Source organism: Erwinia rhapontici, assembly GCF_020683125.1.
In the GTDB taxonomy this organism is placed as follows: domain Bacteria; phylum Pseudomonadota; class Gammaproteobacteria; order Enterobacterales; family Enterobacteriaceae; genus Erwinia; species Erwinia rhapontici.
Genome location: NZ_CP085627.1, coordinates 749,730 through 1,206,697 on the forward strand (window position 1 = coordinate 749,730; position 456,968 = coordinate 1,206,697).

Consider the following 456,968-nt stretch of genomic DNA (forward strand, 5'->3'; position numbering starts at 1 on the left):
ATTGTCTGGGGTGGCGGGTGTTCAATTGTTCTGATCCCGCGCCCGGATAACCGCCTTGAAGTCAGCAGCGATTCGCATGGACGCTGCGATATGCTGTTACCCGGCAAGACGTCAATTGACGGGGTGTACGTTAAAGCGGATAACGATCCGCGTCTGCCGGCCACGCTGTTAACCCTCGGTATTTTACCGAATAAAGCCCTGGACGATCGCTTTCGTCAGCTGACAGGCAGTGACTATGCGCAATATGTTGCGACGGCAACCAGTTTTGTCTACAGCCAGGACCTTGACCAGTTTGGTGCGACGGTACTCACCCTGTGGGTAAAAGGCATGGCGAACCGACAGTCAGCCATCATCATGTACACGCCGGAAGGGAAAATCTGGGCGCTACGGGTCAGCCCTGACACCGATAACGGCGTGGAAGTGGATTATGTGACCACCGAGAAGGATAAAGAGACCATGCCCAAAACGCTTCAGGCATGGCGCACCCTGTTTACCGACCGCTAAGGAAACCGGCCCATTGGTACTATCGGTAACGTACCATTTGGCCAGAAGGGGTGATCATCAGGCGTTCTTTACCCAGCCGCAAGGTGTCAAAATGCACGCTGTTGTTTTCCGCATAGCCAAAAATATTTTTAATCATCCGCGTCTGACCATCATCTGCATAATAAATTTTATGGAAAGTAAACATCACACCTTTGGCATTTTGAGTTTTTTCTTCCAGGCTGATTTTGGCCATAAAACGATTATCGTTTGGGCTGGTCAGGGTCATCATCACGGTGTTCCCTTTGCCGTCGAAGCGGGTATCATAAATTTCACGCTGGCGCGCCAGCAGGTCGTAATACCCCAGCTGTAAATTTACTTTAACGAAATCCTCCGTGAACAGGCCCTTATCCCCTGGCAAATGTTTGATCACTGCCACCCCAAGGGGGACCAGCAAAGTCACGATCAGTAAGCTAATTGACGCAGTTGGCCATTTCATTAATTTTTCGTTCGCCTTCACGGTAGATTAGAGCGCTCAGTTGAGCACCATCCGTACGCCAGTTGATAATGTTCATCGCCAGCTGTTTACGATCGCACTGATTCGATAACGTCATGGTGTAGTTCAGCGTCGTGCCGGAGGTGTAATAGAAAATTTCCATATTCACTTTCTGATTTTTCAAATTTTGATTCAGCGTAAATAGCACCGGTCCCAAAAGCTTATTTAAATCATAGGACGCGGACGTGTTGTCCCATCCCCGGCGCAATTCCATTAGCTGAATATGGCTGTACGGGACGGAGTTTTTTTTCACCAACTCGCTACTGTTTACCGGAAAAAGCGCTCGCCCGGCCCACGCCAGCACGCACAGTAACAGTAACGCCTGAAAGAAAATAAGCCAAAGCCAGAATACGCGACGTAAGCGTGGTTTCGGCTCCGCGTTAATCGTTGTTTCCGTTTCGGCCAGCCCGGGTAATATCGCAGGTTCTACCTGGTGCATATCCTGCGGGGGTATCCTCTCCTCTTGTACCGATGTCTGCTGCGAGGCATCGGTCAGGCTATCCGCTTCTTCTTTGTCATAGCAAATACGTTGGCAAAATTCTGCCTCAAGGATATAGCCCTTTTTAGGGATCGTTTTAATAATACGCTGCTGCTTGCCGTCATCCTCCAGCGCCACGCGCAGCGCATGAATCGCATTCGGTAAACTGTTAATACCAATAACCCGCCGTTCCCAAACCAGCGTAGTGAGCTCATCACGACTTAATGTTTTTCCAGCATTTTCAGCCAGTACTAGCAACAGTTTGAATTGATATTCGCCCAGGCGCCGTTCTTCACCACTGAGTTGATGGAGTAACGTACCGGACGAAAAATCGACGTACCAGTGGTGAATAATATAATCCGCTGTCATAGCTTGCCATTGTTCAGAAAAATCAGTGAATATGCTGGTGAATACTTCTGGCGATAATCGGTAATTATAATCTAATTTCCATAACAATTGCTGTAGTCGTAACGCATTAAAAAATTCAATGAAAAGGCGTCCTGTTATTTAAAGTGAGGCCACCCGGTAATGGGAAATAAATGTTACATACAGTAATAGTAACAATGTGTTATCGAGTGATCGTAAAGTCAAATCTCAGGGTGAAGGGGATGAGAGGTGGGTAACAACCAATGAATTTGGCTTAAGTTCAGTTAAATTAATAAGTTATGTGATCTGCGGCGTGGGGAAAAGATTGCAAGCTGGCAGAATAGTGCCACAATTAATTTAACAATCACTCAACAAGGCAATTTGACCAGGAGCCTGATATGGTGACCCATTCTCGCAGTGTAATGTTAATGATGTCGTTTGCTGCCGGGACCTTTGCTGCAGGTGCCTCCTCAAACCCGCGCCATCTGATGCTGGCGCAGCCCTCACAGGGCATCCCCAACAACCCGCTGCCGCTGATCATCTATCCACAGGTGGTGCCGGACGAGCCGGAAGAAGGGGCAGAAGAGATATCGCCAGACGATTTGGCGCTGTGGTTCCGCGCTGAGTTTGCCCGCCACGGTTGGCCGGTCAGCTGGCACGCGCCGATTTATCCCTACACCCATTATCACCCGAATACCCATGAATTGCTGGGGATCACCTGCGGCTGGGCCGAGATCCTGTTTGGTGGCGAAAGTGGGCGCATGGTCACCGTTTATGCGGGTGACGTAATACTGATACCGGCGGGTGTCGGACATCAGCAAATTGCCGCCAGTGATGATTTCATGGCCGTTGGTGCCTACCCTCCGGGCGTGACGCCCAAAACCCTGCGCGACGAGCAGGCATTGATGGAACAGTCTATGCTTGAAATAAAACGCGTCGCGATGCCCGAAACCGACCCCGTTACCGGTGGGGAAGGCGCACTGACTGAGGTCTGGCACCCGCTGACTCGTTAAGAATCTCTCTCATCGTTTGACCGGAATGCACCATATTGGTGCATTCTCATTCTACGCTTCGCTTTCCCTGACCCGATTTGTCACCAGGCTGTTGTTCGTTCCTCGTTCTGTGCGGGGTAGGCCGCTCATTCCGACTCTGGCACACTTTGTGCAACTCTTATTCAGGTTCACAGACAGCGGTAGGGAAATCATGAATCAAAGCTATGAAATAGCGTCACACTTTTATGATGAGATGTTGCTGAACGATGGACGCTATCGCGGGCACTATCGGGAATACTGGCAGTGGCTACAGCAGGCTGACCAGCAGGCGATTGCGCGCAAACGTGAAGAGGCGGAACTGTTGTTTCACCGCCTGGGGATTACTTTTAATGTGTATGGTGATGACGGCGGTGCCGAGCGTCTGATCCCGTTCGACAGCGTACCGCGGATTATTCCTGCCAGCGAGTGGGCAATGCTGGATAAAGGCATCCGCCAGCGCGTTCAGGCGCTGAATGCTTTTCTGCATGACATCTACCATGACCAGCGCATCCTTAAAGCCGGGATCATTCCCGCTGAACAGGTACTGGTTAACGATCAATATCAACCCTGCATGCAGGGCCTGAATCTGCACCGTAACCTCTACGCGCACATTATTGGCGTGGATATGGTGCGCAACAGCGATGGCGAATACTACGTGCTGGAGGACAATCTGCGTACCCCGTCCGGCGTCTCCTACATGCTGGAAAACCGCAGAATGATGATGCGCCTTTACCCGGAGCTGTTTGCCGATCAGCGCATTGCCCCTGTCGAACGTTATCCGTCTCTGCTGCTACAAACCCTGCGCGAAAGCTCGCCGATCAACGATCCGGTGGTAGTGGTACTGACACCGGGCCGCTTTAACAGTGCCTACTTTGAACACAGCTTCCTTGCCCAGCAAATGGGCGTGGAGCTGGTGGAAAGTGCTGACCTGTTTGTCAAAGATGGCGCGGTGCTGATGCGCACCACGGCCGGGCCGTGCAAGATCGATGTGATCTACCGCCGGGTGGACGATGCCTTCCTTGATCCTCTGGCGTTCCGGCCGGATTCGATGCTCGGTGTGCCGGGCCTGCTGTCGGTGTATCGTGCGGGCAACGTGGTGCTGGCTAACGCCATCGGCACCGGCGTGGCCGATGATAAGTCGATCTACCCGTATGTACCGGAAATGATTCGCTTCTATCTGGGGGAAGAGCCGCTCCTCAACAACGTACCGACCTGGCAGTGTCGCCGCCCTGATGAGCTCTCCTGGGTACTGGCTAACCTCGAAAAGCTGGTCGTGAAGGAGGTTCACGGTGCGGGGGGATACGGCATGTTGATTGGCCCGGTGGCCAGTAAACAGCAGTTGGCCGATTTCCGCGCGCTGTTACTCGCCAAACCACAGAACTACATTGCACAGAACACGCTGGCACTCTCCACCTGTCCGACTTTTGTCGATCAGGGGCTGGCCCCGCGTCATATCGACCTGCGTCCCTTTGCCCTGAGTGGGGCGGATATCCGGCTGGTGCCCGGTGGCCTGACGCGCGTAGCGCTGACCGAAGGTTCGCTGGTGGTGAACTCATCGCAGGGCGGTGGGACGAAAGATACCTGGGTTCTGGAGGATGACGCATGCTGAGTCGCACGGCCAGTGGCCTGTACTGGATGGCGCGCTATTTAGAGCGCGCAGAAAATATTGCACGCGTGCTCGACGTCACAAACCGTCTCTCTCTGATGCCGGTGCGCGGCAGCCACAATAATGAGCTGCGCGTGCCGCTCAATCTGACCAACACGGATGAACTTTACTGGTCGGTCAGCGATCGGCTGAGTATGTCACAGCTGTTCAGCTTTTTTGCCTTTGATGAGCGTAACCCCGGCAGCATTTTCAATTGCTGGCAGGCGGCCTGGAACAACGCCCATGCGGTTCGCGGCAGCCTCTCTTCTGAAGTCTGGGAGAGTATTAACTCCAGCTGGATTGAACTGAGAAAAATGCGGCGTCACGGCGTCAGCAGCGACGGTGCGGATGCCTTCTTCGACTGGGTTAAAGAGCGCTCACATCTGTTTCGTGGTGCGATGTTCGGCACCCTGATGCGTGGCGATGCCATGAGCTTTATTCGTCTGGGAACGTTGCTGGAACGTGCCGACTGCACGGCACGCCTGCTCGATGTTTATCAGTATCTGACCGATGACGATGATGACACCGTGCGCGAATACTACCGGCTGGATACGCTGCTACGTTCAGTGTCCGCGCGCGAAGCCTATCACACCATCTACAAGCAGCAACTGGCGGCGGACGGCGTCAACGAGATGTTGATCCTGCGTGAAGAGAGCCCGCGATCGTTACGATCCTGTCTTGATGAAATCGCAAGGCAACTCAATCAAATCGGCAGCAGCGGTGAAGACAGGCCGCGTTACTTATTGACGATACTGCATGCGCAGCTGCGTTTCAGCAGTTGGGAATCCCTGATGGATGACGGGCTGCATGCCTGGTTGCAACGTTTTCTGGGTGAACTGGCATTGATTGCTGACAGCATCCATCACACTTATCTGGAGGCGAAATAATGAAGCTGACCATCGCGCATAAAACCTGTTTCAGCTATCAAAGCCTGGTGCGTCAAAGCACGCAGTACCTGCGTCTGACGCCACAGGACTCGGTGCATCAGCATATTATTTCGTGGGATCTGCTGCTGCCGGAAGAGGCGATCTGCACCACCGACACCTGGGGTAATGTGCTGCATGTGCTGACGCTCGACCGTCCGCATCAGGAAATCGAGATTGAAGCTCGTGGCGTGGTGGAGATCCTCGACGACGAAGATAGCGCCCCGGACCCGGACTGCATGCTCTCGCCGCTGGTGTTTTTACGCATCACTCCGCTGACGCAGCCTGACGCGGCGATCAACGATTTTGCCCGCCGCTATTACCGTGAAGAGGCTCCGCTGGACAGTCTGGAGCGCCTGATGGGCGAGTTGCTGTTGAAAATGCCTTACCAGCCCGGCAGTACGCTGGTGACGGATACCGCCGCGAAAGTGTTTGCCGCCGGCAGTGGGGTTTGTCAGGATCACAGCCACGTCTTTCTCGCCTGTTGTCGCAGCCTGCATATTCCCGCCCGTTATGTGAGCGGCTATCTGTATACTGACAACGTGGAACATGTAGCCACGCATGCCTGGGTGGAAGCCTGGGTGGGCGGCAGTTGGCACAGTTTCGATATTACCAATAATACCCGCAGCACCCGCCAGCATCTGAAACTGGCGGTGGGGGTGGATTATCTGGATGCCTGCCCGGTGCGTGGAATGCGCCTTGGCGGTGGCAGTGAAGATATGCAGGCAGTGGCTGCGGTACAACTGGTGTTTTCGCAGCAGTAATCTTTTATCGGACTCACTATGACCTATTGTGTAGCTATGCGTTTATCGTCAGGGATGATTTTCGTTTCCGATTCCCGAACCAATGCGGGCGTGGATCATATTTCCTCGTTCCGTAAGCTTCATGTTTTTCAGCAAGATGGCGAACGGACCCTGGTGCTGCAAAGCGCCGGTAATCTGGCCACCACCCAGAGTGCGCTGAGCCTGCTGCGGCGTGGCTGCGAAGATGGCAAAAATCCTAGCCTGATGAACGCCACGAACATGTACGATGTGGCGCTGCTGGTAGGGGAAACGTTACGTTCGGTGATCAAGCGCGACGGCGAGGAGTTTGGCGGCACGTTGATGCTGGGCGGGCAGATCAAAGGCGAAGAGCCACGGCTGTTCCAGATCTACCCACAGGGCAACTTTATCGAAGCCAGTACCGACACGCCCTATTTCCAGATTGGAGAAAGTAAATACGGTAAGCCGATTATTGACCGCGTGCTGCGTTTTGATACGCCACTGGATCAGGCGATGCAGTGTGCACTGATTTCGATGGACTCCACGTTGGCGAGTAATATTTCGGTGGGATTACCGCTGGATGTGATGGTCTATCCAACGGACAGTTACAGCAGTATGCAGCAGTATCATATTACTGAAAAACACCCCTACTTTTCGCAGATCCGCCAGTTATGGAGCAGTGGCTTACTGAGCGTGTTCTCGCAGTTACCGCCGTTACAGCTCGACGAATAACCCCGGGCGAGGCATGCCCACCCCCCTACGTAGCGCCACCCGCGCAGGCCGGTCATCGTAGGGGGTGGGCATGCCCGCCCCGCATTACCGGCATCCACCCGGCGCATCCTGGCTTTCTGCCATGCGCAGCAGCATGCGGTGGCCGATGGTGTTGTCCCAGTTAAAGCTGTTTTGCAGCACCACGATCGCCGTTTTATGCTTCAGGTCCATCCCGATATAGCTGGCATAGCCGCCAATAAAACCGGACTGATAGAGAATGCTCTGCCCATTAAGATTGTTGCTCAGCCACGCCAGCGCGGATGAGTCGTTTTGCGCCTCTTTAAAGCGGATGGTGGTGGCATCATTAAAGGCTTGATCCAGGGTCGGATCGCCGCTGCCGTAAAGATGGGCACTCAGGTAGGTCAGCAGATCGTTGCCGCTTGACCACAACGATGCAGCACCCACCATATAACCCTTAAAATTCCAGTCCGGCACCACGTCACCACGCTTCACAAACTTCGGCTGATCCCCGGCATGTCCGCGTGCACGCAGCAAATAGCCCGGCAATCGCTGCGGCTGATAACCGGTATGATGCAGGCCAAGTGGCGCAATAATCCGCTGCCCGGCGATCTGCTGTGGCGTCTGGCCCGCTCGCTGTGTGATGGCGTAATCAAGAATGGCGTACCCCAGATTGGAATACATCACCTGCTGATGACGCGGGCGGCTGAAATCCTGCAAATAGCTCAGGAACTCGCCGTCATCCAGATCGTCGTAGAAAGGCTCACCGTAAAACAGATACGCCGTCAGTTTGCGCAGCATATGCAGGCTTGGCATCTGGCGCGGCAGCCCGGCGGTATGTGTCGCTAGCTGTTGCAGCGGGATAGCGCGCGCATCTTCACTCAGGGGAGCGTCTTTGCCTATGAGCTGACCCAGCGTGTCATCCCAGCGTAGTGTCCCCTCAGCGACCAACAGCGCCGCACTCTCTGCGGTGAATCCTTTGGTGACGGACCCGACGGCAAACAGCGTATCGCCGTTGATGGGAATGCGTTTATCGGTATCGGTATAGCCGTAGCTGAATATATGGCGCTGGCGGTCTGCATCCAGCACGGCCACTACCATGCCCGGAGTGCGCTGCTGGTCAATCTGCGGCTGCGCCAGGTGATCAATCTGCGCGTTGAGCGGCAGATGACAGCTGGCCTGCAAGCTGGCTGTCGCGGACGTATCAATACTGTTACTGGACAGCGAACCACAGCCCGCTAACAGCAGGCAGAGCAGAGGAGGCAGCGTTTTCAGGTTCATCATGAGGAGTCAGTCATGCTGATAATTTTTACTGCCACACGCGGATTATGCTGCCAGGAGGGAAAGGGACGCCATAAGGTGCGAATAATTTCCGAAAGCACGCGCTGTAACGATGCGGTAAATAAAAAAATATCAATAAATTTAATAAGTTATAGTTGTTCGCATTTTAACCTGAACGCCTTGCGCACAGCAAGGAAAGCCGCTAATTCCTGCAATATTCAGTGCAATCTGAATCTTCCTTCTCCTCAGGGCGGCGACACAAATTCATCGGGTATTTCACCTGTCATTTACCTGACATGAAAATGTCATCCGGGCTGGTTAGTGTGCCGATAAAACACCTGGAGGCTAACCCGTGTTTACAGTTGAAAGCGTATTAGACGATCTCAGTCCCGGACATGACACCCCCTCCTGGCAGAAAAGCGTGCTGCGCCGCCTGCTCCATGAAAAAGAGTTCCAGCAGTTCAATCAGCGCAACCGCCACCTGAAAGGGCTGGATATGGTGGAGCAGGTGCTGGAGTACCTGGATGTCAGCTGTGAACTCAGCGAACGCGACCTGGAGCAGATCCCAAGCACAGGGCCGGTGGTGATTGTTGCCAATCATCCGCTGGGAACGCTGGATGGTCTGGCGCTGCTGCATGCCGTCTCTCAGGTGCGGCGCGATGTGAAAATTGTCACCAATCGTCTGCTGAACTGCCTGTCCTCGCTGAGCAGTCTGATGGTGCTGGTGGACAACATGGGCAATCGCACCAGTCGCCAGCAGGTGGGGCAGATGCAGGAGCAGCTGGAAAACCAGGGCGTGCTGATCTTCTTCCCGGCGGGGGAAGTCTCCCGCTTTGGCAGCAAGGGCGTGAAAGATGGCAAATGGAGCCACGGCTTCCTGCGCCTCGCCGCCCGTTTTCGTGCGCCGGTGGTGCCGATCCACGTCAGCGGCCGCAACAGTGCGCTGTTCTATCTCACCTCAAAAATCTATCAGCCGTTGTCGATGCTGTTGCTGGTGCGTGAAATGTTCGGCAATCGTGGCGTGCGGCTGAAATTGAAAATCGGCAAGCGTATCCCGTATGCCAGCTGGCATGATGGACACACCCCGGCGAAAGAGCTGGCGGCGCGTTTTCGCCGTCATCTCTACCGCATCGGCCTGGGTAAATCCGAGCTGTTCCAGACGGAAGCCGCCATTGCGCGCGCAGAAGATCGCGCGGTGCTGAAGCGGGCGCTGGCCGGATGCGAAGTGCTGGGGCAACTGCCCGACGGTAAGATGATTTACCTCTATCGCCGTCAGGGCGAAGACTATGTCCCGATCCTGCGTGAGCTGGGAAGGCTGCGTGAAATCGCCTTCCGTGCGGTGGGTGAGGGCAGCGGGACACGACGCGACCTTGATGATTACGACGACGACTATTATCACCTGATTTTATGGGATGAAGAGGCGCTGGATATCGTTGGCGCCTACCGCTTTATTCCCACTGCCGAACAGTTCGAACGTAAAGGCTTTGAAGGGATCTACAGCCACAGCCTGTTCCATTACGATCACCAGATGAGCCCGGTGCTGATGCAGGGCATTGAACTGGGGCGCAGTTTTATTCAGCCTGCCTATTGGGGCAAACGCGGCCTCGACTATCTGTGGATGGGCATTGGCGCGTATCTGGCGAAATATCCGCAGTACCGCTATCTGTTTGGCCCGGTTTCCATCTCGGGAGGCCTGCCGCTGGCGGCCCGCGATCTGCTGGTGGCATTTTATCGTCTGTACTTTGCGCCGGACCTGCCGCTGGCCACCTCACGCCGTCCGTATCCGGCCTCGCTGCCTGATGTGCTGGCCCAATTCAGCGGTGATAACTACAGTGACGATCTCAAACGTCTGAAGCGGCTATTAAGCAACCTGGGGACGGGGATCCCACCGCTGTATAAGCAGTATTCCGAGCTGTGCGAAACCGGCGGGGTACAGTTTATCGACTTCGGCAGTGACCCGGACTTCAACCACTGTATAGACGGGCTGGTGCTGGTGGATCTCACCCGGCTGAAAGAGAGTCGCTTCCAGCGTTATATTGCGGTGCATCATGCGCCACCGATGGCGGAGCCTCTGGTCGACTGATCGCTGCGGGCCTCGGCACGCGCCATCCCTGGCGCGTGCCGTCCGGCTTACCTCAAACTGGCCCCGTCCCCGTAATAGAGTGCTCGCTGTGCGTGTTAAAACTGCCACGATGATGTATTTCTTTAATTCCCCCGTAATCTTTTATAAATCGTTTTTTTACTATTTATTATTCACCACCATTGGCTCTACCTTTCCCTGTCCTTAACAGAGTAAATCTATTAATCAATCCACTAACAGATTCCGTTTAAATAAACAGCCATCCGTTTTATGATTTTATTCATCAACAAGGAAGAGATATGGCTCAGGATATTTTCATCAGATTTACCGGTATTGAGGGCGAATCCCAGGATTTTGCACATAAAGGCGAAATTGACGTTCTGCGCTGGACGTGGGCTGCCCGCCAGCCATCCAATATGCACTCAGGAAGCGGCGGTGGTGCGGGGAAATCTACCGTCGGCGATCTGTACTTCGATCACTTTATTGATAAATCCAGCCCCAATCTTCTCCAGTATTCCCTTAGCGGTAAACCGATCCCCGAAGCGGTGCTGACCGTGCGCAAAGCGGGCGGATCGCCGCTGGAATATCAGATCATCACCCTGCAAGAGGTCATCATTACCCGGGTGGCGTTGATCTGCTATGACAACATGCCCGCACCACTCGAAAAGGTCGCTATCGCGTTCTCGCGGGTGAAGATGGATTACGTGCTGCAAAATGCCGAGGGGAAAACGGCAGGAACGGTTTCAATGGGCTATGACATCAAAGCCAATACGGTGATCTAAATCGCCTCAAGGGAGGGAAACCAATGCTATACGTTAATGAAAATGGTCATATTTATGCCGACCGTATTAAGATCAAAATATTCAATAATATCGAGCATGAAAAAATGGATGCGGTGAATGGCATTGTCGTGCATCAGAGCAATGCCTCTACAGCCAGCAGCACCTTTCATAGCTATCAAAACAAAGGCGCCGCTGGCGCTCACTTTCTGATTGACAGAGATGGCACCATCTATCAAACCGCCTCATTGTTTAAAGTCCCCTGGCATGTGGGAAGGCTACAATCCCGCTGCTATCTGACGAAAAAATGCGAGCCGGCAGATTTGCAAAAAGTGGCCGATCTGGAAAAGTCATGGAGAAATTACGATAAGGTGCATCAGATTGAAAAAGTGAAAAATTATCCTGATCGATTCCCCAGCAATATCGACAGTATTGGGATAGAAATTGTGGGTGAAGCTACTGGCGATAAAGTTAAAATAGGAAATGAAATTATTCCTGTTTTTGAATCGGTTAATGATCAACAAAATGATGCATTAAAATGGTTGATTAAGGAGATTTCTGACACGCTTAAAGTTCCAATGAATGAGATACATCGACATCCCGAAATTGGAAGGAAAAACATTACAGAGGCTAGTACGGCAAAATGGTGATATTTAATAAAAAACTCATTGTTATTTTTTCATCTCTGTTTTTTTGCTCGATGCAAGTTCAGGGGAGGACGGTCATCGATATCGATATCAAAGATGTTGGTCAACAGTCTCAAGGTCGTGAAGATAAAAATGAAGAAGAAGCCTGTAAAGTATTTATACCGAATAAAAAACAAATGATTCGTTTTTTTAATCTGGCAAAAGAATATAAAAAAGTGGGAGTCTACTTCATGAATATTATTCTCCCTGTGTTTCATCTGGTTCAGTGAAATTCAAAGATGGTTCATCCGGAGACTGGACGGTACAATCCAGTGGCCTGGCATTTGCTATTCTGGATAATGGAGAGTCACTCGTCTTCTTCCATAAAGACAACCAATGGACCGATCCTTATGCCTGCACCTACGGTTTACAAAACGATCCTATATGCTAATTAACCCCCTTTTCTAACACGGGCACCGTTTGTGCGGGGATGGGGCTGGGGTGAGGTAAGCCGGACGTCACGCGCCAGGACGCTGCGTGCCGAGGCCCTCATGGGTGCGTCTTTTGCCGATCCGGCGTGCCCACTCCGGCTCCAGCCCTGTCACTGCACTACGAGCACACAGGCTTCTGCCATTATCTGCCCGCCTTTGTGCATTTAGCGCGATAGCATTGTGACCACTATCCCGATTTAAAATCATTACACATCTGATTTAATTAATATTTAAAAAACCGTTACGCCTGGCGTAATGGTTATAGCACTGGGTGTAATTGTTTGACTGCGCCACGGCGTGCAGACTCGGTAATCAGACTGAAGCATCCCTGACAGGATGCGCTTACAGGAGGTTACATCATGCTTACCCAATCATCCCCCCGAATCTGGGATACGCGTCGCCGCGAAAAACAGCGCCGTATTGCCAGCCTCGGGCTCACCCACAAAGTTCTCCCTACCGATGATTTGATCGCCATGCTGGAAAAACTGATTGTCCCTGGCGACCGCGTCGTTATGGAGGGTAACAACCAGAAACAGGCCGATTTTCTGTCCCGATCGCTGGCGCAGGTCAACCCGAAAAAACTGCACGATCTGCATATGATCATGCCGAGCGTCGGCCGTAGCGAGCATCTTGATATCTTCGAAAAAGGGATTGCCCGCAAGCTCGATTTCTCATTTTCCGGCACCCAGAGCCTGCGTATTTCGCAGCTGCTGGAGGACGGCCAGTTGGAAATTGGCGCCATTCACACCTACATCGAACTCTATTCGCGGCTGTATGTGGACCTGATCCCTAACGTGGCGCTGGTCGCGGGTTTCAAAGCCGATCGTAAAGGCAATCTCTACACCGGTCCCAGTACGGAAGACACCCCGGCACTGGTCGAAGCGGCGGCATTCCATGATGGCATCGTCATTGCCCAGGTGAATGAACTGGTGGATGACGAGAGCGATCTGCCGCGCGTCGATATCCCCGGTTCGTGGATCGACTTTGTGGTGGTGGCGGATAAACCCTTCTTTATCGAACCGTTGTTCACCCGTGACCCACGCCTGATCAAACAGGAGCATGTGCTGATGGCGATGCTGGCGATCAAAGGCATCTACGCCGAGCACAAAGTGCAGTCGCTCAACCACGGTATTGGGTTTAACACTGCTGCCATCGAACTGCTGCTACCCACTTACGGCGAACAGCTGGGCCTGAAAGGCAAAATCTGCCGTCACTGGACCCTGAATCCGCACCCGACGTTAATCCCGGCGATTGAAAGCGGCTGGGTGGAAAGCGTGCACTGCTTCGGCGGTGAGCTGGGAATGGAAAAATACGTTGCAGCGCGCCCGGACGTGTTCTTCACCGGGGCCGATGGTTCTATGCGATCCAACCGCGCCTTCTGCCAGATGGCGGGCCAGTATGCCGCCGATATGTTTATCGGCTCCACCTTACAGGTGGACGGCGATGCGAACTCCTCCACCGTGACGCGTGGCCGCCTGTCGGGCTTTGGCGGTGCGCCCAATATGGGGCACGACCCGCATGGTCGCCGCCATGCCACGCCAGCCTGGCTGGCCATGATCAACGAACCTGACCCGATGGCACGGGGTCGCAAGCTGGTGGTGCAGATGGTGGAAACCTTCCAGGCTGGCGCAAAACCGACCTTTGTTGAAAAACTGGAAGCGGTCGAGGTGGCAAAAGCGTCCGGCATGCCGCTGGCCCCGGTCATGATCTACGGCGATGACGTTACCCACGTACTGACCGAAGAGGGGATTGCTTACCTCTATCGTGCGCAGTCGCTGGAAGAACGGCGGGCGATGGTGGCGGCGGTCGCCGGGATTACCGATATCGGTCTGGGCGTGGATGCGAAGCGGGTGCAGCAGCTGCGGCGCGAAGGGAAGGTGGCCTTCCCGGAAGATCTTGGCATTCGCCGTACCGATGCCACCCGTTCCCTGCTGACGGCAGGCAGCGTGGCTGACCTGGTCGAATGGTCCGGCGGGTTGTATGAGCCTCCGGCCAAATTCAGGAGCTGGTAGTGAACCTGCAACGGCAGTGGGCTGCAAGTTCGGCGGAACGCCATGCACAGCGCCTGGCCGCGCTGGCAACACGTTGCCTGGTCATAGAAGCCAACCTCACGCCGAAACCAGGATTGGTGGATCGCCGGGGTAGCGGGGCGCATCACGACCTGACGTTGGCGCTGATGGAGCGTTCTGCTCACAGTCTGACGCCAATGTTCCGCGAGATGGCGCGACAGAGCTGGCAGCGTCCGGCGGATATCGCTCTGCGCCAGTTGGCGGGCCGACTGGGACGTGAAGGCGAAGCGGTGATGATGCAGGTGACGGGCGGAGTGAATACCCATCGCGGTGCTATCTGGGCTCTGGGGTTGCTGGTCTCTGCGGCTGCCATGTGCGGAGGGCGCGGTAGCCCGACGCAGATAACCCGTATGGCCGCGCGCCTGGCACAGCTGCCGGATGACGCTGCGCCGACGCTGTTCAGCAACGGCCTGCGCGCCTGTTCACGTTATCGTCTGCCCGGAGCACGGGAAGAGGCTCAGCAGGGGTTCCCCCATGTGATGAATCTGGCTCTGCCGCAGCTCTGGCAAAGTCGCCAGCAGGGGGCGAACAGCAACGCAGCACGGCTGGATGCGCTGATGGCGATCATGACCTCGCTCAGCGATACCTGTGTACTGTCGCGTGCCGGAATGCCAGGGCTGGAAGCGATGCAGCAGGGGGCGCGTGCGGTACTGGTGGCCGGCGGTGTGCAGCAACCTGCCGGGCAGCAGGCGCTTCAGCGGCTGGATGCAGCAATGCTGGCGCTGAATGCTTCACCAGGCGGTGCAGCCGACCTGCTGTCTGCCACGATTTTCCTGGACCATGTCCATTGCTCGGGCCGGGCATGCCCGACCCCTACAAAAGGATGGGCGTAGGGGCATGCCCCGCCCGCAACAAACGGTCGTCCTGGCGATGTGTGGCAACCCGATGTTCGTAGGGGCGGGGCATGCCCCGCCCGCAACAAACGGTCGTCCTGGTGATGTGTGGCAACCCGATGTTCGTAGGGGCGGGGCATGCCCCGCCCGCAACAATTGCTCATCCCCGCAGACGAGCAATCAATTTTAAGAGGATCTTATGCAACAGATAACCTTGTCTTTTCCGGCTTCACGCCACCTCAGCGGTAAGGCGCTGGCGGGTGTTGTCGGGTCCGGCGATATGGAAGTGCTGTTCACAGCGAACAGCAGCCATGTCCTGAGCGTGGCCATCACCACCTCAGTCGATAACAGCAGCCCGCGCTGGCAGGCGCTGTTTGAGCGTATCAGCAGTTTTGGCTCACTACCTGCCGGGCAGATGACCATTCATGATTTTGGTGCCACCCCCGGCGTGGCCCGCATTCGCATTGAACAGGTGTTTGAGGAGGTAGCCGATGCGTAACGACAGCAGCTTTATCGAACTGAAAGCGCGTGAGCGTGCACGTCTGCTGCTGGATGACGGTAGCTTCCGCGAACTGCTCGACCCGTTCGACGGCATCATGTCGCCATGGCTGGGTGCACAAGGCGTTGTGCCGCAGTCTGATGACGGCATGGTGGTGGCAAAAGGCACCATCGATGGTCAACCCGCCGTGGTGATTGCCATTGAAGGGGCATTCCAGGGCGGCAGCATGGGCGAAGTCTCCGGGGCGAAAATGGCGGCTGCACTGGAACTGGCCGCTGAGGATAACCGCAAGGGCATCGCCACTCGCGCAGTGCTCTGCCTGGAAACGGGTGGCGTACGGCTACAGGAAGCCAACCTTGGTCTGGCAGCGATTGCAGATATCCACGCCGCCATTGTCGACCTGCGGCGCTACACCCCGGTGGTTGGCATTATCGCGGGCACGGTGGGCTGCTTTGGCGGGATGTCGATCGCCGCCGGGCTGTGCAGCTATCTGATTGTCACCCGTGAGGCCCGGCTGGGGCTGAATGGTCCGCAGGTGATTGAACAGGAAGCGGGTATTGATGAGTACGACTCTCGCGACAGGCCATTTATCTGGAGCATGACCGGAGGAGAAGTGCGCGCCCGCAGCGGCCTGGTGGATGCGATTGTCGCTGACGGTCAGCATGTCGTTCAACAGGCCATGCGTACGGCGCTGGCGAAGGGCGTTCCGGCGTTACATCGCTCACAGCATTATCAGCACTATCTGCCGCGTCTGGCACAGTTTGATACCCGCCAGCAGGCCGATGCACAACAGATTACACAGCTATTCAGTGGGGAGGATCACAAATGAAACAGCCAACAGGACGCGGTGAAATCTGGCTACAGCAACTCAGTGCCGGAGCGGCCCGTTTACCGGGGTTATGCCCGTCTGTGCAGGTCGCTGACGGTCACGTAAACGGGGAAGCCGTGCGTTTTATTGCCGTGGTACCGGATGCCGATAACCACTATCCCCGCGCCAGACAGGGCGAAGTCGGACTGTTAGAGGGCTGGACGCTGGCGAAAGTGGTCAGTGAAACCGTGGCGCAGGATGCCAAAAAAGCCGACAAGCGGCCGATTATCGCGGTGATTGATGTTGCCAGCCAGGCCTACGGTCGGCGTGAAGAGGCTTTTGGTATTCATCAGGCGCTGGCCGCTGCCGCCGGGGCTTACGCTGAAGCGCGGCTGGCGGGTCATGTGGTGATTGGGCTGATTGTTGGCAAAGCGATGTCGGGGGCTTTCCTGGCACACGGCTACCAGGCTAACCGGCTGATCGCCTTTAACGACAGCGGCGTGCTGATTCATGCGATGGGCAAAGCGGCGGCGGCGCGTATTACGCTGCGCAGCGTCGAGGCACTGGAAAAACTGGCGCAGACCATCCCGCCGATGGCTTACGACATCAAAAATTACCACAGTCTGGGATTGCTGGAAGCGCTGCTGGATATTCGTCAGCCTGATGCACCCGATGCTGCTGATATGGCACAGGTGCAACAGGCGCTGACGGCGGCTATTACTGCGGCACGCCATGATCCTGGGTTGCAGTGCCGGCTAAAAGCAGAGAACCGTCGCAGTTCACACACCGTCAGAGAACGGATGCGTCAACTCTGGTAAGGCCCGTTGTGAAATCGATAAGACAACCTGCGAGACTGGCGGATATCTGACAGACATCCGCCAGTCTGAACTAATAATCATCGCGCCTGTGCTTACTTCAATTAACAGGTGATGTTATGACTTACGTGATTGTTCATGCTCTTGCCCCCATCTTTATCATTATGCTCCTGGGCTTTTACGCCGGCAAAGCCGGGATGGTGGATAATAAGAATGTCTCTTTACTGAATATTTTTGTGATGGATTTTGCCCTGCCAGCGGCCTTGTTCAGTGCCACTGTGCAGACGCCGTGGGCCGGGATTATCCAGCAGTCGCCACTGATTCTGGTGCTGGTGCTGGCGATGTGGATTGTCTATGCCGCGATCTACTTTATTAGTACGCGGATGTTTAAAAAGTCACCACAGGATGCGGCGGTACTGACGCTGACCGTGGCATTGCCGAACTATGCTGCCCTGGGCTTGCCGATCCTCGGTAGCGTGCTGGGAGAAGGTGCATCCACCTCGCTGTCGGTCGCGGTATCGATTGCCTGCGGCTCAGTGCTGATGACGCCGTTTTGTCTGCTAACGCTGGAGCGCGAAAAAGCGCGTGCAGCGGGTGATGCGGGCAGTGCGGGGATCGGCATGTTGCCGGTGCTGATGTGGCGTTCGGTGATCAAGCCGATTGTCTGGGGACCGCTGCTCGGTGTGGTGTTATCGGGGCTGGGTGTGAAGATGCCGGAGCTGGTGCTGGCGGCAATCAAACCGCTCGGACTGTCGGCCACGGCGGGCGCACTGTTCCTGACGGGGGTGATTCTGTCGGCGCGTCAGCTGAAAATCAACGGCGTGGTGGTGATATCGAGTATCACAACGATGCTTATTCAGCCGTTTATTGCCTGGGGGCTGGTGCTGGCCTTGGGTATCAGCGGACAGGTGGCGATCACGGCGATCCTGATGGTGGCGTTGTCAGCCGGTTTCTTCGGCGTCGTCTTTGGCAACCGTTTTGGCGTGCAGTCGCCGGATGCGGAAGCGACACTGTTGATCAGTTCGCTATTGTGTATCATCACGTTACCGCTGTTTATCACCCTGACATCCGGAATGTAAGATGACTATAACGCCACATGATTTGATCTGGATCCGCACTGCTGACGCGATGGAGGGCGACCTGCCCGACTGGGTTGCCAGCCAGTGGCGGCGAACTTTGCCGCTGGTCGTGCGTCGCGACCATGATCAGGATGGGCGTATTCCGGTTGGGGTGCGTGGCTTGCTCCGCGATCAGCGTGCCGCAGGTTGGGTAGCAGCAAAGCATGTGGTCCGCACGCTGTCGCCGGAGGCACTCAGTGTGGCAGAGCATCTGCTGGCTTCTCCTTTTGTTTCCCAGCCGCCAGTACAGGCGGCTATTCAACTGGCGCAGCAACGCTGGTGGTGGACATGGGGCATTACCGGCAGCGTAGGCTATGCGCTGGCAACGGAAATCCCGGTACTGCATAACGATAGCGATCTCGACCTGCTGATCCGCTGCCCGGAACCCGTGGCGCAGCAGGAGCTGGAACGCTGGCAGCAGTTTGTCAGCCAACTGCCTTGTCGTGTGGATACACAGGTGGAAGTGCCACAAGGCGCCTTTGCCTTAAGTGAATGGCTGCGTGACGGGCGCGTGCTGTTGAAAACCAACGCAGGCCCGCGCATCACCACCCAGCCGTGGAGTGTCATACCATGAAAATACTGTTCTCTTTTCCAGGTCAGGGGCCACAGCGCCCCGGAATGCTGCAACAGCTCCCCAACGGACAGGCGTTACTTGATCAGGCCAGTGAGGTGCTGGCGGAGGATGCTCGCGAGTTAGATCAGGCCAGCGCGCTGCAACATACCCGGGCGGTACAGCTCTGTCTGCTGATTACCGGCGTGGCGCATGCGCGTGAACTCCAGCGGCAGGGCATTGTGCCGGATATCACCTGCGGCCTGTCGATTGGTGCTTTTCCGGCGGCGGTGGTGGCCGGGGCGCTGGCGTTTGATGATGCCTTACGGCTGGTTGCGCTGCGCGGTACGCTAATGGAGGAAGCTTATCCGCAAGGCTACGGCTTGACGGCGATTATCGGGCTGGAGGTATCACAGCTGACACCGCTGCTGGGCAACGACTGCTGGCTGGCTAACATCAATGCGCCTCAGCAACTGGTGATTGCCGGCAGTGACGCCGCGATGAGCGCCGTCGCCACCCGCGCACGTCACGCTGGGGCGCAGAAAGTTCATCGGCTGGCAGTGAGTGTGCCTTCTCACTGCGCGCTGCTGGCCGAACCGGCTATGAAACTGGCGATGGCATTTCAGGCGGTGTCACTGACGCACCCACACTGTGCGTATCTCAGTGGCAGCACGGCACGTGTGCTGTGGCAGCCGGAGCAGATTGCTGACGATCTGGCGAAAAATATGTCGCGTACGGTGCGCTGGCATGAGGCGATGGTGGCGGCCCGCGAACGGGATGTGGGGCTGGCGATTGAGATGCCGCCGGGATCGGTACTGACCGGCCTTGCGCGCAACGCATTTTGCGGCAGCGCAGGGGAAGCGATCGCACTGGAACAGAGCGGTGAGCTGCTGGCTAAGCGCCTGGCGGAACGTCTAACACGGTAGTCATTATGTTGTGCTGCGTTGGCGGCTGTACATGCGCCCTTCGGCCACCAGCGCCAGCAGATTCGGGTCATGCTCGCGGTTACGCTCAAAGACAATCCCGATCTTCTGGCGCATCTGATACGGCTCGGCCAGCCTGAGCAACTGCACGGAGTTCTCATACACCCGCTTCATTCTGCCCGGCAGTAGTGTAAACCCCACCCCCGCCTGCACCAGACTCAGCATCGAGAAAATATCATTCACCCGGGTGACAATATTCGGTGCATATCCGGCAACATGAAACGCTTCCTGGAAGCCCTGCCAGGTGGCGAAACCCTCCGCCAGGGAGACAAATTTTTGCTGACGAAAATCGCGCAGATCCGCCGGGAAGCGAGTGTCCAGCCCAGAAGTGGAAGGTGCGGCAAGAAAGATATCATCATCAAATAACGGCAGACATTCGAAGCGATTGTAGTCCAGATCACCGGGGGCGATGGCGATCAGAATGGCATCCAGCGAGCCTTCTGAAAGGCGCGTGGTGAGCGTCTGGTTTGAACCCATAGTCAGTTCAAGCTCCAGATCGGGGCGGCGTAGTTTCATCCCCATAATCAACTGTGGAATCGTTTCCAGCGTCAGCGAATAGAGCGTTCCCAGACGCATATGTCCCTGTCCTATGCCCGCCGTTTTCCTCGTTTCTTCCACGCCGCGCGACATCATATCCAGCGCTTCTTGACTGTACTCCCACAGCGTATGCGCGGCAGGCAGCGGGACCAGGCTGCGGCCTTTATGAATGAACAGCGGGCAGCGTACGCTCTCTTCCAGACTGTGCAGCGCCCGATGAACACTGACGCTGCTGATACCGAGGGCATCAGCGGTACGCGACAGATTACCCCGGTTCATAAAGGCGATGAAAATTCCCAGTTTGCGAAAAGTGATGTCTGAATCAATGTTCATAGCAGCCTGTACTCAGGTGGCAGGAAAGTGTGGAAACAGGCTTTATTCTAGGCTCTAACAGAGCGCGTTGTTTAACGCAATCATGCGTTATCGCCTGTAACCAGGTGTTTCTTCGCACGGAAAACAGTCGATAAATAACATTAATGGCTGACCGCTGTTTTGTGCTTTTGGTGGATGAGGACAAAACAGAAAAGCAACAAGCGACAAAAAATTCGCTAATCATCCGTGTTATCGGTTTTATTCACTGTTATGCGATGAAATTTACTGATGGATCCTTGCTTACATTTCACTGAGTTTAGCGCCAATTATCTGACTGGCAGGGGAAAAAATATCGAATAGTCTTATCCACTATCGGTGCCTGTGCGCCGTAAAAAATGTTTATTTTGACTGACATAAGGAAATCAAAGGATGAATCCTCTTTCACGTCGCAGTTTTATGGCTTTTGCCGCCGGTGGTACCGTGGCGCTGGCCGCCGGTACGGTTCATGCTCACGAACAGCCCGCAGCCCAGCCCTGGAATGGGAAAATGGGCGGCACCGATCCCGGCCCGCGAGACCCGATCCGTGAGGGGGAAAACCCTGACATTGTAAATCCCCCGGCGACCGATAGCGGCACCTTACCGAATTTGCGTTTTTCCTTCAGCGACGCGCATGTGCGCAAAGGCAGCGGCGGATGGACTCGCCAGGTGACTCAGCGTGAGCTGGGGATCTCGACCACTATTGCGGGTGTGGATATGCGTCTGAACAGCGGTGGTATCCGTGAGCTGCACTGGCATAAAGAGGGCGAGTGGGCCTATATGCTGTATGGCAATGCGCGCATTACCGCGCTGGATACCGAGGGTGGCTGGTTTGTGGATGATGTCGGCGTGGGCGATTTGTGGTATTTCCCGTCAGGTATGCCGCACTCGATTCAGGGACTGGGGCCGGATGGCTGCGAGTTTTTGCTGGCTTTCGACGACGGCAACTTCGATGAAGACAGCACGTTTTTACTCAGTGACTGGTTCAAACATATTCCCCCGGACGTGTTGGCGAAAAACTTCGGCGTGCCTGCCAGCACGTTCAGCTCGCTGCCGTCACCGTCTGACGAGTATATTTTTGCCGGGCAGGTGCCGGGAGCGCTCAGTGCCGATGCCATCGCCGGAGCAAAACCTTCTACGCTGAAGTTTAGCCATCGTATGATGGCGCAAACGCCGATTAAGCTGAAAGGCGGGACGGTGCGCATTACCGACTCCTCCAACTTTAAAATCTCGAAAACCGTCGCCGCCGCGCTGGTGGAGTTACTGCCGGGGGCGATGCGTGAGCTGCACTGGCATCCGAATAACGATGAGTGGCAGTACTATCTGGAAGGGGAAGGGCGCATGGGGGTGTTTGCTTCCTCGGGTGAGGCGCGAACCTTTGATTTTCGCGCCGGTGATGTCGGCTATGTGCCGTTTGCCATGGGCCACTACATCGAGAACACCGGTGATAAACCGCTGCGTTTTTTAGAGCTGTTTAAAAGCGATTATTATGCGGATCTGTCGCTTAATCAGTGGCTGGCACTGACCCCTCCGGCGCTGGTGAAACAGCACCTGCACCTTGATGATGCCTTTATGAAGGCCCTGAACAAAACCAAAACTCCGATCGTGGAATAACCCTGCATCGCTTCGGGCGGGGCATGCCCCGCCCCTACGGCGGGGTCAGGCACGCCAGGCCCATTCCAACAACCCGCAGCATTCCGCAGGGGTCAGGCACGTCCGGCCCATTCCAATAACCCGCAGCATTCCGCAGGGGTCAGGCACGTCCGGCCCATTCCAACAACCCGCAGCATTCCGTAGGGGTCAGGCACGCCTGACCCGTCCTGACAACCCGCAGCATTCCGCAGGGGTCAGGCACGCCTGGCCCATTCCAACAACCCGCAGCATTCCGCAGGGGTCAGGCACGTCCGGCCCATTCCAACAACCCGCAGCATTCCGTAGGGGTCAGGCACGTCCGGCCCATTCCAACAACCCGCAGCATTCCGTAGGGGTCAGGCACGCCCGGCCCATTCCAATAACCCGCAGCATTCCGTAGGGGTCAGGCACGCCTGACCCGCCCTGGTCAGCAACGTCACTGCCGTTCGCTATCGCACTGTCACCTGCCTGTCATCTACGCTCAGTATGTTTTAACGCGTTACTGTGACTGACGGAGCTGAACTGCATTTATGTCTGCGATCCTGATCAACAACCTGTGTAAATCCTTTGGTTCGCAGCCGGTGCTGCGCGATGTGTCACTCCATATTGAACACGGTGAATTTATTGCGGTACTCGGCCCTTCCGGCTGCGGTAAGACCACTCTGTTGCGTACGCTGGCCGGTTTTGAAACCCCGGATGCGGGAACGATCAGCATAGGTGAACGCTGTTACAGCGCGCCGGGGCAGCATCTGCCGCCGGAACAGCGCGATCTGAGCATTGTCTTTCAGAACTACGCGCTGTGGCCGCATATGTCAGTGGCGGAAAACGTGGAATACGGTCTGAAAGTGAAAGGGATGGCACGTGAGCTGCGTCAGCAGCGGGTGGTTGCGGCTCTGTTACAGGTCGGGTTGGAAGGAATGGCCGAACGTAAGCCGGCCGATCTCTCAGGCGGCCAGCGGCAGCGTGTGGCACTGGCCCGCTGTCTGGTAACGCGTCCTCAGGTGGTGCTGCTCGACGAGCCTCTGGCCAACCTCGATGTGCATCTGCGCGCCACCATGGAAGAGGAATTCACCCGCTTTCACCAGCACTCTGGTGCCACGCTGTTGTATATCACTCACGATCAGCATGAAGCGATGGCGCTGGCCGACCGCATTGTGGTGATGCACGCCGGGCAGGTGATGCAGTTCGCCAGCCCGCAAACTCTCTACCGCCAGCCCGCCTGTGAAATGGTGGCGCGCTTTATTGACGATGGCCGCGTGGTCACGGTCAGCGATATCGAACCGGACGGACACGGCAGCGCCTGGGTCACGCTATACGGACAGCGCCTCTGCCTGCGCGCCAGCCCACAGCAGGCCGTACTGCCTGTCGGGAAAATCTGTCTGCATGCAGCCGATTTACGCCTGGCAACGGAAGAACAGCCGGGCTTCTGGGGCACCATCCAACGGGTGATTTACCGTGGCGGTTACCGCCAGCTGGAGATTGCGCCGGAGGCTGATCCGGAAAACCGCCTGACGCTGATGCTTACCGATGAGCCACTGTGGCAGACGGGTGAGCCCCTGAAGCTGTCGATCATTGATGGCTGGGTCATTCCTGCTTAATTTTTCTCTCATTTACCATCACTTAAAGGACTTCAGGGATATGCGTAACACGATAAAAATTCTGGCGCTGCTGGTGGGTTTCTCTTCACTGTCCACCCTGGCGGCCGATGGCAAACTGGTGGTGTATACCTCGCAGGCACCGGAAATTGCCCAGCAAACCATGGATGCCTTTAAAGCGGCGAACCCCGGCATCGAGGTGTCCTGGACGCGTAACGGCACCACGCAATTGATGAACGTGCTGCGGACCGAAATGATGAGCGGTGAGGTGAAAGCCGATGTGCTACTGGTGGCAGATGCCATTAACCTTGGCGCGCTGAAAAAAGAGGGCAAACTGATGGCCTGGCCGGATGCGCCGGTCAGCAACATCAGCCCTGATTTCTATGACAAAGATAAGACCTGGTTTGGCACCAAAATCATCGCCACGGTGATTGGCTATAACACCCAAAAGGCCAAACCGGTAAACAGCTGGATGGCGCTGACGGCGGCAGATAATCGGGGGCAGGTGGCGGTGCCAAGCCCGCTTTACTCCGGTGCGGCGCTCTATCATCTGCACACGGCCATTAATACGCCGACGATTGGCTGGGATTTTTATCAGAAACTGGCCGCGAACGGCGTGACACCGGAAGGCGGTAACGGCCCTGCGCTGAAAGCCGTGGCCAGCGGCATGGCGAAATATGGCGTGATCACTGATGCCGATATCATCCGCGCGAAGAAACAGGGCTCTCCGGTTGACCTGGTCTATCCGCAGGAAGGGGTGTCCTATGTGACAGAGCCGGTGGCGATCCTCAAAGGGGCGCATAACGTGGCCGCTGCCAAAGCTTTCGTCAGCTTTATGCTGTCGGAGAAAGGTCAGCAGTTAGTCGCGACCCAGGGGAACCGTCCTGTCGACAAACGTGTGGCTGCGCCGGAAGGCTTTGCGCCGATGGAGAGCATCAAACTGCTGACGCTGGATACCGATAAAGCGGTGGCCGACGATAAGCAGGTGCGGGATAAGTTCACTGAAATCTTTGGTGGCTAAAGGATGAGTGTGCTGCCTTCTCTGACGCGCAGCCTGCCGGGGCAGCGCAGATTTCGTCTGCCCGGCAGCGAGCACGGGGTGCTGTGGCTGCTGGCGCTGATGATCGGCCTGCTGTCGGTGGCCCCGCTGGCGCGGCTGGTCTGGGCCGCCGTGGCGCCGCAGGGTGTGCCGGACAGTCAGCGTCTGTTTGAGCTGCTGGCCACCCCGCGGGTGCTGCGTGCAACGGGCAACACGCTGCTGATTGCGCTGGCCTCGACGGCACTGGCGCTGCTGCTGGGTACGCTGGCTGCCTGGCTGGTGGCGCTGAGTAATATGCGTGCGAAAGCGGCATGGGTCTTTGCGTTTATCCTGCCACTGATGATCCCCCCACAGGTCACGGCGCTTGCGTGGGTACAGGCGCTGTCGCCGTCCAGTCTGGTGATGCAGGCGCTGGTGGCCCTTGGGTTGCCGTTTGACAGCGGCGGGCCACCGCCACTCTATTCACTGGGTGGTATTATTCTGCTGCTCGGCCTGCACAATGCGCCGCTGGTGTTTCTGGCGGTGCGCGCCGGGTTGCAACGTCTGCCTGCTGAACTGGTGGAGGCGGCTCGCATTACCGGCGCATCGCCGCTGCACGTTCTGTTGACGGTGGTCCTGCCGCTGGCGCGTCCGGCGATCTTTGCCGGTGCGGCGCTGTCGTTTGTGGCGGCGGCAGGCAACTTTGGTATTCAGGCTATGCTCGGTATTCCTGGCCGGGTGCCCACGTTGATCACGCTGGTTTATCAGCAGCTTAATACCACCGGACCGGGCGCATTGCCTGATATGGCGGTGCTCTCGCTGCTGCTGGCGGCAATCACCCTGGGGGGGATGCTGGTCAGTAACTTGCTGGGGGGGCGCCGCGATGTGCGCGTGAATGGCAGCACGCAGCCGTTCACCCAGTCCCTTGGGCGCTGGCGTCTACCAGTGGAGTGTGCGGTCTGGTTGCTGATGGTGCTGATCCTGCTGCTGCCGCTCTCGGCGCTGCTGACCACCTCGTTGACGCAGGGTTTTGGTCAGTCACTGAACCTGCAATCACTGACGCTGCTTAACTACCGCAATGCGTTGTTTGACTACCCGGCGGTGCGTCATGCTTTTCTCACCAGTCTGGGCCTGACGCTGCTGGCGGTGGCAATCCTCACGGTGATGGCGCTGTTTATGGCCTGTTTCCTCAGCTGGCGCCGCAGTCGCCTGGTACGGGTGCTGCATCTCTCCAGCGAACTGGCTTACGCTTTGCCTGGTGTGGTGACCGGGATTGCCGCGCTGCTGTTCTTCCTGAAACCGCTGCCGCTGGTGAATGTCAGTCTTTACGGCACGGTGTGGATTATTCTCGCGGCCTATCTTTCCAACTTTCTGGCGCTGGTGCTGCGGCCAACGCTGGCTGGTTTTGCCCGCATCGAGCGTTCGCTGGATGAAGCCGCACAGCTGGCGGGAGCGGGGTTTCTGCGGCGCATGCGTGACATTGTGCTGCCGCTGGTGGCGCCTTCGGCGATTGCCGGGGCGATTCTGGTATTCCTGACCGCGCTGAACGAAATTCAGGTATCGATTCTGTTGGTGACCTCTGCAACCCAGACCCTTGGGCCGACGATTGTCTTCCTCGATGAGGGCGGTTCCTCAACGCTGGCCGCCGCCGTTGGCTGTCTGATGATCCTGCTGGTGGTGCTGCTGATGCTGCTGGCGTCATGGCTGGCACGACGTCATCGTGGCGTGCTGCCATGGCAGGTTTAAACCGTTATCTAATGGCGTTTACGGTCAACGGCAGGTCAAGATTAACGGCCAGGTCAAGGGGCGGCGGCGACTGGCCGCCCCTTGTCGCGCAGCGGGAAAGCGAAACGCCCTTGACCTTGATCTTGATCTGAAGACCTTGACCTTAAGACCCTGGCCTTTCGGATCACCTCCTACGGCAATACCGGATATACCCCCGGCCCAATCGGCAGCCCCAGCGCATACCACGCCAGCAGCAGCGCAATCCACACCGCAAAAAACACCAGCGGATACGGCATAATCAGCGTGTAATAGGTCCCGAGCTGCGCGTCTTTACGGTAGCGTTGCAGGAAGCCAAGGAACAGCGGCAGGAACGGTGACATTGGCGACAGCGGCAACACGGCAGAGTCAGCGATGCGGAAAATCATCTGTGCGAAGGCCGGGTGGAAGCCCAGCAGCATAAACATCGGCACGAAAATCGGCGCCAGGATCGACCAGATAGCTGACCCACTGGCGATAAACATGCAGAGAAACGCCGACAGAAACATCAGCCCGATAAACGCTGGCGCGCCGGTCATGGACATCTGCTCCAGCACATCCGTCAGCCCCACCGCCATAAACGTGCCCATGTTGCTCCAGTTAAACATCGCGACAAACTGGGCGAGCGGGAACACCATCACGATAAATCCGGCCATGCTTTTCATCGGTTCAATCAGCAGGGCAGGCACATCATCCGGGCGGGCGATCTGCTTTGTTGCCACGCCGTAAGTGATCGCCACCACAAAGAAGAACAGAATAATCAGCGGCACAATGCCCTGAATAAAGGGCGAAGGGATGATCGCGCCGCTGGCCGGATTGCGCAGCATCGCCCCTTCAGGTACCACCATCAGCGCCACCAGACCGATAAACACCACTGCCGCCAGCGCACTCATCAGCAGGCCACGGTTCTGTAACGGTGTCAGGCTGGCGAGCTTCTCTTCGCTGTTGCCCTGCCAGGCAGGCAGGCGGGGTTCAACAAACTTATCCGTCAGCAGCCCGCCCGCGAAGGTCAGCACGATCACCGAGCTGGCCATAAAGAACCAGTTATCGATGACGCTAACGTGTACGGTATCGCTCACCGCTTTGGCCGCCTCACTACTGATGCCCGAGAGCAGCACATCGGTGGTCACAATCAGCAGGTTGGCGGTAAAGCCGGAAGCCACCCCGGCAATTGCGGCAAGCAGCCCGGCGACCGGATGACGACCGACGGCAATAAACATCAGGGCACCCAGTGGCGGCATCACCACCAGTGCAGCATCCGACGAAATATGGCTGAAGAAGGCGATAAACAGCACCATATAACTGGCGTAGCGGGCGCTGACAAACGAGGCCATCTTATTCATCAGTGCCTGCAACAGCCCGGTTTTTTCGGCCAGTCCGGCACCAATCATCAGCGCGAGGATCGAACCCAGCGGGGCAAAGCCGCTGAAGTTTTTGATGATATTCGGCAGGACCCACTGGATGCCCGCCACGCTCAGCAGGTTTTTGACCTCGACCATCTTACCGCTGGCCGGATTTTTCACCGCCACGCCGAACCAGGAGAGCAGCGCGGTCGATATCATCAGTACAGCAATCAGATAAACAAATAACAGAAACGGATTAGGTATCTTGTTGCCGATGCGTTCAATCCAGTAAAAAATCTTTCCCGGGCTTTTGTTGGCCGCTGTTGTTTCGCTCATTGATTAACCCTATTGCCTTGTCGTCGTTATGATGGTGTTTGCGTGTTATTTTTTTAACGGGGCCGGGATCGAGCCAGGCCTCCGGGAACGTCGAATATCGTTACGCCAGCGGCGTGGGTTTAACGCCTGCCGGAATGGGGCAGTGGTAAGGCTGTCTGGCCCGCTGCTGACGGAACTCCTGCTGCGCATTATCCAGGACATCCGCATCGCTGAATAATGCCAGCGCGGTTGCCGCCAGGGTTTTACCTGCAAGACACATGCCTTTATGGGCAATCGGGGTGCGGCCCTGGGCCACTAACTGCCAGCTGTGCAGTGCCGTGCCGAAGGCAAAACAGGGGGTAAAACACTGTGCGGTCGGTGCCACCCAACTGACGTCACCCACATCGGTTGAGCCGTACAGCACCTCTTCGCTGGCGCAGTACGGAGCAACGCTCTCCATCAGCACGCGATCGCCCAGCGCCTCTACCCAGGCGTGGCCCGCACTCCCCCCGGTACGCGCAGCGTTCAGCCGGGCGTTACGCAGATCGTCGGCGTTCAGCGTCTGGCGAATATCGGCGGCAAACTGGCGTTCTTCGTCGGTATAATCGGGCAATCCAAAATGCGTGAGCTGGCGATACATCAGCTGTTCCAGCACCCGGTTGGGCTGATAGTTGGAACAGGCTTTTTCAAAGCGCACGCTCATCTGCGTCCCGGTCATCAGTGCGGCGCCGCGAGCGATATCGGTGACCCGTTGATAAATATCCTCCAGCTGGTCAAGCTGCGGTGCGCGCACCAGATACAGTACTTCTGCTTCCGCCTGCACCACATTGGGGGAACTGCCGCCGCTGTTGGTCACCGCATAGTGCAGCCGCGCTTCAGGAATAATGTGTTCGCGCAGGAAGTTAGCGCCGGTATTCATCAATGTGACAGCATCCAGCGCGCTGCGTCCGAGGTGCGGTGCATTGGCCGCATGAGAGGCGACGCCACTGAAGTGAAACGCCGCCTGGATATTGGCGAGGGTGGCGGTATTAAACATGCCGCTGAAACCCTCCGGGTGCCAGGTCAGGGCGGCATCGACATCGTCGAACAGCCCTTCACGCACCATAAAGGTTTTACCGGAGCCACCCTCTTCGCCGGGGCAGCCGTAAAAGCGGATCGTGCCCGTTGCGCTGTTCTGTTGCAGCCAGGCCTTGACCGCACAGGCCGCCGCCAGCGCGGCGGTGCCCAACAGATTGTGGCCGCAGCCGTGGCCGTTGCCGTCCGTGACCAGCGGCGTGCGCGTGCTGCATCCCGCCTGCTGGCTCAGCCCGGCCAGCGCGTCATACTCACCCAGCAGGGCAATCACCGGCTGACCCTTCCCGTAGCTGGCGATAAACGCAGTTTCAATGCCACCCGCCGCCTGTTCAATGCTAAAACCTTCCTGTTCCAGCGCCCCGGAGAGCAGTCCGGCGGCAAAGGTTTCGGTAAAGCGCGTTTCCGGCTGGTCCCAGATGGCATCGCTTAATGCGCTGAATCGCGCCTGGTGCTGGTCGATGTAGTGCGCCACAAAGTCATTCATTGCCTGGTTCATCACGCCTCCGCTTCGAATTCAGCAATATTGAGTGCAATCGCCGCGAGGGTTTTCACCGCCACCGCCATCACCTGCTCATTGAAGTCGAATTTTTCGTTGTGGTGCCCGGCGCTCAGTTCGGTGCCGAAAATGATGTAGGAAGCCTGCCCGCCGTGCTGCTTGACCCGCTCCATCATGTAGGTGGCATCTTCCGATCCGGCCGCGACACCGCGCGTGTCGACCCGTGAGGTCAGCTCGGGAATATGCCTCGCCTGGTGGCGAATATAACGCACCCATGGGGCGGTGGGCTGGCTGCTGCGCGCCGCGCCCATCAGCGTGACCTGATGCTCCACGCCGTACATCTCTGCCGCCCCTTTCAGGGTTTGCAGCGCACGCTGGTAGATAAAATCGTTGATTTCATTGGTTGCGCCACGGGTTTCCACTTTCATCATTGCACGGTCAGCGACGACGTTACGCCCGGTGCCTGCCTGCAAGACGCCAACGTTGACACGGGCGCTGCCGCCGCTGTGCTGAGTCAGGGTGTGCAATCCCAGCGTGGCCTGCGCGGCGGCCAGCAGCGCGTTGCTGCCCTCTTCGGGGCGGGCACCCGCATGAGCAGCATTGCCACGGAAGCTGACGTCGAGCTTGGTGGTGGCCATAAAGTTATCGCTGCCGCACACCAGTTCACCCGCTGGAACGCCGGTGCCGATATGGATGGCGGTAAAGAAGTCGACGTCATCGACTACACCCGCTTCGACCATCGATTTTGCGCCGCGAGTGCCTTCCTCTGCTGGCTGGAAAATCAGCTTGATGGTGCCGCTCAGTTCGGCTTCGAACTGCTTCAGGACCTGCGCGAGGCCAAGGCCGATGGTGGTGTGGCCGTCGTGGCCGCAGGCGTGCATCATGCCTGCATTGACGGAGCCAAAGCCCTCGGCGTGCGGGCGATGCTCCTCCGTCTGGTTTTCAATCACATCCAGCGCATCCATATCTACGCGGAACGCCATCACCGGGCCGGGGCGACCAGTCGCCAGCGTAGCGACAATCGCGCAGAAACCACCGGAGAAGTGCGGCAGCCACTCCGGCAGCGCCCCCTGTTCCCGTGCGCGCTGTTCGTGTTGCGCCAGTACCTCCGGCGAAGGCAGGCCCATGCGCGCTTCGGCCTTCACCACCTCTTTACCCAGCTGGAGCTGGTAGCCAAGTCGATGGAGTTCGGCAGCCACGAGGGTGGCGGTGCGGAACTCCAGCCAGCCGGATTCGGCAAATTTATGCAGGTCACGCCGCCGCGCCTCTAGACGGGGGGCAATCTCTTTCACAAAGTCAGCAATAGCCTGGTGCATGGGTCATCCTTCTGATTGGGCATCATGATTTCAGTGTTATCACTTTCTGTTCTACACAATGGAATCCACGGACAGAAGATGCCAATATCTTGTGACTGATAATCAACGGTTATCACATAAGGAAAACCTATGCCTGCCTCTATCAAGTTACACCAGCTACGCGCTTTTGTTGACGTTGCCCGTCACGGCAGCATTCGTGCTGCCAGCCGGGCCGCCGGGTTGTCACAGCCCGCGCTGACTAAATCGATTCAGGAGCTGGAGGAGGTGCTGGGTGCAAGGTTGTTTATTCGGCGCAGCCAGGGCGTGGCGCTCACCGAGATTGGTGATAACTTTTTTCAACATGCGAGCCTGGTCCTTGAAGAGTTGCGCGTGGCCCAGGAGGACATACAGCAGCGGCTGGGGCTGGCGGGGGGCACGGTGAACATCGGCGTGGGCGGCAGCATTGCGCGAACGCTGATGCCACAGGTGATCACCCAGTTTCGTCGCCAGTTTCCCAATGTGAAGATCCGCATTGTGGAAGGGCAACTGGTCTCAATGATCCCTGAGCTGCGACAGGGCGAGCTGGATTTCACCATCAATACGTCCTATCCCGGTCATCTGGACAGCGAGCTGAGCTATGAAAGGTTGATGGAGCGCGAATATCGCGTCGTGGTGCGCAAAGGGCATCCGTGTGAGCACGTGACATCGCTGGCGGAATTGCAGCACTGCGACTGGACGATGCCAACGCCACGCGGTAGCTATTATCGCCTGCTGCATGATCTGCTGCACGATATGGGCATGGCCCCGGCGATCAGCGTCACCTGCGAAACCTTTATGGCCTGCACCAGCCTGATCGCACAGAGTGATTTTGTCAGTATTCTCTCCAGTGATGTGATCGGCGATCCGATCCTCGGCAACCAACTGGTGGCGCTGAATATTAAAGAGGTGCTGCCCAATGCCACGTTTTATCTCATCCAGCGGAAGGACAGTACGCTGACGCCGATGGGGGCAGAGCTGGCGCGCTTATTCCGTCTTCATTGCTGCCATTCACAAAAAGAGAACTAAGCACCGCACATCCCACTAAAACACACGCGGAAAAAACGCTATTTATTGATGATGTCGCCTGGCAGAACTCCCGGCAGTGGGCTGGTTGGAGCAATAAGGTGATATTCAGGATGCAAAAAACAGGGAAGGCGCTGGCGATCGTGATGCTGCTCCTTGCGTCATCTTCGGCCAGTGCGACGATCACCGTGCTGAAAAAAAACACCTTCACCGATCCGCGGTTATCCCCACTGAGTCTTGGCATCAGCGGCAGTATTCGCCCGGAGTTTATCTGGCATAAGGGAGAAGATAACCACGGTGGGCATGATGGCGGTACGCGTTTTCGCTTCAGCGTCGATTACCTGCTCAGGCCCGGCACATCGGTTATCGGCTTCTATTCACTGGGTGTGGATACGGCACATGTACTCGGGCTGAAGCACCACTACGATCATGACAATAACTGGGGGATTCAGCGTAAGCTGTTTGGTGGCATTAAAGATGACCGCTACGGTACGCTCACTTTTGGACACCAGTACAGCGTCTATTACGACACGATTGGGATAAAAAGTGACGTTTGGGACAATGACGGGCATGCCAGTGCTAACTGGATTGGCGTCGGTGGGGACTATGACGGGGGAGAACGCCCACGCAATAGTCTGAAGTACACCAACATCTTCGGTGACCTGACGCTCTATGTTGACTATTTGCTGCCGCAGGATGAACTGGTGTTGGGTGACAGCCAGTATTACCGACGCAAACGCGGTGGTGGCATTGGTGTTGACTATCAGATGGCAAAAGATCTGACGATGAGCGCCAGCTGGAATCAGACCAACGCCACGGTCAGAGGTTCGGGCAGCAAACAACGCGGTTATCGCCAGCAGTTTAGCGGCGCTGCCATGACCTGGCAGCCGGGCAACTGGTATCTGGTCGAAACTGCCACCCTGTATCGACATTATGTTCCTGCCACGATACGGCAGAGCACCGACAACTATTTTGCGCGACGCGGTTATGGGCTGGAGGCCTTTGCCGGTTATACCTTTCCGATCGACAAGCGTTATCTTCACTCCGTTCAGCCCTATTTTGCGGTGGATACGCTGCGCTTGCAGGGAAATGAAAATTATCATGCGAATCATGGATATCTGGGGGTTTACACGCAGCTGGCTTATGGCTTCTCCATTTATCTGGAACACACCTTCACCGCAGCGTCTGACAATGACCCAGACCAGACCTGGCTATCGGTTTACTATGATTTTTAAGCGCCCAACAATGAGTCGCGAACAGAATAGCCGGAGAGCATTTAATCTCCCTGTGGGGATTTTTCATTCGCCAAGGTATTAGTAAAAGCGATAGATTAATCTGCATCGCCGAATGATCTTAACCCCAGCGGAGCCACGCATGATGCCCACCGAGCTTATCACTATCCAGCGCTACCGATCGGAATACCAGCCTGGCGTCGTACAGCTTATCCTGCCGATCCAGAATGAGGAGTTTGGCATTGCCATCACGGCAGCACAGCAGCCGGATCTCAGCGATATCGGCCATTTTTATCAGCAGGGAAACGGTGATTTCTGGCTGGCGCAGATTGGTGAACGCGTGGTGGGCTGTATTGGTCTGAAAGATATAGGTCAACAGCAAACGGCGCTGCGTAAGATGTTTGTTGCCGCGCCGTATCGCGGGCGGGAGTGGGGGGTGGCGTCTGCGTTGCTTAACACCCTGATGATGCATGCACGACACCGGAGGGTGGACGATATCTTCCTTGGAACCACCGCGAAGTTTCTCGCGGCACACCGTTTTTACGAGAAAAACGGTTTTAGCGAGATCCCGGTGACGGAGCTACCCGTCAGCTTCCCGGTGATGACGGTGGACACGAAGTTCTACCGTTTTACCTTCTCATCCTCATGCGAAATTTCCTGACACATATTGTAATAACCCCGGCCTCGTCGTAGCATTCCTCAGCAAAATTGAGATTGAGAATAATTATTATTTCCTCTGTGGAGAGTGCTATGACGTTCTGGGGTAAAGCAGTGATCTTTGCTGGCGGTTTGTTCGCGTCGGCCAGCCTGCTGGCGGCACCGTTTGTGGTGGAAGATGTCAGCGGCCGTAAGGTCGAAATCAAATCCGAAGTGAAACGCGTGATCCTCGGTGAAGGGCGGCAGATCTACCTGCTGGCGGCCTTTGATACCGATGCACCGTTCCAGCGTGTGGTGGGCTGGCGCGACGATCTGCCAAAAGCGGATTTTGACAGCTATCAGATCTACGCCAAAAAATATCCGTCCATTACTTCACTACCGACCTTCGGCGGCGCGAAAGATGGCACCTTTAACGTTGAGCAGGCGCTGACGCTGAAGCCCGATCTGGTGTTGATGAACCTGGAATCGAAAGCGGCCACCGATGAATCTAAACTGACGGAAAAACTCGACAAGCTGGGCATCCCGGTGGTGTTTATCGATTTCCGCGAAAAGCCGTTTGAGAACGCGGTGAAAAGCATCCGCATTATGGGGCAGCTGGTTGGTAAACCTGAACGTGCGGAAGAGATCATCGCCTTCCGTCAGCAGCAGATCGATATCGTCACCGAACGCCTGAAAAACTATCAGGGCCCGCGTCCTAAAGTGATGCTGGATCGTGCCGGTGGCTATACCGAAGAGTGCTGCATGTCCTTCGGCGACGAAAACTTCGGCCGTATGGTCGAAGTGGCAGGGGGAACGAATATTGCCAAAGGGCTGATCCCAGGCACCTTCGGTACGCTGAATCCTGAGCAGATTATCGCTTCGCGTCCGGATGTGGTGGTGGTGACCGGTGCGAACTGGAAAAACTACAATACGGCCGGTGGCTGGGTGGGTGTCGGGCCAGGTGCGGATGTGACGCTGGCGACACAGCGTTTAACCGCCCTGATGGCGCGTCCGGCATTCCGTACGTTGCCGGTGGCCACCAACGGTAACGCACACGCTATCTGGCATCAGTTCTACGACAGCCCTTATCAGTTTGTCGCGATTCAGATGCTGGCAAAATGGCTGCATCCGGAGTTGTTTAAAGATATCGACCCGGACGCTACGTTCCGTGAGTTCCATCAGCGGTTCTTGCCGATTGATTATCAGCCAGGTTACTGGGTTACCCTGAAACCGACGCCATAAATCTCTGAACAAAGGGTGCGATTCGCACCCTTTGTTCATTATGGAGGTTATCAATGAGCTGAAGCGATTATCCTGGAATAATCTTTATCCAAACTCATATCTGCTAACACGTTTCCCGCCCCCGTCGTCTTCCTTTGTCGCCTATTCTATCCCCCGCAGAAAATAAGGTTTTATGCTGCAGCACTGGCCCCTGTGCGGGCTGAATACCGACTATTCACAGGAAGAAGACAATGGTAGATCATGATGATGTTGCCCGTGGCAGGCGACGTTTCCTGCAACAATCGCTGGCGTTTATCCCGCTGGCTACGGTGGTGGGACGCGGAGTCGCTCCCCTCAGTGCGCAGGCTGCCCCGGCGCAGGGCGTCTCTCCTGGCCCGGTTCCTTTGTGGTTTAACCCCCGTGAATGGCGCTTTATTATTGCCGCCTGCGGCCGACTGATCCCGGAGGATGCGCTAGGCCCCGGCGCCGTTAGCGAAGGGGTGCCGGTTTTTATCGACAGACAGATGGAACAACCCTACGGCCACGGTCAGCTGTGGTATATGCAGCCACCGTTTGCGGAGGCGATCCCGGAGTTGGGATATCAGTCACCGCTGGTACCGCGCGAGATCTACCGCCGGGGAATCGCCGCGATAGACCAGCACTGCCAGCAGCATGAGCAGGCAGACTTTGCCGACCTGAAACCCCGGCAGCAGGATGCTCTGTTAACGCAGCTGGAAGCCGGTGAACTTAACTTTAGCGGATTGCCTGGCGCGCTGTTCTTTACCCAACTGCTGGATAACACCAAAGAGGGCTATTTGGCTGACCCGCAGCACGGCGGAAATCAGACGCTGGCCAGCTGGACGCTGATCGGTTTCCCCGGTGCACGTGCCGATTATCAGGATCAGATGGATAACCCGAATAAACCCTATCCGCTGCCTCCGGTCAGTATTTCTGGCTATCGGGGGCGCAGCGCATGAGTACAATCAAACACCCCCCGGTTGACGTTGTGATTGTTGGGTTTGGCTGGACGGGGGCGCTGATGGCCCGCGAGTTGGCGGAAACCGGGCTGAATATCCTGGCACTGGAGCGCGGTGAACAGCGCGATACCTGGCCGGACTTTGCTTACCCGCGCATAACGGATGAACTGACCTACGGTATCCGGCTGAAGCTGTTCCAGAACCCGGCGCGTGAGACGGTGACGGTGCGCCACACCTCAGCCGACCATGCCATGCCTTACCGCCGCTTTGGTTCTTTCCTGCCCGGTAACGGCGTAGGCGGGGCGGGGGTTCACTGGAACGGGATGCTGTGGCGGCCTCGGGAAACCGACCTGAAGATGCGCAGTACCGTCACCGAACGTTACGGGGCCAGCGTGATCCCGGCGGATATGACGTTGCAGGACTATCCGGTGAGTTATCAGGAGCTGGAACCCTTCTTTGAGAAATTCGAAAAAATCTGCGGCACAGCAGGGCAGGTGGGTAACCTCCGTGGGGAGACCGTCGCCGGGGGCAATCCGTTTGAAGCGCCACGGCGTGCACCTTACCCGACAAAGCCCCTGAAGCAACAGTATGCCGGGCAGCTTTTTGCCCGGGCGGCAGAAAGCCTGGGGTACAGCCCGTTCCCTATTCCGGCAGCCAACTGCACCGAAGCCTGGAAGAACCCTTATGGTGTGCAGCTGGGCGTCTGCAACTACTGCGGGTTCTGTGAACGTTTCGGCTGTTTCAACGGTTCCAAAGCCTCGCCGCAGTCAACTATCCTGCCTTCACTTCGCCAGTTTTCGAACTTTTCGCTGCGCACTCAGGCACAGGTGTTGCGTATTAATACTGATGCCAGTGGGAAAAAAGCCACTGGCGTGACCTGGGTGGATGAGCTGGGGGTACAGCATGAACAGCCTGCGGATCTGGTGATCCTCAGCGCCTTCCAGCTGCATAACGTTCGCCTGCTGCTGCTGTCGGGGATAGGTAAACCCTACAATGCGCAGAGCGGAGAGGGCGTGGTTGGCCGTAACTATGCTTACCAGATGAATGGCAGCCTCAATCTGTTCTTTGGCGAGAAGCATAACTTTAATCCGTTTGCCGCCTCTGGCGTGACCGGGACGTTTATTGATGATTTCAATGCCGGGAATTTTGACCAGAGCGGGCTGGGTTTTATTGGCGGCGCCACCATCGGGGCGGCCACCAGCGGCGGGCGGCCGATCCAGCAGATGCCGTTGCCTGCGGCATCCCCGCAGTGGGGCAGCGGCTGGAAAAAAAGCATCAAACAGCACTATCTGCACACTATGACCATCGGTTCATCGGGATCGGTCATGCCATATAAACAGTGTTATCTCGACCTCGACCCGACCTACAAGGATGTCCACGGCCAGCCGCTGCTGCGCATGACGTTTGACTGGCAGCCGAATGAACTGAAAATGACGCAGTTCATGCAAGGCAAAGCGGAGCAGATAGCCCGTGTAATGGGGGCACAGCAGGTTGAATCGGGTTTTATGAAGCCCGGTGACCACTATGATGTGCGGCCTTACCAGTCCACGCATACCACGGGGGGGACAGTGATGGGTGATAACCCGAAAAACAGTGTGGTAAACAAATATTTGCAAAGCTGGGATGTGCACAATTTGTTTGTGCTGGGGGCATCTGTCTTCCCTCAAAATCTTGCCTACAACCCCACCGGTATTGTTTGCGCCACTGCACTGTGGGCAGCGCACGCCATCCGTACTCAATATTTCGCCCAGCCCGGACCGCTGGTGCAGGCCTGACAGGGAGTGAGCCATGAATATCAGACAATACGGTCTGTGTGTGCTGCTGGCAGTGGCCAGTAACAGCATTGCCGCTGTGCCTGAGCGCAGCATCAGTCCGGGGCACTATCTGGCCCTGGCGGCAGATTGTGCAGCCTGCCACACCGCAGAAAAAGGCACGCCTTTTGCCGGGGGACTGAAGATGGATACCCCCATCGGGGCTATTTACTCCACCAATATTACCCCGGATGCACAAACCGGCATCGGTCACTACAGCTATCAGGATTTTGCGCGGGCGCTTCGTGAGGGGAAGGCCCGGAATGGTCATTATCTGTATCCGGCGATGCCTTATACCGCGTTCAGCAAGTTTGACGACCAGCAGCTGCACGATTTGTATGCGTACTTCACACAGGAGGTTCCTGCCGTCCGGCAGGCAAACCGAAAAAGCGATATCCCCTGGCCGTTAAATATACGCTGGCCGTTGTGGGTGTGGAATATGATGTTTCATGACGATGAACGCTATCTTAACGACCCGCTGAAAAGCGCCGAGTGGAACCGGGGTGCCTGGCTGGTGATGGCTCCGGGGCACTGCGGTAGCTGCCATACGCCACGCGGTATAGCGATGCAGGAAAAAGGGCTGGACCACAATGACAGCGCCTATCTGTCCGGAGGAACCATTAACGGCTGGCATGCACCGGACCTGCGGGGTAACAACGTTCGCGGGCTGGGGAGCTGGACGCAGCAGGATATTATCAATTTCCTCAAAACAGGGCAGAACGACCGCACAATGGCATTTGGTTCCATGGCCGATGTGGTGCAGCAGAGTACGCAGCATCTTACGCCGGCGGATCTTAGTGCTATTGCGGTGTTTCTGAAGAGCCTGCCTCCCGGTAAATTCTCTTCTTCGCCAGCCAGTGAAGATTATGCCGAAGCTCAATATCCGGGGGCGGCGCTGTATCAGGATAACTGTGCCGCCTGCCACCGTAGCGATGGTCGGGGATACACTCACACCTTCCCGGCACTGGCAAGTAACCCGGCGCTGTTGGGGGATGATCCTTCGTCACTGGTTTCAATGATTTTGCACGGAGGCCGGGCTGCGGTGACAGAAAGAGCATTGACAGGTATGCGAATGCCGGGATTTGGCTGGCGGCTGACGGATCAACAGGTGGCCGAACTGAGTAACTATGTGCGCAACAGTTGGGGAAATCAGGCCAGCGATGTGACGGCGGAGCAGGTGAAAAAATTGCGGAAAGGGGAGTAAAAGAGCAAGAAAAGGAAAAAAACGTCGTCCCTGAAAAAGGGGCGACGTTTGTCAGCGATTACGCCTGGTGTGCACCAGGTTCGCTCAGTTTCTGCAAATCTTTATCCACGAAGAACAGGGCCTGACCGCTGTTACCCACCAGTGCCAGTTTATCCAGTACAGATTTGAACAGCTTCTCTTCTTCGTGCTGCTCAGACACATACCACTGCAGGAAGTTAAAGGTGGAGTAGTCCTGGGTGGTCATGGCTGCGTGCGCCAGTTCGTTGATTTTAGCGGTGATCAGCTGCTCGTGCTGATAAGCCTGCTCCAGCACTTCGTGCAGGGAGTTGAAGGTGACCGGTGGGGCTTCAATGGTGCCCAGTACCGGCATCGCGCCCGTATCGCTCAGGTAGTTGAACAGACGCTGCATGTGCTGCATCTCTTCCGTAGAGTGCTCACGCATAAACGCAGCCGCACCCTCGAAGCCTTTGTCGTTGCACCATGCGCTCATCTGCAGGTACAGGTTGGCAGAATAGAATTCCAGATTCAGTTGATCGTTCAACTGAGCGGTCATTTCATTAGTCAGCATGGTGACTCCTTTAACATTATATTTTGCGATTTATTACTCTCAATAATTCATGTTACAGGGACAGAGTGAATGTTTCTGTAACGTGAAGTATAACGAGTAAAACAGGTGATTTCTGCGCATTATGCACGCAGATTGATAAAATAAAAACCGTTTTATATAGCATAGGCTAATTTTATTGTTGTCGCCTAAGAGTATGATTGGTAAGTGATAATCATTCCATGATGAATATAAACAGTTCTGCTTTTTAAATGATTATGATAACTATTCCTATTAAAATATAAATTGGATCAATATTACGGAATGAGAATTAATCCGTAATAGGTTATTTCTTATAAGGTGTTATTTTTACAGAGAATGAACTGCCTTTATCCGCCAGGGATAAAGGCAGTTATGGTTTACTGCGGCTCGGTGACCAGACGGTCGAGGATGGCCTGAGCTGTTTTAATATCGGTCACCAGTGCGTTGATCATGCCGGAACGTACGGCACCAATAATCCCGGCGGCTTTCTCTGCCGTGGCCGCCACCCCGATGCATAACGGGGTCTGACGAAGCTGGTCTGGTGATGCTGCAATCATCCGCTGTTCGCCCTCCCAGTGCAGCACTTCCCCCTGTTCGGTCACGTAGTGGCGCAGAACATCGCCCGCTGCATGGCTGAGCGCCTGCTCATCAGGGGTGGCCGTGCTGGTTTCGCTGGGGTGGGGCGCATGATGCGTCAGGCCGACGCCCACGATGGCCACGTCCAGCTTATCCCATAGCGAGGTAATTTGTTGCACGCCCGGATCGCAGAGAAATGCATCACGCAGCACCGGCGACGAGATATAGGGCGCGTGCAGGAAATGCGGCGTTCCCTCCATCTGTTCTGCGGCCTGGCGCACAAATTCGTTAATCTGAAAATGCGCTGCCGCCTGCTGCATACCGCCGTTGAGCGCCACCGTCATCACCCCCGGCAGGCGCGGCAGGCCGGATAGCGTCACTTCACGTACCGCCCGTCCCCAGCCAATGCCCACGACCGAACCACTGACCAGGTCGGCCTGCTGAAGCAGCGAGGCCAGCGGCGCATTCAGGGCACTGAGGATATTGGCAGGTGGGGACTCCACCACGGCAGCGGTTTTTAACCCCAGCCGTGCAATCAGATCCGCCGTGATCTCCTCAGGGGACGTCAGCTCAATCACCTCTATTCGCACAATCCCCGCCGCGCGCGCTTTGGTCAGCAGACGCGAGATCGTGGCGGTGGACACGCCCAGTTTTTTAGCGATATCGACCTGCGACATATCGGACTGATAGTGCAGCTTCGCCACCATATGCATCATTGCCCGCGTGGTGGCGGGATCTTGTAAAAGTGGCTCTTTCAGGGTTGTAATTCCTTTCTGCAATGTATTACACTCAGTTCATCGGTTGGAGAATTATTGCTCAACACCAGCAAAATTGCAACGTGCACAGGTGGCTGAAACCCCTGACAGGACTGGAGATTCACCGGCAACAGCCCGGCGTCGTGCACACAGGCTAAAGGTAACTTTCGGGTCGTCTACGACGGCTTTTTTACCCTGTAATCTGTATAGGAGTTCACCCTAATGTCACACATGTCCACTTCTGAACTGCGCGGTTATCAGCAAATTTGCGGCAGCAACGGCGCGATGCTGGTGATTGCCTGCGACCAGCGCGGTGCGATGCGAACGCTGTTAAGTGCCGATCCCGACCAGCAAAAAGCCATTTCCGAGCAGCAGCTCGGCGGTATCAAGGCGGATATCACCCGCTATCTCGCCAGTCAGGCTTCCTGCGTGCTGGTGGATGCCGTCTGTGCTGTACCGGATCTGGTGGATCACGGGATCATCAATCGCGATACCGCTCTGCTGATTGGCCTGGATGCGTCGGGTTTTGATACCACCCCGGAAGGCTACCGCAATTCACGCCTTGTGGAGGGCATCAGCGCCCGCCGCGTGCGCGAGCTGGGCGCTAACGGCGGTAAAATTATGGTCTATTTACGCGCCGACCGCCCGGATGCGAATCAACATAACCTCGATATTCTGCGCCACTGCATCGAAGACTTTGCCCGCGAAGATCTGCTGCTGGTGGTGGAGTTTCTTACCTATCCCCTGCCGGAAGAGACGGACGACGCGTATAAAAGCCGTGTGCCGTCACTGATCTATGAAGGCACCAAACTGTCACTGGAGCTGGGTGCCAAAGTGCTGAAGATCCCATATCCTGGATCGGCTAAAGCTTGTGCCGATATCACCGAGCTTGCCGGGGATGTGCCCTGGGCCGTACTCTCGGCGGGAGTGGATCATACAACTTTCCTGACCCAGGTGGCGGATGCGATGAGCAACGGCGCTTCCGGTGTGATTGCCGGGCGTGCATTGTGGAAAGACTGCATCTCGCTGGACCGCCGTATCACCCGCGAAAAACTGGAAACGCTGGCCATCCCACGCCTGCGTGAAATCCAGGCGGTGATCGGCAAGTATTTCCATGCCCGTAGCACAGAGGAAAAAACCAGCCATGCCTGAGCAGCCCGTTTTGCAGCACTCTGCCCCCCGGAACCACGGTAAACGCCTGGTGATGGTGAACGGCGTACCCGCATCGGGAAAAAGCCATATCGCCACCCGTCTGTCGACGGCGACCGGTTGGCCACTGCTGACGCTGGATCAGATTAAAGAGCCGTTTATGCGTCAGATTGACGGTATTGACCGCCCGATGAACCGTAAGCTGGGCATTGCCGCTTATCAGGTGATCTGGTCGATTATTGCCGCTGCCCCGGCAGGTAACACCTTTATTGTTGATGCGTGGTTTGGCTTCCAGCCAAAAGCGGATCTGTCAGGGTTTATCAACGCGGCGGGCATTGATCGCATCGCTGAGATCTGGTGCCAGATCCCTGGTGAGATGGCAGCGCAGCGTTACAGCAGCAGGCTGGGTGCAAGATTGCCGGGACATCCGGGAGCGGAATACGTGGCAGAACTGCAACAACTGGCTGACCGCGCCGAACCGATGCAACTCGGGCCGGTATGGGTTGCCGATCAACGCAACGAGATCGACTTCAATGGGTTAATTCACTGGACGCAGGAGATCGTGAATCAGGCTTAGTTAATTTATTCGCCTCTGCCAAAAATAAACAGGATTAATCCTGAATATTAACGGTGTATTAAATAAAGAGTGTGACCACTGGTGTAATTAACCAGGGCGAAGCTATGGTTATTAATCTAATTAACTGATGTTTAATAATTTATTATTAAATAAGTCATGTTGATCACGTTTTTATCATTCTGCGGAAAGTATAGTGAATTAACTTACTGAATAATGAACAGGGCGACGATGTATGTTAACCGACTGGATTAATGACAGTAACCTGAAACTGTTAACGCATACGGATAACTGGCGTAAAGCCGTTGAGATTGCATTGCAACCGATGATCGATAATGGTGCAGTACAACCCCGATACCTTAATGCTATTTATGATATGCATGAACAGATTGGTCCCTATTATGTTCTGGGTGAAGGTATTGCGATGCCCCATGCCCGGCCAGAAGAAGGGGTGAATCATACGGCACTCTCCTTATTAATTATTTCTGAGGGTGTGAACTTTGGCAGTGAAGATAATGATCCGGTGTATGTGATATTTGCACTGGCCGCTATCGATAGCCACTCGCATATTGAAATGATCGCCAGCCTGTCGCAGCTTTTTTGCCAGGACGGCGTGGTAGAACAGTTAAGGCAGGCACGGGATAAATCAGCGGTACTGAACATTCTGCAGCAGTTCTGAACCGCCGTCAGGGCTGGGATGCCCGTCATCATACCCGCAGTCAGAGGTCGCGGACTTACAGACACTTAATTAAGGTATGCCTGATGAAAAAGTTATCTATTCTGGCCGTATGCGGTGCCGGGCTGGGCAGTAGTTTTGCCTGTGAAATGAGTATTGAAGCGGCACTGAAAGATCTGGGTGTGGATGCCGACTTATCTCACTGTGATATTTCCAGCGCGACCTCATCGCGTGCAGATATTATCATGACCGGTGAAAATTTTCGTTCGCAGTTCCAGCATTACACCATCAATTCCACCATTATTTATCTTAAACGTCTGGTGGATAAAAACGAAATAAAACTAAAACTAGAGCCGATCCTTAAAGAGAAAGGCTACCTTATTTAATTTGTGTTTTTTAAAATCCGATTAAATCCAAAATGGTTTACGTCGCCTTCGGCATCTTAAATCATAAATAATATCTACCCAAAATAATTCGAGCCAACACATCTGTAGCTTGAAGTATGAAGGGTATATGTGAAAGTAAACAGGGGAGTTCTATGTCTTTCCTTACCTTTATTGTCCATGATGTTCTGGGGCAGGCGTCTATCCTGATCTCATTAATTGCCATGATTGGCCTGATTGCTTTGAGAAAAAGCCCGGGCCAGGTGATCACCGGAACATTAAAAACGTTACTGGGTTTCTTAGTGCTGCTTTCCGGCGCCAGTATTATTGTTGCCACGTTAACCTTCCTCGGCGATATCTTCCAGAAAGGGTTTAATATGCGCGGTGTGGTGACCGATGTGGGTTCCATCGCCGGTATCGCCCAGCAAACCCTCGGGCGTGAAACAGCCCTGATTATGGTGGTCGCCTTTGTGGTGAATATCCTGATCGCCCGACTGACGCGCTACAAATATATCTTCCTCACCGGGCAGGCATCGCTGTGGATGGCGACCGTCTGCTCGGTGATTGGTTATATGGGCGGACTGCGTGGTGTGGAGCTGATCCTGCTTGGCGGCGGCATTGCCGGGGTGATGGCGGTATTGATGCCCGCGATTGCCCAGCCGATTGTGCGTAAGATCACCGGCGGTGATGATATTGCCCTCGGCCACTTCTGTACTATCGGCTATATGGTGCAGGCGGGTGTGGCAAAAGTGACCGGCGATGTCAGCAAAAGCACTGAAGATGTGGAGCTGCCGCAGGCGCTGTCGTTCCTGCAAGATACCTATTTGTCGATGATGGTGGTGATGATCCCGATCTACCTGATCCCGGCGATTGCCGCAGGTCCGGAAGTGGTGGCCGCCTCCTCTAATGGTGTGAACTACCTGGTTTATGCCTTCCTGCAATCTATCCAGTTTGTTGTCGGTGTGTATGTGCTGCTGGCGGGTGTGCGCCTGCTGCTGGCGGAAATTGTCCCGGCGTTTCGCGGTATTGCGCTGCGCATCGTGCCGGATGCGGTTCCGGCACTCGACTGCCCGGTGCTGTTCCCCTATGCGCCTAACGCGGTGATCATCGGTTTTATCTCGACCACCATTGGTGCGGTGATCGGGATGTTCCTGTTCCCGTGGGTTGGGCTGGCGATGATCCTGCCGGGAATGCTGACCAACTTCTTTGCCGGGGGCACCGCCGGGATCTTTGCTAACGCCGTGGGTGGACGGCGCGGTGCGGTGATTGGTGGCGTGTTCCACGGGCTGTTTATCACGCTGCTGCCCGCGCTGTTACTGCCGCTGCTCGGCCAGTATGGCTTCCAGAATGTGACCTTTAGCGACTCGGATGTGATCGGCGTCGGACTGGTATTCGGCCATATCCTTAACTTCTTCCATTAATGAATCAGGAGGTTTTATGGACGCAATTGAGAAGATCTTACAGCAGGAACTGCCGGCGAAAGCCTGTGCTGACGCGCTGAATGAGCTGGGTAAGCAGTTTATGGCGCAGCAGGACAGCGACAGTGCCATCCAGTGCTGGGAGCAGAGCATGGCCCGCTACGGGAAACCGGGTTTTGCCCAGGCCCAACTGATGAAGGCCTGGAATGCGAAGCGTCGCGCCTGTTCACTGGCGGGTGACGGCAAGGGCGTGGAGCTTTACTCAGAGAAAATCGACGGGTTGATGCAGCAGAGTAAGGATGCGATCCGCTACGGTTTTTGAACACGGACCATAAAAGGACCGGGCATGCCCGGTCGCTACGGTTGTGGTGCGGTTTTGCCGCGCGGGGCATTGTGGTCCCGATTTTCGTAGGGGTCAGGCATGCCTGACCCGTATTTCAACTGACCCAAATTTGACTATCAGAAATCCATCTTCACGGTGAACTGCACTTCACGCGGATCGCCAATCTGGTTGGACAGATTGTTGGTGGCGATCGACGAGGTATAGTACGTCTTATCGAACAGATTCTTCACGTTTACCTGCAAGGTCACCGGGTTCTGCGTTTTGATCTTATAAGATGCGAATGCATCCGCTACCGCGTAGCCCTGTAACGAGTAATCCTCGCCATTGTCACCGGAACGACGGCTCACCGCATGACCGCCGCCGCCAACGGTCAGCGTATTGCCGCCAATCACGTTGTGGAAGTCATAGGTCAGGAACAGTGAACCGGTGTGACGCGGCACGTTAGGCAACATCTTGCCCTGATAATCCGGGTCTTCCATCACCTTGGCATCGGTATAACCGTAGCTGGCAATGACGTTGACGTTCTGCGTCAGCGCACCCGCCACATCCACTTCTACCCCACGCGAACGTACTTTCCCGGCGGTTTTCGCCACGCTCTCACCGTTAACCGTATCGGTATACAGCACGTGGCTCTTATCGATATTGAACATTGTCACGTTAGCGGTCACACCGCTGAACAGGTCAAACTTGGCACCCACTTCATAGGCGGTCGCGGTTTCCGGCGGCAGCTCACCGATGTAGCTGGCAATCGAATACTGCGGCATAAACGAACGCGAAACGTTACCGAAGAACGAGATATTCGGTGTGGCTTTATACACCAGACCAAATTTCGGCACCCACGCGCTGTCGCGGCTATCAGTATTGACGTTGAACGGGCGGCCTTTACCGGCATATTCGGTAAAGGTGGTGTAGCGCATGGCGCTGACCGCAATCCACTTATCGGTCAGGTAGAGCGAGTCCTGCACGTAGCCGGAGTAACTGACCTGCTGGATGCGCTGGTCGCTGTCGGCGGCCGATACCGTGGTGCATTTCCCGGTAGTGCCGTAGGACGGGGTGTAAATATTGAAATCTTTCACGTTCTTACAGCGGATCATATCGGTGCGCAGCAGATCGTAGTTCTCATACGACAGCCCGGTCAGGATCTCATTATAGAAACCGCCGATGACCACGTCGCCCTGGAGATCGAAACGTGCGGAGTGCTGGCGCTGGGTCGATCCCTGGGTGGCATCGACACGACGCGTCAGGTTGCCGGTGGCGGAATCATAGGCCATCACGCGCGCCTGATTATCGCTGTATTTGTCCTGGCTGAAGCTGTAATCGAACTTAGCCGTCCACTGATTATTGATGCGGTACTCGGTATTCAACTGGGCCAGATCCGACTCACCGTCGGTAATGTTATAGGCTTCATCGAAACGGGTTTCGCGATTCACATCCACCGCATGGCCGGTATCCAAATCGAAAATGGTGCCGCGGTCGAACGGGGTGCTGTAGTTACGGTGTGAGTAAGCAACGGTCACTGTGGCATCATCGCCAAACCAGGTCAGAGACGGGGCAATAAAGCTGCTGCGTTCTTTGCCGAAATTACGCCAGTAATCTTCATGCTGATAAGAACCGATCAGGCGGTAAGCAAGATTGGTGCCTTCAATCGGGCCGGTAACGTCCACGCTGCCGGTGCCGCCGCCAAAGCTGGTGGAGGTGGCCTGAATCGAGCCACCGAAGGTTTTTTCCGGGCGTTTAGTTATCACATTGATCAGGCCGCCGGGATCGAGAATACCGTACAGCGTTGATGCCGGGCCTTTCAGCACTTCAACGCGATCGGTCGCAGCGTTAAAGCTGCGCGGCAGCACGGTTTTCAGGCCGTTGGTCATCACCGAACCATCACGGTTGCTACCAAAACCACGGCGTACAAACGCGTCCTGAGTGCCGCCGAGGGTGTTGGTCTGAACCACGTTACTGACGTTGTTCAGCACTTCATCCAGCGTGGTAGCGTGCTGATCCTCAATCACCCGGTCGCTGACGGTGTTCACCACCTGCGGAATATCCAGCAGCGGGGTATTGGTCAGCGTGGCGGTGGAAGAGTTCAGCGGCTGATAGCCGGAGGTCATTGGCTGGTCGGCATCGGATACTTTCGCTTCGACCGTCAGCGTGCCGCTATCATTGCTGCTGTCGGCATCGCTTTTGTTCACGTTGCTGGCTGGCGTGACTGCTGCCATCGCTACCGGCGTTGTCAGCACCCCGATAAAGAGCATTGAAAACAGTACGCGCCCTTTTTTCCCCAGAAAAGAAGGTGATAATTCAGTCATTTATTGTATTTTCCGCAAGCTTTCTCATTCCCTGTTGAATGAGAAAAGGTGTGTTGTCTTCATTGCCCGATGGGTTGCGTTACGCGCAGTCCTATCCGTTAAACCCGGTGTTCATGGCTCGGATATGTAATTGAGAATCATTCAAACACGCCGTTATGTAGTAGTAAATGTAAAAAACATCAAAAAAACAGACAGGCTGATTACCGCTGAATTATCACATTCGCATTGCGGGTGTTATTTTTTAATCTTTTGATAAATAGGTTAAATAATTTCATATCCAGCATCTTTTTATGGCTTTTATAACCGGGTATCGCTCTGTCAGTAAGCTGTCTATTATTTCTTGACTACTACAGGCATTCTACGCATGATCGAGAAAACGAATGAGATTTATTTTTATTTAAGGCGTACGCGCGCGCTGGCCGGTTGCCACGCCGTTGCGGTGCAGGAGCGGTAGATGCCACAGCGGGTGGAAAAGACAGCAGGCGCACTCCCGGCGTCCGCAGAACAGGGTATTGTCCTCGACAAACTCTCTGCCGGTTATGGCAAAAAAATCATTGTTGACGGTGTCAGCCTGACCATCGAACACGGCAAAATGACCGTACTGGTCGGCGCGAACGGTTCCGGTAAATCCACATTGCTGACCACCATTGCCCGTATGCTGGCGCCTCTCGACGGCTGCGTGCGGCTCGACGGTAAAATCATCCACGATCAGCCCACCAAAGCGGTGGCACGCCAGCTGGGCATGTTGCCGCAATCGCCGCTGTTGCCGGATGGATTAACCGTATTTGAACTGGTGTCACGCGGGCGCTATCCCTGGCAAAACTTTATGCGTCAGTGGTCAACGGAAGATGAAGAAGCGGTGCACGATGCTCTGCGGATGACCGGCACGCTGGAGTTTGCCCATCTGCCTGTCGACAGTCTGTCCGGCGGCCAGCGCCAGCGCTGCTGGATTGCGATGGCGCTGGCACAGCAAACCGCCACTATCCTGCTGGACGAACCCACCACGTTCCTCGATTTGCGTTATCAGGTCGATATTCTCGAACTGCTGCATGATTTGACGCGACTGCATGGCCGTACCGTTGTCGTCGTGCTGCACGACCTGAACTTTGCCGTGAACTATGCCGATACCGTGGTATTTCTGCGACAGGGGCGCCTGGAAGGTGTGATCCGCCAAGGAGAGCACTGTACACCCGCGTTGATCAAAGCGGTGTTTGATGTCGACGTTCAGATGTCGGTAAACCCGCTGACCGGAAAACCCTTCTTTATGCCGTTCCGGGCGCCCGGTGACCGCACCGGATGAGTGATTTTGCTGCGGTGGTACGCCGTCGTCGCGCCCGTTCGGGCGTGGCACTGATCATCCTGCTGGTGGCCCTGCTGGGCTGCGCGCTGATCCACCTCAGTCTGGGGGCGCGTTATATCGGCCCCGGTACGGTATTACAGGCGCTGCTGGAATTTAACCCACGTAACTTTGACCATAAGGTGATCGTGGATCTGCGGTTGCTGCGACTGGTTGCTGCACTGATGACTGGTGCGGTGCTGGGCGTGGCCGGAATGCTGCTCCAGGCGGTGATCCGCAACCCGCTGGGCGAACCCCATATCCTCGGGCTGAATGCCGGGGCGGCACTGGCAGTCGTCATTGCGTCCGCGCTGGGCAGTCAGTGGGGCGGGCTGCTGTTGGGTCGCCCGCTGATTGCGGCTGGGGGCGCTGCCGCGTTGTTTGCGCTGGTGATGCTGCTGGCATCCGCCGGGCGTACCGGTCTGACGCCGCTGAAGGTGACCCTCTGTGGCGTGGCGGTCTCCTCTTTTGCCTCGTCAGTCACGGCGGCTATCCTGATCCTCGATGAACAAACGCTGATGGAAATACGCACCTGGCTGGCGGGCGATCTTGCCGGGCTAAGCTGGGCGGTGACGCGCGCTGCTGCGCTGCCGGGTGCGGTAGGGATGGTTCTGGCACTGTGGATTGCCCCGCGTCTGAATGTGCTGGCACTGGGCGATGTGATTGCCAGCGGGCTGGGGGTGAATATTGCCCGTACCCGGCTGCTGGGGCTGATCGCCACCGCCCTGCTGTGCGGTGCGGCGGTGTCGGTGGCAGGACCCATTGGCTTTATTGGTCTGGTGGTGCCGCATATCGTGCGGCGACTGATCACCGATGATATTCGCCTGGCAATCCCGCTGTCGGCCTTGTGCGGCGCACTGTTGTTGCTGCTGGCGGATATTGCCGCCCGCACGCTGATTGCCCCTCAGGAACTGGCGACGGGCGTGATGACGGCGCTGGTCGGTGCGCCGGTATTTATCTTTATCGCGTCGAGATTTTTTAAATGAAAATGTCGCTTCAACGGGTGGGCTATCGGCGCTGGCAGTGGGGTGCCTTTAGCCTGCTGCTGCGCCCGCGTGCACTGGCCTGCGCTGCGCTGTTGGCGTTGCTGGCGCTGGCGCTGGTGATTTTTGGCGTTACCCAGGGGTCGCTGCCCGTCCCGGCATCGGCCATTGGCCGGGCACTGTTCTACCCGCAACCGTTGCCGTCACAGCAGGACTACATTGTCTGGGATATTCGTCTGCCGCGCCTGCTGATGGCCGCCCTGAGTGGAGCGATGCTGGGGATGGCGGGCGCTGCGATGCAATCAATTACCCGTAACGGGCTGGCCGATCCGGGGTTGATCGGGGTGAAAGAAGGCACCAGCGCGGTGGTGTTGACGCTGATCCTGTTGTTCCCATCGCTCGGTCTGCTGTGGCGGCCGCTGGCGGGGATGGCGGGCGGGCTGCTGGTGGCATTGCTGGTGGTGGCACTGGCGCGGGATTTCTCGCGTCCCCGCTTTATTCTGATCGGCATCGGCGTTTCCTGGGCATTCTCGGCTGGGATAGGGGTATTTATGACCACCGCCGACGTGCGCGATGTGCAGACGGCGCTGGTGTGGATGGCGGGCAGCCTGCATGCCGCGACCTGGTCACTGCTGGCCGTTGCCGCCTGCTGGGCGCTGCCGGGCGCGCTGATCCTGTTTCTTACTGCCCGTGCCTCTGATGTGGCGCTGCTCGGTAATCAGGCGGCCAGCGGTCTGGGCGTGCGGCTACAGCATCTGGCGTTGATCCGCTTTGCCGCGCCAGTCCTGCTGACGGCGGCCAGCGTCTCGTGCGTGGGCAGCCTGGGGTTTGTCGGGCTGATCGCCCCGCATATGGCGCGTTTTCTGCTGCGCGGCGGGCAGGTTGCGCTGCTCAGCGGCAGCGCGCTGATTGGGGCGTTGCTGGTGCTGGTCACGGACACCATCGGGCGGCTGGCCTTTGCCCCGTTGCAAATTCCGGCGGGCATTGTGATTGCCCTGGTGGGCGGGCCGTTTTTCCTGCTGTTGCTCTGGCGCCGTCGTGATGCGCTGTAATCCGGACGAGGCGTGCCTCGCCCCTACTAAAGGAACTGCTATGCGTTTTCTCTTTTCTCTGCTGCTGCTAATCGGGGCTACCGCTGCTGCTGCGGTGCCCACGCAGTCGTTTACCGACGATCTGGGTCGCACGGTGGTCGTGCCGCTGCATCCGAAACGTATCGTCTCGCTACATGATCTGGATATCACCATTCCCCTGATTGAACTGGGTGTACCGCCTGTGGCCAGCCACGGACGCACGCGCCCGGACGGCAGCCATTTTTTGCGTTCAAGCGGTCTGCTCACCGGGGTGGATTTCGATAACTCGTCCATTCAGTTTATTGGCACTGCCGATATGGATATTGAAGCGATTGCTGCGGCCAAACCGGATCTGATCATCACCGAGCCTGCCCGCAATGTGGCGGTTGAACAGCTGGAGAAAATTGCCCCGACGGTCAGTATTGACCACCTTAAAGGGGGCGCTCCGCGTATCTACAGCAAGCTGGCGCAACTGACGGGCAGCCAGGCACAGCTCGCGATTCTGGAACGCCGCTACCAGGAGCAGATCAAACAGCTTAAACACGTGGTGGATACGCAGCACATTACCGTATCGGTATTACAGGCCAACAATGGCAAGCTAACCGTGCATCACAGCTACCATTCGCTTGGGCGGGTGCTTCGCGATGCCGGTTTTCGTTTTCCTCCGTTGGTGGACGCGATCCCTGAGGGAGGAAGAGTCGATGTCAGCGCAGAAAGACTTCCTGAATTGGATGCAGATTATATTTTTGATACCTGGCGGGCTGATACCGGAGGTAAACCTGCTGATGAGATCGCCGATATGAATCGGGTCATGCCGGGATTCTGTGATTTCTTACGCGCCTGTCGCGAAGGGCATTACATTTTATTGTCACGCGACGAAGTGATCTCGAACTCTTATGCCTCACTGGGGCTGCTGGTGGCACAGGTGCAATCGCATCTTTCCGGGCGCACGCTGCCGGAAAAAGCGGGGCAGCCATGAGTTTGTCTACCGGGCGCAGGCGTGTGGATCTGTACGGCGAGCGTTTTCGCGCACGTGCGCATCAACTCTCCCCACGGTTATATGCGGTGGCCAGCTATATCAACGAGCACCGTCATGTGGTGCTGGAGAATACGGCGATGGAGATCGCCGCTGCGACGCAGAGTTCAGATGCGACGGTAATCCGGGCCATGCAGGCGCTGGGTTTCGCCGGGTTACGTGATTTAAAGCTGACTATCGAGCGTTTCCTGGGGCCAGGGATCAACTCAGCGGAGAAGATGAATACCACGGTCAGCGCGCTGTCCTGCGATATTAATGCCAGCATTGATTTTGTGGTGGAAGGGCATCAGCGTGCTTGTGAAGCGCTAAGTGAACCGCAGAATCGTCGGGCGATGGCACAAGCCGTCGCTCTGCTGGCCGAGGCGCGACAGGTGGCGATTTTTGGGATTGGGGCTTCCGGAATTCTGGCTGACTACACGGCGCGATTATTAACGCGTATCGGTACGCCTGCGTATGCGCTGAATCGCACCGGAATTTTGCTGGCGGAACAGTTGTTAGATCTCCAACGCGGCGATGTACTGATCATGATGGGGCAGAAATCGGCGCATCGCGAAGGGCTCACCACGCTGGCCGAAGCGCGACGGCTGGGGATCCCTGCCATCTTACTGACCAATGCGCCCGACTCCCGTTTTAGCCGGGAAGCGCATACGGTGATCACCGTGCCGCGCGGTGGGGAAAACGGCAAAGTCCCTCTGCACGGTTCCGTCCTGCTATGCCTGGAAATGCTGGTCATGTCGCTGGCGTCTACTGCCCCGCAGAAAACCATGAAGTCGATGAAGCGCATTCAGGATCTGCATCGGTCGATTGGTAAATCGGGGGGGAAGAAGGGCTGATTTATCGCTGATAAACCGTCATTCGGCCTATCAGGGCTATCCGAAACGCGGACACGCCGTAAACCCATCCCTGGGGGCTCGTGTTCGCGCATCCCTGCGCTCAACGGTCCGCTAACCCGGATAGCCCCGATTGCCATTTAGCACGGTGTTGCTGTGACTTTTTTCAACAGCGACGATGTTGTCAGACAGGGACCACAAAGGGACAGGTTAGCCGGGCCTCCGCCGCATGGATGCGGCGGCTGGAGCCTCCAGGGATGGATTTACGGCGTCCCGGCGTTCTGCCCTTTGTGGTCCTGTTACACCACATCACCGCAACACGTTACAGATCCGCACCGTTGCTGGCGATCACCTGCTTATACCAGTCGAAGCTTTTCTTCTTCGAACGCGCCATAGTGCCGGTACCGTCATCGTTTTTATCCACATGGATAAAGCCATAACGTTTGTTGTACTGGCCGGTGGTGAATGACACGCAGTCGAGGCAGCCCCACGGGGTGTAACCCATCAGATCAACGCCATCTTCCAGTACCGCAATTTTCATTTGCTCAATATGTGCCTGCAAATAAGCAATACGGTAGTCATCGTTGATCTGACCATCGGCTTCAACGGTATCGTAGGCACCAAAGCCGTTCTCAACGATAAACATCGGCTTCTGATAGCGTTCCCAGAAGGCGTTCAGCGTGTAGCGCAGGCCGACCGGGTCAATCTGCCAGCCCCAATCGGAGGCTTTTACATGCGGGTTCGGACGGCTGCCCGGGAAACCTTCAATATGACGACCGTCGTCGCTGTCTTTCGCAGAGAACTGCACCGCATTACTCATGTAGTAACTGAAGCCCAGATAGTCAGCACAGCCATCACGCAGCGCCTGCTCATCGCCCGGCTGCATCTCAATCTGGTAACCCTTACGCTCCCACTCTTTCAGAATGTACGATGGGTAGTAACCGCGCAGGTGCACATCACCGAACAGATAGCGCTCACGCATCGATTCCTGCGCGAACATCACATCATCCGGGTGGCATGACCACGGGTAGAGCGGCACAATCGCCAGCATGCAGCCGATCTGCAAGTTCGGGTTGATCTCGTGACCCAGTTTTACCACCTGCGCACTGGCAACAAACTGGTGATGCAGAACCTGATACATCGCCTGCTCGGGTTTTTCGTGGTCGTTAAAAATCACCCCGGAGTTACAGTAACCGAACAGCGGATAACGCCAGTTACGCTGGTTATTGATCTCATTAAAGGTCATCCAGTATTTCACTTTGTGCTGATAGCGCTTCAGTACCACTTCGCTGTAACGCACAAAGAAATCCACCACTTTACGGTTCAGCCAGCCGCCGTACTCTTTCACCAGATGCTCAGGCATCTCGAAGTGGGAGAGGGTGATCACCGGTTCAATATTGTATTTCAGCAGTTCATCAAACAGGTCGTCGTAGAACTGTAAGCCCGCTTCGTTTGGCTCCAGCTCGTCGCCTTTCGGGAAAATGCGCGTCCAGGCAATCGAGGTACGGAAACACTTAAAGCCCATCTCGGCAAACAGCGCGATATCTTCTTTGTAGCGATGGTAGAAATCCACCGCCAGGTGATTCGGGTAGTGATGCGCCGGGTCAATGCCATCGGTGATCACGCGGTCCACGCCGTGCGCGCCGCCGGATAAGACATCGACAATACTTGGACCTTTACCGCCCTGGTCCCAACCGCCTTCAACCTGGTGTGCCGCAACCGCGCCGCCCCATAAAAAATCTTTTGGTAATTGCTGCTCTGACATAATCCATCCTTTCTGGTGAGATTAACAACGTCTTAATGATGCGGGCGAGGCGTGCCTCGCCCCTACAAATCCCCAACGATTGATGCCGGGATTTAATACTCGATATCTTTATTTAAATTCGCCCCGTTGGTCTGGATCACGCGCTGATACCAGCTAAAGCTTTTCTTACGGTAGCGTGCCAGATCCTTCAGGTCGTGCTCATCACGGTTAACGTAGATAAAGCCGTAACGCTTGCTGATCCCCTGATGCGTACTGACCAGATCGATCGCTGACCACGGGCAGTAACCGAAGAGGTCGACGCCATCGCTGATCGCTAACTGGAGTTGCTCAAGATGGTCACTGAGATAAGCAATACGGTAGTCGTCATACACTTTATTCCCGGCGGCCAGCTCGTCAAAGGCACCGAGACCATTCTCAGTGACAATCAGCGGCAGGTGGTAACGATCGTAGATCTCGCGGGCAGTGATGCGGAAGCCAACCGGGTCAACATACCAGTTAAACTGATTTTTCTTCAGATGCGGGTTATTGGTGCCAACGTAAACGCTTTTATCGATACCGGCCATCTGCTGGTCAACTTTCTGGTTGCCTTCCCCTTCATCGCTCAACTCGGCGGCAACGGTCGCGGAGGCATAATAGTTGAAGGCGATAAAGTCAGGTTTCGCCTGCTTCAGCAACGCCATCTCGGCATCGGTAATCGTTGGCAGCCAGCCTTTCTCCTGCATAAAGCGCCAGGCAATGGTGTTGTAACGGCCATAACAGGCGAGGTCGAGGTACAGCCAGTTGCGAATAGAGGTGAAGTTATTCGCCGCCAGCACGTCTTCGGGCTTGGAACTGGCCGGGTAGACGCAGGAGATATTCGGTGCCGGGCCGATTTTTGCCGCAGGCAACATCTCGTGGCAGGCGATCATCGCCCGCGCCTGCGCCAGCATCATATGGTGGTTCTGTTGATACAGGGTTTTGTGCGGGTCCGGTGTGCCGGCGGGCAGCGTACCAATGACATCCCCTTTGAGGATCATCATGTTCTGCTCGTTTATGGTCAGCCAGTATTTCACCCGATCGCCGTACAACTCAAAGCAGGTGCGGGCAAAGTGCTCAAACGCCGCGATGGTGGCGGAATCGGACCAGCCACCTTTCTCCTGTAACGCCCAGGGCAGATCGAAATGGTACAGCGTGACCAGCGGCTCAATCCCTTTGTCGGTGAGTGCGGTGATCAGCTTCTGATAGAACTCAACGCCTTTGGCATTGATCTCACCGGTTCCCTGCGGGAACAGGCGGCTCCAGGAAATAGAAAGACGGTAGGTTTTCAGGCCCAGTTCAGCGAACAGTGCCACATCTTCGGCAAAGCGGTGGTAGTGATCGCTGGTCACAGTGAAGTCTGTCAGGCGCGGATCGAAACGGGCTTTATCAATGACCGAGGGTCCTTTACCGTCCTGGTTCGACGCCCCCTCTACCTGATAGGCCGAGGTGGAAGCTCCCCATAAAAAACCGTCAGGGAAGGGCGATAGCTTGCGGTATTGCATCCTGTTCTCCTTGCGTTTTTGACGGGTCAGGCATGCCTGACCCCTACGAAATACGTGCAGGGCGAGGCATGCATGACCCCTGCGAAATACGTGCAGGGTGAGGCATGCATGACCCCTGCGAAATACGTGCAGGGCGAGGCATGCCTGACCCCTACGAAATACGTGCAGGGCGAGGCATGCCTGACTCCTGCGAAATACGTGCAGGGCGAGGCATGCCTGACCCCTACGAAATACGTGCAGGGCGAGGCATGCCTGACCCCTGCGAAATACGTGTAGGGGCGAGGCATGCCTCGCCCAAGATTATTTGGCCTGTTTCAACGCCTGCACTTCACGATGAAGGATGATGATCTCTTCCGCTAGCTCACGGCACAGCATGGCGTTCATCAGGTGATCCTGCGCATGGACCAGAATCAGGTTCACCGGCACCTTGCCGACCCCTTCATCAGCGCCAATCAGCGCCGTCTGGATCTTATGCGCGGCTCTGGCAGCGGCTGTCGCGGCCGTCAGCTGTGCGTCCGCTTCCTGCCAGTCATAAGTCCGTGCTGCACGCAGCGCCTGCATTGAGCAGGAGCGTGCTTCGCCGGCGTGAATGATGAGTTCCATTACGGTGGTTTCCATATCCATGATCAGTTCTCCACGGCTTTCAGTTCAGTATCCGACGGGGTTGGCTTCTCCTGCTTCAACAGCTCGCGCTCATACATTTTGAAGAAGGGATAGTAAATCAGGGTTGATACCACAATCAGCACGCCCACCAGAATCACGGCGCGGAAGTCCCAGCCCGTTGACCAGGCGGCACCAATCGGGCCGGGTGTGGTCCAGGGGGCCAGCGAAACCACGTGGTTCACCAGGTCAGTACGCGTGGCCACCCAGGCAATAATGGCATTGACCAGCGGTGCGGTAATAAACGGGATAAACAGCAGCGGGTTCATCACCACCGGGGAACCGAAGATAATCGGCTCATTGATATTGAACATACTCGGCACCAGACCCAGCTTGCCGATGGAGCGCAGGTGTGCCGAACGGCTCCGCAGATAGAGGAACACCAGGCCCATGGTGGAACCGGAACCGCCCACCACGATAAAGAACTGCCAGAATGGCTCAATAAAGATTTGCGTGATCGGCTGGCCTGCGTTTAATTCCTGCTGGTTAATGCCGAGGTTGGTCAGCCAGAAGGCCTGCAAAATCCCACCGACGATCACCGCACCGTGGATACCGGCAAACCACAACAGATGGCACAGCAGCACGGCAATCAGTACCGCTGGCAGTGAGTCAGACGCGGAGATAATGGGTTTGAAGATCGCCATAATCGCCTGCGGCAGCAGCATACCGAACTGATCCTGTACCAGCAGACTGAGGGGGAACAGTGTCAGGAAGATGGCAAGGATCGGGATAAGCAGATCGAACGACTGGCGAATTTTCGGCGGAACCTGCTCTGGCAGCTTAAAGCCGATATGGTGTTTTTGCAGGAAGTGCATCAGCTCAGTGGAGTAGAGGCTGACGATAATCGCCGTAAAGATCCCTTCTCCCCCCAGCGAACCCACAGGAAGTGCGCCATTGCCCTGCGGCGCGGCGACCAGCAGAAACGACATTAGCGACAGACAGGCGGCCATAAAACCGTTCATCTTATAGCTGATGGCGAGGTTATAGGCGATGGCGGCGGCGATATAGACCGCCATAATGCCCATCGTCATATTGTAGGGCATCATGATTTGCGCTGAATGACGCTCCACCATGCCCAGCCACCACTGAGCAAAAGCCCACTGGCTGTCGGCACCGAACGGTGGATGAGCGAACAACAGCATGAACGAACCCACAATCAGGAACGGCATCGACGAGATAAAGCCATCTTTGATCGCCACCACGTGGCGCTGGCTGGAGAGCCTGGCCGCGATCGGGCTGATGCGATTCTCGATCACGCCGAACAGGGACTCGCTGAAGCGACTCATTTGGCGGCCCCGCCGTTCTGGATCATCAAGAGGGCGTCTGCGAGGATTTTTTCGCCGTTCATCATGCCGTAATCCATGGTGTTGATCACGGCGATCGGCTTGTTGAGTTCATCGGCCAGCGGCTTGAAATCCACCAGCTTGTATTTGATTTGCGGGCCGAGCAGGCAGCAGTCGTAATCGGCGATCTGCTCAACAAACTCGTCCAGCCCAACCGCATTAATCTCCACGGCAATATTTTTTTCTTTAGCGGCTTTTTCCATACGCTGCACCACCATGCTGGTGGACATACCTGCGGCACAACAGAGTAAGATTTTATTCATGGTTGTTCTCCGGTCTAGGTTTCTTTAATAGATAGCTGAAACTGACCTGTTTCTGCAACCGGTTTCATATTCAATAATTTGTTCTGTGAGCGGGATCGCATCGGTCAGAGACAAAGCAGGTGAAACAGCAAAGTTGTGCGGGTAATGGATATATCGCTAATAACGTTGCAGGCAGGTTTAAACGGTTTTTTTCCGTAGAAAGAGGCAACTGACAGGTGAGATGAAAACGTCACTAACGGACACTAAAGTTAATAATTTCATTGTGTTATCATATGAGGTATGGGCGCACGATAAAACAGGTTATTATAACAAGCAGAACTTAGCTTTCAGGAAACCATGATGATTACCATGCTGGATGTCGCAAAAAAAGCCGGTGTTTCAAAAGCCACGGTTTCACGGGTGCTGGCAGGAAATAGTTACGTCAGTAAAACCACGCAGGATCGGGTATTTAAAGCGATTGAAGAAACTGGCTATCGGCCTAATTTGCTGGCACGTAATCTGGCGACCAATAAATCACAAAATATCGGGCTGGTGGTCACCAATACCTTATATAACGGTCCTTATTTTAGTGAGCTGTTATTCCAGGCGGCAACGTTAACCGAGCAGCATGGCCGCCAGCTGTTACTGGCCGACGGTAAGCATGATGCCCGTCAGGAGCGCCAGGCCATTGAGTTCCTGCTGGATCTGCGCTGCGATGCGATCATCATCTATCCCCGTTTCCTCAATACCGCCGAACTGGATGAGATTATTGAGCAAACCCGCAAGCCGATTATTGTGGTGAACCGCCAGCTGGAAAAACATCCTCAGCACTGCGTCTTTGCCGCCCATGAACAGAACACCCTGGACGCCGTTAATTATCTGGTTTCTCAGGGGCACCGTGATATTGCCTTTATTTCCGGCTCCGACGGTTCACCGACGGGTATCAGCCGCTTGAAAGGTTACCGTGAAGCGCTTCAGGCGCACCATATCGCCTTTAACCCGCAGCGGGTGGCACAGGGCAGCTGGTCGCTCCAGAGCGGCTATGAAGCCGGTCTGGAGCTGCTGGCGCGCGGCGCTGAGTTTACCGCGCTGGTTGCGAGTAACGATGATATGGCCATCGGTGCTGCCCGGGCGCTGTCTGCCGCGGGAAAACGCATTCCGCAGGATGTGTCTCTGCTGAGCTTCGATGATATTCCGATGGCATCGTTTTTTGTTCCACCGCTCACCACGGTTCATGTCCCCGTTGGAGAGATGATCCGGCATACGCTGGAAAAGTTGGTACTGATGCTCGATGGGCAGCCCGGTGAGCCGTTACCGGCATTTAACGGCCAGCTTATCGTGCGTGAATCAGTGGTGGCGGGGCCTTATCTGGGGCGAACCTGACGTTTCAGTTGTTGCAGAATGATTGGCCCGAAAAAAATCAGTAATTTTACTGATTTTTTTTGGCGCCCATTTGCGCTATTATTCAGAGCGATTTTATCTAAGCCAATATTGTTAAGAAAACATTGTTAAGTAACGATGATTTAATTATCGTTTTTATAAGTATTATCTTATCGCTAAATACTGCACTGGACTGTGTTGAGAATATTCCTACCTTACTGGCGCTACAGGAGTTATGCCATGAATCCCCCCAGAATAATAGACCCTGTGCGTTCTGCGCACGTCGGCGGATTGTCTCAACCGGATCATTCCGATGATGAAATAAATTTAATTGAACTACTGAGTATTCTGGTGAGAAGTAAATTCACCATTATGTTCTTTTGCGTTATTGCCATGTCAGGTGGCGTGGCGGTGAGCTACCTGTTGCCGCAGCGCTGGACCAGTTCAGCGGAGCTGATCATACCGCAAGCGACGCAGCTGCAAGGCATGGATAAGATGCTCGCCGCGCTGGAGGTGCTGGATATTCAGTCGGATATCTCGCCGGGTTCTTTGTTATCCGAATTTATGCGTAATTTTGACGCCTATAATCTGCGTGAAAAATATCTGGTCAGTACCGATTATTTTAAACAACTCTCTAAAAATAAAGCGAATACGCCGGAAATGCGTCATCGCTTAATCAATGCTATTCTGCAGGGGAATATTTCATCGCGCAGCTCTTTGCAGGATAAAGCCGCGAATCAGAAAGAATATCTTTACTACGATGTGACCTTTAGTGCTGAAAATCCGGTTGTCGCGCGTGACCTGCTGCAGGGCTATATTAACTATGTGACAACCGTGGTTGAAGATGATGTATATCATCGTCTTCGCTATCAGGTTGAAATGCGTAAAAGCCAGGCCATTGGGAAATATAATTTCGACAGCGCGCGCGCGGAAACGGCCTATCGTATCAATCTCGAACGCCTGCAATATGCCCTTGAAATCGCCAAGGCTGCCGGGTTGCAGAAACCGTCATGGAGCCATGGTTCATCCAATCAGGATGACCCGGATTTTCCGGTGACGCTGGGGGCAGATGGCCTCGATCGTAAGCTGAAAATCGTCGAGTCTCTTAAGACCCCGACCGTGCTGAATGCTGATTTGCAGAATCGTCATCTGTATATTGAAAAAATCAATGAGCTGAACATCGACAAGCTGATTTTCCAGCCATTTAAATATATGCGCGCTCCCATGGTGCCGCTTCAACGTGATGCACCAAAACGCTCGCTGATTGTCCTGTTATCTGCTCTGGCGGGCTTGATTGCGGGCTGTGGCTATGTGCTGTTAAATACAGCGATTAAGCAGCATCGTCTGACAACGGACAGGTTATCATAGCGCTTGAATGGTGTGTCCAACCGGGCAGAGGCGAAGCGTGCTCTGCCCGATTTTTTAAGGGTTTCTTAACGCGACGGAACCACCGCCCGGTCACGCAACGCCAGCGATAACACGTAATAAATCACGCACGACACCAGCAGCGAGTTAATCGTTGGCACACCCCACTCGGTCATCAGGCCAATCACACTGCCGACAAGCGTCGCGATAATCGCTATCCAGCCAATGGTTGGTGTTTCGCTGTCCCCAGGCAGTTTTCCTTCTGCACGGCTTTTATCCAGCGCGGCACGGTGTGTGCGCAGCAGCAGATAGTCAACCAGCATAATGCCGAGGATCGGAGGGAACACCACGCCCAGCACGGTGAGGAAGTCAACGAAGCGGTCAAGGATACCCAGCACCGAGAGCAGGGTGCCCAGCACGCCAATCACCAGCGTGGTATTCCGGTATTGTAACTTTTTACCGGAGATACCTTCGACGGCGTTAATCACCCCGAGAGAAGAGGAGTAGAGGTTTAAATCGTTCACGCGCAGTGTGGAAAGAATCACCACCAGTAACCCGACGCCGCCGGCTACCTGCGACATAATCGTCACGACATCGGCCGTTTGCAGCGTGCGGGCAATCATAATGGCCAACCCGTTCACGATAAACTCTCCGGCAATAATCGTCAGCAGAGTCACGCCGGCCACATGCCTGGATGAGCGTGAATAACGGGTCAGATCCGGCGTCATCAGGCTGGCAACAATCGCCCCGCCAACCACCATGGTGATGGCCGCGCTGATGGTCAGCGGGCTACCGGTGGGCGGCAGGTCAATAATTTGCTGAAGAGTGTGGCCGGACAACGTCTGGAAGGAGATAAACGCCACCAGACAAATAAACAGCGGCACGGCGATACGGGCGGTTACGCGCAGCGCTTTAAACCCGAAGGTTACCAGCACGGTCAGCAGCAGGCCGGAAAGACTGGCGGCCAGCGGGAACCCCAGGGCGCCACCGAGGGCAAAATTCAACGACTTGGCGAAGATGGCATTTTGAATGCCAAACCAGCCGAGAAGGCTGACGGCGACGACCAGACCAATCAACACCGAACCGATGCGACCAAAACCGCACCAGCGCGCCAGTAAGCTCCCGGATATGCCTTCTTTCATCCCGGCATAGCCCAGCCCGAAGGTCACGATGCCAAAGATCACGCTGCCGGCCAGAATGGCCAGGAAAGCGGAGGCCAGACTCATCGAATCCCCCAGTACCGCCCCCAGCATAAATTGGTCGAGTGCGGTAAGCATACCCATATGGACCACGGCAACGCTTAAAAATGAGACGCGCTTATTTTCAGGTACGCGACTTAACGGGTAGTCTTCAATACGAATCACGGAGTTTCCTTAGCAAAAATTAAATAAACTGGATGCCCTTTTCAATCAGACGGTCCGGTATAAAATTGTCCAACCCTGCGTGGCGGCAATACTCTTCGAACTGGCTCAGGGTATGCACCCCCGCTTTTTGATAGATGTTATAAATCCGGTTCTCTACGGTGCGATGGCTGAGATTATAAATCCGCGCTATTTCTTTCGTAGATAAGCGTTGCAGCATCAAAAAAAGCGTATCCAGTTCGGAACGGGTAAACACATCGTTATCGACTTCGGTTGTCAGCACCCCGGGTTTTTGCTGAGTGATATATTTCAGCGGTGACATGGTGTTGAGCAGTTTAGCGTTCCATGCAATACCGATAAAATCCCCATTTTCTCCATACAGTGGGATTTTTTCACAGACATAGGGCGTTAAGGTTTTCTGCCCATACCAGTAGTGAGTTTCGATCACGGCAACCCGTCCGTTACACGCCTGAGTGCGACGATCGTGCTCAATAAGCTCGTCTTCACATTCGGCCCATGCGGCAGGAAAATCACTGTCGAATCGGCCTTCAATCGCAAAGTTTTTCGGCGTATTGGTATATAAGTACGCCGCTTTATTCATATACAGGTGTTCTGAATCGGGGGCCTTGATACCCCAGGGTTCGGATAAGTGTTCCATCATGGCAATCAGAGCATTGAGGCTTGATCGTGGTTTATCTTCCGGTGATTCCATTTTTCCCCCTGAGGTGTATTTCAGATCTTCTTAGCCAGATAGTGGCGCGTATGCAAATGTGCATAATCGCCGAGTTCGCCATAAGCGGAGTAGCCTAACTTCTCGTAAAATCCGACGGCCTGGAAATTGAACGTATCAACATAGGCCATATGACAGCCGCGTTGTTTTGCTTCTTGTTCTGCTGCCAGCATCAGGTCACGCCCCATACCTTTACCCCGGCAGGCATCGCTGACCCACAAATACTGCACTTCCAACCCCCCCCACCAGGTTCTTGCGACCAGGCCTGCAAAGATTTGCTGGTTTTCGTCGCGTAACGTAAGAAAAAGGGGGTGGATATCAACGGGGGTTATTTTTGCATTGTGCTGCCACAGGCTGTTGATAACAAACGCTTCATCAGCATTTTCGGGCGTATCAGTTACAGTGATTTTCATTAGCCTCATGCTCTCATTATTCGAATAACAATTAATAAGATAACTTGTATATTAACCACGCGTAATTATCATTTATTCCCAGGTATTTCAAGAGTGTTTTTCCCCCTATCCCGGAATGATAAAAATGCCTAAAGTATGAGTCATGGGCGGTGATGTGAATCAGACGATACTAATATCCTGCTGTCCTTCCAGTTTGGCAAGGCAAAATTTCGGCCTCACCAGGGAAATTTCTACATGCAGTCCTTTTTCAGCGACCCTGTCTGCGGCGGATGAGAAAGTGAATAAATAAAAAAGTCTGAAGATGACGCCGGATGTCACTTTAGTAAATCTTTTTAAAATGATGTCGTTTCAGTAAAAGGCTGCTGCTAAAGCGGCCTTTTTTACTTGTTTCCTCACAGATTGATAACGCCCCCGTAACCCCACCCGCAAGATAACGCTATATAGTTGTAAAGATCCTCGCCAATTCTGCCGTTAATGATCTTTCAGGATGCCCACTTTACTTGCCCGGGAAACAATTATGGTCGATACATCGTTACCGCCGGCTATTGGCGGGAGCAGTTAGATGGTTTCATTGGTAAAAATCTGGCAACAGGCTGATTTTTTGATGCTTTTCCTGTCGTGGGGCATGTGGGCCATTGCCTGTCTCATTGGCTGGATGATGGACTCCTTCATGCTGGCGCTCGGCGTTGGCGGGGCGCTGGCGATTGTCGCCACGCTGGTACGTTATGTCTGGCCTGGCCGCCTGATCACCCGGCTGTGGTTTGCTTTTACGTTGATCGCGTTTTCCGCGCTGTTGATTCAACTCGGTCAGGGAGAGGTTGAATACCACTTCTCCATCTTTGTCCTGCTTTCCGCATTACTCGCTTACCGCGACTTTCGTCCGCTGCTGATGGGCGCTGCCACCGCTGCCGTGCACCATGCTCTGTTCAACTATTTTCAGGAAAACGACCTCTACGGCATCGTCTGTTTTACGCATCCCGGTTTCCATATGGTGGTGTTCCACGCCATTTTCGTTGTGGCACAAACCGCTATCCTGATCTTTATCGCCCACCGTATGGCGGCGGATGCCCGCGCGGCGTGCGAAGTGGCTGAGCTGGCGGCGTGGATTAACCGCGAACCCGGGTGCCTGACGCTGGGGCAGGGAAGCAATGAAAGCAAAACGCCGTTTGCCCGCACGTTCAGCAGTACGCTGGGTACCATGCGGGGCACGCTCAATCAGGTGAGCGAAGGGGTCAGCACATTGCTGGAGGAGTCAGACAGTATTCTGCAACGTAATGCTGCGCTTTCGCAGCGCACCGATGAGCAGGCGAATGCACTGGCCGTTGCTGCAACGGCGATGGAGCAGATGAGTGAAGCCGCCACGTTGACCAGTGAAAAAGCGCATGCCGCACAGCAGCTTGCGCAGGGCGCGAACAGGGTGGCAAAACGCGGCGGAGAGAATATCGCCTCAGCGGTGAACTCGATGACGCAGATCGAGCAGGAGTCGCAACGCATTAATGTCATTCTGGAACTGATCGACGGCATCGCCTTCCAGACCAATATCCTGTCACTGAATGCGTCCGTTGAGGCGGCTAACGCGGGTCAGCACGGTCAGGGTTTTGCCGTGGTGGCGGCGGAAGTACGCATTCTTGCCGGGCGTTGCGAAAATGCGGCGAAAGATATTCGCCAACTGATCTCGACCTCTGTAGAACGCACCCACAGCGGTACTGAGCAGGTCGCCGAGGCGGGAAAAACCATGCAGGAAATTATTCAAACCATCAACGGATTGAATGACCTGGTGAAGGAGCTGGCCGATATGAACGACCAGCAGCTCACCAGTATCACGCAGATGAAAGACAGCGTGGAGAGCATTGACAGCAGCGTGCAGCACAACCTGAAGCATGTGGCAGAAACGCTGGAAGTGGCTCAACTGCAACAGCGTCAGGCTGAGGCTGTTCAGCAGGCGATTGCGGTCTTCCGCTTTGCCTGAGGAGCGTCAGTGTCCGGCGGCGTTCATCACATCAATGCAGCTGGCTACATCCTTTGCGGCAGCCTTTTTTTGCTCCACGCTGAGCGCCTGGTACTTCTCAATCGACGATCGGCCCAGCCGATCGTCGTAGCTGACCTGTTTGACCGAGTAAGAGCTGTTTTCGTTAATAATAACTGTACGAATTTTATCGGCGAAGTCCTGCTCGCTGGTCGGCGTGCCCAGCACATCGACGGCGGCACAGGCAGCGGCGTCATAATGCGGATCGTGGGCCGGGCTTCTGAACATAAACCACCACAACGACAGTACGGCGGCAGCGAGCACTAATAGCGAGAACAGCTTTTTCATCACATCAACTCAATTCACCCGGAGCGGGCTATCATCAGGGGGCGCATTATACGGAGATATGCGCCCGGGGCGACCAAAATAAGCCTGACGGCGCTCAGCCATGCCTCTCGCGCAGCAGCGCATGCAGTTGTTCCGCCGGCTGTGGCTTACTGAGAAGGAATCCCTGTAAACGATCGCAACCTGCCGAGGCCAGCATCAATCGCTGCTCTTCGGTTTCCACCCCTTCGGCGGTAACGGTAATACCCAGACTGTGCCCCAGCTTGATCACCGATTCAACGATGGTGGCTGAGTTTTCGCGTACCCCTAGCGACTGAGTGAAGGCGCGGTCGATTTTAATGGTATCAACCGGGAACTGGACCAGATAGCTCAGGCTGGAATAACCGGTGCCGAAATCGTCGAGTGCAATACAGAATCCGGCGGCGCGTAGGGTCTTAATGGTTTTCAGCGCATGCTGTTCATTTTCCAGCAGCACGCCTTCGGTAATTTCCAGTTCGATTTGCTGCGGATTGATCCCATGCCGCGCCATAATCGCCATCAGATTGTCAATAAACCCAGGGGCAAGGAATTGCAGGGGTGAAACATTGACGGCAACGATCAGTTTTGGGCAGGTGATCGCCAGTTTACAGGCCTGCTCCAGCACCCACTCGCCCAGAGCAATAATCAGACCGGTCTCTTCGGCAATCGGCACAAACTCCGCCGGCGAGATGTTGCCAAGCTGCGAATGCTGCCAGCGCAATAGCGCTTCGACGGCAATGATTTTTTGGCCACTGACATCCATAATCGGCTGATACCACTGCATTAATCCCGTCTCATTTTCCAGCGCCAGATGGAGTTGCTGCGCCAGCCGCTGACGTTTTTGCAGGGCTTCATCCATGGCTGGAACAAACAGGCAGTAGCGCCCGCGTCCTTCCGCTTTGGCAGCGTAGAGGGAAATATCGGCTTTGCGCATCAGTTCCAGCCGCTCCAGCCCATGCCGTGGTGACAGTGCCACCCCAATACTGACGCCTACCCATAGCGTATGACCGCGCAGCGTCATCGGTTCGGCCAGCCGGGTAATAATTTTTTGGCACAGTTCGGCAACCTGCTGATCGTCTTCTACATCACCGATCATCACCACGAACTCATCACCACCCAGACGTCCGACAGCATCCTGTACTGGTAACAGCGACGACAGCCGTTGACCGATCTCGACGATCAGATCATCACCCGTATGGTGGCCATAGGTGTCGTTGATCATTTTAAAGCGATCGAGGTCGAGCAGCAGCAGCGCCAGCTTCCCGCGCTTCAGAGGTAACTGATGCAATCGCTCATTGAGCTGTTCTTCTATCCAGGCGCGGTTGGGCAAGCCGGTGAGCACATCATGGCGGGCCAGATGCTGGGCGTGCGCTTCGCTGGCGGCGAGGCGGCGCATTGAGCTGGAGAGCTTGAGGGATGAATGCCACAGGCGGCGCGTCATAATGATGCACATCAGTGTGATACTCAAAATGGCCACCGCAATCAGCGGGCCTGTCACCATCAGCATCTGGCTGCCGGGGCGCATGGGTATCCAGGAGACACTGCTGACGGGAATACCGCTTGCTGAGGTCAGAAGAAAACCAGCGCTATTGGGCTGGTCTGGCACGCTGGGGGTAAAGCGAAAATGGCTGACCACACCGCGATGCTCAAGGAAATCGATAAAGCTGTAATGCAGATAGCGGATAAACACCAGTCGTCGCCCGGAATTATCCGGCAGAGTGCCGATCACCACCTCCGCAACCCGGCCACGCAGGCGGATAAAATCATGGATAAGAGCCGGCGATGCCGTGGGAAGCAGCCAGTGCGATAGTGACGGGCTGAGCGCATCGTAGCTGGAAACGGGGGTCAGCTTGCCCTCCAGCCAGCTGACCACTGGACGCTGCTCTGCATCCAGAAGATACATTTCATTATCGCCAACAAGATGAAACAGCCAGCTGCCAAATTCTGTGGGCTTCGCCAGCTGTGAAATTAGATCCGGTCCATTTAATAGGTTTTTGTGCTGAAGAGTAAAGTCGACCAGGTGCTGGGCGAAAATGTTTTCAATAACCTGTTGTTGTTTTTCTTGTGCTTTGGCATTGCTTTGCACGGTGACCCAATATGCAGTAAACCCACACCCTATCAGGGCAAAAAGCACCACAGCTACAACGGGTGCAACAACGCTACGCATAAACTCGCGGCGCAGTTCAGCTACCGTGCTGTATTCGATTTTCATTGATATTCCAGGATAGTCGAGTCGTTGCCTCAGGAAATACTGGCCCTGTTAAGCGCAAACATTACCTCATTACGTATTATTGGCAAAGTCAAAGACGTTATAAAATATCCGTTTATCTGAAATTCATCTCAGGAGAGGGGGGTTATCTCGGGCGCAATACACATCAATAATGAAAGGGTCGTCTGTCGGGGAGAGAGGCGCCCGGGAGGGTCATCAGCATGAACACCCCGGGAGCGTATTCATCAGAACGCGAGTTTCTCAGGTGTAAATTCTCTGAATGCATTATCTGAAGGGTGATAGCCCAGCACTTCCCGGGTACGGGTCAGATCAAAACGCTTGAAACGATTATCCGAAATGCCGTAACCGATGAAGAACGTTATATTCTCTGCTTCAACCGCCCCCGTCAGCAGCCTGACAGCATCTTCCGGACTGAGCCATGCACTGTAATCACGTGCGTTATGAAGGTTGTCGGCGTGCCTTTGTTCAAACGCACCGATTCTGAGTGCGACGCAGCTCAGGCCGCGCTGCGTGGCATAAAATGAGCACAGCGCTTCACCGTAACATTTCGTGACGCCGTATAAATTGGCAGGAGACACCTCCATTCCGGGATGGATCTGTACATCGACAGGATATCCTTCAATGGTCTGTGCACTGCTGGCAAAAATGAAGCGCTGGCAGGGGGTTTCTGCCACGGCTTCCATCAGATAGGTCGTGGTCAAAATATTCGCGGGCAGCAGATCGGTGAAAGACGCATCGGCGTCAGGTATTCCCGCCAGATGAATGACCACATCAACCGGCTCTTCGGCCAGCAGTTCCGCTGCCGCACCCGCCTTTGACAGGTCCAGCGATATAAAACGGTGTGGTGAGGAGACGTCATAATCTGCTGCCACCCGGTCAGTCAGGACAAATCTGTAATGATCTTTCATCGCGCTGAAGAAGGTTCGCCCTATACGTCCACTGGCACCTGTCATCAATATTTTTTTTAACGCCATTCAGTCAAACTCCAGAGGTTGATCAGGCAGCCATTGTGCAGGGTCCAGGCCGTGCTGCAAACAGGATCCTATGCTCATTAATAAGTACAGAGACCCGCCCGTCATTCTGTGGCGTTTTACAGCCGCCCGGTGCTGCCACAAATGCGGATTTTCTCTGCCACCACCTGCTTCATCGCGGCCTTGCCCGGTGCCATATATTCTCGTGGGTCACTGGCGGCGGGATGTTCACCAAACCAGGACTTCACCGCGCTGGAGAAAGCGATTTTCAGCTCGGTGGCAACGTTCACCTTGCATATCCCCAGCGCTATGGCTTCGCGCAGCATCGCCTCCGGAATACCGGAAGCGCCGTGCAGCACCAGCGGAATATCTACCTGTTCACGGATTGCCGCCAGCCGGGCAAAATCCAGCTGAGGTTCGCCCTGATACATCCCATGTGCCGAGCCAATGGCTACCGCCAGAGAATCAATACCAGTGCGCGTCACATACTCTTTCGCTTTTGCCGGATCGGTAAAGAAACTGTCCTCTTCATTGACGACCATGTCATCTTCCTGACCGCCAAGGCGGCCCAGCTCGGCTTCCACACTGGCATCGTAACGCTGACACAACGCCACGACCTGTTGTACCCGCTCAATATTCTGTGCGAAGGCAAAATGTGAGGCGTCAATCATTACCGAGCGGATACCCCCCTGCACTTTATGGCGGATATCATCGAAGGTTTCGTGATGGTCAAGGTGCAGCGCTATCGGCAGGTCGTACTGGCGTGCAGCGTCCTGACAGATGGAAACCAGATAGTTCAGCCCGGCGTACTGATAGGTGCCCGGCGTCCCGGCCATAATTACCGGGGAACGCAGTTCGGCGGCAGTTTCCGCAATGACCTGGACGGTTTCCAGGTTGTGGATATTAAACGCCGGAACGGCATAGCCCTCGCGCTGGGCTTTCTTCAACATTTCACGGTTAGACACTAAGTACATAACGCCTCCTGTTGCTTAATTATTCTGAAAATTCAGCATGATCTTGCCGTTCATCGGCTGACCATGAAGGGCACTGATGGCGCTGGCGTAAGTGTCGGCATCGCCCAGTTCGGCCATCAGCGGGGTGAGCTGAATGCACCCGGCGTTGAACAGCGCCACGGCCTGCTGCCACTCCACGCCTGGCCAGCGCCCGGAGTAGTTCATCCAGCTACCGAGAATGTGCAGCTCTTTGCGCAGGATCAGCCCAAAGGTGCTGCTGCTGAGGTTGAGATCGCGATGTAGCGTGCCGATCAACGCCAGCTGTGCCTGGGGGCCGGCCAGGGTAATGGCCAGTTCTACTGTTTGCGGGGTGCCTGCGGTTTCGAGGATCAACTGATCAAAGCGCTGATCATGCAGCAGGGACTGCATATCAGCAGCGGTCAGCTCAGCGCTGTTAAACACCCGATCGGCTCCCAGCTGCTGCGCCAGTGCCAGACGTTGCGGATTGATATCAATCGCGCTAACGCTGCGAGCGCCCAGCGCTTTTGCCGCCTGCAACGCCAGCTGACCAATGGTGCCGGCACCGATAACCAACACCTCTTTATCCTCACAGCCCCCCGCCAGCTGCATGGCGTGCAGGCTGACGGTCAGCGGTTCAAAAAAGGCCCCCGCCAGCGCGGTAGTTCCCGGAGGAAGAAGGAACAGATTACGGCGCGGCAGGACGATAAACTCCCGGTTGCCGCCATCGCTGCGTGAGCCGATAAACTGATAGTGCCGACACTGCGACCACAGTTGACGCTGGCACTCTTCACAGGCAAAACAGGGCTGCAATGGCACGCAGGCGACCCGATCGCCAGGATGTAAATCGGTAATATCGCTGCCGCAGGCGGCAACCCGGCCGCTGAACTCATGGCCGAGGATAATTGGGTAAAAGTGCGCCCCCTCGTGGAAGATGCGCGGAATATCGGAGCCGCACAGCCCGGCACATTCAACCTGTACCAGCACCTGATCGGGCTGTTCGAGATGAGGCAACGGTCTTTCTTCAACCGTAACGCTGCCTCCGGCGTGTATAACGACAGATTTCATGTTGATTACTCCGGTAACGCGGGGTTGACCCCCGCGAGTTATTTCGACGGTTCGGTGAGATCAGACGCCTCAGGTGCGGGTATCGCCTGACGTGCACGCCGCCAGGTCAGGAACACGCCGATGGCATAGACCGAGCCAATCGCCATCAGGGCCGTGACGTTTTGCCAGGTCAGTAGCTGGATGAACAGATAAGTGATCGGTGAGCCGCCCTGGTCCATGGACGCTACCATGCCGCCGGGGGTTTTCAGCGCACCGGCATTGGCCGCCAACTGGGTATGCAGGCCGATGGTTTGCGTGGCAATCCAGAGCGTGATGCTCATGATGATCACGCCGGAGATCAGTGTGCGGAACAGATTGCCCTGGTGTACCGCAACCGCCATCGCAACAAAGAAACCAATGGTTGCGAGGTCACCAAACGGCAGCACTTTGTTACCCGGCAGCAGAACCGCGACCAGAATTGTCAGTGGGATAAAGATCAGGCTGGCAGATACTACGGCGGTATGACCGAGCAGCAGGGCAGGATCGAGACCAATCAGGAACTCCTGGCCGCCAAATTTAGCCTGGAGCCGCTTGCGTGCATGTCGGGCGATCGGTGTCAGGCCGTCCATGATCGGTTTGATCACGCGCGGCATCAGCAGCATTACCGCTGCGGTTTTCACCGCCAGTTGCAGGATATCTTTCACATCATAGGAGGCCAGCACGCCAATAATCAGCCCCATGATAAAGCCCACCGTGACCGGTTCGCCAAAGGCGCCAAAGCGCTTCTGAACATCGTCGGCACTGAAGTGGATCTTGCGCAGGCCGGGGATCTTTTCGATCACGGCATCCACCAGCACGGCGAAAGGCCCCATATAAGCAGAGGTGCCGTGTGGAATGGCAATCCCATCCAGACCAAAGAAGTCACGCGTATCGCGGGCAAACCAGTCGCCCAGTTTGTAGACGAACGCGGCATGCACCACCACACCCAGAATGCCGAGCCAGTAGGATCCCGTCGCCAGATGCACGAGTGCACCGGTGAAGGTCATATGCCAGATATTCCAGATATCCACGTTCACCACGCGCGTCATGCGGGTGATCAGCATCAGGATATTCACCCCGATGGCGATTGGGATCGCCACTAACGCAATCTGTGATGCCCAGGTCATGGGGGACGATCCCGGCCAGCCCACGTCCACCACCTCCAGGCCGATCTGGAAATGCTCGGCCATGGCTTTTGCGGCCGGGCCAATGGAGTCCAGCATCAGGCCAATCACCAGCCCGATACCGACAAAGCCAATGCCGATATGCAGCCCGGATTTAAACGCATCCCCCAGCTTCATACCCAGCGCGACCGAGAAGAGAATGATCACCAGCGGCAGCATCACCGTCGGGCCGAGATCGAGGATGTAACGCATAATTTCAGTAAACATAGAATTACCCCTGCAACAGCGTCAGGATTTTTTGCCGGAGCGCATCAATTCCTACGCCGGAAACGAAAGGCATCCCATGGACCACCGGGATATCACCGAACGTGCGATCCACGCGAGCGGTCGTGCAGATCAGGTCGGCATCGTCCATATAGGTTTCGATCTCGGTGACGCGGCACTGCACCAGGTCTAGGGTGATGCCGTGCTCTTCACACAGCTCTTTGATCTCTTCTGCTGCCAGAGTGGAGGTCGCGACGGCACCGCCGCAGGCAACGATAATTTTTCTTTTCATAGGTCACTCCTGTTGTAGGGTCAGGTAAGACAAGGGTCAGGCCGCCGTCGCCAGCAGTTGCCGGTTAAAACAGGTGGCAATCTCTGCTTCCGGGACGTTAAGTAGCGTTTCAATAAATTCTGGCTGTTGCAGCTGGCTAAACAGTGCCCGCAGTAACGTCATTTGCTGTTGTGGATGGGTAACCACCAGCGCGATAATCAGCGTGGCGGCCACTTTTCCGTCGTCATCGGCCTGGTCAAATTCGATCGGGATAGTTGGGCGGATCAGATAAATGGCCGGTTCAATCGCATGGATAGCTTCACAGTGCGGGATGGCAACGGCGTGATTTTCCAGCGCAATACCCGTCGGGTAACGGTGTTCCCGCGCCAGCAGTGCCGCCGGGTAACCCGGCAGCACTACACCTTCGGCCAGCATCCGTTCTCCTATATGCGTCAGCACCTGCTGTGCGTTGTCGAAATGCACGCCTGACGTGATGAACAACCGATAATCATGCATGGCTGACCCCTTTCAGTGTCTGTGGTTGACGTTCGCAGCCAAAGGCATAGTCGCGCAGGACGTCCTGAATTTTATCGATGATTAAACGGGTCGGTGTCGGGGTGAGTTCGCCGCACAGCACGCGGGAAAACTGCTGTGGCAGATACTGGCTGAGCAAACCTAACGGGATCGCTGTCGTTGCCAGGTTATCCATCAACTGGCTGAAGGCGCGATGAATGCGCGGATGTGGCCAGTAATAACGGATGCGGTCAGACAGACTGAAATGAATATCCACCAGCGAGTCGCTGAATACCGGGCGGTAGTACTTCTTCCAGTAGCCGGGTTCGTTAAGCATGACCTGGTCAATCACGGCAAGGATCTGGCTCTGCTGTTCCGGGGCGATCAACACCTGCTCAATCGCGGCCAGAGCGAATACGGCCTCGCGCAGGGCAAAGGTCAGTGCCGGGCCGACTTTCAAAATGGCGAAGTGATCCTGCACCAGTGCACGATAGGCGCTGCGGGTCTGGTAGTCCGTTGAGTGGGCTTCATACACCAGCGGCGTGGTGGCAATGAAGTCGCGCAACCCTTTTGCCAGTGCGGGCTGATAGTGCACCACGCTGCTGTGATCGAACTCAACCCCAGGTTGCACCACGATGGCGATGATCCGCCCGATGGCGTCTTCCAGCCCTGCAGTGCGGAACGCCTGATGATGCAGCTCAATCGTCGCCGCTGCATCCGCTACGTGGGTGATATGCACTGTATTAATGGCGCTGGCTTCGCCACCCGGCACCGGAACTTCCGTGCCGATCACGTAGGTCAGTGCGGCTTTCTGCTGAGGTGTTGCGGTAATCTCGGCAATACAACACAGCTCAGCGGCACGCTGCGCCACCGTTTCCGGTGGTAACGGGTTGGGATCGTCTGCGCAGGGCATGGACGCATCAAGATGGATCTTGCTGAAACCCGCCTGCACATAGGCAGCGATCAGATCCCGGGATTTGGCCATCGCCTGCTCTGCGGGCTCATGCTGCCAGCAGTTCGGCCCAAGATGATCGCCGCCGAGGATCAGACGTTGTGACGGAAACCCCACCTGGTCGGCAATTGTCAGCACGTAATCACGAAAGCTCTCCGGCGTCATGCCAGTGTAGCCACCAAACTGATTGACCTGATTGGATGTGGCCTCGATTAATACCGCACGATCGCTGTGCAGATCCAGCCTCAGCGCCGCTTCGATCACTAACGGGTGTGCAGAACAGACGGAGCAGATGCCGATCTGTGGATCTTGCTGGTGTTGTTCAATGATCTTTTTCATATACCCTCCGGTTGACTACGCAAACAATCGTTTGTTTTCGAATTGGGCGCAATTTGCTTCCTGTTCTTTTGTGATCGGAGTCATAATCTTTTCGTATTCTTTCGTTATCTTTCTTTGCCTTTATTGTCTTTTACTTTCTAATGCTTCCGTTTAAGCTTTCGCCTGTCATCATTTCAGGAGCCGTTATGAATACGTTTGAACGCCGGAGGAAGATTGTTGAGCTGGTCAATGCTCAGGGAAGCCTGTTGGTTAACGATATTTCGGGGAAGTTAGGCGTGACCGAAGTGACCATCCGTGCAGATTTACGGCTGCTGGAAGAGCGGGGGTTACTGACGCGTTTTCACGGCGGTGCCGCCAGAGTCAGCAACACGCTTCAGGAGCCTGAAGCCGTGCAGTATCATGCGGAAGTGAGCCTGACGGATCGCTATCAGCTGGCCTCCTGGCCAAAAAAACGCATTGCCATTGCGGCCGCAGGGTTGGTGCAGGAAGGCGATACGCTGATCCTCGACAGTGGCAGCACCACCAAACTGATCGCCGAGGAGCTGGTGGCTTTCAGCAATATCACGGTGATCACCAACAATCTGCCCGCGGCTTTTATCCTGGCGGAAAACAAAGATATTACGCTGGTGGTGTGCGGCGGCACGCTGCGGCATAAAACCATCTCGCTGCACGGTTCCATTGCGGAATATGCCCTGCGCGATGTCTCAGCCAACCTGATGTTTGTCGGGGCCGACGGTCTGGACCCGGATAACGGCATCACCACCTTTAACGAAGGGTTTGCCATCAGCAGCGTGATGGCGGCGGCGGCACATAAAGTGGTGGTGGTGACCGATGCCAGTAAATTTGGCCGCAAAGGCTTTAACCAGGTTCTGCCGCTGGAAAAAATCGACACGATCATTACCGACGATGCCGCCCCGTCAGAGGTGCTGGATCAGCTGATCGGCAAAGGGAAGACAGTGATGGTCGTGTAGGCGAGAATGGTGGCGGTTATGGCCATTGACGGGCAGTGTGCAGGATACGCAGTATCTGCAGGCTACAACTATCGACCTGATAAATCATGACGTAATGGGGATGTACCACCGCCTCATGAGTGCCGGGCACTCGCCCCATTTTGTACATGTCCGGGTGACGACATGCTGATTCTGCGATAATTTCAAAGCGATTATCCAGTTCAACTGCGGCCAGCGGGTTGTCTTTGGCAATATAATCCATGATGGTTTCCCTGTCCTTCATGGCAAGTGGCTTCCATACCAGTTCCATGATTATTCCTTAAGCAGAGCGCGCTTCCTCGCGGCAAAAATTTCCCGGGCTTGCTGATGATCAAGGGAAGGGCTGTCATCATTCTGTGAAATCAAAACCTGTTCACTAAACCACTGCTCATACGCTGCGGCTTCATGGGCGCGTTTAAGCGCCGCAGAACGATCGGGCCGTGTGCCCGTTGGTCCTATTTGTGGGTCAAAGCCTGAAGAGTCAATATCAAAGCGTTCGATGCCCAGGTCTTTCAAATAGATAACCAATGACTCCAGTCGTTTAAACAGACGCGTCTGGCGGCTGCGTTGCGTAGCCAGTTGGCTCTCTATACGTCCATGGCGGATCAACAATATCCAGCCTCCGGGCTGAGCCACCACCTGGACGGAGTTGATTGCACCGGCTTCTGCCAACTTATTGAACGTGGCGTGATCGATTGTTTCGTTCATCGTTATGCACCTTAATTCTTGCGCGCAAATAATAATCGAATTATACGCAATTAACTGTTAATCGCAATTCTGCCGGGGTATTTACCCGGCTTTAATCGGATAACTCACCAGCGGCTTGATCTCTTTCAGCACAAACATACTCTGCATCTCTTTGATGCCTGGCAGGCGGCGGATCACCTTCATAGCAAAGTCGGCGTAGGCATCGAGATCCTGCGCCACCACCTGTAACAGAAAGTCCGCATCGCCGCCGATGCTGTAACAGGCCACCACATCGTCCAGTGCAGTCACTTCCTGCTCAAATTTGCGTGCTTCAGCCTCGCTGTGGCTGTCGATCGATACGCGGACAAAGACCATCACCCCCAGGCCAATTTTCTTGCGATTCAGCACGGCACGATAGCCTTGAATCACCTCATCCTCTTCCAGCTTGCGCACTTTACGCCAGCATGGCGATGCTGACATACCGATCTGGTCGGCCAATGTCTGATTGGTCACGCGCGCATCGTTTTGCAGCAGCGCCAGAATTTTCATGTCGATAGTACTTAAGGTCATCTGGTCCGATTCTTCTTAAATTGAGATTTCAGTAGGTTAATCTTGCCCTTTTTAAGCTTTTTTACAACAGATTGAGACAACCTTTTCCGGCCATGCTGCGCAATAATATTTGCCAGACTAATGTGACTGACACCAGGGAATACCGATGAAATTTGACGCCACACAGCACCGTTGTACGATTATTATCGACAATCAACTCAGCCCCGGGCTGGCCATGAATGCCGCCAGCGTCATTGGCATCAGCTTTGGCCGCACGGTCGACAATCTGGTGGGGCCGGATCTGCAAAGTGGCGATGCGGTGAACTATCCGGGGGTGATCTATGCCCCGTTGCCGGTGCTGCTGGCAGAGGGCAGTTATGTGCAACAGTTACTGTCTATCGCCAGTCAGGATGAGGATATCTACGCCATGCCGTTCAGCGCGCTGGCACAGTCGTGCCGGACGTATGAAGAGTATGGGGAACGTATTTCCACAGTCAGCAGCCCACAGATTGAGCTGGTCGCGATTGGCTTAATCGGGCCAAAGAAGAAGATCACGCAACTGACGGGGAATCTGGCGCTGTATAAGTAGAGGGTGCAATGAAGATTATCGACAGTGACATTCGTAATGTGGTCAGCGGGCAAAATGTTCGGGTGATGACCCCGGCAAACATCTATGAATGCGTGTTACAGGATGATGTGTTTGTCGGCCCGTTTGTCGAGATCCAGAAAGGATGCGTGATTGGGCGCGGCAGCCGTATTCAGTCGCACACGTTTATCTGCGAGAACGTTACGCTGGGCGATCACTGCTTTATCGGGCATAACGTCACCTTTGCCAACGATCTGTTTCACAGCGGTAAACCGGATGCGGATGCGCAAAACTGGCTGCGCATCACGCTGGGCGACCATGTTACCGTGGGCAGCGGCGCGACCATTCTGACGGAAACGATATGCAGCGGTGCGGTGATTGGCGCGGGCAGTGTGGTGGTGAAACCGGTGACCATCAAGGGTATTTATGCCGGCAATCCTGCCCGGCTAATCAGAACGCTGTGAACCTCTTCGCCTGTCAAGGCAACCCTTTTTCCAGACTGGTCCATCCCCGCAAGAGCGTGCCCGTTGTGGATTTTAAAACCTCCACGGCATATCGATCTGATGAAGGGGGGCGATCGTCTTTCCGATCGCCCCGTGCTGGTGGCGGAGAGTCCGGTGTCAGGTCCGGGGCCAGTTTGAGCACGCCGGATCGGCAAAAGACGCATCCCTGCGGGCCTCGGCACGCGCCGTCCTGGCGCGTGACGTCCGGCTTACCTCAAACTGGCCCCCTCCCCGCAAGAGAGTGCTTGCTGTGGATTTTAAAACCTCCACGGCATCTCAATCTGATGTAGGGGGCGATCATCTTTTTCGATCGCCCCGTGTCACAGATGGTCAGTGATCAGGCGATAAATCGTCAAATAACGAGGAACTGGTTATCGATAAGCGTATTACTCTTAGGGTGGATTTGGGTTAAATTTAGTCTTTCATATTTTATGTTCGCCATTAATTCCTACAAGACAGTATATAGCTTGTCAGAGAATGCACTTAACCAGAAATATGGAATCATATAAGATCAGGTAGTTGGTTTTTGTAGACATGTTAAAAGGAAAGGAGATTTAAGGATGAGTAAACGGAGTGATATAGTTGATGGTCGCCAAAGTAATCTAAAGTACGGACTTATTTATACTGAAGTCCTCGGATGGATTGATCTCGGTCATGCTCAGGGGACGGATATAAGAGAGCTATTGCGAAGTATTGCTTCAGGAGAGTCCTCCGGCAAGGAGCGCTACGATGTGACCTATTCACAGTCTATGGTTGATTCGACCAGGACCATAAAAATGGGTAAATTTATTACATGGCGTATTAAACGTGGCCGTTCGTATTTCGATCAAAGAAGCATTGCGTTGGCAATGATGATGTCGCTGGCCCGAAATTTTGAAGGGCTACAAGCATCATTTCCCATCAATTGCATTACAGATAGTGGTTTTAGCGGTGAAGATCTGGTATCTGATTTACTAGGTTTTTACCGTGTTGTTACCAAGCAGAATCCTTTTGAATTGCTACGTCCTGTCAACAAGGATGAGGCGTTAAAAAGATGGGATTATTACGGAAATATAGGTTCCTGGAAAAATGATTCTTTTTTTCCATTGTTATTCCCTGACCCTGAAAAATTTCCCAATGCAAGGCCTCGAAAAGGTGTTTTACCTAAATTTATGACAACAGTCAGCCCGTGGAGTGATTTCCATTCCGGGATCGTTGGTATCGCCAGCGCTGACGGTTCCTATATAGATAAAGCTAAAGGTGGAACATTACCCTATGCGTAAGTCATTTAAGGTATTTAGCGGAATCATTATCGTGGTTGCCATTGCGCTCACCTGGGCCTGGCCCTGGATTAAAATGGACTTCGCCGGGAGCGCTCACTATACCGAGCTGGATAAACGGGAATACGATTTTTATACGCCTGACATACTCAAAAACATGCCGCGCATCTCTCCCCGTTATTCGTTTGATTACGCCAACATCACCGGGCCTGCAACGCATGTGTATGCCATGAAATTTTACGATACAGATACCACTCGTGAGGTTGAAAACTATCTGGCGTCTTTGGGATACAGGCAAGTTAAGTGTGATGTTGACGCAGTGTGTTGGCGTAGCACCGACTCTGAGGAAGCCATTTATGTCGACACATTGAAGGGTGAGAGAACCGTTATTGTGCAGGTGGTTTATCACTTCACATAACCGTTTTCGGTGGGTGAACAGCACAAGATGGGGCGGAGAGTCCGGTGTCAGGTCCGGGGCCAGTTTGAGCACGCCGGATCGGCAAAAGACGCATCCCTGCGGGCCTCGGCACGCGCCGTCCTGGCGCGTGACGTCCGGCTTACCTCAAACTGGCTCCATCCCCGCAAGAGAGTGCTTGCTGTGGATTTTAAAACCTCCACGGCATCTCGATCTGATGAAGGGGGCGATCATCTTTTCCGATCGCCCCCTGCCAACGCTGGACAGCGGCCTGATCAACGTGACCCGGAATGGAAAAGGATTATCTTCAGAACGATGCTGCCATCGGTGTTTTACTGACGGCATAATCGACTAAAGTGATTGCCGGAGTGCCTAACTGATACGTGCTTTTTAACAGGGAGTGATCTGTGTCTGATACCGTTACCCACCCATTGACCTGGCAGACCGACCCGGCACTCGGCCTGCTGCCAGTGCAACTCTGCGAGAGTATTGAAAACCTGTTGCTGCCTGCCGGGCTGGTGGTGACCCATGCGCCGCAGCGCGAGGCTGAAAGTGCCGATTACGGAGCCTGCCGACTGTCGATCAATCATCAGACTGTGGTTTTCCGTGTTGCGCGTACCACCCCAACGAAAGTCGGTCAGTTTGTCACGCTATGGCAGCGGCTCGGCGAGGGCGATGAGATCGCCCCGCTGGACAGCGAGCAGGACATTGCCGCCGTGATGGTGGCCGTCTTTGATGAGGAGAACCGCGGTATTTTCCTGTTTGATAGCGACATTCTGGTGAAACAGGGCGTGTTCTCCCGCCAGGGCGTGGGCGGCAAGCGTGCGTTGCGTGTTTACGCGCCCTGGGTCACACCTCTGTCGCGCCAGGCGCTCAAAACACAGCAGTGGCAGAGCCGCTATTTTTATCCGCTGCATTCTGAATACCCTGCGGGTGGCGATGTGTGGCAGGGGCTGAATCGGGAGAACCGGGGAAGCTAGCCCCCACGACATGATGATGTTGGCGTAGGGGCCAGCTCTTTTTTCCGGTCGGCCGTGTTGATGGTGTGTACCTTCTTTTCAGCTCGACGTTACTCCGCAAAAACCTCAATCCCTTTACGATCAAGGGTGTTTAACAGGCGAAGTGCGGCACCATTTGGCTTTTTCTCTCCACGTTCCCATTTTGAGATGCTGGCTACTGTCATATTCATCGTATAGGCAAGTCCGGCCTGGCTGATCCCCAAACGGTCACGCATCGCCCGGATATCTTTGCCTTCCATTACCATGATTTTTGGCAACTTTTCGCGAATTTCCTGAGCTTTGATGCGGGCATCCAGACGTTTGACTGTCTCATCTGAAACGGCGCCGATTTCATTAAAACTGTGCGCCATTTCCTGTAGTTGTTTAAGACGGCTCATAACAATGTACCTCTCTTAATCTGCCTGTCTCTTATTGCCTTATTAATAGTCTGAGCTGACATGCTGAGAAAATCGTGAGCAAATAATGCCCTCTCATTGATGATCAAGTGGTCTGATGGGCTTGCCGATGATGATTTTTAAACATCTTTTTTATCATAATACTGTGTTCAAAATGCCAACCTCTGTTACCTGCCTGTCATAGTAATAAATAATTAAATCAATATCTTATGCACCATATCTGCACATTGCTGTGTGCCAGGATAGTGCATATATCGCTCTGATAAACACACCGACAGTGCCCACGCGGCGTACTGCCTGCCCCCGCAATCCTGGCCTGTTAATTGCTTAGTTAATCCTGCTAACCCTTTAGCCTGACAATGGCGTCAGTCAACGTTAACCATCCCAACATCCCCTTTCTCTTTCATGGCGATCATGAAGGGCTTTCCGTGGGGAAAATAAATTAAAAAACAGCATCAGGAGTGTTTATGGCTATCAGTCGGCGTTCATTTATCAGTGGCAGTGTGGCATCCGCAGTCGGCATGGCAACGCTGGGGCTACCGAAGTTCAGCTTTGCCGCGGGCGACAACCCGATCAAAGTGGCGACCATTCTCGACCTGTCAGGCGGCCTGGATATTTACGGTAAACCGATGGCCGATGCCATCAACCTCGCGGCGTCCGAAATTAACGCCAGCGGCGGCCTGCTGGGACGGCCGTTGCAGATGATTACCTATGACGCGCAGTCGAATATGCAGCTCTATGCGCAGTACGCACAGCAGGCCGCGCTGAAAGATAAAGTGGCCGTGGTACACGCCGGGATCACCTCTGCTTCACGTGAAGTGATCCGCCCGGTACTCGACCGCTTCCGCACCCTCTATTTCTACCCGGCGCAGTATGAAGGCGGTGTCTGCGACCGTAACTACTTCTCATCCGGCTCTACCCCGGCGCAAACCGTTGAGAAGATGGTGCCTTATGCGATGAAGAAGTGGGGCAAAAAGGTTTACATCCTGGCGGCCGACTACAACTACGGCCAGATCATCTCCTCCTGGGTGAAGAAGTATGTTGCCGATAACGGTGGAGAAACCGTGGCCGTCGAATTCTTCCCGCTGGACGTCACCGACTTTGGTGCCGCCATCTCGAAAATCCAGACGGCGAAACCGGACTTTATCTGGTCGGCGCTGGTGGGCGGGGCGCACCTGTCGTTCTACCGCCAGTGGCACGCGGCAGGCATGACCGGAAAAATCCCGATGACCTCCACCAGCTTCGGCAGCGGTAATGAACACATCATTCTCTCGCCGGAAGAGAGTAACGGCATGCTGATCTGCGCCAACTATATGCAGGAGATCAACCAGCCGACCAATATCGACTTCGTTAAGCGTTTCAAAGAGAAGTATGGCCCGAATGCCCCTTATGTCAGCGACCTGGCGATGGGCGCCTATCAGGGCTTCCTGCTATGGGCGGAAGGGGTGAGAAAAGCGGGGGATACCGACCGGATGAAGGTGATTGAAGCACTGGAAAGCGGATTGTCGATTGATTCACCCAGCGGTAAAGCGACCGTCGATGCGGGCACCCATCATCTGACGCTGGATGTGCATATCGCGGAGGTCAAAGACCACCAGATGCAGATCCTCGAAACCTATGCGCAGCAGCCACCGCTGGATACTGCAATGGTGTGCGATCTGAAAAAGAATCCGCGTGACACCAAGCAGTATCAGATACAGCTGTAAGGAGGGAATATGGACTGGATCATTATCTACAGCGTTGAAGTGCTGAACGCGATTGCCACGCTGATTGTCATGAGCCTTGGGCTGGCGGTGGTGTTCGGCATGATGAAGATCGTCAATATGGCACACGGTGAATTTATGATGCTGGGGGGCTATGTGGCGATCCTCGCGACCAATCAGTGGGGCGTGCCGATCTGGATCTCCATGCTGGTGCTGGCACCGCTGGTGGTGGGGATCTTTGGCATCGTGGTGGAGCGGGTGATCATCCGTAACCTCTACGGGCGCATCATCGACACCATGCTGGCGACCTGGGGGTTGAGCCTGGCGATTATCGGCTCGGCAACCATGGTGTTTGGCAATACGACGCTCGGCATCAGCTCCCCGCTTGGGGGCGTGACCATCGGCAGCCTGAATACCAGCGGTTATGCGCTGTTTATGATCGGCTTCTCACTGTGTCTGATGCTGGCGCTGTGGCTACTGCTGAAGTTCACCACCATCGGGCTGTGCGCCCGCGCTACCATGCAAAATGCACGGATGGCAGCGGCGCTGGGCACCAACCCCGGAAAAATCTACAGCCTGACCTTTGGTCTGGGGGCGGCGCTCTCCGGCCTCGGCGGGGCACTGCTGGCGCCGATCACCGGGGTGATCCCGACGATCGGCATCAGCTATATCGCCAAAGCTTTTATCACCGTGATCGGCGGCGGTAGCGCGATCATTGCCGGAACGCTCACCTCCTCAACGTTGTTTGGTTCTATTTCGCAGGTGGTCACCTTTATGTCTACGCCGGTGTTTGGTGCGGTGGCGCTGCTGCTGTCGGCCATTGTTCTGCTGCGCCTGTTGCCGCAGGGCATTACTGGTCGCTTCTTTCGGAGATCCCTGTGATGAGAACATGGCCTGAATGGGTAAAAACGCTGCTGGTGGTGATCCCGGCGGCGGGGGTGACGCTGTGGTTATCCGGTGCGCTGGAGCTGTACACGCTGCTGTCGCTGACGGTATTTCTGGTGATGGCGATCCTGTCGCTCAGCCTGGCGTTTATCTGGGGCTACGGCGGTATTCTCTGCTTCGGTCAGGCGGCATTTTTCGGTATTGGCGCTTACACCTACGCTATCTGTGCGATTAACGTTGGTGACTCCACCTGGGCTGTGGTGGCAGCGATTGTCGTGCCAACGCTGTTCTCGTTACTGCTGGGGTACGTGATTTTTTACGGCGGCGTCAGCGACGTCTATCTGGGGGCGATCACCCTGGCGGTCAGCCTGGTGCTGTTTAACTGGATGAACTCCACCTCCGGCAGCGAATACCGCCTGGGTGAAGCGCTGCTCGGCGGTTTTAACGGCATGCCATCCGTGCCAACGCTGAACGGCCTGTTCAGCCCCGACGATATTCTGTCGCCGGAAGCGATTTTCACCGTCACCGGTTTCTGCCTGATCCTCTGTTACGCGCTGCTGAAGCTGACGCTGGCCAGCCGCTTTGGCAAAACCGTGGTGGCGATCCGTGAAAACGAACAGCGCGCCGGGCTGCTGGGCTATAACGTCCCGGCCCATAAGCTCGGCACCTTTGCCATTGGTGGCGCAATTGCCGGGGCGGCGGGCTGCCTGTACGTCAACTGGGGGGCATTCGTCAGCCCCGGCGTCTTCAGCATCAGCCAGTCGGCGCAGATCATTATCTGGGTGATTGTCGGCGGGCGCGGCACCTTAATCGGCCCGGTGATCAGCTGTGTGGCGTTGCAGTGGCTGGTGACCCGTCTTGGGGCGCAGCAGAGCGTCGACACCAATCTGGTACTGGGGGTGATCCTCACCGCCTTTGTGCTGCTGATCCCCGGTGGACTGCTGCCTACCTTACAGCGGCTGATACGGCGTAAAGCCAGACCACAAGCGGATGCTGAGATGTCGGAGGTGAAACTGTGAACAGCCGGATTATTCTACAGACAACGAAAATGGGCGTCAGTTTTGGCGGTGTCCATGCGGTAAAAGAGGTGGATTTCACCCTGCGTGAGGGTGAGCTACGCTGCCTGATCGGGCCGAACGGCGCGGGGAAAAGCACCTTCTTCAAGATGCTGAGTGGCCAGGTGCTGCCTACGCGCGGCGAGTGCCGTTACCGCGACCAGGTGATCTCCGGCCTGAAACCCTGGGCCATCGCCCGGCTCGGCATCGGAATTAAAACCCAGGTACCCAGCGTATTCGAGGGCTTAAGCGTCTATGAAAATCTGTGGCAGGCGGCAGCGGTAAAACTGCCGAAAGCGCAGATCCCGCAGCATATTGCCCAGGTGCTGGAGCAGATCGATCTGGTGGCCAGCGCCGACACGGTGCTGTCTGAGATGTCGCACGGTCAGCGGCAATGGGTGGAACTGGGGATGATCCTGATTTCAAAACCCGATCTGGTGCTGCTGGACGAGCCTGCCGCCGGGATGACCTGGCACGAAGTGCGCAAAACCGCCGAGCTTATCAAAGAGATCAATCTCAACAGCACGGTCGTGGTGGTGGAGCATGATATGGAATTTATCAGCATGATCGCACAAAAGGTGACGGTGTTTAACCAGGGGGAGGTGCTGGCGGAAGGCACCTTCCGCGAGGTCACGCAGAACCCGGCGGTCAAAGAAGCTTACCTCGGAAATACGGAGATCAAACATGCTTGAACTGAAAGGGCTGGTTTCCGGTTATGACAAAGTGCCGGTGCTGCATAACGTTGATCTGTTTGTCGGTGCCAAAGCCTTTACTGGCATTCTGGGCCGTAACGGCATGGGGAAAACCACGCTGCTGCGCGCCATCATGGGCGAACTGCCCGGCTGGCAGGGGCAGGTGTTGCTGAACGGCATTGATATCAGCCGCTATGAGGCGCATCAGCGTGCGGTGGCGGGCATTGGCTTTGTGCCGCAGGGGCGGCAGATTTTTCCCACGCTGACGGTGGAGGAAAACCTGCGCATGGGCTGTGTGAAAAACTTCGCCAAGGCGGCACCGATGGTGGAGCGGATGCTGGAGCTGTTTCCGCGACTGAAGCGGCTGGTGGCTCAACCCGGCGGATCGCTGTCCGGCGGTGAGCAGCAGTTGCTGGCGCTGGCCCGCTGCCTGTGCGGTGAACCGCAGCTGGTATTGCTGGATGAGCCAACGGAAGGGATCCAGCCGAATATCTGTGAGGAGATCATCGAGACGCTACGCGTGCTGCGCCATGAAATGGATATTTCTATTATCCTGGTGGAGCAGGACATCGAATTCCTTTATGCGCTGTCCGACCGTATTCATGTGATTGAGAAGGGCGCGATTGTTGAGGTGATTGACCCGCGCCAGACCAGCGCGCAGGCGATTGCCGAACAGCATATCGGGTTCCATGTGGCGTAGGGATGCGTCTTTTGCCGATCCGGCGTGTTCAAACTGGCCCCGGACCTGACGCCGAATGATCAGCTATTAATTTCTGTGGGAATCTCTCAGGGGCTGACCTTCTGTATCGGTCTGCCCGCAAATCCTGGCGCGTTGAATATAATTCCCGTCCTGCGCGGCACAGTGTGGCACCGCACAACGCGTTACCTTCTCTGATGATGGTACGGCCTGTTGTCGTGCTGCACTGACGGGAAATGCATGCGATGGGTACTGATACAACGCTGGGTGGGTTAAACGGCCTGAAGGTGTGCATGGTGCATCCGGCCAACCGCGAGGTTGATGCCGTTGCCGGGCAATTGGTTGCGCTGGGCTGCACAATGTTGCACTGCTGGCCGCTGGCACAATCGATGCCGCAGGCGGATGTGGTGGTGGTGCGCATCGATTGCCGCTATCGCCCGGCGCTGCTGGCCCTGAGCCAGGCGCTGCGCGAGCACGAAGTGCCGCTGATAGCGCTGGTGAACTATCAGGATCTCGCTGCGCTGGCACTGATGCTGGAACTCACCCCACAGGCAAGCATGGCCGAACCGCTTAACCCGTTCGCCCTGGCGGCACAGCTAAACGCCTGCGCGCAGGTGGCGCAACAGCTGCGTCATCTGAAGCAGGAACTGACGCAAAGCCAGCGCCGTCTGTTTCTTCACACCAAACTCAGCCGGGCCAAACTGCTGCTGATGAGTGAGCGCCACCTTGATGAAGGGAGCGCCCACCGTTTACTGCGCTCTGAAGCGATGAACCGACGTTGTACGCTGGAGCAGGTGGCCGACCGCATTATTGATGACAGCCTGAACCTCACTCGCCAGGCAGGCTGACGCTGCGTTTTTTTATCAGTGAGGTGGGCGAACAGCCAAAGGCCTTGCGGAAGGCCAGGCTGAAATGTGACATATCGTTAAAGCCGTGATCGAACGCCACTTCGGTGATGCTGCGCGCCCGTCCTTCCAGCAGCACTTTGCGGCAGGCGACCAGGCGCAGCTGCCAGAGCGTGCCGATCGGCGTACTGTCGTGGGCGGCAAACAGGCGGCTGACGGTGCGGGGGGAAACGTGGTGGGCGCTGGCGAGGCTGGCAATCGAAAGCTGCTGTTGATGCAGGTTCTGCTTCAGCCAGGCGACCATGCGGGCATACAGATCCGGTTTGCCTGACGCATCGCTTTTTTGCAGGTTAATGGCGGCGGCAATCAGTTCAAACAACGTGCTGGCAAACTGCCCGGTGTGCCCGGCACTCTCGGTATCACTGTTGTAGTCGAAGGCTTCCAGCATCATCTGCCGTAAGGTGGTGACGCCCGGACGATGGGCATCAAGCCTGACACCGGCAAGCGCATCAATCCCCGGTGCGCTGTGATCAAACACGGTGCGCGGAAGGCGGATGATATTGATCGCGGCCTGATCCATGGCGAAGTTAAACGGCCGTGCAGCATCATAAATCACCATATCCCCTGACTGCGCCGTACTGCGGTGACCATTCTGCTCCAGCTGACCGCTACCGCTACGAAACAGTCCGATATAGTAGTCACTGGCCGGGTGCTGGCGGATGCACTGCGGAGTGCGCTGCCACACCAGCGCGGTGCGCGAGGTATGGCTGGCAATATCAACATCGGCCAGTGTGCTGTAGGTGAAACTACCCGAGAACTCCGTGGCCTGGGTCTGCTGTGCCCGGGCATTGATCAGCCGCGAACACACGGCATCGCGCCAGGCATCAAAACGGTGGCGGGATTCAAAATCCTCAGTGGAAAAATACTCTTTCATGCTCTTTCCTCGCAGAGTGACCGGGCATCAGCGCAATATTCTTCGCGAACTCATCACTGATACTGCAAAAACAGGGCCATAACGCGCGGACAAAGAGAAAATTAACGGATTTTAACGTAATGATGTTAAAGGGATTTTTTCAGCGTGGCAGAAAAGGAAAGCCGGGCGCACCATCGCGGGGAGCGGGTGCGCCGCAGCAGGGCGAAAGGTTACAGTTCGGGGTGCATCCGGTGCCACTCGGTCACCTGTTGCCAGGCCCAGCCGCCCTGGATGGCGCGGGTTTCATCAAAGTGGGCCGCGACCAGCTGGAAGCCAATCGGTGCACCCGCGGCAGTTTTGCCGCAGGGCAGGGTGATGGTCGGGTGGCCGCTGCTGTCAAAGGCGCTGGTAAAGCGCAGCACACCCCGGAACAACTCGTCGTCGGTGCCGAAGCGGTCCATGGTTTCCCAGGTCAGCCCGGCAAAGCTGTTGGCGGGGGCGAAGATCAGATCGACCTGTTCAAACAGCGCATTAAGGGTGCCGCGCAGGCTGGCACGGCGCAGCCAAAGCTTCTGGTACTCCAGCGCACTCAACGAGTGGCCGAGGTCGAGCAATCCGGCCAGCCCTGGCCCGTACTGGTCGCGCTGTGCCGGGAAGGTTTTTTCATGAGCGACAGCCGTTTCTACCGCGCACAGTGCGCTCCAGTCACGGGCCGCTTCATCGGTGTCTGGCATGGTGATCGGGACTATTTCTGCCCCCAGCGCGGTCAGGGTGGTGAGCACCTGAGTCAGGGCGCTGCGTGTCTCGGCATCCACACCGTCCAGCGCCCAGGCGCTGTCGAGGCCGATGCGGCATTTTTTCAGCCCTTTGGTCATCAGCGCCAGGTAGTCGGGAACGGGCTGGGTGCTGGAGGTCGGGTCTTTTTCATCGCGCCCGGCAATGGCCTGCAACATGGCGGCGGCATCGGCGACGGAACGCGCCATCGGGCCGATATGGTCAAGCGACGCGGCCAGTTCAAATGCACCGTGGCGGGTGACGCGGCCCCAGGTCGGTTTGATGCCCGTCAGGCCATTGGCGCTGGACGGGAAGCGAATGGAGCCGCCCGTGTCGGTACCTATCGCGCCAAAGCACAGCCCGGCGGCGGTGGCCACACCGGACCCACTGGACGACACGCCGGTCCACAGCGCCTCTCCCCAGGGATTGATGGGATGGGTGACCTCGGGATGGTGATCGGCAAAGGCGCTTTCTGTCTGTACCAGCTTGCCTAAGATGACCGCCCCGGCTGCCCGGAACCGTTCCACGACCGTGGAGTCTTCCGCCGGATAGAAATCTTTATGGATGCTCATACCGTGGGTGGTGGGGGCATCTTTGGTCCAGATCAGATCTTTCAGGGCGATGGGAACGCCGTGCAAGGGGCCACGGAAGTGCCCCCGGGCAATCTCCTCATCGGCCTGCTGCGCCTGTTGCAGTGCGCTTTCGTTCATGACATGCAGGTAGCTGTGCAGCGTCGGGTCGAGGCGGGCGATACGTGCGAGCAGGTGTTGTGTGACCTCGACGGAAGAGAGTTCGCGTGACTGAATACGCTGGCCGACTTCTGACAGGCTGAGATAGTGCACATCGTTCATGATTGAGCTTCCCGTAGGCAAAGTAGAGTTGACCTGTTGAAGCTAAAGCAGTGGGCAACGGCGGGCTTTGTTGAGATGGACAAGAAGTGTGGCGGGGCAGCCACTAAGGTTTCATGGCGCTCCCTATGGTTTCAACGCTGCCATAATATTGCGATAATTTGTTCTGATCGACCTGTGACGATGGCCTGCAGGATTGTTCAGGTCAACGTCAAGGGCATTTCGCTTTCCCGCTGAGAGCGTCATGTGATGGTGGTTTTAAAACTGACCGCGAGCACAGTTTTTGCGGGGATGGGGCCAGCTTGAGGTAAGCCGGACGTCACGCGGCAGGGATGCCGCGAGCCGAGGCCCGCAAGGATGCGGGTTTTGCCGATCCGGCGTGCTCAAACTGGCCTCAGACCGGAAGCCAAACTGGCAGCCACAAAAAATGACTGGGGATCTCTCAGTGGTCGGCCCTTGCGCTAAGTTGAGTTTAACCCAATCCGTTCTCCACCAGTGCCGAACGCGAAATATCCGCCACTGATTTCATGCCGGTCAGCGTCATCGCCACGCGCATCTCTTTCTCGATCAACGTCAGCAGATTTTCCACCCCAGCCTGACCTGCTGTTGCCAGCGCATAAAGATACGCACGGCCCAGCAACACGGTATCCGCGCCCAGCGCCATCATCCGCACCACGTCCAGCCCGTTGCGGATGCCGCTGTCGGCCAGAATGGCGATATCGCCTTTCACCGCATCGGCAATGGCGGGCAGCGCACGCGCCGTTGACAGCACGCCGTCCAGCTGACGGCCGCCGTGGTTGGATACCACAATGCCGTCGGCACCGAAGCGCACCGCATCGCGTGCGTCGTCAGGATCGAGAATGCCTTTGATGATCATCGGGCCATCCCAGAACTCGCGGATCCACTCCAGATCGCTCCAGCTTATAGAGGGATCGAAGTTATTCGCCAGCCAGCCAATATAATCTTCCAGCCCGGTGGGTTTCCCGAGATAGGCGGAGATATTGCCCAGGTCATGCGGCTTGCCGTGCAGCCCAACGTCCCAGGCCCACTGCGGATGGGTAACGGACTGCAAGTAGCGGCGCAGGGCGGCGTTCGGGCCGCTCATCCCCGAATGCGCATCGCGATAGCGCGCGCCAGGCGTCGGCATATCCACGGTAAACACCAGCGTGGAACAGCCTGCGGCTTTGGCACGCTCGAGCGCATTACGCATAAAACCGCGATCTTTCAGTACATAGAGCTGAAACCACATCGGGCGGGAGATCGCCGGGGCCACCTCTTCAATCGGACACACCGATACGGTGGAGAGGGTAAACGGAATACCCTTCGCCGCGGCGGCTTTCGCTGCCTGCACTTCACCACGGCGGGCATACATCCCGCACAGCCCGACCGGGGCCAGCGCCACCGGCATCGACAGTGTTTCGTTAAACAGCGTGGTTTGCAGGCTGAGGGTGGACATATCGTTCAGCACACGCTGTTTTAGCGCGATCTGCGCCAGGTCATCGACGTTACGCCGCAGCGTATGTTCTGCGTAAGCGCCACCGTCAATATAGTGAAACAGGAACGGGGGCAGGATGCGTTTGGCTGCGGCACGGTAGTCGGTTCCGGCTGAAATAATCATCGATTTTCTTCCCTTGTGACATCGGTATCGTCATCCGGCAGGCGAGTGCTGCGCTGCTGCCGGGCTTCATTTTCATGCAGGGTTTTGAGCGTGGTCTGCACAAAACCCAGGTGACTTTTCGCCGCCTGGCTGGCCCGTTCCGCATCGCCCGCGAGGATCGCCAGCAGCAGTTCTTCATGCTGCTCCGTCAGGTGAGCAAAAATCGTCGGTACGGTGTACATACGCTGGCGGCTGTGTGCCACGGAGGATTGCAGCAGATCGAAGAAGCCGCGCATGGTCTGTAACAGCACCACGTTATGCGAGGCTTCAGCAATCGCCAGATGAAAGCGCACGTCGGCCTGCGTGGCCATCTCTGGCGACAGACTCTCCTGCTGCTGGATGGCGTCAAAACAGCTCTGCAGCTTTTCTTTATCAGCATCGGTCGCCCGCAGCGCCGCATACCAAGCGGTGCTGGCTTCGATGGCATGACGTGCTTCCAGAATATCGTTACGATAGTCCGGATCATCTGCCACCAGCGCTTTCAGCGGCTGGACGATGCGTTGTTCCGACCACGGCGGCGGCGCTTCACACAGGTAATATCCCCCGCCGTGACGGCTGAACAGCACCCCTTCACCCACCAGCTTTTTCAGGGCTTCACGCAGTGACGAGCGTGACACGGCCAGTTCATCCGCCAGCTTACGCTCGGCAGGCAGGCGCGCACCTGCCTGTAGTTGGCGATCGGCGATCAGCGTTCGCAGACGATCGATCAGTGAGCCTGAGGCGGTCATGGGATCATCCAGGTCAGCACGTAGGCCTGTAGCGTGGTGATCACCCCAACCATACAGGTGAAGATCAGGCTGTGTTTCACGGTAAAGCGGAACAGGTCCGACTCTTTCCCGACCAGCCCCACCGCCGCACAGGCAATGGCAATCGACTGCGGAGAGATCATCTTCCCGGTCACGCCGCCCGTGGTATTTGCCGCCACCAGCAGCAGATCGGACACGCCAATCTGCTGCGCCGTGGTGGCCTGCAAGGCGGCAAACAGGGCGTTAGACGAGGTATCCGACCCGGTCAGGAACACGCCCAGCCAGCCGAGGAACGGCGAGAAGAAGGTGAACGCAGGGCCGGTATGGGCCAGCGCCAGTGCCAGCGTGGCTGACAGCCCGGAGTAGTTAGAGATAAAGGCGAAGGCCAGAACCATGCCGATAGAGTAGATGGGCAATGCCAGTTCTTTCAGCGTGCTGCGGAATGTCGACAGGGCATCAGCAGGTTTCATCTTCAGATAGACGATGGAGATCAGCGCCGCCACGATAATCGCGGTACCGGTCGCCGACAGCCAGTCGAATTTAAACACCGCCGCGTAAGGCGTGATGGCGTTGACCACGGGGGGCATCTTCGCCACCAGCTTGTCGAGGAACGGGATGGGGATATTCACCACCAGGTTGTACAGCGCGCCGCCAGGTGTAAACAGCGCCTTGAACGGGGGAATACTCCACAGCGTAACGGTGGCGGTCAGGAACAGGAACGGCATCCAGGCACGGACAATCTGCCCGGTGCGGTATTTCTCCACCACCAGTGGCTGTTCAGGGGCATTATCCGCCGGTTTAAAGCGGAAAATACGCACCGGTTTCCACACGCGCAGGAACAGCGTCAGACATACCAGCGACACCAGCGAAGAGATGATGTCCGGTAGTTCAGGGCCGAGGAAGTTAGAGCTGAGATACTGGGCAAGGGCGAACGATCCCCCGGCCACCATCACCGCAGGCCAGGTCTCTTTGATCCCACGCCAGCCATCCATGATCGCCATGATCCAGAACAGCACGATAATGGTCAGGAACGGCAGCTGGCGGCCAACCATCTGGCCGATCTCAAAGCTGTCCAGCCCTGTGACCTGCCCGGCAACGATAATCGGTATCCCCATTGCTCCGAAGGCCACGGGGGCCGTATTGACGATCAGGCACAGACCCGCCGCATACAGTGGATTAAAACCAAGGCCGACCAGCAGCGCAGCGGTGATCGCCACCGGTGCGCCGAACCCGGCGGCCCCTTCAAGAAACGCACCGAACGAGAAGCCGACAATCAGCATCTGCAAGCGCTGATCGGGGGTGATCGACAAAATTGAGGCACGAATAATATCGAATTGCCCGGTTTTCACCGAAATTTTATAAACAAAAACAGCGGCGATAATAATCCAGGCAATCGGCCAGAGTCCGTAGAAGAAGCCATACACCACCGATGCCAGCGCGCGATCCACCGGCATGCGGTAAAGAAACAGCGCCACCATCAGCGCCAGCACCACGGTGATGGTGGCGGCGAGGTAGCCTTTCAGCTTGAGCTTAATCAGCGCAAAGAAGAAAAACAGGATAGGGATGGCGGCAATCAGGCTGGATAGCCAGATATTGTTCAACGGGTCATACACTTGTTGCCAGGGTTGCATGCAGGGTTCTCCAGAGTTTTTTCACCCCTGCTGATTACGGTCCTACCAATTCAGCTGTATGGGGGTTAACAGCTGCTGATAGTTAATATTTTGTTAGTTGAATACAATGATTGTTGCTCAATTTTTGCTTTTTTGTGGCCGTGATGGCTGTTTTTTTACGATTGGTAGGACCATATTGGGCGGGGACTGGAGGCCAGAGGGGTGAGATAAAAAACGCACCCGGAGCGATGCGTTGAACAGAAGAGGACCCGATTAACGCCAGGCGCTGTGGCTGACGACCGAATATTTTCCGCCGCCCTGGAACAGGATCACCAGTGAAGCGAACGCAAAGAAAGCCATGCTCTCAATCGCCCAGGCTCCGACCGGGCTCAGGCTGAAGGTGTCGCCGAGACCCGCCAGCAGCCACGCCACCACCATGGTGCCAATGACTGTCAGGGCTGACAGGCGGCAGAGAATACCGAAGATCAACAGTAGCGGGGCCACCACTTCTCCGATCAGCACGCCGTAACCGATGAAAGACGGAAGCCCGTGCGCGGCCAGCATGCCCTGAATGCCGCCAATGCCGGAATGCAGCTTATGCCAGCCGTGGAACAGCATCAGGCCGCCGACCGTCAGGCGCAGCAATAATTTGGCAAAGTCAGGATGAGAAAACAGCTGGTTAAAGCGGGTAAGCGTATTGGCTATCATCATTGTTATTCCCGTGTGAGGTTATCATCAGATAATACTCATTCTCATCTTTTGGCATACGGCTACTGACGATAGCCTTGTCCAAAGTCAAAAAATGCGGGGAATAGTGGGAAGGTTTCAGGAAAAGCGCTGAGGGGTCAACGGGCTGACCGAAACAAAAGGTCAGCCCCCACAGGAACCGTGTTGCTCTGTGTTGTTGAAACCGGTTATCAGAAGCCCATCGTTACGCCCGCATAGTACGCGCGACCCGGTTCGTTATAAGTCGAAGCGCCGTCATTTTCGCGGTAAATCTGCTTATCAAACAGGTTGCTGACGCCGCCTTTCACACTCAGGTTTTTGGTGAACTTATAGTTGAGATTCAGCCCGACAAGGGAATATGCCCCGATCTCTTTACTGGATAGCCCGCTACTGCCTTCCAGACGGCTTTCCACAAATTCACGCGGCTTCTGGCGTCCGTACAGCGTCCAGTTCAGCTCGGTGGAGAACTTATCGGTAATCTGATAATCCAGCATCGAGTTGATGGTGTACTTAGGGATGATCGACAGCGGGTTGCCGGTTTTCTTGTCTTTCGACTCCAGCATATAGGTGGCATTAGTCCGCCAGTCGAGCACGTCACGCACCACCGGGATCGTCAGGCTGGCTTCCAGCCCTTCCACCAGCGCTTTGCCACCATTTTCCCATTGCAGGATGTTATAGCCGTTAGAGGCGGTGCCGAGCAGGTCGGTGCCGGAAACGATTTTATTTTTGTAGTCATTGCGGAACCAGGTCACACCCGCGGCATAGCCATCAGCTGCAAACTCCAGCCCCAGCTCTTTATTGACGCTGACTTCGGCATCCAGATTGGTGTTACCCAACAGGTAGCAACTGCCGGTGGCAACCGATGTCGGGCAGCCGTTACCCCGGGTGGCCAGCAGATAGCCTTCGCTTGACTGGTACAAATTCGGGGCTTTAAACACCCGCGCAATACCGGCTTTCAGTTTGAACCCTTCACCCAGATCCTGAGAGAAGTTAAAACTCGGGCTAAAGTTACTGCCGAATTCACTGTGGTGATCAAAACGCAGGCCCGGGATCAGGAAGGTCCCTTCCCATGGCTGGATATTATCTTCAACGTAGAGTGCGGCCGTGGTCGCGCTGTTCTTGCTGCTGCGATTGGCCGGATCCCCCGACATATCGCCGATGATCACGCCGCTGGCATCGGTGGCTGACATGGAGGCGCTGTCGTCCAGCTTTTCGTGATTCCACTCAGCGCCGAGGGTCACGGTTTGCTCAATCCAGCGGTCCATCGGCATATTGGCTTCCGCGCTGGCACGGTAATTTTCCAGTCGGCTGGTGCTGTACTCGTCGCTGTTAATCATCCCTTCCACACGACCGGTAGAACCTTCTTTCAGGCGCGTGTTATTGGTTTTTTCATAGTTGAAGGCGAGCTTAGAATCGCCCCATTCCCAGAAGCCGTTATGGGTCAGGCCGTAAGACTGACGGTACAGGCGGTTCGTCTCGGAACCGTACAGTGAGTCGACCAGGCCACCGGGGCTGATGTTGCCATTGCTGTACTGGGTATCTCCGGCGTAGATATTGCCCTGGCGGCTGTAGCCATAGCTGAAGTCGAGGATCTGCGAGGGGGTCATTTTCCAGGAAACCAGCGCATTAATATCTTTGTTACGCACCCCTTCACGGCCCGCGGCATACGCGCCGTTTTGCGCCTGGTTGATATCGGCGGCATCGGCATCGGTTTTGTTGAGGTTACCGTAGAGGCGCATGGTCAGCGCATCACCCGCCAGCGGGCCGCTCAGACTAAAGTTGGTGCGTTTTGTGTCACCTTCTTTGCTGTTTTCCGGCTGATTGGTAAACAGCGACAGGGAACCGTGCCAGTCTTTGGTCGGGCGCTTGGTGTGGATATTGATCACGCCACCGGCGGCCCCGGAGCCATAGCGGGCGGCGGCCGGGCCACGCAGCACTTCAATACGCTCGACCATTTCAGCAGGTACCCAGTTGCTGTCGCCACGGGTATCACGTTCACCTTTCCAGCTGTAACGCACGGAATTACGCGAGCTGACCGGCACGCCGTCAATCAGGATCAGGGTGTTTTCCGGGCCCATACCGCGAATATCAATCTGGCGGTTGTTACCCCGGCTGCCGTTGGCACTGTTTCCGGTCAGGTTGACGCCGGGCATTTTGCGGATGATGTCGGACAAATCGTTAACGGGCGGATTCTTCGCAATATCCTCTGCCGTGATGACAGAGACGCCAGGTTGTTGTTTTAACTCCTGTTCCGCTGTTTTTTGTACCAGCAGCACATCCTCCACGTCACTGGCGGCGGCGGTATCGTCATCGGCACTGGCTGTTCCGGCCAGCATGGCGGTCAGTAGCAGTGCCAGAGGGTGTAATCGAAAGCGTCCGTTCCTGTTCATTGCATCATCTCAAAGTGTTTAGTGTTGTAAGAGAATGTGCATGATAACGATAATTGTTCTCATTTCTATGGTGGGAAATACGAATCCTTAAAATCTCCACAATTGGCCACTTTTGTCAGTAAAAGTCAGCGATGGAGTTTTATTTGTTAATAATCAAGTTATTAAAATCTTCATATTTGCTTCGCAATCTTCTTATTTGCTACGGATTGTGAGTTTTGTCTGTTTTATGAACAGCGGATGCCATGTTCTGTCTACCCATCCTGCCAGGCAGTCGTTATTATCCCGCAACAAAATCGAACGCGAATCGTTCTCATTTTTGCTACTTATCTGATTCTCAGGAGAGAAAATGCGCTTCCCTCAGGCCTTCGTTTTATCGCTGTTTTCCGCCATGCTCGCCTGTGAGCCTGCGGCCTTTGCAGCAGATGCTCCCGCACTGACGGTCGTGCACGCGCAGGGTTCCACCGCTGTGCCGAAACATCCGCAACGTGTGGTGATCCTCAGCCCGGCAACGCTGGATATTGCTGATGCCCTGGGGATTAACCCGATGGGCGTGCCACAAACCAGCGCGCACTATCCGCAGCATCTGGCGAAGTACAATGGCAAGGCGTATCTGAATGCCGGCACGCTGTTTGAACCCAACTTTGAAGCCCTGAGCAATGCCAAACCCGATCTGATTCTGGCCGGTGCCCGCGCTCATGATGCCTATGGCAAGCTGAGTGAAATTGCCCCGACCCTCTCACTGGATCTCGACCCGAAACACTTCGTGCAAAGCCTGACCGAACGTACCGAACAGCTGGGAGCGATCTTCGGTAAAGAAGAGAAGGCACAACAGGTGATTGCGGCGTTTAATGCCCAGATTGCTGACGTGCGTAAAGAGTCCGCCACCGCCGGTAGCGCGATGATGCTGATGATTAACGGCGGCAAGATCAGCGCGCACTCACCGGGTTCACGTTTTGGTTTTATCTACGATGTGCTGGGATTTAAACCGGCCACGGCTTTCCCGGAAACCGGCAAACACGGTAATGCGGTGTCGCCTGAGTTCATCATGGAAGCGAATCCTGACTGGCTGTTTGTGCTGGATCGCGACAGCGCCATTGGCCGCAAAGAGGGCGTATCCGCACAGCAGGTGCTGGATAACCCGCTGGTGCGTAAAACCAATGCCTGGAAAAAACAGCAGGTGGTCTATCTCGATTCCGGTTCGCTTTATATTGCAGGCGGCATTCAGAGCTACAGCAATCTGATGACTCAGGTGAAGCAGGTGCTGGATAAAACGAAAACCCAGCCGTAAATGAAATCCGTAGCCTTTATTGCAGGCCTGGCATTACTGCTGGGCCTGATTGTTTGCAGCCTGTTTGTCGGCGTCAGCCGTGTCACTCTGCTCAGTCTGTGGTCAGATCCTGAAATGCGGGAGATCCTGCTGATCAGCCGTTTTCCCCGTACCGCCGCGTTACTGCTGGCGGGGAGCGCGATGAGCGTGGCAGGGCTGATGATGCAGATGCTGACGCAAAACCGCTTTGTTGAGCCTTCGGTGGTCGGCACCACGCAGTCTGCCAGTCTGGGACTGCTGCTGGTGATGATCATCAGCCCTGCCGCGCCGATCATGCTGAAAATGGGCGTTGCCACACTGTTTTCCCTCGCAGGCACCGCGTTGTTTATGCTGATGATCCAGCGTATCCGTATGAAATCCTCCCTGATGGTTCCACTGGCCGGCATTATGCTGGGCGCGGTTTTCAGTTCAGTCACCACCTTCCTTGCGATGAAGTTTGATCTGCTCCAGTCGCTGGGCGGTTGGGAATCAGGCGACTTTTCCAGCGTGATGCAGGGACGCTATGAACTGCTGTGGGCGGTGGGCGCGATCACACTGCTGGCAGCGGTGATGGCTGACCGCTTTACGGTGGCGGGCATGGGGCGTGATTTTTCGGTCAATGTCGGGCTGCACTATCGCCGCGTGATGCTGATGGGGATGGCAATGATCGCCATGATCAGTGGCGTGGTGGTAGTGGTGGTCGGCGTGCTGCCATTCCTGGGGTTGATTGTGCCTAATATTGTCAGCCTGGCGCTGGGTGACAACCTGCGGCGCACCGTGCCCTGGGTGGCACTGGTGGGCGCGATGCTGGTGATCGGCTGCGATATTCTCGGCCGTCTGATCATCCACCCGTTTGAAATTCCGGTCAGTGCGCTGCTTGGCGTGCTGGGCGCGATGATCTTCCTCGTGCTGATTGTGAGGTCGAAACGCCATGCGCACTGATGCTTTGTCACCCGGCAAATGCCTGTTGCTGCTGACGACGCTGCTGCTGGTGCTGATGGGGATTTTCATGACCCTCGGTCTGCACGGCAATATCGCTTATATCCTGCGGCATCGCGGGCAGATCCTCGCCACGATGGTGCTGGTGGGTTTCGCCTCCGGCATCAGTACGTTGCTGTTTCAGACCCTGACCCGTAACCGCATTCTGACGCCGTCGGTGATGGGGCTGGAGTCGCTGTTTGTGTTGATGCAGACGCTGCTGATCTTCGCGCTGGATGTCGGCGGGCTGAATATGCTGGGCAGCGTAGGGCGCTTCATCGCCGAAAGCGCACTGCTGGTGATGTTTGCCACGTTGCTGTATCGCTGGCTGTTAGGGGGCGCCGGGCTGGATCTGCACCGGGTGCTGCTGATAGGCCTGGTGTGCGGCACGCTGTTCCGCAGTATCTCGGGCCTGATGCAGCGCCTGATGGAACCGGGTGAGTTCGCGGTGTTGCAAAGCCGCATCTTCGCCACGTTTACCCGTGCCGACAGCGATGTGCTGCTGATTTCAGCCGGGGTGATTGCCGTGGTTGCCACGCTGGTCTGGCGATTGCGTCACCGTCTGGATGTGATGGCGCTGGGGCCGGATAGCGCTATTGCGCTTGGTATTGCCTGGCAACGTCATGTCACCGGTTTACTGCTGCTGATCTCGCTGCTGGTGGCGGTCTCGACCGCGCTGGTGGGGCCGATGATGTTCCTCGGCCTGCTGATCGTCAATCTGGCCTATCCGCTGATGGGAAGCTGGCGTCATGCGTATCTGCTGCCCGGCTGTGTGCTGATTGGCATCATCACGCTGGTGGGCGGGCAGTTGATTTTGGAACGGCTGCTGGATATGGCCGGGACGCTGTCGGTGGTGATTGAGTTTAGCGGTGGGGCATTGTTCATCTATTTACTGCTGAGAAAGGGCGCCAAGTGATCGACATTAAGCAGGTCAGCAAACAGTACGATAATCAGCCGGTGTTACAAAACATCTGCGAAACCCTGCCATCGTCAGGCATTACCTCTATTATCGGGCCAAACGGTGCCGGCAAGTCAACGTTACTGTCGGTGATCAGCCGCCTGCTGAAAGCGGACAGCGGCGTGGTGACGGTGGACGCGCTGGACGTCAGCGATGCCAACAGTGAAAAACTGGCAAAGGTACTGTCAGTGCTGCGCCAGGAGAACCATTTTACCAGCCGTCTGACGGTGTGGGATCTGGTGAGCTTTGGGCGTTATCCCTACAGCAAGGGGCGGCTTAATGAAAATGATCGCCAGCATATTGAGCAGTCGCTGGCGTTTCTTGATTTGCTGCCGTTGCGTCATCGCTATCTGGATGAGTTATCCGGCGGCCAGCGTCAACGCGCTTTTGTGGCGATGGTGCTGTGCCAGGACACGCAATATGTCCTGCTGGACGAGCCGCTGAACAATCTGGATATGAAGCACAGCGTGGCGATGATGAAGCAGCTACGACGCGCCGCCGATCAGTTAGAGAAATCCATCGTGCTGGTGATCCACGACATTAACTTTGCCTCGGCATACTCCGACTTCATCCTGGCGATGAAGGACGGACAGGTGGTATTCCGCGGTACGCCTGAGCAGGTGATGGTGCCAGAGGTGATTGAGCAGATCTTCGATCTGCCCGTGACCGTTGAGCAGGTCAATGGCCAGCGTATTGCGATGTATTACCGCTAACACAGTAGGGCAGGAAAAAGTGCTGCCCTGCACATCATTTTATTGCGTACCACCATCAATCTCATCCTCATCTTCCTGCGTATACAAAATGTGTCTGTGTTATTGACAGAAACCTCACATCTCGTGATCTCATTAAATTCACCATGTCATCAATTCATTTATGAAAGTTTCACGACGTTTTTACAATGATTACTTTTATTTCCATGTTTTTTGAATGAAAAAGCAAGATTTGGAGTGTTGTGTCGATAGGGTGTTTATATTGTTGGGGGCGGTGTGAGAATAACAACGGATATGTGTTTTGAAAAATATAAGGATATGTAATGAAACTCTACTCATTTCATTTGTCATCAGCATCAATACGCATTCGCCTTTCACTGGAATATAAGAAGCTTGATTATAAACTGATCGAAGTGGATTTATCCAAGGGGGGCCATCAGACAGGGGGGTATCATGAATTAAACCCTCAAAAACTGGTTCCAACACTGGTTGATGGTGATGTTACCTTGACTCAATCAATCGCTATTATTGAATACTTAGAAGAGAAATACCCTGACAGATATCCACTTATTCCTGAATCTCCAGAAGATCGGGCAAGGGTGAGATCTATCTGCCAGTTTATAGCAAGCGAAATGCAACCTTTAACAAATGCCCGAGTCAGGTTGTATATGACCAGTCATCATGTAACACCGCAAGATATTCATGCATGGTGTGTACACTGGATACGGTCCGGTCTTGAAATATTGGAAGCTATTTTAGTTAATGAGTCAAAAAAAGGACGTTATTGTTATGGTGATAAACCCACCATTGCTGACGTGTTTTTAGCTTCTCAATTGTTTCTTGCTCGTCGTTTCATTTCTGATTTTAATCATTACCCCAGAATTATGTATCTGGATAATATTATTTCTCAGGTTCCCGGTTTTAAAAAAGTACTGGAACAATCTTATCTTGGTGTTTAATGATAAAAATGCATAGGAAAAATTATGAATGCTATTAACGGGCATCTGACAGGAATCCATCATATAACCAGCGGGGTTTCTGGAGCGCAAGAGGACGTCGATTTTTTTACAAAAATACTGGGCCAAAGGATGATCAAACAAACCGTGTTGTTTGATGGTGAAAACCCTGTTTATCATTTGTATTATGGCAGTCAGGATGCTCAGGCGGGATCGATTATGACAACGCTACCCTTTAAAGATCTCGGATACAAAGGGCGAAAAGGAAGCGGCCAGATCAGTGCAGTTGCCTATGCTATTCCACCCGGATCGATGGCGTTTTGGGAACAACGTTTATCCTTGCATTTAATAAAACCCATCACGAAAAAATATAAATTTGGTGCGGAATATATTGAATTTGAACACCCCTCTGGACTTGTTTTTGAATTAACGGAATCAGAGGTTAATGATATCCAGGGTTGGGTAACTGATGAAATCCATGACGATCATGCTATTCGAGGTATTTTTGGCGTGACACTTTCTGTGCGGGATTACACTGAACAAGCACGTTTTTTCACGGATGGTCTTAAGATGACGCTGGCCGCTGAAGATGGCGCTTATCAACGCTTTCATATTGGCGCGGGCGGCCCGCAGCGTACCATCGATGTCCTGTACGATCCATCCCTACCTCAGGGAACCTGGGGATTTGCACAAGGTATCGTGCACCATATTGCATTTGCTGTTGAGACAGAGAAAGAACAGTTAGAAATTAAAGAACACCTTGTCGGATTAGGCTTTCCTGATGTGTCAGAAATTAAAGATAGAAATTACTTTCATTCTATCTATGTACGATCGCCTGGCGGTATTCTCATCGAGTTTGCTACTTCTGATATTGGTTTTTGTATTGATGAAACCCCACAGGCACTAGGCAGTAATCTGATGATTCCTCCCTGGTGGAAAGATAAGGAAAGTGAATTTATGGATAAGCTAGAGAAAATAAAAATTGATTAAACTTTTTTTAAATTCAATGAGTGCAGATGTTTTTTGACGTAATTTCAGTTAAGGCGGGCAGGTATGATGGCATCAAAGCAAGAGCGGTTGCCGCGGGAATTTAATAAGATCTCATTTTCTAATCTTTTTGCTCAACTTTCGGAACAATTGGCTTTGGCGGGTGCGTTAATGTACGCCGCTATTTATTTGAATGCATCTGTCAGCGAGATAAGTTTCTTACAGTTAACGCAAACTCTACCCTTTTTATTGATGTCTATTCCTGCAGGATTGTTGGTTGATCGACTTTCAAGAACGCTGACGATGCTCACTGCTGAAGTATTACGCGCTTTGTCGTTAGTACTTATTTGTTTTTTTATATTCAAATCAAGTCTTTCTATTCCTGTTTTGGCTGTGTTAGGTTTTATTGGTGCCACGAGTACCGTGGTATACAGTATTGCGGTGCCTTCTCTGGTTCCTGCATTAGTACCCAAACATAATATGGCCATAGCGAATGGACGAGTCGAATTAGCCCGCTGCCTTGCACTGGCTATTGGCCCCACTATTGCAGGTTATTTAATCGCTCATAGTGGAGTTTCAGTGTCCTTTGTCATTTCTGTTATATTTTCGATGGTCGCATTTATTCTTATATTAAATTTAAAAGAACCTCCTCGTGTTAAGCAAGGGAAAAAACATATTTTATCGGATTTGAAAGTTGGGGCATTGTTTGTTGCCAGGAATTTACATCTGAGGCAGATGCTGTATACATCGATTGTTTTCAACATATCATGGTTTATATTGCAATCCATATATATTATTTATGCAATGAATAAGCTGAATTTTACAACGGACTTAATTGGCAGCAGTATGGGGGTTTATGGTATTGGGATGGTTGCAGGTGCAGTGATTATGCCATTTATCAGCAGGCGTTTATCTTTTGGAACACTGCTGAAGTTGGGCCCAACAAGCGCACTCTTTGGCGCGGTTTTGATGGCGGTGACACTATTTTATCCCTCTTATCCGATTGTGATTTTGAGCTATTTTTTCTTCGGTGTAGGACCAATAATATGGACAATTTCTTCCGTGACCTTACGACAAGCTATTACACCTGAGAATATGTTAGGCCGTGTATCCTCCCTGGTGATGATGGCGACTTTCGGCGCGCGCCCTATTGGGGCGGCATTAGGCGGTGTGCTGGGAACATATATTGGTATTGATAATTGCATCTGGGTTGTTTTGATTGGTTTTCTGATTCAGTTCATTATTATTTATACGGCAGGTGTTTCAAAACTGGCGAGCCTGGAATCATTGCCTGAACCGATCCCTCTTGAAAAATGAGATCAGGTCACTTCGTCCGCGTAGCGGGGAAGCGACCGCCATTCGCGACATCGGTACACTTAGCGTTGCTGACGTGAAAGCAGGGGGGGTTAGGTTTTGATACGCGTTGACCACCAGCACAGCAGCGAGCCGAGACTGACCATGCCAGCGCCTTGCCAGAAGTTGACCGACAGGCTGGCGTTCAGCATCCAGGCGGCCAGCATGGCCGAAAGCACGGGAATAAAATAGGACGCGGTGGCCAGCAACGTCACATTACCGTGCAGGATGCCGATGTTCCATGCCGCATAACCCAGGCCCATTGCCAGCGCAGCCAGTGCCAGACTCACCAGCACCGGAAACGTGATGGCCATCTCTGGCTGAGGTGCAGAGAAATATTTTATCCACAACGCCAGTGCGGTCAGCATAAAGAACAGTGTGATGCCGTTACTTCCCCGGGCTATTTTTTGCGTCAGTACGCAGTAAATTGCCCAGATCACGGCGCCCGCGAGGGCCAGCCCATAACTGAGGGGATTTGAGGCGATGTTATTGCCGATCTCCGCCAGCGACAACGTATGCTCACCCGCCAGCACTTTGGCGATCCCGACGAGGGAGACCGCCATTCCCGGGACGATCAGCAGGCTGCATTTTTGCCGGGCGATAAACACGGATAACAGGACGGTGAGGCTGGGCCAGAGATAGTTCACCATGCCCACTTCAATCGCCTGCGTGCCGCTACGGGCATAGCCCAGCGAGAGAGACAGGCAGATTTCATAGCTGACAAACAGCAGGCTGCCCAACAGCAGATAGGCGCGGGGAAATGTTTTTACCTTCGGGAATCCCACCATCAGCAGCAACAGCAGCGAGCTGAGCGTGTAGATCATCGCGGCTCCGCCGACAGCGCCGAGCCCCTCACTGACACCGCGTATCAGCCCGACAATGGCGCTCCACAGAATGATGGCGATAAGCCCGGTCAGCGTGGCTTTTTTGTGAGTCATGGTGCGGTCCCTGCTGTGATGATGTTATCCGTGAGGATTTTACAGGGTAGAGGGCCTTTTCACATCGAATTGATGGCTTATGATGTCGTATCCGCTAAACGGCTGATATGAATACCCATCCAGGTTAATTCATCATTAGGTAAGCGGTACTGATATTTTTCCTGAATATAGTCGCGTACGGTACAGGCAATCGACATTGCCTGTGGGTGGAACTTCATCATCTCGTGATAAAAGTCATCACTGTGCTGTGTTGCGATTTTTTGTGCCATCACGCGCTCGGCGAAATAACGCAGGTGGGTAATAAAGCGATTGTAATTCACGCTGTTAATATCGATATTTCTATTCAATTTATATCTGACGATTTCGGCAATACGGTTCACTAACTGAACCTGCTGATGCGCATCCCCGCTGTCCGGATCGCCGGAGGCATTAATCAGATGAAAGGCGATATGTACCGCTTCGTCATCATCCAGCACCACCCGAAAACGGTCGTTGGCGAGGTCGCGCGCCTGCACGCCGATCTGATATTCACGTGGGTAATAACGCTTCACTTCCCAGTTCAGCTTATTTGCCAGCGGATTGCCCGCTTTGCAGCGCTCAACCGCATAGAAAAGATGCTCCGCCAGGGTGAAAAACAGTACGTTGTTCAGTTTCTCAACGTACTGTTTTTGCGCCAGCGCAATGATGTCGTGGGTCAGGTCAAAATACGCTGCCGGAACCGTATCGGTGAGTGAGAGAAAGTGCTGAGTTTTAACCCCTTCCAGTGGGATAAACACCTGTTCGATGGCATCCCTATCCACATCAGCACCGGGTTTGGCACCAAAGCCGATCCCCTTGCCGAACAGAATCAGCTCGCTCTGGTCCCGTTGGACCAGCAGCATGCTGTTATTCAGCGATTTCTTCACTTTCATCGAGAGAGTTCCTTGACGGTCAGCTCAGGTCGCTGCCGTTACTGGCAATAACCTGTTGATACCAGTAAAACGAATCTTTACGCAGACGCGCCAGGCTGCCCTGTCCTTCATCATCCTGATCGACGTAGATAAAGCCGTAACGTTTGGACATCTGCGATGTGCCGGCACTAATAATGTCAATGGTTCCCCAACTGGTAAAGCCCAACAGATCAACACCTTCATCAATCGCGGCCCGCATTTGTTCAAAGTGTGATCTGAAGTAGTCAATGCGGTAGTCATCGTGTATCTGTCCCTCGACTACCACGTCTTTTGCCCCCAGGCCATTCTCGACAATAAACAGCGGTTTCTGGTAGCGGTCATACAGCTCCAGCAACGAAATTTTCAGGCCGACCGGGTCAATCTGCCATCCCCATTCTGACGCCGGCAGGTAGGGGTTTTTGACGCCCAGAACGGTATTGCCCGGAATGCGCTCGGCATCGGGCTGGGTGGATTCGGTGATCGACATGTAGTAACTGAACGACAGGAAGTCGACGGTGTGCTGGCGCAGGATCGTCAGATCGTCAGGCTGCATTTCCAGATGAATACCGCGCCGTTCCAGGTCGCGCAGGATCAGCGGCGGGTATTCGCCTTTGACCTGAACATCGGTGTAGAAGTAATTTTCCAGGTTCTTCTTCAGCGTGGCTTCCACATCCTGCGGATGGCAGGTGCGGGAATAGGTTGTCAGTTTGGTCAGCATACAACCCACCTGGCTGCCGGGGATTTTCGCATGACAGTCACGCGTCACCAGCGCCGAGGCAACAAACTGGTGATGCAGCCCCTGATAGATGTCCTGCACCGCCTGGCCGGGTGCGCATTTCTCTTCGCGGATCCCGGCGGTGGTGAACGGATGGCGATGAATACTGTCGATCTCGTTAAAGGTCAGCCAGTAGCGCACCAGATCTTTATAGCGATCAAAGCAGGCATTGCTGTAGTGCACAAAGGCATCCACCACCTTGCGATCAACCCAGCCGTTGTATTTTTCACTCAGCTTCAGCGGCATCTCATAATGAGACAGCGTGACCAGCGGTTCGATATTGTGCTTACGCATTTCACGGAACAGATCTTCATAGAATTGCAGGCCCGCTTCATTCGGCTCGGCCTCTTCGCCCGCGGGGAAGATGCGTGACCAGGCAATGGAAACGCGCAGCACTTTAATGCCCATCTCCGCAAACAGCGCGAGGTCCTCTTTATAACGGTGATAGAAGTCGATGCCGCGACGTTTCGGGTAGCGGGCGTCGTTAGTGCCGTTCAGTGCATCCTGGATGTTCTCATCGGTCAGCGCCATATGGCCGCTGTAATCCGTCAGGTCGAGATTGGATTTGTGCGCAATGGCATCGGCAACCGACGGGCCTTTACCCGCCACGTTCCATGCGCCTTCGGCCTGGTTAGCGGCAATGGCCGCGCCCCACAGAAAGTTTGGGGGGAAAACCGGGGTGTTCTGTTTCATACCGACTCCTTTAAAGTCATCACGTTCCAGGGATGGTCAACCGCAGTGGCGGAGGTGTTCGCTGACACCTGAAAACGCTCACTGTTGGTCACCACCATGACAACCACCGGATCAAATCCGGCGGCGATAATCGCCTCAAGATCGAACTCAACTAACAGATCGCCGGATTTAACCGACTGATTTTCTTTAACCTTAGGAGAGAAGCCGCGACCGTCCATTTTGATGGTGTCGATGCCAATATGGAAAATAAGCTCTGCGCCGCTGTCGGTGAGCATGCTGAGCGCGTGACCACTTTCGAACACGCTGCTGATGGTGCCGTCAGCCGGGGCAAACAGCGCGCCGCGGGTGGGGATCACCGCAATGCCGTCGCCCATCATGCCGGAGGAGAACACGTCATCATTCACCTGGGCTAAGGGGATAACGGTGCCCTCTGCCGGGCTGCTGAGCGCGAAGTCACTGACGGTCGTGGGAACGGGGCTGGCCGCCTGCTGCGGCTCTTCATGCCAGAACAGCAGGGTGGCAACAAAGGTGATGACAAACGCCAGCGCGGCACCCAGCAGGGCATAGAGGATATTGTATGGGTTATCGGCGGAGACAAACATCGAGATACTCGCCAGCCCCGGCCCCACCAGCGCAAAGGCTTCTACCGCCATCCAGCCAATAAAGCCACCGCCGATCACGCTGCCAACGATCACCGCATACAGCGCCTTTTTGTTCAGTAGCGTGATGCCATACAGCGCCGGTTCCGTAATGCCGCACAGGGCGGAAATGGCCGCCGACAGCGCGGTGGATTTTTTAATTTTGTCCCGGCTTTTGAAGTAGATGGCGAAGCAGGTCGCGGCTTCCGCTATATTATGCGCCAGCGAAGCGGGCAGGTAGAGCATCTCCCGGCCAAACTGTGACATGGAGGCCACGACGTAAGGGATCATCGGTTTGTGCATTCCGGATGCCACCATAAAGGGCAGCACGCCTGCCAGCAGCGCGGTAGCCACAAACCCCAGTTTGCTGAACAGCCAGAAGATCACTGTGGCCATGCCTGCGCCCAACTCATAGCCCAGCGGGCCGAGGAACAGCAGCGTTACCGGCACGGTGACCATCAGCGACAGCATCGGTGAGAGAAACACCCGTACGGCAGAGGGAGAGTAGCGGTTAAACAGCTTCTCGGTTTGCGCATAGAGCAGGACGCACAGAATGGCGGGAAACACCTGCGAGGCATAAGCGACATTTTGCAGGTCGAGGGAGAGAAACTGCGCGCCCTCTGCCAGCTGTTTGGCCATCGCGGGCAGCACCATCACCGACACCGCTGAGACAGCCACCAGAATATTCACCTTCAGCTTGGTGGCGGTGGTGATCGCCACCAGGATCGGCAGGAAGTAGAGCGGGGCGGAACCGATGTTATCCAGCACTTTCCAGGTGGAGCTGCTGCGGCTGAGCCAGCCCATCAGATCCAGCAAAAGCAGCAGGGATTTCAGTACCCCGCCACCGGCAATCGCCGGGATCAGCGGCTGGAAAATGCTGATTACAAAGTCGATAAACCAGGCTCCGGGGCTGACGCGTGCAGACGCGGTTTTCGTGCCCGGCTCGCGCCCGGCGGCCATGTCTCGCACGGCCTCATAAATGCCGATCACCTCTTTGCCAATGATCACCTGGCACTGCACATTGACGCGCACGCCGAGGATGCCGGGCACTTTTTCCAGCGCGCTCTGCTGGACCAGCCCGTTGTCATTGAGCGTCAGCCGCAGGCGGGTTGAGCAGTGCTCAATGTGGTCAATGTTATTGATGCCACCCACCAGGGTAATAATTTGCTTTGCCGTTTCCATGTGGTTCATCTGACGACCCTCTTTTGCGCAAAAAAAAAGACCTGAAGCCCTCCGGTGAGAGAGAGCTTCAGGTCTTGCCTGGTGGATACCAGTGACACGCCTGGGATCACTTCTATATTTTGTCGCGGTTAAAGGCAACCAGATTGCGTTTTGCAGAACAGAATTTGTGAGCGGTATGGCAGATAGAGATCAGGCCAGCTTGATCAGCACCATGCCCATCAGTAGCAGTGCCACCCCAATCCAGCCTTTGTAATTGAGGCGCTGCCCGAACATTACCCAGCCTGCTGCAATGGTCGCGACCAGCCCGAATCCACCCCATAATGCGTAAGCGACAGACAGCTCAATGCCTTTTACTGCCTGCGACAGCGCACTAAAGGCCGCCAGTACGGCCAGCAGTGACAGCACGCCCCAGACTTTATGCTTAAAACCATTCGACAGTTTAAGGAAGATATTGGCAGCGATTTCCAGCAGGGTCGCTGCGCACAGCCAGACGGCGTGTACCCATTCAAACGCTTGCATGCTGCCTCCTGCTGGTGGTACCTGATTTAATCAGGGCAATACCCGCGACCAGCGTCGCCAGACCGAGAATTTTGGCGGGCGAGATCGACTCATCGAATAACAGCACGCTGAACAGCGTAATAAATAAAATACCGATCCCTTCCCACATGGCATAGGCAACGCCGAGCGCAATTTTTTTAATCGAAACGGAAAGGACAATATAAGAGAGGGCAATCATGATCAGCATGAGGAAATATCCCAGCTGATTATCGCTGACGCTCGACCACTTCATAAACAGCGTCCCGGTGATCTCAAGAGCGATCGCCAGTGCCAGTAACATCCAGTAAAACATGATTTTTTCCATCAACAAACACAACTACACGCCAGCCCGAAAAGAAGTCAGGCTGCCTGAAACAGCAGGGGATATGTTTTAGGAAAGGGGACTAAAGCGCGTTACGCCAGTGTTGTTCACCGGAAAGGGAATAAGCGGAAGAAAAAAGGGAAGAGCGGTTTTGCCAGGCCTTGCACATATTATCCATAATATTTACAACTTATCCGCGTTGTTGCTTCTCGTCGATGCGGAAAGAAAATTGTCCTCGGTGGTTAATGTTGCTCCTCTTTTACCCGATCATTGAGGGTTATGCTGGTTAATTTGCAATTCTTTACGCTGGTTTTTTACGTTATTTGCAGTCGATTTCACTGCCTTACATGTTGTAAGGCGTGATAACGCTGACTTTAGAAAATGGCATCTGTTCTTCGGGAGGCGAAATAAAACCGTGAAACGCCAGAATACTGTGAAAAATGCGTCGGGCGTCCTGCTGTAATTCATGGTGGATAATCGCATCCAGCTTACCGTCACTGAGTAGCTGACGGTTTTCACTGTCGAGATCATGGCCAATAAACACCTCAATCGCGCGCCCCGCATCAGCAAAGGCGCGCAGGATCGCGGTGTTGCCTCCGCCTGCGCAGTAGACAGCGCCCAGCGATGGATGCTGTTCCAACTGCTGTGACAGGGCGCTGTAGGTCGGGGAATCAATGCCATACCCTTCACTGATCCGGCGTACTTTCAGCCCCGGTGCCATCGTCGACATCGCGGCACAGAACCCGTCTGCGCGCTCTTCCTCACCCAGAAAATGCGCACTGCCCGTGACCACCGCCACGTCCGGCTGATGCTGCCCCAGCAGGCGGGACATCAACCAGGCGGCGGTTTTACCCGCAGACGAATTGTCCATGCCCACATAGCGAATACGCTGACTGTCCGGCAGGTCGGTCACCAGTGTGACCACCGGCACGCGCTGTTTAAGCAGCTCTTCAATCACCTGCGTCAGGTCCCGGCTGCTTTCCGCTTTCAGGATGATGCCGTAACTGTCGCTGGCGCAGCGTAGCATCAGCTGGCGGATCTTCTGCGCGCTGATCTCCTCAAAAAGATGCAGTCGCAGGGTGAGACGAAAGGGGGCAAAGTTGCCCAGCTCGGCCAGCAGCGCATCGGTGACCAGCTGGCTGAAGCGGGCGGGAGTATGCATGATGACATCAATGGTAAGGGTTCTGCCGCTGGCCAGATTCATGCGCTGCTGCTGCTCCAGATCGCGGATTGCCTGCGAGATCCTTCGTTCGGTTTGGGCATGAACGGCACCGCGATTGTGCAGGGCGCGGTCCACCGTGGCTTTACTGACGCCTGCCTGGGCGGCGATCTGTTTAATGGAAAATTTCATCATTGAGGTCTTTCTGAGGTTATCCGTTCCGTAGAGAAATAATGTAGCGGTTAAATGAGTTGCAGGAAATCGTTTAATTGTGTAAAAAACCGTGTCAAATCTAACTGATAATCATTTTTATTTGCCTTTAGTTTCTTACCAGGAACCTGCATCCATGAATACCTCTCTGTTTAACCCGCGCGCGCTGGCTTGCGCGTTATCGTTTGCTGTACTTGCGGTGACCACCTCCGTATCGGCAAAAGTCCAGACCCTGACCGATGTCATTGGCCGTGAAGTGAAAGTTGACCTGCCCGCTAAGCGCGTCGTGCTGGGCTTTTACTTTGAAGACTACATGTCCGTGGGGGGCGAAAAAGCCTATGACTCAGTCGTAGGGATTTCCCGTGAAGCCTGGGAAGGCTGGGTGCCAGCGAACTGGAATATGCACGTCGCGCATCGTCCATCGCTGAAAAACATCCCGGATGTGGGTGAAGTGGAAGCACAGAGCTTCTCGGTAGAAAAAGTGCTGAGTCTGAACCCGGATCTGGTCATTCTTGCCGACTGGCAGTTCCAGGCTCTGGGCCAGGATGTTCAGCGCATTGAAAAACAGGGTATCCCGATTGTGGTCGTCGACTACAACGCGCAGACCGTTGAGCGCCATGTGGCCTCCACCCGCGTGCTGGGCACGCTGACCGGGCAGGATGCGCGCGCCAGTGAAATGGCGGCACTGTATGCCGGTGCATTGAAGCAGGTGGCGGATCGTATTGCTGCGGCGGGTAAACCTCAGCCAAAAGTGTATGTTGAGTTCGGCAATAAAGGCCCGGAAGAGTACTCCTTTACCTACGGCAAAAATATGTGGGGCTCAATGGCAACCGCCGCTGGCGGCAATAATATCGCCACGCCGTTCGTGGAGTGGTGGGGCCCGTTGAACCCTGAGCAGGTGCTGGCTTCAAAACCGGATGCGATCTTTATCTCCGGCCGTGAGAACAACAAAAATCCGCATGCGCTGCCGATGGGCCAGGGCGTGGATCTTGCTGAAGCGCGCACGAAGCTGAAAGGCTTTGAACAACGTCGTGGCTGGAACGAGTTACCGGCGGTGAAAAATGGCAAAGTCTTTGGCGTTTATCAGGGCGCATCGCGCACGCTGTCTGACTTCGCGATGGTGCAGTATATGGCGAAGCAGCTTTATCCTGAGCTGTTTAAGGATATCGACCCGCTGGCTAACTATCTGAACTTCTACAAAAAATACCTGCCGGTTACCCCGGAAGGGACGTTTGTGGTGAGTGTAAAAGAGTAAGTTGAAGATATCCCGCAAGGGCGGCCGCTTCTGGGCCGCCCCTTGTTGTGACACAGGACCGCTGAATGAACACTCCCACCGACAACCGTGCAGCCATTGCTGCGCATCGCGCGCGTGAAGGCAAACGCTGGCGCTACGTATTCCTCTTCCTGCTGCTGACCGCTCTCTGTCTGGTGCTGGATATTGCTACCGGCCCGTCGATGCTGGCGCCCTCTGAAGTGATTCGTTCACTGACCGGCATCGGTGAACGTGCGGCCATGACTGATGCTATTGTGCGTGAGTTTCGCCTGCCGATGGCGCTGATGGCGCTGGTGGTGGGTGCCGCGCTGGGGGCGGGCGGGGCACAGATGCAAACCCTGCTGAATAACCCGATGGCCAGCCCTTATACCCTGGGGATGGCGGCGGCGGCAGGCTTTGGCGCGGCGTTAAGCCTGGCCTTTGGCGGCTTTGGGTTGAATCCCATGATTGCTGTGCCGATTGGCGCTTTTATCTTCTCCATGCTGGCGGCACTGTTCCTGTTTATGCTGGCCTCAATGCGTCGGGTGCGTACCGAAACCATCATTTTGGGCGGCATCGCGCTGCTGTTTCTGTTCCAGTCGATGCTGTCGCTGATCCAGTTCCTCTCCTCCCCGGAGTTGTCGCAGCAGATTTTATTCTGGCTGTTTGGCAGCCTGACGAAAGCGACCTGGCCCACGCTGACGCTGACGGCGGCAGTCACGCTGGTGTGCTGCCTGCTGTTGATGGCGGACTCGTGGAAGCTGGCTGCGCTGCGTATGGGGGAAATGCGTGCGCTCAGCCTGGGGGTTAACGTGCGGCAACTGCGGATGAAAGTGCTGGTGATTGTCGCGGTCATGACCGCCACAGCCACCAGTTTTGTCGGTGTTATCGGGTTTATCGGGCTGGTGGCACCGCACATTGCACGCATGATGGTGGGGGAAGATCAGCGATTTTCCCTGCCGATGTCGGTGCTCAGTGGCGCACTGATGCTGTCAGCGGCGTCGGTGCTGTCTAAATCCATCGTGCCCGGTGCGCTGTTCCCGGTCGGGATCGTCACCGCCATTGTCGGCGTGCCTTTCCTGCTATGGCTGATTTTTTCTCCCCGGAGGAGCGCCTTGTGATCCAGCTTGATAATGTCTCTGTTCATCGCCAGGGACGGCCGATTATTGATGCAGTGAGCGCCGGGCTGGAAGCCGGTAAAATCCATGTGATTATCGGCCCGAACGGCACCGGAAAAACGACGCTGTTGAGTGCCATTTTTGGTGAGCTGGCGCTGGCATCCGGGCAGATCGGCTGTGGTGGACATCATCTGGCGGCAGGAAAACAGCCTGGCCGGGTGCTGCATGCCTGGCGTGAGATCTTCGCGTATTTACCGCAGGACAGCAGCGCCGATATTGGCCTGACGGTGCTGGAAGTGGTGGTACTTGGGCGGCTGGGCAAACTCTCGCTGCATATTGATGATGAAACGCTGGAAGCTGCCATGCAGCGCCTGGCGCAGGCCGGAATTGCCCATCTTGCCGGGCGCGACATCGCTTCGTTAAGCGGCGGTCAGCGCCAGATGGTGCTGTTTGCTCAGGTCATGATGCGTGAGCCTCTGGCGATGTTGCTGGATGAGCCGGTCAGCGCACTGGATCTCAAGCATCAGCTGGCGCTGCTCGACCTGGTCCGGCGTGAAACCCGGGCACGGGGTTGGGTGACGGTGATTGTGCTGCACGATCTTAACCTGGCCTGCCAGTATGCGGATAACCTGCTGGTGGTCGCGCAGGGGAAAATTCAGGCTGCCGGGAATCCGCGTGATGTGGTGACCGCCGAACTGATTGCCGCCACGTACGGCGTTGAGGTTGAGATCTTGCGCGATCGCGCAGGCAATCCGGTGATCCAGCCGCTCAGCACGGCGGTGTGATAAATCCTCAGGCAAGGGCACGGTGATCCTTTCGTGCCGCTGTCTGAGGTAATTTTAAAAAAATTCAGTACCAGCTCGCATTTCAAGGAATGATGGAGGGAAAGATCGCTCCGTCCGGTGTACGCTGCTCCCACAGGAGAATGTGGATTACAGGGCATGTACGAATTTACGTTGATTTTATTGTTACTACAGCAGATGTGTGTGTTTCTGGTCATCGCATGGCTGATGAGTAAAACCCGTCTGTTCATCCCTCTTATGCAGGTTACGGTGCGTCTGCCCCATAAGCTGCTGTGCTATATCACCTTCTCCATTTTCTGCATTATGGGCACCTATTTCGGTCTGCATATTGAAGACTCGATTGCTAACACGCGCGCCATTGGTGCCGTGATGGGCGGCCTGCTAGGCGGCCCGGTGGTCGGCGGTCTGGTGGGGCTGACGGGCGGATTGCATCGCTATTCTCTGGGCGGCATGACGGCGCTCAGTTGCATGATCTCCACGATCGCCGAGGGGCTGCTGGGCGGCCTGATGCACAGTTTTTTGATCAAACGCGGACGCAGTAACAAAGTCTTCAGCCCGCTGACGGCGGGCGTCATTACGTTTGTCGCTGAACTGGTGCAGATGGCGATTATCCTGCTGATTGCCCGACCCTTCCAGGATGCTTTGCATCTGGTGCAGAGCATTGCGGCACCCATGATGGTGACCAATACCGTGGGGGCAGCGATGTTTATGCGCATCCTGCTGGATAAGCGGGCGATGTTTGAGAAGTACACCACGGCGTTTTCGGCCACGGCGCTGAAGGTGGCTGCCTCGACCGAGGGGATATTGCGCCAGGGGTTTAATGAAGAGAACAGCATGAAGGTGGCGCAGGTGCTCTACAAAGAGCTGGATATCGGCGCCGTGGCCATCACTGACCGTGAACGCCTGCTGGCCTTTACCGGCACCGGTGACGATCACCATCTGCCGGGCAAGCCGATCTCCTCCTCCTATACCTGGCGTGCTATCGACAGCGGAGAAGTGGTCTATGCCGACGGTAACGAAGTGCCTTACCGCTGTTCGCTGCACCCCAATTGCAAACTTGGCTCGACGCTGGTGATCCCGCTCAGAGGCGAAAACCAGAAGGTGATCGGCACGATAAAGCTGTATGAACCGCGCAACCGCCTGTTCAGCTCCATCAACCGTACGCTGGGCGAAGGCATCGCGCAGTTGCTGTCTGCGCAGATCCTCGCCGGGCAGTATGAACGTCAGGAAGCGCTGCTGGCCCAGTCCGAAATCAAACTACTGCACGCTCAGGTAAACCCCCATTTTCTGTTTAATGCGTTGAATACGCTGATGGCGGTGATCCGCCATGACAGCGAAAAAGCCGGGCAACTGGTGCAGTATCTCTCCACGTTCTTCAGGAAAAACCTGAAGCGTCCGTCGGAGGTTGTCACGCTTGCGAATGAAATCGAACATGTGAACGCCTACCTGCAAATTGAGCAGGCGCGTTTTCAGTCGCGACTGAGCATCCGGTTGTGGGTGCCGCAGGAGCTGGCTTACTACCAGCTTCCTGCCTTTACCCTGCAACCGATTGTGGAAAATGCAATAAAACACGGCACCTCACAGCTGCCTGGCATCGGTGAAATTACCCTGAAGGCCAGCCGTGACGGGCAGCATCTGGTGCTGGATATTGAAGATAACGCCGGGCTTTATCAGCCCAAAGAGAGCGGTGGTGGGCTGGGGATGAGCCTGGTGGATAAACGTTTGCGCGTGCGATATGGCGACGCTTACGGTATCACCGTCACCTGTGAACCGGATTGTCTCACCCGCATTACACTGCGGTTACCGCTGGAGGAGCCCCTATGATCAGCGTATTGATTGTCGATGATGAACCCCTGGCGCGCGAGAACCTGCGCGTCATGTTACAGAAAGAGCCGGATATCGAGATTGTCGGCGAGTGTGGAAATGCTGTTGAGGCGATCGGCATGGTGCATAAACTGCGCCCTGACGTACTGTTCCTCGATATCCAGATGCCGCGCATCAGCGGCCTGGAAATGGTCAGTATGCTTGACCCGGAGGACCGTCCCTGGATTGTCTTCCTCACCGCCTATGATGAGTTTGCGGTGCAGGCATTTGAAGAACATGCTTTTGACTACCTGTTGAAACCGGTGGAGGTTCCGCGACTGGAGAAAACGCTGATGCGCCTGCGTCAGGATCGCCACGGGCAGGATGTCTCCGTGCTGCCGGATAATCAGCAGGATCTGAAGTTTATTCCCTGCAGCGGTCAGAGCCGTATCTATCTGTTACAGATGCAGGACGTGGTATTTGTCAGTAGCCGCCTGAGCGGGGTGTATGTCACCAGCCAGGAAGGGAAAGAGGGCTTTACCGAGCTGAAGTTACGCACGCTGGAAAATCGCACACCGCTGCTGCGATGCCACCGTCAGTTTCTGGTGAACATGGCGCATCTGAAAGAGATCCGCCTTGAGGATAATGGCCAGGGAGAGCTGTTACTGAGCAGCGGTCACACCGTGCCGGTGAGCCGCCGCTATCTGAAAAGCCTGAAGGAGGCCGTGGGCTTGTAAGCTACGGTTTTAAGCCGGCAAAGGCCGCACGGATTTCCTCTTCCGGTAGCTCAATGCCGATAAATACCAGCGTGCTGGCAGGCTGTTCATCAGCCTGCCACTCGCGATCCCAGTCAGCACTGTACAGTCGCTGTACGCCCTGGAACAGCAGGCGGCACGGCTGATCGGCAATCCACAACATCCCTTTGTAGCGCAGCAGCTTATCGGCAAAACCGGCCAGCAGATCCTCCATCACTTTCGACACCGCCTCCAGTGCCAGCGGGTAGTCCAGCTCCAGCACTATGGAGGAGATGGCATTCTGCTGCTGTGGGATAAATTGAAAACGCGGTTTTGGCGTGACGATCGCCTCTTCCAGCATAAATCCCCGGGTATCAAACAACAGCGCCAGGTCAATATCGCCATGGATCACCGGGTAAATCGGTGCACGCGCATTGATGCGTTGCAAACGCTCCATCAGCTCCGGCGGCGTGCCACTGATATCCGTCTTGGTCAGCAGAATGCGGTCGGCGTAGCCTATTTGCGACTGCGCCAGAGTAAACTGATCCATCTGCTGCCCGGCATGTACGGCATCAACCAGCGCGATCACGCCGTCCAGCAGATAGCGCTCGCACAGGATCTCATGGGAGAAAAAGGTCTGAATAATCGGGCCAGGATCGGCCATGCCGGTGCATTCGATGATTAAGCGATCGAAGGTGATGTCGCCGTTATCCCGGCTGTCCAGCAGGTCGAGCAAGGCGGTTTCCAGCTCCCCGGAACGGGTACAGCAAATACAGCCGTTAGTAAGGGTAGTGATTTGCGTGGCGCGATCGCCAAGTAGCTGATTATCGACGGCGACGGCACCAAACTCATTCTCAATCACCGCAATTTTGTAGTCCTGCTGTTCATGCAGAATATGACGTAACAGCGTGGTTTTTCCCGCGCCGAGAAAACCGGTCAGTACCGTGACAGCAATGGGGGTCATAGGTTATCTACCTTGATAGTCGTCTTGCATCAGCAGCAGCGCATGCCGCCTTTTCCATCTCCGCCATAGCGCGCCTGCTGGCGCTCTCGGAAGAACTCTTTATAGGTCATCACCGGTTTATCCGGGTGATTGGTCTGCATGTGTTCAACGTAGGTATCGTAATCAGGAATGCCGACCAGCATACGCGCCGCCTGGCCGAGGTATTTCTTCGCCGCGCCTAAGTTATCGAACATGATGTATTCCCTGTTGTACAGATCGGAGTAGGGGCGAGGCATGCCTCGCCCGTCTTTTAACAGGATTAATGGCCGGATGACACCTTAACCCCTTCTTTCGGCACCGGAACGTAAGCGGTTTCCGTATCGGTTGGTTCACTGGACTGGCGTGCGTTCAGCCAGGCTTTAATGCCGTAGAAGATAATACTGTACACCACTATGAGGAACAGAATACTCAGACCCGCGTTAGTGTAGTTGTTGATCACAATATGATTCATATTGCTCACCTGTTGAGCCGTCAGCTCAGCGCCTCCGGCGGCCACTTTGGCTTTGTACTCGCTGGCCATATAGAAGAAACCTTCCATCTGCGGATTGGTGCTGAACAGCTTGAGCGCCAGCGCCCAGGTGGTACAAATCAGCAGCCATACAGCAGGTAGCATCGTCACCCAGATGTATTGCGTACGCTTCATCTTAATCAGCACCACGCTCGCCAGTACCAGCGCCACCGCGGCCAGCATCTGGTTGGAAATACCAAACAGCGGCCACAGGCTTTTCACGCCGCCCAGTGGGTCAACCACGCCCTGATACAGCAGGTAGCCCCACAGCCCGACACAGCCTGCGGTGCCGACAACACCCGCCAGCAGTGAATCGGTTTTCTTCAGGAAAGGCACAAAGTTACCCAACAAATCCTGCAACATAAAGCGGCCGGAACGGGTACCGGCATCCAGCGCGGTCAGGATAAACAGCGCTTCAAACAGAATGCCAAAGTGATACCAGAAGCCCATATCGGCAATTGGCATAATTTTGTCAAACACATGGGCAATCCCGACGGCCAGCGTTGGCGCACCACCCGCACGGTTCAGCACCGACGGCTCACCAATATCTTTCGCGGTTTGCAGGATTTGCTCAGGAGAAATCACAAAGCCCCAGGAGCTGACGGTGGCTGCCGCCTGAGCGGTCACATCCTGCAGCTGCGCCATAATCATTGGCGCGTTGGCACCGCCGAGCTCATGCAGGTTTGGCATGACGATGCCGAGGCCTGCGGGGGGAGTGTTCATCGCGAAGTAGAGACCCGGTTCGATAATCGAGGCCGCGACCAGCGCCATCACCGCAACAAACGACTCCATCAGCATGGCGCCGTAACCGATAAAGCGCGCATCGGTTTCACAGGCCAGCAGTTTCGGCGTGGTGCCGGAAGCGATCAGCGCATGGAAGCCGGAAACGGCACCGCAGGCGATCGTAATAAACAGGAACGGGAACAACGCGCCTTTCCACAGCGGGCCAGTACCATCAATGTACTGTGTCAGCGCCGGCATTTTCAGTTCAGGATTCAGAATGACAATCCCGATGGCCAGGCCAACAATCACCCCAATTTTCAGGAAGGTGGCCAGATAGTCACGCGGGGCCAGAATCAGCCACACGGGCAGCAATGCAGAAATAAAGGCATAGCCAATCAGCGTGAAGGTGATGGTGGTGTCTTTAAAGGTCAGTGCCGGGCCCCAGTACGGATCGTGGGCAATCACGCCACCAAAGTAGATCGACGCTATCAGCAGGATCACGCCAATAACGGAGATTTCCCCGACCCGCCCCGGCCGGATAAAGCGCATATAGATGCCCATAAACAGCGCAATCGGCACCGTCGAGCAGACGGTAAACACGCCCCACGGACTTTCAGCCAGCGCTTTCACTACGATCAGGGCCAGCACCGCAAGGATGATAATCATGATCAGGAAGCAGCCGAACAGCGCAATGGTACCGGGAACCGGGCCCATCTCATTTTTGATCATCTCACCGAGTGAAGCACCGTTACGGCGCTGGGAGATAAACAGCACCATAAAGTCCTGTACCGCCCCGGCCAGCACCACGCCCGCCAGCAGCCACAGCACGCCGGGCAGGTAGCCCATCTGCGCCGCCAGCACCGGACCGACCAGCGGCCCCGCCCCGGCAATCGCCGCGAAGTGGTGCCCAAACAAGACGTTACGGTTGGTTGGCACATAGTTCAGGCCATCGTTATTGATCACCGCAGGCGTCGCGCGGGTCGGGTCGAGTCTCATCACCTTCTGGGCGATGTAGAGGCTGTAATAACGATATGCCACCAGATAGACCGACACGGATGCCACAACGATCCACAGCGCACTGATATGTTCGCCGCGTCTGAGTGCGACCACGGCCAGACAACACGCACCGATGATCCCGAGAATCATCCATGGTATGTGCTTGAATAGCTTGTTTTTATTCATAGGGAGACCTGGATTTATACGAAGTTAGATGGTGTGCAATCGAAAGAGTTTTATACCAGCGATATGGTGGCGAATTTATACAGAAAGCAGGGGGATAATTCGTTGAGTGGCGATATGGGGGATTAAGCGGTAGCTTACCGACGTAAAGCGGTTTCGCCGGTAAACTTAAGGGTGGAAATATGTGACTGGGGTCTCACTGAGGCTGCCTGTTTTTTCAGGGGCCTGGAAACGTCTCGTAGCGGGTTGCATGCGAGACCGACGCTCGTCTCAAATGAATATCATCAGTTATTCTGGCCTGCGATAACTTTGCTCATGTTGATACCCGTGACGCCAAAACCGCTGGTCTCATAGATATGGCGAGCACGAGCATTATCTCCTGCAACGCGCAGTCTAATCTCTTTAAAACCCTTCTCCCGAAGATTATCTTCAAAGGCGCGAAGAGTTTGTTTACCCAGCCCTGTGCCCTGGAAAGAGCTGAAGATATGAAAATCGTAGATAAAAACTGTACGCATAATCGTATCTGGTTTATACCAGAGATAGCCTACATGCATTTCAGTCTTATCTAATCGCGCAACCAGGGACATTAAAACCTGCCCACAGGTATTAACGCCTTCCGCAAGCGCTTCCGTTATTTCCTGCTTTGCTCTCACAAGAGAAGCACTTGGGGATAGTCCATAATTTGCCCCTATCTCGTTGGCATAATCTGGAATAAAATATTCAAGATAAGCAGGGAACTCGTCTTCTGTCATTAAGCGGAAGGTGATCATCTCTTACTCCTTAGTGATGAATACAACTGATAAACAGGACAATATTAACAGCATACCACCCTACCACTCCCTGTTATCTGGAAGACGGCGGCGTCCTGCTTTCGCTCAGCTGCCGATGCTGTTCCAGTTCATAATCAATAAATGCGCCAATCATTGCGCGGTACACTTTCTCGATAATCTCTTCCGGCAGATGGTGTGCTGCGGCCTGCTGACGCACTTTATCAATCACCTTCTGCACACGGTCCGGCGCACGCACCGCATCGCTGTCTTTCTTAAATGCTGCAGCGGCTTTTACACATTCTCCCCGTTGGGCAATCAGCGCGACCAGGCGGATGTCGATCTGGTCGATGCTCTTTCTCACATCGTCAATACAGGTAAAGGTCATTGTTAATCTCTTGTACTAGTTTTGTGGATCAAGATTACCTAAAGTGATGCGCATTGACCAGCAGGAAAAGTCGTCAGATTCGTTAATGTAAATTTCTCATATCGGGATCATTTTTATCCTGATTTTGCCCAATATTGCTGATATAACGAAGACTCAAAAAAATTGTCTTTTATGAAACTTTTCAATAGCTCAGGGACTTTTCGCTGAATTTGACTTAAAGGAAGGGCGATGAGCGAACACTCAGGAAGAACAGATAAAATGATCTCCGATTTTGAACCTCTGGCGTCGATTCTCGCACGCCGTGCCCACCTGCGTGCGTTGTTTGTCAGCCAGCAGTTTGCGGTACTCGATGCGTTACTTGAACAGCAATCCCAGCCCTGGCTGAACGGTGTCAGTGAAGCGTACGACTATGAGTGGAGCATCGACATGCTGTTCGACCCGCTCCAGCCGGTGGCTGAGACCCTGGCCGCGCTGGAGGCGTGGGTCGCCCTTCATCCTGATTCCTACCATGCTCATCTGCTACTGGGGTGCTACTGGGAGCGTGCCGCGGGCCGTATCCGTACTCAAAATGGTGGTGATTACGTGACAGACGACCGCTGGATGGGGGCGGAACTGGCGCGTGATTCAGGCATTGCCGCCTATCTACGCGCGCTACCTTTGCATCCGAAACCCGCGTATGCGCTGTTCCGTATTTTCCGTCTGAGCTGTTATCTGGGTGAGCCGCAGTGGTTATTCGCACTGGCGCTGGGTGAACAGCCCGACAGCTATACGCAGCGCCAGTCTGAGGTCGACCCGGAGGTCTGGGCCGCTGGCATGCAGTGGTTGCGCGAGGAAGGGGGCAGTGAGCCGGCCGTTATCCCTCAGGCCCTGCCGGCATGTTTATCGCCGCGCAGTGAAGAGGAGCAGCAGAACAGTAAGCTTTACTGGCTGCGCTTGACGCTGGACGCGCGCCCGAATCTGTACACCATCCTCAGTTCCTGGGTGCATTTCCTCTATCCGCGTTGGGGCGGGAGCCATCAGGAGATGTCGGCGTTTATCGACAGTGACTGGTGTCGTGGATTGACCGAAAGTGAACGTAACGGTTTACGCATGACACAGGCCTGGGATTATCTCGGCTATGTGGCGTTAATGCCGGAGGAGGATGATCGGGAGAACATTGCTTTTTGTCTGCGGCAATATGATGCCCTGTTAGCACTCAACCTGACTCCGCGCCAGCATGCCTCTGTGCTGCGCAGTTTTGCCAACTTCCTTTGTCACTACGCGCGCACGGAAGAGGACGGTGAGGTGCACTGGAACAAGCCAGAGATGCAGCAGGCCTACGATGCGCTGGTCAAGGCATGGCAGGTTGATCATCCGGTTGCCGATCCTGGGCTTCATGATGCGTTCAGCTCTTTACTCTCCTGCCTGGATTTTGCGGGTATTGAGGACAGCTTTGGCCTGCGCCCAATGTGGCTGGAGCGCAGTCAGCAGTGGGGCGACTGCCAGTACGAGGTGCTGGTGGCGGGGCTGGCCAGCAAATACGGCTTTTATGGCATCCGTCAGGGGCAGTTTGACCATGAGCGACTGATCCCGCTGGGCCTGGCGCTGGAGTCCGATCTTGATATCGGCCAGGCAGGTGCCAACCTGTTTGAGTCTGTATCCGAAGAGGCGGGGATTTTCCTGACGCAGGCCGCGGCTGACGCCGGTGATGCCTCTGCAATGGCCGGATTATACGACCTCTATTCGGGCCGGATGTCGCGCCGCTATGGCCGCGATGCCACAGCCTGGGAAAATCGCGAGCAGGCTCTGGCGTGGATGGAACGGGCAGCAGAGGCCGGTAACGTGATTTGCCAGTACAACCTGGGGTACGTCATTTCCCGTGAAAACGAGATTGTTAACGCACAGCAGTATCAGCGTGCACGCGATCTGTTTATCGGGGTGATGAATGCCGCTAATGTCGGGCTGGAAGTCTGGCAGCGCGCCACGCGTGAGCTGTCGGGATTGATCCTGTTTAATCAGTACGCCAGCGATGCGGATCGTCGCTTTGCGGTGGAAGAGGTGCTGGCTGCACTGTGGAACGATGAACGCCCTGCCAATCAGGAGTACGCCGCCGCCTATTATGCTCACGCCTTCTTTACCGGTTCTGGCTGCGTTGCAAACCGTTATCTGGCAAAAGTCTGGGTGGATCGCGGTCTGGCCATCAGCCCGCAGGATGAATATTTGCTGGAACGTGCAGGCGAGATTTATCAGCGCGGTGCCCTGTTCGGCGGATTGCGTTCATCAATGGCTTTTCGTCGCGATAAAGCGCGCATGGATGAGCACGGCAGGGCAATGACTTTTGATGCGGGGATGGGGCCAGCTTGAGATAAACCCGACCTCATATGACAGGAATGCCACGCCATTGGCGCGTGGCATTTTTGAGGTTATTTTTTCTTTTTCTTTATTCTTTTATAACGCCAGGATTTGAAGCCCAGTGATAGTGGAATTACAAGGTTTAAGATTAAAGCAGTAAAAATGATCGTTAATAGGTTTTCCTGTATTATTCGCCATAAAGTGTATCCTTCTGAAATCCCTGATGTATTTAAAAGGATTAATATGCATAATATTGCAGATGAAAACCATGCAAAACACGACCCCAATATATTTATCTCCCGCCTCAAGGTAAAGTCATAATCTAAGTCATTATCTCCCTCAAACTGCTCATCTTGTTTCGCCCGTTCTCTGGCTCTTCTGAATTATTTTAAATCTTTTTCGCTAAAACCGTTGGCGAGTAAATCCTTTTCTAATTCGGTCATAGTTCCCTCCTTTTATTCAATCATCCTTGTCATTCTCTTATCAGGTCGCGCTGCGGTGAGAGTAGAGGATAAGGCGGTTGAAAGACAGTCCTGGGATAAGAAAATTCATCTGCATCATGAAAAATGGACTATTAACTATTTATTTTTCATTAAGGTTAATCTCCTTCCATCAAAAAAGTGCAGTTTCCATGTGTATCTCGATATTCTGTACCTCTTCCGCGTGACATCGAATAATTAATTTGTTAATAAAATCCTGATGAGATAGTTAATGTACTTCAAGGAGAAGAAGTAATTTATGGATATTTATCTAAACAGAAGAAGTAACGATAACAAGTATTTCTCTGCCATGGGGCAGTCTGCTGCCTCGGATTTATACCGGGTGGCAGAAATCGTTGCCGGGAAACATATACGCGATCACTTTATCCGCGCCCGGTTTCTTGACGAGGTGAAAGCGTTTGCTAACGCTAATCTTCATGAAATCAATAAGTCTAAAAGTGATGCTCAATGCAAAGCCGCCATTAATAATATCAGGGAGGAGAGCAATAACATCAGCACTCAGGGCGATCGACTGACGATGGGGCAGGCAAAGATCTTTCTTACTGTCAGTATGGAGAAGTATAATAAAGAGCTGGGATATACCATTGATGCTGTGAATCTTGTCGTGGGTACGGTGCAGCTAGCAGGCGGGGTTTCTATAGCAAGGAGTGCAATTAAAATGGCATCTCTGATAGGGAAGATCGCAGGTTCCTACGTTGCCATTAGCGGTGGGAGTTCAGCAACAGAAAGTCTTTATAAATTAAATGGTGATGCTAACCCACCTGGTTTTTTGAAAGATGCCTACGTTGGGGCGGCTAAGTTCATGGGCTTTAATAAGAAGTTAGGTCTGACAGCCTACCACTCGATGGAAATCATCAGTTCCGCCTATGGCGTGTTCAGACTGGGCCTCAAGCCTGGCGCACATAGGTTGTATAGATTTATTCCTGCTGATTTTCGTATTCAGGTTAACCAGATGAGTAGAGCATCGTTAACTCTTGAAATACTGGTTTCTGGTAATAATTTGAGGGTGATTTCTGGCATGAATTTTAATAATAAGTCCACGCCATAGTTAGTTGTAAATTGCCACGTTGTAAAGCGTGGCTTATTATTATTTTTTTCTTTTTTTGTACATCCATGATTTTAACCCTAACAGTACGGGGAATACGACGGATGAGCATATAATGACAATGCAGATGATAAAGGCATTTCCTTCTATTATTTTCCATGTTGGATACTCTTTTGATATGCATGTGGCATTCAAGAGAAAAAGCATGGTTAATGTTATATATATGATTAATGAAAAGCTTGAGCCCAGATCTTTGATCACCTCTCTCAACGTCTCATCATAATCTAACGCATTATCACCCTCGACCTGCTCATCTTGTTTCGCCCGTTCTCTGGCCCTTCTGAGTTTTTTCAAATCGTTTTCGCTAAAACCGTTGGCGAGTAAATCCTTTTCTAATTCGGTCATGGTTCCCTCCTTTTATTCAATCATCCTTGTCATTCCCTTATCAGGTCGCGCTGTGGTGAGAGTAGAGGATACGGCGGTTGAAAGACAGGTTTGGGAGAGAGGAAACCATCAATACCCCTAAAAATGGATAATTAGCGATTTATGGCGAAATAAGCAGAAGGCGAGAAAGCAGGGCTGCAACAGCATGCAGCCCCGGAATATCGGATTACTGGCGTGGCAGATGGCAGCAGGTCAGCATGTCTATCTACCCACATCCCCCCGGCTGTCATTTAAGCGCGACAATCTTCTGAGCAAGTCGTTGTGAGTTAAGGTTAAAATAATTTATTGTTCCCGTGAGCAAATCCGGTCAGAATTTGCCTGGTAAAAAAGTCCCCTGCATCGTTCATTTCAGGGGGGCTCTAATCACCAGGCGCTATCGCCAGATCGGCGAACAGACAGGATAATTTTTTCCAGGGAATTACGATATTGAAAATAAAATACTTCATAGCCGCAAGCCTGATGTTTGCTGCACAGAATGCTCTGGCTGCCGGTTTTGACTGCACGTTAACCGGGTTGAATGAAACGGAAAAAACTATCTGTGCGGATACGTATCTTTCCGGGCTGGATAACGTGACCAACGGTTACTTTGTGAAAGCGATGGACAACAGCTACGGTGTGGGGACGCTGGCCAGAGATCAGCGCAAGTGGCTGGCAGAAAGAAACCGCTGTGGTACCGACGCGGAATGCATTAAGCAGCGTTACATTGAGCGCAATAAAATTCTGTCGCGCGCCGGGGTTTATCACAAGATCAGCGATGTCTTTACCCGTCCCGGCGATAAGCTGGATAAACCTGTCGCCCCCGGATTAAAGAGTGAAGCCGGTTTCACTCTGTCAGACGATCCGTGGCGCGTCCGTCCGTTAATCACCTCCAGTGATGTTGCCAATCTGACCGTGGGCACCACCGGGCATTATCTCAGCACCCTGACGCACCGCATCGTGAATAATGACCTGATTGTCTTTGTGGTGCTGTATGTCGAAAAAGATCAGAAGAAGGGCGCGTTTCTTCTCAGGCTGAAAGACGGAGAGAAACCCCGGGTAGAGGCGGTGTACGAGGGATATAACCTTGAGCTGTCACTGCTGGATAAAAACGGCGCAGCCCAAGGCGATATTCTCTATTCTGTGGCGGAATACCGGGCGCCGGGCGTGGCGGTGAACAGCGAAAGTGACTTTGCGACGCCGCAGGCTTTTGCGCTGAAGGTGTCTGCGAAAGAGATCGGCAATATCATAGAGGTGACCCCGCCAGCCAGCGAACCCGCCAACAAGAAGTGGGTGGGCTATTGTGGCAGTAACGAGTGCAACAGCCGGCTGACTTCCCCGGACGGCCAGTGGCGTCTGGCCTCCGCCGATCGCAGCAATAGCGAGATTGACGAAGGGATGTACGTCTTCCCGCATGACCGGCCGGATGCCGGTATGAACGTGTTCCTGCCACAGGCGGATACCGCCAAAGGCGCGGATTACAGTTATGACCGCAATTATGTCTGGGGGCGGGGGTCGTCATTCTATTTTGACAATGAGGGTGGTTATGCCTGCATCTGGAAAACCGATCTTGCAGACAAAACCACCAAACGCATTCTTCCGGTCGAGGCCTTCTTACGGCCACATTACGTAAACTATAATGGTGAAGATATGATTGTCGCGTCTTACACTTATTATAATGAAAATGGCGACTATCTGAGCGAAGAGGTTTACCTCGCTAAAAAATAATGCTTCCTTTTATCCCCCTCTGGTTTTTAACATCAGAGGGGGATTTCTCCGCTTTTTAAATATTATTTGTCTTATGATGATCCGTGAACGGCCTCCCTCTGCAGGATTTCCATATAATGTATACTGTCAGGCCAGATAACTGGCTATCTGAACAGGTAATAATTAAGTTATAAAAGTAAAATAGAATACAAAAATATAATAAAATACGGGTCCATTTATATGGAGTGATCTTCGTCATGCCAGGAAGAAGAGGGGGGACATCTCCCAATGATGAACACCTTGAATTTATATGCCGGATGGCCTTTCTCAGTGGCCTTGTGGTCATCGTGGGATGGCTGGCGGTGTTCATTGCCCTAAAGGAGTGGGGAATTGTCATCTCGCTGCTGGCATTGGGGGGCGCGGCATTTTGTAGCTGGCAAATGGCGATGCGTGGCAACTTTTCCACCGGGCTGATGCTGGCGCAGGGGGTGCATATGGCGTATGCGGTCGGCTATTGCCTGCTGTGTGATGTGCCGGATGACGGTATTCCCAGAACCACGCATCTCTATCTTCTTACCATCGCGCTGGTGGGATACATTAACTATCAACGCAAACCCACGCGGGTGCAGATGGCGCTAATAGCTGCCAGCCTGTTGTCATTTATGGCCCTCAGCAGTGCTGACCTGATTTTCCCTTTCGCCAGCCCACTCCCGCACCCGTTGCGCTTCTTTATTTCGCTGGTCAATGCCATTTTGGCGACCGCTATTCTGTGTGGTGGCATCGTGGCGATGCATGCTGACTTCTCCCGTCGCAACGAAAAAATCAGGGCCATTCAGCATGCGCTGTACAATAACGAGTTTGTGTTGTTCTACCAGCCTTTGTTCAATTCATCCGGGCAGATCAACGGTGCAGAAGCGCTGCTGCGCTGGCAATGCCCTGGCAAGGGGATGGTCCCGCCGTCGGAATTTATTCCTGATGCACAACAGGCTGGGTTGATGCCCGCCGTGGGCGATTGGGTGATTGTCAGCGCCTTCCGGGAGCTGGCGCAGTGGCAGAATAACCCGGCGACCGCGCATCTGACCCTTTCCGTGAATATCACCGTTGATCATCTGATGAAGCCAGACTTCGTCCCCAATCTGATACGCCAGGCCGAAGTGACACAGGTGTCCCCTTCGCGCGTTAAGCTTGAGCTGACAGAAAGCGTTTTCGCCACGGATATTGAAACCGTGGTGGCGAAAATGCATGCGCTGGCCGCTGCCGGATTCCGCTTCTCCCTCGACGATTTCGGTACCGGATTTTCATCGCTCAGTTATCTGCGTCGCCTGCCGCTGGAGCAGATAAAAATCGACCGCAGCTTTATTTCCGGAGCAACGGAAGGACCAAAAGGAGCAGTGATCGCCATGAACATTGCGCGGATGGGGCTTGAGCTGAAGCTGGAAGTGCTGGCCGAAGGGATTGAAACGGCTGAACAGTGGTCGGTGATGCAGGCGTTCGGTTGCACGGCGTTTCAGGGCTTTTACTTTTCCCGTCCACTCAGCATGAGTGATTTTCGTGCATTTACTGCGAAACACGGTTGCGGGGTTACCGGCTGAATATTCTGCCGTCTTTGCCGATAACAAGATTGAGAATGGGCTCTCACTCAGTTGCCAGAGAGCCTGAAATTCCAATCTTTGCCTAAGGTGAAAACATGTTCAGAAAAAATAATATAAAACTCAGTGTGATGCTGAACCTGGCCTTTCTGGCGGTGATTGCTGGCGGAGTGATGGTGTCGGTCTTTGCGGGCATTAAACTTTCCGATGCCAACGATCAGCAGAAGTTAACCAGTGCGCGTCTGGATGACCTGCAGATACTGCGAACGGTTAAGGACAATACCAGCCTGCAATCCAAGCTGATGCTGCGGGCACTTGCCACGGAAAATGGCCCGATTGCGTCTGATACCCTGGTGAAAATTGAACAGGCTCAGGCCGATAATCAGGCGATCATTACCCATTTTCGCCAGTTGGTCGAGGGGGCGAAATCGCTGCCAGGCATTAACCTGAAAGAAGTGGAGGAAGCCTCCGGACTGCTGGCTGCAATTGAGAAAACGCAGCCGGAATTTGTCGCGGTTATGACCCGGCTTCTACAGCTGAAAAGTGCCAATGACATGCAGGGTGAACGCGCGCTAATTACCGGCCCTCTTCAGGCCACCCAGGATGCCTATCTGGCGGCGATTGATGACATGGTCAATTATCAGAGCCGGGTGACGAAAGGCACCGCTGTTCAGTCGCAGCAAAGCCTCTCCGGCGTATTTTTCACGCTGATCGTTCTGACGGTGGCTTCTGTCATGCTGGGGCTGTTAATGAGCTGGCTGATTACCCGCCACATCAAACGTCAACTGGGAGGAGAGCCTGCCCAGGCCCAGCGTCTGGCTTCGGCCATTGCCGATGGTGACCTGCATACCACGGTTGAACTGCGTGCCAGAGATACCACCAGTCTGCTGGCCTCGCTGGATGTGATGCAGACCCGTCTGCGTGGGCTGGTGACGCAGATTAAGGAAACCGCAGCATCGGTCTCACTGGCTTCGGATGAGATTGCCCAGGGCAATACCGAGCTGTCTTCGCGCACGGAACAACAGGCAGCGGCGTTGCAGCAGACGGCTGCCAGCATGGAGCAGCTCACGGCCACCATTAGAAATAACTCCCAGAACGCAACACAGACGGCAACGTCTGCACGTGGTGCAGCGGTACTGGCGCGGGAAGGTGAGGAACATGTCCAGGCAATGGGCAGCACCATGAAAGACATTGCGCACAGTTCTGGAAAAATTCGTGATATCACGGGCGTCATCGAGGGCATCGCCTTCCAGACTAACATTCTGGCGCTGAATGCGGCCGTTGAGGCTGCACGTGCGGGTGAGCAGGGGCGCGGGTTCGCCGTGGTTGCTGGTGAAGTTCGCATCCTTGCACAGCGAAGCGCAACGGCCGCGCGTGAAATCAAGTCTCTTATCGCTGAAGCCGTGGCAGAAGTCGAAAATGGTGTGACGGTGGCTGACAATACCGGGCGTAGTATTGTGGCGGTAGTGAGCATGGTAAGCGAACTGGCGGCCTCGATGGATGAAATCGCCTTGGCCTCCAGTGAACAAATGCAGGGTATTTCGCAAATCAGTACAGCGGTCAGTCAGATGGATAATGTCACGCAGAGCAATGCGGCGTTGGTGGAGGAGTCTTCAACCGCATCACACTCTCTGGCGGAACAGGTCCACAGTCTTCAGGCTATGACGGATACATTCCGCGTATGACCGTCCAGGGGGAATGCCCCCTGGGTGTAACTGACTCTCTGGCGCTATTTTTTCGTTAAAAAAGCGCGTTGATCGCGGAATAGGGCGCCGCCGTTGCCATCAGCGGCGCGGTTTCATCATCCGATAAGAAGCCACGTACTAACTGTTCGTTGTGCGCCCAGAGCGTTTGCGGCAGCCAGGATCCCACGCTGATGCGGCGCACACCGTATTTGCTCAAATCATCTAACGGTGGCAGGCCGGGCCAGATACTCACGTTGAGCAGCAGGTCGCTGCTTTTGGCGATCGCCTGCATCTCCTGCGCTTCCACTAACCCCAGCACAAACAGCCCATCAGCCCCGGCGTGCCGGTAGTTCTGTGCTCTGAGGATCACTTCGCCCGCCCTATCCCCGGCCGGGAGCAGATTGCGTGCGTAGACGTCCGTACGAACGTTGATATACAGCTCAACGCCTGTGCTTATGCTGGCGGCTCTGATGGCCTCAACCTTATGGCAGAGCCACTGTGGATCGGCGCTGCCGTCTTCGATATTGATGCCCACCACGCCCACATCAATCATCCGTCTTACCGTGTCGGCTACGGAGGCTGGATGTTCGTGATAACCCCCTTCGATATCGGCGCTGAGGGGGATGTTGATCACGCGGGCGATGGATGCGGCGCGGGCAACATACTCTGCGACCGGGAGTTGATTGCCATCGCGATAGCCCAGCGACCAGGCAACGCCCGCGCTGGTGGTGGCAATCGCCTGTGCGCCGAGCATTTCGATCTGGCGTGCGCTCCCGGCATCCCAGGCATTGGGCAGACGCAGGGGGAGGGGCTGGTGGTGCAGGGCGTGGAACCGGGCGTCAGAAGAGGTGTTCATCAGATGTTCTCCAAAAAAGAACGATTCTAATCATGCTTAATTTTCTTGATAATAGCTGCCAATAAGATTCATTCGTTTATTGAGAGCAATAATGCCTGCGCCGCCTCTGCACTTAGTGCAAACCTTTATCGCTGTGGTTGAACACAACAGTTTTGCCCGTGCGGCGGAAGCGCTGGCGATCACCCCTTCCTCCGTCAGTCGTTTTATCAAGATGCTGGAGCACCATCTGGGCACCCAGTTGCTGAACCGCACCACGCGGGCGATGTCGCTGACCGACACCGGGCAGCGCTATTTTTCTGAATGCCAGCAGGCGTTAGGCCAGTTGCGCGATGCCGCCGATCGGGTGCGCGACGAACAGGTCAGGCCGCAAGGCAGGCTGGTGGTCAGCGCACCTGTTGCGTTTGGTCATACCCATGTGGTGCCACATCTGGCGGCGTTTCTTCAGGCCTGGCCTGAGGTGCAGCTGGATCTGCGTCTGTCTGATGGTTACGTCGATCTGGTGGCTGACGGGATAATGCTGGCGCTGCGTATTGGCCAGATGAAGGATTCTTCACTGGTTGCCCATAAAATGCTGGAGAACCGACGCATTCTGGTGGCATCAAAGGCCTACCTGGCGTTAAGAGGCACGCCCACAACGATTGATCAGCTTGGGCAGCACGCGTGTATTGTCTCTGCGGCCAGCCAGGATGGTCTGTCCTGGCGTCTGTTTTCTCAGGGTGAACAGCGCACGCTGGAACCCCGTGGGCGCGTTAACGTGGACAACGCAGATGCAGCCCGACGGCTGTGCATCGACGGCCTCGGCATTGCCTTTCACTCAGCGTTAACGATGGCGGCGGCGATCAATGCCGGGGATCTGGTGCAGGTGCTACCGCAGTGGACCGGGCGCGAAACCGGGTTGTACTGCGTGCGGCCCAACCGGCGCATTGGCCCGGCGGCACGTGCGTTTATTGAATTTTATTCAGCGCGCTGGTCGATCGAATAAAAACGCCATCCAGACGGATGGTGCTAAATTAAGGGAGCTCACTCAATGCCGTACTTCTTGTCAGTGACAAATTTCGGTTCTTTCCAGTTTGGGCCTTTGACCGTTTGTCCGTTCAGGTCCTGAAGCACGCCCTTCCTGAATAATTCGTCATACGTTGCAGAAAGCTCTCCGCTGGATATGACGTCATATCGGTTATAAGTGAACAGCTTATCCAGTTTTGTATAATCAGATGTAGGCCCAAGGAAAGTTAATACATCCTCTACACTTTCATTTTTTACTATTTCTGTTAAAGACATAATTGTTACCTTATGAAAATATCATCGATATAGATTATCCCTTCAGATGTTGAGTTTTTTATTTTATTTCTCGGTATATCTATACGTAAAGGATATGAATAAGAACGTCATCCAGACGGATGGCGCTAAATTAAGGAAGCTCACTCAATGCCGTACTTCTTGTCAGTGACAAATTTCGGTTCTTTCCAGTTTGGGCCTTTTTCCATAAAGAGTTTTTTTGTTTCCATCAGCTTTCCTTCTTTGACCAGGCGCTGGCAGGTAAACAGAAGTTCCCTTTCTGCCGCTACTTCGAATTTGTACCGGACATACATTCGGTCAATCCATGGATAAGAAGTTCGCAGTGCAAAATACAGCAGAACATCTTCCACGCTTTCATTTTGATAAATCCCTTCAAGATCAAGCATTATCTGTTCTCCTTTCATTTGAAAAATGCCTCTTCAGCCTCAGGTGTATAGAGGGGATCGTTTTTTTCGTTGAGCTTATAGTCTTCAAGCGTTGCCGTATGAGTGTTATTCCACACTTCTTTAGCATTATCAGGAACAGTACCATCTTTAACCCCAAGATTTCTGTACCGTTCCAGCTCCCGGATTTCATGAGTGTAATAACGCTTATCGGTATCGGTCACCTGTAGCTCGCCTGTCAGAATTTTTTCCAGGCGTTCGATCATCACTTTATTGTCCGGCGATTCCCCAAAGCGCCCTGCGTGCAGTTTTACCTTGTCGACACCGGCACGGTCAATGGTTGCCTCTTTCCAGTCCAGGTTCTGAATGGGGCCACCCGCCTTGTCCTTATTGTAATCACGCCCGCTGTATTTACCTTTGGCATTGGTTTCGCCATACGAGCTGTTGTATATGATGTACTGCGGCTTCAGGCCTGATTCAGAGGGGAACACCAGAATGATATCGTGAATGCCTGGTGGTTCCGCCACCGGGGTGATCAGCACAGTGGGACCCTGTGGGACCGTCACCGGGCCACCGAAATGCGTGATCTGTTCAGGAACCGGGACCGGATCGGTCAGCGTTGCTGAACCCGCACCCGGCTGATTGACAGGGCTGACCAGAATGGTTGGGCCCTGTACATCAGCGACTTTGGGCAGGGTAACTCCCCAGTAGCCGGTGACGCTATCCTGAACCGCCCGTACCACCTGCACCTTTCCCGGTACTTTGCTGCGCACCAGCTGGGTTTCCAGCGTGCCGTCGTCGTGTACGATCAGACGTCCGCGCACTGCCATATCGATCGGGGTACCCGCGTCAGCCGCGCGGAGAAGTGCGCTTGCGTCCGGCAGGGACAGGGTATCGGTACTCAGCAGGGCACTGATGTCCCGGCCGGGAACCACATCGCTTCCCACACCCACTTTTTCAGAATACAACAACCCGGCAAGGGTCGCGGCCACCGGCCCGGCCAGACTGGCGGCGGCAATACCACGCAATTCTGTCAGTACCGCAGAAATGCGCGATAACAGGCTACCCGCTACGTCTTCACCTAGCGTAATGGCACCCGCTGAGGCGATGGCCCAACTGGCAGGTGCTGTGGATGCGGGCGTACCGATCTCAACGCCGCGTACGGCCTGTACACTGGCAGATCGAAGGCGGTTGGTTGCGGCTTCTCTCTGTGCTTTAGCTGCTGCCTCTGCTTTTGCGCATTTCCCTTGCTACCACCACCCGGACTCGGCTCATTTCCGCGCTCTGAACTCCATCCCGTGCCATCACCTTTGCCACCACCGTAGTTAAATCCTGGCATGATGTTCTCCTTTGCTCTTCCTGTCGTTAATGCTGTGCATATACACAGTAAAACAGAGGCTATGCCGGAATCATTCTTACGACCAGACTACCTTGTTGTGTCAGAGAGCAGCGTTACGATGCCAGCCCTTCAGCTAAACAGCTTTAACGCGTCAATACGTGCCAGCGCTGTATTCAGCGCGGCATCATTGGCGGTCAGGCTGATGCGGATATAGCCTTCCCCGCCCTGGCCAAATCCGCTGCCGGGGGCCACGATAATATGCGCTTCCTTCAGCAGTCGTTCGGCAAACGGCTGGGCACGCTCTCCGTCAGGCACAGGCAGCCAGAGGAAGAAGGTGCCCTGATTAGGCGGTACAGGCCAGTTCATGGCGGCCAGCTTTTGCAGCACCCACTCGCGGCGCTGGTGATAGACGTTGGCGAGCTGCTGAATCTGCGATGCAGGCAGCGACAGCGCTGTGATGGCGGCATCCTGAATCGCGCCGAACACGGTGCTGTAACTGTGAGTGTGCAGTTTTTTAAACGCCCGGATAATCGAGGCATTTCCCACCGCAAAGCCAAAACGCCATCCTGCCATGCAGAACGTTTTCGACATCGTATAGGTTTCCACGCCCCATTCTTTCGCTCCCGGCTGTGCCAGCAGGCTGGCCGGGATGTCGGCGGCATGGCTGCCAATCGCCGCGTAGGCAAAGTCATGCAGCACCGGGGTGTGGTACTCGCGGGCAAAGGCGAGCGCCGCGTCGAACAGTGCCGGCGTGGCCATCGCGCCGGTCGGGTTGTGCGGATAGTTCAGGATCAGCAGCCCGCTCTGGCGTGCCACCTCTTCAGGGACGCGTGAGAAGTCGGGCAGGAAATTATCCTTCTCCTCCAGCGGGATGCCGTAAAACTGCGCCTGTGACTGCACTGCCGCTGAGCGGTACATCGGGTAGCAGGGATCGGTGGAAATGATCGTTTGCCCCGGGCTGACCACCGCACGCGGGATGCCGTTCACACCGATGTGCGACCCCTGAAACACGGCGATTTCGCTCTCCGGGTCCAGCTCAACGCCATAGTGGTTCAGGTAAAAATCTGCGATCGCCTGGCGCACCTGCGGCTTGCCCCAGAAGGAAGGATATTCATGGTTGGCGGGTGATGCCGCCGTGGTTTGCAGCGTAGCGATAATCGCAGGCGGTGTTGGCTGTCGCGGGCTGCCGCTCGACAGGTCAATCAGTGACAGTTCCGAGGTATCCACCTCTCGTGCCAGTTTTTCCAGCACGCTAAATAAGTTCTCTTCCAGGGCATTAACCAGAGGGGAGGCAGCGAAATCAGGCATTGTATTCTCGAATTAAACAGTGATGGCTCAATATGACATTAATGTTGATGTCGGCCTAAAAGATAAAAATCACTATCGATGTGCAATAAACAGATATGTGATGATTGATTATCCTTATCACAAAAAAGCAAAATTAAACGCCGCTGTTTTACTTACAACCGGAAGAGGGCTGTGATTTAATCAATTTTATTCGCACTCTTTTCAGGGAAAATATTGATGAAAAAGCCCGTTCTTCTCGGCGTTGTTGTTGCTTTGTTATCGACCTCTTCATTTTTTGCTAATGCTCAGGATAAATTAATTCGTGTCGGGTTTAATCCCGGACCTTATAAAGAGCAGTTCGAAAAAGGTGTTGCCCCGTATTTGATCAAAAAAGGGTATAAAGTCGAGTATAAAGATTTTAGCGATGGCATTCAGGTTAACGATGCCGTAGCACGCGGTAATATTGAAGCCAATATTATGCAGCATCCTGTTTACCTGCAATCGGTCAATGAACGCCTGGGCATTGATAACACCGGGATTGTTCAGGTGCCAACACCGCCGATGGGGCTTTATGCCGGTAAGATCAAACAGCTGGCAACCCCAAAACCGGGCACCACTATTTCCGTGCCCAATCAGGCGGCAAACGAGTATCGCGCAGCCCTGGTCCTGCAAAGTCTGGGCTGGATTAAGATCGCCGACAACAGCGATGCGGCCACTTTCTCTCAGCGTAACATTACGGAAAACCCGTATAAAATCGTGCTGAAAGAGATGGATAACGCACAGCAGGTGCGCGCACTTCCCGATGTCGATTACGGCCTGATTCAGGGGAACTTTGCGGTCTCCAACGGCATTAAACTCGACTCCGCGCTGAAACTCGAATCGGCCAGCAGTAAATTTATTAATGTGGTGACCGTCGCCGGTAAAAATAAACAGGCTGAGTTCGCTAAAGACATTATTGCCGGTTATCACTCTGCAGAATTCAAACAGTATATTCTCGGGCATGAGCAGTACAAAGGCTATCTGTTCCCTGACTATCTGAAGTGAATAATGCCATGATTGAGTTTCGCCAGGTCAGTAAAACTTTTTCCAGAAACGGTAATGATATTCTGGCGCTGGATAATATCAGCCTGAATATCGATAAAGGTGATGTGTTCGGGATTATTGGTTACAGCGGTGCCGGAAAAAGTACCCTGCTGCGTTTAATCAATCGTCTTGAATCACCCGGCAGCGGTGAGGTGGTGATTAACGGTGAGTCGTTACAGCACGTCAGTGGAAAACGCCTGAATACCGTAAAAAAAGATATCGGCATGATCTTTCAGAATTTCAATCTGCTGAATTCGAAAACGGTATTTCACAATATCGCCATCCCGTTAATTTTACAGGGACGCGACCGGGCGTTTATTCAGGCCCGGGTGACGGAGTTGCTGGCGTTCGTCAATCTCAGTGACAAAATCCACAGCTACCCTAACGAGCTGTCCGGTGGGCAAAAGCAGCGCGTGGGGATCGCTCGTGCGCTGGCCACTAACCCGTCGGTGCTGCTGTGTGATGAGGCCACCTCGGCGCTGGACCCGCATACCACGGTGCAGATCTTGCTGTTGTTGCAGGAGATCAACCGCCGCTACGGCATCACCATTGTGCTGATTACCCATGAAATGTCGGTGATCCAAAAAATCTGCAACAAGGTGGCGGTGATGGAAAACGGTCGGGTGGTCGAGCAGGGGGAGGTTTTCACCCTGTTTGCCGACCCCCAACATGCGGTGACCGCCAGCTTTGTCCAGTCGGTGATCCACGATCGCCTGCCGCAGAGCGTGGTCGATCTGTTGCAGCGTACCGGCAACGGACAAACGCTGCGGCTGGAGTTTGTTGGCGCTACCGCGCAACAGCCGATCATTAACCGCATTATCAAAGACTATGCCATTGAGGTGAATATCCTGTTCGCCAGTATGTCCGAGGTTCAGAGCACGATCCTCGGCTTTATGATCGTGCAGATCCTGGGCGAGGCAGAGCAGACCGACAGCGCCGTGCGTTACCTCCGCGAAGCAGGAGTGAAAATCACCCATGTTTGATTTTATCGATACCGCCGTGACCGGCGATCAGTTCCTGCTGGCGCTGCATGACACCCTGGTGATGATCGCCGTGTCGCTGGGTTTTGGTTCATTGCTGGGGGTCCCGCTGGGGATTGTGCTGGTGGTGTGCCGTCCTGGCGGCATCCTGCCGAACCGTTTTGTCCATCAGGTGCTGAACCCGGTGATCAACGTCCTGCGTTCGCTGCCGTTTATTATTCTGCTGATCACCATTCTGCCCTTCACCCGGCTGCTGGTGGGCACCACCATTGGGACGGCGGGCGCGATTGTGCCGCTGATTGTGTTTATCGCCCCGTATATTTCGCGGTTGGTGGAAAGCTCCCTGCTGGAAGTGGATGAAGGCATTCTTGAAGCGGCCGATGCGATGGGCGCCACGGTCGGCCAGACCATCTGGCACTTTATGCTGCCGGAGGCCGCGTCTTCACTGATCCTCGCCCTGACCACGGCAACCATCGGGCTGCTGGGGGCGACCGCCATGGCGGGCACCGTCGGTGGCGGCGGGATTGGTGACCTGGCGATCACCTACGGCTACCAGCGGTTTGACGCCTTTGCCACGCTGGTGACAGCGCTGGTGCTGATCGTCATCGTCCAGCTTATTCAGACACTCGGCACCCGTCTGTCGCGCCGCATCCGACGCGAATAACGGCCCTCTTTTTAACGTGTTAAGGAGTTATAACATGCCAGTTGTAGAGAGCTTCACCCTCGACCACACCCTTGTCAAAGCGCCGTATGTGCGCCAGGCGGGTTATGAACGCCATGCGCTGGGCAGCGTGGTGCAGAAATTCGACCTGCGCTTCCTGCAACCGAATGCTGACGCCATTCCCACGGCGGCCTTGCATACGCTGGAGCACCTGCTGGCCTTTGGCCTGCGCGAAGAGCTGGAAGGCGTTATCGATATCTCGCCGATGGGCTGCCGCACCGGGTTCTATCTGATCCTGTGGGATGAGCATCAGCCTGCGGAGATCGCCGCGGCATTAACACGTGTGCTGGAACGAGTGGTGACGGCAACGGATGTGCCTGCCGTGACGGCGCTGGCCTGTGGCAACTACCGTGACCATTCGCTGTTCTCCGCTCAGGAGTATGCGAAGCAGGTCCTTGCAGCAGGCATCAGCGACGACGCCTTCAGGAGGTAATCTGCGATGCTGATGCTCGATTTCAGTGGGCAGACCGCCGTGGTCACCGGCGGTTTGCAGGGGATCGGCAAAGCGATTGCCGATCTGTTACTCGAGGGAGGGGCGAATGTGGTAATTGGCGACATCGCTGCCCCCTCGCGCCAGCAGCAAGAGCGTCAGCTGATCGTGCCGGTGGACGTGGCATCACGCCCGGCGGCACAGGCGCTGATTGATGACGCTGTCGCCACCTTTGGCGGCGTCGATATTCTGGTGAACAGCTGCGGCGTTTCGGCAATGAACCCGGTGGATGCCATGAACGATGATGACTGGCAGCGTATTCTCGATGTGAATGTGAAAGGCCTCAGCTATTTGTCCGAAGCCGCCATTCGCGTGATGAAGGTGCGGCAGGCCGGGCACATTATCAATATCGCCTCCCAGGCGGGAAAAAACGGCTACCGGCTGATGGGGCAATATGTTGCCTCCAAACATGCGGTGCTGGGCCTGACGAAGGTGATGGCGATTGAGCTGGCGCGTGACAACATCCTGGTGAATGCGGTGTGCCCCGGTATTGTGGAAACCGAAATGAAGTGGCGTGAACGGCGCGAAGGGGCAGAACTGCGCGGCCTGACGCCGGAAGCGATCTACGCGGAAGACTGCTCCCAGGTACTGTTGGGGCGCACGGCACAGCCTCGCGATGTCGCCAACGTGGTGGCCTTTCTCGCCAGCCCTCTCTCCTCTTATATGACCGGCCAGGCGATTAACGTCACGGGCGGCATGACGATGCACTGATGAGTACACAACCCGATAAACCCGACAACCACGACCTGGCGGTAATGCACTGGGGAACCTATCGCGTTGCCGTCACCGACGGTCAGCTCACCGGGATCAGCCCGGTGGAGTGGGATCGCAATCCGTCGAAAATCGGCCAATCCCTTCCGGGCGCCGTGCAGGGATCGTCACGCGTCCAGCGCCCGGCGGTACGGCTGGGTTATTTAAACAACCGCGCGGCCTCCCGTGACGGGCGCGGGCGCGAACCCTTTGTGGAGGTGAGCTGGGACGTAGCGCTGGCGCTGGTGGCAGATGAGCTGCAACGGGTAAAAGCGGAGCGCAGTAATGAGGCGATCTATGCCGGATCTTATGGCTGGTCGAGCGCCGGACGTTTTCACCATGCGCAGAGCCAGTTGCACCGTTTCCTCAATGGCTTCGGTGGCTATGCGGGCAGCACCAATACCTACAGTATTGCCGCAGGGGAGCGTATTTTGCCGCATATCCTCGGCGATCTGGACGATCTCCAGCGCCAGCATACCCACTGGCCGGTGCTGGCAGAGCACTGTGAGCTGTTTGTGGCGATCGGCGGCCTGCCGCTACGCAATGCGCAGGTTAACGGCGGTGGCGCGAACGATCACGCCCTGCAACACTGGCTGAACACCTTGCGCAGTAACGGCACGCGCTTTATCAATATCAGCCCGGTGAAAAACGATCTGTCGGCAGTTGAGGATGCCCGCTGGCTGGCGATAAAACCCGGCAGCGACACGGCGCTGCTGCTGGCGGTGTGCCAGGTACTGGTGGACGAAGGTTTATATGACAGCGACTTTGTTGCCAGCCACACGGTGGGATTTGAACAGTACCGTGCTTATCTGCTGGGAGAGCATGACGGCGTGGTGAAAACCCCGGCGTGGGCCGCGCCGCTCACCGGCTTAAGCGCTGACAGCATTCGCGAACTGGCGCGCGAGATGGCGCACCATAAAACCATGATCAATGTTGCCTGGTCGGTGCAGCGTGCACGCCAGGGCGAGCAGGCATTCTGGGCGGTGGTGGCGACCACGGCGCTGCTGGGGCAGATCGGCACCCCCGGCGGCGGGCTGGGGTTTGGCTATGCCTCAACGAATCTTGCCGGATCGGACCGCCATCGCTTTTCCGGGCCGCGCCTGCCTGCGGGCGTGAATGCGGTGACCACCCGCATCCCGGTCGCACGCATCGCCGATATGCTGCTGCATCCCGGCGAATCTTATCAATTTGATGGTAAAACGCAGACCTGGCCTGATATCCGCCTGGTCTACTGGGCGGGCGGCAACGTGTTTCATCATCACCAGGATCTGAATAAGCTGACCCGCGCCTGGCGTCGCCCGGAAACGATTATCGTCCATGAGCAGTACTGGACGGCGCAGGCCAAATTTGCCGATATCGTGCTGCCTGCCACCACCTCGCTGGAGCGGGAAGATATTGGCAGCGCCAGCAATGACGGCTTTATGATTGCCATGCGCCAGCACCTCGCACCAGTCGGGCAGGCTCGCGATGACTACGCGATTTTCAGCGATCTGGCTAACCGGCTCGGTTTTGGCGACGACTTTACCCAGCAGCGTGATACGCGCGGCTGGCTGGAAGCAATGTACAACGAGGCCCGGCCGCGTGCGCAGGAGGAGGGCATCGAGCTGCCGCTGTTCGACGCGTTCTGGCAGCGCGGCAAGCTGGAGTATCCGCGCCCGGAAACGCCGCAGATCCTGCTGGCAGCGTTTCGTGCCGATCCGCAGCGTGCACCGCTCAGCACGCCTTCCGGCAAAATTGAACTGTTTTCGTCCACTGTCGCCGGGTTCGGCTATGCGGAGTGCCCGGGGCATCCGTTCTGGCTGGCGCCGGAGGCTGACGACCCGCGCTGGCCGCTGCATCTGCTTTCCAGCCAGCCACGCACGCGGCTGCACAGCCAGTACGATCACGGCAAAATCAGCCAGCAGACAAAGATTGCCGGGCGCGAACCGCTGTGGCTGCACCCGCAGGATGCCGCGCAGCGCGGCCTGTCGGAGGGCGATATCATCAACGTGTTTAACGCACGCGGCTCACTGCTCGCCGGGGTGCATCTCAGTGACGGCATAAGGCCGGGTGTGGTGCAGATGTCGACGGGTGCCTGGTATGACCCGATCAATACCCGCGATGTGCAGCCGCTGGATAAACACGGTAACCCGAACGTATTAACCGACGATCGGGGCAGTTCGCGGCTAGGCCAGGGGTGTACGGCGCAGAGCTGTCGTGTGGAGATTGTCCGCTTCGATGCGCCGCTGCCGCCGATCACCGCCTGGGACCCGCCGGAGTTTGTCCCCGGCCCCGAAGCCTGACCTGCGCGATAAATCTTATTTGATCCGGAGTTTATGATGCTAACGATTACTGCGCCCACGGCGTATCTGCAACAGCCCGGCCTGCGCAAACAGGCGGGCGAACACATCAAACCTTATGCCCGCGAGCTACGTATTCTGACGTCGCCACGCGCCTGGCAGGCGGTGAACCCCGGGTTGTCTCACAGCCTGGAGAGCGCGGGTATCCGCTGGCAGCTGGAGTACCTGGACGGTGAATGTACTGACGAGGCCATCGAGCGGTTGCGGGAAAACGTGGTTACCCAGGGCGCGCAGGGCATTTTAGCCCTGGGCGGTGGCAGGGTAATGGACTGTGCCAAAGCGGCGGCAGACACACTGGATGACGTGGTGCTGATTAACTTTGCCACCCTCGCGGCGACCTGTGCGGCATGGTCGCCGTTCGCCATCGTCTACAACGCCCAGGGCGGCCATCATCACGGCCTGCTGGTCACCAAAAAACCTGCATTAGTGCTGGTGGACAGTGAAGTGATTGCTCACACCGATGTGCGCTATCTGAAGGCGGGCATTGTCGATGCGCTGGCAAAATGGTTTGAACTGGAACCGTATCAGCGCCAGAACCCGGGGCGTCTGGGGCTGGATTTGAAGGTGTCGGTGGCCCGCCAGGCGCTGGAGGTGTATGCGCAGTGGGGCAGTGAGGCGGTGATCGCCAATCAAAACCAGCACGTGACCCCGGCGCTGGAGAAGGTGATTGAGGCCAATATCGTACTGGCCGGGCTGGCAAACAGCGTGCATGACGACCTGCCCACGCCCGGCGTGGCGCATGAGATCCACAATCGTCTGACCCACGAACCGGAGCTGCACGATTTGCTACACGGTGAGAAAGTGGGGTACTGCCTGCTGATCCAGTCACTGCTTGAGCGTGGGCAACAGCCTGATGAGAACCTGTTGAGCTTATTGCGCCAGTACGACAGCCCGCTGACGCTGAGCGCGCTGACGGGCGATGTCGCGGCACGTTTCCGCCAGATTGCCCGTGAGATTCATTTCCCCGCCGTCAGCCTCACCCATCTGCCGTTCACGATTACGCAGGAGAAACTGGAGCAGGCATTGGTGGCGACGATAGCGGCGACGTGAATGAATTAAAAACAGTCGGCCAGGATTGAGTATAGAAATCAGACGTATTATTCTGCCCCTGCCAATGGAATCTTTCATACTTTCTAAAACAGGGACGAAATGAAATATCTAATCGCGTTAATCATCTGTTGCCTGAGCGTGTTAACGGCATCAGCGCAGCAGGAAACTGCCGAAAAACCTGAACCGGTATTGACCGTAAAACCCGCCTACCCGGCAAGGGCATTTGCTCACCGCCTTAATGGTCATGTTGTTGTTTCCTATGATGTGAATAACGACGGGGATGTGATCAATGCGCGAGTGGCATCCTCAGAACCTGCGGGAATATTTGATGAGGAAGCGTTAGGAGCCATCAGGAAGTGGAAATTTACCCCGCATAAACCCTGCCAGGGATTAACGAAGGACTTTGTCTTTAACATTAATACGAAATCGTCGGTTGAATAGCGCGTTATCTTTCATCCCGGCCTGAGGGCCGGGATTATGAGTTTTTAATTACAGCGCATTAATCTGCCGTAAGACCTCCTGCTTAATCTTCTGCCTTTTTGCCTTATCCTTCACCGGTTCGGGTTGCTGCTGCAAAGCGGCATCCAGCTTCTCACCCAGCGTGGGGGCGCCCTGGATCCATGCGTTCGTCTCCTCATCACCGATGATGTTTGCCACAATCGCGGCGGCTTTTTCATAGGTTTGTACCTCTATCCACGGTGTCTCCAGAGAGAATGCCGGGGTCGAGGAGGTGACGATAAGGGGAACCTCGGTACGGATGTCGCGCGACGAGCTGCCAATGCGTAACGTGAAGCGGCCTGGCTCCAGCACCCAGTCATTCTTGTCCTCATCAAAATAGGAAAAGGAGCGCTTATCAAGTTTCAGCGTGACCTGCTGCTCTGCGCCCGCGGGCAGGCTGACTTTTTCAAACGCTTTCAGCTCCTGAACCGGCCTGTCGAGGCGGGAAGCCTCATCGTGCACGTAAAGCTGAACCACCTCTTTGGTGTCTCTCTGCGACAGGTTGCGCAGCGGGAGGCTGATCGCAATGCTGTCCTGCTGATCAATATTGAATACCGGCTTATCCGGGCTGGCCTTGCCATACTGTACGCCGGAGTAGGAGAGGCCATAGCCAAATGGATACATCGGCGCGACTTGCCGGATGTCAAAAGCACGGTAGCCAACATAAATCCCTTCACCGTAGATCACCGTTTTTGCGCTGCCCGGATAATTGCCAAAACCCGGTGAGTCTTCCAGACGTTTAGGGAAGGTGAGCGGCAGCTTACCGGAAGGGTTCACTTTTCCGCTCAGGATATCCGCTACCGCATTACCCGCCTGTTCACCGGGTTGCCAGGTAAGCAGAATCGCATCTGCGTGGTGCTCCCACGAGGCCATCTCGACAGGGGCACCAATATTCAGCAGCACCACCACCTTTTTATTCTGCTGATGGAACGCCGCAGACACCCTGGCAATCATCGCCACCTCATCCGCATGCATCGCCATGGAATAGCGATCCGCCCCCTCGGTAGAACTTCGCCCGATTGAAATCAGGGCAATATCACTCTGCTGCGCCGCGCTGGTGATAGCGGCATCGCTGGCCTGCTCATCCAGCGTTTGTCCCCCGGCGGCATCGATCAGCGTTAACCCGGCGTTTTTCAGCCCCTGCGGTAACGTCACCAGCCGTTTAGGATCGATATTGACCTCCGCGCTTCCCCCGCCAACCATGAAGAAATTACTGATGTTATGGCCGAACGTTGCCACACGCAGCGAAGTAGTGAGCGGCAGCGTTTCTGCATCGTTTTTCAGCAACACCATGGTATCGGCCGCCGACTGACGCGCCAGTAACGCATGATCGGCAGGCATAGGATCGCGGGTGGGTTCGCCACCTTTAAAGCGGTGGGTTTTGATCACCACACTCAGGATATTGCGAACGTTTTCGTTGATCTGATCCTGCGTGATCTCGCCGGATTTGATGGCCGCGAGGATCACGTCTTTCGGGTCCGTATTGCGGCGCAGGAACGGTGTGTCCTTTTTGGACAGCCCGCCAGGCATATTAAGGTCGTTACCGTTCTGCAATGCCCTGACCGGATCGCTGACGCCGTACCAGTCCGACATCACCAGGCCGTTAAACTTCCACTGGTCGCGCAGCACGTCTTTCAGCAGCCAGGCGTTTTGCGAAGCGGGCGTGCCGTTAATCGACGGATAAGAACTCATCACCGCCCAGGGCCGGGCTTTTTCCATAGCATATTCGAAACCGGGGAAATAGATTTCCCGCAGCGCACGCGGAGAAATTATTTCGTTCACCGTTTGTCGGCGCGTTTCCTGATTATTGGCGGCAAAGTGTTTCACCACTGCGCCCACGCCCTGCGCCTGCATCCCGTTGATATAGCTCACCGTGATCATGGCATTCAGCCACGGATCTTCGGAGAAGTATTCGAAGTTGCGGCCGTTCAGCGGGTTGCGCTGAATGTTAATCGCCGGGCCGAGCATTAAGTCGACGCCATATTGTTTCGCTTCATTGCCTATCGCGCCGCCGACCTGCTGGATCAGCGCCGGGTCCCACGTGGCTGCCATGGCGATGGACACCGGGAACGCGCTGGCGAAACGCTTCTCACCGCCGGTGGGGCCTGCCCCGAGCCTGACGCCAACCGGGCCATCGGCAAAGACAATTTGCGGGATGCCCAGCCGGGGGATGGCGAAGGTTGAACCCGCCGCGCCCGCCACTTTTTCGGCATTGTTCATCCCGGTGCCCGTCACCAGAGCGGCTTTCTCTTCCGGCGTCATGGCGACAATGACCGCAGATATCGACTCAGCATTTTTTAACTGTGGAGCGGCCCAAGCGGGTGTAGACAGGAGGATAACGGCAGCCGACAGTCCGGCCTTATGTGATTTCATACTCATCCCTTAGCATTTATACGGAGGCTAAAAAATGAGATTACCAAAAATGTTGATATATTTTAGTGACGTAGGTAGCAGGTTGTTAGCATGTCTTTGGATGAGTAAATTTTGATGCAGCCTGTTTATGTTTACAAAAAAGACGCAATTTGGTGTTATTTTTGTAGAGTTAACCGTGCAAGATTGAAATCGCTAATATTACTGCCTATACCCGCACCGTCAGACAACTGGTCCGTAACTATTCTATTTTACCCAATGGATACAGTGACATATTAATTAACGTTGAAACGTTAGATGAAGTGATGGCGGATAAACTTGTCGCTTTCCCTGCATCAACGAAGTATATCCGCTATCGTGATATGTGGGATCTTGTATGGCTTAAACAACAGGGGGCGAGTGTGAATTCCGCTCTGGTAAGTAAAAAGTTGTTGGATTATCACATTGAGGATTTTTGTGAAAAAATCCAGGCGCGAGTTGATTCCTTGCCGAATATTATCTCTGGCGGTGATTTTCATCAGGAAATGAAACGATTTATTCCCGCTCCAGTTTATGAAACCTCGCTAGCCAGAGAAGGGTTCTCACTATTTTTACAGGCTACGTTAACGGAGCTATTGGTGCAGTTGAAAAGTGAGCTTTATGAGGGGAACGATAATCCAGATCTATTCATTCTGTAAGATATATTCAAGTTATCCTTACCTGAAATCTACCCAACCCCCCAAACGCAAAAAACCCGCCACAGGCGGGTTCTTCTAAATAGTGGTGCCCGGACTCGGACAAAAACGCCGGGAGCGTTTTTGCATGGTGCTTTAGCGCCAGCCCCGTAGGGGCGAGTCTCATGGATGAGACGAGTCATCGAACGGAGTTCGATGGAGAGTCCGTAATCCAGAAAGCAAAAAACCCGCCACAGGCGGGTTCTTCTAAATAGTGGTGCCCGGACTCGGAATCGAACCAAGGACACGGGGATTTTCAATCCCCTGCTCTACCGACTGAGCTATCCGGGCAACGGGGCGCATTAAACCTTATGCCACTGCCAGCGTCAACGGCTTTATGGTGAAAAGCCGACTGATTGCACTCTTTTCCACCAGTCTGTTGTGAAAGCCCCTCTTTTAGCCTGTTTTATCACCCATCCTGATTCCATTTTCTGCCCTGATTTATGCTGGCTGTTGCCCTTTATACGCGATAAAACCGGGTTATTAGGATTATTCTCAATGCTGGCATGAAACTGTCACAATCGCCTGTCAGGCTAGGGCTAACTGAGGATTACTGGCCGCGTATCATGCACTTAGACTTACCGCCTTTAACACCCCAACGTCTGCCATCGCCGCATCTTACCGCGCGCGATCTCTGTATTGAGGTGCCTTTTGTCACACCGGATGCCGATAACCTGGCCGTGATGGCGCTGTTTACCAAACAACCGTCACTGACCAGCCTGCCGGTGGTGGAGCAACGCCATCCGCTGGGGCTGATTAATCGTCATCTGTTTTTATCGCAGATGTCGCGGCCGTTCTTCCGTGAACTGTATGACCGCAAAAGCTGCATCGCCTTTATGGATAAAATGCCGCTGGTAATCGATGCGGCCAGCACGCTGGATAGCGTGGCGCAGCAGATGGTGGCATCAGGCGATAAGTCACTGACAGATGGCTTTATTCTCACCAGTGCGGGTGAGTATATCGGCATCGGGCTGGGTATTGATCTGATCAAAACCGTCTCGGATCAGCAGGCGCGTCAGCATCAGCAAATTATGCAGAGCATTGAATATGCGCGGGTGATCCAGGAAGCGATGCTCGACCAGTCACAGCGCTTACTGGTGCAGCAGCTACGTGATAGTTGCCTGTGCTGGCAGCCGCGTGACTGCGTTGGCGGTGACTTTTACGCCTTTCACACCTTTCCTCACGGCTGGCTGCTGTTAATGGCAGATTGCACCGGGCATGGCGTGCCGGGCGCGTTTATGACGGTCATCCTCTCTTCGGCGCTGGAAAAGGCGCTGACGCAGTGTGAACCGGAGCAGCCGGAGCAGTTACTCCAGCATATCAATCGCTACATTAAACAGACGCTGGGGCAGTTGCAGCAGTCGGAGCAGACCTCGTTGTCGAACGACGGCTGTGATGCGCTGGCGCTGTTTGTTGATACCCGTGAAGACCGCATGATCTGGGCCGGTGCGCGTATCTCCGGTTTTCTGCTCTCGACGGTGAGCGAGCAGGCCATTCTGCTGAGCTGCAATCGCATGGGCGTGGGTTACACCGATACCCCGGTGGACTACGAGTGGGCGCGCCATGAACTGCCGCTGAAACCCCAGGATCTGTTCTTAACCTTTACCGATGGTCTGACCGATCAGATCGGGGGCGAACGCCAGATTATGTTTGGCCGCAAGCGTATTCAGGCAGAGCTGGAACGTAACCGGACGCGCCCGATGAGCGAGCTGGCGGAAGGGCTTCAGCAGACCTTGCTCGCCTGGCAGGGGCAGCAGCTGCGGCGCGATGATATGACATTTTTAGGGTTTCGTTACTGATGAACCGGGGCAACGGGCAAAAGAACACTATGAATACTGATCCGATAATCCGCGGGCTGCTGGCGGACACGCCGCACGATGTGGTGGCGCTGCGTTACACCGGTTTTTTTTCCCAGCACAATATTACGGCGATGGGGGAGGTGATCCGCCTCTATCTGGAGCAGAACGAGGCATCGTTTGTCACCCGGCGTAAGCTGTTCTCCACTTTTGTGGAGATGGTGCAAAATATTCTGCGCTACTCCTCAGACAGCCGGGCGCTCTGCAAAGATAATGACGAAATGCGCTTTGGCGCGATCTGTTTTGGTCTGCATGACGGTAAGTATGTGCTGGAAAGCGCTAACCTGGTGCGTCCGGATGAATCCGCGCGCCTGAGTGAATGCCTGCTGGCGCTGCGCAATATGAGCGCGGAAGAAATTAAAGTGACCTACAAGCAGTCACTGCGTACAGAAAGCCCGGCCTGGAGCAAAGGGGCGAATATCGGCCTGCTGACTCTGGCGCGGGACGCCAGCCAACCGCTGGAATTTACTTTTCACCAGGTTGCATCGACGGATCTCTCGGCGTTCTACCTGAAAGCGACTATCTGACAGGGCACACCTTAGCTATGAACAACATCTCCATGCCTGCAACCAGCAGCACTCCCGCCGTGGACTTTGATTTCGCCAGCGGCAGGCTGTCGCTCAGCGGGGAATCCTGGCCAGAAAATGCCGCCGCTTTTTACCGTCCGCTGATGGCCGCGGTGGAAGAGTGGCAGGGCAGCGCCTTTTTCCGCAACCTCAGCCTGGTCAGCATCCATGTGGCACTCAGCTACTTCAACAGCTCCAGCACCAAAATGTTGTTTGGTCTGTTTGGCGTGTTGAACGAAGCGGCAGTCAACGGGGTTCGCACCGAGCTGCACTGGTATTACGACAGCGAAGACGATATCTCCGAAGAGTTCGGTCAGGAGCTGAGTATCGATTTTTCAGCAATTACCTTCCATATGCATCCGGGGGGCGCGGAATGATGAGCATCGATGAGCTGTTCACGCATGAAAATGCCATTCTTGAGCAGGCGCGGGATATTGCCGCACGCGAGCACCTTGATGCGGAAACCTGTCGTGCGGCGTTACAGACCCTCAGTGGCCACTATCAGCGCATGATGCGTGAGTCGTGGCGCCTGATTTCCCGCAGTGACCGTGCTGAGCGCGAACTGACGCTTCTCAACGAGCAACTGCGCCAGCTGGCGTTACGGCTGGAGTACGAAGCCACGCACGATCCGCTGACCGGCGTGTATAACCGCAGCGCCATCATCAACCAGATCGGCAGCGCACTGCATCAGGATGACGCCTCCCTGATCCTGCTCGATATTGACCATTTCAAAGCCATTAATGACCAGTACGGCCATCCCACCGGCGATGCGGTGATCAGTGAACTGATCAAACGGATTGAGAACTCGGTGCCGGAGAGCGGCAGTGTGGGGCGCGTAGGGGGCGAGGAGTTTACCATCCTGCTGCCGGGGACCAGCATGGGGCAGGCGGCGGTGGTGGCCGGTTATATTCATGCCTCGCTGAATGCGTCCGTGCTGAACTCCCTGCCGGATCGGCTGGTGACCGTCAGTCTGGGCGTCAGCTGGGGAGCTTCGCGCAGTAGTTTTGACACCCTGTATGCCGAGGCGGATGCCGCCTTGTATGAGGCGAAGCGTGCCGGACGTAACCGGATTCACTATGCCAGCCAGCGTGCCGCCCTGGGATAAACCCGACATTTTTTTCTGCGGGTATCCGCTATTCTGCCGGACCACTGGCATTGAACCCGGTACTAAAAAATGCCATTATTGCGCAAATTTTGACAACCCCGTCATCCCTGCACACTGAGGTCACCGCCATGAGAGGTTCACTGCTGTTGTTGAGCATCTGTAACCCGCATCTGCCGATGCAGCCTGGTCGATCTTATTGCTGTCATACCTTGTCGATAAATTCTCTCACCATGCGGTGAGGTCTTTCTACGCTTAACTGTTGGCCATGCGTAAAAACAGACGAGATCTGATTTTACTGATGTCTATCGGTTGAAGCTGAAGTCATTCTGCTGAAAACCCAACATGACTGTTCGCCGGGAACGCGTGCGCTTTGCTGCCGTTCCTATTGCTGTGCCTCTGGCACCCACTCATCCTTGACCGTTAGGGATTTGTGCATGACTCCTCTTAAAATTGCAGCCAGCACCACTGTGGCAATCCACCTCCAGACCGGGCGCGAAGTCGTTACGCTGGATAATACTGATTTCACCGATGTCGCCGCGGTGGTTCTGTCCGTTTCTGACTCACGCTCAGGCGTGCTGGCGCTGCTGCGTCATACCGGTTTTAACCTGCCGGTGTTTATTGCCCTCGACGATGCCGCGCAGGCGGTTGACCTGCCTGAAGTTGATGGTGTGCTGACGGGGGAAGAGGGCGATGCTTCGCTGCTGGAAACCGCCGCAGCCGGGTATCAGGCCAGGTTGTTACCGCCGTTTTTCCAGACGCTGACTAAATACGTAGCGATGGATAACACCACCTTTGCCTGCCCGGGGCATCAGGGCGGTGAATTCTTTAAAAAGCATCCGGCCGGACGTCAGTTCTTTGACTTCTTTGGTGAGAACGTGTTTCGTGCCGATATGTGCAACGCTGACGTGAAACTCGGTGATTTGCTGATCCACGAAGGTTCAGCCAAACATGCGCAAAAGTTTGCAGCGAAAGTCTTCAACGCGGATAAAACCTACTTTGTGCTGAATGGCACCTCCAGCGCCAATAAAGTGGTGACCAATGCGCTGCTGACCCGTGGCGATCTGGTGTTGTTCGATCGCAATAACCATAAATCTAACCATCATGGTGCGCTGATCCAGGCCGGTGCGACGCCGGTATATCTGGAAACTGCCCGCAACCCGTTTGGGTTTATTGGTGGCATTGATGCGCACTGCTTTGATGAAGCCTATGTGCGTGACCTGATTAAACAGGTGGCACCGGAACGTGCCGGGGATGAACGTCCGTTCCGTCTGGCGGTGATCCAGCTCGGCACCTACGATGGCACGGTGTATAACGCGCGCAAGGTGCTCGACAGCATCGGCCACCTGTGCGACTACATCCTGTTTGACTCCGCCTGGGTGGGCTATGAGCAGTTTATTCCCGTGATGGAAGCCTGTTCGCCGCTGTTGCTTGACCTGAAGCCGTCCGATCCCGGCATTTTTGTTACGCAGTCCGTGCATAAACAGCAGGCCGGGTTCTCGCAGACTTCGCAGATCCACAAGAAAGATAACCATATCCGTGGCCAGCAGCGTTTTTGCAGCCACAAACGCCTGAACAATGCGTTTATGCTGCATGCATCTACCAGCCCGTTCTACCCGCTGTTTGCTGCGCTGGATATCAACGCCAAAATGCATCAGGGCGAAGCGGGACGACGTCTGTGGCATGAGTGCGTGGTGCTGGGCATTGATGCACGTAAGGCGATTCTGGCGCGCTGCGAGATGATTAAGCCGTTTATTCCCGATGAGGTTGACGGCAAACCCTGGCAGGATGCGCCGACGGCGACGATCGCTTCCGATGCGCGCTACTTTAGCTTTGCACCGGGCGCGTCGTGGCATGGCTTTGGCGGTTATGAGAAAGATCAGTATCTGGTCGATCCGTGCAAGCTGCTGCTGACCACGCCGGGCATTGATGCTGCCAGCGGGAAATATGCCTCTTTCGGTATTCCGGCAACGATTCTGGCGAACTATCTGCGTGAAAATGGCGTGGTGCCGGAGAAGTGCGATCTGAACTCCATTCTGTTCCTGCTGACACCGGCAGAGAGCATGGAGAAGATGGCGAAGCTGGTGGCGAAACTGGCCCAGTTCGAACAACACATCAAAGAAGATGCGTTACTGCGCGATGTGCTGCCGACGATCTACCGGAAAAATGCGGCGCGCTACGAAGGTTACACCTTGAAGCGACTGTGCCAGGAGATGCACGACCTGTATGTCAGTCATGATGTGAAGGATCTGCAAAAGGCGATGTTCCGCCAGCAGAGCCTACCAAAAATGGTGATGAACCCGCAGGATGCCAATATCGAATTTATTCGTGGCAATGTGGAGCTGGTGCCCATTTCACAGGCAGCCGGACGTATTGCGGCTGAGGGGGCGTTACCGTATCCACCAGGCGTGCTGTGTGTGGTGCCGGGTGAAGAGTGGGGCGGGGCCGTGCAGCAGTATTTCCTCGCGCTGGAGGAGGGCATTAACCTGCTGCCGGGCTTCTCGCCGGAGTTGCAGGGGGTGTATGCCGAAACCGACGAGCAGGGTGTTAAGCGTTTGCAGGGATACGTTTTGGTGTAAAAAAACCGGGTCGGGCGTGCCCGACCCCTACTAAACGCGGTATCACTTGGCAGCATTGCGTGCCCGACCCCTACGAAATGCGGTGTTATCTTGCCGCGTCGCGTGCCCGACCCCTACTAAACGCGGTGTCATCTGGCAGCATCGCGCGCCCGACCCCTACGAAATACGGTGTTATCTGGCAGCGTCGCGTGCCCGACCCCTACGAAATGCGGTGTTATCTGGCAGCATCGTAGGGGCGAGGCATGCCTCGCCCAGGTGTGTATCCGACCTCAGGTATTGAGCGCTTCTTCCCGTGCCTGGCGCACAATCGCTTTCGCGATCCATTTGCCAATATCCTGCAGTTCGTCGTTATCACAGCCCCAGATATCTTTCATCACCAGAAAAATCTCCGAACCGTAAACCAACGACAGTGAACGCACCACGCGATCCATCAAATCGGGTGTCAGCTCTTTGTTGAGCGGTTCCACCACCTGCATCAGCATCGCTTTGCGATTTCCGCGCACCAGCTTCTCTTTCAGTGGCACGGCATCAACTGACTGCGACTGCGCCCACTGCGTCAGCGACAAATGCAGCGCCGCACGCAACGTTCCCTCGTGTTTCAGCATACGCGGGAAGGCAAAACTCAGCAGCTCATCAATGCGTGCGTTGGCATCTTGCTGAGTGGGCTGCCAGTTTTTGATGGGGCTGAGTGTTTCAGACACAATGGCCGAGACCAGCGCACTCTGCGTGGGGAAGTAGCGATAAGCAGTGGCGCGTGACAGCTGTGCCTCCTGCGCAACTTCGGTAATCGATGGAAATGCGCCGTTATCAAACATCTTCATCGCGGTATCAATTAGTAAGCGGCGCGTTCTGGCTCGTGTTGATGTGAGCCCCAAAACGCTAGCGGAATCCCTTTGCTCCACAATAACCTCATTATCCGGTTTAACCTGTTTCTTTATCGGGCTGGTGGGCGTGACAGCACGTTCACCAGTGTTGACAACGGGGGGCGGCCTGCGCCATTCCCCGCTGTTATAAGCGTAGTCAAAACTCGACGAGACTCATATTTCATTCAATTGATTTATCAATATTGAAGGTGCTACTGTGAGTTTTCCAGACTCAATCTCTTCAGTGATTCAAAGTTATTTACGTTTTTATATCAAGATTATCAACTCTTTATTGATCTAAATAACAGGTTATCGTAACGCCCATGAAAAATGATACTGGATCTATCTACGTTGTTGCTACAGCGGATACTAAAGGAAGGGAACTGTTTTATGTGCGCGATCTGATTGCTCAGGTCGGCGTACCCGTGGTGACAGTTGACCTGTCTACTCAACCACTTAGCCGCGCTTTTGAGGGGAATATCCCGGCCGCCATGGTGGCGGATTATCATCCCCAGGGGCGCGATGCTGTCTTCTGTGGCGACCGCGGTAAGGCGATTAACGCCATGGCACAAGCTTTTGAGATTTTCCTTAGTCAGCGTAATGATGTCGCGGGGATTATTGGGCTGGGTGGCTCAGGCGGTACGGCGCTGATCACACCAGCGATGCAGGTGCTGCCCGTCGGTGTACCCAAGCTGATGGTTTCCACGATGGCCTCTGGCGATGTGTCTGGCTATGTCGGTGCCAGCGATATTGCCATGCTCTATTCGGTGACCGATGTTGCCGGGCTGAACCGGATTTCCCGCCGCGTGCTGGGGAATGCCGCCCACCAGATTGCCGGCGCAGTCCGCTTCCCACTTCCTCCTGATGGAAATGATAAACCTGCCATCGGTCTGACGATGTTTGGCGTCACCACGCCGTGCATAGAGGCCGCCAGTGCCGCGCTGGAAGCCGATTATGACTGCCTCGTGTTCCATGCCACCGGCAGCGGGGGGAAAGCGATGGAGAAACTGGCAGACAGCAATATGCTGTCCGGGATGCTTGACCTGACAACCACTGAAGTCTGTGATTTGCTGTTTGGCGGTGTGCTGGCCTGCGGTGAAGATCGCTTCGATGCGCTGGCCCGCAGCAGGCTGCCTTGCGTGCTCTCCTGCGGGGCGCTGGATATGGTGAACTTTGGTCATCCTGCCAGCGTGCCGCAGAAATACGCCTCACGCCTGTTCTACCATCACAATGCTCAGGTGACGCTGATGCGTACTACCGTGGAGGAGAATATTGAGATGGCACGCTGGATCGCTGAGAAGCTGAACCGCTGCGAAGGGGAAGTGCGTTTTCTGATCCCTGAAGGGGGCTTTTCTGCGCTGGATGCGCCTGGCCAGCCATTCTGGTCGCCCGAGGCCAACCAGGCGTTTATCTCCACGCTGGAGGCAAGCTGTATACAGACCGCACAGCGCCAGATTATTCGCCTGCCCTGGAACATCAACGATCGGCAGTTCGCCGCTGAAGCCGTTGCTCAATTTCGCCAACTGGCGTCGAAAGGAAGATAACCATGCCTGCTTTTAGCCGTCAGCAGATGCTGACGAAATTCAGAGAGATGATTGCCCGTCGTGAACCGATTATCGGCGGCGGCGCGGGCACTGGGCTGTCAGCAAAATGCGAAGAAGCCGGGGGGATCGATCTGATCGTGATCTATAACTCCGGGCGCTACCGGATGGCCGGACGCGGCTCACTCGCCGGGTTGCTGGCCTACGGCAATGCCAATGAGATCGTGGTTGATATGGCCAAAGAGGTACTGCCAGTGGTGAAGCATACCCCGGTACTGGCGGGCGTGAATGGCACCGATCCTTTCTGCAATTTCGATAAATTCCTCGATGACCTGAAAGCCCTCGGCTTTTCCGGTGTACAGAACTTCCCGACCGTCGGGCTGATTGACGGTAACTTCCGCGCCAACCTGGAAGAGACCGGCATGGGCTACGGCCTGGAAGTGGAGATGATCGCCCTGGCACATCAGAAAGAGATGCTGACCACGCCCTATGTGTTCAGCGCCGCCGACGCAGAGGCGATGACCGCCGCGGGTGCGGATATTATTGTGCCGCATATGGGGCTGACCACCGGAGGGAATATCGGTGCCTCGACGGCGTTGCAGTTGAAGGACTGTGTGCCGCTGGTGAATGCCTGGGCCGCAGCCGCTAAAGCGGTGCGCGAGGACGTGATCGTGCTGTGTCACGGCGGACCGATCTCCAGCCCGGAAGATGCGCAGTACATTATGGATAATTGCCCGCAGTGCGATGGTTTCTACGGCGCCAGCTCAATGGAGCGCCTGCCAACCGAAGTGGCACTCACCGAAACCACACGTAAGTTCAAGAATATCAGTCGGTAATACCTTACCCGAGATTCCCCAGGCGCAGCTTACTGCGCCTTTTTTATGCGTAGCGCTGCGCAAGTCCAGGCATCTGACATTGCGTCAACGTCATTGAAGTGTATTTTGACTTCAAAAAATGACTTCAAGGATGATGCAATGAGGAATAGAATAGCGGCATTAAGAAAACGACATCGGGATACGCTGCGGCAAATTTTTACCCGCCCGATACCCACGGATCTGAAGTGGCAACGAATAGAAACCTTGATCATTGCTCTTGGAGGTGAAGTCCGTGAAGCACAAGGATCCCGTGTCAGGTTTCTGCTTAATGGCTCACTGGCACGTTTTCACCGCCCACATCCGTCACCGGAGACAGATAAAGGGGCGGTAGTGGCAGTGAAGGAGTGGCTGGAAGAGACAGGAGTTGAACCATGAATAAAGTGATGGCTATACCTAACGTGATGGTGATTGGCGGCCAGCCTGCCGCAGTCAATTTTGTTGCTGAGCTGGGCGCGTTTCGCGGTAAGTTTCTTGGGTTATCGGGTTACTGTGATTTTGTCGCTGACAGTATTACAGGGTTAAAGTGCGAAGGTGAAATCTCCCTGCGTGATTATCTGGCGGACTGCCATGAGAGTGGCATCGATCCCTATGAGCATGAGGAGAAAGTGAAAACCTTCACATTGCGCTATCCAGAGTCTTTTGGCGAACAACTGGCACAGGCCGCCGCAGAACATCAGCTCTCGCTGAATAGCTATATTGTCGCGGCATTAAGCGCGCAAATGAAGAAATGTTGAGGTGAGTCAGGGGCGACCTTTATTGCTGGTCGCCCCTGGCCGATTCATTAATAGCGGTGGTAGCTCTTCTGCGCGTTGTTGACCTTAGACAGGTAACGACGCGATTCTGCCGACGGGTGACTGGTGGTCAGCTTCTGGTAGACCTCAGCAGGTGACAGGTTGTTAATCGCGCTGAAGGCACGGTCTTTATCGCTGGAGAACACCCGCAGTACGCTTCCTGCACCGCCGTTATAGGCGGTGATCACCGCATAGCGGCGCGAGGTGGTGTTATTGATACCGGCCAGGTAGTTGCCCTGTAACAGAGACAGATAGGCGGTGCCCGCATCGATATTGTTTTCCGGGTCGAGCAGATAACTGCGGCTTGGTTTGCCCCATTTCCCTTTCATCCGGAACACATCCACCCCGGCGGTATGCTGTACCACCTGCATCAGGCCCAGTGCATCCGCATGGCTGACTGCATAAGGGTTGAAGCTGGATTCAATCTGCATGATCGCCAGGATCAGCGACTGATCGACGCCATAGCGCTCGGCGGCTTTGCGCACCATCGGCAGATACTTATGCGCACGTTTGTCGAGGTGGTTTGGCACCATCGGAATGGTGACCGACCAGATCACATGCAGACCGGAATTACGGCGTTGCAGCTTATTCTGGATCAGATAGTCAGCAAAGCTGGCGGCGCGCCCCTGCCAGCGGATCGGCTGGCCGGTATTATCCAGCACCTGGCCATACAGCAGCGGCTCTTTACTGATCTGAATATCTTTGGCGTCGGAATAGAGATCGACATTACCCGGATCTTCCCCGATCAGCAGGGTGGTGATAATCGCCTGACGCAGACTGGCCGTCGGATCGGTTCCTGCGATCGTCTCGATAGTGATGCTACCGGCATCAAAGTTAATGTGGCTACGGGTGTAGTATTGATCGCTGTACTTCACATAGTCTTTTGGACCGGCGATCAGGACTTCATTCATTCCCCAGATATTTTCGATGTTGTGGGCAAACTGTCCCATCAAAATATCAAAACCGTTGGTGTCTTTAATCCACTCTTCATGAGAGGCGTTTTGCTTCTTGCCTGAGCAGGAAACCAGCAACGGCGCAATAATCAGCAAACTTATCAGTTTTTTCTTCATTTTCTCGTGCATCGCCCACAATTTGAGAGGGCCTCATCAGTGAGGCCCAACGACTTATTCTTCCGGCGGGGTATAACCTTCGATATGAACCTCGTGGCCCTCGAACAGGAATTTAATCATCTCTTGTTCCAGTAGCTTACGGTCATCAGGGTTCATCATACTGAGTTTCTTTTCGTTGATCAGCATGGTCTGTTTCGCCATCCATTTTGACCAGGCTTCTTTTGAAATCTCGTTATAAATGCGTTTGCCTGTATCCCCAGGGTACAACTGGAAATCCTGCCCTTCGGCATCACGTTGCAGGAACGTACAAAAAATGGTTCGGCTCATTACTCTTCCTCTTCTGTTACGCGAGCATTCAACGCCATCTGTTGTGGCTGGCGTAACTGCTGTAGCAGGCGCTCTACCGGCGCGGCCAGCCCCACGGCGGGCGGCTGCGCTAAGTTATACCAGAGACCCGGCACATCATCCATTGCCGCACGGGCAGAAGGCAGCTCAAGCCACATTGGCACAATATCCAGATGGAAATGGCTGAAGGTATGGCGGAAGGCGATCATCTGCTGCAGTTTGCTGTCGTCAAGCCCGCGCAGCCGCAGTGCCTGGCGCAGTTCTGGCTCAGTGCCGTACTGGGGAAAACAGAACAGCCCGCCCCACAATCCAACCGGGGGACGCTGTTCCAGCCAGACATCCTGCCCTTGCTGCATCAGTAATAAGAAGCCGGTGCGTTCCGGAATGGTCTGCTTCGGTTTTTTTCCCGGGTACTGCGCCCAGCTATTATTTGCGTAAGCAATGCAGCCGAGATTAAGCGGGCAAATTTCACATTTAGGTTTCGAGCGGGTACACACCATCGCGCCGAGGTCCATCATTGCCTGGTTAAACTGGCTGACGCCCTCCGCGGGGGTGACATCTTCACTGATTTGCCACAGGCGCTTTTCCACCTCTTTCTTACCCGGCCACCCACCTACCGCATAGCAGCGGGCCAGCACGCGTTTGACGTTGCCATCCAGAATCGGGAAGTGCTTGCCCAGCGCCAGGGAGAGAACCGCGCCAGCAGTAGAGCGCCCGATGCCGGGCAGGGCTTCAACCTCTTCAAGGGTTTGCGGAAAAACACCGTCATGCTTTTCCACCACGGTTTTCGCTGCTTTATGCAGATTACGCGCGCGAGCGTAATAACCGAGGCCGGTCCACAGATGCAGCACTTCATCAAGCGGGGCGGCAGCGAGGTCGCTGACGGTAGGGAAACGTGCCATAAATCGTTCGAAATAGGGAATAACGGTCGCGACCTGCGTCTGTTGCAGCATCACTTCAGAGAGCCAGACCTTATACGGTGTTTTTTCCAGCTGCCACGGCAGGGTTTTACGCCCATAGCGCTGATACCACTCCAGTACCTGATGTGAAAACTGCGCTGCCTGCATGTTGTGAATCCCCGTTCTGCCAATCTGAAAACCAGGCAGGGATTCCAGCACAGAGATTAAGGGCTGTAAACCGGATAATCACTGCATTTGATTAACTGCTGCGAGACACTATGCTGTCAGCGTATTTTTTGGCAGCGATACCCTTCATACTTCATTGCCGCCTTCCTGCACCAAAAGTAGGCCCCCTGAGGGGACTCGAATTATTTTGGGTCTATACTGCAAACCAGTTACGCAGGCGTCCCTGCAACAGGCGGCCTTTATGTTTTCACTTCCTGAAGGCATAATGCCCGCTTTCTACAGTGCACAGCCGCAGGCAGAATCATGAAAAACGATGTTATCTCACCGGAATTTGACGAAAATGGCCGCGCTATGCGCCGGATCCGCAGCTTTGTACGTCGCCAGGGCCGTCTGACCAAAGGTCAGCAGCAGGCGCTGGAGACACTGTGGCCGGTGATGGGCGTTGAGTATCAGCCGGAACCGGTCGATTTAACTGCTCTGTTTGGCCGTGACGCACCGCTGGTGCTGGAGATTGGCTTCGGTATGGGCGCTTCGCTGGTGGCGATGGCTGCCAGCAATCCGCATCAGAACTTCCTGGGTATTGAAGTGCATTCACCGGGCGTGGGTGCCTGCCTGGCGACGGCGGAAGAGGCGGGCGTCAGCAATCTGCGGGTGATGTGTCATGATGCGGTTGAAGTGCTGAATCTGATGATCCCGGATAACTCGCTGGGTATGGTGCAGCTGTTCTTCCCGGACCCGTGGCACAAGGCGCGCCACAACAAACGCCGCATCGTGCAGGTGCCGTTTGCCGAGCTGGTGTTGCGTAAGCTGAAGCTGGGTGGCGTGTTCCATATGGCGACCGACTGGGAAGCCTATGCAGAGCATATGCTGCAAGTGATGAGCAGCATTGACGGGTATAAAAACCAGTCGCAAGAAGGTAACTGGGTGCCGCGCCCGGAATCGCGGCCGTTAACGAAATTTGAGCAGCGTGGTCAGCGTCTTGGCCACGGTGTATGGGATCTGATGTTTGAGAGGGTTAAATAATGGCTACACAACGCAGTCGTCGTCTTCGTAAGAAAATGCACATTGATGAGTTTCAGGAGTTAGGCTTCTCCGTGGGCTTTACCTTCCCGGAAGGCACCAGCGAAGAGACTATCGACAGCACTGTTGATGCGCTGATCAACGAAGTGATCGACGCTAACGGCCTTGCCTTCGATGGCAGCGGTTATCTGCAGTGGGAAGGTCTGATCTGCCTGCAGAAAATCGGCAAATGCACCGATGAGCATCGTGAGCTGGTTAAAAACTGGCTGGAAGCGCGTAAGCTGAACGATGTGAAAGTGACCGAACTTTTCGACGTTTGGTGGGATTGACGGTCTGACCGCAACAGAAGGTCAGACCCTGCGAAAGTGGGGTAATCGCGCTGTAGAGGCCGATCATTTTTTCGATCGGCCCTCCGGGATGACCACATAAGGGGGGCGGCCATGTTTGTGGTTGCCCCTTTTTCATATCAAGGAGACGATTTATGCGTAAAGCGCTTTTGAGTGGTGCATTGCTGCTACTGGCCGCCGGCCAGGCACAGGCGGATTACCAATGCAGCGTTAATCCTCAGGACGATATCATTATCAGCCCGAATCAGGTCGAGGTCGTTGGCGCCAGCGGGAATCTGAGCATCTCCCCTGTGGGTGATGTACAGCGTAATGGTAAAGTGGCGAATATTGATGATGCCACACGCCAGAAAGCTATCGATTATCAGACTGCGCTACGCCGTGATTTGCCGTGGATTGATAGCGGGGCTAAACAGCGTCTGGAAAAAGGGCGGATTGCGCTGGACCGCGTTATTGTTCAGAAACTGGGGCAGAACAGTAATGTGCGTCAGCGTCTGACCACGCTGGACGGGCAGCTGAAGCAGCAGATGAACCGTATTATCGAGCAGCGTAGCGACGGTTTAACCTTCCATCATAAGGCGGTTGAGCAGGTGCGTCAGGATGGCGAGCGTCTGGTACAAAACGCGATGGGTGGGGTGGTGCAGGACAGTCTGAACGAGATGGGCAGCAAGCAGGCAGGAAACGGCGATAACCCGTTGCAGGCGATTATGGGTAATCTTGGTGGTTTACAGCAGGCGATTCAGGCCGAATGGAGCAATCAGGAGCAGGATTTCCAGAACTTCGGTCATGAAGTCTGTAATCGTGTGACCAGCCTTGAAGGCCAACGCAAGGCGTTGATTGCCGGGTTGAAGTAAGCGTTTATGCCGGGCGAGGCATACCTCGCCCTGGAGGGATACGTATTATTGCGTCCGGGCGAGGCATTCGCGTAATTTCGTAGGGGTCAGGCATGCCTGACCCGAACAGCATTACTCCGCTAAAAACAGCTCCAGCAGCGAATTCAGGAACAATTTTCCCTTCTCCGTAATCTGCCACTCTTCTGCCGTTTCCGTCAGATACCCTTTGGCGAGGGCGTCATCGATCTGCGCGCGAATGGTGCTTTCCGGCAATCCGGTATAGCGCGTATATTCCTCACGCGGTGCGGGTTCCAGCAGGCGAAAACGGTTCATAAAGAATTCGAACGGCTTCTCGGCATCGGCCACATTGTGGCGCTTATCGAGATATTTACCCGTCATAAAACCGCGCGGATGCTTGGTTTTAGCGGTGCGGATAATGGTACCGTCCGGTTGAGTCAGTTTACCGTGAGCACCGCAGCCAATACCGAGGTAATCACCAAAGCGCCAGTAATTGAGGTTATGCTCACAGCGGTAGCCGGGTTTGGCATAGGCTGAGGTCTCATACTGCTGATAACCTGCCGCTGTCAGCAACGCATCGCCCTGTTCGAAAATATCCCACAGGTCATCTTCATCTGGCAGGCGCGGTGGCCGCGAGGCAAACAGGGTGTTTGGCTCGATGGTTAGCTGGTACCAGGACAGGTGCGGTGGATTGAGGGCAATCGCCTGGCGCAAATCGTCCAGCGCCTCTTCCAGCGACTGGTCCGGCAGACCGTGCATCAGATCGAGGTTAAAGCTGCGCAGCCCGAGGTTCTCAGCCAGCTGCGCTGCCCGCTTCGCTTCTTCAGGCCCGTGAATGCGCCCCAAACGCTCCAGCTTGGCCGCACTGAAACTCTGCACGCCAATGGAGATACGGTTGATACCGGCGCGCTGATAGCCGCTGAAACGCTCTGCTTCGACCGCCCCCGGATTGGCTTCCATGGTGATCTCAGCCGTGGGTGACAGCGGCAGGCGTGCACGAACGCCGTCCAGCAGCATCTGCATCGCTTCACTGCTTAACAGGCTTGGCGTACCACCACCAATAAAAATGGTGCTGACTTCGCGCCCGGAAGTCAGCGGCAGGTCAATATCCAGATCGTTCAGCAGGTGCTGCACGTACTCTTCGTGCGGCACCTCACCTTTTAATGCGTGGGAATTGAAATCGCAGTACGGGCACTTCTGTACACACCAGGGAATATGGATGTACAGGCTTAACGGGGGCAGATTAACCATGTTTCATGGCGCTCAACAACAGCTCTAAGGCCTGCCCACGATGTGACACCGCGAGTTTTTCTGCCTTGCTCAGTTCTGCTGCGGTTTTACCCAGCGCAGGAACGAAGAAGATCGGATCATAACCGAAGCCCCCTACGCCTGCCGCGCTGCGGGTAATTTCCCCGGCCCAGCTGCCGTGAAACACCAGTGGTGTCGGATCTTCAGCATGGCGCAGATAGACCAGCACGCAGTGAAACTGCGCCTGACGTTCCCCGTCCGGCACCGATTCCAGCGTCGTCAGCAGCTTTTCCAGATTCTGCTGGTCGCTGGCATCAAGCCCGGCATAGCGTGCTGAGTAGATCCCCGGAGCGCCACCCAGAGCATCGACAGCCAGGCCGGAGTCATCGGCAATAGCCGGTAACCCGGTAATGGCCGCCGCATGGCGCGCCTTCAGAATGGCGTTTTCAATAAAGGTCAGCCCGGTCTCTTCGGCAGACTCCACGCCCAGTTCCGTTTGCGCCACGATATCCAGCCCAAACGCGGCTAACAGGTCAGCCAGCTCACGAACCTTTCCGGGGTTGCCGGTGGCGAGTACAACTTTTTGCATAGTAGATCCAAGAATATTATTAATTTATAACGTTTTAACCGAGAATTTTGCCCTACAGGAAGGCGGCAACTGAGTGAATCCCGGGAGCTTACTGTAGTAAGTGACCGGGGTTCACAAGGGCAGCCAACGCATCTGTAGGGTAAAAGACGACAGTTAAAACTGGGCCCAGCCGGGGATGTATTCTAAGCCCAGGAAATTCAGCATATACAGAATCAGAATCACCGCCATTGCCGAAAAGTCGATACCGCCCATCGCCGGAATAATACGGCGCACAGGTGCCATCAGCGGCTCTGTTAACTGAATCAGCACGTAATCAACCGGGTTACGCCCCTGGCTGACCCAGCTCATCAGTGAACGCACGATAATGACCCAGAAGACCAGCACACCCGCCGCTTTCACCAGGATCACCAGACCCAGGTAGAGGAAAATTGGATCCGGCACGAACAGGCGCAACGTCACCGGCCCCAGCAGCACGCTGACGATATAAGCCAGCAGTAATGAAGCCGTATCAAGCGGCCCGATAGACGGGATGATGCGGCGTACAGGTTTAACGATCGGTTGGGTGATTTTCACCACAAACTGTGAGAATGGGTTGTAGAAGTCACACCGTGCCCACTGCATCCAGACGCGCAGTAACAACACTTTGATGTAAATCGCAATCACCGTTGTGACCAGAAAGATCAACGCTAGCATGAGGTTCCTCAGTTGTTGTGATGAACGGCGGTGTGACCGTAGTCGCGCGCGCCGAAAATTGCGGTGCCGATACGCACCATGGTACTGCCTGCCGCGATTGCGGCATCCATATCGTCACTCATTCCCAGCGAGAGGGTATCCACGCCGGGATAATCTTGTTGCAGCTGTTGAAACGCTTCGGCCATCTGCTGACATACCGCCAACTGGCGCGCGTAGTCGGCTTCGGGTGCCGGGATAGCCATCAATCCGCGCAGTGTGAGACGCGGCAGATCGGCTATCTGCTGTGCCAGCGCGGGCAGGTCAGCCAGCCTGATACCGGATTTACTCTGCTCATCGCTGATATTGATTTGAATCAGGACATTAAGCGGAGGCAAATCGTCAGGGCGCTGCTCGTTGAGGCGGCTGGCAATGCGCAGACGGTCAACGGTATGGCACCAGTCAAAATGCTCGGCGACCAGACGGCTTTTGTTAGATTGCAGCGGGCCGATAAAGTGCCAGGTCAGGGCAGAATTTGCCAGTAGCTGGATTTTATCCACGCCTTCCTGCACATAGTTTTCGCCAAAGCTACGCTGCCCGGCTGCCACAGCTTCTTCGACCGCGCTCGCAGGTTTGGTTTTGCTCACTGCAAGCAGCTCAATCTCGTGTGGATCACGCCCGCATTGTGCCGCCGCCGCTGAGATCCGCTGGTGGACTTGCTGTAAGTTGTGCTCAATCGAAGTCATAGTCAGGGATGAAATATGGATATTGAGGAAATAGTGGCCCTTAGTGTAAAGCATAATGCCGGGGATCTGCACCTTTGCAGTGGTCATTCTCCATTCTGGCGCTGTGATGGCCGTCTGACAGCGATTGACGGCGAGCCTGAGGTGCAAAATGCATGGCTGGAAAGCGTGGCACAGCACTGGCTGAGCGCGGCCCAGCAGCAGGAACTGGCGCAGCAGGGGCAGGTGGACTTTGCCTTGACGATGCCAGAGGGTGTGCGCCTGAGGGGGAATCTCTTCCGCCAGCGGCACGGTCTGTCGCTGGCGCTGCGTCTTATTGCCCGTCACTGCCCGGCAATGGACGTGTTGCACCTGCCGGAGGTGACACGATCGTTGCTGCACCACAAAGAGGGGTTAATCCTGATAACCGGTGCCACCGGCAGCGGCAAGTCCACTACACTGGCGGCGCTGATTGGCGAAATTAATCAGCATCAGCAGCGGCATATCCTGACGCTGGAAGACCCGGTGGAATATCTGCATAGCAGCGCACAGTCGCTGATCCAGCAGCGTGAGAAGGGCCTGCACTTCAACGGCTTTGGCTCGGGGCTTCGTGCGGCACTGCGTGAAGACCCGGATGTGATCCTGCTGGGCGAACTGCGTGATGCAGAAACCATCCAACTGGCGCTGACGGCCGCTGAAACCGGGCATCTGGTGCTGGCAACGCTGCATACGCGTGGCGCAGCACAGGCTGTGGAGCGGCTGGTGGATGTGTTTCCCGGCAATGAAAAAAACCTGGTGCGTAGCCAGCTGGCAGGGAGTTTACAGGCGGTGATTGCCCAGCGTCTGGTGCAGGCAAAAACGGGCAGGGTCGCGTTGTTCGAGGTGCTGGTTAACTGCCCGGCGGTGGCGAATCTTATCCGCGAGGGGAAAACGCATCAGCTCCCGGCGCTGTTGCAGACGGGCAGCCAGCTGGGAATGCAGACGTTTGAGCAGAGCCTGGCGGAACGGCAAAGATTGGGGGTATTGAGTTAATGTTGTGCCGGGAACGGGCGAGTGATGCAACGCCCCTTCGACGGGAGGGCGATTGTGTAGGGTCTGGCATGCCTGACCCGTTTAGCTCATTTACGTGTAATGGTTCTCGAACCAGCTTTCCAGAATGATGACCGCAGAAAGCGAATCGACGCTGCCTTTGCTCAGGGCGCGAAAACCCCCGCGCTCAAACAGTTCAGCACGAGCTTCGACAGTGCTAAGACGCTCATCATGCAGCTCAATCTGTACGCCAAAACGGCCATGCAGACGGTTGGCGAATTTACGTGCCCGTACGGTCAGCGGTTGTTCGGTGCCATCCATATTCAGCGGCAGGCCCACCACTACGCGGTCCGGCTGCCACTCTTTCAGCAGCGCTTCAATTTTGTTCCAGTCCGGTACGCCATCATTGGCTTTCAACGCTGTTAACGGGCGGGCTGTGCCGGTCAGTTGCTGGCCAATCGCCACGCCAATACTTTTCGTCCCAAAATCAAAGGACAACATGGTCATACTGCTCATCAGGCGTGTCCTGCTTCACTGGCGATATTATGGATATCGACACCCATACTTTTTGCTGCTTCGCGCCAGCGCTCGGCAATCGGGGTATGGAACAGGATATTGCTGTTGGCGGAGGTCGTCAGCCAGGCATTTTCCAGCAGTTCGCTTTCCAGCTGATCTTTTTCCCAGGCACAATAGCCCAGTGCAACCAGTACCTGTTCGGGTTGATCCGGCGTACCCAGCGTTTCCAGTACATCGCGGGATGTGGTGATCACCGTGTTGTCAGACACACGAATGCTGGAGGCAAATGTCCGCTGTGCGGAATGCAGAATAAAACCGCGATCCTCTGCCAGCGGGCCCCCGGCAAACACCGGTTTATCCAGTCTTGCGTCGGATTCACGTGGCTCTGGTGATATTTTTAGCTTGGTGAGAATGCCGTCAACCGTCAGATTTTCCATCGGTTTATTGACGATCAGCCCCATCGCACCATCATCATTGTGTTCGCAGATATAGACCACTGAACGTTTGAACAGCGGGTCCTGTAGCGTTGGCATGGCAATCAAAAAGTGATGCTGTAAATTCATACTTAGTGTTCTGTAGTCTGGTTAACGCCCGGGCGGTTCGCCACGGGCGTTAATGGGTGAGCGGAGGGCAGTCCGGCCCTGTCGCAACAATCAGGCCAGGCGTTTTTCAATCGCATCCATCAGCATGCCGGTGATAGAAATCGGGAATGCGGCTTCGATCTCGCGAACGCAGGTTGGGCTGGTCACATTAATTTCAGTCAGTTTGTCACCGATAATATCCAGGCCGACAAAGATCAGTCCTTTCTCTTTCAGGATTGGGCCAACGCGGCGGGCAATTTCCCAGTCGCTTTCGGTCAGTGGACGAGCTTCACCACGGCCACCCGCGGCCAGGTTGCCACGGGTTTCTCCCGCTTTTGGAATACGCGCCAGGCAGTAAGGCACCGGTTCGCCGTCCACCACCAGCACGCGTTTATCCCCGTCTTTGATGCCAGGAATAAAGTTTTGCGCCATGCAGTAGAACTCGCCGTGGCTGGTCAGGGTTTCGATGATGACTGACAGGTTCGGGTCTTCTTTCTTAACGCGGAAGATTGACGCACCACCCATGCCGTCCAGGGGTTTGAGGATGATGTCGCCGTGCTCCTGCCAGAATTCGCGGATCTGGCTGGCATTACGTGTGACCAGCGTATCCGGGGTCAGTTCGGCAAACCAGGCGGTGAACAGCTTTTCGTTACAGTCACGCAGGCTCTGCGGCTTGTTAACGATCAGTGTGCCTTTCTCTTCCGCACGCTCAAGGATGTAGGTGGCGTAAATAAACTCGGTATCGAACGGAGGATCTTTGCGCATCAGCACCACGTTAAGATCGGCCAACGCAATGTCCTGCTCGCTGCCGAACTCGAACCATTTGTCATAGTTCTGCTCTACGCTCAGCAGGCGGGTGCGGGCACGGCCTTCGCCACCACGCAGATAGAGATCGTTCATCTCCATGTAGTGAATTTCGTAACCACGGCGCTGTGCTTCCAGCAACATGGCAAAGCTGGTGTCTTTTTTAATATTGATGGAAGTGATCGGGTCCATCACGATGCCAAGCTTAATCATTCTTTCTTCTCCACTTAGAGCTATCTAGCCTGCAAACTGTCTGCGACGATTACGCTCAAGTATGTTTATTAGTTTTAGCCCAGGTCGCCAAAACGCACCTGCAGGGCGGTAATCGCCGTCAGGGCGGTGGTTTCGGTACGCAGTACGCGCGGCCCCAGCAAAATATCGGTAAAACCATGCTGTGCGGTCATACTGATTTCATCGGACGTGAGTCCTCCTTCCGGGCCAATCAGCAACCTCACGCGCTCAACCGGGAGCGGCAGTGTGTTGATGCTGTGTTCAGCTCGTGGATGGAGATTTAATCTTAACCCGTGATCCTGCTCTGCACACCAGGCGTCAAGTGCCATTGCTGGCCTGACTTCCGGTATGCTGTTTCGCCCGCACTGTTCGCAGGCGGCAATGGCGATTTTCTGCCACTGCTGAATTTTTTTCGCCAGACGATCTGCATCCAGCTTTACGCCGCAGCGTTCAGAAAACAAGGGGGTAATCACATTTACTCCCAGTTCTACGGCTTTCTGTATCGTAAACTCCATCTTTTCACCGCGTGACATCACCTGCCCAAGATGCAGATGAAGGGGGGACTCGCGGCTGTCGGCGCGGGTTGCGATGATTTTGACACGCACATTTTTTTTATCTGCCTGAATAATCTCGGCGGCAAAAGTCAGATTTGTGCCATCGAACAATTCCAGGGCCTGGCCTGGCACCATACGCAGTACGCGGCCAACGTGGTTAGCGGCTTCTTCGCTGAGGGCGGTTTCACTTCCTGTCTCTAATGATTCAGGGTGGTAAATGCGGGGTATACGCATGGAAATCCTGTCAAAATGAATGCACGGATGCTGTGCAGTGTAGGTCAGTGATTTTACCGCTGGCAAGCCTGCTGTACATAAGGGTTGTGATTCCCCTGCACACGCGCAATGCGGCGGTCGCGTTCGCATTCCCACTGAGTAGCCGGGTACTGCTTATTCCATGCGGTCATCAACTGGGTTTGCTGTTTTGACATTTGCAGCTGGTACTGGTCACGCATATAGAACCAGGTGCGGGCAATCGCGCCACGGGCGCGCACTGGCGGCTCAGCCAGCTTATTTTTAAAATCGACCTTCATGGCGCACTGACCGTACTGTGATTCCCCACCGTTCCACTGACTGTACATAAAGTTACCCCGATCGCCGTTCACTTCGCCGATAGAGGGTTGCAGGTTGTGCAGATCGGTTTCCATGCGGCGGTAGCCCTCATCTTTGGCACAGTTTTTACGGCCGCCATTTTGCCAGCACTGACGCTGGTGGCCAAAGCTCCAGGCCGGAACCACATGTTCCCACTCAATACGGCTGGCGCGGTTGGCGTTCTTACGCACCTGATAACCGCATGAGGCGAGGTCAGGAACGCCTTTTTTCCCCTGCCAGTGAATTTTACAGCCGCAGTAGAAAGTGCCGGGCGCACCCTCATTGATCTGCGCAGCATAAGCTTTCGCCTGGTTGAAGCTGTTCTGATGATAGTTATCCAGGCTGAGGGCGTGGGAAAAGAAGGCGGGTAGCAGCAGAGCAAAGGCCACAGAGGCTAAAATTTTGCGAGACATATTCCAGTAAATCTGTAATCCATGAAAGAGGCAGGGAGAGTAACAGATATGCAGGATATTACGAATAAGTGGCGAAGACAGGTGTCTTAAATTGCCTGAATTTCAATCATATCAGGCAGATTTTAAGATTTCTGGAAGTCACCGGACTTGAGGATGTCACCGCAGTGCAGACAGCGGTATTCGCTTTCACCGCGTACCACCCGGTTATGGCGTCTGACCGTCAGCTGATGCTGCTGACAACGGCAGAAATAGGGGAAGGCCCGGCTACGTACGGATTGAACTGCGAACTGATGGGTACGACGGGCGGGAACACCAAGGATGCTTTCCATCATCCATTTCCACTCTTTACCGTGGGGGGCAACGCGACCGAAATGTTTCCATACCAGCAGGTGGGCCAGCTCATGAGGGACAACTTCATCAATAAACGCCTGCTGATTTTCCAGCAGTAATACCGGATTCAGGCGGATTTCCCAGTGCTGTAGCCAGGCGGTTCCGGCAGCGGTTCCACGCTGCTGATAAACCAGTGCCGGTTCGGGATAGTCGCGCTCCAGACGCACATTGGCCTGCTGTAATTTTTCACGCAGCTGGCGCATCACGGCCTGTTGCAAAGCGATGGGGAGTCTCTGGGATTTCATGCAGGCAAGAATACGGGCCGACACCGGGCAATTCAAGCTGTAGCTGGCATCTTCTGGCGCTATAAAAAGAAAACGGGCCAGCATCATCGCTGGCCCGTTTTTATCGTGGGTCTTTGGCGTCACTGATTGTTCAGTCGCGCTGACCGATATTGCGCAGTTTTTTACCGCCTAACAGATTACGTTCGATGTGCTCCAGTGAAACGTTTTTCGTTTCCGGGATCAGCCACAGTGTCAGGACAATAAAGAACAGGTTCAGCGCGCCGTACACCCAGAAGGTGTTGGCGTTACCCAGCGTGTTCAGCATGGTCAGGAAGGTGGCTCCGACAATCATGTTGGCAATCCAGTTGGTCGCGGTCGACACCGTGATACCGAAATCACGCCCTTTCAGCGGCTGGATTTCTGAACACAGTACCCAGATCAGCGGACCGGCACTCATCGCAAAACCAACGATAAACATCAGCAGCATCGCAATAGCGAAGTATTGCGCGCCTTCTGAGTGGATCCCCACGTGCAGCATGGTACCCAGCACGCCCATACCGGCAGCCATCACAATGAAGCCAAGGATTAGCGTCGGCTTACGGCCCCAGCGATCCACCAGACCAATAGCGATAAAGGTGGCCAGCACGTTGATCAGTCCGACAATCACCGTTCCCCACATCTGCTGGGTGGTATTGGTGAAGCCAGCAATTTCGAAGATTTTTGGCGCGTAGTACATGATGACGTTCATGCCGGTGAACTGCTGCATCACCTGCAATAACACGCCCAGATAGACCGCGCGGCGGAAGTTGCTGTTGTCTTTGAACAGCGACCAGCCAGACTGCTTGATCTTCAGACTTTCACGAATTTCATCCAGTTCACGTTTCGCCTGTTCGCTGGTATCACGCAGACGATCCAGCACCCGCTGTGCGCTGCGGAAATCACCTTTCGCCGCCAGCCAGCGTGGGCTGTTCGGCAAGAAGAACACACCGACCAGCAGCAGCAGGGCAGGGATAGTGATCACGCCGAGCATCCAGCGCCACTCACCGGAGTAGCTGAAAGCAGTATCCGACAGATAAGCACCGAGAATACCGATGGTAATCATCAGCTGGTATAGCGAGATCATGCTGCCACGGATCTTCTCCGGTGCAATCTCAGACAGGTAAAGCGGAGCAGTATATGATGCGACACCTACTGCCAGGCCCAGCAGTACGCGGGCAACAATCAGCATTTCCGGGTTAGGGGAGAAGGCTGACCACAGGGAACCGATAACGAACAGCACGGCCCCGATCATCAGACTTTTTTTACGCCCGAGGTAGGATGACATCCAGCCGCTGCCGACGGCACCGATTGCGGCACCAAACATCATTGAGCTGACAATCCACTCCTGTTGGTGAGGGGTCACGCTGAAGTCTTTCGCGATGAAGGGTAATGCGCCGGCAATTACACCGATGTCCAGGCCGAACAGCAGGCCTGCCAGTGCGGCGAGGAAACAGACAAACAGGGTCATGGCCTTGTTTGATGTCCTGCTGCGTTTTTTATTATCAGGCATGGTCGCCTCCATTGAGTAGTACCGTATGTTGTTGTTATAGATGTTAGGAAACCCTGGTACAGCAGACTGTGCTTCAGATCACATTGGTGTAATCGCTTCCACACTGGAAGTTTCTGAAAAACACTTTTTATCCCGCTGTAACTCTTTGTAACCAGTAAGTCATAGCACGTTATAGCTTTAACCGTTTTTACAATGAACGGCTATCGGACAACGCTGAAAATAGCGCATTTTAGGATTTAGTTGAAGATTTTGTTTGTTGTAACGCTAAGAAAAATAAAGAATTATTTTATGTAATCGTTATCACTTGCTGCAATGTGTTTAGGGCCTTTCAGGCATAAAAAAGGGCACCCGAGGGTGCCCCTGATACATCAGGCTTGAGTTTATTTCAGGCCGGCAGCATCACGCAGCAGTTCAGCTTTGTCGGTTTTTTCCCAAGGGAAATGCTCGCGACCAAAGTGACCGTATGCGGCCGTTTCGCGGTAGATCGGATGCAGCAGGTCCAGCATCTGAATCAGGCCGTAAGGACGCAGGTCGAAGAACTCGCGCACCAGCAGGGTCAGTTGTTCGGTAGAGACTTTCTCTGTGCCGAAGGTTTCCACCATGATAGAGGTCGGTTCTGCTACGCCGATAGCGTAGGAGACCTGGATTTCGCAACGATCGGCCAGGCCAGCGGCTACGATGTTTTTCGCCACGTAACGTGCCGCATAGGCCGCAGAGCGATCAACTTTAGACGGATCCTTACCTGAGAACGCACCGCCGCCGTGACGTGCCATGCCGCCGTAGGTATCAACGATGATTTTACGCCCGGTCAGACCGCAGTCGCCCATTGGGCCACCAATAACAAAACGGCCAGTAGGGTTGATATGGTATTTGGTGTTGGCGTTGATCCACTCCGTCGGCAGAACCGGCTTGAGGATCTCTTCCATCACCGCTTCCTGCAGATCTTTCTGCGAAATGTCTTCGGAGTGCTGAGTCGACAGAACTACCGCATCAATACCGACAATTTTACCGTTGTCGTACTGGAAGGTGATCTGGCTTTTCGCATCCGGACGCAGCCACGGCAGGCTGCCGCTTTTACGTACTTCAGCCTGACGCTGCACCAGACGGTGCGCGTAAGTGATCGGTGCAGGCATCAGCACGTCAGTTTCGTTGGTGGCGTAGCCAAACATCAGGCCCTGGTCGCCAGCACCCTGCTCCAGCGGGTCGGTACGGTCAACGCCCTGGTTAATGTCGGGAGACTGTTTGCCAATCGCACTCAGTACAGCACAAGAGTTGGCATCAAAGCCCATATCGGAATGGACATAGCCGATATCACGCACGGTCTGACGAGTGATCTCTTCAATATCGACCCATGCGCTGGTGGTGATTTCACCGCCAACCAGAACCATTCCGGTTTTCACATAGGTTTCGCAGGCCACGCGAGCTTTCGGATCTTGCTCGAGGATGGCATCGAGCACAGCATCTGAAATCTGGTCGGCGATTTTATCAGGATGTCCTTCTGATACGGACTCGGATGTAAAAAGGTGTTTAGCCATTTTATTCTTTACCTTGACTCTAACGGGTTGAAAATCGACTGCATGCGCCAGGACCGGAAACCAGTCTGGAAACTCAGACATGACGCCCCCACAGGCAAAGCCATGAGCAGTACAAACAAGACGCTGATAAGCGTCATACTTCAAGCTGCGGCTTCGCTGGCGACACTTGTTTGTCGCCCTGCTACAACTCGAATGATTTAGGGTATAGAAGTTAACCAGTTTAGACGGATTAACATCTGGACGGCTATTCTAGGTTACTCATTAATCGGATTGCTAGTGTTTTTTCTTTAATGAAAGTTTCAACTATTGTTCAAAGTGTCAAATTTTCATGACAGAGGGCGCATTGTGCACATTAAGATTTTGCATAATGTTATACTTAAGAGGTTGTTCGGTGCGGAATTTCAGCGTTTTGTGCTGTCTAACCCGCCAGTCGATGGGTTGTTGTCGCGGGTTTTCCCTGCGATAGTAGTTTACTGTTTCGCATCAATGAAATTCGAGGATCGAAATGTCTGACGACATGAAGACAATTAAGGGTTCGTCAGCAGGCGAACAGGGCGTACTCCGTTCCATGCAGGAGGTCGCCATGAGCGATTTGGACGCCAGCAAAATGCTGCGGACTTACAATATCGCCTGGTGGGGTAATAACTACTACGACGTGAACGAACTGGGCCATATCAGTGTTTGTCCCGATCCGGATGTGCCGGAAGCACGCGTCGATCTCGCCAAGCTGGTGAAAGAGCGCGAGGCGGAAGGTCAGCGCTTACCCGCCTTGTTCTGTTTCCCACAAATTTTACAGCATCGCCTGCGCTCGATTAACGCCGCTTTTAAACGTGCGCGTGAGTCTTACGGCTATCGCGGTGATTACTTCCTTGTGTATCCGATTAAGGTTAACCAGCATAAACGCGTGATTGAGTCCCTGATCAACTCCGGTGAACCCCTGGGGCTGGAAGCAGGCTCGAAAGCCGAGCTGATGGCCGTGCTGGCCCATGCCGGGATGACGCGTTCGGTGATCGTCTGTAACGGCTATAAAGACCGTGAATATATCCGCCTCGCACTGATTGGCGAGAAGATGGGCCACAAGGTCTATCTGGTGCTGGAAAAAATGACCGAAGTGAAGCTGGTACTGGAAGAAGCGGAACGCCTTAACGTGGTACCACGCCTGGGTATTCGTGCGCGTCTGGCTTCGCAGGGCTCCGGCAAATGGCAGTCGAGCGGCGGAGAGAAATCCAAGTTTGGTTTGTCCGCGACCCAGGTGCTGAAGCTGGTCGAGATTATGCGCGAAGCGGGCCGTATGGAAAGCCTGCAGCTGCTGCATTTCCATCTGGGCTCTCAGATGGCAAACATTCGTGATATTGCAACAGGTGTGCGTGAGTCGGCGCGCTTCTACGTCGAACTGGCGAAGCTTGGCGTTAACATCCAGTGCTTTGACGTCGGCGGCGGCCTTGGCGTGGATTATGAAGGCACGCGCTCGCAGAGCGACTGCTCCGTTAACTACGGTCTGAACGAATACGCTAACAACGTGATCTGGGCTATCGGTGATGCCTGTGAAGAACACGGCTTACCGCATCCGACGGTGATCACGGAATCGGGCCGGGCAGTGACCGCGCACCATACGGTGCTGGTCTCCAACATTATCGGTGTGGAACGTAATGAATTCAGCGAGCCTCAGGCGCCGCTGGAAGACTCCCCGCGCCCGATTGTCAGTATGTGGGACACCTGGCAGGAGATGCATGAGCCGAGCAACCGCCGCTCATTGCGTGAATGGCTACATGACAGCCAGATGGATCTGTTCGATATCCACACCGGTTATTCGCAGGGAACTTACGACCTGACGCAGCGTGCCTGGGCCGAGCAGCTGTATCTCAGCATCTGCCACTATATTCAGCAGCACCTTGACCCAAGCAACCGCGCGCACCGTCCGATTATCGATGAGCTGCAGGAGCGTATGGCGGATAAGATTTACGTCAACTTCTCGCTGTTCCAGTCGATGCCCGACGCCTGGGGTATCGATCAGCTGTTCCCGGTGATGCCGCTGGAAGGGCTGAATCAGGTGCCTGAACGCCGCGCCGTGCTGCTGGACATTACCTGTGACTCGGACGGGACTATCGATCACTACATTGACGGTGACGGCATTGCCACCACCATGCCAATGCCGGAATACGATATTGATAATCCGCCGATGCTGGGCTTCTTTATGGTCGGTGCCTATCAGGAAATTCTCGGTAACATGCACAACCTGTTCGGGGATACCGAAGCGGTCGACGTCTTTGCTTTCGCCGACGGTTCGGTGGAAGTACAGCTTTCTGACGAAGGCGATACCGTGGCCGATATGCTGGAATATGTGCAGTTGAACCCGGCAGAGTTGCTGACGCACTTCCGTAACCAGATCAAGCAAAGTGACCTGGATGAAGAGCTGCGCGCGCAGTTCCTGGAAGAGTTTGAAGCAGGCCTGTATGGCTACACGTATTTAGAAGACGAGTAAGTCTGGCCCCCAAACGGTCATACTGAATTAACGAATCCCTTCCGGGTCGGGCTAACGACGCGGTGGGGATTTTTTTCATCTTTTGTTTGTCAGTCAGAAAGGAGTTGCTATGAATAACACCCTGGGTAACCAGTACGATAACTCGCTGGTTTCTAACGCCTTCGGTTTTATGCGTTTTCCGGTCAATTTTCAGCCTTACGACAGTGATGCCGAGTGGGTGATTACCGGTATTCCGTTTGATGCAGCCACCTCCGGTCGTCCGGGAAGCCGTCTTGGTCCAGGCGCTATTCGTCAGATTTCCACCAATCTGGCCTGGGAAGGTTGCCGCTGGCCGTGGGAGTTCGACCTGCGTCAGCGCCTGAATGTGATTGACTGCGGTGATCTGGTTTACGCCTTCGGGGATTCTCAGGATCTGAGCGACAAATTGCAGGCACATGCGGAAAAGTTGCTGGCTAACGGCAAACGTATGCTGACGTTCGGCGGCGACCATTACATCACGCTGCCACTGCTGCGCGCGCATGCCAAAACATTCGGTAAGATGGCGCTGGTCCATTTTGATGCGCACACCGACACCTATTCTAACGGCCCGACGTTTGACCACGGCACCATGTTCTATACGGCGCCGAAAGAAGGGCTGATCTCACCTGAGCATTCCGTACAGATCGGCATTCGTACCGAGTTTGATAAGTCTCTGGGCTTTAATGTGCTGGATGCTGCTCAGGTCAACGATCGCAGCGTGGATGATATTCTGGCGCAGGTGAAAGCGATTGTCGGCGATCTGCCCATCTATCTGACGTTTGATATCGACTGCCTGGACCCGGCTCATGCTCCAGGCACCGGAACGCCGGTGATTGGCGGCCTGACCAGCGATAAGGCCAGCAAGCTGGTGCGCGGTTTACAGGGAATGAATATCGTCGGTATGGATCTGGTGGAAGTGGCACCGGGTTACGATCAGTCCGATATCACGGCGCTGGCGGCTGCCAGTCTGGCGCTGGATATGCTGCACGTACAGGCAGCGAATAAAGGGTAGTTTCCTGTGAGAAGGGCTGACCGCAACAGAAGGTCAGCCCCTGGGTTTGCCAGGGCAATCTTTTTTAGGTCGCCCCGTGCTGATTATTTACCAGCCGCAATACGCTGTTTGATGTGGTCTGCGCGCGCCTGGGAAGCCGGGTGCGAATCAAACATGCTGCTTTCGTGAGTCCCTTCCATCTTCGCTAACTTCTCAAAGCTGGTCACCAGGCCCTGTGGGTTGATGTTGCGCTTTTTCAGCAGATCGAATGAGTAGTCATCCGCCTGGGACTCCTGGCTCTGGGAGAACTGCGCATTCACCAGTTTCTCGCCCAGTGCACCTAGCTGAGACTGTGACAGCGATGCGGCAACGCCCCCCGCAGAAGCTGCGGCAGTACGTGCAGCAGTCGTGGCATAGGCCAACTGCATCGCTTTACGTGAGTGACCCAGCGCTACGTGGCCCATTTCATGGCCCAGCACGCCTTCGACTTCGTTATCGGTCATCAGGTCCATCAGGCCGCTGTAAACGCGGATACAGCCATTGGCCATCGCCCAGGCGTTGACGTCTTTGGTCAGATAAACTTTATAGTTTGCCGGGGTACCGTTGATATTGTCGCCCAGTGCCGCTGAGATTTTGCTCAGGCGTTTAGCATAAGTGCTGCTGGCAGGGGCGATCTGCGCTTCGCTGTCCATCTGCTGACAGGATTTATCGCTTAACTCTTTGACCTGTGCATCGCTCAGTGTGGCAGCCTGGTAGGCTTGTGCACCGGACTGCATCAGCGTGTTAGCATCAAAATTCTGACAGCCAGAGAGGGTCGTGGCCAGTGCCAGTGCAGCGAAAGAAATACGTTTCTTCATTCCAGTTCATCCATTTAGGTAACAAGGTAGGAAAATCATTAAGTTGAAAAAAAACGTCGGGAAAAAAAAGCCGACGGAAGAGGTGTTATAGCGCGTGTAAAGGCGATTGCCTAGTCGCCATGCTCTCAAACTGCAACTTCTGTGATTATTTTTACATCCTGCGGCATGTACATGTTACCCGTATTTCATGTACATTGATGGTCGACTTTCCTTCGGCTTTGCCTGATAACTCATTCATTACAATAGGTTAAGGACGGCGAAGCGTTAAATCCGACCTGGAGTAGAAAATGTCTTCTCGTAAAGAGCTTGCCAACGCCATTCGCGCATTAAGTATGGATGCGGTGCAAAAAGCCAAATCCGGCCACCCGGGTGCCCCAATGGGTATGGCCGATATTGCCGAAGTCCTGTGGCGTGACTTCCTGAATCACAACCCTACAAACCCTCTGTGGGCAGACCGCGACCGCTTCGTGCTGTCTAATGGTCACGGCTCTATGCTGATCTACAGCCTGTTGCACCTCAGCGGTTATGACCTGCCAATCGGTGAACTGGCTAACTTCCGTCAGCTGCACTCCAAAACCCCAGGCCACCCTGAATACGGCTATACCGCTGGTGTGGAAACCACCACCGGTCCATTGGGCCAGGGTATTGCGAACGCAGTAGGTATGGCGATTGCTGAACGTACACTGTCAGCGCAGTTCAACCGTCCAGGCCATGATGTGGTTGACCATAACACCTACGTGTTCCTGGGCGACGGCTGCATGATGGAAGGTATCTCCCACGAAGTGTGCTCACTGGCGGGAACACTGAAGTTGGGCAAACTGGTGGCGTTCTATGACGACAACGGTATCTCCATTGACGGCCACATCGAAGGCTGGTTCACCGATGATACGGCGAAACGCTTCGAGTCTTACGGCTGGCACGTTGTGCGTGGTGTCGATGGCCACGACGCTGACGCCATCAAGAAAGCGGTTGAAGAAGCGAAAGCGGTTAGCGATAAGCCTTCACTGCTGATGTGCAAAACGGTCATCGGTTTCGGTTCACCGAACAAAGCCGGTACGCATGATTCCCACGGCGCACCGCTGGGTGATGATGAAATTGCACTGACCCGTAAGCAGCTGGGCTGGAACCATGCGCCGTTTGAAATTCCTTCAGACATCTATGCGCAGTGGGATGCTAAAGAAGCCGGCAAGGCGAAAGAAGCCGCATGGAATGAGAAGTTTGCTGCCTATGCGAAAGCCTTCCCTGAACTGGCGGAAGAGTTCAAACGCCGTGTGAACAACGAGCTGCCAGCGAACTGGGCAACCGAGTCGCAGAAATTCGTTGAAGAGCTGCAGGCTAACCCGTCTAAAATCGCCAGCCGTAAAGCGTCACAGAATGCCATCGAAGCCTTTGGTAAACTGCTGCCGGAATACCTGGGCGGCTCCGCTGACCTGGCACCAAGCAACCTGACAATGTGGTCTGGTTCTAAGCCAATCAACGAAGATGCTGCAGGCAACTACATCCATTACGGCGTGCGCGAATTCGGTATGACCGCGATTGCCAATGGTATCACTCTGCACGGTGGTTTCCTGCCGTACACGGCCACCTTCCTGATGTTCGTTGAATATGCCCGTAATGCGGCGCGTATGGCGGCACTGATGAAGATCCGCCAGGTGATGGTCTACACCCATGATTCTATCGGTCTGGGCGAAGACGGCCCGACTCACCAGCCGGTTGAGCAGATCGCCAGCCTGCGTGTCACGCCGAACATGAGCCTGTGGCGTCCGTGTGACCAGGTTGAATCAGCGATCGCATGGAAATATGCGATTGAGCGTAACGATGGCCCGACTGCCCTGATCCTGTCACGTCAAAACCTGGCACAGCAGGACCGTACTGCGGAACAGCTGGCAAACGTAGCACGCGGTGCTTACGTGCTGAAGGACTGCGCAGGTACGCCAGAAGTTATCCTGATTGCGACCGGTTCAGAAGTTGAGCTGGCAGTAGGCGCGTATGACAAACTGACGGCTGAAGGCCGTAAGGTGCGCGTTGTGTCTATGCCGTCTACCGATGCTTTCGACAAGCAGGATGCTGCCTACCGTGAAGCTGTGCTGCCGAAAGCAGTCAGCGCCCGCGTGGCGATTGAAGCCGGTATCGCAGATTACTGGTTCAAATACGTTGGTCTGAACGGCGCTATCGTCGGTATGACCAGCTTCGGTGAGTCAGCGCCCGCTGAGAAGCTGTTCGAACTGTTTGGCTTCACCGTGGATAACGTTGTCGCTAAAGCAAAAGGCCTGCTGTAATAAGGTAGCGGGTGAGGCATGACTCACCGCTATGAGGGCCGGGCGTGCCCGGCCCCTACGCAGTCTACCTTGAGGGTCGGGTATGCCTCATCCTTACACAGTTCCCCGTAGGGGTCGGGCATGCCCGGTCCCTACGCAGTTTACCTTGAGGGGCGGGTATGCCTCATCCTTATACAGTTCCCCGTAGGGGTCGGGCATGCCCGACCCTTCTTTATCCCGCCAGAAAAAATTCCAAATTTGTGACGTAGATCGAAAGTTACGCTCCACAATTGATCCGAATCATTCCTATTATTCCTTACTTCTATTATTCTAGCTGAAGCGTTTCAGTACTATGTCGCACAAGGATCACCATTCAGACTGAGCCTTGTTATGATGCAAGAATATCCTGTACAAATCGCGGTGGCTGGCTCAGGCTAATCCTCCGATTTCATCGTGAATTCTGAAGCAGGAGTGATATGACGGTTCGCATTGCCATTAACGGATTTGGTCGTATAGGACGCAACGTGTTGCGTGTACTGTATGAAACCGGTCGCCGTGCTGAGATTACCGTGGTTGCCATCAATGAGCTGGCAGAGGCCGCCGGAATGGCGCATCTGTTAAAGTATGACACCAGCCATGGGCGCTTCGCCTGGGATGTGCGTCAGGAGCGCGAACTGCTCTCCGTTGGCGATGACACGATCCGTTTGCTGCACCATACTGATATTGCGGCGCTGCCGTGGCGCGATCTGAATGTGGATATCGTGCTGGACTGTACCGGGGTTTATGGCAGTCGTGCAGATGGCGAAGCCCATTTGCAGGCGGGAGCCAAAAAGGTCTTGTTCTCACACCCTGGTGGTAACGATCTTGATGCCACAGTGGTCTTTGGCGTGAATGAAAAAGATCTGCTGCCTGAGCATTTGCTGGTGTCGAACGCCTCCTGCACCACGAATTGCATCATCCCTATTATCAAGCTGTTGGATGATGCGTGGGGTATTGAGTCGGGTACGGTGACAACCATCCATTCTGCCATGCATGACCAGCAGGTGATTGATGCTTATCACCCGGATTTACGCCGTACACGTGCGGCCAGTCAGTCGATTATTCCTGTCGACACCCGCCTGGCTGCCGGGATTACGCGTTTCTTCCCAAAATTTAACGATCGTTTTGAAGCGATTGCTGTGCGTGTTCCCACCATCAACGTGACGGCCATTGACCTCAGCGTCAGTGTGCGGGATCCCGTCAGCGCCTGCGAGGTTAACGCCCTGCTGCAAAGTGCGTCAGAAGGGGCATTTAGTGGTATAGTTGACTACACGGAATTGCCGTTAGTCTCCATTGATTTTAACCATGATCCGCACAGTGCTATTGTCGACGGCACCCAAACGCGGGTCAGTGGTCAGCACCTTATCAAGACGTTAGTCTGGTGCGATAACGAATGGGGCTTCGCTAATCGTATGATCGATACGACGTTAGCGATGGCCGCCAGCGGTTTCAGGTAAGGCGCGTACAGCGTCTGTAAAACTTTGAGAATCAACGAGAGGGTTCACCATGTCTGTAATTAAGATGACCGATCTGGATCTGGCTGGTAAACGTGTTCTGATCCGTGCGGATCTGAACGTGCCAGTAAAAGAAGGGAAAGTGACGTCTGATGCACGTATTCGCGCTTCTCTGCCGACCATTGAGGCGGCACTGAAGCAAGGCGCAAAAGTGATGGTCACCTCGCACCTGGGTCGCCCGACCGAAGGTGAATACAACGAAGAGTTTTCTCTGCTGCCGGTAGTGAACTACCTGAAAGACAAGTTGGGTGCAGATAACGTTTCCCTGGCAAAAGATTACCTGGACGGTGTTGAACTGACCGCGGGTAAACTGGTTGTTCTGGAAAACGTGCGCTTTAACAAAGGCGAGAAAAAAGACGACGAAACCCTCTCTAAAAAATATGCTGCCCTGTGCGACATCTTCGTGATGGATGCTTTCGGTACTGCTCACCGTGCTCAGGCGTCTACCCATGGCGTGGGCAAATTTGCACCAATCGCCTGTGCGGGTCCGCTGCTGTCAGGTGAACTGGAAGCGCTGGGCAAAGCCCTGAAAACCCCGGCACGCCCAATGGTTGCCGTGGTTGGTGGTTCTAAAGTGTCTACCAAATTCGATGTGCTTAACTCGCTGGTGAACATTGCAGACACCGTGATTGTGGGTGGGGGTATCGCGAACACCTTCGTGGCTATCGACAACAACGTGGGTAAATCTCTGTACGAACCTGATTTCGTGGCTGCCGCTAAGAAACTGCGCGACGAATACAAAATTCCGGTGCCAACTGACTCTCGCGTAGGCACGGAATTCTCTGAAACTGCACCTTCTACCGTGAAGAAAGTGTCTGAAGTTCAGGACAACGAAGAGATCATGGACTTTGGTGACGAAACCGCACTGGCAATGGCTAAGTTGTTGAAAGAAGCCAAAACTATTCTGTGGAACGGCCCGGTAGGCGTGTTCGAATTCCCGAACTTCCGCAAAGGCACCGAAATTATCGCGAACGCGATTGCAGACAGTGACGCATTCTCCATTGCCGGCGGCGGTGATACGCTGGCCGCTATCGACCTGTTTGGTATCGAAGATAAAATCTCTTATATCTCTACCGGTGGCGGTGCATTCCTTGAGTTCGTGGAAGGCAAAACCTTACCTGCGGTTGCCATGCTTGAAGAGCGTGCAAAGCAGAAGTAATTAAACCTCAGAGCGGGGTATAAGTACCCCGCATGAGAACTGAATCCTTTAATACGACCGAAGAAACAGGACAAGCTAACATGTCTAAAATTTTTGATTTCGTAAAACCAGGCGTTGTCACCGGTGACGACGTGCAGAAGATCTTCCAGGTAGCGAAAGAGAACAAATTCGCTCTGCCAGCAGTTAACTGCGTGGGCACTGACTCCATCAACGCCGTTCTGGAAACCGCAGCGAAAGTTAAAGCGCCGGTTATCATTCAGTTCTCCAACGGTGGTGCAGGTTTCATCGCGGGTAAAGGCCTGAAATCTGACAAGCCACAGGCTGCGGCTATTTTTGGTGCCATCTCTGGCGCACACCACGTTCACCTGATGGCTGAACACTATGGCGTGCCTGTTATTCTGCACACTGACCACTGCGCTAAGAAACTGCTGCCGTGGATCGACGGTCTGCTGGATGCGGGTGAAGAGCACTTCGCTAAAACCGGTAAGCCACTGTTCTCTTCTCACATGATCGACCTGTCTGAAGAGTCTCTGGAAGAGAACATCGAGATCTCCAGCAAATACCTGGCGCGCATGGCGAAAATCGACATGACCCTGGAAATTGAACTGGGTTGCACCGGTGGCGAAGAAGACGGCGTGGACAACAGCCACATGGACGCTTCTGCTCTGTACACTCAGCCAGAAGACGTTGATTACGCTTACACCAAGCTGAACGCTATCAGCCCGCGTTTCACTATCGCTGCTTCATTCGGTAACGTGCACGGTGTGTACAAGCCAGGCAACGTGAAACTGACCCCGACCATCCTGCGTGATTCTCAGAAATACGTCAGCGAAAAACACGGCCTGCCAGTGAACTCACTGGACTTCGTGTTCCACGGTGGTTCCGGTTCATCAGCAGCTGAGATCGAAGAATCTATCGGTTACGGCGTGATCAAAATGAACATCGATACCGATACCCAGTGGGCAACATGGGACGGCATCCTGCAGTACTACAAAAAGAACGAAGGCTATCTGCAGGCGCAGCTGGGTAACCCGGAAGGCGCTGATAAGCCGAACAAGAAATACTACGACCCACGTGTATGGCTGCGCTCTTCACAGGCTTCCATGATCGTGCGCCTGGAGCAGGCATTCAAAGAGCTGAACGCAGTCGACGTACTGTAAGTTCCCGCTCTGTTTAAAAAAGGCCCTGAGGGGCCTTTTTTTATGCATTCAGTTCTGAATTGTCAGGTAATTTCGCCGCTTATTTGGCACAACCCCATTTTCTTGTTTACCCTTAACCCCATCGGCTGCTGGTTGAACGGCAGATATTCGAATGCCCATTTTGGGCCTGAAAAAGGACAGGGGAATGGATGATTTAAATGTGGTAAACGGCATCAATAATGCGGGTGGCTGGCTGGTGCGTAATCAGGCGCTGTTGTTGAGCTATGCGGTCAATATCGTTGCGGCCATTGCGATTATCATTATCGGTATGATTGCTGCCCGATTTATTTCCGGGACGGTGAATAAGCTGCTGGTAGCACGAAAAATTGACCCTACCGTCGCTGACTTCCTGTCCGGGTTGGTGCGCTACGGCATCATTGCCTTTACGCTGATTGCTGCGATGGGACGTGTAGGCGTGCAGACAGCCTCGGTGATTGCTGCACTGGCAGCCGCAGGCTTTGCGTTTGCACTGGCTCTGCAAGGTTCGCTCTCGAACCTGGCCGCGGGTGTACTGCTGGTCACCTTCCGTCCGTTCCGCGCGGGAGAGTTTGTTGATCTGGGCGGTGTGATGGGAACAGTGCTTAATGTACAGATCTTCTCGACCACATTACGCAGTGCTGACGGTAAAATTGTTGTGGTGCCAAACGGCAAAATCATTGCGGGGAATATCATTAACTTCTCCCGCGAGCCAGAACGCCGCAATGAATTTATTATTGGCGTCGCCTACGATGCTGATATCGATGAAGTGCTGACACTGCTGCGCGGCGTGGTGGATGCCGAGCCTCGCGTTCTGCAGGAGCGCGGTGTGCAGATTGGCCTGAACGAGCTGGCCGCCTCTTCGGTTAATGTGGTGATTCGCTGCTGGAGCAAAGCGGGTGACTTACAGGATGTCTACTGGGACCTGATGAGAAACTTCAAACGTACGCTGGATGCCAACAACATCGGTATTCCTTACCCGCAGATGGATGTTCATCTGCACCAGGTCAAAGCGCCAGAAGCAGAAGTGGCGAAAGCGGAATAATCCTGTCAGGGCCGGCCATTTTCCGGTCGGCCCTTATCTTACTTTGCCCCTCTCAGTATTAGCCTTTCTTATTAACCATTAAATCTTTCAATTTCCCCTAATGATATTGCCGCTATACACTTGCCGAAAATCTTGACTGGTGAGGCGATTGTGATGTTATCCGTTTATTTTCAGGGGGTTGCTATGGGCGCAGCGCTTATTCTTCCGCTTGGCCCGCAGAATGCCTTTGTGATGAATCAGGGCGTGCGCCGCCAGTATCATCTGATGACCGCTGCACTCTGTACGCTGAGTGATATTGTGCTGATCTGTGGCGGAATATTTGGTGGTAGCGCATTGCTTAACCAATCCGAGCTGCTACTCAATCTGGTAACGTGGGGCGGAGTGGCTTTCCTGCTGTGGTATGGCTGGGGCTCGCTGAGAACAGCGTTCAGTGGCGATATCAACCTGGCGTCTGCCGCTGTTTTAAAGCAGGGACGCTGGCGCATTGTCGCGACCATGATGGCGGTGACCTGGCTCAATCCGCACGTCTACCTGGATACCTTTGTGGTGTTGGGCAGTCTGGGCGGGCAGCTACCGGATGAAGCGCGCCGCTGGTTTGCTTTAGGCTCCGCCAGCGCCTCAGTACTGTGGTTCTTCGGCCTCGCGCTGCTAGCCGCCTGGCTGGCACCGCTGCTGAACACCACGCGTGCCCAGCGCATTATCAATCTGCTTGTGGGGTTGGTGATGTGGGCAATTGCGCTGAAACTGGCGCTACAGGCGCTCGGGATAGCGTAGCGGGAACTCACTATCAGAATCGATGTCATAGTGTGATGCGCTAATGTGCCCTAAAATATGTTGTACCGCCGCATTTTGACGGAATAATTCGCTATCGACTGACCGATGGCGCTATCGATAAGATAATGACAGACCCCATGGAGGAAGCAGTGAAGCTAACGAAACTGGCCCTGGCCGCAATGATTGGATTGGGTACTTTACCCTTAGCAGTGCAGGCTGATGAATTACCCAATGGCCCGCACGTGGTGACCTCCGGGCAGTCGAGCGTTGATGCCACGCCGGATATCGCAACACTGGCTATCGAGGTGAGTGTTTCTGCTAAAGATGCCGGTGAAGCGAAAAAACAGGCAGACAGTCGTGTTCAGCAATATTTTGATTTTCTGAATAAAAACAGCATAGAGAAGAAAGATATCAACGCTGCCAACCTGCGTACTCAACCGGAATATGACTACCTGAAAGACGGTAAATCGGTGCTGAAAGGCTACCGTGCTGTGCGTCAGGTTCAGGTCACGCTGCGTCAGCTGGATAAGTTGAATGAACTGCTCGATGGCGCACTGAAGTCAGGCCTGAACGAAATTCGTTCGGTTGAACTGGGTGTGGCAAACCCTGAAGAGTACAAAGCGAAAGCGCGCAAAGCTGCTATTGATGATGCAACAAAGCAGGCGGGCGATCTGGCACAGGGCTTCGGTACGAAGCTGGGCCCGGTTTACAGCATTCGTTATCACGTGGCTAACTATCAGCCAATGCCGATGGCACGGATGTACAAAGCCGCTGATGCTGCGCCAATGACCTCTGCCGCCCAGACCTATGAGCAGCAGAGTATCCATTTCGACGACCAGGTTGACGTGGTATTTGAATTGCAGCGTAACCCTTAATCCACGCAGTCTGACCGCAACAGAAGGCCAGCCTCTACGCAGAATGTCGTAGGGGCTGGCCTTTTTTCTGGCCGCCCCCTGGCCGGGTTATTCTGTATCCTGGCGCAGCACACGATGACCATGCGCCAGCAGGGCATCGGTCACCTTGCGCATCAGGCGGCTTTCTGGGGCAAAGCGGTGCCAGTAAAGCATCCGGCGCTGTAACAGACCCGGCGTTAAATCAATCAATTCCCCTTCCGCCAGTTCGCGCTCAATCTGCAAATGCGGGATCATACAGCAGGTGGTTCCCTGACGGGCCAGCTGCACAAAAGCTTCTGACGAGTTGACGATATGGCAGGGCACGCTGCCCGGTGACAGATCAAAGTTTTGCTGTAAAAACGCCTGATGCATATCATCCAGATGGTCAAACGCCACGGCGGGTGCTTTCAGCAGCGCAGAGCGCGTCACGCCATTTGGGAAGTAGCGGGCAGCAAACTCTTTTGAACCGACAAACAGATAGTCGAGCGCACCGAGCTGATCGACCAGACAGCTCGGCAACGGCTGTGGCTGGATACTGACGGCACCGACCACTTCACCACGACGCAAGCGTTCCTGGGTGCGGGTTTCATCTTCCACCTGAAGATTCAGGCGTACTGGCGAATCAGTCAGCACGGTTTTCAGCGCGGGCAGCAACCAGGTCGCGAGACTGTCGGCGTTCACCGCCAGCGACAGCAGTAACGGCGTGGTGCCGCTATTATCGTCACCCAACCACTCTTCTTCCAGCAGTTCTACCTGGTGCAATAACGCCAGCAGTTTCTGGCCCTGTTCCGTTGGGCGCGGCGGTACGGTTCGCACCAGCAAAGGCTGGCCAAACATATTCTCAAGCTGCTTAATGCGCTGTGAGACCGCAGACTGGGTAATACAGAGCTTTTGCGCGGCACGTTCAAAGCCGCGCTCGCGAATCACTGCATCCAGCGCCTGAAGCGTTCGATAATCCGGGCGTTTCATTAATCGTTCTACTCTCTTTCAGGTGTGGTTGTGCACTATGCCATAGATTGGGGGTATAGCTTACGCCACTTTACGAATCAACCACTTTGTGGGGTGTGTTCCAATCTCGTCAATCAAACCCCTTGCAGGGCGGTGATTTTGCCCAGCCTTGCTTTATACTACGCGCACACAGTGGCTCACAGGTTTTAAACATACCATGACACAAGACGAACTGAAAAAAGCTGTCGGCTGGGCAGCTCTGGATTACGTCACTCCGGGCACTATCGTTGGCGTTGGCACCGGGTCGACTGCTGCCCATTTCATTGATGCACTGGCGTCGATTAAACATCAGATTGAAGGAGCGGTCTCCAGCTCAGAAGCTTCCACGGCCAAACTGAAAGGCTACGGCATCCATGTCTTCGATCTTAACGAGATCGATCAGCTGGCGGTCTATGTTGACGGTGCCGATGAGATTAACGGGCAGATGCAGATGATCAAGGGCGGCGGCGCAGCGCTGACGCGCGAGAAAATTATTGCAGCCGTTGCCGACCGCTTTATCTGTATTGCGGATGCATCCAAGCAGGTCGATGTGCTGGGGCGTTTCCCTCTGCCGGTAGAAGTTATCCCGATGGCGCGCTCGTACGTTGCTCGCGAACTGGTGAAGCTCGGTGGTCAGCCGGAGTACCGCCAGAACGTGGTGACCGACAATGGAAACATTATTCTTGATGTTCATAATCTCAAAATCATTGACCCCATTCGGCTGGAAGCAGCAATTAACGCGCTGCCAGGCGTAGTCACTGTGGGTCTGTTTGGTGCCCGTGGTGCCGATGTGGCGCTGATCGGTACAGCCAACGGCGTGCAAACTATTCAGAAATGATCTCTCTGGCACCCGCGGGTGCCGGTTATTTTTATGCGAAAAACATCTTTTCTTTTGCAGGCGAAATTTAGTGACTTATGTCACATAGTCGCTGCCTGAGGCGCGATCCTCCTGAAGGTTCACGTTGCACCATGATTTTCTGCCGCAATGTTCTGTGAGTCGGGGGCGCCATGCTGGAGGCCAGGCAATCGTTTGTATTGCCGCCAGCGTAGATTTTGTTATTTTGACAGAAGGCTATCTTATATCCCCACGGTTTTCCCATTGCAGCTGACAGCGATTACGTTGGTCAACGGGAACAATGATGGGGATTAAGCCACATCTGAAGTCTGCTAAATAGGGTCGGGAAATGGCAAAAGTATCACTGGAGAAAGACAAGATTAAATTCCTGCTGGTGGAAGGCGTTCATCAGAGTGCAGTTGATAATCTGCGCTCTGCGGGCTACACCAACATTGAATTTCACAAGGGCGCATTGGATAGCGAAACACTGAAGGAATCCATCCGTGATGCGCACTTCATCGGGCTGCGTTCGCGCACCAACCTCACCGAAGAGATCTTTGCTGCGGCAGAAAAACTGGTTGCCGTTGGCTGTTTCTGCATCGGGACAAACCAGGTTGATCTGAATGCGGCAGCGAAGCGTGGTATTCCGGTGTTTAACGCACCTTTCTCCAATACCCGATCCGTAGCTGAACTGGTGATCGGTGAGCTGTTGCTGATGCTGCGCGGTGTTCCAGCGGCCAATGCGAAAGCACACCGTGGCGAGTGGCATAAACTGGCTGTGGGTTCCTATGAAGCACGCGGCAAAAAGCTGGGCATCATTGGTTACGGTCATATCGGTATGCAGCTGGGTGTGCTCGCCGAGAGCCTGGGTATGCATGTGTTCTTCTACGATATTGAGAGCAAACTGCCGCTGGGTAATGCCACGCAGGTACAGCATCTCTCTGACCTGCTGAATATGAGCGATGTTGTGAGCCTGCACGTGCCTGAAACGCAGTCCACCCAGAATATGATGGGCCCGGAAGAGTTGGCGCTGATGAAGCCCGGCGCACTGCTGATCAACGCCTCGCGCGGAACCGTGGTGGATATTCCTGCGCTGTGCCACGTGCTGGCCACTAAGCACCTGGCGGGCGCGGCGATTGACGTTTTCCCGGAAGAACCTGCGACCAACAGCGATCCGTTCAATTCACCGCTGTGTGAGTTCGACAACGTGATCCTGACACCCCATATCGGTGGGTCGACCCAGGAAGCTCAGGAGAACATCGGTATTGAAGTCGCGGGTAAACTGGCCAAGTACTCTGACAATGGCTCTACACTGTCGGCGGTTAACTTCCCGGAAGCCTCGCTGCCAATGCACGGTGCGAATGCCAGCCGTCTGATGCACATCCATGAGAACCGTCCAGGTGTACTGACGGCGATCAACCTGATCTTTGCTGACCAGGGTATCAACATCTCCGCTCAGTATCTGCAAACGACACCGCAGATGGGTTACGTGGTCATCGACGTTGATGCGCCGCAAGATGTGGCTGATAGAGCACTGCAGCTGATGAAGGCAATTCCTGGTACCGTTCGCGCACGTCTGCTTTATTAATTATCCGCGTAGGGGTCAGGCATGCCTGACCCAGGGCGAGGCATGCCTCGCCCCTACGGCGATCCCCCCTCACCACTGCCAGATCTTTGAAGGCGTTATCAACGCAGGTAAGGGAATATCCCATTGCTCTACCGGCAAGGTGTCTACCTGCTGACAATCATGCGCCAGCCCTATCGGCATAAAGCCGTGCTGCTGCCAGTTCTGTAGCGTCCTGTCATAAAATCCGCCCCCCATCCCCAGACGTTGTCCTCCGGCATCAAACGCCACCAGTGGCACGATCAGCACATCCAGCTCGCTTAACGGCAACAGATTGCGGATATCCAGCGGCGGTTCAGGAATACGCAGGCGGTTTATCTTCAGTTCAGTCTTCTCATCGTAACGCAGAAACAGTAACTGACCCGTCGAGAAAGGATGAAGCACGGGCAGGTAAACCTGCTGCTTTCGCTGCCACAGTTTGGCGATTAATGGTCGGGTATTGATCTCGCCATCGACGGAAAGAAACAGTGCGATATGCTGCGCCTGCTGTATCGGGGCAAAATTCAGGGCATGGTCTGCCGCCTGCACTGCGGCAAGTTGCTGCTGTTCATCGCTGATTTCACGACGCAAATTGCGTACGTGCTTACGGATATCCTGACGAAGCATCAATGTGGGGTTCATCACGTGGCTGACTCCATGAAATCGTACAGAAGCGTGCCGGATAGCTTAGAGAAAAATGAAATCGATCGGGAGGGGAGAACAAAAAAGGGAGGTTCTCCGAGATGCCGCCGCAGGCTGTAACCCTTGAACCCATGGTTCAAGGTGAGTATGCCGTCGTAACCATCAGGCTTCTCGGACGGACCGAGCTTGCGCACAGGTTACAGAGCGTCACACTCTGTTTGGTATTAATTATCGGCTCAGGGGACGGGCCCGCTTGCAAACATCTCAGAGAATTTTTTACTTCACCGTCACTCTATCACAGGTAACGCTAAAGTGTTATTCGAACTTCGCACCGGTACGTTCAGTTATGCGACCTTGCTCAAGCAATGCTTGTTCAATGGTCTGTTGTAGCATCCGAATTCGTTGTTCCATGTTCGACGCATAGTCACGGGTTTTGACTTTTTCCTGCGCGAGTTCATGGCAAATGTTCAGTGCTGCAATGAATACCAGTTGCTCTGTATTTGTGACTCTAGTGCGAACTTTTAAGTCTTGCAACCGTTGATTGAGGTCTTCGGCAGCCAGATTCAGCGCATCTTGCTGTTCGGGCGGACAATTTACTCTTAATGAACGGCCAAAAATTTGAATATCTACCGGTTGTGCAGACATGCCACCATCCTGACTGATTACTGCGCCCGCAATCACCCTTACCGCTCAAGGGCTTGGGAGGGGCGCCACTATAACTACCCCTAATATAAGAAACAACCCCTTTCTGGAATCGTTGAGGCACCTGGTGGTAGCATATCACGAACTTATCCAGCCAACGACGATCAAAACTCATGTCACTAACCAACATAATGCCGGGCTACAACACGCTGGCCTCAGTACTGACGCAGCAGGGCGTAGGAATGACCCCTGCAGAAATGCATGGCCTGATCAGTGGATTGATCTGTGGCGGCAGCCATGACAGCAACTGGCAAACGCTGGTGCACGACCTGACAAACGAAGGCATGGCGTTCTCACAAACCCTGGCGCAGCCTTTGCAGGAGATGCACGAAGCGATCGGCAACTCACTGGAAGATGAAGGCTTCCTGTTCCAGCTTTATCTGCCTGAAGATGACGACATCACTGTATTCGACCGTGCTGATGCACTGGCCGGCTGGGTGAACCATTTCCTGCTGGGTCTGGGAGTGGCGCAGCCAAAAATTGGTCAGGTCAAAGGGGAAACCGGTGAAGCCATCGACGATCTGCGTACTATCGCACAGCTCGGTTATGATGAAGATGAAGATCAGGAAGAGCTTGAACAGTCGCTGGAAGAGGTGATCGAGTATGTGCGCGTCGCCGCACTGCTGTGTCACGATACCTTTACCCGCGCGATACCGACCAATGTCGTGATGAAAAAGCCAACGCTGCACTAGGGCTGGGCCATCCCGGCCGCCAGTGGTGATTTAACGGAACAGCATTCAGGAGGTCAAATGACCCAGCAAGAGTTTTTGCGCCGCCGTCAGGCGCTGTTAGCGAAGATGGCTCCGGCCAGCGCGGCGGTGATCTTTGCCGCACCGGAAGCAACGCGCAGTAACGACAGCGAGTATCCCTACCGACAGAACAGTGATTTTTGGTACTTCACCGGGTTTAACGAGCCGGAAGCCGCGCTGCTGCTGATTAAAAGCGCTGACAATCATAATCACAGCGTCCTGTTCAACCGCGTACGGGATCTGACGGCAGAAATCTGGTTTGGTCGTCGTCTGGGTCAGGATGCTGCACCTGCGACCCTGGCCGTTGACCGTGCTCTGCCGTGGGATGACATTGGCGATCAGCTGCATCTGCTGCTGAACGGCCTGGATGTGGTTTACCATGCTCAGGGCCAGTATGACTTTGCTGACGCCGTTGTTTTCAAAGCACTGGAGACACTGCGCCGTGGCTCACGACAGAACCTCTCTGCGCCCGCGACGCTGACCGACTGGCGCCCATGGGTGCATGAGCTGCGTCTGATTAAATCACCTGAAGAGCAGGCGGTGCTGCGTGAAGCCGGGCGCATCAGCGCACTGGCCCACACGCGCGCAATGCAAACGTCGCGCCCCGGGATGTATGAATACCAGTTGGAAGGGGAAATTCATCACGAATTTAACCGCCACGGTGCCCGCTTCCCGTCCTACAACACCATCGTTGGCGCGGGCGATAACGGCTGTATTCTGCACTACACCGAAAACGAAAGTCAGATGCGCGAGGGGCAGCTGGTGCTGATCGACGCCGGGTGCGAACTCCAGGGGTATGCGGGCGATATCACCCGAACCTTCCCGGTGGGGGGCAAATTTACCGCACCGCAGCGGGCCATCTACGACATTGTACTGGCGGCGCTTTACCGCTCACTGGAGCTGTATCGTCCCGGCACCAGCATTCGTGATGTCACGGCGGCGGCGGTTAACGTCATGGTCAGCGGCCTGGTGAAACTGGGCATTTTGCATGGCGATGTCGACATGCTGATTGCTGAAAATGCCCACCGTCAGTTCTTTATGCACGGCCTGAGCCACTGGCTGGGGCTGGACGTGCATGATGTGGGTGACTACGGTGTGGACCGGGACCGTATTCTGGAAGTGGGCATGGTGCTGACTATCGAACCGGGTTTATACATTGCGCCAGATGCCGATGTACCCGCCGAGTACCGTGGTATTGGGATTCGCATTGAAGATGACATCATTATCACCGCCGAAGGTAACGAAAACCTGACAGATACGGTGGTGAAAGATGCCGATGAGATTGAAGCATTGATGGCGGCAGCGAAGCGTTCATGAGCATAATTATCGCAGGGGGAGGGATGGCTGGCGCTACGCTGGCACTGGCGATCTCACACCTGACGCAAGGAAAACTGGCGGTAACGCTGGTCGAGGGAACAGAGCCTGCCAGCCGTGCCCATCCCGGCTTTGACGGACGGGCGATTGCTCTGGCCGAAGGCACCTGTCAGCAACTGGCCGCTATCGGCCTCTGGCCGGTGCTGGCATCGGCTGCGACCGCGATCACCGATGTGCATGTCAGCGATCGCGGGCATGCCAGTTTTGTCTCGCTGGCGGCGGCTGACTACGATGTGTCGGCGCTGGGCCAGGTGGTTGAGCTGCATGAAGTTGGGCAGCGACTGTTCGCCCGTCTGAAAAAAGCATCCGGCATCACCCTGCGCTGCCCGGACAAAGTCGCCGGGGTGGAACGCACTCAGGAGAGCGTCAGCGTGTTACTGGAGAGCGGTGAGCGGTTGACGGGCGATCTGCTGGTGGCGGCCGATGGTTCTCGTTCACGTGTGGCTGCTGCCTGCGGTTTACAGTGGCAAAGTGCGGATTACCAGCAGGTGGCCGTCATCGCTAACGTCTCGACCCAATTACCGCATCAGGGGCAGGCGTTTGAGCGCTTTACTGAACATGGGCCGCTGGCACTGCTGCCGATGTCCGGGGGGCGTAGCTCACTGGTCTGGTGCCATCCGCTGGCGCAGAAAGCGGCGGTCGATAGCTGGAGCGATGCGCGCTTCCTCACGGAATTACAGAAAGCCTTTGGCTGGCGGCTGGGGCGCATCACCCAGGTGGGGCAGCGCGACAGTTATCCGCTGCAACTGCAAACCGCTGCGCAGCATATTTCCCATCGACTGGCGCTGGTCGGTAATGCGGCACAAACGCTGCATCCGATTGCCGGTCAGGGGTTTAACCTCGGTATCCGTGATGTCATGTCGCTGGCGGAAACGCTGGCGGCCGCATGGCGTGCCGGGCAAGGGGTCGGGGCGTATGCCACGCTGAACCACTATCAGCAACGACGTCAGCCGGACGCGCAGGCCACGATCGGCATCACCGACGGGCTGGTCCGACTGTTTGCAAACCGATATACGCCGCTGGTTGCAGGGCGCAACCTGGGGCTGATGGCGATGGATCATCTGCCGCCATTACGTAATTTGCTGGCCGAGCGCACGTTGGGCTGGGTTAAGCGTTGAGGAGAAAGCAGTCATGCAAACCTATGATGTGATCATCGCCGGTGGCGGAATGGTTGGGCTGGCCGTGGCCTGTGGCCTACAGGGCAGCGGATTGCGCGTTGCGGTACTGGAGCGCGAAATACCGCAGGCGCTGGATAATGCAGCCCCTCCTGCGTTACGCGTTTCTGCGATTAATGCGGCCAGCGAACGCCTGTTGCAGCATCTTGGCGTCTGGGATGCGATCCTCAGTTCCGGTGCCAGTGCCTATCACGGCATGGAAGTGTGGGACCGTGACAGTTTTGGTCATATTGCTTTTGATGATGAGCAGCAGGGATTAGCGCACCTCGGGCATATTATTGAAAACCGGGTCATTCACCAGGCGTTGTGGCAACGGGCAGAAAGCCTCAGCGATATCACGCTGGTGGCCCCAGCGGAGCTTCAGCAGGTAGCATTTGGTGATAATGAAGCCTTTGTCACGTTGCAGGATGGCAGCATGATGACCGCCCGGTTGCTGGTGGCCGCAGACGGTGCCAACTCCTGGCTGCGCAACAAAGCCGATATTCCGTTGACCTTCTGGGATTATCAGCACCATGCGCTGGTCGCCAATATCCGCACGGCGCAGCCCCATGAGTCGGTCGCCCGTCAGGTGTTTCACGGTGACGGTATTCTGGCCTTCTTACCACTGCGCGATCCGCACCTCTGTTCGATTGTCTGGTCGCTGTCGCCGCAGGAGGCTTCGCGCTTACAGGCGATGCCGGAAGCGGTGTTCAACCAGCAGCTATCGGTGGCGTTCGATATGAAGCTTGGCTTGTGTACGCTTTCAAGTGAACGTCAAACCTTCCCGCTGATGGGGCGCTATGCGCGTAATTTTGCGGCACATCGTCTGGCACTGGTAGGCGATGCGGCACATACCATTCACCCGCTGGCCGGGCAGGGCGTTAACCTTGGCTTTATGGATGCCGCCGCGCTAATCGGTGAGGTTAAGCGCCTGCAACAGCAGGGCAAAGACATTGGACAGCACCTTTATCTGCGCCGCTATGAGCGCACTCGCAAGCACAGTGCCGCCGTGATGCTGGCCAGCATGCAGGGGTTCCGCGAGTTGTTTGACGGCAACAACCCGGCGAAGAAACTGTTGCGTGAAGTGGGTCTTGCCCTGGCAGATAACCTGCCAGGCGTGAAGCCGCGTCTGTTGAAACAGGCGATGGGCCTGCACGACCTTCCTGAGTGGCTGCGTTGAGCTGAATGAAAGAGCAGGGGAGCTGAGGCTCCCCTTTTTTACGCCTGTTATTCCGTCATTCTCCTGCTGCGCAATCAGAGGGCAAGGGTTGCCCCCTTTTTGCACATCGTTTGAAAAATTCTAATTTCTCCTGTCACTTCGCATTACTTTTAATAATGTCATCGCTATTCTGCGGAAGTCATTTTTTAGGCCAGGAATGCCATCACTATGTCTTTTAACTGTCCTGTTCCCCATTAATTGCCATCTTTGTGTGTGATAACGCATTTTTCCAGCGGAAAAAACCAGAAAATGGGTTCTGCTCCTTTTTGGCTCAGAGCGAATTCGACCTCGTTTATCTTATGGTTAATTGACAACTTCAGTGGTAAGTTCGTAGCGAAGGTAACGATTGCGTTGGCCGCAGCAGGCGGTAAAAAACACTCGTCAGCAACCGGATGGCACAGGAAAACTATGACTCAGCAAACCCCGACTCAGCAGACCCCGTTATTCGAACAACACCATGTAAGTGGTGCCCGCATGGTCGATTTTCATGGCTGGATGATGCCGCTTCACTACGGCTCTCAGATGGATGAACATCACGCGGTACGTACTGATGCCGGGATGTTTGACGTTTCCCATATGACCATCGTCGATCTGCGTGGTGCGCGCACCCGCGAGTTTCTACGCTATCTGCTGGCCAACGATGTCGCCCGGCTGACTCAGCCCGGCAAAGCCCTCTACACCGCCATGCTCAATGCATCCGCTGGCGTAATAGACGATCTGATTGTTTACTTTATGAGCGAAGACTTTTTCCGACTGGTGGTTAACTCCGCCACACGTGAAAAAGATCTGGCGTGGATCGGCGAGCATGCAGCGGCCTTCGGTGTCCTGCTGACAGAGCGTGATGACCTCTCGCTGATTGCCGTACAGGGGCCTCATGCTCAGCAAAAAGCACAAACCTTATTCAATGAAGAACAGCGTGCGGCAGTCAGCGGCATGAAGCCGTTCTTCGGCGTTCAGTCCGGCGAACTGTTTATTGCCACGACCGGTTACACCGGGGAGTCTGGCTATGAAATTGCCCTGCCCAATGAGCAGGCGGTCGGCTTCTGGCAACAACTGCTGGCTGCGGGGGTGAAACCTGCGGGGCTGGGCGCGCGCGATACCCTGCGTCTTGAAGCCGGAATGAATCTCTACGGTCAGGAAATGGACGAAGGGGTTTCTCCGCTGGCCGCCAATATGGGCTGGACCATTAGCTGGGAACCCACCGACCGCCAGTTTATTGGCCGCGAAGCGCTGGAATTTCAGCGCGAGAAGGGAACGGAACAGTTGGTGGGTCTGATCATGACGGAGAAAGGCGTGCTGCGTAACGCATTGCCAGTGCATTTTACCGATGCCGATGGCAACCTGCGTGAAGGGATTATTACCAGCGGCTCATTTTCCCCAACGCTGGGTTGTAGCATCGCCCTGGCGCGTGTTCCTGCGGGCATTGGTGAACATGCCGTGGTGCAAATCCGCAACCGCGAAATGCCGGTGCGCGTCACTAAACCTGTTTTTGTTCGTGCCGGTAAACCGGTGACAAAATAGTGATTCCACGCCGCAGAACTTCTGCGGCGTATAAAGATAAGACGATTTTTGGAGAGCATGTTGATGAGCAATGTACCAGCAGAACTGAAATACCGTGACAGCCATGAATGGGTGCGTAAAGAGGCCGATGGCACTTATACCGTTGGGATTACCGAACACGCGCAGGAACTGTTAGGTGACATGGTGTTTGTTGACCTGCCGGATGTGGGCAACACCTACAGCCAGGGCGAAGACTGTGCGGTGGCAGAGTCAGTCAAGGCAGCCTCAGATATTTATGCACCGTTAAGTGGTGAAATTGTGGAAGTGAACAGCGGTCTGGATTCAGAGCCGGAACTGGTCAACAGCTCCCCGTACACCGATGGCTGGTTGTTCCGCATCAAAGCGGTTGATGATACCGAGTTTGAGACGTTGTTAGATGCGGCCGCCTATCAGGGACTGATTGAATAAGCGATCCGCTGGATAGCTATCTTACTTGTCATTTCGGGATTGGGCAGTGCTCTGAATCCTCACGTACTTTGTGTACGCTCCGGTTCTTGCGCGCTGTCCGCACCCGAACTGACTGCGCCGATAACGCTATGTCATATTGCTTTGTTAGCGAGTTGGCCATTTTTACCTACCACTTATGCCCGATGCAGGATTGACCGATCATGACCCAGAAACTCAGCCAGCTTGAACATCACGGTGCATTTATCGAGCGCCATATTGGACCTTCGCAGGAACAGCAGGACGCCATGCTTCATGCTATTGGCGCGGCCTCACTGACCGATCTGATAACCTCGATTGTGCCCGCCGACATCCAGCTTCCCAGCCCGCCCGGGGTGGGTGATGCGCTGACGGAGCATCTGGCGCTGGCCGAGTTGAAAGCGATTGCAGCGCAGAACCAACGCTATAAATCTTATATCGGCATGGGTTATACCCCCGTGCTGACACCACCGGTGATCCTGCGCAATATGCTGGAAAATCCGGGCTGGTACACCGCTTACACCCCTTATCAACCGGAAGTGTCGCAGGGGCGACTGGAAGCGCTGCTGAACTTCCAGCAACTGACGCTGGATCTCACCGGGCTGGATATTGCTTCCGCCTCCCTGCTTGACGAAGCCACCGCCGCAGCCGAAGCGATGGCGATGGCGAAGCGCGTCAGCAAACTGAAACACGCCAACCGTTTCTTTGTCGCGGATGATATTCATCCTCAGACGCTGGATGTGGTGCGTACCCGTGCGGAAACCTTCGGGTTTGACGTGCTGGTGGACAAAGCGGAAAAAGTGCTGGAGCTGGACGATGTCTTTGGTGTGCTGCTACAGCAGGTGGGGACTGGCGGGGAAGTGCATGATTATGCTGACCTGATTACCGAGCTGAAAAGCCGCAAAGTGGTCGTGAGCGTGGCGGCCGACATGATGACGCTGGTGCTGTTACAGGCACCGGGTAAACAGGGCGCAGATATTGTCTTCGGTTCTGCCCAGCGTTTTGGCGTGCCAATGGGTTACGGCGGCCCACATGCTGCCTTCTTTGCTGCGCGTGACGCGCATAAACGCTCGATGCCAGGACGCATTATCGGCGTATCCCGTGATGCCGCCGGTAATACCGCACTGCGTATGGCGATGCAGACCCGCGAACAGCATATCCGCCGCGAGAAAGCCAACTCCAACATCTGTACCTCGCAGGTACTGCTGGCCAATATTGCCAGCCTGTATGCGGTTTTCCACGGTCCCGTTGGCCTGAAGCGGATTGCCAGTCGCATCCACCGCCTGACCGATATCCTCGCGCAGGGCTTGCAGCAGCGCGGTCTGAAACTGCGCCATGCAACCTGGTTCGATACCCTGACGGTCGAAGTCAGCGATAAAGCGGCGGTGCTGGATCGCGCGCTGAGCTTTGGCATGAATCTGCGCAGCGACATTCTGAATGCCGTGGGCATCACGCTGGATGAAACCACCACCCGTGAAGATGTGACCGCACTGTTCTCTGTGCTGCTGGGCAATGAGCACGGGCTGGATATCGATGCACTGGATACCGACGCGCAGGCGATCCCGGCGGCGATGATCCGTCAGGAAGCGATCCTGACCCACCCGGTATTTAACCGTCATCACAGCGAAACCGAGATGATGCGTTACATGCATAGCCTGGAGCGTAAAGATCTGGCACTGAACCAGGCGATGATCCCGCTTGGCTCCTGCACCATGAAGTTGAACGCGGCGGCGGAGATGATCCCCATCACCTGGCCCGAATTTGCCGAACTGCACCCGTTCTGCCCGGCCGAACAGGCAGGCGGCTACCTGCAAATGATCGGTCAGCTTTCCCGCTGGCTGGTTCAGCTGACGGGTTACGATGCACTCTGTATGCAGCCGAATTCGGGGGCGCAGGGGGAGTACGCCGGTCTGCTGGCGATCCGCCGTTACCACGAAAGCCGCAATGAAGCGGGGCGTAATATCTGCCTGATCCCAAGCTCAGCACACGGTACCAACCCAGCTTCTGCACAGATGGCGGGCATGGAAGTGGTCGTGGTGGCCTGTGATAAGCAGGGCAATATCGATCTTCACGATCTGCGTTTGAAAGCCGAACAGGCGGGCGACGCGCTCTCCTGCATTATGGTGACCTACCCGTCGACCCACGGTGTTTATGAAGAGACGATCCGTGAGGTCTGTCAGATCGTTCATCAGTTTGGTGGCCAGGTCTATCTCGATGGTGCCAATATGAATGCCCAGGTGGGGATCACCACGCCGGGCTATATCGGCGCAGATGTGTCGCATCTGAACCTGCACAAAACCTTCTGCATTCCGCACGGCGGCGGCGGGCCAGGTATGGGACCGATTGGCGTCAAGGCGCACCTGGCACCGTTTGTTCCGGGCCACAGTGTGGTACAGATTGAAGGCATGCTGACCGGACAGGGCGCGGTTTCTGCTGCACCGTTTGGCAGCGCCTCCATCCTGCCTATCAGCTGGATGTATATCCGCATGATGGGTGCGGAAGGGCTGAAGCAGGCGAGTTCCGTGGCGATCCTCAATGCCAACTACATTGCTCACCGTCTGCAATCGGCTTATCCAATCCTCTACGCCGGACGTGACGGCCGCGTGGCGCACGAATGCATTCTGGATATCCGCCCGCTGAAAGAGCAGACCGGCATCAGCGAGTTGGATATCGCTAAACGCCTGATCGACTACGGTTTCCATGCGCCGACCATGTCATTCCCGGTGGCCGGTACGCTGATGGTGGAACCGACTGAGTCAGAGAGCAAAACCGAACTGGACCGCTTTATCGATGCCATGCTGGCGATCCGCAGTGAAATTGACCGTGTCGTCGAGGGTGAATGGCCGCTGGAAGATAACCCACTGGTGAATGCACCGCATACCCAGATGGAAATTGTCGGCGAGTGGGGCCATCCTTATACGCGTGAACTGGCGGTATTCCCGGCCGGGAGCGCGAATAAATACTGGCCAACAGTGAAACGTCTGGATGATGTTTACGGTGACCGTAATCTGTTCTGTTCCTGTGTACCGATGAGCGAATACGAATAACCGCATCGTGATCAGCGGCGGATAATCTGTAAGGGTTGACCTTCGTTTCGGTCAACCCTTTTTTATGGGATAAACAGCATGAAAATCGCATTAGTGACAGGCGGCAGTCGCGGCATTGGCCGGGCTACCGCCATTCTGTTGGCACAAATGGGCTGGCGGGTCGCCGTCAACTTCGCCCGGCGCACCGATGCTGCGCTTGAAGTCGTGGATATGATTGAGCAGCAGGGAGGCAGTGCTTTTGCCCTTCAGGCGGATATCGCTGATGAAGCGCAGGTGATGGCGATGTTTGCTGACATCGACCGTCAGCCGGGGCAATTGACGGCGCTGGTCAATAATGCCGGTATCCTGTTTCAGCAGGCCACGCTGGAACAGCTCACGGCAGAGCGCATTAACCGGGTCTTTGCCACCAACGTCACGGGCAGTTTTCTTTGCTGTCGCGAAGCGGTTAAGCGCATGGGCCACCATCACGGCGGGAGCGGTGGGGCGATTGTCAATGTTTCCTCGGCGGCCGCCAGAACGGGGGCACCGGGTGAATATGTTGATTACGCCGCATCAAAAGGGGCAATGGATACGCTGACTAAAGGGCTATCGCTGGAAGTGGCGGCGCAGGGTATCAGAGTGAACGGCGTGCGTCCGGGCTTTATTTACACCGACATGCATGCGGACGGGGGGGAACCGCAGCGGGTCGATCGGCTGGCACCCGGCATTCCGATGCAGCGCGGTGGCCAGCCGGAAGAGATCGCGCGCGCGATTGCCTGGTTGCTCAGTGATGAGGCGTCATACATTACCGGAACATTTATTGATGCGGCGGGCGGCCGCTGAGATAACGTGGTCGGATGATGGCAATAAACGATAACGCCTAAGGCCAGTTCTTATCGGGTAGAGGGGCTGGCTGAAAAAGGTCAGCCCCTCCCTCTCTCTTAAAGCTCGGAAATATAGCCGACATCGTCGGACGTGGGATTCCCGGCCGCCGCGCGTGCCAGCTCATCACAACGTTCATTCTCAACGTGGCCCGCATGACCTTTAACCCACTTCCAGGTGATCTCATGGTGGCTGAGGGCTGCATCCAGGCGCTTCCACAGGTCGACATTCTTAACCGGCTTCTTATCGGTGGTTTTCCAGCCGCGTTTTTTCCAGTTATGTATCCAGGTGGTAATTCCCTGACGAACATACTGACTGTCGGTACTCAGCACCACCGCACAAGGCTGTGTCAGCGCTTCCAGTGCCACAATCGCCGCCATCATTTCCATGCGGTTGTTGGTGGTCAGGTGGAAACCTGCGCTGTACGTTTTCTCATGCTTGCCATAGCGCATAATCGCGCCATATCCCCCGGGGCCAGGGTTGCCAAGGCACGAACCGTCGGTGAAAATTTCTACCTGCTTAAGCATCTCTGGTAGACTCCCTGTAGAAAAACGCCAAGTCTGCCATAAAACGGGTCCTATGAGCACAGTAAATACAACACGTCAGATCGTTCTCGATACCGAAACCACCGGTATGAACATGATCGGTGTCCACTATGAAGGGCATCGCATTATTGAAATTGGTGCCGTAGAGGTGATTAACCGTCGTCTGACGGGCAATAACTTCCATGTGTATCTCAAGCCCGATCGGCTGGTGGACCCGGAAGCCTTTGGCGTACACGGTATTGCAGACGAATTCCTGCTGGATAAACCCACCTTCGCTCAGGTGGCAGATGACTTCCTGGCGTATATTGATGGCGCAGAGCTGGTGATCCATAACGCGTCGTTCGATATCGGCTTTATGGACTATGAGTTTGCCAAACTGCAGCGTGGCATTGCCAAAACCGAAACCTTCTGTCAGATCACCGACAGCCTGGCGATGGCACGTAAGATGTTCCCCGGCAAGCGTAACAGCCTTGATGCGCTGTGCTCACGCTATGAGATAGACAACAGCAAACGTACGCTGCACGGCGCACTGCTTGACTCCGAAATACTGGCCGAAGTCTTCCTGATCATGACCGGCGGGCAGACCTCGCTGACCTTCTCAATGGAAGGGGATCGTGAAGAACAGGATGATGGCGAAACCATTCACCGCATTACCCGGCCATCCTCGGGGCTGCGCGTGGTGCGTGCCAGCGAGCAAGAGCGGATCGCGCATGAGGCGCGTCTTGATCTGGTGCAGAAAAAGGGCGGCAGCTGTTTATGGCGCCCGATCGATGCCAGTGATATATAAGTGATTAAAAAGCAGGCGAAAACGCACTTTCGGTGAAAAAGAGAGCAGTTGAGATAATTCCACAGAAAAAGCGTTGACGCAGCGCAGGCCGCCCCGTAATATGCGCCTCGTTCCCGACGGGGAACATCGGTGGAGCGGTAGTTCAGTTGGTTAGAATACCTGCCTGTCACGCAGGGGGTCGCGGGTTCGAGCCCCGTCCGTTCCGCCAAGCATTTAGAGAAAGGCCGATTCGAAAGAATCGGCCTTTTTCGTTTTACGACGATGATGCCCTTCCTGAATATCTCACCCATCCTGTCTGCTTATCCTTTCGATCGTTATCGTGCTGCCGCGCGGTGAATCACCTTATATCGTAAAATATCTATAGATAATGACCGGGAGTCGATGTATCACTTTCCATCCCTCTGATATAAGAAAAAAGATGAAGATTAAACCGTTCAAGGAGGAGCGATGATAAAGCCGATATTTCTCTTCACCGTACTACTGATCGTTACACTCGCATCCGGATTACAACCGGCCCCCGTTTATGCCGATAAACCTACTGCTGAAGCATCGGATCTCATGAAGCAATATGTCATATCGTCGGTGGCGGAGCGTGCTGAGGTTCTGCACAGACTGGAAGTGCTCTCTACCAAAAACCCTGATAATGTTAACGTAAGACGGATGTATGCCAACCTGCTAGTCTCTGACAGAAAATATGATAGTGCCATCTCACAATATGAAATGCTGAATAAAAAAAATCCGCGCCCGGTGCTCTTACTACCGGAATGTATGTTGAAAGAAAGGGTGGGTAAGAAAGACAAAGGGTGTTACCAGTCTGTCATTGCGATCGCTGAAGAGAAAAACATCCTGGATAGTGATTATCTTACCGCGCTGTATTTTGCGGACGATCAACGTTTCTTGGCAGAGAAAGAGAAACTTATTAACGCTAATAAAATGACAAAGGCTGAACTTGCTGTTTTTTCATTAAGCCATGAGCGCATTCTGTATACCCTGTATCCGTAACTGCGGGCAGGCTTACGGTACAACAAGAAAGCCCAGGGACCAGAAAATCTCTGGCCCCTGGTCATATCACTCTTTCTGCATCGCGACTTTCGCGTTATAGCCTTGTGTTGCGGCATTCTCCACATCGCCACGGGCGATCCAGCGATAGCTGCCTGCGCCCAGTGCCACCCCGATAAACCAGCTAAAGTTTGCCACCGCATGCAGCGAAGGAATAAAGCTGATCACCAGGCCAATGGCTACCGATGGCAGCAGCGCCACAATCGCTTTCGGGTTAAAACCACCGCGATACCAGTATTTACCTTTTGGCGTGGCATCAAACAGATCATCAACGGAGATCTGGCTGCGTTTGATCAGATAGAAATCGGCCAGCAGGATGCCGAACAGTGGCCCGATAAACGCGCCCAGCACATCCAGCGTATAGTGGATCAGCTCCGGTGACTGGAACAGATTCCACGGCGTCAGCAGCACGGAACCGACCGCTGCGATCATCCCGCCGGTGCGGAAGCTGATCTTCTGTGGCGAACAGTTGGAGAAATCGAAAGCCGGAGAAACAAAGTTGGCCACGATGTTGATGCCGATGGTGGCGGTAATCATCGTCAGCAGACCAATCGCCACTGCCAGATCGTTACCGACCATACTCACTGTCTCAATCGGGTCGGTGATCATTCGGCCAAACAGCGACTGTGTACCCGAAACAATCACCACGGTGACCAGCGAGAACAGCAGGAAGTTAAACGGCAGGCCCCAGCGGTTTCCCCGGCGGATTTCACCCATACTTTTACCGTAGCGAGAGAAATCACCGAAGTTCAGCAGCGGGCCAGAGAAGTACGACACCACCAGCGCGGTAGCCGTCAGCATCTGCCATGCCTGCTCGCCGCCCGTCAGCGTCTTGCTTGCCAGGGTGAAGGAGATACCGTCAAACCCGGTTTTGTATACAATCCATCCTGCCAGCGCCACCATCACCACGTACACCGCCGGGCCAGCCACATCAATGAAACGCTTAATCGCGCTCATTCCGTGCCAGAACACCATCGCCTGCAACAGCCACATAATACCGAAGCAGATCCAGCCGAGCTGCGATAATCCCAGCCAGGAGGCGTGCGTCAGTGACGACAGCGCAGGCCAGAACTTCAGCGAGACCAGCATCAGTGCATTCGCTGCAAGGTACGTCTGAATGCCGTACCAGGCAAAGGCGATTAACCCGCGGATCACCGCCGGGATATTGGCACCAAATACGCCGAATGCCTGACGACAGATCACCGCATAGGGTACGCCCGCCATCTGGCTGGGTTTCGCCACCAGGTTGGCACAGACCTGCACAATACAGATGCCGACCAGCAGACACAGCAGCACCTGCCAGCTGGCGAGGCCCAGCGTGAAGAAGCTCGCGGCTACCACATAGCCACCCATGCTGTGTACATCGGACATCCAGAAAGAAAAGATATTGTACCAACTCCAGTTCTGGTCACGCGTTGGCGCCAGATCCTCATTGCACAGCCGTGGGCTGTAGTTGACGGTGGCGTCTGACGCCGCTGCCGGGGAAGAACCATGACTATTTGGCATGAAACCTGCTCCTGTGAATACAGTTATCAATAAACCGGGTTACAGGAGACATTGCAGGATCCAGGCCAGAATGTAATTTCATGTATACAAAAGTCAGTTTTCATGTGTACGATTCTTGACGGAAATGATGTTTACCGGAGTAGGGAATGAAGAGTGAAACCGGGCTGAAAACGGCCTCCGACCTGAGTGACAAGGATGAGCCTATCTATCAGGCGCTGATGACGGCAATCGTGGAACATCAGTTACCACCGGGCAGTAAATTACCGGAGGAGGCACTCTCCGAGGTGTTCGGCGTCAGCCGTACCGGCATTCGTAAAGTGCTGCAACGCCTCGCCGCAGTGCAAATGATCACGCTGACGCCCAAACGTGGTGCGCAGGTCGCCACGCCAACCGTTGAGGAGGCGCAGGATATCTTCCGTACTCGCAGCCTGATTGAGTGCGCGAACCTGTCTGAGGTATTAATGCACTGCCAGGCCCCTCATCTTGCTGCCCTGGAGAAACTCAATCTCCAGGAGCAGCAGGCCCACGAAAATCACGATGGTGCAGCGGCGATCCGCCTCTCAGCGGCATTCCATATTCAGTTACAGGCGATTTCGGGCAACCAGGTGCTGACCGAAATCGTGACGCGGCTGACCCAGCGCTCCTCGCTGGTGGTTGCGGCATATGGTGCGCCCTGGCAGCAGGGCTGCCGCTGTGACGATCACGATCGGCTGGTGGTGCTGCTACGGGAAAAATCACTGACTCAGCTGACTGACGCACTACGGCAACATTTCGATCATATCGTCGCCAGTCTGCGCTTTGAACGCAGCGGCGAAACGCTGCCGGACTTTTCCCGGTTGTTTGCGTCAAAAGGAGCATGATGATGAGTAGCAAACAGGTCATTCAGGTGATCAACCCCAACACCAGCCTGGCAATGACGGAAACCATCGGTGCAGCGGCACGTGCGGTGGCGGCAGGGAATACCGAGATCCTGGCGGTGTGCCCGACGCAGGGCGTGCCGTCGATTGAAGGGCATTTTGATGAGGCTATCGCTGCCATTGGCGTGCTGGAGCAGATCAAAATCGGCCGTGAGCAGGGCGTCTGTGGCCATGTGATTGCCTGTTTCGGCGATCCGGGATTACTGGCCGCACGCGAGATGGCGCAGGGACCGGTAGTCGGGATTGCCGAAGCCGCGATGCATATGGCAACCCTGGTGGCCACACGATTTTCCATCGTCACCACGCTGCCGCGAACCCTGATTATTGCCCGCCATCTGCTTCAGCAATATGGCTTTGAGCATCACTGTGCAGCCCTGCACGCCATCGACCTGCCGGTGCTGGCACTGGAAGATGGCAGCGGGCTGGCGCAGGAGAAAGTGCGCCAGCGTTGTATACAATCCATCCGCGAAGATGGCTGCGGTGCCATCGTGCTCGGCTGCGGTGGTATGGCCGATCTGGCGCAATCGCTGACACGTGAACTGGGCGTACCGGTGATCGATGGCGTGACGGCTGCCGTGAAAATGGTGGAGTCGCTGGTAGCATTAGGTCTGAACACCAGTAAGCACGGCGATCTTGACTACCCGATACGAAAAAACCTGTCGGGCCAGTTTGAGCGCCTAAACTGAACAGTCGGGTCCCATTTCTTTTTGCGACGTTAAGGACTGAGACGATGAGCAACACTTCGGAAAAAAAAGAGTACAGCTTCAACAAAAACTATCCCCGTGACCTGCGCGGCTATGCGGGCAACCCGCCCCATGCTGCCTGGCCGGGTAACGCGAAGATCGCGGTGCAGTTTGTCCTCAACTACGAAGAGGGCGCCGAAAATAATGTGCTGCATGGTGATACAGGCTCCGAGCAGTTCCTCTCCGATATCATTGGGGCGGCTAGCTACCCTGAGCGCCATATGTCGATGGACTCACTGTATGAATATGGCTCACGCGCCGGATTCTGGCGCATCCATAACGAATTTCAAAAACGTGGCCTGCCGCTGACGGTCTTTGGCGTGGCCATGGCGCTGGCACGGCACCCGGAGATCGTCGAGGCGATCAAAGCCGCTGATTACGATGTCGTCAGTCATGGCTGGCGCTGGATCCACTATCAGGGCATGGATGCAAAAACAGAACGCCAGCATATGCAGCTGGCGCTGGATACCCTGACCGACCTGTTTGGCAAGACGCCAACGGGCTGGTATACCGGTCGCGACAGCCCCAACACCCGGCGTCTGGTCGTGGAACAGGGCGGCCTGACCTATGACAGCGACTATTATGGCGACGATCTGCCGTTCTGGACGCAGGTCACCTGTCAGGATGGCACGGTGAAACCGCATCTGATCATCCCTTATACGCTTGAAACTAACGATATGCGTTTTGCCACGCCGCAGGGGTTTAACACCGCGGAGCAGTTTTACACCTACCTGAAAGACAGCTTTGATGTGTTGTACGAAGAAGGGGACAGCACACCGAAAATGCTGTCGATTGGTATGCACTGCCGTCTGCTGGGCCGCCCAGGCCGTTTCCGCGCCTTACAGCGCTTCCTTGACCATATCCAGCAGCATGAAGGGGTGTGGATCTGTACCCGCCAGCAAATCGCTGACCACTGGGTGAAAACCCACCCGGCACCGAAAGCGTAATGCTGACAGCGAGGCTTGCCTCGCTGCCCTGAGCCCGTCCTGTATTATCGCAGAGACCACCAGGTCTCTGCGTACCTGTCAGCTCATCAAACTGACCTGCGCCGCCACAATGCGCCAGCCACAGGGGAGCCTGACCCAGGTCTGCTGCTGACGGCCGATTTTGTCGCTGCCCTCGCGGGTGAACTCTGTGCTGCACACCGCAAAATCATCGCCGTAGCTGGTGATCACCGTATTCTGTAACTGACGGAATAACCCGGCTGAAGGACGTGCAGCCCGAAATTCGCGAATCGCATCGATACCGTACAAGTTCTCTCCCGCACCCAGGCGCACTGTGCGTTCGTCGTGCCAGAAAAGTTCATCCAGCACCGCAATGTCATTACTGATTAACGCCTCTTCGTAACGATAAAACGCGGCGGTAACTTCGGCGAGGATCGCCGGGCGGTCAATATGTTCACTTTTCATGATCAATGCTCCCTATCCGCAGGGGCCGCGTGCGTAATGCCCATTTGCTCCAGCGCGCTGGCGGCACGCAGGCAGGCGGCTTCATTAAACGGGGCGGCAATCAGTTGCAGACCGATGGGTAACCCGCTACGGGTACGTAATGGCACCGTGGTCACCGGCAGGCCGAGGAACGAAATGGGCTGGGTTAACATGCCCATGCTGGCGCGGATCGGCAGGTCACTGCCGTTAATGTGCATGGTCTCCTGGCCAATCAACGTGGCGCTGGTGGGGGTAGCCGGTGCAATCAACACATCCACATGATCGAACAGCGGCAGCACCTGCTGCTGGAAGTAACGGCGGAAGCGCTGGGCCTGAATGTACCAGGCGGCGGGGATCATCGCCCCGGCCAGCAGGCGCTCACGCGACAAAGGCTCAAAGCGCTCAGGTGCACGGCGCAGGGCGGGGAGGTAATGATTCCCGCCCTCAGATGCGCTGATAATAAACGCCGACGTACGTGCCAGTTCGGCTTCCGGCAGCACGACCTCTTCGCTGGCATTCAGTGCGCTGGCTGCAACCGCCACCGCAGCGCGGGCGTCGTCATCGCACCACTGCTGAAAGTAACCGCCCAGCACGCCAAAGCGCAGCCCTTCACTACCGCGCTCCAGCAGAGGGCTGACCGCCTGCATGGCTTTATCAGCCTGGAAGCTATCGGCAGGATCGCTGCCCTGTAATACATCGTAGACGTGGGTGAGATCGCTGACGCGGCGGGCAAACGGACCAATATGGTCAAGGCTGGCGACAAACGGATGACTGCCGCTGCGCGACAGGCGACCGTAGGTCGGCTTCAGACCAAAGATTCCGCACAATGAGGCCGGAACGCGGATCGAGCCGTTGGTATCCGAACCGAGGGAGAAATGGACCAGCCCGGCGGCCACAGCGGCGGCCGAACCCCCCGAGGATCCCCCGGCAATCCGCGCCAGATCGTGTGGATTACGCGTGGCACCATAATGGCTGTTTTCGGTGGTGAAACCGTAGGCATACGCATCCATGTTCAGCATCCCGGACAGCAGTCCGCCGCCGGCTGCCAGCTTCTGCACGGCCCAGGCATCCTGACATGCCACCGGACGATCGCTGAATAAACTGGCGCCGGCCAGCGTCGCGTGTCCGGCCACATCAAACAGATTTTTGACTGCGTAAGGCACCGCTGCCAGTGGGGGGAGCGGCAGGTTGCCCTGTTTCAGGCGATCAACCCGGTCCGCCTCCTGCAACATGCGCTCCTGGGTAATCTGGGTCCAGGCATTCAGCTCAGGGTTATGCTGCGAGATCGCCGACAGCGTATGCAGGGCGATCTCGCGTGCACTCAACTCACCTTTAGCCAGCAATTGGGTCAGTTCGGCAATCGACAGTGCGGCCAGATTCATGCTTTATACACTCCAGCCACTTCCAGGCGATCGTCCAGCGGGAAGGTCATCAGCGGCGCGGCCATGCCGGCAATGCGGTTGAACTGGGTCAGCAGCTCGGCACGGCGTGCGTCGTCGAGTTCCAGTGCCAGCACCTGCTCCATCTGTGTGACATAGGCTGCCCAGTCGGGCGCCGTTTGCTTGATACTCATCTCAGTTTCCCTCTTTTTTAAAACCCGGCCGCGCTGCCGTTGCTACGCGGATCGAATGCCCCTTCGAGCATCCCGTTGTTGTGACGCACAATCGCGCCCGCATGGCCCACGGCTTCGCTGAAATCAGGCAACAGCTCAACTTCATGGCCCAGCGCCCGCAGCGTGGCAATGGTTTCTGGCGGGAAGCGACCTTCCAGTTTGAGTGAATCGGAGGCCTGACCCCAGGTGCGCCCCAGCAGCCAGCGTGGCGCACTCACCGCCTGCTGCAATCCCATGCCCTGTACCACATGGCGGGTAAAAATGGCCGCCTGAGTCTGTGGCTGGCCATCGCCACCCATCGATCCGTATACCATCGTCCTGCCATCGTTCAACCGTGCTGCCGCTGGGTTCAGCGTGTGGAATGGCTGTTTACCCGGCATCAGCGCCAGCAGGTGATCGGGATCGAGGCTGAAAGCCGCGCCGCGATTTTGCCAGGTAATACCCGTGCCGGGGATCACCACACCGCTACCAAATTCGTGATAAATGCTCTGAATAAAGGAGACGGCCAGCCCGCTGCTGTCCATCACGCCCATCCACACGGTGTCGCCCGGCCCTTTACCCGTGCCCCACGGCGCCGCCTGATTGACATCGATCTGCGCCGCCATCTGTTGCAGACGATCGCTGTCGAGCAGCGTTTGCATCTGTTCACGCATATGCTGCGGGTCGGTGATGTAACGGTCGCGCAGGCCAAAGGCCAGCTTGGTGGCTTCCACAATGCGGTGAATGGTTTGTGCCTCATCGGCATCGGCCATATTCAGATGGTCGGTGATCCCCAGGATCGCCAGTGATACCAGGCCCTGCGTGGGCGGTGTCATATTAAAGACATCGCCGTACTGATGGTGGATACGCAGTGGCGTCCGGCGTTTAGCCTGCTGACGGTTCAGGTCTTCCAGCGTGACCGGCATTCCCAGCCGTGACATCTCACTGGCGAGCTGACGGGCAAGCGGGCCGCGATAGAAGCTGTCCAGCCCGGCTTCGGCCAGATGAATGAGGGTGTTTGCCAGATCGGGCTGGGTAAAACGGCTGCCACACGACGGCACTTCGCCATCGGGTAAGAAGGTGGCGGCAAATCCCGGTTGATTCACCAGTTCGGCTTGTTTACTGGCGGTGGCGGTCGCCTGGGAGGCGGTGACCGGAATGCCATCGGCGGCATAGCGGATCGCATCCGCCAACAGGCGCGGCAATGGCAGTTGCTGACCGCCCAGTTCGCGGGAGATGTCCAGCGCTTCTGACCAGCCGCTGACCGTACCCGCCACCGTCAGGGCCGATTTCGGGCCGCGATGGGGAATGCTGCTGCTGCCCTGATAAAAGTCGATTGTCGCCAGCGAACCTGCCGCACCGCTGGCATCGATCGCCACCGGGTCACCCTTCGGCGGGACAATCAGCCAGAAGCCATCGCCTCCCAGGCCATTCATATGAGGATAGGCAACGGCAACCGTCGCGGCAGCAGCCACCATCGCTTCAATGGCATTCCCCCCTTCGCGTAAAATACCCAGTGCGCTTTCACTGGCCAGATGGTGCGGCGTCACCGCCATGCCCAGCGGGGCCATATTACTTTGATTCATTCCATTCCCGTCGTTCAGATAGCTGATAGGTTGACTAAAGCAATAGCCGTTCCAGTTTGTCGAGCGGCAGAATGTTAACAATTGAATATCTGTCGTATGGCTCCGGTTTTTGATTCAAAACCGGCCGATTTTCAGCCCGCAACGGTGTGAGCTACAGACAGGCACGTTATTTGTATATCATTCTGAGGATGAAACAAACGTTACAGGGTTAATCACATGATGCAGCTTGATGAACGCCTGCGCAGCCACTACGCGCAGCTTTCGCCGCAGGAACAACGTATCGCTGATTTTGCCTTCGATCATTTCGATGACCTGATCAGCTACAACAGTGCCGATCTGGCACGTCTCAGCGGGGTGTCCAAGGCCACGGTAAGCCGTCTGTTTAAGCGCCTGGGCTATGAAAAATATAAAGATATGCGCGACGAACTGCGCACCCTGCGCCAGAGCGGGATGCCGCTCACTGACCACCGTGATGCGGTGCAGGGCAACACGTTGCTGGCCCGTCACTATAAGCAGGAGATGGCCAACCTCACCCAGTGGGTGAACGGGATTGATGCGGCGCACTTTGGCGAGGTCGTTCAGGCACTGGCAAACAGTAAACGTATTTTTATCATTGGGATGCGTAATGCATACCCGGTGGCGCTGCACCTGCGCCAGCAGTTATTGCAGGCCAGAACACAGGTGCAGGTGCTGCCACAGCCGGGGCAGACGCTCTCTGAAGAGCTGGTGGATCTGACACCGGAGGATATGGTGGTGGTGATGGCGTTCCGGCGCCGCCCACGCATTATCCGCCCGTTGTTACAGCAGCTACAGCACAACGGCATTCCTGTGCTGGCACTGTGTGAACCCCAGGCGCAGGCGGTGATTGCCCTGGCGCGCTGGCAGCTGTGCGCGCCGCTGGACAGTGTCTCTGCCTTCGACAGCTATGCAGCGGCTAACAGCCTGATCAACCTGCTGGCCAACGCATTACTGCACGAATTGCTCAGTGACGGTCGTCAGCGTATTCATCAGATTGCTGACCTCTACACCCAGCTGGATGAGCTGGAACAGCGCTAATGGGGCGCTATTCTGGTGCATTGCATGGTTTTGGGGCGCCGCAAGGCGCCCTTTTTCGGACCCTTTTTCCCGCCAGTGTTTCCCTCTTTTGCCCGGTTTTTCTGTACTGAATATCAGTTTTTTGGCCTGTAATAACGCTTAATGTTTGGATTTAACACACTTTTTGTTTTCTGCGGTTTTACCATCGCGTAAAAAATGTGAGGCAGATAACGCGCTGGCACATTAGTTGCAATTAAATTCTTTAAGAATCTTTCGTTTCATGATGTATTAACCGGGGAAGTGAAGATGAAAAAAGGTTTAATCGCATTACTGGCAGGTGCCGTGCTGTTTTCTCAGGCCATCACGGCGCATGCCGATCAGTTACAGGACATTGAAAAACGTGGCGTTATCCGCATCGCGGTCCCTCAGGACTTCCCACCGTTTGGTTCCGTCGGTACCGATTTACAGCCGCAGGGCTATGACATCGATATGGCGAAGTACCTGGCGAAACAGATGAAACTTAAGTTGCAGCTGGTGCCCGTGACCAGCGCCAACCGCGTCCCTTATCTGCAAACCGATAAAGTGGATCTGGTGATCTCCAGCCTGGGCAAAAACCCGGAACGTGAGAAAGTGATCGACTTCAGCCGTGCCTACGCGCCGTTCTTCCTCGGTGTGTTTGGCCCGAAAGACGGCACGCTGAAAGATGCGGCTGCACTGAGCGGCAAATCGATCGGCGTCACCCGTGGGGCGGTGGAAGATATGGTGCTGACCGGCATCGCGCCGAAAGAGGCACAGGTGAAACGTTATGAAGATAACAACACCACGCTGTCGGCTTATCTGTCGGGTCAGGTGGAATATGTGGCCACCGGCAACCTGGTGGTAGCAGCCATTGCTCGTCAGAACGCGGATAAAGCGCCCGTGGCGAAATTTATGCTGAAGGATTCACCGTGCTTTATCGGCATGAAGAAGAATGAACCGGCACTGAAGGCCAAAGTCGATGCGCTGATTGAGCAGGCGATTCAGGACAAAACCCTGAACGGTCTCTCTGAGCAGTGGCTGAAAGCACCACTGCCAGCCGATCTGGGCTAGTTGGGGCTGACTGATGATGGGGCAACTGAATTTTCCTGCACTGTGGCCCTTCTGGCCGGAGCTTCTCTCCGGCCTGTGGGTGACGATCCAGCTAACGGTGATGGCAACGGTGGGCGGGGTAGCGCTGGGTATCTTCGGCGCGGCGCTGCGCAGCGGTAAACCGTCGACGTTGAGCCGTATCTGGGGTGTATATGTCGAGCTGATCCGCAATACGCCGTTTGTGGTCCAGCTGTTTTTTATCGTCTTTGGCTTGCCCAATCTGGGGTTGAAACTCACGGCAGGGGAAGCGGCGCTGCTGGCGATGCTGATTAACCTGGGCGCTTACAGCACGGAAATTATCCGCGCCGGAATACAGGTGACGCCAAAAGGGCAGTGGGAAGCAGGGCGGGTGCTGGGCCTGACGCGCACGCAGACCTTTATTCGGGTGGTGTTGCCACCGTCAATGAAGCGTATTTATCCGGCGCTGGTCAGCCAGTGCATTATCGTGATGCTCGGTTCATCGGTGGTGTCGCAGGTCTCTTATGAAGAGCTGACCTTTGCTGCCAACCTGATCCAGTCGCGCACCTTTTTGAGTTTTGAAGTCTACCTGGTGACCACGCTGATGTATCTGGCGCTGTCGATTGCCATGCGTCAGTTATTACTGGCCGCGGGCCGTAAGTGGTTTGGAGAGCAGCCATGATGACAACCTTTACTGACTGGGACATCCTGCGCAACCTGCTGCTGGCGGCGCGCTGGACGATTGCGCTCTCCCTGACCGCCTTTTTCGGTGGCACGCTGGTGGCGATGCCGCTGGTGATGGTGCGCCTCAGCGGGCGTAAATGGCCGAACCGCATTATCCGCTGCTATATCGAACTGTTCCAGGGGACGCCGTTGCTGATGCAGCTGTTCCTTGCCTTCTTCGGCGTAGCGCTGTTCGGCATAGATGTGTCGCCTTGGACGGCGGCCTCGCTGGCCCTGACGTTTTACACCAGTGCCTTTTTAGTTGATATCTGGCACGGCAGCATCAAAGCCCTGCCAAAAGGCCAGTGGGAAGCCTGCCGCTGCCTCGGTCTGAGTGTTGGCCAGACGCTTTACCGCGTGGTGCTGCCGCAGGCGCTGCGCATTGGCATTGCCCCCACGGTGGGCTTTGCCGTACAGGTGGTGAAAGGAACGGCGCTGGCCTCGATTATCGGTTTTATCGAGCTGACCAAGGCGGGCACCATTCTGAATAACGTCACCTATCAACCTTTCAAAGTGTTCGGATTAGTCGCCCTCGGCTACTTCCTGATGTGTTACCCGCTGTCACGCTACAGCCAGTATCTGGAGAAGAAATTCAATGCCGCTCATCACCATTAATCAGGTGCAGAAATATTATGGCGACAACCACGTACTGAAAGGCGTGGATCTCGACATCGAAATGGGTGAAGTGATCTCCATCATTGGTCGCAGTGGCTCGGGTAAAAGTACCCTGTTGCGCTGCATCAACGGGCTGGAAGGTTACCAGGAAGGCAGTATCAAGCTGGGCGGGATGACCATCACCGATCGGGATACCCAGGCCCGCGATATCAGCCGCTCCGTTGGCATGGTGTTTCAGAACTTCAACCTGTTCCCGCACATGACTGCGCTGGAAAATGTGATGCTGGCACCGCGCCGGGTACTGAAGAAAAAAGACGCCGAGTGCCGAGAGCTGGCGGCCCGGATGCTGGAAAAAGTCGGTCTGGGCGACCGAATGGATTACTATCCTGCCAATCTGTCCGGTGGCCAGCAGCAGCGCGTGGCGATCGCCCGTGCCCTGGCGATGTCACCCAAGGTGCTGTTGTGTGATGAAATCACCTCCGCGCTGGACCCGGAGCTGGTGGGTGAAGTGTTGAAAGTGCTTGAGCAGCTGGCCAAAGAGGGCATGACGCTGATCCTCGTGACGCACGAAATGAATTTTGCCCGTGAAGTCGGTGACCGCGTGGTGTTTATGCACCAGGGGCGGGTATGGGAGCAGGGCGACAGTAAAACAGTCTTCTCTGACCCACAAACAAATGAATTAAAACAGTTTATCTCCTCGGTGCGTGGGCTTTAGGCGGCTTTGTTTGTCATTTTGAACCTGGGCAGTGCTCAGAATCCTCACGTACTAGGTGTACGCTCCGGTTCTTGTGCGCTGTCCGTGTTCAAACTGCCTGCACCAGTAACGCCTAAGGGGTTATTTCAATACAGGAATCGATGATGGATCTCTCTACATTTACCCAAATTAACCCGCCGCAGCGCCTGCTGATGGGGCCGGGACCGATCAATGCCGATCCGCGCGTGCTGCGTGCCATGTCCAGCCAGCTGTTGGGCCAGTACGATCCGGCGATGACGCAATATATGAACGAAGTGATGGCGCTGTATCGCGGCGTGTTTCGCACTGAAAATCGCTGGACGATGCTGATCGACGGCACGTCACGCGCCGGGATCGAAGCCATCCTGCTGTCGGCGATCCGCCCTGGCGATAAAGTGCTGGTGCCGGTATTTGGTCGTTTCGGCCATCTGCTGTGTGAAATCGCCCGCCGCTGCCGCGCTGAAGTCCACACCATTGACGTGCCGTGGGGCGAAGTATTCACCCCGGACCAGATCGAAGATGCCATTAAAAAAGTGAAGCCGCGCCTGCTGCTGACTGTGCAGGGCGATACCTCCACCACGATGCTGCAACCGCTGGAAGAACTGGGTGCCATCTGCCGCAAATATGGCGTGCTGTTCTATACCGATGCTACCGCTTCGTTCGCCGGAAATGTGCTGGAAACCGATGCCTGGGGATTAGATGCTGTCTCCGCCGGGATGCAGAAATGCCTCGGTGGCCCGTCCGGCACCTCGCCGATCACGCTGAGTCCGGCAATGGAAGCGGTGATCCGCCAACGCAAATGCGTGGAAGCCGGGATCCGCACTGATGCGCATCAGGACGGCGATGACGAGATGATCTACTCCAACTATTTCGATCTCGGCATGATCATGGACTACTGGGGCCCTGAGCGATTGAATCACCATACGGAAGCCACCTCGGCGCTGTTTGGCGCCCGTGAATGTGCGCGTCTGATCCTTGAAGAGGGGCTGGATAACGGCATTGCCCGCCACAAGCTGCACGGCGATGCGCTGCTTAAGGGCATCCAGGGAATGGGGCTGGACACCTTCGGTAACCTCGAACACAAAATGAATAACGTGCTCGGCGTGATGATACCGCCGGGTGTCAACGGCGATCAGGTCCGTAAGCTGATGCTGGAAGATTTCGGCATCGAGATCGGCACCTCATTTGGCCCACTGATCGGCAAGGTCTGGCGCATCGGCACCATGGGGTACAACGCGCGTAAAGACTGCGTGATGCAGACCCTGAGCGCACTGGAATCGGTGCTGAACTACCTCGGTTTCCGCAGTACTCAGGGTGCAGCGATGCAGGCGGCCTGGGATCACTACAACGGGAGCCGCGGATGAGTGAGAGCCTGATGAATGCCACTGCCGCCGCCGCCGCCGCTGCGCGCGTGATGGCACGCTGTGATGCGCTGGCAGAAATCAGTGAAACCCCGGGATACCTGACCCGCGTTTACCTTTCGCCGGAGCATCTGCGTGCCAATGCCATGGTGGGCAAGTGGATGAAAGCCGCCGGAATGCAGGTGTGGCAAGACAGCGTGGGTAATATCTGCGGGCGTTATGAAGGCGAGCGGCAGGATGCGAAAGCGCTGTTGTTGGGTTCGCATCTGGATACCGTGCGTAATGCCGGGCGCTACGACGGTATGCTCGGCGTGCTGGCGGCGATTGAAACCGTGCAGTATCTGCACGATCGCGGCGAACGCCTGCCGCTGGCGATTGAGATCATCGGTTTTGCCGACGAAGAAGGGACACGCTTCGGCATCACGTTGCTCGGCAGCCGTGGTCTGACAGGCACCTGGCCCGACAGCTGGCTGACGCACCCGGACGGCAACAGCATTACCGTGGGGCAGGCGATGAGGGATATCGGCTTTAACCCGGATCTGCTGTGGCAGGCTGCGCGTGACGTCGAAGATTTCGTTGCCTACCTGGAACTGCATATCGAACAGGGGCCTTGCCTGGAGCAGGAGCAGCTGGCGCTGGGGGTGGTTACGGCCATTAACGGTGCCCGCCGCCTGAACTGTCGTTTTACCGGCGAAGCCGGACATGCCGGCACGGTGCCGATGAGCCACCGGAAAGATGCACTGGCCGCCGCCGCCGAATGGATGGTGTTTATTGAGCAACGCACCCCGGAGCATAACCCGCAGCTGGTGGCGACCGTCGGGACACTCCAGTGCCATCCGGGTGCGGTCAATGTGATCCCGGGAGAGGTGACCCTGACGCTGGACGTGCGTGGATCGGAAGATCGGCCGTTGGCCGAATTGCTCTCTGAACTGCTTGTTCAGGGCGAAGCCATTGCGCTGCGTCGCGGACTGAGCTTTAGCGCTGAAGAGTATTATCAGATCCCGGCCACACGCTGTGATGACGGTTTGCAGGCGGCGCTGAGCCGTGCGGTGACCACCGTCCAGGGGCGCAGTCTGTCGCTGCCGAGCGGTGCCGGGCATGATGCGATTGCCATTGCCGAACGCTGGCCAGTAGGGATGCTGTTTGTGCGTTGCGATCGGGGTATCAGCCACCATCCGGCGGAATCCGTGATGACGGAAGACGTGGCGCTGGCGGTGCAGGCCTACGTAGAGGTTGTCGTAGGGGTCGGACATACGGCCTGGCCTTCGTAAGGGGCAGGCTTTCGTAGGGGTCGGACATACGGCCTGGCCTTCGTAAGGGGCAGGCTTTCGTAGGGGTCGGACATACGGCCTGGCCTTCGTAAGGGGGCAGGCTTTCGTAGGGGTCGGACATACGGCCTGGTCTTCGTAAGGGGGCAGGCTTTCGTAGGGGCCGGACATACGGCCTAGTCTTCGTAAGGGGGCAGGCTTTCGTAGGGGTCGGGCATGCCCGACCCGGCTTGGTGGAGTGATGACTATGAACCTGACGCAGTTCAACCAGGTCAGCGCTGCCGATGCGCAGCACAGTATTGAACATTGTGTCGCGCTACCTGAGTGGGCTGCGGCAGTGGTAGATGCCCGGCCTTATGCTTCGCTGGCGGCGCTACTGGCGCAGGCTGAATCACTGTCGCAGACCTGGGATAGCGTTGCGCTAGCCCAGGCACTCACTGCTCATCCGCGTATTGGCGAGCGTGCGGGCGGGTCAGGCAAAGAGGCTGCACTGTCCCGCGGTGAACAGGGGCAGGTCAATGCTGCGGACCTTCCACTGGCGCAGGCATTACAGGCAGGTAACGCCATCTATGAACAGCGCTTTAGCCAGGTCTTTCTGATCCGCGCCAAAGGCCGCAGCGGTGAGCAGATCCTTACGGAGCTGCAACGCCGCCTGCAAAACGATGCGCAGCAGGAACAGCACGAAGCGCTGCAACAGCTACGCGACATCACGTTATTACGCTTAGAGGAGACGTTCCGTTGAGCACAGTAACCACGCATATTCTTGATACTGCCCTGGGGAAACCGGCGGCAGGTGTGACGATTGCCCTTGAACAAAACAGCCCGACAGGCTGGCAGCTCCTGGCCTCTGGTGTCACCAATGCTGACGGCCGCATTGGCGATCTGACGCCGCAGCCGCTGGCACCGGGCCACTATCGTCTGACGGCCGAAATCGGCGACTATTTTGCTGCCGACGGGCGTGAAACCCTGTACGTCAACGCGCAGATTGATTTCGTGATTGCCACCACCGGCCACTACCACTTACCCTTTTTGATCACCCCGTGGTCGTGGTCCACCTATCGCGGTTCATAAATTGGGGCGACTGGAAAAAAGGGTCGCCCACTCTGTTTTCATCGGCCCGTGACAATCACAAACGAAAACTGTCCGCATCACGCCATGCCGGGAATTTCTCGCGGTACTCGCGCAGGTTCTCCAGCGACAGCGTAGCATCCAGACGGGCAGGTTGATGCGGTTCACCCTGGGCTAAGATTTCTCCCTGCGGGCTGATGATCCGGCTGTCACCGCTGTAGGCGTGGCCGTTGCCATCGGTGCCCACGCGGTTACATCCGGCGATATACGCCTGGTTTTCAATGGCGCGCGCCTGTAACAGCGTCTGCCAGTGCAGCGCACGCGGCGCTGGCCAGTTGGCGACATACAGCGCCAGGTCGTAATCGTTCTGATTGCGGGAAAACACCGGGAAGCGCAGGTCGTAACAGACCTGCGGCAGAATACGCCAGCCACGCCACTCGATCACCTCACGGCGATCGCCCGCCAGATAGTGTTCATGTTCCCCGGCCATACGGAACAGATGGCGCTTGTCATAGAAATGCACCTTGCCCTCAGGTTCCACGAGGAAGAAGCGGTTCACCGCGCCTTTCTCCACCTGAATCGCGGCGCTGCCAGCCACCATCGCATGGGCCGCGGCGGCTTTCGCCTGCAGCCAGGCAATCACCTCGTTTTCGGGCAGTGAGCTCGCCGCCGCCTCCATGGCAAATCCGGTGGTGAACATTTCCGGCAGGATAATCAGGTCACGATCCTGAATATCGGCGAGCAGACCGTCGAAAAAGGCCAGGTTAGCCGGGCCATCCATCCATACCAGCGGCTGCTGAAGGACGGTAATGTTTAAAGTTGACACAGGCGCTCCGCGGCAGCGTCCAGCGTGGCTTCCTGTTTGGCGAAGCACAGGCGGATCAGTTTATGGGGGAAGGCATCAGCGCAGAATACCGACAGCGGTATGGCGGCCACGCCCACTTCTTTGGTCAGCCACTGGCAGAATGCCACATCATCCAGATCGGAGATTGCGCTGTAATCGGCCAGCAGGAAATAGGTGCCTTCGCACGGCAGCAGTTCGAAACGACTGCCCGACAGGGCTTTCACAAAGCGGTCACGGCGCGCACGGTAGAAGTCCGGCAGTTCGCGATAGTGTTGCGGTTCAACCTCCAGCATATCCGCGATGGCCAGCTGTGCAGGCGTATTCACCGAGAAGGTCAGGTACTGGTGGACTTTGCGCACTTCAGCACTGATTGCCGTCGGGGCCACGCAGTAACCCACTTTCCAGCCGGTCATATGGAAGGTTTTACCAAATGAAGACACTGCAATAGCACGGGCACGCAGCTCAGGATGTGCCAGCACGCTGGCGTGACCGTTCTCATCGAAACAGATGTGTTCATACACTTCGTCGCTGAGAACGTAGATTTCCTGCTGGCGAATGGCTTGCCACAGCTGGGCGAAGTCGCTCTGCTGCCACACGGTGGCTGACGGATTATGTGGGGTATTGAGGATCACCAGCCGCGTTTTTGGCGACAGCAGTGCGGCAAACGCCTGCCAGTCAGGGCGGAAGCCAGGTGGCTGCAAGGCGATGCGTTTCATCACGCCGCCAGCCAGCGTAACGGCGGGCGCATAGCTGTCGTAGCTCGGGTCAAAGCAGATCACTTCATCGCCCGGACGGACCAGCGCGGTAATTGCAGCATAAAGGGCTTCGGTAGCGCCAGCGGTCACGGTGATCTCGTTGTTCACATCCGGCGCGTAGCCGTACAACCCGGCGGTTTTTTTCGCTATCGCTTCACGTAACGGGGCAACGCCAATCATCGGGGCATACTGATTTGCACCCTGGCTGACATGATGTGCCAGACGCTGTTGCAGATATTGCGGGCCGTCAAAGTCGGGAAAACCCTGGGACAGATTGATGGCATTGTACTGCTGCGCGAGCGCGCTCATCTGAGTGAAAATGGTGGTGCCCAGCGCAGGCAGTTTGCTCTCTGGGGTGAACGGCGTCTGGCTCATAGATCTCAACCCTTGTGAATGCGGTTTTATGATGTTGGACTCTGAATATATCACGGTGATAGTATTTGGCAATCAAGACGCATAGACGTCTATATTCTCCTTTATCATCTTTCACACTAAGGAAAGAGATGACGCAAAGCTCTCAGTTAGATCAATTAGTTGCTGCCTGTCACTGGATTGGTGCTCGCGGCTGGGCCCCGGCCACGGGCGGTAATATGTCCGTGCGCCAGGATGCGCAGTTCTGCCTGCTGAGTGAGTCCGGCAAAGACAAAGGCAGCCTGACGCGTGACGACTTTATCCAGGTCGATATTGCTACCAATCTTGTCCCCTCCGGGCGTAAGCCATCGGCGGAAACGGGTCTGCATACGCTGATCTACCGCCTGTTTCCTGATGCGGGAGCGGTGCTGCATACCCACACGGTGAATTCCACCGTGCTGTCGCGTGTGGAGAAAAGTGCGGCGCTGACATTGCAGGGCTATGAGATGCAGAAGACGCTGGCCGGACAACACTCGCATCTTGATGCGGTGCCGATTGCCCTGTTCGATAACGACCAGGATATTGACGCGCTGGCACAGCGTATTGAACAGTTTGCGGCCCATACCCCGCTGCGTTATGGTTTTCTGCTGCGCGGTCACGGGCTGACCTGTTGGGGCAAAGACGTCAATGACGCGCGCCGTCATCTTGAAGGGCTGGAGTTTTTATTCCAGTGTGAATTACAACGTCGCGTTCTGGAGAAATCATGATCCGCGCCATCATCACTGATATTGAAGGCACCACCAGCGATATTCGCTTTGTGCATAACGTCCTGTTCCCTTATGCGCGTCAGCATCTTCCCGCTTTTATTACTGAACATCAGCAGCAACCGGCGGTGGCCCAGGCGCTTGACGATCTGCGTGTGGAGGCCGGCAATCCGCAGGCGACACCGGATGAACTGGTGCAGGTGCTGTTCGGTTATATGGATCAGGATCGTAAATCCACCGCGCTGAAAGCCTTACAGGGCATGATCTGGCGTGCGGGCTATGAGAATGGCAGTTTTACCGGCCATCTGTATGCCGACGTGCTGCCTGCATTAAAACAGTGGCAGCAGCAGGGCGTGGCGCTGTATGTTTATTCATCTGGCTCCGTAGCTGCGCAGAAATTGTTATTTGGCTACAGCGACGCCGGTGATATCACTGGCCTGTTTAGCGGATACTTTGATACCCATGTGGGTGCCAAACGTGAAGTCGATGCTTATCGCAACATTGCCAGCCAGATTGGGTTGCCCGCAGAGAATTTGCTGTTCTTATCCGATATTCATCAGGAGCTGGACGCCGCACAGGATGCAGGCTGGAACACCGTGCAGTTAATACGCGGCGACGCGGACACTGAGAGCCGTCATCGTCAGGTTGCAGGTTTTGATCAGATTAACCAGGAGCTGTTGAACTCATGAGTGCACTGACTATTTTTACCGATACCGAAGCGACCACACCGGTCTGGCACAGCACCGATGCGGCAGAGATTGCCGACAAGTTGCACAGTAAAGAGGTGCGCTTTGAGCGTTGGGAAGCGGACCGTGACCTGGGTGAAAATCCGGATGCCGCAACGGTGATCAACGCCTATCAGCATGCCATTGATCGTCTGGTGGCAGAAAAAGGCTATCAGAGCTGGGATGTCATCAGCATGCGTGCAGATAACCCGCAGAAAGAGGTGCTGCGCACCAAGTTTCTTTCTGAGCACACCCACGGTGAAGATGAAGTGCGTTTCTTTGTGGAAGGGGCGGGGCTTTTCTGTCTGCACCTTGACGGGCACATCTACCAGATCCTGTGTGAGAAGAATGATCTGATTTCGGTACCCGCCGGAACGCCGCACTGGTTTGATATGGGATCGTCACCCAACTTCACTGCTATCCGTATTTTCGATAACCAGGAAGGCTGGGTCGCGAAGTTTACCGGTGACACCATCGCCGATGCGTATCCGCGTTTACCGTAATCCCCGTCATTCTTCCAGCTGCAGCTGCGTTGACTGCAGCTGCTCACCCTGGTCACATAGCTACCTATGCTCCCAGGGACTCACAGCTTTGCCGCCTTGCTGCAACTCGAATAATTTAGGGAATTCATCGTTCTTAAAGCCGTGGCTGAAACTCACCCGCTTCTACCTGCACAGGGGTGACGACCCCGGTATCCAGCACCCAGCCGCTAATCAGTGAGGCAGGCGTCACATCAAACGCCGGGTTATACACCTGCGCATCGTCTGGCGCCCACTGCACATCACCAAAGCTTCCGGCTACACCGGTCACTTCGCGGGCAGCGCGCTGTTCAATCGGGATGGCCTCTCCGTTCGGGCATTCACGGTCCAGGGTGGTATGCGGTGCCGCAACGTAGAACGGAATGTTGTGATACTTCGCCAGTACCGCCAGGCTGTAAGTGCCAATCTTGTTGGCCACGTCACCGTTGGCAGCAATGCGGTCAGCGCCTACCCAGATAGCATCAACCTGTCCCTGAGCCATCAGACTGGCGGCCATCGAGTCACAAATCAGGCGGTAAGGGATACCCAGCTCACCCAGCTCCCAGGCGGTCAGTCGGCCACCCTGCAACAGGGGGCGGGTTTCATCCACCCAGACACTGGCGACCGTGCCTTCCTGCCAGCCACGTGCAATCACTCCTAACGCCGTGCCAACGCCTGCGGTGGCCAGCCCGCCGGTATTGCAGTGGGTCAGCAAACGGCTACCGGGCGTAATCAGTGCGCTACCGGCAACAGCAATGCTGTCGCACAGTGCTTTATCTTCATCGATCAGACGCAGTGCTTCTGTGCCCAGCGCGCTAACGAAATCATCCTGCGCCAGGGCCAGCTTCATGCGATCAAGGTTATTCATCAAATTCACCGCCGTCGGGCGCGAAGCACGCAACACCTCCAGCGCCTCAGCCAGCTGCGGTTTTGCCATGCCATTTTCGGCCAGCAGGGCCAGCAACAGGCTGGCAGACAGCCCGATCAGCGGAGCGCCGCGCACACGCAGGGCTTTAATATGACCCACCAGCCCGGCAACGTCCGGCGTCGGGCACCAGATTTTCTGCTGCGGCAGGGCCTGCTGGTCGAGGATCCAGAGCTGATTATCACGAACCTGTAAGCTGGTGGTACTGAGTGTTTGCATGAGTTAAATCCTGGTTGCTTTAATGCATCATATTGTGCCAACATGGTTAACGGATGTATAGACGTCTGAACGGCTTATTACAACGAAACATGGGTTATTTTTGAGGGGCAGATCAATGTCGCAATACCGTACGTTCACCGCAGCGGATGCCGTGGAATATGCTCGCCAGTTTGGCGGCGTGGCGAACCCCGAAACGCTGGTTGATTCGCAGGAAGTCGGCGATGGTAATCTCAACCTGGTGTTCAAGATTTTTGATACGGCAGGCGTCAGCCGGGTGATCGTCAAGCAGGCACTACCTTATGTGCGCTGCGTGGGCGAATCCTGGCCTCTCACCCTGGACCGTGCGCGTCTGGAAGCTGAAGTGCTGATTGAGCACGGAAAATTCTGCCCGCAGCATACGGTCAACATCCTTCACTACGATCCGGAACTGGCGGTGATGGTGATGGAAGATCTCTCTGACCATGCGATCTGGCGTACCGAGCTGGTGAACGGTGTTGAATATCCGCAGGCGGCAGGGCAGTTGGGTGAGTATCTCGCGCAAACCCTGTTCCATACCTCTGATTTTTTCCAGCATCCGTACCAGAAAAAAGCGGACGTGATCCGTTTTACTAACCCGGAGCTGTGCGATATCACTGAAGAGCTGTTCTTCAACGAACCCTACGAAGTTCATGAGCGAAATGCTTATCCGCGTGCGCTGGAGCCGCTGGCTGAATCCCTGCGGGATGATCAGGCCTTAAGGCTCGCCGTTGGCGGCCTGAAGCATCGCTTCTACTGCCACGCAGAAGCCTTACTGCATGGGGATGTTCACAGCGGTTCGATCTTTGTGAAAGAAGGCCGCTTGAAAGTGATTGATGCGGAGTTCGGTTTCTACGGCCCGATGGGCTTTGATATTGGCAGCGCACTGGGCAATTTGTTGATCAGCTACTGTGCAGCACCGGGCCTGCTGCCACCGCGTGAAGCGGCCGCCGCGCGTGAAAATCGTCTTAACGATGTGCGTGAAGTATGGCTGAGTTTCACCGAGGGTTTCCTGGCGCTGGCGGCAGAGAAGAGCCGCGATCGTGCGCTGGCCGTGCCGGGCTACTCCCGCGAATTCCTGCGTAAGGTGTGGAGCGATACCATCGGCTATTGCGGCACTGAACTTATACGCCGTACCGTGGGGATGTCGCAGGTCGCAGATATCAAGAAGATCGAAGATGAAGCGATGCGCATCGAATGCGTGCGCCAGGCGATAATCCTGGGGCGCAGCCTGATCCTGCTGGCTGATCATGTGCCGGATGTGGAAGCACTGATTGCACGTATCCGCCAGAACGGTTAACGGTTTATTGCCTCTCAGTGAATAAAGGCCGATCGATAACGTCGATCGGCCTTGTTACTTTATGCCGCTTCGATTTTACGTGGTGGCTTTACCTCTTTTACCGGTTGAGTTGCCAGCGCATCGGCGTCAAATTCATCCACGTTAATTGAGCGCAGGCGGCTGACTTCAGCACGGATCAGAATATCGGCTTCTTCCTGGGTGACCCATCCCGCCTCCAGCCCTTGTGCTGCCAGTGCATCCAGACGGGTAAACGACAGATGTTTTTTCTGCTGTTTACACAGGCGGTCATGAATCGCTTCTGCGGCCATCACATCGTGCAGCGCTTCTTCCAGCTGGCCTGCCGGGTTGTGTTCACTCGGTGCGAGATACTGACCGCGCCCCAGGCGGTTGCGGGTGGCGGATGGCACCTGCAAAATAAGCGCCAGTTGATGATCCAGGCGGTCGGACGGCGCCCGGCTGTGACGGCCGGTCGGGAACACCACGGCGCGTACCAGGCCCGCCACCAGGCGGTTCGGGAAGTTGCGCAGCAGGTCGTCGATAGCCGTGTCTGCCTGATTCAGCGCATCCTGAACGCCCCAGTGCAGCAGCGGTAAATCGGCTTCGTTACGTCCTTCATCCTCATAACGCTTCAGCGCTGCCGAGGCCAGATAGAGCTGGCTCAGGATATCGCCAAGGCGCGCCGAAATGCGCTCGCGGCGTTTCAGGCTGCCGCCCAGCACGGACATTGAGACATCCGACAGCAGTGCAAGGTTGGCACTGACGCGGTTCAGATGCTGATAGTAACGACGGGTGGCATCGCGAGTCGGCGAGGCGCTGGTGCGGCCACCCGTGAGTCCCAGCCACAGGCTGCGCAGCGTATTGCTGCCCACGTGGCCGATATGGCTGAACAGCGCCTTATCAAAGGCTGTCACATCATTATTCTGCGCTGCCGCCATCTCTTCCAGCACGTAAGGGTGGCAACGAATAGCACCCTGGCCGAAGATAATCATACTGCGGGTCAGAATGTTGGCGCCTTCCACCGTAATGGCAATCGGCGCCCCCTGATAAGCGCGGGCAAGGAAGTTGCTGCTGCCGAGCATAATGCCTTTACCGCCCGCAATATCCATGGCGTCAACAATTGCCCGCTGACCGCGATGAGTACAGTGGTATTTCACGATGGCGGACAGCACCGCCGGTTTTTCACCAAGCATAATGCCACTGGTGATCAGCGTGGCGGCGGCATCCATCACATAGGTGTTCCCGGCGATGCGTGCCAGCGGTTCTTCAATCCCCTCCATCTTGCCAATCGGCAGGCGGAACTGACGACGAATATGCGCATAGGCCCCGATCGCCAGAGCAATGCTTTTCAGGCTGCCGGTGGAGTTGGACGGCAGAGTAATGCCACGGCCCACTGACAGACACTCAACCAGCATTCGCCAGCCCTGTCCGGCCATTTCCGGGCCACCGATAATAAAATCAATCGGCACAAAGATATCCTGGCCGCGTGTCGGGCCGTTCTGGAACGGTACGTTGAGCGGGAAATGCCGTTGACCAATTTCCACGCCCGGTGTCTGCGTGGGGATCAGCGCACAGGTGATCCCTAACTCTTCCGTTTCGCCCAGCAAATGGTCGGGGTCAGAAAGCTTAAACGCCAGGCCGAGCACAGTGGCGATAGGGGCGAGGGTGATATAGCGTTTGTTCCAGGTGAGGCGCATACCCAACACCTGCTGACCTTCCCATTCACCCATGCATACCACGCCAACATCCGGGATGGCACCGGCATCGGAACCCGCTTCCGGGCTGGTCAGGGCAAAGCAGGGGATCTCCTGGCCGCGTGCCAGACGAGGCAGGTAGTGATCTTTCTGCGCTTCGGTCCCGTAATGCTGGAGCAGTTCGCCCGGGCCAAGGGAGTTAGGCACACCCACCGTGATCGCCAGAATCCCGGAAACCCCTGACAATTTTTGCAGCACGCGCGCCTGAGCGTAGGCCGAAAATTCAAGGCCGCCGTACTCTTTCTTGATAATCATGGCGAAGAAGCGGTGCTGTTTGAGATACGCCCACAGCTCAGGCGGCAGATCGGCCATTTCATGGGTGATCTGGAAGTCATTTGCCATACGGCAGGCTTCTTCTACCGGACCGTCAATAAACGCCTGCTCTTCCGGCGTCAGTCGCGGCTGCGGATAGGCATGAAGTTTTTTCCAGTCCGGTGTACCACGGAACAGATCGCCTTCCCACCAGGTGGTACCGGCATCGATGGCTTCTTTTTCGGTGCGTGACATCGGCGGCATCACTTTCTGGAAGGTGTTCAGCGTGGGTTTGCTGAACAGCGCCTGGCGCATGGTCAGGAGATTAAATGGCAGCAGAATAAGCACCAGCGGAACCAGCAGCCAGAGTGTCCACAGCCCTGCCAATCCGAGCACAGCGGTCCAGAGCAGCAAGACTGCACTGGCAGCCAGCAGATTAATACGGTGATAAAACAGGGCGCCAATCAGCACGATCGTCGCCACAATACTGAGAACCATCATAACATGTGCTCCGTAAGTAGTAAGAGGTCCGACCTGTTGGTTATATGTTTAGATTACCACGGCGCCAGGTGCAATCTGTTTACATAATAATTACAACCTGGCTCACAAAGCGGTGGCACGAAGCGTTAATCCCTCCGGGGGGCGGGGAGATCGCTTCCCGGCTCTCTGGCAACTTGATAAACTCCTACAGTAACTCTTTCCTAAAAGGACATCCCTATGTATCAGGACATCATTCGCGCCGAGCTGAACGAAGCGGCAGAGACGCTGAATAAATTTCTTAGTGAAGATGCAAACATCGAGGCGATCCAGCGTGCGGCCGTGCTGCTGGCTGATTCATTTAAAGCGGGTGGGAAGGTTCTCTCCTGTGGTAATGGCGGTTCCCACTGCGATGCGATGCATTTTGCTGAGGAGCTGACGGGGCGCTACCGTGAAAACCGTCCTGGCTATCCGGCGATCGCGATTTCTGATGTCAGCCACCTGTCCTGTGTCAGTAATGACTTTGGCTATGATTTTGTTTTCTCACGCTACATTGAAGCGGTGGGGAAAGCAGGGGATGTGCTGTTAGGGATCTCCACATCGGGTAACTCCGGTAATATTATTAAAGCGGTTGAAGCTGCGCGTGCCAAAGGGATGAAAGTGATCACCCTGACCGGTAAAGACGGCGGCAAAATGGATGGCGTGGCCGACGTAGAAATTCGTGTGCCGCACTTCGGCTATGCTGACCGTATTCAGGAAATTCACATCAAAGTGATTCATATCCTGATGCTGCTCATCGAAAAAGAAATGGTCAAATAATCCCCTTCATCTTTCACGCCGCAGGTGCGTTGGCTGCTCTCGTGAACCCCGGTCACTTACTCGTGTAAGCTCCCGGGGATTCACTCGTTTGCCGCCTTCCTGCAACGTGAAATCCATTGGGGATAGAATCTATTTTCACGAGGTAATCCTGTGTGCGAACTACTTGGGATGAGCGCGAACGTCCCGACGGACATCTGTTTTAGTTTTACCGGGCTGGTGCAGCGCGGTGGCGGAACGGGTCCGCATAAAGATGGCTGGGGCATTACCTTTTATGAAGGGAAAGGCTGCCGCACATTTAAAGATCCGCAACCCAGTTTTCAATCGCCGATTGCCCGACTGGTGCAGGAATATCCGATTAAGTCCTGTTCGGTGGTGGCGCATATTCGCCAGGCGAACCGGGGTGAAGTATCGCTGGAAAATACGCACCCGTTTACCCGCGAACTGTGGGGGCGCAACTGGACTTACGCGCACAACGGGCAGCTTAAAGGCTATAAAAACCTGGATACCGGCCCTTATCGCCCCGTGGGTGAAACCGACAGTGAGATTGCCTTCTGCTGGTTGTTGCATAAGCTGACCACTCGCTATCCGCGTACGCCGGGCAACTGGCCAGCCGTCTTCCGCTACATTGCGGAACTGGCGGCAGAGATGCGTGAGAAAGGGGTGTTTAACATGCTGCTGTCAGATGGCCGCTATCTGATGGCGTTCTGTTCGACCAATCTGTTCTGGATCACCCGACGTGCCCCGTTCGGCAAAGCCAAATTGCTGGATCAGGATGTGGAAATTGATTTTCAGAAGCAGACCACGCCAAATGACGTGGTCACAGTGGTGGCCACTCAGCCGCTGACGGCGAATGAAACCTGGCACAAGATTGAGCCAGGTGAATGGGCGTTATTTTGCCTGGGTGAGCGCGAGCGCTGATTCCTGTACGGCTGAGTTGCCTGTCATCGGGCGGCTCAGTACGTACTTGCCATCGCTAACGTTGACCGCCGGAGGCTGTTTGGTCTGCACGAACTGCGTGTAACCCGGCTGCAATTGCTTCCAGAAATTGATGTAAGTGGAGTAGCGATGGCGCTGCATGTTGCTGTCGGTCATGCGGAACGGATAAATACTGACTTCAACACGTGGCTGGCCATTGCGCAGCGCGGCTTCCACATAGTGATAAATTTCATCCATATAGGCATCGGTCATGGCATAGCAGCCAATTGACACGCAGTTGCCGTGGATCATCAGATATTTCCCCTGATAACCCTGCTGGCGATCGTATTCGTTCGGAAAGCCGACGTTAATCGCACGATAAAAGCGGCTGTCTGGTTTTAACTGGGAAAGTCCCACGCTGTAAAAACCTTCCGGGCTTTTGAAGTCACCCTGTACGCGCTTTGGCCCCAATCCACCCGAAAAATTACAGATGCGGTAGCTGTTAAGCAGGCGGAATTCGTTGCCGATTTTGCCGTACAGTTCCAGCGTGCGTTCTTCTTTGAAGATTTGCAGGTACACGGGGGTACCAATCAGTTGTTTCTTTAACTCTTTGCTTACCGGGGCCAGTGGGGTAACCGAATCCGGTACGCTGGCGAAGACAACGGCTGGCAGAAAAATCATCGCAAACAGCAGTGCGATTTTGCCCATTCTGGTTCCCTTGAAATGTAGGGGTTGAAAGCAACGCCGGAAGGCGTCTGTACTGACAATATCGGATAATTCCGCTATCGCTGCGTCACCTTAGCATTGTCTATTTTTTTATCAAGATAGCGAAGAATAAAAACCTTAATTTATGTGCGTTCCGTTGCGTATTGAACTCTGGCTTTTTGACTGTATACTTATACAGTATTATCGGAGGGGGCTATGCGTAAAATCATTCACGTGGATATGGACTGCTTTTTTGCCGCAGTGGAAATGCGCGATAACCCCAGCCTGCGTGATATCCCCATCGCGATTGGCGGCAGCGAAAAACAGCGTGGCGTTATCAGCACGGCGAATTATCCTGCACGGAAATTTGGCGTGCACAGTGCGATGTCAACGGCGATGGCGCTTAAGCTCTGCCCGCACCTGACGGTGATCCGGGGCCGCTATGACGCCTATAAAGAAGCCAGCGCCCATATTCGTGACATTTTTTCCCGCTATACCACCCTGATTGAACCCCTGTCGCTTGATGAAGCTTACCTGGATGTGACTGACAGCCAGCATTGCCAGGGATCGGCCACGCTGATCGCGCGTGAGATCCGCGATACGATCCAGCAGGAACTGAATCTCACCGCATCAGCCGGGATAGCGCCGATTAAATTCCTGGCAAAAATCGCCTCCGATATGAATAAACCTAACGGCCAGTTTGTCATTACGCCGCAGCAGATGCCTGACTTCCTGCTGGCCCTGCCGCTGGCGAAAATTCCCGGCGTGGGAAAAGTCACGGCGCGTAAGTTAGAAGAGATGGGGCTGAACACCTGTGCCGATGTGCAAAAAACCGATTTGGTCACCTTGCTGAGGCGGTTTGGTAAGTTTGGCCGCGTGCTGTGGGAGCGCAGTAATGGCATTGATGACCGGGAAGTCATCACTACCCGTGAGCGTAAATCTCTTGGCGTGGAGCGGACGCTGTCGGAGGATATTCATAGCTGGGAAGCCTGCCTGGAAATTATCGACCTGCTGTACGATGAGCTGGCACGACGGCTGGATAACATTAAGCCGGATCGCCAGATTGCCCGTCAGGGCGTAAAACTGAAGTTTAATGATTTCCAGCAGACCACGCAGGAGCATGTCTGGCAGGTACTGAATAAGGCCGATCTGATTGAGATTGCGCGAAAAAGCTGGGATGAACGGCGTGCAGGGCGCGGCGTGAGGCTGGTGGGATTGCATGTGACGCTGCTGGACCCGCAGCTGGAAAGGCAATTGTTATTGGGATTGTAAGAGCGTGTCAGGCATACCTGACCCCTGCGAGTGTCGCGATTGTGACAGGGCGCGGGGCATGCCTGTATAGAGGCTGTCGTAGGGGCGAGGCAGGCCTCGCCCGTATCATATGCGCAGCATTACTTAACCGGGATCGCCTTCAACAGCGCAGTCAGCAGCTGCCAGTACAGGTCAACGCTTCCAATATGCACCTGCTCATCCGGGGAGTGTGGCCCGGTGATGGTCGGGCCAATCGATACCATGTCCATCTGTGGGTACGGTTCTTTAAACAGACCGCACTCCAGACCGGCGTGGATAACCTGGATGTTCGGGGTTTTATCGAACAGTTTTTCATAGGTTTCACGCACCAGCGCCATCACCGGAGAGGTGGCGTCCGGCTGCCAGCCAGGATAGCTGCCTTTGGCGAGGGTTTTCGCCCCGGCCAGCTGGCCGAGCGCAGTGAGCATTTCCACCACGTACTCTTTGCCGCTGTCGATCAGTGAACGGATCAGCGAGTTGATCTTCGCTTCATTGCCTTCAAACGTCACCACACCGACGTTCAGTGAGGTTTCCACCACGCCTTTCATCACGTCTGACTGACGGATCACGCCATTCGGTGTGCTGTTCAGCAGGGCGATAAACGCATCACGGCTGGTGGTGCTCAGAGCCTGCTCCGCATGGGCCAGATCCTCGACCACCACGGCAATGTTTTTCTCTTTCAGGCTCAGCTCATTTTGCAGCGTCAGCAGATAGCCGGCTGCCAGTGACTTCAGCTTATCGAGGCTGGCAACAGGAACCGCCAGCGTGGCGAAGGCTTCACGTGGGATCGCATTGCGCAGCGTACCGCCGCTGAAATCCACCAGACGCAGGTCAAGATCCGCCGCATGGGAGAACAGGAAGCGCGCCAGCAGTTTGTTGGCATTCCCCAGACCCACGTGAATATCACAACCGGAGTGACCGCCTTTCAGGCCTTTCAGCGTCAGTTTCACCGTCTGATAACCGGCCGGAACCGCTTCACGGGTCAGCGGCAGTGTGCTGGTAAAGTCGATACCGCCAGCACAACCCATATAGATCTCACCTTCCTCTTCGGAATCGGTGTTAATCAAAATATCGGCCTGCAACCAGCCTGCTTTCAATCCGAAGGCACCGACCATGCCGGTCTCTTCGGTCATGGTCAGCAGCACTTCCAGCGGACCATGTTCCAGGCTGTTATCAGCCAGCACGGCCAGAGCTGAAGCCATACCAATACCGTTATCGGCACCCAGCGTGGTGCCGCGTGCTTTTACCCACTCGCCATCGATCCAGGGCTGAATCGGGTCTTGGGTAAAGTCATGCACCGTGTCGTTGTTTTTCTGCGGCACCATATCAAGGTGCGCCTGAAGCGCCACGGGTTTACGATTTTCATAACCCGGCGTGGCAGGTTTACGGATCAGGATGTTACCCACCTGGTCGCGCTCATTCCAGAAACCCTGCTCCGTCGCCCAGGCGATCACATGGGCAGCCAGTTGTTCTTCATGATAAGAAGGATGGGGAATGGAGCAAATTTTGGCAAAAATATCCCACAATGGTTGTGGGGATAATTGAGACAATTCAGACACGATAACTCTCCTGTGTCAGCACTCCCTTTCTGCCGTGCAGGCAGGAAGCATGCGCTGATATCGGTTGGAAAATTCCCGTCAGCGAATCTGACGCGATGGCAAAAGAATATCACCGATTTCTGACACATGCTCACGATGCCCCAGGAAAAAAGGGGGATACAAGGTGCAGCGGGCTGGTTTTTAGTGCCTCAGATCACTATAATTTCGCGCAACCGCTCCCCTTGCACAATTTTTAAGCCAATTTCATTGGCCGGGATTCTTTTAATGAGTGAAAAATACATCGTCACCTGGGACATGCTGCAAATCCATGCCCGTAAACTGGCCGAGCGCCTTCTGCCCGCTGAACAGTGGAAAGGCATTATTGCCGTCAGCCGTGGTGGTCTGGTACCTGCCGCCTTACTGGCGCGTGAGCTGTGTATCCGCCACGTCGACACGGTTTGCATCTCCAGCTACGACCACGATAACCAGCGCGAAATGACCGTGCTGAAGCGTGCAGAAGGGGATGGTGAAGGTTTCATCGTGATCGATGACCTGGTGGACACCGGCGGCACTGCACAGGCTATCCGTGAGATGTACCCGAAAGCGCATTTCGTGACGATTTTCGCTAAACCAGCCGGACGCCCGCTGGTGGATGATTATGTTATCGACATCCCGCAAAACACCTGGATTGAACAGCCGTGGGACATGGGCATTGCCTACCTTCCCCCGCTGGTAAAAAGCTGATTGATTCACTCTGTCATCAGAGACATTTAGTGTGTTAGATCAAAACACGCCCGATTCTGTCGGGCGTGTTTGTTTTTACCCTTCGCGTGAAACTCCCTGCTACGGTAGACTCAAATCCTACCCGTACGCCAGAGGAACGCCCTGTTATGTCGCCGAAAAACCTCAGCGAAGAACTCTTCAAGCCGCGTTTTAAACACCCGGAAACCTCATCGCTGGTGCGACGTCTGCATCATCATCGCCCGTTGAGCATCCAGTCTGCGCTGGATGGCGAAACCCATGCCGGCTGGTATCGGATGATTAACCGCCTGCTGTGGACCTGGCGTGGACTGACGCCGCAGGAAGTGAGTGAAGTGCTGGCACGTATCGCCGTCAGCACCGTTGAACATACCGATGATCAACTGCTGGATACGGTGATTGGCTATCGCGGCGGCAACTGGATCTATGAGTGGTCAAAGCAGGCGGCGCTTTGGCAGCAGAAGGCCACCGAATGTGACGATGACGCGCAAGCGGGCCAGTACTGGCTCCATGCGGCACACCTTTACAGCGTGGCGGGCTATCCGCATCTGAAAGAGGATGAACTGGCAGAGCAGGCGCAGGTGCTGGCCAGCCGTGCTTATGAAGAAGCCACCCACCGTCTGCCTGGCGAACTGAAAGCACTGGAGTTTGCTATTGCTGGTGGCAGCCCGGTGACCGGTTTCCTGCATATGCCGCCGGACGTGAAAGCCCCTTATCCGACGGTGCTGCTGTGTGGTAGCCTGGATGCGCTGCAAAGCGACCATTACCGTCTTTTTCATGACTACCTTGCCCCGCGTGGCATTGCGATGCTGACGCTGGATATGCCATCGGTGGGCTTTTCCTCTAAATGGAAACTGACCCAGGATTCCAGCTTCCTGCACCAACAGGTACTGCGTCAGCTGGAAAATGTGGCCTGGGTTGATCACACGCGCGTCGCCGCCTTTGGTTTCCGTTTTGGGGCTAACGTGGCGGTCAGACTGGCCTATCTGGAAAGCCAGCGCCTGCGCGGCGTAGCCTGCCTTGGGCCAGTGGTACACAGCCTGCTTAGCGATACCAACTTACAGGATCGCGTACCTGAAATGTATATGGATATGCTGGCCAGTCGCCTTGGCATGTCAGGGACATCCGACAGTGCATTACGCACTGAACTGAGCCGTTTCTCACTGAAAATTCAGGGACTGCTGGGCCGCCGTTGCCCGACGCCGATGCTGTCCGGTTACTGGGCTCATGACCCGTTTAGCCCGGAAGAAGAATCACGGCTGATCACCAATTCCTCCAGCGCCGGGCGTTTGTTAAAGATTAACACCTCCCCGGCGATGGCGAATTTTGATAAAGGCCTGCGTGACATTTGTGACTGGCTGGCGCAGCGCTTAGACGTATGAGTTGCTAATATTCAATAGTTTGCTACAACTATAGACTCAATTATGGAGGTTTTAACGATGACGTTACCGAGTGGACATCCTAAGAGTCGGCTGATCAAGCGCTTTCACTCTTTGGGTCCTTACATCCGTGAAGGCAAATGTGAAGGCGACCGCTTCTTCTTTGATTGCCTGGCCGTTTGCGTCAATGTGAAACCTGAACCGGAACTGCGTGAGTTCTGGGGCTGGTGGATGGAGCTGGAAGCCCAGACTGACCATTTCACCTATGAGTATCACTTTGGTCTGTTTGATAAAGAAGGCAACTGGAAGCCGAGCACGGTAAAGGGTAAGGATAATAATGCCCGTCTTGAAGAGACGTTACGTAACTTCCATGAGCGTTTAAAGGCGCAGTTAGCAGAGATCGAGCTGGGCCTGTTCCCGGCAGCCGGTTTTGCTGACAAGCCGGTTAAACTGACCGCGTAGTCCTGCCTGTTCATTCCTGACCCCCCATAAGAAAAGGCTGGATTGCTCCAGCCTTTGTTTTAGACACATAACGAGGGGTAAATCATTTATCGCTGTGGCAGTGGCGTGTCACAGCGTCAAAGGGATTAGAACTGGTACATCACACCTACAGCAACGATATCGTCGGTGTTCAGGTTCAATTTGTTGTCATCGCTCAACAGGTTAACTTTGTAATCGACAAAGGTAGACATGTTTTTGTTGAAGTAGTACGTCGCACCGATATCAACAAATTTGTACAGATCAGCATCACCAACGCCATTTTCCATATCTTTGCCTTTCGTCTGCACATAGGCCAGTGATGGACGCAGGCCCCAGTCGAACTGGTACTGTGCCACAACTTCAAAATTCGACAGTTTATTCACATAACCTGACACGGCGGTTGTTGTGCCGTTAGCCTGAGTGAAGGTTGCACCGCTGTTGATTGGGTTCATGTTACGCGTTTCAGCGTAGGTCGTTGCCAGGTATACACCGTTGTTGTCATATTTCAGACCGGTTGCCCAGGCTTCCGCTTTGTCACCAGAACCGAATGCCGCATTTTTCTGGCCAAGGCCTGGTGTAGTCTCATTGGCGATCAGGCGGTTAGAAGAAGAAAACGCCCCATTGACACTCAGACCATCAATGATTTTATAAGAAAGAGATGCGCCGTAACCATCGCCGTTACTCACGTTACCCGCACGTGTTGATGAAGCGTCGTTTTTACCCTGATACTGCAAGGCAAATTTCAGACCATCGACCAGACCGAAGAAGTCGTTGTTACGGTAGGTCAGCATGCTGTTACCACGGGTCAGCATATAGGTGTCAGCGCGGGTGTAACCGGTGCCGCCGAACTCAGGCATCATATCGGTCCAGGCTTCCACGTCGTAGATCACACCGTAGTTACGGCCGTAGTCGATAGAACCAAAATCGTTCAGTTTCAGACCGGCGAAGCCCAGACGGGTTTTGTTACCGGCTTGCGCATCAGCACCGCCTTCTGAGTTGCTGGCGCTGAAGTTGTATTCCCACTGGCCGTAACCGGTCAGTTGGTCGTTAATCTGGGTCTGGCCCTTGAAGCCGATACGGACGTAGGACTTGTCAGCGTTGTTGCTGGCATTGGTGTCCGCTTCACTCATGTAACGCATTGCTTTAACTTTACCGTAGAAATCCAGTTTGTTGCCGTCTTTGTTATAGACTTCTGCGGCTTGTGCAGCGGTGGACAGGGCCAGAGCTGCGGTTAAGATTGCCAGTGCGCTTTTCTTCATCATTTTGCTATCAATCCCGAAAGAGTAAAAGTAATAAACGGCCCGAAGGCTCTGTTCGAAGCACGGACTTTTTACCCTTTCTCCATTAAAGTTTTATTACAGTTTTCAACACTTCTTGTTAATTGCGAACTTTTGGACTAGCAAGTGGTCAGGGCTTTTTCGCCCTTTTCCCGCGCTGGCTGTTGGCTTCGGGCACCACACCTGCTAAAACGTTTCTTTGTACTCTTTTTTACGAAATGGCAGGAAATAATGAGCAGCAGCCAGACCCTGGTGGTGAAACTGGGGACCAGCGTACTGACCGGCGGATCGCGTCGGCTGAATCGGGCCCATATTGTGGAGCTGGTGCGTCAGTGCGCACAGCAACATGCCGCGGGCCATCGGATTGTGATTGTGACCTCTGGCGCGATGGCGGCAGGACGTGAGCACCTTGGCTATCCTGAACTGCCCCCGACCATCGCCTCTAAGCAGCTGCTGGCTGCGGTGGGGCAGAGCCGTCTGATCCAGCTGTGGGAACAGCTGTTCTCGATCTACGGTATTCATATCGGCCAGATGCTGCTGACCCGCGCAGACCTTGAAGATCGCGAGCGTTTCCTTAACGCCCGTGACACCATGCGCGCGCTGCTCGATAACCATATCGTGCCTGTCATCAACGAAAATGACGCGGTTGCCACCGCTGAAATCAAAGTGGGTGATAACGACAACCTCTCTGCGCTGGCGGCTATCCTTGCTGGTGCCGATAAGCTGCTGCTGCTCACCGATCAGCAGGGATTGTTTACTGCCGATCCGCGTAATAATCCGGAAGCCGAACTGATCCGCGATGTTCACGGTATCGACGATGCGCTGCGTGCGCTGGCGGGTGACAGTGTTTCAGGCCTGGGAACGGGCGGTATGGCGACCAAACTCCAGGCGGCGGATGTGGCCTGTCGCGCCGGTATTGATACCATTATTGCGGCCGGTAACCTTCCTGGCGTGATTGGGGATGTGATTGCCTCCAACCCGGTTGGGACCCGCTTCCACGCTTTTGAAACCCCGCTGGAGAACCGCAAACGCTGGATCTTCGGTGCGCCTCCGGCCGGTGAGCTGGTGGTGGATGATGGGGCGCTGTCAGCGATTCTGGAACGCGGTAGCTCCTTGTTGCCAAAAGGTATCCGTGAAATTAGCGGCAACTTTTCCCGTGGTGAAGTGATCCGTATTCGCAGTTTGCAGGGGCGCGATGTTGCCCACGGCGTATCGCGCTATAACAGCGATGCCATGCGTATGATTGCCGGACATCACTCCCAGCAGATCAGCGAAATTTTAGGTTATGAATATGGTCCGGTGGCGATACATCGTGACGATATGATTGTTTCTTAAGGAATACGCATGCTTGAACAAATGGGTAAGGCCGCTAAGGCCGCTTCGTATCAGTTGTCGGTGCTGTCGACCGCACAGAAAAATCAGGTTCTGATGACGATTGCTGACCATCTGGAAGCGCAGAGCGCATCCATACTGGCCGCCAACGAACTCGACCTGGCAGATGCACGCCAGAACGGCATGAGTGCCGCACTGCTGGACCGCCTGATGCTGGATCAGACGCGCCTGAAAGGGATTGCCGATGATGTGCGTCAGGTGTGCCGTCTGGCCGATCCGGTGGGTGTGGTGATCGACGGCGGTAAGCTCGACAGTGGGCTGCGTATTGAGCGCCGCCGCGTGCCGCTGGGTGTGGTCGGCGTGATTTATGAAGCGCGTCCGAACGTGACCGTGGACGTTGCCAGCCTGTGCCTGAAAACCGGTAATGCGGTGATCCTGCGCGGTGGCAAAGAGACGTATCGCACCAACGGTGCCACCGTGCGGGTGATTCAGGATGCCCTGAAACAGCATGGTCTGCCAGCAGGTGCGGTGCAGGCGATTGAAAGCCCGGACCGTGAGCTGGTGAATCAACTGCTGAAGCTCGATCGTTACGTGGATATGCTGATCCCACGCGGCGGTGCCGGGCTGCATAAGCTGTGCCGTGAGCAGTCCACCATTCCGGTGATCACCGGCGGTATCGGCGTTTGCCATATCTATGTTGATCGCAGCATTGAACAGGATGCGGCACTGAAGGTGATCGTTAACGCCAAAAAACAGCGTCCAAGCGCCTGTAACTCGGTGGAAACCCTGCTGATTGATGCGGCGATTGCCGACACGTTCCTGCCTGCCCTGAGCGCCCGGATGGCGCAGGAAGGCATCAGCCTGCATGCGGATCCGCGCTCGCTGCCGCTGTTAAGCAACGGTCTGGCCAGCGTCAGTGCGGTCACTGAAGCGCAATATCGCGATGAGTGGCTGGCGCTGGATTTGAACGTCAAGCTGGTGGACTCACTGGATGAGGGCATTGCCCATATCCGTGAGTACGGCACGCAGCACTCTGATGCAATTCTGACGCGCACCATTCAGAATGCTGACCGCTTCGTTAACGAAGTGGATTCATCGGCCGTCTACGTCAACGCCAGCACCCGTTTTACCGATGGCGGCCAGTTTGGTCTTGGCGCTGAAGTGGCGGTCAGTACCCAGAAGTTGCATGCCCGCGGCCCGATGGGCCTGGAAGCACTGACCACCTATAAGTGGGTGGCGTATGGCGACGATACGGTGCGTGTTTAACGGATAAAAAGAGGCGGTTGAAATGGTTACGCTTTCCCAGCTTTTACCCTTTGCCGCCATCGCCCTTGGGATGGTATTAACCCCCGGCCCCAATATGATTTACCTGATCTCGCGCTCTCTTTGCCAGGGACGCAGGGCCGGGTACATCTCTCTGTGCGGTGTGGCGCTGGGCTTTATGTTTTACATGGTCTGCGCTGCGCTGGGGATTACGGCATTGGTGATGGCGGTGCCGATGGCTTATGACGCACTGCGCTTAGCCGGTGCGGCCTATTTACTGTGGATGGCATGGCAGGCACTGTTCGGGGGGAAATCCCCGTTTCAACTGCGCGATCTGCCGCCGGACAGCCCGCGTAAGCTGTTTACTATGGGGCTGCTGACCAATCTGCTGAATCCCAAAACGGCGGTGATCTATCTCACCCTGTTGCCACAGTTTATCCACCCGGAGCAGGGCAATGTTCTGGCGCAATCCCTGACGCTGGGCTTCACGCAGATCGTCACCAGTATGCTGGTGAACAGCCTGATTGTTTTTGCCGCTGGCACTATTGCTACCTTCCTTGCCGGCCGCCCCGGCTGGCAGAAAGCCCAGCGCTGGCTGATGGGAACGGTACTGGCGGGGCTGGCGGTCAAAATGGTGATGGATAAACGCTGAACGGGCCGCCCGGCAGGGCAGCCCACACGTCATCTATCCCTGTCGTGCATGCGCCGCCGCTTTGCGGAACAGGGCATCATCGGGCCGAACGCCGGTATACAGCGCAAACTGTTCCACTGCCTGAATAGCAAACACTTCAGAACCAGTAATGACAGTCTTCTTCTGGCTGCGCGCGTACTGTACCAGCGGTGTCAGTTCCGGTAACGCCACCACTTCAAAAATCACGCTGGCAGCGTCAATAGTCGCACGATCAAATGACAATGCATCGGCATCTGCACCGCCCGCCATTCCGGTAGGCGTGGCATTGATCAGCAGCCCAGGCTGTAGCCCTTCCAGGTCAGCACGCCATTCAAAACCGTACAGCTCCGCCAGTTCGCGCCCACTGGTTTCGTTGCGTGCAATAATATAGCCCTGATGGAAACCGCTGTCTTTTAAGGCGCAGGCCACCGCTTTTGCCATGCCACCGCTGCCACGCAGAGCGAAGGTCAGTCCGGTGGGGACCTGATACTGTTTCAACAGGTTATGGATGGCAATATAGTCGGTGTTATAAGCCTTCAGGTAACCCTCGGTATTGACAATGGTATTCACCGAATTGATGGCTTTGGCGGAGGCGTCCAGCTCATCCAGCAGGGGAATGCAGGCCTCTTTAAATGGCATTGAAATGGCACAGCCACGGATACCCAGCGCCCGCACGCCGCCAATCGCCGCGCTTAAGTCTTTGGTGGTGAAGGCTTTGTAGAGGTAATCGAGATCGAGGGCGTCATAGAGATAGTTATGGAAACGGGTGCCAAAATTGCCGGGCCGTGCCGCCAGTGACATGCAGACCTGGGTGTCTTTATTCAGATTTTTGGTCATCGGGTTGTCTCTGTGAAGGGAGTGGCATCCAGCATGGACTAAAATCACGAGATAAAAAACTGCTGAATTCGCTGACAAATTTCCCCTTTTAAGCAGAACAGAGCGTCAAAGACGCTATTTATCTATTTTGTTGATTAATCAAGATTTCAGAGATTAAATTTCAACATTTTGTTTAGTTTTCTGGAGTGGAATGCTAACCTGCTGGGCGATAATCTCCTCATTGTTGAGAACCTGATTGATGACGGACAGAGCGTATTACCACAACGACAGCCTCGAAATGACCAGCGAAGTGATCAGCTGCCAGCCGGATGACAATGGTCAGTACCGGGTGATCCTCTCTTCAACGCTGTTTCATCCGCAGGGCGGTGGGCAGCCCTCTGACCAGGGAACGCTCGGGGGGATTGAGGTGGTGAAAGCCAGCCAGGAAGAGGGGCAGGTGATCCATCTGTTGGCAGCCAGCGTGCCGCTCGGGCCGGTGGCGATCAAGGTTGATGGGCAGGTGCGCGCGCACCATACCCGCATGCACTCGGCCGGGCATCTGATCGGTGTCGTCGGCGAGCAGTTTGGCTGGTATGCCACCAAAGGTGATCATCGCCCCGGTGCCGGGCGCATTGTTTTTGCACCGGGAGAACAGCCTGTGAAAGCCGTGGACGTGGCAGAACTGGAGCGCCTGACCCAGGCGCTGGTGGCGGCAGATTTGCCACGCGTGCTGAGTGAGCAGGAAGGGATGCGTAAAGTCACCTGGGGAGCGCTGCCTGCTTACGCCTGCGGCGGTACGCACGTATTGTCGACCGCGCAGGTTGGCCTGGTGTGCATCACCAGTGCCAAAGAGAAGAAAGGGCAGTTATCCGTTCAGTACGAACTGGACTGAGGGTCAGCCGCGCAGTGCGGCGGCCATTTTTTGCAGGTGTTCAAGGCTGCTGGTGGCACCGCCGCAGACAATGACCAGCAGGTTTTGATAAGCGGCGATCTGCGGATGCTGGTCATAAACCACGGCAAGGCTGGCCCCGCAGGCCGGTTCTACCAGCACCCGGTGATCGTCAAGAAAGCGTTCGCAGGCGGTGACGGCGGCAAGATCTGACACCAGCAGGCTGTGTATCGGATGTTCACCGGCGCAGCGTAGCGCCTGGTCGCACACCCGCTTTGCGCCCAGCGAAGAGGCAATACTGCGGATCTCCGCCAGTTCGACGCTCTTCCCGACGGCCTGCGCCGCATGGAAAGATGCGGCGCCTGTTGTTTCAACGGCCAGCACAGGAACGTCCTGCCAGCCATTACGCTGTAGCCCGGCCACCACGCCCGCCAGCAAGCCGCCACCGCCCACCGACAGCAGCACGGCGTCAGGTTTCATCCCGCTCTGCGCCACTTCATCAATCATCGTTGCGTGCCCCTGCCACAGCAGCGGATCGTCGAACGGATGCAGAAACGCATCCTGTTTGCCCGTCAGTGACTGTGCATATTGATTCGCTTCCTGCCAGGAGCTGCCGTGTACGATCACCTCAGCGTGCTCCTGCCGCAACAGCTCCTGTGCCCGCAACGGGGTGGTTTCCGGCACCACAACGGTGACGGGCACACCGAGATGGCGCCCGGCCCAGGCCACGGCCAAACCGGCATTGCCCCCTGACGAAGAGACAAAACGCTGTGCCCCCCGGCGCTGCCAGGTTTCGCAGGCAAGGCCAATACCACGGATTTTAAAGGAACCGGGCGGCTGTAACGCCTCCATTTTCAGCATCACTTCGCGGCCTGCCAGCAGGCTTAACGGGCGTGAAGAGAGAAGCGGGGTGGTGATATGCAGGCTCATAAGGTGCTCCCTGATTGTTCGTCGCGGATTTCATCCAGATAGTTGTAAATGGTGTAGCGGGTAACGCCCAGCGCTGCTGCGGCTTTCTCAATCCCGCCCTTGACGATAAACATACCGCGATCCTGCATTTTTCGAACCGCCGCCAGTTTGGCCTGCTTACGCGACACGCGCAGGTTGCCATTCAGTTCACTCAGCGAGTCAGCAATGATATCCGCCATTAGCTGCCCCATATCCACGCTCTCTTCTGTTTGAGGGGGCGGCGCGTCTGCGTTGAGCAGGCTATCAAGGCAGCGTTTCGCCGCCAACAGTTCGCTGTTATCAGTATTGATGCAGAGTGCGGCAAACGGCTGACCATTGCTGTCACGATAAAGTGCGGTCGCGCTGCGCAGGGTCTGGCCGTTTTTACCCCGGGTTGGATAGTCAGGGATCACTGTCGGCGTCGTATTGCTCGCCTGTGCGTTATCGTTGAGCAGCGCGCGCAGCCCCTGATCCTCTAAGGGAACAGCCAGTACCGGGCTGCCTGGCACGCGGCCGGTGATATGACCGTGAGTGATGGCCAGCACTGATTTTTCCGGGTGTTCCAGGTCATGCAGAACGATTTCTGTATTACGCCCAACCACACTGCCCAGGGCTGTGATTGCGGCGTTCAGGGTTTGCAGGATCAGTGCGCGTTCGCGGGCAATATCTGGGGAATGTGCTGTCATAATGACTCAACGAGGGTAAGAGAACAGAATGCAGTAGGTTATCAACAGGATGTTTAGCTATCAACATTTTGTTGATTTTAAGCGAGGATATCGTTTAACAGGCCACTTGCAAAACCTGTAGGCGCTGATTATCTTAAATGCCATAAGGTGATGGTGTTCCACCTTTCCCAACCGCCCTGACTGTAAGGGCTGATGACGCCTGATAACCCTGACTCTGTTTAACCAGAGGTCGGTGTATCAGGCCGTGTATTATTTGCCTGTTGGCACCTTCCTCTCCATTTCTGAGGATTTTATGTTGAAACCATTACTGGCTGTCATGATTGGCGGCTGTGCGGGCTGCGTGATCCGCTGGTTGCTGGCCGTGCGTCTGAATAGCCTGTTCCCCAACCTGCCACCGGGCACGCTGCTGGTGAATCTGGTGGGCGGCTTTATTATTGGCGCAACGGTGGCCTGGTTTGTGCGCCACCCGGGGATTGATCCGGCCTGGAAGCTGCTGATCACCACCGGACTGTGCGGCGGCATGACGACATTTTCCACCTTCTCGCTGGAGGTGGTGACGCTATTGCAGGCAGGAAATTATCTGTGGGCGATGACCTCGATTCTGGTGCATGTGCTCGGATCGCTGCTGATGACCTTCGCCGGGTTCTGGCTGATGTCTCTTTTGTTCTGATTTAGCGTGCCAGCGCACTGGCGCTGGCCTCATCAAACAATGACAGGCTTTCTATCTGCTCCAGCATGATCACTTTGCGAAAAGCCATGGCCGATTTCGGTTCTGAATCAAGCGTGATGCCATGTTCGGCATACCAGCGGCTGTAATTATGCTCAATGCATAAATTCAGGCTTTTGCCATCGCGGTAACCACTCAGCATCGGGATCAGCACGACATTGGCTGTCGCGACATTGTCATAAGAGGCGGCGTGGATCATACCGATATAAATACGCCGCGATTTCAGCGTGATCCAGGCAAGCTCACCTTCTTCCATGCACTGAAACAGTAATCCCTCAACGCCATTGGCGCGGGAGAGCTTCTTGTACAGCTTTTTGCGGCCAGAGCTATCCAGTCGGGCGCTGCCTGACCAGCTTGAACGGTAAATGCAAAAGGCCACAGCAAAGGTGAGCATGATGACCACGGGTGCCTGAATGCCTAAAAAGCTCCAGGTCATAAATTCGATTTGCCACTGATGATGCAGGCCATCTGCCAGTGACGGAATGGCGTTAAAGGTTGCCGATACGGCCAGCAGCACTAACCAGATCAGTCCGGTGGCCAAAACACCCTGCAGGACAAAAATGCAGCCATACAGCGCCACCAGGAAGTAAACATCCCAGCCAAATGAACGTTTGATTTTGAAACGTGTAGAGAGGTCGCGGCTGGTGTACCAGTAGCCGCAGACCATTAACACCATAAAGATCGCCGTTCCCATCTCAGGCCCTCTTCAGTGCATTAACGTGCCGGGCAAAGTCTTCATGGACTTCCGGGCTGGAAAAATTGACCATCGCGCTGCCATCTTCATCAATCAGAATACGTTCACCCTCTTCGATCGACTCAGCAATATCGCGTTGACTCATCACCTGCAACAGGGACTCGGGGCTGGAAAACAAAGAGCAAATAAAGCGGAACATAGTTTCTCCTCAACGGGTGTCGGGGAAGCCTGGCAGCAGAGTGGCATTTCCGCTATCAGATGAAGGCGAAAACACACTGAGGGATTATCTGGAAATCGCGATCATTTGCCTTATCTTGCGGTCTGTCCTGTTTACCCGGATTGGGGAGAGTGGTAATTTCATACGGATAATCTGATAAGGATAATAGCGACATGAAGCAACTGGTCATCGATATTTTAATGAAGCTCGCCAAAATGGATGTGGATACGAAAGAGCTGACAGCCCAGGTTGAAGCACAATCCCTGCTGATTGCCGCGCTGTTGTTGACCGCAGGCAAAGAGGGATCATCCTCGATCTCTGAAAATATTCAGAATGCAGTACTCACTGCGTCACGCAGTGGCGATGGCTTTCTACAAACTGATGTGGATTTGCTGTTGACCCATGTCAACCGCCTGCTGGCGGTGACCCGTTATGTGGATGATGCTACATCAACAGAAGACAGCTAACGATAAACCTCCCCACACAGCACCACCACATTGGGGCGCCGCTTTAAGATCCGTTCGGCCATCTCTTCACAGGCGTATCGGGTGGGATAAATATGCTCGGAAACCGGAAGTGCGTCACAAGCATCATATCCACAGGCACTGACGAGTAATACGAAGCCGATTAACATCACTCACTCCTTTGACCGATCAGGGACTGATATTCAGTATAGGCGACAAGTTAAGGTGCGTGTAATCCGCTTGTGCTGAGCTGTTTGGGTTACTGTTATTGCACCATTTCTGCAACTTCAGGAGCTTTTGTCATGCTGTTTCGCGGACTTTCTGCTTTCCCCATAACGCCTCTAAATACGTCTGGCGTGGTTGATATTCCTGCTCTGGAAAAACTGCTGCTCAGGCTGAAACGAGCGGGGGTCGATTCAGTGGGGTTACACGGCAGTACCGGGTTGTATGCCTATCTCAGTCGTGAACAGAAGCAGCGATCCATTGAGGCTGCAGTGGCCTGTCTTGGCCCGGACATCCCGGTGATTCCCAGCGCGGGAGCGCTGCGTACTGATGAGGCTTGCCTGTTGGCTGAGGATGCTGAACGCGCCGGCGCTCAGGGAATTTTACTGGCGCCGGTTTCCTATACGCCACTGCGTGAAGAGGAAGTTTTCCAGCACTATTCTGCCGTGGCGCAGTCCAGTCATCTGCCCATTTGTATCTATAACAATCCTGGCACGACGCACTTTACCTTCACGCAGGGCTTACTACAGCGGCTGGCAACATTGCCGCAGATACAGGCGCTGAAGCAGCCCGGACAGGCCGATATGCGTCAGAGCGATGTAGCGGAGCTGCGAGCGTTGTTTCCAACAACGTTTGCCATCGGCTACAGCGGTGACTGGCATGCGGCAGGGGCATTGCTGGCCGGGGGCGATGTGTGGTTTAGCGTGCTGGGAGGATTATTACCGCAACAGGCTCTGGCGCTAACCCGTGCTGCGCAGGGGGGAGAGGTGGATCGCGTTGCAGAACTCAACCAGCAGCTGGCGCCGTTGTGGCAATTGTTTCAGACGCTGAGTAGCCTGCGAGTGATGTATGCCGCCGCAGATATTCTGGGGATTTGCCAGCCCGTATTGCCACGGCCGTTATTGGGGCTGAACAGTGCCGAGTGTCGGCAGGTTGAGCAGGTGTTACATGCAATACCGGACGTGGAGTGATGTAGCAGAAATGGCCCTGCGGGTTCGCAGGACCATTGAAAGCTTTATGAGACCGGCTTTCTACTTGCTGTGTGAAAGAATAATTAACGTGAAACGGTAGAGGTTGTGGTGGTCGTTGTTCCGGTATTGGAGCCATCACCGCCGCCGGAAGTCGCGAGAGCCACGCCTAACAGAGCAGCGACTGCGCCCACGCCGACGGCATCTGAAGTGCCATCTGACATGGATGATGCGCTACTACCTGCTGCTTCACCTGCCCCAGTAACGGCCCAGGTGTTGGCGCTGCCTGCCAGTAATACCAGCAGAAAAACTGATTTAACATATTTCATTTTATTATCCTAAGGTCTGGAGACAGCAGGTGCTGCCAGAGAAGGATAATGAGATTTATTGTGTTGTGATATGGGCATCTCACAGCGGTTTCAGCGGGACTCCAGTCGCAGTGGCAGGAAAAAAGATCCAGTCATAACTGTTCTGTCTTCTTGTCACAATACTGTCATAGTGGGGATTAGCGCAGCGGCGAAAATGCGATGAGAACTTTCTCGCGCTGAGTACGATTAATACTGGCTGTGAAACGTGGCCGCCTGTGGCTGGAAAACCGCACTTATTTTCAGAATATCCTCTTAGCATCATTATTCCTTCCCTGGATGCCCGCGCAGTGTGCGATTAATCCTGGTTTTTGCCAAATAGCCCAGCTTTTAAGAACTTGTTAAGCCAGTTATGGCCTACTGAAGATTGCCGTATTGAAGCGAGGGTTTATGTTGCTATCTGCACTGTCCTATATCAAAAATAAAACCGGGTATCTCCAGGAGTTTATTGCAGACCCCCGTAAAACGGGCACGATTGCCCCTTCGTCTAAGGCATTGTGTAAAACCATGTCAGATGCCGTCGACTGGCAGCATTGCCTGCGAATTGCAGAACTGGGGGCAGGGGATGGTGTGTTAACCCGTCACCTGCTGACCCGAATGCGCCCGGATGCCAGCCTGCTGACGTTTGAAACGAACCCACGTTTTCATCCTCGGCTGGCGGCACTTGAGGATGCGCGTTTGCAGGTGAGTGGCGAATCAGCGGAGATGTTGTGCGGAGAGTTTGATGCGATTTTTTCCGGCCTGCCGCTGTTATCGCTGCCGCATGAGGTTCGTCATCGTATTTTGCAACAGGCGGCCTCACAGCTGAGTGCCAATGGCGTCTTTATCCAGTTCCAGTACACCTCGCTTTGCGAGCCGTTGCTCTCCGGGTATTTCGCCTGGAATCGCACGCGAGTACTGGCGAATCTGCCCCCGGCATGGGTCTATCATGGCCATTCGCTGGCGCAGTTACCCTGGGCCAGTCGTGGACGTTAAATGAGATTGATCTGACTCTGGCTTGTTATTGGTGCAGCTTTGCTATGCTTATTCTTTAACCCAAGAGGAGGACAAGATGAGCACTGAAGAAGCAGTACCAATTTCGAGTGAAGAAGAAGTGTGTACTATCATCGGTAAAGCCGTGGTTGACCTGAGTATTATGGGTCAGCCGGTTAACAAATCCACGCTGGGCTTAAAGCTGCTGGCGATGGCCGATCAGGATCAGGATGACGAACGTATTTTACTCTACTGGATTGCCCGCAGGGCCATCAATCAACCGCATAAATTTGCGGAGGCAAGGTTCTGATACTTGCCTTGTAAACGGTATATTTGCTACCGGACGACAACGGCCGTTCAGGCAATACCTGAACGGTCATTGCATCAGATTAGACGTTTCAGCCCTGGAACGCGGTCTATCAACGAGATTAGCAGTACTGACAGCAGATAGCTGACCAGCGCCACGGCTGGGATCGTCAGTACCGAAGAGTAGTTATCAAAGCTGATGGGATACAACCGCATTAGCGTTTCCAGTACCAGCATATGCACAAAGTAAACCCCTACGCTAAGCCTGGCCAGATTGCGGATGATCAGATTCATGCGCCGTGAAAACTGCAAAGGAGCATGCAGCAGCATAAAGAAGCAGGCCAATGCGAGTGTGACAATCGTGGGTGCTGAATAAAACAGGAAAATCTCATTAGGTTGACCAATGCTTTTCGACAGCGAATACCCCATCACTGCCGTTAATACTGCGCTGAGGATAAATATAATCGCCGCAATGGTAACTTTTGGCGACAGCTTATAACGACGAACCACCCCGCCAATAATATAAAATCCGGATAGATAAACCACCATGTCGATATTGCTGGGCGTGGGTGCTACCTGGTTTTCCAGTACGGTCTCTTTGAAATTATCAAATAACATATACACGGAGGCCAGCGCAAACCAGATGGCAATAATGTAGTTGATTCTCTTCTGACTTCCGTTTTGAATAAACGTATTCAGCAGCGGCGTCACCAGGAACAGCAGAATCAGGGTATAGATAAACCACAAATGCTCGTAGGCTGGGGTGCTCAGCAGGTCCAGCAGGCTGAAAAGGGTCGTGCTGTCGTTGATTAAGCGGTCGTAAATAAAATAAATACCTGTCCAGGCAATCAGGGGTAACAACAAATTCAATACGCGAGTTTTCAGCGTGCTTAACAATGATTCATTTTTATTCAGTGAGATATAACCGGCGATCAGCAAAAACAAGGGAAATGAAATTCGTCCCAGCGCATCGTACATCACCGCGACTGACCAGGCGCTATGAAATGTGCTGAACGGTACCGCCGCCGTGTGCAACAGAACGACCAGATAAGTAGCGATGATCGTCAACAGTTTAATATTGAGGGTTTTCAAACAACGGTTTCCTTTGCCAGAGGGCTACACTGCATGGCATCTGCAGGTATTCACTGCCTTAAAGGTAACATATTTTGGGGCAAGTCTGATGTTTTACCTGCAAAAACGCCCGCAGTTTTAACTGCGTTGATTATTGATGATAATTTCCGGGGCGCAGGATTCACCCGGTTTGACGATGCGGAACTCTGCTTTACCCTTATGAACATAGATACAAGCCCGGCCCGCATCACCGCCATCCTGCTCCTGTGATAAAGAAATAACGGTTTTCTCTGCCATGGAAAAAGGCGTCAAAAGGATCAAACCCGCAAACAAGAGAAATAGCGGGTAGCGTTCAGTGAATTTTATTTTGTCGCTAAATTGCGACATAGCGTGCCCTCCATTAGCCTGTGTTAGGTCGTAGCCAATAAGCGCAGGTCACCATGACCTTTTCGCACTACGACCGTAACCTGTCATAAACCGGAGGCAATATCGGTGTTAATGGGGGCGCTTCTCTATGAGAATACTCTCATTTTATCTGGATCTGAAGTAAAGGCGGAAACAATTGCGTTCCCGCGCGAAGACACAGCGATTAATGCTGTAAAAACTGATGCTTGATATGTTTGTAGAAGAAGGCGCCTTTAGAGGGAGCCGCCATAAAAAAATGCCAGGTCGTCAGAGGGACATTGCGATAAGTCGACGTCCCATGACCGAGTAATTCAACTTCCAGTATCCGTTTGTCAGCGTCGTAGCCGACAGAGTGAATTGCAGATGAGGCAACAATTTGTCGTTTCATATCCCCTCCTGATCCAAATTGTGTGATTAAAATTTAACCTATAAACACGAGTTCATCTTGTCCTGAATCAAATTCATTGAGGTTTAGGCACATTAAGACAAGCGAGGCGGGGAGCGACAGAGAGAAGCGGATAAAAATGAGCCTCGGGAAGTGGGAAACCCAGCAACACTTCCTGAGGCCATGCAAATGCATGATTCGTTACAGGGCTACTGTACCTGCCTCGCCAAACTTGTACAAGAATATTTTTTTTGCATAGATTTGGTGATTTGTATGGAGAGGCAAAAAGGATGACGGAGGACGATCAAACTTGCTAAAGTGCTTTTTTTCACTGGTTTAGCGGAATTTGATATGTCGAATGAAATTGCACACCCGTCCAACAGCCCGAAGCAGGCTGCCTTACAATTGGTGATTGAACTGGTTCGCGCCGGGAAATTGAGCCCGTTGCAGGGCGATGCGGCCAATATGATCTCGATCTATGAGCAGTTTAAGACGCATTTTGAAGCTGAAAAACATAAGCACGCGTCTGACTCCGCGATTTCCTGAGACTCGTTTCAGATAACCAGACGTTCAGCTACGGGCAAGGCCCGTAGCTGAAATGCACTACTTTTTACTGACCAGATCGAAATAGAGCAGGCTGTTGCCCACGCCCTGATAGTCGCCCTGGACATTGTTGCCCAGCCCCACCTGTTTCTGCCCCTGTAATGACACCACATACGGCGAGTTTTGCTGGATGTCGGTTTGCAGTTCCTGATAAAGCGCCGTGCGTTTTTTCACATCGCTCTCTGCGGCGGCCGCACGTGTTTTGGCACTCAGCTCAGGAATAGTCCAGCCGACGCGCCAGGCCAGTGTTTTCGGCCCGCCCTCAACGTTGTAGGCGAAGGTGCTGGCGTTGCTGTTGGCATCGACGTAATCCGCGCCCCAGTAGATAAAGATGGACTGGAAGTTACGTCCACGCATTTTTCCCCAGAGCTCAGACTCTGCCACGGGCTGGATATCAATCTGGATATCCGCTTTGGCAAAGCTGGCCTGCAACGCCTGCGCCACGTCACTGTACGGTGGCTGATTGATAATGGTCAGAGAGAAGCGGGTGCCGGGCTTGATCCCTCCTTTCGCCAGAATCGCTTTCGCTTTTGCCACATCGTAGTGGAAAGGTTGGTTGTCCAGCGCGCCGTCAAAGCCAGCAGGGAGGAAGGTCTGATGTGTTTGATACTGGCCCTTTAACAGCTGCGTGGACAGGCTGTTGTAATCGACCAGCCAGCGTGCGGCCTGCCACAGCGCCGGGTTACCCAGCGCAGGTTGTTGTTTATCCTGAGTGTTGAAACCGAGGTAGTAAATCAGTGCGGAGGGATAGCTGGCAACACGCACGTTGGTTTGTTTTTTCAGCGTGGCGAACTGGTCTGCGCCCAGATCGTATGCCACATCTGCATCGCCCTTTTCCAGCAACAGTCTGCGTGAACCGGCATCGGCAACGCTTTTCAGCAGCACGCGTTTCAGATGCGGGGCTGGCTGTGCGTTAGGATTCTGTTCCAGCACCAGCGCCTGCTGCGGCACGTACTTGCTGATGGCATAAGGGCCACTGCCTGCCGAATGTGTCCTCAGCCAGTTATTACCGTAATCCTGCTGGCTGACGTGCTGTTTCACCAGTTTGCTGTCGACTGTTGAAGCGACGGCAGAGGTCAGCAGTCTCAGTGCCAGGTCGCGGCCGATAGCTGACTGCCACCGGAGCTCAAACTGCGTATCGCTCTTCCTGGTAAACTGCGCATCAATATTATCCGGGGTCCAGCCAAACTCACCCAGAATAAAGACCGGCGTTTTGTTCAGTTTCACCGCACGCGTTAGCGAGTAAATCACATCGTCGCTGGTGACCGGATTGCCGCTGGCAAATTTTTTCCCGGCGTTGAGCGTGAACAGCAGACTGTGTTCGGTGCTACCTGCTTCCCATTTGCTGGCGAGTTCCGGGACCAGATTACGTTCATGGCGGATCTCCGGGGAGACCAGCGTTTGGTAGACGTTGCGCAGACTGCTGTTACTGACGGTTTCAAAACTTTCCGCCGGATCAAAGCTGATAATCCCGTCGAGCGAGATGGCCACCACCAGCGTATCGGCCGGAGTGGCAGCCTGGGCGCCATGGGTCAATGCCAGGGTACTGGCGATTAATAAAGGAAGAATCTTGTGCATGATGGAGTCCTGAATCGGGAGCGATATCAGGACTATAGGCGTATAACTTTGGATCAGAAATGCCAGATCTGACTATGGTTAGCTGTTAAAAACACAACCTGCTTTAACCGACGATGCGGCCCTGATCCATCTGTACGGCGCGGTCACACATGTGGTCGATCACGTCAGGATCGTGACTGACCAGTACCATCGTCAGATTGTCCTGCTGCTTGAGCTGATTCAGCAGGTTGAGGATCTCCGCCTGTACCGACATATCCAACGCTGAGGTGGGCTCATCCAGCAGCAGAATTTTCGGCTCAAGCAGCAGGGCACGCACAATCGCAACGCGCTGACGCTGGCCGCCCGAAAGCTGATGCGGGTAGCGATCGGCCAGCGCCGGATCCAACCCAACGTGACGGAAACCCTGATCGATACGGTCATTAATATTATCCGCTTTAATCAGTTTCAGCGGCTCTGCAAGGGTGCGGCGCAGGCGATGACGCGGATGCAGGGAGGCGTAAGGGTCCTGAAACACCATCTGCACGTCGCGCCGAAGTTGTCCGGTAAACGGCTTACCCGGCAGCGCCTGATGGCCTGCAAGCTGCATCTCACCCTGCCAGTGTGGGTTCAGACCGGCCATGACCCAAAGCAGTGATGATTTGCCACAGCCGGAGGGACCCACGAGGCCAAAGCATTCACCCGGATTGACCGACAGCGTGACATCATGCACGACGGTACGCAGGTCGTAGCCCTGTTTGTGAGCCACGCTCAGTTGGGATAACTCAATCATGCTGTTGCCCTTGTGTCAGCGCCGCGCGATCCAGCACCGGCAGGGGTTTACCCCGGGTCGATTTATTTGGACGGCAGGACCACAGCGTACGGGTATAAGGATGCGTAGCATGCGGTAATTCGGCCGCTGCCAGCTGGTCGAGCACTTCACCCTGATACATCACCATCACACGCTCACAATGTTCGGAAACCTGTTGTAGATCGTGGCTGATCAGCAGCAGTCCCATGTCACGCTGTTCCACCAGGTTGCGGATCAGGCTGAGTACCTGATCGCGCATGGCGTGATCGAGTGCGGAAGTAGGTTCATCAGCAATCAGAAAACGCGGTTCTGCAATCAGCGCCATTGCCAGCATCACACGCTGGCCCATCCCCCCCGAGAGCTGGTGTGGGTAGCGCTTCATCTGTTCTGCGGGCTGTGGCAGGCCAACAGCATCCAGCATGTCGCAGACTTTCTCTTTGATTTCCGCCCGGCTGAAATGGCCGTGTAGCTTAAGCGGTTCTGCCACCTGCCAGCCGATGGTGCGCAGTGGATTCAGGGCATATTTCGGGTCCTGCATCACCATGCCAAGCTGGCTTCCGCGCAGCTGGCTCCAGCGCCGTTCGTTCAGCGTCAGGGCGTTTTCTCCGGCGATGCTCAGGGTATTCGCCTGTACCTGAAGAGACGGTGCCAGCAGCCCCATTAATGCACGCGCGGTCAGGGATTTGCCGGAACCGGATTCCCCGACCAGCGCCACGCGCTCGCGGCCAAGCGTAAAGCTGATATTTTTCACCAGCGCCGTACCGTCAGCGCTGCGGATTGTCAAACCGTCTGCCACGATGGGTGCAGAAGAATCAGTTGCCATTTCGGGTATCCAGTCGGTCACGCAGGCCATCGCCTGTCAGGTTAAATGCCAGGCTGGCAAACAGAATCGCACCACCGGGAACGGCGGCGACCCACCACTGGTCAAAAATCACTTTACTGCCTTCGGCGACCATCGAACCCCACTCGGCTGTCGGGGGCTGAATGCCCATGCCAAGGAAACCCAGGCCCGCCGCCGAGAGAATAATCCCGCCGAGGCTGAGAGCTGCACGCACCACGGCGGTGGGCAGGCAGAGCGGTAAAATATGACCAAACATCAGACGCAGACCATTAATTCCCTGCATGCGCGCAGCGGCAAGGTAGTCGCTGCGGCGCAGCGCCAGCGTTTCAGCACGCGCCTGGCGTGCAAACGGCGGCCAACTGGTGAGTGCCAGCGCCAGCGCGCCGTTCATCAGCCCAGGCCCCATCATGGCGACCAGTGCCAGTGCAATGACCAGATTGGGCAGTGACAGGAAAATATCAGTGATGCGCATCAGTACACGCTCACTCCAGCCGCCAAGATAACCGGCGCTGATACCAATAAGCATGCCAACGGGGATGGTCAGCACCAGGATCAGCGAGACCAGCAGCAGCGTAGGGCGGGCACCATAAATCACCCGGGAAAGCAGATCGCGGCCAAAACCGTCCGTGCCCAGCCAGTGGCTGGCGGACGGCGGCATCAGACGTATGCCCATTTCCTGGGCGTTAGGATCAAACGGGGCCAGCAGCGGGGCAAACAGCGCAGCAAAAATCAGCAGACCCACCAGGCTCAGCCCGAGGGTCAATGTGATATGACGACGTGGTCGCCGCGTGCGCGGTTTGACGCTTTCAGCATCAGAGAGAGATTGCGTCATCGTGTTCTCGGGTCGGTCAAATAGGTTAACGCATCGGCCAGTGCATTGATGGCAATAAAGCAGCTACCAATCAGCAGAGTGGAGCCGAGGATCGCCGGGGTATCGGAGGCGAACAGCGCCGTGGTCATGTAGCGCCCGACGCCAGGCCAGGCGAAGACGGTTTCCGTCAGCACTGAGCCTTCCAGCAGGGTAGCGTAAGAGAGCGCCAGTACAGTGATCAGCGTGCCACGTACGTTAGGAAAAATATGCAGCAGCAGAATGCGTCCACGGCTGGCACCTTTAGCGCGGGCCAGAGTGACGTACTCTTTACTGCTTTCTTCCAGCAATGCTGCGCGCAGCAGACGAGTAATGGTCGCCATCGATAGCAGGCCAAGCACCACCACGGGCAGCCACAGGTGGGCAATGGCGTTGCGGAACATCTCCATATCCCCGGAGAGCCAGCTGTCAATCAGCACCAGCCCGGTTTTCGGTTCAAGGGTATAAATCCAGATATCATCCAGACGACCAGGCCCGGCAGACCAGTGCAGCACGGCGTAAAACAGCAACAGACCCAGCAGGCCGAGCCAGAATACTGGCACCGAATAACCGAGCAGGGAGATCATACGCGCCACGTTATCCAGCACGCTGCCGGGTTTCCATGCGGCCAGCAGGGCCAGCAGGATGCCAAACACCGCGCCAAAGATCATCGCGCAGGTGGCCAGTTCAATAGTGGCAGGGAAGGTACGCAGCAGATCGCTGGCCACCGGCTGATTGGTGATGCTGGAAATACCGAGATCGCCACGGACTAAATGTTCCAGATAGTGCCAGAATTGCACTGGTACTGGCTGGTCCAGCCCAAGACTGGCACGCACCTGGGCATAGGTCGATTCGCTGGCGTGATCGCCGGCAATTTGCAGCACCGGATCAACCGGGGAAAGATGGGACAACGCAAAGGTGAAAACCAGCAGTCCGAGCAATGTCACCACCAGCGAAAGCAGGGCACCGAGTGCCCCACCGCTGCGACGCCAGAAAAGCCGGGCAGAAGGCCCGGCATTGTTTTCGGCTGCTGCCATTACTTGGTGACCTGGCTGTAGTAAACCATATCCGGATTAATCCCCTGCACGTAGCCTTTCAGATTATCGCGCAATGCCACCAGATTACGGGCCTGCATACCGATGACATACGGTGAATTTTTCTGCACTTCACGCTGCATTTTTTCATACAGTTCAACGCGCTTCGCTTTGTCGGTTTCTGCCGTGGCCGCCAGCGTCTGCTTGCTGAGTTCCGGAATGTGCCAGTTAGAGCGCCATGCCAGCGTTTTGCTACCGTCTTCCGGGTTATAGGCGAAGGCGGCGGCATTGGTGTTCGGATCGAAATAGTCGGCACCCCAGGCGTTCAGCGTGGATTCGTACTGGTGTGATTTCACGCGGGTAGCCACTTCAGAGCTGATGCCAGGCTGGACTTCAACTTTCACGCCACCTTTAGCGAAGCTGGCCTGCAAGGCCTGGGCAATGTCCAGGTACGGTGGCTGGTTGCTGACGGCCAGCTTAAAGCTGACGTTGCTCAGGCCTGCTTTCTTCAGAATTGCTTTGGCTTTTTCCGGGTCGTAGCTGTACGGGTTTTCGTTCAGCGCACCGAGGAAACCTTCCGGCAGGAACGACTGATGTACCTGGAACTGGCCTTTCAGCAGGTCGTTGGCAATGCCTTTATAGTCGAACAGGTAACGCGATGCTTCCCACAATGCCGGGTTTTTCAGCACCGGGTTGGCATCAATATTGAACTGAATGTAATACAGGGACGCCATCGGCACCGCGAGGGTTTTTACACCCGGCTTATCTTTCAGAGAGGCCATTTGATCGGCGCCCAGGTTACGCGCGATATCGGCATCACCCTGTTCCAGCAGCAGTCGCCGCGCCGCGGGTTCCGGTACGTTTTTGATTAACACATTCTTCAGCTTCGGTGCGCCGGCCGGAGAGGTCGGGTTCGCGCTGAATAACACCACTTCATGCGGAATATATTTACGGATCTGATACGGGCCGCTGCCTGCAGAATTCAGTGCCAGCCATTTGTTGCCAAAATCGCCTTTTTGTTCGTGGGCCATCACGGTTTTTTCGTCAACGATAGACGACACTGGCGCTGCCAGCAGGCTCAGAACGTAGGTCGGGCTGACGTCTGCGCTCCAGCTGATCTGCACATGGGTATCGTCGATTTTCTTGAACTGGGCGTCAACGTTCTCTTTGGTCCAGCCAAGCTGAGTCAGAATAAAGGACGGATCAAGGTTCAGTTTAACAACGCGTGACAGTGAGAAGATCACATCTTCAGGGCGCAGCGGGTTGCCGGAGGCAAATTTTGCCCCTTCGCGCAAAGTAAAGGTCATGCTGCGGTTATCGCTGCCCGGTGTCCAACTGCTGGCCAGCGTTGGTTTCAGGTCAATCGGGTTTTGCGGGTCAGACTGCACCAGGCGCTGATAAAGGTTGGTGAAAGCCTGTACGGAGGTCAGTTCAAAGCCGTCGGCCGGATCGAAGCTTTTTGCATCATCAATAGACTGGGCGATCACCAGTGTGTCAGCAGGGGTCGCAGCCGACGCAGCAAACGATGCTGCCAGTGCCAGGGCGATAACAGAAGGGACTGCAATTTTCATGACGTTTCCTGAAGTGACGTTTTTCGCGAGTGTAAGGGAACAGGGGATAAGAACAATAGTAGATTATTCGCTATCGTTATGCCTGAAAGTTATAAGTTGAAGGAAACGGTTATAGAACTAATGTGTACCAGGCATCATGGCTGGCTGAATATTTGCCACAGCAACGGAGCGATACTCAGCAGATTGTTAAGCATATGCAGAAAAATCGGCAGTTTCAGACCACCGGATACCATGCGTGCGGCGCACAGCAGTAGCGAAAGCACCATCAGGGCAATCACGGTTTGCAGATGGGCGTACTGGGTGTGCATCGCGGAGAAAATAATCGAGGCCAGCAGAGCACAGGCGATGCGCTGGCGCGGCGCCCACAGCAGGAATGCCTGCAGGATAAAACCGCGAAACAGGATCTCTTCAAATACCGGAGCCAGTATCACCACCGCAAAGGCAAACCATACCAGGGTCAGATCGCTATGGCTGAGCTGCTCGCCGATCCAGCCCTCCTGGCGCAGATAGAGTGACTGGCTGGCAATCACCGCCAGCAACAGACCCGTAAATAACAGCATCTGGCGCAGTTTCAGCTTGCCCAGAGGAATATCCTTATGATGCTGCTGATACCAGCGATAAAGCGGCACGAGGGCGGCGAACTCCAGCAGGCAGAGGATCGGCATCAGCAGGCCGCGACTTTTCAGCATCTCGAAATGAGGAAAACTGCTGACCATCACCGTAATGGCATACCAGACCATAAATACGCCTGCACAAAGCAGAGTGTGGCTGACCCGGTCGGTCGATGGTGTCATGGTCGTAAGGCTCTTTAGCGTCTGAAGGAGTGCGATGTTAGCAAGCACGACAGAGGCTGTCGAGATACGCCAGTTATGGCGGTTTACATCAAAATATCTAAATAGTTTCCTATTGTTGCCGATATTAATGAATAGCTTTTTTCTGGGGACAGGCACTGACGTTCAACGTACAGCGCCATAAGCGCGTCAAACGAACAAGGAAGGGTTCGAGTGGTTTCATAAAGGGGTTTTCATTATGAATCATCCTCCTGTGCTGGCGTATGAATTAGCCGATGGGCAAAAAGCCACGCTAGCCGCCCGCAGAACGTTGATGGCACTGGCGCTGCTGCTCATCAGTGCCCTGTTTCTTTCCATGCTGATGGTCGTGGGCGTGGCCTGGAATCAGAATCAGGAATCTGTCGCTCGGGAAAGCCAGCTCTTGCACAATGCCTGGCAGGAGCAGCAGCGTACGCAGGTGACGGAACTGCGTGACTATGCTTTCTGGCAGGAAGCCTGGCTGCATATGTACCTGACCATTGACCCTGACTGGGCGTGGCATCAGCAAAATCTGGGCCCCGGTTTGTTCAGTGAGCATCACTACAACGGCGTGTTTGTCGTTGATGTCGACAACCGCACGCGCTATGCCATGATCGATGGCAAGCTGTCTTCTCTCACTCTGGAAGCGTGGTTGGGCGATCGGGCGTTGCTGCTGGTCGAACGGGCGCGCCAGCAGATGCGTGGGCAAAAAGTCATCAGTGAAAATATCATGATGGGTGAAACCCCGGCGCTGGTAGCAGCGGCACCGATCACCCGAGGGAAAATGCCCCATGAAGAGACATTGTCAGCCACACCTTCAGTGATGGTCTTCGTTTATCGTTTTACCCCCGACAAACTGCGTGCATTCGGTAATGCGGTCGGCGTGGAAAATGCGCGCGTGCCGGACGATGCACACGATCGCTACACCTCACCTTTTATTGAAGAAAATGTCAGTCAGGGAGAGCCGCTGGTGCTGCGCTGGGACCCGAGCCAGCCTGGGCGGAATTTGTTGTTATTCCTGCTGCCGCTGCTGGCACTGGCGGCGCTGGTTATTGGCGTGGTCACGCGGCGTGTCATCAATCATGCCATGAATACGGCGATGTTATCGGATACGCGTTTCCTGCAATTGATGCACAGTCAGCGTGAGCTGGCAGCCAGTGAGGCGCGCTTTCGTGATGTGGCTGAAGCGACGTCCGACTGGATTTGGGAAACGGATGCCTCGTGCCGTATTACCTATCTTTCCCGGCGCTTTTCCATTGTGACGGGTTTTGGTCTGAATATGTCAACGGGCCGCTTGCTTGACGAAATTTTATGTCACGACGCGCTGGCGATCAGTGAGTGGGTGGCGCAGCAGCGCAGCGGAGGGCCACGCAGCCAGCTACGCTGTTATCTGCAATCTGTACATCACGGGCTGCGCACTTGTAGCCTGGTCGCGAAGCCGATCATGCTGCGTGGCAAGCTGTTGGGGTATCGCGGCACGGTGTCGGACATCTCGCATGAAGTGGAGGCGCAGGCACGGGTTCACTATCTTTCACAACATGATGTACTGACCGGGCTGCCAAATCGCTTGTTTATGCAGGAGTTTCTTCAGGAAAAATTGCGTTCACAGCCCACATTTTCGCATCCTTTGGTGATGATCAGCCTCGATCTCGACCGTTTTAAACCGATCAACGACACCTGGGGACATGCGGCAGGTGACAGCGTGCTGATTGACGTCGCGCGTCGCTTACGCGCTTGCCTCACTGCCGGCGATCTGGTGGCACGCCTCGGTGGCGATGAATTTATTCTGATTGCGACCGATCTCAGGACAACGGCAGATATTGAAGCATGCTGTCAGCGGCTGCTGGACGATTTGCACCGCGCCTTCTTTATTGGGGATCAGGAGCTGTATATCGGTGCCAGCCTCGGTATTGCGCGGGCGCCACAGGATGCCATGGAGGCGGATGAACTGCTGCGTCTGGCTGATATCGCCCTGTATAAGTCGAAACGCCAGGGCCGCGACCGCTGGGTGTTTTACACCGGAGAGATGTCGCAACTGCTGGCACGTCGCAGCGATCTGGAGCGTAAGTTGCGTCGGGGCATCGCTGCCGGTGAGTTACGGCTGCACTATCAGCCGCGTTACCATCTGGAAAGTGGCCAGTTGGAAGGTGCCGAAGCCTTGATTCGCTGGGCACATCAGCCGCCCGCTCTGGTGATGCCGGACAGTTTTATTCCGCTGGCAGAGCAAACCGGCTTGATTGTCGAAATCAGCAACTGGGTGCTGCATCGCGCTTGCCACGATGCCACATCCTGGCCTCAGGCGCTCTCCGTCTCGGTGAATATTTCACCGATTGAGTTTCGCACGGGTAACCTGGCGTTGAGGGTTGCCGCCGCGCTGGAAAACAGTGGGCTTGAGGCTTCCCGACTGGAGCTGGAAATTACCGAAAATATTACGATGGATCACCCGGAAAGCGCCCTGGCAATAATGGGTGAGCTGAAAGCGATGGGGGTGAAAATCGCCGTGGATGATTTTGGCGCGGGTTTTGCGTCACTGAGCTATCTCAAGAGTTTTCCTTTTGACAGCATGAAAATGGATCGATCCTACATGGAAGGGTATCCACAGGATGCGCAGGCGCACGCTATCGTGGAGGGAATTATTGGGCTGGGCAGGGCTTTCTCTCTGGAGGTCACCGCCGAAGGTATTGAAACCCAGGAGCAGCTGGAAGAGTTAAAACGCAGCGCCTGTTATGCAGGACAAGGGTATCTGCTGGGGCGCCCCGTTCCGCTGGAGGCATTCAATTTGCTGCTGGATAAGCCAGTAGCAGAGAGTGACGGCAGCGGGAGGGATGATTTGACGCGCTCCTGAGTGAGGCAGAAGCGCGGGCAGAGGGTTAACGGACTCTGACTGCAACCAGAGTCATGAAGACTGCAAAGGCGACAAAGATAACGAGTTCCACAGGACGCTCCTCTGTAAGGATTAGTCCTAAAATTATAGCTAATGATGAATTTCTTTATAAACAGGGTGTGCGCCTGATACGGGTAAAGCACACTGTCTCCTGGGTAAATCTGGCTGCGCAATAACGGTATAATCTGTTAACCTTTCAAAGGCATTGTCGTTTTATCTATGCTTTGAAAGGAGAAATAACCGTGAAACATTATGGGAAAATAACCGTGATTGCCGCACTAATGGCGTTGTCGGGTTGTCAGTCGGCCAGTGAAAAAACGGTGTCAGCAACGCCGGTCGATCCGGAGATGGACCAGTGTGGTGCATCGCAGTATCAGCAGTATGTGGGTAAACCGCTGTCAGCCATTGAATCTCTCCGTTTTGAACACGCGGTGCGTGCCATCCCTTATAACTCTGCAGTGACAATGGACTTTAATCTTAATCGGATCAATTTCATGGGCGATAAGCAGGGCGCGATCAGCAAGGTTTACTGCGGGTAACTGTGGTTGAAATCGCTATTCCGTTCAGTGCGGGCGGCCTGATGATACGGTCGCCCTCCGTCAGTAGTGCCATTTTCTAACCCACCAGAGTCGTAAACTAATGCCGACTGAGCTGGTCCAGCCGCTGGTCGTCCCCACCACGTCCCCATTTGCCACGATCAACAATGTTGGCGTTGTCGTCACTCCCCAGCTCGCGGCGAGCTCGCCGTTTCGATCATTGACGACCGGTAGCGTCAGATGTTGTCCGTTCAGGTAACGCACAAGGTTGATGTCGCCACCTGAGCGATTGGCAATAGTCAGTACACGGGTCCGTTTATCATTCAGACTCATCAGTAGTGGGAGGGTGTCATGACAGGTTCCGCACCAGCGGTCCCAGAACCAGACCAGTAACGGGGTTTTCTCACTGAGCTCCGCCAGCGTCAGGTTTTGACCGTCAATGGTATGCAGCATTTGTCCGGCGATATCAGCGGGAAGATCCGGGGCACGAATACCATCGATCAGACGAATAAATAGAATCAGTGATAGCAGGGGAAGCAGCAGATAAAAGCTGACCTTCTTAAATTGGTTTATCAGTGTGTTGTGCCAGTTGCGCATTGCCCGTCTCCGCCTGCGTACGGCGCTTATCTTAACGAGGCCATGACGAATGGCAATCGCCTGGCGTGTAAACATTCGTATAGGGAATAATGAATCACGGGTCGAGATGGTGGACTGTCATCTTGCTGCAACTTCAGTGGGGTAGGGTAAGGCAGCCGAAAAGTGATCTCCTCGTCACTCTGAAAATATGCAATGTTCGTCTTCTCCCGCCCTGTGCGGGATTTTTTTTGCCTGCGATGCCATGCATGAATAATGCTATCCCGTGCCTTCCAAAATTTGTGCCAGCAGGTTGCGATATCCTTCCAGTACGGATTCGTCGACTTCCCGTTCCAGACGGTCAATGACATTCGCAATAATGGCTTTATTACTGGGCGTCCTGCCTGACTGCATCAACTCCTGCATGATCGCTTCCAGCAATTCGCTCTCTTTCGGTGCATGAAATGACGGACTATTAAAATAATCGGTGATGGCGCGTCCGGCGCCGGGTAGTGGCTGACTCATGGCTAACCTCCACAAACGCGCCATCTGTGGCCACATGGCCACTGAAGGGTGAGATAATGACGTCATCGACATTGAACCGGACTGTCAGAACAACAGTCCGCCAGTTGCCTGGAAAATAAACAGATAAGATTATTAATTACTCTAGATGGCGCGCGCTGGAACGCCAGTCACAAACAGTTTTTTTTTACTGCTGCTATCACGAAATCGGCAAGCTGTGGTAAGTGCTGATGACTTCCAGGATGCCATTAATCATAAACTGCACCCCCATACACACCAGCAAAAAGCCCATCAGACGAGAAATAGCTTCAATACCGCCTTTACCGACAAGACGCATGATCGCACCAGAACTGCGCAGACATCCCCAGAGGATAAGGCTGACGGCAGCAAAGACCAGCGGTGGCGCCGCAGTAATCACCCAGGGGGAAAATGTGGTGCCATTATGAATTGTTGAGGCGCTACTGATGATCATGGCAATGGTACCAGGACCCGCAGTGCTGGGCATCGCCAGCGGGACAAACGCAATATTCACCGATTTATGTTCGCTCAACTCATCCTTTTTATGCTCAGCTTCCACCGAGTGCTCGATGTGCTGCTGCGGGAATAACATGCGGAAACCCAGAAATGCCACAATCAGACCACCCGCAATACGCAACCCTGGGATGGAAATACCAAAGGTATCCATCACCACATTTCCGGCGTAATAGGCGATGGCCATAATGAGAAATACATAAAGTGAGGCCTGCGCGGCCTGACGGTTGCGTTCCTGATAGTTCATGTCGCCTGCCAGTCCCAGGAACAGCGCCACCGTCGTGAGTGGGTTTGCCAAAGGCAGCAGTACCACCAGGCCAAGGCTAATGGCTTTCATCAGTTCTAACATTGCTGGGATCCTTGCATGCAATTAAATAGGGGGGGAGTAGACCATGATGCATTATACCCGCCGTGATGCGAAGCGTAACTGAATTACAACAGGCAGAATTGACTCTGCGTGGTAAGAAGGCCGGATGGAAATCAGTATGAGAGGTATGAGTTCGGTTGAGGTAAACAAAAAGTTAAAATTATTTTTTGTTTAAAATCAATTTGTTGTGTTTTTTATCTCGTTTTTATTATAGCAGCACTTGTACTCAGGCCTGGGTTATGAGTAAATGCTCCTGTCGGTTTTGATACAGACCCACGTATGCGAGCAATTTTAGTAAAGCAGTCTTCAGTTCAAGCGTTAGCCTAAGCTTCTTCCTGACTTCCTTCTGAGTGCCTCATAGTAACCCCTGTTGACAAACCCTGTGCCCACTGTGGCTTACTACAATTTTGAAGGAAAGACCCATGTCAATGACTGGTTTAGTAAAATGGTTCAACGCTGAGAAAGGTTTCGGCTTCATTTCCCCAACTGACGGCAGCAAAGATGTATTCGTACATTTCTCTGCAATCCAGAACGGCGGCTTCAAGACGCTGGAAGAAGGTCAGAAAGTATCTTTCACTATCGAAAATGGCCAGAAAGGCCCAGCAGCTGCTAACGTAACTGCTCTGTAAGATAGTGAATGTTCGTTAGTATGATACAGCGTTAAACCTGAATCATACGAAACGAAATCAAAAAACCCGCCTTATGGCGGGTTTTTTGCGTTTGAATACCGGCCGATTTTTTTTACTCACACTTTTTATCAGACACATACCGAGAATAACCTGACGACTCAGGGGAGTGTTGTTACACTCGAATCTCAGCTCTCCGCGACAGGTTATACGCACAGCAAGATGGAATCCTGGAAAGTTAACCTCATCTCCGTCTGGTTCGGTTGTTTATTTACCGGGCTGGCCATCAGCCAGATTATCCCGTTTCTCCCGCTGTACGTTGAGCAACTGGGCGTTACGGATCCCAGCGCACTGACATTATGGTCAGGTCTGATTTTCAGCATCACCTTCCTCGTTTCCGCCATTGTCTCGCCCATGTGGGGCAGCCTTGCCGACCGTAAAGGCCGCAAGCTGATGCTGCTGCGTGCTTCTCTGGGAATGGGGGTGGTGATCCTGTTGCAGGCTTTTGTCACCAACGTGTGGCAGCTTCTGGCCCTGCGGGCGCTGATGGGGCTGACTTCCGGTTATATCCCTAATGCAATGGCGCTGGTCGCCGCGCAGGCACCGCGTGAACGCAGTGGCTGGGCACTGAGTATGGTCAGTACCGCGCAGATCTGCGGTGTTATTATGGGGCCGCTGATGGGAGGTCTGCTGGCGGACTGGGTTGGGTTACAGGCGGTCTTCCTGATCACCTCCGGGCTGCTGCTGATCAGTTTTCTCATCACCTTGTTTCTGATTAAAGAGGGCGGCCCGCCACGGGTGAAGAAAGAGGACAAGCTTACTGGCAGCATGGTATTTCACACCCTCAGTCGCCCGGGATTAGTGATCAGCCTGTTCGTTACCACGCTGGTGATCCAGCTATGTAATGGTTCGATTAGCCCCATTTTGACGCTGTTTGTGCGTGAGCTGGAACCGAACGTACAGAATATTGCTTTTGTCAGCGGAATGGTTGCTGCTATCCCCGGTGTGTCCGCGCTGCTCTCAGCGCCAACGCTGGGCAAGCTCGGTGACCGAATAGGTGCCGAACGTATTTTGTTTGCAGCGCTGATTTTTTCCGTGGTGCTGTTTGTGGGGATGTCGTGGGCAGACAGTGCCGTGGAGTTAGGGATATTCCGTTTCCTGCTCGGCTTCGCCGATGGTGCGATGATGCCCGCGGTGCAGACGCTGCTGCTGCGCTATTCCAGTGACCAGGTGACCGGGCGTATTTTTGGCTATAACCAGTCTTTCATGTACCTCGGTAACGTCATCGGGCCACTGATGGGGTCGGCTATCTCCGCTGTCGGCGGTTTTCGCTGGGTATTTGCCGCGACGGCGGTGGTGGTCCTGGTGAACAGCGTGCAACTGATTTGGGTTTATCGTCAGTCCCGGCGCACCGCAGTGCTGCGCCGGGATGGGAAGGTCTAGCGGGCGAGCGACATACTCATCTGGTAACGATACTGGCGTTCAGACAACAGGAAGTCCGGGCTGACGCTCGGGCTCCAGGAGTCATCGCCACCAACGCCCATATGATAGCCATCAACAATCAGCCAGCACCCTGGTTCGTCACGGAGCAGATGACGGTGTGAAGTCTCGCGTAGCTGTTCCAGGCTGTGGCGGCTGAGTGAGAAATGGAACTCACCGTTGAGCCGCCAGGGACCGTAGGCCAGCTGCTGAGTGCCGCCGCGCAGGCCATTTTCACCGGGGAAGACATACGGCGTGCTCAATTGGTCAAGCGGCAACTGCCAGCGGGAGAACTCGGCTGCCAGTTGACGGTCAGGATAGTTTTCATGTGGGCCAAGGCCCAGCCAGCTTGCATTGCCGGCCACTTCTGCCAGCTGACAGCGCAGACCAATGCGTGCGGGTTCCGGCTGTCCGGCGGCAATGTCCACTTCAACTTCAATATGCATTACGCCCTGCGGATCAATCCGATAGCATTTACGGCTGAGGAAACGTAACTCTCCGGCAGACAACCAGGCGTGCTCTGTTCTGATCTGCACCCCATCACTCAGCGCATCGGCTTGCAAACGCAGCAACTGACTTTCCAGCTGATAATGGCCTGCTCGTTTCCAGCGTTCTACCCATGCGTGCGGATCGATACGTGTCACTTCGCTGATGCCGATATCATTATCAATGGGGGCGCGGGCAAAGAGATCGCGCAGTGGAGAGAGTAACTGGGGTTCACTGCCGTTCAGCCACTGTACCAGCTCACCGCTTTGGCGGCAGAATTGCCAGCATTGTTCGCCACGACGAACTTCAATCCACTGCGGCTCCTGGCTCAGTTGTGGCATTTCCCCCGCGGTCTGCGGTTCAGGTAGAGCCAGGGCCGCAGGCAGGCGCCAGCCATCCCATGCTACACGCTGACCGGCAGGTGACCAGTCGGTGGCGAGAGGTTGAATCACCTCAACCCGCAGCCACAGCTCGCCGGTCAGCGAGGGCAGAGCGCCCAGCGTTAATTCAATGCTGCCTTCCGGGGCGACATCCAGCGTATGTTGTCCCTCTGCTACTGCTTTTCCCTGATGCTCAATACGCCAGTGCAAATGTTCATTGTCGCTGTGGCGGAACAGGTATTCGCTGGCGATACGTACGGTTAATGGCGCAGTGCAGGTCAGTTCAAACTGGAAGAACTGCTGGGCGCGCTGGGCTTCAAACAGTGCCGGATGAGGCGTGCGGTCCGCAAACACCAGCCCATTCATACAGAACTGACGATCGTTGGGTGTGTCGCCAAAGTCACCGCCATAAGCCTGGAAGCGCTCACCGTTTTCGTCGAGGCGCGTCAGACTCTGGTCTACCCAGTCCCAGACAAAACCGCCCTGCAGACGGGGGAACTGGCGGAAAGCCTGCCAGTAGCGATCAAAACCGCCAAAACTGTTGCCCATGGCGTGCGCATATTCACACAGGATCAGCGGTCGGTTTTCTTCCGGCAGCCCGATCCATTTTTTAATTGACCATTTTGGCACAGCATCGAAGGGTTGATCCTGATCGACGCGGGCATACATCGGACAGATAATATCGGTCGCGGCGGTATCGGCCCCTCCGCCTTCGTACTGCACCGGACGGCTCGGATCCTGGCTCTTGATCCAGCGATAGAGCGCATCATGGGTGCTGCCATGGCCAGATTCGTTGCCCAGTGACCAGATGATAATGCAGGCGTGGTTACGATCGCGCTGCACCATGCGGATGACGCGTTCGCTGAAGGCGTTAAACCATGTTGGATCATCCGACAGTCGATTCATCGGTTGCATTCCGTGGGTTTCAATATTCGCTTCATCCACCACATACAGACCAAAACGGTCGCACAGGCGATACCACAATGGATGGTTTGGATAATGTGAGCAGCGCACCGCATTAAAGTTATGCTGCTTCATCAGCAGGATATCATTGATCATGGTGGCTTCATCGACCACCTGGCCGAAGTCCGGGTGATGTTCATGGCGGTTAGTCCCGCGGATCAGCAGGGCTTTGCCGTTGAGTTTCAGCAGGCCGCCACTCACTTCGATCTTGCGGAAGCCGACGTCATACGCCTCTGCTTCAATCAGCGTACCGCTGGCGTCCAGAAGGGAAACGACAACGCGATAAAGATGGGGCGTTTCGGCACTCCACAGCAGGGGCTGGTCAACATGCAATGTCAGTAGGGTGCGGTCGAGATAACGTCCGCGCTCGTCGATGACTGGCGTGCCAAATGGCTGATGATGATGCGCGATTTCCTGACCTTCACGCCACAGCGCTACCTGGAGCTGATAATTGCTGGCGTCCATCAGTGAGGTGAGTGCCAGGATGTTTAACTGTGCAGAACGATATTCCGGGCTGAGAACGGTCTCAATTTGGACATCACATAGCTGTACGGTCGGTTTATGCAGCAGGCTGACATCACGGAAAATCCCGCTCATGCGCCACATATCCTGATCTTCCAGATAGCTGCCGTCACACCAGCGCAGCACCAACACCGCAATGCGGTTTTCACCCTCATGCAGGCTGGTACTGAGGTCAAACTCTGCCGGCAGACGGCTATCCTGCGAGTAACCGATAAACTCGCCGTTGCACCACAGATAAAAGGCAGAGTTCACGCCGTCAAAAATGATTCGCGTCTGTCCCGTCGCCAGCCACTCAGGCTGACACTCGAATGTGAGCGAGTAACATCCCGTGGGGTTATCGGCAGGAACGCGCGGAGGATCAACCGGGATGGGGTACTGCACGTTGGTATAGATCGGGGCGTCATATCCCGCCAGCTGCCAGTTCGCCGGAACGGCTAAGCAATCAGCCAGGGGCAGATCGGCAGCCACCCACTCATCAGGCACCGCTTCCGGGCGAGTGAAATAGCTAAAGCGCCACTCTCCATTCAGTGACTGAATACTCTCACTGGCACGATCGTCCCGTGCAGCATCGCTTTGGCGCCAGCTGGAAAAAGGCGGATGAGCGGGCAGACGGTTGAGCTGCGTGACCGCCGGGTTTTCCCAGTGACGCTGAGAAAGTCGCTGTTGCAGAGTGAGTTGTGCAGAGTCGGTCATGCCAGATTCCTTATAAATGTTATGCGCTCACATTGATGCTGAAACGGAATGAAGTAAAGCAAAAAGAGTAGGGAATGCGATGCTGGTCGCAACATTTATGGGTAAAGAAAATCTGTAAATAGCCCGCCGTTCGCAGGGTTGTAGCGGGGAAATAGCAGGAAAACGTTAAGCGTCGTTACGCCGGGTAAAAAGGCCCCGGAACCAGAGAATTCTGCATTGTGAGGGGCATACGCGACGCTTACTATCAGCGCCAGTTGTCATTCACAGTTGTACGAGGGATTCACATGATTCGTGTCATTAAAGCGGTAAGTATCATTGCGCTGGTTGCAGCATTAAGCGGATGCCTGTTCCCACCTCCAGGCGGTGGCTGGGGAGGAGGACATGGCGGCGGCGGAGGACACGGTGGCGGTGGGCCTCGCGGTGGCTTTATGGAACAGGGGCGCTAAAACCTGACAGTTCGGGGGCCGACAGGTCCCCGAAAGTGAGTGCCAGCGTTTAAACAGGAAGAGCACCAGCGAAACGTTTCGAAAAAAACATCGCTTTAATTGCTCTGTTTTGGGGCATAAGTCACGAAAATATAAAGCGAATATCAGTTTGCTTTTTTTGATGTGGATGATAACGTCTTGCTTTAACTCGCTGAGACAGTCGCATGAAAAACCTCATTGCTGAATTACTGGTAAGGCTGGCGGAAAAAGAAGAAGAGTCGAAAGAACTGGTGGCTCAGGTCGAAGCGCTGGAAATCGTCGTGACGGCACTGCTGCGTAAGCTGGATGGCGAACAGCTTCAGCAAATTAATACCCATATTTCTGAAGCGATGCAGACGGCATCAACCGCAATGGCTCCAGATTATAAGAAAGACGCTTCTTTGTTGGAAAGTTATATTCATCGCCTGTTACACCATCCCCGACAGTAGTTCCACGATTCAATTAAACGCACATCGAACTCACATGTATGTGGTGATGGGCGCTTTCATATCACTTTTTGAAAATATTCCTGTTTACCCACTCGCTGAAAACAAAAGCCGTGCCACACTGATCATTGTGCTTATAACAATAATGGGATGGTATGCGAATGAAAGTTCAGTTACTGATAGCGGCTGCCCTGTTCTCACTGACGGCGGCCGGTTATGCTGGCGCCGCAGAGAAAACCGCACAGCAGCAAAAAATGACCGTCTGTAATCAGCAGGCAGGAGATAAGGCCCTGAAAGGGGATGAGCGCAAAACCTTTATGAGCAACTGTCTGAAGAAAGACAGCAAGATGGATGGCATGACGCCGCAGCAAATGAAGATGAAAACCTGTAATGCCGGGGCAGGTGAAAAAAACCTGAAAGGCGACGAGCGCAAAACCTTTATGAGCAATTGCCTGAAAAAAAGCTAATACATCGTGGGCTACCGTCCCGCGGATGGGCCGCCTGAGCCTTTTTTATCGCCTCAGGTTATCAGTGGCACTGATTGTTAATGTCAGTGCCATTTTCTTTTCCTAAACTCTATTTCCTCTCCAACGCCTCAGCGGTCTGCCGGGCCTTTGTTGTGCGTTATTCACTAACAACTACAGGATGTGTTGTATGGTGGCTTTCATCATTATCGGTATTTTTATTATTAGCGTGATCTATGCCCACTCGCGTGGCCGGATAAAGCTGAAGTTCTCACGACAGTTATTCGACCACTCAACCTTTATGGCACCCATCAATATGTTTATGACCGGGCTGTGCCTGCTGCCGCGTAAGCAGCCTTATTTTGATCATGACGTTTTTCCCGAATTAAAAAAGCTGACCGATAACTGGCAGGTTATTCGGGAGGAGGCGGTGCGTTTACAGGATCATATTAAAGCCGCGCAGTCGCCTAATGACGCCGGATTCAATACCTTCTTTAAGCGCGGCTGGAAACGCTTCTATCTTAAATGGTACGGCGATGCGCATCCTTCGGCGCAACAACTTTGCCCGCTAACGAGTGCATTACTGAGTGAGATCCCCGGTGTTAAAGCGGCCATGTTTGCCGAACTTCCCGCGGGGAGCCATTTGGGTAAACACCGCGATCCTTACGCTGGATCGGTGCGCTATCACCTTGGGCTGATAACGCCAAATGATAACCGCTGTTTTATTGAGGTGGATGGAATACGGCACAGCTGGCGTGATGGCGAAGCGGTGTTCTTCGATGAAACCTACGTGCACTGGGCGCAAAATGCGAGTGAGGAGACACGCATTATTCTGTTCTGTGACGTGGAACGCCCGATGAAATGGCCCTGGGCGCAGGCAGTGAATCGTTGGGTTGGGGCAAAAATTATGTCGGCGGCCAGTTCACCGAATGATGATGGGGATCGTGTTGGCGGCATCAACCGTATCTTTAAATACGTTAACCGTGCCCGGGATGCAGGGCAGAACCTGAAAAAACGCAATCGCACACTGTATTACGCGGTGAAGCGCATGCTGATTGTGGTGATTTTTCTGCTGATTATTTTGCCTGGCGTGATGAGTTAATAAAGTGAACGGTGCCGCCGCAGGTACGGCACCAGGTCAATTACTGTTTGCTCATCTGCTCAGATTTCGCCATACATTGTTGCATCGCTTCAATCACTGCAGAACGGAAACCTTTCTGTTCCAGCACTTTTACGGCTTCGATGGTCGTACCGCCCGGAGAGCACACCATATCCTTCAGCTCGCCAGGGTGTTTACCGGTTTCAAGCACCATCTGCGCCGCACCTTTTACCGCCTGCGCGGCAAATTGATAGGCCTGCGCACGCGGCATTCCCCCCAGCACGGCGGCATCCGCCATCGCTTCAATAAACATAAACACGTAGGCTGGCGCTGAGCCACTGACGCCGACCACGGCATGAATCAGATATTCCGGCACCAGCGCGGCTTTACCGAAGCCGTTGAATATTTGCACCACTTCATCGGCTTCTTCGGCGGTGACCAGCACGTTGGGTGTTACCGAGGTCATGCCTTCGTTGACCAGCGCCGGGGTATTTGGCATCACACGTATAATTTTACGATCATGCCCCAGCACCGTGGCCAGCGAGTCCAAAGTGACACCTGCAGCGATGGAGACGATCACCGTCTCTTTGTGCAGGCTGCCAGCGATATCCTTCAATACAGACAGGATCACATTGGGTTTCACCGCGCCAAACAGGATATCGGACTGGCGGGCGACCTCTTCGGCACTCTCTGCCGGGGTGATGCCGTACTGCTGTTGCATCGCCTGGTTGGTGGCGGGTTTACGGTCGAAAACCAGAATATTTTCAGGTTTGACCTGACCCGCAGCGACCAGGCCCGCAATGATGGCTTTAGACATATTACCGCAGCCAATAAAGCCTACTTTCTTATCCATGACGATCTCCCTGGTTATTCAGTCTGTCAGAATCTGGCTGATGCCATTCCTCCACCTTAACTCAGCTTCAGTCTGGCTTAAACCTCAAAGGATGCCTGAATTTTTGGTTGCCATTGTGGGAAACAATGTTGAAGATCGTGATTATTCTCGACTCTCAGTAAAAGGAGAAGGCGATGCCAATCTGGGTGGATGCCGATGCGTGCCCGAAAGTGATTAAAGAAGTGCTGTACCGTGCAGCAGAGCGCGAGCAGATGATGGTAACGCTGGTCGCTAATCAGTCACTGAGCGTGCCGCCGTCGCGTTTTCTGCGGACTCTACGCGTTCCGGCAGGGTTTGACGTGGCAGATAATGAAATTGTGCAGCGTGCGGAAGCAGGCGATCTGGTGATCACGGCGGATATCCCGCTGGCAGCGGAAGTCATGGAGAAAGGCGCGATAGCGCTGAATCCACGCGGTGAACGCTACAGCGAAGCGACTATTCGTGAGCGTCTGACGATGCGTGACTTTATGGATACGATGCGCGCCAGTGGCGTGCAGACGGGGGGACCGCCCACGCTTAACCAGCGTGACCGCCAGCAGTTTGCCAATGAACTGGACAAATGGTTACAACAACAGCGTAAATGATCGATAGCCTCTCCCGCATGGCAGGAGAGGCATAATCAGTCGTCAGACAAAACTGTCATCATCAAAATCGTTGTCATCAAAACTGTCATTACTGAAATCGTCATTGGCATAATCCTGTTGCAGACCGTTGTCCTGCCCCAGGAACGACGAATTGTCGCTGCCGTTATTAAACGTGTCGAGGTTATTGCTGAGATCAGGGTCTGGTAGCGCCGGTTCGTTAATAATATTGACGATCTCTTCCGGCTGTTGGTGATGGAACATACTGGTCAGCATCTCGGCCATGACGACCCCCCCGGCGACGCCAACCGCGGTCTGTAATGCACCGCCGAGGAAACCCCGACCCGCAGCAGGCGCTGCGGCATAAGCGGGTTGCTGTGGCTGGGCTGGCGTATTATTCCAGGGCTGTGTGGGCGCGGGGGGCTGCTGTAGGGGTTGCGCACGGTTCCCCCCGCCAAACAAACCGGAGAGAAAACCTCCGCTGCTCTGCTGCGGTTGTTGCCGGGCCTGCGTCAGCTCGCTTTCCAGCTGAGTAACGCGTGCGTTTAGCTGTTTCATCGCCGCCTCCTGAATCAGAAGGGCTTGCGCCATGTAGTAGGGCGCTCCGGGTTGCTGCTGCACCTGCTGTTGGATCAGTTTCTCTGCCGCACTGTCACGGGGGCCGGACTGTGACTCCGCCTGTTTCAATCGGGTAAACAGGCTGTCAATTAACTGCTGTTCTTCGTTCTGCATAAGGATTCTCCGGAAACGGGCGACAGCGTTTATAGTGGCAAGACCGCAGGGAAAGTAAATCATGCTGGCGTAAGGAAATGTTGCGGCAAGAAAGGCGTGTGTTCACTATGTGTAAATAAAATATTACACCAATAATTGATTATTAAACAAAAGCTTAATGGGTTGGTGTGCATGCACTGCTGTAAATAAAACGTTACTGCTGGCCCGCCGGGAAAATGTCGGGTATTATGCGCTGCAACGTTATTCATTGGTTGGCCTGCTGCGCCTAATTATCGGCGTCGGCGTTTGCTAAAGGAAGTGCCTGTTATGTCATTACCCATCTATCTGGTCGGCGCACGTGGCTGCGGAAAAACAACCGTTGGACATGCACTGGCGCTGGCATTAGGGTACGCCTTCTTTGACACCGACCACGCATTGCAGCAGTCCAGTGGGCAAACCGTTGCGGATATTGTGACTCGTGAAGGATGGCCGGGCTTCCGCCTGCGTGAAACCGCATCGCTGAAAACCGTCACTGCACCCTCAACGGTGATCGCCACGGGTGGCGGCATGGTCTTATCCGAAGAAAATCGTCAGTTTATGCGTGAACATGGCCAGGTCATCTATCTGAATGCCGATGCCGCTGTTCTGGCAGATCGTCTTGAAGCCTATCCTGAAGCCGAACAGCGTCCGACACTGACCGGGCGGCCGATTGCGGAAGAGATGGTTGAAGTGCTGGCGGCGCGTGATGCGTTATATCGCCAGACTGCGCACCATATTATTAACGCTATGCAGTCCCCTGACGGCGTCGTCAGCCAGATCCTCAGCGTGCTTTCTCTCGCCCGCGCCAGCTAAATTCTCTGTTGGTGCAGCGTTGCCTGCACCCCTCTTGCCTGCTTTCTCCCTTGTCCCGCAGATAAACCGTTTCGATTGTCTATACTCAGGTAAGGTCATCATACTGGCCGCGCACGTTTACTGACATCAAAAGGGGGCACTATGCCAGGCAGACCACCATATCCACGAGAAGCGAACATCATACCGGTCGAGAAGGGCGCGCCCGGCAAATCGGTGATCTGGTATGAACTCCGTGCCGACCATCCGAAACCTGATTCTTTGATCAGCGAGCACAAAACCGAGCAGGAAGCGCTGGATGCTAAAAAACGCTATGAAGACCAGTCGAAAGAATAAAAAATGGTGTGTACAGGCAAGGATGCCGACATCCGTTTTACTCCGCACTATTGTCGCAATTTCTTACGAATAATCTTACTTTTAACCTCGCGCCGTCACAGCATAAATGCCTGCTGCTACGGGATTTATCGCCATAAATATTCACTATTTCGCCCTCTCTGGCATATTGAAGTATCACCTTCAGTCCTGACAAAATGATCACATCGGTGACCTTCCTCCTGCACCCAAATTAATGCTTGACCCTGATTCACCCTGGCCGTAGGTTTATCAAAACGGTAAAACAGGAACAGGAGTTCCTAATAGTGGAACAAAAGGTATGACCACCTTAGAGAATGCGACGGCGGTACTGAAACTTTTTAATCGAAGTGGAGTGAGCCAGGGCCAGCCAGGCCTGACGTTTACCGATATTGCCCAGGCGTTGGGGCTGCCGAAAAGCACCGTTTCGCGGCTGCTATCTACCATGGAAAGCGAAGGTCTGCTGGAGCGCGATCCCGATACCCGCTGCTTTCATGTCGGGCATATGCTGCTGACGCTGGCCAGTAACTATCTCTCCACGCCGCTGGTGGATGGTGCGTCATCAATGATGGCGAGGCTGGCTGCGGAATCCAGCTGTACGGGCTATATCTCCGTGCTGGAAGGGCGTGAGATTATGGTGATGCGCATGTTCCAGGGCCGAATGTTCATTCAGGTTGTTACTCCGCCAGGGAGCCGTCTGCCGGCGGCAGAAACGTCGGTTGGTCGGGCGATCCTCTCCCGTTATAGCGATGATTATGTCCGAAAACTTTATGCCGGAAGCTGGCAGGTGAACTCGCCGAATTCACCGCAGACGCTGGATGAATTGCTCACTGAACTGGCCAGTATTCGTCAACAAGGATGGGCGCTGGCACGCAATGAAACCTTACAGGGGATCAGTGCGGTATCCACCACGATTACCAATAAACATCGGGGGGAAACGGTCGCACTTTGCCTGTCGTTTCCGTCTGAGCATCATGCGTCACCTTATTCTTCCTCCGCGCTGGACGCATTACAGATTGTGACGCGTGAGCTGGCGGGGAAATACGGTGACCGCGCAGGGCAGGGAGGCAATATGACCTCTGCCCTGCAGTAATTACCTCATCTCCTTTTCGGATATGAAGTACGCCTCCACCAGGGCACCTGCAGTACCACGTAGTGACATGATTATCTGAAACAGCCCGTCAGAGGCAGGATGATCATCCCCAGAAGGGGTCCCCTGATACCTCAGGGGATCTCTCTTTTTTGCCTGAAACTGACGTTGCTCAATGTGATCTAACCCCTGTTTCTGTGTGGGGTCGCACATTGATGAGATCAGGTTCAAGGATAATCAAAGGGTGTCGGGGGGTTACTGCTATTATTCAGTAGAGAATACCAAAGGCCATTGCGCCCTCGCCCCAGGGGGAGAGGTTAAGCAGCCGCCAAAGATTAAGCAGGATGATAGCCTGTTGTCAGTGGAACTATGCACTATGAAGCCATCTCTGGTTACTCTCTCTTGTGGGCAGTCTCCACGCACCGACATTCTGCCGCTGCTGCTGGAGCATCTTCCTGAAGAGCAAATCGTTCATGTCGGGCTGCTTGATGACCTGACGCATGCGCAAATTGAGCGGCAATATGCGCCCGACACAGGGGGCAAAATGCAGGTTATCCGGCTGAATGACGGTAGCCAGGTCTGCGTGTCGGCTGAGAAAATCACAACGGAATTGCAGCAGCGTATTCTGCTGTTAGAAGAGTGCGGATACGACACTATCCTACTATTGTGTTCGGGTGACTGCGGCCCCCTTTACGCCAGTACCGCTGTGCTGCTGGAGCCTGACCGTCTGGTCCCTCCGCTGGTGAAGGCCATTGTTGGCGGGCATCAGGTCGGGATCGTGGTATCGGTTGCCGGGCAAATTCATGCTCAGAAGAATAAATGGAAAAACCTGAAGCATCCCCCCTGTTTTGCCGTTGCCAGCCCGTATCATGCCAATGATGAGCCGCTTATTGAGGCCGCATTATCATTACAGGAGCAAGGTGCCGATGTGGTGGTGCTGGACTGCATGGGTTATCACCCGCGTCATCGCGATTTTTTACAGGCACTTCTCGGTATTCCGGTTCTGTTGTCTAACATGCTGATTGCCCGTTTGGCGGCAGAACTGTTGGTATAAGTCACGATTGCAGTGCGTGGTACGCAATAGTGCGTGACAGCCTGTTAATTATGGCTCTACACTGCAAACTTACCTTTGTCTCTGATTTTAAGGAAATTATATGCTCAATGTTAGTGAGTATTTCGACGGTAAAGTGAAGTCGATTGGTTATGAGAGCGCCAGCACAGGTCGTGCCAGTGTGGGTGTGATGGCTGAAGGCGAGTACACTTTTGGTACGGCTCAGGCAGAAGAGATGACCGTGGTAAGTGGTTCCCTGAAAGTGTTACTGCCAGGGGAAGTTGAGTGGAAACTCTATCAGCCAGGCCAGATCTTTAACGTGCCGGGCCACAGTGAGTTTCATTTGCAGGTGGCTGAGCCTTCTGCGTATCTGTGCCGTTATCTGAAAGATTGATTTAAGCAGGGTCGGGCATGCCCGACCCCTACGTGTAGGGGCGACGCATGCGTCGCCCGCAACAGCATTAACGCTCTGCTTCGCCGCCTAACGCTTCCACAGTATTGCTGATTAACGCAGCCAGCTCGCCCGTCATCAGAATAAAGTCAGCATCAAAACGTCCTGTCACATCTTCCCGATCAATATCGTCGTTCTGTTCGCGCAGGATGTCTGAGAATTTGAGGCGCTTGATCGAACCATCATCAGACAAGATCATCTGAATACGTTCCTGCCAGTCGAGAGCCAGTTTCGTCACCAGTTTTCCGGCTTCGATATGGTTGGCGATCTCGTCGCACACCAGATCCTGTTTCTTGCAGCGGATCACGCCGCCATCTTCCAGAATCGCTTTCAGTTCAGCTTCATCCATCAGCGCAAATCCTGCCGGCAGTTCACCGGAACGCACCCATTCTGTCATCGTCAGTTCAATCGGGCTTTCCAGCGTCAGCGGCACCACGGGCAGTGAGCCGAGGCTTTTACGCAGCAGGGCGAGCGTATCTTCCGCTTTTTTCGCGCTGGCGCAGTCGACCATAATCAGGTTGTTAACGGTGTCGATCCACACATAGGTCTGGCTGTAACGGCTGAAGGCGCGTGGCAACAGGCTGTGCAGCACTTCATCTTTCAGAGAGTCTTTTTCTGTTTTTTTCAGCTTGCGCGATTGCTCAGCTTCCAGTTTACTTATTTTCGCTTCCAGTGCTTGCTTGATCACCGGCGATGGCAGCATTTTCTCTTCTTTACGCGCACAAATCAGAATCTGACCGTTGGTGACGTGCGTCAGGTCGTCGCTACGTGGACCAATGGGAGAAACCCAACCGGTCTTGGCCATATCCTGGCTACCGCAGGGGGTGAAAGAGAAGGCATCGAGCTGTTTTTCCATCTCGTCTGCTACCAGCGGAATGTCGCGATTAAGACGATAAACCATCAAATTTTTAAACCACAGCATGCTGCATTCCCTCTCCGGACGCGCAAAAGGCGCGCGAGTTCAAAGTCAGCGCGCATGATAGCGAATCGGCGGCGGGGTTTCATTGCCTTTCCGCACCGCTCCTTCTAAGGTAATAATCTCACCGTCAAATCATGAGGAATAACAAGTGCGTATCGGTATCGATTTAGGTGGCACGAAAACAGAAGTGATTGCCTTATCCGACCAGGGGGAGGAACTGTTCCGCTATCGCGTCCCCACGCCGCGTGACGACTATGAAAAAACCCTGGAAAACATTATCGGGTTAGTACGCCGCGCAGAAGAAGTGACGGGCCAGCAGGGCACAGTGGGGCTGGGGATCCCCGGTACGCTATCGCCTTATACCCGGCGAGTAAAAAATGCTAACTCCACCTGGCTCAACGGTCAGCCGCTGGATAAAGATTTACAGCAGCGACTGGGCCGTGAGGTGCGTATCGCCAATGATGCCAACTGCCTGGCGGTGTCTGAAGCCGTGGACGGTGCGGCCGCAGGCAAACAAACGGTGTTCGCGGTGATTATTGGCACCGGGTGCGGTGCGGGAGTCGCGCTGAATGGCCAGGCACACAGTGGTGGCAACGGCAATGCGGGGGAGTGGGGTCATAACCCGCTGCCGTGGATGGATGAAGATGAGCTGCGCTACCGGGAAGAGGTTCCCTGCTACTGCGGTAAGGCAGGCTGCATTGAAACCTTTATCTCCGGAACCGGGTTTGCCACGGATTACCAGCGCCTGAGCGGCGTGTCATTAAAAGGCGCGGAGATTATGCAGCGGGTGGCACAACAGGACCCGGTGGCCGAATTGGCGATGAGCCGCTATGAACTGCGCCTGGCGAAGTCGCTGGCCCACGTGGTGAATATTCTTGATCCGGACATGATTGTGCTGGGAGGGGGAATGAGTAACGTCGAGCGGTTGTATCAGACGGTGCCGCTGCTGGTGAAAAACTGGGTGTTTGGCGGAGAGTTTGAAACGCCCATCCGGCAGGCTGTTCACGGTGATTCCAGCGGCGTGCGCGGTGCGGCCTGGTTGTGGCCGTTGTAACGGCGATGGCCAGGGCAACGTCAAGGGCGTTTCGCTTTCCCACTTCGTGGGCGAAGAGACCAAAGGGCGGCAGTCGCACCGACCTTTGGAATCCGCGCTTGCGACAGGCGCCACGCCCGTTTCACGGGTGCGGCCGGAAGTGAAACCAGCCCGTTTGTGGGAGATACCGTCGTACGGCAGCGCGCTGACCGCGCTTTTCTTAACCAGGTCATCCACGATCCGCAGACTGCGCTGGCAAGAGAAATGGCCCATTTCAAAATGATGATTGCCGCCGGTTTTTTACTGACATACAACGGGAAGAAACAAAAGCAGTGAACGAGAGATGGACGCTGAGAGCCTCCTGCTGAGTGACTGTGCTCCCCCGCTATTATGGTTAACTGACGCTTCCTCGCCCCGGCTGTTCGTTCCTCGCTTCGCTGCGGTACGCGTCAGCCGTTCCTGTGGCGAGCGAACGAGTTGATAATCTGATATGCTTATAACAATTATTGAAGGTTTTTTATTGGAATTTTTATTAAGGTGAAAAATGGATAATAAATTTTATGCAAAATATTTTTCATATTCTGCATTATTCTATATCTGTATTTACTTAATATTTCGGGTTTCAGGTGGTGAGTTAGATGATAATGTTTTAACTTACTTTCTTTGGGTTTCCGTAGTGAACTCCGTTTTTTTCCCTTTTGCTGTGTCTCTGGCTGAAGCTATCAGTATGAAATTAATAACGCATGCGTACTGGAATCGAGGTTTTGATCTGATATGCATCATTTTTTCAGTGCCAATGGGGTTGGTCTGGCTGGTCATTCGTATGAAAAAAAACACCCCGAAAAAGTAAGCGGGGTGTTGATTATCAGAACATGCTGTTAAATTTATTGATGAGTTCTTCATCAATAAGAGCGCTTGTCACCCCCATAATAACCGCAAATCCAATAAGCCCGATTGGAGTTGCGGCCACAAGACCAAAAGCAAAGGCAACCATTACACCTGCAACCCTGCTGGCGACAATGGTTTCAGCCTTGACGAAAAATGGTTTCCAGTCACCAGTCTTATTGGATTTATTCAACTCCAAAAGCAAATCTGTTGCGTCATTAACATTTCCAATAAATCCAAATACTTTACTGAATTTATTCATTTGTTTCGCTACGTCGCTATAACTTACTGATTCCAGAGCTTTAGTGACGGCAGCGCGGTCTGCTTTACTATACTTTTTATCAATGTCACCCTGATGTTTATTCCATGCTTCCAACGCTTCTGTAGCATTTTTTAATTTTTTACCTTTCGCAGCATCTTCCAATTCCTGCGAGATTTTTGACGCATTTTCACCATATTTACCAGTGACCTCTTTCAGAAACTCCGAGGATACTTTAATGGCTTCTTTAACATCATTATCCTCCGTTGCTTTGACTGTAACTTTTCGTAGTTCCCCGGATTTAACGTTTAGTGTTTCCTGAGCAGCATTGGACTTGTTGATCTGCGAAAGAAGCCGTTGTTTTGCATTGATTTCTTTTATAATTGGACCCGTTACATCCCTTTCCCATGCTTTATTGGTAACGCGTTGTAGCATTCTTAGAACAGCGTCATAATCATTGGGATGGACTTTTGTAAGGCCACACTCTTTGATTCCTTTTTTAATTGAAATGGCAGTCGCTTTCGAAATGGTTCCGAGTTTTTTTTCTGCCGCCACTCTTTGTGACTCTGCTTGATTAAACTCTTCGAGCGCTTTTTTTACTTCTAGTACAGAAGTCACGATACGGGGATCGCTTGAAACTGCCGAACTGGCATTGATTGAGTCATTTGCCGAATTGATACTGATTGCCGGATCCACGCTTCGGTTTTTTCGCGCAGTAGCAATATTTCCATCCGTTTCTTTACCTAATGCGGTTACAGAGTTATATGATACAAACTGCCCAGGTACGTAAGCAACCTGAACCCCTCCCCATCCTGCATAGCTCTCTCTGGGAAAAGCAGGTTCAGCACGATAAATACCTCCTCCAATTGGAGGGTTTTTAGGGAGCTGTTCCGCGCCGCCGGTAATAATAATATGTGGGATTGTATTGTTTCTTGCTTCGCTCATTGTTATCTCCATTTTTAATGGCGTTTAAATTATTACTCTGAACTTGAAATATATGATTTTGAATGGCATTAAATTATTTAAATAATTTATATCCTTCTCATATAGTGTTGTAGTTTGAAGGAGTCATGATAAGGCGTCATGGTGATGGTGTTTGTTAAGGGACTAGCAGACATATGTCATATTTTAAGGTCAAACTGTCTGCGTCAGAATTTGAGTTTTATTTTCGCGGTAAATTATTAATCAATAGAAAATATTCTAAAAAAAGATAAAGAAGTCGCTGCGCTCCGCTTCTAAGAAGTCGTACGTCCTGTGGCCGTAAGCCGGAGGGCATGGAGTGCCGTGCCCTCACTGTAGCTGAGCGGCTTCGCAAACAAGAGAAGCTTCGCGACATGCGTGTATGTTGAGCAAGCCTCATTAAACTGGCAATGCGATGCTGCTGCACGACCAGCCTGCTGGGTTTACAAGCCCGAGGGTGAGCTGAACAGCGCAGCATTTTTTCAGCACCAGCCCGAACAACTGCCTGGGCGGTTAATTCCAGCCCGAATTTTGCAAGATTGGGAGAACTGAAATGAACATGAAAGTCGTTGTGGGTGTAGATATAGCCAAGAACAATTTTGACGTGTGCGTCAGTGGATGTTCTGTCACATATCATTTTGAAAATTCTGCCAAAGGTTTAAGGAGTTGCTGGAATTAGTCAGCAGCCATGAAATCAGTTTATTCGTGGTTGAAGCAACAGGTAATTACCATAGAGCACTGGTAGATGCACTGGAACTGCATGGTTTCGACATTGCTGTCGTCAATCCCCGTTTGATAAAGAACTTCAGTCGTGCATTGGGACTTTGGTCAAAAATTGACGTGCAGGATGCCAGACTAATCTGTGAATATGGCATGCGTGTGGAACCGCCGGTCAGAGAGAAGCATGATAAGGAGCTGTTTAAGCTTAAAGCAATGGTCAGCCGCCGGCGTCAACTTGTCGCTAATCGCACAATGGAAACAAACCGACTCGAAGCACAAACAGAACAGGAGATTAAGACCGATATACGTCGCTACATCCAGTGGCTGACATCCGAAATAAAGCGCATCGACGAAGCTCTCGCTGAAAGGATTGGGAAAATCCCTGTACTGAAAGAGAAAGTGGAATTGCTCAGGGACTTGAAAGGGGGAGGGCCAGTTGTGATGGCGGCATTGCTTACTCAGGTGCCTGAATTAGGAAAGCTTGATCGACCTAAGATAAGTTCACTTATTGGACTATGCCCATACTCCAATAAGTTCACTTATTGGACTATGCCCATACTCCAGGGATAGTGGGAGTTTCAGCGGGCGTAGAATGATATGGGGCGGTCGATCTGATATCCGTTCAAAGTTGTATATGGCTGTGCTTTCTGCTGTACGCTACAATCCCGAAATTAAAGCATTTTATGAAAATCTGACTACCAGAGGCAAAGTTTTCAAAGTTGCCATGACGGCATGTATGCGGAAGCTGATAACCATCATAAATGCAATAATCCGGGATGGTGAGAAAAAGCAGATCTCAGGGCAGGCAATCTTTACGCAGCGTCCTTGCCTCACTGAAAACTGATGCTATAAACGGGTAGTTGTATCTGATGCCGAGGTCAGTGGCTGATGTCTGCTCTGTGCCAGGAGCGCACATCAGAATGATTATATAGATATCAAAATCTATTGAAGTGGCCCTGATGGTGTCATTCACCTGGAATATGAAACATCCTTCTTTTCTTTTAACGATGGATGAATTAATGCTCCTTCATCCACCATTGTTTTAAGATAAGACACACACAATAAATATTTCAGTACATTTGCATATCTCAGAAATTCTGGTTATCCAATGTTCCGGTAAACCTTACACTCCTGCCAGCACTGTCGGGTCACCAGTCCTCCAGATATTATCAACTGTGACCCGGCATATGAACCAGCCGTCTTGTTGCTTTAAAAGTTCAACGTCATAACGATTTTTCATCAGATAATGGCGTGAGGGATCGGATTCAGGCAAGTGCTGTGCTTCCACAATCGCCTCCAGATATGCTTTATCTCCATCGATAGTTACACGTGGATTCGTCACTGAATGAGTGGTGACAATCGGCTTAAGCGAAGTCAGCAATGCATCAGCTATCGTTTCTTTACCCTCCAGGACAGGATATTCAAAACCCGCTTTAGCTCCCGCAGGGCGGAAGTCAGACACTGCATCTTCAGTAAAGGCCCCTTTAATTAACTCCGGGTCTTTGAGATCAATTCCTGCCGCATATCGGTAAAGCGAATCGACGATAGCAAGTTTGTTTGCAACATTTTCACTGAGTGATACTGACATAATTTGCTCCTTATGATTGGTGATTTATAAGGTATACTGTGGATACTTGGTGTCAATTAGGCACCTTTTTTCACCTAGGTATACGGAGGTAAACTGTATGTCAGCAGACAACAGGCAGGCGCACAGTCCGGAGTATTACCCCGGTCATTCATGCGAGGACAAGGCTTCAGGCCGGTTATTACTGGATCAAATAACTGACAAGTGGTCTGTCTCAATCCTTTTCGCTCTGTGCAGCAAGCCATTGCGATTTAACGAGATAAAGCGGTGCATGGATGGCATTACCCAGAAGTCACTGACTCAATGCTTACGCCGTCTTGAACGAAACGGCATAATTGCCCGTCGCGTCATTCCATCGTCTCAGATTGCAGTTGAATACAGCATCACCCCTCTGGGGCGCACTCTGGAAGCGCCGTTTCAGGCGCTATTTAACTGGACCATTGAGTACAGTTCTGACGTGACACTTGCTCAGGCTGCGTTTGATGCCAGGACAACCGAATAAAATTCTGGCAGGCAATCTTCACATTGCGCTAATTGCGGGCATGGCTGAGGGAGATTTTTTTCAAATCAGCTGAGGGCGGTAATCCAAATTGTCGTGCGTATTCCCGACTAAACTGAGTGTGGCTTTGATAGCCTACCGATAGCGCGACATTCATAATATTTTCGCCCGATGTGGCGAGCTTAAGCCGGGCATGCATCAGGCGAATTTGTTTCTGGTATTGCACGGGGCTTAAAGCCGTTATGGCGCGGAAGTGGCGGTGAAAAGCGGATACGCTAAGCGCTGCCATTTCAGCCAGATCCTCTACACGTATGGCTTGTGTGTAGTTTGTCTTAATCCAGGTGATCACCTTGTAAATCCTTGCAAGGTGGGTTTCAGGCATTGCGATCTCCCTTAGCATCCATCCAAGGGGGCCCTGTAGAACACGAAAAAGAATTTCCCGTTCATACGCCGGAGCCAGAGCGGCAATTTCATCGGGCTTTCTGATAAGGGACAGCATTCTAATCCATGCATCCAGTAATTCCCGGGTGACTGGCGCTACTGAAAATCCTGAATGATAGAGAGAAGCCTCACCAGTGCCGGGAATCTTGTCCAGCAGATCGGCAATAATTTCAGGCTTGGGCGTCAGGCTGACAGCCAGATAAGGTGCATTTGTAACGTTATCAGGGAACACATTTCCTACTGCGGGTAAGTCTACTGACATGACAAAATAAGTAGCTGGATTGTAGTTTAATGTCCTTCCGCCGACAGTCATGCTTTTTGAACCTGTCAGGATAAGATTAATCATAGGCTCATAAACCGCAGACAGGCGATGTTCAGGGATTACTCCCTGCACCATTGCAACTCGTGGAATGCCGGTTTCGGTACGCTGATTACCCGCGCCGGATGCGAGCTCTCGTAACTTCTGTAATTGTTTTTCCATCCCCAGATTGATATCACGTCGCTGTAAGCACAACAAGAGAAAGGCAGGATTAGGCAAATAGCGAAGAGGATCACATCAGCCTTACGACCTGCAAAAGCGTAACCTCTGTTCAGTCAACACTTACTTGCAGAGGCTAATATGAAAAATGTTTTGATTACCGGCGGCAGCCGGGGCATCGGTGCAAGCACCGCCCTGAAATGTGCCCGGCTCGGGTATCGCGTCATACTGACCTGGAACAGCCAGTCTGAAGCTGCCACCCGTGTGGTGGAACGTATTGAGGCGGAAGGTGGCGAAGCCATCGCATTGCAGCTGGACGTCGGAAATACCGGTTCTTTCAGTCATTTTCGTGCTGAGCTTGAGCAGGTGATGAAATCCCGCTGGGAAGATGGCGGCCTGGATGGCCTTGTGAATAATGCCGGATATGGACTTTTTAACCCGATTGAAACCGTCACAGAGAACCAGTTCGACAGCCTGATGAATGTGCATCTGAAGGGACCTTTCTTTCTGACGCAGACGCTACTGCCCCTGCTGCGCCACGATGCGTGCATCATCAACATGACGAGCGCCACCACGCGAGTAGCCACTTCAGGCGTCGCCCCTTACGCTGCCTTTAAAGGCGGACTTGAAGTTCTGACCCGCTATATGGCTAAGGAGTTTGGGGAACGGAGGATCCGGGTAAATGCCGTCTCGCCAGGTGCAATCAGGACTGAACTGGGAGGAGGACTGAACGAGGAATTTGAAAATCTGCTTGCCTCCCAAACGGCACTGGGCCGGGTCGGTGAACCGGAGGAGGTAGCGCGCGTCATCGCCTCTTTACTTTCTTCCGATGGCGGCTGGATTAATGCTCAGACGATTGAAGTCGCGGGCGGATATAACATCTGATTTCAGGAGCACGCTATGCTTGACCATCTCTTTCTTTCCGTCAGTGACGTTGATCGTTCGGTCAGCTTCTATGAACGCGTATTACCTGAACTTGGTATCTCTGTCCGTCACGATTATGACGGTAAAGAGGGACCTGCCGGACATCCCGACCTTAAAGGATTTGGTTCTAACGGGAAAATATTCTTCTGGCTGCGTCAGGGAACGGTGTTTCCGGATGCCATCCACGTAGGCTTCGCAGGCGATTCCGAATCTGCTGTCAATCAGGCTTACGCAGCGGCCCTGTCGGCGGGTGCCACCGTGATTCATCCTCCCGGCCCACAACTTCATTATGATCCCCGCTATTACGCGGCCCAGGTCAGGGACCCCGACGGCTACAGCCTGGAATTTGTCTATAAAAGCTGGCAGCACGGTAAGTAAGACTGTGATGACGAATTCCTATCCGCTCATCTCCACAATGAATCCTTCAAATTCAGGTATAGAAACTTCATGAAAAGCATCATGATTTACGGCGCAACCGGTTACACAGGCGGTCTGATAACTGCTCATGCTCTGATTTGCGGCGTCCCGCTTATTTTAGCCGGACGAGACGAAAGAAAACTCGCCGCTATGGCCGCAGAGTTAGGTATCCCTTATCGGACCTTCTCTCTTGCAGATGCAGAAACAGTCAGTGCGGCGCTTAAGGATGTTGCCGTTGTGCTGAACTGTGCCGGCCCCTTTATGTATACGGCCAGTGCTTTGATGAGGGCGGCGGTTAACAGTAAAACCCATTATCTGGATGTTGCTGCTGAACCCGACAGCTACAGGCTTGCTGAGATCCTTGATGCTGATGCAGCGGCTGCAGGCGTCATGCTCTTACCGGGATGTGGTGGCAGCGTGGCCATGCTGGGTTGCCTTGCCGCCCATGCAGCAGAGCGGATATCTGCCCCGAAAAAAATCGCCCTTGCTTTGAATGTCGCCGGGCCGATGTCGCGAGGATCCGCCATCAGCGCGACTGAAAATCTCTCGCCGCAGTGTCTGAAACGCTCAAACGGCAGATTAATACCTCAGGAACCTACCCAAACAAGACGTTTTGATTTTGGCGTTGGACCCGTAGAGTGTTTCCCGGTAAGCCTACCAGACCTGACAACGATATGGATGTCTACAAACATTCCAGACATTGAGACTTTTGTGCATCTTAGCGGCACAGAATTTCCACAAGGGGATCTGTCACTTTTAGCGGATGGCCCAACAGAACAGGAACGCTTGGATAACCGATATCAGGCTGTGGCTGAGGTCGTCAATGCGAAGGGAGATGTTGTGCGGATGTTGCTCGAAACAGTGAATGGCTATAGTTTTACCGCCATGGCTGCAGTGGAGGCAGTGCGTAGAGTGCTGGCGGGGGAAGTAAAACCAGGTTTTCAGACGCCCGCAGATTTGTTTGGGAAACATTTCTCAGAAACCATCGCAGATACGCGGATCTCTGAGGTGTAAGTCCTCTGTCTGGTTGAGTTAAGGGGTCAATTAATGTTGGCCCATTTAAATGTCCTGTCTTCATATCCTAAACATTTTTGATGTACTTCTTATTCCTGAGCTTTAGCACTTCCAGGAACATTCATTGTTAAACGCCTGCCTCATAAGATTTTCAGCGTCTGCTGCTCGCTCAAAGCGGACACCTATCGTTTACCCTCGCTGCGCATTTATTATCCCTCTTCTTGGTTGACTACAAACACAACTGCTCACCCGTTCCCCACCGTTCTCGGGACATTCAGTCCGCTCCGGCGGCGCGTGCGGCTTGCGTATCCGCCCCTGTTTACTCAGCTGGCCGCTCGTCTGTGTGGAGGTCACGGTACCAGAGAGAGGGTGCGCGCATGTCACGTTTCATTCAGGGTAACTGCATCCAGATTATGTCCGGCTTTCCCGATAAGGCCGTGGATTTCATTCTCACCGATCCGCCGTATCTCGTTGATTTCCGCGACCGCGCTGGCCGGTCACCAGCCTGCAACCCCTGATTGAGTCCTTCACGCACCCGGGTGCCATCATTTCCGACCCGTTTGCCGGATCCGGATCGACCTGCGTCGCCTCACTCCAGTCCGGACGTCGCTATATCGGCATCGAGCTGCTGGAGCAGTACCACCGCGCAGGGCGACAGCGACTGGCTGCCGGAGGCCGCATGACGAATTACGCTGGGCTGGAACCGCTGCGCGAAGACGTGGTGAAGCTGGCAAACGACATATACGAGCTGCTTTCAAGGCTGAAAGCCCTGGAATCGTAAAAGCACCAAGATTCTGAAACGCTTGCGGAGAGGCTTGCCCGGAATGCGTTCTGCCGCATCATAGACCTGTACATGAAGGCGTACCGCGAGGCACTTGCTCTGGATGCCTGCTTTAAAGACTGACTGAAACGGCCGGGACCGCCCGGCCTGATAACGATAAACGAAGAATGCTGATGTACGGAACCCGAAAAGATCAAACGCGAATGCGCCGAGCTGGTACTCGATCATGGCTATACCGTTACACAGGCATGTAAGGCAACCGATCTGGGACCGACAGCGCTCCGGCCCTGGGGCGCTCAGCCCGCGTAGCGGCAAAGCGAAACGCCCTTGACCTGGATGTTGCCCATGCAACGGCTATTCGCCATGCAGCATCGCATCATGTGGTGCGTTGTCACGCTGGCTTTTGGTCATCAGGAACCACAGGTAACCTGCCAGCATCAGCGCCACAAACAGCACACCGATAAGGGCGTTAAACCACAGCATCGCAATCAGACACACCACAGCCAGTACCAGCGCAATCGCGGGAACGATCGGGTAACCTGGTGCGCGGAAGGTGCGATCCAGCTCCGGGGCAGTGCGGCGCAGACAGAACAGGCTCAGCATACTCATGATGTACATCACGATGGCACCAAATACCGCCATGGTGATCATCGCTGCGGTCAGTGACATGCCCTGCAGGTTGATCCAGCTGTCGCTAAAGATAGCGGCGATGCCGATCACGCCACCCGCAATAATGGCACGGTGAGGGGTTTGAAAACGTGACAGCTTCGCCAGGCCCGCAGGCAGATAGCCAGCGCGAGACAGAGCGAAGAACTGGCGTGAGTAGCCGAGGATAATACCGTGGAAGCTGGCAATCAGACCGAACAGACCGATCCACACCAGCATGTGCATCCAGTTAGAGTGCTCACCCACGATCATTTTCATTGCCTGCGGTAGCGGATCGTTAATGTTAGACAGTACGCGCCAGTCTCCAGCCCCCCCGGCCATCAGCATCACCCCGAGGGCCAGCACCACCAGCGTCAGGATCCCGGCAATATAGGCACGCGGGATCGTACGTTTCGGATCTTTCGCTTCTTCTGCTGCCATCGCTGCGCCTTCAATGGCGAGGAAGAACCAGATAGCAAACGGGATCGCGGCAAAAATACCAGACAGTGCCGGCATGCCGAAGTGTTCACCGCCTGCCCAGCCGTTAGCGGCAAAGTTGGCAATACTGAAGCCCGGTGCGACCACGCCCATAAACACCAGCAGTTCGAACACCGCCAGTACGGTGACCACTAACTCAAACATCGCCGCCAGTTTCACCCCCAGAATATTCAACGTCATAAAGACAATATAGGCACCCACCGCTGCGTACTTCGGGTTGAGTTCCGGGTACTGAACGTTGAGATAGGCACCGATGGCCATCGCAATCGCCGGAGGAGCAAAGACGAATTCAATCAGCGTGGCCATACCGGCAATCAGGCCGCCGGTCTCACCAAATGCACGACGGCTGTAGGCAAACGGGCCACCCGCATGTGGAATCGCGGTGGTCAGCTCGGTAAAGCTGAAGATAAAACAGGTATACATGGTGGCGATCATTAGCGTTGTCAGCAAAAAGCCGAGTGTTCCCGCCACGCCCCAGCCGTAGCTCCAGCCAAAATATTCCCCTGAAATGACCAAACCGACTGCAATGCCCCACAAATGTATGGTGCCCAGCGTGGGCTTTAATTTCGTTGTCATGTCGTTATCCCCGTGAGTGTGTTTCCCCTTCATCCCCTACACCGCAGATGTTTGTGGCGTAGAGGCGGTTGGAGAGCGTTATTCGATAATGCCGTTGCCCGTTGGGGGAAACTTGACGCGGGCATGATGATTTTTGTGCTCGCGGGTCAACTCACTCGCAAAAAAAGTGCCAGGTGTACGCTGCGGTCAAAACAGGGTCGTCTGCTGTCAAGCCGGAAGAGGGCAAGCGATAGGATGCTGTCAGGCAAAGAAGCACTGCCTGAAACTGACTCCGGAGCCAGACTATGACCGCAAAACAATATGACACCCTGAACAATACCGCACTGCTGCGCCTCGCCGAAATGACACTGTTGCGCTATCCGGCAGCGTTACAGGGCAAACTTAGCCTGCTGTGCCGTTCAGAAAACGCGACCTTTTTACTCGAAGCGGGTGGCAAACGTTATGCCTTGCGCCTGCACCGGGCGGATTATCACCAGCGTGCCGATATTGAAAGTGAGTTGCAGTGGCTGGATGCCCTACGTGAAACCGGCATCGATGTGCCGCAGGCGGTCGTCGATCGTGAAGGACAACGCGTACAAACGCTGATGCTGGAGGAGGGTTCGGTACGTCATGCCGTGCTGTTCCACTGGATCGAGGGGGAGATGCCGGGGACCGATGTTGATCCGCGTGCCTTTCAGCAACTGGGGAATATTACCGCTCGCCTGCATCAGCACAGCCGCAGATGGCAGCGCCCGGCGGGTTTTCAGCGTATCATCTGGGATCATCACACCATGGTCAGCCCGCAAAGCCATTGGGGCGACTGGCGCGATGCGCCGAATTTGCGCGTCCAGGATCACGGCATTGTGGAGGAGACGATCGCGCGAGTGGGAGCGACGCTGGCAGAGTTCGGCAAGGAGCCCCGCAACTACGGGCTGATCCACGCCGATCTGCGACTGACGAATCTGCTGCTGTATAAAGGCGAAACCCGGGTGATCGATTTTGATGACTGCGGTTTCGGCTGGTATCTGCACGATCTGGCGGCGGCGATCAGTTTTGTCGAGCACCATCCGCGTGCCGCAGAATGGGTTGAACACTGGATCCGGGGCTACGAGCAGGTTGCACATATCACCGATGCTGAGATGGAAAGGATACCCGCGCTACTGATCCAGCGCCGGATCCAGCTGCTGGCCTGGGCGGGATCGCATGCGGAAACGGAGATGGCGCAAAGTCTTGGGCCACAGTGGGCGGACCATTCTGTGCGTTTGTGCCACCGCTACCTGGAGACGCGCGATCTGCCTGTTGGCGTATAACCCTCATGTTACTGCACCGTGGACGGGCAACGCTGCGCCTCCACAGTGCTTATTCGCACTGAGCCGTAGGCTAACACGCTGATTTTGTCCGATGTTGTGGTTGGTACGCAATTTGCTGTGTAAAGAGGAGTAAAGAGCCCACACCGCAGCAGGAGGCATTAATCATGTTACCCAACCCATTGGCCCGTTCAGAAACCAGCCATGTTCTGCACAGTGCCAGCGCCTGCAATCGTGGGGTCCTGGCTGCTGCTGCCAGTGGACTGAGCGAGTTTATCTGCCACAGCGGCGGTGACGTTGATCGAATTTTTGGCGTCAGCGGTATCGACCCGGAGTTGCTGGCACAGCCCACGCTCAGTCTGGGCTTAATCAACTATTGCCGGGTGATGGAAGAAGCGGCACGGTATTCAGGTTGTGATAACTTCGGTTTACATTACGGCAGGCAGTTTAAACCGCAGTCATTAGGTCTGATTGGCTACATCGGTCTGTGCAGCGCCACGCTGGAACAGGCACTGCACAATGTGGCGAATGCGTTTCCGTGGCACCAGCACGATACGCTGACGCGGCTGGTGGATAAGGGGGACTGCTGGCGGCTGGATTATCAGGTGCGTCACGGTGCTATCCTCTGCCGTCGCCAGGATGCGGAACTCACGCTCGGCATGTTCCTTAACCTGATCCGCCATGTGGCAGGAAAAAACTGGGCGCCGCGTGAGGTGCATTTCGAACACCCACGTCCCTCACAATGGCATGAGCACTGTAAAGTGTTCGATGCCCCTGTCTATTTCGATCAACCTTTCAACTCCTTACTGATCCCGAAACGCGATTTGCTCCGTGCGATGCCGGACAGCGATCCCTTATTACTGAGCGTAATGCAGGATGCTATCCAGCGTCTGAACAGCAGTACGCCGCAGCAGAATATCGTCGATCAGGCGCGGGCGCAGGTTCATCTGGTGATCCTGCAAGGGGAACCTGTACTGGATGATGTGGCGGAAAAAATGGGGTTGTCGAGCTGGTCATTACAGCGACGCCTGCGCGAGGAAGGGCTGAGTTTTACCACGCTGGTGGATAACGTACGCTGCGAAATGGCGAAACACTATTTGCAGCAGCGTCAGCTGCCGATTTCCGAAATGGCCCTGTTATTGGGATATTCTGAGGTCAGTGCATTCTCCCGTGCCTTTCGTCGCTGGTTTGGCATCAGCCCACGTCAGTGGCGACAGGATGAGCTGACAGGATAAGCCATCGTATGAGGTCACGAGTAAAGTATCACTGAAGGCTCGGATAATCCTTATATTTGCATCAAGATGACGTGGCTTATTTTAGTTAAATGACTATGATTCACATCCCCCATGTGATTTGTTACCGTGATAAATTAAAATAATTAAACATTTTAGTTTATTTTTATAATTTCTCTGTGGTAGTCTTCCGTGCCAAAGGCGTCCTGCCTTTATTTTATAATAACCCGTGCTGATTATATTCTGGATATTCATTCCGGATCAGGGTTTTTATTTGAGTTATGAATTCATTCAGGGATATGAAATGAAATCCAAATGCCTTGTTGTTTTAACCTTATTAAGCGCGTCGGTGATCACCGGCTGCGCGACGGAATCCTCACGTTCTATTGAAGCCCCTCAGGTTGCAGCTGCGACTCAGCCACACTATCAGGGCGTAAAAAGCCCGATTGCTGTCGGTAAGTTTGATAACCGCTCTGCGTATATGAATGGCATATTTTCTGACGGTGTCGATCGATTAGGTAACCAGTCGAAAACCATCCTGATTACCCATTTGCAGCAGACTGGCCGTTTTAATGTGCTGGACCGCGCTAACCTTGATGAGCTGAAAGCCGAAGCGCAGTACAAAGGCAGCCAGCAGTCCATTACAGGTGCCAACTATGTTATCACCGGCGATATTACCGAGTTTGGTCGTAAAGAAGTGGGCGACCAGCAGCTGTGGGGCATTCTTGGCCGCGGTAAGTCTCAGGTCGCCTATGCCAAAGTGAACCTGAATGTGGTGGATGTCACCACCTCAGAAGTGGTGTATTCCGTTCAGGGCGCAGGTGAATACACTCTGTCTAATCGCGAAGTGATTGGCTTTGGTGGTACCGCCAGCTATGACTCCACGCTGAATGGTAAAGTGATGGATTTAGCGGTACGCGAAGCAGTGAATCATCTGGTGAATGGAATCGAATCTGGCGCATGGCGTCCGGTTAAATAAAATAATAAGGAATTAACAGTGAAGATGATTAACGTTGTCTGCGTGGCTGCCGCCGCGCTGCTAATGACGGCCTGTGCCCAAAAAAAAGAAACGGTCTATTACTGGGGGGATTACCAGTCCTCACTTTATAGCTATTACAAACGTGACAAATCACCTGAACAACAGATTGAATCGCTGAACGCGGTGGTTGAGCAGGCGAAAGCAAAAAATAAACCCGTACCTCCTGGCTTGCATGCCCAGATAGGATTGCTATATGTGGAAACCAGCCGTCCAGACCTGGCTTTTCAGCAGTTCAATGCCGAAAAATCACAGTTCCCGGAATCAGCCGCTTATATGGATTTTCTGATGCGCAATAAGGACAAGAAATAATGAAATTACGGATCTTTATTGCCGCAGCTGTGGCGCTGGTACTGAGTGGTTGTGCTAAACAGACGCCTTATGACTATACGGCTTTTCGTGCCAGCAAACCTACCTCGATTGTGGTGTTGCCTGCGAAGAACAGCAGCCCGGATATTCAGGCTGCCCACAGTCTGGTGTCGGTGATAACCGCGCCGCTGGCCGAGTCCGGTTATTATGTGTTCCCGGTGGCGGTGGTAGATAAAACCTTTGAGCAGAACGGCCTGGCCAGTGCCGATGATGCTCAGGGTGTCAGCACCGCTAAACTACACGAGATTTTCCATGCTGATGCGGCGCTGTATGTTGAAGTGATCAGCTACGGCACCCAATATAGGGTCGTGGACAGTGCGACTCAGGTCAGCGCAGTAGCACGTCTGGTTGACCTGCGTACCGGTAAACAGATCTGGGCGGGTAAAGGCTTTGCGTCCGATGCTCAGGACAACAGTAACAACGGCCTGGTGGGCATGTTGATAACGGCAGCGGTGAAGCAAATCTCCAACAATATGACCGACAAAAGTCATGATATAGCGATTATTGCCGGGAGCACGATGCTCTCTGCCGATGGTCGCAACGGCAGTATCCTGCCAGGGCCGCGCGCCAAAGTGAAAACGGCGTTATAACGCTGATGCAAACAGGGGCGATCGCAGAGGATCGCCCCTGTTTGCTGCTATTGCCCCGGTGTTTCCAGTCTGCTGTAACCCAGTCCGTTAATCTTTTTCACCTTTATCTGCACCGGAATACGTTCCTTCATTGCCTCAACGTGGCTGATTACCCCAATCGTTTTGCCACTGGCATTGAGCGCATCCAGCGCATCAAGCGCACTGTCGAGTGTTTCCGCATCCAGCGTGCCAAAGCCTTCATCCAGGAACAGTGACTCAATACGGGTTTTATGGCTGACCAGATCGGAAAGGGCCAGCGCCAGCGCCAGACTGACAAGGAAGCTTTCGCCGCCGGACAGCGTACGGGTATCACGCTGTGCGTCAGCCTGCCAGGTATCAACAACCTGAAGCTCTAACGCTTCCTGCGATTTGCGCTGCAACAGATAGCGACCGTGCAGACGGTTAAGCTGATTGTTGGCCAGCCACACCAGATGATCTAACGTCAGCCCCTGGGCAAAGCGGCGGAATTTATCCCCTTCTTTGGAACCGATAAGCTGATTGAGGTAGCTCCAGTCTTCCAGCTGCTGTTCGTTAGCGGCGATCTCAGCCAGCAATGTCTGCTGTTGTGTGCGCCGTTCGCTGTCATCTCGCAGCTGCTGACGTAGCTGACCCTGCTGGCTGGCCAGCTCGCGCAGTTGCTGATTTAACTCACTCAGCTGGCTTTCCAGTAGTATCCGTTGTGCAGGCAGGTCATCAAAATGGCCTGATTGGTTCACCATTTCGTCTAATTGCGATTGTAGATTAATCAACTGCTCATTTAGTGATTTATGCTGTCCGGTCAGGGTATTTATCCTGTCCTGCTGCTGTTGCCACGCAGTCTGCGCCTGGCGAACGGCCTGCGCATGCTGTTCCGTCTCTGTTCGCAGCTGCTGCTGTGCAGTCGTAACGTCGCGATCGCCAAACAATGCCTGGCGCTGCTGCTGGCAGTGCTTCAGCGTTTCCTGCTGTTGTTGCAGACGCTGGTCGAGCTGAGCCAGGCGTGCCTGTTGTTGTTGTAACTCTTCTTCCAGCGCCTGTTGGCGGCTGGAGAGTGTCGCCAGTTCAGGGACCAGCGCAGCCAGCGCCTCGCTGTTGCTGCGCCACTGTTGCCACTCCGTTTCGCGCAGCTGCAACCAGCGCTGGTAATCACCATCCTGCGGCAGTGTCAGCCCCAGCGGTGCAACCCCTTCTGCCAGCTTGATGCGCAACTGTTGTGCGCGCTGTTCATCCAGGGTGAGCTGTTGCTGCTGTTCGCTCTGCGTCTGCGTGGCGGCAGTAAACTGCTGCTGCTGAAGCTGGATCTGCTGTTGCAGGGCCTGCCAGGCCTGCTGATGCTGATACAGCGCCTCTTTTTGCTGCTGGCAGTGGCGCAACGCTTGCTCCAGCTGCTGTAACTGCTGCTGCTTTGCCGTTTCCTGCTCATCCTGCTGTGCCAGCCAGTCGCTGGTCTGTTGATGCTGCTGCGGGCTGAGTGACAGCGCCAGGGCGGCGGTGGCGGACTGCCATTGCTGCTCCAGTTGCTGCATCTGACGGTTCAGTTCCGCCTCTTCCTGCAACTGGCGCTCGTCCTGCTGTTGCGCCTGTTTAAGCTGCGCGGCGCAGGTACTGCCCTGATCTTTAAGCTGTTCAACATCACGCTTTAATGCGTCCAGCCGCTGCTGATTTTCCGACAGCTGTAACGCCTGATACTGCTGTACGGCCGGATGGTTTTCTGAACCGCACAGCGGGCAGGGCTGGCCCGCTTCCAGCTGTGCCCGGTGCTGTTCCAGATCGGCAATACGCCGCTCCAGCTCACAGCGCTTTTCCAGGTCCTGCTGATGTTGATATTTCTCTTTCCAGCTGGCCCGCAGGGTAAGTAACTGCTCACTTTTTTGCTGGATCTGTTGCGTTAGCGTTTGGCGCTCCTGCTGTAAGCGCGTGAGGCGTATGTTCAACTGCTGCCACTGCGGGAGCAGGGTGGCCAGCAATAACCGCTGCGGGCGCTGGCGGGCAAATTGCTCCAGGGCGGCGCGCAGCGTCTCTTCGGGGTGCAGCTGTTGTAGCGAGGCCAGCTGTTGCTGCACTTGATCGAGGCTGGTCTGTGCGGCGGCCAGCTGCTGCTGTAACGGGGCCTGCTGCTGCTGGAACTGCTGGCTGGACTGCTCACACTCCTGTACCTGGCGCTGCTGGGCCTGGAGTCGCAAGCGTTGTGCGGTCAGTGACTGCTCACTATCCTGCTGCTGGCTAAAGCGTTCACGCCACAGCGGCAGATGCTCGCCGTAATGTGCAAACGACGGATGTGCTTCACGCCAGGCATTGAGCTGCTGCTGCTGCGCCTGTTTGTCCTGCTGAGTTTGCTGGTTTTTAGCGCTTTCCTGCTGGCGTGTGGTGAGCGCAAGTTGGTGTTCACTTCGCTCTCGCTCCAGCTGCTGTTGCTGTTCGCGTAATGTGGCCAGCTGCAAGTCAAGCGGCAGGACCTGTTCGGCGATCAGGGTTTCCTGTTGCAAACGCAGCGTCTGGTGTTGCGCCTGCGCCTGCACGATCTGCTCTTGCTGCTGCGTGGCCAGAATCAGCGCCTGCTGTGCCTGCTCCCGCTGTTGATCCAGCTGCTGCGCGCTGACGGTCAGCTGTTGCTGCTCCCGTTGCAAGCGTTCAATCTGTTGCAGTTCCTGACTTTTTTTCAGTTGGATCTGCTGTTGTGAAGTAAGCACCTGCTCCTGCTCCACACTTTGTGCCAACTGGCTGTTAAGGAGGGCGCACTGCTCTTCGGTGAGCAAACTCATACCGCTGGACTGGGCGCGCAGGGTATCCAGCGTCACCTTCGCCTGTTTATGGCGATCAAACACCGCCGCCGACAGTCGACCGTATATTTCGGTGCCGGTCAGCTCTTCCAGTAGCTCGGCACGTTTATTGGCATCGGCATTGAGGAACGCGGCAAACTGCCCTTGTGACAGCATCATCGATTTGGTGAAGCGTTCGAAGTCCAGCCCGGTCAGGCTGGCTACCCTCTCCAGCTTATCTTTGACCTTGTCGGCCACGATGTGATTATCGCTACAGCGTGCCAGCTCAACCCGCGGTGCCTGCAGGTTGCCATCGGCGGCGCCGCGAGCGCGGCTCTGGCTCCAGAAAGCGCGCCAGGCAACACCTTTCACCTCAAATTCCACTTCTGCCAGGCACTCGGCGGTATCACGGGTCATCAGGTCATTTTGCGACTGAGTGATGCCTTTCAGGCGCGGTGTTTCGTGATACAACGCGAGGCAGATGGCATCCAGCAGGGTGGTTTTACCTGCGCCCGTCGGGCCGGTAATGGCGAACAGGCCGTTGCTGGCAAAAGGTTCTGCGGTGAAGTCGATTTTCCACTCCCCCTTCAGCGAGTTGAGGTTTTTAAAGCGCAGCGTCAGAATTTTCATGATGGCTGCTCCTCATGGCGAACGGCTTCCAGCGTTTGAGCAAACAGCACTCTGGCGCGTTCCAGCCGTTCAGGTTCCTCGGCCTCCAGCGCCAGACGGCGGGAAAACACCTCTTCAACACTCAATTCATTCAGCGTTTCATTGTTCTGTCGGGCGATCACCTGTTCGCGCTGTTCGCGGCTGCGACGCAGCAGCACCACTTCTACGGGCAGGGATTCGGTCAGCTCCTGGATACGGCGCTGTAACTCACTGAGGTAAGCATCGGTGACGATTTCAATGTCCAGCCAGATGGTGCCACCCTGTGGATCGGCCGTGAGAGCCGCCAACTGCTGCTCAATCTGTTCCAGAGAGCCTTTGATCATCTGCATTGGCTGGAATAACGGGATCGGTAAGGCTTCGACCGCGCTGAGTTTGCCGTCGCTGAAGTCGACCTGAAACACGCTTTTGGCTTTACCCAGCTCATCAAAACTGAGCGGGATCGGCGAGCCGCTGTAGCGAATATGATCGCTATCGGCAATGCGCTGAGCGCGATGGATATGCCCCAGGGCGATATAGTCCGCAGGGGGAAAACAATCGGCGGGGAATGCATCCAGCGTGCCGATATAGATATCACGCACCGCATCGCTTTTGGTGACGCCCATCGTTGTCAGATGGCCGGTGGCAATAATGGGTAGCGGCAGGCCCAGTGCATCACGCTGTTTCAGCGCTTCCTGCCAGCACTGCTGATAGTGTTCAGTTATGGCTTCCAGCAGGCTTTGCTGCTTTTCGCGCCCTGACTGCCCGCTCTGGCTGCGCAGAATATCGCGCGGGCGCAAAAATGGAATGGCGCACAGCAGTGCTCCTGGCTGGCCATCGCGGCGATTAAGAACCAGAACCTGTTGACGAACATCGTCGCAGGCGGCGGCGATCACCCGAGTGTTCAGGCAGGCCAGCAGCTCGCGGGATTCATTCAGCATGGCGACTGAATCGTGATTGCCGCCCAGTACCACCAGTTGACAGCCGGTCTGCTGCAGATTGACCACGAAGCGGTTATACAGCTCACGTGCGTAGCTCGGCGGAGAGCCAGTATCAAAGATGTCGCCTGCCACAATAATCGCATCCGCCTGCTGTGCTTCTGCGTTAACCAGCAGCCAGTCAAGAAATGCCTGGTGCTCGGCTGCCCGGCTTTTGGTGTAGAAAAACTGGCCAAGATGCCAGTCGGCAGTATGAATGATGCGCATGGGGGTCCTTTCATGGCAGAAAGCGTGGGGAGTATTATACCTGTCCTGCATCCCGAATTATTCAGAGCAGATAAACATATTGATGAGGAGGGGATTTTATTTAATTCCATCAATGCTTTTAGGGGGTGCTTTTTTCATAAAAGTGTCATAAAACTGACGCATAATGGCGCCGCATATCCCCGTGACAACCTGTCACTGTAGCAGGAGCAATAATGGCCAAGCGCATTCTGGTGGTTGAAGATGAAGCCCCAATCCGTGAGATGTTGTGTTTCGTTCTGGAACAAAATGACTATCAACCGATCGAAGCCGAGGACTATGACAGCGCAGTAAGTATGCTCATTGAGCCGTGGCCGGATTTAATCCTGCTGGACTGGATGCTCCCGGGTGGTTCCGGCATTCAGTTTATTAAGCATCTGAAGCGTGAAGCCATGACCCGGGATATTCCGGTTATGATGCTGACCGCGCGTGGCGAAGAAGAAGATCGCGTCCGTGGCCTGGAAGTGGGTGCCGACGATTACATTACGAAACCCTTCTCACCCAAAGAGCTGGTGGCCCGTATTAAAGCGGTGATGCGCCGTATTTCACCGATGGCGGTGGAAGAGGTGATTGAAATGCAGGGGCTGAGTCTTGATCCGTCATCGCATCGCGTGATGTCTGACACGCAACCGCTGGAAATGGGGCCGACCGAATATAAATTGCTGCACTTCTTTATGACGCATCCTGAGCGTGTTTACAGCCGTGAGCAGTTGCTAAACCATGTCTGGGGAACTAACGTTTACGTCGAAGATCGTACCGTTGATGTGCACATTCGTCGCTTACGTAAGGCGCTGGAACTGACCGGGCACGATCGTATGGTGCAGACGGTTCGCGGAACAGGTTATCGTTTCTCTGCACGCTATTGATTGTTCGCGCTGGAGTCTGAACCGTGTTGGAACGCCTCTCCTGGAAGAGATTATTGTTTGAGCTGCTGCTTGCCGGTTTGCCCGCGTTACTGCTCGGGCTGCTGGTGGGTTGGCTCCCCTGGCTGCTGTTAATCTCAGTACTCTGTGTGCTGGGCTTTCATTTCAACAACTTACTTCGACTCTCTCACTGGCTGTGGGTTGACCGCAGCATGACACCTCCCAGCGGCCGTGGCAGCTGGGAACCGCTGTTTTACGGCCTGTATCAAATGCAGGCGCGTAACCGCCGCCGCCGCCGTGAACTCGGTCATCTGATCAAACGTTTTCGTAGCGGTGCAGAATCTCTGCCTGATGCGGTGGTACTGACCACCGAAGAGGGGACGATTTTTTGGTGCAACGGCCTCGCACAGCAGATGCTGGGGCTGCGCTGGCCGGAAGATAACGGGCAGAATATCCTCAATCTGCTGCGTTACCCCGAGTTTACCCGCTATCTGCGTCAGCGTGATTTTTCTCGCCCGCTTACGCTGGTGCTGAACAGCCATCGCCATCTTGAATTTCGTGTGATGCCTTACAGTGAAGGGCAATGGTTGCTGGTGGCGCGTGATGTCACCCAGATGCATCAGCTGGAAGGGGCCCGACGTAACTTCTTTGCTAATGTCAGCCATGAACTGCGTACGCCGCTCACCGTATTGCAGGGGTATCTGGAGATGATGAACGATTCCGTGCTGGAGGGCAGTCTGCGCGATAAGGCGCTGCACACCATGCAGGAGCAGACTAAACGCATGGACAGCCTGGTGAAACAGTTGCTGACCTTGTCACGCATTGAAGCTGCCCCGGCAATCGATTTGCAGGAAACCGTGGATGTGCCGATAATGCTGCGGGTGTTGCAGCGTGAAGCGGAAACGCTCAGTAACGGCCGCCATGATATTTATTTCCATACCGACCCGCATTTGCGCGTGTTTGGCAACGACGAGCAGCTGCGCAGTGCGATCTCCAATCTGGTGTATAACGCGGTTAACCATACGCCGGATGGCACGCGTATTGATATCAGCTGGCTGCGCAGCCCGCAGGGGGCACAGTTTAAGGTTAAAGATAATGGACCCGGGATTGCACCGGAACACCTGCCTCGCCTGACCGAGCGTTTCTATCGGGTTGATAAAGCGCGTTCCCGACAGACGGGCGGTAGTGGATTAGGGCTGGCTATCGTGAAGCATGCGCTCAGCCACCACAATACGCGCCTGGATATCAGCAGCACGCCCGGCGCTGAAACCTGTTTCAGCTTTCAATTGCCACCAAGGTTGATTGTCAGTGCCGAACTGGTCGAGAATGCGTTGCATTAAGTCTCACGGAACCCATGCAATGAAAATGTTAATCGCGCTGGCGCTGGTGCTGGTCAGTTCGCAGGTCCCGGCGAAGCAGGGCATGTTGGCGGGGAATCTCACCAGCGTTGGCTCGGATACGCTGGGTAACCTGATGGCGCTGTGGGGTGAGAGTTTTAATCGTCAGTATCCCGGTGTGAATGTGCAGATCCAGGCGGCCGGTTCGTCGACTGCGCCGACTGCGCTTGCCGCGGGGGCTGCTCAGCTAGGTGCGATGAGCCGCCCGATGCAGGCGGTAGAACGCCAGTTATTTGAAGACAGTTACGGTTATCAGCCGCTGGCTGTTCCGGTGGCGATGGATGCGCTGGTGGTGGTGGTCAATCAGGATAACCCGTTAACCGGCCTGAATGCCCAGCAACTGGACGCCATTTTCTCGGTGACGCGTCGCTGTGGCGGGTTATCCGTGCCCAAAACCTGGGGGGATTTACAGTTAACTCAGCCCGGTTGGGCGACGCGGGGATTACAGCGCTTTGGCCGTAACTCGGCCTCCGGGACTTGGGGATTCTTCAAACAGCAGGCGCTGTGTAACGGTGACTTCCGTAATGATGTCGGAGAATATCCCGGCTCTGCCGCTGTGGTGCAGGCCGTTGCGGGAACGTTGAATGGCATTGGTTATGCCAGTGCCGGGTTTCATATCAGCGGCGTCAAAACCGTGCCGGTGGCGCGTGATGGCAATGACTGGATCGCGCCAAGCGCCGAGAATATTCGCAGCGGCCGCTATCCTTATGCCCGTCCTCTTTATATCTATGTCAATAAAGCGCCCGATAAACCACTGGAGCCTCTGACGGCTGCCTTTTTGCGTTTAGCGCTTTCTCCACAGGGCCAGGCGCTGGTCAGCCAAGCGGGGTATCTGCCCCTGTCTGAGCAGCAGATGCAGCGCGCCCGTGCGATGCTGGCCGAGTAACCGTGCCTTCGGGCGAGGCGTGCCTCGCCCCTACAATACATGGGTCCCCGTCTCGTAGGGGTCAGGCACGCCTGACCCTGTAACCGTGCCTCTCCCCTACAATATATTGCTCCCATCTCGTAGGGGTCAGGCATGCCTGACCCTGTCACTGTGCCTCTCCCCTACAATATATTGCTCCCATCTCGTAGGGGTCAGGCACGCCTGACCCTGTCACTGTGCCTCGCCCCTACAATATATTGCTCCCACCTTGTAGGGGTCAGGCACGCCTGACCCTCACTCAGTCATCATGAAAATTATTCATCTGCCGTGAAATTTCTTCGGTTGCCGCTGAAGGTTTCTCATGAGACTCTTAGCTCAACAGACATGTAGACGTCCAGATGTCTAAAAATAACCTGATGTAATTATTACGTCACTAAATTATGCGCCGCGTGCAGGCCAGGAGTTTTCATCATGACAACATTTACCCCATACCGTGCCGAAGTGGTTGGCAGCTACCTGCGCCCGGCTGAGATTAAACAGGCTCGTAAGCAGTTTGAGGCTGGTGAAATAGATGCTGCGACACTGCGTGCGGTGGAAGATGAAGCGATCCGTAAGGTGGTAGCCCATCAGCGTGAAAACGGTTTGCAGGTGGTAACTGATGGCGAATTCCGCCGCGCCTGGTGGCATTTCGACTTCTTCGATGGTCTGGATGGCGTGGAGCGTTATGAGGCCGAGCAGGGTATTCAGTTTAACGGTGTGCAGACAAAAGCACGGGGTGTGAAAGTGACCGGTAAGCTGGGCTTTAGCAATCATCCGATGCTGGAAGATTTCCGTTTCCTGCAAAGCATCAGTGGCGATGCCGTGGCTAAGATGACCATTCCAAGCCCCAGTGTGTTGCACTTCCGTGGTGGGCGTAAAGTGATTGATGCTGACGTTTATCCTGATCTGGATGTCTATTTTGACGATCTGGCGCAGACGTATCGTGACGCCATTAAAGCCTTCTATGATGCTGGCTGCCGTTATCTGCAACTGGATGATACTGTCTGGGCTTATCTGTGTTCTGACGATCAGAAACAGCAGATCCGCGAACGTGGCGATAACCCGGAAGAGCTGGCCCGCATCTATGCCCGTGTACTGAATAAAGCCATCGAAGGGAAGCCGGATGACCTGGTCATTGGCCTGCATGTCTGTCGTGGCAATTTCCGATCCACCTGGATCTCCGAAGGTGGCTATGAGCCGGTGGCCGAAATCCTGTTTGGCGGCGTCAACATTGATGCTTTTTTCCTGGAGTACGATAACGAGCGTTCAGGTGGATTTGAGCCATTACGCTTTATCAAACCGGGCAAACAGCAGGTGGTTCTGGGCCTGATCACCACGAAAACAGGGGAGCTGGAAGCCGCTGAAACGGTGGAAAAACGCATTCGCGAGGCATCACAGTTTGTCCGCCTGGATCAAATTTGCCTGAGCCCTCAGTGCGGCTTTGCTTCAACGGAAGAGGGCAACAGCCTGACGGAAGAGCAGCAGTGGGCTAAGCTGCGCCTGGTGGTGGATGTCGCCAGCCGCATCTGGTAATGACTGCATCATTTTGTGTACAGGGCGCGGATTTCCGCGCCTTTTGTGCATATGACGAGGGTTTATTGCAGAAATTAACGTTGCGTCGGACGAAAAAGATACAAATCATGTAAGGCATTCTTCATCAGATCTAAATATATGCACTGGTTATGCAGTCTTTTGCGCTATATCATCCTGCTTTTCCGATCCCGTATTGCCTTTCTTCGCTATAAACGTTCTACTTACCCCCGTTTTTTCGTCATCCCCCTGCATACAGAAAATAATCAGCTCACATTCGCTGTCAACCCGGTATTACAAAGTGCATTCCACTGTATTGGTTTGATTCGGCGGCGTTTTTAGAGCGAGCAGGGGGACAGGTTTTCAATTTGAGCCTGACATTACGACTTTTCACACCATCACGGGCAACACAATTTCTTATGACACATCGTTTAACTTCGAAAGATATCCTGGCGCTGGGCTTTATGACATTTGCCCTGTTCGTCGGTGCGGGAAACATCATTTTCCCCCCTATGGTGGGGATTCAGTCTGGCGAACATGTCTGGATGGCCGCTATCGGTTTTCTGATCACGGCTGTGGGTCTGCCGGTGATTACGGTGATTGCGCTGGCGCGCGTGGGTGGTGGCATTGATGCCCTCAGCTCACCGATTGGCAAGGCGGCTGGCATCGTGCTGGCCACCGTCTGCTATCTGGCCGTTGGCCCGCTGTTTGCCACACCGCGTACGGCGACCGTGTCGTTTGAAGTGGGGATTGCCCCACTAACCGGTGATGGTGCGTTGCCGCTGATGATCTACAGCGTCGTCTACTTCGCCCTGGTGATTGGCATTTCCCTCTATCCTGGCAAACTGCTGGATACCGTGGGGCACGTACTGGCACCACTGAAAATTTTCGCACTGGCTGTTCTGGGCCTGGCCGCGCTGCTGTGGCCTGCGGGCGGTCTTGCACCGGCAACGGCTGATTATCAGCGTGCGGCGTTCTCGAGCGGCTTTGTGAACGGTTATCTGACCATGGATACCCTCGGCGCGCTGGTGTTCGGTATTGTTATCGTCAATGCAGCACGCTCACGCGGCATCACAGAAGCGAAGTTACTCACGCGTTACACCGTGATAGCCGGCTTGATTGCGGGTGTGGGTCTGACGTTGGTATATCTGGCACTGTTTAAACTGGGTTCCGACAGTGCATCCATTGTTGACCAGAACGCTAACGGTGCGGCCATTCTGCATGCCTACGTACAGCATACCTTTGGCGGTATGGGCAGCTTCTTCCTGGCGGCGCTGATTTTTGTTGCCTGCATGGTGACCGCTGTCGGCCTGACCTGTGCCTGCGCGGAGTTCTTTGAGCACTACTTGCCTCTTAGCTATCGTCAGCTGGTGTTTATTCTTGGTCTGTTCTCGATGGTGGTGTCTAACCTGGGTCTGAGTCATTTGATTCAAATTTCAATTCCAGTGTTAACTGCGATTTACCCACCTTGCATCGTACTGGTACTGTTGAGCTTCACTTTAAAATGGTGGAAAAAAAGCTCAAGGATTATTGCGCCAACGATGCTGGTTAGCCTGGTTTTCGGCATTGTTGATGCAATCAAAAGTACGAACTTAAAGGCACTTCTGCCAGCAGTAACCCAGAATCTGCCACTGGCAGACCAAGGTTTGGCATGGTTGCCACCTTCACTGGTGATGCTGGTATTGGTAGCCGTGTACGATCGCGTTACAGGCCGCCAGTCGGTTACTGCGCATCAGCAATAGCGTTGTAAAAACTCCCCCTTACCTCCTTGCCGGTAAGGGGCCGACAGGTGTAAATATGACAAGTACAACACTCAAAAAGGGACTGAGTACCCGCCATATCCGGTTTATGGCTCTGGGTTCTGCCATTGGCACCGGACTGTTTTATGGTTCGGCTGACGCCATCAGAATGGCTGGTCCTGGCGTTTTGATTGCCTATATGGTGGGTGGGCTCGCGGCCTATATTATTATGCGCGCCCTGGGTGAAATGTCCGTTAACAACCCACAGGCCAGCTCTTTCTCCCGCTACGCACGTGATTACCTCGGCCCGCTCGCAGGCTATATCACCGGCTGGACCTACTGTTTTGAAATCCTGATTGTTGCCATTGCCGATGTCACCGCTTTCGGCATTTATATGGGCGTGTGGTTCCCGGACGTTCAGCACTGGATTTGGGTATTGAGCGTGGTGCTGATTATCGGCGCGCTTAACCTCGCGACGGTAAAGGTGTTTGGTGAGGTCGAATTCTGGCTGTCACTGTTTAAAGTGGCCACCATTATCGTGATGATCGTGGCCGGTTTTGGCATTATTTTCTGGGGCATTGGCAACGGTGGCCAGGCAACGGGGATCAGTAATCTGTGGACCCACGGCGGTTTTGTCCCCAATGGCTGGATAGGCGTGGTGCTGTCATTGCAGGTAGTGATGTTTGCCTTCGGTGGTATTGAAATTATCGGCATCACAGCCGGTGAAGCGAAAGATCCGCAGGTGTCGATTCCTCTGGCGATTAATACGGTACCGCTGCGTATTCTGGTGTTCTATGTCGGTACGCTGTTTGTGATTATGTCCATTTACCCCTGGAACCAGGTGGGGACGAACGGTAGTCCGTTTGTACTGACTTTCCAGAATTTGGGCATAGCCGCCGCCGCAACAATTCTTAATTTTGTGGTGATTACCGCCTCGCTGTCGGCGATTAACAGCGATGTGTTTGGCGTGGGGCGTATGCTCCACGGTATGGCAGAGCAGGGACATGCGCCGAAAGTGTTTGCTTCCGTATCACGCAGAGGCGTGCCGTGGGTCACGGTGCTGGCGATGATGATGGCGATGCTGGTGGCGGTATACCTCAACTACCTGATGCCAGAGAAAGTGTTCCTGGTGATCGCCTCATTGGCCACGTTTGCTACCGTCTGGGTGTGGATTATGATCCTCTTCTCGCAGATCGGCTTCCGTCGTACGTTGACGCCTGAGCAACAGAAAGCGCTGAAGTTTTCGCTGCCGGGTGGCACGGCCACTGCCGTAGTGGGGATTCTGTTTCTGATGTTTGTGATTGGGCTGATTGGTTATTTCCCGGATACCCGTATTTCACTTTACGTCGGGATGGGGTGGATCCTGTTGCTGCTGGTGAGCTGGCAATGGGTGAAACGTAAGAATCGTTAGACAGCTTGTGAGCGACGTTTGTTAATGCTGGCCAGTAAGATGGCCAGCATTATCTTCTGTCTCTTTTTAAGCTGGTGTTGATCGTCTTGCGCTAAAGATCGCCAACAGCGGAGCAACAGCCAGTACGCTAAACATCACCCATGCTGCATTGCTGGCACCTTCTATTCCACCGGGTATATTCAGCCCTCCCAGATTCGCCAACATCCCGGCCAGTGCGGCGCCCAGCGCAGTGGCAAACAGTTGTACCGTGGAGATTGAGGTCGCTGCGGCATCCTGATCCTCTTCCGGTGTGACATCCAGCACCCGTGCCAGCAGATGGGGCCAGCCCAGCCCGATACCAAAGCCAACCAGCAGTAATCCCAGCGAAATGATGACCACCAGCGTTCGCCCATAGTCGCTTTGTACCGGCAGGGAGAATGACAGTATCGCCATTCCGGCCAGAACCAGTATGGGTCCGATAATGATCGCCAGCGAAACACGCCTGGCGCGCCAGCCGGAGCTCCAGATTTCGGCCAGCGTCCAGCCCGCCGCCATCAGTGCCGCCAGATAGCCGGACATCAGCGGAGTCTGCCCGTGCAGATTTTGTAGAAAGTAGGGCACAAAGGTTTCACTGGTCATGCCGACAACTAGCAGGCCGATAGTCAGATAAAGTGGTAGCAGAGGGGAACTCAGGCGCAGTGCGTTACGTGGCAGCAGGCAGGCATCACTGCGCAACTCCTGGCGGATTAATAGTGCCATCATCAGGACTGCCAGCCCGACACCGATCAGATTGTCAGTGAGTGCTGAGCTGGTGCTGCCAATGCTGATTGCCAGCACCGCAGCGGTAAGCAGCATCAGCTGTACCCACGGCAGGCGAGTGGCGGGCCTGCGCTCCTCGCTATCATCGGGTAAAGCCCGCCAGACGACCCATGCGTAGATGAATGTCACCGGTAGCAGAAAACCAAAAGCCAGCCTCCATGCATCGATATCGGCAAAAATTCCGCCAATAGCCGGACCGACCAGGGTCGCCACTCCCCACATACCCGAAATGAGCGCGAAGGCACGTGTCCAGAGCGAACGTTCAAATACTGAATAAATCATGCTGTAGCCAAGTGCAAACAGGTACCCTCCACCTAGCCCCTGAACGGTGCGTCCCAGCAACATCATCAGCATACTCGGTGCCAGGGCACACAGCAGAGAACCCGCGATAAACAACAGAATAGCAATAGCATAGGTGCCGCGAGACCCGGTCCGGCTCAACGTCCGACTGGTGAGCGCCGAGCCAAGTATGGAGGCCACCACAAACAGCGTAGTATTCCATGCGTAAAGATGTAGCCCGCCAATCTCTTTGACGACCGAAGGTAGCACGGTGGTCGCGATGTAAATATTAATGGCATGCAGCGCCACTCCTCCTGACAGCGCAATCGAGCGTGCGGCATTCTTTCCGGAGAGAAGATCTCCCCAGTTTCCTTCATGTGATGACATAATGGCTCCTTTAAATCCTGCAGTGAGTCACCCTGGGGTTGTCGGCCGCACAGCCCTGAGGTAAAATAATAAAACAAGTAAATGCTTTGAATATTAAGGGGGGGAAAGAAAAACTTGTCAATAAATCACTTGCCTGCCACGTCTGAAGAGCACTTATCGTCATCACAGCGTCTGTTGTACATGCTGAAAACGCGTGGGCCTCAGCAGTCTTCCGGGGCGGGAAAGGCGCTGGGAATGACAGCAGAAGCCGCGCGCCAACAGTTCACCAAACTGGCAACAGAGGGACTGGTGACCGCTGTTTCCCGGTCACAAGGTGTTGGGCGGCCTTCGCAGTTTTGGCAGCTTACCGCAGAAGGGGAAAAGCAATTTCCTGATACACACCCTGAACTGACCGTACAACTGCTGGAAGTGGTTCGCGATTCTTTTGGTGAACAGGCCATTGAGATATTGATTGCGAAACGTGAGCAGAAATCCCGGGAGCTTTACTGGCAGGAGCTTGGTCATCTGAAAGGTTTAACCGCACGGGTTGCACGACTGGCAGAGATACGCTCCGCTGAAGGCTATATGGCGGAATACGAAACAATGGATGATGGCAGCCTGCTGCTGATTGAAAACCACTGTCCCATCTGCGCTGCCGCGGCGACCTGTCAGGGCTTTTGTCGTGCAGAACAGGCCATTTTCACTGAGGTGCTGGAGGCCGAGGTGGTCCGCGTGGAACATATTCTCAGCCAGTCACGGCGCTGTGCTTATCGTGTGAAACCGTATCAGGATGAATAATTCCCTGGCTTTTCCAGTCAACCGGAATAAATAAAAAGTTAACGTATTTATTCCGGTGTCAGGAGTCAGGCTGGTGTAATCGGGAACGCTGAACGCAACGATCTACGTTCACTCTGATGATTGTCGCTATCTCTTACTGTTCGTAGCTGACCGGTGCCAGCACCTCGTGATCGATATTTTTCCTGATACGGTTTAGCGTTGATTCATAAGGGCAAAGCGTACCGACCTTGGTGATTTTACAGCCGTCGAATCCCAGCTCGCTGATCAGCGGTGGCTGAGTGGCGTTGAGCGGTGTCAGATAACGAATTTGATCGAGTGTCTGCGCCTGGAAATAGAGACGGATATAACGTTTTCCGGTCTGCGTCTCGCGCCAGCGTTCAAACACCAGACTGCCCGCCGGAGGAATGTTGCCTCGCGGATAACTGGCCTGCTGCCAGCTAAAGTTCAGCATGGTACGCAGCCAGGAAATGTTGGTGTCGTGCGCGACATACAGCAGCCATCGCACGTCGGGCGGCCCCCCTTTTACCGGTTGGGTTGCCAGCGCTTTGGCGATTTGATCCATTAATATCGATCCGCCACGCTGCGCGATATAAGGCACATCGTTGATATAATCATATTTTGTGGTTAGCAGCGGCATCAGTTTTGCCACGTCAGCGGCGGAGTGAACGTGGCCAAAAGCCACGTTGGCAGAAGGTTGATTTTCGCTCCATGCCAGGCGGAAAGTCTCTGCCATATTCGCCAGCGTCGCGAGTCCCTCGACCTCAAAACGCCCGTCCTTGCTACGCTTGATACTCCATGGGTGATCGAAGATAGGGCAGGGATGGTCCGCCTGACAGACGGTTGCTTTCAAACGGGCGATCTCCGGGGCTGCACGCTGCTCTGCCTGCTGAACGCTCCCGCCCATTGCCTTTTCAATTCCCGCCCGGGCTTGTGCTTCGTCCAGTGGTGCCAGCCCCATCTTATCGCTCTGGAACAAGGGATCGCTGTCACCGCTGACGCTGTGCACCTTCACATCACACCCCGGGAATGCACCATCGGTTAATGCTTTCGCCGTCGCTTTTGTGCGCTGTAGCGGGCTTGCCCAGACATACAGTGTCTTGCTGTCAGGGCATCCCGACGTCAGCAACCCGGCCTGACGCCAGCCGTTTGCCTCATACCCGCCTTTCAATACCGCAGCGGCATAACCGTGCCCGGTCAGTTCGCCATCGGCGGTCAGCCACTGTGGCCAGGAGCGATCTGTCCCTGCCTCCATTGCTTTGGTGTTATCCGGCGTGGGCGGGCGGACCCCATGGCGACTGATCTCCACGACTTTTTCCAGGTGAAATGTTTCTGCCTGCACTATCTGGCTACTGAATACCGGCACCATGGCCAGGGCAAACACCAGGCGTGGCAATACCGTCTGTATCGTTAACATAATGATCCTCTATGCACACGTGTGCAATTGCAAGTGTAAAAAAGGCGTGTTACAACGTTGTGACAGAATAATGACCAGAATGAAAAAATGATTCCGTGATCGTTATAACATAAAACAAATTGTCCAAATCAGGCGGAATGACGGCGGATAAGTGTGACAGGAACAGATTTTTGCTGCGAAGGCTGGGTGAAGTTTTTCAGCCTTTCCAGTAGAGAATGAACGGCAAGTTGCGCCAGTTTGTCGGTATCTTGCTGGATCGTCGTCAGTTGATACGCAGCGAATGCGGCCTGTGGGATGTCATCAAATCCTGCGACTTTAATCGCAGAGAAAGCAGGATGCTGGTGCAAATAATCCAGGGTGCCCATCGCCAGCATATCGGTGGCACAAAAGATCGCCTGTAAATTGGGATAATCAGCAAGCAGTTTAGCTGCGGCGTCCCAACCCGCCTGATAACCGCCTCGTGGGCAGAAAAGGGCAATGGCCTGCGGCGCCTGTTCACGAAAGGCCTGCCAGCGTTGGTCAGTGCTGAAGTTTTCCGCCTCTTCCCCGATAAAGGCCAGCCGTTGCAGGCCCTGTTCCCTGAACAGGGCGGCTACCAGCTTTGCACCCTGCGCATTATCACTGCAAATGCGATCGGCACCGGGCAGGTCGGCGTGACGATTGATTAACATCACGGGGATCTTTTTTGCCAGATACTCTTCGGCCAGCGACAGTGGAGGCGCGCCGGAGGTGATGATTACTCCCGTCACATGGTAGCTGAGCAGCTGGCGAAGTGAGGGTTCTAACTGTTGGGGATCGTCGGCATTCATCAGCAGAGGAATAAACCCCTGTAACGCCAGATGATGTACCAGCGGGGCCAGCAGTTTACTGCGAAAAGGATTATCGAAGCCGGCGGTGATGATCCCGACAAAATTACTGTTACCGGTGATCATGGTGCGCGCAATGATATTCACCTGGTAGCCCAGCTCACTGGCGGCGGCCATCACCTTCTGGCGCGTCGGTTCAGAAACGGAAGCGCCAGGGGTGAAGGTACGCGAGACGGCAGAACGTGATACACCGGCAAGGCGTGCAACATCGGCCGCAGTAACCCAACTTTTGTTTTCAGACGCCATCGGCACTCCCTCTGTATGTGCCGCTGAGTATTACCGCAATACTGCGGAAAGTCATGGCGTTTCTCAGTGTGATGCGGGTTGATTCGGATAGCTTACCGGGCGAATCAGTGACCGGTCTATATTCTGGTTAAGGTGTTGCAGTACGCTGTCGTAAGGGCACAGAGTACCTGCTTCGGTTTTCTCACAGCCGGCAAATTTTAACTCGGTGATCAGTAGCGGGTGGTGGCTGTCGATGGGTGTCAGTTGACGAATCTGATCAAGACTCTGCCCCTGGAACAGAATGCGGATAAAAAGTTTCCCGCTTTGTGTCTCTTTCCAGCGTTCAAATACCAGGCTTCCTGCTGGCTGGACAGTGCCACGAGGATAGTCACCCTGTTGCCAGCTGAAATCCAGCAACGTACGCAGATAAGCGATATTGACGTCATGAGCGACGTACAGCAGCCAGCGAGCCTCCGGCGGCGCATCCTGTTGCGGCGTCACGCCCTGTTGCAATGCTTTGGCAATCTGCTCCATCAATAAGGAACCGCCACGCCGGGCGACGTAGGGTTGATCGTTGGTGGCATCGTATTTCGGTGTCAGTAATGCCATGAGCTTGCCGATCTGTGCGGCACTGTCGGCGTGACCAAACGCCACCTGACTCAGCGGTTTATTATCGCTCCACTCCAGACGAAGGGTTTCTGCCATAGCCGCCAGGGTATCCAGACCGGTGATCATAATACGGCCATCGGAGGCGAATTTTATTTCCCACATTTTATCAAAGATTGGGCAGGGCTTATCTGGCTGGCAGACGGCCTTTTTCAGCAGGGAGATCTCTGGTTGCAGCCGTTTTTGTGCATCGGCTGGCGTGCCGCCCAGGGCGGTCAGTGCCCCCTGACGCTGTTGCTCCTGGTCGAGGGTGGCATATCCCGGACCCTGGTTTTGAAACAGCGGATCGTTTTTTTCCGGGGAGTGATGAATAGTGATGCCACAGCCGGGGAAGGCCCCGTCAGTCAGCGCTTCAGCAGTGGCACGGGTACGCTGTAACGGACTGGCCCAGACAAAAATATCTTTCTCTGTCGGGCAGCCTGCGCCAAGCAGGCCAAGCTGACGATACTGGTTTCCCTCATATTGGCCTTTAAGCCATGCCGCGCTGTAGCCGTGACCAGTGAGCTGACCGTCGGCGGTTAACCAGCTTATCCAGGGGCGATCACTGCCGGTCTCCATCTCTTTACGGTTATCCGCCGTTGGCGGGCGAACGCCGTGGCGGCTGATTTCCACCACTTTTTCCAGCACATAGTGAGGCGCGGCCTGGGCCATCAGGCTCAGTGAACTGAACAGGGTGGCGAGGGAAAAACGCAGAGCACTCTTTTTCATCGGGATCATCCTTGTGATGGGGGACAGGTCAGTGGGCATCATGACAAAATTTCGTCTAAAGGTGTGACGAAAGATGGGGGGCGGGAAATTGAGGTGAAAAAAAAGCCCGCCGAAGCGAGCTTTCCTGGAAAACGCACAAGCAATTACAGCTTAGAGGCGTTCTCAGTCAGGTACTTAGCAACACCTTCTGGAGATGCGCCCATACCTTCTTTTCCTTTTTCCCACTGAGCCGGGCACACTTCGCCGTGCTCTTCGTGGAATTGCAGCGCGTCAACCATGCGCAGCATTTCGTCAACGTTACGGCCCAGTGGCAGATCGTTAACCACCTGGTGGCGAACCACACCGGCTTTGTCGATCAGGAAAGAACCACGCAGAGCCACGCCTGCATCCGGGTGCTCGATGCCGTAGGCTTTCTGAATTTCACGTTTGATATCAGCAACCATTGCGTACTGAACTTCGCCGATGCCGCCTTTATCAACCGGAGTTTTACGCCATGCGTTGTGCACGAACTCTGAATCGAAGGAAACACCAACCACTTCCACGCCGCGTTTCTGGAATTCTGCATAGCGCTTGTCGAAAGCGATCAGCTCAGAAGGGCATACGAAGGTGAAGTCCATTGGCCAAAAGAACACAACGGTGGCTTTACCAGCGGTGTGTTTTTTAAAGTTGAAGTTTTCTACGATCTCACCGTTGCCCAGTACGGCTGCGGCGGTAAAATCAGGGGCTGGACGAGTTACCAGGACCATGTTCACTCCTGTAAAAGTAAGTTGAAATAAGGTGACAATACGCGGGCAGTATACGGGGCGTGCCCCATCAGGGACCAGCGTGCTGTACCGATTATTAAGATAGGCTATACCTATCAAAATCGTAGTAATTATCAAGCAGTTTCATACAATAACCTTTTTTAAAAAAAGGGCAAGGTGTAAAACTGGGCAAGATGTTTCACAACTTCCGCTGAACAGCTTGCGCCATCATACGCGGGTAAAGCTGCCAGAATAACACTTCAAGCTGTTGATAGTTATCAACGAAATCTTGATAACTGTCTTCCAGTGCTGCCAGTTTAGGACGGCGGCTTGCCATCCCGCGCAGCACCTCTTGCAGAAAAGGAGCATCGGCATAACGCTCCATCCAGCGTCCGGTCCATAAGTAGTGATTAAGATTCTGGAATCGCTCCGGGGTTGTCCCAAGTTGCGGTTCGATCACACTTTTCACCTGTGACAAAAAAGCTGGCAAAGAAATTTCCGGCACCAGCTTATCCCAGTGAGATGACAGAAAATGATCCCAGATGACGTCAAGCGTAATCGGTGCCACCCGGCGAGTATTGCTGCGAAAAAGCTGGCGGGCGCTGCGCACTTCCGGCAAGGAATCGGTCAGTGCATCAATCCGGCGGTGAAGTGCAATACCGTCAGCGATAGCTTCAGGCCATTGCTGATGCGGGTTGCCGCGCACATAGTCTGCCATCATATTGCCCAGCAGCGAGCTGTTGGCAAGAGTGGCCATATGGAGGTGAGCAAGATAGTTCATGGCGCGATTCTAGCGTAGTTTCTGTCGATATTAAGCAGATTGTTTAGCTATGAGCAGTTTTCAGCTAGAATGTGCGCCCTGATTTCCCAGACTGTGAATGACCATGCGCGTTGCCGATTTTACTTTTGAGTTGCCCGAATCTTTGATTGCCCACTATCCGCAAGCCCAGCGCAGCGGGTGCCGCCTGCTATCGCTGAATGGCCCGGATGGCGAACTGACGCATGGGGTATTCACCGATTTGCTGGATAAGCTCAATCCCGGCGATCTTCTGGTGTTTAATAATACCCGGGTGATCCCGGCACGTATTTTTGGCCGTAAGGCCAGCGGTGGAAAAATCGAGGTGCTGATTGAGCGCATGCTCGATGATAAACGCGTGCTGGCACATGTACGTTCCTCGAAAGCCCCTAAGCCAGGCACTGAATTGCTGCTGGGTGATGATGAAAATGTGCAGGCCACCATGGTGGCACGTCATGATGCGTTGTTTGAAATTGAGTTTCATGATGAGCGGCCGGTTCTCGATATTCTGAACGCCATTGGCCATATGCCGCTGCCGCCGTATATTGATCGCCCGGATGAAGACGCCGACCGCGAACTTTATCAGACGGTGTACAGCCAGAAACCAGGGGCGGTAGCTGCCCCAACAGCGGGCCTGCATTTTGATGAGCCTTTGCTGGCTGCGCTGCGTGAGAAAGGTATTGAGACAGCGTTTGTCACCTTGCATGTTGGCGCGGGGACCTTCCAGCCGGTGCGCGTTGACACCATCGAAGATCATATTATGCACGCGGAATACGCCGAAGTGCCGCAGGATGTGGTGGATGCAGTGCTCGCCTGTAAAGCACGCGGCAACCGGGTGATCGCGGTCGGCACCACCTCGGTGCGTTCGCTGGAAAGCGCCGCGCAGGCGGCGCAGGATGCGCTGATTGCCCCGTTCTTCGGCGATACGAAAATCTTTATCTACCCTGGATATCACTATCAAGTCATTGATGTGCTGGTGACCAATTTCCACCTGCCAGAATCGACGCTGATTATGCTGGTGTCGGCGTTTGCCGGATATCAACACACGATGCAGGCTTACCAGCAGGCCGTGGCTGAAAAATATCGTTTCTTCAGTTATGGTGATGCGATGTTTATTACCCGTAATCCTGAGGCGTACGCCGAGATCCCGGGCCAGTAATTTTCCCGCAGGGGGCAGGCATGCCTGACCCTCTTTTAACCATTACATCAGACTGTTTCTCTGGTGGAGGCAATGTGAAATTTGAATTAGACACTACTGATGGTCGCGCACGCCGTGGCCGTCTGGTTTTTGAGCGCGGCGTGGTAGAAACCCCGGCATTTATGCCAGTGGGGACCTACGGCACGGTAAAAGGCATGACCCCGGAAGAAGTGATCGATACCGGTGCACAGATCATCCTCGGCAATACCTTCCATTTATGGTTGCGTCCGGGCCAGGAGATCATGAAATTGCACGGCGATCTGCATGACTTTATGCAGTGGAAAGGCCCGATCTTGACGGACTCCGGCGGTTTCCAGGTGTTCAGCCTGGGTGACATCCGTAAGATCACCGAGAAGGGCGTCCATTTCCGTAACCCAATCAACGGTGATGCGATCTTCCTCGATCCCGAAAAATCAATGGAGATTCAGTACGATCTCGGTTCTGATATCGTGATGATCTTTGATGAATGTACACCGTATCCGGCTGACTGGGATTACGCGAAGCGTTCAATGGAGATGTCTCTACGCTGGGCACAACGTAGCCGCGATCGCTTTGATTCTCTGGGAAATAAGAACGCATTGTTCGGTATTATCCAGGGCGGGGTTTACGAAGATTTACGTGATGTCTCCGTTAAAGGACTGGTAGATATTGGCTTTGATGGGTACGCTGTGGGCGGCCTGGCGGTCGGTGAACCGAAAGAAGATATGCATCGTATTCTGGAGCATGTTTGCCCGCAGTTACCTGAGGATAAACCGCGCTACCTGATGGGCGTCGGTAAGCCGCAGGATCTGGTGGAAGGCGTGCGCCGTGGTATTGATATGTTTGACTGTGTGATGCCCACCCGCAACGCACGTAACGGACATCTTTTCGTGACCGACGGCGTGGTAAAAATCCGCAATGCGAAGTATAAAGATGACACGTCTCCGCTCGATGCTGAATGCGACTGCTACACGTGCCGCAACTACAGCCGTGCTTACCTGTATCATCTTGATCGCTGTAACGAAATTTTGGGTGCGCGTCTGAACACCATCCACAATCTGCGTTACTATCAGCGCCTGATGGCTGGTTTACGCCAGGCAATCGAAGGGGGTAAATTAGCGCTCTTCGTGACCGAATTCTACCAACGGACAGGATTGGCGGTTCCGCCTTTACCGTCTGATAATTAAACAATGAGGGAAATTTAATGAGCTTTTTCACTTCTGATGCCGTAGCAGCCGCAGCACCATCTCAGGGAAGTCCTTACTCTCTGGTGATTATGTTGGTTGTGTTTGGTCTGATTTTCTACTTTATGATCCTGCGCCCTCAGCAGAAACGTGCGAAAGAGCACAAGAAACTGATGGACTCAATTTCTAAAGGTGATGAAGTGCTGACCACCGGTGGCCTGGTGGGCCGTGTGACAAAAGTTGCTGAAACCGGCTATGTTGCTATCGCACTGAACGAAACCACTGAAGTTGTGGTCAAACGTGACTTCGTCGCTGCCGTTCTGCCGAAAGGTACAATGAAAGCGCTTTAATTTTCGATTTCCCTAAGGGAACTGCCGTGTTAAACCGTTATCCTTTGTGGAAGTACATCATGCTGATCGTCGTGTTACTCGTCGGTCTGCTGTATGCACTTCCTAACCTGTATGGTGAGGATCCGGCCGTTCAGATCACTGGTGCGCGCGGAAGCGCCGCCAGTGAGCAAACGCTGGTTCAGATCCAGACCGCATTAAAACAAGATAATATCCAGAGCAAATCACTCGCGCTGGAAAATGGCGCTATTATGGCGCGTTTCGCCAACACGGACGTGCAGATGCGCGCGCGTGAAGCGATTACTAAAACGCTGGGCGATAACTACGTCGTGGCGCTTAACCTCGCTCCCGCAACACCGTCCTGGTTAGCCATGCTCAATGCGGAACCGATGAAACTCGGTCTCGATCTGCGCGGTGGCGTTCACTTCCTGATGGAAGTCGATATGGATACTGCTCTGAGTAAACTCCAGGAACAGAACATCGATAACCTGCGAAGTGACCTTCGTGATAAAAGCATCCCTTACGTTAACGTTCGCAAAATCAATAATTACGGTCTGGAAATTCGTTTCCGTGATGCCGCAGCACGTGATCAAGCTGTCAGCTATCTGGCAGGCCGTCACCGCGATATGGTCATCAACAGCAGTGGCAGCAATGCCCTGTCGGCTGTCATGTCTGATGAGCGACTGCGTGAAGCCCGTGAATACGCGGTACAGCAGAACATTAATATTCTGCGTAACCGTGTGAATCAGCTGGGTGTTGCAGAACCACTGGTACAGCGTCAGGGTTCTGACCGTATCGTCGTGGAATTGCCGGGTATTCAGGATACTGCACGCGCGAAAGAGATCCTCGGCGCAACCGCAACGCTGGAATTCCGTCTGGTGAATACCTCTGTGGATGCCACTGCCGCTGCGAACGGCCGCGTTCCGGGCGACTCTGAAGTGAAAGACACCCGTGATGGCCAGCCTGTTGTGCTGTACAAGCGTGTGATCCTCACCGGCGACCACATCACCGACTCCACCTCAAGCACCGATGAATACAATCAGCCTCAGGTTAATATCTCCCTGGACAGCGCTGGCGGTAACATCATGTCCAACTTCACCAAGGACAGCGTCGGTAAAGCGATGGCAACCCTGTTTGTTGAGTACAAAGACAGCGGGAAGAAAGACGCCAACGGTCGCTCAATCCTTGAGAAGCAGGAAGAAGTGATTAACGTGGCGAATATCCAGTCTCGTCTGGGTAACAGCTTCCGTATCACCGGCATCAATAACCCGAACGAAGCGCGCCAGCTGTCTCTGCTGCTGCGTGCCGGGGCGCTGATTGCACCGATCCAGATTGTTGAAGAGCGTACTATTGGCCCGACAATGGGTCAGCAGAATATCACTCAGGGTCTGGAAGCCTGCCTGTGGGGCCTTATCGCTTCCATCATCTTTATGGTGGTGTGGTACAAGAAATTTGGTCTGATTGCGACCAGTGCGCTGCTGGCTAACCTGGTGCTGATTGTCGGTATCATGTCGCTGCTGCCGGGTGCTACGCTGACCATGCCGGGAATTGCCGGTATTGTGCTGACGCTGGCGGTTGCGGTGGATGCTAACGTACTGATTAACGAACGTATCAAGGAAGAGCTGCGCAACGGACGTTCCGTTCAGCAGGCGATCCATGAAGGCTATAAAGGCGCGTTCTCCAGTATCGTTGATGCTAACGTCACGACGCTGATTAAAGTGTTGATCCTGTACGCAGTCGGTACTGGCTCAATCAAAGGCTTTGCGATCACCACGGGAATCGGTATTGCGACCTCGATGTTTACCGCAATTATTGGTACTCGCGCCATTGCCAATCTGTTGTACGGCGGCAAACGCATCAACAAGCTGTCTATCTGAGGAGTGCGTTGTGTCACAGGAACATAGTGTTGAACAATTGAACCACGGCCGTAAAGTCTATGACTTTATGCGCTGGGACACGCTGGCGTTTGCCATTTCGGTACTGCTGCTGATTGCATCCGTTGCCATTATGGGCGTGCGTGGTTTTAACTGGGGTCTGGATTTCACCGGTGGTACGGTGATTGAAATTAACCTCGAGCAACCCGTAGAACTGGATATGCTGCGCACCAGCCTGGAAAAATCAGGTTTTGATGAGCCGCAGGTACAGAACTTTGGCAGCAGCCGTGACGTGATCGTTCGTATGTCACCGCGCGAAGGGAATGCCGGTCAGGAGCTGGGCGCGAAAGTGCTGGCAACGATCAACGAGGCAACCCAGCAGCAGGCAACGGTAAAACGTATTGAGTTCGTCGGCCCAAGCGTGGGTAGCGATCTGGCTCAGGCTGGCGGTATGGCGCTATTATCTGCGCTGATTGCCATCCTGATCTACATTGGTTTCCGTTTTGAGTGGCGTCTGGCACTGGGTACTGTGTTGGCACTGGCCCATGACGTGATCATAACCGCCGGCATTTTGGCGCTGTTCCAGGTTGAAATCGACCTGACGATCATCGCCTCACTGATGTCGGTTATCGGTTACTCGCTGAACGATAAAATCGTGGTCTCGGACCGTATTCGTGAGAACTTCCGCAAGATCCGTCGCGGTTCGTCTTACGATATCACCAACGTCTCCCTGACGCAGACGCTGAGCCGTACCATTATCACCTCGGTAACCACCCTGGCGATGGTCGCGATTCTGTTTGTGTTCGGTGGCGCGTTGCTGAAAGGCTTCTCGTTGACCATGCTGATCGGTATCACTATCGGTACCATCTCGTCGATTTATGTCTCTTCCGCGCTGGCGCTGAAGCTGGGCATGAAACGCGAGCATATGCTGCAGCAGAAAGTGGAAAAAGAGGGCGCAGATCAGCCTTCGATTCTGCCTTAATCCCGGGCGGACCAAAACAGGTGTCCCCCTGGAGGCGATTGGAAGGGCCACGCATTGCGTGGCCCTTTTTTTATGGTGTGCTGGTCGCTGGCGGCTCAGTGCTGAGCACTACATCATGTACCCGCACATATCCCAATTGTTCCGGCGGCAGGTTGCTTAAACGTAATGGCACCGTGGCTTCACTTTTCGCCAGCAGCGCGCGGGTGACCTCAATACGTTGCACCTGACTGTTTACCGTCAGTGGCTTGCTGGTCGTGCTATCCAACTCACCCCATTCGACCTGAGCGGTAAACGCGGGTAGCGGCGCATCGCCTGTGGCGCGTATATGTAGAAGGGCGCGCGTGCCGTTGGCTTCCGCCTGGACATGACTCAATGACAGCTTCAGTTCACCCGCCTGGCTTTTCAGTATCACCCCGGTATTCGCCGCTGGCAGTAACCATGCACCCTGTGCCGACCCGCTGTTAAGATTCCCCTGCTGCTCCAGCGCGGCGGCCTGATTGGTCAGTTGGCGCATTTCCTGGGTCAGTTTCCCGACTTCGTTATGTAACTGATTGAGTTTCGGTTGCGGTGGCGTACTGGCACAGCCCGCCAGCAGTAACAGTGATCCCAGTGACAATTTGAGATAAGCGCTTGTCATTGTTCATTTCCTTCTGATTAACGCGAATGACTTTATCTTAGAGCAAACGGGTCTTGATCGCCTGCAAAGAAATACGGCATTTTGTTGCATAAGCCCCATAAAATCAGGACAGTTTTTCTGACGCACCTTTGGCACATCGCCGGGTTCGCGGTACACTAGCTGACACTATTAAGGATAATCAGGACGCGTCATGTATTGCCCATTCTGTTCTGCCGTGGATACGAAAGTGATCGACTCCCGCCTGGTCGGGGAGGGCACCTCGGTACGCCGTCGTCGTCAGTGTCTGATGTGCCATGAGCGTTTTACCACGTTTGAGGTCGCGGAACTGGTGATGCCGCGCGTAGTGAAAAGCAATGACGTGCGTGAACCTTTCAATGAGGACAAACTGCGCAGCGGTCTGATGAAAGCACTGGAGAAACGCCCGGTGAATTCAGACGCGGTGGAAACAGCCCTCAGCCATATCAAAAGTCAGTTACGCGCTACGGGCGAGCGTGAAGTGGCCAGTAAACTGATCGGTAGTCTGGTGATGGATGAGCTGAAAAAACTGGATAAAGTTGCCTACATCCGCTTTGCTTCGGTCTACCGCAGCTTTGAAGATATCCGCGAATTTGGCGAAGAAATCGCCCGTTTACAGGACTGACGCGATGCGTGATGAAGTGTTTATGTCACGTGCGCTATCCCTTGCGAGCCGTGGCCGTTTTACTACGACCCCCAACCCGAATGTCGGCTGTGTCATCGTGCGCGACGGCGAGATAGTGGGTGAAGGCTATCATTTGCGTGCCGGTGAACCCCACGCGGAAGTGCATGCGCTACGTATGGCGGGTGATAAAGCGCAGGGAGCGACCGCGTACGTCACGCTGGAGCCGTGCAGCCATCACGGGCGCACGCCGCCCTGCTGCGATGCGTTGATCGGCGCCGGTGTGACCCGGGTCGTGGCGGCAATGCAGGATCCGAACCCGGAAGTGGCGGGTCGCGGTCTGTACCGTTTACAGCAGGCAGGAATTGACGTCAGCCACGGTCTGATGATGCAGGAAGCGGAAGCGCTTAATCGTGGTTTCCTGAAGCGTATGCGTACCGGATTCCCCTGGGTACAGCTGAAGCTGGGCGCATCGCTGGATGGCCGCACCGCATTGGCCAGTGGTGAAAGCCAGTGGATCACGTCGCCACAGGCGCGACGCGATGTTCAGCGTCTGCGTGCGCAAAGTTCTGCCATTCTCAGCACCAGCGCAACGGTGCTGGCTGATAATCCGTCGCTGACGGTGCGCTACCACGAGCTGGATAGCGCAACCCAGGCCGATTACCCAGCAGACCTGTTGCGTCAGCCAGTAAGAATTATTGTCGACAGCCAGAATCGCGTCACACCGCAGCATCAACTTATTGCACAATCCGGGGAAACCTGGCTGGCGCGTACCGACTGCGATGAACAGACGTGGCCTGATAACGTCACTCAATTCAGCGTGCCCCGTCATAACGGGCGGCTTGATCTGGTGGCGATGATGATGCTGCTGGGAAGAAAACACATTAATAGCGTTTGGGTGGAAGCCGGAGCGCAGTTTGCAGGTGCATTGTTGCAGGCCGGTGTGGTGGATGAGCTGATTGTGTATCTCGCCCCCAAACTTCTGGGCGATAATGGGCGCGGCCTTTGTCAACTGCCGGGCCTTGAGCATCTTACCGATGCGCCTGCCTTTGCCTTTACTGATGTTCGTCAGGTTGGGCCGGACTTACGCCTGACGCTGACCCCGTTATAGCGGTTTGCGCAAAAACAAGCAGACCGGTAAAGAGTGTGATAGAATCCGCCCCCCTGCGGGGCCAAACAGAACCCTGAAAGGAAGATTATGAACGTTATTGAAGCTGCTGTTGCTACCCCTGATGCGCGCGTTGCTCTGGTTATTGCGCGTTTCAACAACTTTATCAACGACAGCCTGCTGAGCGGTGCAATCGATGCCCTGAAGCGTATTGGTCAGGTCAAAGATGAAAACATCACCGTTGTCTGGGTTCCAGGTGCCTATGAGCTGCCAATGACTGCACGTGCGCTAGCTAACGCTGGCAAACATGATGCGATTGTTGCACTTGGCACCGTAATCCGTGGTGGTACAGCCCATTTCGAATATGTGGCAGGTGAGGCCAGCTCTGGCCTGGCCAGCGTTGCCATGAACAGCGATATCCCGGTTGCTTTTGGCGTACTGACCACCGAAAACATCGAGCAGGCCATTGAACGCGCCGGTACCAAAGCGGGTAATAAAGGTGCTGAAGCAGCCCTGACCGCTCTGGAAATGATTAACGTATTGAAAGGCATCAAAGCCTGATTTTAAGGGGAATTTCGTGAAACCTGCTGCTCGTCGCCGCGCCCGTGAATGTGCTGTTCAGGCACTTTACTCTTGGCAAATCTCCAAAAACGACATCGCTGATGTCGAATACCAGTTTCTGGCGGAACAGGACGTTAAAGACGTCGATATTACTTACTTCCGTGAGCTGGTCGGCGGCGTTGCAACTAACAGTGCATACCTCGACGGCCTGATGCAACCTTACTTGTCACGTCAGCTGGAAGAGCTGGGGCAGGTTGAGAAGGCTATCCTGCGTATCTCTCTGTTTGAGCTCAGCAAGCGTTCAGACGTTCCCTACAAAGTTGCGATTAATGAAGGGATTGAACTGGCTAAAGTGTTCGGCGCTGAAGACAGCCATAAGTTTGTCAACGGCGTGCTGGATAAAGCTGGCCCGTTCATCCGCCCAAACCGCAAATAATTCTCTAAGGCCGCTAATCACGGCCTGTTTTTTTACTCCCGGAATGCATTATGGCCTGTGGCGAATTTGAACTGATCGCGCGTTATTTTGACCGTGTGACCAGTTCCCGTCGTGATGTTGAAAAAGGCATCGGTGACGACTGCGCATTACTCAGCGTACCGGAAAAACAGACGCTGGCTATTAGCACTGACACACTGGTAGAAGGTGTGCATTTTCTGCGTGATATTCATCCCGCCGACCTCGGATACAAAGCGCTTGCCGTAAACCTGAGTGACCTGGCTGCCATGGGCGCCGATCCTGCATGGCTGACGCTGGCTCTGACGTTACCAGACATTAATGAAGACTGGCTGAAAGACTTTAGCGACAGCCTGTTTGAACTGCTCGATTACTACGATATGCAATTGATTGGCGGTGATACCACGCGCGGTCCCCTCAGTATGACGCTGGGCATTCACGGTCTGGTGCCGCAGGGCAGGGCATTGAAACGCAGTGGTGCACGCGTCGGTGACTGGATCTATGTGACCGGTACGCTGGGCGACAGCGCTGCGGGTCTTGAGCTGTTGCAGCATCATGTCAAGATTAACGATCCGGCTGCTCATGAAGTGTTGATCAAACGCCATCTGCGGCCGATGCCGCGCATCCTTCAGGGGCAGGCGCTGCGCGATCTGGCAAGTTCCGCGATCGACCTCTCCGATGGACTGATCTCCGATCTGGGCCATATTCTCAAAGCCAGCGACTGTGGGGCACGTCTGAATCTTGATGCACTACCGCTGTCGACCGTGCTGAAACAGCATTTTGAACCTCAGCAGGCGTTGCACTGGGCGCTGAGCGGCGGCGAAGATTATGAGCTGTGCTTTACCGTTCCTGAGATTAACCGTGGTGCGCTGGACGTGGCGCTGGGCTATCTGGGCGTGCCGTTTACCTGTATCGGACAGATTGCTCCGCAATCGGAAGGGCTAACGCTGTTGCAGGGCGATAAGCCGGTAGAGATGAACCTGAAAGGATTTGACCATTTTGGCTCGCGCTAAAGATGTGGCGAAAAGTCGCCTGAAGATGAGTAATCCGTGGCATCTGCTGGCGACCGGTTTTGGTAGTGGCCTGAGCCCGTGGATGCCGGGAACAGCAGGTTCGCTGGCGGCCATTCCCTTCTGGTATCTGCTCAATTTACTGCCGCAGGATCTCTATTCCCTGGCGCTGTTGCTGGGTATCAGCATTGGCGTCTATCTTTGCCATCGCACGGCGAAGGATATGGGCGTACATGACCATGGCAGCATTGTCTGGGATGAGTTTATCGGGATGTGGATCACGCTGATGGCGATCCCGGTGAACAGCTGGCAGTGGGTACTGGCGGGCTTCCTGGTGTTTCGAGTGCTGGATATCTGGAAACCCTGGCCTATACGCTGGTTTGACCGCAACGTCCACGGCGGCATGGGCATAATGGTCGACGATATTATCGCCGGGGTTATCTCCGCCGGAATTTTGTTTGCCGCCGCGCACTACTGGCTGATGTGAATGTATCGGGTCGGGCATGCCGACCCCTACGAGCCGTTATCTGTTATTCGAATCCCACCACCGGATGCGGCTTATAAACACTTTCCAGTTCAATAATCTCTTCCTGACTTAATTCCACCTCTACCGCTTTCACCAGATCCTCCAGTTGTTCGCTGCGCGATGCGCCAATAATCGGTGCGGTGACCGCGGGTTTGCTCAGCAACCAGGCCAGAGCAACTTGCGCACGACTCACGCCTTTATCTTTGGCAATATTCTCCACGCGCTGGGCGATCTCACCGTCATTTTCCTCGCTCTGGCTGTAGAGCGTCTGACCGTATTCATCGGAGACGGAACGGGCGGTCGTTTCGCCCCACGGGCGTGTCAGGCGGCCACGTGCCAGTGGGCTCCACGGCAGAACAGCAATCTTCTCTTTCAGGCACAGGGGGTGCATTTCCCGCTCTTCCTCTCGCTGGATCAGGTTGTACTGATCCTGCATGCTGACGAAGCGAGTCCAGCCGTGGCGATCGGCGGTACTCAGCGCCGTGGCAAACTGGCTGGCATGCATGGAGGAGGCCCCGATATAACGCGCTTTACCGGCCTTCACCACGTCGTGCAAGGCTTCCAGCGTCTCTTCCAGCGGCGTGTCGTAATCCCAGCGGTGGATTTGCAGCAGGTCGACGTACTCCATGCCCAGGCGTTGCAGACTGTCATCAATGGATTGCAGTATATTGGCACGCGACAGACCACCAGACAGGTTGCTCATTGGGAAATAGACCTTGGTGGCTACCACCACTTCGTCACGGCGGGCAAAATCTCGAAGTGCACGGCCGACGATCTCTTCGCTGCTGCCGTCAGAGTAGCTGTTGGCAGTGTCAAAAAAGTTGATTCCCGCATCCAGGGCCTGCTTAATCAGCGGGCGGCTGCTCTCTTCGGGTAGTGTCCAGGCGTGCTTGCCCCGATCGGGTTCACCATAGGTCATGCAGCCCAGGCAAAGGCGGGAAACGGTCAAATCCGTATTGGCTAACTGTAGGGTTTTCATATTGGCTCCTGCTATTTGTCCTGTGGTAATCATAGCAGGCAAAAAAAAGCTCCCGGTAAAAGGAGCATTTTGTATCACAGGGGGCGAGTTACTGTGCCAGCCAGGCGTCGATTTGCTGACGGATCCCGGCAGCGTCCAACAGGTAATCCGTGCGGACCTCGTCCTGAGTCCCCTGCGGAATAAATTCATCCGGCAGACCAATATTCAGCACCGGCACCAGCGTACGTTTTGCCATCAGTAATTCGTTGACGCCGCTACCAGCACCGCCTTTGATTGCGCCCTCTTCAAGAGTAATCAGTGCGTCATGGCTGGCCGCCAGTTCGAGGATTAACGCGTCATCCAGCGGTTTTACAAAGCGCATATCCACCAGCGTGGCATCCAGGGCTTCCGCCGCTGCCGCCGCTTCTGGCAGTAATGTCCCGAAGTTGAGGATAGCCAGTGAGCTACCCTGACGCAGCTTACGAGCTTTGCCCAGAGGCAGAGCCGCCAGTGGTTCAATGGTTGCTCCCGTGCCGTTACCACGCGGGTAACGTACTGCGCTTGGACCGCTGTTGTGGTGATAGCCGGTGTAAAGCATCTGGCGACATTCGTTCTCGTCGCTTGGGGTCATGATGACCATATTGGGAATGCATCGCAGGAAGGCAATATCAAATGCCCCCTGGTGGGTCTGGCCATCGGCACCGACAATGCCGCCACGGTCGATAGCAAACAGCACGGGCAGCTTCTGGATGGCGACATCATGAATCAGCTGATCGTAGGCTCGCTGCAGGAAGGTGGAATAAATCGCCACCACCGGCTTGTAACCACCAATCGCCAGCCCGGCGGCAAAGGTTACCGCGTGCTGCTCGGCAATCGCCACGTCAAAATACTGCTGTGGATAGTCACGCGAGAAGCTGACCATACCGGAGCCTTCACGCATGGCAGGCGTTACCGCCATCAGTTTGCTGTCTTCAGCGGCGGTTTCACTCAGCCACTGGCCAAAAATTTTCGAATAGCTTGGCAGGCCTTCGGCACTTTTTGGTAGCAGGCCACTGGCCGGGTCGAATTTTGGTACGGCATGCCAGCTGATGGGATCTTTCTCTGCCGGAGCGTAGCCTTTGCCTTTTTTGGTCATCACATGCAGGAACTGCGGGCCTTTCAGGGCACGCATATTACGCAATGTATGCACCAAGGCCAGTACGTCGTGACCATCGACCGGGCCAATATAATTGAAGCCCAGCTCCTCAAATAACGTGCCTGGCACCACCATCCCTTTCAGGTGTTCTTCCGTGCGCTTGACCAGCTCTTTGATGGGCGGCAGACCGCCCAGCACTTTTTTGCCCCCTTCACGCAGGCGTGAATAGGTTTTCCCGGAGAGGATCTGCGCCAGGCGATTGTTTAACGCGCCGACGTTTTCTGAGATCGACATTTCGTTGTCGTTCAGTACCACCAGCAAATCAGCTTTGATATCGCCCGCATGGTTCATGGCTTCGAAAGCCATACCTGCGGTGATGGCACCGTCGCCGATAACACAGGCGGTACGGCGATCTTTACCTTCTTTACCTGCTGCCACCGCCATTCCCAGCCCGGCACTGATCGAGGTGGATGAGTGGCCGACATTGAGAACGTCGAACTCACTTTCATCGCGCCATGGGAACGGGTGCAGGCCATTTTTTTGGCGAATAGTACCGATACGGTCGCGTCGTCCGGTCAGGATCTTATGCGGGTAGGCCTGATGGCCCACATCCCACACCAGATGATCGAACGGCGTGTTATAGACATAGTGCAGTGCCACAGTAAGTTCCACCACGCCAAGACCAGACGCAAAATGACCGCTGGAGCGGCTGACGCTGTCGAGCAGATACTGGCGCAGCTCGTCACAGAGTTTTGGCAGGCTCTCTTTCGGTAGCAAACGTAATTCTTGCACCGTGCTTGCCAGAGCAAGCGTCGGGTATTTTGCAGGTTCAAAACTCATCAGTGACTCATTTGAAGTTATTTATCGCGTTCAATTATAAAGCCTGCCAACGCCCGCAGTGGGGCCGTGTTGTAAGACTGTGCGGCAAGCGTTTCTAATGCGCTGAGGGACTCCTGATAGAGATCCCATGCTTTTGCCCGCGCACTGTCAAGTCCCATCAGTGCCGGGTAGGTGCTCTTACCTAATTGCTGATCGGCTCCCTGCCGTTTGCCGAGTACGGCAGTATCGCCAATAACATCGAGAATATCATCCTGCACCTGGAAGGCGAGGCCGATCGCATTAGCATAGCGATCAAGCGCGGGCAGTGCTGCACGCCCGGGTTCGCCAGCAGCCAGTGCACCCAGGCGAACGGCAGAGCGGATCAGCGCGCCCGTCTTATGGCGATGAATCTGCTCCAACTCATGTAAATTGACCTGCTTGCCTTCGGCGGCGAGATCCAGCGCCTGGCCCCCGCACATGCCTGCCACACCACTGGCCTGAGCCAGCTCCGACAGCATAGCAATACGCGCTTCAGCCGCCACACCGGGCATCGGTGTATCGGCAAGGATAGAAAAGGCCAGAGTCTGTAACGCATCCCCTGCAAGAATGGCTGAATCTTCGCCAAACTTAATATGGCAGGTGGGCTGGCCACGTCGCAGACTGTCATCATCCATTGCTGGCAGGTCGTCGTGGATCAGGGAATACGCGTGAATACATTCAACGGCAGCGGCTGGCGCATCGAGCGCAGCATCGTCAGCATGCAGCATTTCACCCGTGGCATACACCAGGAATGGGCGCAACCGCTTACCCCCCAATAATGCACCATATTCCATGGCATTCACCAGAGGAGTACTCTGAAAGGGAAGTTGCGCAATAAATCGTTGCAGTGCGGCATTCACCCGCTGATAGTGCGCGGTGAGTAACACGTTGAAATCCATCAGTCATTTTCCGGCGTGAAAGGCGTCAGGTCGGCGTTCTTGTCATCGCTCAGTAAAATCTGTACGCGCTGTTCAGCCTGTTGCAGCGTCTGTTGCCCGGTACGGGCCAACTGTACGCCCCGCTCAAATTCATTCAGCGCATCTTCCAGCGGCAGGTTACCGCTTTCGAGGCGGGTGACGATCTGCTCAAGCTGTTGCAGTGAGGTTTCGAAACTGACGGGCTGTTCGGCTTTTTTCGGCATTTTGGGTCCTGACTTATCATTTTCATCAGTGAGCGCTCATGGTAGCTGACTCTAAATGATTAGCAAAATATCCCTGCATTTTTCGTGTTGCCGGGAAGGGGAATCAGGGCCGCAGATGAAGAAGCAGCCACTGTACAAAGATGATATACTACTGCGCCTGGATGCAAAGGGCGTAAGCCAATTTGCAAGACTCTGATTTTATCAGTTAAGTGCCCTCCTTTTCAGCACTTAATTACCTGACGAATACATGCCGCCATGAAGTTTATCATTAAGTTATTCCCTGAAATTACGATCAAAAGTCAGTCTGTACGCCTGCGCTTTATCAAAATCCTCACCGGTAACATCCGCAACGTTCTCAAACATTACGATGAAACCCTCGCCGTGGTTCGCCACTGGGACAACATCGAAGTCCGTGCCAAAGATGAAAACCAGCGAGCGGCGATTGTCGCTGAACTGACGCGCATCCCCGGCATTCATCATGTGCTGGCGGTGGAAGACCGTTCATACACCGATGTGCATCATATTTTTGAGCAGGTTCTGGAAATGAACCGCGAGCGCATTGAAGGCAAGACATTCAGCGTGCGTGTGAAACGCCGTGGAAAGCATGAGTTCAGCTCGCAAGATGTGGAACGCTACGTCGGCGGTGGTCTGAATCAGCATGTCGCAACGGCTCAGGTCCAGCTTAACCGGCCTGAAGTGACCGTGAATCTGGAAATTGAAGACGATCGCCTGATTCTGGTGACTGCTCGCTATGAAGGGATCGGTGGTTATCCAATCGGCACCCAGGAAGATGTGTTATCGCTGATTTCCGGTGGTTTTGACTCCGGCGTGTCCAGCTATATGCTGATGCGCCGTGGGTGTCGCGTGCATTATTGCTTCTTTAACCTCGGTGGCGCTGCCCATGAAATTGGTGTTCGCCAGGTGGCGCACTACCTGTGGAAGCGTTACGGCAGCTCGCACCGCGTGCGTTTTGTCGCGATTAACTTCGAGCCGGTGGTAGGCGAGATCCTCGAAAAAGTCGATGATGGTCAGATGGGCGTGGTGCTGAAACGTATGATGGTTCGTGCGGCATCGAAAGTCGCAGAGCGCTACGGTGTTCAGGCGCTGGTAACGGGTGAGGCCTTAGGTCAGGTATCCAGTCAGACGCTGACCAACCTGCGTTTGATCGATAACGCCAGCGATACGCTGATCCTGCGTCCGCTGATCTCACATGACAAAGAACACATCATCAAGATTGCTCGTGAAATCGGAACGGAAGATTTCGCCCGGACGATGCCGGAATATTGCGGTGTGATCTCTAAAAGCCCGACAGTGAAAGCCGTTAAAGCGAAGATCGAAGCTGAAGAGCAGAATTTTGACTTCAGTATTTTGGATCGTATGGTGGATGAAGCGACCAACGTCGATATTCGCCAGATCGCGGAGAAGACAGAAGAAGAAGTGGTAGAAGTCGAAACTGTGGCTTCTTTCTCTGACAACGATGTGATTCTGGATATCCGCTCTAACGATGAGCAGGATGCACGACCGCTGGCGCTGGATGGCGTGGAAGTGAAACCGTTGCCGTTCTATAAACTGGGGACGCAGTTTGGCGACCTCGATCAGAGTAAAACCTGGTTGCTGTACTGTGAACGTGGCGTGATGAGCCGCTTGCAGGCACTCTACCTGCATGAGCAGGGCTTTAAAAACGTTAAAGTGTATCGTCCTTAAGTTTGTTCCATCCTGGCTTACTTGCCATTTCGCGTCCGGGCAGTGCTCGCCATCCTCACGTACTGATGTACGCTGCGGTGGCTGTGCGCTGGCCGGACGCGAACTGGCTGCGCCGCCGACGTCTGGTGTGTCCGGTCGCACACTTACAAAAAATTAATCGCGGTAATCGTAAATCCCGGCAGCCAGCACCATCTGCTCTGCCACTTCCCGCGCTTTCTCTTTTCCTGCCACTAAATCGATCAGCTTCAGTGCAAAATCAATCGCGGTGCCTGGCCCCTGGCTGGTCAGCAGATTAACGCGCCTGTCCCACACCACGCGACGATCCATCCATTTCTCTTCCGGAATGGTCTCTTTCAGACCCGGATACCCCGTCATATTGCCGACGGGAAACAGATTGTGCGGTATCAGCACGGTGCCTGCGGCGGCGCAGATCGCGGCCACAATTCTTCCCGCCTGATTAAAATGACGTACGGTCTCTACCAGCAGTGGGCTATCGCGGAAGCATTCCGCGCCTTTCAAGCCACCGGGCAGCACAATGGCGGCATAGTCATCGTCGGCCACTTCCACCAGCGGTGCATCGGCCAGCAGTCTGACGCCGCGCGAACAGACGATTTCGCAGTTGCCATCGTCAGCGACGCTGGCAGTGACCACCTTGATCCCGGCACGCACCAGTAAATCGATGGTGGTGACGGCTTCGGTCTCTTCACTCCCAGGTGCCAGGCAAACCAGAACCGATGGATTCGCGGTCATAATCTTGTTCCTTTCGCTTAATAAATTCGTAAAGACGGCTATTTTCCGGGGTAGTGATCCCCTGTGCGCGCGCACGACGGATAACATAGCCATTGATGTAGTCAATTTCGGTGCGCCGTTGTGCGCGAATATCCTGCAACATAGACGATGTGTTACCCGCCGTACTGCGAATCACTTCCAGCACATAGTCGATCAACCACTCACGTGAGGTGTGCTGGCCTTCGCGCTCCATGACGGCGGCAACCTCATTGCTTAAGGCTTCGATCTCCGGGCGATGTTCGGCCAGTTCACCATTTGTGCAGTCGTAGAAGACAGTCAGTGGGTTGATCACACAGTTAACTGCCAGTTTTTGCCAGGCGGCGGAGGCAACGTTATTGTGCCAGGCAACGTCAGGCAATGCGCGATGTAGCACTTCTGCCAGTTCGCTCATGTCGGCTCCCGCAGTCGTGACGGGGCCAATATGGGTAATGCCGGAAGCAACATGCACGATGACAGTGCCATCGCGTCTGGCGGCATGGGTGGTGACACCTCGTAAAAGGGGTTGCGGTAGGCCTTTCAACTCGTCCAGCGTACCCATGCCGTTATGCAACAGCAGCACCGGACAGTGCGCGGGCAGGACAGACTGCATATTCTTTACCGATTCTGAAACCTGCCAGGCCTTTAGCGTGACAATCAGTAATTCGCTGTCAGCGAGAAAGGTGGGGTCATTAGCAATGAATGTTTTATTCGCTGTCTCGCCATTCAGGCCGACTACGTTCACCGAGCAATAAGGCTGCGGAACCCGCAACCAGCCCTGAACGTCATGTCCCTGTTGTTCAAGTGCAGCCAGCCAGATCTGCCCCAAAGCTCCGCATCCAAGTACGGTAATTTTCATTGTTCCTCCCCGCGTGCGGGTTGAGTTAACCGTCCTGCTCATTATTATAGCTTTCAGCGCCAGCGGTTTTATTTACCTGCTGCAAGCAGGTATTATGCCTGTCACTTTAGTATCAGGAGAATAGATCATGCCATCTTTCGATATCGTTTCTGAAATTGATATGCAGGAAGTGCGTAACGCAGTAGATACTGCTAACCGTGAAATCGCTACCCGTTTCGATTTTCGCGGTGTAGAAGCCAGCTTTGAGCTGATTGAGAAGAACGAATCCATCAAAGTATTAAGTGAGTCTGACTTCCAGGTGAAGCAGCTGGTGGATATTCTGCGTGAAAAGCTGTTGAAGCGCGGGATTGAAGGGGCTGCACTGGACGTTCCTGAGCAGATTGTACACAGCGGTAAGAGCTGGAGCGTCGAGGCCAAAATGAAAAAAGGCATCGAAAGCGACATCGCTAAGAAACTGGTTAAGCAGATCAAAGACAGCAAAATCAAAGTACAGACGCAGATCCAAGGTGATGAACTGCGCGTAACCGGTAAATCTCGTGACGATTTGCAGGGCGCGATGGCATTAGTGCGTAAAGCGGATTTGGGGCAGCCGTTCCAGTTCAAAAACTTCCGAGACTAGTGATCTGACCGGTCGGGAAAAACGATTATCCAGAGAGGTAGACCGGAAAAAGGGTCGACCACAACGGGTCTTTTTTACCTGATCATTGTCGATATAAGGGGCGGGCCTTCTCTTTCGGTCCGCCCGTTTGCGTATTATGCCGCGGTGGCAATCAGCTTTTCTATTTCGGCGCGGCTGGTCACCTTGCTGTCAATTTTCACGTAAGCACTGCGCTCTTCCGGCACGATAAACACTGCGGCCACGCCCGGCTGGGCTTTCAAACGTTGCTCCAGAACCTCTTTGTCTTCATGACTCGCTTCCAGAGTGATGCGCAGGCTGCTGACGTAAGGCGGCTCCTGCATACTCAGGCTGACCAGCAACCAGACGACGGCTATCAACGCGCCAATCAGAAAGACGCTTTGTGCGTCAATGTGACCATACACCCAGCCGCCCATGCTGCCACCAATCGCCACACCGAGGAACTGGCTGGTGGAGTAAAGCCCCATCGCTGTCCCTCTGTAACCAGGAGGGGACTCTTTGCTTACCAGAGAAGGCAGAATCGCTTCCATCAGGTTAAAGCCGATGAAGAACAGCTGTACACCAATCACTAACGTCCAGAAATGATTACCGGCACCCCACAGCACCACCTCGGCTATCAGCATTAATACCACGCAGCCGACAAAGACGCGCTTCATACGGCGTTTGACTTCAGCATAGATAATGAACGGTAGCACACTGGCAAAGGCGATCAGCATGGTGACCAGATATACTTTCCAGTGCTCGGCAGGAGGAAGCCCTGCTTGCTCAAATTGCCCGGGTAGGGCAACGAAGCTCGACATCAGCAGAACGTGCAGGCACAGAATACCGATATTCAGCTTCACCAGGCGGCTGTTGGTCAATACATCACGGATGCTGCCCTTAACGATGCCGGACTCACGATTAAGCATGTGGTTTGACGTCGATGGCACCACCAGAAGGGTGATAACGATCCCAGCGCTAGCCAGCAATGCAATCATCCAGAACAATGCGTGCAGGCCAAAAGCGTGAGTAATCACTGGGCCGAGTACCATCGCAATGGCAAAGGTAACGCCGAAGCTGATACCGATAAACGCCATCGCTTTGGTGCGGTTCTGTTCACGCGTCAGGTCCGACAGCAGAGCCATTACCGCAGCAGCAATGGCGCCGGAGCCCTGTAAGGCACGCCCGAGGATAACCCCCCAGATTGACGTAGTCATGGCAGCGATCACGCTACCCAAAACAAAAATCAATAACCCACCCACAATCAGCGGTTTACGGCCAATGCGGTCAGATAGAAGTCCAAAGGGAATTTGAAATATGGCCTGTGCTAAACCGTAGATGCCAATGGCGAATCCAATTAATGCCTCACTGGCTCCCTGTAATGCCATGCCATAAGTGGTAAGAACGGGTAATACCATAAACATTCCCAGCATCCGCAGGGAAAAAACCGTCCCCAAACCCCAGGTCGCGCGCAGCTCGATCGGAGTCATTTTATTATCGTTCATTACTACCTCAGTCTGTCGTATGCACATAGTTTATGTGTGAGGGGAGGGCGGGTAAAACATTACTTTTTATTCAGTCGTAACAAAAAGAAAGGGCGCGAAATCGCGCCCTTAGTAGTGATGTGCTTACTGTTACCTGATGTACGTCAGCAGGTCTTTGGAGGCGGGGGTCATGAAGTCGACAGACATCATCACGCTTAACGCGGTGATGGCAACAATCGAGAACACAAACAGCTTACGCGCCCAGACACGATCGTTCTGAGTTTTGTAACCTGACAGTGCCATACCCAGCCACCAGACGCTGACCGCAGCTGCCACAACCAGGTATTTATACCCGGCATAGCCCACCAGCGTCAGCATCAGTGTGGCAACCATAAACGCGATGATATACAGCGTGATATGGTTCTTCGCCACAGAGATACCTTTCACCACCGGCAGAACCGGGATATTGGCCGCCTGGTAATCTTTAAAGCGGAAGATAGCAATCGCATAAGAATGCGGCATCTGCCACAGGCTAAAGATAGCCAGCAGAATCAATGCACCAGCATCAAACTGGTTGGTGACGGCGCAGTAGCCAATCACTGGAGGCGCAGCTCCGGAAAGACTGCCAATCAGAGTGCCGTATACGGAGTTGCGCTTCATGTACAGGCTGTAAACGCCGACATAAACCACAAAACCCATCACCGCCAGCCACATGGCCAGCGGATTTGCTCCGAAATACAGCATTGCGAAGCCAGCAATACCCAAAACGGTTGCATAAACCAGGCTTAATTTCGGAGAGATAAGGCCTTTAACCAGCACCCGATTCTTGGTTCTCTCCATTTTTTTGTCGATATCACGGTCGATAAAGTTGTTATAAACACAACCTGATGCAACCACCAGCGAGACGCCGACTAAGGTGAAGAGAAACAGGGAATAGTCAATGCTGCCTTTAGAAGCCAGCAGAAACCCCCCGATGACAGAAATTAAATTTCCGAAAATAATTCCTGGTTTTGTTACTTGCAGGTATTGCTTAATCATCACAGTAGCTCTGTTAGTGGCTCATCATGTTGTAGTTGAGGTTCCACATAATCCATAGCGAGCCGACAACAACAATCAGGATGATAAGTGCTGCAAACACGATAGCAATCAGGTTCCAGCCGCCCTCAGACTTGCTGTCCAGGTGGAGGAAATAGACCAGGTGCACCAGCACCTGGACTACCGCACACACCAGAACAACGGCGAGGATGGTCGCTTTAGAAGCGCCGCCGTCCATGACCATCCAGAATGGGATACCCGTCAGAATGATCGACAGGATAAAGCCGATCATATAAGACTTCACGCTACCATGAGAAGCGCCATGCTCAGTTGCTGAATGGCTCATTACATAACCCCCATCAGGTAAACAATGGTGAATACGCAGATCCACACCACATCCAGGAAGTGCCAGAACAAGCTCAGACACATAATACGGGTGCGGTTGCTATCAGTCAGACCACGTTTAGCAATCTGATACATCAACACCAGCATCCAGATCAGGCCTGAAGTCACGTGCAGACCGTGGGTGCCCACCAGCGTGAAGAACGCGGAGAGGAAGCCACTACGATCCGGACCGAAGCCTTCTTTAATCAGGTGATGGAATTCATAGATTTCCATACCGATGAAGCCCAGACCAAACAGGAAGGTCATCGCAAGCCAGCCGATAACTGCACCTTTCTGCTTGTTGTTCATGTTGATAACAGCCATACCATAGGTAATGGAGCTCAACAGAAGCAGGGCGGTTTCCACCAGGACGAAGGGCAGTTCAAAGATGTCTTTGCCTGCCGGGCCGCCCGCAGTGTTATTAACCATCACACCATACGTCGCAAACAGCGTTGCGAAGATGATGCAGTCACTCATCAGGTAGATCCAGAAGCCGAAGACTTTGTTGGCGCCTGTATCGTGGTGATGATGCCCATGCTCCGCATGGGCGTCGTGGTGTTTAGTCACAGTTTCAGTCGACATTTTTCAGACCTGCTTTGCTAATTTCGTCAAAGTGCTGATTTTCGATTTTCTGAACTTCAGCAACAGGAACGTAGTAATCCACGTCTTCGTCAAAGCTCTTGACGATCCAGGACACGATCATGCCCAGGAATGACAGGCCTACCAGCCACCAGATGTGCCAGATTGCTGCAAAACCAAAGACCGCACAGAAGAAACCAATGACGACACCAGCACCGCTGTTTTTCGGCATATGAATTTCTTCATAGTGAGCCGGCTGCTTATAGGCTTCGCCTTTTTCCTTCATTTCCCAGAACGCATCACGCTCGTGAATTTCAGGAACAACAGCAAAGTTATAGAACGGTGGTGGTGAAGAGGTTGCCCACTCCAGAGTACGTCCGCCCCACGGGTCACCGGTCACATCACGCAGCTGCTCACGGTCACGGACCGAAACATAGAACTGAGTGATCTGGCAAATAACACCACAAGCAATCAGACCAGCACCACATGCGGCAATAACCAACATTGAGTGGAACTGAGGATCGATGTCCTGGCTAATACGACGGGTCATGCCCATGAAGCCCAGCACGTACAGCGGCATAAAGGCAACGAAGAAGCCAATAATCCAGAACCAGAACGCGCGGATACCCCAGGTTTCATTCAGTTTGAAGCCGAATGCTTTCGGGAACCAGTAAGTCACACCAGCAAAGCAACCGAACACCACACCACCGATAATCACGTTATGGAAGTGGGCAATCAGGAACAGACTGTTGTGCAGAACGAAGTCTGCACCTGGCACGGCCAGCAGTACCCCGGTCATACCACCTACAGAGAAGGTGACCAGGAAGCCAACGGTCCACAGCATACAGGAGTGCATTTCAATGCGGCCCTGGTACATGGTGAACAGCCAGTTGAAGATTTTAACACCGGTCGGAATGGCGATGATCATCGTCATAATACCGAAGAAGGCGTTAACGTTGGCACCTGCACCCATGGTGAAGAAGTGGTGCAGCCACACGATAAAGGACAGGATGGTAATAACTACCGTAGCCCAAACCAGTGAGGTATAGCCAAACAGACGTTTTTTCGAGAAGGTAGCAACAACTTCCGAGAACACACCAAAGACCGGCAGCACAAGGATGTAAACTTCCGGATGACCCCAAACCCAAATCAGGTTGACGTACATCATCATGTTGCCGCCCATATCATTGGTAAAGAAATGGAAACCAAGATAACGGTCAAGGGTCAGCAGAGCCAGGGTCACGGTCAGAACCGGGAACGCGGCGATGATCAGCACGTTGGTGCACAGGGAAGCCCAGGTGAACACCGGCATTTTAAACATGGTCATGCCAGGTGCACGCATCTTCATGATGGTCACGAAGAAGTTGATACCTGTCAGGGTCGTACCGATACCGGAAAGCTGTAGACTCCATATCCAGTAGTCAACACCGACCCCCGGACTGTATTCCGCCCCCGAAAGTGGTGGGTATGCCAGCCAGCCGGTCTGTGCGAATTCGCCCACACCCAGTGACAGGTTAACCAGAACCACACCAACCATGGTGAACCAGAAGCTCAGGTTGTTGAGGAACGGGAAGGCCACATCGCGTGCGCCGATCTGTAATGGAACAGCAATGTTCATCAGACCAACAACAAACGGCATCGCTACGAAGAAGATCATGATCACGCCGTGGGCGGTGAAAATCTGATCGTAGTGGTGTGGTGGCAAAATGCCGGCTTCACCCGCGGAGGCAAGCACCTGCTGAGTACGCATCATTACCGCATCGGCAAAGCCACGTAGCAACATGACAAATGCCAGAATGATGTACATGATACCGAGTTTTTTGTGGTCAACTGAGGTCAGCCACTCGGTCCACAGATATTTCCACTTACCGAAGTAAGTCAGTGCGGCGACCAGCGCCAGACCGCCAAGAATAATGGCGGCAACCGTAACCATGATAATCGGTTCATGATACGGCACTGCATCCAGTGTTAATTTTCCAAGCATCGTATTATTCCTCGGCTCCCGCGTGAGCGGCATTGCTCATATCCATGCCTTCATGGCCTTCGCCGTGGGACATGTCCATGCTTCCACCGTGGTTCATCTTGAACTGACCGATAATGTCTTTAAACAGTCCAGGTTTCACACTTGAGAAGAATTCAACCGGGTGATTTTCGCTAGGCGCAGCCAGCTTATTAAAATCATCCATTGTCATGAGGGTGTCTGGTGACTGTTTTGCTTTAGCAACCCACTGCTCGAAAGACGCTTCGTCAGGAGTAGCAATCGCTTTAAACTTCATACCAGAGAAACCACGACCACTGAAGTTCGAGGAAATACCGTCAAAGGTGCCGGCTTCATTAGCAATCAAGTTCAATCTTGTCTGCATGCCCGCCATAGCGTAAATCTGGCTACCGAGGGTAGGGATGAAGAAGGAGTTCATGACGGTGTTCGAGGTAATCTTGAAGCTCACAGGGCGGTTAGCCGGGAAAGCAATCTGATTAACGGTGGCAATACCCTGTTCCGGGTAAATGAACATCCATTTCCAGTCAAGAGAGACAACTTCGATCACGACAGGTTTCGCGTCAGATGCCAGTGGCTTGCTTGGTTCCAGTGCATGGGTTGATTTCCACGTCAGAATGCCAAGGAAGACAATGATCAAGATCGGCACAGTCCATACTACGGCTTCCACTTTGTTCGAGTGGGACCAGTTTGGGCTGTACTTCGCATTGGTGTTAGATGCCCGATATTTCCAGGCGAACACCACGGCCATCAAGACTGCGGGGATCACGACGATCATCATCAGGCCGAAGGCCGTCAAAATCAGCGAACGTTGCTCCATTGCAATCTGTCCTTTGGGATTTAATAACGCACTATCACAACCACTTAACAAAATCATGCTTGCGATTAATGACAAAATCCCCAAACTTTTATTGTATTTCCTGAGTCTCATTTAACGACCTCAATGACAAGGGCTCTATTGTCGTTTAAGTGTGGCGGCATTTTACGGGAAGGTTTCAGTACTGTAAACCTGCAACAGGTTGTGTCAGCGGGGTGTTGACACCTTTTGCAAAGACTGTCACATATGTTGCCGTAAGTGACAAAATATGAATGCTGGCAAAGGGTTGGCATCAATATAACAAAATCCAATAGAAAAAACCGTACAAAAATTGTATCTGCTATAACCAGGCATTTAATGCACCATTTATTTAACATCTCATTATCAATTGTGTGATATTGATTAACTAAATTTAATTACGCACCGGGTTTTAATACCTGAAAATGAGGGGGAAGATTCGTCAGGATTTTTTTTAAACGACTTAATAAAGGATAAAAATAATATTTCTCGTCAAGCCATCAACTTTTCTGATGTGTTACCTGCGTGCCGCACTCCCTGTGCGGCAAAAGTCACTCGAATTGTTAACCCATTGTTGGTTAAATAATTTTCTTAACATTTCTCGAATGCAAAGACATTATCGCTGATTTACGATGTTTGCATGGGATTTCCGCAGCGCCAGGAAGTCCAGCAGTGTTCCCGTCACAATCCCGCCCAGTACCAGCAGAATACCTGCTTCAAACAGACGGGTACTCAACTCGGGGTAGGAGAACCAGTCCAGCGCATCCATCGCCAGCACCAGCAGCCAGACAGCCAGCAGTGCACAGCCAGCAATCAGTCCGCGCACTGCCCAGCGATAGCCGGAGCGATAGGCGGTTCGCGGCAGAAAGTCAGGATGAGTTTGTGCATATTCCAGCGTCGAACGGCATCCGAGCAGTAATAGCAGTCCGGGCAGTGCTGCCACCACAGAGAAGGCATAAAACGTCGGCCAGCCCCAGGACTCAACAAACCATCCCGCCACAGGTCCCACATAGACGCGACCCACCGCTGAGAGCGCAGAGAGCAGGGCAAATTGAGTCGCCGAAAACGAACGGTTACACAACGTCATCAATAGCGCCACGAAGGCAGCAGTACCCATCCCACCGCACAGATTTTCCACGGTCACTGCGGCTGCCATGCTGTAAAGGTGCTTGTCAGTGACTGACAGGATCCAGTAACCCAGATTGGACACCGCTTGTAAAATACCGAACAGCATCAGGGCGCGAAACAGGTTAAGACGTTGCATCAGCACACCGCCTGCCAGTGCACCGATGATGGTGGCGACCAGGCCGAGTGTTTTGTTGACCAATCCAACATCACCTGCATCAAATCCGACGCCACGGATCAAAAAAATGGTGGTCAGGCTGGCAGCAAAAGCATCGCCCAGCTTATAAAGGACAATCAGTGACAGAATCAGCCAGGCATTATTGCGGTTGAAGAAATCGCGCAGTGGGGCAATAACGGCTTCTTCCAGTGTCTGTGGGCGATCAACGGTAGCATCTGGCTCTTTAGCCAGTAAGGTGGCTATCACACCCGGCAGCATCATTGCGGCCATCAGCCACCAGATCGCCTGCCAGCCGAGAAAACGATCTGCCAGCCACAGTGCCAGCCCGCCGGAGACCAGCATTGCCAGCCGATAGCCCAGTACGCTAATTGCCGCACCGCTACCGCGCTCAGTGGCGGACAGCACATCCGTCTTCCAGGCATCAAACACAATATCCTGAGAGGCCGAACAAAATGCGACCAGCACCGCCAGCGCTGCCAGCAGAGTCAAATCGCGTGAAGGTTGCATAAAGCCCATCAGTGCGATCCCGACGATCAGCAACAACTGAGTGACTAACAACCAGCCACGTCTGCGCCCAAGAAATGGCGGCGTGTAACGGTCCATCAGCGGTGACCAGAGGAACTTAAAGACGTAAGCCTGTCCGACGAGGGAAAAGAATCCGATGGTTTTAATATCGATATTCTCAACGGCCATCCACGCCTGAAGCGTACCCGATGTGAGCGCGAGCGGCAGACCAGAAGCGAAGCCGAGGAATAAAAGAAGGGCAGAGTTGCGTCGGGTAAAGATGTGCAGATAGTGGTTAGGCATACGGACCTTACATCAGGCCCGGCGTCCTGCCGGGCCAGAGGGATTAACGCGCGTTTTGCTTGATGAAGTCGTTAACGCTGGTGTCCTGCGCCATATCGGCAATCACGTCACCGAGGGTGCTGTTGACGACATTCGTGATTTTCTGATTATTCGCGGCGAACGCACCTTCAACACTGCTGGTCTGGCGGTAGTTTTTCACCTGCTTACTGCCATTTTTAGCCGTAGCGATGATAGAAATATCCGCTTTAGTGGTGATGCTGTAACGCACATTACCCTGGGTAACGTCAGCGTACAGGCCATTCACCACGATTTGCAGATCAACAGCGCCGCTTGGGCCGACCATATAACCGCGTGCGGTCATCTGCTTCTCCAGTGTTTCCTGTAACAGGAAACGCAGATCGCGAGACGGGGTCAGGGTGATCAGCTGGCCGTCGCGGTTAACTTTCGCCAGCGCCTGATCGCTACGCTGATCGGCACCCGTGATGCTGATAGTGATGCCCATCAGGCTTGGATCACGCTGTGGCAGCTGAATTTTTGGTGAAATGTCGAGCGTATTGCTGCTCCCTGCGCAGCCAGCCAGAATTAACACGGCCAGCAGAGGGAAAAATAATTTTTTTAACATGCTTATTTTCTCGATTACGTGAGTAGTATTGCTGACAAAACTGCGGTCATCATATCATTGCCTGTCGGCAGGGGAAGCCCCGATCGAGCGTAAATTCATCGCGTTGCGGAATTTTCAGACTTAATGAGACTCAGGCATTCGACCTCGTGATAGGCGATGTGTTGCATGGCGGTGATTGAAAAGTAAATGCCATCAGGAAAAAAACGCTAAAGTGCGTCGGTTTTACACAAAAACCGACTACGATTTAAAGGGATGGGGCGCAGTTCTCTGCATCAAAGGAGTCCAGGTATGATCCGTGAACAAATAGAAGAAAAGTTACGAACGGCGTTTTCTCCTGTGCATCTTGAGGTGCATGATGAAAGCTATCGCCATAATGTGCCTGCGGGCGCTGAGAGTCACTTCAAGGTGGTGATTGTCAGTGACAGCTTTAACGATCAGCGTTTTCTAACCCGCCACCGGGCTATTTACGGGGTGCTGGCGGATGAGCTGGCCGGCAGTGTGCACGCACTGGCACTTCACAGTTATACCTTGAAAGAGTGGGAGGGTTTACAAGATACCGTTCCATCCTCACCTAACTGCCGTGGTGCCGGTACGCTGGCCTGACCCGACGCAAAAAACTGAAAACGGCCTGTTGGCCGTTTTTTCATTTATAGAGCCAGAAAAATGTGGCAGTCAGCAAATTCTTGCGATTTGGCAGCAAAAATGTAAAAAGTAGCGGGGTCCGGGCGAGAGTGTAGCCTCGACTCATTAAGACGTTGCCGCTATAATGCTGCGTCTATTTTTTTCCGGAATGTCTTCGGGATGCTTCTGTGAAACAGGGAATGTGGTTCTGACATCAGAAGCCGTCCCGGTTCTTAGATACACCCTGGTCATCCAGTGGTGTTTGTCTGAAGTTGACCGAGCACGTGATTTTTTGAGGTAATAAGATGCAAGTTTCAGTAGAAACAACTCAGGGCCTGGGCCGTCGCGTAACGATTACCGTAGATAAAGATGTGATCGAAAACGCGGTGAAAAGTGAGCTGGTCAGCGTAGCTAAGAAAGTGCGCATCGACGGTTTCCGCAAAGGAAAAGTACCGATGACTGTTGTTGAACAGCGTTACGGTGCTTCTGTTCGCCAGGACGTCCTGGGCGATCTGATGCAGCGCGGCTTTGTCGATGCGATCATCAAAGAAAAAATTAATCCGGCTGGCGCACCGCAGTACGTACCAGGCGAATACAAAACCGGTGAAGACTTCACATTCTCAGCTGAATTTGAAGTGTACCCGGAAGTTGAGCTGAAGGGTCTGGAAGCAATCGAAGTTGAAAAACCGGTTGTTGAAGTGACTGATGCTGACGTTGATACCATGCTGGACACTCTGCGCAAGCAGCAGGCCACCTGGAAAGAAACCGACGCTGCAGCGACTGCTGAAGATCGTGCAACCATCGATTTCTCCGGTTCTGTAGATGGTGAAGAGTTCGAAGGCGGCAAAGCGTCTGACTTCGTATTGGCAATGGGCCAGGGTCGTATGATCCCTGGTTTCGAAGAAGGTGTTGTTGGCCACAAAGCGGGCGAGACCTTTACTATCGACGTTAACTTCCCGGACGATTACCACGCTGAGAACCTGAAAGGTAAAGCAGCGAAGTTTGAAATCGTACTGAAGAAAGTTGAAGAGCGCGAGCTGCCAGAGTTCACTGAAGAGTTCATCAAGCGTTTCGGCGTTGAAGATGGTTCTGTCGCGGGTCTGCGTGCAGAAGTGGGCAAGAACATGCAGCGTGAGCTGAAAGGTGCCGTGCGTAACCGCGTGAAATCTCAGGCAATCGACGGTCTGGTGAAAGCCAATGACATCGATGTTCCTGCTGCTTTGATTGACGGTGAGATTGACGTGCTGAAGCGTCAGGCTGCACAGCGCTTTGGTGGTAACGAAAAGCAAGCTCTGGAGCTGCCTCGTGAACTGTTCGAAGAGCAGGCTAAACGCCGCGTAGTTGTCGGTCTGCTGTTGGGCGAAGTGATTCGTACTCACGAGCTGAAAGCTGACGAAGACCGTGTTAAAGCGCTGATCGAAGAGATGGCTTCTGCATACGAAGATCCAACAGAAGTGATCGAGTTCTACAGCAAAAATAACGAGCTGATGAACAACATGCGTAACGTAGCGCTGGAAGAGCAGGCTGTTGAAGCCGTGCTGGAAAAAGCGAAAGTGACTGAAAAAGCCACTAACTTCCAGGAACTGATGAACCAGACTGCTACGGCCTGATTCTGAACTCTGTTAGTTGACGTTAAGCCCGCTGCCTTCTGGCAGCGGGCTTTTGTCGTTTATGGGGTAAAATCCCACTGCTTTTATAGGCTATTTGCGCATTTAATCTGCAAATTATCGACTAAGCTACTTTTCCTGGTTAGCAGTTGATAAAAACGTTGTTATGCTTGAAACAGCAGGGGATCATCCCCAAATTGGTACAACGAAGTCATCAGGCCCGATAACTGTCCGGACGGCATCGGGTGTAAGGCCTGGAATCATAGTGTTCCTGATCGCTCTCAAGTAGAATCGCTACAGAGTGTTGCCAAATGAAATTTATCCAGGAGACGATAATGTCATACAGCGGCGAACGTGAACTAACTGCACCTCATATGGCTCTGGTGCCAATGGTGGTCGAACAAACCTCTCGTGGAGAGCGTTCTTACGACATCTACTCGCGCCTGCTGAAAGAGCGCATTATTTTTCTGACCGGCCAGGTCGAAGACCACATGGCCAACCTGATCGTTGCGCAGATGCTGTTTCTGGAAGCGGAGAATCCAGAAAAGGATATCCACCTGTACATTAACTCTCCTGGTGGCGTCATCACCGCAGGGATGTCAATTTATGACACCATGCAGTTTATCAAACCTGACGTTAGCACCATCTGTATGGGCCAGGCCTGTTCGATGGGCGCTTTCCTGCTGACCGCGGGAGCGAAAGGCAAGCGTTACTGCCTGCCGAATTCACGCGTGATGATTCACCAACCGCTGGGCGGTTTCCAGGGGCAGGCGTCAGATATTGACATCCATGCCCGTGAAATCATCAAGACTAAGCAGATGATGAACGAACTGATGGCAAAACATACCGGGCAGACGATCGAAACCATTGAGCGCGATACCAACCGCGACCGTTTCTTGTCGGCCAGCGAATCCGTAGAGTACGGCTTAGTGGATTCTGTGCTGTCCCAGCGTAACTGATTAAACATGTTGTGACATGGTGCCGTTGCCTCCGCGGATAGCTCTGGTGGCGGCCGCGTAACTAACCCCTGGTGGGAAGGTGAGTGTGACAATGAGGGGGAAGTAAATGACTGATAAACGCAAAGACGGTTCAGGTAAACTGCTGTACTGCTCTTTTTGCGGCAAAAGCCAGCATGAAGTGCGCAAGCTGATCGCCGGCCCGTCTGTGTATGTCTGCGATGAATGTGTTGATTTGTGCAATGACATCATTCGCGAAGAGATCAAAGAAGTTGCGCCACACCGTGAGCGTAGCTCACTGCCCACGCCGCACGAAATCCGCCACCACCTCGATGACTACGTTATCGGCCAGGAGCGGGCGAAGAAGGTGCTGGCAGTGGCGGTGTATAACCACTACAAGCGCCTGCGCAACGGCGACACCAGCAACGGTATTGAGCTGGGGAAAAGTAACATTCTGCTGATTGGCCCGACCGGTAGCGGTAAAACCCTGCTGGCCGAAACGCTGGCCCGCCTGCTGGACGTCCCGTTCACCATGGCCGATGCCACCACGCTGACCGAAGCCGGTTACGTGGGCGAGGATGTGGAAAACATCATTCAGAAGCTGCTGCAGAAGTGTGACTACGACGTGCAGAAAGCGCAGCGCGGGATTGTCTACATCGATGAGATCGACAAGATTTCACGCAAGTCAGACAACCCGTCTATCACCCGAGATGTCTCCGGTGAAGGCGTGCAGCAGGCGCTGCTGAAGCTGATCGAAGGCACGGTGGCGGCAGTTCCTCCGCAGGGTGGGCGCAAGCATCCGCAGCAGGAGTTTTTGCAGGTGGATACCTCGAAAATTCTGTTTATCTGCGGCGGTGCGTTTGCCGGCCTGGATAAAGTGGTGTCGCAGCGCGTGGATACCGGCACCGGTATCGGTTTTGGCGCATCGGTGAAGGGCAAGTCTGAGAAAGCGACAGAAGGCGAGCTGCTGGCACAGGTGGAGCCGGAAGATCTGATCAAGTTTGGTCTGATCCCGGAGTTCATCGGCCGCCTGCCGGTGGTGGCGACGCTGACGGAGCTGAGTGAAGATGCGTTAATTCAGATCCTGCGTGAGCCGAAAAATGCGCTGACCAAGCAGTATCAGGCGCTGTTCAATCTGGAAGGCGTGGACCTGGAGTTCCGTGAAGATGCGCTGACGGCGATTGCCAAAAAGGCAATGTCACGCAAAACAGGTGCTCGTGGGCTGCGTTCTATCGTGGAAGGCGCACTGCTGAACACCATGTACGACCTGCCGTCGATGGATGACGTGGAGAAAGTCGTGGTGGATGCACCGGTCATCGACGGTGACAGCGAACCTAAGCTTATCTACGGCAAGCCAGAAACTCAGCAGGCATCTGGCGAGTAACCTGATGTTATGCAGACAAAAAAGGGCCCGCTGATGCGGGCCTTTTTTTGTTACTGTCGGGCGATTAACCTTTCAGTTCGTCCCACTGGCTGATGACGTGGGTAGTGATACCGTAATCAACGGCTTGCTCAGGACTCATCCAGTAATTACTGTCAGTGTCTTTCTCTACTTTTTCCAGAGGCTGGCCCGTTGCTTTGCTGATCAGCTGGTTAATACGTGCACGTGCACGCAATAGCTCTTTCGCTTCGATCTCAATGTCAGAGACTTTACCGCGCACGCCGCCCAGGGGTTGGTGAATCATAAAGCGAGTATTCGGCAGTGAGTAACGGTCATCTTTGTCAGCTGCAAGGAAAATGGTGATACCGGCGCTGGCCACCCAGCCAGTACCAATGACCAGTACTTTAGGTTTCACAAATTTGATCATGTCGTGGATGGTGTCACCAGCTTCAACATGGCCACCCTGGCTGTTAATGAACAGCTTGATTGGCTCATCGCCCATTTCTTGCAGGATCAGCAACTGTGCGGTCACTTTCTCAGCAAGCGCCTGATTAATCTCACCTGAAATGATAATAGAGCGTGACTGCAGCAGTTTATTGACTGCCAGCGATGAGTTCTTCTCTTCCTGCCCGTTTTCTTCTTTAGTTGGCTCTTGAGGCATGCTTTACACTCCATCGGATAATCATAAGTGACCAGAGTTTAGCATAATCCAATTACCAGCTAAATCAACAGGAATAGTAGGCAGTCTTTGTTATTTAAAACAGTACGTTAAATGACATTTTCACCTGTAAATAAAGTGACTGGCTGTTTTTTGTCCGGAGTGTGTGTGTCCATGATTAAGTCTTGTGAACATGACACGCATCGGACTTTTACTCCCAATTACAGCGGGAAATGGGCTATATTAAGGACTGGTACGCGTAAATTAAGTAAGGCATGAGGTTAACTGATGACAGATAAGCGCAAAGACGGTTCAGGTAAACTGCTGTACTGCTCTTTTTGCGGCAAAAGCCAGCATGAAGTGCGTAAGCTGATTGCCGGCCCGTCAGTCTACATCTGCGATGAATGTGTCGACTTATGTAACGACATTATTCGCGAAGAGATCAAAGAAGTTGTGCCACATCGTGAGCGCAACTCACTGCCCACGCCGCACGAAATCCGCCACCACCTCGATGACTACGTTATCGGCCAGGAGCGGGCGAAGAAGGTGCTGGCAGTGGCGGTGTATAACCACTACAAGCGCCTGCGCAACGGCGACACCAGCAACGGTATTGAGCTGGGGAAAAGTAACATTCTGCTGATTGGCCCGACCGGTAGCGGTAAAACCCTGCTGGCCGAAACGCTGGCCCGCCTGCTGGACGTCCCGTTCACCATGGCCGATGCCACCACGCTGACCGAAGCCGGTTACGTGGGCGAGGATGTGGAAAACATCATTCAGAAGCTGCTGCAGAAGTGTGACTACGACGTGCAGAAAGCGCAGCGCGGGATTGTCTACATCGATGAGATCGACAAGATTTCACGCAAGTCAGACAACCCGTCTATCACCCGAGATGTCTCCGGTGAAGGCGTGCAGCAGGCGCTGCTGAAGCTGATCGAAGGCACGGTGGCGGCAGTTCCTCCGCAGGGTGGGCGCAAGCATCCGCAGCAGGAGTTTTTGCAGGTGGATACCTCGAAAATTCTGTTTATCTGCGGCGGTGCGTTTGCCGGCCTGGATAAAGTGGTGTCGCAGCGCGTGGATACCGGCACCGGTATCGGTTTTGGCGCATCGGTGAAGGGCAAGTCTGAGAAAGCGACAGAAGGCGAGCTGCTGGCACAGGTGGAGCCGGAAGATCTGATCAAGTTTGGTCTGATCCCGGAGTTCATCGGCCGTCTGCCGGTGGTGGCGACGCTGACGGAGCTGAGTGAAGATGCGTTAATTCAGATCCTGCGTGAGCCGAAAAATGCGCTGACCAAGCAGTATCAGGCGCTGTTCAATCTGGAAGGCGTGGAGCTGGAGTTCCGTGAGGAAGCATTGACGGCGATTGCCAAAAAGGCAATGTCACGCAAAACGGGTGCCCGCGGGCTGCGTTCTATCGTGGAAGGCGCACTGCTGAACACCATGTACGACCTGCCGTCGATGGATGACGTCGAGAAAGTGGTGATCGATGAATCGGTCATTGGTGGTGAGAGCGAGCCGATGCTGATTTATGGCAAGCCCGAAGCACAGCAGGCGTCTGGCGAATAAATAACCAAATCATTCCAGTCAGTTATCGAAAAGGGGGAAAATGTTCCCCCTTTTACTTTTCTCGTTACCCCAACATTGAATCTATTCCGTTCATCCCCATATACTCAGATACCTGTGGGTCAAACTGCACTTTTTCTGGATGATGCGGTTCCCCTTACCCTGGCGGAAATTAAACTAAGAGAGAGCTCTATGAATCCTGAGCGTTCTGAACGCATTGAAATCCCTGTGTTACCGTTGCGTGACGTAGTGGTTTATCCGCACATGGTCATTCCGTTGTTTGTTGGTCGTGAAAAATCAATTCGCTGCCTTGAAGCCGCCATGGATCATGACAAAAAGATCATGCTGGTCGCTCAGAAAGAAGCTTCAACGGATGAACCTGGCATCAACGATCTCTTCTCAGTCGGGACTGTTGCCTCTATTTTGCAAATGCTGAAACTCCCCGACGGCACCGTTAAAGTGCTGGTTGAAGGTTTACAGCGTGCACACATCACCACCTTATCCGATAACGGCGACCACTTTACTGCCCAGGCAGAGTACCTGGAGTCGCCTGAAATTGAAGAGCGTGAGCAGGAAGTGCTGGTGCGTACGGCGATCAATCAGTTTGAAGGCTATATCAAGCTGAACAAAAAGATCCCCCCAGAAGTCCTGACCTCACTGAACAACATCGATGATGCTGCCCGTCTGGCAGATACCGTTGCTGCCCATATGCCGCTGAAACTGGCTGATAAACAGTCTGTTCTGGAAATGTCAGATATCAACGAGCGTCTGGAATACCTGATGGCGATGATGGAGTCGGAGATTGACCTGTTACAGGTTGAGAAACGCATCCGTAATCGTGTCAAAAAGCAGATGGAAAAAAGCCAGCGTGAGTACTATCTGAATGAGCAGATGAAGGCCATTCAGAAAGAACTGGGCGAAATGGACGATGCGCCGGATGAAAACGAAGCGCTGAAACGCAAAATCGATGCGGCAAAAATGCCGAAAGAAGCGCGTGATAAAACGGAAGCTGAGCTGCAGAAGCTGAAAATGATGTCGCCGATGTCTGCCGAAGCCACCGTTGTACGTGGTTATATTGACTGGATGGTTCAGGTGCCATGGAATGCACGTAGCAAGGTGAAGAAAGATCTGCTGAAGGCGCAAGAAACGCTGGATATGGACCACTTCGGCCTTGAGCGCGTCAAAGACCGCATCCTGGAATATTTGGCAGTACAGAGCCGCGTCAGCAAAATCAAAGGCCCAATCCTGTGCCTGGTAGGGCCTCCTGGCGTGGGTAAAACCTCGCTGGGGCAGTCCATCGCCAAAGCCACTGGCCGTAAATATGTGCGTATGGCATTGGGTGGGGTACGTGATGAAGCAGAAATCCGTGGTCACCGTCGTACCTATATCGGTTCCATGCCGGGCAAACTGATCCAGAAGATGGCAAAAGTTGGCGTTAAAAACCCACTTTTCCTGCTGGATGAAATTGACAAAATGTCTTCGGATATGCGCGGTGATCCGGCATCTGCTCTGTTAGAAGTACTTGATCCAGAACAGAATATTGCCTTTAACGATCACTATCTGGAAGTAGATTACGATCTCTCCGATGTGATGTTTGTCGCAACGTCTAACTCGATGAACATTCCAGCCCCCTTGCTGGACCGTATGGAAGTGATTCGCCTGTCGGGTTACACCGAGGATGAAAAACTCAATATCGCCAAACAGCACCTGCTGTCGAAGCAGATTGAGCGTAATGCACTGAAGAAAAATGAACTGACCGTGGACGATAGCGCCATTGTTGGCATTATTCGCTATTACACTCGTGAAGCGGGCGTGCGTAGCCTTGAACGCGAATTGTCCAAGCTGTGCCGCAAAGCCGTCAAAACGCTGCTGATGGACAAATCCATTAAACACATCGAAATTAACGGCGATAACCTCAAAGATTATCTCGGCGTGCAGCGCTTCGATTATGGCCGTGCCGATAGCGAAAACCGCGTAGGCCAGGTGACTGGTCTGGCATGGACGGAAGTGGGTGGCGATCTGCTGACCATTGAAACCGCCTGTGTGCCGGGTAAAGGCAAGCTGACCTATACGGGGTCACTGGGCGAAGTGATGCAGGAATCCATCCAGGCGGCGCTGACGGTGGTGCGTGCTCGTGCAGAGAAACTGGGCATCAACGCTGACTTCTATGAGAAGCGTGATATCCACGTTCACGTGCCTGAAGGGGCAACGCCGAAAGATGGTCCAAGTGCCGGTATTGCAATGTGCACCGCGCTGGTTTCGTGTCTGACCGGTAACCCGGTGCGTGCAGACGTGGCGATGACGGGCGAAATTACGCTGCGTGGTCAGGTTCTGCCGATTGGTGGTTTGAAAGAAAAACTGCTTGCCGCACACCGTGGTGGCATCAAGACGGTCTTAATCCCGGACGAGAACAAGCGCGATCTGGAAGAAATTCCGGATAACGTGATTGCCGACCTGGAGATTCATCCGGTGAAACGCATTGAAGAAGTATTAGCCCTGGCCCTGCAAAATGCCCCGTATGGCATGCAGGTTGTTACGGCAAAATAGTGATTTAAGGCAAACTCACTGTAAAACTAAGGCTGGTAAGTGAATTGGTGCTTGCCAGCTTTTTTTTGTGCCGCTAAGTTAGGATGCTGTTAAGCCAGTGACGGCAAAGGTTGCGGGTTGCTGAGGCTCAACAAGCTCGGGCTAAACAGCCATAACAAATCACGCACGTACGTGTCCGGCAGAAAGCCTGTTCACGGTGTAAAAATAAAAGAGGGGATGAGTGAGTGAATAAGTCACAGTTGATCGACAAAATTGCTGCAAACGCCGATATTTCTAAAGCTGCAGCGGGACGTGTATTAGATGCTTTTATCGGTTCAGTTACAGAATCTCTGCAGGCTGGCGATGAAGTTGCGCTGGTCGGCTTCGGTACTTTCTCCGTGCGTGAACGCGCCGAGCGTACCGGCCGTAACCCGCAAACCGGCAAAGAAATTACTATCGCAGCGGGTAAAGTACCTGGCTTCCGTGCCGGTAAAGCGCTGAAAGACTCTGTAAATTAAGTGCATTAAGCCGCCGCAGGAGCAGATTTCTTCGGCGTATTGAGGATCGCCAACGCGTTCTCATGTAACATACGGGGCACATCAGCGACTTGATGTGCCTTTTTTTATGTTTCAATGACAAACGCGTGCTGCGGTTGTCTAAAATGGCTAAGTGCGTCCTCGGGAACGCGGGACGGCAGCGCAAGGTTTTACATTCACACTACAGCGGAGTGTTGTCACACCATGATGGACAATTTACGCGCGGCGTCGAACCATGTCGTGCTCAAAATTATACTGGGCCTGATCATCCTGTCTTTTGTCCTTACCGGCGTAGGCGGGTATCTGACAGGCGGTTCCGGTGATTACGCAGCCAAAGTCAACGGCCAGGAAATCAGTCGTGCACAGCTTGAACGTGCTTTCAGCAGCGAACGTGCGCGTCAGCAGCAGATGCTGGGCGAACAGTTCTCGGCTCTGGCAGGTAACGAAGGTTACATGCAGCAGATCCGTCAACAGGCGCTCTCACAGCTGATTGATGAACTGTTACTGGACCAGTATGCCAAAGATATCGGCCTGGCCATCAGTGACGAGCAAATCAAACAGGCCATCTTTACTCAGCCTGCGTTTCAGACTGAGGGTAAATTTGATAATGCCAAGTACATGGGCATCATTAATAACATGGGCTTCTCTGCCGATCAGTATGCTGAAGCCCTGCGTAAGCAACTGACCACTCAGCAGCTTATCCAGTCCGTTACCGGAACAGATTTTGTGCTGGCTAATGAAACCGATTCTCTGGCGGCACTGGTTTCTCAGCAGCGTCTGGTGCGTGAAGTGACGATTAACGTCAACGCGCTGGTGGCAAAGCAAACCGTGACCCCGGAAGAGATCAACAACTACTACCAGCAGAACAAAAATAGCTTTATGACGCCTGAGCAGTTCCGCGTTAGCTACATCAAACTGGATGCGGCGAGCATGCAGCAACCGGTGAGCGAGAGCGACATCCAGAGCTGGTACGATCAACATCAGCAGGATTACACCCAGCCGCAGCGCAATCGCTACAGCATCATTCAGACCAAAACTGAAGCCGAAGCGCAGTCAGTACTGGATGCACTGAAGAAGGGCGGTGATTTTGCTGCTCTGGCGAAAGAGAAATCATCGGATCCTATTTCTGCCCGCAACGGTGGTGATATGGGCTGGCTTGAACCGGCCACCACGCCGGATGAGCTGACGAATGCAGGCCTGAAAGAGAAAGGTCAGTTATCGGGTGTGATCTCGTCATCGGTTGGCTTTATCGTGGCTCGTCTGGATGACATTCAGCCTGAAAAAATCAAAGCGCTGGCAGAAGTGCATGATGATATTGCCGCAAAAGTGAAGCAGGAAAAAGCGGTCGACGCTTACTACAAACTGCAGCAGAAAGTGAGCGATGCCGCAAGTAACGATAACGAGTCTCTGGCCAGTGCTGAGCAGGTTGCCGGTGTTAAAGCCGTTGAAACAGGTTGGTTTGGTCATGACAGCCTGCCTGCCGAGCTGAACTTTAAAGCCGTACAGGATGCGATCTTCAGCGGTAATCTGGTGGGTGGAAACGGTACGCCGGGAAGTAATTCAGACATCATCACCGTTGATGGTGACCGTGCCTTTGTGCTGCGCATCAGCGAACACAAGCCGGAAGCCGTGAAAGCACTGAATGAAGTGACTGCACAGATTACCGATACCCTGAAGCAGCAGAAAGCGCAGCAGGAAGCGAAAGCACAGGCTGACAAACTGCTGGCTGAACTGAAAGCAGGCAAAGGTGATGAAGCTCTGAAAGCGGCAGGCCTGACCTTTGGTGCACAGCAGACGCTGTCACGTACCGGTCAGGATGCGCTGTCTCAGGCAGCCTTTACCCTTCCTCTGCCATCAGAAGGTAAACCTTCATTCGGTGTCAGTGAAGATGCGCAGGGCAACGTCGTCGTGATGGCACTTGATAAAGTGCAGCAGGGCACCATGCCTGAAGCGCAGAAGCAGGCTCTGGTTCAGGGCATTACGCAGAACAATGCACAGCTGGCTTTCGCAGCCATGTTGAGCAACCTGCGTAAGGACGCCAAAATCAAATACGGTGCCGCCGCTCAAGCACAGTAAGCCTCGCAGTTCTACTGCAACTGCTTGCAACACAAAAGGCCGCTTATGCGGCCTTTTCCATTTTTGAAAACTGCCGTTTGCCGGTGTGGCGGTGGGGCGTTAGGGTAGCGTTGCTGTCAAACACATGGAGGAAAACAGCATGATTAATCGTACCTTACAGGCTCTCTCGCTCGCTCTGGCCATCGGACTGACGTTGCCCATCAGTGTCAGTGCCGCTCCCACTGCTGCACCTGCCACTAAAATGGCGCCTGCGAAAGTGCCGGCTGAAAATGCAGCGCAGGTCAGTATCAATAGCGCCAGCGCCCAGGAATTAATGGCGGTGATGAACGGCGTTGGGATAAAAAAGGCGGAGTCTATTGTCAGTTATCGTGAGAAATATGGCCCCTTCACCGATCTCGAGCAATTAAAGGAAGTGCCTGGCATGGGTAACACGTTGGTGGAACGGAATATTGCGAATCTTAAATTGTGATCTGCATCCAGGGTCGGCAAGTCTTACTGCAAGTCGATCCGTCTGACTGCTAATATTGATGAGGTCATACCAGTTGGTGTGGCCTTTTTTTATGACAGAGGACGCAGCACGATGCAGACCACCATTAAAGTACGCGGCTACCATCTGGATGTTTATCAGCATGTGAACAATGCCCGCTACCTTGAGTTCCTTGAAGAAGCCCGCTGGGCCTGGCTGGAAGAGAGCGAGGCGTTTCACTGGATGAATAAGCTCGGCATGGCGTTTGTGGTGGTGAATATCAATATCAATTATCGCCGCCCGGCGGTCATGGGGGATGTACTGGTTATCGACAGTCAACTGATGACACTGGGGGGGAAGAGTGGCGTCATTGATCAGCGGGTTTCCCTGCAATCTGATGGCAGTGCCATCGCCGATGCATTGCTCACCTTTGTCTGCATCGATCTGAACTCGAAGAAAGCCCTGCCGCTGGAGGGCGAACTTCGGTTGCAGCTGGAAACCATTAATCAGTAGGAGCGAGAGATACGTCGCTCCTGGAAGAAATCAAACCAGTCCGGTTTTGGTTTTCATTGCCTGCATAACGGCAGCCGTGTTTTGCTGGTAGTCATGCAGGCCGTTGGCACGCAGATGACAGGCGGCACATTCACCACAACCATCACCCTGAATGCCGTTATAACAGGTCAGTGTCTGGTGACGAATCAGAGGGAGTTGCTGCCAGTAATCTGCCAGTGCCCAGGTTTCCGCTTTATTCAGCCACATCAGCGGCGTTTCGAAACGGATATCCCGCGCCATACCGAGGTTAACCGCATGGTTCAGTGCTTTAACAAATTCGTCACGGCAGTCGGGATAGCCGGAGAAGTCTGTCTCACAGACGCCAGTGATCACCGCTTCGGCCTCAATCTGGTAAGCATAGATTGCTGCGAAGGTTAAAAACAGGATATTACGGCCTGGTACAAAGGTGCTTGGCAGGCCACTGGCTGTCGGGTCGTAAGCCGGGACCGGGATGTTATCGCGTGTCAGGCTACTGACAGCCAGCTCGTTGAGCATGGTCACATCCAGCACTTTGTGCGCGCGGGCGCCCAGCGATAGTGACAGTGTCCGGGCAACGTCGATTTCCGCACGGTGACGTTGGCCGTAATCAAAAGTCACGCAGTGTACTTCGTCGTACTGCTGTAAGGCCTGAATCAGACAGGTTGTTGAATCCTGTCCACCGCTGAATACCACCACTGCACGTTTCATACTTAATCTTTCCCGGTTAGTTTCTGCCAGCTATGGTAATACCTTGCCACACAGAAAGGTATCCCCTCTTCAGACGATGTCGACGGGCGGCGGTATCCACGCACGGGAGAAATCAAACCAGCCCCAGGCGTTTAATCGTATGCCTTCAACATCCGGCGGTGCACTGACCTGATAACGATAGTTAAACAGCGGGGTGATCACCGCATCCAACATCAGTTGCTGGTACAACGTTTTTAACCGCTGGTGGCGTTGCTCCAGATCCGGGTAACGCTGCAGGTCATCTAACTGTGTCAGCAGCATTTTCCAACCTGCGGCACCGGATAATATCGGCCACATCGGGTCGAGCCGCAGCCAGCTCTCCAGCGTAAACATCGGCGCTTCGCCAATTAGCCTGTCGCCCATAATCAGGTCAGCCTGTGCAAGTAACGGATAATCTTGCCAGTTTTTTTGTGGATGAAAATGCAGCGTCAACTGACATCCCTGAGTGGCAAGCAGTTGCTGAAGCTTTGCCGCCATAGCGTGCAGCTCCACCGGCAGGTGGTAGTGCAAGCTAAGTTGTGCAGGCAGGATGATATCGGGTTCGGGTTGCCAGTCAGGTATGTGCCAGCCCGGCAGCATTTCACTGCTGGGCGTGATGAGTCCTTCTTCTAATGGCAGCTGTTCAATAATGCCGGACTGATGTACCAGCGACATAATGTGCCGGGCCTGAGCGGGCGAGAGCCCCGCGCGTTCACCTATCGCCAGATAACAGAATCCGAGGCTGATACGCTGGCTAACCGGTTGAAGGGCTTTTAAATCCTGCTGCGCACCAATGGCGATCTGAACAGGATGGCGGCAGCTGGTGCCCAGTCCGGGGTCGAAAAGCTGTGGTGCAATCCAGTATTCAATCGCCTGCATTAGTGGATGTGTAGCGTGATACCAGCCGTGACTTTCCAGACGCAGCAAAGCAGGCGAATTGACCATCAACCGCCACGGCCCGGTGCCAATATCCGGATTATCCGGGTGCGGCAGCAGGCAGGGGACACTTGCCAGACGATGTGCCAGCCAGTTGTCCTGCGTATGCAGATCGATGCGCACGCACAGTGCATGGGCCTGGATAACCGTTTTGACGCTGGACAGCAGACGCTGACCGACCGGGCTGTCCAGGATCATGAGTAGCCGTTGTTGCAGTTGCCCGGTGGTGACCGCTTCGCCATGATGCCAGCGCAACTGCGGGCGCAAAAAAAAGAACCAACTCAGGCCATCATCACTGACTTGCCAGTGATGGGCCAGATCCGGCACGGCGTCATCTCCTGACAGGCGGCTTAATCCGGCAAAGACCTGCTGGGCCAGATGCTGTTCAGCACGGCCGGGCTGCATAAGCGGGCGCAGGGGGTCAAGCGAGCGGTAATAGGGAATACGTAACGTTGGCTGGTTGTTCTGCCATTGTCCGCCCATAAAAGGCTGGAGGAGCTGACTGAGTTGCTCCGGGGCCAGAGGCACAAGTTGCAGAGCGTGTTGTGGATGACCGTTATCGAGCTGCTGCAACATCAGTTCACTGCGCAGCGTGGCGGGAGATTGCAGAAAGGTCAGAAGGCCACGTTTTCCACGCCCGGATGAGGCATGCCACGTCAGCCAGCCGCATGACTGCCACTGGCGCAGCAGGGTGCGTATATGCCGCTCACTGCAAAAACAGCACTGAGCGATATCAGCGACACTGGTTGACTGAGGTTGCCCGGCGCTGTGTTGCCACAAACGCTGATACTGGTTCAAACGATTGAGTTGTCTCATCTCACCTTAAACCCGGAACAGTTTAAAAAAAGTATTCACTATTAGTTCCGTAAATGCCAGAGGATACTCAGTGCAGATGAAAAACCCATCAACCGGAGAGAAAATGGTGCGTCTTGCTGCATTTGATATGGATGGTACGTTGCTGATGCCTGACCATCAGTTGGGGCAACAAACCCTGCTCAGTCTGCGCGCGCTCCAGGCGCACCCGGTACAGCTCACTTTTGCCACCGGGCGTCACTTTATGGAGATGCAGCCGCTCATGCGGAATTACGATCTGCCGGCTTTTCTTATCAGCGGTAACGGCACACGTATTCATGATCCGTTCGGTGAGCTGCTTTATGCCAGCGATTTGCCACCGGCGGTGGCAAGGCGGGTGATCCATAGCCACTGGGATACGCGTGCCAGCCTTCACGTTTTTAACGACAGCGGCTGGTTTACTCACGACGAGCTCCCGGAGATTTTACAAGCCCATCAGCTGTCTGATTTCCGTTATCAGGTCATTGATCTGCGTACTCTTCCCGAACACCAGGTGACTAAAGTCTGCTTTATCGCTGATTATCAGGAGCTGTGCGCGCTAAAAATTCAGCTGCGCGAGGCTCTGGGAAACAGCGCTCACCTCTGTTTTTCCGCGCAGGATTGTCTCGAAGTACTGCCTCTGGACTGTAACAAAGGGGCGGCGCTGGCACATCTGACTGCGAGGCTCGGCGTGTCGATGGCGGAGTGCATGGCGTTTGGTGATGCAATGAACGATTTGGAGATGCTGGGGCGCGTGGGTCACGGTTTCGTTATGCGCAATGCGATGCATGAACTGAAATCACAACTGCCCCATTTACCGGTTATTGGCGATTGTGCGACACAGGGCGTGTCTCATTACCTCAACCACTGGCTTACCACACCACACCTGGTCTATTCCCCCGAATAATCAGTTCATTGGTCAGTGTGCCGGACAAGGATGTCCGGCTTTTTCGTTTTTAACGGCGCAAGACGGGATTTGCCACCCGTGAAGGCGGGTGGCTTCGCGCACCACGATACAGTGTGAGTAAAATCCCCAGTAAAAATGGCAACAGCAGTAGTAACGATTCGCGGCTGATACTACTGCCATTGATTTCACTTTCCAGCGTGATGGCGATCAGCGGGAACACCAGAAAAACCAGTGATGCCTGAAACGGCCGGGCGACCTGCTGCAAAGCAAAGTAGGCCAGAATACCGCCCACGCCAGCGACGACACCCAAATAAGCGATAGCCAGCAGCGCCTGCGGAGCAAAGGTAGTGACATCGGGAGCTTCCGTCAGCCCTGCCAGCGTCAGTATTAATCCCGCACCGAGGCAGGGCAGCGCGTTGTAGCTCAGCACTGAAATTCCGCCACAGCGCTTTTTACACTGAACGTACATCATTGCGTGAATAAGCACGGCAGCGACCAGGGCCAGAATTCCACGTATCTGGCTTTCGCCGCTGTCGCGGGTTTCATGCCACAGGATCGTGCTTAATGCGCCAAGACTGATGGCCAGCCCGAGCAGCTGTTGACGCGAGGTTCGTTCGCGCAGAAACAGCAGGGAAGCCGCGAGGACGGCGGCGGGCATGGTAGCAAAGATAATCGCCGCCAGGCTGGAAGAGGTATAGCGTTCGCCATAAATCATCAGCGTAAATGGAATGGCGAAATAGAACAGCATAACGCAGAGTTGAAAACTTCGCTGGCCTGCCGGAAACAATAGCGGGGCTTTTTTATAACGCGCCAGCAGCAGGAGCAGCGGGGCGGCGCAGAGAAAGCGCAGACCGGTGGCAAAGACAGGGGGAACGGTAGCAACGGTCATTTTCATCGCCATCCATGTGGTCCCCCATGTGAGAGCTACGGCGCTGAATAAAGCTATGATCAACAGGTTACGGTAAGTGTTGGTATGCATCATGGTCATCCCTGAATGAGCTAATGGTGAGTCACCAGATTAACCAAACGGCAGGGGAAAAGGTTGCTATAATAGTGCTGCATTTTTGGCTTGTAGGAGAAAATTTTGCTACCAATACCGCTGGATAAAAAAGATCGCTTGCTGTTAAACCTGCTCCAGCAGGATTGCACGCTCTCTCTGCAGGCGCTGGCTGATGCCGTCAGCCTGACCACCACTCCCTGCTGGAAGCGCTTGAAAAGACTGGAGGATGAAGGCTATATTCGCGGCCGGGTTGCTTTACTCGATGGTGAAAAGCTTGGACTGAGCCTTACCGCCTTTGTTCTAATCAAAACTCAGCAGCACAGCAGCCTGTGGTATCAGCAATTTGTTGATGTGGTACAGGCGATGCCGGAAGTCATGGGTTTCTACCGGATGGCCGGAGAGTATGACTATCTGCTGCGCGTGCAGGTTGCAGATATGAAAAGCTACGATGGTTTTTACAAACGGTTGGTGAACGGCGTACCGGGTCTGATCGATGTCACTTCGAGTTTTGCGATGGAAGAGATAAAATACACCACCGCTTTGCCGGTTGCCCTTTAACCAGCCGATAATCAGGACATTTTTTTGCGACTTTTTAGCCAACTAAGCTGGTATTTTTTGCGCGAATGGCGCCGCTATCTCGGTGCGGTTTTGCTGTTAATCGTGATTGCCTTGCTGCAACTCCTGCCACCACATGTGGTGGGAAAGATCGTCGATGGCGTCAGTCGCGATGGGATGAGCAACGGCCAACTGATGATGTGGGTTGGCGTGATGCTGGCTACGGCAATCATCGTCTATTTATTGCGTTATGTCTGGCGCGTGCTGTTGTTCGGTGCCTCCTATCAGTTGGCGGTAGAACTGCGTGAAGATTTTTATCGCCAGCTCAGCCGTCAGCACCCCGGATTCTATTTACGCCATCGTACCGGTGATCTGATTGCCCGTGCCACTAACGATGTTGACCGGGTGGTGTTCGCGGCAGGCGAAGGCGTACTGACGCTGGTGGATTCACTGGTGATGGGCATGGCCGTACTGATTGTGATGAGTACCCAGATTAGCGGTACCTTAACCCTGCTTGCCCTGTTACCGATGCCGATCATGGCGCTGGTGATCAAACGTTACGGCGATCAGTTACATCATCGCTTTAAGCTAGCCCAGGCTGCTTTCTCCTCGCTAAACGACCAGACGCAGGAAAGCCTGAGCAGCATCCGTATGATTAAAGCCTTCGGGCTGGAAGATCATCAGTCAGGCCAGTTTGCGGCGATTGCTAAAGACACCGGAGAGAAGAATCTGCGCGTGGCGCGGGTGGATGCACGCTTCGATCCGACGATCTACATCGCTATTGGCATGTCAAATCTGCTGGCGATTGGCGGCGGCAGCTGGATGGTCTGGCACGGCACAATGACCCTCGGGCAGCTCACCAGCTTTGTCATGTATCTGGGGCTGATGATCTGGCCCATGCTGGCGCTGGCGTGGATGTTTAATATTGTCGAGCGTGGTAGCGCCGCCTGGATACGAATCCAGGCATTGTTAGCAGAAGCGCCTGCCGTGGTTGATGGAGACAAACCGTTGCCAGAGGGGCGCGGCCTGTTGCAGATTTCGGTGCGGGAGTTTTGTTACCCCGGGGCGCAGCAACCTGCGTTGCGTAATCTGAAGGTTCAGGTTAATCCAGGGCAAATGCTGGGGCTTTGTGGCCCAACGGGATCGGGTAAAAGCACTTTACTCAGTTTGATCCAGCGTCACTTCGATATTGATCAGGGCGATATTCGTTACCACGATATCCCTCTGCCGCAGTTGCAGCTCGATGGCTGGCGTAGCCGACTGGCGGTAGTCAGTCAGACGCCATTCCTGTTCTCCGACAGCGTCGCTAACAATATTGCGCTGGGGTGTCCTGGTGCAACGCAAAGTGAGATTGAGCACGCTGCACAGCTTGCCTTTGTTCATGACGACATTTTACGGCTCCCTGAGGGCTATCAAACTGAAGTGGGCGAACGTGGTGTGATGCTGTCGGGTGGGCAGAAACAACGTATCTCCATTGCCCGGGCATTGCTGCTGAATGCCGAGATTCTGGTGCTGGATGATGCCCTCTCTGCGGTAGATGGCCGCACTGAACACCAAATCCTGCATAACCTGCGCAGTTGGGGCGAAGGACGTACGATTATTATCAGCGCTCATCGTCTCTCTGCCCTGACCGAGGCCAGTGAAATTCTGGTCCTGCAACACGGGCAGGTTGCGCAGCGTGGCGATCATGAGCAACTGGCCGCCGCTTCAGGCTGGTATCGCGATATGTACCGTTACCAACAGCTGGAAGCGGCACTGGACGACGATGAAACAGAACAGGGAGCTGCGCATGGCTAATGTCACTCAATTGTGGCCAACCATTAAACGGCTGCTCTCCTACGGTGCGCCGTGGCGTAAGTCCCTGAGCCTGGCCGTGCTGATGCTGTGGGTGGCCGCTGCCGCCGAAGTGCTGGGACCTGTTTTAGTCAGCTACTTTATCGACAATATGGTGGCAAAACACCGTATGCCTGTTGGACTGGCCGCTGGCCTTGTGGTCAGTTTTCTGCTGTTGCAACTGTTGGCGGCGGCGCTGCATTATTGTCAGGCACTGTTATTTAATCAGGCCGCCGTTGGCGTGGTACAGCGCCTGCGTACTGATGTGATGGATGCTGCACTTCGCCAGCCTTTGGGCGCATTTGATACCCAGCCGGTCGGGCAGATTATTTCGCGTGTTACCAATGATACCGAGGTGGTACGTGATCTCTACGTGACCGTTGTTGCCACTGTATTGCGCAGTGCAGCGCTGGTGGGGGCGATGCTGGTGGCGATGTTCAGTCTTGACTGGCGCATGGCGCTGGTTGCCATCACCATTTTCCCGGCGGTACTGATCGTTATGCTGATTTACCAGCGTTACAGCACGCCGATTGTGCGCCGGGTGCGCAGCTATCTGGCAGAAATCAATAACGGCTTCAATGAAGTCATCAATGGCATGAGTGTGATCCAGCAGTTTCGCCAGCAGGCTCGTTTCGGTGAACGTATGGGGGAGGCCAGCCGCTCTCATTATATGGCGCGTATGCAGACGCTAAGGCTGGATGGTTTTCTCCTGCGACCCCTGCTCAGCCTGTTTTCTGCCATGATCCTGTGCGGATTGATGATGCTGTTCGGTTTTTCTTCTGTAGGGTCGATTGAGGTCGGCGTGTTATATGCCTTTATCAACTACCTCGGGCGCCTGAATGAGCCGCTAATCGAACTGACGACCCAGCAATCGATGCTGCAACAGGCGGTGGTGGCGGGTGAGCGTATCTTTGAACTGATGGATGCGCCACGTCAGCCATATGGCGATGACAACACGCCACTTGCCAGCGGCAGTATCGATATTCGTGATGTGACCTTTGCTTATCGCACTGGCCGCCCGGTGTTAACGGATATTAACCTGTCTGTGCCATCGCGCCATTTTGTCGCGCTGGTCGGGCACACCGGCAGTGGAAAAAGTACGCTCGCTAACCTGCTTATGGGGTATTACCCGCTCAGCCAGGGCGAGATCAAGCTGGACGGACGTCCACTCGCCTCCCTCAGCCATGCCGCGTTGCGGGGGAGTGTGGCGATGGTACAACAGGATCCAGTGGTGCTGGCCGATACTTTCTTTGCCAATGTCACGCTGGGACGGGATATTAGCGAGGATGCCGTCTGGCAGGCGCTGGAAACGGTACAGCTGGCGGCACTGGCACGTGAGTTACCTGAAGGGATCCATACGCGCTTAGGGGAGCAGGGCAATAATCTCTCCGTTGGACAGAAACAGCTGTTGGCAATGGCGAGGGTGCTGGTGGCCACACCTCAGATCCTGATCCTGGATGAAGCGACCGCGAATATCGATTCCGGTACGGAACAGGCTATCCAGAAAGCCCTGCAGATCGTGCGTCAGCGTACTACGCTGGTGGTGATTGCTCACCGACTGTCAACCATCACCGAAGCCGATACCATTATGGTATTGCACCGTGGGCAGGCAGTGGAGCGTGGCAGCCATCAGCAACTGCTGGCTGCACAAGGGCGCTACTGGCAGATGTACCAACTACAACTTGCGGGTGAGGAGCTGGCAGTGGCAGAGAGCAGCTAAATCGCTGCCGTTGCGCTGCACCAAATTCAGGCGAATAACCACTCAATAACCCTACAAATGCACCGCTCTAACGCATAACGCACCTTTCTGGTGCGTTTTTTCTATACTCCTTTCTGTGCCTTTCTTTTCTCTGTGATCTGCGTCTCAGCTACGACTCAGACCAGCTCTGACTAATCGTCTGAAAAATTCAGATTTTTAAACTCTGGCACAGCCTTTGCTTTAATCATTTCGTGTCGCTGAAACAACCTATTTTTTTACCTGGAGGGGATCGTATGAAGCTGGTTAGCGTGGTAATCAAACCGTTCAAACTGGAAGACGTGCGTGAAGCACTGTCGTCAATCGGCATTCAGGGTCTGACCGTCACTGAAGTCAAAGGCTTCGGCCGCCAGAAAGGGCATGCAGAACTGTATCGCGGTGCTGAATACAGCGTGAACTTCCTGCCAAAAGTAAAAATTGATATTGCTATTGCTGACGACCAGCTTGATGAAGTGGTTGATGTGATTAGTAAAGCGGCCTACACAGGCAAAATTGGTGACGGGAAGATCTTCGTTGCAGAACTGCAACGTGTCATCCGTATTCGCACCGGCGAAACTGACGAAGCAGCACTGTAATTCGGGGCTCAGAATTGTGATGGGATGGGACAAAATGAAAAAACTCGCTAAGTTAGGCCTCGCCGGTGTTGCTCTTTTACCGTCGCTGGCAATGGCCGCTGCTCCTGCAGTAGCCGACAAAGCTGATAACGCCTTTATGATGATCTGCACCGCGCTGGTGCTGTTTATGACAATCCCTGGTATTGCATTGTTCTACGGCGGCCTGATTCGCGCCAAGAACGTGCTGTCGATGCTGACTCAGGTTGCCATGACCTTCGCGATGGTCTGTGTGCTGTGGATGGTTTACGGCTACTCACTGGCGTTCAGCGAGGGCAACGCCTTCTTCGGTAGCTTCAACTGGGCAATGCTGAAAAATATCACCCCTACTGCGGTGATGGGGTCTTACTATCAGTACATCCACGTGGCGTTCCAGGCATCCTTCGCCTGTATCACCGTGGGTCTGATTGTCGGTTCCATCGCAGAACGTATTCGTTTCTCTGCATTGTTGATCTTCGTTGTAATCTGGCTGACCTTCGCTTACCTGCCAATTGCACACATGGTATGGGCAGGCGGCTTCCTGGCAGCTGACGGCGCGCTGGACTTTGCGGGCGGTACTGTTGTTCACATTAACGCCGCGGTAGCAGGCCTGGTGGGTGCTTACCTGGTGGGTAAACGTGCTGGTTTCGGTAAAGAAGCTTTCAAACCCCATAACCTGCCGATGGTGTTCACCGGTACGGCTATTCTGTACTTTGGCTGGTTCGGCTTCAATGCAGGTTCTGCCAGCGCTGCTAACGAAATCGCGGGTCTGGCCTTCCTCAACACCGTGATTGCTACAGCAGGTGCGATGCTGAGCTGGACCTTCGGTGAGTGGGCGCTGCGCGGTAAGCCATCTCTGCTGGGCGTCAGCTCTGGCGTGATTGCCGGCCTGGTGGCTATCACCCCAGCCTGCGGCTATGTGGGTGTGGGCGGTGCACTGATTATTGGTTTGGTTGGTGGATTAGCCGGTCTCTGGGGTGTGACCATCCTGAAGAAATGGCTGCGTGTTGATGACCCTTGTGATGTGTTCGGTGTTCACGGTGTGTGCGGTATCGTAGGCTGCATCCTGACCGGCGTATTTGCCTCCTCTTCACTGGGCGGCGTGGGTTATGCCGAAGGCGTCACCATGGGCCATCAGGTCTGGGTACAGCTGTTCAGCGTCGGTCTGACCATCGTCTGGACTGCGGTTGTTGCCTTCATCGGTTTCAAAGTTGCCGATATGATTGTGGGCCTGCGTGTTCCGGAAGATCAGGAGCGTGAAGGTCTGGACGTCAATAGCCATGGCGAGAATGCTTACAACCAGTAAGTGATTGATGTGCTGAAGGCTGAAGAAAAGTAGCGCGCTAAAAAATAATAAAAGACGAAGCGGGCCATCATGGCCCGCTTTTTTATGCCTCTGATTACGAACGCTGGCGGATCACCCCTTCCTGCACCGTCGATGCCACCAGCACACCCTGCTGGTTCCAGAACTCACCGCGCACAAAACCACGGGCACTGGAGGCAGAAGTGCTCTCTACGCTGTACAGCAGCCATTCGTTGAGGTCAAAGGGACGGTGGAACCACATCGAGTGGTCAATGGTGGCGACTTGCATACCTGGCTCCAGAAAACCTTTTCCGTGAGGCTGCAATGAAACAGGCAGGAAGTTGAAGTCAGACGCATAGCCCAGCAGATACTGATGAATGCGTTTATCCTCCGGCATGCTGCCGTTGGCGCGTAGCCAGGTATAGCGGGCGGGTTTACTGACATGTCCTTTGAGTGGGTTATGGAACTCCACCGGGCGGATCTCAAAGGGTTTTTCGGATAAAAACTTATCACGAGCCTTCTCTGGAATGTATTGCGCCAGTTGGCGAGCAATGTCTGTCTCAGAGGGCAAGTTATCCGGCCCTGGAACCTCAGGCATTGTTTTCTGATGTTCAAAGCCGCTTTCTGGCCCCTGGAATGAGGCCGTCATATAAAAAATGGGCTTGCCGTTCTGCACGGCTTTTACCCGGCGGGCGCTAAAGCTCTGGCCATCGCGCAGATTTTCCACATCATAAATGATCGCTTTCTGGCTATCGCCCGGGCGCAGGAAATAGCTATGGAAGGAGTGGATAATGCGATCCTGTGGAACGGTTTGTTTGGCCGCATACAACGCCTGGCCGACCACCTGTCCACCAAACACCTGGCGCAAACCCAGATCTTCGCTCTGCCCACGAAACAGACCCTCTTCCAGCGTCTCCAGGTCCAGAAGATTTAACAAGTTTTGTAACGCCTGGCCCATATTCTGTTCCTCAATAGTTTTATCGCCACCAGTTTGCGAGATCCGACCAGTTAGCGTCAACGACTGTTTATGCGATCTGTGTGGGAAGCTGATAAAGCCAGACTTGCGGTGCTTCCAGGAAAAAATCAGCAACTTGTGCCAGAATTAAAGCTACGCAGACAGTAATAACTGTCTTTGTGCGGCGAAGTGACTGCCGTAAGCATTGATCGGAAGGAGAAACTATCAATGAAATTTTGGCATGTATTAAGTGGTGCGGCGCTGGTTGTAGCAATTTCAGGCTGTGCTGATAAAAGCAAAGATGTGCCGACGCCGACGCTCGGCTCCCAGGTGGCGGGCCAGCAGACGACGATGAAACAGCCTAACGTGAGCGGTACAGTATGGATCCGCCAAAAGGTGGCTCTGCCGCCGGATGCGGTACTGACAGTGACACTGTCGGATGCTTCGCTGGCGGATGCACCATCGAAGGTGCTATCCCAGCGTGCTGTTCGTACTGAAGGTAAGCAGGCGCCTTTCAAGTTTACCTTGCCGTTTAATCCGGCAGACATTCAACCCAATGCACGCATTCTGCTGAGTGCCGCCGTGACGGTCGACGGTAAAATGCTGTTTATTACTGATACGGTGAAGCAGGTAGTGACCACGGGTGGAACACATCAGGATCTGACATTGGTGCCAGTACCTTCCGTTGCCGTGCCAACGCAGAGCGGAGCTGCCACGACGGTGCCATTAACATCGCCAACGCAGGTTTCCCCTTCTTCTGCCGTACCGGCACCCACCTCACTGTAACGTAGTTTTACGCCCCGAAAGGGGCGTTATCATGGTTGCCAGCGATAACGTTTAAGATCGACCTTTCCTTCCTGGGAGACTTCAATCCCTTCGTCTATTAGTGCTCTGCGCTGTCGACCGAGATCGTCCCCCACCAGCGAGATTTCTCCTTTACGGTTAATCACGCGATACCAGGGAAGTTTACTCCCCGCAGGCAGGCGTTTCAGTACGCCTCCAACCTGACGTGCGGCACGAGGAGAACCGGCTAGCTGAGCGATTTCACCGTAAGTGGTCACATAGCCAAAAGGAATGGCGGCGACAATAGTGTAGATGCGTTGTTGAAAGCTATCGTCTTCGAAGGTCATGGTGTTCCGTACCGGGGAAATAAACTGCAGATCGTGCAAGAAACCAACGGTCATCCCGGGGTTGCTTGCAATTGGCAGGGGCATCATTGATAATGCCTGCGCTCTGGTTACCCAGGGCACTCAATGGGGGCCCGGTTGGTTCTCCCGCAATGCTAATTTGTGAACTCGGTCAGATCCGGAAGGAAGCAGCCGTAACAGATGACGCGTGTGCCGGGATGTAGCTGGCAGGGCCCCCACCCAATTCTGCCCTTACCAGCTTTTCCCGCCTTACTCAAACCAGCAACACACTCATTAACGCACAAACTTCCAAACCGCTACCGGTATCTTGTCATAAAGCTTATTCATTGTGAGTTCCGCCAAACGGTGATCGGCAGCAGAATAAAATATGGCTAATTCGTCATCAGATAATTCGTACTTGTTCTTTTCAATCACGCGCTCAAGCGTGTCGATAGAACGACAACGTCTGAGGCGCATAAGATAATCAGTTTTCGTTAAAAGTTTGTCTGTCATTATTAAACCGTAGAAAAAGTAATGGGTTGCTAAAAGGAATGGCTGGCCTGGGTCCGACTTGTTGCACATTCTTCTGCAAAAATATTGAACAGCCTCTTTGCTGATTTCTGCCAGCGCTGTAAGTCCTGAGCATTAATGCCGTAATTACTGAACAACATGAAGGTGTCATCAAGATATTCATCAACCTGAGTTATCAGATCACTATCCTCAATGTGCTTAATTTTGTAATTCATCGTGAATGCCGCAATATGCTCAATCAGATCGTTAAGCTGTAGATTGGCAGCAGAGGTAGGATCATTAACCCAGCCGTGATGGCTGTCGCCTAACGTTGCAAGGCTTTCATCATACAGGCTTTCACTCAAGAATTTAAGCTGGGCAATATCATGCCTTCTCGGCGAGTATTCGTCCATCTTTTTCCCCTCCTAAGCTTGCGAAACATGCTATTTGACTGCACTTTTAAACATGGTGTGCCAGGAAGTGATAAATACATCTCAACTAAATTTATCTATACAAAATATAACTAAAATTAAAATAAACGTTAGGTGTTTGACTCATTATTACAATTCATCTGACATTGCATTACGATCGTTATCAATGAAATCAAACACCAGCGCATCTGCGTTCCAGCTAAAATTGACTGACTGGTTGGTTGTTTCAAACGTATCAATATCCAGGCAGGCATTGAACACGTTCCAGTGAAAACTATAGTTAAGTTTATAACGCGATTGCTCCAAATGTTCCAGGGAAATAATTCTGATACTGTCGGGAACATATCGCGCATTTGATGAATACCATTCAAGAGATCCCACAAGGTCATCTTCTATTTTGGGAATTATCTGTTGTATCTCTTGCATTAATTCTAGTGGATTAAGCTCGTCTTGACGATATTTTAACAGTAAGGTTTTGCGCATTTTTTCTCCACAGAGTTAATGTTTACTAATCAGGGTAATTGCTTCTGATGGTAAAATAGACCGCTGTATAAATGAAGTGTAGTCTATGGTGATGATTTGTCAGTTAATTATTTTGTCGCTAAATGCTCTGGTTGTCACTAGCGTAAAGACTTGTTGAGTTTTTTTAATATATATAGGGACATATTCCTTATCGTAAAGTGAAATACTTAGATACATTTTTGCTTTACCGTTACCGCTCGATTCGCGCTATTTTGTTGTTATGTTATAACATCAAAGTGTCGTTTCCATGAATTCCTCCCCCGTGTTTTTACGTCTTGGCACATTGTTGAGTTGCCCGGCGTGGCTGCGCATGGTCCTCACCGCGCTGCTGGTGAGTCTGCTGGTTCTGCTAACCTGGTGGGCCATTATCTGATGATCGTACTCAATCAACTCGTTGTTGGCTATCAGCACCGTGCAGTGAGCCCCGTGCTGGGCGGTGAATTTGCCCGTGGCAGTATGACGGCGCTGGTCGGCGCAAACGGCTGTGGCAAGTCAACACTATTGAAAACCTTATGTGGGATGCTGCCTGCTGTCAGTGGCTCGGTCAGTTTTACCACGCCACGCCCTTCCATAGCCTGGCTGCCACAGCATTCTGACATTGAAAAAAGTTTTCCGCTTACGGTGTTTGATCTGGTGGTGATGGGGTTCTGGCGGCACTGCGGCTGGTTCAGAGGGATCTCCCGTCAGCAGCGTCAACAGGCTCTGTCGGCGCTGGATCGTGTCAACATGCTTCCCTTTGCGGAAGCGGCACCTGGGACCCTATCAGGGGGGCAACTCCAGCGTGTACTGTTTGCCCGACTGCTGGTGCAGGATGCGGAATTGCTGTTACTTGACGAACCCTTTAGCGGCGTTGATAGCGACACCATTGCGCTACTACTGGCATTGTTAGCAGAGCGCCATCACGCGGGCTGCACACTCATCGTCGTTCTGCATGATATGGCGACGGTGGCACAGCATTTTCCTCAGGTATTACGCCTGAAAGAACAGCACAGCGAGTGGTCATGCCGCGACTGTGGGGTGACCGGGCTGAACTTCGGACGCAGCGGAGGAGCCAGCGCATGATGTTGCTACACCCGTTTATTGAATTTGGTTTTATGCGTCGTGCGCTGGTTGCCTGTGTGGCGTTGTCTCTCAGTGCCACTCCGCTGGGAGTCTTTCTTTTACTACGCCGCATGAGCCTGGTCGGGGATGCGTTGTCCCACGCGGTTCTTCCCGGTGCGGCGATTGGTTATTTGCTTTCCGGTCTCTCACTGGTGGCGATGGGCATTGGTGGTGCCATTGCCGGACTGACGGTGGCGCTTTTATCAGGTGCAGTGAGTCGTTATACCCCTTTGCGCGAGGATGCCAGCTTTGCCGGTTTCTATCTCGGCTCACTGGCGCTGGGCGTTACGCTGGTGTCATTACGCGGTTCCAGCGTGGATCTGCTGCACGTGCTGTTTGGCTCGCTGCTGGCGGTGGATGTTCCCTCTATCGTGCTGGTCAGTACCATCAGTGGCGTTTCTCTGCTCATTTTTTCCCTGATCTATCGGCCGCTGGTGATTGACGCATTTGACCCCACTTTTTTGCGCGCTCAGAACCGTTGGGCCTCACCACTGGTTCACGGTATTTTCCTTGTACTGGTTGTAGTCAATCTGGTGGCAGGTTTTCAGGTCCTCGGCACGCTGATGAGTGTCGGGCTGATGATGCTGCCCGCTGCCAGCGCCCGTTTCTGGAGTCGGCATCTTTCCGGCACGCTGGCAGCTGCAATGCTACTGGCGACCCTCGCCAGCTTTGGCGGTCTGTACGCCTCATTTTATCTCTCATTACCCGCCGGGCCTGCTGTGGTGCTCAGTGCGGCAATTTTATTCTTTATTTCTATTTTAATCGGACCTTGCGGCGGAATTTTTTCCTCACGCAAAACATTGTCTATGGTGAAGGAGTAAGCATGAAGAAGTTACCTGTAGCGCTGGCATTATCAGCATTAATGGCCACCCCACTGGCGATGGCAAAAACAGTTGAGGCGGTAGCCAGCTTTACCGTGCTGGCTGATATTGTGAAAAATGTTGGCGGTGAGCATGTTGTCGTCAAAAGCCTGGTAGGGCCAAATGGCGATCCGCACAGCTTTGAACCAACGCCGAAAGACAGCCAGGCGCTTGCCCATGCCGATGTGGTTTTTGTGAGTGGCCTGGGGATGGAAGGGTGGATGGACCGCCTGATCACGGCATCTGGCTATAAAGGCCAGACTGTGGTGGCATCCAGTGGCATCAATACCCGTAAAATGGAAGAGGATGGACAGACTATTACCGATCCGCATGCATGGAACAGTATGCAGAATGGTGTGACCTATGCCACCAATGTGATGAATGCGCTGATTGCCGCTGATCCGGAGGATGCGGATTATTTCCGTCAACAGGGGAGCGCGTATATTGAGCAGCTGAAACAGCTGGATAGTTGGGCGCAGAAGGCGTTCAGTACGATCCCTCAAGAGAAGCGTAAGGTGCTGACCAGCCATGATGCGTTTGGTTATTTCGGCCAGCGTTATGGCGTGAAGTTCCTGTCGCCGGTGGGTTTCTCCACGGAGTCAGAAGCCAGCGCCTCTGACGTTGCCGGATTGATTACCCAGCTGAAGCACGAAAAAATCCACGTGTACTTTATTGAAAACCAGACCGACCCGCGCCTGGTGAAGCAGATTGCGGCCTCGGGTGGCGCCACATCAGGCGGAGAGCTTTATCCTGAGGCGTTGACTGCTCAGGGCGGTGCTGCTGACAGTTATGTCGCAGCGTTCAAACACAATGTGAATGCGATGGTCAACAGTATGAAGTAAACCGTGTGCCGGGTACGCCCGGCCACGGTAGTTTGGCTGATACTGTTGGTCGAAAAGATAAAAAAAGGGATAGCGCAAGCTATCCCCTTTGGCATGACGACATGGCTACAGCAATCAGCGTTTCTTTCCGCCCCGGCCCTGTACGGCTTTGAAGCGGGGGTTACTCTTACAAATGACAAATACACGGCCGTGACGGCGAACAATTTTGCAATCTTTGTGACGCTTTTTGGCCGAAGCCAGAGAACTTAATACCTGCATGATGGCTCCTTATTTTTTCATCGCGCCAAGAAAACCGCCAAAACGCTGGCTGAAGCGTGCTGCACTGCCTTCTTTAGCAAAATCTTTCTGTTTACCGGTGTAATAAACGTGTGAGGCAGAAGAGACGTCCAGCAGGACGTATGGCATCTCTTTGCCTTCGTGTTCGATTGTACGGTCAGTTTTGATGGTGGAACCCACCACAAAGTAAGCATCAGCCGTGGTGTCATGGAATACCACCTGGCGGTAAGCAGGATGAATACCCTGTTTCATTTTCTACCCTTAATGTAATGTTATACTATAACAATAGTATGCGCTGCCGCTTTTTAAATTGCAACCGCAGAAAGGGCAGGGAAATAGCAAAAAAAAAGGCCGCCCGAAGGCAGCCTCTTATTCACATCAACTCAGCGTTGATCAGTGATGCTGTGAATCAACCGGATGGCTGTGTTCCAGCTCCTCTTTGTTCTTACTGAAGCGGCGGCGGACCACCACGAAGAACACAGGAACGAAGAAGATTGCCAGGACGGTTGCAGTGACCATACCGCCCATTACGCCCGTACCAACGGCGTTCTGAGCACCGGAGCCTGCACCGCTACTGATAGCCAGCGGGAGAACACCCAGGATAAAGGCCAGAGAGGTCATCAGAATCGGACGTAAACGCATGCGCACCGCTTCCAGCGTGGCCTCAACCAGCCCTTTGCCTTCTTTTTCCATCAGGTCTTTAGCAAACTCGACTATCAGGATGGCGTTCTTCGCCGACAACCCTATGGTTGTTAGCAGCCCCACAACAAAGTAAACGTCATTACTTAACCCGCGCAGGGTGGTGAAGATCAGCGCACCGACCACACCCAATGGCACCACCAGCATGACAGAGAACGGAATTGACCAGCTCTCATACAGCGCTGCCAGACACAGGAACACCACAATCAGTGAGATGGCGTACAGCGCCGGAGCCTGGTTACCAGATAAACGCTCCTGGTAAGACATGCCCGTCCAGTCATAGCCGATACCGGTTGGCAGCTTAGAGGCCAGATCCTGCATCAGGTCCATGGCTTCACCGGAGCTTTTACCCGGTGCTGGTTGCCCTAACAGCTCCATGGATGGAAGGCCGTTATAACGCTCCAGACGTGGCGAACCATAAACCCAGTTGGCTGACGCAAAGGCATTAAATGACACCATTTCGCCGCTGGTAGAACGCACATACCAGTTGCCGATATCACCAGGCAACATACGGTAAGGTGCTTCACCCATCACGTAGACTTTCTTAACGCGACCACGGTCAATGAAGTCATTGACATAGGAGCCACCCCAGGCGGCTGCCAGTGTGGTGTTGATATCAGACAGCGATACCCCCAGCGCCTGTGCTTTTTCCTGGTCGATAGTCAGTTTGTACTGCGGAGTGTCTTCCAGTCCGTTAGGACGCACACCCACCAGTACATCCGGATGTTGGGCAATCATACCCAGCAGCTGGTTACGTGCGGCAGTCAGTTTTTCATGGCCTAAACCGCCCTGATCGATTAGCTGGAAGTCGAAGCCTGTTGCCTGACCCAGTTCAACAATGGCTGGCAGGTTGAAAGGAATCACCATCGCATCTTTAATGACGGAAAGTGCGCCCATTGCCCGCCCGGCAATTGCAGGAACCTTATTGTCGGCACCTGGACGTTCATCCCACGGCTTCAGACTGACAAAGGCGAGGCCGGTGTTCTGACCACGACCTGCAAAGCCAAAGCCGTTAACAGTAAACACAGAGTTAACCGTAGCTTTTTCTTTATTCAGGTAGTAATCCGTCACCTGGTCCAGCACTTTCTGAGTACGCTCCTGAGTCGCACCAGCAGGGAGCTGGGCCATCGTCAGGAACACACCCTGATCTTCTTCCGGTAGGAAGGAGGTCGGCAGACGCAGGAACAGGAAAGCCATGCCCACGAAAATCAGCAGGTAAATCACCAGATAACGACCGGTACTGCGAACGATGTGGCCAACACTTTCGGTATAATGATTGGTACTCTTGTCGAACAGGCGGTTAAACCAGCCGAAGAATCCAGTCGTCTTACCGTGATCGCCTTTCGCAATCGGTTTCAGCATCGTTGCACAGAGTGCCGGGGTCAGGATCAACGCCACCACTACCGACAACACCATCGCAGAAACAATGGTAATTGAGAACTGACGGTAGATAACGCCGGTAGAGCCGCCGAAGAATGCCATCGGGATAAATACAGCCGACAGTACAAGGGCAATACCAACCAACGCCCCCTGGATCTGATCCATTGACTTACGTGTGGCTTCTTTCGGTGGCAGGCCCTCTTCGGCCATGACGCGCTCGACGTTTTCCACCACCACAATGGCGTCATCCACCAGCAGGCCGATGGCCAGCACCATCCCGAACATCGTTAGCGTGTTTATCGAGTATCCGAAGGCGCTGATAATGGCAAACGTTCCCAGCAGTACGACTGGCACGGCGATCGTTGGGATCAGCGTTGCGCGGAAGTTTTGCAGGAACAGATACATGACCAGGAACACCAGCACGATAGCTTCGACCAGCGTCTTCACCACTTCGTTAATCGAAATCTTAACGAATGGCGTGGTGTCATACGGATAAACCACCTTCATCCCGGCAGGGAAGAAAGGCTCCAGCTTAGTCAATTCCGCTTTCACTGCTGCGGCGGTGTCCAGTGCGTTAGCGCCGGTTGCCAGCTTAATCCCCAGACCGGAAGCCGGTTGTCCATTATAACGCGCAATAATCTCGTAGTTTTCACCACCCAGCTCAATATGCGCGACATCACTCAGACGAACACGCGAACCGTCGGTATTCACCTTCAGCAGAATTTTACCGAACTCTTCCGCCGAGGTCAGGCGTGTCTGCGCAATAATAGACGCGTTAAGCTGCTGGCCGGCAACAGGCGGAGAACCGCCGAGCTGACCTGCCGCCACCTGGGCGTTCTGGGTATTGATGGCGCTAATGACATCAACGGGCGTGAGCGAGTAGTTGTTGAGCTTGTGAGGATCCATCCAGATGCGCATGGCGTACTGTGCACCGAACAGCTGTGTATCACCCACGCCTGACACTCGACTGATAGGGTCTTTAATGTTCGACCCGACATAGTCGGAGAGATCGTTCTGGGTCATGGTGCCGTTGTCATTGATGAAACCGGCGACCATCAGGAAGCTGCTCGAGGATTTCTGAACCTTAATCCCCTGTTGTTGCACTTCCTGCGGCAGTAGCGGCATCGCCAGTTGCAGTTTGTTCTGCACCTGTACCTGAGCGATGTCAGCATTAGTCCCTGATTCAAAGGTCAGCGTCAGCTGCAGCGTCCCGGAGGAGTCACTGCTGGAGCCCATATACATCAGGCCGTCGATGCCGTTCATGTTTTGTTCGATAACCTGCGTGACGGAGTCTTGCAGTGTTTTCGCATCAGCGCCAGGGTAGGTTGCTGTGATCTCAATTGCCGTTGGAGCAACGTTTGGATATTGCTCGATCGGTAGTTTAAGAATCGACAGCGCACCCGCCAACATAATAATGATGGCGATTACCCAGGCAAAGATGGGGCGATCGATAAAAAACTTAGCCATGTCTCAGTGGCTCCTGTTAAGACTTCGGTTGTTCAGACTTCGCCTGAGACTCGGAACCTGCTTTGGCGCTGTCATCGCTGACTTCCTGAGGCGTTACCGCTGCACCAGGTTTCACGCGTTGCAGACCGGTCACAATCACACGATCGCCATCTTTCAGACCGGCAGACACCAGCCACTTATCACCAAATGCCTGGTCGGCAGTCAGATTACGGACTTCAACCTTATTGTCCGCGCCCACAACCATGGCAGTTGCCTGACCGGTTGGCGTACGGGTCACACCCTGTTGAGGAACCAACAGTGCATTCGGGTTGGTGCCTTCATCCAGACGGGCACGCACAAACATACCCGGCAGCAGACTATGATCAGGGTTAGGGAACACGGCACGTAATGTGATCGAACCTGTGGTTTCATCCACAGTGACATCAGAGAATTCTAATGTTCCGCTCTGCGCGTATTCGCTACCATTTTGCATCAGTAGTTTGACTTCAGCTTTACCATTGGTCTGCTGAAGTTTGCCGGAATTCAGTTCATCACGCAGGCGCATGAAATCTTCGCTGGATTGGGTCACATCAACATAGATAGGGTCAAGTTGCTGTACGGTTGCCAACGCAGTGGTTTGCGCACTGGCAACTAAAGCGCCTTCCGTTACCGACGATTTACCGATGCGACCGCTGATAGGTGAGGTCACTCGAGTATAGGCGAGGTTGATGCGTGCTGTTTCTACAGTGGCCTGAGCAGCCTGAACGGCAGCGGCGGTCTGGCTTTGCGTTGCCATTGCCTGGTCGTAGTCCTGCTGGCTGATGTACTTAGTACCCAACAGGGGCTTGTAGCGTTTTACCGTCAATGCGGCAATCTGTGCATTGGCTTGTGCCTGTGCCAGATCACCTTTCGCACTGCTATAAGCAGCTTGATATGTGGCGGGGTCAATTTGATATAAAGACTCGCCAGCCTTGATATCGCTACCCTCAACGAAGTTGCGTTTCAGAATAATGCCAGATACCTGTGGGCGAACTTCTGCAATACGGAACGATGAGGTTCGACCTGGCAGGTCGGTAGTAATTTTAAGCGGGGCGCTTTTCAACGTTGTGATACCCACTTCAGGTGCCTGCTGTTGCTGTCCGGCTTGCTGAGATTCTTTGTTGTCACAACCCGTTAGCACTAAGCTGCCTGAGAGCATCAGAACGGCCGCCAGAGGCGTTAACCCTCTGTTTTTGTTCATAAATAAACCTCGAGTGTCCGATATCGATTGTTCAATGGATTACAAACCCATAAACCCATTGCTGCGTTTAAATTATGGTCGTGATATGGTACATACATTCGGAAATGTATGTAAGTCTAACTCTTTGTAAATCACACCCTCATGGCACGAAATACCAAACAACAGGCGCAGGAAACGCGCAATCACATCATTGATGCCGCAATTAAGCGCTTCTCTGAACATGGCGTATCCAAAACGTCACTGGCGGATATTGCCTCAAGTGCTGGCGTGACGCGGGGTGCTATTTACTGGCATTTCAAAAATAAAACTGATTTGCTGAATGAAATCTGGGCGCAATCCGAATCCGGAATGGCGGACCTGGAGCTTGAGTATCAATCAAAATATCCTTCTGATCCACTATCTGTAATGCGCGCAATGTTGTTGTATGTCCTTGACGCAGCAGCCAGTGACCCAAGAAGGCGTGCACTTATGGAAATTATTTACCACAAATGTGAGTTTGTTGGAGAAATGACTACCCTACAACTGATGCAACAAAATCTCTATCTTGAATGTTATGAAAAGATAGAAGAGGTTTTATCGCAGTGCATTGATGCAAAACAACTCCCCGAAAATCTGGATACCCGGCGTGCTGCCGTTGTGATGCGTGGCTACATCAGTGGCATCATGGAAAACTGGTTATTTATGCCGGGCAGTTTTGATTTAGCCGGTGATGCGCCGCAATTAGTGGAAACGCTCATTGATATGCTGGCGCTCTGTCCGACGTTACGTCAGTCAGTTTAACCGCCGATTATGACTGGCTGGCGACTTTCTGTTCAAAATCCCGCTGTACGATCGCCAGCGCAGCCAGAACGGTTTCTGGTGCAACATGATTTTCTTCCAACAGCATAATCAAATCGACGGCGAGTTTGATTTCTTCCGGCGCGGTTTCCAGTGACATACTTGCTCCTTATTTCTGAATGCAGACAATCAGCGGTCAGATACGTAAAATTTTGACGATACCCGTCATCACCAGTGCACCTATAAGTGAAGTCAGCATCGTATGTGGGTCGAGGGTGGCCAGCGTTCCGTTATTCATATAGGTACTGATATAGCCGCCAATCAACGCTCCCACGGCGGCAAGTACTAATGTGGGCACCAGCCCGCCCGGGCGGCCAGGAAAAAAATAGCGTGCAATAAAACCCACCAGAAGACCGATGATTATCCAGGAAATCAGACCCATTTTCGCTCTCCAGTTACAGGACAATGTGACTATTATAGTCCCCGATTCGGCAGGGGATGAGACGAGGCTAGCTGCTACGTTCGCGATTTTCAATGGCGCGTTCAATTCGCTTGAGGGCTTGCAAACATCGCTGTAACCGTCCTTCCAGAGCAGCGACTTCCCGTTGCAACTGTTGCTGTTGTGCCAGGGTTTCCTGCACGGCCAGCAAACTCTCCCGGTCGATAATCATGGCACGTAAGCGACGTTCGAAATCCTGATGCTCGGCCAGTTTCTCATATAAATTCTCTTTGACCGGAACAGGGCGAGACTCGCTGCGACGCATTTTCTGCGTTGCCAGCTCACGTTGCAGGGCGCTCATCTGCATCACTACCCGTTCAGCCATCCAGGCCACGCTCTCCATACGGTTATCACGCACGCTTTGTTTCAGCTGTGCCATCGTCTGGCGAACTTCCAGTAAATAATCGCCCAGTCGGGTGGTGTGGCAGTGAAACAATTTAATATCGAAGCGTGCCTGTGCAGTGCGATTATTGGCATGAGGTTCCACGGCGTGCGCAAGTTGTTCGAGTTGCATATCGAGTTGTTGCAGTAAACCTGCGCTTTTCATCTTATTCTCCGTGGTGGTAATGCTCTGTATGATACCCTGATTCTGAGACATTTTTCCGGGTGTGCCATGCAACGTTATATTCTTATTGTTTTAGGCTGGCTTGCTGTGGTGTTAGCGACGTTGGGAGTGGTGTTGCCGTTGCTGCCCACCACGCCATTCTTACTGCTGGCCGCCTGGTGTTTTGCCCGTTCTTCACCGCGTTTTCATTACTGGCTGCTGCACCGCTCGGTATTTGGTCGATATTTGCGTCACTGGCAGCAACACCGGGCGATGCCTCCAGGTGCTAAGGGCAGGGCGATCCTGTTTATTCTGATCACTTTTGCTTTTTCGCTGTGGATGGTCAAGATCCTTTGGGTGCGTCTGTTACTGTTGGCGATCCTCTGCGCGCTGCTGGTCTTTATGATTCGTATACCCGTGGTTGATGAAGGGCAAGAAAAGCGGTGATTTTGCTTAACACGGTTGCAATTGTCCGGCGGTTTGCATAGATTTGGTCGTTTTCGTGCGCGGCTTCCCCTCAACGTCTGAATTTCACCCGGCAACCCTGCCGCAGAGTGGAATGAAGCTGCGCGAGTCAGATTTGTATTTACCAGGCATAACATTATGACCGCGACTGCGCAGCAGCTTGAATTGATTAAAAACAGTATCAAAAGCATCCCGGATTACCCAAAGCCGGGTATTCTCTTTCGTGACGTGACCAGCCTGCTGGAAGATCCGAAAGCGTTTGCATTGAGCATTGAACTGTTGGTTGAACGCTATCGTGACGCTGGCATCACCAAAGTAGTGGGCACTGAAGCGCGAGGGTTTTTGTTCGGTGCACCGGTTGCGCTAGGACTGGGAGTAGGTTTTGTGCCGGTACGTAAGCCGGGCAAACTGCCACGTAAAACCTTTGCTGAAACCTATGAGCTGGAATACGGCACAGACACGCTGGAACTGCACTGTGATGCGATTCAGCCGGGTGATATTGTTCTGGTGATCGATGACTTGCTGGCAACCGGTGGCACTATTGAAGCAACGGTGAAGCTGATTCGCCGTGCAGGTGGCAGCGTAAAAGACGCTGCATTTATCATTAACCTGTTTGATTTGACCGGCGAATCTCGCCTGAAAGCGCAGGGTATTGAAAGCTACAGCCTGGTGAACTTCCCCGGTCACTAAGCTTGATCAGGCCGGGTTAACCCCGGCCTTGTTACGACTCTCTTCTTTTTCCCGCTTTTCGCTTCCCGCCCCTTTATCAATACTAAAAATGCGCTCGCCCGCTGTTCGGCACGATTCGCGGCGAACGGTTGATTCTCTGCTCTAAAATACGACAGCCAACATCAAGCTGTGATTTCACAGGCGTCAGGGAAGAGTGAAATGAAAAAAACCATGACTGTATTGCTGTTTTTTCCCCTGCTTGCCGGGGCTGAAGACGTTGTTGCCAGCACCACACAAAAGCCGTTACAGCAGGCCTACCCGCCGGAAAGCTTTAGCGGGCGGCATACTTTCACGCTGGGTTACACTGAAAGCCACATCTCACATTTCAAAGCCATGAAAGGGGTCAATGCGAAGTATCGCTATGAAATCCCGGAATTACCTCTGAGCGCGATGGTCTCTTTCAGCGGCATGAGCGGCAGGGGTAGCCAGAGTGTCGGAGGAAGCGATGCCCGAGAAGTGAAGCACCACCGCGTGCGTTACTATAGCCTGATGGTCGGGCCTGCCTGGCGGGCGACGAGCTGGGCCAGCCTTTACTTGCTGGGAGGGGCGGGCTGGGAAAGCAGCAGCAACCAGACTGACTACCATAACCCAGGCGGGGACAGTACCGGGCGCTATAAAATATTTGATGCGCGTTTTGCCTGGGGAGCAGGGGTGCAGTTCAACCTGATTGATAACGTAGCGGTGGATGTTGGCTACCAGGCCGGGCACGTGCAGAAAACGTCCAGCAACGGGTTTAATGTTGGGATAGGTTATCGATTCTGATGGGGATACGAAGAGTAGAAAGGGCAGCGAAGCTGCCCCTGATAATCATTAGAACGCGAACCTGATCCCGGCATAAATGGTGTTGTCGGTGATGTGCGATGACGCATTCAACTGATAGTTAAGACTGTAAGACAATGCGTCGTGCGACAGCTCAATGCCAATGTTACTGGTGAACACGGAATGATCGGTAATACTTGAATCGGTCATTGAGTAGCTGGCTTCCTCGCCCGGAAGCCAGCTACGGCTTTTCGCTTTGACGTCCCCGCTGTTGCCGGTCCACGTCAGGTCCAGTAAAGGCTTAACCTGGTAGCCTTTACTGGCTGTGAACGTCCTGGACAGCGAAACGCCCAGCGGGAATGACCAGATTTTCTGTGAGTCACCCGCTGTTTCAAACATCGTTCCCAGCTCGTTATGCGTCGTAAAGGCCTCGCTTTTCAGTCGCGTATAATGTATTCCTGCATGTGGCGTCACATCGGCCAGTTTGTTATTCCACTGGTAACTGGCCGTGATACCACTGCTCAGCGCCCAGCTGTTCATTCTGGCCCGCAGCGACCCACCCTCAATCTCAGCCGGACTTTGCTGTTTCATTCTGTTACGGCTGCCAGTGTAACTGACATCTGCCATCACATTCAGCGCGCCCCGTTGCCAACTGCTGTAGAATGAGCTTCCCCAAAAGTTGAAGTCATTACGCGTTGGGCTCACGTTTCCATGGCTGCTACTTTTGCCCCCGCCCGTATTCAGCGCCATACCGGTAGTCATCATGCCGAAGTCGCCGGCATCAAAACGGAAATCACTCCCTAATGCCAGTCCACCGAGATTTGCAGAAGAGCGAGCCTGCCAACGTCCTGAAGAAAACCCATGAGAACGGCTGTTATCAGACAGCAGCGTCGCCCATAGATTAACGCCTGTCGCAGCCTGTGCCCCGGGCATTGATGCAATGCCAGAGAGATGATGCTCAACCGCATGACGAGCCGCTGACAGCGCCATAAAGGTGCTGTGCTGGACACCCACCACAGAGGCGATATGTAATGCTGACTGCACGACTTTACTGGCGAGAACCTCTTCGCGGATATAACGAATATCCATCGACTGCGAAATAAAGCGCTGGCCTGCATCGTCAGAGTGAGTATTAACACCCAGCGTTTTAGCCATATTGGCCATCAGGTCCTGTGTGTCCGGTGGCAAAAGCGGCTGGCTGGTCTGTGCAGCGGTCAGATGATGGGCATTGCCCTCCACGCTGCTGCCCATCTTAAACAGACGGCTACTGCTGGTAATATTCTGCTGCTGCCAGAAACCCTCCGTCGTATTGCCTCCTTCGCTGGCGATGAAGCGTTCCCCCGTTTTGAGATTGTCATCGGTGATGACCAGCATTTTCGCCGTCAGGGCCACGCTCCCGTCCCCGATCAGCAGGGCGGATGAACCCTGGTCCACGTAGGTTTTTGCGGAAACGATCGTCAGTGATGCATCATCGAATCGATTGAGATGTCTGTCGCTGCCAATACTCCAGTGCAGATCCGGGCTGGACAAATCGACGGTTTCACCTGCTGCAATAGCCAGCGTTCCGGCAAACGGTTCAGACTGCTGCTGTGCCATCCATCCGGCGCCTTGCTGCCAGAGTTCAGCGTTCAGTTCACGTGTTCCGATAATCGCGGTGCCTTTGCCCATGACATCCATCTGCCCTCGTGAGGCATCAAGGTGCGTACTGGCAAACATTCCACCGTTAACGCGTAGTGCACCGGAGCGCAACCCGGTATTGTCGGCCGTGAAGATGCCGCCAGTTTGCAGGTACTGGTTTTCACTACCGTAGCGGGTGTCTGCCTGGCCGATGGTTAAGCTGTCTGCGGTGTAGTTACCGCTTTCGATGGTGAGCTGCCCATTGCCCGCCAGGCCTGATTCATTCTCCTGTCCGCCATCGTTGCCGCCGAGCACGATATCAGTAGCGATATGGCCACTACTGTTTTTAAACAGAGCAGAACCGGTGCCCCCATTGCCACCCTTGCCACCGAGACCTGGACCAGTGCCGCCAGAAGTGGTGCCGCTAGTTCCTGCCTGGCTGCCGTTCCCCCCCAGCTGGAGGAAGCTGCTATTGGTGATATGACTATCCTCAACATTCAAGGTGCCGCTGCCCCCGTGACCGCCTGCACCTCCCTGGCCACCGATAGCATCGGATGCGCTATTACCACCAGCCCCACCACGTTCTCCATCAGCCCCAAGCGTTATCGAATGAATAGAAAGGTGGCTGGTAGTGATGTTGATGGTTGCGTTTCCGCCATCACCACCAATGGCACCTGTACCACCATCCCCTCCTGCGCCGCCAATACCACCGATACCGGACAATGATGCGCCATTGAGGCCGGTTTCTCCGCCATTACCGCCGCGAGAACCCTGGCCGCCAGCCCCCCCTGCCTGCAGGTTGTTTTTGACTGTTAAATCGGCATTGTTCAGGCTCAGTTCAGCATAGCCACCTTGCGCTCCGTTGCCGCCGTTGCTTCCCGCGGCACCGGCACCCCCGTCTCCGCCGTTGCCACCGCGACCTGCGGTCCCCCCGGTGCCGCCCTGACCACCCAGGCCACCGCTGCTGGCCAGTCCGTCAGAGCCGTTCTCACCTTGAATGCCATCCTGGCCCCGGGAGCCCGCGCTGCCACCGTCTCCACCCCGGCCCCCCGCAGACCCGTTACTGGCAGCGCCTGCCTTTCCACCCGTGCCGCCAAGTAGGATCGTGTCAGCATAAAAATTACCGTTAGTCAGCGTGAGTTCTGCGTTCCCCCCGCTTGCAGCCTGAGCGCCTTGGCCACCGAGTGATCCTGACGCACCTGCGGCACCGAGGCCGCCTGCAGCACCCGCTGCTCCATCGCCACCTCTGCCGCCGTTACCACCATAGCCGTCGATATCGGTGTTGCTCCCTGCGCCGCCCTGTCCGCCATCGCCAGCGTTGCCGCCGCTCCCCCCTTTGCCGCCCATTCCTCCAGCACTTCCCGCGGAGGCCTGACCCGCCACACCGCCATCTCCGCCATTCCCCCCCAGAGTGACTGAACCCAAGGAGGCATCATCACCCTCGACGATCAGTGTTCCTGATCCCCCCGCCTGACCCGAAGAACCATCACTTCCCTGGGGGCCGCGAGTGCCACTGGTGCCATTCGTTGCCAGTCCGGCTGGTGATCCCGGGTTGCCATTGCCACCGGCAGAGGAGCTACCGTTCTGGCCATCGTAGCCATCACCACCGTTGCCCCCGTTACTTCCATTACCTGCACTGCCGCTCTGGCCTGCATCGGCGCCATCACTGCCGTTACCACCTTTATCTCCTTGCGTAATAGTGTGACGTCCTGTCATCTCGCTGAGGGGCTGGGTTTCGTTCGTGCCAGGTGCAGCGGCAGCCGATGCAAGAGGGACGGCGCTGAATATCGGCAGTGAGAGCAAGGCCAGTGTAGAAATGGAAGAACGCAGACGGTGCTTTTTAAGCGGAAGATCCACGAGCTGTTTAGCTGTTGTATGTTTCATAAATTAATCCGTTAATCAGTGGAGATCCTTGTGGCGCTGCAATTTTTTGAAAAAAAGGCGGCACCAATTCGCCGGAAAATGGAAACCCGGATGATTGCGTATCAGAGGCGTGGTGAACGTTTTTGCACTGTTATTCCTTTAATGCTGGGAGAAAGCACATCCTGTGCTTTTGCGGAAAACATGGGCAATTTGCCACATACTTCGGAGGGGGAAATTAGCATTTCGTGTTACGTGTAGCGGTAAAACGATTTTTGGATATTTTATGAATTGATGGGTTTTATTCACCCGTTTTCATCGAAAAAGAGCAAGTCTGCGTGGCAAAATAAGCGTGTAACAGCATGGCGACAGGTAGACCTTCTGTTATAGTACCTTCCCTTAATCCGCTTATTGGCCGTGAACACGGTTGATCTTGCCGATACTCGTCAACAGGCTAAACTGCGGTTTATCACGGTTTGGGTAAGTAATTTTTTAAAAAATGATGAAGTCTTAATGAGCTATCAGGTACTGGCCCGCAAGTGGCGTCCGCAAGCGTTTACTGAGGTTGTCGGTCAGCAACATGTTCTGACCGCGCTGGCTAATGGTTTGTCCCTTGGCCGCATCCATCACGCTTATCTTTTTTCTGGCACCCGTGGCGTCGGAAAAACCACCATCGCCCGTCTACTGGCAAAAGGACTGAACTGTGAAACAGGCATTACCGCTACCCCTTGTGGGAAGTGTGATAACTGCCGTGAAATTGAGCAGGGCCGTTTTGTCGACTTGATTGAAATTGACGCAGCTTCCCGAACTAAAGTGGAAGATACGCGCGATCTGCTGGATAACGTGCAGTACGCTCCGGCACGTGGCCGCTTTAAAGTTTACCTGATCGATGAAGTCCACATGCTCTCGCGTCACAGCTTTAACGCGCTGTTGAAAACGCTGGAAGAGCCACCAGAACATGTAAAATTTTTGCTGGCGACCACCGACCCGCAAAAACTGCCCGTAACGATTTTATCGCGCTGTCTGCAATTCCATTTGAAAGCGCTGGATCAGGAGCAGATCCGTGGTCAGCTTGAGCATGTATTGCAAGCTGAGCAGATCAGTGCTGAAACCCGCGCATTGCAATTACTGGCACGCGCTGCTGACGGCAGTATGCGTGATGCGCTGAGCCTGACCGATCAGGCAATTGCGATGGGGCAGGGGCAGGTAACGACCTCCACGGTTAATGACATGCTGGGCACGCTAGACGATGAACAGCCACTGGCGTTGATCGAAGCATTGGTCCATGCCGATGGTGCAGAAGTCATGGCGTTGCTCAACCAGGCCGCTGCGCGGGGTGTGGAGTGGGAAGCGCTGCTGGTAGAAATGCTTACGCTGCTGCATCGTGTGGCAATGATTCAACTACTGCCTTCTGCGCTGGGCGACGATATGGCCGCCATTGAACAGCGGTTGCGTGAACTGGCACGGGTACTTCCGCCCGCAGATGTTCAGCTTTATTACCAGACGCTGCTAGTTGGCCGCAAAGAGTTGCCGCTGGCACCGGACCGCCGTATGGGTGTGGAAATGACGCTGCTGCGCGCACTGGCTTTTCACCCCAAAGCCGTGATCGCTGACCCGGTTGCACGCCCAACCATGGCATTACAGACCCCGGCAGCACCCTCAGCAGAGCCTGTACCCCATACGGCATCGGCGTCCCCGATTCAGGACGCGCCACCACCTCACCAGGGATTATCTGACTCTACCAGCCAGCTCCTACAGGCGCGAACGCAACTGCTGCGCCATCAGGGGGCGAGTAAGCCAAAAAAGACTGAGCCGGCAGCGCAGGGTGCGCGGCCGGCAAGTTCGGCACTGGAGCGTCTTGCTGCGGTTACCGAACGCGGGCAGCAACGTCTGCAACAGGCAGCGGCAGAAGCGGTTCCTGTAAAAGAAGAGGCGTATCGCTGGAAAGCGCAAAACCCAACGGAAGTGAAGGCAGAAGCGGTTGCAACGCCAAAGGCGCTTCGTACGGCACTGGAACATGAGAAGAATCCTGAGCTGATGGTGAAGCTGGTGGCGGAATCGCTAGAACGCGACCCGTGGGCTGGCGAAATTGCGGTGCTGGTCATACCAAAACTGGTTCAACAGCTTGCGTTAAATGCCTGGAAAGAGCAGACCGAGAGTGGTATTTGCCTGCATTTGCGCTCCAGCCAGCGTCACCTGAATTCCCCTTCTGCGCAAAAAGCGCTAAATGATGCCTTGAATGCTGCTGCCGGGCACCCCATTGAATTAACCGTGGTGGAAGATGATAATCCTTCGGTGCTGACACCGTTGGAATGGCGGCAAAAAATTTATGAAGAGAAGCTGGCGCAGGCGCGTCAGTCGATTATCACTGATACTCATATTCAGACGCTTCGTCGGTTTTTCGATGCCGATGTGGATGAAGAAAGTATCCGACCTGTTTAACCCGCCGCATCGCAGTTACGTTGATGCGGCCTGAGCTGAAGAGAGAGAACTTATGTTTGGTAAAGCCGGATTGGGCAACCTGATGAAGCAGGCCCAGCAAATGCAGGATAAAATGGCCCAGGTGCAGGAAGAGATTGCTGCCATGGAAGTGACCGGTGAATCAGGCGCAGGCCTGGTGAAAGTCACCATCAACGGCGCTCACAATTGCCGTCGTGTGGAAGTAGACCCAAGCCTGCTGGAAGATGACAAAGACATGCTGGAAGACCTGGTGGCTGCGGCCTTCAACGATGCGGCGCGCCGCGTTGCTGAAACCCAGAAAGAGAAAATGGCTGCGGTATCAAGCGGTATGCAGTTGCCACCTGGCTTCAAGATGCCATTCTGATGCAAACCAGCCCACTCCTTGAAACATTAATGGAGTCGCTGCGTTGCCTGCCAGGTGTTGGGCCGAAGTCGGCGCAGCGCATGGCGTTCCAGCTGTTACAGCGTGACCGCAGCGGTGGCATGCGTCTGGCACAGGCGCTGACGCGGGCGATGTCGGAAATCGGCCATTGTTCTGATTGCCGTACTTTCACCGAGCAGGAAATCTGCACCATCTGCGCCAACCCACGACGGCAGCAGAATGGATTGATCTGCGTGGTGGAAAGCCCGGCGGATATCCATGCCATTGAACAGACCGGGCAGTTTGCCGGGCGTTACTTTGTGCTGATGGGGCATCTGTCACCGCTGGATGGCATCGGGCCGAATGATATTGGCCTCGACCGCCTGGAACAGCGTCTGGAAAAAGAGACGATTGTTGAAGTTATCCTCGCCACCAACCCAACGGTGGAAGGGGAGGCGACCGCTAACTACATTGCCAGCCTGTGTGAACAGTATGGCGTGGAAGCCAGCCGTATTGCTCACGGTGTTCCCGTGGGCGGAGAGCTGGAAATGGTTGACGGTACGACGCTTTCGCACTCACTGGCCGGGCGTCAAAAGTTTAAATTCTGAGCAATCAACGGCACGAGTCCTTCGTGCCGTCTTGAAATCCTTTATGTCACCCCCATTTAATACCTCAACGTTCATCATCTGTTTTTTAGTTGAGGGTAGCAATGACCATGAAAGGACAAGAGACACGTGGCTTCCAGTCAGAGGTAAAACAGCTTCTGCACCTGATGATCCATTCACTCTATTCAAACAAAGAAATCTTCCTGCGTGAGTTAATCTCTAACGCTTCAGATGCTGCTGATAAGCTGCGCTTCCGCGCGTTATCCACCCCGGATCTCTATGAAGGTGATGGCGAACTGCGTGTACGCGTCTCTGTCGACAAGGAAAATCGTACGCTGACGCTGAGTGATAACGGCATCGGTATGCGTCGTGATGAAGTCATTGAAAATCTCGGTACCATTGCGAAATCTGGCACCAAATCTTTCCTTGAATCGCTGGGTTCTGACCAGGCGAAAGACAGCCAGTTGATCGGTCAGTTCGGTGTTGGCTTCTATTCTGCGTTTATTGTCGCCGATAAAGTCTCCGTACGGACTCGCGCCGCAGGCGCTGCCGCGTCAGAAGGTGTGTTCTGGGAGTCAGCCGGTGAAGGTGAATACACCATCGCCGACATTGAAAAAGCCGATCGCGGCACCGAAATCACTCTGCATCTGCGCGAAGGCGAAGATGAGTTCCTCGATGCCTGGCGCGTGCGCAGCATCATCAGCAAATACTCAGACCACATTGCACTGCCGGTTGAGATCGAAACCCACAATGAAGAAGACAACACCACCACGTGGGAAAAAATCAACAAGGCGCAGGCGCTGTGGACGCGCAACAAGTCTGAGATTAGTGCTGACGAATACAAAGAGTTCTACAAACATGTCGCCCATGACTTCACCGATCCGCTGACGTGGAGCCACAACCGGGTAGAAGGCAAGCAGGAGTACACCAGCCTGCTCTATATCCCTGCCCAGGCGCCGTGGGATATGTGGAACCGTGACCACAAACATGGGCTGAAACTGTACGTGCAGCGCGTGTTCATCATGGACGATGCTGAACAGTTTATGCCGAACTATCTGCGCTTCGTCAAAGGGCTGATTGACTCTAACGATCTGCCGCTGAACGTCTCGCGTGAAATCCTGCAGGACAGCCGCATAACTCAGAGCCTGCGCGGTGCGCTGACCAAGCGTTCCTTGCAAATGCTGGAAAAAGTGGCGAAGGATGACGAGGAAAAATATCAGTCATTCTGGCAGCAGTTTGGTCTGGTCCTGAAAGAAGGCCCGGCAGAAGACAGCAGCAATGCTGAAACCATCGCGAAACTGCTGCGCTTTGCCAGCACCAGCAGCGAAGGCCCGGCGCAAACCGTGTCGCTGGAAGACTATGTCAGCCGCATGGTGGAAGGGCAGGAGAAAATTTACTACATCACTGCCGACAGCTATGCCGCCGCGAAAAGCAGCCCGCACCTGGAGCTGTTCCGTAAGAAAGGTATCGAGGTTCTGTTACTCTCCGATCGTATTGACGAATGGATGATGAGCTACCTGACTGAGTTTGACGGGAAAACCTTCCAGTCAGTGAGCAAAGCGGATGACGCGTTAAGCAAACTGGCTGATGAAGAAACCGAAGAGCAGAAAGAGGCGGAAAAAGCGCTGGAGCCGTTCGTAGAACGTGTGAAAACGCTGCTGGGTGAGCGCGTCAAGGAGGTGCGTCTGACACACCGTCTGACCGATACTCCGGCCATCGTCACCACTGAAGCTAACGAAATGACCACTCAGATGGCAAAACTGTTTGCTGCTGCGGGTCAGGACGTGCCTGAGGTGAAATATCTGTTTGAGCTGAATCCAGACCATGCGCTGGTGAAACGTGCTGCCGATACTCAGGACGAAGCTCGCTTTGCCGAGTGGATTGAGCTGCTGCTGGAACAGGCACTGCTGGCAGAGAAGGGATCGCTGGAGGATCCTAACCAGTTTATCCGCCGTATGAATCAGCTGCTGCTGGGATAACGAGCCACGGGCGAGGCATGCCTCGCCCCTACGCTATGCCGTGATGCTGTATCGGGCGAGGCGTGCCTCACCTCTACGCTATGCTGCGATATTGTCTCGGGCGAGGCGTGCGTTATGCCGCAATAATCTGTAGGGGTCGGGCATGCCCGACCCTGTTTTATTCCCGTAAACACCAACGCAATGGGTTATTCAACATATACTCCCGCACGTTAGACAACTCATCCTTGTCGCGAATCACCCGATCCCAATATCCTCGCTGCCATACCGTTAACCCCACATTTATTCGACGTACTCTATTCGTCACTGCCGATTTATAGCTGCCCACGAGTGTCGCGACCGAAAACTGATACCTCTCCGGTATCACTAAGATACAGTGCAGATGGTCGGGCATAATGATACTGCTGTCGATCTGGCAACCGGGAAAATGGTGCGGTAATGCGTAAAGATAGTCCCGGGCGATGATACCGTATGGATTGAGATAGCTGCGGTAATCTAAGCAGTGGCCGAACAGTGGCCTTCTTTGCTGACAGCACAGTGTCAGATAGTAGTATCCGGCCTGGCGATAATCGTAGTGTTTAAGGCGCAGAGATTTCCTTTGTTGCATGACATCCTCCTTTTTTGGGAGCATATCAGTACCGGATATATTGCGTATTTTCGGAGTAAATATCGTCAGCACGGCTCGCAAAAAAACGGGCGAGGCATGCCTCACCCCTACGATATACCGCGATGCTGTATCGGGCGAGGCATGCCTCATCCCTACGATATACCGCGATGCTGTATCGGGCGAGACATGCCTCACCCCTACGATATACCGCGATGCTGTATCGGGCGAGGCGTGCCTCACCCCTACGCTATGCTGCGATGTTGTCTCGGGCGAGGCGTGCGTTAAGCCGCAATAATCTGTAGGGGACGGGCATGCCCGACCCGTCCGGATGTTGTTGATGATTTTTGTAGGGGTCAGGCATGCCTGACCCGTTTTATCCCGCGATCGACGCCTCTTCTAACAACCACCGCCGAAACAACTCAATCTCAGCTTCTTCTTTACGGGCGGTTTTGACCATCATCCATGTCGCGCGATCCACCTCTGCAAACCCCAGCGGAGCAATCAAAGACCCGTCACGTATCTCTTTTTTGACCAGAATCTGCGGGGTCATAATAATTCCCATTCCGTTACGTGCCGCCTGAATCGCCAGCGTCAGATTATCGAAATGACGTCCCGCCCAAAAATCGCCTCTTGCCCCGGTTTTCTTTGCCCACTCCGCCCAGGCATGCAGTTTGGTATCGGCATGTAGCAGTGGCAGAGTGGAAAAATCTGTCTCGTAGGTAAAGCGATGACTGAACTTCGGGGCGCATACCGGACCAATATAGTCGACGGTAATCAGCGTGGCGGTAATATCCTCCTGCAACGGCTGCTCGTGGCTGACAATCAGCACATCGGTATGCTCGCTGCGCACCCGCTCAATATCAACATGGGTCTGAAAGGTGAGGGCAATATCGCTGTGCCGTTCTGAGAAACGACTGATACGCGGGATCAGCCACTGTGCCAGAAAGCTGGGGGCACAGGAGATGGTCAGGCTGTGCAAATTGCGTGCGCGAATTTTCTCACAGGTCAATTCGATCTCGCGAAAGGTCTGTATGCAACACACTTTTAGCCGTTCGCCATCCGGGGTCAACTGCACCCGTCCGTTCACCCGTAAAAATAACGGTTTGCCTAGCCACTCTTCTAACTGTTTGATTTGGTGGCTAACAGCGCTGTGCGTCACGTTTAGCGATTGCGCCGCCAGGCTGAAGCTTTGATGCTGTGCTGCCTGATGAAAGTAGCGCAGGGCACGCAGTGAAGGAAGGCCAGACATAATCATACCTTGTTAGAAAAACTAACAAGGAGTGTCTGTTTATATCATTTTCAAGTCCAGCATAATTTCCCTACTCTGGCTTCCTGGTCGGGGTGCTGTCCTGTCAGCCACCAGCAAACGCCCCCTTCTGGTTTCTCTCGTTACACAGCCGTATTTTCCCCTTGTCAGCCCACGATTACATTCATCATCAATGCGAAGGAAAGGAAAATGACAAATCAGCATTCTGTAAAAACACAGCTCGTCATGTTTACCGGCGGTCGTGATAGCACCCTGGCAGCGTGTTATCTGATGTTACAGGGTATCCCTGTACACCTCTGGTCAGGAAACAGCGGATGTTCACTGCATCGTGGCATTTTGTCGCACCGTGTTGATGAATTGAAAAGCCGGTTTGGCGACTTAGTCGTCGCCCATACCATTGCCGATATCAGCGGTGCTTTTCGTTCAATTGCGATTGAACACCTGGAAAGTGACATTCTGAAATATCGTAAAAACCTGGTGCTGCTGGGAGAGAAACTGGCAATCCATGCCCATCTGGTCGATTTCTGCCACCGCAACGACATTAACACCATTAATGATGGCATCACCCATTATCAGATGGAATTCCCGGAGCAGCGTCAGGTAGCGAAAACCTTCCTGATGGAGATGATGGCGCAGTACGACATCAACTATCAGTCGCCGATTTATGAGTTTGCTCAGTCAGCGGATGACGTGAAATACCGCCTGCTGCAGCTGGGGATTTCGACCAAATCGCTGGAAGGGATCAGCATTTTCGCCGACAGCTTCTCGACGCCGAATGATGAGGTGATCCTCGCATATCTGCATGACAAAGCGCCACTGGCACACAACATCGTCCGTTTCCTGTCAGGTGAAACCCTGATGACGCCTGTGCTGAAAACCAGCGCTGCTGCCTGAATCTGAACGTCAGAGGTGGCGTAGCCTGCGGGTTACGTCACCCGGAGTCTGAGATGAAAATAATCGTTAAATGCGCGGCCATTATTATTTATCAGCGTTCGCTGTTATTGACCCGTAAACGCGGCACCGAGATTTTTATCTCCCCCGGCGGTAAGCCACATGCGGGAGAAGACCATCTGAGTTGCCTGAAGCGTGAGCTTCAGGAAGAGCTGGGTGTGCAGATTAAAGGCTTCCGGCCTTTTGGCCTGTTTCATGGTCAGGCCGAATTTGAAGCCATGGCGATAGAGAACCATGTCTACCACGTTGAAATCGACGGGCAGCCGCGCGCAGGCAACGAAATCGAAGAGATTGCCTGGGTGAATTATCGCAGGCCCCCCTGTGAAATCGCGGTTGGATCGATCTTCCGTGACAACGTTATGCCACTGCTTTTCCAGCAAGAGTTGATAAATTAATGGACGCATCCTCACTTTCCCCTCAGTTACAGCAGATCCATGGCGATCGGTTTTATAAGCGAGTTTCTATGCTGAAAGATGAACTCCGGGAAGAGTTAACCCGCATATATCAGCTGCAAGAGTACGATCTGTTTTTTGTTCAGTCGGTTCGCGTTGGACTGGTGATCTTATCGCATCTGTTTCATAAGCAGGAAACCACGCTGTGCCTGGCCAAACATGCGCACTATCAGCCCATCACTGAGCTGTTCAGCCCTCCGGCCTCACATTTTACCGAGCCTGGCAGCGTGCGTATCATTACTCACGTCAATCCGTATACCGGTGAACTCAACAGTCTGAAAAACAGTAAAGGTAAAGGCGTAGTGGATGCCTCGCACAGTTTTGCCACCAACCGCCACGGTGAGCTGACTGCGGACAGTTCCATTTTTGTCGCCCCTCTCCATAAACATGCCTCGTTAACCATCGGTCTGGCGATTATTGCCCTGCGTCCCGAGGACTTCAGTACCCTGATGCGCAGTGAGTTGCGTTTGTTTGAAGAGTCCACCTCGTCGGCAAAACCACTGGAAGAAGCACTGCAAAACATCCGTAGCACCCAATGGCAGCCGTATAACGTGGCGCAGGTTGGGCCTGTGCAGCTGAACGATGTCGCAGGTATGGATTTCACCTCAATCAGTGCACCGGATTTGCCCTTTAGCTGTTTCCCGGTACCTGCGCTCAGCGAGAGTCTGCAACAGCAGGTGAAAGCAGCAGGGGCCAGCTATTTCCCTCATGCCAAAACCCTGCGTTTGTCGTGCTGGGTAAGGGGTGACGGCAGTGAGCCTGTCGATATGACGGAACAGGTAGAAAACAAACTGAGCACCCTGTGGGAGGCAAAATGAAAAGTACCTTTGCCGTGAATGGCAATATGATTGGCATCATGGGCGGTGTGATTCTCAGTACGGATTCGGTGTTTATCCGCATGATGGGCATTGAAAATTCCTGGCTGATTGTGGCCCTGCGCGGCCTTTGCATGTGGGGTGTCTGCCTGCTGATGTGGGCCTTTTGGCGCCAGAGCCGCTCCACTCTTGGCACGCCGTGGCTGACCAAAGACAATGTGCTGTCGGCGCTGTTTTTTTGCATCGCTTCCGCCTGCTTCGTTAATGCACTGAACCGGGGCAATGTGGCCACGGTACTGGTGATTATCTCTTCAACGCCGTTTATTTCGGCCCTGATTACCCGGCTGTTATTCAAAGTGGCTATCGATCGCAGCGTGATGCTGGCATCACTGGCGGGCATTGTTGGCGTGGTGATTGTGATGTCAGGCCGTGGTCTGGGCCATAATGGCATCGCCAATGTTTATGCGCTGGGCACGGCAGTCTCTATGGCACTGGCGTTTATCTTTACCTCACGCGTTAGTGGTGGCTCGGCGGGTTTACCGTCATTGGGGGCGGTGCTGGCATCGGTGTTGATTGTGCTGTGGCCGGACTCAAACATGGTCGATAGTCTGAAAGTGTTGTCGGCTGCGCAATATGGGTGGGTGATCGCGGAAGGGGCGTTAATTATGCCGCTGGCGATGGGGTTAATCACGTTATCCACGCGTTTTGTCTCTCCGGCCAATGCCGGGCTGTTTTTACTGCTTGAAACTGCGCTGGCGCCATTGTGGATGTTTCTATTTATGGACGAAATCCCAACAATTCAGGCAGTTATTGGTGGTGCAATTATTATCGTTGCGGTGATTTCTCAAACGCTGTATGCCCGCCGACAGGTATCGCTACAACGTTACGCGGATGCAGGATAACCGCGCCCTTCCTTGTGGATAGCGGGCCAAAATGGTATGTTCTTGCCCTCAGATAAAGTGATCAATTAAGCGATTCGCAAGGGGATTTACGCAATGCGTATTATTCTGCTCGGAGCTCCGGGTGCAGGTAAAGGGACTCAGGCTCAGTTCATTATGGAGAAATACGGTATTCCGCAGATCTCTACGGGTGACATGCTACGCGCCGCTGTTAAAGCGGGCTCGGAGTTGGGTCAGAAAGCCAAACAGATTATGGACGACGGTAAACTGGTGACTGACGAACTGGTTATCGCGCTGGTCAAAGAGCGTATTGCTCAGGAAGACTGCCGTAATGGTTTCCTGCTGGATGGCTTCCCACGCACCATTCCTCAGGCTGATGCCATGAAGGAAGCGGGCATTAAAGTTGACAACGTGCTGGAATTCGCCGTCCCTGACGAACTGATCGTTGATCGCATCGTCGGTCGCCGTGTCCATGCACCGTCTGGTCGTGTCTACCACGTCACCTACAATCCGCCAAAAGTGGAAGGTAAAGACGATGTGACCGGTGAAGAACTGACCATCCGTAAAGATGACCAGGAAGCGACCGTACGTAAACGTCTGGTGGAATACCATGAGATGACGGCTCCGCTGATTGCTTACTACAGCAAAGAAGCGGCCGAAGGTAACACGGCTTACCACAAGATCGACGGCACCCGTAAAGTGGCTGAAGTTAGCGCAGAGCTGGCCAAAATCCTCGGTTAGTGCTTTTTGAGCCAGGGATAACCTGGCTCAATGACAGCAATTGGTTTATCCCCCGCTTTTTTCCGCTAGAATAAGTCTCGTTTTCATCTCCGACGATGCCGTAAAAAGGAATAACAATGAGGCAAGATAAGCCTGGCGTATTACTGGTTAACTTAGGCACACCTGATGCCCCAACGACACCTGCCGTAAAACGTTATCTTAAACAGTTCCTTAGCGATAGACGAGTGGTCGATACCCCGCGCTGGTTGTGGTGGCCGATCCTGAATATTGGCATTCTGCCGCTGCGCTCTCCGCGAGTAGCAAAACTGTATGCTTCCGTCTGGATGGACGAAGGTTCTCCGCTGATGGTTTACAGTCAGCGTCAGAAAGCAGCACTGGCCGCGCGGTTGGATATGCCGGTGGAGCTGGGGATGAGCTATGGCAATCCGAGCCTGAAAAGTGCTATCGATAGCCTGATGCAGCAAGGGGTGAATCGCCTTATTGTCCTTCCGCTCTATCCGCAGTTCTCCTGCTCGACCGTCGCGGCAGTATGGGATGGTATTACCGACGTGTTCGCCGGTTACCGCAGCCTGCCAACCGTGCAGTTTATCCGTGATTATGCGGAACATCCAGCCTATATTGCTGCCTTGAAAGCCTCGGTAGAACGCTCTTTTGCCCAGCACGGCAAGCCTGACCTGCTGGTCACCTCGTTCCACGGTATCCCGCAACGCTTCGCCGATGAAGGTGATGATTATCCCGAGCGTTGCTATGACACCTTTAACGCGCTTACGGCCTCACTGGGGCTGGGCAGCAGCGAAGCGATGCTGACGTTCCAGTCACGTTTTGGACGTGAGCCATGGCTGATGCCTTATACCGATGAAACCATGAAATCCCTGCCCGCCAAAGGCGTGAAGCATGTGCAGATTATGAGCCCGGGCTTTTCATCTGACTGCCTGGAGACGCTGGAGGAGATTAACGGTGAGAACCGTGAGATCTTCCTCCATGCGGGGGGGACGCGTTTTGAATACATTCCGGCGCTGAATGATGATGAAGCTCATATCACCATGATGCTGGAGCTGGTCAACCAGTACCGCTAAAACAGGGGAGGCCATGTTCTCCTCTGTGATCGTCACAGAGCGCAATTGTGCTATGATTGCGCTCTGAGCCCCTTCTGTAGCCTGCAATGATGAAATTCCCCGGTAAACGTAAATCCAAACATTATTTCCCCGTCAGTGCGCGTGATCCCTTACTACAGCCGGTTCAGCCGGAAAACGATGCGGCCAACAGCTGGATTGTCGGTATTGATCAGATTCTCGTCGATATTGAAGCCAAAGTGGATGATGGCTTTGTGGCGCGTTATGGCCTGAGCCTTGGGCATTCGCTGGTGATTGAGGATGATGTGGCCGAGGCGCTGTATGCCGAGTTGGTTGATAATAACCTGATCACCCATCAGTTTGCCGGTGGCACGATTGGCAATACGCTGCACAACTATTCGGTACTGGCGGATGACCGCTCGGTACTGCTGGGCGTGATGTGTAATAACGTGCAGATTGGCGGTTACGCTTACCGTTATCTGTGTAATACCTCCAGCCGAACCGATTTGAACTATTTGCAGGGTGTGGACGGGGCGATCGGCCGTTGTTTCACGCTTATCGGCGATAACGGTGAGCGTACCTTCGCCATCAGCCCGGGGATGATGAACCAGTTGCGCCCACAAAGCATTCCCGAAGAGGTGATTGCCGGAGCATCTGCACTGGTGCTGACCTCTTATCTGGTGCGCTGCAAGCCTGGCGAGCCGATGCCGGAAGCGACCATGCAGGCCATCCACTGGGCGAAGAAACATAACGTCCCGGTGGTGCTGACGTTGGGAACCAAGTATGTGATCGCCGATAATCCGCAGTTCTGGCGTGATTTCCTGCGTGATCATGTCTCTGTGGTGGCCATGAATGAAGATGAAGCTTTCGAGCTGACCGGTGAACGCGATCCATTGCAGGCGGCGAATAGTGCCCTCGACTGGGTGGATCTGGTGCTGTGTACTGCCGGACCAAACGGCCTGTATATGGCGGCCTTTACTGAGGAATCTGGTAAGCGTACCACGCAGCATCCGCTGTTGCCGGGGGCGATCCCGGAGTTTAACCAGTATGAGTTCAGCCGCGCCATGCGCCATCAGGACTGCACCCAGCCGCTGCGTATTTTTTCCCATATCGCACCTTATATGGGCGGGCCGGAAAAGATCATGAATACCAATGGTGCCGGGGATGGCGCACTGGCGGCGCTGCTGCACGATATTACCGCCAACAACTTCCACCGTTCGAATGTGCCGAACTCCAGCAAGCATGGACGGAGTTACCTCACCTACTCCTCGCTGGCACAGGTATGTAAATACGCTAACCGGGTAAGCTATCAGGTGCTGAACCAGCATGCACCGCGCTTAACCCGTGGGTTGCCGGAGCGGGAAGACAGTCTGGAAGAGTCATACTGGGAACGATAGGGCAGGGAAAAACCAAACGGCTGAAAACGCATTTCGTCGGGTGCCAATCATCGGCAGGGGGCGACCGGAAAAAAGGGTCGCACCCGACAATACTCTGTAGGGGCCGATCTTCTACATCGATCGGCCCGTAGTATTTAAATAGGGCATTCCGCCGGGGTTTCTACCGGGCTCAACAGCAGCAAATTCAGCATACTGTTGGCAATTTCCCGCTCGCCCATCACCACACGGTCTGCGCCACGCTCCATAATATAATCCACCTCGTCGTCATAATGCGCACGGGCGATAATCTCAATATTCGGGCGCGTTTCGCGAGCAGCAATGACAATCTCTCCGGCTTCATAACCGTTAGGAATGGTCAGCAACAGCCAGCGTGCACAGTCCAGACGCGCCAGCTCCATAATATCGCCACGCGCGGCATTGCCCAGTACCGCTTTGATCCCTTGCTCACGCAACGCCTCGACGCGTGGACGGCTGTTCTCCACTACCACAATCGGAATACCGGCTTCCATCAGGCGGCTGCCCAGCAGGCTGCCTACGCGACCAAAACCGACAATCACCGCGTGATTGCACAAATCCACCGGGATCTGCTTCTCTTCTTCGATGGCTTCTTCCATCGTCTGTTCTTCAATGGTCTCAGTCTTTTTCAGGTAGCGTTCCAGCAGCACAAACAGAATCGGATTCAGCATAATCGACAGAATTGCCCCTGCCAGCACCAGATTGCGCCCGCTGTCCGGCAGCAGATTCAGGGAGATACCCAGGCCGGCAAGAATAAAGGCGAATTCACCGATCTGCGCCAGGCTGACGGAGATGGTCAGCGCGGTGCGCTTGGAGTGACCGAACAGCATCACCAGGAACAGCGCCACTAATGACTTGCCTAAGACGATAATCGCCAGCGCACCCAGCACCGCCAGTGGCTGCTGGATCAGGATCATTGGGTCAAACAACATGCCAACGGACACGAAGAACAGCACGGCGAAAGCATCACGCAGCGGCAACGTATCGTGCGCGGCCCGGTGGCTCAGCTCCGATTCGTTCAGCACCATACCGGCAAAGAAAGCCCCAAGTGCAAAGGAGACATCAAAGAACTCGACGGCACCGAAGGCAATACCCAGCGCCAGCGCCAGCACGGAAAGAGTGAACAGTTCGCGTGAACCGGTCGCAGCACTGCGCGCAAGGATCCACGGCACCACGCGTTTTCCCACCACCATCATCAGCACCATAAACGCCGCCACCTTGCCGATGGTAATCAGCAGGTCGAACAGCACCATCGTGACGCTGGCTTTACCTTCTTCAAACAGCCCGGCAATCGCAGGCAGCAGCACCAGTGCCAGCACCATCATCAGGTCTTCCACGATCAGCCAGCCGATAGCAATCTGTCCGCGCTGACTGTCAATTAACTGTCGCTCTTCCAACGCACGCAGCAGCACCACGGTACTGGCGGTTGAAAGGCAGAGTCCGAATACCAGACCCGTCATCATTGGCCACCCCAGTGCCCACGACAGCCCCATGCCTAACAGTGTGGCAGCGGCGATTTGTGCAATGGCACCCGGGATGGCGATGGACTTTACAGCCATCAGATCTTTCAGGGAGAAGTGCAGACCCACACCGAACATCAGCAGGATCACACCCAGTTCGGCCAGTTCCGGTGCCAGATTGGTATCAGCAACAAAACCTGGGGTAAAGGGCCCGGCGAGCACGCCAGCTAACAGATAACCGACAAGAGGAGAGATGCGCAGGCGATTAGCCAGCATACCGAAGAGGAAGGCCAGAACTAAGCCTCCTACAATGGTGGTGATAAGCGGGGTGGTGTGGTGCATGCCTGTCTCCTTTTGTGTGCATACTCAAGAGACTTCAAGTTGTAACGACGTTGGCAGTGCCGGCTCACAGGACTGACTATGCTCCAGGAGACCCGCAGGCTTGCCGTTTTTCAGCAACTTAAATTATCCAGAGTGTAAATGTGTCCAGTTGTAAGTTTTCAGTGTATGGCATATTACAGGATGACGCTTGTCATTATTGGTTATAACGGCAAAAAATCTGAATCATTGAGAGAAAGTTCGCACAGAGTGCGATTTTAGACAGTTATCAGTGTGCAGGTCAGACGTTACAAGCCGGTGACCCGGTGCCAATTGCATTGATTCGCACCGGGATGGGACTATTTATGTCGGTTATCAGGCAGGAAAGCCGTCAGAATTCCAAGAAGTGGCAGATAAGCGCAGATTTGATAGACCAGTTCAATGCCCTGATGATCGGCGACCACACCCAATACGGCGGCACCCAGCCCACCCATGCCAAAGGAAAAACCGAAAAATAGCCCGGAAACCATACCGATACGGCCCGGCATCAATTCCTGGGCGTAGACCAGAATGGCGGAAAACGCCGACGCCAGTACAAAGCCAATCACGACTGACAGCGCACCGGTCCACCACAAGTTGGCATAAGGTAACATCAACGTGAAGGGGGCAACGCCAAGAATAGACACCCAAATCACTCTTTTTCGACCGATTTTATCGCCAATCGGGCCGCCAATGACCGTGCCCGCCGCGACGGCAAACAGGAAGATAAACAGATGTAGCTGGGCATTCTGCACGGAAAGCCCGAATTTATGCATCAGATAGAAGGTGTAGTAGCTGCTCAGGCTGGTGAGATAGAAATATTTTGAGAAAACCAGCACCAGCAAAATCGTGATGGCAAAGGCCACCTGACGACGAGGCAGCAGGCTCACTGCCGGGGCAGTCTGACTTTTGGCAACGCGGTTCTGGTTCTGATACCAGCGGCTAATCTGCAACAGTACGACAATCCCCAGCAGGGCGGCCAGAGAGAACCAGGCGACATTACCGCGACCATAAGGGGCGATAATCAATGCAGCCAGCAGCGGACCAAGAGAACTGCCAAAGTTACCGCCTACCTGAAACAGTGACTGTGCAAGCCCATGGCGTCCACCGGAGGCCATTCTTGCCACGCGCGAAGATTCTGGATGGAACACCGAGGAGCCAGTGCCAACCAGCGCTGCTGCCACCAGGATCATCGGGAAAGTACTGGCCATCGACAGCAGCACCAGCCCAAAAAGGGTGAATCCCATACCCACAGGCAACGACCAGGGTTGCGGGTGTTTATCGGTAAAGTGGCCAATCAGTGGCTGTAGCAGCGAGGCTGTCATCTGATAGGTCAGGGTGATCATACCGATCTGCACAAAACTCAGCGAAAAGTCTTCGCGTAACAGAGGATAAATCGCCAGAATCAACGACTGAATCATATCATTAAGCAAATGGGCAACGCTGATCGCGCCAAGTATGCCAAATGAGGTACGCCGGGCCGGCGTCTTTGAAGAGGAAAGGGTGTGTTCGCTTGCCATTAAGTTAACCTGTCATTGTCTTGTGTTTTTATAGGGTGCAGAAAGCCCTTAGCTTGCTAATAACATAAGGTACAGTAATTATCTTTTAGCGTTAAGCCTGCGGCATAATCATACCCGTCAAATATTTTGGGTATCAGCCATTCATTTTCTGTTGTCAGAGTTGTTCAACAAGGAGGGTCACAGTGCCATTATTGAAAAGAAGTTTCGCCAGCGTTCTGACGGTGGCGTTATTAAGCACCCCATTGATGGCCCAGGCGTGGGTGAAAGACCGGACTTATAAGTTCACGGTGCTTCACACCAACGATCATCACGGGCGTTTCTGGAATAACGAACAGGGCGAATATGGCCTGGCGGCGCAAAAAACCATGATGGACCAGATCCGTTATGACGTGCAGGCGCACGGCGGTGCTGTCCTGATCCTCTCGGGCGGTGACATTAATACCGGCGTGCCGGAATCTGATTTGCAGGACGCGGAACCCGATTTTCGCGGGATGAATCTGATTGGCTATGACGCAATGGCGATTGGAAACCATGAGTTCGATAATCCGCTCTCCGTGCTGCGTCAGCAGCAGAAATGGGCTAAATTCCCGCTGCTCTCCGCCAATATTTATCAGAAAAGCACCGGAAAGCGGCTGTTCCAGCCTTACGCCCTGTTTAACCGTATGGGGCTGAAAATTGCCGTTATTGGCCTCACCACCGACGATACGGCGAAAATCGGCAACCCGGAAAACTTTACCGACATCCTGTTCCATAAACCGGCAACCGAAGCAAAAGCGGTGGTCGAACAGCTGCGGGCGAAAGAGAAGCCCGATGTGATTATCGCGGCCACACATATGGGCCATTACGACAACGGTCATTACGGATCGAATGCGCCGGGTGATGTGGAAATGGCGCGTGAACTGCCAGCCGGTTACCTCGATATGATCGTGGGAGGGCACTCGCAGGATCCGGTGTGCATGGCGAAAGAGAATGTGAAGCAGGCTGACTATGTGCCCGGAACACCCTGTACGCCCGATCGCCAGAACGGTACCTGGATTGTCCAGGCTCACGAGTGGGGGAAATACATCGGCCGTGCGGACTTCACCTTCCTGAACGGCAAGCTGACGCTGGATCACTATGAGCTGGTGCCGATTAACCTGAAGCATAAAGTGAAGAATGCTGACGGCAGCACCACCTGGGTCAATTACACCCCCGAGATCGCGAAAAACCCGGCCATGCAAAAACTGCTGACTCCGTTCCAGAAAAAGGGTGAGGCGCAACTGGGCGTGAAAATCGGCAGTGTTAACGGACGGCTGGAGGGCGATCGCAGCAAAGTGCGTTTTGTGCAGACCAGCATGGCGCGTCTGATTCTGGAAGGACAGATCGAACGGACTAAAGCTGACTTTGCCATCATGAGCGGCGGCGGTGTGCGTGACTCGATTGAGGGCGGTGCCATCACTTATAAAGATGTCCTGAAAGTGCAGCCTTTTGGTAATACGCTGGTGTATGTCGATATGAAAGGCAGCGAAGTTGAGAAGTATCTCGCAGTAGTGGCCAATAAACAGGTTGATTCAGGTGCCTATGCACAGTTTGCGCGCGTCAGCCTGACGGCAGACGGCACCGGCGTCAGTAACATCCTCATCAACGGTAAACCGCTGGAAGCGGATAAAACCTATCGCATGGCCACCCTGAGTTTTAATGCCACGGGCGGTGATGGTTATCCGCTGGTGGATAAGCTGCCTGGCTATGTGAATACCGGTTTTGTGGATGCCGAAGTGCTGAAACAGTACATCCAGAGTCACTCTCCGCTCGATGTGGCAAAGTATCAGCCTGCCGGGGAAATTGTCTATCAGAAAGCAGAAGCTAAAGCAGAAGCGAAATCAGAAGAGAAGGCACCGGAGAAAGCAGCGGAAAGCGAGAAACCGGCAGACCCTAAGCAGTGGCGTCCGGCGAAACTGGATACGGCTAAGCATTAACGGTGTTACCCATGGGGTCGACGACTTTTTCCGGTCGACCCCAACAACAACCTCTGCGCAGTGCCATTAACCATGTTTGTTCACTGGCTGTGGCTGGCGTGAATTCATGATGCGCTCACGGACTTTGTCATAGACCCAGTTATACGCCATGGTGTACGGCAGGAAGAACAGGAAGAAGGCGATTTCAATGATCAACGCCTGCCACAGACTGATACCCAACATCCAGGCTGCCAGTGGCAGACCGATCAGAATAAAGCCGCCCTCAAAGCCCAGTGCATGCAGAATACGCAGGCCGATACCGCGAGTCACTTTTTCGCGTGGCCACAGACGATCAAATCCGGCGTTATAAATCATGTTCCATATCATCGCTACCGTCGACAGCATGATGGCCAGCGCACCCATCTGAAACAGGGGTTTATCCATAATCCACGCGGCTAAAGGTGACACCAGTGCAATCGCCAGCACTTCGAAACCTGCGGCATGGAAAAAACGTTCTTTTAGCGTACGACCAGACATACATCCTCCTTAATTTTCTATGGACGCTATTTTCCACGTTTTATTTGCTAAGATAAAATGACTATCCATCGATAAAAGCGATACATCTTTGCGTTACTCACCGGAATCACTGGAAGCTTTTGTGCAAACCGTGGAAAGCGGATCCTTCTCGGCGGCGGCGCGTGCGCTGCGCAAAAGCCAGTCAACCATCAGTACGGCAATAGCAAATCTTGAAAACGATCTGGGCTTTACACTGTTCAGCCGTGAGCTACGTAACCCGGTATTGACTGAAAACGGGCAGCGTGCGCTGGCGCAGGTCAAAGAGATCCTCAATGCATCAGCAAAATTGGACGAGCTGGCTATTCGGCTTTCCGGCGAAATAGAGCCCTGTCTGCGACTGGCGATCTCCGATTTCTGGCAGGCTGATTATCATGAGTCACTGCTACAACGCTTTGAACGTCGCTATCCGGATATTGAATTTGAATGCATGATCGCCGAAGATGCCGACGTGATTGACCTGTTACATAGCCAGCGAGCCCACATTGGCGTGGTGCGGGTACAGGATCATTATCCGTCTGATATCTGCGTGAAGCGCCTGCAAGTGGAGGCACAAATGGCGATTTTCCTCCATCAGGATCACCCGCTGGCGCAGCAGGACAAGGTGACTGAAGAGGAGCTGAAAGCGCTGCGTCAGCTTCGGCTAAATACGTGGGTGGAGCGCACGCCTGCACCGACGGGAAAAGTGTGGCTGGCGCAGTCTTATCTGTTACTGCTGGAAATGGCTGAGCAGGGATTCGGCTGGAGTATTCTGCCGCGCTGGCTGACCCAGCAGTTTGGCCACCAGACACTGCGCGAACTGCCGGTGGACGGCTGGCCGCAGAGTATTCAGGTTGATGTGATCTGGTCACGCCGCACGCCACCCGGCCCTGCAGGGCGCTGGATGATCGATCAGTTGCTGGCCCAGCGCTCTGCGTAAAGCCGCGTTAATCGCCGCGTTTGGCGATATCGGCAAAGCTGGCATTAAGCAGTTGCGCCAGATCCTGCGGCTTCAGTTCAATATCCAGCCCGCGCTTGCCGCCGGAGACGAAGATCGTAGCAAACGGCTGCGCAAGGTGGTCAATCACCGTTGGCAGGCGCTTTTTTTGCCCTAAAGGACTGATGCCGCCAAGTAAATAACCCGTGCTGCGCTGGGCAAACAATGGGTCAGCCATCTCGACCTTTTTCGCTCCCAGCGCTTTGGCGACTTTCTTTAAATCGAGCTGCCCGGCCACCGGCGTCAACGCCACGGCCAGCGTTTTATTATCGCCATTCAGCGCGACCAGCAGGGTTTTATACACCTGATCCGCATCGAGATTCAGCTTGCGTACTGCTTCGTCTCCGAAGTGGGTTTCGCTGCTGTCATGCTCATAAGAATGCAGCGTAAAGGCGACTTTTTGCTTTTCCAGCAGTTTTACCGCAGGTGTCATAGTCACTAACCTTCTGTCGTATTTTCCATGAACGAGTGAACAATTGATGAACAAAAATGCTGGCGAAATATTACGCTTTGAGCGACAATCTTGCCCGCGTCAGCGTAACCGCTGAGACGATAACAAAAATCATAAATATGTCCTTATTGACGGGCCGATAGAGATATCGGCCTTTTTTTTATCGCTGAATCAGCAGACCTGGCAGATTTCCCTCGCCGTAAAGGTGCAGGGCACCCACCGCAACCACATAGCGCCCGGGTGGCAGCTGGCGTAAAAACTGGCACCACTGTTGATTACGCTGATGCATTAACAGGTCATTCAGACTGCTGCTGAACGTGCTGGGCAAGGCCAGTTTTCCGATGCTGCCCGGTGGGGCTTCCAGCCACCAGCTCACCATGGTTTGCAGCAGGCGTGCATTGGTTTGCCAGTGCTGTAGCGTATCTTCGAGTAACGGCAGGCCGTTGTCCGGCAGCGATTTCAGCAGTGCCAGCTGGGTTTCCGGCCCTTCCAGCTCAATCACTTTTTTCTGCCGTTCACGCGCCGCCTGCAGCAGTTGATAGTCGATACCGCAGTCGGCGCGTAGCCCAAGACGTTGCGCCTGTTGTGCCTGAAGCATGAGCGCCACCTGCCAGGCGGGCAGCGTATCGACGCGCTCCGGGTCGATGCTTAACTCTTCACAGCGGCGTTGCAGTTGTGGCCACTGCTCTGCAGAGAGGCGTTCAGCCAGCGGCGGACAACTCTCACTTTCACTGAAGGGGGATGCCCCGCCGGTGATATCCGCTTCAACAATCAGAGCATCGGCCTGCTGTAGCCGTTCATACAGCACCGCTGGCAGGGGCATCATATTGCGGGTACCCATATGAATGCTGCCCACCAGATGCAGATGTCGCTGACCCAACGTGATATCGAGGGCCGGGTAGCGGTAACTTACCGACCACAGCCTGCGCCACAACATCTGAAATCTGTGCAAAAGATTTGCCATCGTTTTCTGCCTCATGCTGTCAATCACACTATGCTAGCGTGATAAGTCGCTGACGGACAGGGCAAAACGCAGCACTCATTAGCCGACTTACGATTGCGGCGGGCGGAAGCGGATCAGACGATTAGCATTACTCACCACGGTAATGGATGAAAGCGCCATCGCCGCGCCCGCCACCACGGGACTGAGCAGGGTCCCCGTCAGGGGATACAGCACCCCGGCCGCAATCGGGATGCCACAGGCGTTATAAATAAATGCCCCAAGCAGATTTTGTTTCATATTGCGAAGCGTCGCCTGGGAAATCGCCAGAGCATCGGTCACCGCATTCAGGTCCTGACGCATCAACGTAATCGCCGCTGTCTCGATGGCCACATCGCTGCCGCCACCCATTGCGATCCCCACATCAGCCTGCGCAAGGGCCGGAGCATCATTGATGCCATCACCAATCATCGCCACCTGCTGGCCCTGTTGTTGCAGGGCGCGGATCGCATCGGCTTTGCCTTCCGGCAACACCCCGGCAATCACACGATCGATACCGGCTTCACGCGCAATGGCATTGGCCGTAATGGCGTTATCGCCTGTCAGCATCACCAGCTGATAACCGCGTTTATGCAGTCTTTGTAGCGCACTGACGCTCTCTTTACGCAGAGGATCACGGATGGCAAACAGGGCGACAATTTCCCCTCCGGCTGCCAGCAGTACTGGGGTAGCGCCGCTTGCTGCCTGCTGTTCCACCTGCCCGGTGATCGCCCCGGTCGCGATTTGCTGCTGCGCCATCAGCGGTGGATTACCCAGCAGCAGCGGAGTGCCAGCGAGTATGCCGCTGACCCCCAGCCCCGGTATTGTACGAAATTGCTCAATCTCGGGCAGCGTCGCCAGAGCGGCGTACTCAATGATGGCGCGTGCCAGCGGATGGCTCGAACCCTGCTCCAGGGCCGCAGCCTGGCGCAGCACGGTCTGCCGGTCAGCCCCGTTAAACAGCAGGACTTCAACGACACGCGGCGCACCTTCGGTCAGGGTGCCTGTTTTATCAAAGACTAAGGTGCTCAGGGTGCTGGCACGTTGCAGGGCATCGGCATCACGCACCAGGACACCAAACTCGGCGGCACGACCAACGCCAGCAATAATCGACATCGGCGTAGCCAGCCCCAGTGCGCAAGGGCAGGCGATGATCAGTACGGTAGTGGCAATCACCAGGGTGTAGACCATCTGCGGTGCGGGGCCGACCAGATACCAGACAGCAGCGCTGAACAGGGCTATCGCCACCACCAGCGGGACAAACACCGCTGAAATTTTATCCGCCAGTTGGCCGATTTCCGGCTTACTGCTTTGCGCCTGGCGGACTAACTGAATAATACGCGACAGGGTGGTGTTCTTGCCGATGGCGGTGGCACTGAACAGCACGCTGCCGTCCTGCAATACCGTCCCGGCATGCAGCGCATCACCCGATGACTTCTGCTGAGGGATGGCTTCGCCGGTCAGCATGGCTTCATCCATCCAGGCTTCACCGCGCAGGATCGTGCCGTCGACCGGTACCCGATCGCCGGTGGTGACGCGCAGCGTCATCCCCAACTGCACGTCACTCAGCGGCAGGATCTGCTCACCGTTTTCCGTGACAACACGCGCTGTGGGCGGGGTCAGATCCAGCAATTTTTCCAGCGCTTTTGACGAGCGTTGGCGAGCGCGCTGCTCCAGCATATGGCCGAGATTAATCAGACCGATAATCATCGCACTGGCTTCGTAATAAAGATGGCGTGCCGCCATCGGAAACAGATCGGGCCACAGATTCACGGTGATGGAGTAAAGCCAGGCGGCGGCAGTACCCAGTGCGACCAGCGTATCCATGGTGGCGCTAAGGTTCAGCAGGCTGCGCCATGCGCTGCGGTAAAAATGCCCCCCGGCGATGATCATGACCAGCAGGGTCAGTACGCCCACCACCAGCCATCCACTGCGGTTGTCGGCGGTCAGCATCATATTGTCGCCGATCATTCCCCATCCCATCAGCGGGATACCCAGCGCCAGCGCCAGGATCGCCTGCCAGCGAAAACGTTTTACCGCAGACTGCGCGGTTTGCTGCTGTTTTTCCCGACGTTTCACGTCATCTTGAATGATTTCCGCACCATATCCTGCACGGCTCACGGCGTCGATGAGTGCGGCGGGGGAAGCCGAACCCAGCACCAGCGCGCTGCGTTCGGCAAGGTTAACCCGCGCCTGGCTGACGCCAGCGACATTTTGCAGCGCACTCTGTACGCGGCTAACGCAGCTGGCGCAGCTCATGCCGTCAATCAACAGCTGGTAGCTGTCGGGATCGGAAGCGGGAGTCGTTGCCGGAAGCTCTGGCAGGGACGCTGTCAGCGCTTCCGGCTGAGGTTCTGATTCTGTCAGCGTATCAGGCTTTGGGTGAGAAGCCCCTTCTGGCAGGCTGGCGTGATAACCCGCCTGTTCGACGGCGGCAATCAGCGCATCGGCGCTGGCATCACCGGTAATGCGGGCTTCCGTCACCGTGACGTCCGCCTGCTCCACGTCGTCACGCTGTTCCAGCGCTTCTTTAACCCGTTTAACACAGTGGCCGCAGGTCAGTCCGTCCAGCGCCAGTAACGTGGTGTGTGTCATGATTTTCTCCTGAGTGAATATGTCACCGAAGCTCAGGTTAAACCTTCCCGCAAGGGTAAGGTCAAGCCAGTGTAACGATATTTATCCCCAGGCCTGAGGGCATAAATAACCGGATTTACATCTGGATCTGCCTTTCCCGAGCACGTAAACTGTTTCAGCTTATTACTCAGGCGCAGCGTCACCTTTAGCCGGGTATTATCAGACAGGGAGGCGTCTGCAATGAATTTTATATTACTACCTGAAAATGCCATTTTTCTTATCACCTTCGCGTTGATCCTGTTATTTGGTCTGGTGGAAATTCTTGCCATTATATTTGGCATGAGTGTTTTCTCACATACTGATACCCTGCTGTCGCCGCATATTCATGCCGGTGAGTCTTTATTTTCTCAGGGGCTGGACTGGTTAAATATTGGCAAAGTCCCTTTATTCATTCTGTTTATTCTCTTGCTGTCCTGCTTTTCTATCAGCGGAATGGTTTTACAGTGGGCACTGCTGTACGCGCTGGGCAAACCTCTTCCTGGCGGGCTGGTGGCGTTACCAGCGGGCGTAATCTCTGTGCTTTTCGTGCGAAAAATAAGCGCCGTCCTTGCGCGTTTTTTACCACAATACGAAAGCAGCGCACTGTCTGAAGAGAGTTTTATTGGCTGTATGGCGACCGTGGTGGGAGGAACGGCCAGCATGGGGCATCCTGCCCAGTGTCGGCTGGTCGATAAGTTTCAGCAAACGCATTATTTACGCGTACAGCCAGACAGCGAGGATGACATTTTCTCCCCTGGCGAGACCATTATCATTACGGCGCGTCTCACCTCATCTTTATTCGAAGGGATGTCTCATCCCTGGTCTGAACATCGGTAACACTGCCTCACACGTCTATTTTTAACTAAGGGATTGTAATGGAAGAAGTGACAAACATTGATAGTTGGTATTTCTGGGGTGAAATTGCATTAGCCGTTTTTGTCGTCCTTATTATTGTGGGGATTATATTCTCCCGGCTGTATAAAAAAGCCTCTGCGGAACAATCCTTTGTCAGAACTGGTCTGGGAGGACTAAAAGTGGTTCTTAGCGGCGGTTCCATTGTTCTGCCGGTATTTCATGAAATTATTCTGATTAACATGAATACGCTAAAACTGGAGGTGAGCCGTTCTAAAGTGGACAGCCTGATCACCAAAGATCGTATGCGTGTTGATGTCGTTGTCGCTTTTTTTGTGCGGGTAAAACCGACGGTGGAAGGTATTTCAACCGCGGCTCAGACGCTGGGGCAACGGACTTTATCCCCTGAGGATCTGCGCATCCTGGTGGAAGATAAATTTGTTGATGCGCTGCGTTCGACCGCGTCACAGATGACGATGCAGGATTTGCAGGATACCCGTGAAAAATTTGTCCAGGGGGTACAAAACACGGTGGCGGAAGATCTGAGCAAAAATGGTCTTGAGCTGGAAAGCGTTTCTCTGACCAATTTTAACCAGACCTCGAAGGAGTTTTTCGATCCGAATAACGCCTTTGACGCCGAGGGTCTGACCAAGCTGACGCAGGAAACGGAGCGCAGACGCCGGGAACGCAACGAAGTTGAGCAGGATGTTGAAGTTGCCGTGCGTGAAAAAAACCGTGATGCCCTGGCGCGCAAGCTGGAAATTGAACAGCAGGAATCTTTCATGTCTTTAGATCAGGAACAGCAGATCAAGACACGCAGCGCCGAACAGTCCTCGAAAATTGCGACCTATGAGGCCGAACGTCGCCGCGAAGCAGAGCAGAGCCGGATCATGTCCGAACGTCAGATCCAGGAAGCGGAAATTGAAAGTAAGCAGGTGCTGAAAACCCGCGAAGTGGAAGCCAGCCGGGACGTTCAGGTCAAAGAGATTGAACAAACCCGTGTCACTGAAATTGCACAGCAGGATAAAGCCATTGCGATTGCGGCAAAATCTGAACAGCAATCTCAGGCCCAGGCGCAGGCTAACCTTGCGCTGTCAGAAGCCGTGAAAGCCGAACAAAACGTGGTGACCACCCGTGAAACCGCGGAGGCCGATCGTGCCAAACAGGTTGCCCTGATCGAGGCCACTCAGGACGCTGAAACCAAAGCGGTACAGTTAACCCTGAGTGCCCGTGCAGAGAAAGAAGCCGCAGAATTGCAGGCGGCGGCCATTATTCAGCTGGCAGAAGCAACGCGCAGAAAAGGCCTGGCGGAAGCGGAAGCCCAGCGTGCGCTGAATGATGCCGTTAATATGCTCTCCAGCGACCAGACCAGCCTGAAATTTAAACTTGCTCTGCTACAGGCGCTGCCAGCGGTTATTGAAAAATCCGTGGAGCCGATGAAAGCCATTGAAGGCATCAAAATCATCCAGGTGGATGGTTTAAATCGCACCTCAGGTGGGGCTTCCTCGGGGACTGCCACGATGGCCGGGGGAAATCTGGCGGAACAGGCGCTGTCTGCTGCACTCTCTTATCGTGCCCATGCGCCCATTCTGGACTCATTGCTGAAGGAAGTGGGTCTGGCGGGAGGATCGCTCAACGATCTGACGGCGGGACTAGTGGCGCCCCAGGCGAGTGACAGCGATCAACCCGCAGCAAACGATGAGGCACCTTCTTCGCCTGCCAGTGCGGAGGTTGCCGTTCCAGTGGCTTCCTCACCCCCCGTCGAATCACTGACATCCGCGAAATTTACCCCCCTTATCTGACCTCAATCCTCCTGGTCACCCACCAGGGGGATTGTTAACTCTGACTCATCAGTAATGCTGTCAGCCAGATGCCAATGCCAAAGGAGGTATGGGCGACCAGGCTGCGCCAGCGTACGGTCCAGGGGGCAGGGGTGTTGGCCGCCGCAAAGCCGAAGCCAAACGCAGGCTGCATCAGGCAATACGGTGCGACTACGCTGACTATCCCCATCAGCAACGCGGGCAGGAACGTTGGCGCCGACAGCCATTGTGGGCCAACGAGGGCAATCAGCAGCGCAGAGAACATTATCCCCGTCAAATAGTGTGCTCCCCAGCCGACGGCCACTTCCCCCCTGACCGGAGTGGCTTGCAAAATGGTGTAGTGGCTAAACGTCCCATGACGCATATGCCCCAGCCAGCGCCCGACCAGCCGATAGTCCAGAGAGGGGATTTTGAATAACTGCTTTTGCAATAATGCCCAGAGATCCATCACCAGTGTTGCGCCGGTTCCCAACAAAACAGCTTGCCCTGCCAGCATTAAACTCTCCTGCATCGTGCCGTCCTCTTCACGTGTTTATTTTGTCGACTGTCTGTGATTGGCATGCAGGATGTCAAAGTAAACGGCAGCAACCTGTACCAAAGTAGAGGGGACGAAGACCTGTTGTTTGACTGGGGCAGAAAATTGGATTAGTTATGGATCCTGCTTAAGCCGCCCGGAGGAATAATGAATATCAGCGACGTGGCAAAGAAAACCGGATTAACCAGCAAAGCGATCCGTTTTTATGAAGAGAAAGGGCTGGTGACGCCGCCGCTGCGCACGGAAAATGGCTATCGCAGCTACAGTGCCAAACACCTAGAGGAGCTGACGCTGCTGCGCCAGGCCCGCCAGGTCGGATTTAATCTGGATGAGTGCCGCGAGATGGTCGGCCTGTTTAACGATCCTGAACGCCACAGCGCCGATGTGAAGGCGAGGACGCTCAGCAAAGTGCGGGAGATCGAAGTTCATATCAGTGAACTCCAGCTAATGCGCCAGAAGTTGCTCGATCTCGCCGCCAGTTGCCCGGGCGATGACAGCGCCGAGTGCCCGATCATTAATCACCTGGCCGGATGCTGTCACAGCGCTAAGCAGGGTTAAACCCCACGACGGACAACGCGTAGCGTGATCCCTTCGACCGCTACCACGGTGATCTGCGTGCCGGCGGGCAAATCTTCCTCTGCCTGGACGCGCCAGTTACCATCACCAATACACACATGCCCGAAGCCATTGACCAGCCCGGCATCCAGCGTCAGCTGGCGGCCAATCATCTGCTGACCCCGCTGATTCAACGTCGAAGGAGGATTTCGGCGGTCGCGGTGCTTAAGCCAGCGATACCACCACAGTGCAGCGAGAATGGTCAGTACGGCAAAACTCAGCCCCTGCCACTCCCACGGCATCGGCACCAGCCATACCAGCAGGCTGACCAGCACGGCAGCAACGCCGCTCCACAGCAGATAACCACTGGCACCCAGCATTTCCGCCGCCAGCAGCAGGCCACCGAAGGTCAGCCATAGCCACCACGGGTTAGCGAGCAGTTCATCGATCATCGGCGGTTACGCTCCGCTTTGCTTTCGCCCAGCAGTTCGCTGATCCCGGCAATGGATCCCATCAGGCTGCTGGCTTCCAGCGGCATCATCACCACTTTACTGTTGCTGGAGGAGCCGATGTTTTGCAGGGCATCAGTATATTTCTGCGCTACAAAGTAGTTAATCGCCTGAATATCCCCGGCGGCAATGGCTTCAGATACCATTTTTGTTGCCTGCGCTTCGGCTTCAGCACTACGTTCGCGCGCTTCCGCAGCAAGGAATGCAGACTGACGTTCACCTTCTGCTTTCAGGATCTGCGACTGTTTTTCCCCTTCAGCACGCAGGATCGCGGCCTGGCGAACCCCTTCCGCTTCCAGAATATCGGCACGCTTGGTTCGTTCGGCTTTCATCTGGGCGTTCATCGAGGCGATCAGTTCAGCCGGTGGGCGAACATCGCGGATCTCAATACGGGTAATTTTGATGCCCCATGGGTTGGTCGCTTCATCGACAATATGCAGCAGGCGGGTATTGATGTTGTCACGTTGCGACAGCATTTCATCCAGTTCCATCGATCCCAGCACGGTACGCATGTTGGTCATCGTCAGGTTGATGATTGCCAGCTCAAGATTGCTGACCTCATAGGCGGCGCGTGCCGGGTCAACCACCTGAATAAAGCACACGGCATCAATGGTGACGCTGGCGTTATCTTTAGAGATGATCTCCTGCGAGGGGATATCCAGCACTTGTTCCATCATATTGATTTTACGGCCCACGCGATCCATAAACGGGATCACCAGATTCAGGCCGGGCTGGAGTGTGTTGGTATAGCGGCCGAAGCGTTCAACGGTCCACTGAAAACCTTGTGGGACGATTTTGATACCTGACCAGACGAGGATCAGGGCCAGAATGATAATGACGGGAATCACAGCCAACATAAAAATAACCTCCAGATTGTTATTATTCATCACTTTACTGGGCGACCCTTTAGCCCGAACGCCCCTTCGACACTCGAATCCGTCCACCAGAGCACAGCGCTACCGGGTTGCACCTTATCTGATGATATTGTAACACCCATGACAGCGCCATCCCGCTGTTGTTGGTATTGTTAGCGCTTAACTCTTTTGTCTGGCGAACTGGAAAGAGAAATCAGCAATGTAGCTGCCTTCGGCCTGTGCGATCGCTTTTGACAATGCCTGGTAATAGGGCTCAAGCCCAATCGCTTCAATCTCGGCAATTTTGTCGCGAATAGGGGCGCAGAACAGGGCCGGATTGCCTGCGGCCTGGCGCTTATTGTTGACGGGCAACTCGTTGGTCACTGCTTTCATCGCGGTACGCAGTGCCTGGCGATAGCTGCCTGGCACGTTATTCACATTCTCAGATGCCGTCAAAACGTTGAGGGTGGGGAACTGATCTGCCATTACCGCAGACTTAAGCCTGTCAAAGAATTGCTGAAACAGCTGGAATGAACCCAGATCGGTGACTTTGGGTTTGGTTGATTTACCGCTGGTGTTTCCCACCGTCCTGGTGGCTTCCTGATGAGGCGAGGTTGTCTTGTGAAGTTGAAGGTCAAAAAGGTAATCCGCGTGCTTTCTGCGCTCCTGCAGATCCGGGAACTTCTCATTGAAGGCTTTGATGAACTCAGGAGCAGGCAGATCGGCTAGCGCATGATTATCCAGCCAGTCGGACCGCGCAAACAGGGCTGGCTTAATAAACCAGGCGGGGACAGGTTCAGAGAAACGTACCGACTGACCTTTGCGGTCAAATTCGACGAACTCTGCGCCTTTATCGAAGGCGAAGCAGCAATGTTTAAAACTGATAATCGTGTCATTAATGATCAGCGCATCTTTGACAAATTTTGCCACCTCGGCACTCATCACAAATGCTGTTTTTTTGTCACTATCACGAAGGACATAGTTCAAATCGGCCACTGACTTCACGCCAGGCTCAAGATCAAACTCAAAGAAAATATGTGACATACTATTAACTTCCTGTTTCCCGGGGGAAGTCATAATATCATATCTTCGAGTGTGAAAGTCAGCGGCCTGTGAGCGAAGAACAGGGCAACGCAATGCAGAGACTTTTTAACAGACTGCCTTCGTTAAAATCCGATTTTAAGGTCAATTCCGGTGCTGTCACGTTTCATCGTGAGCTTTGCATCATCCCGGGCAACAACGCTGACCACCACAGACTTCAGATCATCCATACTCAACGTCATCAGACGGGCATTCAGCAACAGAATCGTCCTTAACATTTCATCCCCGAACTCTGATGATATGTGATCCATCATCCGGTGATGCTTCTCAACGTTTACCTTGTCTTCAATCGGCTGTGAAAATCGGGTCATTGCGTTACCCCCTGGGATAATTTCGTTAATGTAGCCTGACAGGCCCGCACAGAGACCATCTGTCGTTCAAGCAGTTCCGCATAATTAATCTGTTCTGCGGCAGACCCTCGCTCCAGTTTTATCGTAAGCGAGAGTGCATGGCTCGCAGCCTGAGCAAGTTGCAGACAGGCTGAAAGATGTTCTTTTCGATAATGTTCGCTGTCCGAGAGCGCCTTAAGCAAGATCGAACGCGCTTCGGCAATCAGCGCCAGGTGTTCCGGTATCATTTGAGTCACTCCCCATTGTCGTTTCGAAAGGGTCAGGTGATGACCTGACCCATTGGAAAAGCCTGTGCACTTTTAGTGGAAGTGCGAATGACCACCGAAACCTTCGGAGCGCGAGTTGTCATGGCCGTAACCGTGACCACCAAAAGCGGCACTGTGCGCATTATCGCCACCGCGATTGCCAGAACCACCGTGTGAAGCATGGCCGCCCTGACCTCCGGCGTTACCTTTGCCGGTAGCGAACGTGATTTTCGAGACGGAGACGGGTTTATTTAAGATGACTGAGGGCATCGACTGGACGGGTGTTTTGACACCGATGTTCACTGCCGGGCTCAGAGGCGCCATTGGCTGGCGGGCCATTCCGGACATTTTAATGGCCTGCTGATCCCGTACCGCCTGCTGCGCATCGAAGTTAGCAATGGCGGCATCACGCGCAATCCGGGCGTGATCCACCATTTTCTGCTGCTGCATCTGCTGACCCAGTTTATCGGCAGTGGCATTGCGGTTATAGGCTGTCGCCTCTTTGGCTCTTCTGTCTGCATCCGCCTGACGGGCATCCGCCAGCGCCACTGCCATATCTGAGTTTTTCCGCTGGTTCGGGCCAATGGCCGCTAATGAAGGGGTCAGGGTCGCCATTGGCTGGCGGGCCATTGCGCCCAGTAAACGGTCATCATGGCTGACGCGTTCCTTACTCTGGGCAACCGTATTTGCCAAGTCGGCCGCCTTAGCATCGGTTTGCTGCTGTTGGACCTGATTGCGATACGTTGTTCCGTTGACTTGTCTCTGTGCAGCCCGACGGTCGGCAGTGATTTGGTCACCTTTTTCCGCCAGAGCATCATTGAAAGATCCATCGGCGTTAAAGCGACCTGTTCCGTCCCGGCTGTCCGTTTCGTTGTAATGTGCCAGATTGTCTTTTTCTTGCTCCTGCAACTGATGCAGAGTTGATACTGCATCATTAAAGGCGTGGGACTGATCTTCAGCAGATGTATTAAAAGAGGAGAGAACGGCCAGGGCAGTAAGCGCGATCATCGTGCGTTTCATGATTTTTTCCAGTAGATATGAAGGGTTAATAACGTTGCGATATCAGAATTCTGATACTGACCACGCAGATTTAACTGTCATTATCCTTTTGACTTTGTTGTGGCTTTTTTTTCTGTGGTGTGTCACTTGTTGTGACTTCGCTATGTGAGTAATGCTAGTCTTATTGTTGTCTCTGTTAATTGACTTTAGTCAATATTTTGACGGTATTTTTTATTGCCCATAAGTCTTTATAGTGAGTGTTTGATTTTATTAGTCTTTAGTTAGTCTTGTGGCCGTCAGCGGTGCAGGCCATTCTTCACGGGGAAGGTGAGTCAAGGTCAGTTCATGGCAGGGTAAATAGCGTGACTCAAAAATCAGGCCCAGGTATCCGTTTTAACAGAGATATATTTTCTTTCAGACTGGATTAAGACTAATGATGGTGGGGAGTGCTACAGAGTACGAGCAGAGGGAAGGGGAGCCGGGATGTTATTGATATACGGCAGGCCGATGGGTGTGCCATCGGCCTGCTGTGTTTTAGTAGAGCAGAGAGTAGAGCTGACGACGGTATTTCGCCGCCAGCGCATCGCCGGTACCCAACGCGGCGAGAATGTCCTGCAAAATTTTACGCGCCTGACCGTTGGCCGCGGCGAGATCTTTCTTCAGATGAGAGAACAGCAGTTCCAGCGCTTCTTCGTTGCGCCCGACCTGGTGGTATTGTAATGCCAGCTGGGTAGCCAGTTCGGCATTGTCCGGATCAGCGTCGATCTGCTGTTGCAGTTGCTGGATTTCGGGTGTGTCCGCCGCCTGCTTCAGCAGCTCGATCTGTGCTACCAGACCCTGGTAGCGCGTATCCTGATCCTGCAAAGGCACCACTTTCAGTACCGCTTCGGCCTCTTCGCTGCGGGTCAGCCCGATCAGCACTTCGGCAAGCAGGAAACCGATGTCGCTGCGCTGGTTGCTCAGTGCCCACGCATCTTTCAGCAGCGGCAGAGCCTCAATCAGTTTGCCTTCGTCCATCAGCTGCATCGCCTGCTGGGCTTTCAGCTCCTCTTCTTTCGGCAGCACTTTCTCTAAAAGGGCACGCACGGCTTCTTCCGGCTGCGGACCCTGGAAACCGTCGACCGGCTGACCATTCTGGAACAGGTAGACCGTCGGGATGGAACGCAGTCCAAACTGCTGCGCAACCGCCGGTTCCGCGTCACAGTCCAGCCTTGCCAGAACAAACTGCCCGGCATACTCCTGCGCCAGACGATCCAGCAGCGGCGTCAGATGCTGACAGTGCTGGCTGCGTTCTGACCAGAAGTAAAACAGCACCGGGATCTGCATCGACTGTTCCAGCGTCTGTTGCAGGTTGGCTTCATTAATTTCGACAATAGCGGCTTGTGGTGACATGAATTCGTCTCTTTTCACGTAAGTTTCTTACTGTATTGGGGCGAGGGGCGATGCTTCAAGGCCCGGCGACTAATTCTGGCGTAAAAACCGATCCATCATCCAGCCTGGCAGCAAACGGCGCAACAGCGTAATGACATGGGTCACCATCGTCACAGGATAGCGCAAACGTGGGTGGCGGCTCTCCAGCGCATGCCGCAGCTTCGGCAGAATCGCCTCCGGCGGCAGCGTAAAGCGGGCGGCGATCCCGGGATTTTTCACCGGTTTATCCTGCTGCGCCTGCCGGACGTTATCGGTAAAGCGGGTATGAATTGGCCCTGGTTCAATCAGGCTGACGCGCACACCGCTGCTGTGCAGCTCCATCCGCAGGGCATCAGACCAGGCCTCCAGCGCGTATTTACTTGCGGCATAGGCACCACGCCCTGGTGTTGAGATCAGTCCCATCACCGAACTGGTATTCACAATGCGCCCGCTGGCGGCGATCAGCGCAGGCAGCAGCAGGATAGTGAGCTGGTGGGTACCGAACAGATTGGTGGCGAACTGCTGTTCTAGCTGCTGACGCGATACCGACTGCAAGGGACCATAAACGCCGAAGCCCCCGTTATTAAACAGGCCTGCCAGGCGGCCATCACACAGCGCAAGGATCTCCCCGGCAGCATGCTCGACGCTGGTGGCGTCATCCAGGTCCAGCAAGACACCGCTAAAACCCAGTTCGTTCATGCGTTCGACATCCTGCGGTTTACGGCAGGCCGCGATAACATGGTAGCCACGGCGCAGCAGATCGTTGGCTGCCACCAGGCCAATCCCGCTGGAACTGCCCGTAATAACAATACTTTTTTGCATAACTTTACCTGTCACGGCACTCAGAGCCGGGTCACTCATGCTTAACTAGGGGAGCCAGGTTTTTAGCCATCAGGTCGGCAATAAACGGTTGGGCCGCAGGGTTAGGATGAATGCCATCGTCCTGCATCCATTCCGGTTTCAGATAAACCTGTTCCATAAAGAACGGCAGCAGCGGAATGGCGTGTTCCTGAGCCAGTTTGGGGTAGATAGCTGCAAAGGATTCGGTATAACGCTTGCCGTAGTTTGGCGGTATACGTATTTGCATCAGAATCGGCTGCGCGTTGGCGGCCAGCGCCAGTTTAATCGCCTGATCCAGGTCCTGCTCCACCTGCTGTGGGGCAAAACCGCGTAATGCATCATTACCACCCAGTTCAATCAGTACCCAGCGCGGCTGATGTTGTTTCAGCAGTGCAGGAAGACGAGCCAGCCCCTGCGTCGCGGTGTCACCGCTTATGCTACCGTTAATAATGGTGGGGGATTTTTTCCATTTATCATTGAGTAACGCAGGCCATGCAGCACTGGCAGACATGCGGTAACCGGCGCTCAGACTGTCGCCGAGTACCAGCAGCGTATCTGCCGCCGTTGCGCGCAGCGTCATAAAAGCCAATAAGAACAGGAAAGGGTAATGCCAGCGGAAAACATTCTTGAAGTTCATCGTCTTAGTAAGTCCGTCGGTCAGGGTGAGCATCAGCTTTCCATCCTTACCGGAGTTGAGCTGGTTGTCAAACCGGCTGAGACCCTCGCCCTGATCGGTGAATCGGGATCGGGTAAGTCGACGCTGCTCGGAATTTTGGCCGGGCTGGACGACGGCAGCGAAGGAGAGGTGATGATGCTCGGCCAGCCGCTGCACAAGATGAACGAGGAGCAGCGGGCTGAATTACGGGCGAAGAATGTCGGCTTTGTTTTCCAGTCGTTCATGCTGGTGCCGACCCTGAATGCTCAGGAAAATGTACAACTTCCGGCACTGCTGCGCGGTGAAAGCGATCGTCAGAGCCGTGAGCAGGCAGCCGCACTGCTGGCGCAACTTGGGCTGGGCGAGCGTCTCAGCCATCTTCCTGCTCAGCTTTCTGGCGGAGAGCAGCAGCGCGTGGCGCTGGCCCGCGCCTTTAACGGTCGACCGGCCCTGCTGTTTGCCGATGAACCGACCGGTAACCTTGATCGCAAAACGGGCGATCGTATTGCCGACCTGCTGTTTACGATGAACCGTGATTATGCCACCACGCTGATCCTCGTCACTCATGATGAACAGCTGGCGGCGCGCTGCGATCGTCGGCTGCGGCTGCGTGATGGCAAGCTGTGGGAGGAAGCATGATTTGGCGCTGGTTCTGGCGTGAGTGGAAATCGCCCTCGCTGCTGATTGTCTGGCTGGCGTTAACACTGGCGGTGGCCTGCGTGCTGGCGTTGGGCTCACTCAGTGACCGTATGGAAAAAGGCTTAAGCCAACAGAGCCGTGACTTTATGGCGGGTGACCGCACGCTGCGTAGCAGCAAAGCCGTGCCTGATGAATGGCTGGCGCAGGCGCGTGCTGACGGATTGCAGGTAGGGCGTCAGCTCAGCTTTATGACCATGACGTTTGCCGGAGAGACCCCGCAGCTGGCGTCGGTAAAGGCGGTGGATGATCTCTATCCGATGTTCGGCCAGCTGACGACCGCACCCGTCGGGCTGAAACCCGCAGCGGGTACCGTGCTGGCCGCACCACGCCTGCTGGCATTGCTGGAGCGTAAAGCCGGGGACCAACTCGACGTGGGGGATACCACTCTGCGTATTGGGGGGGAAGTGATCCAGGAGCCGGATGCGGGCTTTAACCCGTTCCAGACCGCACCGCGTCTGCTGATGAACCTGGCCGATGTGGAGAAAACCGGGGCTATCCAGCCCGGCAGCCGCATCACCTGGCGCTATAAATTCTCCGGCACTCCGGCGCAACTGGCGCGTTATGACCGTTATATTGAAGCGCGGCTGACGCCCGACCAGCGCTGGATCAGCGTGGAAAACAGTGAGGATGCGCTGGGGAAATCCATGCAGCGCGCCCAGCAATTCCTGCTGCTGTCAGCACTGCTCACGCTGATGCTGGCGATTGCCGCCGTGGCCGTGGCGATGAGCCATTACTGTCGCAGCCGCTACGATCTGGTGGCGGTACTGAAAACGCTCGGGGCTAACCGCACGGCACTGCGTAAATTGATTATCGGCCAGTGGCTGGCAGTGCTGCTGCTGGCGGCGGTGGTGGGCAGTGCCATTGGGCTGGGTTTTGAAGCACTGCTGCTGCGGATGCTGCGTCCGGTGTTGCCGGGTGAGCTTCCTGCCGCCAGTGCCTGGCCGTGGCTGTGGGCGGTGGGATCGCTGTTTGTCATCTCCCTGCTGGTCGGGTTACGCCCTTATCGCTTACTGCTGGCGACCCAACCGCTGCGCGTCCTGCGCCGCGATGCCGTGGCGAATATCTGGCCGCTGAAGCTGTATCTGCCTGCGATGGCGGTGGTGGTGATTGGCCTGCTGGCTCTGCTGGTGGGGGGCAGCAAACTGCTGTGGGCGCTGGTGGCAGGGATTGTGCTGTTGTCGCTGCTGTTGGGTGCCATTGGCTGGGGCGGCCTGCTGCTGCTGCGCCGTCTGACGTTGCGTAATCTTGCCTTTCGTCTGGCGGTGAACCGACTGCTGCGTCAGCCCTGGACCACACTCAGCCAGCTGGCGGCGTTTTCGCTGTCGTTTATGTTGCTGGCATTGCTGCTGGTGATGCGTGGCGATCTGCTGGATCGCTGGCAGCAGCAACTGCCGCCGGGCAGCCCGAATTACTTCCTGTTAAATATTACCGAGCCGCAGGTGCCACAGGTGCAGGCCTTCCTGCAACAGCATCAGGTGAAGGCGGAAACCTTCTATCCTGTAGCGCGAGTACGCCTGACCGGGATCAATCAGCAGCCTGCCGATCCGGCGCAGGATGAATCCCTTAACCGTGAGCTGAACCTGACCTGGCTGAAAGATCTGCCGGATCACAACCCGATGACGGCAGGGAGCTGGCCGCCAAAAAATGGGGAGGTCTCCATTGAACAGGAGCTGGCAAATCGTCTGGGCGTGAAGCTGGGGGATACGCTGACCTTTACCGGTGATACTCAGGAGTTCAGTGCAAAAATCAGCAGTATGCGCAAAGTCGACTGGGAAAGCCTGAAGCCGAATTTCTTCTTTATCTTCCCTCCGGGCGCGCTTGATGGACAGCCGCAAACGTGGCTGACCAGCTTCCGTATGGATAATGACAATGCCACGCTGGCACAGCTTAATCGTCAGTTCCCGACGCTCAGTCTGCTGGATATTGGCAGCATTCTGAAGCAGATAGGGCAGGTGCTGGCGCAGGTCAGCCAGGCGCTGGAGATTATGGTGATCCTGGTGACCGCCTGCGGCGTGCTGCTGTTACTGGCGCAAATCCAGGTGGGTATGCGTCAGCGACGTCAGGAGCTGGTGGTCTACCGTACGCTGGGTGCCAGTAAAAAACTGCTGCGCGGTACGTTGTGGTGCGAGTTTGCGCTACTTGGCGTGGTGTCTGGTGTTGCAGCGACTATTGGTGCCGAAGCGGCGCTGTGGGGGTTGCAACGCAAAGTGTTCGACTTCCCGTGGCAGCCTGATTTCGTGCTGTGGCTGGTACTGCCGCTGACCGGCGCGCTGCTGCTCTCATTGTGCGGCGGCTGGTTAGGCGTGCGCTTACTGAAAGGGAAAGCGCTGTTCAGAGGATATTACGCAGGATAGTGAAAGGAGGCCGGTGAAAGCCGGCCTGTTTACTGCGGACCTTAGTTATTATCCTCTTTGTCAGGGAATACAGGGCGAATAAGTTTCATCTCTACGCCAAGACGGATGGCATGCTTTGCGTTGTTAACGCCTAATTTTTTCACAGCGTTGGCAATATGATATTTCACTGTTGTCAGTTTCACCCCGGTAATAATCGCTATTTCTTGATAGGACTTCCCTACGCTGACCCAATATATGATCTCATTTTCACGATGAGAAAATATATTTCTGTTATTCATCTTTTCGAAATCACTGTCAATCTGTAGTTTCTGATACAGGTATGTTGTTTTCTCGTGGGTTAATATCAACAGAAGCTGAAGTTTACTTTTATTTTCCAGGACAATATCTTCGATGTCATTGTCATATTCATTTTCTGAAAAAAGCGAAAGCATAACCAGGTTGTTGTATTGATCGTGGAGAACAAAAGTGTAACCATTGATAATGTCATGATTTCGGGCCATGTCAAAAAAGCTGAGTGACTTGATGCCCTGACTGAGTAGGAAATTTTCATCCCATGAAAAAGGTGTAATGCGGTGTAATGCGGTGATGACAACCGGATCAATGAACTGAAAGTTGTTTTGTTTATAGATGCGGAACCATTCTTGTCGATTAGAAATAATAGAAACATCGGCAGGATTGCTTTTGCTCATGATCGCGTAAACATATTTTATTTTATTGAAGCTCGATAGCTCTTTTTCAATATGACGCTTTATAATGGAATTGATAGTGGTGTTGCTAAAGAAGTTATCACGCATATTCTACTCTCCCTGTACGATTATTCATCCTTAATCTATAGTAAAGACATTACCATGGCCGTTGTTATCTGGCTAATTTTTGCGTGGCAAAGAGTGAATATTTCATTAAATGTGGGGAATAAATAAGAATAAAGGGAACCCTGTAAACGGGTTCCCTGGTGTGGACAAAGTATGCGGCTAAAGACTGAAAAGGGACTAGATGTGTACTATTTTTTATAGCAGGGAGCATAGACCATAAGTGCCGAGAATGTAGCTGTACTTTAGTACAGTCAGGCACTCGCCATTTTCAGAATTTAGCATTCATTAATGGGGCAGGCGGCTGTAGGGGCTGACCTTCTGTTTCAGTCAGCCCGTAAGGCAAAGGGATTAATCCAGCTTCTCAACCGCCCAGGCAATCCCGCTGGCGTATTCTTCCGGCAGCAGCGGCACCAGCGCGTTCAGCCCATGGCTGAGGGCCTGTGGGCTGACGTCGGACAGATTCAGGTGGCCCACTTTACGCCCGGCACGCACTTCCTTCTCATACCAGTGCAGGTGCACCAGCGGCTGCTCCAGCCAGGCCAGATTGACGTCGGTGCCAATCAGGTTGACCATCACCGATGGCGTGCTGACGACAGGCGTTGGCAGTGGAAGGTCGAGAATAGCCCGCAGATGCAGCTCAAACTGGCTGATGGATGCGCCGTTCTGCGTCCAGTGACCGCTGTTGTGTACGCGTGGCGCCAGCTCGTTGATCAGCAAACCTTCCGGTACCACGAAACACTCCATCGCCATCACGCCAACGTAGTTCAGCTCGTTCATGATGGCGGAGAGCATACGCTCGGCCTGCTGCTGATGCTGCGCATCCACATCCGGCAATACTACGCTGGTGCGCAGAATACCGTCCTGATGCAGGTTGTGCGTCAGCGGATAGAACACCGTGCGGCCATCGTGGCCACGTGCGCCGACCAGCGACATTTCGCCAGAGAAGTTAATTCCCTGCTCAACAATACACTCGCCGTAGCAATCAGCAGGCAGTGATGCGGTTTCATCTGCACGCAGGCGCCACTGGCCGCGCCCGTCATAGCCGCCGGTGCGGCGCTTAACAATGGCAAGGGAACCGAGTGTGGTGAACACCTGCGCCCACTCATCTGCACTGGAGAGCAACTGCCACGGCGCGGTTGCCAGGCCCAGCCGGTCCAGCAGTTGCTTCTGGGTCAGACGGTCGGCCAGCAGCGGGAAGATATCGCGGTTCACAAAGGCGTTATGGCTGGCCAGTTCACGGGTTAATGCCGTTTCAGGCCAGCGCTCGATTTCGGCAGTGATCACGCTCTGCGCAATGGGCAGGGAGTCGGGTTCCGCATCCAGGCCCACCGGATAGACGGCAATGCCCAATGGCTCACCCGCCTGGCGCAGCATCCGTCCCAGCTGACCGTTACCTAATACACAGACCGGCTTCATGCATCCACCCGTGGGTCCGGGTTATTCAGCACTTCATCGGTCTGGGTCTGACGCCAGTGATTCAGGCGGCCTGCCAGTTCGGCATCATGCAGCGCGAGGATCTGTGCGGCCAGCAGGGCGGCATTGGCGGCACCGGCTTTGCCAATCGCCAGCGTGCCCACAGGAATGCCGCGTGGCATCTGCACAATAGAATACAGGCTGTCGACACCGCTCAGTGCGGCACTCTGCACGGGCACGCCCAGTACCGGAACCAGCGTTTTTGCTGCCAGCATACCCGGCAAGTGCGCCGCGCCGCCTGCACCTGCGATAATCACCTGATAGCCATTATCCGCTGCCTGTTCGGCAAAACTGAACAGTTTGTCCGGCGTGCGGTGTGCAGACACCACTTCGCAGTGAAACGGAACATCAAGGCTGGTGAGAATTTCCGCGGTAAATTGCATGGTTGCCCAGTCACTTTTGGAACCCATAACAATAGCAATGCGGGCCGGTGCGGCGTTGGATGACATGCGGGTCTGACTCCTGTGATTGTGATACTTCACCTGAATGGCGCTGTAGGCTTACCAGGTGGGAAGGGCACAGAGAATATCACGACTGAGCGGCAAGGAAAACGGTTGCGTGGCGCGAAATAGCGGCGGGTTTCGCCAGGTTTTTGAATCAGAACGGGAAGGAAATCAGGCTTATTTCATCGCTACTGACTTTGATCATCGAGCCTTCTTCATGCCAGGCCCCCAGAACCAGGCGTTCAGCCGCTTTCCCGTTGATCAGTAGAGGATGCACCGCAGGGCGATGAGTATGACCGTGGATCAGCCACTGCACCTGATGGCGGGCCATCACGTTCACAACAGCCTGGGGATTCACATCCATGATCGACTGGGATTTATTGCTGTTAGCTTCGCGGCTTCCGGCGCGCATTTTCAGCGCGATACGCTGGCGCACAAACAGGGGAAGGGCGAGGAACAGCGTCTGTAACCAACGTTGTTGTACTTTGGCACGAAAGCGCAGATAGCCTTCGTCATCAGTACACAGCGTGTCACCGTGCATGATCAGCACCTGTCTGCCATACAGATCCAGCACCTGCTCTTCCGGCAGCAGCGTCATACCGCAGGCTGTTGCAAAGCGCTTGCCCACCAGGAAGTCACGATTGCCGTGAATAAAGTAGCAAGGGATAGCCAACTGGCGCAGAGCCGTCGCGACCTCCGCATGCAGCGGATTCGGGTCGTCATCGCCAATCCAGGCTTCAAACAGGTCACCGAGAATGTACAGCGCATCAGCATGCTGTGCTTCACGGCGTAAAAAATGCAGAAAACCGGCAGTGATTGCCGGTTCTTCAGTACACAGATGGAGATCTGCGATAAACAGCGTGTGCGACATTATTAGCTGACGGTGACTTTCTGGATGATCACGTCGTCTTTTGGTACGTCCTGGTGCATGCCGCTGCGGCCGGTAGATACGGCTTTGATTTTCTCAACAACGTCCATACCTTCAACCACTTCAGCGAAAACGCAGTAACCGAAGCCCTGCAGGCTTTCATCACGGAAGTTCAGGAAGTCGTTGTCAGCCACGTTGATGAAGAACTGGGCAGTAGCAGAGTGTGGCGCCTGGGTACGAGCCATTGCCAGGGTGCCTTTGGTGTTCTTCAGGCCATTGCTGGCTTCGTTGCGGATCTCGTCTTTGGTGTCTTTCTGCTTCATGCCCGGTTCAAAACCACCGCCCTGGATCATAAAACCGTTGATCACACGGTGGAAGATGGTGTTGTCGTAAAAACCTTCGCTGCAATATTCAAGGAAGTTTTTAACGGTAGCCGGTGCTTTATCATCGAAAGTCTTGATGACGATATCGCCATGATTAGTCTGGAAAGTGACCATATTCTCATCCTGTCAGGGTTGGAGTATTTAACATTGGGCGCCGGAAGCTGAGACTCACGTCTGTTCCGTGCGACAGACGGCTCTTATATCACAAAATGTGATGGCTCGTCAGCCTCCCCCTTCATTCTTCACGTTGCAGATGCGTTGGCTGCATCCACTTACCCCGGTCACAAAGTTATCTATGTTCCCGGGGATAAGCGTCCTTGCCGCCTTCCTGCAACATGAATTATTTTGGGGGCTCACTCTCATTGGCATTAGCGTGGCGCTAACGTGAAGAATACGGCAGAATAAAGCATTAACTCTTCATCGCTAATCCCGCACACGCTAAAACGGAATGTCTCAATGCTAAAGATTTTCAATACCCTGAGTCGTCAAAAAGAGGAATTTAAACCTATCCATGCCGGTAAAATCGGTATGTACGTGTGTGGCATTACCGTTTACGACCTCTGTCATATCGGACACGGCAGAACCTTTGCGGCATTTGATGTAGTCGCTCGTTACCTGCGTTACAGCGGCTATGAGCTTAACTATGTGCGTAACATCACCGATATTGATGACAAAATCATCAAACGTGCGAATGAAAACGGTGAGACCATTGAGCAACTGACCAATCGTATGATTGCCGAGATGCACAAGGATTTCGCCGCGCTGAATATCCTGCCGCCGGACCTGGAACCGCGTGCGACACGCCATATTCCTGAGATCATTGAGCTGGTCAGCAAACTGATCGCCCGTGAGCATGCTTATGTGGCCAGCAACGGCGACGTGATGTTCTCCGTCGACAGCGATCCTAACTACGGTTCGTTATCACGCCAGGATCTGGAACAGCTCCAGGCCGGTGCGCGTGTTGAAGTGGCTCTTGACGTTAAACGCAACCCGATGGACTTCGTGCTGTGGAAAATGTCGAAAGCGGACGAACCCGGCTGGGAATCTCCATGGGGAATGGGCCGTCCGGGCTGGCACATTGAGTGCTCGGCGATGAACTGCAAACAGCTGGGTGAGCACTTTGACATCCACGGCGGCGGTTCTGACCTGATGTTCCCGCATCACGAAAACGAAATTGCCCAGTCTACCTGTGCCCACGATGGCCCGTATGTGAATGTCTGGATGCACTCCGGCATGGTGATGATTGATCGCGAGAAGATGTCCAAATCGCTGAACAACTTCTTTACCGTGCGTGATGTGCTGGAGCATTACGATGCGGAAACCGTGCGTTACTTCCTGATGTCCGGCCACTATCGTAGCCAGCTGAACTATGGCGAAGATAACCTGAATCAGGCACGTTCCGCGCTGGAGCGCCTCTATATTGCTATCCGTAACACCGACGCCAGCGCTGAAGTAGCGGGTGGGGAAGAGTTCGAAGCCCGCTTCCGCGCCGCAATGGACGATGACTTCAATACGCCGGAAGCCTACTCGGCGCTGTTTGACCTGGCGCGTGAAGTCAACCGCCTGAAAGACACCGATAAAGCAGCGGCGAACGGCCTGGCTGCGCGCTTGCGTACTTTGGCTGGCGTGCTGGGCCTGCTGGAGCAGGACCCGGAGCAGTTCCTGCAAAGCGGTGTGAACATCAATGATGAAGAAGTAGCGCAGATTGAAGCGCTGATCCAGATGCGTATTGATGCTCGTGCGGCAAAGAACTGGGCGCAGGCCGATGTGGCACGCGACAAGCTCAATGAGATGGGCATCGTGCTGGAAGATGCCGCAGGCGGCACCAGCTGGCGCCGTAAGTAATCTGCCGACGGGCCGCAGGCCCGTTGCGGATACAGCATAAAAAAAGGCGACCCGCGGGTCGCCTTTTTATTTCACAGCAGGAAAATCAGGCCGTCACGGTAACGCTTTCACCGTCAAACTCAACCTTCTGACCCGCCACAATTTTGCAGCGCTTACGGGTTTCCTTTACGCCATTCACCGTAACATGACCGCCAGAGATCATGATTTTCGCCATTGCGCCGCTTTCTACCCAGCCTTCCAGTTTCATCAGGTCGCACAGGTCGACATGGGGATGATCGCCCAGAGAGAAGTTTGCCATTATGCTGTTGCTCCATTGTCATTGTTTTCGCAGGCCTGCAGGGTGTTCTGGATCAGGGTGGCAACCGTCATCGGCCCCACGCCGCCAGGCACGGGCGTAATGTAAGAGGCACGCTCAGACGCCACCTCAAACTCCACGTCGCCCACCACTTTGCCGCTTTCCAGACGGTTAATACCGACATCAATCACGATCGCGCCAGGCTTGATCCACTCACCGGGGATAAAACCAGGTTTACCCACAGCAACCACCAGCAAATCGGCATGTTCGATATGGTGACGCAGATTTTTGGTGAAGCGGTGGGTCACGGTGGTGGTGCAACCGGCCAGCAGCAGTTCCATACTCATCGGACGGCCAACAATGTTGGAAGCGCCGACGACAACGGCATTCAGGCCGAAGGTATCAATGTTATAGCGCTCAAGCAGCGTAACAATACCGCGCGGCGTGCACGGGCGCAGTTTCGGTGCGCGCTGACACAGGCGGCCCACGTTATACGGGTGGAAGCCATCGACGTCTTTTTCTGGCGCGATGTGCTCCAGGACTTTCACGTTGTCGATGCCTGCAGGCAACGGAAGCTGCACCAGAATGCCGTCGATTTCTGCGTCGTTATTCAGTTTGGTAATCAGGTCGAGCAGTTCCGCTTCGCTGGTGGTGGCGGGAAGGTCGTAAGAACGTGAGAGGAAACCGACCTCTTCGCAGGCACGGCGCTTGCTGCCAACATAAATCTGCGAAGCCGGGTTTTCGCCCACCAAAACCACGGCCAGACCAGGCGCACGTTTACCTGCTGCGAGACGTTGCTGAACACGTTCTGCAACCTCTTGTCGCACCTGCTGCGCAATCGTTTTACCGTCAATAATTTTTGCTGCCATCAGAGAGGGGATCCATCTGTTTTGAGTTAAATCGGGGATTGCGCCTATTTTGTCAGAAGCGCGCCCCGCTGTCAGGCAGAGATTCAATCGTTGAGGTGCATTCGTCCAGCGACAGAGGTGTTCCACTAAGCCACAACCACACTTACCGGGTCATTCCCGGTTTATTCCTAAATCTTTCTGGTACTGACTGTGCCAGGATGACGTTGTAACACGGCAAATCATCTAAAAAAAGAAAGAGGGAATAATGAAAAAGACTATTATTGCACTGTCTGCTTTGCTGCTGGCTTCTCCGGTTTTCGCCGCAACGACCACCGATAACACCGTTGCTGAAGCGCATAAAGGTGCCGATACCGCCAAAGAGAAGCTGCATAAGTCCCAGAATGAGGGGGCTGAGATGAAGCTGAAGGCCAAACATGCTGCAGAAGGTGAGAGCAACTCAACCAGCAGCAAGATTTCTGAAGGCAGCCAAAAGGCCTGGAACAAAACCAAAGAAGGCACCGAAAAAGGCTGGGATAAAACCAAGCAGGGTGCAGAAGAGCTGAAAAACAAAGCGACCAACTAAGGCGCTCTGTTCAGTCACTCAGAAGATAAGCCCACCGTCAGGTGGGTTTTTTTATGGGCGCCTTATTGCTTCTGCCTCTGTGGCGACAGACAAAACGCATACCGCTTACTCTGATTGCCTGCTCGTTATGAGATAAAGCTTAGATACTGTTCATAACTTCAGCATTAGGGAGCACCAGGCGGTAAAAACGTTGACTCAGCAGGATCCCACCGTATAATTCGACGCAATCACAATGCGCCCTTAGCTCAGTTGGATAGAGCACCGGCCTTCTAAGCCGTAGGTCACAGGTTCGAATCCTGTAGGGCGTACCAATTCTCACTTCTTCTGACGTATCCCAAAGTCTACAAAACCCCATCAAACCCGCATGACAAGCGAATTCTCGTTATCGTGACATCTACTAACTCCTATTGAAAGCTACACCCATCTGGGGGCATTAGCAGGTTCAATGGAAGCGATACCCCCAAATGAAACTCACAGCCACTGAAATCAAAGCCGCCAAACCTAAAGAGAAGGCCTACAAACTTGCCGACGGTGGGGGCATGGACCTCGAAATTTTTCCCAACGGCACTAAAAGCTGGCGCTTAAAATATCGCATTGGCGGTAAAGAGAAGCGGGTGGTGTTCGGTGTCTATCCAGCCGTTACCCTGGCAGATGAATCGGCACTGGCTACGTAAGTAGTCGGAAGCATTTGCGAGTGCGTTTGATGATGAACCCACTGACTAGAGGAACGGTAAATTGCTACTAACGAGCTACAGTACTTTAACTAGCATTTCCCTATCACATCGCCGACAAAAGACTTTGTACCATCTAAATCGTCAATAAAACCAGTTCTCATCTGTGTGTAGAACACCTTTGTATCATCATCAGAAATATTCCATGTTTCAACGGTGCGGCCCTGTCCCTCAAGGAAGGTGCCTAAAACTGACTTGCGATTAAGTCCGACGTAATTAAGGTCGCTGCTTGTGACAGAAGAATGATCTTTATCAGCAATCACATGGAATATTTTCCCAGAGAAAGCGTCTTCAGAGTATCTATATGATTGTGATTTGGTGGCGCTCATACCATGCAGATTCCCGACAATCCAACAGTCTGCGTATGAATTGAATACTGCAAAAGAAAAAACAAAAGCCATCAGGTATTTAAGTTTCATTTATTCCGCTTCTTGAGCAAAGTATGGCATTTACCGACAAACAAGATTTTTTGTGTCGCGAGTACCTCATCGATTTGAATGCCACGCAAGCGGCAATTCGGGCGGGGTACAGCGATAACACCGCCCGTGAGATTGATACTGAGAACCTCTCAAAACCAGACATCCTAAACAGAATCGCCGAACTCATAGCTGATCGCAATAGTCGTTTGCAGCCACCAGCCTCATTCAGCATAAAGAAAACGGGTTTGCTCACTGATAGAAAGTGGCCACTCTTAAATCCTTGTTACAAATCCATTGAAGGCTCACTAAGGTATCTCAGAACCTAGCTACGTCACCTTGACGTAAGATTTTGAAGATGTAAAATCAAAGAAACATCAATTTTTAAAAACTGAGGTAACATGGCAAAACATCCTGTAGAACAAGCACCTAGGTTGGATTTTTCTGGCGATAAGTTCAGTGAAATCTTTGATTACCTCAATGATTATGGCATTGCGGATTCTCGGGGCCGCTATTTACACTGGAACCAGTTGAAGTGGAGAGTTCCCAGTAAAAATGCTCATGTAATTTGGCTTGCAGTCAAGTTTCAGAGGTATAGCGCCAAAAAGGGGATCGGGTTAAATGATAAGAATGGTGATGAATTTCACTATTGCATACATGATTCATTAGAGCCTAAGTTACACAAAATTGTTCAATTAGGTGCAGGTAAAGTAGCGGCAGTTGCTGGGACTCAAGCATCAGATGGTGTCCAGGAGCATTACTTAGTGTCATCACTCCTCATGGAGGAGGCTATTACAAGCGCTCAATTAGAGGGGGCTGCCACCACCAGAGCTGATGCTAAAAAGATGCTTGAGGAGGAACTCGATCCCAATACGCCTGATGAAAGGATGATTTTAAATAATTATATGCTTCTAAGGCTAGCTGATAGAAGAAGAGATGAGCCACTTACGAGAGATTTGATGCTAGAATTTCATCGTGTGGCTACACTTGGTGTATCTGAAAACAACAATATTCCTGGGGAGTTTAGAGTTAGCAATGATATATATATAGGTAATGATGAAGACCCTTTATTCTATCCCCCAGATCATGAAAAATTAGAGGATAGGTTAGAAAGAATTTGCGAGTTTGCAAATGATAAGCATGACGGTGAGGATGGCTCAAGATTCATTCCACCTGTCATTAAAGCAATAACGTTACATTTTTTAATGGGTTACGAACACGCTTTCCGTGATGGCAACGGCAGAACTGCTAGAGCTATTTTTTACTGGTTTATGCTTAAAAATGGTTACGACATTTTCGAATATATATCTATCAGTAAGGTGATTAAGGAACAGGCAAGAGACTATGGCCTTTCGTATTTGTATGTACAAAAAGATTATGGGGATCTTACCTATTTTATTGATTTTCATCTAAATGTTATTCTTAAGGCATTTGAGGAGTTGCAGGAATATCTTAGAGAAAAAACTGAAGAGTTTCATGAGTTAGTTAAGATACTGGAACACTCAAAGTACAAAGATAAACTTAGTTTCATACAAAAGGATCTTATTAAAAAAGGTGTAAAGGAACCAGGTAGATTATTTAAAGTGAAATCTGTACAAAATGTTTATGGAGTGAGTGAGAATACTGCAAGACGTTTGTTAAGGGAGTTGGAAAAAATGAGTATATTTCTTCCTATAAAATTCGGTAGAGCTACTCACTACATAGCTCCTTCTGACTTAAGAGAGAGGCTTTGAATATAAACTTTTACGTTGCTGGGTATTGTAAAACATTCCCGGCAACTTAATTTTTAATAATATGTTTTTTCTGGTTCTGTCTTGTCGAAAAACATACTTATTTTTTAAGAAAGACTGAGGGTTAACTTAAAGAATTATAATGACAATGGACCTATGCATTTTCTCTAAGACATATATCTCCGCAAACAGATAGAGCTACTTTTCCGGTGAAAACTCACTTCAACCAACGGTACGAGGTATTGCATTGATATAAAACAATAATGGAGCGATTAATTTGTAATGTAGTGCACTAATAACCTTTCTCAATACAAAATACTCCTGACTGCACAATGTTCAGCTATATGCAGCAGGTGTTATAAACTTTCTGGTCACTTCACTTATTAATGATTAGAAGAAAAATCCTGGAAAATTCATTTTTTCAACATATAGATCTAACAATTTGATCTTGGTGCTGATATTGCTCTACTATCGCGATGTTGAAACGTAGCGCCTGCCTCGCCATTCATCATGCAAACGATCTGTCTGGGAGTTTTTGGGCGCACTTTATCCAGGCTATGGGTTGATATTCTTTGAAATTATCACGTTCCATGGGCCAATGAACTGACAGAGTACGGCATTCACCAGGACGGTAGCCTTTGCATTCTTCAGACAACGACATTACAGCACAAGCCTTTGATACCCTGATGCAGGATAGCTGGCTGCTGGCCCTTGCCATCAGAAACGGCAAGCCTCCGGTGGTTGACGATAGTTTGTATCAGCACTGCCTCGGTATGATCCAGCAGGTACAGGATAAGCTGGTCTCTTCCGGTGCCGCTGACGGACTCGCCGAAGAAATCAAATTTGCCCACTGTATATTTGTGGATGAAGCAATAATGTCCCAACCGGATACGGATGTGTCCACCTGGTGGAGGCGCACGCCTCTACAAGGCCATTTTCTGGGCAACATTCATGGCGGCGATCTTTTCTACGAACATATCAAAAAGCTGCTGCGTGAGCCTGCTCCCTCCCTTGTATTAGTCGCCTGTTATTACCGCATGCTGTTATTGGGGTACCGGGGAAAATACCGCATGGAAGATCACCCGGAACGCCAGGCACTGATGAGCCAGCTACGTGAGCACCTTCCTGCCCCTGAAAGCAAAATCAATAACCCCGTTTTTATCCGACGTTCCCGACCTGATATCCGCTTCTGGCGGCGTTCACCATGGATAATGCGGGGAGTGGCATTGCTGCTTATTGCAGTAGTCACCTGTGGCGCGAGCGTTCATCTGCATTACTTACTCGGACAGTGGTACACACGGAGCTGAAACACCGATAACCAGGGAAAAGGTCAAACATGGGTGAGAATAATTTTAGTCTTCCGGGCGGAAAGATTCCGGTTTATAACCACTATCAACTAAGCGTGGCGGAACTGCACAAGCTGCGTCCTGATATTCAGCTATCGGTGTTGCGTTTCAGCGGCGAGGAAGCCCTCAGTACGCCGTGGCGTTACACCATTGAACTGACCAGTGCGACCCCGGATATACCGGCTGACATTCTGATAAATACCACTGCACAGTTTCTTTTATACCCAGATGGTAAGCCCTGGCAGGCCGTTACCCCTCGCGTACTGCGTGGTGTTATCACCTCTTTTCAACAGTGCGAAAGTTCCGCCGATATCACCCGCTATGTCGTGGTGCTGGAGCCGAGGCTGGCGCTACTGCAAAACAGCCTGACCTACGCGGTTTATCAGAATAAAAGTGTTATCGGTGCCGTCGAAGATATTCTCAACAGCTGGGAATTCTCCAGCCTCGATTATCGCTACCAGCTCGGCACACAATACCCGGTACGCGACTTTTACATCTCCTATGCAGAAAGTGACCTGGCCTTTATTCAACGTCATCTGGCGCGTGTCGGCGTGTTCTATTACTTTGCCTGGGATGAGGAAAATTACCGTGATGTGCTGGTCCTCGGTGACTCTGGTTATGCTTTTGTTGACGGCCCGACTATTGCGTTTCGCCACCCGTCCGGTTTGTTTGACGGTGGCCTTGAATCCCTGTGGGGGATCTCGGTAAATCGCCATTCGGTAGCAGGACAGACCCGCGTCAATGATGAGTATTACCGCCAGGCACAAAACGACATGCAGGCGAATGCTGACACCGATCTCGATAAACCGGCACTGACGGGTGAACTCTACCGTTACGGTGAGCACTATCTGGAACAGGGCAAAGAGGCCAGAGAACAACCGGAAGAAGGCCGCTGGTTTGTCAAGCGTCGCCGCGAGCGCCTTATCAGCGAACAGGTGATTTTTGACGGCAAGTCGAATGGAATGGATATTCGTCCGGGGATGATCATCAAACCTGAGGGTAAATCCTGGGAAGATGCTCCTTATGGCTTAATAGTGGTCTCCACTTCTTCATCTCGGGTATCCCGTGATACAGCCTATACCATCAGCTTTACTGCCATTCCAAACCGCCAGCACATTTCATATCGCCCGCCGCTGCTGGAACGGCCCACCATAGCCGGTACGCTGCTGGCACGCGTCACCAGCCCGGTTGAAAACGCGCAGTACGCTGAGCTTGATGAAACAGGCCGCTATCGGGTTCGCTTCCAGTTTGACCTGAACACCGCCTGGCAACCTGGCTTTGAAAGCGTTCCAGTACGCCTTGCCAAACCTTACGCCGGTAATGTCTACGGCTGGCACTTCCCGCTCATTTCGGGAACTCAGGTGATGATCGCCTTCACCAACGGTGACCCGGACAGGCCTTATATTCTCTGTGCCATGCACGACTCCCGCCATGAAGACCACGTTAATCTCTATAACTATCAACGCAATGTGCTCCGAACGCCTTCAAATAACAAACTGAGATTTGAGGATAAGAGGGGCTATGAGCACGTAAAATTATCGACTGAATTCGGCGGCAAGAGCCAGCTGTCACTCGGCCATATAGTGGACAGCTCGCGCAACAAACGCGGTGAAGGGTTTGAACTGCGTACCGACAGCACGGGTACGCTACGCGCCGGTAAAGGGCTTTACCTTACCGCCGATGCACAGGCTTCGGCCACCGGCCAGGTGCTGGACATGACCCCGGCCATCAGCCTGGTCAAAGGTGCGGTGAGCCAGATAGCTGAATGGCGCGCTATCACCCAGTCACATAACAATCTTCAACCTGATGCCACACACCTCAAAGCCTATCTTGCCGCTGCCGACCAGCTGAAATCCCCGGCGATGTTGCTCAGTGCACCAGACGGTATCGGGGTGGTCAGCCCGCAGTTCATCTTACTGAACACCGGAAAAACGCTACACCTGCAAAGCCAGGATGAAACCAGCATTGCCAGCGCCCAGCATATCTCAGTAAACGCCAGCCAGACTATTTCGATGCTGGCACAGCAGGAAGGGATGCGGCTGGTGTCCGGTAACGGGCCGCTCACCGTCGAATCACACGGTGACATTATGGCACTCACGGGCCTGAAAGATGTCACCGTGCAGTCCACGCAGGGCCAGCTTCACCTCTCGGCGAAAAACGGCATTGTGCTGGGGTGTGGTGGCGGAACCATCAGCATTTCGCCGCAGGGCGATATCAACATTCATACCCCCGGTAAAATGAGTCTGAAGGGGCAGCACGTCTGGGATGCGCCTGCCAGTGCTGATACGTAACTGCCGGAACTGCCAAAATCGGTGTGTAAAGACTGCCTGAAACGGGCGCAGGAAGAAGCGGCGGCCTTCGCTCCGCGTGGATAAGGACATGGACATGATGGCCGATATCGGCACGACATGGATAAAGCAGGCCGAAGCACTCTGTACCGCAGCCGGACAGGACTATGTTGACGTGCTGGTGGACCAGGCCGGAACCGAACAGCCCCTGCAGAATGCGCTGCGTCAACTTTCACCGGCTATAAGCTGGTTTGCTCTGTTTGACGACACGCCCGAAGCCGGAACAACCGAATACTCACCGATACTGATGCGGCTGCATTTCCCCGTCAGTAACCACCGTGGCTGGCTTGAGCAACTGGTCGAGCATTTTGCCGGTACACCACGCCTGACGTTACTTATTTCACCGCTGAGTTTTGATTTGCTATGTCGCCACCTGCAGGCGCTGTCGCAGGTTCACTGGGAAGAGCAGACCGGACTGCTGCGTTATTACGACAATCGGATATTTGCGCCGCTGTTCGAGCACGTTCTGACGCCAGAGCAACAGGCTGCGTTTACGGATATCGCCCTGTTCTGGAGCTGGCGAAATCGTGATGGTGACCCTACCTGGAAAGCCGGGACCTGGATACCTGAGCGCGTACTTACCGATGACCCTGAAATGAGTCGGGTGGATGATGCGCAGGTAGCGATGATGGGGGGTATTAGTGATGCAGAAGCACTCAGAAAGGAACTGCCCGCCCCGAACATGACCCGGGAAGCGCACTTTGCCCACTGTATGGCGCTGGCTATACGGGCAAATGAAGCCGGTTATCTCGGTAGTCTGCTGGATTTTAAGGAGTAACGGGAGAGTGAAAATGAAAAAAAACTTTATCAATGGACTGATAGTCGCAGTGGCGATATTGCTCTCTGGTTGCTCACATGCAAGTGGTGAGGGTTATACCTCAGGGGATATCGCTGGGGTTAATCATACTTCATCAGCGATTAACTATGTCAAAGTAAACGGCTATGGCGGCCCTAATATAAGCCCATTTGGTGATGGTGGGGGTTACTGCTGTGTTCAGCTCCCAGATAAATGGAAACCCGGATTAAAAGCGCATATTGAGTGGGAAGTTGATCCTGACCCTTCGGAAAAAATACCCATGAAGAAAAAAGGATTTGGGTATGAAGAAGAAGCCTACGCCCGACATAAAGCTAAATATCAACAGCACAGCACCATTGTCGATATCCCACAATACGGCAAAGAACGCTGTGGTTTAACCGTGCATTTCCTGCCTTGTAACCAGGTAAAAGTCACAACGGTGTGTTCCGGGTACGGTACACCGAATTATCCGATTAAAGAGCCTCTTAAGATGAAGGAGCCTGCATCATGTCCGGCTTAAGATTTGTTTTTCTGATATTTGTTTTTTTTGTGTCTGGTTGTTCCCATGCCGGTGATGAGGGGTATACCGCTGGTGATCTACGAGGTTTTAATCATATGGCAGACAGCGGGGTTAACTCGTTCTCGGTCAATGGGTACGGTGGAACACTGACGGGTAATTCATGTTGCATCATGCTTCCTGATAAATGGAAACCCGGATTAAAAGCGCATATTGAGTGGGAAGTTGATCCTGACCCTTCGGAAAAAATACCCATGAAGAAAAAAGGATTTGGGTATGAAGAAGAAGCCTACGCCCGACATAAAGCTAAATATCAACAGCACAGCACCATTGTCGATATCCCCCAATACGGCAAAGAACGCTGTGGTTTAACCGTGCATTTCCTGCCTTGTAACCAGGTAAAAGTCACAACGGTGTGTTCCGGGTACGGTACACCGAATTATCCGATTAAAGAGCCTCTTAAGATGAAGGAGCCTGCGTCATGTCCGGTGAAATAAGGAGAGCAATGATGGCAAGGAAAATAATCACTGGCTGCATATTGCTGGTTTTATTTGTGGTTTCGGGTTGTTCACAGGCTACGGCTACAAACTCTGAATCCAGCGCTGCCAATATTAGCGGCATCAACCACGTTGCCGGACAGACCGTAAACTCATTTTCGATCAACGGCTATGGTGGAACGCTGACCGGTAACAGCTGCTGCATCATGATCCCGGACAAATGGCGACCTGGCCTGAAAGCACATATTAAATGGGAAGTTGATCCTCAGACCACACAGTCATTTCCTGGATATCAAAATCGAGAGAAATTTAATGCATGGAAAAAAGCATTAGAAGGTAGTTTCCAGCAATACAGCGCTGATATCGATATACCCAAATACAGCCAAGCTTGCGGTCTAACCATCCACTTCCTTCCCTGTAACCAAGTGAAAGTGACGACTTCATGCTCTGGTTACAGTCAGCCAGATTACCCTATTAAGGAACCACTGAATATGAAGGAGCCTGCATCATGTCCGGTGAAATGAGTTTAGCCCATCCGTGTTGGGCACCGCCGTTATTTCCGGAGGCCGGTCGCCTGCCTCTTTCGGAGGCGCAGGTTAATGCCAACTATAAAAAACAAATACAGGAAGAGCAGGATTATAAAATCCGCTTAGGCAAACAATCTGGAAAAAAGGTCGGTTTTGTTTGTTGCCGTAGCCTTCATATCAGCCTGTTTTTTGACGGAACAGGCAACAATGAACATAACGATACAAGTAGTGATCCCGCGCATCCCACAAATATTGCTAAATTATTCCATGCTGGCTACGCAAAAACAGCAGAAACTGATGGGTATTTTTCTTACTATATTCCGGGTGTTGGCACCCCTTTCCCTGATATTGGCGAAGTAGATTACAGCAATGATGGCTTGGCCTTTGCCACTGGTGGCGAAGACCGTATTAACTGGGCGCTATTGCAGGTAGTAGATGCTTTGACGTTTGCAATAAATAAACAACATATACCAGTATCAATAATGAAGGCCAAATTACCCGATATGCGTGCTCACGCGCCTTTCTCGGGTGAAGTCAATCGTCGCAACGCCATTAACCCCTTATTAAAGGCTCTGGAAAGTCAGGTTAAACAAAGTCAGCAGCCCCATCTGCTGGGAGTTAAGCTGTTCATCTATGGTTTTTCACGCGGAGCCGCTGAAGCCCGAACCTTTATCAGCTGGCTGACACAGCTGCCAGCACCCAGTAAATCTGGCGGTTATCAACCACTCACTCTGGCCGGATTGCCTGTCAGTATTGAATTTGCTGGTCTGCTGGATACCGTAGCCTCAGTAGGGGCTGCCCATCTACTACCCGGAGCCGCAGGCCATATGGGATGGGCGGATAATACTCAACCACTGCCTGATGAAACTAAATTCCCCGGATTGATTAAAAGCTGCCGTCATTTTATTTCCGCTCATGAACAGCGCCTGTGTTTCCCGCTGGATTCAATTCGCCGGGCCGATGATGGTAGTTATCCTTCCTATTCTAGCGAAGTAATTTATCCCGGTATGCATTCCGATGTTGGTGGCGGCTATCCAACCAGGGACCAAGGAAAATCCTGCACCGGAACCGGCGCTATTCTTTCTCAAATAGTATTACACGATATGTATGCAGTTGCGTTTGAAGCTGGGGCCCCGTTATCAGTAATACCTGAATGCGTTACGCAAGCAATTAAAGATATATCCCCTTCAAGAGCAATGACACCAAATAGTGTCAGTGAATTCACCTTGGATGAGCAACTGATTAAACGTTTCAACCTCTGGCGACAAACCCTGCTCAATACCACTTTGCAGGGCAATGACGAGAGCGAGGAAAATAAAGGTGGCTATCGTGCCTATCAACTTTCTCAAACCCTTGAAAGCGCGGTTATTGAACAAATCGGTTGGATCACCGCCTGGCGTATCGGTCGCTATGCCCACGGAAGCCTGACTGCCCAGTATTTCTATAAAAATGCATTACAGCTCGATGCCGAAGGGTTACAGCGTGAAAAAGACGCACATGACGCGAAAGTAAAGGAGCTCGCTAAGCGCCGCGCTGAAGCGAAAAAAGCGCGCAAACCGCTGGACGAGAGCTTACAGGGCAAACCCGACCTCGACCCGACTAACGCGCAGTACCAGCTTCGGGAAGCTGCCCGTGAGTTCCGGCACGACTATAAAGAGTGGGTGCGAGACATCAACGGAGATATCTTCTGGGATAAAACCATTCAGATTGTGCTGGACATTATCCCCAGGCATGCGGTGTTTCTGATTAACGGTGATGATGACCAGGCCGAATATAAAGCAATGAAAGCGGACGGCGACAGGCTTTATCCACAGTTATTTATCGACAGTCTGGGCACCGGTATCCGCACCCAGCCCCGCGCTGAACTGCTGGCATTCTACGATGAGCAGGTCCACGACTCCCGCGCCTGGTTTATGCAAAGCACACTCGGTGGGCGTGAGCCCTGGGGCGGCTACTTCCGCTATCGCATGATTTACTGTGGCAATAAGGCTAACAAAAAGCTGCAGCTGATTTCGGTGGAAGGCAAGGTGGTGGGCGCTGCGCCAACCTCGAATAAGGTTATCTATCTGGTGGATCCGAAAACGGCGTATGCGCCTGAAGTCCATAAAGTCAAAGACCTGGCAAACGGCGTCACACAGAAACTTCCCCCCGACGTGCAGTCTGTACCGGGCACGGAGCCGGGCCTTACGGTGGCCCAAAATCGCGCCGCCACCATCAGCAGCAACCATCAGGCCATGATGTCATCGTCGCTGGAGATGCTCAAAGCCTCGGGGGCCAGCATCGTATGAGCCTGCAAAAACTCATCCGCGTGGGCGATACCCTGAAGCCCTACGGCGGTGAAGTGCTGAGCGGCAGCTATAGCGCCTTTGGTAAGGCGGTGGCCTGCGTTGATGATAAGGTCAAATGTAACCAGCACGGCATGACCACCATTGTGCAGGGCACCACCGGCAGCATCATGAACGGTAAAGCGGTGGCGCTCGACGGGCATCAATGCGCCTGCGGCTGTACGCTGGTCAGTTCCCTGTCGCATATGGACGTGCGTGGATGAATCACCCGCCGCGTTATCCTGACTACGCCGATATTCACCGCGCCCGCTGGCGGCGCTGGTGGGTGGCGCTGCCGGTCATTTTGTTTTTGTCGGCGATGGTGACCATGCTGCTGTGGCCGGAAGGTAAACCCACGCGCACGCCGTCATTCTGGTTCTGGAGCCTGGTACTTCCACTGTTGCTGTGGCTGATTGCCGTGGCCGGACGCTGGCTGGTCTGGCTGGTGGCGCTGTATAACCGCAATACGTATCAGGTAACGATAGCCGGGTCCCTTGATGCCTGGTGGCAATATCGTTCCCGCACATTGCCCGTCGAACATATTCTGCTGGTTACGCCGCTCGGCGATGAAGATGCCGACCATGAGCCTTTGCTTTCGTCTTCACTACCCCCGACGCCGTTACAAAGTACGGATGCAGCGGGCAACGCCTTGCTGCGTTGCTCACAGGTGCTGGGGGGGCAGAGCCGTTCTGTGCTGCTGGCCCGTTATCTCGCCCGCCGTTTGCTGACGCAGCTTCGCCAGAATGATGAACCCCGGCCCGTACAGGTATTTTGCTGGCTGGGTGACGACGACAGCCTGGCGGCATTTATGCAAGCCCTGGAGTCTGACGGTATCCACCTGCCTGATAACGTAATGCGCCTTTTCGATGCCCGCGAACTGGACAAGGTGATAGATGCCATGCCGCAGGGGGAACAGCCGCTGATGCTGTGCGCCGGATGCGGTGAAGGCGTGCCGGATACCGGTTCTATTGCAGCCGAAGGGGCATTTGCCTGGCTGTGCGGTCAACAGGCGCAGGTACTTATGTACCGCGCTGAAATCCTGAACCCCGACGCGGGTGAGACTCCGCAACAGCTGGTCGGGCAACTTTCTCGCTACGCCCGCTTAAACGCTGTACCTGAGCGAGTGTTAGCCGCCGATAAAACGGCAATGGATACCTTGTTACCTGCGGGCTGGTCTGCGGTTGACTACGTGCTGACGCCGTGGCTGGGCCATGCCGGTGCGGTGACCCCTTTTATTGTACTTTCCCTTGCTGCACTGTCTGCCCGTAACGGGCAGTCCTGCGGCTGGACAACCCCATTGATGGGATCTCAATTAATGACAGGAGTTTGCGTCCCCCGTGGAAACCTCCCGCACTGAACCCCGACATTCGCTGTTCTGGCTCGTTACCGGCTACGTTATAATCATTACTCTGCTGGTTTTGCTGGGCGCTGCGCTGTACTACTTTGCAGGCAGCAGCCTCAATCTGCCAGCGGTGCTGCCCCGTCAGATTGCCTTCTGGTCACTGATGGTCTGGCTGGCCCTGGTCTGGTTCTGCCCGCTGTTTATTCTGGCGTGGACAGCGCTTATCCGCCTTAAGGCGCGGGAAGCGACGGGGAGTGATACACACGGCAATCGGCAGCGCCCGCCTGAAAACCCACTTGTTCGCGATATCGTCACCCAGATGCGTTTTCAGTACGGCTGGCACTGGCGTAGCAAGGTGCGCATTTTGCTGGTGGTCGGCAATGAACATGAAGCCGAACAGGCGGTACCGGGGCTGACCACCCAGCACTGGCTGGAAGGGCATCACACATTGCTGTTATGGCATGGAAATCCAGCGGACGAACCGCAACCGGCACAGTTGAAAGCGCTGCGTAAAATTCGCCGCCGCCTCGCCGATGCCCTGGTGTGGGTGGTTAATGCACAGACTGAACTCAGCCATGACACTCTCGATACCGTTTCCCGGCAGTTGCACAAACAGTTTCATCTGCTGGGGCAGGAAATTCCGCTGTGGTTGTGGGAAATCCATCAGCCGGAATGGGAACAGCCCGGCTTACCGGCCCAGGGTATCGGCTTTATTTCTGCGCCCGGCGTTACCTCTGAGGATATCAATCTGTCGCTGACGGCACTGGAGCAGCCGCTTATTCGTCAGGGGATGCAGCAGGCAGAGCAGGACCGCAGTCACGCCTTTTTGCTGCACCTTGCGCACCACCTGCGAACCGGTGGAACGGCACGCCTGACGCAGTCGCTGTCTCAGTGGGTTGAAGGTGCACGGGCGCTGCCGCTGGCCGGGATGGTATTTAGCCCGTCAGTCATCTCGGGCCCGGCTTCATTACGTCACGCCTGGCAACCGGGCAAAGCCTGGCTGGATTTACTGGCCCAGCGCTGGCGGCGACCCGTGGCAGCGGGTGTGTCCTGGCGTAAATCGTTGTTACTGGCATGTTCGTGCCTCCTTACACTGTGGCTGGCCTGCGTCGCCTTCTCGTATATGGCTAACCTGCGCCTGATGCAGGCTGACCATCAACTGGCACTGTCTGCCACAGATACCGCTTCGCCGGTCGCCACTCAGCTCATGTCTTTACGTGCGCTACAAAAAGAAATCGAACGCCTGCAGTACCGTCATACCTACGGACCGCCCTGGTATATGCGGTTTGGCCTCAGCCGAAATGACGATGTGCTCGACGCGCTCTGGCCGTACTGGTAGAAAGCAGCCATGCCGTTATTGCGTGATGCTTCCGTGCAGCGCCTGAGTGAACAAATGAACGCCTGGCGAAATCGTGCTCCGGATGACCCGGCGCGGGCCGCGCAGTCAAAAGCCATGTACGACCTGCTCAAAGCGTACCTGATGCTTTCCCAGCCGGACAACACCGACCCTGCATTTTTCAGCGCCGTGGTGATGAAAGAGTGGCGTTTACGTGACGGCGTGCAGGACGGCACCTGGATGATGAACGGCAGCGATATGCTGACCTTTATGATGCAGAATCTGCCCGCACATCCTGACTGGCGCGTTGCCCCCGATAGGCAGCTGGTGAGCGAAATGCGCACAACGTTGTTACGCCAAATTGGTGCCAGCAATGCGGAGGCCACCCGCTACCAGCAACTGATTGACCAGGTATCCCGCGATTATGCCGATATGTCACTGGGTGAAATGGTCAACGGGACCGACAGCAGCCGTCTGTTCAGTACAGGTGAAACCGTACCCGGCGTATTTACCCGCAAAGCCTGGGAAGAAGACGTGGAGCCCGCGCTGGATAAATTGGCAAACGCCCGGCGCGACGAAATTGACTGGGTACTCAGCGACAGTCATCATACGGCGAATACCGAACTCTCTCCGGAAACGATGAAGGCGCGACTAAAGGCACGCTACTTCTCCGATTACGGTGCCGCCTGGCTGAAGTTCCTCAACAGCCTGCAGTGGCGTCAGGCTGCCAGCCTGTCGGAGTCAATCGAGCAGCTCACGCTGTTGGCAGATGTTCGCCAGTCACCGCTGATAGCGCTGATGAACACGCTGAATATTCAGGGACGCGCCGGGCAGAAGAGCGGTGGTGACCTGGCAGACTCTCTGGTGAAATCCGCGAAGAGCCTCATTCATAACGACAAAGCCAACGTCGTAGAGCAAAACACCGGCCCGCATGGTCCTATGGATGACACCTTTGGCCCGCTGCTGGCGCTGAGTGACACCACGTCAGCGACACAAAATCCCCTGAGCCTGCAAACCTTCCTGACCCGCATCACTCGCGTACGTCTGCGCCTGCAACAGGTTACCAATGCCCCTGATCCACAGGCGATGATGCAGTCGCTGGCACTGACCGTTTTCCAGGGCAAAGCCGTTGATCTCACCGATACCCGCGATTATGGCAGCCTGATTGCCGCCAGCCTGGGTCAGGAGTGGAGTGGTTTCGGGCAGACCGTGTTTGTGCAGCCGATGGTTCAGGCATGGGAGCAGGTGCTTTCTCCGACCTCTCAGAGTATCAACAGCCAGTGGAAAACCGATATTGTCACCCCGTGGGAGACAGCCTTCAATGACCGCTACCCGTTTGTTGACCGCCAGAGTGATGCGTCACTGCCCGAACTTGCGCAGTTTATGCGCATGGACACCGGACGTATTGCGCAGTTTATCAACACCCGGCTGGGTGGCCTGCTGCGTCTGGAGGGCGACAAATGGGTGCCAGATGCCATGAACAGTCAGGGGCTGACGTTTAACCCGGCCTTTATTGACGCACTCAACCATCTGACCCGTATCTCGAACGTTGCCTTTGCCCACGGTGATGTCGCGCTGCACTTCCAGCTGATGGCAAAACCGTCCCGTGATGTGGTGGAATCCAACCTCACCGTTGACCGCCAGAAGCTGCAGTACTTTAACCAGGAAGAGAGCTGGCAGATGCTGGCCTGGCCGGACAACCGCTGGCAGCCGCAAACCACCCTGACCTGGCGCACCGTTCAGGCCGGTGCGCGCCTGTATGCCGATGAGCCGGGAAGCTGGGGACTTATTCGCCTGCTGGATAAAGCGCTGGTCACTGACCTTGGCGATAATCAATATCGCGTGGCGTGGATAACCCCGGACGGGGTGGCGCTGAACTACCTGATGCGCACGGAACTTGGCAAAGGCCCGCTGTCACTGCTTGATTTACGGGGCTTCACTCTGCCTTCTGACGTTTTTGCCACGGGTACGTCGCCTCTGCCTGCCGCGAAGCATGGAGGGAATAAATAATGCTGCGTCCATCACGGTTTATCTGTGCACTTCTGTTGGTGCCGACCCTTACCCTCAGCGGCTGTGGCCTGTATCAGAAAGCCAAACAGGGTACTGCATCTGTCGCCAGCGCCGTCTTTTACCGGCAGGTTGAAACGCTGCATCTCTCCTTTGTGGCCCGCGAGGCCATCAACCACGATGATGCCCAGCAGTCGATGCCGCTGGGCGTGCGCATCCTGCAACTCAATGACCGTAAAACCTTTGATAGTACGGAATACACCGACCTGTTAACGCAGCCTGACCTGGTGCTGAAAGACAGCCTGGTAACACAACGCCAGCTCAGCGTCACGCCGGGGCAGACGCTGAATCTTGACATCCCCATGGATGAGAAAGCAAACGTTGTGGCGGTTGTTGGGCTGTTTCGTCTTCCTGACAGGGCAAGGGGAACCTGGAAGCTTGTACTCAGCCGCGCCGACCTGGACCCGGATGACCCGCGAGTTATCGAAATCCGCAATAACACGCTGTGGTTAAGGCCGGTGAAAGAATGAACGACCATGAATTTTTGAAATATTTTGACAGCGAAATGCGCTGGCTGAAATCTGCCGCCAGAGAGTTCGCTGAACAGCATCCTGACGCCGCCCGCCGCCTCGGCGTGGACAGCATGTCGCACAAAATGGACGAGTCCGTGGAGCAACTGTTCCAGGGGTTCTCGCTGATGATGGCGCAGCTGCGGCGCAAGATTGATGATGATATTCCCGAGCTGACAGAGCCTTTGCTGGGCCACCTGCTGCCGGTGGTGAATCGTACCCTGCCGTCAATGGGCGTGGTAGAGCTGACGCCGGATAGGGTGGCACAGGTACGGGACGCAGTATTGCCGGAAGGCACCACGCTGCTGACCCGCTCAATGGATGAATCCGGTCTTCGCTGTCCGTATCGCACCACCGACGAGTTGACGCTGCACCCACTCACCCTGGACAGCGTCAGCACACAGTTTCATCCTGATGGGCACCAGGTGTTGAGTCTGCGCTTCTCACTCAGCCAGTACGCTGATCCGAGCCAGGTAAATCTGCATGCGTTGCCGCTTTATATCAACGGTGACCGCCCGCTGCAGTCGATGCTGTACCAGGCACTGACGCACCATGTCAGCCGTATCACGGTGCGGTTGCCTCAGACCGGCAACCCAGACCCGTTGCCGTTTGGCGGGACATTGGCTAACCGCTGGCAGCAGCACTGGAAGCCTGTATGGCCGCAGAGTGACAGCCCGGCGTTGTGTGGTGAAGTGCGCCCGTGGCTTGAGTATTTCAGCTTTCCTGCGCGGTTTGCTTTCTTCACTCTAACCGGGCTTGATACGCTGCCACTCAGTGAGGAATGCCGTGACTTTATCCTGGAAATCCATCTCACCCAGCCGCTGACTCGCGATATTCCTTTACCCGATGATGCGCTACGCATTAACTGCGTTACGGTCATTAATCTGTTTTCCCTGAATGCGGAACCGCTGAAAGTACAGCCCACGGTGCTGGATTATCGCCTGCGCCCGCACCGGCTGCGTGACCACCATACTGAAATCTACAGTGTCGATACGGTGGCGGCGAGTGAAACCCTCGATAAACGGCAGTATGTTCCGTATCGCCAGTTTCGTCAGAAAGGCGGAATGCTCGCACGTAAAGCGTCCTGGCCGGAACGGTATTATCACACCCGTATCTGGCGCGGCGTCAGTGGCCTGCATGAAACATTACTGATGCTCGGAGGGACATCCGGTGAACAGGATTTAGCGCAGGAAGAGGCCACGTTGTTTATGAACCTCACCTGCACCAACGGTAACTATCCGCGCATGGCGCTGGATAATGCAGTATTTGACGGCACTGCCGTTGCGGGAAATCTGACGCTGCGCTGCGAGACCCGACACGCGCCTTCCATGCCCTCTTATCCGCCACTAACTCAGCTGTATCAGTGGCATGTACTGTCGCTGCTGCACCCCAGGGCGCTAAGTCAGATGCTGGCAAGCACCGATAATCTGAAAGCTGCAATTCAGCTCTTTAACTGGGGCAATGACGACAACAACCGTCGTCGCATCGACGGGATTACACTCGTCAGCTACAAACAAGCCTTTAACTCCTCTCATCACTGGCATGGCGTAAATATTCACGTGGAGCTGGATGAGCATCACTTCAGCGGCACCGGGGATGCTCGTCTGTTCTGCGAGCTGCTGGAACAATTCTTCACTCAGTACGCCAGCGTCATCCGCTTCACGCAGTTAACCGTCATGCTGACACAATCGAAGACGGAATGGACATGGCCTGAACGGCGTATTGGCCGGGTGTTGATGTGACCACTGAAAACAAAAAAAATAATCAGCCCCTCCCTCCATTCTGGCTGGACGGGGAAGGCAATGACCACACGGCAGGGTTTAATTTTTATCGCTTCTGCCAGCTGATTGAAGAGCTTAACGACAGCACGCTGGGGACAGGCCGCGCCATTACAGACGACCCGGTACGCTTTCGGCCCAATCCACATCTTGGCTTTCCTGCGGGGGAATTGAAGCGCACAGAAACTGATGCGGATAACCCGGATGCACCGCCAACCGTCAGAACGAACTTCTTCGGGCTGTACGGGGTCGACTCGCCACTGCCCACGGCCATCATCGATGATATTAACCAGGGGCGCGACGGGGCCGATGCCATGGCCGCGTTTCTGGATATCTTCAACCACCGGCTGATGACGCAATTTTACCGCATTTGGCGCAAGTACAGCTACCCGGCCACCTTTGAACCCGGCGGAACAGATACTGTCTCGCAGAGCCTGATGGCTCTGACCGGTATCGCCCACAGCCAGGACATCCCATGCTCACGATTACTGGCAATACTGCAGCCTCTGCTGCATCCGACGCACAACGCTGAAGGCATAGCGGCAGTTATCCGCAGCCAGGCACCCAATACAAAGGTCAACGTGTTCCCACATCACCCAGTGAGAATGCCGGTGGCAAAACGGGCCATGCTCTCATTACGGGATGGCATGACGCTCGATCAGCACCCGATCCTGGGAGATGAAACCACCGTTGCCGGGTACTGCTCGCGGGTGGAACTCTCGACAGAGAATTCTGATGAAGCAAAGGGCTGGATGCCTGGCGGCCAGCTTAAACAGGATGTGATGGCTTTACTGCATACCTGTCTGGGGTGTGATTACGATGTGCGCCTGTGGCTGACGATCCCGACGAGGTTACTGCCGGTTCCCCGACTGGGGGATCCGGGGCTGTTCTCGGGATACAACATGATGCTGGGGCTGAGGGAAGACAATCTGGGTGAGATGCCGAAAACCACGCGAATCAAAGTCGGACGGCTCAGGGAAGATAGCCGTAGATCTAACCATTTATAAAAAGAAGCTTTGTAAGAAAAAATTAGAGCTTAAGTTAACTTGTCAGTATCATATTCTTTTGGTGATTTCATTAAGATGGCCACTATTATTTCTCAGAAGCCAGTGGCAATCTTAAATGTCAGATAGCTGAACACAACAGAATGGGCTCTTTGTTGATCCGGCCCTAAAGACAGGCTGAGGCTTGAGGCTGGACGTAAATAGTGAAGGTGAGCATATCTCCGCACCATTGACTCTCAGCTCTCCATTTCCAGCAACACAGAAAGCCGAATTCCAGACTGAAAAAGCTAACCTGCCCACGTGTATCTCAAGTCTTGAAACCTGAAGCCTGCAATGTCTGATCTTTTCCGTGCGCCGCGTCATGCAACTCACTAAAGCGATTGCAAATTATTTAGCGTCATATTCTTTACGCTTTTGCTTCAGGTAGGCAGATAGCCAGGAGAGGAAGTCGACTAAGGTAGGAGGATAATCAGCGCAGTCACCATGCCGTTTTTCAGTGATGATATTCATTGCCGTTACGGCGAGATCATTTGTTGGGAATTCTTTTAAAAACTGATCAATCTCACTGACCAGTGCATCATCAATACCGCCAAAATATTCAATTGAAGAATTCACTACTTCTGGGTAATTCTCTCCATAAGCATCAGCATCATCACCCAGGAAAACAGAAAAGTACGTTTTAATGTTTTTATAATGATTCATGTTATTTGATTCTCGGGTTAGCCGTGAGAATGTACCAGGGTTTTCTATTATATTTTTTTTGAAGATAAAAATAGTAACTTAGTTGTTTCAAAATTCGCTGACTAGCTAAACCCAAGTTGGCGGGATGTCTCGCCATATTCTTAAGCATATTTTGGCTGATCGAAGTCAGGTTCTGGTCCGTCAGTTCCACTTATATCTGTCAGCCACAACCTCACCTTGTACAGAACAGGTACAAGGCTGCCAGCGCCATAATATTCACTATCACACTGAGGAAGAAGTACGTTTTAAACGGTTGCTTTTGCGTTTTATGGCGAAAGAGTTGTTGGCCGAGAATGGCGCCAGGCCAGCCACCGACAACACCCAATATCAGCAAGGTGGACTCAGGGATTCTGCGCCAGGCTTTGCGGGCCGCCATTTTGTCCATGCCATAAACCATTAGCGTCAGCGCGCTGGCGAGCAGGGCCCACGTTATAAAGGGATGTAGAGAGAACGCACTGCCCGCAGCAGCCAGAATCAGAATAAAATAACAAAAGCGATTGAGGGTCATACCATTAGCCACTGCGGCACTCAGCCAGAAAAGAGGTGCACTATACCCGATTCAGGTCTTCGGGTCGTGGACGGCTGAGTGCCTGATACAACGAACACAGCATGATGGGAAAAGCCCATACAGCCTCTTTTCTTCCTCAGCTCACCGTACCGACAATACGTAAATCCACTTCATCAGGCACTTCGTTATAGGAAAGTATATGCAGACCGGCAGCAAACAGGCGGCTGTAGCGGGCGATGAGTGGGCGCAGCTGTGGCGTCACCAACAGCACTGACGTCAGATTCTGTGCTTTCAACTGCTCCAGCACCACTGGCAGTGTCGATTGCAGCTGGGTGAGAATATTGGGGTCCACCGGGAAGCTGTCCAGACTCACTTTTCCGGCCTGTTGTGCCTGGTTCAGTGAACCCAGCAGCAGGTTCTCCAGCTGGTTATCCAGCGTATAGGCAGAGAGCGGTTTACTGTCTGGCGCGATAGCCGCCACCATTGCCCGGCGCAGCGCAAAGCGCACGTCGGAGGCCAGCAGAATGGCATCCTTGGTGACCGCAGCACTCTCAACCAGCGTTGTGGCAATGGTGGCGATGTCCTTCAGCGACACCTGGTCCTGTAGCAGCAGTCGATACACCTTCAACTGCTGACTGAAATTCAACGCATTGTTCAGATCGTCTGCCAGTTTAGGGGCCACGCCCGCCAGGCGCAGGTTCAGCTGAGTGATATCGTCATAGTTAAACAGTTCGGGTAAACGTTCACGTGTCACCCGGTTAATATGCGTGGCGATGACACTGGCACAGTCAACCACTTGATAGCCCAGGTTCAGTGCCTGGGGTTTCATATCCGGGGTGATCCAGGTAACAGCCATTCCGTACGCCGGATCGGTATCCAGAACCCCATCTATTTCACCGTACTGTTCTGCGCCGGGGATGGCCATCAGACGATCGGGATGCACTTCACCGACCGCCGTGCGGACGCCATTCACCTTAATGGCATACTGTGCGGGCTTCAGACGGAAATCTTCGCGGATAGAGATTTCCGGCAGGAGTACCCCACTGGTTTCCGAGACAACCTGGCGTACCCCACGCACGCGCTGGGTCAGTAAGTTGCCTTTCGCTTTATCGACCAGCGTGACCAGTTTATAACCGAGGTTCAGCCCCAGTGGTTCAATCATGGGAATGCTCTGCCAGCAGATATTAATACTGTCGCTGTCTTCCAGTGCGTTGCTTAATGCCGCCATATCTTGCTCATGTCTGGCGGGTTTCTCAACCTGTCGGCTTTGACGCCAGGCCGTAAACAGCAGTAACGCGGTAAAGACCAGGAAGACCAGATGTGGCATCCCTGGAACCACGGCCAGCACAAACATCACAAAGGCGGCGGTATAAAGGGTACCGGGTTTTGCCAGCAGCTGACGTTGAATGTCATCCGAAATACCCGCACTGTCATCGTCGCTGACGCGGGTGACGATAATGGCGGCGGCGGTCGCCAGCAGCAGGGAAGGGATCTGCGCCACCAGACCATCACCGATAGTGAGGAGAACGTACTGATCGAAGGCCTGTCCGGCATCCAGATTATATTTGAAGATACCGATCAGAATACCGCCGACCACGTTGATCAGCAGGATCATAATCCCGGCTATCGCATCGCCGCGTACAAACTTGGAGGCACCGTCCATGGCACCGTAGAAGTCGGCCTCACTGGCAACGTCTTTACGGCGTGCTCGCGCCTGTTCCTGCGTAATCAACCCGGCATTCATATCCGCATCGATCGCCATCTGCTTGCCGGGCAGGGCGTCCAGGGTGAAACGTGCCGAGACTTCGGAGATACGCTCGGCCCCCTTGGTCACCACCACGAAGTTGATCGTCAGTTCCGTATCGAAAGAGGAGCGAAGGGAAATTGTTGCCCATCTGAACGGTGTTTCTATTTTTGATGGCGGGGCCTTCAGTCCTGTCAACGATCCCGCTTCTGGCGGAGGCCCTCTGCCACTCATCTCTTCTGTACCTGCTATGGCTGATGCAGAGAGAGAATTGGACGCGCAGACCCCCCCTCAGCCTGAGGCGCTGGAAACCGTCTTGTCGCGTTCGGATCAGGAGTTAAATGAACTTAGCGAGGCCATTGCACGCATCACCGCGGAATTAAACGCACAGGGAAATTTGTCGCTGGAAAAAGTGCCGCAGGGGCTGCGCATTTTGCTGCAGGATGATGAAGACCGGATGATGTTCCCGCGCGGTAGTGCAAAGATAACGCCTTTCTTTACTCGCTTGTTGACTGAACTGGCACCGGTATTCAATCGTATTGATAACCAGGTGATCATCAACGGACACACGGATTCAGCGACCTATCCTGAGAGCGCGGGATATAACAACTGGAATCTGTCCGGTGACCGTGCACTGGCCGCCAGAAGTGTATTAGAAAAAGGTGGCCTTGAAATACAGCGGGTCATTCAGGTTAACGCGATGGCCGATCGCATGCTGCTGGTCCCTGACGATCCCCTGTCTGCACGCAATCGGCGCATTGAAATTATGGTTCTGACCCAGGCTGCTTCCGACACGTTATATCAATTTTACGGTCAGCATGGCGTAAAAGTGGTGAAGCCAATAGTTGATCGCCTGCATTAGTTTTCACATGCTTCTTCGATCCCCGCATGGGGTAATCGGGTGGTATTGTGCCCACTTTTTTGCTGACCTGGCATCGTTCCTGCCAGACATTGATTCAGACGCTGTCTGGCCCCTTGTTTGTCACGACAAACAAGGGGATCATTCATCATCCCGCATTTGACCTGAGTTCGCTAAATGTTAATCACCACCGATGCAGCAAGGACGTTTAATACGGACAGCCGTCTTGCCTGCACCCTGGCCGCCGTCGCCGGGGCGCTGAACACCGCCGCTTTTGAAAGTGTGGGTTTTTTTGCCGCCAATATGACAGGGAACATCTCTTCACTGTCCGATCACCTGGCGAAAATCAACTTCAGTGCAGGCATCTTCTTTCTGGCTATCGTATTCCTGTTTATCGCGGGATCCGTGTGCTCAACGCTGATCATTAATGCGGGCCGCAGGCGGGGCATCAGTACCATCTATGCGGTAAATATCTTTATTGAAGGCCTGGCTCTGATGGCGCTGGGGGCAGCAGAGATCGGACTGACGCTGGCCTCTCCGGGCGCGTTGCTGGTCCTCAGCCTGAGTTTCCTGATGGGGCTGCAGAATGCGGTGGTGACACGCATTTCCAACGCGCGTGTCAGAACAACGCATGTGTCGGGAACGGCAACGGATATCGGCATCGAGCTGGCGATGCTGTTTGATGTTTTGCGGCGTAAAGAGTCGCCTCAGAATGCCCCTCTCTATATGGAACGCCTGCGTCTGCATTTTTATACGGTGATGGCATTTCTTATCGGCGGTGTGGCCGGTATCTGGCTGTTCCACTGGCTGGGGTATTTTTTCCTGATAGTTATCGGCATGGGGCTTCTCTTACTGGCGATGAACACGATGTTCAGCAAACGGCTGTCGCCGGCACAGGGCAGTTAACCTGCGCTGTGCCGTCAGACAACGGGCCGTCACACCCTGATCCTGGCGGCCCGTTTTGCAGGCGCTTATCAGCGAGCCAGACGCCACCGTGTTAATCCCTTTCCTGCCAGATAGGCCAGCGCACTGCACAGCAGATAATAGATGACGCCAACAAACAGAAAGATCTCTGCAGGGTAGATCTGCACCCGATTGTTAACCTGTCCGGCAACCGTTGTGAGTTCAGGGACGTTCACAATAAATGCCAGCGATGTGTCCTTCAGCAGCGAAATCAGTAACCCCAGGTATGAGGGCAGCAGATTTGGCCACGCCTGCGGCAGAAGAATCACGGTGAGGATTTTTATTTTACTGAAGCCTGACGCAACTCCTGCTTCTGTCTGCCCGGCGGGCAGAGATTCCAGCCCGGCCAGCGTTGAGTGCATGACCGCCGCTGAGGTAAACCATGCCAGCGCAATAATCACCGTCAGCGGGCCGGGGATTGAACCGCCAAACACCACCGGCAGCAGAAAGTAGAGCCAGAAAATAACAAAAATCAGCGGGATGCCTCGGATAAAGGAGGCCCAGAGAAACAGCGCTCTGCGCGTCCAGCCGCCGTAGCGCCAGGCCAGCGTAGCCATCAGCACACCCAGCAACAGCGCCAGAAAACCGGCAGAGACGGCCATAATTAACGTCAGTAATACGCCGCCCGGTTCACCTTCCGCCACTCTTCCCCACAGCATGTAGCCAGCATTATCGTGCAGTACTGAGTAGTCAAATTCCATCTTTTGAACGCTCCGACAGGGCGGGTTCCACCCGTTTTGGTTGATGGCGCGGCGGGCGTTTAGGGCCGATCACGGTTAACAGTCCACCCAAAATAAGGCCAAGTAACAGATACAGTGCGGTGCCCACCGCAAAGCCTTCAAAGGCGTGCGCGTTGTAGCTTTCAATACGGCTGACCTGATAGGTCAGTTCGGAAAAGCCAATACCGGTTGCCAGCGAGGAGAGCTTCATCAGGTTCAGATATTGCCCGGCGACAGGTTGCCAGGCATTGGTCAGCGCCTGGGGCAACAAAATGTCCCACAGCAGCGTCCAGCGGCTGAAGCCTTGTGAAATCGCTGCCTCGCGCTGGCCTTTTGGCACGGAGTTGAGCCCGGCCTGAACCTCTTCCACTAAAAATGCCGCCGTGAACAGCCCCAGCCCCCAGA

Annotated in this window: 445 protein-coding genes, 3 tRNA genes, 2 other RNA genes, 6 pseudogenes, 1 riboswitch and 1 other annotated feature (2 of these 458 cut by a window edge); of the genes and pseudogenes, 266 read left to right on the forward strand and 190 right to left on the reverse strand. The window is 54.3% G+C overall.

The annotated features are described in order from the left end of the window. Positions 1-504, forward strand: the 3' portion of a protein-coding gene (locus LJN55_RS03410) for a lysozyme inhibitor LprI family protein (RefSeq protein ID WP_133843775.1). It extends 486 nt beyond the left edge of the window; the window shows 504 of its 990 coding nt (coding positions 487-990); its start codon lies beyond the left edge, outside the window; its stop codon occupies positions 502-504. Positions 505-523: 19 nt separating this feature from the next. Here LJN55_RS03410 and LJN55_RS03415 read toward each other — a convergent pair whose 3' ends face one another. Further along, the gene (locus LJN55_RS03415) at positions 524-1,000 is read right to left on the reverse strand and encodes a hypothetical protein (protein WP_227535672.1); all 477 of its coding nucleotides are present in this window, start codon (positions 998-1,000) and stop codon (positions 524-526) included. Beyond that, positions 954-1,883, reverse strand: coding sequence for a transcriptional regulator (locus LJN55_RS03420; protein ID WP_133844228.1), 930 nt, complete (start codon positions 1,881-1,883; stop codon positions 954-956). Before LJN55_RS03420 ends, LJN55_RS03415 begins: the two co-directional genes overlap by 47 nt. 395 nt (positions 1,884-2,278) lie before the next feature. Between LJN55_RS03420 and LJN55_RS03425 the strand changes: the two genes are divergently transcribed. The 5 genes from LJN55_RS03425 to LJN55_RS03445 all read left to right on the forward strand — a co-directional run bounded on the left by LJN55_RS03425 (position 2,279) and on the right by LJN55_RS03445 (position 6,972). Beyond that, positions 2,279-2,893, forward strand: a complete 615-nt coding sequence (locus LJN55_RS03425; RefSeq protein WP_227535674.1) for a cupin domain-containing protein — start codon at positions 2,279-2,281, stop codon at positions 2,891-2,893. 190 nt (positions 2,894-3,083) lie between these two features. Further along, the gene (locus LJN55_RS03430) at positions 3,084-4,520 is read left to right on the forward strand and encodes a circularly permuted type 2 ATP-grasp protein (protein ID WP_133843773.1); all 1,437 of its coding nucleotides are present in this window, start codon (positions 3,084-3,086) and stop codon (positions 4,518-4,520) included. Further along, a complete protein-coding gene (locus tag LJN55_RS03435) occupies positions 4,514-5,443 on the forward strand; it encodes an alpha-E domain-containing protein (protein ID WP_227535676.1) in 930 nt (309 codons plus the stop codon). The genes LJN55_RS03430 and LJN55_RS03435 overlap by 7 nt, the downstream gene beginning before the upstream one ends. Next, the gene (locus LJN55_RS03440) at positions 5,443-6,243 is read left to right on the forward strand and encodes a transglutaminase family protein (RefSeq protein WP_133843769.1); all 801 of its coding nucleotides are present in this window, start codon (positions 5,443-5,445) and stop codon (positions 6,241-6,243) included. The genes LJN55_RS03435 and LJN55_RS03440 overlap by 1 nt, the downstream gene beginning before the upstream one ends. An 18-nt stretch (positions 6,244-6,261) precedes the next feature. Further along, positions 6,262-6,972 carry a proteasome-type protease gene (locus LJN55_RS03445; RefSeq protein ID WP_200644163.1) on the forward strand — a complete coding sequence of 237 codons (711 nt, stop codon included), beginning with the start codon at positions 6,262-6,264 and terminating at the stop codon, positions 6,970-6,972. An 84-nt stretch (positions 6,973-7,056) separates the two neighbouring features. Here LJN55_RS03445 and LJN55_RS03450 read toward each other — a convergent pair whose 3' ends face one another. Beyond that, on the reverse strand, positions 7,057-8,253 hold the full coding sequence (locus LJN55_RS03450; RefSeq protein WP_227535678.1) for a serine hydrolase domain-containing protein: 1,197 nt from the start codon (positions 8,251-8,253) through the stop codon (positions 7,057-7,059). Between the two features lie 349 nt (positions 8,254-8,602). Between LJN55_RS03450 and LJN55_RS03455 the strand changes: the two genes are divergently transcribed. The 12 genes from LJN55_RS03455 (at position 8,603) to mdcH (ending at position 19,844) form a co-directional block, all read left to right on the forward strand. Then, positions 8,603-10,333, forward strand: a complete 1,731-nt coding sequence (locus LJN55_RS03455; RefSeq protein WP_227535680.1) for a lysophospholipid acyltransferase family protein — start codon at positions 8,603-8,605, stop codon at positions 10,331-10,333. Between the two features lie 296 nt (positions 10,334-10,629). After that, positions 10,630-11,112 carry an Hcp family type VI secretion system effector gene (locus LJN55_RS03460; RefSeq protein ID WP_133843761.1) on the forward strand — a complete coding sequence of 161 codons (483 nt, stop codon included), beginning with the start codon at positions 10,630-10,632 and terminating at the stop codon, positions 11,110-11,112. Between the two features lie 23 nt (positions 11,113-11,135). Continuing rightward, on the forward strand, positions 11,136-11,759 hold the full coding sequence (locus LJN55_RS03465; protein ID WP_227535682.1) for a peptidoglycan recognition protein family protein: 624 nt from the start codon (positions 11,136-11,138) through the stop codon (positions 11,757-11,759). After that, positions 11,753-12,025, forward strand: coding sequence for a hypothetical protein (locus tag LJN55_RS03470; RefSeq protein WP_227535684.1), 273 nt, complete (start codon positions 11,753-11,755; stop codon positions 12,023-12,025). The genes LJN55_RS03465 and LJN55_RS03470 overlap by 7 nt, the downstream gene beginning before the upstream one ends. A 560-nt stretch (positions 12,026-12,585) precedes the next feature. Continuing rightward, positions 12,586-14,238 carry a malonate decarboxylase subunit alpha gene (gene mdcA, locus LJN55_RS03475; protein WP_407647778.1) on the forward strand — a complete coding sequence of 551 codons (1,653 nt, stop codon included), beginning with the start codon at positions 12,586-12,588 and terminating at the stop codon, positions 14,236-14,238. Then, positions 14,238-15,128, forward strand: coding sequence for a triphosphoribosyl-dephospho-CoA synthase (locus tag LJN55_RS03480; RefSeq protein ID WP_167863433.1), 891 nt, complete (start codon positions 14,238-14,240; stop codon positions 15,126-15,128). Before mdcA ends, LJN55_RS03480 begins: the two co-directional genes overlap by 1 nt. A gap of 199 nt (positions 15,129-15,327) precedes the next feature. Then, positions 15,328-15,627, forward strand: a complete 300-nt coding sequence (gene mdcC / locus LJN55_RS03485; RefSeq protein WP_227535686.1) for a malonate decarboxylase acyl carrier protein — start codon at positions 15,328-15,330, stop codon at positions 15,625-15,627. Beyond that, entirely contained in the window at positions 15,620-16,456 is an 837-nt protein-coding gene (locus LJN55_RS03490) for a biotin-independent malonate decarboxylase subunit beta (protein ID WP_133843747.1), read from the forward strand. Before mdcC ends, LJN55_RS03490 begins: the two co-directional genes overlap by 8 nt. Next, a complete protein-coding gene (gene mdcE, locus LJN55_RS03495) occupies positions 16,453-17,253 on the forward strand; it encodes a biotin-independent malonate decarboxylase subunit gamma (protein WP_133843745.1) in 801 nt (266 codons plus the stop codon). Before LJN55_RS03490 ends, mdcE begins: the two co-directional genes overlap by 4 nt. Before the next feature lie 116 nt (positions 17,254-17,369). Further along, on the forward strand, positions 17,370-18,329 hold the full coding sequence (locus tag LJN55_RS03500) for an AEC family transporter (RefSeq protein ID WP_227535687.1): 960 nt from the start codon (positions 17,370-17,372) through the stop codon (positions 18,327-18,329). Between the two features lies 1 nt (position 18,330). Beyond that, complete coding sequence (locus LJN55_RS03505; RefSeq protein WP_159337367.1) at positions 18,331-18,942, forward strand: malonate decarboxylase holo-ACP synthase; 612 nt, start codon at positions 18,331-18,333, stop codon at positions 18,940-18,942. Then, entirely contained in the window at positions 18,939-19,844 is a 906-nt protein-coding gene (gene mdcH / locus LJN55_RS03510) for a malonate decarboxylase subunit epsilon (RefSeq protein WP_227535688.1), read from the forward strand. Before LJN55_RS03505 ends, mdcH begins: the two co-directional genes overlap by 4 nt. A gap of 3 nt (positions 19,845-19,847) precedes the next feature. Here the strand turns inward: mdcH and LJN55_RS03515 are convergent, their stop codons facing one another. Then, a complete protein-coding gene (locus LJN55_RS03515) occupies positions 19,848-20,771 on the reverse strand; it encodes a LysR family transcriptional regulator (RefSeq protein ID WP_133843737.1) in 924 nt (307 codons plus the stop codon). A 408-nt stretch (positions 20,772-21,179) separates the two neighbouring features. Between LJN55_RS03515 and LJN55_RS03520 the strand changes: the two genes are divergently transcribed. From LJN55_RS03520 to LJN55_RS03535, 4 genes are all read left to right on the forward strand, one after another. After that, entirely contained in the window at positions 21,180-22,400 is a 1,221-nt protein-coding gene (locus LJN55_RS03520; protein ID WP_159337368.1) for an oxalate decarboxylase family bicupin, read from the forward strand. Between the two features lie 548 nt (positions 22,401-22,948). Then, positions 22,949-24,016, forward strand: a complete 1,068-nt coding sequence (locus LJN55_RS03525; RefSeq protein ID WP_227535689.1) for an ABC transporter ATP-binding protein — start codon at positions 22,949-22,951, stop codon at positions 24,014-24,016. A 40-nt stretch (positions 24,017-24,056) separates the two neighbouring features. Then, entirely contained in the window at positions 24,057-25,034 is a 978-nt protein-coding gene (locus tag LJN55_RS03530) for an ABC transporter substrate-binding protein (protein ID WP_227535690.1), read from the forward strand. Positions 25,035-25,037: 3 nt separating this feature from the next. Then, a complete protein-coding gene (locus LJN55_RS03535) occupies positions 25,038-26,777 on the forward strand; it encodes an ABC transporter permease (RefSeq protein WP_227535691.1) in 1,740 nt (579 codons plus the stop codon). Positions 26,778-26,947: 170 nt separating this feature from the next. On the opposite strand, the gene abgT is transcribed toward LJN55_RS03535, so the two are convergent. From abgT to LJN55_RS03550, 3 genes are all read right to left on the reverse strand, one after another. After that, entirely contained in the window at positions 26,948-28,471 is a 1,524-nt protein-coding gene (gene abgT / locus LJN55_RS03540) for a p-aminobenzoyl-glutamate transporter (RefSeq protein ID WP_227535692.1), read from the reverse strand. A gap of 100 nt (positions 28,472-28,571) precedes the next feature. Further along, positions 28,572-30,020, reverse strand: a complete 1,449-nt coding sequence (locus tag LJN55_RS03545; protein WP_227535693.1) for a M20 family metallopeptidase — start codon at positions 30,018-30,020, stop codon at positions 28,572-28,574. Further along, positions 30,020-31,336, reverse strand: a complete 1,317-nt coding sequence (locus LJN55_RS03550; protein WP_227535695.1) for an amidohydrolase — start codon at positions 31,334-31,336, stop codon at positions 30,020-30,022. The genes LJN55_RS03545 and LJN55_RS03550 overlap by 1 nt, the downstream gene beginning before the upstream one ends. A gap of 129 nt (positions 31,337-31,465) precedes the next feature. Here LJN55_RS03550 and LJN55_RS03555 point away from each other — a divergent pair, with 129 nt between their 5' ends. From LJN55_RS03555 to LJN55_RS03585, 7 genes are all read left to right on the forward strand, one after another. Then, positions 31,466-32,380, forward strand: a complete 915-nt coding sequence (locus LJN55_RS03555; RefSeq protein ID WP_133843723.1) for a LysR family transcriptional regulator — start codon at positions 31,466-31,468, stop codon at positions 32,378-32,380. Between the two features lie 110 nt (positions 32,381-32,490). Next, positions 32,491-33,612, forward strand: coding sequence for a porin (locus tag LJN55_RS03560; RefSeq protein ID WP_227535698.1), 1,122 nt, complete (start codon positions 32,491-32,493; stop codon positions 33,610-33,612). Between the two features lie 139 nt (positions 33,613-33,751). After that, complete coding sequence (locus LJN55_RS03565; protein WP_133843721.1) at positions 33,752-34,270, forward strand: GNAT family N-acetyltransferase; 519 nt, start codon at positions 33,752-33,754, stop codon at positions 34,268-34,270. Between the two features lie 89 nt (positions 34,271-34,359). Continuing rightward, entirely contained in the window at positions 34,360-35,487 is a 1,128-nt protein-coding gene (locus tag LJN55_RS03570) for an ABC transporter substrate-binding protein (protein WP_133843718.1), read from the forward strand. Between the two features lie 230 nt (positions 35,488-35,717). Next, on the forward strand, positions 35,718-36,443 hold the full coding sequence (locus tag LJN55_RS03575) for a gluconate 2-dehydrogenase subunit 3 family protein (protein WP_133843716.1): 726 nt from the start codon (positions 35,718-35,720) through the stop codon (positions 36,441-36,443). Then, positions 36,440-38,218, forward strand: a complete 1,779-nt coding sequence (locus LJN55_RS03580; protein ID WP_227535699.1) for a GMC family oxidoreductase — start codon at positions 36,440-36,442, stop codon at positions 38,216-38,218. The genes LJN55_RS03575 and LJN55_RS03580 overlap by 4 nt, the downstream gene beginning before the upstream one ends. 13 nt (positions 38,219-38,231) lie before the next feature. Then, on the forward strand, positions 38,232-39,458 hold the full coding sequence (locus tag LJN55_RS03585) for a c-type cytochrome (RefSeq protein ID WP_212813704.1): 1,227 nt from the start codon (positions 38,232-38,234) through the stop codon (positions 39,456-39,458). 58 nt (positions 39,459-39,516) lie between these two features. Here LJN55_RS03585 and ftnA read toward each other — a convergent pair whose 3' ends face one another. Both ftnA and LJN55_RS03595 read right to left on the reverse strand, forming a co-directional pair. Then, entirely contained in the window at positions 39,517-40,026 is a 510-nt protein-coding gene (gene ftnA / locus LJN55_RS03590; RefSeq protein WP_133843710.1) for a non-heme ferritin, read from the reverse strand. 395 nt (positions 40,027-40,421) lie between these two features. Then, entirely contained in the window at positions 40,422-41,399 is a 978-nt protein-coding gene (locus LJN55_RS03595; RefSeq protein ID WP_227535700.1) for a sugar-binding transcriptional regulator, read from the reverse strand. A 198-nt stretch (positions 41,400-41,597) separates the two neighbouring features. On the opposite strand from LJN55_RS03595, the gene LJN55_RS03600 reads away from it, so the two are divergent. From LJN55_RS03600 to LJN55_RS03625, 6 genes and pseudogenes are all read left to right on the forward strand, one after another. Continuing rightward, complete coding sequence (locus tag LJN55_RS03600) at positions 41,598-42,527, forward strand: tagatose-bisphosphate aldolase (RefSeq protein ID WP_159337375.1); 930 nt, start codon at positions 41,598-41,600, stop codon at positions 42,525-42,527. Further along, positions 42,520-43,101 (forward strand): AAA family ATPase, encoded by a 582-nt coding sequence (locus LJN55_RS03605; protein ID WP_227535701.1) that lies wholly within the window; start codon positions 42,520-42,522, stop codon positions 43,099-43,101. Before LJN55_RS03600 ends, LJN55_RS03605 begins: the two co-directional genes overlap by 8 nt. A 232-nt stretch (positions 43,102-43,333) precedes the next feature. Further along, a complete protein-coding gene (locus LJN55_RS03610) occupies positions 43,334-43,777 on the forward strand; it encodes a PTS sugar transporter subunit IIA (RefSeq protein ID WP_133843704.1) in 444 nt (147 codons plus the stop codon). 83 nt (positions 43,778-43,860) lie between these two features. Further along, positions 43,861-44,160, forward strand: a complete 300-nt coding sequence (locus LJN55_RS03615) for a PTS sugar transporter subunit IIB (protein ID WP_133843702.1) — start codon at positions 43,861-43,863, stop codon at positions 44,158-44,160. Positions 44,161-44,312: 152 nt separating this feature from the next. Continuing rightward, positions 44,313-45,557 (forward strand): annotated as a pseudogene (locus LJN55_RS03620) (PTS sugar transporter subunit IIC); the annotation flags it as partial. Positions 45,558-45,594: 37 nt separating this feature from the next. Continuing rightward, positions 45,595-45,897: a hypothetical protein gene (locus LJN55_RS03625; protein WP_133843698.1), complete on the forward strand. Its 303-nt coding sequence runs from the start codon at positions 45,595-45,597 to the stop codon at positions 45,895-45,897. A gap of 137 nt (positions 45,898-46,034) precedes the next feature. Here the strand turns inward: LJN55_RS03625 and LJN55_RS03630 are convergent, their stop codons facing one another. Further along, the gene (locus LJN55_RS03630; RefSeq protein WP_133843696.1) at positions 46,035-48,221 is read right to left on the reverse strand and encodes a TonB-dependent siderophore receptor; all 2,187 of its coding nucleotides are present in this window, start codon (positions 48,219-48,221) and stop codon (positions 46,035-46,037) included. Positions 48,222-48,675: 454 nt separating this feature from the next. Between LJN55_RS03630 and LJN55_RS03635 the strand changes: the two genes are divergently transcribed. From LJN55_RS03635 to LJN55_RS03655, 5 genes are read left to right on the forward strand one after another with little or no spacing between them, the layout of a single operon-like run. Next, on the forward strand, positions 48,676-49,521 hold the full coding sequence (locus LJN55_RS03635) for an ABC transporter ATP-binding protein (RefSeq protein ID WP_227535702.1): 846 nt from the start codon (positions 48,676-48,678) through the stop codon (positions 49,519-49,521). Next, positions 49,518-50,543, forward strand: coding sequence for a FecCD family ABC transporter permease (locus LJN55_RS03640; protein ID WP_227535703.1), 1,026 nt, complete (start codon positions 49,518-49,520; stop codon positions 50,541-50,543). Before LJN55_RS03635 ends, LJN55_RS03640 begins: the two co-directional genes overlap by 4 nt. Next, on the forward strand, positions 50,540-51,592 hold the full coding sequence (locus LJN55_RS03645; RefSeq protein ID WP_167863882.1) for a FecCD family ABC transporter permease: 1,053 nt from the start codon (positions 50,540-50,542) through the stop codon (positions 51,590-51,592). Before LJN55_RS03640 ends, LJN55_RS03645 begins: the two co-directional genes overlap by 4 nt. A gap of 40 nt (positions 51,593-51,632) precedes the next feature. Beyond that, a complete protein-coding gene (locus LJN55_RS03650; RefSeq protein ID WP_159337379.1) occupies positions 51,633-52,589 on the forward strand; it encodes an ABC transporter substrate-binding protein in 957 nt (318 codons plus the stop codon). Beyond that, on the forward strand, positions 52,586-53,479 hold the full coding sequence (locus LJN55_RS03655) for a MurR/RpiR family transcriptional regulator (RefSeq protein WP_133843687.1): 894 nt from the start codon (positions 52,586-52,588) through the stop codon (positions 53,477-53,479). Before LJN55_RS03650 ends, LJN55_RS03655 begins: the two co-directional genes overlap by 4 nt. Positions 53,480-53,798: 319 nt before the next feature. Here the strand turns inward: LJN55_RS03655 and LJN55_RS03660 are convergent, their stop codons facing one another. The 5 genes from LJN55_RS03660 to LJN55_RS03680 form a co-directional block, all read right to left on the reverse strand. Then, entirely contained in the window at positions 53,799-55,241 is a 1,443-nt protein-coding gene (locus LJN55_RS03660; RefSeq protein WP_133843686.1) for a 6-phospho-beta-glucosidase, read from the reverse strand. Positions 55,242-55,333: 92 nt separating this feature from the next. After that, the gene (locus LJN55_RS03665) at positions 55,334-56,761 is read right to left on the reverse strand and encodes a glycoside hydrolase family 1 protein (RefSeq protein WP_227535704.1); all 1,428 of its coding nucleotides are present in this window, start codon (positions 56,759-56,761) and stop codon (positions 55,334-55,336) included. 300 nt (positions 56,762-57,061) lie between these two features. Next, positions 57,062-57,385, reverse strand: a complete 324-nt coding sequence (locus LJN55_RS03670) for a PTS lactose/cellobiose transporter subunit IIA (protein WP_133843684.1) — start codon at positions 57,383-57,385, stop codon at positions 57,062-57,064. A 2-nt stretch (positions 57,386-57,387) separates the two neighbouring features. After that, complete coding sequence (locus tag LJN55_RS03675) at positions 57,388-58,707, reverse strand: PTS sugar transporter subunit IIC (protein WP_227535705.1); 1,320 nt, start codon at positions 58,705-58,707, stop codon at positions 57,388-57,390. After that, positions 58,704-59,027 carry a PTS sugar transporter subunit IIB gene (locus tag LJN55_RS03680; RefSeq protein ID WP_133843682.1) on the reverse strand — a complete coding sequence of 108 codons (324 nt, stop codon included), beginning with the start codon at positions 59,025-59,027 and terminating at the stop codon, positions 58,704-58,706. Before LJN55_RS03680 ends, LJN55_RS03675 begins: the two co-directional genes overlap by 4 nt. Positions 59,028-59,363: 336 nt before the next feature. Between LJN55_RS03680 and LJN55_RS03685 the strand changes: the two genes are divergently transcribed. Both LJN55_RS03685 and wzz(fepE) read left to right on the forward strand, forming a co-directional pair. Then, positions 59,364-60,389: a LacI family DNA-binding transcriptional regulator gene (locus LJN55_RS03685; RefSeq protein ID WP_159337380.1), complete on the forward strand. Its 1,026-nt coding sequence runs from the start codon at positions 59,364-59,366 to the stop codon at positions 60,387-60,389. A gap of 237 nt (positions 60,390-60,626) precedes the next feature. Next, positions 60,627-61,754, forward strand: a complete 1,128-nt coding sequence (wzz(fepE), locus tag LJN55_RS03690; RefSeq protein WP_167863878.1) for an LPS O-antigen length regulator Wzz(fepE) — start codon at positions 60,627-60,629, stop codon at positions 61,752-61,754. Between the two features lie 65 nt (positions 61,755-61,819). Here the strand turns inward: wzz(fepE) and LJN55_RS03695 are convergent, their stop codons facing one another. The 3 genes from LJN55_RS03695 to LJN55_RS03705 are packed head-to-tail and all read right to left on the reverse strand — an operon-like array spanning position 61,820 to position 64,255. Next, the gene (locus LJN55_RS03695; protein WP_133843679.1) at positions 61,820-63,115 is read right to left on the reverse strand and encodes a cytosine permease; all 1,296 of its coding nucleotides are present in this window, start codon (positions 63,113-63,115) and stop codon (positions 61,820-61,822) included. Between the two features lie 19 nt (positions 63,116-63,134). After that, a complete protein-coding gene (locus LJN55_RS03700; protein ID WP_133843678.1) occupies positions 63,135-63,824 on the reverse strand; it encodes a helix-turn-helix transcriptional regulator in 690 nt (229 codons plus the stop codon). Between the two features lie 20 nt (positions 63,825-63,844). Beyond that, a complete protein-coding gene (locus tag LJN55_RS03705; protein WP_227535706.1) occupies positions 63,845-64,255 on the reverse strand; it encodes a GNAT family N-acetyltransferase in 411 nt (136 codons plus the stop codon). A 562-nt stretch (positions 64,256-64,817) separates the two neighbouring features. Here LJN55_RS03705 and LJN55_RS03710 point away from each other — a divergent pair. Then, the gene (locus tag LJN55_RS03710) at positions 64,818-66,224 is read left to right on the forward strand and encodes a methyl-accepting chemotaxis protein (RefSeq protein WP_227535707.1); all 1,407 of its coding nucleotides are present in this window, start codon (positions 64,818-64,820) and stop codon (positions 66,222-66,224) included. Between the two features lie 6 nt (positions 66,225-66,230). Here the strand turns inward: LJN55_RS03710 and LJN55_RS03715 are convergent, their stop codons facing one another. The 9 genes from LJN55_RS03715 to gatZ form a co-directional block, all read right to left on the reverse strand. Further along, a complete protein-coding gene (locus LJN55_RS03715) occupies positions 66,231-66,569 on the reverse strand; it encodes a hypothetical protein (RefSeq protein WP_167863876.1) in 339 nt (112 codons plus the stop codon). Positions 66,570-66,663: 94 nt separating this feature from the next. Further along, positions 66,664-68,796 (reverse strand): putative bifunctional diguanylate cyclase/phosphodiesterase, encoded by a 2,133-nt coding sequence (locus tag LJN55_RS03720; RefSeq protein WP_133843671.1) that lies wholly within the window; start codon positions 68,794-68,796, stop codon positions 66,664-66,666. Positions 68,797-69,038: 242 nt separating this feature from the next. Further along, the gene (locus LJN55_RS03725) at positions 69,039-69,788 is read right to left on the reverse strand and encodes an NAD-dependent epimerase/dehydratase family protein (protein ID WP_167863874.1); all 750 of its coding nucleotides are present in this window, start codon (positions 69,786-69,788) and stop codon (positions 69,039-69,041) included. Positions 69,789-69,904: 116 nt separating this feature from the next. Next, positions 69,905-70,759: a tagatose bisphosphate family class II aldolase gene (locus LJN55_RS03730; RefSeq protein WP_133843667.1), complete on the reverse strand. Its 855-nt coding sequence runs from the start codon at positions 70,757-70,759 to the stop codon at positions 69,905-69,907. A 15-nt stretch (positions 70,760-70,774) separates the two neighbouring features. Next, the gene (locus LJN55_RS03735) at positions 70,775-71,824 is read right to left on the reverse strand and encodes an alcohol dehydrogenase catalytic domain-containing protein (RefSeq protein WP_167863872.1); all 1,050 of its coding nucleotides are present in this window, start codon (positions 71,822-71,824) and stop codon (positions 70,775-70,777) included. Between the two features lie 38 nt (positions 71,825-71,862). After that, the gene (locus LJN55_RS03740) at positions 71,863-73,233 is read right to left on the reverse strand and encodes a PTS galactitol transporter subunit IIC (protein WP_133843663.1); all 1,371 of its coding nucleotides are present in this window, start codon (positions 73,231-73,233) and stop codon (positions 71,863-71,865) included. Positions 73,234-73,237: 4 nt separating this feature from the next. Next, positions 73,238-73,522: a PTS galactitol transporter subunit IIB gene (gene gatB, locus LJN55_RS03745; RefSeq protein ID WP_227535708.1), complete on the reverse strand. Its 285-nt coding sequence runs from the start codon at positions 73,520-73,522 to the stop codon at positions 73,238-73,240. A 36-nt stretch (positions 73,523-73,558) separates the two neighbouring features. Beyond that, positions 73,559-74,017, reverse strand: coding sequence for a PTS galactitol transporter subunit IIA (gatA, locus tag LJN55_RS03750; protein ID WP_133843659.1), 459 nt, complete (start codon positions 74,015-74,017; stop codon positions 73,559-73,561). After that, the gene (gatZ, locus tag LJN55_RS03755) at positions 74,010-75,305 is read right to left on the reverse strand and encodes a tagatose-bisphosphate aldolase subunit GatZ (RefSeq protein ID WP_227535709.1); all 1,296 of its coding nucleotides are present in this window, start codon (positions 75,303-75,305) and stop codon (positions 74,010-74,012) included. The genes gatA and gatZ overlap by 8 nt, the downstream gene beginning before the upstream one ends. Before the next feature lie 185 nt (positions 75,306-75,490). Between gatZ and LJN55_RS03760 the strand changes: the two genes are divergently transcribed. Continuing rightward, complete coding sequence (locus LJN55_RS03760) at positions 75,491-76,276, forward strand: DeoR/GlpR family DNA-binding transcription regulator (protein ID WP_227535710.1); 786 nt, start codon at positions 75,491-75,493, stop codon at positions 76,274-76,276. Positions 76,277-76,292: 16 nt separating this feature from the next. Here LJN55_RS03760 and LJN55_RS03765 read toward each other — a convergent pair whose 3' ends face one another. From LJN55_RS03765 to LJN55_RS03775, 3 genes are all read right to left on the reverse strand, one after another. Further along, complete coding sequence (locus tag LJN55_RS03765) at positions 76,293-76,565, reverse strand: type II toxin-antitoxin system RelE/ParE family toxin (protein ID WP_227535711.1); 273 nt, start codon at positions 76,563-76,565, stop codon at positions 76,293-76,295. 2 nt (positions 76,566-76,567) lie between these two features. Then, a complete protein-coding gene (locus tag LJN55_RS03770) occupies positions 76,568-77,002 on the reverse strand; it encodes a hypothetical protein (RefSeq protein ID WP_227535712.1) in 435 nt (144 codons plus the stop codon). A gap of 81 nt (positions 77,003-77,083) precedes the next feature. After that, entirely contained in the window at positions 77,084-77,551 is a 468-nt protein-coding gene (locus LJN55_RS03775) for an Lrp/AsnC family transcriptional regulator (protein ID WP_227535713.1), read from the reverse strand. 145 nt (positions 77,552-77,696) lie between these two features. Here LJN55_RS03775 and LJN55_RS03780 point away from each other — a divergent pair, with 145 nt between their 5' ends. From LJN55_RS03780 to LJN55_RS03800, 5 genes are all read left to right on the forward strand, one after another. Further along, positions 77,697-78,119 (forward strand): DUF2000 domain-containing protein, encoded by a 423-nt coding sequence (locus LJN55_RS03780; protein WP_200641174.1) that lies wholly within the window; start codon positions 77,697-77,699, stop codon positions 78,117-78,119. A gap of 8 nt (positions 78,120-78,127) precedes the next feature. Beyond that, entirely contained in the window at positions 78,128-78,580 is a 453-nt protein-coding gene (locus tag LJN55_RS03785; protein ID WP_133843645.1) for an acyltransferase, read from the forward strand. A gap of 599 nt (positions 78,581-79,179) precedes the next feature. After that, entirely contained in the window at positions 79,180-79,881 is a 702-nt protein-coding gene (locus LJN55_RS03790; protein WP_227535714.1) for a hypothetical protein, read from the forward strand. Further along, positions 79,874-80,296: a hypothetical protein gene (locus LJN55_RS03795; protein WP_227535715.1), complete on the forward strand. Its 423-nt coding sequence runs from the start codon at positions 79,874-79,876 to the stop codon at positions 80,294-80,296. Before LJN55_RS03790 ends, LJN55_RS03795 begins: the two co-directional genes overlap by 8 nt. Positions 80,297-80,700: 404 nt before the next feature. Beyond that, a complete protein-coding gene (locus LJN55_RS03800; protein WP_227535716.1) occupies positions 80,701-81,273 on the forward strand; it encodes a MepB family protein in 573 nt (190 codons plus the stop codon). 89 nt (positions 81,274-81,362) lie between these two features. Here the strand turns inward: LJN55_RS03800 and LJN55_RS03805 are convergent, their stop codons facing one another. Both LJN55_RS03805 and LJN55_RS24025 read right to left on the reverse strand, forming a co-directional pair. Continuing rightward, positions 81,363-81,689 carry a helix-turn-helix domain-containing protein gene (locus LJN55_RS03805; protein WP_227535717.1) on the reverse strand — a complete coding sequence of 109 codons (327 nt, stop codon included), beginning with the start codon at positions 81,687-81,689 and terminating at the stop codon, positions 81,363-81,365. Then, positions 81,676-81,769: pseudogene (locus LJN55_RS24025) on the reverse strand (type II toxin-antitoxin system RelE/ParE family toxin); the annotation flags it as partial. The pseudogene LJN55_RS24025 and the gene LJN55_RS03805, both read right to left, overlap by 14 nt. 405 nt (positions 81,770-82,174) lie before the next feature. Here LJN55_RS24025 and LJN55_RS03810 point away from each other — a divergent pair. The 6 genes from LJN55_RS03810 to LJN55_RS03835 all read left to right on the forward strand — a co-directional run bounded on the left by LJN55_RS03810 (position 82,175) and on the right by LJN55_RS03835 (position 87,587). Further along, entirely contained in the window at positions 82,175-83,413 is a 1,239-nt protein-coding gene (locus LJN55_RS03810) for an urea ABC transporter substrate-binding protein (RefSeq protein WP_133843643.1), read from the forward strand. Positions 83,414-83,422: 9 nt separating this feature from the next. Continuing rightward, the gene (locus LJN55_RS03815) at positions 83,423-84,292 is read left to right on the forward strand and encodes a branched-chain amino acid ABC transporter permease (protein WP_133843641.1); all 870 of its coding nucleotides are present in this window, start codon (positions 83,423-83,425) and stop codon (positions 84,290-84,292) included. Beyond that, positions 84,292-85,314, forward strand: a complete 1,023-nt coding sequence (locus LJN55_RS03820; RefSeq protein ID WP_227535718.1) for a branched-chain amino acid ABC transporter permease — start codon at positions 84,292-84,294, stop codon at positions 85,312-85,314. The genes LJN55_RS03815 and LJN55_RS03820 overlap by 1 nt, the downstream gene beginning before the upstream one ends. Continuing rightward, positions 85,311-86,042 (forward strand): ATP-binding cassette domain-containing protein, encoded by a 732-nt coding sequence (locus LJN55_RS03825; RefSeq protein WP_227535719.1) that lies wholly within the window; start codon positions 85,311-85,313, stop codon positions 86,040-86,042. The genes LJN55_RS03820 and LJN55_RS03825 overlap by 4 nt, the downstream gene beginning before the upstream one ends. Further along, complete coding sequence (locus tag LJN55_RS03830; RefSeq protein ID WP_133843637.1) at positions 86,035-86,742, forward strand: ABC transporter ATP-binding protein; 708 nt, start codon at positions 86,035-86,037, stop codon at positions 86,740-86,742. The genes LJN55_RS03825 and LJN55_RS03830 overlap by 8 nt, the downstream gene beginning before the upstream one ends. Before the next feature lie 242 nt (positions 86,743-86,984). Continuing rightward, positions 86,985-87,587 (forward strand): ANTAR domain-containing response regulator, encoded by a 603-nt coding sequence (locus LJN55_RS03835; protein WP_200641192.1) that lies wholly within the window; start codon positions 86,985-86,987, stop codon positions 87,585-87,587. On the opposite strand, the gene LJN55_RS03840 is transcribed toward LJN55_RS03835, so the two are convergent. From LJN55_RS03840 to LJN55_RS03870, 7 genes are all read right to left on the reverse strand, one after another. Further along, positions 87,568-88,518: a helix-turn-helix domain-containing protein gene (locus LJN55_RS03840; protein ID WP_133843633.1), complete on the reverse strand. Its 951-nt coding sequence runs from the start codon at positions 88,516-88,518 to the stop codon at positions 87,568-87,570. The genes LJN55_RS03835 and LJN55_RS03840 overlap by 20 nt on opposite strands. Positions 88,519-88,727: 209 nt before the next feature. Next, positions 88,728-90,122, reverse strand: coding sequence for an amidase (locus LJN55_RS03845; RefSeq protein WP_212815848.1), 1,395 nt, complete (start codon positions 90,120-90,122; stop codon positions 88,728-88,730). Positions 90,123-90,591: 469 nt separating this feature from the next. Continuing rightward, positions 90,592-91,737 carry an FMN-dependent L-lactate dehydrogenase LldD gene (gene lldD, locus LJN55_RS03850; RefSeq protein ID WP_159337394.1) on the reverse strand — a complete coding sequence of 382 codons (1,146 nt, stop codon included), beginning with the start codon at positions 91,735-91,737 and terminating at the stop codon, positions 90,592-90,594. After that, entirely contained in the window at positions 91,734-92,504 is a 771-nt protein-coding gene (gene lldR / locus LJN55_RS03855) for a transcriptional regulator LldR (protein WP_227535720.1), read from the reverse strand. Before lldR ends, lldD begins: the two co-directional genes overlap by 4 nt. Then, positions 92,501-94,153: an L-lactate permease gene (gene lldP, locus LJN55_RS03860; RefSeq protein ID WP_227535721.1), complete on the reverse strand. Its 1,653-nt coding sequence runs from the start codon at positions 94,151-94,153 to the stop codon at positions 92,501-92,503. Before lldP ends, lldR begins: the two co-directional genes overlap by 4 nt. 252 nt (positions 94,154-94,405) lie before the next feature. Then, positions 94,406-94,840, reverse strand: a complete 435-nt coding sequence (locus LJN55_RS03865; RefSeq protein WP_133844211.1) for a DoxX family protein — start codon at positions 94,838-94,840, stop codon at positions 94,406-94,408. A gap of 209 nt (positions 94,841-95,049) precedes the next feature. Beyond that, the gene (locus LJN55_RS03870) at positions 95,050-97,248 is read right to left on the reverse strand and encodes a TonB-dependent siderophore receptor (protein ID WP_227535722.1); all 2,199 of its coding nucleotides are present in this window, start codon (positions 97,246-97,248) and stop codon (positions 95,050-95,052) included. Positions 97,249-97,594: 346 nt separating this feature from the next. Between LJN55_RS03870 and LJN55_RS03875 the strand changes: the two genes are divergently transcribed. The 7 genes from LJN55_RS03875 (at position 97,595) to LJN55_RS03905 (ending at position 104,460) form a co-directional block, all read left to right on the forward strand. After that, positions 97,595-98,536 (forward strand): siderophore ABC transporter substrate-binding protein, encoded by a 942-nt coding sequence (locus LJN55_RS03875; RefSeq protein ID WP_407647779.1) that lies wholly within the window; start codon positions 97,595-97,597, stop codon positions 98,534-98,536. Further along, entirely contained in the window at positions 98,537-99,496 is a 960-nt protein-coding gene (locus tag LJN55_RS03880) for an ABC transporter permease (protein WP_171148855.1), read from the forward strand. After that, on the forward strand, positions 99,486-100,448 hold the full coding sequence (locus LJN55_RS03885; protein ID WP_227535723.1) for an iron chelate uptake ABC transporter family permease subunit: 963 nt from the start codon (positions 99,486-99,488) through the stop codon (positions 100,446-100,448). Before LJN55_RS03880 ends, LJN55_RS03885 begins: the two co-directional genes overlap by 11 nt. Next, positions 100,445-101,203 (forward strand): iron ABC transporter ATP-binding protein, encoded by a 759-nt coding sequence (locus LJN55_RS03890; protein WP_133843612.1) that lies wholly within the window; start codon positions 100,445-100,447, stop codon positions 101,201-101,203. Before LJN55_RS03885 ends, LJN55_RS03890 begins: the two co-directional genes overlap by 4 nt. A 320-nt stretch (positions 101,204-101,523) precedes the next feature. Beyond that, positions 101,524-102,159 (forward strand): maleylacetoacetate isomerase, encoded by a 636-nt coding sequence (gene maiA, locus LJN55_RS03895; protein ID WP_133843610.1) that lies wholly within the window; start codon positions 101,524-101,526, stop codon positions 102,157-102,159. A gap of 24 nt (positions 102,160-102,183) precedes the next feature. After that, positions 102,184-103,146 (forward strand): VOC family protein, encoded by a 963-nt coding sequence (locus LJN55_RS03900; RefSeq protein WP_133843609.1) that lies wholly within the window; start codon positions 102,184-102,186, stop codon positions 103,144-103,146. 63 nt (positions 103,147-103,209) lie between these two features. Next, positions 103,210-104,460 carry an MFS transporter gene (locus tag LJN55_RS03905; RefSeq protein WP_167863863.1) on the forward strand — a complete coding sequence of 417 codons (1,251 nt, stop codon included), beginning with the start codon at positions 103,210-103,212 and terminating at the stop codon, positions 104,458-104,460. Between the two features lie 89 nt (positions 104,461-104,549). Here the strand turns inward: LJN55_RS03905 and yddG are convergent, their stop codons facing one another. The 7 genes from yddG to LJN55_RS03940 form a co-directional block, all read right to left on the reverse strand. Then, entirely contained in the window at positions 104,550-105,434 is an 885-nt protein-coding gene (gene yddG, locus LJN55_RS03910; RefSeq protein ID WP_227535724.1) for an aromatic amino acid DMT transporter YddG, read from the reverse strand. Positions 105,435-105,511: 77 nt separating this feature from the next. Beyond that, entirely contained in the window at positions 105,512-106,345 is an 834-nt protein-coding gene (locus tag LJN55_RS03915; protein ID WP_133843603.1) for a PRD domain-containing protein, read from the reverse strand. A gap of 19 nt (positions 106,346-106,364) precedes the next feature. Next, positions 106,365-107,831: a glycoside hydrolase family 1 protein gene (locus tag LJN55_RS03920; protein WP_227535725.1), complete on the reverse strand. Its 1,467-nt coding sequence runs from the start codon at positions 107,829-107,831 to the stop codon at positions 106,365-106,367. Next, on the reverse strand, positions 107,828-109,660 hold the full coding sequence (locus LJN55_RS03925; RefSeq protein ID WP_159337402.1) for a beta-glucoside-specific PTS transporter subunit IIABC: 1,833 nt from the start codon (positions 109,658-109,660) through the stop codon (positions 107,828-107,830). The genes LJN55_RS03920 and LJN55_RS03925 overlap by 4 nt, the downstream gene beginning before the upstream one ends. Before the next feature lie 180 nt (positions 109,661-109,840). Further along, entirely contained in the window at positions 109,841-110,170 is a 330-nt protein-coding gene (mdtI, locus tag LJN55_RS03930) for a multidrug/spermidine efflux SMR transporter subunit MdtI (protein ID WP_133843596.1), read from the reverse strand. After that, entirely contained in the window at positions 110,157-110,501 is a 345-nt protein-coding gene (gene mdtJ, locus LJN55_RS03935) for a multidrug/spermidine efflux SMR transporter subunit MdtJ (RefSeq protein ID WP_227535726.1), read from the reverse strand. The genes mdtI and mdtJ overlap by 14 nt, the downstream gene beginning before the upstream one ends. Before the next feature lie 352 nt (positions 110,502-110,853). After that, on the reverse strand, positions 110,854-111,864 hold the full coding sequence (locus LJN55_RS03940; protein WP_320443515.1) for a LacI family DNA-binding transcriptional regulator: 1,011 nt from the start codon (positions 111,862-111,864) through the stop codon (positions 110,854-110,856). A 151-nt stretch (positions 111,865-112,015) separates the two neighbouring features. Between LJN55_RS03940 and LJN55_RS03945 the strand changes: the two genes are divergently transcribed. The 5 genes from LJN55_RS03945 (at position 112,016) to btsR (ending at position 117,592) form a co-directional block, all read left to right on the forward strand. Continuing rightward, on the forward strand, positions 112,016-113,134 hold the full coding sequence (locus LJN55_RS03945) for an ABC transporter substrate-binding protein (RefSeq protein WP_133843592.1): 1,119 nt from the start codon (positions 112,016-112,018) through the stop codon (positions 113,132-113,134). A gap of 65 nt (positions 113,135-113,199) precedes the next feature. Then, positions 113,200-114,252 (forward strand): FecCD family ABC transporter permease, encoded by a 1,053-nt coding sequence (locus tag LJN55_RS03950; RefSeq protein ID WP_133843590.1) that lies wholly within the window; start codon positions 113,200-113,202, stop codon positions 114,250-114,252. Beyond that, complete coding sequence (locus LJN55_RS03955; protein ID WP_133843588.1) at positions 114,249-115,034, forward strand: ABC transporter ATP-binding protein; 786 nt, start codon at positions 114,249-114,251, stop codon at positions 115,032-115,034. Before LJN55_RS03950 ends, LJN55_RS03955 begins: the two co-directional genes overlap by 4 nt. A gap of 156 nt (positions 115,035-115,190) precedes the next feature. Further along, positions 115,191-116,876, forward strand: coding sequence for a sensor histidine kinase (locus tag LJN55_RS03960; RefSeq protein WP_133843586.1), 1,686 nt, complete (start codon positions 115,191-115,193; stop codon positions 116,874-116,876). Continuing rightward, complete coding sequence (gene btsR / locus LJN55_RS03965; RefSeq protein ID WP_133843584.1) at positions 116,873-117,592, forward strand: two-component system response regulator BtsR; 720 nt, start codon at positions 116,873-116,875, stop codon at positions 117,590-117,592. Before LJN55_RS03960 ends, btsR begins: the two co-directional genes overlap by 4 nt. Before the next feature lies 1 nt (position 117,593). On the opposite strand, the gene yjiA is transcribed toward btsR, so the two are convergent. From yjiA to LJN55_RS03990, 5 genes are all read right to left on the reverse strand, one after another. Then, positions 117,594-118,553: a GTPase gene (gene yjiA, locus LJN55_RS03970; RefSeq protein WP_167864012.1), complete on the reverse strand. Its 960-nt coding sequence runs from the start codon at positions 118,551-118,553 to the stop codon at positions 117,594-117,596. A gap of 29 nt (positions 118,554-118,582) precedes the next feature. After that, positions 118,583-118,786, reverse strand: coding sequence for a YbdD/YjiX family protein (locus LJN55_RS03975; RefSeq protein WP_133843580.1), 204 nt, complete (start codon positions 118,784-118,786; stop codon positions 118,583-118,585). A 65-nt stretch (positions 118,787-118,851) separates the two neighbouring features. Next, positions 118,852-121,005 carry a carbon starvation CstA family protein gene (locus tag LJN55_RS03980; protein WP_133843578.1) on the reverse strand — a complete coding sequence of 718 codons (2,154 nt, stop codon included), beginning with the start codon at positions 121,003-121,005 and terminating at the stop codon, positions 118,852-118,854. 281 nt (positions 121,006-121,286) lie between these two features. Beyond that, entirely contained in the window at positions 121,287-121,772 is a 486-nt protein-coding gene (locus LJN55_RS03985; protein WP_133843576.1) for a GNAT family N-acetyltransferase, read from the reverse strand. Between the two features lie 73 nt (positions 121,773-121,845). Further along, positions 121,846-122,157 carry a chorismate mutase gene (locus LJN55_RS03990; protein WP_227535727.1) on the reverse strand — a complete coding sequence of 104 codons (312 nt, stop codon included), beginning with the start codon at positions 122,155-122,157 and terminating at the stop codon, positions 121,846-121,848. Between the two features lie 228 nt (positions 122,158-122,385). Here LJN55_RS03990 and LJN55_RS03995 point away from each other — a divergent pair, with 228 nt between their 5' ends. Next, complete coding sequence (locus LJN55_RS03995; protein ID WP_227535728.1) at positions 122,386-124,500, forward strand: DUF4034 domain-containing protein; 2,115 nt, start codon at positions 122,386-122,388, stop codon at positions 124,498-124,500. A gap of 726 nt (positions 124,501-125,226) precedes the next feature. Beyond that, the gene (locus tag LJN55_RS04000) at positions 125,227-126,036 is read left to right on the forward strand and encodes a DUF4225 domain-containing protein (RefSeq protein ID WP_227535729.1); all 810 of its coding nucleotides are present in this window, start codon (positions 125,227-125,229) and stop codon (positions 126,034-126,036) included. A 39-nt stretch (positions 126,037-126,075) separates the two neighbouring features. On the opposite strand, the gene LJN55_RS04005 is transcribed toward LJN55_RS04000, so the two are convergent. Next, positions 126,076-126,438, reverse strand: coding sequence for a hypothetical protein (locus tag LJN55_RS04005; protein ID WP_133843570.1), 363 nt, complete (start codon positions 126,436-126,438; stop codon positions 126,076-126,078). Positions 126,439-126,903: 465 nt separating this feature from the next. Between LJN55_RS04005 and LJN55_RS04010 the strand changes: the two genes are divergently transcribed. The 3 genes from LJN55_RS04010 (at position 126,904) to LJN55_RS04020 (ending at position 131,434) form a co-directional block, all read left to right on the forward strand. Beyond that, a complete protein-coding gene (locus LJN55_RS04010) occupies positions 126,904-128,181 on the forward strand; it encodes a lysozyme inhibitor LprI family protein (RefSeq protein ID WP_227535730.1) in 1,278 nt (425 codons plus the stop codon). A 296-nt stretch (positions 128,182-128,477) separates the two neighbouring features. Next, on the forward strand, positions 128,478-129,752 hold the full coding sequence (locus tag LJN55_RS04015; protein WP_227535731.1) for a putative bifunctional diguanylate cyclase/phosphodiesterase: 1,275 nt from the start codon (positions 128,478-128,480) through the stop codon (positions 129,750-129,752). Positions 129,753-129,847: 95 nt separating this feature from the next. Continuing rightward, on the forward strand, positions 129,848-131,434 hold the full coding sequence (locus LJN55_RS04020) for a methyl-accepting chemotaxis protein (protein WP_159338617.1): 1,587 nt from the start codon (positions 129,848-129,850) through the stop codon (positions 131,432-131,434). A 55-nt stretch (positions 131,435-131,489) separates the two neighbouring features. Here the strand turns inward: LJN55_RS04020 and LJN55_RS04025 are convergent, their stop codons facing one another. Continuing rightward, positions 131,490-132,290 (reverse strand): isocitrate lyase/PEP mutase family protein, encoded by an 801-nt coding sequence (locus LJN55_RS04025; RefSeq protein ID WP_227535733.1) that lies wholly within the window; start codon positions 132,288-132,290, stop codon positions 131,490-131,492. Between the two features lie 91 nt (positions 132,291-132,381). Between LJN55_RS04025 and LJN55_RS04030 the strand changes: the two genes are divergently transcribed. Then, positions 132,382-133,272, forward strand: coding sequence for a LysR family transcriptional regulator (locus tag LJN55_RS04030; RefSeq protein ID WP_133843550.1), 891 nt, complete (start codon positions 132,382-132,384; stop codon positions 133,270-133,272). A gap of 38 nt (positions 133,273-133,310) precedes the next feature. On the opposite strand, the gene LJN55_RS04035 is transcribed toward LJN55_RS04030, so the two are convergent. From LJN55_RS04035 to LJN55_RS04050, 4 genes are all read right to left on the reverse strand, one after another. Continuing rightward, positions 133,311-133,568 (reverse strand): immunity protein, encoded by a 258-nt coding sequence (locus LJN55_RS04035; RefSeq protein WP_227535735.1) that lies wholly within the window; start codon positions 133,566-133,568, stop codon positions 133,311-133,313. 140 nt (positions 133,569-133,708) lie between these two features. Further along, complete coding sequence (locus tag LJN55_RS04040) at positions 133,709-133,972, reverse strand: immunity protein (protein ID WP_133843546.1); 264 nt, start codon at positions 133,970-133,972, stop codon at positions 133,709-133,711. A 14-nt stretch (positions 133,973-133,986) separates the two neighbouring features. Further along, complete coding sequence (locus tag LJN55_RS04045; RefSeq protein WP_227535736.1) at positions 133,987-134,997, reverse strand: S-type pyocin domain-containing protein; 1,011 nt, start codon at positions 134,995-134,997, stop codon at positions 133,987-133,989. 440 nt (positions 134,998-135,437) lie between these two features. Further along, the gene (locus tag LJN55_RS04050; protein WP_227535737.1) at positions 135,438-136,616 is read right to left on the reverse strand and encodes an aminotransferase class I/II-fold pyridoxal phosphate-dependent enzyme; all 1,179 of its coding nucleotides are present in this window, start codon (positions 136,614-136,616) and stop codon (positions 135,438-135,440) included. A gap of 216 nt (positions 136,617-136,832) precedes the next feature. Between LJN55_RS04050 and LJN55_RS04055 the strand changes: the two genes are divergently transcribed. From LJN55_RS04055 to LJN55_RS04090, 8 genes are all read left to right on the forward strand, one after another. Beyond that, complete coding sequence (locus LJN55_RS04055) at positions 136,833-137,639, forward strand: MetQ/NlpA family ABC transporter substrate-binding protein (protein WP_133843540.1); 807 nt, start codon at positions 136,833-136,835, stop codon at positions 137,637-137,639. 8 nt (positions 137,640-137,647) lie between these two features. Further along, positions 137,648-138,661, forward strand: coding sequence for a methionine ABC transporter ATP-binding protein (locus LJN55_RS04060; protein ID WP_171148839.1), 1,014 nt, complete (start codon positions 137,648-137,650; stop codon positions 138,659-138,661). After that, positions 138,654-139,322, forward strand: coding sequence for a methionine ABC transporter permease (locus LJN55_RS04065; RefSeq protein ID WP_133843536.1), 669 nt, complete (start codon positions 138,654-138,656; stop codon positions 139,320-139,322). The genes LJN55_RS04060 and LJN55_RS04065 overlap by 8 nt, the downstream gene beginning before the upstream one ends. A 34-nt stretch (positions 139,323-139,356) precedes the next feature. Further along, the gene (locus LJN55_RS04070) at positions 139,357-139,812 is read left to right on the forward strand and encodes an S-ribosylhomocysteine lyase (RefSeq protein WP_133843534.1); all 456 of its coding nucleotides are present in this window, start codon (positions 139,357-139,359) and stop codon (positions 139,810-139,812) included. Between the two features lie 6 nt (positions 139,813-139,818). Beyond that, positions 139,819-140,580 carry an SDR family NAD(P)-dependent oxidoreductase gene (locus LJN55_RS04075; protein WP_227535738.1) on the forward strand — a complete coding sequence of 254 codons (762 nt, stop codon included), beginning with the start codon at positions 139,819-139,821 and terminating at the stop codon, positions 140,578-140,580. Further along, on the forward strand, positions 140,580-142,901 hold the full coding sequence (locus LJN55_RS04080) for a molybdopterin-dependent oxidoreductase (RefSeq protein WP_227535739.1): 2,322 nt from the start codon (positions 140,580-140,582) through the stop codon (positions 142,899-142,901). The genes LJN55_RS04075 and LJN55_RS04080 overlap by 1 nt, the downstream gene beginning before the upstream one ends. Positions 142,902-142,937: 36 nt before the next feature. Beyond that, complete coding sequence (locus tag LJN55_RS04085; RefSeq protein ID WP_227536343.1) at positions 142,938-144,008, forward strand: iron-containing alcohol dehydrogenase family protein; 1,071 nt, start codon at positions 142,938-142,940, stop codon at positions 144,006-144,008. 99 nt (positions 144,009-144,107) lie between these two features. After that, entirely contained in the window at positions 144,108-144,449 is a 342-nt protein-coding gene (locus tag LJN55_RS04090) for a TonB family protein (protein WP_227535740.1), read from the forward strand. A 48-nt stretch (positions 144,450-144,497) separates the two neighbouring features. Here the strand turns inward: LJN55_RS04090 and LJN55_RS04095 are convergent, their stop codons facing one another. After that, complete coding sequence (locus tag LJN55_RS04095) at positions 144,498-146,879, reverse strand: beta-glucosidase (RefSeq protein ID WP_227535741.1); 2,382 nt, start codon at positions 146,877-146,879, stop codon at positions 144,498-144,500. A 227-nt stretch (positions 146,880-147,106) separates the two neighbouring features. On the opposite strand from LJN55_RS04095, the gene LJN55_RS04100 reads away from it, so the two are divergent. Beyond that, positions 147,107-147,553, forward strand: a complete 447-nt coding sequence (locus LJN55_RS04100; RefSeq protein ID WP_238337141.1) for a nucleotidyl transferase AbiEii/AbiGii toxin family protein — start codon at positions 147,107-147,109, stop codon at positions 147,551-147,553. Between the two features lie 251 nt (positions 147,554-147,804). On the opposite strand, the gene LJN55_RS04105 is transcribed toward LJN55_RS04100, so the two are convergent. Continuing rightward, positions 147,805-147,880, reverse strand: a tRNA-Phe gene (locus LJN55_RS04105). Positions 147,881-148,155: 275 nt separating this feature from the next. Between LJN55_RS04105 and LJN55_RS04110 the strand changes: the two genes are divergently transcribed. The 5 genes from LJN55_RS04110 to LJN55_RS04130 all read left to right on the forward strand — a co-directional run bounded on the left by LJN55_RS04110 (position 148,156) and on the right by LJN55_RS04130 (position 153,692). Next, on the forward strand, positions 148,156-149,388 hold the full coding sequence (locus LJN55_RS04110; protein WP_227535742.1) for a PP2C family protein-serine/threonine phosphatase: 1,233 nt from the start codon (positions 148,156-148,158) through the stop codon (positions 149,386-149,388). 29 nt (positions 149,389-149,417) lie between these two features. Next, the gene (locus LJN55_RS04115; protein ID WP_227535743.1) at positions 149,418-149,972 is read left to right on the forward strand and encodes a SiaB family protein kinase; all 555 of its coding nucleotides are present in this window, start codon (positions 149,418-149,420) and stop codon (positions 149,970-149,972) included. Positions 149,973-149,989: 17 nt separating this feature from the next. Then, entirely contained in the window at positions 149,990-150,388 is a 399-nt protein-coding gene (locus LJN55_RS04120; protein ID WP_133846142.1) for a DUF1987 domain-containing protein, read from the forward strand. Further along, complete coding sequence (locus LJN55_RS04125; protein WP_227535744.1) at positions 150,385-151,116, forward strand: GGDEF domain-containing protein; 732 nt, start codon at positions 150,385-150,387, stop codon at positions 151,114-151,116. Before LJN55_RS04120 ends, LJN55_RS04125 begins: the two co-directional genes overlap by 4 nt. 434 nt (positions 151,117-151,550) lie before the next feature. Beyond that, positions 151,551-153,692, forward strand: a complete 2,142-nt coding sequence (locus LJN55_RS04130) for an ornithine decarboxylase (RefSeq protein WP_159337575.1) — start codon at positions 151,551-151,553, stop codon at positions 153,690-153,692. A 269-nt stretch (positions 153,693-153,961) separates the two neighbouring features. On the opposite strand, the gene LJN55_RS04135 is transcribed toward LJN55_RS04130, so the two are convergent. Next, positions 153,962-154,594: a TetR/AcrR family transcriptional regulator gene (locus LJN55_RS04135; protein WP_200641251.1), complete on the reverse strand. Its 633-nt coding sequence runs from the start codon at positions 154,592-154,594 to the stop codon at positions 153,962-153,964. Positions 154,595-154,878: 284 nt separating this feature from the next. On the opposite strand from LJN55_RS04135, the gene LJN55_RS04140 reads away from it, so the two are divergent. The 4 genes from LJN55_RS04140 (at position 154,879) to LJN55_RS04155 (ending at position 157,705) form a co-directional block, all read left to right on the forward strand. After that, the gene (locus LJN55_RS04140) at positions 154,879-156,099 is read left to right on the forward strand and encodes a Tm-1-like ATP-binding domain-containing protein (RefSeq protein ID WP_212813749.1); all 1,221 of its coding nucleotides are present in this window, start codon (positions 154,879-154,881) and stop codon (positions 156,097-156,099) included. Between the two features lie 2 nt (positions 156,100-156,101). Continuing rightward, positions 156,102-156,932 carry a phosphoenolpyruvate hydrolase family protein gene (locus LJN55_RS04145; protein WP_133846147.1) on the forward strand — a complete coding sequence of 277 codons (831 nt, stop codon included), beginning with the start codon at positions 156,102-156,104 and terminating at the stop codon, positions 156,930-156,932. A 138-nt stretch (positions 156,933-157,070) separates the two neighbouring features. Continuing rightward, positions 157,071-157,346, forward strand: a complete 276-nt coding sequence (locus LJN55_RS04150) for a type II toxin-antitoxin system HicA family toxin (protein ID WP_133846148.1) — start codon at positions 157,071-157,073, stop codon at positions 157,344-157,346. Then, the gene (locus tag LJN55_RS04155) at positions 157,343-157,705 is read left to right on the forward strand and encodes a type II toxin-antitoxin system HicB family antitoxin (protein ID WP_133846149.1); all 363 of its coding nucleotides are present in this window, start codon (positions 157,343-157,345) and stop codon (positions 157,703-157,705) included. Before LJN55_RS04150 ends, LJN55_RS04155 begins: the two co-directional genes overlap by 4 nt. Positions 157,706-157,752: 47 nt before the next feature. Here the strand turns inward: LJN55_RS04155 and mltC are convergent, their stop codons facing one another. From mltC to mutY, 3 genes are read right to left on the reverse strand one after another with little or no spacing between them, the layout of a single operon-like run. Next, positions 157,753-158,832: a membrane-bound lytic murein transglycosylase MltC gene (gene mltC / locus LJN55_RS04160; RefSeq protein ID WP_133846150.1), complete on the reverse strand. Its 1,080-nt coding sequence runs from the start codon at positions 158,830-158,832 to the stop codon at positions 157,753-157,755. Positions 158,833-158,886: 54 nt separating this feature from the next. Then, positions 158,887-159,159 (reverse strand): oxidative damage protection protein, encoded by a 273-nt coding sequence (locus tag LJN55_RS04165; RefSeq protein WP_133846151.1) that lies wholly within the window; start codon positions 159,157-159,159, stop codon positions 158,887-158,889. Next, the gene (gene mutY / locus LJN55_RS04170; RefSeq protein WP_227535745.1) at positions 159,159-160,244 is read right to left on the reverse strand and encodes an A/G-specific adenine glycosylase; all 1,086 of its coding nucleotides are present in this window, start codon (positions 160,242-160,244) and stop codon (positions 159,159-159,161) included. The genes LJN55_RS04165 and mutY overlap by 1 nt, the downstream gene beginning before the upstream one ends. Before the next feature lie 321 nt (positions 160,245-160,565). Here mutY and trmB point away from each other — a divergent pair, with 321 nt between their 5' ends. The 3 genes from trmB to LJN55_RS04185 all read left to right on the forward strand — a co-directional run bounded on the left by trmB (position 160,566) and on the right by LJN55_RS04185 (position 162,480). Beyond that, entirely contained in the window at positions 160,566-161,285 is a 720-nt protein-coding gene (trmB, locus tag LJN55_RS04175; protein WP_227535746.1) for a tRNA (guanosine(46)-N7)-methyltransferase TrmB, read from the forward strand. Then, positions 161,285-161,611 carry a YggL family protein gene (locus tag LJN55_RS04180; protein ID WP_133846154.1) on the forward strand — a complete coding sequence of 109 codons (327 nt, stop codon included), beginning with the start codon at positions 161,285-161,287 and terminating at the stop codon, positions 161,609-161,611. The genes trmB and LJN55_RS04180 overlap by 1 nt, the downstream gene beginning before the upstream one ends. A gap of 152 nt (positions 161,612-161,763) precedes the next feature. Continuing rightward, positions 161,764-162,480, forward strand: a complete 717-nt coding sequence (locus LJN55_RS04185) for a YggN family protein (protein WP_133846155.1) — start codon at positions 161,764-161,766, stop codon at positions 162,478-162,480. A 111-nt stretch (positions 162,481-162,591) separates the two neighbouring features. Here the strand turns inward: LJN55_RS04185 and hemW are convergent, their stop codons facing one another. The 4 genes from hemW to LJN55_RS04205 form a co-directional block, all read right to left on the reverse strand. Next, positions 162,592-163,728, reverse strand: coding sequence for a radical SAM family heme chaperone HemW (hemW, locus tag LJN55_RS04190; protein WP_227535747.1), 1,137 nt, complete (start codon positions 163,726-163,728; stop codon positions 162,592-162,594). Next, entirely contained in the window at positions 163,721-164,314 is a 594-nt protein-coding gene (rdgB, locus tag LJN55_RS04195; RefSeq protein WP_133846157.1) for an RdgB/HAM1 family non-canonical purine NTP pyrophosphatase, read from the reverse strand. Before rdgB ends, hemW begins: the two co-directional genes overlap by 8 nt. A gap of 153 nt (positions 164,315-164,467) precedes the next feature. Continuing rightward, positions 164,468-165,007 carry a YggT family protein gene (locus LJN55_RS04200; RefSeq protein WP_133846158.1) on the reverse strand — a complete coding sequence of 180 codons (540 nt, stop codon included), beginning with the start codon at positions 165,005-165,007 and terminating at the stop codon, positions 164,468-164,470. Positions 165,008-165,015: 8 nt separating this feature from the next. Continuing rightward, positions 165,016-165,729 (reverse strand): YggS family pyridoxal phosphate-dependent enzyme, encoded by a 714-nt coding sequence (locus LJN55_RS04205; protein ID WP_133846320.1) that lies wholly within the window; start codon positions 165,727-165,729, stop codon positions 165,016-165,018. A gap of 15 nt (positions 165,730-165,744) precedes the next feature. On the opposite strand from LJN55_RS04205, the gene LJN55_RS04210 reads away from it, so the two are divergent. Then, positions 165,745-166,737, forward strand: coding sequence for a type IV pilus twitching motility protein PilT (locus LJN55_RS04210; protein ID WP_133846159.1), 993 nt, complete (start codon positions 165,745-165,747; stop codon positions 166,735-166,737). Between the two features lie 90 nt (positions 166,738-166,827). Here the strand turns inward: LJN55_RS04210 and ruvX are convergent, their stop codons facing one another. The 8 genes from ruvX to metK form a co-directional block, all read right to left on the reverse strand. After that, positions 166,828-167,250 carry a Holliday junction resolvase RuvX gene (gene ruvX / locus LJN55_RS04215; RefSeq protein ID WP_191933856.1) on the reverse strand — a complete coding sequence of 141 codons (423 nt, stop codon included), beginning with the start codon at positions 167,248-167,250 and terminating at the stop codon, positions 166,828-166,830. Further along, complete coding sequence (locus LJN55_RS04220) at positions 167,250-167,813, reverse strand: YqgE/AlgH family protein (protein ID WP_133846161.1); 564 nt, start codon at positions 167,811-167,813, stop codon at positions 167,250-167,252. Before LJN55_RS04220 ends, ruvX begins: the two co-directional genes overlap by 1 nt. Before the next feature lie 90 nt (positions 167,814-167,903). Next, positions 167,904-168,848, reverse strand: a complete 945-nt coding sequence (gene gshB / locus LJN55_RS04225; RefSeq protein WP_133846162.1) for a glutathione synthase — start codon at positions 168,846-168,848, stop codon at positions 167,904-167,906. Positions 168,849-168,922: 74 nt separating this feature from the next. Continuing rightward, positions 168,923-169,654 carry a 16S rRNA (uracil(1498)-N(3))-methyltransferase gene (gene rsmE, locus LJN55_RS04230; protein WP_159337582.1) on the reverse strand — a complete coding sequence of 244 codons (732 nt, stop codon included), beginning with the start codon at positions 169,652-169,654 and terminating at the stop codon, positions 168,923-168,925. A 53-nt stretch (positions 169,655-169,707) separates the two neighbouring features. After that, the gene (gene endA / locus LJN55_RS04235; protein ID WP_200641262.1) at positions 169,708-170,421 is read right to left on the reverse strand and encodes a deoxyribonuclease I; all 714 of its coding nucleotides are present in this window, start codon (positions 170,419-170,421) and stop codon (positions 169,708-169,710) included. A 122-nt stretch (positions 170,422-170,543) separates the two neighbouring features. Next, on the reverse strand, positions 170,544-171,056 hold the full coding sequence (locus LJN55_RS04240) for a SprT family zinc-dependent metalloprotease (RefSeq protein ID WP_133846321.1): 513 nt from the start codon (positions 171,054-171,056) through the stop codon (positions 170,544-170,546). 130 nt (positions 171,057-171,186) lie between these two features. Continuing rightward, positions 171,187-172,584, reverse strand: a complete 1,398-nt coding sequence (locus tag LJN55_RS04245; protein ID WP_133846165.1) for a sugar porter family MFS transporter — start codon at positions 172,582-172,584, stop codon at positions 171,187-171,189. 380 nt (positions 172,585-172,964) lie between these two features. Then, entirely contained in the window at positions 172,965-174,119 is a 1,155-nt protein-coding gene (gene metK, locus LJN55_RS04250) for a methionine adenosyltransferase (protein WP_200641263.1), read from the reverse strand. Between the two features lie 411 nt (positions 174,120-174,530). Here metK and LJN55_RS23900 point away from each other — a divergent pair, with 411 nt between their 5' ends. From LJN55_RS23900 to speB, 3 genes are all read left to right on the forward strand, one after another. Further along, on the forward strand, positions 174,531-174,632 hold the full coding sequence (locus tag LJN55_RS23900) for a virulence promoting factor (protein WP_265106030.1): 102 nt from the start codon (positions 174,531-174,533) through the stop codon (positions 174,630-174,632). After that, entirely contained in the window at positions 174,625-176,601 is a 1,977-nt protein-coding gene (gene speA / locus LJN55_RS04260; protein ID WP_133846169.1) for a biosynthetic arginine decarboxylase, read from the forward strand. The genes LJN55_RS23900 and speA overlap by 8 nt, the downstream gene beginning before the upstream one ends. 109 nt (positions 176,602-176,710) lie before the next feature. Continuing rightward, positions 176,711-177,631, forward strand: coding sequence for an agmatinase (speB, locus tag LJN55_RS04265; RefSeq protein ID WP_133846170.1), 921 nt, complete (start codon positions 176,711-176,713; stop codon positions 177,629-177,631). 83 nt (positions 177,632-177,714) lie between these two features. Here speB and loiP read toward each other — a convergent pair whose 3' ends face one another. Continuing rightward, a complete protein-coding gene (loiP, locus tag LJN55_RS04270) occupies positions 177,715-178,467 on the reverse strand; it encodes a metalloprotease LoiP (RefSeq protein WP_133846171.1) in 753 nt (250 codons plus the stop codon). Positions 178,468-178,754: 287 nt separating this feature from the next. On the opposite strand from loiP, the gene tkt reads away from it, so the two are divergent. The 7 genes from tkt (at position 178,755) to LJN55_RS04305 (ending at position 187,306) form a co-directional block, all read left to right on the forward strand. Next, a complete protein-coding gene (tkt, locus tag LJN55_RS04275) occupies positions 178,755-180,746 on the forward strand; it encodes a transketolase (protein ID WP_159337589.1) in 1,992 nt (663 codons plus the stop codon). A gap of 455 nt (positions 180,747-181,201) precedes the next feature. Further along, a complete protein-coding gene (epd, locus tag LJN55_RS04280; protein ID WP_227535749.1) occupies positions 181,202-182,221 on the forward strand; it encodes an erythrose-4-phosphate dehydrogenase in 1,020 nt (339 codons plus the stop codon). A gap of 49 nt (positions 182,222-182,270) precedes the next feature. Beyond that, positions 182,271-183,437 carry a phosphoglycerate kinase gene (pgk, locus tag LJN55_RS04285; protein ID WP_133846174.1) on the forward strand — a complete coding sequence of 389 codons (1,167 nt, stop codon included), beginning with the start codon at positions 182,271-182,273 and terminating at the stop codon, positions 183,435-183,437. 80 nt (positions 183,438-183,517) lie between these two features. Then, entirely contained in the window at positions 183,518-184,597 is a 1,080-nt protein-coding gene (gene fbaA / locus LJN55_RS04290) for a class II fructose-bisphosphate aldolase (RefSeq protein WP_133846175.1), read from the forward strand. A gap of 184 nt (positions 184,598-184,781) precedes the next feature. Then, positions 184,782-185,657: a small-conductance mechanosensitive channel MscS gene (mscS, locus tag LJN55_RS04295; RefSeq protein WP_133846176.1), complete on the forward strand. Its 876-nt coding sequence runs from the start codon at positions 184,782-184,784 to the stop codon at positions 185,655-185,657. 153 nt (positions 185,658-185,810) lie between these two features. Next, positions 185,811-186,431, forward strand: a complete 621-nt coding sequence (gene argO / locus LJN55_RS04300) for an arginine exporter ArgO (RefSeq protein WP_133846177.1) — start codon at positions 185,811-185,813, stop codon at positions 186,429-186,431. Between the two features lie 149 nt (positions 186,432-186,580). Continuing rightward, positions 186,581-187,306, forward strand: coding sequence for an oxidative stress defense protein (locus LJN55_RS04305; RefSeq protein ID WP_171148819.1), 726 nt, complete (start codon positions 186,581-186,583; stop codon positions 187,304-187,306). An 87-nt stretch (positions 187,307-187,393) separates the two neighbouring features. Here the strand turns inward: LJN55_RS04305 and LJN55_RS04310 are convergent, their stop codons facing one another. Next, positions 187,394-188,293, reverse strand: coding sequence for a LysR family transcriptional regulator ArgP (locus tag LJN55_RS04310; RefSeq protein WP_133846178.1), 900 nt, complete (start codon positions 188,291-188,293; stop codon positions 187,394-187,396). 196 nt (positions 188,294-188,489) lie between these two features. Between LJN55_RS04310 and rpiA the strand changes: the two genes are divergently transcribed. Further along, on the forward strand, positions 188,490-189,149 hold the full coding sequence (rpiA, locus tag LJN55_RS04315) for a ribose-5-phosphate isomerase RpiA (protein WP_159337592.1): 660 nt from the start codon (positions 188,490-188,492) through the stop codon (positions 189,147-189,149). Positions 189,150-189,495: 346 nt separating this feature from the next. Then, positions 189,496-190,734 carry a phosphoglycerate dehydrogenase gene (gene serA, locus LJN55_RS04320; protein WP_133846180.1) on the forward strand — a complete coding sequence of 413 codons (1,239 nt, stop codon included), beginning with the start codon at positions 189,496-189,498 and terminating at the stop codon, positions 190,732-190,734. Between the two features lie 69 nt (positions 190,735-190,803). On the opposite strand, the gene LJN55_RS04325 is transcribed toward serA, so the two are convergent. The 3 genes from LJN55_RS04325 to zapA all read right to left on the reverse strand — a co-directional run bounded on the left by LJN55_RS04325 (position 190,804) and on the right by zapA (position 192,036). Beyond that, the gene (locus tag LJN55_RS04325; RefSeq protein ID WP_133846323.1) at positions 190,804-191,391 is read right to left on the reverse strand and encodes a 5-formyltetrahydrofolate cyclo-ligase; all 588 of its coding nucleotides are present in this window, start codon (positions 191,389-191,391) and stop codon (positions 190,804-190,806) included. 89 nt (positions 191,392-191,480) lie between these two features. Next, a non-coding RNA gene (gene ssrS, locus LJN55_RS04330) (6S RNA) lies at positions 191,481-191,665 on the reverse strand. Between the two features lie 41 nt (positions 191,666-191,706). Further along, positions 191,707-192,036, reverse strand: a complete 330-nt coding sequence (gene zapA / locus LJN55_RS04335) for a cell division protein ZapA (RefSeq protein WP_062744299.1) — start codon at positions 192,034-192,036, stop codon at positions 191,707-191,709. A gap of 170 nt (positions 192,037-192,206) precedes the next feature. Here zapA and LJN55_RS04340 point away from each other — a divergent pair, with 170 nt between their 5' ends. The 8 genes from LJN55_RS04340 (at position 192,207) to LJN55_RS04375 (ending at position 202,441) form a co-directional block, all read left to right on the forward strand. Continuing rightward, on the forward strand, positions 192,207-192,785 hold the full coding sequence (locus tag LJN55_RS04340) for a YecA/YgfB family protein (protein WP_133846181.1): 579 nt from the start codon (positions 192,207-192,209) through the stop codon (positions 192,783-192,785). A 57-nt stretch (positions 192,786-192,842) separates the two neighbouring features. Continuing rightward, positions 192,843-194,159: a Xaa-Pro aminopeptidase gene (pepP, locus tag LJN55_RS04345; RefSeq protein WP_133846182.1), complete on the forward strand. Its 1,317-nt coding sequence runs from the start codon at positions 192,843-192,845 to the stop codon at positions 194,157-194,159. Then, positions 194,156-195,334, forward strand: coding sequence for a 2-octaprenyl-6-methoxyphenyl hydroxylase (gene ubiH, locus LJN55_RS04350; protein WP_133846183.1), 1,179 nt, complete (start codon positions 194,156-194,158; stop codon positions 195,332-195,334). The genes pepP and ubiH overlap by 4 nt, the downstream gene beginning before the upstream one ends. A 13-nt stretch (positions 195,335-195,347) precedes the next feature. Then, positions 195,348-196,550 (forward strand): FAD-dependent 2-octaprenylphenol hydroxylase, encoded by a 1,203-nt coding sequence (gene ubiI, locus LJN55_RS04355; RefSeq protein ID WP_227535750.1) that lies wholly within the window; start codon positions 195,348-195,350, stop codon positions 196,548-196,550. A 447-nt stretch (positions 196,551-196,997) separates the two neighbouring features. Beyond that, positions 196,998-198,110 (forward strand): glycine cleavage system aminomethyltransferase GcvT, encoded by a 1,113-nt coding sequence (gcvT, locus tag LJN55_RS04360; protein ID WP_159337598.1) that lies wholly within the window; start codon positions 196,998-197,000, stop codon positions 198,108-198,110. A 63-nt stretch (positions 198,111-198,173) separates the two neighbouring features. After that, positions 198,174-198,557, forward strand: coding sequence for a glycine cleavage system protein GcvH (gcvH, locus tag LJN55_RS04365; RefSeq protein WP_133846186.1), 384 nt, complete (start codon positions 198,174-198,176; stop codon positions 198,555-198,557). Between the two features lie 200 nt (positions 198,558-198,757). Continuing rightward, positions 198,758-201,619 (forward strand): aminomethyl-transferring glycine dehydrogenase, encoded by a 2,862-nt coding sequence (gene gcvP / locus LJN55_RS04370; RefSeq protein ID WP_227535751.1) that lies wholly within the window; start codon positions 198,758-198,760, stop codon positions 201,617-201,619. A gap of 78 nt (positions 201,620-201,697) precedes the next feature. After that, complete coding sequence (locus LJN55_RS04375; protein WP_212813763.1) at positions 201,698-202,441, forward strand: SDR family oxidoreductase; 744 nt, start codon at positions 201,698-201,700, stop codon at positions 202,439-202,441. A gap of 98 nt (positions 202,442-202,539) precedes the next feature. Here LJN55_RS04375 and rnhA read toward each other — a convergent pair whose 3' ends face one another. Then, the gene (rnhA, locus tag LJN55_RS04380) at positions 202,540-203,007 is read right to left on the reverse strand and encodes a ribonuclease HI (protein ID WP_133846189.1); all 468 of its coding nucleotides are present in this window, start codon (positions 203,005-203,007) and stop codon (positions 202,540-202,542) included. Between the two features lie 52 nt (positions 203,008-203,059). Between rnhA and dnaQ the strand changes: the two genes are divergently transcribed. The 3 genes from dnaQ to LJN55_RS04395 all read left to right on the forward strand — a co-directional run bounded on the left by dnaQ (position 203,060) and on the right by LJN55_RS04395 (position 204,814). Next, complete coding sequence (gene dnaQ, locus LJN55_RS04385) at positions 203,060-203,812, forward strand: DNA polymerase III subunit epsilon (RefSeq protein ID WP_227535752.1); 753 nt, start codon at positions 203,060-203,062, stop codon at positions 203,810-203,812. A 131-nt stretch (positions 203,813-203,943) separates the two neighbouring features. Further along, positions 203,944-204,020 (forward strand) — tRNA-Asp (locus tag LJN55_RS04390). A gap of 239 nt (positions 204,021-204,259) precedes the next feature. Next, positions 204,260-204,814 carry a hypothetical protein gene (locus tag LJN55_RS04395; RefSeq protein ID WP_227535753.1) on the forward strand — a complete coding sequence of 185 codons (555 nt, stop codon included), beginning with the start codon at positions 204,260-204,262 and terminating at the stop codon, positions 204,812-204,814. 66 nt (positions 204,815-204,880) lie between these two features. On the opposite strand, the gene LJN55_RS04400 is transcribed toward LJN55_RS04395, so the two are convergent. Next, on the reverse strand, positions 204,881-206,377 hold the full coding sequence (locus LJN55_RS04400) for an NCS1 family nucleobase:cation symporter-1 (RefSeq protein WP_133846196.1): 1,497 nt from the start codon (positions 206,375-206,377) through the stop codon (positions 204,881-204,883). A 146-nt stretch (positions 206,378-206,523) separates the two neighbouring features. Between LJN55_RS04400 and LJN55_RS04405 the strand changes: the two genes are divergently transcribed. The 3 genes from LJN55_RS04405 to puuE are packed head-to-tail and all read left to right on the forward strand — an operon-like array spanning position 206,524 to position 208,984. Next, positions 206,524-207,237, forward strand: coding sequence for a GntR family transcriptional regulator (locus tag LJN55_RS04405; RefSeq protein ID WP_133846197.1), 714 nt, complete (start codon positions 206,524-206,526; stop codon positions 207,235-207,237). Positions 207,238-207,239: 2 nt separating this feature from the next. Further along, entirely contained in the window at positions 207,240-207,980 is a 741-nt protein-coding gene (gene hpxA, locus LJN55_RS04410) for an allantoin racemase (RefSeq protein ID WP_133846198.1), read from the forward strand. Between the two features lie 44 nt (positions 207,981-208,024). Next, complete coding sequence (gene puuE, locus LJN55_RS04415; RefSeq protein ID WP_133846199.1) at positions 208,025-208,984, forward strand: allantoinase PuuE; 960 nt, start codon at positions 208,025-208,027, stop codon at positions 208,982-208,984. A gap of 78 nt (positions 208,985-209,062) precedes the next feature. On the opposite strand, the gene hpxZ is transcribed toward puuE, so the two are convergent. Genes hpxZ through LJN55_RS04435 form a run of 4 tightly spaced genes read right to left on the reverse strand, consistent with a single transcriptional unit; the run spans position 209,063 to position 212,641 of the window. Beyond that, positions 209,063-209,446 (reverse strand): oxalurate catabolism protein HpxZ, encoded by a 384-nt coding sequence (hpxZ, locus tag LJN55_RS04420; protein WP_133846200.1) that lies wholly within the window; start codon positions 209,444-209,446, stop codon positions 209,063-209,065. A 2-nt stretch (positions 209,447-209,448) separates the two neighbouring features. Next, positions 209,449-210,846: an AtzE family amidohydrolase gene (locus LJN55_RS04425; RefSeq protein WP_133846201.1), complete on the reverse strand. Its 1,398-nt coding sequence runs from the start codon at positions 210,844-210,846 to the stop codon at positions 209,449-209,451. After that, positions 210,843-211,037 carry an oxalurate catabolism protein HpxX gene (gene hpxX, locus LJN55_RS04430; protein ID WP_227535756.1) on the reverse strand — a complete coding sequence of 65 codons (195 nt, stop codon included), beginning with the start codon at positions 211,035-211,037 and terminating at the stop codon, positions 210,843-210,845. Before hpxX ends, LJN55_RS04425 begins: the two co-directional genes overlap by 4 nt. Before the next feature lie 17 nt (positions 211,038-211,054). Further along, complete coding sequence (locus tag LJN55_RS04435; RefSeq protein ID WP_133846202.1) at positions 211,055-212,641, reverse strand: gamma-glutamyltransferase family protein; 1,587 nt, start codon at positions 212,639-212,641, stop codon at positions 211,055-211,057. Between the two features lie 216 nt (positions 212,642-212,857). On the opposite strand from LJN55_RS04435, the gene hpxU reads away from it, so the two are divergent. The 9 genes from hpxU to uraH all read left to right on the forward strand — a co-directional run bounded on the left by hpxU (position 212,858) and on the right by uraH (position 220,533). Beyond that, positions 212,858-213,697 (forward strand): MurR/RpiR family transcriptional regulator HpxU, encoded by an 840-nt coding sequence (gene hpxU / locus LJN55_RS04440; protein ID WP_159337606.1) that lies wholly within the window; start codon positions 212,858-212,860, stop codon positions 213,695-213,697. Positions 213,698-213,982: 285 nt separating this feature from the next. Beyond that, complete coding sequence (locus tag LJN55_RS04445; RefSeq protein ID WP_159337607.1) at positions 213,983-214,765, forward strand: transporter substrate-binding domain-containing protein; 783 nt, start codon at positions 213,983-213,985, stop codon at positions 214,763-214,765. A 13-nt stretch (positions 214,766-214,778) separates the two neighbouring features. Further along, positions 214,779-215,444, forward strand: coding sequence for an amino acid ABC transporter permease (locus LJN55_RS04450; RefSeq protein ID WP_133846205.1), 666 nt, complete (start codon positions 214,779-214,781; stop codon positions 215,442-215,444). Further along, positions 215,444-216,100, forward strand: a complete 657-nt coding sequence (locus tag LJN55_RS04455; RefSeq protein WP_133846326.1) for an amino acid ABC transporter permease — start codon at positions 215,444-215,446, stop codon at positions 216,098-216,100. The genes LJN55_RS04450 and LJN55_RS04455 overlap by 1 nt, the downstream gene beginning before the upstream one ends. Next, positions 216,081-216,815, forward strand: coding sequence for an amino acid ABC transporter ATP-binding protein (locus LJN55_RS04460; protein ID WP_133846206.1), 735 nt, complete (start codon positions 216,081-216,083; stop codon positions 216,813-216,815). The genes LJN55_RS04455 and LJN55_RS04460 overlap by 20 nt, the downstream gene beginning before the upstream one ends. A gap of 143 nt (positions 216,816-216,958) precedes the next feature. Then, positions 216,959-218,197, forward strand: coding sequence for a pyridoxal-phosphate-dependent aminotransferase family protein (locus LJN55_RS04465; RefSeq protein WP_133846327.1), 1,239 nt, complete (start codon positions 216,959-216,961; stop codon positions 218,195-218,197). Continuing rightward, positions 218,194-219,465 (forward strand): allantoate amidohydrolase, encoded by a 1,272-nt coding sequence (gene hpxK / locus LJN55_RS04470; protein WP_227535757.1) that lies wholly within the window; start codon positions 218,194-218,196, stop codon positions 219,463-219,465. Before LJN55_RS04465 ends, hpxK begins: the two co-directional genes overlap by 4 nt. A 244-nt stretch (positions 219,466-219,709) precedes the next feature. Beyond that, positions 219,710-220,204: a 2-oxo-4-hydroxy-4-carboxy-5-ureidoimidazoline decarboxylase gene (gene uraD / locus LJN55_RS04475; protein WP_133846208.1), complete on the forward strand. Its 495-nt coding sequence runs from the start codon at positions 219,710-219,712 to the stop codon at positions 220,202-220,204. Continuing rightward, positions 220,201-220,533 carry a hydroxyisourate hydrolase gene (gene uraH, locus LJN55_RS04480; protein ID WP_133846209.1) on the forward strand — a complete coding sequence of 111 codons (333 nt, stop codon included), beginning with the start codon at positions 220,201-220,203 and terminating at the stop codon, positions 220,531-220,533. Before uraD ends, uraH begins: the two co-directional genes overlap by 4 nt. A gap of 55 nt (positions 220,534-220,588) precedes the next feature. Here uraH and LJN55_RS04485 read toward each other — a convergent pair whose 3' ends face one another. Then, positions 220,589-221,356, reverse strand: coding sequence for an amidohydrolase (locus LJN55_RS04485; protein WP_212813771.1), 768 nt, complete (start codon positions 221,354-221,356; stop codon positions 220,589-220,591). Further along, entirely contained in the window at positions 221,344-222,504 is a 1,161-nt protein-coding gene (locus LJN55_RS04490; RefSeq protein ID WP_133846211.1) for a pyridoxal phosphate-dependent aminotransferase, read from the reverse strand. Before LJN55_RS04490 ends, LJN55_RS04485 begins: the two co-directional genes overlap by 13 nt. A gap of 128 nt (positions 222,505-222,632) precedes the next feature. On the opposite strand from LJN55_RS04490, the gene LJN55_RS04495 reads away from it, so the two are divergent. The 3 genes from LJN55_RS04495 to LJN55_RS04505 are packed head-to-tail and all read left to right on the forward strand — an operon-like array spanning position 222,633 to position 224,472. Beyond that, complete coding sequence (locus LJN55_RS04495; RefSeq protein ID WP_167864041.1) at positions 222,633-223,247, forward strand: methylthioribulose 1-phosphate dehydratase; 615 nt, start codon at positions 222,633-222,635, stop codon at positions 223,245-223,247. Next, positions 223,244-223,933 (forward strand): acireductone synthase, encoded by a 690-nt coding sequence (gene mtnC / locus LJN55_RS04500; protein WP_133846213.1) that lies wholly within the window; start codon positions 223,244-223,246, stop codon positions 223,931-223,933. The genes LJN55_RS04495 and mtnC overlap by 4 nt, the downstream gene beginning before the upstream one ends. Next, positions 223,930-224,472, forward strand: a complete 543-nt coding sequence (locus LJN55_RS04505) for a 1,2-dihydroxy-3-keto-5-methylthiopentene dioxygenase (RefSeq protein ID WP_133846214.1) — start codon at positions 223,930-223,932, stop codon at positions 224,470-224,472. The genes mtnC and LJN55_RS04505 overlap by 4 nt, the downstream gene beginning before the upstream one ends. Positions 224,473-224,605: 133 nt before the next feature. Here LJN55_RS04505 and mtnA read toward each other — a convergent pair whose 3' ends face one another. Beyond that, on the reverse strand, positions 224,606-225,631 hold the full coding sequence (mtnA, locus tag LJN55_RS04510; RefSeq protein ID WP_133846215.1) for an S-methyl-5-thioribose-1-phosphate isomerase: 1,026 nt from the start codon (positions 225,629-225,631) through the stop codon (positions 224,606-224,608). Between the two features lie 115 nt (positions 225,632-225,746). On the opposite strand from mtnA, the gene mtnK reads away from it, so the two are divergent. Then, positions 225,747-226,946: an S-methyl-5-thioribose kinase gene (mtnK, locus tag LJN55_RS04515; RefSeq protein WP_133846216.1), complete on the forward strand. Its 1,200-nt coding sequence runs from the start codon at positions 225,747-225,749 to the stop codon at positions 226,944-226,946. 59 nt (positions 226,947-227,005) lie between these two features. Here mtnK and fadE read toward each other — a convergent pair whose 3' ends face one another. Then, positions 227,006-229,450, reverse strand: a complete 2,445-nt coding sequence (fadE, locus tag LJN55_RS04520; RefSeq protein ID WP_227535758.1) for an acyl-CoA dehydrogenase FadE — start codon at positions 229,448-229,450, stop codon at positions 227,006-227,008. Between the two features lie 216 nt (positions 229,451-229,666). On the opposite strand from fadE, the gene lpcA reads away from it, so the two are divergent. Together lpcA and LJN55_RS04530 are read left to right on the forward strand one after the other, a co-directional pair. Continuing rightward, positions 229,667-230,245 (forward strand): D-sedoheptulose 7-phosphate isomerase, encoded by a 579-nt coding sequence (gene lpcA, locus LJN55_RS04525; protein ID WP_133846218.1) that lies wholly within the window; start codon positions 229,667-229,669, stop codon positions 230,243-230,245. 150 nt (positions 230,246-230,395) lie between these two features. Next, a complete protein-coding gene (locus LJN55_RS04530) occupies positions 230,396-231,163 on the forward strand; it encodes a class II glutamine amidotransferase (protein WP_133846219.1) in 768 nt (255 codons plus the stop codon). Here LJN55_RS04530 and dpaA read toward each other — a convergent pair. After that, entirely contained in the window at positions 231,134-231,868 is a 735-nt protein-coding gene (gene dpaA / locus LJN55_RS04535) for a peptidoglycan meso-diaminopimelic acid protein amidase (RefSeq protein ID WP_133846220.1), read from the reverse strand. The genes LJN55_RS04530 and dpaA overlap by 30 nt on opposite strands. A 213-nt stretch (positions 231,869-232,081) precedes the next feature. Here dpaA and dinB point away from each other — a divergent pair, with 213 nt between their 5' ends. Further along, complete coding sequence (dinB, locus tag LJN55_RS04540) at positions 232,082-233,137, forward strand: DNA polymerase IV (RefSeq protein ID WP_200641295.1); 1,056 nt, start codon at positions 232,082-232,084, stop codon at positions 233,135-233,137. Between the two features lie 119 nt (positions 233,138-233,256). On the opposite strand, the gene pepD is transcribed toward dinB, so the two are convergent. Further along, positions 233,257-234,714 carry a beta-Ala-His dipeptidase gene (gene pepD, locus LJN55_RS04545; protein WP_133846222.1) on the reverse strand — a complete coding sequence of 486 codons (1,458 nt, stop codon included), beginning with the start codon at positions 234,712-234,714 and terminating at the stop codon, positions 233,257-233,259. A gap of 264 nt (positions 234,715-234,978) precedes the next feature. On the opposite strand from pepD, the gene gpt reads away from it, so the two are divergent. The 3 genes from gpt to crl all read left to right on the forward strand — a co-directional run bounded on the left by gpt (position 234,979) and on the right by crl (position 237,293). Beyond that, complete coding sequence (gene gpt / locus LJN55_RS04550; RefSeq protein WP_133846223.1) at positions 234,979-235,437, forward strand: xanthine phosphoribosyltransferase; 459 nt, start codon at positions 234,979-234,981, stop codon at positions 235,435-235,437. 146 nt (positions 235,438-235,583) lie between these two features. Further along, positions 235,584-236,834, forward strand: coding sequence for an esterase FrsA (gene frsA, locus LJN55_RS04555; RefSeq protein ID WP_133846224.1), 1,251 nt, complete (start codon positions 235,584-235,586; stop codon positions 236,832-236,834). 57 nt (positions 236,835-236,891) lie between these two features. Beyond that, positions 236,892-237,293 (forward strand): sigma factor-binding protein Crl, encoded by a 402-nt coding sequence (gene crl, locus LJN55_RS04560; protein WP_227535759.1) that lies wholly within the window; start codon positions 236,892-236,894, stop codon positions 237,291-237,293. A 125-nt stretch (positions 237,294-237,418) separates the two neighbouring features. On the opposite strand, the gene LJN55_RS04565 is transcribed toward crl, so the two are convergent. Then, entirely contained in the window at positions 237,419-238,573 is a 1,155-nt protein-coding gene (locus LJN55_RS04565; RefSeq protein WP_272952614.1) for a porin, read from the reverse strand. Between the two features lie 246 nt (positions 238,574-238,819). Between LJN55_RS04565 and proB the strand changes: the two genes are divergently transcribed. The 3 genes from proB to LJN55_RS04580 are packed head-to-tail and all read left to right on the forward strand — an operon-like array spanning position 238,820 to position 241,835. Further along, a complete protein-coding gene (proB, locus tag LJN55_RS04570; protein WP_200641299.1) occupies positions 238,820-239,923 on the forward strand; it encodes a glutamate 5-kinase in 1,104 nt (367 codons plus the stop codon). Positions 239,924-239,932: 9 nt separating this feature from the next. After that, the gene (gene proA, locus LJN55_RS04575; protein ID WP_159337624.1) at positions 239,933-241,186 is read left to right on the forward strand and encodes a glutamate-5-semialdehyde dehydrogenase; all 1,254 of its coding nucleotides are present in this window, start codon (positions 239,933-239,935) and stop codon (positions 241,184-241,186) included. A gap of 22 nt (positions 241,187-241,208) precedes the next feature. Beyond that, the gene (locus LJN55_RS04580; protein WP_167864045.1) at positions 241,209-241,835 is read left to right on the forward strand and encodes a LysE family translocator; all 627 of its coding nucleotides are present in this window, start codon (positions 241,209-241,211) and stop codon (positions 241,833-241,835) included. A gap of 33 nt (positions 241,836-241,868) precedes the next feature. Here the strand turns inward: LJN55_RS04580 and LJN55_RS04585 are convergent, their stop codons facing one another. Next, positions 241,869-242,690 carry a shikimate 5-dehydrogenase gene (locus LJN55_RS04585; RefSeq protein WP_159337626.1) on the reverse strand — a complete coding sequence of 274 codons (822 nt, stop codon included), beginning with the start codon at positions 242,688-242,690 and terminating at the stop codon, positions 241,869-241,871. A 238-nt stretch (positions 242,691-242,928) separates the two neighbouring features. On the opposite strand from LJN55_RS04585, the gene LJN55_RS04590 reads away from it, so the two are divergent. Beyond that, a complete protein-coding gene (locus LJN55_RS04590; protein ID WP_227535760.1) occupies positions 242,929-243,561 on the forward strand; it encodes an alanyl-tRNA editing protein in 633 nt (210 codons plus the stop codon). A 3-nt stretch (positions 243,562-243,564) separates the two neighbouring features. On the opposite strand, the gene LJN55_RS04595 is transcribed toward LJN55_RS04590, so the two are convergent. After that, positions 243,565-244,488: a pyridoxal-phosphate dependent enzyme gene (locus tag LJN55_RS04595; protein WP_227535761.1), complete on the reverse strand. Its 924-nt coding sequence runs from the start codon at positions 244,486-244,488 to the stop codon at positions 243,565-243,567. After that, entirely contained in the window at positions 244,485-245,192 is a 708-nt protein-coding gene (locus tag LJN55_RS04600; protein WP_133846232.1) for a helix-turn-helix transcriptional regulator, read from the reverse strand. Before LJN55_RS04600 ends, LJN55_RS04595 begins: the two co-directional genes overlap by 4 nt. A gap of 137 nt (positions 245,193-245,329) precedes the next feature. Further along, a riboswitch (Fluoride riboswitch) is annotated at positions 245,330-245,401 on the forward strand. An 83-nt stretch (positions 245,402-245,484) separates the two neighbouring features. Between LJN55_RS04600 and crcB the strand changes: the two genes are divergently transcribed. Beyond that, positions 245,485-245,862: a fluoride efflux transporter CrcB gene (gene crcB, locus LJN55_RS04605; RefSeq protein ID WP_133846233.1), complete on the forward strand. Its 378-nt coding sequence runs from the start codon at positions 245,485-245,487 to the stop codon at positions 245,860-245,862. Position 245,863: 1 nt separating this feature from the next. Here crcB and LJN55_RS04610 read toward each other — a convergent pair whose 3' ends face one another. Together LJN55_RS04610 and LJN55_RS04615 are read right to left on the reverse strand one after the other, a co-directional pair. Further along, the gene (locus LJN55_RS04610; RefSeq protein WP_133846234.1) at positions 245,864-246,613 is read right to left on the reverse strand and encodes a hypothetical protein; all 750 of its coding nucleotides are present in this window, start codon (positions 246,611-246,613) and stop codon (positions 245,864-245,866) included. Between the two features lies 1 nt (position 246,614). Continuing rightward, positions 246,615-246,812 carry a hypothetical protein gene (locus tag LJN55_RS04615; RefSeq protein ID WP_133846235.1) on the reverse strand — a complete coding sequence of 66 codons (198 nt, stop codon included), beginning with the start codon at positions 246,810-246,812 and terminating at the stop codon, positions 246,615-246,617. A gap of 191 nt (positions 246,813-247,003) precedes the next feature. Here LJN55_RS04615 and iraP (LJN55_RS04620) point away from each other — a divergent pair, with 191 nt between their 5' ends. Both iraP (LJN55_RS04620) and LJN55_RS04625 read left to right on the forward strand, forming a co-directional pair. Beyond that, on the forward strand, positions 247,004-247,297 hold the full coding sequence (gene iraP / locus LJN55_RS04620; RefSeq protein WP_227535762.1) for an anti-adapter protein IraP: 294 nt from the start codon (positions 247,004-247,006) through the stop codon (positions 247,295-247,297). 299 nt (positions 247,298-247,596) lie between these two features. Beyond that, positions 247,597-248,487 (forward strand): dihydrodipicolinate synthase family protein, encoded by an 891-nt coding sequence (locus LJN55_RS04625; protein WP_227535763.1) that lies wholly within the window; start codon positions 247,597-247,599, stop codon positions 248,485-248,487. Positions 248,488-248,570: 83 nt separating this feature from the next. Here LJN55_RS04625 and yjbE read toward each other — a convergent pair whose 3' ends face one another. Continuing rightward, entirely contained in the window at positions 248,571-248,813 is a 243-nt protein-coding gene (gene yjbE, locus LJN55_RS04630; protein WP_133846238.1) for an exopolysaccharide production protein YjbE, read from the reverse strand. A 429-nt stretch (positions 248,814-249,242) separates the two neighbouring features. Here yjbE and LJN55_RS04635 point away from each other — a divergent pair, with 429 nt between their 5' ends. After that, complete coding sequence (locus tag LJN55_RS04635; RefSeq protein WP_227536345.1) at positions 249,243-249,824, forward strand: class I SAM-dependent methyltransferase; 582 nt, start codon at positions 249,243-249,245, stop codon at positions 249,822-249,824. A gap of 76 nt (positions 249,825-249,900) precedes the next feature. Further along, on the forward strand, positions 249,901-250,131 hold the full coding sequence (locus LJN55_RS04640) for a hypothetical protein (protein ID WP_227535764.1): 231 nt from the start codon (positions 249,901-249,903) through the stop codon (positions 250,129-250,131). Between the two features lie 74 nt (positions 250,132-250,205). On the opposite strand, the gene LJN55_RS04645 is transcribed toward LJN55_RS04640, so the two are convergent. Then, complete coding sequence (locus tag LJN55_RS04645) at positions 250,206-251,219, reverse strand: acyltransferase (RefSeq protein WP_227535765.1); 1,014 nt, start codon at positions 251,217-251,219, stop codon at positions 250,206-250,208. Positions 251,220-251,252: 33 nt separating this feature from the next. On the opposite strand from LJN55_RS04645, the gene LJN55_RS04650 reads away from it, so the two are divergent. After that, positions 251,253-251,468 carry a hypothetical protein gene (locus tag LJN55_RS04650; protein ID WP_167864049.1) on the forward strand — a complete coding sequence of 72 codons (216 nt, stop codon included), beginning with the start codon at positions 251,253-251,255 and terminating at the stop codon, positions 251,466-251,468. A 319-nt stretch (positions 251,469-251,787) separates the two neighbouring features. Here the strand turns inward: LJN55_RS04650 and LJN55_RS04655 are convergent, their stop codons facing one another. Then, positions 251,788-251,991 (reverse strand): KTSC domain-containing protein, encoded by a 204-nt coding sequence (locus tag LJN55_RS04655; protein ID WP_133846242.1) that lies wholly within the window; start codon positions 251,989-251,991, stop codon positions 251,788-251,790. 348 nt (positions 251,992-252,339) lie between these two features. Between LJN55_RS04655 and LJN55_RS04660 the strand changes: the two genes are divergently transcribed. Next, positions 252,340-252,534: a hypothetical protein gene (locus tag LJN55_RS04660; protein WP_133846243.1), complete on the forward strand. Its 195-nt coding sequence runs from the start codon at positions 252,340-252,342 to the stop codon at positions 252,532-252,534. A gap of 57 nt (positions 252,535-252,591) precedes the next feature. Here LJN55_RS04660 and LJN55_RS04665 read toward each other — a convergent pair whose 3' ends face one another. From LJN55_RS04665 to LJN55_RS04695, 7 genes are all read right to left on the reverse strand, one after another. After that, positions 252,592-254,169, reverse strand: coding sequence for an ABC transporter substrate-binding protein (locus LJN55_RS04665; protein WP_167864050.1), 1,578 nt, complete (start codon positions 254,167-254,169; stop codon positions 252,592-252,594). 103 nt (positions 254,170-254,272) lie between these two features. After that, entirely contained in the window at positions 254,273-254,938 is a 666-nt protein-coding gene (locus LJN55_RS04670; RefSeq protein ID WP_133846245.1) for an ABC transporter ATP-binding protein, read from the reverse strand. Further along, the gene (locus LJN55_RS04675; protein ID WP_133846246.1) at positions 254,931-255,779 is read right to left on the reverse strand and encodes an ABC transporter ATP-binding protein; all 849 of its coding nucleotides are present in this window, start codon (positions 255,777-255,779) and stop codon (positions 254,931-254,933) included. The genes LJN55_RS04670 and LJN55_RS04675 overlap by 8 nt, the downstream gene beginning before the upstream one ends. Further along, complete coding sequence (locus LJN55_RS04680; protein WP_133846247.1) at positions 255,769-256,629, reverse strand: ABC transporter permease; 861 nt, start codon at positions 256,627-256,629, stop codon at positions 255,769-255,771. The genes LJN55_RS04675 and LJN55_RS04680 overlap by 11 nt, the downstream gene beginning before the upstream one ends. Next, positions 256,626-257,681 (reverse strand): ABC transporter permease, encoded by a 1,056-nt coding sequence (locus LJN55_RS04685; protein ID WP_133846248.1) that lies wholly within the window; start codon positions 257,679-257,681, stop codon positions 256,626-256,628. The genes LJN55_RS04680 and LJN55_RS04685 overlap by 4 nt, the downstream gene beginning before the upstream one ends. After that, a complete protein-coding gene (locus LJN55_RS04690; RefSeq protein ID WP_133846249.1) occupies positions 257,681-259,249 on the reverse strand; it encodes an ABC transporter substrate-binding protein in 1,569 nt (522 codons plus the stop codon). The genes LJN55_RS04685 and LJN55_RS04690 overlap by 1 nt, the downstream gene beginning before the upstream one ends. A gap of 134 nt (positions 259,250-259,383) precedes the next feature. Continuing rightward, a complete protein-coding gene (locus LJN55_RS04695; RefSeq protein WP_227535766.1) occupies positions 259,384-260,043 on the reverse strand; it encodes a CPBP family intramembrane glutamic endopeptidase in 660 nt (219 codons plus the stop codon). Between the two features lie 235 nt (positions 260,044-260,278). On the opposite strand from LJN55_RS04695, the gene LJN55_RS04700 reads away from it, so the two are divergent. Beyond that, positions 260,279-262,903, forward strand: a complete 2,625-nt coding sequence (locus LJN55_RS04700; protein ID WP_227535767.1) for a bifunctional diguanylate cyclase/phosphodiesterase — start codon at positions 260,279-260,281, stop codon at positions 262,901-262,903. A 281-nt stretch (positions 262,904-263,184) separates the two neighbouring features. Continuing rightward, positions 263,185-263,481 (forward strand): I78 family peptidase inhibitor, encoded by a 297-nt coding sequence (locus tag LJN55_RS04705; RefSeq protein WP_133846251.1) that lies wholly within the window; start codon positions 263,185-263,187, stop codon positions 263,479-263,481. A 60-nt stretch (positions 263,482-263,541) separates the two neighbouring features. Here the strand turns inward: LJN55_RS04705 and LJN55_RS04710 are convergent, their stop codons facing one another. The 3 genes from LJN55_RS04710 to LJN55_RS04720 all read right to left on the reverse strand — a co-directional run bounded on the left by LJN55_RS04710 (position 263,542) and on the right by LJN55_RS04720 (position 265,453). Continuing rightward, the gene (locus tag LJN55_RS04710) at positions 263,542-264,075 is read right to left on the reverse strand and encodes a redoxin family protein (protein WP_227535768.1); all 534 of its coding nucleotides are present in this window, start codon (positions 264,073-264,075) and stop codon (positions 263,542-263,544) included. 255 nt (positions 264,076-264,330) lie between these two features. Continuing rightward, a complete protein-coding gene (locus LJN55_RS04715) occupies positions 264,331-264,576 on the reverse strand; it encodes a biofilm development regulator YmgB/AriR family protein (protein WP_133846252.1) in 246 nt (81 codons plus the stop codon). A gap of 196 nt (positions 264,577-264,772) precedes the next feature. Continuing rightward, a complete protein-coding gene (locus tag LJN55_RS04720; RefSeq protein WP_227535769.1) occupies positions 264,773-265,453 on the reverse strand; it encodes a MarC family NAAT transporter in 681 nt (226 codons plus the stop codon). Between the two features lie 440 nt (positions 265,454-265,893). Between LJN55_RS04720 and cspE the strand changes: the two genes are divergently transcribed. Together cspE and LJN55_RS04730 are read left to right on the forward strand one after the other, a co-directional pair. Further along, positions 265,894-266,100, forward strand: a complete 207-nt coding sequence (cspE, locus tag LJN55_RS04725; protein WP_133846254.1) for a transcription antiterminator/RNA stability regulator CspE — start codon at positions 265,894-265,896, stop codon at positions 266,098-266,100. 219 nt (positions 266,101-266,319) lie between these two features. Then, positions 266,320-267,540, forward strand: a complete 1,221-nt coding sequence (locus LJN55_RS04730; RefSeq protein WP_159337637.1) for a multidrug efflux MFS transporter — start codon at positions 266,320-266,322, stop codon at positions 267,538-267,540. Here LJN55_RS04730 and LJN55_RS04735 read toward each other — a convergent pair. Then, positions 267,537-270,620 (reverse strand): beta-galactosidase, encoded by a 3,084-nt coding sequence (locus tag LJN55_RS04735; RefSeq protein WP_227535770.1) that lies wholly within the window; start codon positions 270,618-270,620, stop codon positions 267,537-267,539. The genes LJN55_RS04730 and LJN55_RS04735 overlap by 4 nt on opposite strands. Positions 270,621-270,904: 284 nt before the next feature. Between LJN55_RS04735 and LJN55_RS04740 the strand changes: the two genes are divergently transcribed. The 4 genes from LJN55_RS04740 (at position 270,905) to lpxO (ending at position 273,096) form a co-directional block, all read left to right on the forward strand. Beyond that, positions 270,905-271,066: a hypothetical protein gene (locus LJN55_RS04740; protein WP_166653759.1), complete on the forward strand. Its 162-nt coding sequence runs from the start codon at positions 270,905-270,907 to the stop codon at positions 271,064-271,066. 203 nt (positions 271,067-271,269) lie between these two features. After that, positions 271,270-271,533, forward strand: coding sequence for an anti-adapter protein IraP (iraP, locus tag LJN55_RS04745; protein ID WP_133846257.1), 264 nt, complete (start codon positions 271,270-271,272; stop codon positions 271,531-271,533). Between the two features lie 158 nt (positions 271,534-271,691). After that, positions 271,692-271,997 (forward strand): PsiF family protein, encoded by a 306-nt coding sequence (locus LJN55_RS04750; protein ID WP_133846258.1) that lies wholly within the window; start codon positions 271,692-271,694, stop codon positions 271,995-271,997. 187 nt (positions 271,998-272,184) lie between these two features. Next, complete coding sequence (lpxO, locus tag LJN55_RS04755; protein WP_133846259.1) at positions 272,185-273,096, forward strand: lipid A hydroxylase LpxO; 912 nt, start codon at positions 272,185-272,187, stop codon at positions 273,094-273,096. Between the two features lie 40 nt (positions 273,097-273,136). Here the strand turns inward: lpxO and proC are convergent, their stop codons facing one another. Then, positions 273,137-273,946: a pyrroline-5-carboxylate reductase gene (gene proC / locus LJN55_RS04760; protein WP_227535771.1), complete on the reverse strand. Its 810-nt coding sequence runs from the start codon at positions 273,944-273,946 to the stop codon at positions 273,137-273,139. 173 nt (positions 273,947-274,119) lie between these two features. Here proC and LJN55_RS04765 point away from each other — a divergent pair, with 173 nt between their 5' ends. Continuing rightward, complete coding sequence (locus LJN55_RS04765) at positions 274,120-274,569, forward strand: YaiI/YqxD family protein (RefSeq protein ID WP_133846261.1); 450 nt, start codon at positions 274,120-274,122, stop codon at positions 274,567-274,569. Between the two features lie 42 nt (positions 274,570-274,611). Here the strand turns inward: LJN55_RS04765 and LJN55_RS04770 are convergent, their stop codons facing one another. Beyond that, entirely contained in the window at positions 274,612-275,298 is a 687-nt protein-coding gene (locus tag LJN55_RS04770) for a DUF2076 domain-containing protein (RefSeq protein ID WP_133846262.1), read from the reverse strand. A 306-nt stretch (positions 275,299-275,604) separates the two neighbouring features. Between LJN55_RS04770 and aroL the strand changes: the two genes are divergently transcribed. The 5 genes from aroL (at position 275,605) to ppnP (ending at position 279,012) form a co-directional block, all read left to right on the forward strand. Beyond that, positions 275,605-276,129, forward strand: coding sequence for a shikimate kinase AroL (gene aroL, locus LJN55_RS04775; RefSeq protein WP_133846263.1), 525 nt, complete (start codon positions 275,605-275,607; stop codon positions 276,127-276,129). A gap of 141 nt (positions 276,130-276,270) precedes the next feature. Further along, positions 276,271-276,462, forward strand: coding sequence for a YaiA family protein (locus tag LJN55_RS04780; RefSeq protein ID WP_133846264.1), 192 nt, complete (start codon positions 276,271-276,273; stop codon positions 276,460-276,462). Positions 276,463-276,778: 316 nt separating this feature from the next. Continuing rightward, positions 276,779-277,570 (forward strand): IclR family transcriptional regulator, encoded by a 792-nt coding sequence (locus tag LJN55_RS04785; protein ID WP_133846265.1) that lies wholly within the window; start codon positions 276,779-276,781, stop codon positions 277,568-277,570. Between the two features lie 373 nt (positions 277,571-277,943). Then, entirely contained in the window at positions 277,944-278,621 is a 678-nt protein-coding gene (locus LJN55_RS04790; protein WP_227535772.1) for an AroM family protein, read from the forward strand. A gap of 100 nt (positions 278,622-278,721) precedes the next feature. Continuing rightward, positions 278,722-279,012: a pyrimidine/purine nucleoside phosphorylase gene (gene ppnP / locus LJN55_RS04795; protein WP_133846267.1), complete on the forward strand. Its 291-nt coding sequence runs from the start codon at positions 278,722-278,724 to the stop codon at positions 279,010-279,012. Between the two features lie 67 nt (positions 279,013-279,079). On the opposite strand, the gene rdgC is transcribed toward ppnP, so the two are convergent. After that, positions 279,080-279,991 carry a recombination-associated protein RdgC gene (gene rdgC, locus LJN55_RS04800; RefSeq protein WP_133846268.1) on the reverse strand — a complete coding sequence of 304 codons (912 nt, stop codon included), beginning with the start codon at positions 279,989-279,991 and terminating at the stop codon, positions 279,080-279,082. Between the two features lie 145 nt (positions 279,992-280,136). Here rdgC and mak point away from each other — a divergent pair, with 145 nt between their 5' ends. The 3 genes from mak to LJN55_RS04815 all read left to right on the forward strand — a co-directional run bounded on the left by mak (position 280,137) and on the right by LJN55_RS04815 (position 281,871). Then, a complete protein-coding gene (mak, locus tag LJN55_RS04805; protein WP_133846269.1) occupies positions 280,137-281,042 on the forward strand; it encodes a fructokinase in 906 nt (301 codons plus the stop codon). 156 nt (positions 281,043-281,198) lie between these two features. Continuing rightward, positions 281,199-281,357: a hypothetical protein gene (locus tag LJN55_RS04810; RefSeq protein WP_227535773.1), complete on the forward strand. Its 159-nt coding sequence runs from the start codon at positions 281,199-281,201 to the stop codon at positions 281,355-281,357. A 208-nt stretch (positions 281,358-281,565) separates the two neighbouring features. After that, positions 281,566-281,871: a hypothetical protein gene (locus LJN55_RS04815; RefSeq protein ID WP_227535774.1), complete on the forward strand. Its 306-nt coding sequence runs from the start codon at positions 281,566-281,568 to the stop codon at positions 281,869-281,871. A gap of 15 nt (positions 281,872-281,886) precedes the next feature. Here the strand turns inward: LJN55_RS04815 and LJN55_RS04820 are convergent, their stop codons facing one another. After that, positions 281,887-283,110 (reverse strand): colicin-like pore-forming protein, encoded by a 1,224-nt coding sequence (locus LJN55_RS04820; protein ID WP_227535775.1) that lies wholly within the window; start codon positions 283,108-283,110, stop codon positions 281,887-281,889. 681 nt (positions 283,111-283,791) lie between these two features. Between LJN55_RS04820 and LJN55_RS04825 the strand changes: the two genes are divergently transcribed. Then, complete coding sequence (locus LJN55_RS04825; protein WP_227535776.1) at positions 283,792-284,415, forward strand: IS110 family transposase; 624 nt, start codon at positions 283,792-283,794, stop codon at positions 284,413-284,415. Further along, complete coding sequence (locus LJN55_RS04830) at positions 284,354-284,689, forward strand: transposase (protein ID WP_407647782.1); 336 nt, start codon at positions 284,354-284,356, stop codon at positions 284,687-284,689. Before LJN55_RS04825 ends, LJN55_RS04830 begins: the two co-directional genes overlap by 62 nt. A 279-nt stretch (positions 284,690-284,968) precedes the next feature. Here the strand turns inward: LJN55_RS04830 and LJN55_RS04835 are convergent, their stop codons facing one another. Next, a complete protein-coding gene (locus LJN55_RS04835) occupies positions 284,969-285,433 on the reverse strand; it encodes a nuclear transport factor 2 family protein (RefSeq protein ID WP_227535778.1) in 465 nt (154 codons plus the stop codon). 97 nt (positions 285,434-285,530) lie between these two features. On the opposite strand from LJN55_RS04835, the gene LJN55_RS04840 reads away from it, so the two are divergent. Next, complete coding sequence (locus LJN55_RS04840) at positions 285,531-285,932, forward strand: winged helix-turn-helix transcriptional regulator (protein WP_227535779.1); 402 nt, start codon at positions 285,531-285,533, stop codon at positions 285,930-285,932. A 28-nt stretch (positions 285,933-285,960) separates the two neighbouring features. Here the strand turns inward: LJN55_RS04840 and LJN55_RS04845 are convergent, their stop codons facing one another. Further along, the gene (locus tag LJN55_RS04845; protein WP_227535780.1) at positions 285,961-286,851 is read right to left on the reverse strand and encodes an AraC family transcriptional regulator; all 891 of its coding nucleotides are present in this window, start codon (positions 286,849-286,851) and stop codon (positions 285,961-285,963) included. A gap of 138 nt (positions 286,852-286,989) precedes the next feature. Here LJN55_RS04845 and LJN55_RS04850 point away from each other — a divergent pair, with 138 nt between their 5' ends. The 4 genes and pseudogenes from LJN55_RS04850 to LJN55_RS04865 all read left to right on the forward strand — a co-directional run. Continuing rightward, positions 286,990-287,733 (forward strand): SDR family NAD(P)-dependent oxidoreductase, encoded by a 744-nt coding sequence (locus LJN55_RS04850; protein WP_119825947.1) that lies wholly within the window; start codon positions 286,990-286,992, stop codon positions 287,731-287,733. 15 nt (positions 287,734-287,748) lie between these two features. Then, on the forward strand, positions 287,749-288,150 hold the full coding sequence (locus tag LJN55_RS04855; protein WP_058691281.1) for a VOC family protein: 402 nt from the start codon (positions 287,749-287,751) through the stop codon (positions 288,148-288,150). Positions 288,151-288,219: 69 nt separating this feature from the next. Then, a complete protein-coding gene (locus tag LJN55_RS04860) occupies positions 288,220-289,203 on the forward strand; it encodes a saccharopine dehydrogenase family protein (protein WP_227535781.1) in 984 nt (327 codons plus the stop codon). 377 nt (positions 289,204-289,580) lie between these two features. Continuing rightward, positions 289,581-289,873: pseudogene (locus LJN55_RS04865) on the forward strand (DNA methyltransferase); the annotation flags it as partial. 465 nt (positions 289,874-290,338) lie between these two features. Here LJN55_RS04865 and eat read toward each other — a convergent pair. Further along, positions 290,339-291,703 carry an ethanolamine permease gene (gene eat, locus LJN55_RS04875; RefSeq protein WP_227535782.1) on the reverse strand — a complete coding sequence of 455 codons (1,365 nt, stop codon included), beginning with the start codon at positions 291,701-291,703 and terminating at the stop codon, positions 290,339-290,341. A gap of 284 nt (positions 291,704-291,987) precedes the next feature. On the opposite strand from eat, the gene LJN55_RS04880 reads away from it, so the two are divergent. The 5 genes from LJN55_RS04880 (at position 291,988) to LJN55_RS04900 (ending at position 296,216) form a co-directional block, all read left to right on the forward strand. Continuing rightward, entirely contained in the window at positions 291,988-292,992 is a 1,005-nt protein-coding gene (locus LJN55_RS04880; RefSeq protein ID WP_159337647.1) for a phosphotransferase enzyme family protein, read from the forward strand. A gap of 164 nt (positions 292,993-293,156) precedes the next feature. Further along, a complete protein-coding gene (gene qhpR / locus LJN55_RS04885; protein WP_159337649.1) occupies positions 293,157-294,224 on the forward strand; it encodes an AraC-like transcriptional regulator QhpR in 1,068 nt (355 codons plus the stop codon). A gap of 301 nt (positions 294,225-294,525) precedes the next feature. After that, on the forward strand, positions 294,526-295,200 hold the full coding sequence (locus LJN55_RS04890; protein WP_133846273.1) for a CsgG/HfaB family protein: 675 nt from the start codon (positions 294,526-294,528) through the stop codon (positions 295,198-295,200). A gap of 24 nt (positions 295,201-295,224) precedes the next feature. Continuing rightward, positions 295,225-295,569 (forward strand): DUF4810 domain-containing protein, encoded by a 345-nt coding sequence (locus LJN55_RS04895; protein ID WP_205945446.1) that lies wholly within the window; start codon positions 295,225-295,227, stop codon positions 295,567-295,569. Next, complete coding sequence (locus LJN55_RS04900; RefSeq protein ID WP_133846275.1) at positions 295,569-296,216, forward strand: DUF799 domain-containing protein; 648 nt, start codon at positions 295,569-295,571, stop codon at positions 296,214-296,216. The genes LJN55_RS04895 and LJN55_RS04900 overlap by 1 nt, the downstream gene beginning before the upstream one ends. Positions 296,217-296,263: 47 nt before the next feature. On the opposite strand, the gene LJN55_RS04905 is transcribed toward LJN55_RS04900, so the two are convergent. Then, complete coding sequence (locus LJN55_RS04905) at positions 296,264-299,623, reverse strand: AAA family ATPase (RefSeq protein WP_227535783.1); 3,360 nt, start codon at positions 299,621-299,623, stop codon at positions 296,264-296,266. Continuing rightward, complete coding sequence (gene sbcD / locus LJN55_RS04910; protein ID WP_133846277.1) at positions 299,620-300,843, reverse strand: exonuclease subunit SbcD; 1,224 nt, start codon at positions 300,841-300,843, stop codon at positions 299,620-299,622. The genes LJN55_RS04905 and sbcD overlap by 4 nt, the downstream gene beginning before the upstream one ends. A 212-nt stretch (positions 300,844-301,055) precedes the next feature. On the opposite strand from sbcD, the gene phoB reads away from it, so the two are divergent. The 6 genes from phoB (at position 301,056) to proY (ending at position 308,723) form a co-directional block, all read left to right on the forward strand. Next, entirely contained in the window at positions 301,056-301,745 is a 690-nt protein-coding gene (gene phoB, locus LJN55_RS04915; protein ID WP_133846278.1) for a phosphate response regulator transcription factor PhoB, read from the forward strand. A 23-nt stretch (positions 301,746-301,768) separates the two neighbouring features. Further along, positions 301,769-303,082, forward strand: coding sequence for a phosphate regulon sensor histidine kinase PhoR (phoR, locus tag LJN55_RS04920; RefSeq protein WP_227535784.1), 1,314 nt, complete (start codon positions 301,769-301,771; stop codon positions 303,080-303,082). Between the two features lie 19 nt (positions 303,083-303,101). Beyond that, positions 303,102-304,025 carry a PstS family phosphate ABC transporter substrate-binding protein gene (locus tag LJN55_RS04925; RefSeq protein WP_171148796.1) on the forward strand — a complete coding sequence of 308 codons (924 nt, stop codon included), beginning with the start codon at positions 303,102-303,104 and terminating at the stop codon, positions 304,023-304,025. A 450-nt stretch (positions 304,026-304,475) separates the two neighbouring features. Then, entirely contained in the window at positions 304,476-305,576 is a 1,101-nt protein-coding gene (locus tag LJN55_RS04930; protein WP_227535785.1) for a cobalamin-independent methionine synthase II family protein, read from the forward strand. 416 nt (positions 305,577-305,992) lie between these two features. Continuing rightward, positions 305,993-307,315 carry a branched-chain amino acid transporter carrier protein BrnQ gene (brnQ, locus tag LJN55_RS04935; RefSeq protein WP_133846282.1) on the forward strand — a complete coding sequence of 441 codons (1,323 nt, stop codon included), beginning with the start codon at positions 305,993-305,995 and terminating at the stop codon, positions 307,313-307,315. Positions 307,316-307,370: 55 nt separating this feature from the next. Beyond that, complete coding sequence (proY, locus tag LJN55_RS04940; protein ID WP_133846283.1) at positions 307,371-308,723, forward strand: proline-specific permease ProY; 1,353 nt, start codon at positions 307,371-307,373, stop codon at positions 308,721-308,723. Positions 308,724-308,789: 66 nt separating this feature from the next. Here the strand turns inward: proY and LJN55_RS04945 are convergent, their stop codons facing one another. Then, a complete protein-coding gene (locus tag LJN55_RS04945; protein ID WP_227535786.1) occupies positions 308,790-310,187 on the reverse strand; it encodes an MFS transporter in 1,398 nt (465 codons plus the stop codon). Between the two features lie 180 nt (positions 310,188-310,367). On the opposite strand from LJN55_RS04945, the gene LJN55_RS04950 reads away from it, so the two are divergent. After that, the gene (locus LJN55_RS04950) at positions 310,368-310,964 is read left to right on the forward strand and encodes a helix-turn-helix transcriptional regulator (RefSeq protein ID WP_227536346.1); all 597 of its coding nucleotides are present in this window, start codon (positions 310,368-310,370) and stop codon (positions 310,962-310,964) included. 133 nt (positions 310,965-311,097) lie between these two features. Here the strand turns inward: LJN55_RS04950 and LJN55_RS04955 are convergent, their stop codons facing one another. The 5 genes from LJN55_RS04955 to LJN55_RS04975 all read right to left on the reverse strand — a co-directional run bounded on the left by LJN55_RS04955 (position 311,098) and on the right by LJN55_RS04975 (position 316,367). After that, positions 311,098-312,378, reverse strand: coding sequence for a histidine-type phosphatase (locus LJN55_RS04955; protein WP_227535787.1), 1,281 nt, complete (start codon positions 312,376-312,378; stop codon positions 311,098-311,100). Between the two features lie 128 nt (positions 312,379-312,506). Beyond that, complete coding sequence (locus LJN55_RS04960; protein WP_133846287.1) at positions 312,507-313,490, reverse strand: LacI family DNA-binding transcriptional regulator; 984 nt, start codon at positions 313,488-313,490, stop codon at positions 312,507-312,509. A gap of 63 nt (positions 313,491-313,553) precedes the next feature. Then, a complete protein-coding gene (locus tag LJN55_RS04965) occupies positions 313,554-314,852 on the reverse strand; it encodes a histidine-type phosphatase (protein ID WP_407647795.1) in 1,299 nt (432 codons plus the stop codon). Positions 314,853-314,986: 134 nt separating this feature from the next. Next, a complete protein-coding gene (locus LJN55_RS04970) occupies positions 314,987-315,589 on the reverse strand; it encodes a peroxiredoxin C (RefSeq protein ID WP_133846288.1) in 603 nt (200 codons plus the stop codon). 196 nt (positions 315,590-315,785) lie between these two features. Further along, positions 315,786-316,367, reverse strand: coding sequence for an ACP phosphodiesterase (locus LJN55_RS04975; RefSeq protein WP_133846289.1), 582 nt, complete (start codon positions 316,365-316,367; stop codon positions 315,786-315,788). Positions 316,368-316,470: 103 nt separating this feature from the next. On the opposite strand from LJN55_RS04975, the gene queA reads away from it, so the two are divergent. The 5 genes from queA to secF all read left to right on the forward strand — a co-directional run bounded on the left by queA (position 316,471) and on the right by secF (position 321,946). After that, positions 316,471-317,541 carry a tRNA preQ1(34) S-adenosylmethionine ribosyltransferase-isomerase QueA gene (queA, locus tag LJN55_RS04980; protein ID WP_159337695.1) on the forward strand — a complete coding sequence of 357 codons (1,071 nt, stop codon included), beginning with the start codon at positions 316,471-316,473 and terminating at the stop codon, positions 317,539-317,541. Between the two features lie 74 nt (positions 317,542-317,615). Continuing rightward, positions 317,616-318,746 carry a tRNA guanosine(34) transglycosylase Tgt gene (tgt, locus tag LJN55_RS04985; protein WP_227535789.1) on the forward strand — a complete coding sequence of 377 codons (1,131 nt, stop codon included), beginning with the start codon at positions 317,616-317,618 and terminating at the stop codon, positions 318,744-318,746. Between the two features lie 17 nt (positions 318,747-318,763). Continuing rightward, positions 318,764-319,093 (forward strand): preprotein translocase subunit YajC, encoded by a 330-nt coding sequence (gene yajC, locus LJN55_RS04990; RefSeq protein ID WP_062747803.1) that lies wholly within the window; start codon positions 318,764-318,766, stop codon positions 319,091-319,093. Between the two features lie 26 nt (positions 319,094-319,119). After that, positions 319,120-320,967, forward strand: a complete 1,848-nt coding sequence (gene secD / locus LJN55_RS04995; RefSeq protein ID WP_133846291.1) for a protein translocase subunit SecD — start codon at positions 319,120-319,122, stop codon at positions 320,965-320,967. Positions 320,968-321,034: 67 nt separating this feature from the next. Then, positions 321,035-321,946: a protein translocase subunit SecF gene (secF, locus tag LJN55_RS05000; RefSeq protein WP_234472242.1), complete on the forward strand. Its 912-nt coding sequence runs from the start codon at positions 321,035-321,037 to the stop codon at positions 321,944-321,946. Positions 321,947-322,016: 70 nt separating this feature from the next. Here secF and LJN55_RS05005 read toward each other — a convergent pair whose 3' ends face one another. Next, entirely contained in the window at positions 322,017-322,583 is a 567-nt protein-coding gene (locus tag LJN55_RS05005) for a SadB/YajI family lipoprotein (protein ID WP_133846293.1), read from the reverse strand. Positions 322,584-322,773: 190 nt separating this feature from the next. Here LJN55_RS05005 and nrdR point away from each other — a divergent pair, with 190 nt between their 5' ends. From nrdR to pgpA, 6 genes are all read left to right on the forward strand, one after another. After that, positions 322,774-323,223 carry a transcriptional regulator NrdR gene (gene nrdR, locus LJN55_RS05010; protein ID WP_133846294.1) on the forward strand — a complete coding sequence of 150 codons (450 nt, stop codon included), beginning with the start codon at positions 322,774-322,776 and terminating at the stop codon, positions 323,221-323,223. A gap of 4 nt (positions 323,224-323,227) precedes the next feature. Further along, positions 323,228-324,331, forward strand: coding sequence for a bifunctional diaminohydroxyphosphoribosylaminopyrimidine deaminase/5-amino-6-(5-phosphoribosylamino)uracil reductase RibD (gene ribD / locus LJN55_RS05015; RefSeq protein ID WP_227535790.1), 1,104 nt, complete (start codon positions 323,228-323,230; stop codon positions 324,329-324,331). 87 nt (positions 324,332-324,418) lie between these two features. Continuing rightward, entirely contained in the window at positions 324,419-324,889 is a 471-nt protein-coding gene (ribH, locus tag LJN55_RS05020; RefSeq protein ID WP_227535791.1) for a 6,7-dimethyl-8-ribityllumazine synthase, read from the forward strand. A 16-nt stretch (positions 324,890-324,905) separates the two neighbouring features. After that, complete coding sequence (nusB, locus tag LJN55_RS05025) at positions 324,906-325,325, forward strand: transcription antitermination factor NusB (RefSeq protein ID WP_133846297.1); 420 nt, start codon at positions 324,906-324,908, stop codon at positions 325,323-325,325. 50 nt (positions 325,326-325,375) lie between these two features. Beyond that, on the forward strand, positions 325,376-326,353 hold the full coding sequence (thiL, locus tag LJN55_RS05030) for a thiamine-phosphate kinase (RefSeq protein ID WP_133846298.1): 978 nt from the start codon (positions 325,376-325,378) through the stop codon (positions 326,351-326,353). Continuing rightward, complete coding sequence (pgpA, locus tag LJN55_RS05035; RefSeq protein ID WP_166653760.1) at positions 326,331-326,837, forward strand: phosphatidylglycerophosphatase A; 507 nt, start codon at positions 326,331-326,333, stop codon at positions 326,835-326,837. Before thiL ends, pgpA begins: the two co-directional genes overlap by 23 nt. A 43-nt stretch (positions 326,838-326,880) precedes the next feature. On the opposite strand, the gene LJN55_RS05040 is transcribed toward pgpA, so the two are convergent. The 4 genes from LJN55_RS05040 to xseB form a co-directional block, all read right to left on the reverse strand. Beyond that, positions 326,881-327,855: an aldo/keto reductase gene (locus LJN55_RS05040; protein ID WP_159337671.1), complete on the reverse strand. Its 975-nt coding sequence runs from the start codon at positions 327,853-327,855 to the stop codon at positions 326,881-326,883. A gap of 88 nt (positions 327,856-327,943) precedes the next feature. Continuing rightward, positions 327,944-329,809, reverse strand: a complete 1,866-nt coding sequence (dxs, locus tag LJN55_RS05045; RefSeq protein WP_133846301.1) for a 1-deoxy-D-xylulose-5-phosphate synthase — start codon at positions 329,807-329,809, stop codon at positions 327,944-327,946. 17 nt (positions 329,810-329,826) lie between these two features. Further along, entirely contained in the window at positions 329,827-330,726 is a 900-nt protein-coding gene (ispA, locus tag LJN55_RS05050) for a (2E,6E)-farnesyl diphosphate synthase (protein ID WP_133846302.1), read from the reverse strand. Beyond that, positions 330,726-330,968 carry an exodeoxyribonuclease VII small subunit gene (gene xseB, locus LJN55_RS05055; protein ID WP_133846303.1) on the reverse strand — a complete coding sequence of 81 codons (243 nt, stop codon included), beginning with the start codon at positions 330,966-330,968 and terminating at the stop codon, positions 330,726-330,728. Before xseB ends, ispA begins: the two co-directional genes overlap by 1 nt. 255 nt (positions 330,969-331,223) lie before the next feature. On the opposite strand from xseB, the gene thiI reads away from it, so the two are divergent. Further along, a complete protein-coding gene (thiI, locus tag LJN55_RS05060; protein WP_133846304.1) occupies positions 331,224-332,672 on the forward strand; it encodes a tRNA uracil 4-sulfurtransferase ThiI in 1,449 nt (482 codons plus the stop codon). A 153-nt stretch (positions 332,673-332,825) separates the two neighbouring features. On the opposite strand, the gene yajL is transcribed toward thiI, so the two are convergent. Together yajL and panE are read right to left on the reverse strand one after the other, a co-directional pair. Beyond that, positions 332,826-333,422, reverse strand: a complete 597-nt coding sequence (yajL, locus tag LJN55_RS05065) for a protein deglycase YajL (RefSeq protein ID WP_227535792.1) — start codon at positions 333,420-333,422, stop codon at positions 332,826-332,828. Further along, positions 333,376-334,296: a 2-dehydropantoate 2-reductase gene (gene panE, locus LJN55_RS05070; protein WP_133846307.1), complete on the reverse strand. Its 921-nt coding sequence runs from the start codon at positions 334,294-334,296 to the stop codon at positions 333,376-333,378. Before panE ends, yajL begins: the two co-directional genes overlap by 47 nt. 127 nt (positions 334,297-334,423) lie before the next feature. On the opposite strand from panE, the gene LJN55_RS05075 reads away from it, so the two are divergent. Continuing rightward, the gene (locus LJN55_RS05075) at positions 334,424-334,915 is read left to right on the forward strand and encodes a YajQ family cyclic di-GMP-binding protein (RefSeq protein ID WP_133846308.1); all 492 of its coding nucleotides are present in this window, start codon (positions 334,424-334,426) and stop codon (positions 334,913-334,915) included. A gap of 134 nt (positions 334,916-335,049) precedes the next feature. On the opposite strand, the gene LJN55_RS05080 is transcribed toward LJN55_RS05075, so the two are convergent. From LJN55_RS05080 to LJN55_RS05115, 8 genes are all read right to left on the reverse strand, one after another. Beyond that, positions 335,050-336,417 (reverse strand): MFS transporter, encoded by a 1,368-nt coding sequence (locus LJN55_RS05080; RefSeq protein ID WP_133846309.1) that lies wholly within the window; start codon positions 336,415-336,417, stop codon positions 335,050-335,052. Positions 336,418-336,546: 129 nt separating this feature from the next. Continuing rightward, on the reverse strand, positions 336,547-337,434 hold the full coding sequence (cyoE, locus tag LJN55_RS05085; protein WP_133846310.1) for a heme o synthase: 888 nt from the start codon (positions 337,432-337,434) through the stop codon (positions 336,547-336,549). Positions 337,435-337,447: 13 nt separating this feature from the next. Further along, a complete protein-coding gene (locus LJN55_RS05090) occupies positions 337,448-337,777 on the reverse strand; it encodes a cytochrome o ubiquinol oxidase subunit IV (RefSeq protein ID WP_133846311.1) in 330 nt (109 codons plus the stop codon). Then, complete coding sequence (locus tag LJN55_RS05095; protein WP_133846312.1) at positions 337,777-338,397, reverse strand: cytochrome o ubiquinol oxidase subunit III; 621 nt, start codon at positions 338,395-338,397, stop codon at positions 337,777-337,779. Before LJN55_RS05095 ends, LJN55_RS05090 begins: the two co-directional genes overlap by 1 nt. Next, entirely contained in the window at positions 338,387-340,378 is a 1,992-nt protein-coding gene (gene cyoB / locus LJN55_RS05100) for a cytochrome o ubiquinol oxidase subunit I (protein WP_133846313.1), read from the reverse strand. Before cyoB ends, LJN55_RS05095 begins: the two co-directional genes overlap by 11 nt. A gap of 4 nt (positions 340,379-340,382) precedes the next feature. After that, on the reverse strand, positions 340,383-341,321 hold the full coding sequence (gene cyoA / locus LJN55_RS05105; protein ID WP_133846314.1) for a cytochrome o ubiquinol oxidase subunit II: 939 nt from the start codon (positions 341,319-341,321) through the stop codon (positions 340,383-340,385). 520 nt (positions 341,322-341,841) lie between these two features. Further along, the gene (gene ampG / locus LJN55_RS05110; RefSeq protein ID WP_133846315.1) at positions 341,842-343,335 is read right to left on the reverse strand and encodes a muropeptide MFS transporter AmpG; all 1,494 of its coding nucleotides are present in this window, start codon (positions 343,333-343,335) and stop codon (positions 341,842-341,844) included. 43 nt (positions 343,336-343,378) lie between these two features. Next, positions 343,379-343,957 carry a lipoprotein gene (locus LJN55_RS05115; protein WP_133846316.1) on the reverse strand — a complete coding sequence of 193 codons (579 nt, stop codon included), beginning with the start codon at positions 343,955-343,957 and terminating at the stop codon, positions 343,379-343,381. Positions 343,958-344,245: 288 nt separating this feature from the next. Between LJN55_RS05115 and bolA the strand changes: the two genes are divergently transcribed. The 4 genes from bolA (at position 344,246) to clpX (LJN55_RS05135) (ending at position 348,525) form a co-directional block, all read left to right on the forward strand. Beyond that, on the forward strand, positions 344,246-344,560 hold the full coding sequence (gene bolA / locus LJN55_RS05120; RefSeq protein WP_133846317.1) for a transcriptional regulator BolA: 315 nt from the start codon (positions 344,246-344,248) through the stop codon (positions 344,558-344,560). Positions 344,561-344,883: 323 nt separating this feature from the next. Beyond that, a complete protein-coding gene (gene tig, locus LJN55_RS05125; RefSeq protein ID WP_227535793.1) occupies positions 344,884-346,188 on the forward strand; it encodes a trigger factor in 1,305 nt (434 codons plus the stop codon). 332 nt (positions 346,189-346,520) lie between these two features. After that, positions 346,521-347,144: an ATP-dependent Clp endopeptidase proteolytic subunit ClpP gene (clpP, locus tag LJN55_RS05130; RefSeq protein ID WP_133846319.1), complete on the forward strand. Its 624-nt coding sequence runs from the start codon at positions 346,521-346,523 to the stop codon at positions 347,142-347,144. Between the two features lie 106 nt (positions 347,145-347,250). Next, positions 347,251-348,525 (forward strand): ATP-dependent protease ATP-binding subunit ClpX, encoded by a 1,275-nt coding sequence (gene clpX / locus LJN55_RS05135; protein ID WP_227535794.1) that lies wholly within the window; start codon positions 347,251-347,253, stop codon positions 348,523-348,525. A 64-nt stretch (positions 348,526-348,589) separates the two neighbouring features. On the opposite strand, the gene LJN55_RS05140 is transcribed toward clpX (LJN55_RS05135), so the two are convergent. Next, a complete protein-coding gene (locus LJN55_RS05140; RefSeq protein WP_133847037.1) occupies positions 348,590-349,183 on the reverse strand; it encodes an ATP-dependent Clp protease proteolytic subunit in 594 nt (197 codons plus the stop codon). Positions 349,184-349,468: 285 nt separating this feature from the next. Between LJN55_RS05140 and clpX (LJN55_RS05145) the strand changes: the two genes are divergently transcribed. From clpX (LJN55_RS05145) to LJN55_RS05170, 6 genes are all read left to right on the forward strand, one after another. Further along, positions 349,469-350,743 carry an ATP-dependent protease ATP-binding subunit ClpX gene (gene clpX, locus LJN55_RS05145; RefSeq protein ID WP_167864066.1) on the forward strand — a complete coding sequence of 425 codons (1,275 nt, stop codon included), beginning with the start codon at positions 349,469-349,471 and terminating at the stop codon, positions 350,741-350,743. 189 nt (positions 350,744-350,932) lie between these two features. Beyond that, complete coding sequence (gene lon / locus LJN55_RS05150; RefSeq protein ID WP_133845773.1) at positions 350,933-353,287, forward strand: endopeptidase La; 2,355 nt, start codon at positions 350,933-350,935, stop codon at positions 353,285-353,287. Positions 353,288-353,511: 224 nt separating this feature from the next. Further along, the gene (gene hupB / locus LJN55_RS05155; protein ID WP_062744954.1) at positions 353,512-353,784 is read left to right on the forward strand and encodes a nucleoid-associated protein HU-beta; all 273 of its coding nucleotides are present in this window, start codon (positions 353,512-353,514) and stop codon (positions 353,782-353,784) included. Between the two features lie 222 nt (positions 353,785-354,006). Next, a complete protein-coding gene (gene ppiD, locus LJN55_RS05160; RefSeq protein ID WP_133845772.1) occupies positions 354,007-355,878 on the forward strand; it encodes a peptidylprolyl isomerase in 1,872 nt (623 codons plus the stop codon). 139 nt (positions 355,879-356,017) lie between these two features. Beyond that, entirely contained in the window at positions 356,018-356,347 is a 330-nt protein-coding gene (locus LJN55_RS05165; protein ID WP_133845771.1) for a ComEA family DNA-binding protein, read from the forward strand. 111 nt (positions 356,348-356,458) lie between these two features. Then, entirely contained in the window at positions 356,459-356,857 is a 399-nt protein-coding gene (locus LJN55_RS05170) for an acyl-CoA thioesterase (RefSeq protein ID WP_337707281.1), read from the forward strand. A 30-nt stretch (positions 356,858-356,887) separates the two neighbouring features. On the opposite strand, the gene queC is transcribed toward LJN55_RS05170, so the two are convergent. Both queC and LJN55_RS05180 read right to left on the reverse strand, forming a co-directional pair. Then, positions 356,888-357,583 (reverse strand): 7-cyano-7-deazaguanine synthase QueC, encoded by a 696-nt coding sequence (gene queC / locus LJN55_RS05175; RefSeq protein ID WP_133845769.1) that lies wholly within the window; start codon positions 357,581-357,583, stop codon positions 356,888-356,890. A 69-nt stretch (positions 357,584-357,652) separates the two neighbouring features. After that, entirely contained in the window at positions 357,653-359,353 is a 1,701-nt protein-coding gene (locus LJN55_RS05180; RefSeq protein WP_133845768.1) for an SgrR family transcriptional regulator, read from the reverse strand. 103 nt (positions 359,354-359,456) lie between these two features. Between LJN55_RS05180 and cof the strand changes: the two genes are divergently transcribed. Beyond that, positions 359,457-360,275, forward strand: coding sequence for an HMP-PP phosphatase (gene cof, locus LJN55_RS05185; protein ID WP_133845786.1), 819 nt, complete (start codon positions 359,457-359,459; stop codon positions 360,273-360,275). 49 nt (positions 360,276-360,324) lie between these two features. Here the strand turns inward: cof and LJN55_RS05190 are convergent, their stop codons facing one another. Further along, on the reverse strand, positions 360,325-361,257 hold the full coding sequence (locus LJN55_RS05190; protein WP_456075870.1) for a DMT family transporter: 933 nt from the start codon (positions 361,255-361,257) through the stop codon (positions 360,325-360,327). Positions 361,258-361,359: 102 nt separating this feature from the next. Here LJN55_RS05190 and LJN55_RS05195 point away from each other — a divergent pair, with 102 nt between their 5' ends. From LJN55_RS05195 to amtB, 5 genes are all read left to right on the forward strand, one after another. Further along, positions 361,360-361,833 carry an Lrp/AsnC family transcriptional regulator gene (locus tag LJN55_RS05195; RefSeq protein ID WP_133845766.1) on the forward strand — a complete coding sequence of 158 codons (474 nt, stop codon included), beginning with the start codon at positions 361,360-361,362 and terminating at the stop codon, positions 361,831-361,833. A gap of 24 nt (positions 361,834-361,857) precedes the next feature. Beyond that, positions 361,858-363,627: a SmdA family multidrug ABC transporter permease/ATP-binding protein gene (locus tag LJN55_RS05200; protein WP_227535795.1), complete on the forward strand. Its 1,770-nt coding sequence runs from the start codon at positions 361,858-361,860 to the stop codon at positions 363,625-363,627. Continuing rightward, complete coding sequence (locus LJN55_RS05205; RefSeq protein WP_133845764.1) at positions 363,620-365,383, forward strand: SmdB family multidrug efflux ABC transporter permease/ATP-binding protein; 1,764 nt, start codon at positions 363,620-363,622, stop codon at positions 365,381-365,383. Before LJN55_RS05200 ends, LJN55_RS05205 begins: the two co-directional genes overlap by 8 nt. A gap of 272 nt (positions 365,384-365,655) precedes the next feature. Beyond that, positions 365,656-365,994, forward strand: a complete 339-nt coding sequence (gene glnK, locus LJN55_RS05210) for a P-II family nitrogen regulator (RefSeq protein WP_227535796.1) — start codon at positions 365,656-365,658, stop codon at positions 365,992-365,994. Between the two features lie 19 nt (positions 365,995-366,013). Further along, positions 366,014-367,315, forward strand: coding sequence for an ammonium transporter AmtB (amtB, locus tag LJN55_RS05215; RefSeq protein ID WP_171148780.1), 1,302 nt, complete (start codon positions 366,014-366,016; stop codon positions 367,313-367,315). A gap of 94 nt (positions 367,316-367,409) precedes the next feature. Here the strand turns inward: amtB and tesB are convergent, their stop codons facing one another. Continuing rightward, a complete protein-coding gene (tesB, locus tag LJN55_RS05220) occupies positions 367,410-368,270 on the reverse strand; it encodes an acyl-CoA thioesterase II (RefSeq protein WP_133845762.1) in 861 nt (286 codons plus the stop codon). A 225-nt stretch (positions 368,271-368,495) separates the two neighbouring features. Between tesB and LJN55_RS05225 the strand changes: the two genes are divergently transcribed. Further along, positions 368,496-369,053, forward strand: a complete 558-nt coding sequence (locus LJN55_RS05225) for a YbaY family lipoprotein (protein WP_133845761.1) — start codon at positions 368,496-368,498, stop codon at positions 369,051-369,053. A 29-nt stretch (positions 369,054-369,082) separates the two neighbouring features. On the opposite strand, the gene LJN55_RS05230 is transcribed toward LJN55_RS05225, so the two are convergent. Beyond that, positions 369,083-369,397: an MGMT family protein gene (locus tag LJN55_RS05230; RefSeq protein WP_133845785.1), complete on the reverse strand. Its 315-nt coding sequence runs from the start codon at positions 369,395-369,397 to the stop codon at positions 369,083-369,085. 133 nt (positions 369,398-369,530) lie between these two features. Here LJN55_RS05230 and ffs point away from each other — a divergent pair. Beyond that, an RNA gene (gene ffs / locus LJN55_RS05235) (signal recognition particle sRNA small type) lies at positions 369,531-369,627 on the forward strand. A gap of 61 nt (positions 369,628-369,688) precedes the next feature. Here the strand turns inward: ffs and LJN55_RS05240 are convergent. From LJN55_RS05240 to LJN55_RS05250, 3 genes are all read right to left on the reverse strand, one after another. Continuing rightward, a complete protein-coding gene (locus tag LJN55_RS05240; protein WP_133845760.1) occupies positions 369,689-369,907 on the reverse strand; it encodes an HHA domain-containing protein in 219 nt (72 codons plus the stop codon). 29 nt (positions 369,908-369,936) lie between these two features. Next, on the reverse strand, positions 369,937-370,317 hold the full coding sequence (tomB, locus tag LJN55_RS05245; protein ID WP_133845759.1) for an Hha toxicity modulator TomB: 381 nt from the start codon (positions 370,315-370,317) through the stop codon (positions 369,937-369,939). 147 nt (positions 370,318-370,464) lie between these two features. Then, positions 370,465-370,818 carry a hypothetical protein gene (locus LJN55_RS05250; RefSeq protein WP_159337511.1) on the reverse strand — a complete coding sequence of 118 codons (354 nt, stop codon included), beginning with the start codon at positions 370,816-370,818 and terminating at the stop codon, positions 370,465-370,467. Positions 370,819-371,104: 286 nt separating this feature from the next. Here LJN55_RS05250 and LJN55_RS23905 point away from each other — a divergent pair, with 286 nt between their 5' ends. Genes LJN55_RS23905 through LJN55_RS05265 form a run of 4 tightly spaced genes read left to right on the forward strand, consistent with a single transcriptional unit; the run spans position 371,105 to position 373,660 of the window. After that, positions 371,105-371,230: a hypothetical protein gene (locus LJN55_RS23905; protein ID WP_259151068.1), complete on the forward strand. Its 126-nt coding sequence runs from the start codon at positions 371,105-371,107 to the stop codon at positions 371,228-371,230. After that, a complete protein-coding gene (locus tag LJN55_RS05255; RefSeq protein ID WP_133845757.1) occupies positions 371,230-371,919 on the forward strand; it encodes a metal ABC transporter ATP-binding protein in 690 nt (229 codons plus the stop codon). The genes LJN55_RS23905 and LJN55_RS05255 overlap by 1 nt, the downstream gene beginning before the upstream one ends. Next, complete coding sequence (locus LJN55_RS05260) at positions 371,916-372,779, forward strand: metal ABC transporter permease (protein ID WP_133845756.1); 864 nt, start codon at positions 371,916-371,918, stop codon at positions 372,777-372,779. Before LJN55_RS05255 ends, LJN55_RS05260 begins: the two co-directional genes overlap by 4 nt. A 2-nt stretch (positions 372,780-372,781) precedes the next feature. Beyond that, a complete protein-coding gene (locus tag LJN55_RS05265) occupies positions 372,782-373,660 on the forward strand; it encodes a metal ABC transporter substrate-binding protein (protein ID WP_133845755.1) in 879 nt (292 codons plus the stop codon). 114 nt (positions 373,661-373,774) lie between these two features. Here LJN55_RS05265 and ykgO read toward each other — a convergent pair whose 3' ends face one another. The 4 genes from ykgO to LJN55_RS05285 form a co-directional block, all read right to left on the reverse strand. After that, entirely contained in the window at positions 373,775-373,918 is a 144-nt protein-coding gene (gene ykgO / locus LJN55_RS05270; RefSeq protein WP_012442195.1) for a type B 50S ribosomal protein L36, read from the reverse strand. A 9-nt stretch (positions 373,919-373,927) separates the two neighbouring features. Further along, positions 373,928-374,188: a type B 50S ribosomal protein L31 gene (locus LJN55_RS05275; RefSeq protein WP_133845754.1), complete on the reverse strand. Its 261-nt coding sequence runs from the start codon at positions 374,186-374,188 to the stop codon at positions 373,928-373,930. A 141-nt stretch (positions 374,189-374,329) separates the two neighbouring features. Beyond that, the gene (gene acrB, locus LJN55_RS05280) at positions 374,330-377,482 is read right to left on the reverse strand and encodes a multidrug efflux RND transporter permease subunit AcrB (RefSeq protein ID WP_133845753.1); all 3,153 of its coding nucleotides are present in this window, start codon (positions 377,480-377,482) and stop codon (positions 374,330-374,332) included. A gap of 16 nt (positions 377,483-377,498) precedes the next feature. Continuing rightward, positions 377,499-378,701, reverse strand: a complete 1,203-nt coding sequence (locus LJN55_RS05285) for an efflux RND transporter periplasmic adaptor subunit (RefSeq protein ID WP_133845752.1) — start codon at positions 378,699-378,701, stop codon at positions 377,499-377,501. 141 nt (positions 378,702-378,842) lie between these two features. On the opposite strand from LJN55_RS05285, the gene acrR reads away from it, so the two are divergent. Continuing rightward, complete coding sequence (gene acrR / locus LJN55_RS05290) at positions 378,843-379,481, forward strand: multidrug efflux transporter transcriptional repressor AcrR (protein ID WP_133845751.1); 639 nt, start codon at positions 378,843-378,845, stop codon at positions 379,479-379,481. 7 nt (positions 379,482-379,488) lie between these two features. Here the strand turns inward: acrR and rsmS are convergent, their stop codons facing one another. From rsmS to priC, 3 genes are all read right to left on the reverse strand, one after another. Continuing rightward, positions 379,489-379,638: a pleiotropic regulatory protein RsmS gene (gene rsmS, locus LJN55_RS05295; RefSeq protein ID WP_133845750.1), complete on the reverse strand. Its 150-nt coding sequence runs from the start codon at positions 379,636-379,638 to the stop codon at positions 379,489-379,491. Between the two features lie 36 nt (positions 379,639-379,674). Next, complete coding sequence (locus LJN55_RS05300) at positions 379,675-379,920, reverse strand: GlsB/YeaQ/YmgE family stress response membrane protein (RefSeq protein WP_133845749.1); 246 nt, start codon at positions 379,918-379,920, stop codon at positions 379,675-379,677. A gap of 67 nt (positions 379,921-379,987) precedes the next feature. Further along, positions 379,988-380,524 carry a primosomal replication protein PriC gene (priC, locus tag LJN55_RS05305; protein ID WP_133845748.1) on the reverse strand — a complete coding sequence of 179 codons (537 nt, stop codon included), beginning with the start codon at positions 380,522-380,524 and terminating at the stop codon, positions 379,988-379,990. A 66-nt stretch (positions 380,525-380,590) separates the two neighbouring features. Here priC and LJN55_RS05310 point away from each other — a divergent pair, with 66 nt between their 5' ends. The 3 genes from LJN55_RS05310 (at position 380,591) to LJN55_RS05320 (ending at position 382,477) form a co-directional block, all read left to right on the forward strand. Next, positions 380,591-380,968, forward strand: coding sequence for a DUF454 family protein (locus LJN55_RS05310; protein ID WP_133845747.1), 378 nt, complete (start codon positions 380,591-380,593; stop codon positions 380,966-380,968). A 156-nt stretch (positions 380,969-381,124) separates the two neighbouring features. Then, positions 381,125-381,676: an adenine phosphoribosyltransferase gene (gene apt, locus LJN55_RS05315; RefSeq protein ID WP_133845746.1), complete on the forward strand. Its 552-nt coding sequence runs from the start codon at positions 381,125-381,127 to the stop codon at positions 381,674-381,676. 198 nt (positions 381,677-381,874) lie between these two features. Further along, positions 381,875-382,477, forward strand: a complete 603-nt coding sequence (locus LJN55_RS05320; protein WP_159337509.1) for an Ail/Lom family outer membrane beta-barrel protein — start codon at positions 381,875-381,877, stop codon at positions 382,475-382,477. Positions 382,478-382,525: 48 nt separating this feature from the next. Here LJN55_RS05320 and LJN55_RS05325 read toward each other — a convergent pair whose 3' ends face one another. Then, positions 382,526-385,975 (reverse strand): autotransporter outer membrane beta-barrel domain-containing protein, encoded by a 3,450-nt coding sequence (locus tag LJN55_RS05325; protein WP_265106003.1) that lies wholly within the window; start codon positions 385,973-385,975, stop codon positions 382,526-382,528. Between the two features lie 489 nt (positions 385,976-386,464). On the opposite strand from LJN55_RS05325, the gene dnaX reads away from it, so the two are divergent. The 4 genes from dnaX (at position 386,465) to htpG (ending at position 391,356) form a co-directional block, all read left to right on the forward strand. After that, on the forward strand, positions 386,465-388,393 hold the full coding sequence (gene dnaX / locus LJN55_RS05340) for a DNA polymerase III subunit gamma/tau (RefSeq protein ID WP_133845743.1): 1,929 nt from the start codon (positions 386,465-386,467) through the stop codon (positions 388,391-388,393). Further along, positions 387,732-387,793 (forward strand) — a sequence feature (DnaX frameshifting element). Its footprint overlaps the gene before it by 62 nt. 52 nt (positions 388,394-388,445) lie before the next feature. After that, positions 388,446-388,775: a YbaB/EbfC family nucleoid-associated protein gene (locus tag LJN55_RS05345; protein WP_017799391.1), complete on the forward strand. Its 330-nt coding sequence runs from the start codon at positions 388,446-388,448 to the stop codon at positions 388,773-388,775. After that, positions 388,775-389,380 carry a recombination mediator RecR gene (gene recR / locus LJN55_RS05350; protein ID WP_133845742.1) on the forward strand — a complete coding sequence of 202 codons (606 nt, stop codon included), beginning with the start codon at positions 388,775-388,777 and terminating at the stop codon, positions 389,378-389,380. Before LJN55_RS05345 ends, recR begins: the two co-directional genes overlap by 1 nt. A 101-nt stretch (positions 389,381-389,481) precedes the next feature. After that, entirely contained in the window at positions 389,482-391,356 is a 1,875-nt protein-coding gene (gene htpG / locus LJN55_RS05355) for a molecular chaperone HtpG (protein WP_171148777.1), read from the forward strand. 157 nt (positions 391,357-391,513) lie between these two features. Here htpG and LJN55_RS05360 read toward each other — a convergent pair whose 3' ends face one another. Continuing rightward, positions 391,514-391,960, reverse strand: coding sequence for a transposase (locus LJN55_RS05360; RefSeq protein ID WP_227535799.1), 447 nt, complete (start codon positions 391,958-391,960; stop codon positions 391,514-391,516). Between the two features lie 373 nt (positions 391,961-392,333). Continuing rightward, on the reverse strand, positions 392,334-393,209 hold the full coding sequence (locus tag LJN55_RS05365; RefSeq protein ID WP_133845739.1) for a LysR substrate-binding domain-containing protein: 876 nt from the start codon (positions 393,207-393,209) through the stop codon (positions 392,334-392,336). A gap of 207 nt (positions 393,210-393,416) precedes the next feature. Between LJN55_RS05365 and LJN55_RS05370 the strand changes: the two genes are divergently transcribed. From LJN55_RS05370 to LJN55_RS05400, 7 genes are all read left to right on the forward strand, one after another. Further along, entirely contained in the window at positions 393,417-394,121 is a 705-nt protein-coding gene (locus LJN55_RS05370) for a hypothetical protein (protein ID WP_159337506.1), read from the forward strand. A gap of 53 nt (positions 394,122-394,174) precedes the next feature. Then, a complete protein-coding gene (locus LJN55_RS05375; RefSeq protein ID WP_212815877.1) occupies positions 394,175-394,573 on the forward strand; it encodes an NUDIX hydrolase in 399 nt (132 codons plus the stop codon). Then, positions 394,573-395,448, forward strand: coding sequence for a DUF6024 family protein (locus tag LJN55_RS05380; RefSeq protein ID WP_227535800.1), 876 nt, complete (start codon positions 394,573-394,575; stop codon positions 395,446-395,448). The genes LJN55_RS05375 and LJN55_RS05380 overlap by 1 nt, the downstream gene beginning before the upstream one ends. Beyond that, positions 395,445-396,347: a DMT family transporter gene (locus LJN55_RS05385; RefSeq protein ID WP_227535801.1), complete on the forward strand. Its 903-nt coding sequence runs from the start codon at positions 395,445-395,447 to the stop codon at positions 396,345-396,347. The genes LJN55_RS05380 and LJN55_RS05385 overlap by 4 nt, the downstream gene beginning before the upstream one ends. A 93-nt stretch (positions 396,348-396,440) precedes the next feature. Then, positions 396,441-397,085: an adenylate kinase gene (adk, locus tag LJN55_RS05390; protein WP_133845734.1), complete on the forward strand. Its 645-nt coding sequence runs from the start codon at positions 396,441-396,443 to the stop codon at positions 397,083-397,085. 116 nt (positions 397,086-397,201) lie between these two features. Next, positions 397,202-398,161 (forward strand): ferrochelatase, encoded by a 960-nt coding sequence (gene hemH / locus LJN55_RS05395; protein WP_133845733.1) that lies wholly within the window; start codon positions 397,202-397,204, stop codon positions 398,159-398,161. A gap of 89 nt (positions 398,162-398,250) precedes the next feature. Then, positions 398,251-399,555, forward strand: a complete 1,305-nt coding sequence (locus LJN55_RS05400; protein ID WP_133845784.1) for an inosine/guanosine kinase — start codon at positions 398,251-398,253, stop codon at positions 399,553-399,555. Positions 399,556-399,689: 134 nt separating this feature from the next. Here the strand turns inward: LJN55_RS05400 and ybaL are convergent, their stop codons facing one another. Further along, entirely contained in the window at positions 399,690-401,372 is a 1,683-nt protein-coding gene (ybaL, locus tag LJN55_RS05405) for a YbaL family putative K(+) efflux transporter (protein ID WP_133845732.1), read from the reverse strand. A 335-nt stretch (positions 401,373-401,707) separates the two neighbouring features. After that, positions 401,708-402,907 (reverse strand): MFS transporter, encoded by a 1,200-nt coding sequence (locus LJN55_RS05410; protein WP_227535802.1) that lies wholly within the window; start codon positions 402,905-402,907, stop codon positions 401,708-401,710. Between the two features lie 245 nt (positions 402,908-403,152). Here LJN55_RS05410 and ushA point away from each other — a divergent pair, with 245 nt between their 5' ends. Then, complete coding sequence (gene ushA / locus LJN55_RS05415; protein WP_265106031.1) at positions 403,153-404,862, forward strand: bifunctional UDP-sugar hydrolase/5'-nucleotidase UshA; 1,710 nt, start codon at positions 403,153-403,155, stop codon at positions 404,860-404,862. A gap of 66 nt (positions 404,863-404,928) precedes the next feature. Here ushA and LJN55_RS05420 read toward each other — a convergent pair whose 3' ends face one another. Next, on the reverse strand, positions 404,929-405,378 hold the full coding sequence (locus tag LJN55_RS05420; RefSeq protein WP_133845729.1) for a multidrug/biocide efflux PACE transporter: 450 nt from the start codon (positions 405,376-405,378) through the stop codon (positions 404,929-404,931). An 88-nt stretch (positions 405,379-405,466) separates the two neighbouring features. Here LJN55_RS05420 and LJN55_RS05425 point away from each other — a divergent pair, with 88 nt between their 5' ends. Continuing rightward, complete coding sequence (locus tag LJN55_RS05425) at positions 405,467-406,333, forward strand: LysR family transcriptional regulator (RefSeq protein ID WP_227535804.1); 867 nt, start codon at positions 405,467-405,469, stop codon at positions 406,331-406,333. A 7-nt stretch (positions 406,334-406,340) separates the two neighbouring features. Here LJN55_RS05425 and ybaK read toward each other — a convergent pair whose 3' ends face one another. The 3 genes from ybaK to copA form a co-directional block, all read right to left on the reverse strand. Beyond that, positions 406,341-406,823, reverse strand: a complete 483-nt coding sequence (ybaK, locus tag LJN55_RS05430) for a Cys-tRNA(Pro)/Cys-tRNA(Cys) deacylase YbaK (protein WP_227536347.1) — start codon at positions 406,821-406,823, stop codon at positions 406,341-406,343. Positions 406,824-407,001: 178 nt separating this feature from the next. After that, positions 407,002-407,805: a TraB/GumN family protein gene (locus LJN55_RS05435; protein WP_133845726.1), complete on the reverse strand. Its 804-nt coding sequence runs from the start codon at positions 407,803-407,805 to the stop codon at positions 407,002-407,004. An 87-nt stretch (positions 407,806-407,892) separates the two neighbouring features. Continuing rightward, positions 407,893-410,415 (reverse strand): copper-exporting P-type ATPase CopA, encoded by a 2,523-nt coding sequence (gene copA, locus LJN55_RS05440; protein WP_227535805.1) that lies wholly within the window; start codon positions 410,413-410,415, stop codon positions 407,893-407,895. Between the two features lie 219 nt (positions 410,416-410,634). Here copA and LJN55_RS05445 point away from each other — a divergent pair, with 219 nt between their 5' ends. Together LJN55_RS05445 and LJN55_RS05450 are read left to right on the forward strand one after the other, a co-directional pair. Then, positions 410,635-411,270, forward strand: a complete 636-nt coding sequence (locus LJN55_RS05445; RefSeq protein ID WP_133845724.1) for an OB-fold-containig protein — start codon at positions 410,635-410,637, stop codon at positions 411,268-411,270. A gap of 38 nt (positions 411,271-411,308) precedes the next feature. Then, complete coding sequence (locus LJN55_RS05450; RefSeq protein WP_212813835.1) at positions 411,309-413,087, forward strand: flotillin family protein; 1,779 nt, start codon at positions 411,309-411,311, stop codon at positions 413,085-413,087. Positions 413,088-413,121: 34 nt separating this feature from the next. On the opposite strand, the gene LJN55_RS05455 is transcribed toward LJN55_RS05450, so the two are convergent. Then, on the reverse strand, positions 413,122-413,601 hold the full coding sequence (locus tag LJN55_RS05455) for a DUF2938 domain-containing protein (RefSeq protein ID WP_227535806.1): 480 nt from the start codon (positions 413,599-413,601) through the stop codon (positions 413,122-413,124). Positions 413,602-413,787: 186 nt separating this feature from the next. On the opposite strand from LJN55_RS05455, the gene cueR reads away from it, so the two are divergent. Next, complete coding sequence (gene cueR / locus LJN55_RS05460) at positions 413,788-414,198, forward strand: Cu(I)-responsive transcriptional regulator (RefSeq protein ID WP_133845721.1); 411 nt, start codon at positions 413,788-413,790, stop codon at positions 414,196-414,198. Here the strand turns inward: cueR and LJN55_RS05465 are convergent. The 9 genes from LJN55_RS05465 to tesA form a co-directional block, all read right to left on the reverse strand. Next, positions 414,195-414,647 (reverse strand): NfeD family protein, encoded by a 453-nt coding sequence (locus LJN55_RS05465; protein WP_227535807.1) that lies wholly within the window; start codon positions 414,645-414,647, stop codon positions 414,195-414,197. The two genes, cueR and LJN55_RS05465, sit on opposite strands and share 4 nt — an antisense overlap. Continuing rightward, positions 414,644-415,561, reverse strand: a complete 918-nt coding sequence (locus LJN55_RS05470) for an SPFH domain-containing protein (RefSeq protein ID WP_133845719.1) — start codon at positions 415,559-415,561, stop codon at positions 414,644-414,646. Before LJN55_RS05470 ends, LJN55_RS05465 begins: the two co-directional genes overlap by 4 nt. Before the next feature lie 177 nt (positions 415,562-415,738). Continuing rightward, entirely contained in the window at positions 415,739-416,602 is an 864-nt protein-coding gene (locus LJN55_RS05475; protein WP_227535808.1) for a hypothetical protein, read from the reverse strand. 122 nt (positions 416,603-416,724) lie between these two features. After that, positions 416,725-416,970 carry a hypothetical protein gene (locus tag LJN55_RS05480; protein ID WP_133845717.1) on the reverse strand — a complete coding sequence of 82 codons (246 nt, stop codon included), beginning with the start codon at positions 416,968-416,970 and terminating at the stop codon, positions 416,725-416,727. Beyond that, positions 416,967-417,236 carry a hypothetical protein gene (locus LJN55_RS05485; protein ID WP_227535809.1) on the reverse strand — a complete coding sequence of 90 codons (270 nt, stop codon included), beginning with the start codon at positions 417,234-417,236 and terminating at the stop codon, positions 416,967-416,969. Before LJN55_RS05485 ends, LJN55_RS05480 begins: the two co-directional genes overlap by 4 nt. Before the next feature lie 72 nt (positions 417,237-417,308). Further along, positions 417,309-418,274 (reverse strand): hypothetical protein, encoded by a 966-nt coding sequence (locus LJN55_RS05490; protein WP_227535810.1) that lies wholly within the window; start codon positions 418,272-418,274, stop codon positions 417,309-417,311. Between the two features lie 513 nt (positions 418,275-418,787). After that, positions 418,788-419,645 (reverse strand): co-chaperone YbbN, encoded by an 858-nt coding sequence (locus LJN55_RS05495; protein WP_133845714.1) that lies wholly within the window; start codon positions 419,643-419,645, stop codon positions 418,788-418,790. Positions 419,646-419,714: 69 nt separating this feature from the next. Continuing rightward, complete coding sequence (locus tag LJN55_RS05500) at positions 419,715-420,485, reverse strand: SDR family oxidoreductase (protein ID WP_159337495.1); 771 nt, start codon at positions 420,483-420,485, stop codon at positions 419,715-419,717. Positions 420,486-420,516: 31 nt separating this feature from the next. Beyond that, the gene (gene tesA / locus LJN55_RS05505; protein WP_159337494.1) at positions 420,517-421,140 is read right to left on the reverse strand and encodes a multifunctional acyl-CoA thioesterase I/protease I/lysophospholipase L1; all 624 of its coding nucleotides are present in this window, start codon (positions 421,138-421,140) and stop codon (positions 420,517-420,519) included. On the opposite strand from tesA, the gene ybbA reads away from it, so the two are divergent. Both ybbA and ybbP read left to right on the forward strand, forming a co-directional pair. Continuing rightward, positions 421,111-421,797, forward strand: coding sequence for a putative ABC transporter ATP-binding protein YbbA (gene ybbA / locus LJN55_RS05510; RefSeq protein ID WP_227535811.1), 687 nt, complete (start codon positions 421,111-421,113; stop codon positions 421,795-421,797). The genes tesA and ybbA overlap by 30 nt on opposite strands. Next, on the forward strand, positions 421,794-424,211 hold the full coding sequence (gene ybbP, locus LJN55_RS05515; protein ID WP_227535812.1) for a putative ABC transporter permease subunit YbbP: 2,418 nt from the start codon (positions 421,794-421,796) through the stop codon (positions 424,209-424,211). Before ybbA ends, ybbP begins: the two co-directional genes overlap by 4 nt. A 41-nt stretch (positions 424,212-424,252) precedes the next feature. Here the strand turns inward: ybbP and LJN55_RS05520 are convergent, their stop codons facing one another. The 5 genes from LJN55_RS05520 to ppiB form a co-directional block, all read right to left on the reverse strand. Then, complete coding sequence (locus LJN55_RS05520) at positions 424,253-425,005, reverse strand: helix-turn-helix transcriptional regulator (protein ID WP_227535813.1); 753 nt, start codon at positions 425,003-425,005, stop codon at positions 424,253-424,255. A 366-nt stretch (positions 425,006-425,371) separates the two neighbouring features. Continuing rightward, a complete protein-coding gene (purK, locus tag LJN55_RS05525) occupies positions 425,372-426,439 on the reverse strand; it encodes a 5-(carboxyamino)imidazole ribonucleotide synthase (RefSeq protein WP_227535814.1) in 1,068 nt (355 codons plus the stop codon). After that, on the reverse strand, positions 426,436-426,945 hold the full coding sequence (purE, locus tag LJN55_RS05530; RefSeq protein ID WP_159337488.1) for a 5-(carboxyamino)imidazole ribonucleotide mutase: 510 nt from the start codon (positions 426,943-426,945) through the stop codon (positions 426,436-426,438). The genes purK and purE overlap by 4 nt, the downstream gene beginning before the upstream one ends. A gap of 148 nt (positions 426,946-427,093) precedes the next feature. Further along, on the reverse strand, positions 427,094-427,810 hold the full coding sequence (lpxH, locus tag LJN55_RS05535; protein WP_227535815.1) for a UDP-2,3-diacylglucosamine diphosphatase: 717 nt from the start codon (positions 427,808-427,810) through the stop codon (positions 427,094-427,096). A 2-nt stretch (positions 427,811-427,812) separates the two neighbouring features. Next, positions 427,813-428,304 (reverse strand): peptidylprolyl isomerase B, encoded by a 492-nt coding sequence (ppiB, locus tag LJN55_RS05540; protein WP_133845705.1) that lies wholly within the window; start codon positions 428,302-428,304, stop codon positions 427,813-427,815. 342 nt (positions 428,305-428,646) lie between these two features. Between ppiB and cysS the strand changes: the two genes are divergently transcribed. Continuing rightward, on the forward strand, positions 428,647-430,035 hold the full coding sequence (gene cysS / locus LJN55_RS05545; protein WP_167864083.1) for a cysteine--tRNA ligase: 1,389 nt from the start codon (positions 428,647-428,649) through the stop codon (positions 430,033-430,035). A gap of 85 nt (positions 430,036-430,120) precedes the next feature. On the opposite strand, the gene ybcJ is transcribed toward cysS, so the two are convergent. Together ybcJ and folD are read right to left on the reverse strand one after the other, a co-directional pair. Further along, positions 430,121-430,333, reverse strand: coding sequence for a ribosome-associated protein YbcJ (ybcJ, locus tag LJN55_RS05550; RefSeq protein WP_133845703.1), 213 nt, complete (start codon positions 430,331-430,333; stop codon positions 430,121-430,123). Beyond that, entirely contained in the window at positions 430,333-431,199 is an 867-nt protein-coding gene (gene folD, locus LJN55_RS05555) for a bifunctional methylenetetrahydrofolate dehydrogenase/methenyltetrahydrofolate cyclohydrolase FolD (protein ID WP_159337486.1), read from the reverse strand. Before folD ends, ybcJ begins: the two co-directional genes overlap by 1 nt. 244 nt (positions 431,200-431,443) lie before the next feature. On the opposite strand from folD, the gene LJN55_RS05560 reads away from it, so the two are divergent. From LJN55_RS05560 to LJN55_RS05570, 3 genes and pseudogenes are all read left to right on the forward strand, one after another. After that, positions 431,444-431,761, forward strand: a complete 318-nt coding sequence (locus LJN55_RS05560; RefSeq protein ID WP_133845700.1) for a hypothetical protein — start codon at positions 431,444-431,446, stop codon at positions 431,759-431,761. Between the two features lie 234 nt (positions 431,762-431,995). Continuing rightward, positions 431,996-432,072 (forward strand) — tRNA-Arg (locus tag LJN55_RS05565). 153 nt (positions 432,073-432,225) lie between these two features. Then, positions 432,226-432,414 (forward strand): annotated as a pseudogene (locus LJN55_RS05570) (Arm DNA-binding domain-containing protein); the annotation flags it as partial. 110 nt (positions 432,415-432,524) lie between these two features. Here LJN55_RS05570 and LJN55_RS05575 read toward each other — a convergent pair. Next, positions 432,525-432,911, reverse strand: coding sequence for a hypothetical protein (locus LJN55_RS05575; RefSeq protein ID WP_227535816.1), 387 nt, complete (start codon positions 432,909-432,911; stop codon positions 432,525-432,527). Between the two features lie 23 nt (positions 432,912-432,934). Here LJN55_RS05575 and LJN55_RS24030 point away from each other — a divergent pair, with 23 nt between their 5' ends. The 16 genes and pseudogenes from LJN55_RS24030 to tssG all read left to right on the forward strand — a co-directional run bounded on the left by LJN55_RS24030 (position 432,935) and on the right by tssG (position 451,032). Further along, complete coding sequence (locus LJN55_RS24030) at positions 432,935-433,237, forward strand: terminase small subunit (protein WP_407647783.1); 303 nt, start codon at positions 432,935-432,937, stop codon at positions 433,235-433,237. A gap of 72 nt (positions 433,238-433,309) precedes the next feature. After that, a complete protein-coding gene (locus LJN55_RS05585; protein WP_227535817.1) occupies positions 433,310-434,641 on the forward strand; it encodes a Fic family protein in 1,332 nt (443 codons plus the stop codon). A 635-nt stretch (positions 434,642-435,276) separates the two neighbouring features. Continuing rightward, positions 435,277-435,945, forward strand: a complete 669-nt coding sequence (tssL, locus tag LJN55_RS05590) for a type VI secretion system protein TssL, short form (protein WP_227535818.1) — start codon at positions 435,277-435,279, stop codon at positions 435,943-435,945. Positions 435,946-435,974: 29 nt separating this feature from the next. Continuing rightward, positions 435,975-438,359 (forward strand): annotated as a pseudogene (locus tag LJN55_RS05595) (type VI secretion system Vgr family protein). A 10-nt stretch (positions 438,360-438,369) separates the two neighbouring features. Further along, on the forward strand, positions 438,370-439,110 hold the full coding sequence (locus LJN55_RS05600) for a DUF4123 domain-containing protein (protein WP_227535820.1): 741 nt from the start codon (positions 438,370-438,372) through the stop codon (positions 439,108-439,110). Positions 439,111-439,123: 13 nt separating this feature from the next. Next, complete coding sequence (locus LJN55_RS05605) at positions 439,124-439,648, forward strand: DUF3304 domain-containing protein (protein WP_227536348.1); 525 nt, start codon at positions 439,124-439,126, stop codon at positions 439,646-439,648. Then, entirely contained in the window at positions 439,636-440,142 is a 507-nt protein-coding gene (locus LJN55_RS05610; RefSeq protein WP_227535821.1) for a DUF3304 domain-containing protein, read from the forward strand. Before LJN55_RS05605 ends, LJN55_RS05610 begins: the two co-directional genes overlap by 13 nt. Continuing rightward, positions 440,127-440,666 carry a DUF3304 domain-containing protein gene (locus tag LJN55_RS05615; RefSeq protein WP_227535822.1) on the forward strand — a complete coding sequence of 180 codons (540 nt, stop codon included), beginning with the start codon at positions 440,127-440,129 and terminating at the stop codon, positions 440,664-440,666. The genes LJN55_RS05610 and LJN55_RS05615 overlap by 16 nt, the downstream gene beginning before the upstream one ends. After that, positions 440,651-442,957, forward strand: a complete 2,307-nt coding sequence (locus tag LJN55_RS05620; protein ID WP_227535823.1) for a T6SS phospholipase effector Tle1-like catalytic domain-containing protein — start codon at positions 440,651-440,653, stop codon at positions 442,955-442,957. The genes LJN55_RS05615 and LJN55_RS05620 overlap by 16 nt, the downstream gene beginning before the upstream one ends. Before the next feature lie 2 nt (positions 442,958-442,959). After that, positions 442,960-443,217 carry a PAAR domain-containing protein gene (locus LJN55_RS05625; protein WP_227536349.1) on the forward strand — a complete coding sequence of 86 codons (258 nt, stop codon included), beginning with the start codon at positions 442,960-442,962 and terminating at the stop codon, positions 443,215-443,217. Continuing rightward, positions 443,214-444,350 (forward strand): hypothetical protein, encoded by a 1,137-nt coding sequence (locus LJN55_RS05630; protein WP_227535824.1) that lies wholly within the window; start codon positions 443,214-443,216, stop codon positions 444,348-444,350. Before LJN55_RS05625 ends, LJN55_RS05630 begins: the two co-directional genes overlap by 4 nt. Continuing rightward, the gene (locus LJN55_RS05635; RefSeq protein WP_227535825.1) at positions 444,331-445,674 is read left to right on the forward strand and encodes an ImcF-related family protein; all 1,344 of its coding nucleotides are present in this window, start codon (positions 444,331-444,333) and stop codon (positions 445,672-445,674) included. Before LJN55_RS05630 ends, LJN55_RS05635 begins: the two co-directional genes overlap by 20 nt. A gap of 9 nt (positions 445,675-445,683) precedes the next feature. After that, a complete protein-coding gene (locus tag LJN55_RS05640; protein ID WP_227535826.1) occupies positions 445,684-447,681 on the forward strand; it encodes an ImcF-related family protein in 1,998 nt (665 codons plus the stop codon). Then, complete coding sequence (gene tssJ, locus LJN55_RS05645) at positions 447,681-448,208, forward strand: type VI secretion system lipoprotein TssJ (RefSeq protein WP_227535827.1); 528 nt, start codon at positions 447,681-447,683, stop codon at positions 448,206-448,208. The genes LJN55_RS05640 and tssJ overlap by 1 nt, the downstream gene beginning before the upstream one ends. Beyond that, a complete protein-coding gene (gene tssF / locus LJN55_RS05650) occupies positions 448,205-449,989 on the forward strand; it encodes a type VI secretion system baseplate subunit TssF (protein ID WP_227535828.1) in 1,785 nt (594 codons plus the stop codon). The genes tssJ and tssF overlap by 4 nt, the downstream gene beginning before the upstream one ends. Next, positions 449,986-451,032 carry a type VI secretion system baseplate subunit TssG gene (gene tssG, locus LJN55_RS05655; protein ID WP_227535829.1) on the forward strand — a complete coding sequence of 349 codons (1,047 nt, stop codon included), beginning with the start codon at positions 449,986-449,988 and terminating at the stop codon, positions 451,030-451,032. The genes tssF and tssG overlap by 4 nt, the downstream gene beginning before the upstream one ends. Before the next feature lie 384 nt (positions 451,033-451,416). Here the strand turns inward: tssG and LJN55_RS05660 are convergent, their stop codons facing one another. The 3 genes and pseudogenes from LJN55_RS05660 to LJN55_RS05670 form a co-directional block, all read right to left on the reverse strand. Further along, on the reverse strand, positions 451,417-451,731 hold the full coding sequence (locus LJN55_RS05660; RefSeq protein ID WP_227535830.1) for a hypothetical protein: 315 nt from the start codon (positions 451,729-451,731) through the stop codon (positions 451,417-451,419). A gap of 211 nt (positions 451,732-451,942) precedes the next feature. Continuing rightward, the gene (locus LJN55_RS05665; RefSeq protein WP_227535831.1) at positions 451,943-452,278 is read right to left on the reverse strand and encodes a DUF1294 domain-containing protein; all 336 of its coding nucleotides are present in this window, start codon (positions 452,276-452,278) and stop codon (positions 451,943-451,945) included. A gap of 136 nt (positions 452,279-452,414) precedes the next feature. Next, positions 452,415-454,133: pseudogene (locus tag LJN55_RS05670) on the reverse strand (flagellar biosynthesis protein FlhA); the annotation flags it as partial. Here LJN55_RS05670 and LJN55_RS05675 point away from each other — a divergent pair. Together LJN55_RS05675 and LJN55_RS05680 are read left to right on the forward strand one after the other, a co-directional pair. Beyond that, positions 454,066-454,884, forward strand: a complete 819-nt coding sequence (locus LJN55_RS05675; protein ID WP_227535832.1) for an OmpA family protein — start codon at positions 454,066-454,068, stop codon at positions 454,882-454,884. The pseudogene LJN55_RS05670 and the gene LJN55_RS05675 overlap by 68 nt on opposite strands. A 174-nt stretch (positions 454,885-455,058) precedes the next feature. After that, positions 455,059-455,787, forward strand: a complete 729-nt coding sequence (locus tag LJN55_RS05680) for a YoaK family protein (RefSeq protein WP_133845695.1) — start codon at positions 455,059-455,061, stop codon at positions 455,785-455,787. Between the two features lie 68 nt (positions 455,788-455,855). On the opposite strand, the gene LJN55_RS05685 is transcribed toward LJN55_RS05680, so the two are convergent. Together LJN55_RS05685 and LJN55_RS05690 are read right to left on the reverse strand one after the other, a co-directional pair. Further along, positions 455,856-456,545, reverse strand: coding sequence for an amino acid ABC transporter permease (locus LJN55_RS05685; protein WP_133845694.1), 690 nt, complete (start codon positions 456,543-456,545; stop codon positions 455,856-455,858). Beyond that, positions 456,535-456,968: the 3' portion of an amino acid ABC transporter permease gene (locus LJN55_RS05690; protein WP_133845693.1), read on the reverse strand. It continues 352 nt past the right edge of the window; the window shows 434 of its 786 coding nt (coding positions 353-786); its start codon lies beyond the right edge, outside the window; its stop codon occupies positions 456,535-456,537. Before LJN55_RS05690 ends, LJN55_RS05685 begins: the two co-directional genes overlap by 11 nt.

Bases quoted from the DNA above. Each gene is read 5' to 3' on its own strand.
- LJN55_RS05375 (WP_212815877.1), top strand. From the start codon at position 394,175: ATGAAAATAATCGTTAAATGCGCGGCCATTATTATTTATCAGCGTTCG.
- priC (WP_133845748.1), bottom strand. From the start codon at position 380,524: ATGAAAAGCGCAGGTTTACTGCAACAACTCGATATGCAACTCGAACAA.
- LJN55_RS05605 (WP_227536348.1), top strand. From the start codon at position 439,124: ATGAAAAAAAACTTTATCAATGGACTGATAGTCGCAGTGGCGATATTG.
- epd (WP_227535749.1), top strand. From the start codon at position 181,202: ATGACGGTTCGCATTGCCATTAACGGATTTGGTCGTATAGGACGCAAC.
- ybcJ (WP_133845703.1), bottom strand. From the start codon at position 430,333: ATGGCAAACTTCTCTCTGGGCGATCATCCCCATGTCGACCTGTGCGAC.
- tesB (WP_133845762.1), bottom strand. From the start codon at position 368,270: ATGGGCCAGGCGTTACAAAACTTGTTAAATCTTCTGGACCTGGAGACG.
- panE (WP_133846307.1), bottom strand. From the start codon at position 334,296: ATGAAAATTACCGTACTTGGATGCGGAGCTTTGGGGCAGATCTGGCTG.
- LJN55_RS04785 (WP_133846265.1), top strand. From the start codon at position 276,779: ATGACCACCTTAGAGAATGCGACGGCGGTACTGAAACTTTTTAATCGA.
- yddG (WP_227535724.1), bottom strand. From the start codon at position 105,434: ATGACTCACAAAAAAGCCACGCTGACCGGGCTTATCGCCATCATTCTG.
- LJN55_RS04050 (WP_227535737.1), bottom strand. From the start codon at position 136,616: ATGCCTGATTTCGCTGCCTCCCCTCTGGTTAATGCCCTGGAAGAGAAC.
- LJN55_RS05620 (WP_227535823.1), top strand. From the start codon at position 440,651: ATGTCCGGTGAAATGAGTTTAGCCCATCCGTGTTGGGCACCGCCGTTA.
- LJN55_RS04850 (WP_119825947.1), top strand. From the start codon at position 286,990: ATGAAAAATGTTTTGATTACCGGCGGCAGCCGGGGCATCGGTGCAAGC.
- LJN55_RS03950 (WP_133843590.1), top strand. From the start codon at position 113,200: ATGAACACTCCCACCGACAACCGTGCAGCCATTGCTGCGCATCGCGCG.
- LJN55_RS04000 (WP_227535729.1), top strand. From the start codon at position 125,227: ATGGATATTTATCTAAACAGAAGAAGTAACGATAACAAGTATTTCTCT.
- LJN55_RS05500 (WP_159337495.1), bottom strand. From the start codon at position 420,485: ATGCAAAAAAGTATTGTTATTACGGGCAGTTCCAGCGGGATTGGCCTG.
- mdtJ (WP_227535726.1), bottom strand. From the start codon at position 110,501: ATGTTTTACTGGATGTTACTGGCACTGGCGATCGCTCTTGAGATCACC.
- proY (WP_133846283.1), top strand. From the start codon at position 307,371: ATGACAAGTACAACACTCAAAAAGGGACTGAGTACCCGCCATATCCGG.
- LJN55_RS05660 (WP_227535830.1), bottom strand. From the start codon at position 451,731: ATGAATCATTATAAAAACATTAAAACGTACTTTTCTGTTTTCCTGGGT.
- mtnC (WP_133846213.1), top strand. From the start codon at position 223,244: ATGATCCGCGCCATCATCACTGATATTGAAGGCACCACCAGCGATATT.
- LJN55_RS03450 (WP_227535678.1), bottom strand. From the start codon at position 8,253: ATGATGAACCTGAAAACGCTGCCTCCTCTGCTCTGCCTGCTGTTAGCG.
- LJN55_RS04640 (WP_227535764.1), top strand. From the start codon at position 249,901: ATGAGCACTGAAGAAGCAGTACCAATTTCGAGTGAAGAAGAAGTGTGT.
- LJN55_RS04650 (WP_167864049.1), top strand. From the start codon at position 251,253: ATGGCATCTGCAGGTATTCACTGCCTTAAAGGTAACATATTTTGGGGC.
- LJN55_RS05365 (WP_133845739.1), bottom strand. From the start codon at position 393,209: ATGTCTGGCCTTCCTTCACTGCGTGCCCTGCGCTACTTTCATCAGGCA.
- LJN55_RS03645 (WP_167863882.1), top strand. From the start codon at position 50,540: ATGAAAATGTCGCTTCAACGGGTGGGCTATCGGCGCTGGCAGTGGGGT.
- lldD (WP_159337394.1), bottom strand. From the start codon at position 91,737: ATGATTATTTCAGCCGGAACCGACTACCGTGCCGCAGCCAAACGCATC.
- LJN55_RS04905 (WP_227535783.1), bottom strand. From the start codon at position 299,623: ATGAAAATTCTGACGCTGCGCTTTAAAAACCTCAACTCGCTGAAGGGG.
- LJN55_RS04505 (WP_133846214.1), top strand. From the start codon at position 223,930: ATGAGTGCACTGACTATTTTTACCGATACCGAAGCGACCACACCGGTC.
- LJN55_RS05520 (WP_227535813.1), bottom strand. From the start codon at position 425,005: ATGCGTGATAACTTCTTTAGCAACACCACTATCAATTCCATTATAAAG.
- LJN55_RS04930 (WP_227535785.1), top strand. From the start codon at position 304,476: ATGACAACATTTACCCCATACCGTGCCGAAGTGGTTGGCAGCTACCTG.
- LJN55_RS04340 (WP_133846181.1), top strand. From the start codon at position 192,207: ATGTCACTAACCAACATAATGCCGGGCTACAACACGCTGGCCTCAGTA.
- LJN55_RS03515 (WP_133843737.1), bottom strand. From the start codon at position 20,771: ATGAACATTGATTCAGACATCACTTTTCGCAAACTGGGAATTTTCATC.
- mdcE (WP_133843745.1), top strand. From the start codon at position 16,453: ATGAAACAGCCAACAGGACGCGGTGAAATCTGGCTACAGCAACTCAGT.
- clpP (WP_133846319.1), top strand. From the start codon at position 346,521: ATGTCATACAGCGGCGAACGTGAACTAACTGCACCTCATATGGCTCTG.
- LJN55_RS04220 (WP_133846161.1), bottom strand. From the start codon at position 167,813: ATGAATTTACAGCATCACTTTTTGATTGCCATGCCAACGCTACAGGAC.
- recR (WP_133845742.1), top strand. From the start codon at position 388,775: ATGCAAACCAGCCCACTCCTTGAAACATTAATGGAGTCGCTGCGTTGC.
- LJN55_RS04435 (WP_133846202.1), bottom strand. From the start codon at position 212,641: ATGAATCAAAGTAATATGGCCCCGCTGGGCATGGCGGTGACGCCGCAC.
- LJN55_RS03670 (WP_133843684.1), bottom strand. From the start codon at position 57,385: ATGGATATGGAAACCACCGTAATGGAACTCATCATTCACGCCGGCGAA.
- LJN55_RS03715 (WP_167863876.1), bottom strand. From the start codon at position 66,569: ATGAAAAAGCTGTTCTCGCTATTAGTGCTCGCTGCCGCCGTACTGTCG.
- lldP (WP_227535721.1), bottom strand. From the start codon at position 94,153: ATGCAACCCTGGCAACAAGTGTATGACCCGTTGAACAATATCTGGCTA.
- rnhA (WP_133846189.1), bottom strand. From the start codon at position 203,007: ATGCTTAAGCAGGTAGAAATTTTCACCGACGGTTCGTGCCTTGGCAAC.
- LJN55_RS03920 (WP_227535725.1), bottom strand. From the start codon at position 107,831: ATGAAACAGAACACCCCGGTTTTCCCCCCAAACTTTCTGTGGGGCGCG.
- LJN55_RS03835 (WP_200641192.1), top strand. From the start codon at position 86,985: ATGGGTACTGATACAACGCTGGGTGGGTTAAACGGCCTGAAGGTGTGC.
- crl (WP_227535759.1), top strand. From the start codon at position 236,892: ATGACGTTACCGAGTGGACATCCTAAGAGTCGGCTGATCAAGCGCTTT.
- lldR (WP_227535720.1), bottom strand. From the start codon at position 92,504: ATGACCGCCTCAGGCTCACTGATCGATCGTCTGCGAACGCTGATCGCC.
- queA (WP_159337695.1), top strand. From the start codon at position 316,471: ATGCGCGTTGCCGATTTTACTTTTGAGTTGCCCGAATCTTTGATTGCC.
- LJN55_RS04660 (WP_133846243.1), top strand. From the start codon at position 252,340: ATGTCGAATGAAATTGCACACCCGTCCAACAGCCCGAAGCAGGCTGCC.
- rsmE (WP_159337582.1), bottom strand. From the start codon at position 169,654: ATGCGTATACCCCGCATTTACCACCCTGAATCATTAGAGACAGGAAGT.
- LJN55_RS04210 (WP_133846159.1), top strand. From the start codon at position 165,745: ATGGATATTGAGGAAATAGTGGCCCTTAGTGTAAAGCATAATGCCGGG.
- LJN55_RS04820 (WP_227535775.1), bottom strand. From the start codon at position 283,110: ATGAGCGAAGCAAGAAACAATACAATCCCACATATTATTATTACCGGC.
- LJN55_RS05170 (WP_337707281.1), top strand. From the start codon at position 356,459: ATGCAGACCACCATTAAAGTACGCGGCTACCATCTGGATGTTTATCAG.
- LJN55_RS04005 (WP_133843570.1), bottom strand. From the start codon at position 126,438: ATGACCGAATTAGAAAAGGATTTACTCGCCAACGGTTTTAGCGAAAAC.
- LJN55_RS04085 (WP_227536343.1), top strand. From the start codon at position 142,938: ATGCTAACGATTACTGCGCCCACGGCGTATCTGCAACAGCCCGGCCTG.
- LJN55_RS05040 (WP_159337671.1), bottom strand. From the start codon at position 327,855: ATGAAAACCCTACAGTTAGCCAATACGGATTTGACCGTTTCCCGCCTT.
- gatB (WP_227535708.1), bottom strand. From the start codon at position 73,522: ATGAAAAGAAAAATTATCGTTGCCTGCGGCGGTGCCGTCGCGACCTCC.
- LJN55_RS04735 (WP_227535770.1), bottom strand. From the start codon at position 270,620: ATGACCGACTCTGCACAACTCACTCTGCAACAGCGACTTTCTCAGCGT.
- LJN55_RS04815 (WP_227535774.1), top strand. From the start codon at position 281,566: ATGGATAATAAATTTTATGCAAAATATTTTTCATATTCTGCATTATTC.
- phoB (WP_133846278.1), top strand. From the start codon at position 301,056: ATGGCCAAGCGCATTCTGGTGGTTGAAGATGAAGCCCCAATCCGTGAG.
- LJN55_RS03795 (WP_227535715.1), top strand. From the start codon at position 79,874: ATGCGTAAGTCATTTAAGGTATTTAGCGGAATCATTATCGTGGTTGCC.
- LJN55_RS03610 (WP_133843704.1), top strand. From the start codon at position 43,334: ATGTTAACCGACTGGATTAATGACAGTAACCTGAAACTGTTAACGCAT.
- yajC (WP_062747803.1), top strand. From the start codon at position 318,764: ATGAGCTTTTTCACTTCTGATGCCGTAGCAGCCGCAGCACCATCTCAG.
- LJN55_RS04325 (WP_133846323.1), bottom strand. From the start codon at position 191,391: ATGAACCCCACATTGATGCTTCGTCAGGATATCCGTAAGCACGTACGC.
- LJN55_RS03680 (WP_133843682.1), bottom strand. From the start codon at position 59,027: ATGAATAAAATCTTACTCTGTTGTGCCGCAGGTATGTCCACCAGCATG.
- LJN55_RS04770 (WP_133846262.1), bottom strand. From the start codon at position 275,298: ATGCAGAACGAAGAACAGCAGTTAATTGACAGCCTGTTTACCCGATTG.
- LJN55_RS04675 (WP_133846246.1), bottom strand. From the start codon at position 255,779: ATGGCAACTGATTCTTCTGCACCCATCGTGGCAGACGGTTTGACAATC.
- LJN55_RS04035 (WP_227535735.1), bottom strand. From the start codon at position 133,568: ATGTCTTTAACAGAAATAGTAAAAAATGAAAGTGTAGAGGATGTATTA.
- LJN55_RS03735 (WP_167863872.1), bottom strand. From the start codon at position 71,824: ATGAAATCTGTCGTTATACACGCCGGAGGCAGCGTTACGGTTGAAGAA.
- yajL (WP_227535792.1), bottom strand. From the start codon at position 333,422: ATGACCGCGAATCCATCGGTTCTGGTTTGCCTGGCACCTGGGAGTGAA.
- LJN55_RS05285 (WP_133845752.1), bottom strand. From the start codon at position 378,701: ATGAACAAAAACAGAGGGTTAACGCCTCTGGCGGCCGTTCTGATGCTC.
- LJN55_RS04600 (WP_133846232.1), bottom strand. From the start codon at position 245,192: ATGACAGCACATTCCCCAGATATTGCCCGCGAACGCGCACTGATCCTG.
- LJN55_RS05560 (WP_133845700.1), top strand. From the start codon at position 431,444: ATGAAAAAGACTATTATTGCACTGTCTGCTTTGCTGCTGGCTTCTCCG.
- LJN55_RS05410 (WP_227535802.1), bottom strand. From the start codon at position 402,907: ATGGCAAGCGAACACACCCTTTCCTCTTCAAAGACGCCGGCCCGGCGT.
- LJN55_RS03810 (WP_133843643.1), top strand. From the start codon at position 82,175: ATGGCTATCAGTCGGCGTTCATTTATCAGTGGCAGTGTGGCATCCGCA.
- lon (WP_133845773.1), top strand. From the start codon at position 350,933: ATGAATCCTGAGCGTTCTGAACGCATTGAAATCCCTGTGTTACCGTTG.
- mdtI (WP_133843596.1), bottom strand. From the start codon at position 110,170: ATGCAAGCGTTTGAATGGGTACACGCCGTCTGGCTGTGCGCAGCGACC.
- tesA (WP_159337494.1), bottom strand. From the start codon at position 421,140: ATGAACTTCAAGAATGTTTTCCGCTGGCATTACCCTTTCCTGTTCTTA.
- dinB (WP_200641295.1), top strand. From the start codon at position 232,082: ATGCGTAAAATCATTCACGTGGATATGGACTGCTTTTTTGCCGCAGTG.
- hpxK (WP_227535757.1), top strand. From the start codon at position 218,194: ATGAGTGAGAGCCTGATGAATGCCACTGCCGCCGCCGCCGCCGCTGCG.
- LJN55_RS03650 (WP_159337379.1), top strand. From the start codon at position 51,633: ATGCGTTTTCTCTTTTCTCTGCTGCTGCTAATCGGGGCTACCGCTGCT.
- LJN55_RS03975 (WP_133843580.1), bottom strand. From the start codon at position 118,786: ATGTTCGATAACTTAGGCGCGGCGAAGAAATACCTCGGCCAGGCGGCG.
- LJN55_RS04720 (WP_227535769.1), bottom strand. From the start codon at position 265,453: ATGTTAGAACTGATGAAAGCCATTAGCCTTGGCCTGGTGGTACTGCTG.
- gatZ (WP_227535709.1), bottom strand. From the start codon at position 75,305: ATGAAAAAGATCATTGAACAACACCAGCAAGATCCACAGATCGGCATC.
- ybaK (WP_227536347.1), bottom strand. From the start codon at position 406,823: ATGACACCTGCGGTAAAACTGCTGGAAAAGCAAAAAGTCGCCTTTACG.
- LJN55_RS05230 (WP_133845785.1), bottom strand. From the start codon at position 369,397: ATGACCTTCGAAGACGATAGCTTTCAACAACGCATCTACACTATTGTC.
- LJN55_RS03470 (WP_227535684.1), top strand. From the start codon at position 11,753: ATGGTGATATTTAATAAAAAACTCATTGTTATTTTTTCATCTCTGTTT.
- LJN55_RS05685 (WP_133845694.1), bottom strand. From the start codon at position 456,545: ATGGAATTTGACTACTCAGTACTGCACGATAATGCTGGCTACATGCTG.
- gpt (WP_133846223.1), top strand. From the start codon at position 234,979: ATGAGTGAAAAATACATCGTCACCTGGGACATGCTGCAAATCCATGCC.
- LJN55_RS04465 (WP_133846327.1), top strand. From the start codon at position 216,959: ATGGATCTCTCTACATTTACCCAAATTAACCCGCCGCAGCGCCTGCTG.
- ubiI (WP_227535750.1), top strand. From the start codon at position 195,348: ATGCAAACCTATGATGTGATCATCGCCGGTGGCGGAATGGTTGGGCTG.
- ppnP (WP_133846267.1), top strand. From the start codon at position 278,722: ATGCTCAATGTTAGTGAGTATTTCGACGGTAAAGTGAAGTCGATTGGT.
- iraP (WP_227535762.1), top strand. From the start codon at position 247,004: ATGAAGCAACTGGTCATCGATATTTTAATGAAGCTCGCCAAAATGGAT.
- qhpR (WP_159337649.1), top strand. From the start codon at position 293,157: ATGTTACCCAACCCATTGGCCCGTTCAGAAACCAGCCATGTTCTGCAC.
- frsA (WP_133846224.1), top strand. From the start codon at position 235,584: ATGTCGCCGAAAAACCTCAGCGAAGAACTCTTCAAGCCGCGTTTTAAA.
- LJN55_RS04125 (WP_227535744.1), top strand. From the start codon at position 150,385: ATGATGAGCATCGATGAGCTGTTCACGCATGAAAATGCCATTCTTGAG.
- LJN55_RS04765 (WP_133846261.1), top strand. From the start codon at position 274,120: ATGCCAATCTGGGTGGATGCCGATGCGTGCCCGAAAGTGATTAAAGAA.
- LJN55_RS04405 (WP_133846197.1), top strand. From the start codon at position 206,524: ATGAAGAGTGAAACCGGGCTGAAAACGGCCTCCGACCTGAGTGACAAG.
- cspE (WP_133846254.1), top strand. From the start codon at position 265,894: ATGTCAATGACTGGTTTAGTAAAATGGTTCAACGCTGAGAAAGGTTTC.
- LJN55_RS05300 (WP_133845749.1), bottom strand. From the start codon at position 379,920: ATGGGTCTGATTTCCTGGATAATCATCGGTCTTCTGGTGGGTTTTATT.
- gcvP (WP_227535751.1), top strand. From the start codon at position 198,758: ATGACCCAGAAACTCAGCCAGCTTGAACATCACGGTGCATTTATCGAG.
- LJN55_RS05345 (WP_017799391.1), top strand. From the start codon at position 388,446: ATGTTTGGTAAAGCCGGATTGGGCAACCTGATGAAGCAGGCCCAGCAA.
- LJN55_RS05600 (WP_227535820.1), top strand. From the start codon at position 438,370: ATGATGGCCGATATCGGCACGACATGGATAAAGCAGGCCGAAGCACTC.
- LJN55_RS03655 (WP_133843687.1), top strand. From the start codon at position 52,586: ATGAGTTTGTCTACCGGGCGCAGGCGTGTGGATCTGTACGGCGAGCGT.
- LJN55_RS05005 (WP_133846293.1), bottom strand. From the start codon at position 322,583: ATGACAAGCGCTTATCTCAAATTGTCACTGGGATCACTGTTACTGCTG.
- LJN55_RS03940 (WP_320443515.1), bottom strand. From the start codon at position 111,864: ATGATGAAATTTTCCATTAAACAGATCGCCGCCCAGGCAGGCGTCAGT.
- LJN55_RS03625 (WP_133843698.1), top strand. From the start codon at position 45,595: ATGGACGCAATTGAGAAGATCTTACAGCAGGAACTGCCGGCGAAAGCC.
- sbcD (WP_133846277.1), bottom strand. From the start codon at position 300,843: ATGCGCATCATTCATACTGCCGACTGGCATCTTGGCCAGTTTTTCTAC.
- adk (WP_133845734.1), top strand. From the start codon at position 396,441: ATGCGTATTATTCTGCTCGGAGCTCCGGGTGCAGGTAAAGGGACTCAG.
- LJN55_RS03665 (WP_227535704.1), bottom strand. From the start codon at position 56,761: ATGCAATACCGCAAGCTATCGCCCTTCCCTGACGGTTTTTTATGGGGA.
- ampG (WP_133846315.1), bottom strand. From the start codon at position 343,335: ATGCCTAACCACTATCTGCACATCTTTACCCGACGCAACTCTGCCCTT.
- LJN55_RS03605 (WP_227535701.1), top strand. From the start codon at position 42,520: ATGCCTGAGCAGCCCGTTTTGCAGCACTCTGCCCCCCGGAACCACGGT.
- serA (WP_133846180.1), top strand. From the start codon at position 189,496: ATGGCAAAAGTATCACTGGAGAAAGACAAGATTAAATTCCTGCTGGTG.
- mltC (WP_133846150.1), bottom strand. From the start codon at position 158,832: ATGAAGAAAAAACTGATAAGTTTGCTGATTATTGCGCCGTTGCTGGTT.
- LJN55_RS05090 (WP_133846311.1), bottom strand. From the start codon at position 337,777: ATGAGCCATTCAGCAACTGAGCATGGCGCTTCTCATGGTAGCGTGAAG.
- gcvT (WP_159337598.1), top strand. From the start codon at position 196,998: ATGACTCAGCAAACCCCGACTCAGCAGACCCCGTTATTCGAACAACAC.
- LJN55_RS04450 (WP_133846205.1), top strand. From the start codon at position 214,779: ATGATGGGGCAACTGAATTTTCCTGCACTGTGGCCCTTCTGGCCGGAG.
- LJN55_RS03725 (WP_167863874.1), bottom strand. From the start codon at position 69,788: ATGGCGTTAAAAAAAATATTGATGACAGGTGCCAGTGGACGTATAGGG.
- dnaQ (WP_227535752.1), top strand. From the start codon at position 203,060: ATGAGCACAGTAAATACAACACGTCAGATCGTTCTCGATACCGAAACC.
- LJN55_RS04090 (WP_227535740.1), top strand. From the start codon at position 144,108: ATGAAATATCTAATCGCGTTAATCATCTGTTGCCTGAGCGTGTTAACG.
- mdcA (WP_407647778.1), top strand. From the start codon at position 12,586: ATGCTTACCCAATCATCCCCCCGAATCTGGGATACGCGTCGCCGCGAA.
- ushA (WP_265106031.1), top strand. From the start codon at position 403,153: ATGGCCCAGGCGTGGGTGAAAGACCGGACTTATAAGTTCACGGTGCTT.
- LJN55_RS03490 (WP_133843747.1), top strand. From the start codon at position 15,620: ATGCGTAACGACAGCAGCTTTATCGAACTGAAAGCGCGTGAGCGTGCA.
- LJN55_RS03990 (WP_227535727.1), bottom strand. From the start codon at position 122,157: ATGACCTTTACCTGTATTGACGATGTGAGAAAGAGCATCGACCAGATC.
- cyoE (WP_133846310.1), bottom strand. From the start codon at position 337,434: ATGATTAAGCAATACCTGCAAGTAACAAAACCAGGAATTATTTTCGGA.
- rpiA (WP_159337592.1), top strand. From the start codon at position 188,490: ATGACACAAGACGAACTGAAAAAAGCTGTCGGCTGGGCAGCTCTGGAT.
- cueR (WP_133845721.1), top strand. From the start codon at position 413,788: ATGAATATCAGCGACGTGGCAAAGAAAACCGGATTAACCAGCAAAGCG.
- hpxZ (WP_133846200.1), bottom strand. From the start codon at position 209,446: ATGAAAAGTGAACATATTGACCGCCCGGCGATCCTCGCCGAAGTTACC.
- xseB (WP_133846303.1), bottom strand. From the start codon at position 330,968: ATGCCGAAAAAAGCCGAACAGCCCGTCAGTTTCGAAACCTCACTGCAA.
- htpG (WP_171148777.1), top strand. From the start codon at position 389,482: ATGACCATGAAAGGACAAGAGACACGTGGCTTCCAGTCAGAGGTAAAA.
- LJN55_RS05140 (WP_133847037.1), bottom strand. From the start codon at position 349,183: ATGCCTCAAGAGCCAACTAAAGAAGAAAACGGGCAGGAAGAGAAGAAC.
- LJN55_RS05080 (WP_133846309.1), bottom strand. From the start codon at position 336,417: ATGAACGATAATAAAATGACTCCGATCGAGCTGCGCGCGACCTGGGGT.
- LJN55_RS04835 (WP_227535778.1), bottom strand. From the start codon at position 285,433: ATGTCAGTATCACTCAGTGAAAATGTTGCAAACAAACTTGCTATCGTC.
- LJN55_RS04730 (WP_159337637.1), top strand. From the start codon at position 266,320: ATGGAATCCTGGAAAGTTAACCTCATCTCCGTCTGGTTCGGTTGTTTA.
- LJN55_RS04495 (WP_167864041.1), top strand. From the start codon at position 222,633: ATGACGCAAAGCTCTCAGTTAGATCAATTAGTTGCTGCCTGTCACTGG.
- LJN55_RS05275 (WP_133845754.1), bottom strand. From the start codon at position 374,188: ATGAAACAGGGTATTCATCCTGCTTACCGCCAGGTGGTATTCCATGAC.
- LJN55_RS04710 (WP_227535768.1), bottom strand. From the start codon at position 264,075: ATGCGCAACTGGCACAACACACTGATAAACCAATTTAAGAAGGTCAGC.
- LJN55_RS04740 (WP_166653759.1), top strand. From the start codon at position 270,905: ATGATTCGTGTCATTAAAGCGGTAAGTATCATTGCGCTGGTTGCAGCA.
- LJN55_RS04665 (WP_167864050.1), bottom strand. From the start codon at position 254,169: ATGCACAAGATTCTTCCTTTATTAATCGCCAGTACCCTGGCATTGACC.
- lpxH (WP_227535815.1), bottom strand. From the start codon at position 427,810: ATGTCGCACACGCTGTTTATCGCAGATCTCCATCTGTGTACTGAAGAA.
- dxs (WP_133846301.1), bottom strand. From the start codon at position 329,809: ATGAGTTTTGAACCTGCAAAATACCCGACGCTTGCTCTGGCAAGCACG.
- LJN55_RS05640 (WP_227535826.1), top strand. From the start codon at position 445,684: ATGCCGTTATTGCGTGATGCTTCCGTGCAGCGCCTGAGTGAACAAATG.
- LJN55_RS04615 (WP_133846235.1), bottom strand. From the start codon at position 246,812: ATGTTCCGCTTTATTTGCTCTTTGTTTTCCAGCCCCGAGTCCCTGTTG.
- LJN55_RS05205 (WP_133845764.1), top strand. From the start codon at position 363,620: ATGGCTAATGTCACTCAATTGTGGCCAACCATTAAACGGCTGCTCTCC.
- LJN55_RS04140 (WP_212813749.1), top strand. From the start codon at position 154,879: ATGAAAAATGATACTGGATCTATCTACGTTGTTGCTACAGCGGATACT.
- maiA (WP_133843610.1), top strand. From the start codon at position 101,524: ATGAAACTCTACTCATTTCATTTGTCATCAGCATCAATACGCATTCGC.
- LJN55_RS04400 (WP_133846196.1), bottom strand. From the start codon at position 206,377: ATGCCAAATAGTCATGGTTCTTCCCCGGCAGCGGCGTCAGACGCCACC.
- LJN55_RS05320 (WP_159337509.1), top strand. From the start codon at position 381,875: ATGAAAAAAACCATGACTGTATTGCTGTTTTTTCCCCTGCTTGCCGGG.
- LJN55_RS04670 (WP_133846245.1), bottom strand. From the start codon at position 254,938: ATGATTGAGTTATCCCAACTGAGCGTGGCTCACAAACAGGGCTACGAC.
- abgT (WP_227535692.1), bottom strand. From the start codon at position 28,471: ATGAGCGAAACAACAGCGGCCAACAAAAGCCCGGGAAAGATTTTTTAC.
- LJN55_RS04780 (WP_133846264.1), top strand. From the start codon at position 276,271: ATGCCAGGCAGACCACCATATCCACGAGAAGCGAACATCATACCGGTC.
- LJN55_RS03580 (WP_227535699.1), top strand. From the start codon at position 36,440: ATGAGTACAATCAAACACCCCCCGGTTGACGTTGTGATTGTTGGGTTT.
- LJN55_RS05180 (WP_133845768.1), bottom strand. From the start codon at position 359,353: ATGAGACAACTCAATCGTTTGAACCAGTATCAGCGTTTGTGGCAACAC.
- secF (WP_234472242.1), top strand. From the start codon at position 321,035: ATGCGCTGGGACACGCTGGCGTTTGCCATTTCGGTACTGCTGCTGATT.
- LJN55_RS03845 (WP_212815848.1), bottom strand. From the start codon at position 90,122: ATGAACGATGTGCACTATCTCAGCCTGTCAGAAGTCGGCCAGCGTATT.
- LJN55_RS04070 (WP_133843534.1), top strand. From the start codon at position 139,357: ATGCCAGTTGTAGAGAGCTTCACCCTCGACCACACCCTTGTCAAAGCG.
- LJN55_RS03985 (WP_133843576.1), bottom strand. From the start codon at position 121,772: ATGATCACCTTCCGCTTAATGACAGAAGACGAGTTCCCTGCTTATCTT.
- hpxU (WP_159337606.1), top strand. From the start codon at position 212,858: ATGATGCAGCTTGATGAACGCCTGCGCAGCCACTACGCGCAGCTTTCG.
- ppiD (WP_133845772.1), top strand. From the start codon at position 354,007: ATGATGGACAATTTACGCGCGGCGTCGAACCATGTCGTGCTCAAAATT.
- LJN55_RS03555 (WP_133843723.1), top strand. From the start codon at position 31,466: ATGCCTGCCTCTATCAAGTTACACCAGCTACGCGCTTTTGTTGACGTT.
- LJN55_RS03875 (WP_407647779.1), top strand. From the start codon at position 97,595: ATGCGCTTCCCTCAGGCCTTCGTTTTATCGCTGTTTTCCGCCATGCTC.
- LJN55_RS03435 (WP_227535676.1), top strand. From the start codon at position 4,514: ATGCTGAGTCGCACGGCCAGTGGCCTGTACTGGATGGCGCGCTATTTA.
- dpaA (WP_133846220.1), bottom strand. From the start codon at position 231,868: ATGGGCAAAATCGCACTGCTGTTTGCGATGATTTTTCTGCCAGCCGTT.
- LJN55_RS03905 (WP_167863863.1), top strand. From the start codon at position 103,210: ATGATGGCATCAAAGCAAGAGCGGTTGCCGCGGGAATTTAATAAGATC.
- ribH (WP_227535791.1), top strand. From the start codon at position 324,419: ATGAACGTTATTGAAGCTGCTGTTGCTACCCCTGATGCGCGCGTTGCT.
- LJN55_RS04180 (WP_133846154.1), top strand. From the start codon at position 161,285: ATGGCTACACAACGCAGTCGTCGTCTTCGTAAGAAAATGCACATTGAT.
- queC (WP_133845769.1), bottom strand. From the start codon at position 357,583: ATGAAACGTGCAGTGGTGGTATTCAGCGGTGGACAGGATTCAACAACC.
- LJN55_RS04610 (WP_133846234.1), bottom strand. From the start codon at position 246,613: ATGGGAACGGCGATCTTTATGGTGTTAATGGTCTGCGGCTACTGGTAC.
- ppiB (WP_133845705.1), bottom strand. From the start codon at position 428,304: ATGGTCACTTTCCAGACTAATCATGGCGATATCGTCATCAAGACTTTC.
- LJN55_RS03915 (WP_133843603.1), bottom strand. From the start codon at position 106,345: ATGAAAGTGAAGAAATCGCTGAATAACAGCATGCTGCTGGTCCAACGG.
- thiI (WP_133846304.1), top strand. From the start codon at position 331,224: ATGAAGTTTATCATTAAGTTATTCCCTGAAATTACGATCAAAAGTCAG.
- LJN55_RS04715 (WP_133846252.1), bottom strand. From the start codon at position 264,576: ATGAGTCAGCCACTACCCGGCGCCGGACGCGCCATCACCGATTATTTT.
- yjbE (WP_133846238.1), bottom strand. From the start codon at position 248,813: ATGAAATATGTTAAATCAGTTTTTCTGCTGGTATTACTGGCAGGCAGC.
- nrdR (WP_133846294.1), top strand. From the start codon at position 322,774: ATGTATTGCCCATTCTGTTCTGCCGTGGATACGAAAGTGATCGACTCC.
- LJN55_RS03520 (WP_159337368.1), top strand. From the start codon at position 21,180: ATGAATCCTCTTTCACGTCGCAGTTTTATGGCTTTTGCCGCCGGTGGT.
- ybaL (WP_133845732.1), bottom strand. From the start codon at position 401,372: ATGCACCACACCACCCCGCTTATCACCACCATTGTAGGAGGCTTAGTT.
- LJN55_RS03830 (WP_133843637.1), top strand. From the start codon at position 86,035: ATGCTTGAACTGAAAGGGCTGGTTTCCGGTTATGACAAAGTGCCGGTG.
- ruvX (WP_191933856.1), bottom strand. From the start codon at position 167,250: ATGAGCAGTATGACCATGTTGTCCTTTGATTTTGGGACGAAAAGTATT.
- ftnA (WP_133843710.1), bottom strand. From the start codon at position 40,026: ATGCTGACTAATGAAATGACCGCTCAGTTGAACGATCAACTGAATCTG.
- mtnA (WP_133846215.1), bottom strand. From the start codon at position 225,631: ATGCAAACACTCAGTACCACCAGCTTACAGGTTCGTGATAATCAGCTC.
- LJN55_RS03760 (WP_227535710.1), top strand. From the start codon at position 75,491: ATGAATACGTTTGAACGCCGGAGGAAGATTGTTGAGCTGGTCAATGCT.
- LJN55_RS05225 (WP_133845761.1), top strand. From the start codon at position 368,496: ATGAAATTTTGGCATGTATTAAGTGGTGCGGCGCTGGTTGTAGCAATT.
- LJN55_RS03880 (WP_171148855.1), top strand. From the start codon at position 98,537: ATGAAATCCGTAGCCTTTATTGCAGGCCTGGCATTACTGCTGGGCCTG.
- LJN55_RS04015 (WP_227535731.1), top strand. From the start codon at position 128,478: ATGGCCTTTCTCAGTGGCCTTGTGGTCATCGTGGGATGGCTGGCGGTG.
- amtB (WP_171148780.1), top strand. From the start codon at position 366,014: ATGGGATGGGACAAAATGAAAAAACTCGCTAAGTTAGGCCTCGCCGGT.
- hemH (WP_133845733.1), top strand. From the start codon at position 397,202: ATGAGGCAAGATAAGCCTGGCGTATTACTGGTTAACTTAGGCACACCT.
- LJN55_RS04145 (WP_133846147.1), top strand. From the start codon at position 156,102: ATGCCTGCTTTTAGCCGTCAGCAGATGCTGACGAAATTCAGAGAGATG.
- proB (WP_200641299.1), top strand. From the start codon at position 238,820: ATGAGCAGCAGCCAGACCCTGGTGGTGAAACTGGGGACCAGCGTACTG.
- LJN55_RS04680 (WP_133846247.1), bottom strand. From the start codon at position 256,629: ATGACGCAATCTCTCTCTGATGCTGAAAGCGTCAAACCGCGCACGCGG.
- trmB (WP_227535746.1), top strand. From the start codon at position 160,566: ATGAAAAACGATGTTATCTCACCGGAATTTGACGAAAATGGCCGCGCT.
- LJN55_RS05485 (WP_227535809.1), bottom strand. From the start codon at position 417,236: ATGATACCGGAACACCTGGCGCTGATTGCCGAAGCGCGTTCGATCTTG.
- cysS (WP_167864083.1), top strand. From the start codon at position 428,647: ATGCTAAAGATTTTCAATACCCTGAGTCGTCAAAAAGAGGAATTTAAA.
- LJN55_RS03445 (WP_200644163.1), top strand. From the start codon at position 6,262: ATGACCTATTGTGTAGCTATGCGTTTATCGTCAGGGATGATTTTCGTT.
- LJN55_RS04445 (WP_159337607.1), top strand. From the start codon at position 213,983: ATGAAAAAAGGTTTAATCGCATTACTGGCAGGTGCCGTGCTGTTTTCT.
- fadE (WP_227535758.1), bottom strand. From the start codon at position 229,450: ATGATGGTTCTCAGTATTGTGGCGACGATCGTGCTGATTGGCGCCCTG.
- LJN55_RS04960 (WP_133846287.1), bottom strand. From the start codon at position 313,490: ATGGCGTCTGAAAACAAAAGTTGGGTTACTGCGGCCGATGTTGCACGC.
- LJN55_RS05495 (WP_133845714.1), bottom strand. From the start codon at position 419,645: ATGTCACCACAAGCCGCTATTGTCGAAATTAATGAAGCCAACCTGCAA.
- LJN55_RS04020 (WP_159338617.1), top strand. From the start codon at position 129,848: ATGTTCAGAAAAAATAATATAAAACTCAGTGTGATGCTGAACCTGGCC.
- LJN55_RS03640 (WP_227535703.1), top strand. From the start codon at position 49,518: ATGAGTGATTTTGCTGCGGTGGTACGCCGTCGTCGCGCCCGTTCGGGC.
- LJN55_RS04455 (WP_133846326.1), top strand. From the start codon at position 215,444: ATGACAACCTTTACTGACTGGGACATCCTGCGCAACCTGCTGCTGGCG.
- LJN55_RS04595 (WP_227535761.1), bottom strand. From the start codon at position 244,488: ATGAGCCTGCATATCACCACCCCGCTTCTCTCTTCACGCCCGTTAAGC.
- LJN55_RS03525 (WP_227535689.1), top strand. From the start codon at position 22,949: ATGTCTGCGATCCTGATCAACAACCTGTGTAAATCCTTTGGTTCGCAG.
- LJN55_RS05470 (WP_133845719.1), bottom strand. From the start codon at position 415,561: ATGTTGGCTGTGATTCCCGTCATTATCATTCTGGCCCTGATCCTCGTC.
- LJN55_RS03505 (WP_159337367.1), top strand. From the start codon at position 18,331: ATGACTATAACGCCACATGATTTGATCTGGATCCGCACTGCTGACGCG.
- LJN55_RS04845 (WP_227535780.1), bottom strand. From the start codon at position 286,851: ATGGAAAAACAATTACAGAAGTTACGAGAGCTCGCATCCGGCGCGGGT.
- puuE (WP_133846199.1), top strand. From the start codon at position 208,025: ATGAGCAACACTTCGGAAAAAAAAGAGTACAGCTTCAACAAAAACTAT.
- LJN55_RS05680 (WP_133845695.1), top strand. From the start codon at position 455,059: ATGTTAATCACCACCGATGCAGCAAGGACGTTTAATACGGACAGCCGT.
- LJN55_RS04890 (WP_133846273.1), top strand. From the start codon at position 294,526: ATGAAATCCAAATGCCTTGTTGTTTTAACCTTATTAAGCGCGTCGGTG.
- LJN55_RS03780 (WP_200641174.1), top strand. From the start codon at position 77,697: ATGAAATTTGACGCCACACAGCACCGTTGTACGATTATTATCGACAAT.
- glnK (WP_227535796.1), top strand. From the start codon at position 365,656: ATGAAGCTGGTTAGCGTGGTAATCAAACCGTTCAAACTGGAAGACGTG.
- LJN55_RS05610 (WP_227535821.1), top strand. From the start codon at position 439,636: ATGTCCGGCTTAAGATTTGTTTTTCTGATATTTGTTTTTTTTGTGTCT.
- LJN55_RS04245 (WP_133846165.1), bottom strand. From the start codon at position 172,584: ATGCCTGATAATAAAAAACGCAGCAGGACATCAAACAAGGCCATGACC.
- ybbP (WP_227535812.1), top strand. From the start codon at position 421,794: ATGATTTGGCGCTGGTTCTGGCGTGAGTGGAAATCGCCCTCGCTGCTG.
- iraP (WP_133846257.1), top strand. From the start codon at position 271,270: ATGAAAAACCTCATTGCTGAATTACTGGTAAGGCTGGCGGAAAAAGAA.
- LJN55_RS03635 (WP_227535702.1), top strand. From the start codon at position 48,676: ATGCCACAGCGGGTGGAAAAGACAGCAGGCGCACTCCCGGCGTCCGCA.
- LJN55_RS05360 (WP_227535799.1), bottom strand. From the start codon at position 391,960: ATGCAACAAAGGAAATCTCTGCGCCTTAAACACTACGATTATCGCCAG.
- LJN55_RS04375 (WP_212813763.1), top strand. From the start codon at position 201,698: ATGAAAATCGCATTAGTGACAGGCGGCAGTCGCGGCATTGGCCGGGCT.
- LJN55_RS04120 (WP_133846142.1), top strand. From the start codon at position 149,990: ATGAACAACATCTCCATGCCTGCAACCAGCAGCACTCCCGCCGTGGAC.
- acrB (WP_133845753.1), bottom strand. From the start codon at position 377,482: ATGGCTAAGTTTTTTATCGATCGCCCCATCTTTGCCTGGGTAATCGCC.
- LJN55_RS03465 (WP_227535682.1), top strand. From the start codon at position 11,136: ATGCTATACGTTAATGAAAATGGTCATATTTATGCCGACCGTATTAAG.
- LJN55_RS04855 (WP_058691281.1), top strand. From the start codon at position 287,749: ATGCTTGACCATCTCTTTCTTTCCGTCAGTGACGTTGATCGTTCGGTC.
- LJN55_RS04130 (WP_159337575.1), top strand. From the start codon at position 151,551: ATGACTCCTCTTAAAATTGCAGCCAGCACCACTGTGGCAATCCACCTC.
- LJN55_RS03720 (WP_133843671.1), bottom strand. From the start codon at position 68,796: ATGAAAATCGAATACAGCACGGTAGCTGAACTGCGCCGCGAGTTTATG.
- cyoA (WP_133846314.1), bottom strand. From the start codon at position 341,321: ATGAGACTCAGGAAATACAATAAAAGTTTGGGGATTTTGTCATTAATC.
- ybbA (WP_227535811.1), top strand. From the start codon at position 421,111: ATGCCAGCGGAAAACATTCTTGAAGTTCATCGTCTTAGTAAGTCCGTC.
- LJN55_RS04490 (WP_133846211.1), bottom strand. From the start codon at position 222,504: ATGAGCCAGACGCCGTTCACCCCAGAGAGCAAACTGCCTGCGCTGGGC.
- LJN55_RS04075 (WP_227535738.1), top strand. From the start codon at position 139,819: ATGCTGATGCTCGATTTCAGTGGGCAGACCGCCGTGGTCACCGGCGGT.
- LJN55_RS05630 (WP_227535824.1), top strand. From the start codon at position 443,214: ATGAATCACCCGCCGCGTTATCCTGACTACGCCGATATTCACCGCGCC.
- LJN55_RS03765 (WP_227535711.1), bottom strand. From the start codon at position 76,565: ATGGAACTGGTATGGAAGCCACTTGCCATGAAGGACAGGGAAACCATC.
- thiL (WP_133846298.1), top strand. From the start codon at position 325,376: ATGGCCTGTGGCGAATTTGAACTGATCGCGCGTTATTTTGACCGTGTG.
- LJN55_RS03550 (WP_227535695.1), bottom strand. From the start codon at position 31,336: ATGCACCAGGCTATTGCTGACTTTGTGAAAGAGATTGCCCCCCGTCTA.
- LJN55_RS03785 (WP_133843645.1), top strand. From the start codon at position 78,128: ATGAAGATTATCGACAGTGACATTCGTAATGTGGTCAGCGGGCAAAAT.
- LJN55_RS04625 (WP_227535763.1), top strand. From the start codon at position 247,597: ATGCTGTTTCGCGGACTTTCTGCTTTCCCCATAACGCCTCTAAATACG.
- LJN55_RS05115 (WP_133846316.1), bottom strand. From the start codon at position 343,957: ATGTTAAAAAAATTATTTTTCCCTCTGCTGGCCGTGTTAATTCTGGCT.
- LJN55_RS03805 (WP_227535717.1), bottom strand. From the start codon at position 81,689: ATGAGCCGTCTTAAACAACTACAGGAAATGGCGCACAGTTTTAATGAA.
- LJN55_RS05240 (WP_133845760.1), bottom strand. From the start codon at position 369,907: ATGACAGACAAACTTTTAACGAAAACTGATTATCTTATGCGCCTCAGA.
- LJN55_RS05190 (WP_456075870.1), bottom strand. From the start codon at position 361,257: ATGATGCATACCAACACTTACCGTAACCTGTTGATCATAGCTTTATTC.
- LJN55_RS04060 (WP_171148839.1), top strand. From the start codon at position 137,648: ATGATTGAGTTTCGCCAGGTCAGTAAAACTTTTTCCAGAAACGGTAAT.
- uraD (WP_133846208.1), top strand. From the start codon at position 219,710: ATGAACCTGACGCAGTTCAACCAGGTCAGCGCTGCCGATGCGCAGCAC.
- LJN55_RS04925 (WP_171148796.1), top strand. From the start codon at position 303,102: ATGAAAATGTTAATCGCGCTGGCGCTGGTGCTGGTCAGTTCGCAGGTC.
- hpxX (WP_227535756.1), bottom strand. From the start codon at position 211,037: ATGAGTATCAAGCAAACGGCGCCCGACTGGGCAGCCTATGTCACACAG.
- LJN55_RS05165 (WP_133845771.1), top strand. From the start codon at position 356,018: ATGATTAATCGTACCTTACAGGCTCTCTCGCTCGCTCTGGCCATCGGA.
- clpX (WP_167864066.1), top strand. From the start codon at position 349,469: ATGACAGATAAGCGCAAAGACGGTTCAGGTAAACTGCTGTACTGCTCT.
- LJN55_RS04040 (WP_133843546.1), bottom strand. From the start codon at position 133,972: ATGCTTGATCTTGAAGGGATTTATCAAAATGAAAGCGTGGAAGATGTT.
- LJN55_RS04580 (WP_167864045.1), top strand. From the start codon at position 241,209: ATGGTTACGCTTTCCCAGCTTTTACCCTTTGCCGCCATCGCCCTTGGG.
- tssF (WP_227535828.1), top strand. From the start codon at position 448,205: ATGAACGACCATGAATTTTTGAAATATTTTGACAGCGAAATGCGCTGG.
- LJN55_RS04950 (WP_227536346.1), top strand. From the start codon at position 310,368: ATGCTGAAAACGCGTGGGCCTCAGCAGTCTTCCGGGGCGGGAAAGGCG.
- speA (WP_133846169.1), top strand. From the start codon at position 174,625: ATGTCTGACGACATGAAGACAATTAAGGGTTCGTCAGCAGGCGAACAG.
- LJN55_RS05325 (WP_265106003.1), bottom strand. From the start codon at position 385,975: ATGAAACATACAACAGCTAAACAGCTCGTGGATCTTCCGCTTAAAAAG.
- lpxO (WP_133846259.1), top strand. From the start codon at position 272,185: ATGGTGGCTTTCATCATTATCGGTATTTTTATTATTAGCGTGATCTAT.
- LJN55_RS03710 (WP_227535707.1), top strand. From the start codon at position 64,818: ATGGTTTCATTGGTAAAAATCTGGCAACAGGCTGATTTTTTGATGCTT.
- LJN55_RS03535 (WP_227535691.1), top strand. From the start codon at position 25,038: ATGAGTGTGCTGCCTTCTCTGACGCGCAGCCTGCCGGGGCAGCGCAGA.
- LJN55_RS05370 (WP_159337506.1), top strand. From the start codon at position 393,417: ATGACAAATCAGCATTCTGTAAAAACACAGCTCGTCATGTTTACCGGC.
- LJN55_RS04115 (WP_227535743.1), top strand. From the start codon at position 149,418: ATGAATACTGATCCGATAATCCGCGGGCTGCTGGCGGACACGCCGCAC.
- LJN55_RS04880 (WP_159337647.1), top strand. From the start codon at position 291,988: ATGACCGCAAAACAATATGACACCCTGAACAATACCGCACTGCTGCGC.
- LJN55_RS04970 (WP_133846288.1), bottom strand. From the start codon at position 315,589: ATGGTCCTGGTAACTCGTCCAGCCCCTGATTTTACCGCCGCAGCCGTA.
- LJN55_RS03980 (WP_133843578.1), bottom strand. From the start codon at position 121,005: ATGAATAAAAACAAGCTATTCAAGCACATACCATGGATGATTCTCGGG.
- zapA (WP_062744299.1), bottom strand. From the start codon at position 192,036: ATGTCTGCACAACCGGTAGATATTCAAATTTTTGGCCGTTCATTAAGA.
- LJN55_RS05075 (WP_133846308.1), top strand. From the start codon at position 334,424: ATGCCATCTTTCGATATCGTTTCTGAAATTGATATGCAGGAAGTGCGT.
- tssJ (WP_227535827.1), top strand. From the start codon at position 447,681: ATGCTGCGTCCATCACGGTTTATCTGTGCACTTCTGTTGGTGCCGACC.
- LJN55_RS05490 (WP_227535810.1), bottom strand. From the start codon at position 418,274: ATGAAACGCACGATGATCGCGCTTACTGCCCTGGCCGTTCTCTCCTCT.
- LJN55_RS04185 (WP_133846155.1), top strand. From the start codon at position 161,764: ATGCGTAAAGCGCTTTTGAGTGGTGCATTGCTGCTACTGGCCGCCGGC.
- LJN55_RS03430 (WP_133843773.1), top strand. From the start codon at position 3,084: ATGAATCAAAGCTATGAAATAGCGTCACACTTTTATGATGAGATGTTG.
- LJN55_RS04165 (WP_133846151.1), bottom strand. From the start codon at position 159,159: ATGAGCCGAACCATTTTTTGTACGTTCCTGCAACGTGATGCCGAAGGG.
- clpX (WP_227535794.1), top strand. From the start codon at position 347,251: ATGACTGATAAACGCAAAGACGGTTCAGGTAAACTGCTGTACTGCTCT.
- brnQ (WP_133846282.1), top strand. From the start codon at position 305,993: ATGACACATCGTTTAACTTCGAAAGATATCCTGGCGCTGGGCTTTATG.
- LJN55_RS24030 (WP_407647783.1), top strand. From the start codon at position 432,935: ATGGCATTTACCGACAAACAAGATTTTTTGTGTCGCGAGTACCTCATC.
- ubiH (WP_133846183.1), top strand. From the start codon at position 194,156: ATGAGCATAATTATCGCAGGGGGAGGGATGGCTGGCGCTACGCTGGCA.
- LJN55_RS04690 (WP_133846249.1), bottom strand. From the start codon at position 259,249: ATGAAAATTGCAGTCCCTTCTGTTATCGCCCTGGCACTGGCAGCATCG.
- LJN55_RS05465 (WP_227535807.1), bottom strand. From the start codon at position 414,647: ATGATCGATGAACTGCTCGCTAACCCGTGGTGGCTATGGCTGACCTTC.
- gshB (WP_133846162.1), bottom strand. From the start codon at position 168,848: ATGATTAAGCTTGGCATCGTGATGGACCCGATCACTTCCATCAATATT.
- mdcH (WP_227535688.1), top strand. From the start codon at position 18,939: ATGAAAATACTGTTCTCTTTTCCAGGTCAGGGGCCACAGCGCCCCGGA.
- LJN55_RS23905 (WP_259151068.1), top strand. From the start codon at position 371,105: ATGAATTCCTCCCCCGTGTTTTTACGTCTTGGCACATTGTTGAGTTGC.
- tkt (WP_159337589.1), top strand. From the start codon at position 178,755: ATGTCTTCTCGTAAAGAGCTTGCCAACGCCATTCGCGCATTAAGTATG.
- LJN55_RS03995 (WP_227535728.1), top strand. From the start codon at position 122,386: ATGAGCGAACACTCAGGAAGAACAGATAAAATGATCTCCGATTTTGAA.
- LJN55_RS04150 (WP_133846148.1), top strand. From the start codon at position 157,071: ATGAGGAATAGAATAGCGGCATTAAGAAAACGACATCGGGATACGCTG.
- proC (WP_227535771.1), bottom strand. From the start codon at position 273,946: ATGGATAAGAAAGTAGGCTTTATTGGCTGCGGTAATATGTCTAAAGCC.
- LJN55_RS03885 (WP_227535723.1), top strand. From the start codon at position 99,486: ATGCGCACTGATGCTTTGTCACCCGGCAAATGCCTGTTGCTGCTGACG.
- LJN55_RS03560 (WP_227535698.1), top strand. From the start codon at position 32,491: ATGCAAAAAACAGGGAAGGCGCTGGCGATCGTGATGCTGCTCCTTGCG.
- argO (WP_133846177.1), top strand. From the start codon at position 185,811: ATGTTATCCGTTTATTTTCAGGGGGTTGCTATGGGCGCAGCGCTTATT.
- LJN55_RS03630 (WP_133843696.1), bottom strand. From the start codon at position 48,221: ATGACTGAATTATCACCTTCTTTTCTGGGGAAAAAAGGGCGCGTACTG.
- crcB (WP_133846233.1), top strand. From the start codon at position 245,485: ATGTTGAAACCATTACTGGCTGTCATGATTGGCGGCTGTGCGGGCTGC.
- mtnK (WP_133846216.1), top strand. From the start codon at position 225,747: ATGTCGCAATACCGTACGTTCACCGCAGCGGATGCCGTGGAATATGCT.
- LJN55_RS03600 (WP_159337375.1), top strand. From the start codon at position 41,598: ATGTCACACATGTCCACTTCTGAACTGCGCGGTTATCAGCAAATTTGC.
- LJN55_RS03775 (WP_227535713.1), bottom strand. From the start codon at position 77,551: ATGACCTTAAGTACTATCGACATGAAAATTCTGGCGCTGCTGCAAAAC.
- pgk (WP_133846174.1), top strand. From the start codon at position 182,271: ATGTCTGTAATTAAGATGACCGATCTGGATCTGGCTGGTAAACGTGTT.
- LJN55_RS04655 (WP_133846242.1), bottom strand. From the start codon at position 251,991: ATGAAACGACAAATTGTTGCCTCATCTGCAATTCACTCTGTCGGCTAC.
- LJN55_RS03960 (WP_133843586.1), top strand. From the start codon at position 115,191: ATGTACGAATTTACGTTGATTTTATTGTTACTACAGCAGATGTGTGTG.
- purE (WP_159337488.1), bottom strand. From the start codon at position 426,945: ATGTCATCCAACGCCGCACCGGCCCGCATTGCTATTGTTATGGGTTCC.
- LJN55_RS04840 (WP_227535779.1), top strand. From the start codon at position 285,531: ATGTCAGCAGACAACAGGCAGGCGCACAGTCCGGAGTATTACCCCGGT.
- cof (WP_133845786.1), top strand. From the start codon at position 359,457: ATGGTGCGTCTTGCTGCATTTGATATGGATGGTACGTTGCTGATGCCT.
- LJN55_RS03820 (WP_227535718.1), top strand. From the start codon at position 84,292: ATGAGAACATGGCCTGAATGGGTAAAAACGCTGCTGGTGGTGATCCCG.
- speB (WP_133846170.1), top strand. From the start codon at position 176,711: ATGAATAACACCCTGGGTAACCAGTACGATAACTCGCTGGTTTCTAAC.
- LJN55_RS05255 (WP_133845757.1), top strand. From the start codon at position 371,230: ATGATCGTACTCAATCAACTCGTTGTTGGCTATCAGCACCGTGCAGTG.
- LJN55_RS03730 (WP_133843667.1), bottom strand. From the start codon at position 70,759: ATGTACTTAGTGTCTAACCGTGAAATGTTGAAGAAAGCCCAGCGCGAG.
- LJN55_RS03700 (WP_133843678.1), bottom strand. From the start codon at position 63,824: ATGGAATCACCGGAAGATAAACCACGATCAAGCCTCAATGCTCTGATT.
- ykgO (WP_012442195.1), bottom strand. From the start codon at position 373,918: ATGCAGGTATTAAGTTCTCTGGCTTCGGCCAAAAAGCGTCACAAAGAT.
- LJN55_RS03440 (WP_133843769.1), top strand. From the start codon at position 5,443: ATGAAGCTGACCATCGCGCATAAAACCTGTTTCAGCTATCAAAGCCTG.
- LJN55_RS05385 (WP_227535801.1), top strand. From the start codon at position 395,445: ATGAAAAGTACCTTTGCCGTGAATGGCAATATGATTGGCATCATGGGC.
- LJN55_RS04395 (WP_227535753.1), top strand. From the start codon at position 204,260: ATGATAAAGCCGATATTTCTCTTCACCGTACTACTGATCGTTACACTC.
- LJN55_RS05480 (WP_133845717.1), bottom strand. From the start codon at position 416,970: ATGACCCGATTTTCACAGCCGATTGAAGACAAGGTAAACGTTGAGAAG.
- cyoB (WP_133846313.1), bottom strand. From the start codon at position 340,378: ATGCTTGGAAAATTAACACTGGATGCAGTGCCGTATCATGAACCGATT.
- mscS (WP_133846176.1), top strand. From the start codon at position 184,782: ATGGATGATTTAAATGTGGTAAACGGCATCAATAATGCGGGTGGCTGG.
- LJN55_RS03865 (WP_133844211.1), bottom strand. From the start codon at position 94,840: ATGATAGCCAATACGCTTACCCGCTTTAACCAGCTGTTTTCTCATCCT.
- endA (WP_200641262.1), bottom strand. From the start codon at position 170,421: ATGTCTCGCAAAATTTTAGCCTCTGTGGCCTTTGCTCTGCTGCTACCC.
- LJN55_RS05420 (WP_133845729.1), bottom strand. From the start codon at position 405,378: ATGTCTGGTCGTACGCTAAAAGAACGTTTTTTCCATGCCGCAGGTTTC.
- LJN55_RS04055 (WP_133843540.1), top strand. From the start codon at position 136,833: ATGAAAAAGCCCGTTCTTCTCGGCGTTGTTGTTGCTTTGTTATCGACC.
- LJN55_RS05445 (WP_133845724.1), top strand. From the start codon at position 410,635: ATGAATTTTATATTACTACCTGAAAATGCCATTTTTCTTATCACCTTC.
- LJN55_RS05450 (WP_212813835.1), top strand. From the start codon at position 411,309: ATGGAAGAAGTGACAAACATTGATAGTTGGTATTTCTGGGGTGAAATT.
- LJN55_RS03815 (WP_133843641.1), top strand. From the start codon at position 83,423: ATGGACTGGATCATTATCTACAGCGTTGAAGTGCTGAACGCGATTGCC.
- LJN55_RS04975 (WP_133846289.1), bottom strand. From the start codon at position 316,367: ATGAACTATCTTGCTCACCTCCATATGGCCACTCTTGCCAACAGCTCG.
- LJN55_RS04205 (WP_133846320.1), bottom strand. From the start codon at position 165,729: ATGACTTCGATTGAGCACAACTTACAGCAAGTCCACCAGCGGATCTCA.
- LJN55_RS03500 (WP_227535687.1), top strand. From the start codon at position 17,370: ATGACTTACGTGATTGTTCATGCTCTTGCCCCCATCTTTATCATTATG.
- LJN55_RS04700 (WP_227535767.1), top strand. From the start codon at position 260,279: ATGAATCATCCTCCTGTGCTGGCGTATGAATTAGCCGATGGGCAAAAA.
- gatA (WP_133843659.1), bottom strand. From the start codon at position 74,017: ATGCATGATTATCGGTTGTTCATCACGTCAGGCGTGCATTTCGACAAC.
- LJN55_RS03570 (WP_133843718.1), top strand. From the start codon at position 34,360: ATGACGTTCTGGGGTAAAGCAGTGATCTTTGCTGGCGGTTTGTTCGCG.
- btsR (WP_133843584.1), top strand. From the start codon at position 116,873: ATGATCAGCGTATTGATTGTCGATGATGAACCCCTGGCGCGCGAGAAC.
- metK (WP_200641263.1), bottom strand. From the start codon at position 174,119: ATGGCTAAACACCTTTTTACATCCGAGTCCGTATCAGAAGGACATCCT.
- purK (WP_227535814.1), bottom strand. From the start codon at position 426,439: ATGAAGCCGGTCTGTGTATTAGGTAACGGTCAGCTGGGACGGATGCTG.
- LJN55_RS05475 (WP_227535808.1), bottom strand. From the start codon at position 416,602: ATGTCACATATTTTCTTTGAGTTTGATCTTGAGCCTGGCGTGAAGTCA.
- LJN55_RS04095 (WP_227535741.1), bottom strand. From the start codon at position 146,879: ATGAAATCACATAAGGCCGGACTGTCGGCTGCCGTTATCCTCCTGTCT.
- LJN55_RS03585 (WP_212813704.1), top strand. From the start codon at position 38,232: ATGAATATCAGACAATACGGTCTGTGTGTGCTGCTGGCAGTGGCCAGT.
- LJN55_RS04310 (WP_133846178.1), bottom strand. From the start codon at position 188,293: ATGAAACGCCCGGATTATCGAACGCTTCAGGCGCTGGATGCAGTGATT.
- LJN55_RS05665 (WP_227535831.1), bottom strand. From the start codon at position 452,278: ATGACCCTCAATCGCTTTTGTTATTTTATTCTGATTCTGGCTGCTGCG.
- LJN55_RS04585 (WP_159337626.1), bottom strand. From the start codon at position 242,690: ATGACCAAAAATCTGAATAAAGACACCCAGGTCTGCATGTCACTGGCG.
- mutY (WP_227535745.1), bottom strand. From the start codon at position 160,244: ATGCAGGCAGCGCAGTTTTCACATCAGGTACTGGAGTGGTATCAGCGC.
- acrR (WP_133845751.1), top strand. From the start codon at position 378,843: ATGGCACGAAATACCAAACAACAGGCGCAGGAAACGCGCAATCACATC.
- LJN55_RS04025 (WP_227535733.1), bottom strand. From the start codon at position 132,290: ATGAACACCTCTTCTGACGCCCGGTTCCACGCCCTGCACCACCAGCCC.
- LJN55_RS05615 (WP_227535822.1), top strand. From the start codon at position 440,127: ATGTCCGGTGAAATAAGGAGAGCAATGATGGCAAGGAAAATAATCACT.
- LJN55_RS03565 (WP_133843721.1), top strand. From the start codon at position 33,752: ATGATGCCCACCGAGCTTATCACTATCCAGCGCTACCGATCGGAATAC.
- LJN55_RS05250 (WP_159337511.1), bottom strand. From the start codon at position 370,818: ATGCGCAAAACCTTACTGTTAAAATATCGTCAAGACGAGCTTAATCCA.
- hpxA (WP_133846198.1), top strand. From the start codon at position 207,240: ATGAGTAGCAAACAGGTCATTCAGGTGATCAACCCCAACACCAGCCTG.
- LJN55_RS04460 (WP_133846206.1), top strand. From the start codon at position 216,081: ATGCCGCTCATCACCATTAATCAGGTGCAGAAATATTATGGCGACAAC.
- LJN55_RS03615 (WP_133843702.1), top strand. From the start codon at position 43,861: ATGAAAAAGTTATCTATTCTGGCCGTATGCGGTGCCGGGCTGGGCAGT.
- proA (WP_159337624.1), top strand. From the start codon at position 239,933: ATGCTTGAACAAATGGGTAAGGCCGCTAAGGCCGCTTCGTATCAGTTG.
- pepP (WP_133846182.1), top strand. From the start codon at position 192,843: ATGACCCAGCAAGAGTTTTTGCGCCGCCGTCAGGCGCTGTTAGCGAAG.
- LJN55_RS03575 (WP_133843716.1), top strand. From the start codon at position 35,718: ATGGTAGATCATGATGATGTTGCCCGTGGCAGGCGACGTTTCCTGCAA.
- LJN55_RS05575 (WP_227535816.1), bottom strand. From the start codon at position 432,911: ATGAAACTTAAATACCTGATGGCTTTTGTTTTTTCTTTTGCAGTATTC.
- LJN55_RS04080 (WP_227535739.1), top strand. From the start codon at position 140,580: ATGAGTACACAACCCGATAAACCCGACAACCACGACCTGGCGGTAATG.
- LJN55_RS05435 (WP_133845726.1), bottom strand. From the start codon at position 407,805: ATGGCAAATCTTTTGCACAGATTTCAGATGTTGTGGCGCAGGCTGTGG.
- rdgC (WP_133846268.1), bottom strand. From the start codon at position 279,991: ATGCTGTGGTTTAAAAATTTGATGGTTTATCGTCTTAATCGCGACATT.
- LJN55_RS05455 (WP_227535806.1), bottom strand. From the start codon at position 413,601: ATGCTGGCAGGGCAAGCTGTTTTGTTGGGAACCGGCGCAACACTGGTG.
- fbaA (WP_133846175.1), top strand. From the start codon at position 183,518: ATGTCTAAAATTTTTGATTTCGTAAAACCAGGCGTTGTCACCGGTGAC.
- LJN55_RS05260 (WP_133845756.1), top strand. From the start codon at position 371,916: ATGATGTTGCTACACCCGTTTATTGAATTTGGTTTTATGCGTCGTGCG.
- dnaX (WP_133845743.1), top strand. From the start codon at position 386,465: ATGAGCTATCAGGTACTGGCCCGCAAGTGGCGTCCGCAAGCGTTTACT.
- LJN55_RS05380 (WP_227535800.1), top strand. From the start codon at position 394,573: ATGGACGCATCCTCACTTTCCCCTCAGTTACAGCAGATCCATGGCGAT.
- LJN55_RS04895 (WP_205945446.1), top strand. From the start codon at position 295,225: ATGATTAACGTTGTCTGCGTGGCTGCCGCCGCGCTGCTAATGACGGCC.
- LJN55_RS03660 (WP_133843686.1), bottom strand. From the start codon at position 55,241: ATGTCAGAGCAGCAATTACCAAAAGATTTTTTATGGGGCGGCGCGGTT.
- gcvH (WP_133846186.1), top strand. From the start codon at position 198,174: ATGAGCAATGTACCAGCAGAACTGAAATACCGTGACAGCCATGAATGG.
- LJN55_RS03545 (WP_227535693.1), bottom strand. From the start codon at position 30,020: ATGAACCAGGCAATGAATGACTTTGTGGCGCACTACATCGACCAGCAC.
- LJN55_RS03790 (WP_227535714.1), top strand. From the start codon at position 79,180: ATGAGTAAACGGAGTGATATAGTTGATGGTCGCCAAAGTAATCTAAAG.
- LJN55_RS03740 (WP_133843663.1), bottom strand. From the start codon at position 73,233: ATGTTTACTGAAATTATGCGTTACATCCTCGATCTCGGCCCGACGGTG.
- rsmS (WP_133845750.1), bottom strand. From the start codon at position 379,638: ATGTCACTGGAAACCGCGCCGGAAGAAATCAAACTCGCCGTCGATTTG.
- tig (WP_227535793.1), top strand. From the start codon at position 344,884: ATGCAAGTTTCAGTAGAAACAACTCAGGGCCTGGGCCGTCGCGTAACG.
- lpcA (WP_133846218.1), top strand. From the start codon at position 229,667: ATGTATCAGGACATCATTCGCGCCGAGCTGAACGAAGCGGCAGAGACG.
- folD (WP_159337486.1), bottom strand. From the start codon at position 431,199: ATGGCAGCAAAAATTATTGACGGTAAAACGATTGCGCAGCAGGTGCGA.
- hemW (WP_227535747.1), bottom strand. From the start codon at position 163,728: ATGGTTAATCTGCCCCCGTTAAGCCTGTACATCCATATTCCCTGGTGT.
- LJN55_RS04155 (WP_133846149.1), top strand. From the start codon at position 157,343: ATGAATAAAGTGATGGCTATACCTAACGTGATGGTGATTGGCGGCCAG.
- rdgB (WP_133846157.1), bottom strand. From the start codon at position 164,314: ATGCAAAAAGTTGTACTCGCCACCGGCAACCCCGGAAAGGTTCGTGAG.
- LJN55_RS04955 (WP_227535787.1), bottom strand. From the start codon at position 312,378: ATGTTAACGATACAGACGGTATTGCCACGCCTGGTGTTTGCCCTGGCC.
- LJN55_RS04425 (WP_133846201.1), bottom strand. From the start codon at position 210,846: ATGAATCTGGCCGCACTGTCGATTGCCGAACTGACCCAATTGCTGGCT.
- LJN55_RS04590 (WP_227535760.1), top strand. From the start codon at position 242,929: ATGACGGACAGAGCGTATTACCACAACGACAGCCTCGAAATGACCAGC.
- LJN55_RS03900 (WP_133843609.1), top strand. From the start codon at position 102,184: ATGAATGCTATTAACGGGCATCTGACAGGAATCCATCATATAACCAGC.
- aroL (WP_133846263.1), top strand. From the start codon at position 275,605: ATGTCATTACCCATCTATCTGGTCGGCGCACGTGGCTGCGGAAAAACA.
- LJN55_RS04965 (WP_407647795.1), bottom strand. From the start codon at position 314,852: ATGATCCCGATGAAAAAGAGTGCTCTGCGTTTTTCCCTCGCCACCCTG.
- loiP (WP_133846171.1), bottom strand. From the start codon at position 178,467: ATGAAGAAACGTATTTCTTTCGCTGCACTGGCACTGGCCACGACCCTC.
- LJN55_RS04790 (WP_227535772.1), top strand. From the start codon at position 277,944: ATGAAGCCATCTCTGGTTACTCTCTCTTGTGGGCAGTCTCCACGCACC.
- LJN55_RS03425 (WP_227535674.1), top strand. From the start codon at position 2,279: ATGGTGACCCATTCTCGCAGTGTAATGTTAATGATGTCGTTTGCTGCC.
- LJN55_RS04565 (WP_272952614.1), bottom strand. From the start codon at position 238,573: ATGATGAAGAAAAGCGCACTGGCAATCTTAACCGCAGCTCTGGCCCTG.
- LJN55_RS04695 (WP_227535766.1), bottom strand. From the start codon at position 260,043: ATGACACCATCGACCGACCGGGTCAGCCACACTCTGCTTTGTGCAGGC.
- ribD (WP_227535790.1), top strand. From the start codon at position 323,228: ATGCGTGATGAAGTGTTTATGTCACGTGCGCTATCCCTTGCGAGCCGT.
- LJN55_RS04860 (WP_227535781.1), top strand. From the start codon at position 288,220: ATGAAAAGCATCATGATTTACGGCGCAACCGGTTACACAGGCGGTCTG.
- LJN55_RS03840 (WP_133843633.1), bottom strand. From the start codon at position 88,518: ATGAAAGAGTATTTTTCCACTGAGGATTTTGAATCCCGCCACCGTTTT.
- LJN55_RS04945 (WP_227535786.1), bottom strand. From the start codon at position 310,187: ATGTCATCACATGAAGGAAACTGGGGAGATCTTCTCTCCGGAAAGAAT.
- LJN55_RS03870 (WP_227535722.1), bottom strand. From the start codon at position 97,248: ATGAACAGGAACGGACGCTTTCGATTACACCCTCTGGCACTGCTACTG.
- LJN55_RS03420 (WP_133844228.1), bottom strand. From the start codon at position 1,883: ATGACAGCGGATTATATTATTCACCACTGGTACGTCGATTTTTCGTCC.
- LJN55_RS04240 (WP_133846321.1), bottom strand. From the start codon at position 171,056: ATGAAATCCCAGAGACTCCCCATCGCTTTGCAACAGGCCGTGATGCGC.
- yjiA (WP_167864012.1), bottom strand. From the start codon at position 118,553: ATGACCCCCATTGCTGTCACGGTACTGACCGGTTTTCTCGGCGCGGGA.
- LJN55_RS03530 (WP_227535690.1), top strand. From the start codon at position 24,057: ATGCGTAACACGATAAAAATTCTGGCGCTGCTGGTGGGTTTCTCTTCA.
- LJN55_RS03945 (WP_133843592.1), top strand. From the start codon at position 112,016: ATGAATACCTCTCTGTTTAACCCGCGCGCGCTGGCTTGCGCGTTATCG.
- eat (WP_227535782.1), bottom strand. From the start codon at position 291,703: ATGACAACGAAATTAAAGCCCACGCTGGGCACCATACATTTGTGGGGC.
- LJN55_RS05095 (WP_133846312.1), bottom strand. From the start codon at position 338,397: ATGTCGACTGAAACTGTGACTAAACACCACGACGCCCATGCGGAGCAT.
- LJN55_RS05585 (WP_227535817.1), top strand. From the start codon at position 433,310: ATGGCAAAACATCCTGTAGAACAAGCACCTAGGTTGGATTTTTCTGGC.
- bolA (WP_133846317.1), top strand. From the start codon at position 344,246: ATGATCCGTGAACAAATAGAAGAAAAGTTACGAACGGCGTTTTCTCCT.
- copA (WP_227535805.1), bottom strand. From the start codon at position 410,415: ATGACACACACCACGTTACTGGCGCTGGACGGACTGACCTGCGGCCAC.
- LJN55_RS04110 (WP_227535742.1), top strand. From the start codon at position 148,156: ATGCACTTAGACTTACCGCCTTTAACACCCCAACGTCTGCCATCGCCG.
- LJN55_RS04065 (WP_133843536.1), top strand. From the start codon at position 138,654: ATGTTTGATTTTATCGATACCGCCGTGACCGGCGATCAGTTCCTGCTG.
- LJN55_RS03770 (WP_227535712.1), bottom strand. From the start codon at position 77,002: ATGAACGAAACAATCGATCACGCCACGTTCAATAAGTTGGCAGAAGCC.
- LJN55_RS04200 (WP_133846158.1), bottom strand. From the start codon at position 165,007: ATGCTAGCGTTGATCTTTCTGGTCACAACGGTGATTGCGATTTACATC.
- LJN55_RS04685 (WP_133846248.1), bottom strand. From the start codon at position 257,681: ATGGCAGCAGCCGAAAACAATGCCGGGCCTTCTGCCCGGCTTTTCTGG.
- LJN55_RS05400 (WP_133845784.1), top strand. From the start codon at position 398,251: ATGAAATTCCCCGGTAAACGTAAATCCAAACATTATTTCCCCGTCAGT.
- apt (WP_133845746.1), top strand. From the start codon at position 381,125: ATGACCGCGACTGCGCAGCAGCTTGAATTGATTAAAAACAGTATCAAA.
- LJN55_RS03675 (WP_227535705.1), bottom strand. From the start codon at position 58,707: ATGAGTCGCTTCAGCGAGTCCCTGTTCGGCGTGATCGAGAATCGCATC.
- LJN55_RS03705 (WP_227535706.1), bottom strand. From the start codon at position 64,255: ATGAAAATCACTGTAACTGATACGCCCGAAAATGCTGATGAAGCGTTT.
- LJN55_RS03460 (WP_133843761.1), top strand. From the start codon at position 10,630: ATGGCTCAGGATATTTTCATCAGATTTACCGGTATTGAGGGCGAATCC.
- LJN55_RS03685 (WP_159337380.1), top strand. From the start codon at position 59,364: ATGATGATTACCATGCTGGATGTCGCAAAAAAAGCCGGTGTTTCAAAA.
- LJN55_RS05265 (WP_133845755.1), top strand. From the start codon at position 372,782: ATGAAGAAGTTACCTGTAGCGCTGGCATTATCAGCATTAATGGCCACC.
- ispA (WP_133846302.1), bottom strand. From the start codon at position 330,726: ATGGATTTCAACGTGTTACTCACCGCGCACTATCAGCGGGTGAATGCC.
- LJN55_RS04030 (WP_133843550.1), top strand. From the start codon at position 132,382: ATGCCTGCGCCGCCTCTGCACTTAGTGCAAACCTTTATCGCTGTGGTT.
- LJN55_RS05310 (WP_133845747.1), top strand. From the start codon at position 380,591: ATGCAACGTTATATTCTTATTGTTTTAGGCTGGCTTGCTGTGGTGTTA.
- LJN55_RS04900 (WP_133846275.1), top strand. From the start codon at position 295,569: ATGAAATTACGGATCTTTATTGCCGCAGCTGTGGCGCTGGTACTGAGT.
- mdcC (WP_227535686.1), top strand. From the start codon at position 15,328: ATGCAACAGATAACCTTGTCTTTTCCGGCTTCACGCCACCTCAGCGGT.
- LJN55_RS04750 (WP_133846258.1), top strand. From the start codon at position 271,692: ATGAAAGTTCAGTTACTGATAGCGGCTGCCCTGTTCTCACTGACGGCG.
- LJN55_RS03925 (WP_159337402.1), bottom strand. From the start codon at position 109,660: ATGAACCACATGGAAACGGCAAAGCAAATTATTACCCTGGTGGGTGGC.
- tomB (WP_133845759.1), bottom strand. From the start codon at position 370,317: ATGGACGAATACTCGCCGAGAAGGCATGATATTGCCCAGCTTAAATTC.